Below are 461,373 nucleotides of genomic sequence, written 5' to 3' on the forward strand. Positions count from 1 at the left end.
TTGATGGTCGCGCCGATGCCGGGCGTGCCCAACGGGCCGAACAGAAACGCCACCTCGTCGCTTTCGATCAGCTTCCTGGTCTGCTCGACGGACTTCGGCGGGGTGTAGGCGTCGTCATAGGTGATCAGGTTGATCTTGCGGCCGTTGATGCCGCCTCGGTCATTGATCGATTTGACGTAGGCGATGAGGCCCTTGCCGGTGTTGCTGAGCGGAGACGCCGGCCCGCTGAACGGGAATGTCGCGCCGATCTTGATTTCGGATTCCGTGATGCCGGGTGTTTCCGCACCGGCTGGAACGGCGGCAAATGCCGCGAGCACCGCAATGGATACCGCAAACGTCTTCAGCAACATCATACTCCCCCTGCAACTATTGTGATTTAGACTTCTCGGAGCGCTTTTGCGCGGGCCGCTACCAGTTCTCTCCGAACGGCCGCAGCTCGAAATTGAACGACCACGCGCTGCGATCCTGATGCACGACGTGCCAGATCTCGTTCGCGATCGCGCTTGGCTTGATGAAGAAGTCGTCCGACCGTTCCGGCCAGCGCTTCCGCGTCCATTCCAGATCGATCACGGCGTCGACGACGACATAGGCGACGTGAACGCCCTGCGGCCCGAGGTCGCGCGCCATCGCTTCGGCGAGAATCCGCTGCGCCGCCTTGGTCGGCGCAAAGCCGGCGAAGCCGGCCTTGCCGCGCAGTGCCGACGTGTTGCCGGTGGCGACGATGGCGCCCTCGCCTGCGCCGGTCATGGCTGGTGCAAACCGCCTCGCCAGGTACAACAAACCCATCGTGTTGACCTGGAAGTTGCGATTGAGGATCTGCGGATCGATCTCGCGAAACGTGCCGAAGGCGCCGCCGACGGCATTGTGGATGACGACGCTGGGATTGCCGAGATCATGCTCGACGGCCGACGCCACCGCGTCGATCTGCGCGGCATCTGATACATCGCAGCGATAGGCCCTGGCGCCAGGCAGCTCCCTCTCGAGCGCGGCGAGACGCTCCTCATTGCGCGCGAGAAGCGCCACCCGATAACCGCCCTCGGCGAACCGCCGGGCGAGCGCCGAACCGGTGCCGGGCCCGACGCCGGAGATCAGGCAAACAGGTGCCGCCATGGGATCAATCCTCCACGCTGTGGCCGGCAGCTATGCGGCCGCCTTCGACAACAATTTATCGACATAGGGCTTGAGGTCCGGCAGGAAATGCTCATGCTCGACCAGCCGGGCAAAGTGAGCAAAGGCCAGTGGATATTCATCCTGCACGCCCGGGTGCAGGATCCTGTCCAGCCCCCGCTCGCGCAATTGCTCGGCCCGCCCATGCTCGTTCATGAACAGCGCAAGCTCGGCGGCAAAGCAAATGTCGGCGAGCGTGATATCGTCGCCGACCAGTGTCCCCCGCCGCGGCGACAACGCCTGCTCGAGCCCCGAGGCGTAGATTGCGAACGCATCCTTCGCGCGTGCATGAATGGCCGCATCGACCGTGCCGCCCGACAGCGCCAGGAGATAGATTTGCGTGTCCCTGGCGAAGACAAGGCTGACATCGAGAAAGCTGTCGATCCTTGACGCCTCGTAGGCGTTACGCCCGTAGAGCGGATAGGTGCCCTCTCCGAGACGCGCTACCGCCCGCATGATGCTGTTCGACTCGAAGATGCCGGTCTGGCCGTCGGGCCCGAATGCAGCCGGAACATTGCCGAACGGCTGCGCCTGCAGAAAGGCATCGGTCTTGAAGAGCCGGGCGCCGGTCAACCCCACCCGACCGGTCCGTGCCAGCGACGACAGTGATTGCTGCTCCTGCTCGGACAACGGGCGCGCATCATAATCCCACAGCCAGTTCCTCAATTCCTTGCCGGAGGCCCCTCTGACCCCGACGTCGACGCCGCAGAACCGGGCAGCGATGGTCGCCTTCCACACGCGCGGGTTCGGCAGATAAGAAAATATTCGCAAGCCAGCCATGGTGGACTACCTCCCGGTACAGCGACCGCTTCAGGCGGCCAGCTTGAGTATCTTGACGACGTCGCCGGGCTCGCGGATTGGCTGCGGGTTGGTCCGCGTGAAGATCGACAGCATGGCGTTCCGGCCAATCAGCTCAAAACGATCCTCCGCGACGCCGACATCGGCGAGCCGCCGCGGCAGACCAAGCTCGGCGATGAACGCAGCGAACGCCTCGCTGGCATCACGGCCCGGAGCACCGAGCGCGGCGGCGATCGATTTCTGGGCGGTTTCGGTGGCAGGACGATTGTAGCGAAGCACGCTTGGCATCATCACCGCGGTGCAAAAATAGTGCGGCACGTCGCATGTGCCCCCGAGCACATGGCCGATGGCATGGCTCGCGCCCATCGGGACACGCGATTGCAGGCCGAACGCCGACAGCCAGGAGCCCAACTGGCAATTCAGCCTCGCGGCTTCATCGTCAGGGTTATCCTTGGTACGCAGCAGGCCATTATGCAGATAGCGCAGCCCTTGCTGGCACACGGCGTCGACGAGCACGTTGGGACGGCTAGAGCAGATCGCCTCGATGCCGTGGTCCATCGCGCGCGTACCCGACCCGAGCCAGAGCTTCTCCGGCGTGTATTTGGTGATTGCAGGATCGAGGATTATGCTGCGCGGCATCATCATCGGATGGTTGAATATCTGCTTCAGCTTGCGGCTAGTATCGGTGACCAGCGCACCGGAATTGTATTCGCCGCCTGAGAGCGTGCTCGGGATGGCGATCATCCGCACCTTCGGAGTCCGGAATTGCCCAAAGCGGCGCTCCGGCGTGGTCTCGAAGCCGTCGAGCCCCTCCGGGTTGAATATCTCGTGCTCCATGCACATCAGCACGATCTTCGCGGCATCGACCACCGAACCGCCACCGATCGCGACGACCAAATCGGCCTTGGCGTCGCTGGCCTGCCTCGCAATCTGCGTCCCCACGTCCCTTGTCGTGTGCTGCGGCACGCCATCGAAGGTCGCCGCATGACGCTCACCCAGCGCCTTGCGGATCTTTTCGATCTCGTCGGTCGTAGTGTTCAGTGTGCGGCTGGCGATCAAATAGACGCGTTTGGCGCCGAGCCGTTCGGCCTCCTCGCGCAACGCTTCGGCCGCCGGCCTGCCGTAGATCACGGATTCCATGGTAGGGTATTGATGGCTGCCCACGACGCGCATGCACTTCACTCCCTCGATCTATCCGTGAATGACCCAGCCGATCAAACCGACAGCTTGGAAAAGTCCGGCGGCCGGCGCTCGGCGAAGGCCGCAAACGCCTCACGCGCCTCCGGCGTCGTCAGCCGCTCCTTGAACACTTCCCCTTCCGCCGCGATTTGCGCCGCGATCCGCTGATGCTCACGCATCAGCTTCTTGGTCAGGCTGAGCGAGCCCGCCGGCCGCTTGGTCAGCGCGATCGCTGCGTCGTGCGCCCGCTTGCGCAGGTCGTCCGGCGGTACCACGGCATTGGCAAGGCCAGATGCCAGTGCGGCCGATGCATCCATCGGCTCGCCCAGTGCGAACATCGCGTAGGCGCGCGCATGCCCGATCCGCAACGGCAACAGCCAACTCGATGCCGCCTCCGGAACCAGAGCCAGATTGACGAAGGGCGTGATCAGCCGCGCGTTGTCGGCGAGATAGACCAGATCACAGTGCAACAGCATGGTCGTGCCGACGCCGACAGCATTGCCCTGCACGGCGGCGACCATCGGCTTGCCGACCTTGCTGATCGTTTCGATGAAGCGGTGGGCGGGGCTGTCAACCGCACTTTCGCCACGCGCCTGGCTCGCGAAATCAGCCAGATCGTTGCCGGCCGTAAAACTGTCGCCGTCGCCCTGGAACAGGACCACGCGAACCGAAGTATCCTTCTCGGCCTGTCTGAGCGCATTCGACAAGGCATCATACATCGCGCCGGTCAGCGCGTTCTTCTTCTCCGGCCGCTGCAGGGTCAGCGTCATGACGCCGCCGGCGACCTCGGTTTTGACATGCTCGGTCATCTCGCTCTCCGTCAGGCGACCGCGCGGGCCGGTTTGGTTTCAACGGTCCCGTCGAGGAAGCCGGTCAACCGCTGGCGGATGATCTGCTCGGCCTCGGCCATGATGCGGTCGACCAGTTCCTTCACTGTCGGGATATCGTGGATCAGCCCGACCACCATGCCGCAGCTCCAGGCGCCGGCATCCATCTCGCCGTCCAGCATCACCTTGGGGTAGACGCCGGCGACCTGATCGAGGATGTCCTCGATCTTCAACGTGGCGCCCTTCTCGCGCTCGATCTCGAGCAGCTCATCGACGCCCTTGTTCTTCAGCACGCGCTCGGTATTGCGCAACGCGCGCATGACGAGCACGGTGTCGAGCTCGGTTGCCTTGACCAGAGCGTGTTTGACATTGTCGTGGACCGGCGCTTCCTTGGTTGCAATGAAACGGGTGCCCATGTTCATGCCCGCCGCACCCATTGCGAGCGCGCCCACGAGGCTGCGCCCATCCGCCATGCCGCCCGAGGCCACGAACGGGATCTTCAATTCGTCCGCCGCACGCGGCAGCAGGATCATGTTCGGGATGTCGTCCTCGCCGGGATGTCCACCACACTCGAAGCCGTCGACGCTGACCGCATCGCAGCCGATCTTCTCGGCCTTCAGCGAATGCCGCACCGAAGTGCATTTGTGGATCACCTTGATGCCGGCCGCCTTCAGAGCCGGCATGTACTGCTCCGGACTGCGGCCTGCGGTCTCGACAGCCCTGATACCGCCCTCCTTGATGGCTGCGATATATTCCGGATAGGGCGGCGCGGTGAAGCTCGGCAGGAAGGTGAGATTCACGCCGATCGGCTTGTCGGTTATATCGCGGCAACGCGCGATTTCCTTCGCCAGCAGCTCAGGCGTCTTCTGCGTAAGCCCGGTGATGATGCCAAGCCCGCCGGCGTTCGAGACCGCCGCGGCGAGTTCGGCGAAGCCGACATAGTGCATGCCGCCCTGGATGATCGGATGCTGGATACCGAACAGTTCAGTGATCGCTGTCTTCACGAGTTTCTCCTGCGTTTCCGATCAGTGGACGATTTCAAACAGGCCCGCGGCACCCATGCCGCCACCGATGCACATGGTCACCACGCCGTATTTCGCCTTGCGCCGCCGGCCCTCGATCAGGAGGTGCCCGGTGAGCCGCGCGCCGGTCATGCCATAGGGATGTCCGATCGCGATCGAGCCGCCGTTGACGTTCAGCTTCTCCGGATCGATGCCGAGTTTGTCGCGGCAATAGATCACCTGCACCGCATAGGCCTCGTTGAGTTCCCAGAGGTCGATGTCGTCGATCTTCAGATTGTGCCGCTTCAACAGCCGCGGGATCGCCACGACGGGGCCGACGCCCATCTCGTCCGGCTCGACACCGGCGGCAACGAAGCCGCGGAAGATGCCGAGCGGCTTGAGGCCCTTTTGCGCGGCGATCCGGTCGCTCATGATCACGCAGGCCGAGGCGCCATCCGAGAGCTGGCTGGCATTGCCGGCGCTGATCGTCTTGCCCTCGAATACCGGCTTGATCTTTGCGAGCCCTTCCGCCGTGGTGTCGGGACGCGGACCTTCATCCTTGCTCAGCGTCACCTGCTGATAGCTGACTTCCTTGGTGTCCTTGTTCACCACGGCCATCTTGGTCGTGAACGGCACAATCTCGTCGTTGAAGCGTCCGCCCTGCAGCGCCGCGCCGACGCGGCGTTGGCACTCCAGGCTGTATTCATCCTGCTTGTCGCGACCGATTCCGTAGCGCTCGGCTACGACCTCCGCCGTCTCCAGCATCGACATGTACATTTCCGGCTTCATCGCCAGCAGATCATCGTCGACAGCGTGGAACCTGTTCATGTGCTCGTTCTGCACCAGGCTGATCGACTCGATGCCGCCACCGATCGCGATCTCGACGCCGTCTGACATCACCGAGCGTGCGGCGACCGCGATCGCCTGAAGGCCAGAGGCGCATTGCCGGTCGATGGTGGTGCCGGCGACCGTGACCGGCAGGCCGGCGCGGATCGCACCCTTGCGCGCGACATTCATCACCATGGTGCCTTGCTGCATCGCGCAGCCCATCACCACGTCCTCGACCTCGCCGGGCGCGATGCAGGCGCGCTTCACCGCCTCTGCCATTACATGGCCGGCCAAGGTCGGGCCGTCGGCGTTGTTGAGCGCGCCGCGATAGGCCTTGCCGACGCCAGTGCGCGCGGTGGAAACGATGACTGCTTCAGGTGATGACATGCTTGCCTCTCTGCTTTCAGGCGGCCGCGTCGAGCTGCGCGAAGCGCAGCACATGGTAGGCGGGATCGCCGAACTGGATGTTGATGGAAGAAATCCGCTTGAAGTAGTGACCGACATTGAGCTCGTTGGTCATGCCCATGCCGCCGTGGAGTTGCACGGCCTGGTCCGCCACGAACTTACCGGCATCGCCGATCTTCGACTTCGCGCCGGAGGCAAGCCGCGAGAGCCCGGCCTCGCCGGCGTCGATACTGAGGCTGAGATGCTGCATCAGCGACAGCGCCTCCTGATGCGCGATGAACATGTCGACCATCCGGTGCTGCAACACCTGGAAGCTGCCGATCGTGACGCCGAACTGCTTTCGGGTCTTCGAATATTCGAGTGTCGCAGAATTCAGTTCCGCCATCGCGCCGACCGCTTCGGCACAAAGCGCGCCGATGGCGCCGTCGCGGCACGCTTCGAGCGCACGCACGCCGTCGCCTTCCTTGCCCAACAACTGCCCACGCACCCCGCGCAGGCTGAGCTCGGCGGCGCGGCGGCCGTCGATCGTCCTGAAGCTCTGCATATCAAGGTTGGCGGCGCGGCGATCGACGACGAACAGGCTGACGCCGCCGCGGTCGTGGCGATGGCCCGAGGTGCGGGCGGAGACGATAATGTAATCCGCCCAGGGTGCGCCGATCACCGCCGTCTTCTCGCCCGTGATGACGTAGTCGCTGCCGTCCCGGCGCGCCGTCGTGATGACGGTGGCGGGATCGAAGCGCGAGCCTTTCTCGGTCCAGGCCAGCGCCCAGATCTTGGTTCCCGCGATGATGTCAGTGATGAAGCCCAGCTTCTGTTCGTCGGACCCTGACCGCTCGATCAGAGCGCCAGCCAGCACGACCGTTTCCACGAACGGTTCAACAACGAGATGACGGCCAAATTCCTGCATGATGATCATGGTCGACAGAGGACCGCCGCCGAGTCCGCCGGCATCCTCGGCAAATGGCGCCGCCAACAAACCAAGCTCGGCGAACGCGGCCCATTGCTTGCGGCTAAACCCCTCTTCGCTTGCGACGATCTTGCGACGGGCGTCGAAATCATACTGATCGCGCAGCAGGCGCTGGACGCTGGATCGTAATAATTCCTGCTCTTCCGTGAACTGGATATCCATCCGACCCTCTCGTGGCGCCGCTGCTAGAGACCGAGCACCGCTTTCGCGATGATGTTGCGCTGGATCTCGTTCGATCCACCGTAGATGCTGAGCTTCCGCGAATTGAGATATTTCTCCGACGCGGTATGGCCGTAGTCCGGTCCCGGCATGAAGTGGTTGGCGCTGACCGGATGCTCGCGGATCGCAAGCCCATAATTGCCGATGGCGCGATGGGTCAGTTCCGTGATGTTCTGGAAGATCTCGGTGCCGCGGATCTTGAACAATGATGCCGCCGGGCCGGGATCGATACCGCGAGCCATCTGGCCGACGACGCGAAGCTCGGTTGCTTCGAGTGCCAGCACGTCGAGTTCGACGCGGGCGATGTCCCGGATGAACTCCAGATGTGCCGGATCGTCCTCGGCAAGCTCGGCCTTCACGATCTGCTTCAGCCGCGCAATGTACCGCGTGGCGCGACCGATCCCCGCCATACTGGTGCGCTCATTGCCAAGCAGGAATTTCGCGTAGGTCCAGCCCTTATTCTCCTCGCCGATCAGGTTCTCGACGGGCACGCGGACGTCTTCGAGGAAGACGTCGTTGATCTCGTGGGAGCCGTCGATCGTGATGATCGGCCGCACGGTCACGCCCGGCGACTTCATGTCGATCAGCAGGAACGAGATGCCGGATTGCGGTTTGGCGCCCGGATCGGTGCGCACCAGGCAGAATATCCAGTCGGCATGCTGCGCCAGCGTGGTCCAGGTCTTGTGCCCGTTGACAATGTAATGGTCGCCGTCGCGCACTGCCTTGGTGCGGACCGTGGCGAGGTCGGAACCCGACCCCGGCTCGGAGTAGCCCTGGCACCACCAGTCCTCGCCGGACAGGATGCGCGGCAAGAACTTGTTCTTCTGGGTCTCGTTGCCAAAGGTGTAGATGACGGGGCCAACCATGGTGACGCTGAACGCCAGTGGCGGCAGCGTGCCGGCGCGCGTCGTCTCCTGCTCGAAGATAAAGCGGCGGGTGATCGACCAGCCGGGGCCGCCGTAGTCCTTCGGCCAAAGCGGCGCGATCCAGCCCCTCCTGGCGAGGATGCGATGCCACAGCAGCATCTGCTCCTTGGTCAGGTCGGTGTCCGGATTGGGGACGCGCATCTCCGCCGGATAGTTGTCCTTGATGAACGCGCGAACCTCGTCGCGAAACGCCGCATCTTCAGGGGACAGCGCGAGCTCCATCGGATGTGCTCCCTACCACTTCTCACCGAAGGGACGGATTTCCAGCTCGAACGTCCAGGCGCTCTTCGGCTGCTGGTAGAGCTGCCAGTAGGACGACGCGACCGATGCCGGCGGCATCAGCAGGTCCGGATCATCGAGCGCGTTCGGGCCGAGCGCCTCGATGCGGCGCTGCCGGACCCATTCGGTGTCGACACCGGAATCGATGATGAGGTGCGCGACATGGATGTTCTTCGGCCCCAATTCGCGCGCCATTGCTTGCGCCACCGCGCGCAGGCCGAATTTGGCGCTGGCAAAGGCGGCATAGCCGCTGCCGCCACGCAAAGAGGCGGTGGCACCTGTGAAGAAGATGTTGCCGCCGCCGCGCGGCAGCATCAGCCGCGTCGCCTCACGCCCGGCCAGGAAGCCGGAGTAGCACGCCATCTCCCAGACCTTCCGGAACACCCGTTCGGTGGTCTCCAGGATCGGGAAGTTGACGTTGGCGCCGATGTTGAAGATGCAGACTTCGAGCGGCGCATGCTTGTCGGCGTCGTTGAGGAAGGAGATGATCTCCTCCTCCTTGCGCGCATCGAGCGAGCGGGCATGGATCTCGCCGCCGGTGGCCTCGATCTCCTTGACCAGCGGTGCCAGCTTGTCACCATTGCGGCGGCCGGCGAAGATCGTGAAGCCCTCGGAGGCGAACTTCTTGGCGATCTCGCCGCCGATGAAATCGCCGGCGCCGATGACCGCGACCGTCCTGTTTCTCTTCTGCATGGTGCTCTCCGGCCTTTGTGTTGGGTCTTTTCCGAGTGCTGCGTCAGCGCGGGCTGCGCAGCGACTCGGCTAGTTTGTGCTTCAGGAGCTTGCCCGTCGACGTCGCGGGCAGCGCGTCCATGAGAATAATCTCGGACGGACGCTTGTACGAGGTGAGTTGCGGCGCAACATGGGCCATCAGGTCCTGTACGGTCGCCGTCGAGCCCTTGATCAGCTGCACGAAGGCGACCACCTCCTCGTTGCCCTCGACCGACCGCCCGACCACGGCGCACTGCACAACGGCGTCATGCGTGCTCAGGATCGCCTCGATCTCGGCCGGATAGACGTTGAAACCGGAACGGATGATCATCTCTTTGGTGCGCCCGACGATATAGAGGGCGTCATTCTCGTAACGAGCCAGATCGCCGGTGTTGAACCAGCCGTCGGCGTCGATCGCCTTCGCGGTCAGATCGGGGGCGCGGTAGTAGCCGCGCATCACATTCGGGCCACGGACGTGAAGCTCGCCGACTTCACCGTCGGCAACAATGCTGCCATCGCGGCCGACAAGCTTGGCTTCTAGGCCCGGCATGACGCTGCCGACCGCATGATCGGCCCGCGGATTATCAGGCCGGACGCCGGAAATTCCCGGCGAGCATTCGGTGATGCCATAGCCGTTGAGCAGCGGCAGGCCGAGTTCTTCCTCGACCCGCAATTTGAGCTCGAGGTCGAGCGGCGCGCCGGCAACCGAGATCACGCGCAGCCTGCCGCGATCGAGCTTCGGCAAACCCGCGTTGCGGCGATATTCAAGCAACCGCTGGTAGGTCGCGGGCACACCGTTGAGGATGGTAATGCCCTCCTGCGCCATTGCTTTCACTAGCGCGGCGGGATCGTACTTGGTGACGAGGCGCACGGTCGCCCCGACCATCAGGGTCATGGTGAGCAGCGAGATGCCGACGATGTGCGAGATCGGCAGCACGCAATATTGCACGTCATCGTCGGCCATCTTGCGAAAGACGGCAGTACCGCGGGCGCTGAACAGCAGATTGCGATGCGTGAGCATCACGCCTTTCGGCGTTCCCGTTGTGCCCGACGTATAGATGAGAACGGCGACCTGCTTTGCACCGTCGGCCTCAAGCGGCTCGGCGACGGTAGCCAGGTTCAGTGCTGTGACGGCGACGCCACGGAGCGGACCCATGTCCTGCACCACTGCCTGGTAGCGCTCGGTATGGGCGGCCGCCTCCTGCGAGACGTCAGCCGTCAGGAACACGCGGCGGGCGCCACTGTGATCCCTGATCTGGTCGAGCTCACGCGCCGACAGCCGTGGATTGACCACGATTGCCCAGGCGTCGAGCCGGCTTGCCGCCAGGAGCAGGCAAGCCAGCGGAATGGAATTCTCACTCACGATCATCATTCGGTCGCCGGCGCGGACGCCGAGTGCCTGCAGCGCCTCGGCGACGTGCTCAACCGCGCGATCGAGCTCGCGATAGGTCAGCCGCCCCTTGTCGTCGATCAGCGCCAGATGATCCGGCGTGGCCTCGACGTACCGATCCATCACCTCGTGAATGCGGTTCGGTAAACCTTCGACACTTCCTTCCGCCACTTGCGCTAACGCGTCCACCGAAACCTCCCTGCGACGGCCCTTGCGGCCTGCTTATTTCCCGGGCCCGCTCAGGCCGTCTTGCGCTGTCCCGTGGCGAGTTGCGCGACGATCTCCTCCTCGACCTCGCGCAGGCGATCCTTGCCGAAGAATATCTCGTCACCGACGTAGAAGGTCGGCGATCCAAAGGACCCGCGCGCGACGGCGTTGCTGGTATTCTCGATCAGCTTCTTCTTGACCTCGTCCTGCTGCGCACGGGCCATGACGCGATCGATATCGAGTCCGGAGGACAGGAATGCGTCGCGAAACACCTGCGGATCGTCCATCTTCTTGGGCTCGACCCACATGTGGTGATAGGCGGCGCGGAAATAGGGCTCGAACATCCCTTCGAATTGAGCAGCAACAACACCGCGCATCAGCGTCAGCGTGTTGACCGGGAAGAACGGGTTCAACTTGAACTTCGTGATGTTATGGCGGCGCAGGAAGCGCTCGGTTTCGAGCGTGTTGTATTCGGGCTTGTTCTTGATCCCCTGCAGGGATTCGCCGGGCGACATGTTGCCCGTCGCCTTGTAGACGCCGCCGAGGAGCACAGGGACGTAGTCAAACCTGACGCCGGTACGCTTTTCGATGTCCGGGAGCGCGAGTTCGGCGAGATAGGCGTTCGGGCTTCCGAAATCGAAGTGGAATTCGACCTTGAGCGGAGCAGCCATGGAACGCCCTTCCCTTCGAATTGTCGGCGGCCGCTTGCGGCCGGGTTGATCGTGGCCGAGACCATAAGTTCTATTTTAGAACTGTCAATATGATATTTATCATCCAATGGCTGATCCAAAGGCATCCTGTTGAAATTCTGTAAGTTCTGATTTAGAATTTTATCCGTATTGTCGATCCGCAGATCGCTGGAGACGCTGATGAAATGGGATGCCCTCGAAGAGGAGCCGTGCTCGCTGGCCCGCACCGTGGCTGTGATCGGTGACCGCTGGAGCCTCTTGATCCTGCGCGAATGCTTCCTGCGCATCCGCAGATTCGATGACTTCCAGGCGTCGCTCGGAATCACCCGTCATTTGCTCGCCGACCGGCTGAAGAAGCTGGTGCGCTTCGGCGTGTTGCGCAAGATTCCCTATCAGGAAGCGCCGAAGCGCTACGAATACATCCTGACGCAGAAGGGCCTCGACCTCTATCCGATCATCATGTCGATCGTGCACTGGGGCAACATCCATATGGTCGACTCGCGTGGGCGGCCGTTGCTGCATGAGCACAAGAATTGCCGGAAGATGTTCGACCCCGTCATGGTCTGCTCGGAATGCGGTGAGCCGCTATCGGCCAAGGCCGTCCACGTGCATCGGGGTCCCGGTGCGCGACAATCCTCGCCGGTCCATGCGAAAGCGCAAGTGCACGCCAAGTGAGGGCCGGTGCGGTTCGACAAGGGCGGCGATGTACGGACCATGCTGCTTCAGGACCGCATGCGCCGGATGCCACACGCACTCCGGTTCAGCGCTGCTCAGGCAGTGCGACGTTGCTGTCCTCCAGCCCGCAATTCCCGGTCCTGCACGAGGACCTTCTCGGAATAGAGCTGGTCGATCTCCTGCTGGGACAAGCCGAGCGCGCCCAAAATCTCCTCATTATGCTCGCCGAGCAGGTCGGCCTTGAGGTTGGAGCGTGGCTGCCATTCCGAGAATCGCGTCGGGGCGCCTGGGATCGCGAACCTGCCGATCTGCGGATCGTCCACATAGCGAACCGTGCCGCGCTCGACCAGATGCGGCTCGGCCATCGCGTCGTTCAGGGTCAGCACCGGCGCGCACGGGATCCGCTCCTGCTCCAGTGCGGCGACGGCTGCATCGCGTGACGGGAAGGTCTTGAGCCAGGCCTCCACGATTTCGCCCACCATCACCCTGTTGTCGGCACGGGCGCGCGCGGACTCAAAACGTGGATCCTTTTCAAGCTCCGGCCGCCCCAGCGCGCGAACCATTTGCGGCCATTGATGCGCCAGCGCGCAGATGACAAGAAACTCTCCCCGACCACAATTGAACACGCCGACCGGCCCGCCGTTCGGATGCAACGATCCTTCCCGCTGAGGAACAAATGTGTCCCCGCGCAGGGAAACCTTCGGCACATTCGCCTCGTGCATGTGAAAGTAAGTGTCGAGCAAGGTGGCCTCGATGAACTGCCCCTCCCCCGTGCGTTCGCGGTGAAGCAGCGCAAAACCCACCGCCATTGCCGCAGCGACACCGGTCGACGCGTCCCCGATCGCAATCGGTACCTGCGCCGGCTTTCCGTCGGGATCGCCGATCACCCCGGTGATCCCGGCGAATGCCTGGGCGATATAGTCGAACCCCGGCTTGTCGCTCAGCGGCCCGGTCTGTCCGGCGAAGGAGATCGAGCACATGATCAGTTTCGGATTGATCTTCTTCAGCGTCTCGTAGCCGAGCCCCGCGCGCTCCATCACGCCGGGCGTGAAGTTCTCCACGAGGACATCGGTTTCGGCCGCGAGGCGAGTCAGGATCTCGCGGCTTTTCTCGTGCTTGAAGTCGAGCGCGAGGCTCCGCTTCGAATGGTTCTGCTGGAAGAAATAGGTGCTTTGCGATGTGTTCTTGTAGGCGGGATCACGCGGCTTGAGGCCCTGGAACCGCGATCGGTCGCCGAATGGAGCCAGTTCGATCTTGATCACGTCGGCCCCGGCCTCGGCCAGAAGCCGCGTGCAGGTCGGGCCCGCGACGAATTGGGTGATGTCAAGGACGCGATAGCCGGTCAGCATTTTCGGAGGCAGGGTCATCTCAATTGTCCAGATGTTGCGGTTCAAGAGCTCCGGTCGGCCCGGGATCGGTCGCCGGCCGCGTGCCAAACAGGTTTTCCCGCGCCCGCTCGTCGAGCGTCTTGCGAACGGCGCGCCGTCCGACCTCAAGGCCCTTCTGGAGCCGGGGCCGCGCACGCAGCTCGGTGAACCAGCGCTTGACGTGCACGAAGTCGTCGAGGGTGAAGCCTTGCGCCTTGTGGGTCATCACCCAGGGAAAGCAGGCGATGTCGGCGATCGAGTAGTCATCGCCAGCGACATAGGCACCGGTTTCGCCCAACCGATTGTCGAGCACGCTGTAGAGGCGGCGCGCCTCGCTGTTGTATCGCTCGATGGCGTACGGAATCTTCGTCGGCGCGTAGAGCGAGAAATGCCCGTTCTGGCCGAGCATCGGTCCAAGCGCGCTCATCTGCCACATCAGCCATTGCTGCAGGCGATAGCGTCCGCGCAGGTCTCGCGGAAAGAAGCGACCGGTCTTTTCTGCGAGATAGAGCAGGATCGCGCCGGATTCGAAGATCGTCAGCGGGTCGCCTCCCTCGGGCGGATCGCTGTCGACGATGACAGGAATCCGCCCATTGGGATTGAGGCTGCGGAACTCCGTCGTGAACTGGTCGCCCCGCGTGATGTTCACGGGCACGACCGTATACGGCAGCCCGCACTCCTCGAGCATGATCGAGATCTTCCAGCCGTTCGGCGTCGGCGCAAAGTGAAGGTCGATCATCACAGCCTCCGACGTCGTTAATCAGGCCAACTGCTTCTCGCGGGACAGCGCGAGACCTGCCTCCTGGAGCCGCCGCCCGAGCATCGAAACGCGGTCGTTGCCCCAAAACTGCTCGCCACGGAAGACGCAGATCGGCACGCCGAAGATGTTGTCCTGCTGGCTCTCCTGCTGCGCCTCCTCATACTCGCGCCGGCCGTCGCCTTCGAGATAGGCGCGATAGTCGGAGCCGGACATGCCGAGCAACTCGATGAAGCGCTCGACCGCGTCGACCTCGTCAACCGCAAGCTCGCGACGGAAGAACAGCTCATAGACAAGACGGCTGTATTCGACCAGACGCCCCTGCTTCTCCGCGAACAGGCCGCCGATCAGCGCCGGCGCCGTGTCGAAGATCTTCAGGGGGCCGCGGATGATCTTCTTGTCGCCGCGCTCGTTCGCGGTCCGCCGCGCGTCCATGTAGGAATACTTGACCTTGTATTCCGAATAAACGCTGCGCTGACCGGAGCCCTTGATGCGGAGCTGGAATGGTCTCCATTGCACCTTGATGTCGTACTTGCTCTCCAGTTCGAACACCGGGTCGAATGCAAGCCAGGCATAGGGGCTCTTGTAGTCCGAATACATCTTGAGGATTTCGCGGGACAATGTTTTCTCCTTTCGATCTCATTGGGATTGGGCGACGAGCGGGCACTGGCTTTCCGAGAGCGGTTGCGCTGCCTCGGATGCCGGAATGACCTTCTCGATGGTGTAGTAGTCCCAGGGCTTCTTGACCTCGCTCGGAGCCTTGATGCTGGCCATGTAGAATGGATGCATCAGCCAGCCATCCGCGCGCACCGCGCCGTTCTGGACATACATGTCGCTGACCGGCAGCCGTCTGATCTCTTCGGCGACCTTCGGGCCGTCCAGGCTGTTGGCAGCGGCCACGGCCTGGAGATAGTGGAGCGTTCCCGAGTAGACGGCGGCCTGGTCCATCGTCGGCATTGCATGATGCTGGCTGAAGAAGCGCTCCGACCAGGCGCGCGTCTCGCTGGTGCGGTCCCAATAGAACGGGGTCGCGAAGGTCAGGCCCTGCACGTTCGCAATTCCCAGCGCATGCACATTCGTAATGTAGGTCAGGGGCACAACGATGTGCTGACCACCCTCGGCAACGCCGAACTCCTTGGCTTGCTTCAGCGCGTTGGTGGTGTCCTCGGCCGCCGAGATCAGCCAGATCACCTTGGCTTTCGAGGCCACCGCCTGCAGGAGGAACGAGCTGAAGTCGGGGTTGTTCTGCGGGAACCGCACCGAGCCCAACACCTTGCCTCCGGCCGCCTTGATGGCGCCCGCGGCAGCATCCTCCATCGCCTTGCCGAACTAGTAGTCCGCGGAGAGGAAGAAGAAAGTGTCGAGCCCGCGCTCGATCAGCGGCCTCGGCAGTGGCGCCGAGATTGCGTAGGCGTTGAGCGACCACGAGAACGCAGTGGCCGCGCAGGCCTGCTGGGTAATCGCGGGAGAGCCGGTTACACCGTGAATGACGATCTTTGTTGCGCGCCCGCGCCAGCTCTTGGACGGCGAGCGCGACGGCCGATTGCGCCACGTCGACGATGACGTCGGCGCCGCCATTGTCAAACCAGTTGCGGGCGATCGCCGCCCCTACATCCGGCTTGGCCTGGTGATCGCCGGAGACGATTTCGATCGGGCGGCCAAGCACTTTGCCACCGAAATCCTCGACCGCCATTTTCGCGGCCAACACCGAACCCGGCCCCATGATGTCCCGGTACATCCCCGACATGTCGGTGAGCACCCCGATCTTGACCGGCGTCGCCTCCTCCGCATGAACCGGTGCCGTAATCGCGCCGCCGATCAGTATCGCTATCGCCACGAGCGCGATGCCTTGCTTGTTTGTCATGATTGTCCTCAACGTCCACCACTGGGACGGCATGCATGTGCCGGCCTTCTTCTGGTTCAGATGATCTGCCTGGCCTTCAGATCGTCGAGCCTCTCCCCGGAGAGGCCGAGCAAGCCGCTGTAGATCTCGTGATTATTCTGGCCGAGCGTCGGAGCCGGCGCGGTGTAGCCCTTGGGGGTTCGCCCCATCTTGATCGGAAAGCCGGCGCCGACGACCCGCTGGCCCGGCGTCTCGGTCGGATGGTCAAGCTCCTGCAGCATGTCGCGCGCGCCGAGATGCTCCCAGGCGAGGATGTCGTCGATGTCGCGAATGGGACTCGCGGCGACATCGCCCTTGTTGAGTGCCTCGATCGCTTCCGCCGTGGTTCGCCCCTGCGTCCATTCGGTCACGATGGCGTCGATCACGGCGTTGTTGCCGACACGCCAGCCGGTGTTCATGAATCTCTCGTCCTGCGCGAGATCAAGCCGGTCGATCACGCGCAACAGCGCCAGCCAGTCCTCGTTTGTGGCCGCACCGAGCGCGATCGCGCCATCGCGTGTGGAATAGGTATTGAAGGGCGAGAACCGCATGATGCGATTGCCCTGGCGCGGCGCCACACCGAGATCCGCATAGCAATCGAGCGGCTCGTCCAGCACCAGCGATAGCAGGCAGTCAGCCATCGCGACGTCGACGAACTGCCCTCGCCCCGAAATGCGCCGTTCGACCAACGCGGCGAGGATGCCGGACACGGCAAAAGCCCCCGTGATCCCGTCCGCAAGCGCCGGGCCTGCCTTGCTGGGGCCCGCGTCCGGCATGCCGGTAATCGACATCAGGCCGGCCGCCGCCTGGATCATCAAATCGTAGGCCTTGAGTCGCCGATCTGCGCCAGTCGAACCATAACCGGTCAGCGCGCAGTGAACGATCGCCGGATTGACCTGCCGGTTTGCTTCGTAATTGATCCCTAGGCGCTCGGCCGCGCCGGGCCGCAAGTTCTCGACCAGGATATCCGACTTGCGCAGCAGCGCCTGGAAGATATCCATGCCCTCCGGCGTCCGCATGTTCAGCGTGATCGACTTCTTGTCGCGGCAGCGCTTGAGATAGGCCAGGCCGAGATCGCTGTCGTGCTGCCGGTCGAGCGACACACCGTCCTTTCCGAGAAATGGCGGACCGGTCATGGTTGGATCGCCCCGCTCCGGCCCGTCGATCCGAATGACCTCCGCGCCGAAGCCAGCCAGCATCAAGGTCGCGAACGGACCGGAGTAGAACCGCGTGAGATCGAGAACCCGGATACCCTGCAGCGCGCCCTGCTTGGTCGTCTGGCTCGCTGTCATCCGGCATTCCTTCCCGCTTATTGTCCTCTTCATCGTTGACGCCGCGGCCATATAGGTCAAATGTTTTTCGATCCGGATTATTGATGCGAAAATGGAATGAATGATGCGAGCCCGCCGCCCACGCCAGTTCGAGGTCAGCCTCAAACATCTTCGCGCCGCCAATTCAGTTGCGGTGTATGGCAGCTTCACGGCTGCCGCTGCCGACCTCGGCATGACGCAGTCCGCGGTCAGCCGCCTGGTGCTTCAACTCGAACGCCAGCTTGGCGTCTCGCTGTTCCTGCGATCGACCCGCAACGTCACCCTGACGGCGCCCGGCCGTGAATTCACGACCTCGACGCAGCGCCTGCTCGCCGATCTCGGCACCCAGGTCGACAATGCCCGTGCGCTGGGCGGACAGATCAGGGGACGTCTGATCATCTCCTGCCTGTTGTCGCTCACCCATCATCTGGTGCCGGAAGCCGTGCTGAAATACAGGAAGGCGCATCCCGGCGTTGAGATTCACTTGCGCGAAGGTCTCGGCAGCGAGGTCTATGAAGATGTCCGGAGCGGTGTTGCGGACTTTGGCGTCGGCAATATCGCAGCTCTCGGCCAGGAGGTCGTCAGCGAAGACGTGGTGCAGGAGTCCTGCTTCGCGATCCTGCCCTCACGTCATCCGCTTCGCAACAAGATTACGGTCAGCCTGCGCGAGCTTCGCGATGAACCATTCGTGTCACTTCCGACGAGCTCGGGCCTGCGACAGCAGATCGACACCGTCGCGACGGCCAACGGCATTGTGCTCAAGCATGGCACCGTCGTCGAGCAATTCGGCACGCTCTATGACTTCGTCGCCGCCAATGTCGGCATCTCCATCGTTCCGGCATCGGCGTTGCCGCGCCGGGCCCCGCGCGGCGTCGTCGTCAAGAAGCTGGTCTCGCCGCCGCTGGTCCGCAGGATCGGGATATTGCGGCTCAAGAACCGTCCGCTGACACCCGCCGCAACCGGATTTCTGGATATCTTCCGTCCGCTGTTCCTGAGCGCTTCGCGCCGATAGACCCAGTTGCGGCGGCGCGCAAGTCAGGCAGCACGGATGGCCTGTCCTGACCCACGGTCGAACAGATGAGCGCGTTCGAGATCGAGTGCGACGTCAAAGGGCAGATCCGGCACGGCGGCCACGCCGACCGGCATCTGCACCGTGAACGGAAAGGCGCCGACGCTGCCGATCACAAGCGTATGCGGGCCGAGCGGCTCCACGTCCTTCACGATCATGCGGATGGCGGTGCCCGCCGGCGCTCCCTGATGCAGGACATGATCGGGCCGCACACCGAGCACTACCGGCTTTCCGACGCTGCCGGCATAGGCCGCTTCGCGCGATTTCGGCAATGTCAACGCCGCACCCGACGGCTCGGTAAAGACCAGCGCGCCGTCGCGGGCAGCGATCTCACCATGGATGAAGTTCATGCTGGGCGCGCCGATGAAGCCTGCAACGAAGAGATTAGCGGGCTTCTCGTAGATCGTGATCGGATCGGCCGCCTGTTCGATTAGCCCGCGATTCATCACCACGACGCGGTCGGCCATCGTCATGGCCTCGACCTGATCGTGCGTCACATAGACGATCGTCTTGGCGAGCCGGCGATGCAGCGCCTTGATCTCGGTGCGCATCTCGATCCTGAGCTTGGCGTCAAGATTGGACAGCGGCTCGTCGAACAGGAAGACGTCGGGGCTGCGCACGATGGCACGGCCGATCGCAACCCGCTGGCGCTGACCGCCCGAGAGTTGTTTGGGGCGGCGGTCGAGATATTGCTCGAGATCGAGGATCCGCGCCACGTCCTTGACGGCCGTCTCGATCGTGGCGCGCGATTCGCCTCGCACCTTCATGCCGTAGCCGATGTTCTCGCCCACCGTCATATGCGGATATAACGCATAGTTCTGGAACACCATCGCGCAATTGCGCAAGCCGGGACGCAAATGCGTCACGTCGCGGTCGCCGATCCGGACCGTCCCACTGGTGACGCTCTCCAGTCCCGCAATCATCCGCAATGTCGTCGTCTTGCCGCACCCGGATGGGCCGACAAGCACGACAAACTCCTCGTCGGCCACGTTGAGATCGAGCCCTTCGATAATTCTGTAGGGCCCGTATGCCTTGCTGACGTTTTCGATCTCGACGTGCGCCATAAAATTCCGTTCCGTCTCTGGCCCGCAGCCACCAAGCGCCGGATGACGCTCACGCGTCATCCGGGAGTCTCGACGATATGCTAGTTCTTGGCCGGCAGGCCCATCGCCGCGCGATAGGCGGCGAGCTGCTTGGCACGGCCGAACTCGTCGGTCAGCCGGTTCCATTCCTTCGCCATCGCGTCGAGCGCCGCCTGCGGTGTGGTCTGCCCGGCAAGCGCCTTGCCGAGTTCGATCTCCACCACCTCGGTGTAGGAGAAATAACCGGGCAGACGCATGTCGAGCGCAACGTTCTTGGCATTGATCGAGTCGGCTTGCGCGCCAAGATATTCCTTGGCCTCTTCAGGCGTGAAGATCTTGCTCCACAGCTGCAGATTGGCGGTGTGCGATTTGCGGTAGGGATTGACGCCGCTGCCGCCGGTGATCGCCGCCTGGCCGGACACCTCCGGACTGGTCAGCGTCTTGACGAAGTCCCACGCCGCCTGCTGGTTCTTGCCGGCCTTCGGCACGGCAATCTGCCAGCCGCCAAACGCCATGAACGGACCTGGTATGACGGATGGGAACTTGTCCCATGTCTTGGTCTTCGCATTCCAGATCTGGTCCGAACCGGGCAGCATCGCCGAGCCGACCTTGCCGGAGATCTTCGACTGCTTGGGGTCGGCAGCAATGACGCCGGTATCGCCCCAGCCGATCGACTCCGCGACCTGGCCGCCGGCAACCGCTGCGTTCACTTCGCCGAACGAGAAGTTCAGCGCATTGGGCGGACCGAGCTTCGATGCCCGGATGTATTCCTCCAATCCCTTCACCCAGCCCGGATTGTTGATCTGGGCGTCCATCGTTTCAGGGTCGAAGAACATCGCCCCCGGATAGTTCGGATTATTGGTGTAGGCCGCCGCATGGCTGAAGAAGAACCAGAACTGCTGACCGCCGCGGCGGAAGGCTTCCGCCGTCCCCCACAGCCCCTTGTCCGGCCGCTGGAAGAACTCCGCGATGTCGAGATACTGCTTCCAGGTCTTCGGCGGCGCGAGATCGTAGCCGTACTTGGCCTTGAAGGCGTCCTTCTCCTTGGGATCGCTGAACAGATCCATGCGATAGGTATAGGTGTGGACATCGCCGTCCATCGATTGCGAATAGATCTTGCCTTCCCACACCATCAGCCGCTCGCGATAGGCGGGCTCGATATCATCCCAGTCCTTGCCGGACTGCATCTCCTTCGGCATTTCGCTGAGATAAGGCACGAAATCCGGCAACCAGGCCGGCGCGAAGCTGACCATATCGAATGCCGCATCAGACTGCGTGAGCGACGTCACGATCTTCGGGTACAATTCCGACCACGGAAACTCGACGACATTGACTTTGCCGCAGGTCTTCTTCGTCCATTCGTCGGCGCCGAGCTTGAGCGCAGAGGCGATATACGGTCCGGTCTGCGACGCCACCGTCAAGGTGACGCCGGTATAGTCCGGGCTGCAGGCAGCGTTCGCCTCACCCGCGGCACAGGCCGCCGCGAGTGAGGTGGCAAGCATCAGGAATGTTCGTCGCAACATCATATTGTCCTCCCTTATCCACGTTTTCTTACTTGATGGCTCCGAGTAGCAGGCCAGACCGCATCATGCGGCTGAGCAGGCCAGCCATGATCATCATTGGAACGATGGCGACGAGCGCCGCGGCTGAGATCGCCCACCATTCGTCGCCGCGCTGGCTGTTCTGTCCTGCCACCAGAATGGGAAGCGTCTGCCATTTAGAATTGGTCAGGAACAGCGCAAACAGAAACTCATTCCAGACGAAGGCCAGCGTGATCATGAAGGTCGCCAGCAATCCGTTCATCGACATCGGCACCACGATGCCGAGGAAGATGCGCCAGCTCGGCACATTGTCGACCATCGCGGCCTCTTCGACTTCGATCGGCACGGCCTCGAAGAAGTCACGCATCAGCCAGACGACGATCGGCAGCGAGAATGCGATGTAGCACAAGGTCAGGCCGACATAGCTATCGATGAGCTGAAAACCAAGGCGGCCGATTTCGCTGTAGAGCAGATACAGCGCAAACGCCGTGACGATCGGCGGGAACATGCGCTGGCTGACGAACCAGAACAGGATGTCCTCATTGCCGAGGATCGGTCCCGGCAAAGGCAGGCGATTTGCGATGATCGCAACCACAAGTGCGACGGGGAACGCGAGCAGCAACGCCTGCGGCCGGGTGAACCCAAGCGTAGTGCTGAACAGCAGATAGCCGCCGAGCGCGAGCAGGAAGAAGGCGAGACCTGCGCCCAGCCGGACCCTGAATTCGAAGCGCACCAGCGCATAGGCCGCCATCGCGCCGATCGCAGTGGCGATCGCCGCTGCCGACAGCCCCACGATGGTCGAGTTCATGAACGTCCGGAAGAACTCGCCGCGGATTCCCTCAAAGAGATCGATCAAGGGCTGCAAGGTCGGCGTGAAATCGATGAACGGCAGGTAGGTCGGACCACCAACCACTCCCGGCGGCGTCTTGAACGCCGTCACGACCACCCAATAGAGCGGGAATATGCTGATCAGACACCAGACGAGGACACCGGCGGTGATCAGCCAACGGCCCCAGGGCGACAGTCCGGTCAAGCTGCGCCCGCTCATCGGAGTTTCTCCAGATGCGGCCGCAGCAGCGCCAGATAGGTCACTCCGAAGATCGTGATCACGATCAAAAAGAGGAAGCTGAGCGCCGACGTATAGCCAAGATTGAACTTCTTGAAGCCTTCCTGATAGGCGAACAATGTCAGGGTCTCGGTGTCCACGCCCGGTCCGCCGCCTGTCATCACGAAGACGGTGTCCATGATCTTGTAGCTCTCGATCAGACGGATGAAGACGACCGCAGCCGAAATCGGCAGCAGCATCGGAAAGGTGATCCCCCAGAACTGCTGCCAGGCGCTGGCATTCTCGAGCTCGGCCGCCTCGTAGACATCCTCCGGCAGTGTCTGCAGGCCGGCGAGCATCATCAGCACCACGAACGGCGTCCACTGCCAGATCTCGACCGCGATGATGCAGGCGAGCGCCCAATGCCCGTTGGTGAGGAACGGCAGGTTGACCAGGCCGAACAGGCCCAGGAACTGATTGAGCGGTCCCATTGTCGGGTTGAAGATCATGCGTGCCACCAGCGCGACAGCGACCGGAGCGAGCAGCATCGGCAGCAGCAGGGCGACACGAAACAGCCGCTCGCCCGGCACGCGCGCGTTCAGCGCCAGCGCCACGGCGAATCCGATCGTGTATTGCAGCCCCACGGCGATGAAGGCGATCAGCGTCGTCGTGAAGATCGCGTTCCAGAAGCGCGGCTCTTGCAACAGCGTTACATAGTTGCCGAACCACACGACCCGGGGCGGGATCGGCGGAATCAGGCGATAGCTCAGGAAGCTTGTGGTCAGCGAATAGATCAACGGAAAGATCGAGATCGCCAGCACGACGAGCACCGCCGGCCAGATGAAGACATGCTTGATCGGATCATTCCGCATCATGGCGCGGATCACTTCCCCAAGAGAGCTTCGATCTCCGCGCGCCGCGGCATGGCAGGCGCGGTCCCCGCTCGCGTCACCGAGATCCCCGCCGTCGCCGAACCAAAGCGCGCAGCCTCCAGCGGATCAGCGCCGTCCGCGAGCGCGGCCGCGAAGCCGCCGACGAATGCGTCGCCGGCACCCGTGGTTTCAAGCACCTTGCCGGCGACGAAGGGCGGCACATGCAGCGAGCGATCCCGCGCATGGAACAGCGCTCCGCGCTCGCCGAGCGTGATCAGCGCCGTCCCGGCGCCCTTGGCAAGCAGGGCGTCACCGGCGCGGCGAGCGCCCGCAAGGTCGCTCACGGCGATTCCTGTCAACGCTTCGGCCTCGGTCTCGTTCGGGACGACATAATCGCAAAGCGCAAACAGGCCAGCGTCGAACTTGATCGCCGGCGCCGGATTGAACACGGTGATGCTGCCGGCGGCGCGCGCGAGCTCGAGCCCTCGCAGTGCCGCATCGACCGGCTGCTCAAGCTGCGTCACGAACACGCGGCTGGCACGGATGGCATCTGCGGCTGCGTCGATGTCAGCCGGGCTGATACCGCCGGCGGCTCCTGGCACCACAATGATCGCGTTGTCGCCCCGGGTCTCGTGGACATAGATGAAGGCGGCGCCGGTCGGCGCCTCCGCGGTCTTGGCCACGCGCGGCAGAATCCCCTCGGCCTCCCAGGTCTTGATCGCGAGCTCGCCAAAAGCGTCGCTGCCGATCCGGGAAATAAAGGTCACGCTGGCACCCGCCCGCGCGGCTGCCACAGCCTGGTTCGATCCCTTGCCGCCGGGACCCATCGCAAATCCCGATCCGGCGATCGTCTCGCCAATCGCCGGCATGCTGCCGGCGCGGAAGGCGAGATCGACGACGAAGACGCCAAGGACGGCGACGCCACTCCTGCTCATGATCATCACTCTCCGTCCGGCGCGATGACGCCCTTGGAGAACAGGAAGCAGCCGTAGAAGCGGCGCTCGCCTGTTGCGATGACGCAATAGGCCATCTTGGCTTTTTCGTAGAAGGCGTGGCGCTCAACCCCGACCAGCGGCCAGGATCGCCCCTCCGCGCGATCGATCGCGGTCTGCACCTCGCGCTGCACCGGCGGCACTTCCTGCGGCTGGCCGACGATCTCCATGCGAACAGCCGCATCGTCGACGAACGTATCGAGCGGCAGCACCGAAAGAATGGCTTCGACCGCCTTTGCGGCGCTGACATTGTCGATGCGCAGCAAGCGGCCAAGAACCGTCTGGCGCGCGATCGAGTCGGCCGGAAAATTGGTATCGCACACCACCAGGCGATCGCCGTGCCCCATCGCCCGCAAGGCATAGAGCACGTCGGCATTGAGCAGTGGGTTGATGCTCTTGAGCATGTTGCGTCCCTCCCTTGTCTTCAAAATCGCCCGAACTCTGACGGTCCGGATCCCAATCAGTATCACCCCAAAGTGACGTCCCTAATCTCCATAGGGAATCCAGATGTTCTTCACCTGTACGGCATGGCGGAGCAGGATCGGGCCCTCGCTCGCGGCCTTGTCGTACCAATCGAGCAGCAGACCATGATCGACCAATGTGCGTTTGAGATTGCCTGTGGACAGCCGTTCGGCGACGGTTGAGGCGTCCTGCGAGCCGAAGGCCCAGAGTGCGTCGACATCGTCGTGCTCGGCAAGGACCTTCACGAGGTCGTCGCGGCTGCCGGTAATGATATTGACGACACCAGCCGCCACATCCGATGTCTCCAGCACCTGGTAGAAATCGGTGGCGGCGAGCGGATGGCGTTCACTCGGCACGGCGACGACGCGGTTGCCCATCGCGATCAACGGCGCGACCAGGCTGACGAGGCCAAGCAGCGGAGCCTCGTCGGGACAGACAACCCCGACCACGCCGATCGGCTCGTGCATCGCGAGCGCGACGCCGCGCAACGGCGGCGCATGGATGCTGCCTTCGAATTTGTCGGCCCAGGCTCCATAGCTGAACAGCCGCTCGATGCTCGCATCGACCTCCGCGCGCGCCTTTGCACTCGATATGCCCGTCATGTCGGAGATGCGCCGGGTGAACTCGTCACCGCGTGCGGAAAGGTTCTCGGCAAGGTAGTAGAGAATCTGGGCGCGATTATGCGCCGTCGCTCTCGCCCATGCCTCGGCCGCGCGCGCGGCGGCGACGGCGTTGCGGATGTCCTTGCGGTTGCCCTCGCCCGCCTCGCCGAGGTGCCGGCCTTTCGGCGATAGCACGGCCCGCGAATAATTGCCGTCGGGGCGAACCTGCTTGCCGCCGACGAACAGTTTTGCTGTCCGGTCAATCGGCGGCGCGCCGAATCCGCCATGGTCGGTGGCTGCGGCCGGCGGCGGCAACGCCTTCCCGCGCGCTTTCCGCCCGCTCCATGCCTTGGGCTTGAGATATTCGTACATGCCTTCACGGCCGCCCTCGCGGCCGAAACCGGACTCGCGATAACCGCCAAAGCCGACGCTGGCGTCGAACAGATTGGTCGCGTTGATCCAGACCACGCCGGCCAGCAGTTTCGGCGCGATATCCAGCGCCAATCCGATCGTCTCGCTCCACACGCTGGCGGCAAGCCCATAGCGCGTGTTGTTGGCCAGCATCACGGCCTCATCAGGCGTACGGAAGGTCATCGCCACCGCCACCGGGCCAAAAATCTCCTCGATCGCCACGGTCGACGACGGATGCACGTTCCAGAGCAAGGTTGGCGGATAGAAGCATCCCTCCTCCGGGATCGCGCCGGGCGCCTGGTATTTCTCGGCGCCCTCCTTCACCCCGATTTCGACCAGTGCCTTGATCCGCTCGAGTTGCACCGGCGCGACCACCGCGCCCATATCGATCGCCTTGTCGAGCGGCGGGCCAACGCGAAGCGTCTCCATGCGACGGATCAGGCGCCTGCGGAAGGTCTCCGCAATCCCCTCCTGCAGCAGCAAGCGCGAGCCGGCGCAACAGACCTGGCCCTGGTTGAACCAGATGGCATCGACCACGCCTTCGACGGCGCCGTCGATGTCGGCATCGTCGAACACGATGAACGGTGATTTGCCGCCGAGCTCGAGCGTCAGCGACTTGCCAGTACCTGCGGTCGATTGGCGGATCAACCGCCCGACCTCGGTCGATCCCGTGAAGGCGATCTTGTCGACCCCTGGATTCTCGACGAGCAGCGCGCCCGTTGCACCATCGCCCGTGAGCACGTTCAACACGCCGGGCGGCAGACCTGCCTGGGCCGCAAGTTCAGCGAACAGCAGCGCGGTGAGCGAGGTGAATTCCGCCGGCTTCAGCACCACCGTATTGCCTGCGGCCAGCGCCGGCGCGATCTTCCATGCCAACATCAGCAGCGGGAAATTCCAGGGGATGATCTGTCCGATCACCCCGATCGGCACCTGATCGGCAAACTCACGCTCCTGCAACTGGGCCCAGCCGGCGTGATACAGGAAATGCCGCGCGGCGAGCGGCACGTCGAGATCGCGGGTTTCCCGGATCGGCTTGCCGTTATCGATTGCCTCCAGCACGGCAAACAACCGCGCATGCCGCTGCAGCATGCGGGCCAGTGCGTAGAGATGGCGCGCGCGGCCGTGACCGCCGAGCTTTGCCCAAAGCGGCTGCGCGGTGAGCGCGGCACGCACCGCCGCCTCCACATCGGCGGAATAGCCTTGCGCAATCCTGGCCAGCGTCTTGCCGGTCGCGGGCTCGATCGTCGTGAGGTGCTTGCCCGAATGCGGCGCGACGAATTTGCCGCCGATGAAGTGTCCGAAGGTGGCGTCGTGCCGCTTCAGCCAGGCACGCGCCTCGCCGTCCGCCTCGGGAGCGGGACCGTACTCCATCGTTTCAAAGTATTGCGCGACGCTCATCGCCGAAGTCTCATCCCACGGGGTGGCGGTTGAAGGCCGAATAGCGGCCGGTGACGTGATGCTCGAGCTGGCGCTCGATGTCGGCGAGCAGGCTCGAGGCGCCGATGCGGAACAGATCCGGCTCGAGCCAGTCGCGTCCCAATTCCTCCTTCATCAGAAACTGATAGGTGAGCACGTCCTTTGCCGTCGAGATTCCGCCGGCCGGCTTGAAGCCGATCTTGTAGCCGGTGCGCTCTTGATACACCCGGATCATCCGCAGCATCGCGAGCGTCACCGGCAGCGTCGCGTTGACGCCCTCCTTGCCGGTGGACGTCTTGATGAAGTCGGCGCCCGCCATCATGCAGATCATCGATGCCTTCGAGACGTTGCGCAGCGTCTTGAGATCACCCGTCGCCAAAATCGTCTTCAGATGCGCCTTGCCGCAGGCGGCACGAAAATCCCTGACCTCGGCGTAAAGCGCGCGCCAATCGCCGGTCAGCACATGCTCGCGCGTGATGACGATGTCGATCTCCTGCGCGCCATCCCTGACCGACGCCTCGATCTCCTTGAGCTTGAGGTCGTGCGGCACCAGGCCCGCCGGAAATCCGGTCGAGACCGCGGCAACCGGGATGTCAGATCCATCGAGTGCCTCCACCGCCGCCGCAACGAAACGGTGATAGACGCAGATCGCGCCGGTGTGCAGCCGACGGCCGGTAAAGCCCAGCGCCTCGAGAATGTCGGCCCGCACGGGAGCCTTGGCCTTGGCGCAGAGGCGCTTCACCCGCTCCGTGGTGTCGTCGCCATTGAGCGTCGTCAGGTCGATGCAGGTGACTGCTTTGAGAAGCCACGCCGCCTGCGCGTCCTTCTTGACGGTTCGCCGGCCCGGCAGGCTCGCAACGCGCCGCTCGGCGGCCGACAGGTTGATTCTGATCTCGTCGACCCAATCCATCTCGAGCGCGCGGCCGCTGTTGCGCGAGACCGGATGCGCATGCCCCTCGCCCTTGGCATGAGGCTGCACCGGAATGGCGGACGGATTCTGTATCAGGACGCTCTGCGTCATCGAAACGCCCACCGTCCTAGCGAATCGGCTGAAACGCCAGATAGACTGAATGTGTCGATTGCAACATGCGATCCTCCCAGACCTTGCCCTGAGTTACCGGCGCATCACATCGCCAGACCCCGGATGGCCCCCGCTAAGCCGAATGTTATTATTATAACATATTGCCGTTGATAAACTCACAACATTGTAAGATCATTGTCAACCGGATAAGCAGGCGCGGTGACCAAAATGGCTGAAACACCGAACGCACGACCCAGCGAGACCCGCGCCCAGCGCCTGCAGCGGCTCCGCCGTGCCGTCGAGAGCAGCGGCGCGCTGCACCTGAAGGACGCCGCCGAGCTTCTCAAGGTTTCCGAAATGACGGTGCGGCGTGACCTTGCCGGTCCCGAGGCCGCGCTTGCCCTGCTCGGCGGCTATGTCGTGAACGCGGCGTCGCCGACCGGGATCAAATACGCGTTCGAGCAGGAGATCGACCAGCATACCCAGGATAAGCGCCTCGCCTGCCGGTCCGCCGCGGCCTCGATCAAGGAGGGCGACACGATCTTCATCGACTGTGGCACCACAATGCAGTCGCTGGCGGATTGTTTGCCTGAGGATCTGCCGCTTTCGGTGATCTGCTATTCGATGAACGTGGCGTCGATCGTCACGCAGCGGCCGGCGACGCAGGTGATGCTGATGGGCGGGCTCTACCATCCATCATCGCAATCATTCTCATCCGACGACGGCCTGTCCTATCTGCGCCGCCTCGGCGTCAACAAGGCCTTCATGTCCGCCGGCGGCGTGCACTGGACCCGCGGCGCGAGCTGCTCCAACTTTCACGAGGTCGCAATCAAGCAGGCCGTCATCGCGTCAGCGATGGAGAGCGTCCTGGTGGTCGACGCCAGCAAGCTCGGCAGCCTCAAGCCGGCGTTCTTCGCCGATATCGGCGCGTTCTCGCGGATCATCGTTGGTGGCGCTGCGACCTCGGACATGCGCAAGCACTTCCGCAGTCTTCCCGTCGAATACGTCACTCAAGCATGATCCGGAAAAGTGTGAAGCGGTTTTCCGAAAAGATCATGCTCAAACAAAAGAGCTAAAGCGCGATGATGATTCAACCTAATCTCATCGCGCTTTAGCGCGACCTGATCCGAACGGGGGCTGGCGCGCCCGAACCAGGCTTGCTGAACGATGCACGGCCTCGCAAGACCGCGCCTCGCCGGACGGAAGCTCAGTTGCAGGCGGGCTTCGCCTTGTTGCAGGCATCCGCCAGTTCGGCCGGCGGCTCCTTCTTGAACACGGTCTTGTAGGACTCCAGCACGTTCGACTGCGTCACCGGCAGCGACTGCACACCGACCCAGCCCGGCGTTTCCTTGCCCAGCAGCGCGTTCATCATCGCCAAAGCTTCCGCGACGCCCTGGTCATAGGGACGTTGCGAGCCGGTTGCCTTCAACGGACCGCCCTTGGCGATCTCGATCGCCGATTGCAGGCCGAGGTCGACCGTCGTGACGGGAATGTCGATGCTCTGCGCCCGCATCGAGCTCAGCGTATCCAGCGCCGGCTGGTCCCACACCGCGAACAGCCCCTTGATGTCGGGGTTGCCGGTGAGGAAGTCGCCGGCGATCTGCGAGACTTTCGGCGGGTCGGTGAAATCGACCTGCTTCATCTTGATGTCAGGCCGGTTCTTTGCCATCCACTCGCGCACGCCCTTGGTGCGTTCGTTGGTGCTGAAATAGTCGACGCCGAAATTGACGAGGCCGATGGTGCCGCCCTGCGCAACGCAGGACGCAAGGATCTGGGCCGCGATCTGCCCGTTACCCTGGCTGTCCGCCGAAACCATCGTCGCATATTCCTCGGGATGCTTCAGGCCGGTCGGGATGCTGTCCATCAACACCAGCTTGATGCCGGCCTGGGAGACCTTCTTGTAGGTCGGCGCGGTCGCGGTGAAATCGACCGGGATCGAGATGATGCCGTCCGGATGCTGCTGGATCGTGTTCTCGATGTCGGCGATCTGCTTGTCGACCTGATATTCGGCGGACGCGACGCCCGTCACCGTCACGCCGTACTTCTTCAGAGTATCGGTGATGCCCTGGATCTGGAGCTGCGCCCAATCGAGGTTCACGGTCTGCATGGAGATGCCGACCTTGAAATGCTTCTCCTTGATCTTGGCGGCATCGGCATCCGACAGCGCGAGCACCTCGGGCGAGGCGGCCTTTTCGCCATGCGGGCCCTGGCCGACGATCGACTTCGGTCCAAGCGTTGCGAGATCGACGCTCTTGACGCAGGTCGCCGGCACTTCGGCGCGGGCCGAGGGAGCGATCGAGATCGCTGTCGCCGCAATCAGCGCGGTCAGCGGCAAGGTTTGTCGCAAGATTGGCTTCATTGTTGTTCTCCTCCCGTTTTGGCTGCCGATTACGAAGGGCCGGCGACCTTGCCCTGACTGACTCCGATCAACGCTTCGTGAAAGCAACGGCGGCAACGATGATCGCGCCCTTGATCACGAGCTGCATCGGCGAGCTGACACCGAGCAGCACGAGACCGTTATTGAGCGTGCCGATGATCAGGCTGCCGAATAGCGTCCCCAGGATGTAGCCGCGCCCGCCGAACAGGCTGCAGCCGCCGAGAATCACAGCTGCGATGACGTCGAGCTCCATGCCCTGCACGACGTCGGGCCGGGCGGCATGCGAACGCGCGGACAACACCAGCGCCGCGAGACCGGCCAGCGCGCCGGTCAGGACAAAGGCTGCCGTCGTCACCCATTTGGTATTGATGCCGGAATAGAGCGCCGCGGTCGGATTGCCGCCGACCGCATAAATCCGCCGGCCGAACACGTTGTAATGCAGCAGCAGGATTCCAACGATCATCGCTGCCAGTGTCCAGGCGATCGGCACCGGCATGCCGAGGAACGTGCCTTCCCCGAAGATCGCAAAATAGGCCTCGTTGGTGATGATCACGGGCTTGGTGTTGGTCACCATCATCGCCAATCCACGCGCCATGCTGAGCGTGCCCAACGTCACCAGGAAGGACGGTATCGAGAGCTGCGTGGTCAGGATACCGTTTAACAGTCCGACCAGCGCGCCGGTGCCGAGCCCCGCTACCGCGCCGACGACCCAGCTGTTGTTGATCTGGCTCATCGCCAGCGCCGCCGCCATGCCCGACAGCGCCAGTGTCGATGCGACCGAAAGGTCGATCTGGCGCGCGATGATGACGAAGGTCATGCCGACCGCAATGATCGACACCAGCGTCGTCTGGCGGCCGATGTTCAGAAAATTATCGACCGAGAGAAACCACGGCGACGACAGGCTGAACACGACGAGCAGGACGACGAAGGCGAGGTAGAGCATGTAAGGCCGCTCGCCGCGCAGCAGGTTCTGCAGCAGCTTGCGGCGGCGGTCGGAAGGTGTCGGCGCGGAGGCGACATTGGGCGCGACTAGTTCGGTCATGCGGGCAACTCTTGCAATGCGTCCTTTGATGCGCTTTGGCCGGAAGCCTGGAGCAACTGAAGCAGATGGTGGAGGTCCTCGGCGTCGTCGATTTCGCCGCGGACCAGGGTTCTGACAACGCGGCCGTCGACGATCACGGAAATGCGGTCGCAAAGTTCGATCAGCTCGACGAGGTCGGATGAGACAATGAGGACACCGGTGCCGTCGCGGACGGCATGCCGTATCACTCCGTAGATTTCCTCACGCGCGCCCACATCGACTCCGACGGTGGGTTCGTCCAGCAGCAGCACGCGCGGCCGTGGGTCATTCCATTTTCCGAACACGACCTTCTGCTGATTGCCGCCGGAGAGCGTCCGGACCAGGCTCGAGGCGCCCTGCGCCTTCACCGCGAGCTTGCGGACCGCGACCTCCGCACGCCTCGTGGCAGCGCGTTGCTGCATCCAGCCCCAGCGCGAGAAATACGGAAGCCGCGACAGCGTGACGTTGCGCTCGATCGAGTGATCCAGCACGAGGCCCTGCACGTGACGGTCTTCCGGCACCAGGGCGATGCCCTGATCGATGGCGTCCGCCGGGCTGTTCGGCAACCAGCGCCGGCCGTCGATCTCGAACGTGCCGCTCTCGACCGGCCGGAGACCAAAGACGGTCTCCAGAATCTCGGTGCGCCCGCTTCCGATCAATCCGGCGAGGCCGTGGATCTCGCCTTTCAGGACTGATAACTCGACCCCACGCAGCCGGTCGTTCGATACGTTCGACAGCGACAGCACCGGCGATGAATCGACGGCGCGCGTTGCCTGCGGCTCGGCCCGAGACGGCACGGAAACCATCCGGTCGCTTCCGACGATCGCATTCACCAGGCGCTTCATATCGGTGTCGGCGGTGACGAACGTGCCGGCATTGGCCCCGTCGCGGAGCACGGTGACACGCTGCGAGATTTCGAAGACTTCGTTCAGCCGGTGGGTCACGTAGATCACGCCGACACCGCGCCGCGTCACCTTCCCGATCGCATCGAACAAGATACGCACCTCGTCCGATGTCAGCGAGGACGTCGGCTCATCGAGGATCAGTAGCCGAACCTCGCCCATCAGCGCTTTTGCAATCTCCGTCATCTGGCGATAGGCGAACGGCAGCGACCCCACGGTTGCCTTGATATCCAGGGGAATGCCGAGCTGTGCGAGGAACGCGCGCGCCCGCGCCATCAGCTCACGCTTCCGGACAAACCCGAAACGCCCGAGCGGCTCGCGGCCGAGCAACAGATTGTCGGCGACGCTGAGCGATTCAACGAGACTCAAATCCTGGTAGACGACGGCGATCCCCGCCTCGCGCGACTTTGCCGGGCTGTCGAACGCCACCGGCCGGCCCGCGACCTCGATCGTACCGCTGTCATAGGCATGAACGCCGCTGAGGATCTTGATCAGCGTGGATTTTCCGGCGCCGTTCTCGCCGAGCAGCGCGTGCACCTCTCCGGCCCGCACCTCGAGGTTCACGTCGCGCAACGCACGCACGCCGCCAAAGCGCTTGTTGATGGCATTGACCATCACAAGCGGCGTCGGCGATCGGGGCTGTGTTGCAACCGAACCAGACGGCTCCAAATTCTCCTCCCGGCTGCCCCATCGCTGCTACGATGGTGACATTTTGTTATTATTGCAACTTACTGTGTTATAATTCTATCAGATTAACCACCCTGTCAATGGGAGATCGCGCCGCGAACCGAGCGTGACGTGCCGAAAGGGTGGAGTTGAGGCGCACGGATTCAGCGGCGAGTCGGGACGGATTTGTCCCTGCGCTGCGCGAGATTGTTGCTGAAGCAGCTGAAGCGGCGTTGAGCCGGCTGAAGTCCCGGAATGCCTGTCGCTAGACTAGATGGCGCGATTTTGCGTCGGCGAGCGGCCGCCGCCGTCGGCGACAAGAACAGCGCCGGTCACGAACGACGCCTCGTCCGACACGAGGAACAGGCAGCAGGCGGCGATCTCCGCCGGTTCGGCCATCCGGCCCAGTGCGATCCGCCGTTCGACCGCCTGGAATTCCGCATCCGGCGTCGTGCCGTTCTGCTCGGCAAGCAATCCCATCTCGTAGGCGCTCATCGGCGTCCGCACCCAGCCCGGCGCCACCGCGTTGGCACGAATGCCATCGGCGCCATGGGCGTAAGCCAGCGAACGGGTGTAGGCCACGACGGCGGCCTTGCTTGCCGCATAGCTCGCGCTATCCGGGCTGGCGTTGAACGCGGCAACGGATGCGATGTTCACGATGGCCCCGCCGCCCTGCCTGAGCAACGGCAGGCTGGCTCGACAGACGCGCATCGTCCCGGTGAGATTGACATCGAGCGTCTTCGCCCAGACCTCGTCGGAGACGGTTAAAGGCTGATCGGGAATGATCAGGCCGGCAGCATTGACGAGGATGTCGAGCCGCGCGCCGCAGGCCGCGACGGCCTTCGCGATGTCGGTCGATTGCGTAACGTCGCCGTGAATCGCATTGCCGCCGGCTTCCGCTGCAGCGGCCTCAAGCTCAGCTTCGCCAAGACCGAACAGCACGACGCGTGCGCCGTTTTGGGCCAGCAGCAAGACCGTTGCCCGCCCGATTCCGGTCGCGGCTCCCGTGACGAGCGCCGTCCTGCCTTCGAGCCGCGACATCTAAGGTCCCCATTGCCGTTCGACGGCAAATCCGGTCTCCGGCAGCGTCGAACCGCCATCGACGACGATGGTCTGCCCGGTGACATATTTCGCCTCGGCGGACGCGAGATAGAGCATCGCGCAGGCGATATCGTCGGGACTGCCCATGTGTCCGACCGGGATGAAGCGTTCGAGTTTTGCCTTGTTCTCCGGCGCGCTCATGGTGCCGCGGCCGGGCTTTTCGATGAAACCGGCCTCGACACCGTTGACCGTGATGCCGTCGCGCGCCAGCTCGAACGCCGCGCCGCGAATGAACGCGTTGACACCGGCCTTCGCCGCCGAGTAATGCGCGCCGCCACCCATCGCGACGCGCGCCGACACGGACGAGGTAACAAGGATGCGCCCAAAGTTGATCGCGCGCATATGCGGGATCGCGGCCTGCGCGAGCCAGAAACTCGCATTCAGGTTCAGCGCCAGCGTCTCGTCCAGCCTGGCCTCGTCGAGGTCCTCCAGCGACGACCACGGACAGCCTCCGGCGTTGTGCACGACGATGTTGAGCCGGCCATGCTGCGCGGCGACCTCGTCGATCAGGCGGCGCAGGCTCGCCCGGTCGAGCTTGTCGAACGGCACACAGCGTACCGCCAATCCATCCATGGCGAGCTCGCGCACCATCGTCTCGGCGATATCCAGCGTCCGGTTGGCGATCACCACGGTGGCGCCGGCCTGCGCGAGCCGCGTGACGATGGCAGCGCCGATGCCTCTGCCCCCACCTGTCACGAGCGCGACCCTGCCCGCAAGATCGAACGGAGGTTTTAGCATCAGATCACTCCGGCCCGTCGCAGCAGGTCGATGAACTGCGCGAACACGGCGGTGTGTCGCTCCACGTCGGCCGCCGAGGTCGCCGGACACATCAACAGCATGGTGTGGAACGGCGTGACCAGAATGCCTTCGTTCATGTAGAAGGCATGCAGCAGGGTTTCGAGATCCGGCTGGCGTCCCGCAATCACGTCGGCGCCGCTGCGCGGCGGCTTGGGCATGAACATGATCTCGGCTCGCGCGCCGACCTGCGTGACATGCCATGGCAGATGGTTGGCCTCGATCAATCCGCGTATCTCACTCGCGAGCCGCGTCGCGGTGGCAATCATGCGATCGTAGTTCGCCGGCGTCAGGACCTTCTCCAGCACCGCGCGCATCGTCGCAACCGTCAGCGCGTTGCCCGCAAGCGTGCCGCCAAAGCCGAGATGGGCGGATTGCCGCTCGCGCGGATTGACGTGGGGAACCAGCGTCCAGAGCCGCTCGGCGATCTCCCGGCTCAGGCCGAAGATACCAGCCGGAATGCCACCGGCGATCGCCTTGCCGGCGACGAAAATATCGGGCTCGAGCCCGTTATCTCCGGTGTAGCCGCCCGGACCGCAGGATAGCGTGTGCGTCTCGTCGATGATCAGCACGGTGCCGGCGCGGCGGGTGGGATCGCGCAACGCCTGGTGAAAACCCGGATCGACCGGGATCATGCCGAAATTCGTCATCAGCGGCTCGGCCAGCACGCAGGCGACGTCGCCATGCGCCAGCGCGGCCTCGAGCGCGGCGACATCGTTGAACTCGACGACCCGCGAGACGGCGTCATGATCGATTCCGTTCGGATGGATCATGTTGCGCAGGCCGGTGCGGCCGTCGCGGATCTCGACATGCGCCTCCTCGACGCCGCCGTGATAGCAGCCGGAGAATACCAGCACCTTGCGCCGTCCGGTGATCATGCGCGAGATGCGGATCGCGGCACGGTTGGCATCGGTCGCCGACGTCGTCAGCGTCCAGTATTTCGGACCGAAGCGGCGCGAGAGTTCGGCACCGACCCAAAGGCTGTCCTCGGTCGGCAGCATCATCGTCGCGCCGCGCTTGAGCTGGCGCAGCGCGGCGTCGGTCACCGCCTCAGGCGCGTGGCCACACATCCCACCGGTATCGCCGAGGCAGAAATCGACGTAGTCGCGGCCATCGATATCCCGGATATGTGCGCCACTGGCTTCGTCGGCATAGATCGGGAAACCGCCGGCCCAGCGCCGCATCCAGTGCGAGGGGCCACCATAGAGGAAATGCTGCTTGCCCTCCTGCCAGGCAGAAGCAGAGCGCGGATGGAGCGCACGGAAGCGCTCCTGCTCGGCATCGAGCAATCGGTTCAGAACGCCCGTGCGTTCGGCGGTTGCTGTTGTCATAGCGCGATCCAGGCGGTCTTGAGGTCGGTGTAGCCGTCGAGCGCGTGGAGCGATTTGTCCCGCCCGAAGCCGGATTGCTTGAAGCCGCCGAGCGGCACGGTGATGTCGGCGCCGCCATAGGTGTTGACGTGCACGACGCCGGCCTTAATCGCGCGCACCATCCGATGCGCGGTCGAGAGACGGCTGGTCCACACCGCCGATGCGAGACCAAAGGGCGTCGCATTGGCGAGTGCGATGGCGTCCTCCTCGCGCTCGAACCGGGTCACGGCGAGCACCGGACCGAACACCTCCTCGCGCCACAGCTCCATCGCCGGCGTGACCTCTGCCATGATCGCCGGCGACATGAAGTTGCCGCCGCTATCGGCGCGGATCTGTTCGCCGCCGGTCAGCCGCTTCGCGCCCTGCTCTTCCGCGCGCACAACGGCAGCCAGATTCTTGCATAACTGCGCCTGGCTCGAGATCGCGCCGATATCGCACGTCAGGTCGAGCGGGTCGCCAACCCTGAGCTTCGTGGTGGCTTCGAACAGCTCGTCCATGAAGCGGTCATAGATCGACGATTGCACGAGCAGCCGCGAGCCGGCGACACAAACCTGTCCCGAATTCCGGAAGATACCGTTCGCCGACACTTTTGCCGCCTGCTTGATGTCCGGCACATCGGCAAACACGATATTGGGCGACTTGCCGCCAAGTTCGAGATGGACCCGCTTCAGGTTCGATCGCCCGGAACATTCCAGCAAGCGACGGCCGACCGCGCCGGAGCCCGTGAAGGCGAGCACGTCGACATCCATGTGGAGCGCGAGTGCCTCGCCGGCCGAGGCGCCACGGCCGGTCACGACGTTGAGCACTCCGTCCGGCAGCCCAGCCTCGCTCGCCAGCTCGGCAAGCCGCAGCAATGTGAGCGAGGCAACCTCCGGCGGCTTCACCACGACGGAATTTCCGGCGGCGAGCGCCGGGCCTATTTTCCACGCCCCAATCATCAGGGGGAAATTCCAGGGTACGATCACGCCGACCACACCGAGCGGCTCGCGATGCACGAGGCCGAGGACGTCGCCGCCGGTCGGCGCGATCGCGCCATAGACCTTGTCGATCGCCTCGGCGTAGTAACGGATGGTTCCGGCCGCCGACAGCGGTTCGGCCTTGTAGGCCATGCCGATCTCGGTGCCGTTGTCGCGTACGCCGAGCACCGCGATCTCGAGCGCGTGCTGCTCGATCAGGTCAGCGAACCGCAGCAGCACCTTCTTGCGCTGTGCCGGCGCTGCACGCGACCAGCCGCCGTGCTCGAACGCCTGCCGCGCCTGCTTCACCGCAAGATCGATATCAGCCGCGTCGCCATCAGCGATGGTCGTCAACACTCTGCCATCGATCGGCGACACGACATCCAGCCGCGCGTCACCAATCGCCGCCGTTGGCCGCCCTCCGACAAAGAATTGCTGGGCCGGAATGACTGATGACCTCAACCGATCGATCTGGGCTTGCTGCATGTGAGACAAATTGTGGTGATGGGAGAACACGCCCCGTGGGGGGTCGCTGACGCCAGCAATTTCAGCCAGTTCAAGGCCTTGGCAGCAATCCACCGATAGGTTGATGTCGTCCCCGACCCCGTCCCCATAGCGTGAGTTCACGATGGCCGAACGCCCTGCGCGCTCGGTGCCATCAGTCGTTCGTTCCAATCCTCTCCAAGCCCACCGGCGAGCCCCGACACGCGATGTCCGAGATCACGCAGCCCCGCATCCTCCTGATCGGAACCGGCGACACCAAGGCCGACGAACTCACCTTCATGAGCGAGTGCATCGCCAGGGCCGGCGGCAGGACGGTCATGTTGGACATCAGCGTGCTCGGCGATCCGCCCTACCGGCCCGCACACGACAAGCATGCCGTGGCTGCCGCCGCGCACACCACGATCGATGTGATCGCATCGAGCGGCGACGAAAACTCGGCGATGTCGCTGATGGCCGTCGGCGCCGCCAATCTCGCACGCGACCTCGCCGACCGCGACGCCATCGATGGCGTGATCGCGATCGGCGGCACGATGGGAACCGATCTCGCGCTCGATGTTGCGCAGGCGCTGCCGCTCGGCCTGCCGAAGCTGATCGTCTCGACGGTCGCATTCTCGCACCTGATCCCGCCCCACCGTGTCGCGGCCGATCTGATGATGATCCTGTGGGCCGGAGGGCTTTACGGTCTCAACGGCACCTGCACGGCGGTGCTGTCGCAAGCCTGTGGTGCGATCGTCGGTGCGGCGAAGAGCGCGATCAGGCCGCGCAAGGACCGGCCGGTCGTCGCGATCACCTCGCTCGGCAAGAGCTGCCTGCGCTACATGGTCGAACTCAAGCCGCAGCTCGAAAGGCGCGGCTACGAGGTCGTGGTCTTCCACACCACCGGTATGGGCGGCCGCGCGATGGAATCGATCGCGGCACAAGGCGGTTTCGCCGCGGTGCTGGACCTCAGTCTGCAGGAGGTCGCAAACCAGTTGACCGGCTCGGTGGTGAATTCGGGTGCGGACCGGCTGGAGAATGCGGGCAGAGCCGGCATTCCACAGATCGTTGCTCCGGGCGCCATCGACATGATCGACTTTCCGGCGTGGCTGCCGCTGCCTGGCGACCTGATCGACCGTCCCTTCCACGCGCATAACCGCCTGCTCGCGTCGGCAACATCGAGGCCGGTCGATCGCCGCAGGATTGCACGCGCGATCGCCGACAAGCTGTCCCAAGCCAGCGCGCCGGTCGCCTTCGTGCTGCCCACCGGCGGCATCCAGCAATGGGACCGCGAGGGCGAAGCGCTGCATGATCCCGACGCGCTTTCCGCCTTCGTCGAAGCAATGCGGTCGGCGATCGCACCGCCGGTCGAGCTGCACGAGATCAAGGAGCACATCAACAGCGCGGTCTTCAACGAGACGGTGCTCGGCATCTTCGACCGCTGGGTCGAAGCCGGCATCGTGCCGGCCGGCTGGATCACGGCCGCAGCATGAGCAATCCTGCCCAGGCGCTGGTGCTGGATTTCGGCGGGGTCATCTCGAAGACCCTGTTCGAAACCCACGATCTCACAGAGCACGCGCTCGGGCTCGCCCCCTGCACGCTGGAATGGCGCGGCCCGTTTGCGCCCGACAGCGATCCGTTCTGGGCCTCAATGCAGCGCGGCGAGATTTCCGAGCGCGATTACTGGCTGACGCGCAGCCGCGAGGTCGGGGGCATGCTCGGCGAAGACTGGCGCGACATGGAGACCTTCGTGAAGCGCGCGCGTGGCGCCGATCCTGACACCGTGATCCGCCCGGAGGCCGAGCGCGCGATCCGGATCGCGGCCGATGCCGGGGTCAGGCTCGCCATCCTCTCCAACGAGCTCGACCTGTTCTATGGCGCGGATTTTCGCGCCCGCCTTTCCGTCCTGGCGCGCTTCGAGACCATCGTCGACGCGACGCATACCAGGATACTAAAGCCCGATCCGCGCGCCTACCAGGGCGTCCTCGACGCGCTGGCGCTGGAAGCACATGAGTGCGTCTTCGTCGACGACCAGCGCCGCAACATCGCCGGCGCGGCGGCATGCGACATGCGCACGGTGCTGTTCGACGTGCGGACTCCCGCCGCGTCGTACCGCGAGGCGTTGCACCATTTCGGGCTGGAATTCGACTGAGCCGGACAGAGAGCGATCATGCGCGACAAAAACTTCCTGATCGAGAACAACGCCAAGCCGATCTGGCACCCGATGGCCCACCCTGCCGAGATGCGGGCGCAACCGCCACGGATCGTGATGAAGGCCGAAGGCGTTCACGTCACCGATATTGACGGCAACACCGTGCTGGATGCCGTCGGCGGCCTCTGGAACGTCAATCTCGGCTATAGCTGTGACCCCATCAAGAAGGCGATCGCCGACCAGCTCAGCGCGCTGCCCTATTACTCGAGCTTCCGCGGCACCTCGACCGGCCCGTCGATCGAGCTCGCGTATGAGCTCACCGAATGGTTCAAGCCGGAAGGCATGGTCCGCGCCTTCTTCACCTCCGGCGGATCGGACTCGGTCGAGACCGCGCTGCGGCTCGCGCGGCAATACTGGAAGATCAAGGGCCAGGCCGACCGCACCAAATTTCTGTCGCTGAAGAAGGGCTACCACGGCACGCATTTCGGCGGCGCCTCCGTCAACGGCAACGCCAACTTCCGCCGCAACTACGAGCCGCTGTTGCCCGGCGTGTTCCACATCCCCGCGCCGTCGACCTACCGCAATCCCTTCAACGAGACCGATCCCGCCAGGCTCGCGCAGCTCTGCGCCGCAGCCATGGAGGACGAGATCGCGTTCCAGGGCGGCGACACCATCGCGGCCTTCATCATGGAGCCCGTGCTCGGCGCCGGCGGCGTGATCGTGCCACCTGACAATTTCATGACGCTGGCGCGCGAGATCTGCGACCGCCACGGCATCCTGATGATCGCCGACGAGGTCGTGACTGGGTTCGGGCGCACCGGCGCATGGTCGGGCTCGCGGCTGTGGGGCGTGAAGCCGGACATGATGACGATGGCGAAAGCGATCACCTCGGGCTATTTCCCGCTCGGCGCGACCTTGATCGGCGAAGCGGTCGCGGAAACGTTCGAGACGGACACGACGTCGTTCGGCTCGATCGGCCATGGCTACACTTATTCGGGGCATCCGGTCGGCTGTGCCGCGGGCCTTGCGGCGCTGGCCGAGACCCGCCGCCTCAAGCTCGACGAGAATGCTTCCGCGCGCGGCAAGGATCTCGCCCACGCGCTCGCGCAGCTCAAGGCGAAGCATCCGCTGGTCGGCGACGCGAGAGCCAAGGGGCTGATGGCCGCGCTCGAGCTGGTGGCCGATCGCGACAGCAAGAAGCCTGCGGACAAGAAAACGATGGCCAAGGTCGCCGACGGCGCCTACGAGGCCGGCGTGATGCTGCGGGTCTCCGGCAATACCATCATCCTGTCGCCGCCACTCATCCTCACCGCAGCCGACGTGACCCGGATCGCCGAAGGGATCGACGCCGGCCTCTCAGCGGCCGGCTGAGATCGCGCTGGCGCAGGCAATGGCACGTTCGAACATCGCGCCATTGGCCTTGTCGCGGTCGAGACAGTAGGCCAGCGACGCCGGTGTCATCGTCTGGTCAGTACAGAATATCCGCATGAAATCGGCCGCCAGTGCGATCTTGCGCGGCGCCGGCTGCTTCTCCCAGTCGGCTGAACTCAGATAGAGCAAGGACGTGTCCGCGCTGCTGGCATCCGGAGAAGCCGTCGCGCCATTTGCGGCCGGCAGCATCGCGAGCACAATGCAAGCGACCGCACCGAAGCGATACGACCGTCGGATCATTTCGCATCCTTGGCATCCACCACCGGCGGCACGTCGAGCGCCGGATTGCGATCGAAGAAGTTGAACGGGCGCAGCCGGAAGCCGTGCCACAGGCCCGGCATCACCGGCCAATCCTCGGCGCGCGGCACGTGACGGAAGCCGACCGTGTACCACAGCACGAGATCGCGATCCTCGATCGGCCGCTTGGCCGCCGTCCATTTCGGCAGGCCATCGACCTCGGCATTCTCGTTCGGATAGACGCCGGCGGCGTATTTCTCGTCCTTGGCATAGGCCGACGCCCACAGCGTGTAGGCGCTGAACCCGGCCCGCAACTGGATCGGATCGTCCTTGGCGAGCAGCGAGACATCGGAATGTCCGGGCATCAGCTGGTAGCTGGTGCGATAACCCTGTTTATTGGTCTTGGCGGTACTCTCGACCCTGAACTGGGCGGCGTTCAGCGGCATCGTAATCGGCCCTTCGGTCTCAACCGGACTCGTATCGACCTGCCAGAGGCTCTTGCGCTGGCCCTCGTCCAGCCGGCGGACGCTGAAGCGATCCTCGACCAGCCGGTTGGCGGCGCCATCGACATCCATGTCGATCCGGAACGTCATGTAGTGATCGTGGTTGACCGCCAGCAACCGCTCATCGACCAACGTTCCGTAAGCCGTATCCTGCGCCGCCGTTGGATCGCTCAAGGTCCGGCTTGCCACGCCCTTGGTGGCATCGATGCCGTAGGCGCCGAGCCGCACGTCGATATTTCCGGCGCGGTCGAACACGTAGTCGACGAGATAGTCGTAATTGCCGACAACGGGCGCCATCCGTACCACGAGCTCATTGTTCGGCCGCACCTCGGCGGTGTTGTTGAGCAGCTCGCTGTGCCGCCAGATCGGATCGCCCGTGGGACGCTCGAAGATACAGACCGCACCCTTGGAGACGACCGGCATCCCCTTGGTGTCCGAGATCGTCAGGTCGAGGAAATGCGCATTGGCCGGGCAATCCTCGCCGGGCCGCAGCTCGCTGGCGAGCACGCCAAAGCCGTATTCGCCAATATCCATATAGGCGCGGAACGCCCAGCTCAGCGCCGGATCCATATAGGGCACGAACATCTCGCTTGCCGACATTTCGTAGACGATGTCACGCAGCGTGCCGTGGTCGTCATAGCGGATCAGCGACAGCACCGCGCCGACGCGCGGCTCGAGACGGACATGGAACGACCAATTGTCCCAGCGGACCTGGCCGCTCTCCACCTTGACGTTGCTGCCTTGCGGCGCCGATATCTCGACCGGCTTCGGCGGCTTGCGGTATTCTCCGGAATCCGCGTAGGCATGCGACGGCGTCGACGCCGGTGGCGGCACCACGCCGAGATCGGTGACCGACGGCACCGTCTTTGCGTTGAGATCGACCTGGGCGAACAGGTTTTCGATCGGCTTGCCCCACAAATTGTTGCCGGCACCCGTTGTATCGACGCAGGGCACGTTGAGGAGGCGACGGCCCTTCAGCTCAGGATCGGTCACCGGACCGGTCGTCAGCGGCAGGCACAGGACGTGACTGAAATCCGTGATGCCGCGCTTGGCCATCGCGGCCACCCAGCGCGGATCCTGCTTCGGCAGATCGCCCGCGGAAATCAGCTCGTCGATCGTCAGCGCGGCCTGGTGATCCCTGATCTCCTCCCAGCCAGTCAGGCCGCGTGCGGCGAGATCGATCCGTGCCTCGTAAAGATGTCCGTCCGCAAGCAGTGTCGCAACCGCCCGCCGCGCGAACGGCTGTCCAGGCCGCCACGCCCGCACCTCATCCTTGGGACACTCTTCCAGCGCCATCGAGACGACGCGCGTGGTGTCGCCAAATTTGCCGGCGGCGCGGAGGATATCGGACGCGGAACGAATTTCGTCCGCGGTCAACCCGTCCATCGGGTGCATGGCCGCCACCTGCGGCCACATCCTCTGCTCGGCATGCGACGCCAATGGCGCAACCAGCACTGCTGCGACCAGACCGGTCAACGCCCATCCGCCATGTCTGGATATCAGAGCCATTCCGCCCTCTCCTCAAATCTACTGTCGGCAGCATACAGGCAAAGGTGGCGCCATGAAGCCCCTGCCTACCCGGCAATCTGTTCCGACGCGCTCGGCAGCACCGTAGCTGCGGCTCGGCGCGGCGAGGTGCGGTGCACATCGAGGAGACGGATGCCGAGACAGTCGCGCAGTACCGGCCAGATGCCGCGCGGGGCCACCATCATGACAATGACGGCGATGACGCCGAGCCCAACCAAATACCACCCGCCGGAGAGCCCGAGCGGTCCGGTCATCAGCTCGCGCAGGCCGAAGAAGATGATGACGCCGAGGATCGGGCCTTCGAGCGTTCCGATCCCGCCGATGATGACGATGAACATCATGTAGACCGACCAGTTGACGTCGAATGCCGCGAGCGGTGCGATGAAGAGATTGCCCATGAAGCTGAGCGCGCCGGCCAGCCCGCACCCGGCAGCCGACAGCACGAAGGCGACGAAACGGTTGCGCCGGACGTCGACGCCGACGCTCATCGCCGCCAGATCATTGTCGCGCACGCTCATCAGCCCGAGCCCGAAGCTCGACGTCATCAATTTGTACAGTGCGGCGATGGTCAGAAGCGTCAAGGCGCCCGCCAGCCAGAACATGGTCGGTTCAAACCAGTCGAAATCGATCAGCTTGGCGGTGGCGAGCGGCAGCCCCGAGGTGCCGCCCACGGCTTGCGATTTCATCGTGAAGGCGCCGATGATCTCCGCAAACACCCACATCGCGATCGAGAAATAGGCTTCGCGCAACCGGAATAGCGGAACCGCAGTGATGGCGGCGACAACAGCGGCAATGACCGGCGCCACCGGCAGCACCCAGATCGGGTTGACCTCGAGCCAGCCCGCGGTCAGGAACAGCGCATAGGCGCCGAACGCGATGAAGACCTGGTGGCCGAGCGACACCAGGCCCGCGTAGCCCGCCAGCAGGTTCCACATCTGGGCCATGGTGAGCAGCAGCATACATTCCGTGGCAAGCCGCAGAATGCCCTCGTTCAGCACGAAGGGCGCACCCGCGATCACAGCTGCCAGGGCAAGAGCGGATGCTGCGAGGATCGTCCGTGTCGGCATCGGTCTCATACCTTGCTCGACACAAGGCCCGACGGCCTGATCAGCAGCATGCAGAAGAACAGCAGATGCGCATAGAGCAGCCCGGCATTGGGGTCGATCTTCAGGCCGATCAGTTGCGCCATGCCGAGCGCGATGCCGCCGAGCAGCGCGCCCCAGAACGAGCCGAGCCCGCCGAGCACGACTACCTCGAAGGCAATCAACAGCCGCTCCGCCCCCGAGAACGGCGTGAAGCTCGACCGCACCGCCAGCAGCACGCCGCCGATCGCACCGAGCGCGAGCGACAGGCCCATGACATAGTTGTAGACCCGGTCGGGCTTGACCCGGACAACCGGACGATGTCGCGTCTGTCAGCGGTCGCACGCACGATCCGCCCGAACTCGGTATGACGCAGGATGAGCTGCAGCACGACGAACAGAAGTGCAGCCAGCACCACCGTGAGCAGCGGCATGATGCCGATGTTCAGGCCGGCAATCTCGAGGCTCGCCCGCGACAATTCGCCGACCTGGAGGCTGCGCACGTCGGCGCCGAACACCTCGACCATCACATTGCGCAGGATCACCGACACGCCGAAGGTCAGCAGCAGCGGTGCGAGCGGATCTGGCGACTTGATGACCCGGTTCACAATGACCGCCTGATAGATCCATCCGACCGCAAAGGACAAGGCAATCACCGGGATCAGCATCAACAGCGGCGGCACCGACGGAAACAGATTGGCCAGCAGCACCGCGCAGAACGCGCTCAGCACCATGAACTCACCATGCGCGATGTTGACGACGCGCATGACGCCGAACACCAGCGCCAGACCGATGCCAAGCAGCGCATAGAGCCCGCCCAGCAAGGCTCCGTTGATCAACGTCTCAACCCAGATCATGTCTCACCGGTCCGTTTGCGTATCCCATTACTTGATAAAACATGGCTTGACGAAATCGGGTCGAACTGCGGCCCCAGAGGAGTTGCGCTCCCTCTCCCGCTTGCGGGGGAGGGCTGGGGTGGGGGTTCTCACCACGAGTCGCACTGTGGAGAGAGCCCCCACCCGCATCGCATCTTTGATGCGATGCGACCTCCCCCGCACGCGGGAGAGGTGGAACGAGTCTGCGGGCCGTTCGATTCAAAATCATCATGCTTCAGTTGCCGAAATAGGCATGTGTCAGTTGCTCGGGCTGCATCTCGCGCGCCGGCCCTGTCAGCGAGACCCGGCCCTTCAGCAAGCAATAGACGCGCTCGGATGCCGCGAGCGCGCGCTTGACGTCCTGCTCCACCAGCACGACGGCGGTGCCCTCGCCGCGGATATCGGCAAATGAGTGATAGATCTGCTCCACCACGACAGGCGCGAGCCCGAGCGAAATCTCGTCGCACAGCAAGAGCCGCGGATTCGACATCAGGGCACGGCCGATCGCCGCCATCTGCTGCTGGCCGCCGGAGAGCTGGCCCGGAACCATCCGCCGCCTCTCCTCAAGGATCGGAAACAGGTCGAAGACCCGGCGCAGCGTCCAGCTTCCCGAACGCCGGTTGACGCTGCCCATCAAGAGGTTCTCCTCGACGGTCAGCGAGTCGAACAGCAGCCGCCCCTCCGGCACCATGATGAGGCCGAGCCGCGACACTTGTTCGGCCGGCATGCGTGAGATATCGACGCCATCGAAATGGATCGTGCCCGACCGCTCCTCGTTCAGCCCGACCAGCGCCTTCAGGAAGGTAGATTTGCCGGCGCCGTTGGCGCCGACCAGCGCCACCGCCTCGCCGTTTCCGACGGTGAAATTCATGTCGAATACGGCCTGGAGATCGCCGTAGAAGATCTGCAGGCCGCTCACGTCAAGCAACGCCATCGGCCTTCAATCCCATGTAGATTTCGCGCACCACGGCGCTGTCCATGACATCGGCCGGCGGTCCCTCCAGGACCTTGCGGCCGAAATTGAGCACGAGGATGCGATCCGACACCGCCCGCAGCGCGTGCGGTATGTGCTCGATCCAGATGATCGCATGATCGGCCTTGACTGTATGGATGATTGCGACGAGACGCTCGACTTCGGGTTCGGTCAGGCCGGCGGCGATCTCATCGAGCAGGATCAGTTTGGGCTTCGAGGCCAGCGCCTTGGCGAATTCAAGCCGCTTGCGATCGATCAACGGCAGCGCGCCGGCAAGCTTGTCTGCCCTGGCCTCCAACCCGGTCCGTTGCAGCACGTCCATGGTCCAGGAGGTCGCCGCCTCGCCATGTAGCCCGGCGCCAAAGGACGTGGCCACCAGCGCGTTCTCGTAGACCGACAGATGCGGGAACGGCTGCGGGATCTGGAACGCACGGCCGAGGCCCATGCGCGCCCTGCGATGCGGCTGCAGACTGGTGATCTCCTCGCCGTCGAGCATGATCGAACCGCCGTCGGCCGTGACCAGGCCGACGATCAGGTTCAACAGCGAGCTCTTGCCCGCCCCGTTCGGTCCGATCACGCCGAGGCATTCTCCGCGCGCCAGTTTGAAGCTGACGGCGTCGGCGACGACGATCTCACCGAAGCGCTTGGACAGTCCGTTGACGCGCAGAAGCGGTGCCATCTCAGCTCAGCTTGGAGAGCAGCGCGAGATCGGCCTGCTTCGGGATGAACGGCGCCGTGCCGTTGTGCACGATCAACAGCTCGTATTTCGACTTGCCGCCCTTGGCCTTGCGCCACTGTCCGCCCGCCAGCGACGTAACCGCGACGTTCTTGATCGGCGTTCCCTTGAACTTCACCGACCCAACCACCGTTTCCATGTCGAGACCCGCGATCGCATCGCGCAGCGAGTTCTTGTCCTTCGGATCGCTGTTCTGCAGGGCCGCGATCGCCACCTCCCACAGTGCATGGGCGTAACCGATCGGCTGGGTCCACTGCTTGCCGGTGGTCTTCTCCCATTCCGCGGCGAGTTCGGCGGCGGTCTGTCCGGTCAGCGACGACTTGAACGGATAGGCCGGCGTCCACCACACTTCGGTCGACATGCCGTCGCCGCGATCGCCGAGCGCGTTCACCGCGCTCGGGAACAGGAACGCCGCCGCCACCGTGCACACCTGCGGCTTGAAGCCGGCCTGCGCCGCCTGATTCCACAGCGTCACCCAATGATTGCCGTAGGCGAAACCGGAGACGATATCGACACCGTTGTTCTTGAACGACGACACCTGGTTGGTGAAATCGTCGGTCGCGATCTGGAACTTGCCGGCTGAAAATTCCTGATAGCCCGCCTTCGCAATGCCGCCGGGCAGGCCGACCTTCGGATCGGAGAACGCCTGCCCCGCCGGGTTGTCGATATAGAACGTGCCGACCTTCTTGTTGGTCTCGACCGACTGCCACATGCCGAGGAAATTCCTCACGACGTCGTCGGCGCCCCAGAAGAAATGGTAGCTGTAGGGGAAACCCTTGTCCGGCGTCGATTTGCGCGGGAACATCCAGCCCTGCCACGGCACCATTGTCGAGATCGAGGGGATGCCGCGGGCGTCGGAGAGCTCCTGCACCGGGGCCTGCGCATCGCCGTCCTCGATCAGGATCAGGTCGCATTTCTCGCGTAGCACCAGCTCGCTGGCAACCACCGACGAGCGGTTTGGGTCGGACTGATTGTCCTTGAACACGAACTCGACCTGATAGGTCTTGCCGCCGATCTTGAGACCGTCCTTGAGACGGGCCTTGATCCGCTCGTGGATCCAGGTGTCCGGCTCGGCGAATGGCGCACGGACGCCGGAGAGGCACCCCACCCAGCCGATCTTGATGGCATTGCTGGCCGCGCTAGCGATGTTGACCAGCGGCACGTTCATCGCGGACGCAAGCCCGGTGGCGCCGGCCGCTTTCAGCAGTGTGCGCCGGTCGAGCCGGCCGGAAGACGTCCTGGTATTCGTGGTTTCCGTCATGTCCCTCTCCCTCAATAACCCTGATAAAAATCGTCCGGCCGCAGGTCATGCGGCAGATCGCTGGATCGCGGCGCGATCCACGGCGGCAAACTTGCACAACGTGTTTTCGATGATCTCGCGCGGGATGCCGCGCACGATGAAGACCAGCCGCGAACGGCGGTCCGCGGACGGCCACCCCTGCAGCGTGATCGGCGGATGGAAGACGTGCTGGACGCCATGCACCACCATTGGTGCGTCAGGCTGTTCCGCGACATTCACGATCGCCTTGAAGCGCAGCAGGTCCTCGCCCCTGAGCGCCGCCACATACTCAAGCCAGCGCGCGAACGCTTCGCCCTGGATCGGCTCGTCGATAATCAGACTGTAAGATGACACGTCGGTATCGTGCGCATGATGGCCGTGGTGATCGCAGTGCTCGTCTTCGCAATGGTGATGCGCGTGATCGTGAGGCTCGTTCGCAGCGCGTGACGCCGCCTCGAACCAGCACACGACGTCGGCGGACCGGGCCGCGGGATCGAACAGCCCGGCGTCAAGCACCATGGCCGGGTCGACCCTCCCGTCCCTGACACGGCTGCGAACCGCGATCGGATTGATCGCGGCCAGCCGCGACTCGAGCCGCGCCAGTGCATCGTCCATCGCCAGATCGGTCTTGGTCACGAGCAGCCGGTCGGCCACCGCGATCTGCCTGATGGCTTCGCCGTGCGCATCGAGCGTGTGCGCCCCGTTGACGGCATCGACGGTCGCGACCACACCATCGATGCGGTAGCGCGCAACGATGTCGGGTGCAGTCATCAGCGTGTGCAGCACCGGCACGGGATCGGCGAGGCCCGTGGTCTCGACCAGCACGCGATGAAACGGCGGAATGGTGCCTGCGGCGCGGCGCGCCGCCAAATCGGCAAGGGTCTCGATCAGGTCCTCGCGCACCGAGCAGCAGATGCAGCCATTGTCGAGCAGCGCCAGACGGTCCTCGCTGCTTTCGACCAACAGATGATCCAGCGCCACCTCACCGAATTCATTGATGATCGCGACGACGCCGTTGAGCTCGGGCTGGCGCAACAGATGGTTCAGCACCGTGGTCTTCCCGCTGCCGAGGAAACCGGTGAGAACCGTGGCCGGGATATGATCCGCCGCGTCCATCGCTCTCACCCCCGCTCGTACACCTTGCGGCCCGCAAAGAAGGTCATCTCGACCCGCGTGTCGGCGAGCTGGTCCGGCGGGATGTCGAAGATCATCTGGTCGAGCACGATCAGGTCGGCCGATTTGCCGATCTCGATCGAACCGACGGTCTGGTCGAGCCCGGCAGCACGCGCCGCATCGATGGTGTAGATGTCGATCACGGTGGCGAGATCGAGCGCCTGCTCGACCCAGAGCGATTTACCGGGAAAATCTCCGGTCGGATTTTGCCGCGTCACCATGCCCTCGATGCCCTGCCAGGGATCGGGGATCGGGATCACCGGCCAGTCCGAACCGCCGGCCATCAGCGCGCCGGCTTCCTTCAAATCCTTGTTCGGCCAGAACCGCTGCGCGCGCTCGTCGCCCATCGCGGCCTTGTGGGCCTCGAGGAAGATGGTCGGATACCAGATGATCGGCGACAGATCGGCCGCGACGCCGAGCTCGGCAAAGCGCGGGATGTCGTCCGGCGTGATGTAGCTCGCATGCGCGATCTGGTGGATCAAATGGGTCGGGCCGTTGAAGCTGCGCACGACGTCGATGGCGTCCAGCGCCTGGGTCACCGCGGCATCGCCGGCGCAATGGATTTTTGCGGCGAGCCCAAGCTTCTCGCAGCGCCCGAGCCAGCGGATCAGATCCGGCACGGTCAACATGGTCGAGCCGCGGAAGCAGCAACCGCGCACGGGATCGGCCAGATACGGTTCGTGGAACGCCGCCGTCTTGGCGCCGGGGACGCCGTCGAGGAACACTTTCACATAGTCCGGCCTTACGTGCGCGCCGCGATACTGCTCCCGCAGCGCAAACAACTCCTCGCCTGCCTTGCCGAACATGAAGCCCGGCTCGACCACCGGCATCGCGCAGACCGCCCACGCCGTGAGCTCGCCGCGGTCGTCCAGCCCCTTCAGCGCCGCCATGATCGGCTGCATGCTGGCCGCGTCGATGAACGCGGTGACGCCATAGGCGTTAAGGACCGAGATCGAGCGCGCCACCGCCGTGCGGTCCATCTCCGCGGTGTAATGGCCGGAAGCCGCGAGCGCGCGCTCGACGAGCCCCGATGCAGCCTCGATCATCACGCCGGTCAGCGTGCCGGTCTTGAGGTCGCGGCCGATCTCGCCGTCGGTCGGGTTTGGCGTATCGGCCTGCACGCCGGCGAGCCGCAACGCGGCCGAGCTGGCCCAGCGATTGTGATAGCTATCGTCGCGCAGCAGCACCGGATGGCCGAGGCTCGCCGCATCAAGCAGCGCGCAGGATTCCGCGGTGTTGAGATCTCCAAGTAGATTGTTGCCGAACTGGCCGCCGACGATCCAGGTGCCTGTGGCCGCCGCCGAGGCCGCCTTGTGGATGGTTTCCGCGATCTTCGGAATGCTGTCGCTGGAGGCGAAGCGCAGCTCGTAGAGATCGGCCTGCCCGCCCATCATGATGTGGTTGTGGATGTCGACGATGCCAGGCATCACCATCCGGCCACCGAGATCGATCGTGACGGTGGCCTCGCCGATCAACGGCGCAATGTCGCGCTCCTCGCCCACGGCCACGAAGCGGCCGGCCTTGACGGCGGCGCCCGCAGCCCACGGCTGCTGCCGGTTCGACGTGTAGATCCGGCCGTTGCGAAATACTGCGTCGGCGAAAGTCGTGTCCATCGGCATCAACGTCCCGCTGGGAGAATCTCGAAGCGCGCCGTCCTTGCGCCCAATGCGGGCGCACGTGGCGAAACCACGCACGAGGCCGGCATGATCTGACAAAGGTTCGGCATGTCGGGTTTGCGGGCAATCAACCGTCCGGTGGATGATGCCTCGCCACCGCCGGGCGAACGGCAGGTCGCGTCTCAAAACCCCCAGCGCCAGCGTGTCCTTGCGATGGTCGGAGGCGTCCAGGACAGATCGTCGTTGCGAGGAGCGAAAGCGACGAGGCAATCCAACCCTCCGCATATGCAGCAAGATGGATTGCGTCGCTGTCGCTCGCAATGACGTGGATAGGCCGAACGTTGCCTCAGTGCGGCCGCGACATCAATGCCACGACGGCGGAGCGTGTCTCGACGCCGAGCTTTTCGAAGATGTGGATCAAGTGCGTCTTCACGGTGGCGAGGCCGATGCTGAGGCACTCGCCGATCTCGCGGTTGGTACGGCCGCAACACAGCAACTCGACGACCTCCATCTCACGCGAGGTGAGGCCATAGCGCGCGGGCTCGTCGGCCGCGGGCGCCAGGCGGCTGGTCAGGTTGAATTCGAGATAGTCGTGAATCTTCTCGGCGATGTGCATGCTGCCGTCAGGTATCCTGCAGCCCGGCGCCCAGAGCACGCTCATCCCGGCCACGATCCGGTCTTTGCGCCGGAAGAAGAACTCGATCATGTCGGCGACCCCGCATTGGCCGGCGAAGGAGCGGTAGGTGGCCGCCTCTGCCGTGGCGCATCGATCGAGGGCGGCGCTCAGACGGGCAATCGGCTGATTGGTCGCGGAACGCGGATGCAGGGGATCGAGCCGGTTCATGCCGGCCAGATACTGGTCGTGGAAACTCGGCGGGACGTTGCTCGAGAGCACAAAGCGGTTGAGGTTGAGGTTGCCGTCGACTTCATAAAACGCCGTCGCGGACCCCTCGAGAATCCCCCGCGCGAAATGGATGGCCTGCGTGGTCGCCGGATCCGAGCGGCCCAAAAGCGCAATCATGACCTACCCTCCCGATGTTTCCCGATGGCGGACGTCTGCGCGCCGCATAGCCGCGCACGCTGGGGCAGACGCCCGGCGTAGTCAAGCAATTTACGGGCCAAACGCCGGAGGCGCGCAACCCCAAAATGGTTACATCCAGGTGACCCGTCATCGGCCTCCACCATCCGGTGGATTGCCGACCGTGCGGCGCACGCCGACTCTTAACCCATCACCCCAACGCCTTGGCTGGAACACGAATGAATTCGCGTCGCATCATGGCCGCCTTCCCTCCGGCGGCCGACCAACAAGTCACGCTCGCCAACTGGCGGCAGCATCCCTTCAGCGAGTGGGCATTTCGCAATGTGCGCGAATTGCTGCCGACCGCGAACATCGCGCGTTCACGCGAGCCGGCGCCGCTGTCGTTTGCACAAGAATATCTCGAAGACGTCAGCTTCGCGAACCCGCGCGGCGAGACGATCGAGGTTGCCGAGGCACTGCGCACCAGCCACACCGACGGCATTGTGGTGTCGCATCGTGGGCGGATCGTTTCGGAGTGGTACGCCCACGGCCTGACGCCCGATACGCCGCATCTGGTCTTCTCGGTCAGCAAGTCGATCGCCGGCACGCTCGGCGGCATCCTTGCCGATCGCGGCAAGCTCGATCCCGACGCGCCCGTCGTCGGCTACATTCCAGAGATGGAGGGATCGGTCTATGGCGGCGGCTGCACGGTGCGGCACCTGCTCGACATGAGCATCGGCATCCGCTTCGACGAAGACTATCAGGCGCGCGACGGCGACGTGATGAACTACCGGCGCTCGACCGGATGGGAGCCGCCGGATCCCAGCGTTCCCGCGACCAATCTGCGAGACTATCTCAGGACGTTGCGGCCGAACGGCACGCCGCACGGTCACACCTTCCACTACGTCTCGACCAACACCGACGTGCTCGGCTGGGTCTATGAGCGCGCCTGCGGCATCTCCTATGCCAAGATCCTGGCGCAATATCTTTGGCAGCCGATGGGCGCCGAGGACGATGCCTACATCGCCGTCGATTCCCGCGGCGCGGCCCGCGTCGCCGGCGGCATCTGCGCGACCTTGCGCGATCTCACCCGGTTCGGCGAGATGATGCGCAATCACGGCGTCAGCAACGGCCGCCAGGTCGTGCCGAGTTGGTGGATCGACGACATCAGGCGCAACGGCAATGCCGAGGCCTGGGTACGCGGCGACCTGACCAAGGTGTTCCCGAACGGCAATTACCGCAGCAAATGGTACACGATCGACCGCGGCGAGACGCCGCTTGCCGCGGTCGGCATCCACGGCCAGTGGGTCTATATCGATCCGGCCAATGAAATGGTGATCACCCGCGTCTCCTCGCAGCCGCTGCCGATGGACCTCGATCTCGATCACATGTGGATGCGCGGCTATCGCGCGCTCGCCGCCAGACTTACGGGAAAGTCCTGACAGGAAAATCCTGAACGGATCGCGGCGTTCACGCCTTCGCAGTTGACAGCCTCTGCCTGAAGAAGGCCACGATCTCGTCGCGCGCGGCGATCGTCGGCTGACCGGCCTCGTCGATCAGATGCACGGTGACGACGCTATGCGGGGTCGTGACGAAATTCTGGAAGAACGGTGGCACATCGCGGTTCGCCGCGCTGTCGGGGAGCACCCGCCCATCGAACCGGTCGCCGAGTGCCTCGGCATAAGCCGCGAAACGCTGCGCCGTACAGAATTTGTCGCCCGCGAAGCGATAGGCCAGCACGGTCAGGTCCTCCCGCTCGAGCCGCTCGCGGATGGCCTTCACTTCGTCAGGCGCGATCTCGATGCCATCAGGATCGTTCAGCGGCAATGACGGCTGCGACAGCACCGGCGCCAGCATAGATGGCTCCAGCATCATGGTCAGTGCAAAATTCCCGGTAAAGCACATCCCGATCGCGCCAACGCCGGGACCGCCGCATTCGCCGTGGGCAAATCGTGCCAGTGACCGCAGCCATTTTGTTACGGGACTGGATTGGTTGGCGGCCATCGCGTGAAACTCCGCACTGACGCAGGCACGCTGGAACACCGCGGCGCCCTCCTCCGCACTGACCACAGCGCCGTCACGACCGAACAGCGATGGCATATAGACGGTAAAGCCGGCGTCGCGAACCCAGCGGGCGAAACGCGCGACATGCGGGCTGATGCCCGGCATCTCCGCCATCACGATGACCGCAGGACCTTTGCCCGCGACATGGACGGCCTTGCTGATGTCATCGAGCGTGATGTCGCGGCGCTGGAAATCCTCGAGCGGATCGTCCTTTGTCATGGGCCGGTTCGGCATCGGCGTAGCTCCCGGTCGCGGTTGAACTTCGAGCATCATTGCGATTTCGCAGTCGGCCGGCTAGTGTCAAAAATGACATTAATCGCGGATTTATTGACATGACCAAGGTTGCGGTTGTCGAGATCGACGGCTGCCTGGCGTCGAGCGCCGCCATCACCCATGACGTGCTGGCCACCGCCAATCGGATCAGCACCGCGAAGCGCAAGCGCTTCGAGGTGACGACGATGCGGTATGGCCCGAGGCGCAGCGTCGGCCGCCTGGCGGGCGTCGATCTCGTGATCGTCCCCGGTCTCGGATCAAACTCGGCCGACGAGTTGGAGCAGAAATTGTCGACACCGGCATGCCGGCGCGCGCGTGACATGCTCGCAGCGGCGTTCGAAGACGGCGCCATGCTCGCCGCCTCCTGCGCGAGCAGCTTCCTGCTGGCCGAGACCGGGCTGCTCGACTGCAGGCGGGCGACCACGACATGGTGGTTCGCGCCGCTGTTCCGGCAGCGCTACCCGAACGTCGACCTTATGACGGAGCGGATGGTCATAGCCGATTGGCCGATCGCGACCGCCGGCGCTGCGATGGCGCAGATGGACCTGATGCTCGCGGTGGTCGCCCGCTTCGCCAGCCCCGATATCGCGAAGGGTTGCGCCAATTATCTGCTGCTGGACGAGCGGCGCTCCCAGGCTCCCTTCATGGCAATAAACTACCTTGCGAGCCAGGACCCGAAGATCGCCAAAGCCGAAAAATGGGTGCGCAACAACATCGCACGCGACTTCGCAATCGATGATATCGCCGATGCGGTCGGGCTGGCGCCGCGGACATTCGCCAGGCGGATCGCAGCGACCTGCGGCATGTCGCCGATTGCGTTCGTGCAACGGATCAGGATCGAGACCGCACGATCGCTGCTCGAGACTACCCGCCTTTCGGTCGAGCAGATCGCGCGCGAGGTCGGCTATGCCGAGCCTTCGACGCTACGCCGGCTGATCCGGCGCGACACCAGGCACTCGCCGCGGCATTTTCGGTCCGCTGGGTGAACAGGAATCAATTGAGATTCACGGCGGGCCTGATTAGGTTCAACGACACGGCAATCGACGAGGCGAAGACGACAATGCCCAAAGCGCGACGGACACGACCGACGATTCGTGACGTCGCGGCCGAGGCCGGCGTATCCGTGAGCAGCGTCAGCCGCACGCTCAATGGCGGCATCTACACCAGCGCCGAACTGCACGCCCGCATCATGCGCGCGGTCAAGCGCCTGGGGTTCGAACCGGACCAGGCGGCACAGGCGTTGCGCTCGCGGGCGTCGAACACGATCGGCTGCATGGTGGCCGACTTCTCCAACCCCCACTACACGGGCATGGTCGGTGCGGCCGAGGAGGAATTCCAGCGCGCCGGCTTCCTGCTGATGCTGGCGGCGACCAAGCATGAGGAGGCGCGCGAAGCCGCGTTTCTGTCCGCCGTGCGCCGCCGCCAGATGGACGGGCTCCTGCTGTTCGCGGGCGACAACTCGCACACGGATTTCATGAAGGGGCTGGCCATGCTTGACCTGCCCTGCGTCGCCGTCGACCGCAAGGTGCCTGGGAGTGCCGCGGTTCGCGTCGATCACCGCGGCGGGGCGCTGGAGGTGACGCGTTATCTGATCGGGCTCGGCCATCGCCGCATCGCATTGCTGACCGGCAGCGCCGCTGTCATGCCGAGCGCGGAGCGGCTCGCCGGCTACCGGCAGGCGCATCTCGACGCCGGGATCGAGATCGATCCGGCCCTGATCCGCGCGCATATGCAGGGCGCCAACACGGCGTTCAGCTCGGTCTGCCAGTTGCTGCAATTGCCGACGCCGCCGACCGCGATCATCTCGCTCGGAACCAGCATGCTGGCGGAGGTGCTGGAAGCGATCACGAGCAAGGGGCTACACTATCCCCAGGACGTGTCGATTGTGTGCAGCGGCGACACCGATCTCGCCCGACATGCGACGCCGGCGATCTCGGCGCTGAGCTGGGACATGAACGAAGTCGGCCGCATCGCTGCGCGGCTCCTGCTGGAGCAGATCGGCAACGGCGACAAGGCTGTTATCGGCGAGCCGATCTATCTACCGACGCGTTTCATCCTGCGCCACTCCTGCGCCGCGCCGCCGACGGCGGTGCGGGGGCGGAAATAGCATCGACCGGCTCTCTCGTTACTTCCGTCATGCCGCGCACCGATGATCGAAATGCTGGAAACGGTTCCAGTATTGCCCCTGTCATTGCGAGCGAAGCGAAGCAATCCATTCTCACCAATTGCGCGAATGATGGATTGCTTCGTCGCTTTCGCTCCTCGCAATGACGGAGAGACTGCGTCCGCGAGACCAACTCTCAACGCATCACAAAGCCTTCGTAATCGCGCTGCGCGATTTGCGCGATCCGATGCCGGTAGCCCTGGCCGACATAGGGCATGAACACCCGCGGCTTGCCGGCGATATTGGCGCCCTGATACCAGGAGTTGGCTTTCGGATAGAGCGTGCGGCTAGCGGCGTCGGCGACATGCGCCATCCAGTCGCGTTCGGCGTCGCGCTCCGGCTCGATGCGCGTCAATCCCTTCGAGCGCATGCTCTCGAGGCAGGTCGTGATCCACTCGACATGGTTCTCGCAGGCGTGAATCACGTTGCCAATCACCGACGGGCTGCCGGGTCCGGTGACGACGAACAAATTGGGAAAACCCGACACCATCAGGCCGAGATAGGCGCTCGGCCCGTCGGCCCATGCTGCGTTGAGGCTGGTGCCATCCCGCCCGCGAATCTGCATCGCGGCCAGCGCGCCGGTCATCGCGTCATATCCCGTCGCCAACACCAGCGCGTCCAGCACAAACGATCGCGCCGCGGTCTCCACACCCGTCTCGGTCACCGTCGTGAGCGGCTCTTCGCGCAGATCGACCAGCTCGACATGCGGCAGATTGTAGGTCGCGAAATAGCCGCTATCGATGCAGATGCGCTTGACGCCGAGCGGATAGTCTTTCGGCGATAGCACCTCGGCCGTCGTCTCGTCCTTGACGATGCCGCGGATCTTGTCGCGTACGAACTCGCAGGCAAGGTCGTTGACGGCCTCATTGGTGAGGATGTTCGGAAACGCGGTGAGGATACCGCCGCCGCCCAGATTCCAGAGTTCTTCATAGCGCGCCCATTGCACGTCCCTGTCCGGCACCGGCGCATCGAACGCGTTCGCCGGCACGCGCCCAAATTCCGGCGTCTCGAGGCTCTCGCGATATTTCGCGATCACGGGTTCGGCGGCCGCCACGTCGGCATCCGACAGCGGCGCGTTGCGCGACGGGACCGAGTAGTTCGGCGTGCGCTGGAACACCGTGAGACGGCTCGCCACCTTCGCGATCATCGGGATCGTCTGCACACCCGACGAGCCGGTGCCGATGACCGCGACGCGCTGTCCGGAAAGGTCGATTGGTTCGTGCGGCCACTCGCCGGTGTGATAGACCGGCCCGCGGAAGCGCTCCAGGCCCGACAGCTTCGGCCGGTTGGGGACCGAGAGATTGCCGGTCGCCATCACGCAGTAGGACGCCAGGATGCAGTCATCGCGATCGGTGCGCAGCGTCCAGCTCCGGCTCGCCTCGTCCCAATCCGCTGATGTCACGCGGGTGCCGAAACGGATCGACGCGCGCAGATCGAACCGGTCGGCGACGTGCCGCGCATAGTCGAGGATCTCCGGCTGGGCGGCATATTTCTCGGTCCAGCGCCACTCTTGCCGCAGCTCCGGCGACCAGGTGTAGGAATACAAGAGGCTCGGAATGTCGCACCGCGCACCGGGATAGCGGTTCCAGTACCAGGTGCCGCCGACGTCAGCCCCCGCCTCGATGCCGATCACCTTCAGGCCGAGCTGTCGCAGGCGGTAGATCGCATAGAGCCCGCCGAAGCCGGCGCCAACCACAACGGCATCGCATTCGGCGACAACCGGCGGCCTGCTGTCCCTGACTTGATCGACCGGGCTCGCCTGCTCCCGTCTGGTCATCTCAACTATCTCCCGATCGCAGGAATATTGCCATTTGCACCAATACGCGTTAATCTGGAAACGTTTCCAGACGGAAGCGCATAGAACAATCTTCGCCGCGCGTCAACGCGCCGGCCCCTCACGCGGGCCGGCCGGACGCAACGACGGCGGACAAGCAGGGAGTGGTTCGGGGATGTTGAACGGTTTTTGTCTTCGCGCGTGCAGTATGGCTGTTCTCGCTGCCGCCGGCGCGCTGTCGCCTGCGCTGGCGCAGAAGAATTACGGCCCGGGCGTCTCGGACACCGAGATCAAGATCGGCAACATCATGCCCTATAGCGGGCCGGCTTCCGCTTTCGGCGTGATCGGCAAGACCGAGGCGGCATACTTCAAGATGATCAACGATCAGGGCGGCATCAACGGCCGCAAGATCAACTTCATCTCCTATGATGACGGCTTCTCGCCGCCGAAATCGGTCGAACAGGCGCGCAAGCTCGTCGAGGGCGACGAGGTCTTCCTGGTGTTCCAGCCGCTCGGCACTGCGCCCAATGTCGCGATCCAGAAATATCTCAATGCGAAGAAGGTCCCGCACCTCTTCATCGCCTCAGGTGCGACGCGCTTCGGCGACCCGCAGAGTTTTCCGTGGACGATGGGCTGGCAGCCGAACTACCAGAGCGAGGGGCGGATCTACGCCAGATACATTCTCGACCATTTCCCGAACGGCAAGATCGCGGTGCTCTGGCAGAACGACGATGCCGGCAAGGACGCGCTCAAGGGCATGCGCGACGGCCTCGGCGACAAGGCCAGCATGATCATTGCCGACAAGTCCTACGAGCTGACCGATCCGACGCTGGATTCGCAGATCGTGGCGCTGCGCGCCTCGGGCGCCGACATCCTGTTCACCTGGGCGGCGCCGAAAGGCGCAGCGCAGATCATCAAGAAGGTCGCGGAAATCGGCTGGAAGCCGACCTTCATCCTGACCAGCACGGCCACCTCGGTCGCCTCGGTGATGCGGGCCGCGGGCGTCGAAAACTCCCAAGGCGTCATCTCGGTCGCCTATCTAAAGGACCCGACCGACCCGGCCTGGAACGACGATCCCCAGACGAAGGAATGGCGCGCCTTCATGGACAAGTACCTCCCCGACGGCGACCAGACCAACGGCAATCACGTCTATGGCTACGTCGCGGCAGAAACGCTGGCGCAGGCGCTCAAGCAGTGCGGCGACGATCTGACCCGCGAGAACGTCATGAAGCAGGCGGCCAATTTGAAAAACTTCGCGCCGAAGATGATCCTGCCCGGCATCAAGATCAACACCAGCCCGACCGACTTCCGTCCGATCGAGCAGGAGCAATTGATGCGTTTCGAAGGCGATCGCTGGAAGCTGTTCGGCGACATCATCACCGGCGAGGTCGGCGGCGAATAACACGGCACAATCGCTTCCACCCGTCATGCCCGGGCTTGTCCCGGGCATCCACGTCTTTGGCTCCAGTTTGCCCCTAAGCACTGATTTGCCCGACGGGGCAAGCCCTCGCGGCAAAAATATTTCCGTTTATCGGAATTGCAACTTAGTGTATAAATCCGCCTGTCCCACCCGATTGAGGGGCGAGCGCACGTCACGAACGCGCGGTGGGATGCGGTGGACGCGGATTGCGCAACAGACGAGTGCGCATGAGGCGGACGGCGAAGTCGTGCAGGCCTGACGCCCTAGTGGCAGGTGTCCTGTCAGCGAGAGACTGAGGTCTCTTGCTGACGGCGGTGACAAGCAAGCCCAGTCTCACCGGGGAGAGCACGTATAAGCCGTAACCCATCGCGCAGGGAAAGCCGGAGTTCCCGGTTACACCTGTGGTCCTACCCCGGTGCTTTTTGTTGCACCGGGCCCATGGGTGCAATCGGCACCCGGCTTTCCCTGCGCCCTCTATCAAGTGAGGGGGCGACGACGGCAGCAAACCTCGGACAATTCATGTCGCGAGAACGCGTTTGTATGATTTTTGAGATCGAAGCGCGCCACACATTCCGTGTCGTCCTGGCGAAGGCGAGGACCCATATGTGGACGGCCCCCGTGGCACAAGAGCTTTTTGAGCGGATCGGATCGCTTGCATCCATATGTCCGGCCTTTTGAGTGCGATCGGATGGATCGCTGGCCAAGATGGTTTGCGCGATGCGAGTTCCAAACAACCACGCGGCCTGTTGACGGCCGATGGGTCCTACGGACTGTCTCGCATCGTTGCTCGATCGATCGCTCCATCTGCTCCTGCAGCTCCGGGTCGGCTGACGAGCGAGCCCGCCAGCCGGCCAATCTGTTAGACGGCGACTGCCGCGGTGGCATTGATCCGTGCGGCGTCATAACTCTCACCGGTCGCCATCAGCTTCCAGGCGATGCGGGCCACCTTGTTGGCGAGCGCCACGGCGGCAAGCTTCGGTGGCTTGCGCTTGATCAGGGCCAGCAGCCAGCGCGAGTGATGGCCGCGCCCGCGTCTGGCCTGCTGGATGACCGCCGTTGCCCCGATCACCAGCAGGCGGCGCAGGTCCTCGTCGCCCGCCCGCGTGATCCTGCCAAGCCTGGTTTTGCCGGCGGTGGAGTGATCCTGGGGGGTGAGGCCGAGCCAGGCTGCGAAGTGACGGCCGGAGCGGAAAGCATGGGGATCGGGTGTCTTCATCACGAGCGTCGTTGCAACGATCGGCCCGACAGAAGGGATCTGCGCCAGACGCCGGCCCACGGCGTCGGAGCGGTGCCAGGCCATCAATCTGGCTTCGATCTCCTGCAGCTCGCCCACGAGTCTGGTGTAGTCGCGGCCCAGCACCGTAAACAGCTCGCGTGCCAGGGCAGGAAGCGTCTCGTCCTGCGCAATCCGCGCCAGCAGCGGCTCGATCTTGTCGGTCCCTTGGGCCCCGATCAGGCCAAACTCTGCCGCATGGCCGCGGATCATATTGCCGAGCTGGGTGCGCCGGGCGATCAATCCAGCGCGGACACCCGTCAGCATCAGCGCGGCCTGCTGCTCGACCGTCTTGACCGGCACGAACCGCATGCTCGGCCGGCTCATCGCTTCACACAGCGCCTCCGCATCCCGACCGTCGTTCTTGTTCCGCGACACATAGGGCTTCACCAATTGCGGCGCCATCAACTTCACCTCGTGGCCCAGCTTGCGAAGCTCCCGTGCCCAATGGTGCGAGGCCCCACAGGCCTCCATCCCGATCACGGTCGGCGGCAACTTGGCGAAGAACTCCAGCACCTGCTTGCGCGCAAGCTTCTTGCGCAACACAGGCTGTTCCGCCGCATCAACCCCATGCAGCACAAAAATATACTTCGACGTATCCATTCCAATGCGGATAATCTCTCTCACGGACGGCTCCCTTGTCTGAGATTTGCAACAACCTCATTCTGGCACACTGATGCCGTAGGGGGCCGTCCACACCATCAACCCCAAATTAAAATCGTTACACGAGGCTGGGGCCACGATCCCTTTCGCGACAATTTTGATGGTTACGGGTCTGGCTTTCGCCAGGACGACAATGGGGATGTCGCGCCTTAGCTCTTCCACCGCTATTGGTCCGGCTCCGATCCTTTGCCCGCTTCGTGGCCTTGGTCTAGAAATACCGGCATGACCCAATCATCGAACACAACCCTTCCCTTTGACGATCTCACCCGCGCCATCCAGGCTCGCCGTTCCATCTATGGCTCGATCAGCGGCCTGCGGCTCGACCGCGCCGCACCCGGCGAAGCCTGGGCGAGCCTGCCGTACCGGCCGGTTTTTGTTGGCGACACCGAGACCGGCGTCTTGCATGGCGGCGTGGTCACCGCGATGCTTGACGAAAGCTGCGGCATGGCGGTGCAGCTCGCGCTCGACGGAACCCGCGCGATCGCGACGCTGGATTTGCGCATCGATTACCAGAAGCCCGCGACGCCGGGCCACGACATCCGCGCGCATGCGATCTGCTACCGCGTCACCCGCCTGATCGCTTTCGTGCGCGCCACCGCCTATCAGGATTCCGAGGACGATCCGGTCGCCACCGCGACCGCCTGCTTCATGATCGATGCCAACCGCACCAACATGTTGCGCGACTGGGCGATGGAGGCGCACGGACCGCTGCCGGCGCTCGAAGCGCCGGATGACCCCACTGGACCGTTCGCCACCAGTCCGTTCGCGCTTTGCCTCGGCATCCGCGCCGGCGATGACGATACGCTGGTGATGCCGTTCTCACCAAAGATCATCGGCAATCCGATCCTGCCCGCGATCCATGGCGGCATCACCGGCGCATTCCTGGAAACCACCGCGATCGTCGGCGTGACACGCGAGCTCGGCGTCGAGGTACGGCCGAAGCCGATCGGCCTCACCATCAACTATCTGCGCTCCGGCCGCGCGCTAGACAGTCACGGGCGGGTGTCGATCGTCAAGCAGGGCCGCCGCGTCGTCGCGTTCGAGGCGCAAACCTGGCAGGACGATCCGGCCAAGCCGATCGCGTCGGCCTTTGGTCATTTCATGCTGCGGCAGAATATCGACGAGGAGTAGGACGGACGAGTGCAACAATCGCCACGGACATTCATCCAGCCGGTGTCAGGATCGCCTGCTTCGCGGCGTGCCAGCTCTCCTCGTCCGGCGCGCACAGCAAGCCGCCCGTCATATTCACGGGCCGATAGGGGCTTCCGTCGAAATGCTCGCTGTAGCCGCCCGCCTCCTGATGCAGCAGCCAGCCCGCCGCGTGATCCCACGGCATCAGCTTGTTGTAGAACAGCAAGTGGCAGTGCCCCGACGCCGCCATCCGGTATTCGTGCACGGCGCATCGCAGCCACGAGCTCATGCCGAGCTTCGAGAGATTGCCGGCCACCGTCGTCCGCAACGGTTCGGGGAGGAAGTTGACGCCGATGACGGCATCCATCTGCTTGACCGGTGCGGCCGGTGCGACCCTCAGGTCGAAGCGCTTGCCATCCGGCATTTCGAGCCATGCGCCCTCGCCACGCAGCGCAAACGCAGTGTCGTTGCAGACGGGGTCATGGATCGCGCCGAGCACGATCTCGCCGCGCATGGTGACCGCTACCATGGTGCCGAACAGCGGCAGGCTGGAGGTAAAGTTCCTGGTGCCATCGATCGGATCGATGATGAAGGCAAGCTCCGCTGTGCCGATCTGGTCGAGCGCGGCCGGATCGCGTGCCGTGCCCTCCTCACCGATAACAGCGGCGCCGGGGAACGCGCGCAGCAGCGCCGCCGATATCACCTGCTCGGCAATCTCGTCGGCTTCGGTGACCACGTCGAACGCCGACGTCTTGGTGCGGACCTCGATCTCCCGCACGCGGCGGAAGCGCGGCATGATCTCGGTGCGGCCGACCTCGGCCAGGATGATTCCGATGTTGAGCGCATCGGCATGGGACAGTTTCACGCGGCGTTCTCCTGCATTGCGCCGCCATCCTATCGCAGAAATATGACCGCGTGGCGGTCAATAGTCGATCTCGGCGAGGTCATCGACGACCAGCATAGCACCGGTCCAATCGTCGTCGCGGAAATACGCGCTTTTGCTGATGATCACGGGAATGCCGGCCCGCGACGCCGCCATCAGGCCGTTGCCGGAATCCTCGATCGCGATGCAATCAGCCGGCCCGAGCGCCAGCCGCGCGAGCACCTCGACATAGATGTCGGGCGCGGGCTTCTTCCGTGGAACATCATCGCCGGCACCGATCGTCTCGAACAGACCGGCCCAATCGCGGCCGAGCGCCACCGACAGCAGTGCATCGATGTTGCCATGCGACGTCGTCGTGGCGATTGCCAGGCGCTGGCCGCGGCTGCGCGCACCTGTAAGCCACGCTTCCACGCCGGGCCGCAGCGGGCGGTTGCCCGTGGCGATCAGCTCGGCATAGCGCGCGGTCTTGACCCGGTGCAGGCCGGCAATGTCGGCAAAGGACAGCGGCGGGGCGGCGCTGCGCTGATCGTACGCGCGGATGCGCTCCTTGCCGCCGGCCACCCGAAGCAGCCGCCCGTAGGTGGTACGATCCCAGTGCCAGCCGAGGCCGGCTTCGGCAAACGCGTCGTTGAACGCGCGGCGATGCACCTCCTCGGTTTCGGCGAGCGTGCCGTCGACATCGAAGATCAGCGCGCGGGCCGTCGCAATGACATCCCGCATCCCAAATGTTCGGATCGCCGGGAGCGCCTGGTTCATCGCCCCTGCTCCGTCGCGCCGCTGTCCTTTGCGAACACGCGGCTGGCAAGCACATCGCCGGCTTCGATCGACATCACGTCGTCGGCGGTCAGGGTACGGTCGAGCTTCGCCACGATCCGGTTGGCCTGCCGCAGCCTGATCCGATCGAGCGCGTTGCGGATCGAGCGTGCATTGGAAAACAACGGCTGCACCTTGCGCGCGGCGATGTAGCGGATGAAGGCCTCACGTGCTTCGGGAGAGAAACGATAATTCTGCTGCTGCAGCATCAATTCGGAAATCCAGAGCAATTCCGGATCCGAATAATCGGGAAAGTCGACGTGATGGGCGATGCGCGACCGGAAGCCCGGGTTGCTCTGGAAGAATTTCTCCATCCGGTCGCCGTAGCCGGCCAGGATCACGACCAGATCCTCACGCTGCTGTTCCATCACCTGCAGCAGGATCTCGATCGCCTCCTGGCCATAGTCGCGCTCGTTCTCGGACCGGTAGAGATAATAGGCCTCGTCGATGAACAGCACGCCGCCCATCGCCTTCTTCAATATCTCCTTGGTCTTCGGTGCGGTGTGGCCGATATATTGCCCGACGAGATCGTCGCGCGTGACGCTGATGACGTGGCCGCGGCGCACGAAGCCGAGCCGGTGCAGGATGCCGGCCATCCTGAGCGCCACGGTGGTCTTGCCCGTACCGGGGTTCCCGGTGAACGACATGTGCAGGGTCGGAAATGTCGTCGCGAGCGCCATCTTCCGCCTGATGCGCTCGACCAGCAGCAGCGAGGCAATCTCCCTGATCCGGGTTTTCACCGGCTTAAGTCCGATCAATTCGGAATCAAGCTGGTCGAGCACGTCGCCGATGCCGAGGTCCGCGAACTCATGCCTGATATCGACGGTCTCGACTGGAGTCTCACGCGGCTGTTCTTGTGGCTTCATCGCAATCCTCTCGCATCAAAAGCTCCGTCGCCGCGGTGGCGGCGACGGAGAAGTGCATCCGGAGCAGGACGGCCGAGGGAGCAATCCGCCTGGCTTCAGCCGGATGCTGTCAACGATCGGCGTAGCGCTCGCCCTCCGGCCGCGTGGCCGCATAGGCGTGCGTCGAATAGCGGATGTTGCGGCCAACGGATTCCTGCCGGTCGAGCCGGAAGCCGGGCTCCTCGTGCGGCCGGTTGACGATGAAGGAGATGCGGACGGACTCCCAGCCATGACCGGAATCGAAGCCGGAGATCCGGATGTACCTGTTACCATAGACGCGCCGGCAATCGGCAAGCTCCTTCATGATGCCTGCGGCATCGCGCAGGTCGAACATCGGCAGGCCCCACATTTCCCAATAGGTGTTGCGGGGATGCGGATCGTCGGTGAACTCGATGTTCACCGCCCAACCCTTATCGAGGCAATATTGCACCTGTGCGGAGATCTGCTCGTCGGTGAAATCGGGCAGGAAGGAAAAGCAACCCTGGGTCATGCGCATGAGAACCTCCTGTCAGACCGCCATGCTCGGCGTGGGGACGAAGTCGGGTGCGTCAGTCGACTCGTAATTGAAGGTGACGTCCTTCCAGATATCGAGCGCTTCGCGCAGCGGCGTGCAGGTCAGCGCCGCCTTGGCGAGGATCTCCGGTCCTTCATGGACGTAATCGCGCCCCTCGTTGCGGGCGAGGATCATCGCCTCCAGTGCGACGCGATTGGCCGTCGCACCGGCCTGGATGCCGCGGGGATGCCCGATGGTGCCGCCGCCGAACTGCAGCACGACATCTTCACCCAGCAGGTCGAGCAGCTGGTGCATCTGGCCGGCATGGATGCCACCGGATGCCACCGGCATCAGCTTGTTGAGGCTCGCCCAATTCTGATCGAAGAACACGCCGTGTTCGAGCTGCATCGGGTTGAAGTCCTCGCGGCAGATATCGTAGTAGCCGCGCGTCGTGTTCGGGTCGCCCTCGAGCTTGCCGACCACCGTGCCGGCATGGATGTGATCGACACCGGCGAGCCGCATCCACTTTGCAATCACGCGGAACGAGACGCCATGGCTGCGCTGCCGCGTGTAGGTCGAGTGGCCAGCGCGGTGCAGATGCAGGATCATGTTGTTGCGGCGTGCCCACTTTGCCATCGACTGGATCGCGGTGTAGCCGATCACGAGGTCGATCATGACGATGGTGGAACCAAGCTCGTGCGCGAACTCGGCACGCTCATACATGTCCTCCATCGTCGCCGCGGTGACATTCAGGTACGTCCCCTTGATCTCCCCGGTCGCGGCCTGCGCGCGATTGACCGCCTCCATGCAGTAGAGGAAGCGTTCGCGCCAATGCATAAAGGGCTGCGAGTTGATGTTCTCGTCGTCCTTGGTGAAGTCGAGTCCGCCCTTCAGCGCCTCATAGACGACGCGGCCGTAGTTGCGGCCGGACAAGCCAAGCTTCGGCTTCACCGTGGCGCCGAGCAGCGGGCGGCCGAATTTGTCGAGCCGCTCGCGCTCGACCACGATGCCGGTCGCCGGGCCCTGGAACGTCTTCACATAGGCGACCGGCAGCCGCATGTCCTCCAGCCGCAACGCCTTCAGCGGCTTGAAGCCGAAGACGTTGCCGATGATCGACGCGGTCAGGTTCGCAATCGAGCCCGGCTCGAAAAGATCGAGGTCATAGGCGATATAGGCGAAATAGCTGCCCGGCGAATTCGGCACCGGATCGACCCGGTAGCATTTGGCACGGTACTTCTCCGCGGCTGTCAGGCGATCGGTCCACACCACAGTCCAGGTCGCAGTGGAGGATTCGCCGGCGACCGCCGCGCACGCTTCGGTCGGATCGACGCCGTCCTGCGGCGTGACACGGAACAGTGCGATGACGTCGGTGTCCTTGGGCTCGTAGTTCGGCTCCCAATAGCCCATCCGCTTGTATTCCATCACGCCGGACTTGTAGCGATCCTTGCCGCGCACGGTGATCGACTGCTGAATATTCATCTGAATCTCCTGTCGTTGGTCGCCCTTTGCTCAAGCGGCCTGGGTCATGCTTCCGATTTGCGGATCGAGTGCGCCGGCCCGGTAGCGCCGCGCCATCTCCGGCAAGGGGACCACCTTGATCTTGCCGGCATTGCCGGCCGTGCCGAACTGCTCGAAGCGGTCCCGGCACAGCTCGCGCAACGCGTCCATCGCGGGCTTGAGGAACTTGCGCGGGTCGAACTCGCTCTTCGCCTGCACCGCGACCTTGCGGAAGGCCGCGGCCATCGCGAGCCGGCAATCGGTATCGATGTTGACCTTGCGCACGCCGTGCCGGATGCCGCGGACAATCTCTTCGACCGGCACGCCCCAAGTCTGCGGCATCTCGCCGCCGAACTCGTTGAATATGTCCTGCAGCGGCTGCGGCACCGAGGACGAGCCGTGCATCACCAGATGCGTGTTGGGCAGCCGCGTGTGGATCTCCTCAACCACGCGCATCGCCAGGATCTCGCCGTCGGGCCTGCGGGTGAATTTGTAGGCGCCGTGCGAGGTTCCCATGGCGATTGCGAGCGCATCGACCCTGGTGGCCCGGACGAAATCGACGGCCTGGTCGGGATCGGTCAGCAGCTGGTCGTGACTAAGCGGGCCTTCGGCGCCGTGTCCGTCCTCCTGCTCGCCGCTGCCGTGCTCGAGCGAGCCGAGGACGCCGAGCTCGCCCTCGACCGATGCGCCGACCCAGTGCGCCATCTCGACGACCCGGCGGGTGATATCGACGTTGTAGTCGTAGTCCGCGGCGGTCTTGGCATCGGCCTTCAGGGAGCCGTCCATCATGACCGAGGTGAAGCCGTATCTGATGGCGGTGGCACAGGTGGATTCCTCGTTGCCGTGGTCGAGATGCAGGCAGAGCGGAATCTGCGGATACATCTCCTCCAGCGCATCGATCATCTTCGCCAGCATGATGTCGCCGGTGTAGGCCCGCGCGCCGCGCGAGGCCTGCATGATTACAGGCGCATCGCAGGCCGCCGCTGCCTCCATGATGGCGAGGCCCTGCTCCATGTTGTTGATGTTGAAGGCCGGCACGCCGTAGCTGCGCTCGGCGGCATGATCCAGCAATTGCCTCAGGGTTATCCGCGCCATATTGACATCCTCTTTTCAAGTCGACCGACGGGTCACACGTTTCGCCGCGGCAGCGACCGCCGCCGGCGTAATGCCGAATTCGCGGTAAAGCACGTCAGCCGGCGCGGAGGCGCCAAAGCCGGTCATGCCGACGAACTCGCCGTCGTCACCGAGCCAGCGCGCCCACTCGCCCTCAACAGCGGCCTCGACGCCGACGCGCGGCACCTCGCCCAGTACCTTTGCGCGATAATCACGCGGCTGCCGGCGGAACAGGTCGAAGCACGGCGCCGACACGACGGCGGCGCTTATATTGTCGCCGGCTAGGAGTTGTGCGGCCTCGAGCGCAAGGGACACTTCGGAACCGCTCGCGATCAAGGTGACGTCCCGTTCTTTTTCCGGCTCGACAACGACATAGGCACCGAGCGCAACCTGATTGATGTCGCTTGCACCGTCCCGAAAGGCTGGAAGGGCCTGCCGCGACAGACAGAGGATCGACGGCGCGGTCTCGCTCTTCAGTGCGCAGTCCCAGGCTTCCGCGGTCTCGACCGCATCGGCCGGGCGAAACACCAGCAGGTTGGGGATGGCGCGCAGCGCGGCCAGATGCTCGACAGGCTGGTGCGTTGGACCGTCCTCACCCAGGCCGATCGAGTCATGAGTCATCACGTGAATGACCCGAATACCCATCAGCGCAGCGAGCCGGATCGCGGGCCGGCTGTAGTCGGCAAACGTCAGGAACGTCCCGCCATAGGGGATGAACCCGCCATGCAGGGCGATGCCGTTCATCGCTGCGGCCATGCCGTGCTCGCGGATGCCATAGTGGATGTAGCTGCCGTCAAGCTCACCCGGTCGCACCGGCGCTTGCGTCTTCGCCAGCGTCAGGTTGGAATGGGTGAGATCCGCCGAGCCCCCGAGCAGGTTCGGCAGGGCCCCCGCAATCACGTTGATCACCTGCTGCGACGCCTGACGGGTCGCGAGCTTCGGCCGTTCGGTCGCGAAGCGCGTCCGCAACTCCGCCATCGCCTCGGCATAGGCACAGGGCAGTTTCCGGTTCAGCGCGTCGTGGAATGGGGATCGCTCGCCGTTGCATGCGCGGCGCGATCGTTCGATCCAGGCGCGGCGCGCGTCGCGGCTGCGCGCGCCGATTTCCCGCCACTCGGCGAGCACCGCATCGGGTACCTCGAACGCCGGATAGGGCCAGCCCAGCACCGCGCGGGTCTTCTGCGTCTCGTCGGCACCGAGCGGCGCGCCATGAACCTTCTCGCTGCCTTGCCGATTCGGCGCGCCGAACCCGATCACCGTGCGACAGGCGATCAGCGACGGACGATCGCTCACTTTGGCCTGCCTGACCGCTGCGGCAATCGCCTGGGGATCATGACCGTCGATGCTGCAAACGTTCCACCCGCTAGCCTTGAACCGCGCCGCCTGGTCGTCGGAGCAGGACAGGGACGTCGCGCCGTCGATCGAGATATGATTGTCGTCGAACAGTACGATCAGCCGGTTGAGCCGCAGATGGCCGGCAAGCGAGATCGCCTCGTGACTGATGCCCTCCATCAGGCAACCATCGCCGGCGATCACGTAGGTGAAGTGATCGACGAGATCGTCGCCGAAGCGCGTATTCATCAGCCGCTCGGCCAGCGCCATCCCGACCGCGGTTGCAATCCCCTGCCCGAGGGGTCCCGTTGTCGTCTCGACACCCGGCGTATGGCCATATTCGGGATGCCCCGGGGTCTTCGAGCCCCACTGCCTGAAAGCCTTGAGCTGATCGAGCGTCATGCTTTCGTAGCCGGTCAGATGGAGCAGCGCGTAGAGCAGCATCGAGCCGTGGCCGGCCGAGAGCACGAACCGGTCGCGGTCCGGCCAGGCCGGATCGGCGGGATCGAACTTCAGGAAGCTGGAGAACAGCACAGTCGCGACATCGGCCATGCCCATTGGCATGCCGGGATGGCCGGATTTCGCTTGCTCAACGGCATCGATCGCGAGGAAGCGAATGGCATTCGCCATCTCGGCATGGCTGACGTCGGTACGGACGGCTGCGGACGCAAGTGCGGTCATATCGTTCGCCTCTTTCGTTCGATCAGTTGCAGGATCAGCGGAGTGAGGATGAGCTGCATCGCAAGGTCGAGCTTCGCGCCATGAATCACGATCGAATTGGCGCGCGACATGAAGCTGTGCGGGATCATCGACAGCAGGTAGGGAAAATCGATGCCGCGCGGGTTCTTCAGCCGGATCACGACCATCGATTCATCGGGGGTCGGGATCCAACGCGCGATGAAGGGGTTCGAGGTGTCGACGGTCGGCACGCGCTGGAAGTTGATGTCGGTCTCCGAGAACTGCGGGCAGATGTAGTTCACATAGTCGGGCATGCGGCGCAGGATGGTGTCGGTCACCGCTTCGGTCGAATAGCCGCGATGGCTGCGGTCGCGATGAAGCTTCTGGATCCACTCGAGATTGATGACCGGCACGACGCCGATCTTGAGATCGGCATGCTGAGCAACATTCACCGTGTCGGTGACGACGGCGCCATGCAGGCCCTCGTAGAACAGGAGTTCGGAGGTTTCCGGCAGCGCCTCCCATTCGGTGAAGGTTCCGGGCTTCGCGCCGTAGAGCCGCGACTCCTCCTCGTCGTGCACATAGTGCCGTGTCGTTCCGGTGCCGGTCTCGGCATAATCGCTGAACAGCTTCTCAAGCTCCTCCAGCAGATTGGTCTCGGGGCTGAAATGGCTGAAGTGCTTGTTGCCGCGCTCGGCCTTCTCCGACATCTTGCTGCGCATTTCGGCGCGGTCGTAGCGGTGGAAGGCGTCGCCCTCGATATAGGCCGCGACGACGTTCTCCCGCCGGAAGATGTTCTCAAAGGTCTTCTTCACCGACGTCGTACCGGCGCCGGAGGAACCTGTGATGGATATGATGGGATGTCGGCGTGACATGCGATTCCCCTCAACGGAACAGGCCGCGCCGCGCGAACAGCGGGGCATCGCTACTCTCGAACAACGGCTCGACCTTCTGGTGGATCGCATCAACATCGCGCACGGCGCGCGTCGATCCCATGATCAGGGGCACGCGCTGATGCGGCGTACGCGCCGACAATTCGAGAATGCGCGTCCGGCCATCCGAGGCGGCGCCGCCCGCCCATTCCATGATCAACGCGATCGGATGGGCTTCATACAGCAGCCGCAACCGGCCCTCGCGGTAGCCCTGTCGCGCATCCGCCGGGTAGAGGAAGACGCCGCCGCGGATCAGGATGCGATAGGCTTCGGCCACCAGCGAGCCGATCCAGCGCATGTTGAAATCCTGGCCGCGCTCGCCATCAACGCCGGCAAGGCACTGATCGATGAAGCCGCGCACAGCGCCGCTCCAGTGCCGGCGGTTGGAGGCGTTGATCGCAAACTCCGATGTGTCCTGCGACACCCGCAGGTCGCACGCGGACAGCACGAATTCGTTCGTTCGCGGATCGAGCGTGAAGCAATCGACGCACTGGTCGAGCGCCAGCACCAGGATCGTCTGCGGGCCGTAGATGAAGCAGCCGGCCGCGCACTGTGCCGTGCCGGGTTCGAAAAACGTCGAGATGATGTCGTGCGCTTTCGGCCGGATCGAGAAGATCGTGCCGACCGAGATGTTGTTCTCGAGATTGGCGGAACCATCGAGCGGATCGATCGCAACGCAGAGCGGCGCGTCGGCGTCGAGCGTTTCAGGCAGTTCCGCCTCCTCGGACAGCACGGCGGCAACCGGCGCGGTCCGCAGCGCCTCGCGCATCAGGCGGTCGGCAACGATGTCGATCGTCCTCTGCCTGTCACCGTCGGGATTGATGCCGCCGCTTTCACCGCCGATGCCTGCAAGCGAACCGGCCGCGACGGTGCGCGAGAGTTCCACTGCAGCAAGGGCAAGCGCCTCGATGACCACGACGGTGGCCGCACGCATCGGGTTGTGCTGCGCCGGCCATTCCAGATAGGCATGCAATGCAGGACGAATCTCCACGGGCCGCTCCCTTTGATCACGCCCTCTTTGCAGAGGCTTCGATGGACGACCCAACCGGGAGTCGCCGTCGCCACCATCAACGCCCGAATTGCGGAATTAGGGAAATTTTATTATCTTTGGTCACGCCAAAGTATTTCTTATGGAGCTCGCCATGGCCGGCCACTTCTCACGGGACCTCACCATCCGTCAGCTGCGCGCGCTATCCGCCGTGCAGGAGGCGGGCTCGATCACGGCGGCGGCCAATCGCCTCAACCTCACGCAGCCGGCGGTGACGCTGCAGCTCCGCAATCTGCAGGCGCTGGCAGGGCTGCCGCTGATCCAACGCACCGGCGACGGCATGGCCTTGACGGATGCCGGCGCCCATGTGCTCGCCCTCGTCGAGCGGATCGAAGCGGCGTTGAAGGATTGCGAACAATCGCTCGACCTGATCGCGGGCCGTAGCGGCGGACGCGTCTCGATGGGCGCGGTGAGCACGGCAAAGTATTTCGTGCCGTTCGCGATCGCGGCGTTCTCACGCCGCTTCCCGAAGATTGAGGTCGTGCTCAGGATCGGCAATCGTGAGGAGATCCGCGACGCGCTGCGCGGCTACGACCTCGATATCGCCGTGATGGGCCGGCCACCTGCCGATATCGAGGTCGAGATGCGCCCGCTCGGACGGCATCCGCACTTCATCATCGCCGCCGCCGATCATCGGCTCGCGCGGCGGCGACACGTCGAGACATCGGAGCTCGCCAACGAGACCTTCATCATTCGCGAGCAGGGATCCGGCACGCGGATGCTGATGGAAGAATTCTTCCAGCGGCTCCGGTTGACGCCGAAGATCGGCATGGCGATGGACAGCAACGAGACCATCAAGCAGGCTGTAATGGCTGGGCTCGGCATCGCCTTCATCTCGCAGCACACCGTGTTTCACGAGCTGGAGGACGGCCGCCTCGTGGTGCTCAAGGTGAGGGGATTGCCGATCGTTCGCCAGTGGCACGCGATCCGCCGCGCCGACAAGGTGTTGCTGCCTCCGGCGCAGGCCATGCTGGATTTTCTCGGCAAGGAGGGCTGGCGCTATCTGCCGAATACGCGTTAACGAAGCCGCGAGCGTAGCCATGCCCATGCGACGATCGCCACTGGGGCTGCGACCGCCCAGGAGAAATAGCGGCCGAGATCGCCGAGCAGCAGCGCGGCGAGCAGACCGCACAGGGTCAGCATCGCGACGACAATCGGCGCACCGAACACATGGGTCCAGCGCGGCCGGCCGGTCCCCGCCTTCATCGCGCCAACACGATCTGGGTGGTCGCCGCGACGCGCCCCCGCTTCCGCCGTCGCGCCAGCCAGAGATAGAGCCCGCTGCAGATCACGATGATCGTCATCACGTCGAGGATCGCCCAGATGATCTTCAGCGGCATCCCGCCATAGTCGCCGAAATGCAGCGGCTGCGAGATCAGGAGCGCTTGCAGATAGACAGGCAACGCGCGGGTGTCGGAGACCTCGCCGGTCTCGCCGTCGAGCAGCACCGGCTTGAGCAGTCGCGACGTCAGCGGCGTGTCGCCGCGCATGAAGGCGGTATAGTGATGCGACGACGTGAACGGCGTTCCCGGATAGGCCACGAAGGCGACGTCCATGCCGGGCGCCGCCTGCTTCGCCTGCGCCACCACCTGATCCAGCGGCGCCAACGTTACCGGCGGAGGCTTGCCGGCATAGGGCTTTACCATGTCGCCCTCATGGAAACATCGCCGAACATGATTCGCATCGAGAGAGTGACAGCGAGGGATCCTGCGACGTCGCTGGCCCGCTGTCGTCGTGCGAGCCAATGCGAAAGCAGCATTCGCGGAGAACTTATTCGTGGGGTCGGCGGTTAACCTTTCCAAATCGTGTGGGAAGACCCGCAAGCCCGCAAGCTGGAACAAAGGCCATTGCGCTCTACCAGGGCGCGTGCCACATTTTTGCCAACGATCTCAACGCGCCGTCGGACATGCTCCTGCGAGGGAGGATCAACTGCACAGCCCAAGCCCGCCCATGCCTGACTTCAAGGCGTTGTTCGAGGCGGCCCCTGGCCTCTATCTGGTGCTGACGGCACCCGAGTTTCGCATCGTGGCGGTGAGCGAGGCCTATCTGCGCGCCACCAAGACCGAGCGCGCTGCGATCCTCGGGCACGGACTGTTCGAGATATTCCCTGACAATCCCGACGATCCGGCTGCCGACGGTGTACGGAACCTGCGGTCCTCGCTCGAGCGCGTCGTCCAGTTCCGGCGGCCGGATACGATGCCGGTACAGAAGTACGACATCCGCAAGCCCGAAGCCGAGGGCGGCGGCTTCGAGGAGCGCTTCTGGAGCCCGCGCAACTCACCGGTATTGGGGCCGGGCGGGCAGCTCAGCTACATCATCCACCGGGTCGAGGACGTCACGGAATTCATCCATCTGAAGCAGCGCGGCGCCGAACAGGACAAATTGGCAGACCGGCTGCGCGAGCGCACCGAGCAGATGGAAGCCGAAATCTTCATGCGCGGCCGTGAGGTCGAGGCGGCCAAGGAGCAGCTCGAAGCCGAGCAGAAGCTGCGCCAGGTCCAGAAGATGGAGGCGGTCGGGCACCTCACCGGCGGCATCGCGCACGACTTCAACAACATCCTGACGGTGATCACCGGCCTGATCGACATCCTTGCCGACGCCGTCGCGCACGACCCGAACCTGACATCGGTCACCAACATGATCGGCGACGCGGCCGCTCGCGGCGCCGAAGTCACCAAGCACCTACTGGCCTTTTCGCGACAGCAGCCGCTGCAACCGCGTGAAGCCGATCTCAACACGCTGGTACAGGATACCGCGCGCCTGCTGCGCCCCTCGCTCGGCGAGCAGATCGAGATCGAGACGTCGCTCGAACCTGATGCATGGCCGGCCTTCATCGATCCCAATCATCTGTCGACTGCGCTGCTCAATCTCGCGGTCAACGCGCGCGATGCGATGCCCGACGGCGGAAAGCTGATGCTCGAGACCAGCAACGTCGTCCTCGACGAGACCTATGCCGCCGCCAATCTGGATGCCAGCCCCGGCGAATATGTGATGGTCGCGGTCAGCGACACCGGCGGCGGAATCCCCGAGGCCATCAGAGAAAAGGTGTTCGAGCCGTTCTTCACCACCAAGGACACCGGCAAGGGCACCGGCCTGGGCCTCAGCATGGTCTACGGCTTCGTCAAGCAGTCCAACGGACACCTCAAGATCTATTCCGAGGAGGGTCATGGTACCTCGATCAAGCTCTATCTGCCGCGCAGCAGCGGCGACATCATTGACGTCGAGCCGCCTACGGTCGTCGACGCGCGCGGCGGCAACGAATCCATTCTGGTCGTTGAGGACGACTCACTCGTTCGCAACTATGTCAGCGCCCAGCTTGCGCAGCTCGGCTACCACACGATGGTCACCGCCAGCGGCCCCGAGGCATTGGCTGCGGTCGACAAGGGATTCGTCTGCGACTTACTGTTCACCGACGTCATCATGTCCGGTGGCATGAATGGCCGGCAGGTGGCCGATGCGGTTCTGGCGAAGCTACCTTCGGTGCGCGTGCTCTTCACCTCCGGCTACACCGAGGATGCGATCTTCCATCACGGCCAACTCGATCCCGGCGTGACGCTGTTGCCAAAACCCTATCGCAAGTCCGATCTGGCCCGGATGATCCGGCAGGTCCTGGCCCAGCCTGCCGCACCGCTGTCGGGCAAGTAACGGCTCGCCGGTCTAGGGCCCGAAGCTCGAGCGGCTCTGGATCTTCTAGGCACCGTCGCGGAGGCTGAGCACGTAGAGCGAATCGTAGACGCCGATTACAGAGCCATCCTCGCGATAACGCGTGTAACGGAGGGCATAATGCGCCTTCGCCGGTGAGGATTGAATGAGCCTGGTCTCATTCCATGCGCTGTGGTGCCAGCCGTCCTGTTTCCGCAGCCGCTCGAACAGATCCATCGGATTGCTGCCGGCTTGCTGATAGACGGTCACGGTGCCGCCGGCGATCCGCACATGCGGGAAATGCATCAGCGCGTCCATGGCTGATGCGTCATAGCGATTGAGCGCCGCCATCCAGCGCGTCAGCACGTCCTCGCAATTGGCTTGGTCGTCGGGCGAAATCCGTGCGTCGACGCTGTAGGTCGCAGCCGCGTCCGGCATCATGCATCTCCGGCTTGCTTGTTGGTATTATCAGCGCGCACCGCGCATCCCGAAAGAAACAGTGCCGCGCAGACCTTGGCGCGTGCTTCAAGCTCCGCCCGCGACAGCGGTGGCCGATGCCCGTACATGACGTCGCGCTGCGGCTGGAAGACGAGCATGCCGAGCAGCATGCCGGCGGCGGCATGCGCGTCGGCCACCGCGATCCGTCCCCGCCTCTGCTGCACATTCAGCCATGCAGCCAGCGCGCCAAGGGTGCGCTGCATCGCCTTTTCATAGAACATCTCGGCGATGCCGGGGAATTTGTCGCTGTCGGCCAGGATGATGCGCTGGAGCGCGATGACCTCACCCTCGAGGATCAACTCGGCGCAGGCCAGGAGTGCCCGCTCCAGCGCCGCGGCAATATCACGGCCATCACAGACGCCCAGATTCACGGTGGATATGAACCGGTCCATCCGGTCCGTTACCGTGCCCTCGAACAGCGCGAGCTTGGTCGGGATCAGCCGGTAGAGTGTCTTGGTTGACACGCCGGCGCGGCAAGCAACGTCGGCGATACTCGCCGCCGCAAATCCGCGCACGGCGAATTCATGCTGCGCAGCTTCATAGATGAGCGCGCGCGTCTCGTCGTCGGAGCGCAACTGCGGCCGTCCGCGACCACGCCGCTCCGGCGCGTCGTCCTGTGCCTGATCCTTGCCCTTCGCGTTCATCTGCCAATCCGAGCCATGCTTTTAAATGATGCCTGTCATTCTATTGACAGACCCAACATAAGCTCTATTTTGGAAAATATCAAGTTTCCTAATTATCCCGAAGCGCCGCCGACAAGGATTAGTACGCTTTTACAAAGGGATAGAAAGCTGAGGAGGGCTGCCATGACCCAACATTCGACGTCATTCAAGGCCGAAAGCCAGGTTCCGGCCGACACTGCCAAGCAGTTGATCGTAAATCCGGAGGCGGCGGCCCCGGCCGCAGCTCCCGCCGCCAAGGGCAAGCTTCGCCGCCTGCTGCTGACTGGTGCCGCGGTGGCGGTGCTCGCCGGCGCCGGCTGGTATGGCTGGGATTACTGGACGGTTGGCCGCTTTCAGGTGTCCACCGACGACGCCTATGTGAAGGCCGACAACACGACGATCGCTCCCAAGGTCTCCGGCTATCTCAGTGACGTGCTAGTGGGCGATAACGAGCGTGTGCACGCCGGGCAGATGCTGGCGCGGATCGACGATCGCGACTTCAAGGTCGCGCTCGACCAGGCCAAGGCCGACGTCGCCGCCGCCGATGCCGCAATCACCAGCAAACGCGCCCAGCTCGACGTGCAACATTCCGTGATCGAAGCGGCGCGTGCGACGCTCGACGTCGACACCGCGACGCAGACTTTCGCCGAGCAGGAGAACAAGCGCTATACCGACCTCGCCGGCACCGGCTACGGCAGCGTACAGAACGCGCAGCAAGCGCAGTCGCGCTACGCCGGCGCGCAGGCCGCCATCGCCCGCGATACCGCGAATCTCGCCTCCGCACTGCGCCAGGTCGAGTTGCTCAAGGCCGAGATCGCCCAAGCCATCGCAACGTCGGGACGGGCGACTGCGCTGCAGCACCAGGCTGAGCTGAATCTCAGCTACACCACGATCACAGCGCCGATCGACGGCGTCGTCGGCAACCGCACGCTGCGCACCGGCCAGTATGTCCAGGCCGGCACGCAGTTGATGTCGCTGGTGCCGGCCACCGGCGCGTATGTGATTGCGAACTACAAGGAAACGCAGCTGACCGACGTCCGCAAGGGCCAGTCGGTCGAGATCGCGGTCGACATGTTCCCCGGACAGGTCGTGCGCGGCCATGTCGACAGCCTCGCGCCGGCAAGCGGCCAGGAGTTCGCGCTGCTGCCGCCGGACAACGCGACCGGCAACTTCACCAAGGTGGTGCAGCGTATCCCCGTGAAGATACTGCTCGACGCAACCGCCGTCGAGCTGCGGCCGGGCATGTCCGTAATCCCGTCGATCGCGACGCTGTCGCAGGCGGCCGAGCAAGCTCCGCATTCCAAGGCGACGCCGAAGCTTGCTGTCGCCTCGTTCAAATAGGTGAGCCAGAAAAGAAATAGGTGATGTCATGTCCGACCTCGCGCTCTCCTCCCCCGCCGCCGCGCCCCGTGCCGCAGTAGCCGATCCCAACCGCGCCAGCGTGACCGTCTGGATCGCGATCCTGGCGGCCATGATCGGTGCCTTCATGGCGATCCTGAACATCCAGATCACCAATGCTTCCCTCCTCAACATCGAGGGTGGCATCGGCACCGGCGTCGACAACGGCTCCTGGATCTCGACCTCCTACCTGATCGGCGAGATCGTGGTGATCCCGCTCACCGACTATCTCAGCCGGGTGTTCTCGTTCCGCAAGATCATGATCTGGCACGCCACGCTGTTCGCGATGTTCTCGGTCGCCTGTGCCTTTACCCATGATCTGCCGTCGATGATCGCGATGCGCGGCCTGCAGGGCTACTTTGGCGGCGTGTTGATCCCGATGGCGTTCACGCTGGTGTTCACCAAGCTGCCGAAGCCGCAGCAGCCGATTGGGCTGGCGATGTTTGCGCTCGCCGTCACATTCGCGCCGGCGATCGGTCCGACCATCGGCGGCTACCTCACCGAGAACTACGGCTGGCAGACCATCTTCTTCGTCAACGTGATCCCGACGGCGGTGATGGTCATCACCCTCTATTTCACCCTCGAGCGGCAGCCGATGCAGCTCCATCTGCTTCGTGAGGGCGACTGGGCCGGCATCGTGACCATGGCGGTCGGGCTCTCGGCATTGCAGTCGGTGCTGGAGGAAGGCAACAAGGACGACTGGTTCGGCTCGCCTTTCATCGTCAAGCTCGCGGTGACCGCTGCCGTCAGCCTGTCGCTGTTCATCTGGATCGAGCTCGTCGTGGAGAAGCCGCTGCTCCAGCTCCGGCTGCTGACCCAGCGCGGCTTCGGCCTCGGCACGATCTCGTCGGTGTTCGTCGGCTTCGCGCTGTTCGGCTCGGTCTACATGCTGCCGGCCTATCTCGGTCAGGTGCAAGGCTACAACGCCGAGCAGATCGGCCAGGTGCTGGCCTGGACGGGTCTGCCGCAGCTGGTCCTGATTCCGCTGGTGCCGAAGCTGATGCAGCGCTTCGATGCCCGCTTCATCGCCTTCACCGGCATGGCGCTGTTCGCGATCTCCTCCTTCATGAACATCGAGATGTCGCTCGACTATTCCGGTGACCAGCTCTTCTTCCCGAACATCGTCCGCGCCGTCGGCCAGGCGATCACGCTGGCGCCGTTGTCCGCCATCAGCCTCGGCAGCGTCGCGCCGCAGGACGCGCCTGCGGCCTCCGGCATCTCCAACATGATGCGCAACCTCGGTGGTGCGATCGGCACCGCGCTGCTCGCAACCATCGTCACAAAGCGCGAGCAGTTCCACTCAAATATCATTGGTCAGTCTGTCCATCTCGGCCGCGAGGAGGTCCGCGCCAGGATCACGGAGATGACCAACTACTTCATCAGCCGCGGTGTCCCCGATCCCGCCACAGCGCAGCATCAGGCGATCGTAGCGCTCGGCAATATCGTCAAGCGCCAGGCGCTGGTGCTCGGCTTCAGCGACGCGTTTGCGGTGATCGGCGTCGTGCTGGTGCTCGCCGCGATCGCGATAGTGCTGACCGGCAAGCCGAAGAGCACGGCGGGCGCCGGCGGCGCGCACTAAACTCTCGGGGCGACGGCTGCCGCCGTCGCCCTTCTCTCAACTCGCCTCGCGCAGCCTGAAGCGCTGGATCTTTCCGGTCTGCGTCTTCGGCAGCGCTTCCACGAAGGAGATCGCGCGGGGATATTTGTACGGCGCGATCGTCGCCTTGACATGATCCTGCAGCAGCTTGACCTCGGAGTCGTCATTGCGTGCGCCCGGCTTCAGCACCACGAACGCCGAGACGATCTGCCCGCGCTCCACATCAGGAGCACCGATCACCGCGCACTCCGCGACGTCAGGATGCCCGAGCAGCGCGGCCTCGACCTCGGGACCTGCGATGTTGTAACCTGCCGAGATGATCATGTCGTCGGCGCGCGCGACGAACGACAGCCGGCCGTTTTCGTCGCGAACGAAAGCATCGCCCGTGATATTCCAGCCGTCGCGCACATAATTTGTCTGCCGCGGATCGGCGAGATAGCGGCAGCCGGTCGGCCCGCGGACCGCGAGCTTGCCGACGGTACCGGCCGGCAGCTCGTTCATGTCTTCATCGACGATCCTGGCCTCATAGCCGGAAACCGGATTCCCCGTCGTGCCGCTAACGGCGCTGCCGACGCGGTTGGTGATAAAGATATGCAGCAATTCGGTGCTGCCGATGCCATCCAGGATCGGCTTGCCTGTCTTTTTTGTCCAGTTCTCGAACACCGGTGCCGGCAGCGTCTCGCCGGCCGAGATCGCAAGCCGCAGCGACGATAAATCGGCGCCCTTGTCCATGGCGGCCATCATCGCGCGATAGGCGGTCGGCGCGGTAAAGCAAATCGTCGCTTTGTAGGTCTCGATGATCCTGGTCATCTCGCTGGGCGCAGCATTCTCCAGCAACGTCGCGGTGGCGCCGAAGCGCAGCGGGAAGATCGCGAGCCCCCCGAGGCCGAAGGTGAAGGCGAGCGGCGGCGAGCCTACGAAAACATCGTCCGCAGTCACCTTGAGCACTTCCCTCGCATAACCGTCCGCGACGATCAGGAGATCTCGGTGGAAGTGCATCGTCGCCTTCGGCTCGCCGGTCGTGCCTGAGGTGAAGCCGAGCAGTGCGACGTCGTCGCGGCCGGTCTTCACCGCCTCGAACCTCACCGGCTTGCTCAGCGCGATGCGGTCGAGCTCGGCATCGTGGTTCTGCGTGCCGTCGAAATTGACGACCTGTTTAAGGAATTTGCTGGTCTTGGCGCAGGCGACCAGCTCGTCTGCGATGCGGCTGTCGGTCAGTGCCAGCGAGACCTCGGCCTTATCGACGATTTTTGTGAGCTCACCGGCACGCAACATCGGCATGGTGTTGATCACGACCGCACCGGCCTTGGTCGCCGCAAGCCAAGCCGCCACCAGCGCCGGATTGTTGCCGGAACGGATCAGCACGCGATTGCCCGGCTTGACGCCGTAATTCTCGACCAGCGCATGCGCCAGGCGGTTCGACCAGTCAGTCAATTCCTTGTAGGTGCGCTGACGGCCGTTGCCGATGAGCGCGACGCGATCGCCCAACCCCTGTTCGACGATACGGTCGGTCAATTCGACCGCGGCGTTGAGATAGTCGGGGTACTGAAATTCGGGCCGGTCGAGCAGCAGCTGCGGCCATTGATGGAACGGCGGCAGGTTGCGACGCGCGAAATTGTCGACATGCCCCGACGGGCCAAGCCCGGGAATTTCATCTGACATTCGATCGCCCCTTGCTTTCCATCCAGAAAGTCCAAGACCAACATCGAGAAGAACAAGATCTAGAAGACCGATATCGAGGACGCCCGGCAGCGTCCGACCGAAAATCATTTTATACTTAAAATAGTTTGGCGCAAGTGAAAATCGTAAAATCCCTCACCTGCTAGATCTGTGTGAGCTGCTTCAGCCGCAGCACCATCGGCGACTCAGGGTCAGCCAGCGGCGCAATCGCGGTGAAGTGATTGGCATCGGGCACGGTGCCAAACCGCGTCGCTACGCCCCCCTTGCCCCAGACATCGACAATGGTCCGGCTCTGCCGGTGGTACTCCGCGCTTTCATTGCCGCCGACGACGGCATCGAGCGTCGCTCCTGCCGGCGGCGTCCAGAACAGCGGACTCGCTTGCTTCGCTGCCGCGGGATCGAGGCCGAGCGCCTTGTTGACGGAGGTTGCGACCAGCGGCTCCAATTCGAACAAGCCGGAAATGGTGTAGGCGGCCCGCACCAGATCCCTGGGCAAAGAGGCATCATATGCCGGCCAATCGGTCGCAAGCATGCATGCGGCAAGATGTCCGCCTGCCGAATGTCCGCTGACCACGAGCGGCCGCCCGAGCCTCGCCAGTTCGCGTGACGCCGCGCGCATCTGGCCGATGATGTCGCCGATCCTGACATTGGGACAGAGGTCGTAGGTCGGCACCGCCACGCTGATGCCATGCACGTTCAGCCCGCGCACGCAGTGACTGGACGACGAGCCGTCGAGCGCCTGCCAATAGCCGCCATGGATGAAGACCACCAGCGGGCCGTCGCTGTTGCCCTCGAACAGATCGATGACGTTGCGGCTGCCCGGACCGTTGGTCAGCCGTCGCGGCGGATGCTGCTCGCGATAGGCCGCCGAATCCCTCGCCCAGCCGGCCATCAGCGCCGGGTTTTCCGGCACCCGCGCGCGGTTGTTGTATTCGACCTCGTAGTCGATCGTCACGGCTTAAGGCGTCCTCGCCTTGGCGGAGCGTTGCGCCGAACCCTTGGCCTTGGCGAGCAGGCGCATCAGCTCGCGGATGTCCTTCGGCGAGAGGTCGCCAAAGATATCGGCGATCCATTTCTCGTGCTCGGCCGCCATCTTGCGGAATTCGGCGCGGCCGAGCTTTGTCAGCCGGATGAACTGTACGCGGCGGTCGGTCTCCGAGGTGCGGCGATCGACATGGCCCAATTCGACCAGGCGGTCGACCAGGCCGGTCACGTTGCCATTGGAGACCATCATCCGCTTCGAGAGGTCCGACAGCGTCATGCCGTCCTGCACCTTGTCGAGCTGGGCCATCAGGTCGAAGCGCGGCAGCGTGACGTCGAACCGCTCGCGCAGCCGGCCGCGCACCTCGCTTTCGATCAGCGTGGTGCAGGTCAGAAGGCGGAGCCACAGGCGGAGCTCGGTGCCATGATCGTCGGGCAGTTCGACGGCTTTGGTTTCGGAATCAAGGATCATGCGGCGATTGCACCTCCGGGGCGAGTTCCGGTCGGATCGATTGCTTTGAGCTTCAAGCAATTTGCGCCGCGCCGCAAGGACAATTGCGAATCGAAGCGATTTTGCGAACCTGTTTTGACAGTTTCTTTAACCTTCAAACAATTGGCGTAGCGCTTGCATGGGCGCCGCCTGGATAGCGCGCGAGGTTCATCCTGACGCAATGCCACATCGCTTGCGGCGGACATGGTCGTCAGAATAAGCTGAGACCAGGGCAAGGCAGTGATCGGGGGAGTCACATGAAACGACTGACGAAGTTTGCGGGACTGGCGGCATTGTTTGGCGTCGCGATCACTCCGGCGGCCGCGCAAGACAAGATCAAGATCGGCGTGATCGTCACCACCTCCGGACCCGCTGCAGCGCTCGGTCAGCAGGTGCGCGACGGTTTTGCACTCGCCATCAAGGATCTCGGTGGCAAGATGGCCGGCCGCGACGTCGAGGTCGTCAATGCCGACGATGAACTGAAGCCCGACAGCGCGGTGACAAAGGTGCGCGGCCTCCTGGAGCGCGACAAGGTCGACTTCGTGGTCGGCCCGATCTTCTCCAACATCCTGCAGGCGATCCACCGCCCAGTGACGGAGAGCAAGACCTTCCTGATCAGCCCGAATGCCGGCCCGTCGAGCTACGCCGGCAAGGAGTGCAGCCCGTTCTTCTATGTCACGTCGTATCAGAACGACCAGGTCCACGAGGTCCTCGGCAAGGTCGCCCAGGACCGCGGCTACAAGCGCGTCTATCTGCTGCTGCCGAATTACCAGGCCGGCCGCGACTCCGCCGCCGGCTTCAAGCTCGACTACAGGGGTGAGATCGTCGAGGAGTCCTACACGCCGTTGGGCACGCTGGATTTCCAGCCCGAACTCTCCAAGATCGCAGCGCTGAAGCCGGATGCGCTGTTCACCTTCATGCCCGGCGGCATGGGCGTCAATCTGGTGAAGCAGTACAAGCAGGCCGGCGCGACCGTGCCGGTGCTGTCCGCCTTCACCGTCGACGAATCCACCCTGCCCGCGCAGCAGGACGCCGCAGTCGGCATGTACGGCGGCGCGAACTGGGCGCCGAACCTCGACAATCCCCAAAGCAAAAAGTTCGTCGCGGCCTATGAGGCGGCCTATAACGGCGTGCCCGGCACCTACGCCATGCAGGCCTACGACGCGGCGATGCTGATCGACAGCGCGGTGAAGGCGGTGAAGGGCGACCTCTCCAACAAGGAGGCGGTCGCGGCCGCACTGAAGAAGGCCGACTTCATCTCGCTGCGCGGTAACTTCAAATTCAACACCAACGGCTATCCGATCCAGGATTTCTATCTCACCAAGGTTGCGAAGCGGCCGGACGGCAAATTCCAGACCGAGATCGTCGAAAAGGTGTTTTCGAATGACGGCGACCGCTACGCCAAGGACTGTGCCGCCAAATAAACCAGCCAAAGCGTTTTCGAGCGAAGTGGGCACCGGTTCGCGTGAAGAAAACGCGTCAAACAGCATCGAGGAGGGAATACGATCATGAAAGACGAGATCGCTGGCATCACCCGCGCCAATGAGGGCATCCAAGGCATTTCCTGGAACATCCTCGGCCAGACCTATGTGCCGAAGACCCGCAGCGACCATTCCTTCTCCTGGCACGCGACGTTTCCGCCCGGCACCTTCGTTCCTCCGCATATCCATCCCGATCAGGACGAGTACCTCTACATCCTCGAGGGCAAGCTCGATTTCATGCTCGACGGCGCCGACGAATCCGCGACGCCGGGTGATCTCGTGCGGCTGCCGATGGGCAAGCCGCACGGTATCTTCAACAAGTCGCAGCAGACGGCGAAGACGCTGTTCTGGGTGTCGCCGACCAGGAGGCTCTACGATCTGTTCTGGGCGATCCACAACATGAAGGAGCAGAACCCGGAAGACGTGGTTCGGCTCGCCGCCGAACACAACATCCACTTCCTGCCCCCGCCTCCGACATAACCCGCCGTCCTGTCGCCGCTACTGCCGCGCCACCACGCGCGCGGCAAAGCCGGCCTTCGCCGCATAGCCGCGCACGATCGCCTCGCGCGCCTCGTAATTGAGAATGGTGTCGACGTCGGTGAACCCCTGCGGCGCAAGCTGCTCGACCGCATCGATCACGCCTTCAGGCCCGCCACGGCGATTGGAGGCGACGATGTCGGCGGTCATCGGCAGGCGCTGCCGCTCATAGGCAACCAGCCCCTGGCGCGGATGTTCGGAGCGCGCCAGCGCATCGGCGAGGCACCGCGCGTCGAGAATGGCCTGCGAGGCGCCATTCGAGCCGACCGGATACATCGGATGCGCGGCATCGCCGAGCAGCGTGACCCGGCCGCTCGACCAATAGGGCAGCGGATCGCGATCACAGCACGGATACTCCCAGAATTCCGGCGTCGCGTTGATCAAGCTGGTGAAATCAACCTGCGGAATCGTGAAGCTCGTGACATAGGGCATCATTTCCTCGCGCCGGCCGAGGACAGACCAGCCCTCGCGGCGTGGCGGCGGCGAGGAGCCGTCGCCGATCCGCACCAGCACCGCCCAATTGGTGAGGCGGCTTGCCGGACTCGAGCCCGGCGCGATCGGATAGATCACGGCCTTCGCGTTCAGCCCGCCGGCGATGATCATCGAGCGGCCGGTCAGAAACGCCGGCCAATCGGTGGCACCACGCCACAGCATCAGCCCGTTCCAGCACGGACCGCCCTCGCCCGGAAACAGCGTCTGCCGCACCTTGGAGTGGATGCCGTCGGCACCAATGAGAATATCGCCACGCGCAGTATGCACGTGAGCACCGGTGCGATCGAAGAAATAGCCTGTTACGCCGCCCTCGTCCTGCGTGAACGACCCGAGCCGGCAACCGGTGCGGATCGCATCCGCGCCGAGCCGGTCGATCACGGCCTGGTGGATCACCCCCTGCAGCCGGCCGCGATGGATCGAGAATTGCGGCACATCGTGGCCGGCATCGAGCCCGCGCTTTTCGTGCCAGACTTGCTGGCCATGGCGCGTCAGGTAGAACAGTTCGGAGGTGCGGATCGCGACCTCGTCGAGCTTGTCCAACAGGCCCAGCCCCGCCAGCTCCCGGATCGCGTGCGGCAGGGTATTGATGCCGACGCCGAGCTCGCGGATGGTGTTGGACTGCTCGTAGAGCTCGCAACTGATGCCGCGTGCGCGCAGCATCAGCGCGGTGGTGAGGCCTCCGATTCCGCCTCCGACGACAATCGCCTTCATCGTCCCTTACTCCACTTGTGACGTCATGCCGGCCTTGTCGCGGCCAAGACGAAAACACTTACCGGACGCAATCCTGAAGGTCGCATGGCCGCTCGCTCGGCCGCAAGCCAGTTTGTCGCCTTCGTTTCCTCTGGTGCGGCCATCTGCCCCTTAGGTTAACGTACCTGTTTCCGGGATGCTTAATCCGGCACCACCGCGATCGCCTGGATCTCGACCTTGGCGCGGTCCTCGATCAGGCCGGACACCTCGATCGCCGTCATCGCCGGAAAGCGCCGGCCCATGACGTCGCGATAGACGGCGCCGATCTCCCTCAGCCGCGCGGAGTATTCCTTGCGGTCGAGCAGGAACCAGGTCATCGACACGATGTGCTCCGGCCCAGCCCCACCGGCAGCCGCGACCGCGACGATGTTCCGCAAAGTCTGCCCGATCTGGGCGACAAGATCATCGCTCTCGAACGCGCATTGCGGGCTCCAGCCGATCTGGCCGGCGATGAAGATGGATTTGCCGCGCGCGGCCACGCCGTTGGCGTAGCCGCTCGGCTTCGCCCATCCGTCCGGTAGCAGGATCTCGTTCATCTCAATTGCCCTCGAAGGTTGGCTTCTGCTTGGCGGCGAATGCTTCGAAGGCGCGGCGGAAATCGCCCGTAACCATGCAGATCGCCTGCGCCTGCGCCTCGGACTCGATCATCTCGTCGACACCCATCGCCCATTCCTGGTTGAACATGGTTTTCGTCACGCCATGCGCGAACCAGGGACCATCGGCGAGCGAGCGCGCGAGATCGTGCGCGGCGGCGGAAAGCTCGGCCGCAGGCACGAGACGGTTGTGGAAGCCCCACGAGAGCCCCTCCTCGGCACTCATGGCGCGGCCGGTGTAGAGCAGGTCCGCGGCCCGACCCTGCCCGATCACGCGCGGCAGCAGACCGCAGGCGCCCATGTCGGCACCGGCGAGGCCAACGCGGGTGAACAGGAAAGCGGTCTTGGCCTGCGGCGTCGCCAGCCGAAGGTCGGAGGCCAGTGCCAGCATCGCGCCGGCGCCGGCACAGATGCCGTCGATTGCGGCGACAATGATCTGCGGGCATTTCCGCATCGCGCGCACCACCTCACCGGTCATGCGGGTGAAAGCGAGCAGGTCCGGCATCGCCATCCGCGTCAGCGGCTCGATGATCTCGAAGACGTCGCCGCCGGAGCAGAAATTGCCGTCGGCGCCCGTCAGCACGATCGTGCGCACATCGGACGCGGAGGCGAGGTTGCGAAACAGGTCGCGCAGCTCCTCGTAGGACTCGAAGGTCAGCGGGTTCTTCTTGTCCGGGCGATTCAGCGTGATGGTCGCGACGCGGCCGCTGTCGTCGGTTGACCAGCGGAAATGCTTTGCGGGATAATCCTTGAACGGCCGCAGCTTTGCTTTCATCTCGGACATGATTTTTCCTTCACCCGGTGAGGACTTCGCCGCCGGCAACAGCGACAGCTTGTCCGTTGATTGACGATGCAGTTTCGGACGCCAGCCAGAGGATGGCATCGGCGACCTCCTCCGGCGCGACCAGCCGCTGCATCGGGTTGACCTTTGCCAGCGCCGCGCGCGCCTCGTCCTCGCTGCGCCCGGTCTTGGCGACGATGTTGGCGGCGGCATCCGCGACCAGCGGCGTGTCGGTATAGCCGGGGCAGACGGCGTTCACGGTGACGCCGCGCCGCGCATATTCCAGCGCCAGCGAGCGCGTCAGGCCGATGACACCGTGTTTTGCGGCGACATAGGCCGAGACATAGGCATAACCGGTCAGGCCCGCGGTCGAGGCGACGTTGATGACGCGCCCGCGCCCGCGTTGCGCCATACCGGGCAGAACGGCCTGCGTCACCAGGAACACGCTCGAGAGATTGCTTGCCAGCATGTCCGCCCACAACGCCGCGCCGGTCTTGTCGAACGGCGCGCTGGCGGCCTTGCCGGCATTGTTGACGAGGATGTCGATTGGCCCGGCATCGGCTTCGATCTGCGCCACGCCGTTTCTCACGGCCGTTTCGTCGGTCACGTCAGTCGCGACGACCGCGCCTCTACGATCTCCAAGCAACGCCGCGGTGGCGTTCAGGGCCTCGAGCCGGCGCCCGGCAATACTGACCCGCACGCCGGCCTTTGCCAGTGCGATCGCGGTCGCGGCGCCGATGCCGGAACCGGCACCGGTCACGAACGCATGGGCGTTGGGCCAGAACCGCGTCATGGCTTCGCTCCGGCTGCGCGTTCGAGATTGGCCTCGTATTGCGGCTTGCCCGACAGATACTGCTTCGGCCAGACGATCGACTTGACGCCGATCCTGGCGGCCTCGTGCAAGGTCCAGGCGGGATCGGCGAGATGCGGCCGCGCGATGGCGCAGAGATCGGCACGGCCGGCGGCGATGATCGAGTTGGCGTGGTCGGCCTCCGAGATCGCGCCGACCGCGATAGTGGCGATGCCGACCTCGTTGCGGATCTTGTCGGCGAACGGCGTCTGGTAGAGCCGGCCATAGACCGGATGGTCGTCGGCCCAGACCTGTCCGGACGAACAGTCGATCAGATCCGCGCCGGCTTCCTTGAACAGCTTTGCGAAGGCGAGCGCATCCTCGGGCGTGTTGCCGCCCTCGGCCCAGTCGTGACACGATAGCCGGACCGACATCGGCTTGTGCTCCGGCCACACTGCGCGGATGGCGCGGAACACTTCGAGCGGATAGCGCGCGCGGTTCTCGATCCCGCCGCCATACGCATCGGTGCGGTGGTTGGTGAGCGGCGAGAGGAAACTCGACAGCAGATAGCCGTGGGCGCAGTGCAGCTCCAGGATATCGAAGCCGGCCTGGGCTGCGCGCTCCGCGGCGGCGACGAACTGCTCGCGCACCTTGTCCATCTCGGCACGGGTCATCGGCTCCGGCAACTGGCCGTCCGGCAGATAGGGAATGGATGAGGCCGACAGCAGCGGCCAATTACCATCCGGCAGCGGCTCGTCGATGCCGTCCCACGCAACCCGCGTCGAACCCTTGCGCCCGGCATGGCCGAGCTGGATACCGATCCGCGCTTGCGAATTGCCGTGCACGAAATCGACGATGCGCTTGTAGGCCGCCGCCTGCTCGTCGTTCCACAGTCCGCAACAGCCGGGCGTGATCCGCGCCTCCGGCGACACGCAGGTCATCTCGGTGAACAACAGCCCGGCCCCGCCGAGCGCGCGCGAGCCGAAATGCACCAGATGGAAATCGGTCGGCACGCCCTCCTCGGCCGAATACATCGCCATCGGCGAGACGATGATCCGGTTATGCAGCGACAGCCCTCGGATGCTGAACGGCGTCAGCATCGGCGGCGTGACGCGGTCGTTGGTGGCGGGCAACCCGCTCTGCTCGGCAAACCAGCGCTCATAGCCTTCGAGCCATGCCTTGTCGCGCAGCCGCAAATTCTCGTGGCTGATGCGCTGCGAGCGCGTCAGCAGCGAATACATGAACTGTTCCGGCTCCAGCGTATCGGCATAGCGCGAGCCGACTACCTCGAACCATTCCATCGCGTTGCGCGCGGCGTTCTGGATTCGCGCCACGTCGACCCGGCGCAGGTCTTCGTAGGCGGCCAGCACTGCGGGAATGGTTTCGCGCGCCGTGCCGTGTTTCTTGAACTGATTGGTCAGCTCGATCGCGTCTTCCAGCGCGAGTTTTGTCCCCGAGCCGATCGCGAAATGCGCGGTATGCGCGGCATCGCCCATCAGCACGACATGGCTGTTGCCGTTGAAGGCGGTCCACTTGCCGCAGATCAGCCGCGGGAACGACAGCCAGGCCGATCCGCGCAGATGGCGTGCGTTGGAGACGAGAGAATGGCCTTCGAGGATCTCGGCAAACACCTTTTCGCAGAACGCGATCGAGGCGTCCTGGTCCATCCTGTCGAGGCCATGCGCCAGATACGCCTCCTCGGTGGTCTCGACGATGAAGGTCGCCGCGCCGTCCTCGAACTTGTAGATATGCGCCTGGAACCAGCCGTGCTCGGTCTTGCGGAAGTCGAAGGTGAAGGCGTCGAACGGCCTGTTGGTGCCGAGCCAGATATAGCGGTTCGGCCGCATCAGCATGTCGGGCTGGAATTCTTCCGCATATTTGGTGCGGATCCTCGAGTTGACGCCGTCGGCGGCGACGACCAGATCGGCGTTGGGGAAATCCAGGTCGGAGTTCACCTCGCGCTCGAAGACCAGCTCGACGCCGAGTTCCTCGGCCCGCGCCTGCAGGATATTGAGCAGCCGCTTGCGGCCGATGCCGACGAAGCCGTGGCCCGTGGTGCGCATCCGCCGGCCCTTGATCAGGACCTCGATGTCGTCCCAGTGATTGAAGGCCTGCTCGATCGTATCTGCGGTGACCGGATCCCATTTTCGCATGTTGTCCATGGTCGCGTCGGAAAACACCACGCCGAAACCGAACGTATCATAGGGCCGGTTGCGCTCGACGACGGAAATCTCATGCGCGGGATCCAGCATCTTCATCAGGATGCCGAAATAAAGCCCGGCCGGCCCGCCTCCGATGCAAACGATACGCATGGCGATCTCCCTTTGGCTTCGCGGGTGGACAGCGGTTTTCCGAGCGAGCCGATGCCGGATATTATTTTATACTTAAAACAATTGTCAAGGGCGGAATGTCGCTCCTTTCACGCGTCATCGCCCGGCTTGCCGCCTCCGCTAAACTTCGGCGCGCCTGGAAGCGTGAGCCCCGTCGAAGCCTTGGCGTAGACGGGACCGGGCGATCCCGTATTCCCGAGGCAGTTGTGATTGAGCCGATGGGCCGCGGCGTACTGGGTCGCCCGCTTTCGCGGGCGATGACAGCGGTGGGCGTTCTCGCGACATGATTTGTCCGAGCTTTTCATTTCGTTTGCCCTCTTACTTGGTAGAGGGCGCAGGGAAAGCCGGGTGCCGATCGCACCCATGGGCCCGGTGCAACAAAAAGCACCGGGGTAGGACCACAGGTGTAACCGGGAACGCCGGCTTTCCCTGCGCGATGGGCTTACGGTTTCCTTCGTGATCTCCCCGGTGAGCGCTTTGTTGCCACCGTCGCTCCAGAGATAGGTTAGTTTCTCAGGAGCTTTCCGCCTGCATTGCAGCGTCAGGACCACACGACTTCGCCGTCCGCGTCATGCGCACTCGTCTGTTGCGCAATCCGCGTCCACCGCATCCCCCGCATCCCCCGCATCCCACCGCGCGTTCGTGACGTGCGCTCGCCCCTCAATCGGGTAGGACGGGCGAACCATACACTAGATTTTATTTCTGATAAAGCGAAATATTTTTGAACGAAGGACTTGCCCCGTCGGGCAAATCAGTGATTGGCATGTAAGGGAAGCCCCGCCGGGTTCCCTCTCCCCTTGCGGGAGAGGGTTAGGGAGAGGGTGCCACACGACGTGCACTTTCCGTATGCAACAACACGGCGGAAAAGGATTGCGAGAGCGCGCGCTCAACGAACGTCTCGCCCGGGGCCACCCCTCTCCCCACCTTCTCCCGCAAGGGGAGAGGGAGCCCGAGTGGCGTGCTCACCTCACTTGCGATGGGCGCGCGAAGCGAGAGCCCGGAATGAAGAACTCAATGCACCGCCGCGTACAAAATCTTGTCCTGCGTCGCATCGGCCGCGTCGAACTCGGCGACGATGCGGCCGGTGCGGGCGACGAGGATGCGGTCGGATACGGCGAGGATCTCCGGCAGGTACGACGAGATCACCACCACCGCCTTGCCCTCGTCGGCGAGACGGCGGATTTCGCTGTGGATATGCGGGATGGTGCCGACGTCGACGCCGCGCGTCGGCTCGTCGAAGATGATGATCGAGGGATCCTGGACCAGCGTCTTCGCCAGCACCACCTTCTGCTGGTTGCCGCCCGACAATTCGACGATCCGCGCCTTGCGTTGCAGCGCGCTGATCTTCAAGCGCTCGACCCAGTAGTTAGCGAGCTTGCTGCGCCGGGCCCGCGACAGCAGGAAGCTCCAGCCCGCGCGGGTGGCGAGGCTGCCGATATAGACGTTGTCGTCGACCACCATGGTCTCGAAGAAGCCGTTGGCCTTGCGGTCCTCGGTGATGTAGGCGATGCCGTCATTGATCGCCTGCCGCGGCACGCGGTAGCGGATCGGCTTTCCCCGCAGCCGGATGGTGCCGCCATTGACGAGGTTGCGCTTCAGCGCGCCGTAGATCACCTTGGCGATCTCGGTGCGTCCCGAGCCGATCAGGCCGGCGATGCCGACCACCTCCCCGGCATAGACGGAGAACGACATGTTCTTGACCGCCATGCCCATGGTGACGTTCTCGACCGTCAGCACCTTTTCGCGCCGCTGGTGGGTCTTCTCTCTTCGGCCGTACACCGCCTGCGCCACCTCGCGGCCGACCATATGCTGCACCAGCGCATCACGCGTGAGCTGCCTGGCCGGCGCCGTGATCACGAGCTTGCCGTCGCGCAACACGGTGATGCGGTCGGCGATCTGCAAGGATTCTTCCAGCGCGTGCGAGATGTAGATGATCGAGACACCACGGGCGCGCAGGTCGCGCACCAGATGGAAGAAGTGGACGATCTCCTCCGGTGTCAGGCTCGCGGTCGGTTCATCGAAGATGATGATGCGCGCCTTGTTGTAGATCGCGCGCGCGATCTCCACCATCTGCTTCTTGGCGGTGCCGAGCAGCGCCACCGGCGTCGCCGGATCGACATGGAAGTTGAGCGACTGCAAAAGCTGCTGGGCCTGGATGTTGAGGGTCCGGAAGCGCGTCAGCAGCTTCTCGTTGCCGAGCTCGATGTTCTGCGCCGCGGTCATGGTCGGCACCAGGCTGGTCTCCTGATAGACCATGCAGATTCCGGCGTTGAGCGCATCGCGCGGCTGCTCGAATTTGGCAGGCCTGCCATCGAGCAGATAGTCGCCCGAGGTGAGATTGATCGCGCCCGCGATCGCCTTGCACAGCGTCGACTTGCCGGCGCCGTTCTCGCCGACCAGCGCGTGGACTTCGCCGGGATAGAGATCGAAATTGACGCCCTCGATGGCGTGGACGCCGCCATAGATTTTCGAACCATTGATGATCTGCAGCACTGGCTCGCGGGCCGCGGCGGTCATATCTTTGGTCTCGGTGCTCGAGGTCGCCTGCATCACGCCATCATTCATCGCAGGTCTCCGGAATAGAGCAGCAGACGTCCGGCGCCGCGGGCGGCGATGAAGACGCCGCGATTGGTGGCGCAGGCGGAGGTGACGCCGTGGAAGCGGCCGCCGGCGCGGCTGTGCAGGCTGTCGGTCGGCTCGCCCTCGGCATCGAGATGCACCAGCAGGCCGTAGGAGCGCGGCGGCGCCCACGGCTTCTGGATGCCGAGCGCCTTGACCGCGCCGATCTGCATCGGCTCCAGGCAATCGCTGCCGCCGACCAGCGCCGGCGCGACCCAGTGATCGGGCGGTATCGTCGCCATCATCTCCTGGCGGAAGTCGTCCTCCTTGAGCACGAACTCGATCAGATGGGTGCGGCGCGCGAACACGCCGAGCAACAGCCCGCCCCGGCCGTCCGGATGCAGCCGCGCCGGATAGCCCGGCATGTTTCCTGCGATGACCTCGCGGGCGCCGAGGCCGCTGCCATCAAGCGCGAAGCGGCTCAGCCGGTGCGCCCAGCTCTCCGATAGCCACAGGGCCTTGCCGTCACTGGAGACCGTGACGCCGCAGGGATATGGCAGATCGCGGAGCAGCACCTGCGGATTGTCGAGGTTAACACCGCAGGCGATCAGGCGCCCGTTCGACCGCTTCTCCATCAAATCGTGGCGCCATTCGGCAGGACGACGGCCGGTGCTGCCTTCGACGGCATAGATGCGGCCGTCGGGTGCCGCGGTCACCGACAGAAGGCCAGAGAGTGCGCTGCCGTCGGCAGCCTCGCACCAGCGCGGTGTTGGCTTGGCCGGATCGACCGCAGCCAGTCCCCTGCCCGCGACGCAGACCAGCAACCGGCCGTCCGGATGCAGCGCAAGCCCACCGGCGTCGTCCTCGAACTCGGTGACGACCGCGCGCGTCGAAAAATCCTCGCCACTGAGCTTCAGCACGCGCCGGCCCACCGAGACATAGAGCCCGCCGTCGCCCGCCGGGATCACATCGTCGACGCCGGCTAGCGGCTCTCCGATCGCCACAGCCGTATCAAGCCGATCGTTCGGGCTCAGCGCGCCGTCAAGCGGCGGGATCGCCTTGTCGACACCGTCGCGGTCGACGACGCTCCTGATATCGCGCAACAGATGATCGAACAGTCCCATCAGCCGATCACCCTGCTTTTGGCGCCCCAATAGGCATCGTATCCGGTCCAGCCCTCGTCGACGCCGTCGAGCTTGATGCGGCCGATCCGGTTGTTCTCGAGACCGCCGAGATAGAGATAGCCCTCGTGCTCGCGCATCGAGGTCAGCACCGAATGCGAGGTCCCGGTCGGGTCCCACCAGGATTCCAGCGCCTCGCCCTTCTCGTTGAACTTCAGCACGCAGCCGTGATTGAGCCCCGGCGCCAGCCACTCGTCGGCCGGCACCTGCTTCACCATGCGCAGGCGGAAGCCGGGCTTGCGCACCGAGAGATCGAAGGTCGGCGTACGGATACCGACCAGCGCCAGCCAGTAATTGCCGTCGGAAGCGCGGTTGATGTTATCAGGGTTGCCCGGCAGCTGGTCGATCAGCACCTCGGTGCGGCCCTTGTTCGGTCCCGCGATCCAGTAGCGGAAGATCTTGCACAGCGAGGTCGAGGCGATCAGCACCGACTGGCCGTCATGCGAGACGCAGACGCCGTTCGGGAAATAGAAATGGTTGATCACGGTGCGCGTGGTTTTCGTCTTTGGATCGTAGCAGACCAGGCGGCCGTTCGGCCGCGCCTCAAGGATGTCGAGGGTGTTGGTCGTCATCTCGTAGCGCGTGGTGCAATCGCTGAAATAGATCTTGCCGTCGGGCGCGATATCGAGATCGTCGGCCATGCGCAGCCGGGAATCGTCGTTCAGCTTATACCAGGTGCGGTTGGTCTCGTCGGTGACCTTGAACACACGGCCGTCGGGCGCGATGCCGTAGACGCCCATGCCGGCCACCGCGACGATCAGATTCTCGTCGCGATCGAACTGCATGCCGAGCGGCCGGCCGCCGATATGGGCGAACACCTCGCGGGTCGCGAAGTTCGGTCCCGAGAAGCGGATCACGTTGCCGTCGCGGGTCGAGCCGTAGAGGCGGCCCTGGCGGTCGAGGATGACGTCCTCGGGCCCCTCGACCTGGTCGAGGCCGATCGCCTCCGCCTTGATCAGCCGGTCGTTCTGGGCATAGGCCGACCCCGAGCCGCGCTGCACCGACGGCGGCGCCGCCAGCGCCACGTAGGCTGGATTGACATAGATCTTCTGAATCGCCTTGCCGCGGTTCTTCGACCATTTGACGTCGATGCCGACGGCGGCGAGCAGGATCGCGCCCGTCACCGCCGAGGTGACGTAGCCGGGAATGCCCATGCGGACGAGGCCGTTGATGAGCAGGAAGATGATCAGCGCGCCGATCATCGCCCGCCACACCGTGCCCTTGCCGCCGGCGAGCGAGACGCCGCCGAGCACCACCGCAGTGAGCGCCTGGAATTCCCAACCGACGCCGGTGGTCGAATCCGTCGACGCCTGCCGCGCGGCATAGAAGATGCCGCTCGCGCCGCACAGCGTCCCGGACAGCACATAGGTCGCAAACAGCATCAACCGGACGCGGATGCCGGCATGGCGCGCCGCCTTGCGGCTGGCGCCGATCGCGGTGAGATGCCAGCCATAACGCGAGCGCGACAGGAAGATGTGACAAATCAGCAGCACGACGAACAGGGTCGCCGCATTGATGGGAATGCCGAGCACACTGCCGCCGCCGATGAAATCCCAGGCATCGCTGTCGACCGAGTTGGTCGCGAACACCTGCGCATAGCTGGTGTTGAGCAGGTTGACCGAGGCGCGCAGGATGATCAGCGTCACCAGGGTGGTGAGGAACGGCCGCGTCTTGAGGAAGCCGATCAGGAAGCCGTTGATGCTGCCGAGCAGCGCGCCGACCGCAAGCGTCGCCGGCACGACAAGGCCGACCGGCCATTCCCGCACCAGCAGGAAATACAGCGCCGCGAAGTTGCACAGCGCGAAGATCGCGCCGACGCTCAAGTCGATGCCGCCGGTGACAAGGCAAAAGCCCATGGCCAGCGCGACGAAGCCGAATTCGGCGAACAGCCGGAGCAGCGACACCGAGTTCTGCACCGAGGCGTAGTCGGGTATCGTGAGCGCGAAATAGGCCCACAGCCCGATCATCACGGTGAAGGGGACGACCGGCTCGAACCACTGCTTGAGCAACAGTTCCGACAACAGGAGCCGGGGTGAAAACCGCCGCACCGACGCGGCAAAGGAATCGACAGCCATCGACATCGCCAAAGCACTCCCTGAAGCGGCCGGCGCGGGATCACCGCACCGGCTGCCGCGTCGTCAGCCCTTCTTCATCGCGAAGCAGTTGGCGCCCGAGGCGTTGGTCTTGTCGATCCAGATCGGCCGCGTGTAATAGGCGAGATTGCGGGTGCCGGGCTTGTCGGGCGACATCAGCAGGGTTTCGGCTGCGAACATCAAATCGTGGCCCTGCTCGGTCGCCTTGTAGCTCAGAAACTTGTAGAAGTTGCCCGAATTGACCTGGTCGCAATCGAGCTGCGAGCCTTCACCCGAAGCTAGCACCTTGACCTCGTCGATCTTGCCGGCATTGCGGATCGCCTGTGCGGCGCCCGACTCCATGACGCCCCAGAAGCCGATCGAGGCGCAGAGGTCGGGATGCTGCTGGATCACGGTCGCGGTGACGTTGAGCGCGGTGTTGGCGTCCCAGTTCGCCGCCTGGTTCGAGACCACCTTGATGTTGGAGTCCTTGTTCAAGACCTCCATGATGGCACCGACCTGGTCGACGCTGGCGGCTGCGGTCAGCTCACCCTGGATGATTTGGACCTTGCCCGATTTGCCGGAGCCGGTGCCGCAGGCCTTCACGGTTTCAGTCGCAAGCATCCTGCCGATCTCGCGCCAATCGACACCGACGAAGGCGCTGGACTTGTAGTTCGAGGCCATGTTGACCTGGATCACATGCGTGCCCTGGCTCTCGGCGCGTTTCAGATCCTTCATCAGCAGCGTCACGCTCGGATTCTGCACGATCAGCACATCGGGCTTCTGATCGACCAGCGCGGTGAGCGCCTGTTGCATCGCCGACGGGTTGTTGTTGGGATCGCGCACGATGTATTTCATGCCGCGCCACTCGGCTTCCTCCTGCACCACCCGGCCCCATTCGTCGGCCAGCGGGACGCCGAGCGCGATCGGCAAATAGGCGATCGTCTTGCCCTGCAGCCCCTTGTCGTAGGCGGCGCGCAGCTCGCGCCCGGCCTTGGTACCTTCCTCCTGTGCTGATGCCATTGATGGCAACGCGGCCAGCGTCGCCCCGGCCAGCAGGATCGTCCACAACTTCGTCGTCTTCATCGTTTCCTCCACACAGATAGTCTTGTTTGATTAGTGTTGTTTGATCGATTGGTTTGACGCGCCGGATACCGTCAGTCACCCTGCCGCGCGGTCTCCTCGTCGCGGGGATGCAGCCAGTTGTCGAGCACGATCGCCGCCAGCAGCACCACACCCTTGACGATGTTCTGCACCTCGCTGTTGACGTCCATGATAGTGAAGGCGTTGAGCAGCGTGCCGATCAGGACGCAGCCGACCACCACGCTGAACACGCTGCCGCGGCCGCCGATCAGGCTGATGCCGCCGATCACGACGACGAGCACGACGTCGAAGATCATGGTGCCCTGCGTAATCGCCATCTGCATGCTGCCGGTCGTGCCGACCCAGACCAGGCCTGCGATCCAGGCGAGCAGCGCCACCAGCACATGTTCGAGTACGATCAGCGGCCGCAGCGGGACGCCGGACAGCCGCGCGGCTTCCGGATTATCGCCCTGCGCGTAGATAAAACGGCCGATCGACGTGCGCGACAGGAACAAATGCATCGCGATCGCGCAGACCACGAATACCAGGATCGGGACCGGTACGCCGAACAGCCGTCCGGCGCCGAGATACATCAGCCCCGGCGCATCTTTCGGCGCATAGACCACCCAGGCCGGCGCGATCCAGAACGCCAGGCCATAGATGACGAAGCCGGCGGCCAATGTCACGAACAGCGCCGGCGCCTCGACAAAGGCGACCATCACGCCGTTGACGACGCCGATCAGCACCGCAATCGCAAGTGCGAGCAGGACAGCCGTGAACACCGGCATGCCCTTCTGGATCTCGATCAGCGCGATCGCCCACGAGCCTGCCATGATCGCGACCTCGGAGAGATCGATGCCGCGGCTGATCACGATCAGGCCCATGCCGAGGCCGAGCACGCCGAGAATGGAGATGCTCCGCAACAGGTTCAGGAGGTTGGAGACGGTGGCAAAGCCGTTCAGCGTCAGGCCAAACACGATCAGCAGCGCGATCGTGATCAGGAGCACGATCTGCTCCTGGCTCGGCTTCGCAAACATCGCGCTGGCGCGAGATGAAGCGGCCGGGACGGCAACGCCACGCGATGGCGACTGCACGCTCATCATTTCCTCCAGGTCTTATCTTGACGTCTTATTTTGCTTGAGACTTTAAGAGCCGCAACTAGTATTCGTCAAATGCATTCGACGGATACGGATTGATTAAACTCATGCATGTGCGCGACATCGATCTGAACCTGTTCGTCGTCTTCGACGCGATCTATTCCGAAGGCGGCGTCAGCCGCGCCTGCTTCCGCCTCAATTTGACGCAGCCCGCGGTGAGCCATGCGCTCGGGCGTTTGCGCGCGATGTTCAACGATCCGCTGTTCGTGCGGCGCCACCATGTGATGACGCCGACGCCGCTGGCACGCCAGATCATCACGACGGTTCGCCAGGCGATCAACGGCCTCGAGACGACGCTGACCCACACCAACCGGTTCGATCCCGCCCGAACGCCGAAGCGCTTCGTGATCGGGCTGCGCAACAACCTCGAAGCGCCGGTGCTGAGCGCGCTGGTCAACCGGATCAGCGCGGTCGCGCCGCTGGTCGAGATTGCGACGGTGCGCTGCGAGCGCAACAATCTGGAGCGCGAGCTTGCCGCCGGCACGCTCGACGTCGCGATCGATACGCTGCTGCCGCTCTCGGCCGAGGTGCGGCGAGAGCAGATCCTGACCGAGCATATCGCGGTGTTCGCACGCCGCGACCATCCCGAGATGGGCAGCCGCCTCGACAAGAAGACGTATTTGCGGATGGAGCACGTCTGCGTGACGTCGCGGCGCAGCGGGATGTCGTTCGAGGACTTTCAGTTCCAGCGCCTCGGCATAAAGCGCCATGTGCGCCTGCAGTGCCAGAATTTCACGACCGCCTGCCATGTCGTGGCGCGGAGCAACATGCTGCTGACGGCCTCCGAAAGCGCGGCCTCGCTGTTGGAGCGGCCCGGCCTGTTGCAGGGCTTCCCCTGTCCGTTCCCGATCAGCCCGCATCTCAATTATCTGTATTGGCATGCCACCGCCGAGGATGACACCACCAACCAATGGCTGCGCGAGCAGCTGCGCGCCGCCGCAGGCTCGCTGGCGCGCGGCCATCTCGGCCGCAGGAACGGACGGGCGGCGAAGCCCAGCAAGGCAGCCGCATCGGCGCCGATTGGCATCGCCGCCGAGTAGAGGCCGTCCGGCCCCGATCACGACCGGATAGCGGGGTTCAGCCATGCGGTTCCGCGCTTGAATCGGCAGGCCCGGGCAGGCATAACAACCGCCGTCCCCCAAGAAAATGCCCTCCAGCCCAAGGATTTGAGAAGGATTTACGATGCCCGCCTATCGCTCCCGTACAACCACCCACGGCCGCAACATGGCGGGTGCACGCGGCCTCTGGCGCGCCACCGGCATGAAGAACGAGGATTTTGGCAAGCCGATCATCGCGGTGGTCAATTCCTTCACCCAGTTCGTGCCCGGCCACGTCCATCTGCAGAACCTCGGGCAATTGGTGGCGCGGGAAATCGAGAAGGCCGGCGGGGTTGCCAAGGAGTTCAACACCATCGCGGTCGATGACGGCATCGCGATGGGCCATGACGGCATGCTCTACAGCCTGCCCTCGCGCGAGTTGATCGCCGACAGCGTCGAATACATGGTCAATGCACATTGCGCCGACGCGATGGTCTGCATCTCCAACTGCGACAAGATCACCCCCGGCATGCTGATGGCGACGCTGCGCCTCAACATCCCGACCGTGTTCGTCTCGGGCGGCCCAATGGAATCCGGCAAGATCGTGCTCAAGGGCAAGAAGCGCGCGGTGGACCTGATCGACGCCATGGTGGCAGCGGCCGACTCCAACGTCACGGACGAGGAAGTCGACGTGATCGAACGTTCGGCCTGCCCGACCTGTGGCTCCTGCTCGGGCATGTTCACGGCCAACTCGATGAACTGCCTGACCGAGGCGCTCGGTCTGGCGCTGCCCGGCAACGGCTCGGTGCTGGCGACGCATGCCGACCGCAAGGGCCTGTTCGTCGAGGCCGGCCATCTGATCGTCGATCTCGCCCGCCGCCACTATGAGCAGGACGATTTCAACGTGCTGCCGCGCAACATCGCGAACTTCAAATCGTTCGAGAACGCGATGACGCTCGACATCGCGATGGGCGGATCGACCAACACCGTGCTGCATCTGCTTGCCGCCGCGCGCGAGGGCGAGGTTCCCTTCACGATGACCGACATCGATCGCCTGTCGCGCAAGGTCCCCGTGCTGTGCAAGGTCGCACCCTCGGTGCCGGACGTGCACATGGAAGACGTGCATCACGCCGGCGGCGTCATGGCGATCCTCGGCGAGCTCGATCGCGCCAAGCTGCTCACGACCGATGGGCCGACGGTGCACACCGCGACCCTGGACGATGCGCTCAACCGCTGGGACATCGTGCGGACCACGAGCGAGAAGGTGCGCAATTTCTACATGGCAGCACCAGGCGGCGTGCCGACCCAGGAAGCGTTCAGCCAGGATCGCCGCTTCGACGACGTCGATCTGGACCGCTCCAAGGGCTGCATCCGCAACGCGGAGCACGCTCATTCCAGGGACGGCGGTCTCGCCGTGCTGTTCGGCAACCTCGCCGAGGAAGGCTGCATCGTGAAGACCGCCGGCGTCGACGAGAGCATTCTGAAATTCTCCGGCCCGGCCCGCATCTTCGAGAGCCAGGACGCGTCGGTCGACGCCATCCTGGGCAACAAGGTCAAGGCCGGCGATGTGGTCCTGATCCGCTATGAGGGTCCGCGCGGCGGCCCGGGTATGCAGGAGATGCTTTATCCGACCAGCTATCTGAAATCGAAGGGTCTCGGCAAAGCCTGCGCACTGATCACCGACGGCCGCTTCTCCGGCGGATCGTCCGGCCTGTCGATCGGCCACGTCTCGCCGGAAGCCGCTGAAGGTGGCCTGATCGGCTTGGTCGAGGAAGGCGATGTGATCGAGTTCGACATCCCCAACCGCAAGGTCAACCTCAAGGTGGCAGATGCCGAGCTTAAGCGCCGCCGCGAGGCGATGGTCGCGAAGGGCAATGCCGCGTGGAAGCCGGCAGCGCCGCGCAAGCGTACAGTCTCGACCGCGCTGAAAGCCTATGCGGCATTCGCCAGCAGCGCGGCGAAGGGCGCGGTGCGTATCCTACCGGAGCAATAATCAGGCGCGAAGGTCGGCCGCATCGATCCGGATGCGGTCGGCATGCAACGACCAGTCGCACAGCGCCTGCTGCTCACAGAACTTGAGTTTTGCGATTTCCGTGGCCTGGCCTTCGGACGAGGCGTCGATTTCGAGCGCCCCCTGGCAGACCTCGCGCTGGCGGCCGTTGCCGCCGAGCACGTCCTTCATGAAGTGGACGACAAAGCGCGACATGGAATCCTCCCTGCTACGCCGTAGTACTGGACGGCACACACTAGCACTTGTCGTTCGAACGGTTTGATCAAATCAGCAGGAGCGACGCACGAAACGCGCGGGCAGGTCAGCTGTCCTTACGCGCCGGCCTGAGGCAGGCTGGCGGCGGCGATCGCAACGATCTCCGCCAAGCGCCGGCCGATCCTGGCCGGAGCAGCACGGAGAAATGTCTGGACCTGTCGCATGATCAAGTTCCTTCCATACCCGGAAGCGGCCGGGCACAGAGCGAACATGGCGATATCAGGCTAAGTCGTCGATATCTCAGGGAAAATAACAACGGACGCATCGCCAAGTGGTGGTTTTGCAGTGGGTTTGTTGCTCCATTTGAGGCCACGGCGAAGGAGATTTTCTCCGGGGTTTTAGGCCACCGCTCCATCAACTCGTCATGCCCGGGCTTGACCCGGCCATGACGATGCTGAGATGTCGGTCCTACTGCGGCACGAATCCGAACGCCCTCTCGAACCGCTTCGCGTACACCGGCCACACCTCGGGATTGATGATGCGCGGCGGACGCTTGCCGTCGAGCGCAGCGAGGATCTGCTCGGCGGCGATCTTGCCCATGTTGATCCGCGCCTCCCGTGTGACGCCGGCAGTGTGCGGGCTCGCCAGCACATTGTCGAACTGCAAGAGCGGATGATCCGGCGGCGGCGGTTCCTTGGCCCAGACGTCGAGGCCAGCACCGGCGATGCGTTTTTCGCGCAACGCCTCTTCCAGGGCCTTCTCGTCGTGGATGAAGCCGCGCGCGGTGGTGACGAAATAAGCGTGCGGCTGCATCAGCGCGAATTCGCGGGTGCTGATCATGCCCCTGCTCTTGTTGTCCAACGGGCATGAGATCGAGACGAAATCTGAACGGCGCAGAAGTTCGTCGAGCTCGACCTTCTCCCCGCCCCGCTTCGCCATCTCCTCAGTGGTGAGATATGGATCGTAGGCGATCACCTTCATGTGCAGCAGGCCCCTGCACAGCTCGGCGATGCGGCGGCCGACATTGCCGAGGCCGACGATGCCGACGGTCTTTTCCTTCAACTCGTTGCCGATCAGATCGTTGCGGTTGACGTTGGGCTCGCGCCGCAGCCGGCGATCGGACTGGATGATCCGCTTCGACAACGTCAGCATCATGCCGAGCGCGTGCTCGGCAACCGAATTGGCATTGCCGCCGGACTGGTTGACGACCAGCACGCCCGCTACGGTGCAGGCGTCGACATCGACGGGATCGAAACCCGCGCCGTTCGAGGACACAATCAAAAGGTTCGGCGCGCGCTTCAACAGCCCGGCGTGGGCATGGAAATGCGGCGCCAGCTCATCGCGCGCCGCGCCGATCTGGTAGGCATGTGCGTCGGCCAGCACAGGCGCGAACTGTGCCTCCGGCGTGTCGTTCTCGAGCCGGTCGAGCCGCACGTCCGGCCGCTGCTTCAGGATATCGACATAGATCTCGTGGGCGAGATATTTGACGTAGAACACGCGCTTGTTGTTAACGGTCATGTCTTCGCCGTTTCCCCCAGAAATATCGTTGTGTCCTGTATCGCACGCCGGATCGACGCCGGTATCGCCGGAATCCGCAGATCGCGTTGCGGCCGGAGCATGTTGACAATCCCGCCCACTGCGTCAAGTTTTCACCCCGCAAGCGGCCGTTGCGTCGCACGATCAGGGAGAACAGGATGGCGGCCGCTACAGAACACGCCTCGCCGAAGGGCTCGGTTTCCCCACCAACCTGGCACGGGATCGTGCAGCAGACGCTCAAGCGCAACGAGATCCGGCTGGTGCCTTACGTGCCCGACCGGGTGCTGACCACGCTGATCAAGAACCTGCACGCTGATCCCTATTTCACCACCTTCCCGACCGCGCGCGAGGAAGAGGCCGTCGGCATCATCGCCGGCGCCTGGATGGCCGGAATGCGCGGCGCGGTGCTGATGCAGACCTCGGGCTTTGCCACGCTCGCCAATGTGCTGGCGTCGCTGGCGGTGCCCTACCAGATCCCGCTGATCATGTTCGTCTCCGAGCGTGGTACGCTCGGCGAGTTCAATTATGGCCAGGCGCTGGTCTGCCGCACCATGCGGCCCGTGCTGGATTCGCTGGCGATGGAGCACCACACCATCACACGGCTCGACGAGTTCGAATTCATCGCCGACCGCTCGATCAAGCAGGCCGTCACCACCCAGGCGCCGGTGGCGCTGATCCTCTCGCCGCTGTTGACCGGCGGCAAAGTGTTCGACAAGTGAGATCAGCCATGACCACACCCACGCGCAATACCAAGGTGATGAACCGCTTCGACCTAATCTCGCGTCTGGTTGCAACACTGAAGCATGAAGAGGCCGTGATCGGCGGCATCGGCAACACCAATTTCGATCTCTGGGCCGCCGGCCATCGCCCGCAGAACTTCTACATGCTGGGCAGCATGGGACTGGCGTTTCCGATCGCGCTTGGCGTCGCGCTGGCGCAGCCGAACCGGCGCGTGTTCGCGCTGGAGGGCGACGGCTCGCTGTTGATGCAGCTCGGTTGCCTCTCAACGATCGCGACGCTGGCGCCGAAGAATCTCACCATGGTGGTGATGGACAACGGCGTCTACCAGATCACGGGCGCGCAACCGACACCGGCAGCAGGCCATACCGACATCGTCGCGGTCGCAGTCGCAAGCGGCATTGCCAACAGCTCCTGGGCCGCTGATGAAGACGACTTCGAGCGGCTGATCGAACAATCGATGTCGGCTTCAAGCCCGAGCCTGATCGGTGTTCGCATCGACGACAAGCCCGGCACCGGCACCACGCGGCGCGACCCGGTCCAGATCCGCGAGCGCTTCATGGGCGGACTCGGGGTGCGCGAGCTGTTGTAGGCAAAGGAAATCCCCGCGGGCGGGAGGCCCGCGGGGACACGATTCACATCGTCTATCTCGTCGTTGCGAGCGAAGCGAAGCAATCCATCTCGCAGCGTGTGCGGAGGAATGGATTGCTTCGTCGCTATCGCTCCTCGCAATGACGACGCGGTCAGTCGATGAACTTGACCACCCTGCGGGTGCGCGGCTCGACGATCACCCGGCGATCGTTGACGACCGCATAGCGATACTCAGTGTAGTTCGGCACGGGATACAGCACGACCGTGTCAGGCAGCGGCTCGCCGACCACGACGCGCTCGCGCACCACGACCGACGGCTCGGTCCGCGGGATCGACGAGATCACCGCATTCGGAATCTCGAGGCCGGCACCCACCGCAGCACCCACGGTGCCGCCGACGATCTCACCGACGGGACCTGCAACGTCGCCACCTGTGCGCGCGCCATTTACGGCGCCTGCCGCGGTGGTGGACTGCGCAAAAGCCGAGCCCGATGCCAGCAACGACGCCGCGACAATGGAAAGTACAAAACGCTTGTTCATCATTCTCCTCCAGCAGATTGACGATGCCTCTCAACATCGGGAGGGAGGAGACGTTCCAATTCCCCGTCGGGCAATAATCCCGGTTCCAGCCGGAACCATTTAAACCGAGGCGATCGCGTGATCGGCCATCATCTCGAGCGCGCGCACCATCGCCGAATGATCCCACCCCTTGCCGCCATGCGCCACGCAGGAGGAGAACAATTGCTGCGCCATCGCCGTGCCCGGCAGGGAAATGCCGAGCGCACGCGCGCCTTCGAGCGCGAGGTTGAGATCCTTTTGGTGCAGCTCGATACGGAAACCGGGATCGAACTTGCGGCTCACCATGCGTTCGCCATGCACTTCGAGGATGCGCGACGCGGCAAAGCCGCCCATCAGCGCCTGCCGCACCAGCGCCGGATCGGCACCGGCCTTGGAGGCGAACAGCAGCGCCTCGCCGACCGCCTCGATCGTCAGCGCGACGATGATCTGGTTGGCAACCTTGGTGGTCTGGCCGTCGCCATTGCCGCCGACATGGGTGACGTTCTTGCCCATCCGCTCGAACACCGGCCTCATCGTGTTGAAGGCGCGCTCCGGACCGCCGACCATGATGGTCAGGCTCGCCGCCTTGGCGCCGACCTCGCCGCCCGACACCGGCGCATCGAGATAGTCGGCGCCGAGCGCCTCGATCTTCTTCGCGAACTCCTTGGTTGCCAGCGGCGAGATCGAACTCATGTCGGCGACGATCTTGCCCTTCGACAGCCCACCCGCGACGCCGTCCTTGCCGAACAGCACCGCTTCGACATGCGGCGTATCCGGCACCATGATGATAACGGCGTCCGCCTCCTGCGCGACCTCCCGGCCTGACTGGCAGGCGACGCCGCCGCCCGCGAGCAGTTCGGGCGCGACTGGCGCGACGTCATGCAGGAACAGACGATGGCCGGCGGCCTGGAGATGGGCCGCCATGGGACGGCCCATGGTGCCGAGGCCGATAAAACCGATATCGATCATTGCTGCTTGTCCTTGCTTGATCACGTCTCGAACGTCTGCGCGGCGTGCCAGCCGAGGCCTTCGACCGTCGAGGTGCGCGGCTTGTATTCGCATCCGATCCAGCCGCGATAGCCGATCACGTCGAGATGGCGGAACAGGAACGGGTAGTTGATCTCGCCGGTGCCGGGCTCGTTGCGGCCCGGATTGTCGGCGAGCTGCACATGCGCGATCTGCGGCAGATGCCGCTGCAGGCGGCGGGCGATGTCGCCCTCCATCACCTGCATGTGGTAGATGTCGTACTGCACGAACAGATTGCTCGACTGTACGTCGGCGATGATCTGCACCGCCTGCTCGGTCCGGTTGAGGAAGAAGTCGGGAATGTCGATCGTATTGATCGGCTCGATCAGCAATCTGATCCGCTCGCGCGCCAGGGCATCGGCGGCGAAACGGAGATTACCGAGCAGCACCTCGTTCAGCTCGAAGATATCGGCGCCGCGAGGGGCAATACCGACGAGGCAATTGAGCTGCCGGCAGTCCAGCGCCTTGGCGTAATCAATCGCGCGCGCCACGCCGTCGCGGAATTCGTCGACGCGATCGGGCAGGATCGCGATGCCGCGCTCGCCGGCGGCCCAATTGCCGGCCGGCAGGTTGTGCAGCACCTGCGTCAGGCCCTGCTTGTCGAGCTGTTCGCGCAGCTCGGCCTTGTCAAAATCGTACGGGAAGAGATACTCGATGCCGCTGAAGCCGGCAGCCTTGGCTGCAGCGAAGCGTTCGACGAACGGCACCTCGCCGAACAGCATGGTGAGATTGGCGGCGAATTTCGGCATGGCGTATCCCTTCCGCGTCAAGCCGGCTGAAGCATGCCGCCCTGGCGCGCGGCTGGCGTGTCATCGAGCGGCAGATCGAGAACGTCCTCGAACTCGACGATGTTGTCGATCTCGGTGCCCATCGCGATGTTGGTGACACGCTCGAGGATGAACTCGACCACGACAGGCACCTGGAACTCCGCCATCAGATCGCGCGCGGTCTGGAACGCCGCGGCGGCGTGATTGGGATCGGTGACGCGGATCGCCTTGCAGCCGAGGCCTTCGGCGACGGCGACGTGATCGACGCCATAGACGCCAAGTTCCGGCGCGTTGATGTTCTCGAAGGAGAGCTGGACATGGTAGTCCATGTCGAAGCCGCGCTGCGCCTGGCGGATCAGCCCGAGATAGGAATTGTTCACCACGACGTGGATGTAGGGCAGCTTGAACTGCGCGCCGACCGCGAGTTCCTCGATCAGGAACTGGAAGTCGTAATCGCCCGACAGCGCCACGATCTCGCGTGCAGGATCCGCCACGCGCACGCCGAGCGCTGCCGGCAACGTCCAGCCGAGCGGGCCGGCCTGCCCGGCATTGATCCAGTTGCGCGGCCCGTAGACGCCGAGGAATTGCGCACCGGCGATCTGCGACAGGCCGATCACGCTAACGTAGGTCGTGTCGCGGCCGAAGGCGCGGTTCATCTCCTGATAGACCCGCTGCGGCTTGATCGGCATCTCGTCGAAATGGCTCTTGCGCAGCATGGTCCGCTTGCGGTCTTGGCACGCGGCCGGCCATGCCTGCCGCTCCCTGAGCCTGCCGTCCCGGCGCCATTCCCTTGCAACACTCACAAACAGCTCAAGCGCGGCCTTGGCGTCGGAGACGATGCCGAGATCGGGATTGAAGACGCGGCCGATCTGCGTCGGCTCGATGTCGACATGAACGAATTTGCGGCCCTTGGTGTAGGTCTCGATCGAGCCGGTGTGACGGTTGGCCCAGCGATTGCCAATGCCGAGCACGACATCCGATTGCAGCATGGTGGCGTTGCCGTAGCGGTGGCTGGTCTGCAAGCCGACCATGCCGGCCATCAGCACGTGATCGTCGGGGATCGCGCCCCACCCCATCAGTGTCGGTACCACTGGGATGTTGACGGTTTCGGCGAAGGTCACCAGCAGGTCGGATGCATCGGCGCTGATGACGCCGCCGCCGGCGACGATCAGCGGCCGCTCGGCCGCATTGAGCATTTCCAGCGCCTGCTCGATCTGGGCGCGGGTCGCCGCCGGCTTGTAGACCGGCAGCGGCGCGTACGTGGAGTCGTCGAACTCAATCTCGGCCAACTGAACATCGAGCGGCAGGTCGATCAGCACCGGCCCGGGACGTCCCGAGCGCATGACGTGGAACGCCTGGCTGAACACCCGCGGCACCAGGCCGGGCTCGCGCACCGTGACTGCCCATTTGGTCACAGGCTTGGCGATCGACTCGATGTCGACAGCCTGAAAATCCTCCTTGTAGAGCCGCGCGCGCGGCGCCTGGCCGGTGATGCACAGGATCGGGATCGAATCCGCGATCGCCGAATAGAGCCCGGTGATCATGTCGGTGCCGGCCGGCCCCGACGTGCCGATACAGACGCCGATATTGCCTGATTTGGCGCGGGTGTAGCCTTCGGCCATGTGCGAGGCGCCCTCGACATGGCGCGCCAGGATATGCCTGATCGATCCGCGTAGCTTCAGCGCCGAGTACAGCGGGTTGATCGCAGCCCCCGGCACGCCGAAGGCGCAAGTGATGCCCTCCTTCTCCAGGATCCGCACCGCCGCATCGATCGCCCGCATCTTCGCCATGTCACGCCTCGCCCAACCTTGTCGGCACAGGCTGCATCTTCACGGTCGCGGCGCGCGATCTCAACGAAGGGGATTTTATTTCCCGCTGGGTGGAAGGGGTTCGTAAAAGACGCAACGGATCAGGTGCTTGGCTGGCGCACGTGATGGAAACTACCAGCGTCGCAAAAGCGCAGCGCGCATCAATTCATCCGCAGTTCCGTAATGTGCCGCGGGTCCGGCGCAAGCTCGCCGCGCTCGACGCGCTTGACGATGTCGGTAAGCGCGGCGTTGGCCGCGCACGCGATGCCGAGCTTCTCGCCCTCGCGCACCACGAAGCCGTTGAGGAATTCGATCTCGGTGCGCCGGCCCTTCTGCATGTCCTGGCCCATCGAGGGGCGCTGTGCCGACGAGGTGCGTTTGGCGTCCTTGAAGCGCTGCTCGTCGCAGGCCTGTATCGCGGCCTCGTCGCCTTCGCCGGCACGCGCGATCGTCTCGGGCGGCAGATGCAGGATTTCCTCGAGCTGATAGCCCTGTGCCTGGCCGACGCGGATCGCCTCGCTGCCAAGCCGGGTCGAGAAGCGGCGCAACGGCTCGCTCTGCAACATTTCTCCGCCGGGCAAACCAGTACAGGCCGAGAGCCCATTGCCCATGACATTGGCAACCAGTTTCGACCAGCGCTCGCCCCAGAGATTGCCGGTGACCTTGGCGCTGTCGGAATAGCCGACCAGCCGGCATACCTCTTCCGCGCGCGGCGTGATCCGGCCGTGCACCTCGCCGGCGCGGAACACGGTATGCGCCGCGCCGCCCTTGCCGGCGCCGCGGTGGATGTGGCCGGGCTCAGGCAAATTGACGGTGATGCTGCTGGCAATGCAGCCGAGCGTCTTGCCCCAGCCGACGACGCCGGCGATCGTCTCCTCGTTCATGCAGTTCTGCAGCGACACCATATAGCCATCCGGCGCCAGATATTGCTGAATCAGCATGGTGGCCCAGGCGGTATCATATGACTTCATGCACACGAAGGCGATGTCGACGGGCTTCTCCTTGGCGAGCTGCTGCGCGTCGGTGACGTGGAGCGCGCGCACAGGAACCGAGAACTCCGCGACGTCCATCGCATGGGTGACGCGCAAGCCGTGCTTTCGCATGTGCTCGACATGCTCGGGCCATGGATCGATGAAGGTGACGTCCTCGCCCGCCTGCACCATGTGCGAACCGGCATATCCGCCGACGGCGCCGGCTCCAAAGATCGCGATCTTCCGACCCATGCGCTCCTCCCCTACGTTTCGTTGGTCATAGCGAACGCAACCGCGCCCGCTCGTCCGTTGGCGATCACTTTAGTGGATCTGATATTTCCGCCAACGGGAGGCTTCATGCCAAAAGCGGACCTGTGCCATGCCGGCAATCATGGGCCGGTCGCGGGCGGCGGCGGTTTTCGGGGGGCTCGCCTTCTGGCAGGCGCTTCGGCCACCGGCTTGACGCGAATGCGCATCGTTCCGCCTTTGGCCTGATCGATTTCGAACGAATTTGTCCGGCGCACCAGATCGCTCAGCTTGCGAAAGCCGTAGGTTCTCGGATCGAAATCGGACGCGAGGTTGGCGAGCTGCCGTCCGACTTCGCCAAGGCCGACCCAGCCGTCCTCGCTTTCCATCTGGGTGATGACCTTCTTGATGATGGGGGTCGCGGCATCGAGCTGCTGCAGCGGCTTCGGGCCCGAGGTCGCATCCTTGTTATTACCAGCCGTGACGGCAAGCAGGTTCTCGGTGTAGACGAATCTGCGGCACGCCTGCCGAAAACTTTCCGGCGTCTTCTGTTCGCCGAACCCGAACACGTCGACGCCATGTTCCCTGATGCGGGCGGCAAGCCGGGTGAAATCACTGTCCGACGACACCAGGCAGAAGCCGTCGAACCGGCCACTATGCAGCAGGTCCATCGCGTCGATAACCAGCGTGATGTCGGACGCGTTCTTTCCAGTCGTATAGGCGAATTGCTGCTGCGGGATGATGGCGTGCTTCGACAGGATGTCGGCCCAGCCCTTGGACCTGGGATTGGAGAAGTCGCCGTAGATGCGGCGGACGCTGGCCTCGCCGATCTTGGCAATCTCCTCGAACAGCCCATCGGCGATCTTGGCCGACGCGTTGTCGGCGTCGATCAGAACGGCGAGACGGGGCGAGCGGAGTTCGGACGGCATGGGGTTCCCCATCGTTGGATCGGGGCATATCGCCCCGCTGCGCCATCGGCTTGGATGGCGATGGATGGGTATACCGACGTCGGGGCTTGCGCCGCCAGACCTAAATTTACCTCAAATCACCTCGCCGGCGTCGATCGCACGCTTGGCGAACTCGACGGCCTTCTCGGCCGTGATCGCATCGGTGACGGTCGTCACCTCATCGCGCACCGCGGGTGGAGAGACAATCCGGATCTTCTTGCCGTTCGAGCGGCGGATCGTTGCGCGCCAACGATCCGTATCGCGCCGGTAAGCGTCGATCACATAATCCTTGTAGGTAATGCCGCTCACGGCCGGCTGCTTCGGCGCCATCCCGGGTGCGAGCGGTCCGCTCGCGACGTCACGAACCAACTCGACGATCGCCTGGACGATCTCGTCCCGCGCGCGCCCGCTCGCGTCCTTCAGCAAATATCTTACCGCCGCACCGATCTCCGCCCGGGCGCGATCGTCGCTCGCAAAACTTGAATCGACCTGAACCAACATGGTGGGTAAATGCCTCCCCCGGACACAGCCGTGCCGCCGGCGACACATAACCGGGTTCCCATTAAGGGCAAATTATCGGAGATGCCTCGATTTCGTCGATGCCGTTAACCGGCTTTCGGCTGCACCTCGCTTGCGCGCGAGGATCGGTTCAGCATGCGCACACCGGCCGGCCTTGTCGCGGTATCCGAGGTGTGAGATATCTGCTGCATAGCAGCGCACATCATCCTCCATGGCAGATTCGAACAAACGATCCGGCACCGCGCACGTACGCTCCGCCGGCAGCCGCCGGCCAGCGCGAAAACCGTCAGCGGCCGCTGGCAAGCCGCGTCCGTCCAAGCAGGCTCCACTCCTGCAGAACGACGTCACGCTCACCGAACGCGCCTATGCCGAGCTGGAAGAACTGATCGTGACGCTGCAATTGACGCCCGGCACCGCGCTGTCCGAACTCGTGCTCGCCAAGCGGCTTGGCATCGGCCGCACGCCGATCCGCGAAGCCTTGCAGCGCCTGTCGCGCGACGGCCTTGTCAACATCCTGGCCCGTCGCGGCGTGCTGGTGTCCGAGATCGACCTCCGCGCCCAGCTCCGTCTGCTCGAGGTGCGGCGCGAGCTGGAGCGATTGATGGCGCGTAGCGCGGCCGAGCGCGCCACCAGCGAGCAGCGCGCGCAATTCACCGAGATCGCCACCGGTATGCGCCGCGCTGCCGAGAAATCCGACGATCTGCTGTTCATGCGGCTGGACCATCAGTTCAACACGCTGGTCGCCGGAGCCTCGCGCAACGAGTTCGCCAGCCGCGCGATGGGCCTGATGCACGGCCTGTCGCGCCGCTTCTGGTACCAGCATTACAAGGAAGCGGCCGACCTGCCGCTCGCGGCGCGGCTGCACGCGGAGGTCGCCGAAGCGATCGCCGAGCGTCGCGTGGACGCGGCCGGTGCGGCCTCGGACGATCTGATCAACTATATCGAGAGCTTTGCGCGTTCGACGCTGTAATTGCTGCCGATCAAGATGTCGCAAGGGACTGAATGCGTGACTACGCCGCCCGTCCGGACCGCAACGTCGCGACCGCCTCATCGAGATCGGCCGAGCTGAGCTCCCATTCATTGTCGAAATTGGCGACGACGCGCCGCATGAAGGTCTTGTGCAGCTCCTTGGCGGCGGCTGCGTCCTTCAGATGGTCGTAGAGCAGCGCGAAGGCCAGTTGCGCCGGCTCGGGTCCTTCATAGCTCCATTCAAAACCGTGATCGGTGAGCCTGAGTTGGTCATAGTGCGGCGACAACGGCTGGCCGTCGACCAGCACGGAAATGCCGTCGATGGTGCGGTCCCCGGTATAGGTCGCCATTGGATCCTCCCTGTGCGGCGTCATCGTATCAGGCTCCCGGATCCTGTCAGGGCCCCGGTGAACGCGCCTTGAGATCCTTTTTCACGACCTCGGGGAATATCCACATCGACACCGTGGCAAACACTCCGAGGAACGCGACCGCATAGCTTGGTCCGCGCTGTCCCAAATAGACCATGAAGAAGTATCCGCATGCCGCGGTGGCGAGGCACGCCACCGACAGCAGGAACTTGATGCGGCTCGGCATCGCGACCTCCTCTTGAAGTGCATGATCTTTTCGGAAAACCGATTCACACTTTTCCGGATCATGTTTCAGGCAAACCAGATGTGAAAGGACGGCGCGGCGACGCGCGCGAGCAACGCAAGCGCCGCGATCATGACGCAGCCGGCAATCCGCAGTCCCGATCGGCCGTCGCGCCGGCGCTCGGGCAGCGCCTGGAACAATGCGGGCAGGAACAGCAACAATACACCACCCGCGACGACGATGGTGGTCCAGCGCAGCTCAATCGCGGCGAACGCGATCGTGCCACCCGATAGCGCGAGCCACAACACCGTCGCCGCCATCACCGGCAGGCGGGATCGCCCCTGCAACGGATACATCCCGGCAAGCTGCAGGAAACCGGCACAGCAGACGCTCCAGAGCAGGCAAAACCAGCCGAGCGCGACGAGATTCGGTTCAAGCTGCGGCATGCGGCACGCTTCACTCGGCCGGGACGCTGGCGCCGCCGACCCGCGGCGTCCGCGCCGTACGACGCATGTCGGTCTTCACGTAGCGGGTGCTGTAGCCGTTGAAGATGTGACCGAGCAGACCGCGGTTGAGATCGGAGGTGCCGAACAGGCAGTCCGTCACCGGGAAGGTCAGGTTCATGTTCCGCTCCATCATGATCGACTGGTGGTGATGGGCGGTATGATGCCGGCGGATGGTGTTGACGAACGGCATATTGCGCACGAAGGCGTTTTCTTCGACGTGGCAGCAGAAGTGCATGAACTCGTAGATCAGGTACATCGACGTCGTCGTGGTGATCACAAGCCATCCGGTATTGGCCGAGATGACAAGGCCAGCCGCGGTCGCCGGCGGGATCGACATCAAGGTGAACACCACGAGCGCATAGGGCGGAAAGAAGGTGACGCGCCAGTCGTGGTGGTCGGCAAACCGCATCTCCTCCTCGGTGAAGAACTGGTGATGCATCAGCGTGTGGCGGCTGTAGATCGCGCGCAGCAGCGGCACGTTCGACGGCCGGTGCATGACGAAGCGATGGATGGCCCATTCGAAGAAGTTCGCGATCAGAAAGACCACCGGAACAGTGATGTACTCCCACCATTTCACGTCGTGGAGGTTGGCCAGATAGACGTAAAGCGCCGTAAAGCCGATCGTGTAGATCAGCACGACGTGCAGCCAGCCATTGTACCAGCCGACCACGCGCTCGCGGTAGGTCGCACGGTATTTGCGCTGGCGTTCCGTCATCCGGGTCGCGGCCAACTCCATCGCGGTTCTCCCTCATCGCTTTCCTTACTTGACATATCAGTAGCACATCAGATGCCAAAAGCAAGCTGGCTGCCCGAGGCGGCGCGTTTCAAAAGCGGGGATCGGTGCCTGGAACCCGGTGCAAGCAGGTCAGAGGGGATCTGGCCGGAGCCAGCTGCCCCGCTCAGCCGCGGTTGATGCCCGGCATCACGCCGCCCAGCGCGGCCGTCAGTTCCGCGGCGATCTCGCGCACGGTCTGTCCCAGCATCGGCAGGCGATCGTCAGTCAGGCGGCTGGTCATGCCCGAGACGGAAATCGCTGCGAGCGGTTCGGCGCAATCGTTGTAGACGACGGCGGCGATGCAGCGCAGGCCCATGCAGGCCTCCTCGTCATCGATGGCGTAACCCTGGCGGCGGATGTTTTCTAGCTGCCTGAACAAATCGCTCGGACGAACGATCGACTTCTCGGTCAGGCGCGGCATGCCGTGATGCTGGATGATGGCGCCAACGGCCTCATCGGAATAGGTCGCCAGCACCGCCTTGCCGACGCCCGACCCCACCATCGCGGCGCGGCCGCCGACCTTGGTCAGCGAACGCATGATCTCGCGGCTTTCCATCCGGGTCAGCACGATGATGAACTCGTCGTCGACCACGGCAAGATTCGCAGTCTCGCGCGTGAGATCGCGCAGCTTGCGCAGATAAGGCACCGCCTGCGCCGAGAAGTTGCGGCGGCGGGCGAAGGTCGCACCCACGGAGAAGGCGCGGGCACCGACATGCCATTTCAAATCGGCGCGATTGAACTGGACGAAACGGCGGCTTTCCAAGGTCGCCAGCAGCCGATGCACGGTCGAGGTCGACAGCCCGGTGCGGACCGCGAGGTCGCTGAGGCGATAGCCCTGGTCGTCTTCGGCCAGCGTCTCGATGATCGAGAGCGCGCGATCGACCGACTGCACGCCGCCATCGCGGGGCTCGGCGTCATGCTCTGCGCTGGATTTCGGCTCGACGGCCCTGCGCCGGATCACGTTCTTCCTCATCGCGACCTGCATATCATCCTCCGTCAGACGATCGGCGCCCCAACCCCAAACTTTCCCGCATGGTGAAAAATGCCGCTCCGGAACCCGTCCGAAGCGGCATGCTGTTGATAATCAGAGCAGGCCTGCGCCGCGAGCCCATTTGTACTTGGCGCCCAGCACCTCGACCGGCAGCTCGGTCGAATAGGCATAGGCCGGGATGCCGTTCTGGTAGAGATATTCGGCGGCCTCCTCGACCTCGACGTCGCCGGCGAGCGAGGCGACCATCGGCTTCACCAGGCCCTTGGCCTCCATCTCCTTCTTCACCTCGACCATGTTGCGCGCGAACACCATCGGCGGGGTGACGATCGTATGCCAGTAGCCCAGGATCAGCGCGTGGATGCGCTCATCCGACAGGCCGAGCTTCACGGTGTTGACATAGGTGATCGGCGGCTCGCCGCCAGTGATGTCCACGGGGTTTCCGGCCGCGCCGAACGGCGGGATGAATTTTCGGAACGCCGCATCGAGATCCGGCGGCATCGCCATCAGCGACATCCCGTTGTCGACGACGGAGTCCGACAGCAGCACGCCGGAGCCGCCGGCACCGGTGATGATCAGGATGTTCTCGCCCTTCGGCGTCGGAAGCACCGGCACGCCGCGGGCGAATTCGAGCAGTTGACGCAAGGACCGGGCGCGGATCACGCCGGATTGCTTGAAGACGTCCTCGTAGATCTTGTCATTGCCGGCGAGCGCGCCGGTGTGCGACGAGGCCGCCTTGGCGCCAGCCGAGGTGCGGCCGGCCTTGAGCACGACCACCGGCTTCTTCCTGGAAACGCGCTTGGCGGCTTCGGCGAACGCACGGCCGTCCTTCAGGTCTTCGCAATGCTGCGCGATCAGATTGGTGTTGGGGTCCTGCTCGAAGAAGGCGAGCAGATCGTCCTCGTCGATATCGGACTTGTTGCCGAGGCCGACGATCGCCGACACACCCATTTTCGCCGAGCGCGAGAAGCCGATGATGGCCATGCCGATGCCGCCCGACTGTGACGACAGCGCCGCGTGGCCCTTGACGTCGTAAGCGGTACAAAAGGTGGCGCAGAGATTGGCCGGCGTATAATAGAAGCCGTAGATGTTCGGTCCCATCAGGCGGACGTTGTATTTCTTGCCGATCTCGACGATCTCGGCCTGCAACTCGGGCGCGCCGGCTTCCGCAAAGCCCGATGGAATCAGCACCGCACCCGGGATTTTCTTCTCGCCGCATTCGACCAGCGCACCGGCGACGAATTTCGCGGGGATCGCGAACACCGCGGTGTCGATCACACCCGGTACGTCCTTGACGCTCTTGTAGGCCTTGTAGCCGAGAATTTCCGCAGCCTTCGGATGGATCGGATAGATCTCGCCCTTGTAGCCGCCGTTGATGAGGTTCTTCATCACGGAGTTGCCGATCTTGCCATCCTCGGCGGACGCGCCGATCACCGCAACGCCTTGCGGCTGCATGATGCGGCTCATCGCGGCGACGATTTCCTCGGTCGGGCGCGGCGCCGCACGCGGCTTGTAGTTGAAGTCGACGACGATGCGGACGTCGGCCGCGATCGCGTCGGCTTTGGTTGCGAACACCGGGTTGAGGTCGAGTTCGACAATCTCGGGGAAATCGCTGACAAGCTGCGACACCTTGACGATGACGTCGGCCAGCGCCTCGCGATTGACGGGGTCGCCGCCGCGCACACCCATCAGCATCTCATGCGCCTGGATGCCGTCGAGCATCGACAGCGCATCCTGTCTGGTCGCGGGCGCCAGGCGGAAGGTGATGTCCTTCAGGATTTCGACCAGCACGCCGCCGAGGCCGAAGGCAACCAGCTTGCCGAACGAGCCGTCGGTGATGGAGCCGATGATGACCTCGGTGCCGCCCCCCAGCATCTGCTGCACCTGGATGCCCTCGATCTTGGCATCGGCCTTGTACTTCCTGGCGTTGGCCAGGATCGTTTCGTAGCTTTTCTCGGCTTCGGCAGCGCTCTTGACGCCGACCACGACGCCGCCCGCCTCGGTCTTGTGGAGAATGTCCGGCGAAACGATCTTCATCACGACAGGAAAACCCATGTCGGAGGCGATGCGGGCGGCCTCGGTCGCCGACTTGGCGACGCCCTCCTTCGGCACCGGAATGCCGTAGGCATCGCACACCAGCTTGCCTTCGGGCGCGGTCAGGCTCGTGCGCTTGTCGGCCTTGACCGCATCGAGAACCTTGCGAACCGCATCTTTTGAATTTGACATTGGCTTCCTCCCGGGACACATTAATGGCATTTGGTATGCCACAGGAGGAATTGTCAAGCCGGGCGAGTGCTCAAAAACGCCGAAAACTAGGGCACCTTGACATTCTGGTATTTGGCATGCCAAAAACTAACATAGTTTCTTCTGCTAAGAAGACGTCTCCAAGAGGAGGAGACGAGTCGTGCCCGAACCAAAACAGACCAAGGCGTCGCCTAACATGGCTGAGACAGATATCGCCATCGTCCGGATCGCGCCGGAGACGAGCTTCAAGAACAAGGCCTATGAGGCCTTGAAGGAAGCTATCCTGAAGATGGACATCTACGCGACGCCCGAGCAAGTCATGCTCGACGAGCGCGCATTGTCCGAGCGCCTCGGCGTCAGCCGCACGCCGATCCGCGAGGCCATCGCGATGCTGGAGCAGGACGGTTTCGTCAAGACCGTTCCGCGCCGCGGCATCATCGTGGTCCGCCGCACCAAGACCGAGATCGTCGACATGATCCGCGCCTGGGCCGCGCTCGAGAGCATGGCCGCGCGCCTGATCACAGCCACCGCACGCAAGAAGGACATCACGGCGCTGCGCGACTTCTTCAAGGCCTTCAGCAACGATCGCCTGCCGCAGGATCATGTCGAGGAATATTCCAAGGCCAATATCGCCTTCCACCAGGCGCTGATCTCGCTGTCGGAATCGCCGGTGCTGGTCGATCTGACCAACGACCTGCTGCTGCATGTGCGCGGCTATCGCCAGCTCACGATCGGGCGCAAGGACCGCACCGCAACCTCGCTGCCCGAGCACCTCGGAATCATCGAGGCGCTGGAGGCGCGCGACACCGAACTCGCCGAAAAACGCGCGCGCGATCACACGCTTGGCCTTGCCGCCTATGTCGAGGCGCACGGCCAAGAGCTGTTCACATAGAGAACTCGTTTAACCCGCTCTAACCAGACGACGATCAGATCGTCCGAACCAAGAACGATCAGGGAGACAAAGCCGATGCTGAATACCGCTGCAAAGTCCGAGGCACCGGACACCGAGCAAGAACTCACTGACGGCTTTCATCTCGTCATCGACGCGCTCAAGCTCAACGGCATCAACACCATCTATGGTGTGCCGGGTATCCCGATCACGGATCTGGGCCGCATGGCCCAGGCGGCCGGCATCCGCGTGCTGTCGTTCCGCCACGAGCAGAACGCCGGTTACGCCGCCTCCATCGCGGGCTTCCTGACCAAGCGGCCCGGTGTCTGCCTCACGGTGTCGGCACCCGGCTTCCTCAACGGTCTTACCGCGCTTGCTCACGCCACCACCAACTGCTTCCCGATGATCCTGATCTCGGGCTCCTCCGAGCGCGAGGTCGTCGACCTGCAGCAAGGCGACTATGAGGAGATGGATCAGCTCGCCGTTGCAAAACCGCTGTGCAAGGCGGCGTTCCGCGTGCTGCACGCCCAGGACATCGGCATCGGGCTCGCGCGCGCCATCCGCGCCGCGGTGTCCGGCCGGCCGGGCGGCGTCTATCTCGATCTCCCCGCAAAACTGTTCGGCCAGGTGATGAACGCCGACGCCGGTGAGAAGTCGCTGGTCAAGGTGATCGACGCCGCTCCGGCGCAGATCCCTGCCCCGTCGGCGGTCAAGCGCGCACTCGACGTCCTGAAGGCGGCAAAACGCCCGCTGATCATCCTCGGCAAGGGCGCGGCTTACGCGCAGGCCGATGATGACATCAAGACCCTGGTCGAGAAGAGCGGCGTGCCGTTCCTGCCCATGAGCATGGCCAAGGGCCTGTTGCCCGACTTGCATCCGCAATGCGCCGGCGCGGCGCGCTCGACCGTGCTGAAGGACGCCGATGTCGTGATGCTGATCGGCGCCCGGCTCAACTGGCTGCTGTCGCACGGCAAGGGCAAGAGCTGGGGCGAAGCCCCGAAGAAATTCATCCAGGTCGATATCGAGCCGAAGGAAATGGATTCCAACGTCGAGATCGTGGCCCCCGTGGTCGGCGATATCGGCTCCTGCGTCTCCGCCTTCCTGGACGCGATGGGCCCGAACTGGCAGGCCGCGCCGGCCGACTGGCTCGCCACCATCGCCAAGAAGCGTGATGACAACGTCGCCAAGATGGCGCCGAAGCTGATGAGCAACGCCTCTCCGATGGACTACCACGGCGCGCTCGGCGCGCTGCGCGCCATCATCACCGAGCGCCCGGACACCATCTTCGTCAACGAGGGCGCCAACACGCTCGACCTCGCCCGCGGCGTGATCGACATGCACAAGCCGCGCAAGCGGCTCGATGTCGGCACCTGGGGCGTGATGGGCATCGGCATGGGCTATTCAATCGCGGCCGCGATCGAGACCGGCCACCCGGTGCTCGCGGTCGAAGGCGACAGCGCGTTCGGCTTCTCCGGCATGGAGGTCGAGACCATCTGCCGCTACCAGCTACCGATCTGCGTCGTGATCTTCAACAATGACGGCATCTATCGCGGCACCGACGTCAACAATGTGAGCGCGGATCCCGCGACCACCGTGTTCGTCAAGGGCTCGCGCTACGACAAGATGATGGAAGCCTTCGGCGGCGTCGGCGTCAACGCCACCTCCCCCGACGAGCTGAAGCGCGCGGTCAATGCTGCGCTGGATTCCGGCAAGCCGACGCTGATCAACGCGGTGATCGACCCGGCCGCCGGCTCGGAGAGCGGCCGTATCGGCAACCTCAATCCGCAGAGCGTCCTGCAAAAGAAGAAGTAAGCAAACCCCTTCAACCCATCACTCCCTGCGGGTGCAGGGGCATACAGAGTACGGAGCAGACGATATGACCAAGGCGCTCAAGGGCGTTCGCATTCTCGATTTCACCCACGTCCAGTCGGGTCCGACCTGCACGCAATTGCTGGCCTGGTTCGGCGCCGACGTGATCAAGGTCGAGCGTCCCGGCGTCGGCGACATCACGCGCGGCCAGTTGCAGGACATCCCGAACGTGGACAGCCTGTATTTCACCATGCTGAACCACAACAAGCGCTCGATCACGCTCGACACCAAGAATCCGAAGGGCAAGGAAGTCCTCACCGCGCTGATCAAGAGCTGCGACGTGCTGGTGGAGAATTTCGGCCCCGGCGTGCTCGACCGCATGGGCTTCCCCTGGGAGAAGATCCACGCCCTCAACCCGAAGATGATCGTCGCCTCGATCAAGGGTTTCGGCCCCGGCCCGTATGAGGATTGCAAGGTCTATGAGAACGTCGCGCAGTGCACCGGCGGCGCCGCCTCCACCACCGGCTTCCGCGACGGCCTGCCGCTCGTCACCGGCGCGCAGATCGGCGACAGCGGCACTGGCTTGCATCTGGCGCTCGGCATCGTCACCGCGCTCTATCAGCGCACCCATTCCGGCAAGGGCCAGAAGGTCACCGCGGCGATGCAGGACGGCGTGCTCAACCTCGCGCGCGTCAAGCTGCGCGACCAGCAGCGGCTCGCCCATGGTCCGCTGAAGGAATACAGCCAGTTCGGCGAGGGCATTGCGTTCGGCGATGCCGTGCCGCGCGCCGGCAACGATTCCGGCGGCGGCCAGCCCGGCCGCATCCTGAAGTGCAAGGGCTGGGAGCAGGATCCCAATGCCTACATCTACTTCATCACCCAGGCGCCGGTCTGGGAGAAGATCTGCGACGTGATCGGCGAGCCCTCCTGGAAGACCGATCCGAACTACGCCAAGCCGCCGGCCCGCCTGCCGCGCCTGAACGAGATTTTTGCCCGCATCGAACAGTGGACGATGACGAAGACAAAATTCGAGGCGATGGAGATCCTCAACAAGGACGACATCCCCTGCGGCCCGATCCTGTCGATGAAGGAGCTGGCGGAGGACCAGTCGCTGCGCGCGACCGGCACCGTGGTCGAGGTCGATCACCCGACCCGCGGCAAGTACATCTCGGTCGGCAACCCGATCAAGCTGTCGGACTCCCCGAGCGAGGTGAGCCGCTCGCCGCTGCTCGGCGAGCACACCGACGAGATCCTGCGCCAGGTGCTAGGCTTCAGCGATCACCAGGTCGCCGAGATCCACGATTCCGGCGCGCTTGATCCGCCGCGCAAGCAGGCGGCGGAGTAAGGGGCTCCATCCACGTGCAAAGGCCGTCGGCTCCCGGCGGCCTTTTTCATGCGTGGTGGTCGGCGTCGCAAGGAGCAACGCCGACGACGCGAGACCATCAGCTTTCGCCGTTTCCGGACGATCAAGCCAGGGTGGGAACGGCAGAGATGTAGAAGACCTCGAGGTTTCCTGGCGTCCATGACGGCTGGGTCCCCCGAGCATAGAACTGGCAGTTGACGATGCCAGCTCCATTGCCCTGCCGCGACTGGACCCCGGCAGCGTTCATCCGCAAATAGGCATTCGGATTGCTGACGGAGCGGATCGCGACGACGGGGCTGTTCGGTACTGCCACGAACTGGAAAACCTCATCGTTTCCGGGCGCAACCTGCGGCTCGGTGCCCCGAGCGTAGAACTGGCAGTTGACCGTTCCACTTCCGGCACCGTTGAACTCGGTAACGGCTGAGCCGTCGATGCGCAGATACGCATTTGCCGAAACGGTCGATCTGAGCGCGAAAGCCGTGTCGGTGACTGGAACGAACAAGAAAACCTCATCATTACCAGGCGCCGTGACCGGCTCGCTTCCCGGTCCATAGAACTGACAGTTGACGGTGCCGCTTCCGGCCCCGTTGAAGCTGGTCACCTTGGAGGTGTCCATGCGCAGGAATGCGAAGAAGTTGCTTGCGGAACGAATCCAGATGTTTGTCATGACGCTGTTCTCCTCGGAGTGTGTTTCTCCTGTTGCGAACTGGTGAGCCGCGAACGTGTCGTGGCGCCAGCGGTTGTCGCGAGAGGTCGCCAGGCGATCCCGCTTGCCTCAAACACTAATGCACGCCAAGCGTGTGTTGCCGTGATCCAGATCACAACGACACGCACAAGAAAATGTGTTCGCTGTTCCGTGTCGAACGGCCATCGTGCGGCCTTCGGACACTCCCGAAGAAGTCTCAGGGCACGACCTGGACTCTTGGTGTTGCGATGATGTCCTTTGCCGCCTTGTTCGCGTTGAGCAGCAGCTCGAGGATCGCAAGAACCTGAAGGGAATTATCACAGGGCTCCTCGAAATTGGATCGGCAGCCTCTGTCTGACAACGCGCAGGTACGACCGCCATAGCTCGTCGCAACCACGGGCCTTCCAGCCGGAGCGTTCACCTGGAACAGAACTTCACCGCTGTCGCACCGCCGGTTGGCCGCATCGAGCGTGAGGCAGCGGTTATTTCCCTTTTCCTCCTGGAATCGCAAAAGCTGCCCAAGAAACTCGAGCATGTCATAGGTGGATCGAACCCAAAGCGAAGACGTCGCGCGCGACGGATGCGACACGATCACCTCGCTCTGGCTGCACGCTTCGGCTCCCGTCACGGATTGGTCGAACAATGGATACAGCCGATGGTTTCGCTCGTGGCAAATCGCGAGCAGCGGTGACGAGATCGAATACAGCTGCTTTCCGATCAGCTTGTATTTTGACGTATCCAGCTGTCTCAGATCGCCGAGGTTATCCTTCAGATTCCAATCCCCGGACAATTTTCCGCCGACCGGACTCAATACGACATAGACGTTGGCTTGGAGCTGCTGCGGCAACCCCTTCGTGGCGATCAGGCCGTCAATTTCGTGCAAATAGTCATAGACCCGATTGAGACACCCTCGTTCGGCATCGACCGGGCGCGAGCGGTCGCACGCAAAATTGTTGATGAAGCGCTCCCCGCAAGCATTCCGGTATTCGGAAAAGAACAGCAGCATCATAATTCGCGGATCGATGCCCTGATCGAACAGTGTCTTGATGATCCGGGGATCGATCTCGGACAACAGCCCCTTGGTAAAATCCTGCGTATCCAGCGTACCGACGTCGAAGCTCGGCGACGTTTGCACCCCGACGGCCGGCGAAACCGTCGAGGGCACCGTGGACCCCACCAGATTTGCGAAGGCTATGTTCGCCGCCCCCGCCGCGGTCAATTGGATCGAGCCGTGAATGTTGGAGAGATCGGCGAAGTGGATCGGAAGATTGTCCTTGGCGCGCAGGATGTTTTGGAGGAGCTGGGCGTCGCCGGCGGTCGCCTCGGTCTCCCGGTATTCGGTCGCGTGCGTATCAATGATCGGCGCGGCCGAACATCCACACAGGACAACGGCAATCAGCGCCATGACAGAAACAGCAACGACATCGGGCAGGACTCGTCGAAGCGCAGCGATGGTTGGGAGAGCAAGAGAACTCACTGTCCCAAATGCCGGGCAACACGAAATATGAAAAAGCCCCACGGACGCCCCCTGCGCCAGACGGGAACTTTAAATAGGGTTCATGACCGTCGCGTGAAGTACCTTGTTACCCTTGCCTTGGTAGCTGTTCACGCAAACTGCGCGACCAGGAGCCGCCTCACCTCGCCCACCAGTCCGGGTTCGTTCGGCTTCGGCGGCAGCAGGCTGAACTCGGCGTCGGGCATCTCGGGCAGTTCGTCCGATACGAAGCGCCGCGCCCCTGATGGTATGGCCGGCGCGTTGAGGCAGGTCACGCCGAGGCCGGCGGCGACGGCCATGTGGAGACCGGCCACGCCGGAGGCGGTCATCACGACGTCGAATTTGGCCCTGTGCCGGTTCAGCGCGCGAACGATCGCCTTCTGCAACGAACAGGTGTCGGGCAAGGTCACGAGCGGCCATCTTGCGGCCTTCGCGCGCTTGAAGGTGTCATGCGCGATCCACGACACCGGCTCGCGCGCGATTAGTATCCGGCCGTCGTCGGGTGCCTTGCGCCGGCCGTCGACCAGCCGCATCGAGATGCCGATATCGAATTCGTCCGGATCCTCCTCGATCAGCGCGCTCTTGCGCACCGAGACCTGCAGGCGCAGCCGCGGATAGCGCGCGCGGATCCGCGCCAGGATCTCGATGATCTGCACGGGGCGGAAATAGTCGGTCATGGCAAGCCGCAGCGTGCCCGCGATCTCGATGCCCTGCACGTCCTGATAGGCCAGTTCGGAGAGGCCGAGCAGCTGGCGGGCATGTTGCAGCAGCCGCTCACCGGCAGGGGTCGGATGCACGCCGGTCTTGCCGCGCACCAGCAGCGGACGGCCGCAAGCCTCCTCCAGCTTCTGCATCTGCTCGCTGAGTGCAGATTGCGAGCGGTGCACCCGGCGCGAGGCCGCGGTCAGGCTGCCGGTGTCGCAGACGACGACAAAGCCGTGCAGTAAATCGAGGTCGAGGCGCATGTGATGATCCATCAGCTATTCCGATGGATAGTACCACATCTTCCTGCTTTTCCGAAAGATATCGGCTGGCTAGCTTGGACCCATGCACCACAACGATTGGAGATAACAATGCCTGGAATCAAGTTGACCGTATCGGGAACCCCAGACGACGCGCTGAGCCGCCGCCTGGCGACCGAGATCACCAGCCTCACCTGCGCGACGCTGAAGAAGAAGCGCGAACTGACCATGGTTCAAATCCACTATCTGCCGCGCGAGCAGTGGTTCATCGATCAGCGTTCCCTCGTCGAGCACGGCAAGAACTCGTTCCGCCTCAAAGTGACCATCACCGAGGGAACCAACACGCGGGGCGACAAGATCGCCTACCACAAGCGGGCCTTCGGATTGCTGTCGGAACTGATCGGAAATCTGCACCCGCATTCCAACGTGCACATCATCGACTGCGGGGCGGTGTGCTATGGCTACGGCGGCCGCACTCAGGAAGATCGCTATAACCAACAGCCGGCGTGACGCATGATCGTCGAGATCGTGCGCTTCGATCTGCCGGCGGGCACAACGCGCGACGATGCCATGGCGCTTTACGACCAGAGTGCGCCGGGTTGGCTCGACAACCCGAACCTCGTCGAGAAGTACTATTTCTTCGACGCGCAGCGCTGCGAGGGCGGCGGCATCTACATCTGGCGGTCGCAGGCCGCCATCGACCGCTGGCACGGCGCTGACTATCGCGAGATGATCGCCTCGCGCTACGGCTCCGCGCCGCGGATCGAGACCTTCGAGGCCCTGCTGCATCTCGACCCGGCGCGCCGGCTGGCGACGAAGCTTAAAGTACCGGGCTAGCTCGTTGGGACCTAGCTAGTCGGCTTGGGCATGTTCGTCCTTTGCGATCAGACCGAGAAAATAGTGCAAGGCCTCGGTCGTTCGCTCATGATCGCCGGTGGTCAGGAAATCCTGCAGCAGCCCTGCGATCGATGCCCAGATCAACCTCGTCCGCCCTGGCGGGTCGGCCGAGGTCTGGCGAGACAGAGCTTCCGCGTTCCTGATCATATTCAGCCAGACCGACGTGCTCTCATTCCGCGCCTGAGTGGAAAAACGCAACTGGTCGTGCATCGCGAGGCCGTCGATCTCAAACAAAAGGCGGAAGTATTTCCGATTGGGCTCGGCAGTCGCCCAGCGCCAGAACCGCGCGAGCGCAGCGCCAAGGGACGGAGACGAGTCGGTTTGCGCCAACGCTTTCAGTTCCCCGGCGATACGGGCGCGCACCTGTGCCAAGGCTGCCGCCAGGAGATCTTCCTTGCTGCCGAAATGGTAAATCAGCAGCCGGGCACTGGTGCCGACACGTTCCGCCAGCGGTCTCAGCGACAGATCGGCGATCCCATCCACCAGAAGCACATCGACGATGGCCTCCAGCAGTTCCGTACGCCGATCACTGGTTGATTCACTGCTCATGTCTCTGCGCAGATCGTTCCTCGCTCGCTACATACTCGGCACGGCCGGTCAGGATGCGGTCTCCGGGCTCACTCGTTGACCTCAACGCTATGCGGTTCCGGACCCTACCATCGAGAACAGCGGGCCGCGAGCTAACGAGACCGCCCCCGCGCGGCGACCGGCCACATGGCGCATAAGGTGTCGGCTTCGACCACGTGGTAAGTGTCGTAAAGGTTGACGGTAGGATCGCAGTGCGGAACGCCGAAGGTGACAAGGCTCGCGAGTGGCAAGTTGGCGCCGCGCGGCAGCAACAGGGCTCCGTGCTCATCCCCCATGAAACGGTAGCCGGATCCCTCGGGTGCGCCGGCCAGCACAAATGGCTCGCCCGCGTCGGTCGAGAAAGCCTTGAAGCCGGCATCCACAGTGACCAGTCCGGGGCTGTTGGCGCTGACCACGCGCGCATCCACCATTAACGACGTCTCGAAAAGCGACGGTCCGCCGTTGCCTGCGAGGTCGCAGGCCAGGTATTCGCGATCCATGAATACGTAGGAACCAACCTGCAACTCGGTGAACAGGCCGAGTTCGGCATCGATGCGATGAGTCCCGGTGCCGCCGCCGGTGATCACCGGCGGACGCGCATCGGCCAAGGCGAGTGCGTCGATGATCTCGGCGATGAAGGCGTTGCGTTCGACGATCGCCTGCCGGCGTGCCGAGAAGCCTTCGATGTGTTGTTGGGCACCGCAGTAGCACTGGACACCGGCGAAGCGCAGGAATGGTTCGCGCCGGATCGCGTTCAGCAGCCGAAGGGCCGTCGCCGGGCTGCCGACGCCGGTGCGGCGAATGCCTGGATCGATATCGATCATCACTCCGAGCGGCCGCCCGGACGCCCGTGCCGCCTCGCCAAGCGCCTCGGCATTGGCCGGATGATCGACGACGCAGCTCAACTGCTCCGTACGCAGGTTCAGGGCGACCAACCGTTGCAGCGCCGGCGGCGGGACCACCGGCGAGGTGAGATGCAGACCACTGATAAGGCCATGCTCCGCCATCACCTCGGCCTCGCCGATCTTGGCGCAGCACAGCCCGACGGCACCCGCCTCGATCTGGAGCCGGGCGATGTGCGGGCTTTTGTGCGTCTTGACGTGAGGGCGCAGCGCCAGTCCGCAGGTGGCGGCGAATTCCGCCATGCGTGCGATGTTGGCCTTGAGGGCAGCGAGGTCGAGGATAAGAGCCGGCGTGTTCAGTGCCTGGCGAGAGCCGGGTCGACCGATCAGCAAGCGATGCAACTCTTCATCGGTCATGGCGCTACTCCGCTGCGGCTGATGAGTTCGACTTCTTCGGCAGGCCGCTGCTGCAGTCGCGACCGCCCATAAAGCATGGTCCAGGTCACCAACACGCCGTCACTGACAAGGTCCCAGAGCGGCGAGAGCAGCAGATAATCCTTGGTGGCGAAATGAGCGCCCAGAAGATAGGCCCCCGCTGCCTTGACCAGTAGTGCGAAGGTCCAGCCCAGCGTGAGCGTCTGGTAGGTCTTCAGCGGGGCCGGACGTGTCGCAGCGGCATCGAAAGCATCGCGCTTGGCCGGATCGTTGCCAGTCTGCAACTGGCGGGACATTTGCAGGACCAGTGGTTTGGTGGTGGCGAGCGAAGCCAGGAACAGCGCCGCCAGGAATACGTTCTCCGTCGAACGACCGATCAGCGCCTGTTGCTCGGAGTGGGCCAAAGCCAGGGCGGCCATGCGGACGACCGTGTTCTCCGCGGCGAACAACCCGAGAAAGTCGATCGCCCTAAGCTTGATGATGCCATAGGCGAGCCAGATAATCGGCGGCGTGCCCGAGAGGGCCAGCGGCGCCAGACTCATCGTAGCGAAATGCGGCGCAGCCATGCTGTAGATGACCGCGGGCGCGATCATGTTGATCACCACACTCTTGAGCAGCGCCTTGACGGCGACATGGGCGTGCCAGCCCGTAGCCGGTCGAACAGATTGCATGACGATCGCCTCCTGCTGGCTCGCAGCATTGGCGCGAGCCGTCTGTAACAGTCGTTACATGAAACGATCGTTACATACAAGGGCGATATGACCTTCGGTGGATTTGCGTCCTACGATGGTCCGAACCTAGCCATCCGGGACGCCAATCGGCCCGTTTTGTTGCATTGCGTCATGGTTTATGCTGCCATGCAAACAAATCCATTGTCCGTGGCATCTGGTATACATAATCTACCCCTAGACGATCAGCCGACCCGTTGCCGGCCTCCAGGAAAAGGGGACACACATGTCCAAGACCACTGCACTCGCGATCGCACCGTCCGCCACCACCCTGTTCGGCCGGCTGCTCGCCGCGATCGACCGCCTGCTGATGAAGAGCGCGGAGATCTCCAACCGCAACGGCGACCTGCCGCGCGTCGGCCTCTGAAACCGTTTGCGCGCGACGCGACCGGGATCGGTCGTCGTCGCGCTTTTGTTTCCCTGCTCGGGCATGATCTCCGCGCCAACGCGCGACACCGTTTTCCGGGTCATCGCTTATGTGTTGTGCGCGCGGCGACGCGGCTTTCGTTGCGAAACACAATCTGAAATTGAACCTTCGACCAATGGCTCCGGTTTTCCGGGGCCATTTTTTTCGCGTTGAACTAGGCTTGCAACGCGGCCGTCCAAGCTCTGCGGCATAATCGCACGCGGCCCCGCGCCGCGTTGAATGTTGGCATATCGGATACCAACGTACCCGCTGCGCGCCACAACCAGAATGACGATAAGCGCGCGTTGGGAGGAGCAATGTCGGATATGGTTCAGGCTACTACAGCCTCTACTGCCACCTGTGTCAGCGACACCTATCGCTGGACGCAGCTTGCGATCGGCGTAGCCGCCATGGTGATGATCGCAAACTATCAATACGGGTGGACGTTCTTCGTCCCCGACATTCAGAAAACATTCGGATGGGATCGCGCGTCGATCCAGTGGGCCTTCACCCTGTTCGTGCTGTTCGAGACCTGGCTGGTGCCGGTCGAAGGCTGGTTTGTCGACAAATACGGCCCGCGCCTCGTCGTGCTGATCGGCGGCATCCTCTGCGCCGTCGGCTGGGCGATCAACGCGCAGGCGACCACGCTGAACGGCTACTATCTCGGCATGATCGTCGCGGGCATCGGCGCCGGCGGCGTCTACGGCACCTGCGTCGGCAATGCGCTGAAATGGTTTCCCGACAAGCGCGGCCTCGCCGCCGGGATCACCGCCGCAGGTTTCGGCGCAGGCTCGGCGCTGACGGTCGCGCCGATCCAGGCGTTGATCAAGGACTCCGGCTTCCAGACCACCTTCCTCACGTTCGGTCTGGGCCAGGGCATCGTCATCGTGCTGCTCGCCTTCTTCCTGCTCGCGCCGAAGGCGGGACAGGTGCCGCAGGTGGCGCAGAACGCCAATCTGGTCCAGACCCGGCGCAACTATCAACCGGGCGAAGTGCTGCGGCAGCCTATTTTCTGGCTCATGTACTTGATGTTCGTGATCGTCGGCGCCGGCGGGCTGATGGTGACGGCGAACCTGAAACCGATCGCGGTCGACTGGAAGGTCGACAGCATTCCGGTCACGCTGGTCGGCATGACCATGACGGCGGTGACGTTTGCGGCAACGATCGACCGCATCCTCAACGGCCTGACACGTCCGTTCTTCGGCTGGATCTCCGACGTGATCGGCCGCGAGAACACGATGTTCATCGCCTTCGGCATGGAAGGTCTCGGCATCTGGGCGCTCTACATGCTCGGCCACGATCCGGTGTGGTTCGTGATCCTGTCCGGCTTCGTGTTCTTTGCCTGGGGCGAGATCTACTCGCTGTTCCCCTCGACCTGCACCGACACGTTCGGCGCGAAGTTTGCGACGACGAACGCGGGCCTGCTCTACACCGCGAAGGGCACCGCGGCGCTCTTGGTGCCGATCGCAAACTACATGCAGCAGTCGTCGGGCCATTGGGACAACGTGTTCATCATCGCTGCCGGCGCCAACATCGTGGCGTCCCTGCTCGCGATCATGGTGCTCAAGCCATGGCGCAAGGTCGTGGTGGCAAAATCGATGGCGTAGCAATCGCCAACCCGTCCTGACGACGAAGCGCCCGGCTCAATGCCGGGCGCTTTTGTTTTCCCGCATCGTGGGAAACCGCGTGCGCACGCCAACTATGCTGCAACGCAACCGAAAGTTGGGCCTTGCTTTCTGGAATAAAGTATACCAGCATCCCTACAACAGTTGTGACGTTAAGTCGCAACAATTGCGTCACTCGGTCACAAGAGCAGAACGCGTTCGGGAGGACTTGATGGTTTCCAGCAATACTGCCGTCACACAAGCACAACCTTCGTCGAGTGGCTTCCGCTGGCTCCAACTCGCGATGGGCATCGTCTGCATGGCGATGATCGCGAACCTGCAATATGGCTGGACGCTGTTCGTCGACCCGATCGACGGCGCGCATCACTGGGGCCGCCCGGCGATCCAGCTTGCTTTCACGATCTTCGTGGTGACCGAGACCTGGCTGGTGCCGGTTGAAGCCTGGTTCGTCGACAAATACGGTCCGCGCCTCGTCATCATGTTCGGCGGCATCATGATTGCGTTGGCCTGGGTGCTGAACTCCTACGCCGACTCCCTCACCGTGCTCTACCTCGCTGCCGTGGTCGGTGGCATGGGTGCGGGCGCCGTCTACGGCACCTGCGTCGGCAATGCGCTGAAATGGTTTCCCGATCGCCGCGGCCTAGCCGCCGGCGCCACTGCAGCCGGCTTCGGCGCCGGCGCCGCGCTGACCGTGGTGCCGATCGCCAGCATGATCGTCAGCAGCGGCTATCAGGCCGCGTTCTTCAATTTCGGCATCGCGCAGGGCCTGATCGTGTTCGTGCTCGCCTTCTTCATCCAGAAGCCCGACGTCTTGATGCCGCCGAAGAAGAAACAGCTCAATCTGCCGCAGACCAAGATCGACTTCACGCCGCCCCAGGTGCTGCGCAGCCCGATCTTCTGGGTCATGTACCTGGTGTTCGTGATGGTCGCCGCCGGCGGCCTGATGGCGGCCGCGCAGATCGCTCCGATCGCGCATGATTACAAGATCGCCAGCACGCCGGTCTCGCTCGCCGGCTTCCAGATGGCCGCGCTGACGTTTGCGATCTCGCTCGACCGCATCTTCGACGGCTTCGGGCGGCCGTTCTTCGGCTGGGTCTCCGACCAGATCGGCCGTGAGCACACCATGTTCATCGCGTTCGGCACCGGGGCGCTGATGCTGCTGACGCTCTCGACCTGGGGCCATATTCCGCTGGTGTTCGTGCTGTCGACCGCCGTCTATTTCGGCGTCTTCGGCGAGATCTACTCGCTGTTCCCCGCGACCTGCGGCGACACCTTCGGGTCGAAGTTCGCGACCACCAACAACGGCATGCTCTACACCGCGAAGGGCACGGCCTCGCTGCTGGTGCCGGCCGCCAGCATCGTTGCGGCCAGCTATGGCTGGCAGGCGGTGTTCGTGATCGCGGTCGCGCTCAATGCCACGGCGGCGCTGATGGCGCTGTTCGTGATCAAGCCGCTGCGGCGCGCCTTCATCCTCGGCAATGAGGCCGCCGCCGAAGCCGCGACTGCGGCGGGCGCCAAGCCGAACGCCAAGACCAGTGCCGAGACGAATACCAAGACAAACGCCAAGACGGCTTGACCGCAATCCTTCACGCTGCACCTAAGAGGCGCACTTCGGTGCGCCTCTTCTTTTTCGCTTAGCTCAGGCATACCAGATACAATAGAGGTTTTGGATAACACCTTCGGTGGTTTGCCTTGTCTCTGTGCAAGGCTGAAATGTCAGTAAACCTGCCTATTATAAGCGATTCTTTGTCGCGAATTTCGCTCCACGTCGTGTTGACAATTGGTATTATGTATACCACACTTGCGCGATCGATAACCCCAAGGAGGTCGCCATGCAAGTCGGAGATATCCTGCGCAAGAAAAACGCCCGCGTCGCAACGGTTCGCATGAACGAGACCGTGGCGATCGCAGCCCAACTAATGCGCGCCAGCAATATCAGCGCGCTCGTGGTCAAGGATGTTGTCCGCACTGAGGGCAACACCCCGGTCGGCATGTTCACCGAACGCGACGTGGTGCGCGCGATCGCCCAGCACGGCGCGGCCGGCGCCAACATGCGGGTCTCGCAATTCGTCGCCGTGCAGCAGCTGGTGTCGTGCAGCCCGATGGATACGCTCGAGCAGGTCCGTCATCTCATGAACAAGCACCACATCCGCCACGTCCCCGTGATCGACAATTACAGCCTGATCGGCGTCGTCAGCATGCGCGAGATCTCGACGGCGTTCGACGAGGAAGCCACCGGCACCACCAGGGTATTCGCTGCCTGACCGGCCGCTTCTGACACCACCGACAGCTCTGGAATTGCACTCCCAGGGAAGACGGCGTCACGCAGCAATATTCGGCTTAACTCCTGTCGCGAAGCAGGCGCTCGCGAGTGTGCGGAGTCGTGCGCGCCGGAAACATCACCTGTGGGAGGGCGCATGGCGCGTAATATTCTGATCCTGGGAGCTTCGTACGGCTCATTGCTGGCGACGAAGCTCTTGATGGCGGGTCACAACGCCACCCTGGTTTGCCGGCGGCAGACCGCAGAACTGATCAATCGCGACGGCACTCAAGTTCGTATCAAGCTGCGCGACGAGGCGACCCATCGGCCGATCTTCTCGTACGGCCTGCCCGGGATGCTGGACGCCGTCGAGCCCGCCGACGTCGATATTTCCCGCTACGATCTGGTTGGCCTTGCGATGCAGGAACCGCAATACGCCGACCATGCGATCCAGGCTCTGATGATCAAAATCGCCGAGGCAAAGCTGCCTTGTCTTTCGATCATGAACATGCCGCCTTTGCCCTATCTCAAACGAATCCCGGCGCTGGCGACGATGGACCTGGAGCAGGCCTACACCAATGCTGCGGTATGGGAGCGGTTCGAGCCGGGACTGGTGTCGCTCTGCTCCCCTGATCCGCAGGCCTTCCGTCCGCCGGAAGAGGCGGCGAACGTTCTTCATGTCGGGCTGCCGACAAACTTCAAGGCCGCGCCATTTGCGGACGCGAAACACAACCTGCTGCTTCAGGAGCTCGAAGCCGGCATCGATGCGGTGAAGGTGGATGGCCAGGATGTTCCGGTGAAGCTCAAGGTGTTCGATTCGATGTTCGTCCCTCTGGCCAAATGGTCGATGCTGCTGACGGGAAATTACCGCTGCATCACGCCGCGAGAGCCGCAATCGATCCGCGACGCGGTGCACGGCGATCTCAATCTCTCGCAGTCGATCTATGGCCATGTCGATGCCATCGCCCAGCGTCTGGGCGCCGATCCCGCCGATCAGGTACCTTTCGAGAAATACGCCAAAGCGGCGGAGAGCCTTCTCAAGCCGTCGTCGGCGGCCCGGGCGGTCGCCGGTGGCGCGCCTACCATCGAGCGCGTCGACCTGCTGGTGAAGCTGATTTCGCATCAGCTCGGCGTACCCAATGCCGAAATCGACCGGACCGTGCAGATCGTCAATCAGAAACTGAATCGGAGCATCGCAATGGACGTTTCAGGCGCGCCGGAAGGCGTTCCACTGGCCGTGACGTAGACTCTCGATTCCGATTGCCCCCTCGATTTCCGCATGGGCGCGCCGCCCCTGCAGGATAGACTTTTGCCGGGCCGAGCGGCATCCTTGCCTCGAACAACAACCGTGCGCGGCCCGTCCCGCGTCACGGAAAATTCGAGCGGGAACCGAGGGCAGAATGATCAAGACACGCTTCACCGAGATGTTCGGCGTCGACCATCCGATCGTACAAGGCGGCATGCAATGGGTCGGACGCGCCGAGCTGGTTGCGGCCGTCGCCAATGCCGGCGCGCTCGGCATGATCACGGCGCTGACCCAGCCGACGCCGGATGATCTGCGCAAGGAGATCGCGCGCTGCCGCGAGCTGACCGACAAGCCGTTCGGCGTGAATCTCACCATCCTGCCTGCGATCAAGCCGCCGCCTTACGCCGAATATCGCCAGGCGATCATCGAGAGCGGCATCAAGATCGTCGAGACCGCCGGCAACAAGCCGCAGGAGCATGTCGACGAGTTCAAGAAGAACGGTGTCAAGATCGTGCACAAATGCACCAGCGTCCGCCATGCGCTGTCGGCCGAGCGGATGGGCGTCGACGCGATCTCGATCGACGGCTTTGAATGCGCCGGTCACCCCGGCGAAGACGACACCCCCGGCCTGATCCTGATCCCGGCAGCCGCCGACAAGGTGAAGATCCCGATGATCGCCTCGGGCGGCTTCGGCGATGCCCGCGGCCTGGTCGCAGCGCTGGCGCTCGGCGCCGACGGCATCAACATGGGCACGCGCTTCATGTGCACCAAGGAAAGCCCGATCCACCAGCTCGTGAAAGAGCGCATCGTCGCCAATGACGAGCGCGAGACCGAATTGATTTTTCGCACCATGCGCAACACCTCGCGCGTCGCCAAAAATACGATCTCGACCAAGGTCGTCCAGATGGAGAAGGAAGGCGCCAAGTTCGAGGATGTCCGCGAACTCGTCGCCGGGGCCCGCGGCAAGATGGTCTACGCCACAGGCGATGCCGACGAAGGCATCTGGTCGGCCGGCCAGGTGCAGGGCCTGATCCACGACATTCCGTCCTGCGGCGAACTGATCTCGCGCATCATGCGTGAGGCGGAGGCAATCATCCGGGAGCGGCTGGAAGGCATGACATCCGGCGGCAAGCGCCAGGCTGCCGAATAGGCAGTGGTATATTCAGGGCAGCCGGCTCGCTGAAGCCGAACAATCTTCTGACGGGAGACATCGCGTCGAAGCCATCAACAAACGCCTGCACCAAGCACGCCCAATGAGAGTAAGGAACAACCGATGAAAGCCTATGTGTACGGAGCCAACGGTCCTGAAATCGCCGACGTCGCAAAGCCGCAGCCGAAGGGCGCGCAGGTGCTGGTGAAGGTCCATGCCTGCGGCCTGAACCGCGCCGATCTCGGCATGACCAAGGGTCATGTCCATGGCGCGGCCGGCGGCGTCGGCACTGTGCTCGGCATGGAATGGGCCGGCGAGGTTGCCGAGCTCGGGCCCGACGCCAAGGGCGTCAAGGTCGGCGACAAGATCATGGGCTCCGGCGGCGCGGCATTTGCCGAATACACGCTGGCCGATCACGGCCGGCTGTTCCGGGCGCCCTCGAACATGAACTTCGACGAGGCCGCGACGCTGCCCGTCGCGCTCGCCACCATGCACAACGCCGTCGTCACCAACGGCGCACTTCAGGCGGGGCAAACCGTGCTGGTCCAGGGCGCCAGCTCCGGCGTCGGATTGATGGCAATGCAGATTGCAAAGCTGAAGGGCGCAAAGCTGGTCGTGGGGTCGTCGACAGATGCGATGCGCCGCGGACGGCTGACGGAATTCGGCGCCGACCTCGCGGTCGACTCCTCCGATCCCGGCTGGGTCGATCAGGTGCTGAAGGCGACCGACGGCAAGGGCGTCGATTTGGTCGTCGACCAGGTCTCCGGCAAGGTCGCGAACCAGAATCTGGCGGCGACGAAAATCAAGGGCCGCATCGTCAATGTCGGTCGGCTCGGCGGCACCCATGCCGACTTCAATTTCGACCTGCACGCGGCGCGCCGCATCCAGTACATCGGCGTCACCTTCCGCACCCGCTCGATCGAGGAAATCCGCGAGATCTTCGACGAGGTCCGCAAGGACATCTGGCCGGCGGTGGAAGCGCGCAAGCTGCAACTGCCGATCGACCAGGTCTACAAATTCGACGACATCGGCGCGGCATTCGCGCACATGGAAGCCAACAAGCACCTCGGCAAGATCGTGGTGACGCTGTAGCCGGCAACCGAACTCGCGGAGTGGGCAATCGGTTCGACGCGGATTTGGTTCACCTCTCCCCGACGGGGAGAGGTCGATTTGCGCAGCAAATCGGGTGAGGGGCTGCTGCTCCAACGAGAGACCGTAACCCCTCACCCGGCGCAACGCGCCGACCTCTCCCAAGGGAGAGGTGAACTTCCGATGCTGCTCTGCTTAAACCTAATCTCATCACGATCTTGGCAAGGTCCCGCACCGCACGGCGCGTGAACCGAAGCTTCATTGCTCGAAGCGACGGAACGCGGCTTCGATCTCTGCGTCGGTTGCGAATTGGCGGCGCTTGGCCTGCGAGAGCCCTTCCTGCACGGTAGGAAGATGCACAGCATCAATTTCCTCAGGCTCTCCCTCGTCACCGCTCAGGGTCCGCATGGCAAGTACGATCTGGTCCTGACCGTGAGTTGGCAAGCGGCGCACCGCTTCAAGAGCTTTTTCGAGCAGCTTTGTCATCACCAAAAGATACGATCCGAGCGCCCAAAATAGAAGGGCGTTCGCTAAACATTTGATTTTGCGAGGCGAGAGACCTTGGCTTTTCCCTACGCGAAAGGAAGACTGGCCCGCGTCTCGCTCAGGATTTCCTTCGACAGTTTCTCATCGTCGACCAAACGGGCCAGCACTATCGCGCCGACCATGGCCGACCAGGCGGCTATCGCTGCGCGGCGTTTCTGCTTTGCGGTGTCGCCCTCCGCCTCGGCACTGAGATGATCGATCCGGCTGCGGACGCCCGCTGTCATTCTTTGCCGGAGATCGGCCGAGCCCCGCGCGGCTTCGGTTCCCAGACTTGAAAACAGGCAAGCGGTGGCGCGGTTGTCGCGGTGCTTGACGCTGAGATAGCCGTCGGCAAAGTCCGCCGCCGGGCGGCGCGGCCTGGCTTTATCCGGGGCCGGTGGCAGCGCCTGCCCGACCGCCTCTGCGACGAGCGCCTCCTTGGAGGGAAAGTACCCGTAAAACGCGCCGTGCGTCAGGCCCGCGTCCTTCATGACATCGGCCACGGTGACATCGTCGAAGCCTCGCTGCCGAAACAGGCTCGCGCCGGCGGCCAGGATCCGAGCACGATGCTCTTCGACCTGCTCCCTGCTCACTTTCATGTGTACGTCTCCGGTCCGCTTGACTTTATACATGACGTCTATCATGAATGTATTCATGATGTACATCATGAATAAGGGTTCGTGTGATGTCTCGCAAGGTTCCCACCGTCCTGACGATCGGCGCCGCGTTCCTCCTTGTCGTGTTGGCGATGGCGCCGGGCGGACGTGCATCCGCCGCTGCTGATGAAGCCGAGGCCCGCGCGTTCTTTGCCAAATTCGTCGCTGCGCAAAATGCCCACAACGTCAGCGACGTGAAGGCCATGCTGTGGAATTCGCATGACATGCTTTGGTACGGGCGTGGCGTCGAGACCAGAGGGCCCGATGCCGTCGCCGATCGCTTCAAGGAATACTATGAGGGCACCTGGCACCTCGAGCCCGACATGTCGCAATTTCGCGCCACCGTGATCTCAAACGACGTCATGCAGATTCTTGTCCCCATCGTCTTTACGCGAGGCCTTCCGGGCCAGCCATCGCAAGACAACAAGTTTCTGATCAGCCAGACGTTCGTTCACAATGCAACTGGCTGGCATGTCGCCGCCATCATGCCGATCGCAAATACGCAACTGAAATAGTTGCCCGTGGCGCATAGGATGGGTGGAGCGCAGCGATACCCATCAACTTCAAGCTTGCGCCATCACCGTGGCTCGCCGGAAAATGCCCGCGTCAATTCTGCCAGCCGGTCGAGCGCCGCTTGCGGCAGCGGGCCCCTCTCGACCGCGGCGAGCGCGTCCTCGAACTGCTGCGGCGTCGCCATGCCGACGAGGATCGTGCCCATCGCCGGATGAGACAGCGCGAACCGCGTCGCGGCTTCGGTGAGGCTGCTCGTGAACCCCTCTTCGACCAACGGCATCAGACGGCGGGCACGGTCGATATCAGCATCGTAGCTCATGGCTGAGCCGATCGGCTCCGGCGCCGGGCCCGCAATCGGGTGACGGTCGGCCGAGCCCGACAACGCGCCGCCGGCCAGCACGCGGATGCCCACGACGCCAACGCCGGCATCCTCAGTGTGATCAAACAATCGCCCATAATCCTGCGCCGGATAGTTATGCGGCAAGTCCACCGCGGCGGACGGATTGAGCATGTTGTAGACGATTTGCGCGCTGTCAAAGACGCGAGTGTTGATCACCTGCTGCAGTGCCGGCGTGTCGCCGACCGCTGTCATGCCGAGGAAGCGAATCTTGCCCTGCTGGCGCAGCCGCTCGAACGCCGGGACAACATCGTCCAGCACCTGCCGGACGCTCAGCGCCGATCCGCCGCCGCTTTCGGTGATCGGATTGTGGAGATGAAAGATGTCGACCTGGTCGAGCCCCAAACGCGCCAGGCTGCCTTCGAGCGAACTCCTGACAGCATTCGCGACATTGCCAAATTCACCCGGCGGCAGACGGACCTTGGTGCCGACGACCACATTGGCCGGCTTCAGCTTTTGCAGGACGCGGCCAAGGTTTGTTTCAGACTCGCCATTGCCGTACTGCACCGCGGTGTCGAAGTAGTTGACGCCAGCGTCAATCGCCCGCGCGATAGTACGCTCCTGCTCGGCCGGATCGCCGCGCACCATAAAGCCGCCTACCGCCCCGCAGCCGAAACCCAGCACCGAGAGCTGCATTCCGGTTCGCCCAAAGACCCGCAGGCGCATCGCGATTCCTCCGACCGACCGCGAGTATGCGCCATCAATTCCGCGCTCACCACTGATATCGCACCACGCCCTTGCAGTCGTCGTTCCGGGAATACGCGATGTTGAACGGTGTTACTCAATCTTGATGCTATTGTTGCGAGGTGTCCGACCCACGGACATTCGCTCCCCCTTCACATCCGTGTTTCCTGCTCGTGTAACCTTTCGCGGCCCGTAAGGCGCGCCGAACATGTTGAACGCCACACAGGGAAAGCGGCCGCATTGCAATTCAGGGAAAAGAAAAATGAAACGAGCAATGATGATCCTCGCAACCGGCGCCAGTCTGTTCGCCGGCATGGCGGCACCAGCGCAGGCAGCCCCGGATGTGTCGCTGGCCCGCATCGATTGCGGCACGCCACAGGCACCGACGTCAGTCAATCAGCGCTTCTCGGATACCTTTGCCTATGGAGATCTCAAGCTTCAGTTCGTCTTCAGTTGCTACCTCATCAAGCATGGCGACGACTACATGCTGTGGGACACCGGCCACGCGATGACGGCGCCGAATGTCGCGCCCAAGGTGAGCCTGGTCGATAACCTCGCCAAGATCGACGTCAAGCCCGATCAGATCAAATACGTCGGCATCAGCCACTATCACGCCGATCACACCGGCCAGGTCGCCTCGTTTCCGAAGGCAACCCTGCTGATCGGCGCCAAGGAATGGGAGGCGATCTCCAGCCCCAAGCCGCCCGAAGGCGCGAACTTCAAGCCGTTTGAAAGCTGGCTCAAGGGCGAGAGCAAGGTCGAGCCGGTCCCGACCGACAAGGACGTCTTCGGTGACGGAAGCGTGATCATGCTGCGCACGCCGGGACACACCCCGGGCCATTCCAGCCTGCTGGTCAAGCTGGCCCAGATGGGCCCTGTCATCATCACCGGCGATGCCGTCCACTTCCACGAGAACTGGGATTCCGACGGCGTGCCCACGTTCAACTATGATCGCGCCCAGACGGTGGCTTCGATCGAGCGCCTGAAGAAAATGGCGGCAAATCTGAAGGCGACGGTCATCATCCAGCACGATGCGCGCGACATCGACAAATTGCCGGTGTTTCCCGCGTTCGCGAAATAGTTCCTGGCACACGACCAACCTGGGCGCTGCTCCGGTTTCGGGCAGCTCTCAAAAACGCCTGGCGGGATGCTCCCGCGGGCGGCCTCGTGGGCGGCCGAAGTTTGGCGTCAATTTCAGCCGCCAGCCACCCTTCCTCCGGCGCGGGCTGTCGTATATTGAGGGAATCGCCGCCGGAACGTGCCGCTGGTTCCCCAAGGAACGAATTGGCCGCGTCGAGGGCGGAGGTGGTGGCGGATCGTTAATCCGATGGCCGCAATCTGATACTTGATCGACGCAGGCGCGGACGGGCATTTCAACCGAGGCATGGCATGGCAATTCGATTGACGACGGCGCGATCCAACGGGGTGATACGGCGTCGGGGAACTCCCGCGGTTGTGGCGCTAGCGGCGATGGCCGCGTTGACGGCGCTAAGCGCCCCCGCCGCCGCGAGGCAGGCACGCCCGGCGGCCCCCGTCGAGGCGACGGCGCCGCGCGAGGCCGGCGAGCCGATCATGGCGATCGTGTCGATCAAGAGCCAGCAGGTCACCTTCTACGACTCCGACGGCTGGATCCTGCGCGCGCCGGTGTCGACCGGGATCAAGGGACGCGAAACCCCGGCCGGGGTCTTCGCCGTCATCGAAAAAGACAAGGACCACCACTCCACCCTCTATGACGATGCCTGGATGCCGAACATGCAGCGCATCACCTGGAACGGCGTCGCCCTGCACGGCGGACCGCTGCCCGGCTACGCGGCCTCGCATGGCTGCATCCGGATGCCCTACAACTTTGCCGAGAACCTGTTCGAGAAGACGTGGATCGGGATGCGGGTGATCATCTCGCCGAACGACGCGGCCCCTGTCGAGTTTACCCACCCCGCGCTGTTCGTGCCGAACAAGGAGGCTATCGCAGCTGCGCCGGCCAAGGTGAACGCGCTCGCCACCGAGGCCGCGGAGGCCGCCAAGACGGCCGACGAGACGAAGAAAGCAGCCGCAACGACGACGCGTGAGACAGCATCGCTCGCGGCGTCGCTACGCAAGCTGAAGGCGCTCAAGACCCGCGCCGACGCCGAGCTCGCCTACGCTGACAAGGTGCTCGCCGGCGCCAAGACGGATGAGGCCAAGGCGCGCGCCGATGACGCCAGGCAGAAGGCCGCCGCCAAGGCCGCGGACCTCGGAACCCAATTCGACACCGCCACGGCGGACGCTAAATCGAAGCTCGATGCCGCAGCAACTGCCAAGGACGCCGCCAAGGCGGCCGTGACAAAGAAGGCCGACACCGCCAAGGCGGCAGCCGAGGCGAAGCTCGCGCTGGAGCCGGTCTCGGTCTACATCAGCCGCGCAACGCAGAAGCTTTACGTGCGCCGCAACACCCACAAGCCGTGGCCGGATGGCGGCGAGGTGTTCGATTCGAGCATCGAGGTTCCGGTCACGATCCGCGATCCTGACAAGCCGATCGGCACGCACATCTTCACCGCAGTGGCAGGCAACGCTTCCGGCCTGCGCTGGACCGCTGTTACGATCGACGACGGCGACGACGCCAAGGATGCGCTCGACCGCATCACCATCCCGCAGGATGTGCTCGATCGGATCGCGCCTACCGCGGTGCCGCGATCCTCGATCATCGTCTCGGACGAGCCGCTTAGCAGCGAGACCAATTATCGCACCGAGTTCGTCGCTGTCCTGAGCAACCAGCCCCAGGGCGGCTTCATCACGCGCAAGCCGACGCCGCCGGTCGATGATGACCGCGTTGCCAGCGACGACGTCCAGAGCAACGATGGCTTCTTCAATTTCTTCCAACGCGATCCGGCCCCTCAACCTCCCAATACGCGCCGGCGCGGCGGCCAGTACTATCAACCGGCGCGACCCGCGCAGCAGGGCTGGCAACCGATGCAGGGCTGGAACTGGTAAGGCACGGCAGGCCGCGTGTTCGCGCAACCCGTTGGCTGATGCGGGCGACAAACCCGCTTCAAAAGTCAGTGCTTGCCTGCTGATGCCGAAATTGTGAGCGCTTCAAGGTTTTGCTGCCAATACAGCTCGATCTGCTGGATGAGTGCTGCCGGCAAGGAAACGTAGTTGAGCATTTCGGCCTGGGACTTTCCGCTTTCCAATGACCAGCGCACGAAGTCGATGACGGTTGCCATCCGCTCCGGCGATTTCGGTTGCTTCTTCATCAGCAAGAATGTCGTGGCCGTGATCGGATAGGCGTCTTCACCAGGAGCATCGGTGAGAACAAGATGGAAATCCCTGGCCGTCTCCCAATCCGCGCTTGAGGCCGCGGCCTGAAACGATGCGGCATTGGGCCGAACGAAATTGCCGGCGCTGTTCTGCACGAGCCCAAAGGAAATCCTGTCGAGCCGTTGCAACGCGTAGGCGTATTCGAGATACCCGATCGAGCCGGGAATCACGCTGACAAGCCCGGCGACGCCATCATTGCCCCTTCCGCCCAGCCCGAGTGGCCACTCGACCGAGGTGCCTTCGCCAACGGTCGCTTTCCACTGCGAGCTGATCTTTGACAGATAGTTCGACCAGTTGAATGTCGTTCCGGACTCATCGACGCGATGAACGACCGTGATCGGCGCATTCGGCAGCTTCAGATCAGGATTGATCGCTTGAATGGCCGGGTCGTTCCAGGAACGGAGCTTGCCCAGATAGATGTCTGCAAGCACCCGCCCCGTGAAGCGAATCTGGCCTGGCTTGACGCCCGCGATATTGACGACGGGAACGACGCCCCCGATCACGATCGGGAATTGCACCAGGCCGAGCTTGTCCAATTCCTTGGGATCAAGCGGCATATCGCTTGCGCCGAAGTCGACCGCTCCGCTTTTGATCAGACCGAGGCCAACGCCCGAACCCACCGGCAGGTAGCTGACGCTTGTGCCGCTTTGCGCCTTGTAGGCATCGATCCATTTCGCCATCACGGGCGCCACGAAGCTCGAGCCCGCGCCCCTGGGCTCGGCAGCCAGGCTTGGCGTCGAGAAGATTAGTGTCGCGACGATCGGCGGCGCGAAGACAAGAGCGGCGAAGATGATCGGCAGCCCGAGATGCTTCATCATGCCCGCGACTTTACTGGCCTGCGCGGGAAGCTCTTATGATCTATGTCACAAAAACGTAATAATTGCCGAAGCACCGGCTCTGACGTTTCAGGGCGCGTTCTTGCCCGCCGTGAAGACATACATGCCCCGAAACGTCTCCGGGTGATCGGCTTCGAAGCGGTGCCATTGATGGAGGTTGGCCTCGTCGGCCGCTCCCGGAAACTGTTTGCGGAATTGTTCGATCACCGTCGGATCGCCAAAGGGTTCGAAGGCGAGGAACGACAGATCGTTCTCGTTCAGAAATGCAGCGATCTCGGGGATCGTGAAGCGATTTTCCATGACGTTGAACAGCAGGTCGCGGCAGCCGCTCACGCTGTGGAAATCGTTGGCGTCAATCAGCGTTTTCCAGCGCTCCGCCTCGCGGATGATGTCCTGGCGGCATCTCCTGATGTCGTCGGCCGTGGCGCGATAACCGCGCTTGGCGATGTGGGCGCGGGCCTCCATGATAATTCGGCGCGCCAGATCGCTGTATAATCCGATGCGCATCCGGCCGCCCGGTCGCAGCACCGAGACCAACACGCGCCAACCGGCTGTCGGCTCTGCAAGATGATGCAGCACACCGACCAACTCAATGTGATCGAAGGTGCGATCGATCGTGCCTAGTTCCAGAATATCCGCCTGGGCATACTCGATATTGCGCAAGCCCAGTTCGCGTGTCTTGCGGCGCGCATAGGCGAGACTGGCCAGGCTGACGTCGATCGCGAGCAGACGGGCGTTCGGATAGACTTGCGCGATCTGAATCGCGTGCGAGCCGGTGCCGCAACCCGCGATCAGAATATCCAGTTCGGCTTGCTGTTCCGCTGTCGGGATGGTCCTGCCCCGGGCCTGATCGGCAGCGAATGCGTTCAGCGGGTTGGTGATCCAGCGCGGATAAGGATGTTCCTCGTATTGGCGCATCACCTTCATTGATACGTCGTTCTTGATCGGGGTGAGTGTCGCAATGGCAGTCCGCTCGCCCGCTTCCTCAAGCGGCTCGCGGAGTTGCACCCGCAACAGGCCGGCCATGGTCGCAGGCCAATCCCGCCGCAGCAGCGCTTCCGCCGCCGGCATGGCATGAAGCGGGAAATAGGCCGCAACGACCGCCAGCGTGAGTGGCGTTATCGCGGCTCCCGAGGCCAGGTTCTGCAGCAATCGATCGCGCAGTTCGCTCGCAAGTCCGCTTTCCGCATCAGTCTGTCCATAGGCATATTCGTTGATGAAGCACTGCCGGGCAAGCGCGCAGGCAAAGCCGACGATATCGTCGTTATGTTCGCCCTGCTCGCCTGCAAGCCGCAGCAGCTCGGCGCGCGCATAGCCCAACAGCACTTCAAGCTGCATGTTTGGCAGCGTCGTCATTTCCATCGCACAGCGGAGGAAAAGGTCGTTTGCAAGCGGGATGACGCTTTCGGTGCCGAACAATTCGGCGTTCGTGACCGATAGCGGCCATTTGCCGAAAATCCGCGCAACATAGGTGGCGATGACCGGACTCTGCATGATGAAGGCGACGGCCTTCTCGTCCATGCCGAGCGCAAGCGCGTTGCTGAAGTGCGCGATCGCTTTGGCGCGATTGCCCAACGCCCGGTGCGAATTGCCGGCATTGTAGTGGCAGGCGGCGTTCGCCTCGTCCGAAGCGATCGCTTTCGCGAACAGCTTCACTGCGGCCCGGTGATCGCCGGATGCCTGCGCCATCAGGCCGAGAAGATTCAGGCTCTGCACATTTGCGGGCTCGCGCGCGAGAATCTGACGGCATATCTCCTGAGCTTCGTTGCTGCGGCCCGCGCGGTGCAAACGGCTCGCCGTTGCAGCGAGATCGACAATGCTGACGCCCGCCGAACCGAAGCCAAGCGCGTTTGGTCTCGCTGCGGACGCGTCACCGCGCTTGTTGGCCGCACGTCGTTCTTTTCGATTCATGTCCCGCCAACTGATCCAATCTGTCAACCGCCGCCGAACAGCACACCGAAAAAGGCAACGGTTTGGGGCCGCGCATCAACCCGCCACATCGGGCAGACATAGGGCCGATCGCGTTTGCAGCCAAGGGATAATCTGCCACGGGGATGAACGGTGGACCTCGTGGCGACAGCGTAAAACCGATCGCAGACGCGGACGATCAAGCGTGCGCCGGCCAGTGCCGCTCACGGAACCAGGCGCGGTAGTTCGACATCTTTGCGCGCTGCGTCTGCGGCGCATGGCGCTTGCAGGTCGAGGCCTCATCGCTATTCTCGGGCGCGCCCCACCGCAGCTCCACGCAGTCGTTGGGATTGTAGGCCATCTCGAAATCGGTTGCCCGATCGACCACATCCTTCACCGATAGCGTCCACGGCGAGCCGTCGCTGCGGGTATAGGTCACCTTGCGAGACGCAAGCTCCGAGGCCAGCATGCCCTGCAACTCGTTCTTCGTATCGCCTACGCTTTTGCCTGATGGTATCGCGTAGCGATCCGACCGCCGCGCAAAACGATCGGGAAAATTCCGCACCACATCGATCGCGATCAACAGGCGAAAATCGCGCGCCGGGGTCGAGAAATCCTCCCAGGCACCGGTGGTCTCAAAGATCGAAGCGCCATCCGGCATGGCCGTCTCGCCGGCTTGCTTGATCTGATATTTGCGTCCGTTTTCCACCGACGTGACGCGCGTCTTGATCTGTTCGCTGAGGCTCGTGACGGCGTCGATCATCGCGCGCGCCGGATCGAGCGGTTCGGGCGACATGACGTCATCCATGCGATCGTAGAAATCCTCGGCGGACATTTGCGACTGCTCAGGCGAAAAATCGCCGTATTGCGGATACTTGCCGATGTCGACGTTGCTCAACCGCCGTAATGCGCCGTTTTTCTCGCGCATGATGGGGCGAAAATGCTTGAAGCCGGGGCTGCCGAGCGAGGGATCGTGCACGAAAAGGAAATTGCCGCGCCAGAAACGCTTGCGCGTGATCGATCCGTCGGGCTCCGCGTCGACGGCCAGGTAGACGCCCGGCGTGCCGTTCACTTCAGGCACCCGCTTCACCAGCATCAGCACGTGGCCGTAAGGGTCGGCATACACCGTGCCTGGGCGCAGCGACTGTTGCGTCAGCGGCACGGTGTAGAAATCCGCGCCTTCGTCGCCCGCGCGCACCGCTCCGGTTTGCACGACATCGCCGACGTCACGCAGATATTCGCCGAAATTCGTCGGGCGCTTGGGCTTCGGCGGATCTGCTTTCGCGGGCGGAGTTTCAGGCTGCTCGGCAGGCGGCTGCGGCCTCGACCGGGCAAACAACCCCATCAGGCCGGTGGGCTCCGGAGGCGGCGCAGGCGCGGCCGCGGCCACTGCGGGCGCTGCGTTCGGTTGCGGCGGCGCCGGCGGACGCGTGACATCGGGGTGGGCGACGTCGAACCATTGGTAGCATTTCGGCGGCCTGCCGGCGAAGCCGCGCGAGCAATTCGAATAGCCGAACGGCAGTCCCATCTTGAACGCAAAATAGGCGCGCAGGAAATAGACGAAGTCGGCGCAATCAGGGCGAATGTTGGTTTGCGTAAGGTCTTCGTTGCGTCCCAGATAGTTGAACAGGAAATTGCGGGATTGGTCGCGCAGCACCTCGTACCAGACCTTCCAGTTCAGATCCTGGTCGGGCGGCCCGTCGAACAGCTTCTCGATCCATGCCGAGAACAGGGCTTCGTTCGTGCTGTCCCAGCTATTGCGCACCTGCCAGATGCTTCCCGCCGGCGTGCGCAAAGGCTCCGGCTTGCGTGCGTTAACGGCGATCTCGCGGGTGACCGGGCTGCAATCCGCCGGCGCACCGTCGCGCGCCAGCGTCGCATGCCAGGTGCCGGCGGCGGGAACGGCGACCTCGGCGAACCAGGCATAAGGTGGCCCGCCATGCCGGTCCTGCGATTTGACCGCGACGCTTCCATCGGGCGCGATCAGCGACAGCACGCCTTCCATCGGCTTCTCGGAGACGACCATGACGCGCAGCGGCGCGCCGCTCCAGGGCGCCTGCGGCGACGGCACGACGGTGACCTCAGCCACATCAGCGCAATTGTCGGATGCCGCCGCGGCCGACCACGCCGCTATTGCGAAAAGCAGGACGAGATATCCGCCCGCGATCAGCAAGAATGTCGTCACAGCGGCGGCAAAGCGGCGCGCAAGAAGCATTTCAGCATAGCCTTGTGAATGACCGGGAACTGGCATTCGACCCCGTAGAGGGAGGGATTGCAGGATATCGAATTAGCAGGGGCAAGCCAGCGGAATTGAATCCTGCTTTATAAGCATTGACCGTCGAGAGCACGCGCTGCCATCCTCCAATGGCCCATTCCATGACCCGGCAATCCACCCGCAGCCAGGGAGCATCACCATGATTGCCAGGCCATTCTGGTCGATGGCCGCCGCCTGCGTCTGGTCATTGGGTACGGTTTCAACCGCCATCGCCGCCTCGGCGCCGCCCGTGGCCGCGGAAAACGGCATGGTGGTCAGTGCGCAGCACCTTGCGACCCACATTGGGGTCGACATTCTCAAGCGCGGCGGCAATGCGATCGATGCCGCTGTTGCGGTGGGATACGCCTTGGCCGTGGTCTATCCGGCCGCCGGCAATCTGGGCGGCGGCGGTTTCACGACGATCCGGTTTGCCGATGGACGAAAAACCTTCCTCGATTTTCGCGAGAAGGCGCCCGGTGCGGCGAGCCGGGACATGTACCTGGACAAGGATGGAAACATCATCAAGGGCCTGAGCACGGTCGGCTGGCTGGCGGCCGGTGTGCCCGGTACCGTGTCGGGCCTGGAGTATGCGCGGAAGAAATACGGAACGATGAGCCGGGCGGCGCTGATCGAGCCCGCGATCAAACTGGCCGAGGATGGATTCATCCTGGACCAGGGCGATGTCGATATGCTCGCTTCCGCGGCCGCGGATTTCAGGAAATTTCCGGCGACCGGCGAAATTTTCCTCAACAAGGGACAGCCTTTTTCCGCCGGCCAGCGGCTGGTGCAGCCTGATCTCGCGGAGACGTTACGTTCGATCGAAAGAGAGGGCGTTGACGGCTTCTACCGGGGCAAGACCGGGGCGGCCATCGTCAAGGCGAGCCGGGCCGGCGGAGGAATCATCGATCAGGAAGATCTGGATCGCTACACCACCCGTGAGCTGCCGCCGATCGAGTGCGATTACCGTGCCTATCACGTGATCTCGGCACCTCCGCCCAGTTCGGGTGGGGTTGCGATCTGCGAGATGCTGAACATTCTGGAGAGATATCCACTCCGGCAATCGGGTTGGGGATCCGCACAGGCGCTGCATGACGAAATCGAAGCGATGCGTTACGCCTTTGCCGATCGAAGCGGTCTACCCAGCGATCCGGACCTCGCCGGCAATCCGAGCCAAAGGCTGATCGACAAGAGCTACGCTGCAAAAATCCGCGATGCCATCATGCCGGACAAGGCCGGGATCTCCCGCGAGATCAGGCCGGGCGTTGCACCTCACGAGGGCAGCCACACGACGCATTTCTCGATCGTCGACGATGCCGGCACCGCCGTTTCGATGACGTATACGCTGAACGACTGGTTCGGCGCGCGGGTCGTTGCGACAGGCACAGGGGTGTTGATGAATGACGAAATGGACGATTTCACGCCAAATCCAGATACCGCCAACGCTTACGGATTTGCCCCCGGAGACGCCAATGCCATCGCGCCGGGCAAGACGCCGCGAAGCTCGATGACGCCTACGATCATCACGAAGGATGGCAAGCTCGTCCTCGTTCTCGGCACGCCGGGCGGAAGCAAAATCATCACGGCTGTGCTTCAAACCATCCTGAACCTGATCGATTTCGAGATGAACATTCAGGAAGCCGTCGATGCCCCCCGCATCCATCAGCAATGGCTGCCGGATGTGACAGATGCGGAAAGGTACGCGCTCTCGCCCGACACAAGCAAACTGCTGGAAGGTATGGGGCACCGGTTCGAGGATTCGCCGCCGGCGAACCATTTGGCCGCGATCATTGTGGGCGCACCGAGCCTTGGCGGAAAGGCGATTGGGCGAAACAGATACTATGGTGCGAACGATCCGCGCGGCGGCACCGGACTGGCGCTGGGCTATTAGCGCATGATGAGATGAAGCCGAATCGGTCTTGCCGCGGACTGGCTACACCTCTCCCGCATGCGGGGTCGAGACGAGCGAAGCTCGCTCTTGGGTCGCATCGCATCGAAGGGGCTCTCTCCGCAGCATCGCGACGACGGCAAGCCATCGCTCCAAATCGCATCGCCGAAACCCTTCGTGCCGTGGCCTGACGCCCGCCATGATGACGCTGTTGGTGGCGAGCAAACCGACGTGAATGAAAGCGTTGGCCCCAGCCCGACGGGCAACTCACTCAAAACCTGTCAAGGCCACGCACCAAAAATATTTCGGTTTATCAAAACTGAAAACCAGTGTATAAATCCGCCGTCTCATCCGATTGAGGGGCGCTTCGCGATCGTCACGGGTGTTGCGGTGAGATGCGGTGGACGCCGCTTGCGTGACTGACGAGCACGCCATGCAGCGGACGGTGAAGTCGTGTGGTCCTGAGCCCCAGTGGCAGGCTGAAAGTTTGTGGGACACGAACGCGTCCCACTGATGACGGTGACAAACAAGCCCGGTTTCGCCGGGGAGAGCACGTATAAGCCGTAAAACCATCGCGCAGGGAATGCCGGAGTGCCTCCGCTGAACCTGTATGCTCGTGTGCGTTTCTTTTTGCACTATTGCACACGAGACCGCGGGTGCAGCGTGCACCCGGCATTCCCTGCGCCCTCTTGCTTCGAGGGCGAATGACCTTGCAAAGCTCGGGCGAAAATGCGCCGCGAGAACGTGGATCTGCATCTGTTGGACTTGCGCGACACGGCTTCTGAATTCGGACTAATTCGCAACACGCCTGCTGTTGCAAGTGAGTGGCGATTGCGCGTTGCGAGTGACACTTGATGTTCACCGTTTGCCTGCTAAACCGCCGCCCATGAACTCTTCCCATGCCAGCTCTGCCAACACCAAGACATCGGTCGCCGCAATCTCGATCCTCGCCAGCGGCGCCATGGCCGCGGCGAAGTTCGCGGTCGGCATCGCGATCGGATCGCTGGCGCTGATCTCCGAGGCGCTGCACTCGACGATCGACCTCGTCGCCACCATCATCACCTGGGCGGTGGTGCGGGTATCCGACCAGCCGGCCGACGCAGAACATCATTACGGCCACGGCAAGTTCGAGAGCGTCTCCGCGCTCGGCATCATCGCCCTGCTCTACGTGCTGGCCGGCGGCATCCTGGTGCAGGCCTACAGCCATTTGCGCGAGGGATTGCCGCCGCCGTCGATCTCGGCGATCCCGTTCGTCGTCCTCGTGCTCGACATCGCCGTCAACCTGTGGCGCGCCCGTGCGCTGCACCGGGCCGCGCGCGACACCAGGAGCCAGGCGCTCGCTGCCGACGCGCTGCATTTCGCCTCCGACGTCATGGGTTCCACGGCCGTCATCATCGGCCTGATCATGGCCGGGCTCGGCTATTGGTGGGGCGATGCCGCCGCCGCGATCGCGGTCGCGGTCATGATCGCCCTGCTCGGCTTGCGGATGGCGCGGGAGACGGTCGAGACCCTGCTCGACCGCGCGCCGGTGGGGGCGCAGGAGAAGGCCACGGACGCGATCAAGGCGGTGCCTGGAGTGGTCGATGTCGAACGCCTGCGCGTCCGCACCGTCGGTCCGACGCATTTCATCGATGCGATCGCGGCGGTGCCGCGCACCTATCCAATCGACCGCGTCGAGGAGATCAAGCGCAAGGCGCAGGAGGCGGTGACGAAGACGTTCGGCGACGCCGATTTGACCTTCACCGCGGTTCCGGTCGCGCGCGACAATGAAAGCGTCCGCGAGCGCATCATGGTGATCGCGCGCAATTCCGGCGTCGCCATCCATCACGTCACCGTCCACGATCTCGGCGGCAAGCTGACGGTCGCCATCGACCTCGAGGTCGACGGCGACATGGCGCTGAACGCCGCGCACGACATCGCACACGATCTCGAGCGCGCGATCCGCGAAGACTTCGGCGAGGACGTCGAGGTCGATACCCATATCGAGCCGCTCGAACCGGAGCTACCGTCGGGAACCGACGCTGCCCCCGACCGCGTCGAGACCATCAAGGGGGCGCTGACGCGTTTCGCCGCCGAGGGCGCGATCCATGACATCCACAATGTACGGGTCCGCGACACCGACGCCGGCGAGATCGTCAACTTCCACTGCCGGGCCACGCCCTCGATGAGCGTGATCAAGGTGCACGAAGCCGTCGACGAGATCGAACGCGCGCTGCGCCGCGCCTTCCCGACGATCAAGCGCGTGATCAGTCACGCAGAGCCGACGCGCGCGTAGTTCTACGGAGTCGTTCCTGTTTCGGACTCGCTTTGCGGTAATCGATTCTGTTTTGGGCAAGATTTATTTCGCATTAACGAATCGTTGACTCTCGACAGCCCCGAAAATCTGGATTCAAATCATCATGATTCGGAAGCGACGTGGGGAGCGTCCGAACCGCGTAAATTACAGCTTGGAATGGGGGTCTACGGTATGGCGCGCGCGCATGCAGCGAACGCGTGTGTCCAATCCGATTCGATCAAGGGATTGGCGCAATCGATCGCGAAACCGGCCTATCACAGGCTTCTGACGGCCGAGCCTGCACTGCGCCGCGCTGTACCTACTCTCATCATCGCCTTCCTGATCACCATCTGCCTCGGCGCCTTCGTCCAGGTGATCGACCAGAGCCGGCAAAAGCGCGGCGCAACCCAGCGCGACCTTGCCGCGCTCTCCGACATCCTCGCCGAGCGTCTCGACCGTCTGACCTCGATCCGTCACGACCGGCTGAACAACATCGAGCACATGCAGGAGCTGCTGCCCGACCTCATTCCCTCATGGGGCATCGCGCTCGGCCGCCATGTCATCATCACCGGCGCGGACCATCGCGTGCTGGCGCGGGTGCCGATCGACGGCCTCGGCGAGAGCGACCGCATCCTCGACGTCATCTCCACCGCGCAACTGCTGGTCGCGCCCGGACAGCAGGGTGTGGTCAGCGACATGACGCTGCCCAACGGCAGCAGCGCGCTGGCGATCTCGCGTCTGGTCAAGTCGCTGCCGGGCCAGGTCGTCGTCATCCAGGAGATGAACGAGCCGATCTGGGGATCGGACGCAGCGCTCTCGGTGACACTGTCGGCGACCACAAGCTTCGTGGTGCTGATCCTTGGCTTCGCCTTCCACTGGCAGTCGACCCGCGCCCGCGAGGGCGACCTGATCAACGACGCCGTGCGCGGCCGCATCGATACCGCGCTCAACCGCGGCCGCTGCGGCCTCTGGGACTGGGACCTGTCGCGCGGCCGGATATTCTGGTCGCAGTCGATGTTCACCCTGCTCGGGCTCGACTCGCGCAACGACCTGCTCACCTTCGGCGAGGTCAACGCGCTGGTGAAGTCCGACGATATCAATCTGTTCGACATCGCCGACCAGCTGATCGCGGGCAAGCTCGACCATATCGACCAGAGCTTCCGCATGCAGCATGTCGGCGGTCACTGGATCTGGCTGCGCGTCCGCTGCGAGCTCAGCCAGGCCGCAGCCGACGGCGGCCTGCATCTGATCGGCATCGCCGTCGATATCACCGAGCAGAAGAGCCTCGCCGAGAAATCGGTCGAAGCCGATTTGCGGCTGCGCGACGCGATCGAGACCATTCCGGAGGCCTTCGTGCTCTGGGACGCCGAGGATCGCCTGGTGCTCTGCAACTCGCATTTCCAGCGCCTGCACAAGCTGCCTGATAGCGCCGTCAGCCCCGGCACCTCCTACGAGACCGTGATCGAAGTCGGCAGCATGCCGGAGGTTCGCACCCGCCTGCACGAAAGCGGCGTGCCGGCACCGGGCGCGCGGACCTTCGAGGCCCAGCTCGACGACGGCAGCTGGCTGCATATCAGCGAGCGCCGCACCAAGGACGGCGGCTACGTCTCCGTCGGCACCGACATCACCCGGATCAAGGCGCACGAGCAGAAACTGGTCGACAACGATCTGCGCCTGCGCGCCACGGTGATCGACCTCAAGCGCTCGCAGGGAGAACTGGAGCGACAAGCCGTCGAGCTCGCCGACCTCGCCGAAAAATACTCGCAGGAAAAGACCCGCGCCGAGGACGCCAATGCGGCGAAGTCGAAATTCCTGGCCAATATGAGCCACGAGCTGCGCACGCCGCTCAACGCCATCATCGGCTTCTCCGAGATCATGGGCTCGGGCCTGTTCGGAACGCTGGGCTCCGACAAGTACCAGGAATATTGCCACGACATCCTGACATCGGGGAAATACCTGCTTGAGGTCATCAACGACATCCTCGACATGTCGAAGATCGAGGCCGGCCGCATGAAGTTCGACATGGAACCGCTCGACCTCTCGGGCATCCTCGCGGAGTCGCTGCGGGTGGTCTCCGGCCGCGCCGAGCACAAGGGCCTGTCGGTGGAATCAGACATTCAAAGCACCATTTCGGTGGTCGCCGATCGCCGCGCCGTCAAGCAGATCATCGTCAACCTGCTGTCGAACGCGGTGAAGTTCACGCCCGACAACGGCCGCGTGCTGGTGCGCGGGCAGATGCTGGACGACTCGATCGTGCTCCTGATCGCCGACAGCGGCATCGGCATCGCGCCGGACTCGCTGCGGCGGCTCGGAAAGCCGTTCGAGCAGGTCGAGAGCCAACTCACCAAGAGCTACCAGGGTTCTGGCCTTGGGCTCGCGATCGCCCGCTCGCTCACCGGGCTACACGGCGGCACGATGCGGCTGCGCTCCAGACTCGGCGTCGGCACCGTAGTCCGCATCACGCTGCCGCGCGATCCGCGCCCGCAGCAGGCGAGGCTGCCGACGGCGGCGTGAGGCTCCCTATTGCGCCTCCAGCGTCGGCGCGATCTCACGCGCGACCTGCACTAGCGCCGCGATCAGTGGCGTCATCGGGTCGCGCTGCGGGATCACCATGCCGATGCTGTAGTTGACGACGGGATCGACGATCGGGATGCTGCGGACCGCATCGGCCAGCCCCAGCGTCTCGGCAAGCTTCGCCGGCATCACGCTGGCCCAACGGCCGGTCTTCACGTGGGTGTAGAGCACCAGCAGCGAGTTCGAGGTCAGCGTCGGTTTGGCCTCGGCGCCGACCGAGGTCAGCGCGCGGTCGATGATGCGGCGGTTCTGCATGTCGGGCGTGAGCAGGCAAAGCGGCACCTGCCCGACCTCCTTCCAGGTCACCTGCTTGCGGTCACCGAACATGGCGTCCGGCGCCGTCAGCAGGCGATAGCTCTCGTTGTAGAGAGGGATGGTGCGGACCTTGCCGATCGGTTCGTTCTCGATATAGGTCAGCCCCGCATCGACCTCGAGATTTTCCAGAAGTCCCAGCACATCGGCCGACGTGCAGGACTGGATCCGGAAGCGTACTTCGGGATGCTTTGCCCGGTACGGCGTCGTCAGCGACGCCACCATGCCGAGCACGGTCGGGATCGCGGCGATCCGGATTTCGCCCGACAGCTTGTCCTTGAGGCCGTTGATCTCCTGCTTCATCGCCCGCGTATCGCCGACGATGCGCCGCGCCCAGTCGAGCGTGCGTTCGCCTTCTGGCGTGAAACCCTGGAAGCGGGATCCGCGCTGTACCAGCATGACGCCGAGGATTTCCTCGAGTTGCTTGAGGCTGGTCGACATGGTCGGCTGGGTGACGCCGCAGGCCTCCGCCGCCCGCCCGAAATGCCGCTCCTTGGCCAGCGCCAGCAGAAGTTCCAGCTTGTCGATCAAGGACCAAACCCCATCGCGAAACGGTGCCCCAACACAGCCACGGATATCACGGCCGCCGGGCGATCCCTAACCCCAAAGGCGGCCCGGAAGTCCGTGATTTCAGATCATTATTGCGATCATAAATCGCCCGATCGGGCAACGCTATTAATCGCATTTCGCAATCGCAGCATGAGACAGCTTTATTGATGTTTTGAAGGATTCCAATTCACATATGGGACTGGAGAAACCAGATCGTGAGTGCGCAGATGACATCGAGATACGAACCCTGGAACGAGGCGCGCGGCGCCGAGATCATCGCCGGGCATGCCAAGGTCGAAGGCGCCACGCTGGTCATCCTGCACGCGCTCCAGGAAGCGTTCGGCTATGTGCCGGCGCCGGCGATCCCGATGGTCGCCGAGGCGCTCAGCCTCACCCGCGCCGAGGTGCACGGCGTGTTCACGTTCTACCACGACTTCCGCAAACAGCCGGCCGGACGGCATGTCCTGAAGCTCTGCCGCGCCGAGGCCTGCCAGGCCGCCGGCGGCGACGCATTGACCGCGCGCGCGGAGGCGAAACTCGGCGTTTCCATTGGAAACACCACGGCCGATGACCGCGTGACGCTGGAGCCGATCTACTGCCTCGGCCTCTGCGCCACCGCCCCGTCGGCGATGTTCGATGGCCGCGTGGTCGGTCGGCTCGACGAAACCCGTCTCGACGCGCTGGTCGCGGAGGCACAGCGATGACGATGCGCATCTTCATTCCCCGTGATGCCGGAGCGGTCGCCGTCGGCGCCGATGACGTCACGCTCGCATTCGAGCAGACCGCCGCGCAGCGCGGCGTCTCGGTCGAGATCGTCAGGACCGGTTCGCGCGGGTTGTACTGGCTGGAGACGATGGTCGAATTGGCGACGGCGCAAGGCCGCGTCGCGTTCGGTCCGGTGACCACAGCGGATGTCCCTGCCCTGCTCGATGCGATGGCCGGCAACGGACCGCATCCGCTGCGGCTTGGTGTCACAGACGAGATCCCCTGGCTGAAGCGCCAGACCCGCCTGACCTTCGCCCGCTGCGGCGTGATCGATCCGCGTTCGGTCGACGACTACCGCGCCCATAGCGGCTACAAGGGCCTGGAGCGGGCGCTGACGCTGACGCCGGACCAGATCCTCGCCGACGTCACCACCTCAGGCTTGCGTGGCCGCGGCGGCGCCGGCTTCCCCACTGGCATCAAGTGGAAGACGGTGGCGCAGGCCAGCGCCGACCGCAAATTCATCGTCTGCAACGCCGACGAAGGCGACAGCGGCACCTTTGCTGACCGCATGATCATGGAGGGCGATCCCCTCGTGGTCATCGAAGGCATGACGATTGCAGGTATCACCGTCGGCGCCACCGAAGGTTACATCTACATCCGCTCGGAATATCCGCACGCGGTCGAGGCGATGAACGCGGCGATTGCGGCGGCCAGGAAGTCCGGCTATCTCGGCGACCGTATCGGGGGCTCTGCGCACAGCTTCGATCTCGAGGTGCGCGTCGGCGCCGGGGCCTATGTCTGCGGCGAAGAGACCTCGCTGCTGGAAAGCCTCGAGGGCCGCCGCGGCATCGTGCGAGCAAAACCGCCGCTGCCGGCGCACAAGGGGCTGTTCGGCAAGCCGAGCGTGATCAACAACGTGCTGTCGTTCGCGGCGATCCCCTTCATCCTCGACAACGGCGCCAAGGCCTATGCCGATTTCGGCATGGGCCGCTCGCGCGGCACGATGCCGATCCAGCTCGCCGGCAACATCAGATATGGCGGGCTGTTCGAGACCGCGTTCGGCGTCACGCTTGGCGAGCTCGTCGACGAGATCGGCGGCGGCACCTTCACCGGGCGCCCGGTGCGCGCGGTCCAGATCGGCGGTCCGCTCGGCGCTTATTTCCCGCGCGCGCTGTTCGATACACCATTCGACTACGAGTCATTCGCCGCCCGCGACGGCCTGATCGGCCATGGCGGCGTCGTCGTGTTCGACGACAGCGTCGACATGGCGAAACAGGCGCGCTTCGCGATGGAGTTCTGCGCCATTGAATCCTGCGGCAAGTGCACGCCGTGCCGGATCGGCTCAACCCGCGGCGTCGAGACCATCAACAAGATCATCGATGGCGAACGCGTGGCCGAAAACCTCGCGGTGGTCGAAGACCTCTGCAACACCATGAAATTCGGCTCGCTCTGCGCACTCGGCGGTTTCACACCCTACCCCGTGATGAGCGCACTGAAACATTTCCGGGAAGATTTTGGCCCGGGCACCGCACGCCTCCAGGCCGCGGAATAAAGGAGATCACGATGTCGCTGATCCAGGAAACCGATTTCGGCACACCCAAGTCCAAATCCGAGACGATGGTTACGCTGACCATCGACGGCAAGAGCGTCACAGTGCCCGAGGGCACCTCGATCATGCGCGCAGCGATGGAATCAGGCACCCAGATCCCGAAACTGTGCGCGACCGATATGGTCGACGCCTTCGGCTCCTGCCGGCTCTGTCTGGTCGAGATCGAGGGCCGCGCCGGCACGCCCGCTTCCTGCACCACGCCCGCCATGAACGGCCTTGTCGTCCACACCCAGAGCGAGCGGCTGAAGAAGCTACGCAAGGGCGTGATGGAGCTCTATATCTCCGACCATCCGCTGGACTGCCTGACCTGTGCGGCGAACGGCGATTGCGAATTGCAGGACATGGCGGGCGCGGTCGGCTTGCGCGATGTCCGCTACGGCTATCAGGGCGAGAACCATGTGTTCGCCAAGTCTTCTAACAATATGTCGCAGGGCTGCGACAACGACGCCTGGATGCCGAAGGACGAATCCAATCCCTATTTCACTTACGATCCCTCGAAGTGCATCGTCTGCTCGCGCTGCGTTCGCGCCTGCGAGGAGGTGCAAGGCACGTTCGCGCTGACGATTTCCGGCCGCGGCTTCGACAGTCGCGTCTCGCCCGGCATGAGCGAGAGCTTCCTCGGCTCCGAATGCGTCTCCTGTGGCGCCTGCGTGCAGGCCTGCCCGACCGCAACGCTGACGGAAAAGTCCGTGATCGAGATCGGCCAGCCCGAGCACTCCGTCGTCACCACCTGCGCCTATTGCGGGGTCGGATGCACCTTCAAGGCGGAGATGCGCGGTGAGGAAGTCGTGCGCATGATGCCCTACAAGGACGGCAAGGCCAATCGCGGCCATTCCTGCGTCAAGGGCCGCTTCGCCTGGGGCTACACCACGCACAAGGAACGCATTCTGAAGCCGATGATCCGCGAACGGATCGAGGACCCCTGGCAGGAAGTGTCCTGGGACGAAGCCTTCAACTTCGCCGCCGCCAAATTCAAGGGCATCCAGCAGAAGTACGGCCGCGATGCGGTCGGCGGCATCACCTCGTCGCGCTGCACCAATGAAGAAACCTACCTGGTGCAGAAGCTGATCCGCGCCGGCTTCGGCAACAACAATGTCGACACCTGCGCCCGCGTCTGCCACTCGCCGACCGGCTACGGCCTGTCGCAGACCTTCGGCACCTCGGCCGGCACCCAGGATTTCGACTCGGTCGAGCATACCGATGTCGTCATGGTGATCGGCGCCAATCCGGCGGCCGCCCACCCGGTGTTCGCCTCGCGCATGAAGAAGCGGTTGCGCCAGGGCGCGAAGCTGATTGTGGTCGATCCGCGCCGCACCGAGATGGTGGAATCGCCGCATATGAAGGCGCTGCACCTGCCGCTGCTGCCCGGCACCAACGTCGCCGTGCTCACCGCACTGGCCCACGTCATCGTCACCGAAGGGCTCGTCGACGAGGCCTTCGTGCGCGAGCGCTGCGATTGGAGCGAGTTCGAGGACTGGGCGGCTTTCGTCTCCGATCCCAAGAACAGCCCGGAAGCCACCGCCATCATGACCGGCGTCAATCCGAAGGACCTGCGCGAGGCGGCGCGGACCTTCGCCACTGGCGGCAACGGCGCAATCTATTACGGGCTCGGCGTCACGGAGCACAGCCAGGGCTCGACCACGGTGATCGCGATCGCCAACCTCGCGATGGTGACCGGCAATATCGGCCGTCCCGGCGTCGGCGTGAACCCGCTACGCGGTCAGAACAACGTGCAGGGTTCCTGCGACATGGGCTCGTTCCCGCACGAACTGCCTGGCTACCGCCATATTTCCGGCGATGCCGTCCGCGACCAGTTCGAGGCGATGTGGAACGTCAAGCTAAACAAGGAGCCGGGCCTGCGCATCCCCAACATGTTCGACGCCGCGATCGAGGGCACCTTCATGGGGCTCTATGTGCAGGGCGAGGACATCCTGCAGTCCGACCCCAACACCAAGCACGTGGTGGCGGCGCTGTCCTCGATGGAATGCGTGATCGTCCATGACCTGTTCCTGAACGAGACCGCGAACTACGCCCACGTGTTCCTGCCCGGCTCGACCTTCCTGGAGAAGGACGGCACGTTCACCAATGCGGAGCGGCGGATCCAGCGCGTGCGCAAGGTGATGACGCCGCGCAACGGCTACGCCGACTGGGAGGTGACGATCCTGCTCAGCAAGGCGATGGGCTTTGAGATGCACTACAACCATCCCTCCGAGATCATGGACGAGATCGCGGCGCTGACGCCGACCTTCGCCGGCGTGTCGTACACAAAACTCGACGAGCTCGGCTCGGTGCAGTGGCCATGCAACGAGAAGGCGCCGGAGGGCACGCCGGTGATGCACATCGGCGGCTTCGTGCGCGGCAAGGGCAAGTTCATCATCACCGAATATGTCGCAACCGACGAGCGCACCGGCCCGCGATATCCGCTGCTGCTCACCACCGGCCGCATCCTCAGCCAATACAATGTCGGCGCGCAGACCCGCCGCACCGAGAACGTGGTCTGGCATGCCGAGGACCGGCTGGAAATCCATCCGCACGACGCCGAACAGCGTGGCGTGCGCGACGGCGACTGGGTGCGGCTGGCCAGTCGCGCCGGCGAAACCACGTTGCGCGCCCTGATCACCGACCGCGTCGCGCCCGGCGTGGTCTACACCACCTTCCACCACCCGGACACGCAGGCCAACGTCATCACGACCGAGTTCTCGGACTGGGCGACCAATTGTCCGGAGTACAAGGTCACCGCGGTGCAGATCTCGCCGTCGAACGGTCCGAGCGCCTGGCAGAAAGCCTATGACGAGCAGGCACGGCATTCCCGGCGCATCGCGCCGGTGGTGGAAGCCGCGGAGTAACGATGCGCGATCCCGTCCACAAGGCGAACCGGAAGGTCTGGCGCAACGGCGCGTTCAGCGAGGGCGCGCGCCTGATCCCGGAGGAGACCGCGCTGGCGCTGACCTACAACGGCGGCACCTACGCCGTGATGATGGGCACGCCTGAGGACCTCGGCGATTTTGCCACGGGCTTCAGCCTGAGCGAGGGCATCGTGCAGTCGGCCGACGAGATCGAGACACTCAACATAGTCGAGCTCGACGACGGGATCGAGCTTCGGATGTGGCTGAAGCCGGAGAAGGCCGCGCTGATCGCCCAGCGCCGGCGGAATATCGCCGGACCCACGGGTTGCGGCCTCTGCGGAATCGATTCCATCACTGAAGCGGTTCGGCCGGCCGCAATCGTGTCGGCGGGCCGTTCGTTCTCGCCGCGCGAGATCATGACCGCGGCGGCGGCAGTCGCGCCGCTGCAGGAGATCAATCATCAGACCCGCGCGGTACATGCTGCCGCGTTCTGGACGCCGGCACGCGGGATCGTGGCGCTGCGCGAGGATGTCGGCCGTCACAACGCACTCGACAAGCTCGCCGGCGCGCTTGCCCGCGACAAGGCCGGGACGAGCGAGGGCATGGTGGTGTTGACCAGCCGCGTCTCGGTTGAAATGGTGCAGAAGACCGCGGCGATCGGCGCGCCACTGATGGTCGCGGTGTCGGCCCCGACCGCGCTTGCGCTGCGGATGGCTGATGCCGCCGGCATCACGCTCGTCGGGGTCGCCCGCTCGGACGGATTTGAATTGTTCACGCATCCGGAGCGCGTCACGGGCGCGGCGACCGGCAAGGAGTCCGCTTATGTCGTCGTCGCCTGACAGACTGGTTTATATGGCGAACCAGATTGGAAAGTTCTTCCACAGCCAAGGCCACGACCGCGCGGTGCAAGGCATCTCCGAGCACATCTGGAAGTTCTGGGATCCCCGCATGCGCAAGCAGATCTTCGCCCATCTCGACGCCGGTGGCGCCGGCCTCGACCCCGACGTCCTCGACGCGCTGCAGAAGCTCAAGCAGCAGGCGTAGCTCGCGCTCCTAGCCGCCCACAATCGCGTTGAAGACGCGGCGCACGTCGCCCTGCGTCTCGCGCAGGCGGGCTTCCAGCGTGGAGAAATCCGGCGTGTCCCCGGCCCGCGCCATCACGCGCAGCAGGTCCTCGCCGGCAGATTCCGGATTGAATTTGCCGATCACACAGAGCCGCAGGATTTGCGTGAGGTCGTGATAGAGCCGCGCCGCCGAGCGCAATATCTCGGCCTCGGACTGACCGAGCAGGCCGAGCCTGGCCGCATTGTCGAGCACCTGCAACGTCGAGACGCTGAGGATTCCGGGCTTCGCCGCCGCATGCACGAGCTGGAGATACTGCGCGATGAAATCGATATCGACGAGGCCACCGGCGGCGAGCTTAAGGTCCCAGACGTCGTCCTCGCCCTTCTCCAGCGCGATGGCGCGCCGCATGTCAGCGACATCGGCGGCGGTGCTCGCCGCATCGCGCGGCCGCGTCAGCACATCGCGGATGATCGCCTCGATCTTCGCGCCGAACTGCGGTGACGCCGAGATCACCCGCGCGCGCGTCAGCGCCATATGCTCCCAGGTCCAGGCCTCGCGCTCCTGGTAATCGGCGAACGAGTCGATCCGCGAGGCGACCGGGCCGGCGCGGCCCGACGGCCGCAGCCGCATGTCCACCTCGTAGAGCACGCCGTAATTGGTGCGCGTCGTGAACGCGCTGATCAGGCGCTGGGTGAAGCGGGCAAAATATTGCGCACCATGCAGCGGCCGCTCGCCATCGGAGTCCGGCGCCTCGGTGTCGTAGTCGTAGAGCAGGATCAGATCGAGGTCGGAGGATGCCGTCATCTCGCGGCTGCCGAGCCGGCCCATCGCGATGATCGCGGTCTCCTGCCCCTTGATCCGGCCATATTGTGCGGCGAACTGGTCGGTGACGAGGCCGTGCACGGTGTGCACGATGCCCTCGGCGACATCGGCAAAGGCAATGCTGGCGTGCTGCGCCGAGACGGTGCCGGAGAGAATGCGGGTGCCGATCAGGAACAGGCTCTCCTGGCCGAACAGCCGCAGGCGGTCGAGGAAATCCTCGTAGGAGGACGCATCCTGCAGCGTCATCGCCAGACGCTCCGACAGCTCCTTCCTGTCCGGCATCGCCCCGAAGAAACGCGGGTCGATCAGGCCGTCCATGATCTGCGGTTGGCGCGCCAGCATGTCGCCGAGCCGCGGCGCCGCACCGAGGATCAGCGCCACCAGCGCGACCAGGTCGCGGTTCTGGCTGAGCAGCGAGATCAGCCTTGCGCCGCGCTGCAGCGCGCCGAGGAAACGGTCGAACGCCGCCACCGCATCGTCCGGATCCTCGGCATGCGCGAGGCCGTCGATCAGGCCGGGAAGGAACTCCAGGAACGCCGCGCGCGTCGCCTCCACGCGCAGCGCCCGGTAGTCGCCCTCGATCCACTGCCGCACCGTCACAGCGACCGCAACGGGCTTCTTGAAGCCGAGATGGGCGAGGTGCTCGAGCAGCCGGGGGTCTTCGGGCCCGGCGCCGTAGTTGATCTGCGGCAGCGTCGCGCTGCCGGTCGGATCGTCGCCCTCGAACAGCCTGCCGTAATGGCTTTGAACGATCTTGAGGTGACCGAGCAGATCGTTCGCGAACGCCTCGCGATTCTCGTAACCAAAGAAATGCGCAAAGCACTCGACCGCATCCGCTTCTTCAGGCAGCGAATGGGTCTGCTCGTCTGCGATCATCTGCAGCCGGTGCTCGACCCGGCGCAAGAACTCGTACGCCGCCGTCAGTTCGTCGCGTGCCTCGTAGGTGATCCAATTGCTGTCGGCGAGCACATTCAACGCCTCCAGCGTCGGCCGCACGCGCAGGTCCGGGTGCCGGCCGCCGGCAATCAGCTGCTGGGTCTGGGCGAAGAACTCGATTTCGCGGATGCCACCGCGGCCGACCTTGACGTTATGACCCTCGACCGAGATCTCGCTCTGGCCGCGATAGGTCTGCATCTGCCGCTTCATGTCGTGGACGTCGGCAAGCGCCGCAAAGTCCAGATGCTTGCGCCACACGAACGGCGCGAGTTCGGCGACCAGCGCATCGCCGGCCCTGGGATCGCCGGCGCAGGGCCGCGCCTTGATCATCGCGGCGCGCTCCCATGTGCGCCCCTCGCGCTCGTAGTAATGCAGCGCGGCGCCGGTCGAGATCGCGACCTGGGTCGAGGCCGGGTCGGGTCGCAGCCGCAGGTCGACGCGGAACACGTAGCCCTCGCCTGACCGCTGTTGCAGTATCCGGGCCATTGCCTGTGTGACGCGGACGAAGAACGGCTGCGGCTCGATGTCTTCGACAAGCGAGGTCGCCGCGGGATCGAAGAATACGATCAGGTCGATGTCGCTGGAGTAGTTCAGCTCGCCGGCACCCATCTTGCCCATCGCCAGCACGATCAGTCCGGAACCCTCTTCGGGGTGTTCAGCGTCGACGGCGGTCATCCTGCCGCGGGCCACTTCCTGCCGGAACAAATAGCGCAGCGCCGATTGCACCGAAGCCACCGCCACGTCGGTCAGCGCCGCGGTCACCCGCATCACCGGCCAGACGCCGCCGATGTCGCACAGTGCGATCAGGAGGGCGGCCTCCGCCTTCATGCGGCGGAGCAGATGCATGACATCGGCCTCGCTGCCGGCCGAAAACACCTCTCGCGAGGTCTCGTCGATCAACGCCGCGAGGTGCGACTCCGGGTCGCATGATAGGATCCGGATCAACCTGATGGCGTCGGCGCGCGCGAGCTCGAACAGATAGGGCGAGAACTCGGCGATGCCGCACAGGATGTCCCGTGCGGACGGATGCGCCAGCAGCACATCGAGCGCAGCCGATTGCGCCGGTTCGAGCTCGGCGAACCAGTCGGTCAGGCGTTGGTCTGCGGATAGGGATGCGGCGACACGCGGTCCGTCCGCGAACCGCGCGGCCAGACGATGTCGATCCGCGTTCCCCGGCGCGGCGGCATTCATGCGGCCTTCTGTGGCACATCCTGCGTTTGAGCCGCAAGCCTGTCACTGCCGCCGACACGGACGGGCAGCGCCAGCGTCGCGACCAGGCCAGGGTGCGAATCGCCGAACCGGAGCTCGCCGCCATGAAGCGTGGCGACAGCCGAGGCCAGGCTGAGGCCGAGACCGGACCCGGGCAAGGTGCGGCTGGCCTCGAGCCGCACAAAGCGCTCGACTGCGTGCTTGCGGTCGCCCTCGGGAATGCCGGGACCGTGGTCGGTGACGCTGAGCAGGACCTGGTTGCCCTCGCGCCGCGCCTCGATCAGGATTTCCCGGGCGGCGGCATTCAGCGACTGCACGGCGGCATCGGGTTTGCCGTATTTGATCGCATTCTCGACCAGGTTGGCGAGGGCCTGACTGATCAATTCACGGTTGCCGTGGATCGGCGCCGGAGCGGCCTTTACCCGCAACGTCACGCCATCGTCCTCGGCGAGCGGCTCGTAGAGTTCGTGGATGCCGTTGGCGACGTCGGCGGCGTCGAAATCATCCATGTTGCCGCGCGCCTGGCCGGATTCGGCGCGTGCGATCATCAACAGCGCATTGAAGGTGCGGATCAGGCCGTCGGATTCCTCGATCGTGCGTTCGAGCGCCGCGCGATAGTCGGCCTCGCAACCGGACCTCGCCAGCGCCTCCTCGGCGCGATTGCGCAGCCGCGTGAGCGGCGTCTTGAGGTCATGGGCGATATTATCGGAGACTTCCTTCAGGCCCATCATCAGCGCCTCGATGCGCTCCAGCATGGCGTTGAGGTTTTCCGCCAGGCGGTCGAGCTCGTCGCCGCTGCGGCCGACCGGAAGCCGGCCGGAGAGATCGCCCGCCATGATGCGCTTCGTGGTGCCAGTCATGGCGTCGATCCGGTGCAGCACGCGGCGTGCGACGAAGATGCCACCGCCGATACCGAGCACCACGACGACCAGGATCGACCACTGGGCGGCCTTGGCGACGATCCCGAACAGCCGCCGCCGCTCCTCGAGGTCGCGGCCGACCAGCAGGCGGAAGCCGTTGGTCATCTCGGTGACGCGCACCAGCGCGCGATGGTCGGTGTTGTCCTGATCGTCGAGCCGCCGATAGGCGGTCTCCGACCAGCCCTGCGTTCCCATCACGCCCGGCGCCAGCGAGCCGACATTGCCGGCGAGTGCCTGGCCGTTCGGCGCGGTCACGAGATAAAGGTTGGCACCTGGTCGCAGCGCGCGGTTGCCCATGGTAAACAACAGCCCGCGCAGGCCTCGGCGGTTATAGATGTCGGTGATCTCCCCGATCTCCGAATTCACTGTCACAGTAATCTGCTCGGTGATCAGTCGCCGCGTGTTCCATGCGAAATAGGCCAGCAACGAGGCCGCAAACAGGGCAAACAGAAACAGGTAAACCAGCGTCAGCCGAAACGCCGTGGTGCGGATCAGTTTACCGAATGCCGTCACGGATCATGTACCTATTCTGATTCTGAGCGCTGTGCCTGCTGGTGCCGACCGTCGTATTTATTCGAATTTCCCTGTAATTACAAATCATTAGCCGAATGTATTCTCATCTGGCGTCGTAGAAAATCGTCGAACCCCGCCCACTTTTGGGTCGCTTTTGGAACGGCGAACCGTCGGGGCAAGGCATCCCGTGACGGCAAGTGGTAGCCGAAACAAGACGTTAAGGTGGCGCTCCATTCGAACCAAGTTAATTCCCCGCAAGCTGGTGCTCACGCGGACGGCGGGGGCTTTATCTGGTCGTGCGCGAGAGCGGAGATCGGGCGTGGGCCTCCGGCTTCACCGCCCTCGAAGGGCAAGCGGGTGCAGACAGAATTCGTGGAGGCCGGCGACCGCCCAAGGCAGCGGCTTTCTGTCTTAAGCAGCGCGCGAGAGAAGGCATGCGACTACAAGGTCGCTTCTCTTCGCTGGCGGTGAAGATGGTCATTTCAGTACGAGCGCACCGAATGGTAGCTGCTTGATGCCGCCCTCAGAAGAATAGGGTGCCAAGCTCGTTCTCGCTAGAAATGAGCGCGTGGGCAAACAGGTCCGTCGGGAACGGACTCGAAAGGACGCTTTATGAAACAGCGTCTTTGGCAACCTTGAGCGGAGACGCCTTGACGGATTTGCTGGCCGGCTTGGCCGCGAACACCATAGGCTCTTTGGTAAAGGGATTCACCCCATCCCGGGCTTCCGTTGCGGGCTTGTTCACGACCGACATTTTGACGAAGCCCGGAACAACGAATTCGCCTGATTCATTCAGCTCCTTATAGCCCACGCTCGCCATCTGCTCCACGACGGCTTTTACATCTCCCTTGGAGACTTGCGTCGCCTCTGCAATTGCATCGATCAACTGGTTCTTCGTCATCTTAGCCATGCTGGATTTCCTTATGTGCGGGCCGCACCGGATCTGCCGAATCGGCGCAATAATGCGCACCCGTCCAAATCACCGGTCGCCAACTCTCCGGGCTTAGAACCTATTGAAGCCAAAAACGCAAGAAGCAGCGCAACAACAATGTCAGGTCGTCACTGCTGGGCCAGGGTGCCGGGGTAGACCGATTCCAAACACCCGCCCGTACGCGATCGGGCGCAGGCACCGTAAGGCACGGTCCAACTACCCGCGCGCCTTTCGGAATGCATTCTTCTGAACAACCATATCGCCGTGGAACTCGAGCAGATCAAGACGGATTTTCTCCGGGTCAGGCACCCGACTTTGTTGATATCTCCGTCGACGTCACCACGATCACATCGCCGTCGAGGATAGCTTTGGCGATGCCAAAGAATCGCGCGACGGTTTCGGAATTGTTGTGCCGATTCATCGCGGCCTGATCCACAAACCGTTCGTAGGTGGTGAAGACGCTCGGGTCGGAGATATCCTGGGAGATATAGTAACCCATCGTCGTCGGCTCGTTACCGCGTACATTCTCGGCGACCTCGAGCAACGCCTGGCGCATCGCGGCTTCGCAGCCTTTCTTCGCTCGAATGATCGCGGTAATCGTCAACATGCATTCCTCCCGGCTCTTGGCTTGCGCTTGTGACCCACGGCCAGACCACTTACGCGACAGGAGGTCGCCGCGTGTGCCAGTCTGTCAAGGATTGGAAGGCGTGCGCTGCACGCGCAAGCCTATCCTCGGACAGATGCGGCCCGACCAGTTGCATGCTCAGTGGCATGTTGTCCGATGCCATTCCCATCGGCAGGGTAATCGTCGGACTGCCGCTAAAGTCGAAGACGGCTGTAAAGCGTAAAATGCTCAGCAATATGGTCGGATCGGCGCCGTACTCACTCATTTTCGAAAGCGTCGGTATCGGAACGGGCATTGTCGGAATCAGCAGCAGATCAATGTCTGAGAACAACGCAGCCAGTCGGCCGCTGAACTTCAGCCGTTCGTGATGGATCGCGGCGATGTCGACGCCGCTCATCGACTTGCCCTGCTCGATCAGCTGCGCGAGATCAGGACCGTATTCCGACTTGCGCGACGGATAGGTCTCGAGATGCGCCGCCGCCGTCTCCACCGAGCACATCGCAATCCACTGACTGACCAGCTTCTCGTAAGAAGGAAACTGCACCTGGCGGATGTCAGCACCGAGATCCACAAGCGTGCGCTCGGCTTCCAGCAAGGCGGCCACAACCTGCCGGTCTATTCCATCCTGGGTGTATTTGCGGTCCACCCCGATCTTCAGACCGCGTATGCCGTCTCCGATTCCGGCCAGATAGTTCGGCACAGGCGCCTGCAAGGCGGTTGGATCATTGACATCGGCGCCCGCGATGACGCCCAGCATCACCGCGGCATCCGCGGCGCTCCGGCACATCGGCCCAACATGATCGAGCGAATCCGCCAGCGGGAAGACGCCGTAGCGGCTGACACGTCCCCAGGTCGGCTTGATGCCGGTCAACCCACACGTCGCCGACGGAAACCTGATCGAACCGCCGGTGTCGCTGCCGATCGAGCCGTAGCAAAGCCCCGCTGACGTCGCTACGCCGGACCCGCTGGATGAGGAGCCGACCCAGTAGTTCGTGTTCCACGGATTGAGCGGAGCTTCCTCAGCAGGATGATGACTTGTATAGGCACCTTCCGTCATCTTCAGCTTTCCGAGCGTGACGGCGCCGGCGCGCTCGAGCCGATCCACGATCGTGGCGTTGAAGGACGGCACGAAGTTCGCGTGAATCGTCGTGCCGCCCGCGGTCGGCGCAAATGTCGTGTAGCAGAGGTCTTTCAGACCGATCGGAACACCATGCAGGGGGCCGCGCCAGATACCCTTTGCGATTTCGTCGTCGCGCTGCTTCGCCTGCGCGATCGCCCGCTCCGCGAGGACACGTGCATAACCATGAAACTCGCCGTCGAGCTTGGCGATCCGGTTCAGGATCGCCTCGGTGACCTCCGAAGGCAGCAGCTCGCCGCGACGAAACAATTCAGAAATTTCAGTGATCGACTTGTAGTGCAACGGATCCTCAGACATCTGACGCCCTGTTGTTGTCGGAAATGCTTGCTCGAACCGACGCCGCTGATGGCGCGGTCTCGTGCCTTCTACCTTCTCGAGGGGTCTAGAACTGAACCCCGCGCGTCAGGGCGCCGTCCACCACGAGGTTCGTGCCGGTGATGAAGCTCGCGGCCTTGCTCGCAAGAAACACGGCGGCATTCGCCATCTCCTGCGGCGTACCCATCCGGCCAGTCGGGTTGAGCGCCAACGCTGTCTTGTACAGTTCGGGGTTGCCGTCCTTGATCAGGTTCCAGACGCCACCCTCGAAATAGGTATTGCCCGGCGACACCGAATTCGCCCGGATGCCCTTGGCCGCGAGCTGGTTAGCCAGGCCCTGCGTGTAATGGATGATCGCAGCCTTGAAGGTGCCGTAGGGACCGCTCGCGAAATCGACTTCGCGTCCCGAGACGCTGGAGATGGTCACGATCGCGGCAGCGCTGCTCTTCTCCAGATACGGCATCGCCGCATTGACAAGCCGCACCGTGCCCATCATGTCGGTGGAGAATCCCTTTTCCCAGCTCTCTTCGTCCTGCCCGATCGACAGCGCGCTGACATTGGCGACGACGACGTCAATGCCGCCGAGCTTCGTTGCCATGTCGGCGACCCAAGCCTTGAGCGCCGGGCCGTTCGAGACGTCAGCCGTCCCACCGAACGCCGCAACGCCCTTGGCCTTGAGCACGGCGACTGCACTGTCGACGTCGGACTGGTTGCGTGCGCAGATACCGACATCGGCGCCTTCAGCTGCGAAGGTCTCGGCGATCGCCCTGCCGATCCCCTTGGTGCTGCCGGTGACGAGAACCCTTGCTCCCTTGAGTCCCAGATCCATGTTCGACTCCCCCTTCTTTTCAGAGAACGTATTGCTTCGTGTGTTGTGAGTTCGTCAAAGCAGCAGCTGCGCGCGGACATTGCCCGCGTTGACGTCCTCGCCGGTCAGCGAACGCGCGATCGTGCCCTTTTCCATGATGTAACAGCGCTGGGCGATCGCCAGGATCGTGTCGAGATTCTGCTCGACGAAGATGATCGTCGTCCCGAGTTCGTCCCGGAACGACTTCAAGGCTTCGCAGATGTGCAAGACGATCGACGGCTGGATGCCCTCGGACGGCTCGTCGAGGATCATCAACGAAGGATTGCCGATCAGCGCGCGCCCGATCGCGAGCTGCTGTTGCTCGCCGCCCGACATGGTGCCCGCGACCTGGCGTCGGCGCTCCTTCAATCGCGGAAAATATTCGTAGACCAGGTCCGGTAACTTCTTTCCGTCCGGGCCGCCGATCAGTTCGCCGACCTGCAGGTTTTCCTCTACACTCATCTGCGGAAACACGTCGCGGCCCTGCGGAATGTAGCCGAAGCCGGCGCGCGCTCGGGCGTCGGCTTCGAGCTGCGTTACGTCCTGATCCATGAAGGTGATCGTGCCGCGCCAGGTCTGGAGCAGACCGATCAGGCATCGCATCAAGGTCGACTTGCCGACGCCGTTGCGGCCGATCACGCCGACGATCTCGCCGCGCGAGACCGACATGCTGACGCCCTGCAGGATCGGCGTCGCGCCATAGCCCGCCCACAGTCCCGACACGTCGAGGATTCGATCAGTGGGCATGGGTCTTACCCAGGTAGATTTCCGCGACCTTCTCGTCCTCAAGGATGGCTTCGAGGCTGCCGCGCGCGAATATCTTGCCGAGATGCAGCACGGTGACACGCTGGGCGACCTGGCGCACGAACGCCATATCGTGCTCGACCACCAGAACCGTCATGCCCTCGGCGTTGAACGACTTGATGAGCTCGCCAGTCTTGAAGGTTTCCTCCGGCGACATCCCGGCCGTCGGCTCGTCCAGTAACAGGAGCTGCGGTTGCAGCGCCAGCGCCATGCCGATCTCAAGCCATTGCTGCTGGCCGTGCGACAGCGCGCCGGCCAGCTTGCCACTGTCCGGCGCCAGATTCAGCAGCGTCAGCAGGCGGTCTTCCTCGACGCTTCGTTCAGGCCCCGAGAAGCGTTCCTGCAGCGCGATCTGGATGTTCTGCCGCACCGGCAGTTCCTTGAAGACGCTCGGCGCCTGCATCTTGATGCTCATGCCCCGCTGCACCCGCGCATAGGGACGTTCGGCGGTAATATCGACCGTATCGAAGAAGATGCTGCCCTTGGTCGGGGGATAGAGGCCGACGATCAACTTGAACAGCGTGCTCTTCCCGGCCCCGTTGGGCCCGATCAGGCAGTGAATTTCTCCGGCGTTGACCGTCAGATCGACGTCAGAGACGGCCGTCAATCCGCCGAAGCGCTTGCTCACGTCTTTCACTTCGACCAGCGCCATGATCAAGTCTCATCCGATTGCAGGCGGCTGGCGTCAGCCAGCGCGGAACTCGCATCACCCCGCCGACGCCCAGTCCAGCGGTCGACAACAAACTTGCCGATGCCAAGCACAAAACCCTGCGGCGCCAGCATCACGGTGGCGAGCAGCAGCGCACCCATCAGAACCAGCGCCGTCTGCTGGCTATAGACCGTGATGGTCTGGAAGCCGAACAGCAACAGGAATGATCCAACCAGTGTCGCGGTCAGATCGCTGCGGCCGGAGAACGCCACCCACACGATCGGCATCGCGGCCGCCGGCAGGCCGATGCTGGATGGTGTGATGAACTGCCCCCAGGAGGTGTACAGCGCGCCGCTGAGACCGGCGAGGCCGCTGCCGATGACGAAGGTCAGGAGCTGATATTTGCGGACGTCATATCCGAGCATCTCGGCACGCTGCGGATTCTCCCGCGTCGCGACGATCACATTGCCGATCCCGGAGTTCACCAGCATGCGCAGCGCGAGATAGACGATCACGATGAGCGCGATCATGAGGTAATAGAGCGCCGAGCCCTCGATGTAGACGTCACCGATCGCGAGCGGGTCCATTCCTTTCATGCCGTTGAAGCCGTTCAGCCGCGCGGGACCGATGTGCCATTCCGGACCTGCCGTCTGTCCGAGAAAGAACGCAAGGACCAGCGTCGCCGACAGCGTCACGATGCCAAAGAAGATACCGCTGATGCCGCCCCAGATCATGAAGTAGCCGAGGATTCCGGCCGCAACCATCGCGACCATAACGGAGAGCACGAGTGCGGCGATCGTTGCCGAGCCGCCGCCCATGTCGATGGCGAGCACGCCATAGCCGTAGCCGGCGATACCGAAGAAGAAGGTCTGCCCGAACGACAGCATGCCGCCATAGCCCCACATCAGACAGAGGCCGAGCGCCATGAAGATCCAGATCAGGAAGTAGGAGAAGTTGCCGACGTCATAGGAGTCGGCGAACAGCGGATAGATCAGCGCGCAGACCAGCACGGCAAGGAAGCAGGACCAGAAGATCTTGCCCCGTCCGAGCGTCTGCCGACCATCGAGCAGCTTGAACATCAGCTTCCCCGCCTAGCGCCCACGACGAACCAGCACACTGGACAGTCCTTCGGGCAGCACACGTATGATCAGAATGACTGCAAACAGCATGCCTATCTGTCCAATGATCTGCCCGTAACTCGCGTTTAGTGTCATCCGGATCACCGCGAGGAACACCGCGGCCGGCGCGGTTCCGAGCAGGACATTCGCACCGCCGATCACTACCGTGACGAAACTCTCGACCACGAAGGTCGCGCCCATGGTCGGGATCAGCGTCATGGTCGGCGCATACAGCGCGCCACAGAGTCCCGCGAGGCCAGTCCCGATACCGAAACTGATCGCATAGATCCGCCCGGTGCGTGCCCCGAGCGCCTTCGCCATCGCCGCATTCTGCATGGTCGCTCGCGCGATGACGCCGAAGCGGGTCTTCATGAAGATGATGTAGAGGCCAACCAGCACTGCGACCGCACAGCCGAACAGCACGAGCCGATAGGTCGAGAACGTGTAGTCGCCGATCGCGAAGCTTCCCTCCGGCGTTCCGATGCCGCGCACCGCAGAGCCGACGATCAGCAGCATCGATTGCGTCACGATCAGGCTGAGGCCCCAGGTGGCAAGCAGCGAGTCGAGCGGACGCTTGTAACAGCGCCGCACGATGAGGAATTCGACGGCAACACCGATGAGCCCTGCCGTCAGCGCCGCAAGGATCTGGGCAATCGGGAGCGGTACGCCCAGATTCACGAGCCCGACGGTCACATAGGCGCCGCACATGATGAACTCGCCATGCGCCATGTTGATGACGCCCATCATCCCGAACACGATGGCAAGACCGGCGGCAGAGAGGATCAGGAACGCAAAGACGTCAGCGAACTGATAGAACAGCGAGAAGAGTTCAGCCGACATTCTGGCCTCCCTGATCGCGGCGCCGCATCATTGCGGCGCCGGCTCGGCTCGAAGCCTCGACACCCAGCACGAGCAAGATTCGTGCCCGAGATGTGTCACGACTTGCTGGGAAGATGGCTCGGCGTGTACTGATCCTTGTCGTTCTTCTTGGTGAGGTCGCAACCGATCTGGCCCAGCCAGTACGGCTGGATCGTTCCATAGTCCTTCTCGACCGTGACCTCGTGCTTGGGACCGACCGAGATCAGGCGCATCCGGTGAGACGTGTGCTGGCTCTTCGGATCGATGCAGACCTTGCCTTCGGGCGCATCGATGCAGGCATCACCCGTGGCAATCACCTTGCGTAAATCCTCGAGCTTGGTCGACTTCGCCTTCTCGACCAGCGTCTTGTACATGTAGAGCGCGTTGTAGGCGTTGTAGCCCATGTCGTTGATATAGAGCTCGTCGGGGAACTTGGCGTGCCAGCGCTTTTTGAAGTCGTTGGCTTCGGGTGTGTCGATCTCCTCGAACCAGTTCGCGGTGGCATGCATGTTGTTGAGGGCCGGTGGCTTGAAGCGCTTGTGCTCGAATCCGAGCATGATCTTGATCGACGAGCCCATCGGCAGGTTGAGGTTCGCCGCGGCGGCCTGCTCGAAGAACGAGTCCTGCGCGGCGCCGACATTGATCGTCAACAGCCAGTCCGGCTTTGCCTTCTGGATGTTCTGGATCGTCTGCGCGAACTGCGACACGCCGAGCGGGATGAACTCTTCGCCGACGACCTCGCCGCCGAGATCCTTCATGATCTTGCGGTTCCATTCCGCTGAGATCTGGCCGAAATTATAGTCGGCCGCGATGACGTAGACCTTCTTGCCGAACTTTTCGACCATCCACGGGATCAGGGTCGAGAACTGCTGCTCGGGCACCGCGCCCATGCTGATCATGCTGGCGTCGCAGACGCCGCCTTCATACTGGTTCGTATAGATGTATGGCGTGGAGGTGCGATCGACGATCGGACGCAGGGCCTCGCGCGAGGCCGAGGTGATGCCGCCGATCAGAACGTCGACCTTATCGCGATTGAGCAGCCTGCGGCCGAATTCCTGGTAGCGGGCGTTGTCGCCCTGCGGATCGAGATGGATCAGTTCGATCTGCCGTCCGAGAATGCCCCCGCTCTTGTTAATCTCCTCGACGGCCAGCTGCGAGCCATGAAGCTTCGGCATGCCCATGAACGCGAGATCGCCGGAGACGTCCTCGAGCAGGCCGACCTTCAGCGGCGGATCGGCCGCCTGAGCAACACCCAGCGCGGCCGTCCCGAGCACGGCGCCAAGAACGGCACCAAGAACGGCAATTCCAAGCATACGTCCGGAATTCATCGTGATGTCCTTTTGGTTTTGAAAACTGTTGGAAGTCATGCCTTGAGGTAATTCTTGAGGATTGACGCCCCCATCGTGTATTTCGGGTCGACCATGTTGCCGAGCCGCATGCGACCGGCCTGGCTGAGCAGCATGTAGGCGTCGATCTCGTCGAAGCCGTAATCGGCGCTCATCCATCGTACGAGCTCGCGATAGGCGATGCGGGCGGCGTCCTCCAGCGGGCGGGCGCTGCCGATCGTCATGATGAAGTCGCGGGTCTCGAGCCGCGGCCAGGCGAAGCTCCAGTTCTTGATCAGATCGATCTGCAGCGTAACCGTGGCACGCTGTTCCAGCGCAACGCCGGAGAGTTCGCCGTCACCCTGCGTGGCGTGACAGTCGCCAACATAGACCAACCCGCCTTCGCTGTGCACCGGGAAATAGATGATGGCGCCGGGCGCGACATCGGGCAGATCCATATTGCCGCCGTGATAGTCCGGCTGCAGCGAGGAGATCGCTTCGATCTCGGGCGAGACGCCGATCGTGCCGATGAACGGCTCGTAAGGCAGCGTGATCTTGTCGCTCCAACGCACGCCGTTCCTGTCGACATGCAGCTTCTTCACACGTTCCGGCAGCGGCGGATTGAGCAACGCCGTGGATGCGGTTCCGACCAGGCCGCCGAACTCCGGGATGATGCAGGTCGTTCCAGCCGGCTGCGCGCCGCGCGTCTCGACATCGCGGATATGGATGGCGAGGCAATCGCCCTTCCTGGCGCCCGTGACGGCGATCGGCCCGCATTGCGGGTTGAGGTAGGGAAAGTTCAGTTTTGCGGTGGGACTGTCGCTCTCGCTCGTGAGGACGCCACCAAACGCGTCCTCGGTTTCGACCACAACGACGTCGCCGGGATCAATCGAGAGGGTCGGCTTTGCGTAGGGTCCGTAGACGTAGTGGAAGCCACCCTGCTGCTCGATCGTCAGACTAAGGGTTGCACCGGTCGCGCCTTTTGCGACGGCCCGTTTCGCCATGATGGAACTGGTCAACCAATCTTCACTCATACCAGGGACTCCTCAACTCAGATCGCGGGATGGCGCTTGTGCCAGTCGGTGACGCGCTGGAATGCATCGCCCGCACGGACGAGGCTCGCTTCGTCGAAATGGCGGCCGACAAATTGGAAGGCAACCGGGCCGCCGTTTGGAGCGAAGCCGCCGGGAAGCGTGACGGTAGGGCTGCCGGTCATATCGAATGGACAGGTGAAGCGGAGCAGTCCGCCGATCAGGGAAGGGTCCTCGGTCAGCGTCGCCATCTTGGCGAGCGTGGGTGCGGCAAAGGCCTGGGCGGGGACCGCGATGAGATCGACCTTCTCGAACAGCAGCCGCAGCGCGCCCCGAAACGTCTCGCGCCGCAGCACGATCTTCTGATAGTCCATGCCGGACTGCTGCCGGCCGAGATCGAGCAGTCCCGCAAGTCCCGGGCCATACTCGTCCTTGCGTGATGGATAGGTCTCCTCATGCGCGACGGCCACTTCGATGCCGCACAGCGGGAACCAATCGTCGATCACGGCCACGGGATCGGGGAAAGTGATGTCCTTGATCTTCGCACCGAGATCGGCCGCAACGCGCAGGCCTTCGCTCAGCACCTTGCTCGCAGCCTCATCAGTGCCTTCGCTGGTCCAGCGCCGGTCGACCCCGATCACCACGCCGCGCAAATCGCCCGACAGGCCCGTGAGATAGTCGGGCACCGGTAACGGCACCGACGTCGTGTCCTTGGGATCCTGGCCCGCGATCGCGGCCAGGATGGCACCACAATCGACGGCGCTGCGCGCCATCGGCCCGATATGGTCAAGCGTAGCCGCGAGTTCGAAGGCGCCGTAACGGCTGACCCGTCCCCAGGTCGGCTTCAGGCCGGTGATGCCGTTGGCAGCCGAGGGAAAGCGGATCGATCCGCCAGTGTCGGTTCCGAGCGATCCGAAGCAGAGACCCGCCGCGGTGGCGGAACCCGAACCGCTCGACGAAGCGCCGGGCCAAAGATCCGCATTCCAGGGATTTTTCGGCGGGTCGATCTTCGGGTGATGGTCGGCATAGGCGCCCTCGGTCTGCTGCAGCTTGCCGAGGATGATCGCGCCGGCCTCCTTGAGCCGCACCACCACGGTGGCGTCCTCGCTCGGACGGAAGTCGCGATGGATGATCATGCCGTGCGCCGCCGGGGCGCCCTTGACCCAGCAGAGATCCTTGACCGCGATCGGTACGCCGTGCAGCGGTCCCTTGACCTTGCCGGACGCGATCTCCTTCTCGGCCACGGCCGCTTCCGCCAGCGCAAATTCGGCCATGACATAGGCGTAGCTCTTGAGCTTGCCGTCGAGCCGCTCGATCCGTTCGAGCATCGCTTTCGTCACTTCGACAGGCGACAGCTTCCTTGTGTGGATCTGCTGCCCGACCTCAACGAGTCCGAGATAGTGAAGATCTGGATAGTGAAGATCCGTCGTCGCCATCACCTTCATCCCCGCGTTCTCTATTGAGCCGAAGCGCAGGCACGACCGATCGCCGCGCATGCGTCTCCGGCTTGACGACGCGGATACGTCGCCAATTTCCCTGGCGGCAAAAGCAAAAAGCCACCCGTCCCTCCGAAACGAGGTGACGAATGGCTCAAATGCCGCGGCTATGATCTATCGCGTGGGCCCAGGATCGAACGGAGCACTTCATGCAGGGATCGGGACGTCATCGGCCAGATCGAAGCACGCAAGGTTCGACAGGAAGCCCTGTGGAAGAAAACTGTAAGGAACTCTCCTGCGCATTGTCAACGAGGCAGGCTGCACAAATTTCACGACGCCGTTGCGCAGCAAATCGGCATGACCTCTTGCACTGACATCGGCGATGATGGTTTCCTCACTGTCCAGCGCTGCCGAAAGTCGTCGATGACGAAGCCGTCCATTCCAGTTGGCATCATCTGCTCGCAGTCCGGCCCCTATCAGGCCATGGGACGCGAGCTGCTCAAGAGCGCCCTGATGGCGGTCGACGAGATCAACAACGAAACCGACTTCGACTTCTCGATCACCGCCCATGTCCGCGATCCCCGCGGTGTCGTTTCGGAATATCATACGGCCTGCGACGACCTCATCCGCAACGTCGGCGTCGAGCACATCGTCGGCTGCTACACCTCGGCATCGCGCAAGCAGGTGCTTCCGATCGTCGAGCGCACCGACCGCCTGCTCTGGCACCCCGCGCGTTACGAAGGGTTCGAATGCTCTGACAACGTCATCTATGTCGGCGCGTCGCCAAACCACAATGTCCTGCCGCTCGTACGCTACGTGCTGGACAATCTGTCGCGCGAGATTTTTTGCGTCGGCTCCAACTATGTCTGGTCCTGGGAGACCAATCGCGTCACGCGCGAGCTGGTGGCCGCGGCGCAGGGACGCATCCTCGCCGAACGATTGCTCGAGCTTGGTGAAGGCGCGGTCGGGCACATCGTCGACGAGATCGTCCGTCGCAGGCCACCGGTGGTCTTCAATACGCTGGTCGGCAGCTCGAGCTACGAATTCATCCGCGCCTTCCATGCTGCAACCATGTCCGCGGGCCTCAACATCCCGATGGTGAGCTGCAGCCTGTGCGAACCGGAGCTCAAGATTGTCGGACCGGCATCGGCCGGGTGCATCACCTCGTCGGCCTATTTCGAAAGCATCCGCCTGCCCGAGAACCGCGCCTTCGTCGCGCGCTGGAAGGCGCGTTACGGCGACGACAGCAGCCCCTCCGTCGACGGCCAGTCGACCTACGTCGCGGTCTATCTCTTGGCGCGCGCGTTGCAGCGCGCCGGCACGACCGGCATCGGCGAGGTGCGGCGCGCGGCGGCAGGCCATCGCTACAATTCACCGCAAGGGCCGGTCTGGATCGACGGCAGCAACAATCACTGCGTCCTGACGCCGCGGCTCGCCGTCTCGAACGCGGAAGGACAGTTCGATATCTTCTGGGAAGCCGACGCCCCGGTTAAGCCGGATCCCTATCTGACGCAGCTCGACGTCGCCGTCAGCCCCGCGCGGGAGACCGCAAGGGACGGAGCGCCGAATGCGCCTCATTTGCGGGTTGTGAAATGAGCAAGCCGTCTTCATTTTCACTGCGCGGACGCAAGGCGCTCGTCGCCATCAAGGACGAGCGCGACGCCTCGATAGTCCGGCGCCAGTTCGAACGTCTCGGCATCGACATCGTTGCATGTGAGCCTGGCGAGGCGGTCGACTGCCGCCCGGACGTGACGCTGATCGACGACGATTTCCTGCCGCTGACCTCACCCGCACAGCGCGCGTTCCTCGGACAGGGCCCGGTCATCGTCCTGCTCGGCACTGAGACGCCGAGCCGCCTGAAGCTCGTGCTGGAACTCGACCCGGCGTCGTTCCTGGTCAAGCCACTGCGCTCCGCAGGCATCTATGCGGCACTGGTGCTGGCGTTCGAGCGAAGCGAGCGAACTATCGAGTTGAAGCAGCAAGTCTCGAAGCTGGAACAGCGCCTTCGGTCGCGTCGCGTCGTGCTTGCCGCGGTTCTCCAGGTGATGCATTCGCATGCCATCGCAGAGCCGGCTGCCTTTGCGCTGATCCGACGCGCCGCCATGGAGCAGCGCAAGACGATCGAAGAGATTTCAGCAGAGATTACAGCAAGGGGCTCTCTGCCTCGGGCAACGGGTTGACTGGTCCCGCCGATCGAAGAAAGTCCCGCTCAGGCAGTGATGCCGGGCTCATCGACGGTTGGAAGACGGTCAATATCGCGTCTTACCTGATCCCGTCGCGGATCATGTACCCCGCGCCGCGGATCGTGTGCAGCAGCGGCCGTTCGAAGCCCTTGTCAATCTTGGATCGCAGCCGCGAAATATGCACGTCGATGACATTGGTCTGCGGATCGAAATGATAATCCCAGACATTTTCGAGAAGCATGGTGCGCGTCACCACCTGTCCGGCATGCTTCATCAGATATTCGAGCAGGCGAAACTCGCGCGGCTGCAGTGTCAGCTCGTCCTTGCCGCGGGCGACGCGATGCGAAAGGCGATCGAGCTCGAGATCGCCGACCCGGTAGGTGGTCTCCTCGGCGGGGCCGACATTGCGGCGCGACAGCACCTCGACGCGCGCGAGCAGCTCGGCAAACGAATAAGGCTTCGGCAGGTAGTCGTCACCGCCGGCGCGCAGGCCCTTGATGCGGTCATCGACCTGGCCGAGCGCGGAGAGGATCAGGACTGGCGTCCGGTTGCCCTTTTCGCGCAAGCTACCGATCATTGACAGGCCATCACGCTTCGGCAGCATGCGGTCGACGACCAGCACATCGTAGTCGCCGCTGTCGGCCATCGACAGGCCTTCCTCGCCGTCGGCGGCGAGATCGGCGACGTAACCGACTTCCCGGAACGCCTTGACCAGATAGTCGGCGGACTCGCGGTCATCTTCGATGATCAGGATGCGCATTTGCGGGGCGGTTGCGGTCACGGGAATTGGCCTTTTCTCACCATGGCGCGGCCGGCCTGCACATGCAAGACGACCGCGCATGATCTCGAATTGCCGCTGTCGCATGATCGGTCCGGAAAGCCGGCTTCCGCTTTTCCGGATCATGCGAAGGTGAAAAAAGCGGGCGGTGAAGCTGGGGGACCTCACCGCCCTTAGCCCTTCCGACGGAGGGGGGCGTATTCCATCGAAAGGTACCGAGGGGAGCGGGCAAAGGGCCCGCCCCCCGGAAAGCGCCGTCGGCGGGGGCGACTGATGCCGGCGACACTTCCCATCTCATATAGTTAGCCCTTGGCCAGCGGCACTGCCACGAAGCGCGACGAACCGCCGCTCTTCACGCGCATGAGAACGCTGTTCTTGTTGTCGTTGCGCGCCGCGGTGATCGCATCGCGCACCTCACCGGCGGTGCCGACGGTCTTGCCGGCGACCTCGAGGATCACGTCGCCTTCCTTGAAGCCCCGCTCAGCGGCAGCACTCTTGGGATCGACTTCGGTGACGACCACACCGTCCTTGCCGGCGCCGGCCACGCTGTTGGCGGGCGCGACAGTCAGGCCGAGCTTCGGCACGTCGGTGCCGCGGGTTGCGTTGTTGCCCTGATCGCCGTTATCGGTATCAGCCTTGGCTTCCAGACTGTTCGGCAGCTGGCCGAGCGTGATGTTGACGACCTTGTCCTGGCCCTTGTGCAACACGTTCAGTTTCACCGCATTGCCGGGGGCCAGGCCGCCGATGGTGCGGGCGAGCTCGCGGGCATCCTTCACCTGCTCGCCGTTGACGGCGGTGATGACGTCGCCCGACTCGATGCCGGCCTTGGCCGCCGGGCCATTGGCCTGCGGTTCGGCAACCAGCGCGCCTTCGGCCTTCTTCATGCCGAGGCTGTCGGCGATGTCGGAGGTCACTGGCTGGATCTGGACGCCGATCCAGCCGCGGCTGACCGAGCCCTTGTCCTTCAGCTGGGCAACGACGCTCTTCACGGTCGCCGCCGGAATCGAGAACGCGATGCCGACGCTGCCGCCGGACGGCGAGTAGATCGCCGTGTTGACGCCCATCACCTCACCCGACATGTCGAACGCCGGTCCGCCGGAATTGCCCTTGTTCACGGGCGCATCGATCTGGATGAAATCGTCATACGGACCGTTGCCGATGTCACGGCCGGAGGCCGACACGATACCGGCAGTCACGGTGCCACCGAGACCAAAGGGATTGCCGACCGCCAGCACCCAGTCGCCGATGCGCGGCTTGGTGTCGGAGAGCTTGGCAAACTGGAAGTTGGAGCCGCCCTCGACCTTGATCAGCGCGACGTCGGTCCGCGGATCGGTGCCGATCACCTTGGCCGAATACGTCTTTCCGTCATCGGTCGTTACTTCGACCTTGTCGGCGCCGTCGACGACGTGGTTGTTGGTCACGGCGTAGCCGTCGGCAGAGATGAAGAAGCCAGAACCCTGGCCGGTCACCACGCCACCACCACGCGGTCCACCGCGCAGACCCGGGGGCATACCATCCGGACCGCCGAAGCGACGGAAGAAGCGCTCCATCGGCGAACCCGGCTGGAACGGCGAATCGTCATTGCCGTCGTCCTTGGCGACTTTCTCGTGGATGTTGACCTTCACCGAGATCACCGACGGCTTGACGCGCTCGACGATGTCGGCAAAGCCGATCGGCTGCTGAACGTTTTTGACCTCGTTGTTGACCTGCGCATGCGCGGGGGTCGAGAACAGATCGCCGGGATTGTGCGAGGGGCTGAGGCCGTAGCCGGCAACGCCGAGGCCCGCGACGACAGAGGCCATCAGCGCGAACCTGCGGGCGGAGAACAGGGAGCGCTTCGGCGCCTTGTAGGACGGGAAGGACGAGAGGTCGGGACGGTCGGTCATTTCTTGAAATCTCCAAGGCCGGAATCTTCGGTGCGGGGGCAGGCACCTGATGGGTCTGAACATGGGGTCATCAGCCTTACCGCGCGCTGGCTGCGGAATTAAACTTTGGTAATCAAGCCAGCACGACGTGCGGCAGAATAGCGCAGGCGATTGAAAGGCTTACGCGGGCCTAAATCGGCCTGTCCGGAGCCGATTCCGCGGTCAGAAGCCGTTCCAGACGCGCCTGCTCGTCGGCGGTCAGCGCGAGATCGGGATCGTCCCCGCCTTTCGTCGTATTTGCCCGGCGCCGGCTGGTGCGCCAGAGCGCAAATCCTCCGCCGAAAAGCGCGAGCGGCGGTACCAGCCAGAGCAGCAACGTGTGCGGGTTGAAACGCGGCTTCAGCAGCACGAATTCGCCGTAACGCGCGACCAGGAAATCCATCACCTGCCCGTCGCTGTCGCCGGCTGCGATGCGCTCGCGCACCAGAAGCCGGAGATCGCGCGCCAGCGGTGCTTCGGAATCGTCGATCGACTGGTTCTGGCAGACCATGCAGCGCAGTTCCTTGGACAGCTCGCGCGCCCTCGCCTCCTTTGCGGGATCGGTCATGATCTCGTCGGGCTGCACCGCAAAGGCCGGCGCCGCGGCGATCATCAGGACCGCCGCAAGCACGCCGATGAGGATGCGCCGCGACCGCATCATTCGGCCGCCTGCAACGCACGCGCGGCCCGGGCCGGCTTCGGCGCACCGACACGCAAGCGGCGGTCGGACAGCGACAGCATGCCGCCAAGAGCCATCAGCACCGGCCCCCACCAGATCAGCAGCACAAACGGCTTGTGAAAGATCCGCACTGCGATCGCGCCGTCAGCCGTGGTGTCGCCGAGCGAGATGTAGAGCTGGCTCGCACCGCGCGTCAGCAACGCAGCCTCCGTCGTCGACGAGCCGCGTGTCGTGAAGTTGCGCTTCGAGGGCGTCATCAAGCTGATCTTCTCGCCATCCTGGCTCACGGTGAATTGCGCGATCATTTCGCGGAAATTCGGTCCCTGGCGCTGTGTCATGCCGTCGAGCCGCAACTGGTAGCCGGCGATGGCCGCGACGTCGTCCGGCCTCATGGTGCCGATATATTCGCTGTTCCAGGTGGTCTCGCAGACGATTCCGATCAGCGCGATGCCAACACCGGCATGCGCAAACACCGTGCCCCAGGTCGCGCGCGGCAGTCCCCTCGCGCGACGCAGCGAGAGCGCCAGCGGAATACGGAACAGCCCGACGCGCTCCGCGAGATCGCATAGCGAACCGGCGATCACGAATACCGCGAGCCCGATCGCGAGCGGCGCCAGCGTCGCGCCGCCATAGGTCCACGCCCAGACCAGGGCGATCGCGACCAGCGCCGCGATGCCGGCCGCCACCAGCCGCTGCGCCGCACCGAGCAGGTCGCCGCGCTTCCAGGCCAGCAGCGGCCCGAACGGCACCGCAATCATCAGCGGCACGAACAGCGGCGCAAAGGTGAGATTGAAGAACGGCGCGCCGACCGAAATCTTCTCACCCGTGAGGACCTCGAGCGCCAGCGGATACAGCGTGCCGATGAACACGGTCGCGCATGCCGTGATGAGGAAGAGATTGTTCAGCACCAGCGCGCCCTCGCGCGAGATCGGCGCGAACAGGCCGCCCTGCTTCAATGCCGACGCCCGCCATGCAAAGAGCGAGAGGCTGCCGCCGATGAAGATGCAGAGGATCAGCAGGATAAAGACGCCGCGCGTCGGATCGGTCGCGAATGCATGAACCGATGTCAGCACGCCCGAGCGCACCAGGAAGGTACCGAGCAACGACAACGAGAAAGTAAGGATCGACAGCAGGATGGTCCAGACCTTCAGCGCGTTGCGCTTCTCCATCACGAGCGCCGAGTGCAGCAGCGCCGTACCCGCAAGCCACGGCATCAGCGAGGCGTTCTCGACGGGGTCCCAGAACCACCAGCCACCCCAGCCGAGCTCGTAGTAGGCCCAGTAGGAGCCCATCGCGATGCCCAGCGTCAGGAATATCCATGCAACGAGCGTCCATGGCCTGACCCAGCGTGCCCAGGCGGCGTCGATCCGGCCTTCCAGCAAGGCAGCCACCGCAAACGAGAACGAGATCGAGAAGCCGACATAGCCGAGATAGAGCATCGGCGGATGCACCGCGAGGCCGATGTCCTGCAGCACAGGGTTGAGATCACGTCCTTCGATCGGCGGATTCGCGATGCGCAGGAACGGATTCGAGGTGATCAGGATGAAGAGATAGAAGGCGCTGGCGATCCACGCCTGCACCGCCAGCACATGCGCGCGCAGCGACAGCGGCAAATTGTTGCCGAAGGCCGCGACGAGCCCGCCGAACAGCGCCAGGATCGACACCCATAACAGCATCGATCCCTCGTGATTGCCCCACACGCCGGTGATCTTGTAGATCAGCGGCTTGAGCGAATGCGAATTCTCGTAGACGTTGACGACCGAAAAGTCGGAGGTGACGTGCAGCGTCACCAGCGCGATGAACGAGAGGGCGACGAACAGCAACTGGGCGAGCGCCGTCGAGCGCGCGATGTTCATCAGCGCGACGTCGCGCCAGCGCGCGCCGAGCAGCGGCACGGTGGACTGGATCAGCGCCAGCCCGAGCGCAAGCACCAAGGCATAATGTCCGCTTTCCGCGATCATCGCATGGCTCCCTGCGTGGGTGCCGGCGCCGCCGCGGCCGTCGGCTTGGCGCCGTAGTCGTCCTTCCAATGGCCCTGTTTCTTGAGGGCATCGGCGACATCCTTCGGCATGTAGTTTTCGTCATGCTTGGCAAGCACGGTGTCGGCGCGAAACACGCCGGAGGCATCGAGCGCGCCTTCGGCGACGACACCCTGCCCTTCGCGGAACAGGTCCGGCAGGATGCCCTTGTAGGCAACCGGCAGCGTCGCGCTGCCGTCGGCGACAGTGAAGGTCACCGCCAGATTGTCGCCGCGTTTGAGCGACCCCTTTTCCACCAGGCCGCCGAGGCGAAAGCGTCTGCCCGGGCTGATATGCTTTTCCGCCACCGTCGACGGCGTCGAGAAGAACACGATGGAATCGCGCAGCGCGTTCAGTACCAATGCTGCCGCAATCGCGAGCACCGCGAGCGAGCAGCCGATCAAAGTCAAACGGCGTTGCTTCCTGGTCATGGTCCATCCTTGCGCATGACGTCCTCCGAAAGCCGCTGCTTGTTTTTCGGCGTCATGCGCTATCCATCCAGCCCCAGATTCTTCAGCCCTTCATTGAGCTGACGCAACCGCTCCGCATCGTTGGCGACCGCCTGCCGGGCATCCGCAAGCGCGCTCATTGCCTTGTCGCGCTCGCCCATCACGAGATAGGCGCGGACCAGCCGCAGCCAGCCCTCGACATCGTCGCCATTCTGCTTGAGGCGCGTCGCGAGCCGGTCGACCATGCCATGGATCATCGTGCCGCGATCGGCCTCGCTCATGTCCTTGGCCGCAGCCATTGCCCCCTCGGGCAGCGCCGGGGCGCTGACGCCACCGACCCGCACCAGGGCGGCCTGCACCATGGGCCGCCACGGCGCGTCGGACGGCGCCTTCGATAACATCCCCTGCCAGATCGCGGCGGCGTCAGCCTTGCGGCCGTCCTGCTCGGCGGCGAGACCGAGGAAATAGTTGGCCTTGGCGTCGTCGGCCTGCTGCGCGATCGCGCGCTCGAACTCCGCCTTGGCTTCCGTCGTGACGACGCCACCGGCCGCTCCCATCAGCGCTTCACCGAGGTCGGCGCGGCGGTCGGCGGTGTCGCCAGCATAGGTGATGGCATTGCGGTAGGCACGGACCGCATCATCGTAGCGACCCAGACGCGACAGCACCGGCGCCAGCACGGTCCAGCCGCGGCCGTCGGTCGGGTTCTTTTCCAGGTGAGCCTCGACCTGCGCCACCAGATTGGCCAGCGGCTGGTTGGCGTCGGCGACCCGGCTGCGGGCGGACAGCGGAAAATCGCCGAGCTGTGGCGAACCGAGCGTGAGGTAGAAGCCGGCCGCGATGACCGGCAGTCCGACCAAGGCCAGAGTCGCGGCCATGCGTCGCAGCTTGAGATTGCCTTGGACCGGCGCTTCGCGCTCGCTTTGGTCCGAGGCCGCGAGCAGCCGGCGACTGATCTCGACCCGCGCGGCGTCAGCCTCGGCGGCGCCGATGATGCCCGCGGCCATGTCGCGGTCGATTTCGGCAAGCTGATCCCGGTAGACGACCGCCTCGCTGCCGCCAATGCTGGCCGCCCGGCCGCGGCTGAGCGGCCACAGCACGGCAAAGATCGCCGCGACCGTCATCAGCGCGAACACAAACCACAGCGTCATCAAGCGGTTCCCGGGCGGAACGGCGGCTTCCGGCAAGCTACCTTAGATTCGCTTTACACTACCGGCGGTGAGCCCGGCAATTGACAATTACTGGATCGGCACGGCGCGGAAATCACGCGGTTTTCACCCGGGTTGACCGCGCCTGCGTCCAACGCCGCCAGCGACGGTAATATCTCCGGTTCGTGACGGGCGGCGCGTCTATTTGACCTGCGACGTCCCCGTCGCCGGATTCTTGAGCCAACCGAGCAACGCTTCGTGGAAACGGGACGGCGCCTGGATCTGCGGCGAATGGCCGAGATCGGGAAATTCGATCAACTGCGCGTGCGGAATCCGTTTCACCGCCTCCTTGCCGAGCACCGGATAGTTGCCGAGCGTCTTGCGGATCTCGGGAGGCGCTGTGTCCTTGCCGATCGCAGTGGTGTCCTTGTCGCCGACAAACAGCAGCGTCGGCGGTGCGATATGTTCGAACTCGTAGAACACAGGCTGGGTGGCGATCATATCATAGAGCCGCGCCGAGCTTGCGGAAACGGCGGCGCGGCCAGGGCCGTGATACATCCCGGCCAGCATCTGCACCCATCGCTCGTAGGATGGATCCCAGGTGTCGGCGTAGTAGGTGGCACGCTCGTAGGCGCGGATGCTGTCCGCGGTGACGCGTGCTTCGCGCTTCATCAAATCGTCCAAGCTGAGCCATGGCACGCCTTTGGCCTTCCAGTCCTCGAGGCCGATCGGGTCAACCAGCACCAGGCGGTCGACCGCATTGGGGTACATCAGAGCATAACGCATCGCCAGCATGCCACCGGTCGAGTGGCCGACCACGATCGAGTGCTCGATTCCCAACGAGGCAAGCAAAGCGCGGCTGTTGCCCGCGAGTTGCTGGAATGTAAACTGGTAGCCTTCCGGCTTGCTCGACTTGCAGAAACCGATCTGATCAAGCGCGATGACCCGGTAGCCTGCGTCGCTCAGCGCTTTGATGGTGCCTTCCCAGGTAGCGGCGCAGAAATTCTTGCCATGGAGCAGCACGGCGGTTTGCCCGTTCGGCGACTGGGGCTTCACGTCGAGATAAGCCATGTCCAGCTCCTGGCCCTGCGAGCTGAAACGATAATGCGCCACCGGATAGGGATACTCGAAGCCCTGCAATTCCGGTCCATAGGCCGGTTGGTCGGCCGACTGCGCGAAGGCGCTGGGTGAACCGAGCGCGGCGGCGGCAACGGCGGCAACATAAAGCAGTCGTCTCAGGTGCATCGCTTGGAAACCCGAAAAAGGAGGCGGTTCGGCGCGGCCGGGACTAGCCGACCTTGCCGGTGCCATCCAGCGGCTCGCCGATGATTTGTTCGTGATCGGAATGTGATGCTAGCTCGCGCGAGAGGATTTGCGCTCGCCGGTCATGGCGTTCTCGGCCGCGCGCTTCATCAGCGCGGCGTAATCGTGCCCGAACAGCACCTCGCAGAAGCGGATCGCGGCCTTGACCTGCTGCTGGCGGAAGGCAAGTACCCGCGCTTCCCCGCCGCGCAGCGACTGCACCAGGCCCTCGGTCGACTGTTCGACATAGTGCTGCAAGTCGGAATAGGTCCGCAGCGTCACCTCGTTGATGGCGAGTTCGCTGGCATAGGTGCGGCATACCGCGACGAAATCGATCAACGCGGCTGCGTCTTCGACCTCCGACATATCGATCTTGGCACCCGCGCCAATGTCCTTTTCGGCGCGCTGCCGCAGGATGCGGCGCACCCGGCCGGGCACGCTATCGATTTCCGACTGAAGCGCGTTCGAGATTTCGGCGCGGATCGAGGTGAGCTGGCGGCCCCAGGCAGAATCGTTGCGCAAATCGAGTTCGGTACGCAGGCCCCGGACGCCATCATGCAGGGTCTTGAGCTGCTCACCGACATCGTCGAATTGGCCGCGCTTGATATCGGTTCGCAAACAGGCCGCGATGAACGACAGGTCATGCAGGGCGATCGTGACGGCGACGCCGTAAGGGGTTGCTGCGACCCGCAACTCATCGTCGGAGCCTGCCATCTTGATGGCCAGGCGAATGATCTGCCATGGCGCGGCCAGCCGCTGCGCAATCAACGACAGCGCGTACGGCAGCAGTTGCGGGGTCTGCAGCGACGGAACCTTGAGCGCCTCCGTGACGGAAGCGATCTGCGCTTCGGCAAATACCCGGACCTGGGCCGGCTGGCGGCTCCCGAACGTCTCCAGCGCATCGCGCGTCTGCAAAACCAAACCGATCGGCAAGAGGTCCTCGACGACGCTGGGCGCCCCGATACGCGACAACACACGCTGGCGGTCGGCCCCTTGAACCGGCGCCGCGATTTTGATGATGGCTTCCGCAGCCGCGAGCTGGAACTTGCGCGCTGCAGCCTCCATCGGAGCGCTCTCGTGAGCCGCTGCAAGTGCAGTCTCGAATTCGCGGGCAGCTTGGGGCGCGCCCTCGCGGACCAGCCACTGCCAGAGCGGCAGCAGCGAAGCGCGACGGATCTGGCCCACTCGGGTCGGGAAATTGGTCTCGGCGAGAAACGGCTCAAGCGGACGGAACAGGAGCCGCGCCGGGTCATCGGTGCGCGGCCGGGTTTCCTCGTCCTCCTCGGCGCCGCGGACGATCTTGCGCAGTTGCTCCAGTACCAGGTTGGCGACGGTGACCTCTTCGCCGCGCTCGATGGCGCGCTCGAACTCCCGCATCAGCAACGCCTGCGCCTGCGGCGGCAGCTGCGCGAGATAATCCCTCAACCGCTCGATCGAACTCTGGCTCATGCGTCAGGTATTAAATGCTTGGTGCGCGCCCCGCGGACTGCCGCAGTGTGTCTGCTTTGGATCATAGAAGTGGGCGCGTTAAGAAGTCGTTTAGGAATAACGACGGCCTCAAGACCAAGGGCTGGACAGGTGCACGCGGGCTATACCCCCGGCAACACCAGTTCCGCCCGCAAGCCGCCGATCGGCGCGTTCCGCAGCGTCAGATTGCCGCCATAAAGGCCCGCGAGATCGGTCACGATCGACAGGCCGAGCCCCGAGCCGGGTTTTGATTCGTCGAGCCGCTGGCCGCGCCGCGACACCTGGGCGCGCTCGGCTTCGGACAGGCCGCGTCCATCGTCATCGACCACGATGCACAGCTTGTGCCCGGCGCCCGGCTCATCCGGCGGCTTGACGATCACCTCGATGAACACCTGCGAGGCCGCCCATTTGCAGGCATTGTCGACGAGATTGCCGACCATCTCCTCCAGATCCTGCCGTTCGCCGCGGAACCGCGCCGCCGGGTCGGCCTTCGCCTCGATCGAGATGGCGCGGTCGCGATGGATCTTCTCCATGGTCCGGCGCAGCGCCTCGATGACCGGCGCGACCTCGGTGATGGTGCTGACGATGGTGACGCGGGCCGCGATGCGCGCGCGCTCCAGGTGATGGGCGACCTGGTCCCGCATCACGTCGGCCTGCTCCAGCACCTTGCTGGCGAAGGGATCGGCGGCATGCGCGGCTGCCTCGTTCACGATCACCGAAAGCGGTGTCTTGATCGCATGGGCGAGATTTCCGACATGGGTGCGCGAGCGCTCGACGATCTCCCTGTTGGCATCGATCAGCGCGTTGGTCTCGCGCGCGAGCGGCGCGATCTCGACCGGAAATTGACCCTCCAGCCGCTCGGCGCGGCCGGAGCGGATATCGGCGATCGAGTCGGAGATGCGCTTCAGCGGCGCGAGGCCGTAGCGGACCTGAAAGATCGTGGTCAGCAGCAACACGATGCCGAGCGCGGCGAAGGTGCCCCCGAGATAGTAGTCGAAGCTGCGCGTCTCATCGAAGATCTCGGTGGCATCGCCGGCGACGCTGACCAGGAACTTGCCGTCGGCACCGAGATCGACCGGCCGCTCCACCATGCGCAGGCTCTGGCCTTCCGGGCCGTCGACATAACCGAGGCGAACCCCGGCGGCGGTCAGTTCCGCGCCATGCTCCTCGAGTTTCGGCAGCTTCTTGTCCCACAACGACCGCGAGGCGCGGGTTTCGCCCTTCTCGGTGTCCGTGCGGGTGATCTGCCAGTACCAGCCGGACAGCGGCAGATCGAACAGCGGCTCGCCGAGCGACTGGAACTGGCGGTCCGGCGGCTCGTCCGGGGTCGCAACTTCGGCGATCAGCGTCCGCAGATAGAGATTCAGACGGCGATCGAAGGCACGCTCGGTCGCGTCGCGATAGACCGACGACAGGATGACGCCGGTGATCGCCAGGATCACCACCACCCAGGCGGTCGCCGAGACGAACAGGCGGGTCGCAAGCGAGCTCGCGCGCATCAGGGCACGAGAATCATGTCAGCAGGCCTCGACATGGCGAATCCAGCAAGCATCTATAGCCCCGTTCCGATTCCATCGGAACAGGGCTATCGGCGCGGATCGTGCCGATGCCGGTGCGCCGATCAAGCACCTGACGGCGGCGGCGCCAGCATGTAGCCCAGACCGCGCACGGTCTGGATGATATCCACTTCCAGCTTCTTGCGGATACGGCCGACGAACACCTCGATCGTGTTGGAGTCGCGGTCGAAGTCCTGGTCGTAGAGATGTTCGACCAGTTCGGTGCGCGAAACCACGCGGCCGGTATGGTGCATCAGATAGTCGAGGAGATTGTATTCGTGCGATGTCAGCTTGATCGGGTTGCCATTGACCGTGACGCGCTTGGTGCGCGTGTTCAATGCCACCGGCCCGCAGACCAGTTCGACCTGCGCGTGCCCGGTCGAGCGGCGCAGCAGCGCGCGGATCCGTGCCAGCACCTCTTCGAGGTGGAATGGTTTCGCCACATAGTCGTCGGCGCCGGCGTCAAAGCCCTGCACCTTGTCGCTCCAGCGGTCGCGCGCGGTGAGAATCAGCACCGGCATCGCCCGCTTGTTCCGCCGCCAGGCTTCCAGCACCGAGATGCCGTCCATCTTCGGCAGGCCGATATCCAGCACGACCGCGTCATAGGGCTCGCTGTCGCCAAGGAAATGCCCCTCCTCGCCGTCGAACGCACGATCGACCACGTAGCCGGCATCCGTCAGCGCCGTCGTGAGCTGGCGGTTCAGATCTGGATCATCCTCAACGACAAGCAGACGCACGTTGGCCTCCGAGATTAAGCATTGCGATATCCGGCATCAAATGAGGCTTTCGGCGCTGAACGGGTTATGAACGGGCCAACAGGTGGAATGTTACTTTTTGGTCATATCCCGACTTGATAGCAGATTTGGAACAGCCGGGCACGCCGGCTGGGGGGCTTGCGGTATTAACGATAATTGGCGATCGGTCCGGCAAACCGCGCCCGGCGGGCGAACGTGAGTTGCGATCGGATCGGCCCTCGCCTACCCCTCTCCATTATGACCCAAAGAATTTCCCGTATCGCGGGTTGGCTGGCTTTTGCCTTTATCGCGTTCGTGACGCTGTCGCCGATCAACGATCGGCCGTCAATTGCCGATGTGCAGGTCGAGCATTTTGCGGCCTTTGCGCTGCTGGGCCTGGCACTGGTACTGGGCTATCCGCGGCGCATGCCCGCCATTGTTGTGATGGTCGTCGGAAGCGCGTTTGCGCTGGAGGCGCTGCAGTTGCTGACGCCCGATCGCCATGCCCGCCTGCTCGACGCGCTGGTGAAGGCCGTGGGCGGTGTCTGCGGCGTCGGAGCCGGCAGGCTCGTGCTGGCGATCGTGCAGGACCAGATCGACCGCTTCAGGAAACTGCCGGGACAATCCGCCGGCTAATTAAATCACCACCGGGCGTCGCGTTGGCCAACGGCGCAACGTCGGTGACCTGCCCGTGCTCGAACATACGTGCGCTTTTTGCATCGGGCGGATGAGATATTCGCCATAACGAAAAACAGCGCTTGGCGTCGAAAAAAATGGAATGCTATGAATACCGCGCTAGCCGGGCAACGCCGTCGCGTATGCACCGTCGCTCAACGCAGAGACATGGCATGATCCTGGTCACCGGCGGCGCCGGCTATATCGGCTCACACGCTTGCGTCACGCTGTTGTCGGCCGGAGAAGACGTCGTCGTCTTCGACAATTTCTCCAACAGTAGCCCGAAAGCACTCGAACGGGTACAGGCGATCTGCAGCGAGCCATTGACCGTGGTCGAGGGCGACGTGCGCGACCAGGCTGCGCTCGAAAAGGCGCTGACGCAGCATGGCTGCACCGCCGTGATGCATTTCGCGGGCCTGAAATCGGTGCAGGATTCCGTTGCCGATCCGCTCGAATATTACGACCAGAACGTGATCGGGTCGCATCGGCTGCTGCGCGCGATGCGGGCCACCGGCGTGCGCAAGATCGTGTTCAGCTCGTCGGCGACCGTCTATGGCACGCCGCAGTTCCTGCCCTACACCGAAGAGCACCCGCTCCAGGCGGTCAATCCCTACGGCCGCACCAAGCTGATGATCGAGGAGATGCTGCGCGACCAATATGTCAGCGACAACAACTGGGCAATCGCGATCCTGCGCTACTTCAACCCGGTCGGCGCACATGAAAGCGGCCTGATCGGCGAAGATCCGAAGGGCGTTCCCAACAATCTGGTCCCGTTCGTCGCCCAGGTTGCGATCGGGCGGCGCGAGCGGCTCAACGTCTGGGGCAATGACTACGACACACCCGACGGCACCGGCGTGCGAGACTACATCCATGTGATGGATCTAGCTGCGGGCCACGTATCCGCGCTGAAGCTGCTCGACGCACCGCAATGCTTTGCAGTCAATCTCGGCACCGGCGCGGGCAGCAGCGTTCTCGACGTCATCAGCGCCTTCGAGGCCGCGAGCGGCAGGCCGGTTCCCTACGACATCAAGCCCCGCCGTCCCGGCGACATCGACGCCTATTATGCCGCGACCGACTACGCCTCGAAGCTGCTCGGATGGACGGCAACCCGGTCACTGGAGACGATGTGTGCCGACCACTGGCGCTGGCAGAGCAGCAATCCGAACGGATACGCGTGAGACGCCGGGCGACGCGAAGGGATCGTAAAGCGGTCTTTGCGTGCTTCTGCTGACATGGCAGACTTGCTCGACTCTTCACAAACCCCGATTGAGGCGACCAAGCGCAGGATGCATCGAACTCCCGTTATCGCCGCAACAGTTGCCTGTTTCTTGTTGATCGCTTATGCGACCTTGACATCGCTGTCCAGCCGGCCAGTTCTCCTCGGCCCGAACGAGGCCCTCTGGATCGTGGTCATCGAGCGCTTAGTCGCCTACCTGATTTTTGGCCTTCTCCTATCCTGGCTCTTGCCCGGTCGCGCGATCCTGGCGTGCACAATCGTTGTCAGCATGGCGATCTTGCTCGAACTGTTGCAGGAGTTGCGACCAGACCGCGATCCAGCCATGCTTGATGTGCTTGAAAAGGCGGCAGGCGGGATTGTTGGAGTGTTCATTTCACGACTGCTACCGTTCCGACACCGCAATTGAAGTGCCTCAGGGCTTGCCGTTTGAATTCTCTGCCGTCGGCATCATGACGAACGGACCGCGCCGACGTGCTCCTGCTTTATCTTCCCAACGACTGAGCATCTGACCAAGCTCTCCAGGAGGAACGGTCGAGGGGCGTTTCCGGCCGTTCGTCACGTGGTTGGTGTTCGCGGCGCGTAGCCATTCCGGCTCGAAGTAGGGTCTCCATTTTCGAGCTGCTACGCGTCGTCTGCGGGCAACAAGCGCCCGCGTCCAGTAGCCCGCTCCAAAGCCCACCGCGAACAGAAGCAAAAGTACAACGACGCCCTGCAACAAAGATACTCCGTCCTGTCAGCGGCTATCGCTCGTCTGTGGACTCAGGGTCAGAACTTGACGACCAATCCACCCGTTCCGTGCAGGCGAGCGATCTCACGCGCGTTGATAGTCATCCTCGATACGGATGATGTCGTCCTCGCCGAGATAGCTCCCAGTCTGCACCTCGATCAGCTCGAGCTGTATCTTGCCGGGGTTCTCCAGCCGGTGCACCGCTCCAACAGGAATGTAAATCGATTCGTTCTCGTGCACGGTCTTGACCAGTTCGTTGACGGTCACCCGCGCGGTGCCGCGCACCACGATCCAGTGCTCGGAGCGATGGTGATGCTTCTGCAGGCTGAGCCGCCCGCCCGGCTTGACGATGATGCGCTTGACCTGGTGGCGGTCGCCATTGTCGACCGACTGGTAGGAGCCCCAGGGCCGGTGCACCTTGATGTGGCTCTCGGTCACCTCGGGTGCCGTCACCTTCAATTTCGCGACCAGCCGCTTCAGCCCGTTGGCGTCCTGCTGTCGCGACACCAGCACGGCGTCCTGGGTCGCGACGACGATGAGGTCGTCGACGCCCTCAAGCGCGACCAGCGCGCCGTCGGTCGTCACGTTGCAGTTGCGGGAATCCTCGAACACCGCGACACCCCGCGCCGCATTGCCCTGGCTGTCCTTGTCGGAGAGCTCCCAGACCTGGCGCCAGGAGCCGATGTCCGACCAGCCGCACGCCACCGGCACCACCGCCGCATGCACGGTCTTCTCCATCACGGCATAATCGATCGAGATCGCCTTCGCCGCGGCAAAGGCCGCCGCATCAAGCTTGACGAAGCCGAGATCCCGCCCGGCCTTCGCCACCGACTGCTCGACCGAGGCGATGCTGTCCGCGTCGAAATTGCGATACTCATCGAGCAGCATCGCGGCGCGGAACATGAAGTTGCCGCTGTTCCAGAGATAGCCGGAAGCGATATAGCCTGTTGCGGTCGCGGCATCCGGCTTCTCGACGAACTTTGTGACCGCCCGCACCTCGCCTGCGACAACCTCGCCCGGGTTGATGTAGCCATATTCAGTGGCAGGCCGCTCCGGCTTGACGCCGAAGGTCACGATGCGTCCGGCTTCCGCCGCGACCAGTCCCTCGCGGCAGGCGGCAACGAAGGCATCCTTGTCGCGCACCAGATGATCGGCCGCGAGCGCCAGCACGATCGCCTTGTCGTCTTTCCCCCACGCGAACGCCGCGCCCACCGCGATTGCTGGCCCGGAGTCGCGCCGCGCTGGCTCTAGAAGCACATCGGCCTTACAGCTGATTTCCGCAAGCTGCTCCTGCACCATGAAACGATAGGCTTCGTTGGTGATCACGATCGGTCGCTCAAATAGCGTCGCATCCGATACGCGCAGCAATGTCTCCTGAAACGTTGAGAGTTGTCCGAACAGTGACAAGAACTGCTTGGGGCGGACCTCGCGCGAGGCCGGCCATAGCCGCGTGCCAGCACCGCCGCACATGATCAGGGGAATAATTCGCGGTTCCATGGATATGCCTCGGGTCGTGACCAGATCTCGTCATGGTTCAGCAAGAATGGTGCCAGCCCGCAGCGACACATGTTCTGCCGGACCGGCGACGCTCAAGCTTCTTGCAAAAAGACGACAACAACGTGATCCCCATGAAAGTGGCCGAACAAGGACAGTCACGCCGCATTCTGCCTGACGTATTTCTGTCTCTTATGATCGGACCTTCTGCTTCGTTATCGGCTCACATGCTTGTGTTGCCTTGCTGTCGGCAGGTGAGGAGGTCGACGGCTACGTATCGGCACTCTCGTTGCTCAGCAATCCGAAATACTTTGCCGTCAATTTGGGCACAGGTGCGGGAAGCAGCGTGCTCGAAGTGATCCGTGCGTTTGAATTGACGCAGCGTGTGTTGCAAACATCGATGCTGTTCGCAGCTTCTCCCCGAGGGCGCGGCCGCGTTAGCGTGGCGGCACGTGACAGGTCATCTCTGACCGCTCATTTGGGAGCGGCGTTATCGTCCGCCTTGCCGCCATTCGCCACGCATTTGTTGAAATATTCGTGTTGCTCGCGCCCCGATCCTTTGGTGCTTCCTGCCGCCGGATTCCCGGGCAAGCGGGGCGGAAACTGCGCCGCGGTCAGGGCCTGGCATTTCCGAGCGACCTCGGCCGTGACGGCCGCGGCGGAATCGGGAACCAGGCTCAGCGCAATGCAGGCCAGCACGAGCAACGCGCATTTGAACTTCAAGCTGGCGAACATGAGGGCCTCTGTCTTACCTGCCGCCGCCACCGTCGGCACACATTCCAGTCAGAATGCCGAGGTGCAGGCGAAAAGTCCATGCTACGGGGATGTGAGTTGGTTTAGTCTGCAAACATGCAGAAGGCGACCCAGCAACAATCCCGGCAAGAATCGATGAGTTCGGGCGACTTGATACCGAACGATGATGGCCCGGTGGATGCGACTTCCAACGAGGTCCATTTCGCGCTTGTCATTTCCCGCATGATCGACACGGTCAAGCACAACCCCGACGACTTGCGCCAGGCCGTCTACGATCTTGCCCGTTACAAGCTGCAGGAACAGTTCACCTGCGCGGATGAGAAAGACATCGAGCGGACGCAGCAGGCCCTCGAAGCCGCCATTCGCGGCGTCGAGGAATTTTCAAGGCAGCAAATCGAGCTTGCACTGCCGCAGATTTCGCAACTCGACGAGGGTTCCGCTTCCGCGCACAGCCTCCCCGCCGCCCACCTGGACCCACCGGCCTGGCTGCGACAGGCGGCTGGTCCGATTGATTCGACGCGAGCGGCGCGCACAAGACCCGCTCACCCGCTTTGGCCACTCTTCGTGCGAACCGTCGCGGTGTTGCTCATTGCCGGCGGGGCCGCGGGCGTCGTCCAGCAGAGGGAGCGATTGGCATCCTGGATACGACACCTGTCGCGCCAGCAAGAGCAGGCTGCCTCCGAGCGAGAGCGCGCACCGATGTCAGCGATCGCCGCCCCTGCGCCGACGCCACCTCCGAAGCCAAATCCATTACGCCCAACAGATTACGGTGTCTACGCGATCGAGGGCGATTCCCTGACCGAGTTGCAGCTATTGCCCGGCCGTGCTCCGGACGTTCGCATCGCGGTGTCCGCCGCGCTGAAGATGCCAAGCCACACGGTGCTGCCGAGCGGACATCCCAGATTCATCGTATTCCGCCGCGATGCCGCCACAAGTGTTTCGGACCGCGTGGAGGTTCGTGTCGTCGCCAAAGTCGCGCGCGAGTTCTCCGCCGAGGCCGCTGGCAAGCCGCCCGAAGATGGCAATAGCTGGGTGATCCGAAACATCGCATTCCCGTTTCGAGTTTCACCGCTACCCAACAGCCCTGAAATGTACGAATTGCATAGCGAAGATCCCGCGTTGGAGCTGACGCCCGGCCGCTACGCGCTTGTTGTGAAGAACCAGGCCTATGATTTCACCGTTGACGGCAAAATAGTCGATCCCAAGCAATGCATCGAGCGGATCGTTGCAACCAACGGCACGTTTTACAGCGACTGCAGGAAACCCTGACCCTTCGAGGGCGGATTCGGGAAACTAACTGAGAAAGAACACACGCGTTATCCAACCTCCAGGTTCTGCAGATGGAGGTCCTCGATGCTACCGCTCAGACTCTTGCTGATCGCTCCGCTCGTCCTTGCTGCGCCAGCGCGCGCGTAAGGCACCCAGCAACAGCGGGTGCGCACAACAGCATTCAACTTGTCACCACGGGTTCGCGCAGTACCGTCGCAACCTGACCGAGCAATAGTCCGTTCCAGAATCCCATCGGTCGGGGTCTGGCCGCGGCGCCCCCGAGGTCGTCCGCCAGGGCCAGACATTCCGACGCCGTTAGTGGTGAAGCATGAAGTTGTGAAACTCCGCAAAATGAGCATCTACCGGCGTGGCAGCGTGAAGTAGCCCGGAAGGATCGGTCGCCGGCAGGGCTGATTGGAGGCTGCCGGCGTGCGGAAACTCCGGGCCCACCTGGTGATCGACGATTTCAAAGCCGAAATGCGCCGCGCTTGCCGCTGAACTGGCGCGACCAAAAGCGAAGCTTTCGCACGCGGCCGTCGGAGCCGGTGCCGCTAGACTAGCGTCGGGCTGTGTCATTCCGCCTGCAACGGACCGTCTGGTTGATGCTCTCCCATCAAACTACGGCGCAATTTTTCGAATTCGCTCGGATCTTGCCAAGGGAGGAGCTCGCGGCTGGAGAACCCTCCATGTTTGAGAGCATTGGGTTTAGGATATTGCTTGTCTGACATCGCCGGCATAAGGTTCTGAATTTGTTTGCAAAACTTGGGTTCGTTCCGCCTATTCGCGTCGTGAGGACGTTTGAACCTACAGCGTTAGGCGCGCCGGCCGGAAGACGCCAATTGGGTTCGTTCTGCCAATTTGTAGGAGGTCAGGTTGGCAGCGCTGCTGTGGCTATTTGTTTAGCATCTCCTTTTCAGCCTGGGGTAGGCAGCGGTGCTGTCGCCTGAGCCTCGACAACGCTCTGGTCTCGTACCGGCTGATTCTCTCAATGGCGTGCAACGCCTTCTCGAAGTCCTCGCGGGTCGAAGGTTGCAAGTCATTCATCGTCAAGAAGACGTCGTGACGGGCCGATCGTATCCGCCGCAAGTCGAAATGACATTTGGCGAGGCTGCGCGATTGCTCGTGCCGCAAGAAGTCATCGCTCCCTTGAGCTAGAATTGCCGCCAGGCACTCGATCTCACTTCCTGCTTCAGGATCGTCTTCGATGGGCGTGGCGAGGCCATGTCGCCGTGCGTTGTTACTTGAACGTGACTTGCCTCCCGGAGTCCGTGGACCGGTACTCCGGGAGGCGTTGCTTCGGTTGGATTCGATTTTGCGAGCGGAGGTCACGATTGTGCTCGGCTAGTTCGGTCCGATCTGCTTGGGCTGGGGGACCTTGGCCGCCGCCGCATCGAGGCGGTTATTCAGCGCCGCGCGGGCGCGGTTGGCAAATTCCCTCCGCACGTACACTTGTTTCAGCATGACCTGGAGCTGCCCGCGCGCCGAAGCCAAAAACCGATCGATTTTCGAGAGCGGTTCGATTGCTTCCAGAAACGCCCCCGCGTTGAGGGCTTCTTCGTCATAGCCACGCTGGGCCAGGCGCGGATCCAGAGCCCGGCGAAACTCCGGATTTGCGTAGCACTCGTCGGCCTCTGTGTTCGCCATCGCGACGATAACCGGCGAGGGCAGCGTGGGGAGACGGCTGGGGTGTGTATCCCACAGTGCCGTCACGAGTGCTTGTCGGCGATTGAGATTGAGGATAGCGCCCTTCCAGGCTCGATAACGCGCGATTTCCCAAAACAGCCCGACGATATCGGCTGCCACCAGCCACTCCGAAGCCTCCTCGGGACAGATCTCCTCAATCATGAGGTCGAACAGTGCATAGTAATCTTTCTCGGATTCGCCCGGCAGCAACCGCGGGCACTTGATGAACGGATCGAGCTCGCGCGGGACCCGCGCGTCTTTTTTGGAAGTGAGGTTGTTTTGCATCGTGACAATTCCTAGCGAATTAAATGAGGTGATCAGGCCTTGTGAATCTCAAGTTGGATCTGTATCGAAATCCACGCTAGACCAGATCAAAGCTGATTGCCTTTCTCCGTGCACAGATTTCATATTTTTCTTTCTCATTCGATCCGCCGCGTTGAGATCCAAAGCGCGCGCGCCGTGGCAACGGGATCGATCGCCCGTCTTTCCCACCAGGCGATCTCGTCTCCATAGTTGTGATTATCCCTGTGGTGGGCTCGGCACAAAGGCACCGTGAACTCGTCGCTGACCTTGAGGCCCATCCCGCGGGACTGGGTGAACCTCAGATGGTGGGCGTCCGCCGGATTTCTGCCGCAGACCAGACAGGGCTGCGACCCAACGAACTTGAGATGGGCCTTGTCGCGAAACCGACGCGGTTCGCTGATCCAAAGTTCGCTTTTTTGGATCTTGCCGGGAGCGGCGTCGGCTTGGTGGTGTGTCGAAGCAGGGAGGGACGCATCAATGGCTGGTTCGAAGGGAACGGCAGGAATTGTAGCGGATGGTTCGACTGCGGCTTTGATCTTTCTCGGGCGCCCCCTCGGCCGCTTCTCTGGATCCGCAGATCCCGTGGACGGATGCTTCACCGCCGGTCCTGCTTGAGGGGGCGTTGGTTCAACCGTCGTCAAAATCTCCGGGTGCAAGGCTATCCTGGCCTCGAAGGCGTCCTCGAGCCTCTTGGCATCATCCGCTGACAACCGGTTCTTGGCCTTCAGGATGGCGATCGCGCGCGACCGCAGGTCATCCTCCCCCAGCGTTTCGATCTCTTGAATCAGTTGCGCGCTGATCGCGGCCGACTGCTCTGCGCTGGGCTTGTCGCGAACGGGCTGGACGCCAGGCTTGCCGGCCTCGATTTGGCTTGATCGAGCCGGCGGTCGCACAATGATGGGATTGGGCGCCGCGGCTACTACGCTGTCGCCGGCTGGCGAGTCGGTGGTAAGGTCGGGCGGCGCGTCGAGGTCGTCCTCGCCGGCGATTCCTACCAAGGTGAAGAGAGCGTAGCGCCGCGCGTAGGTCAGTGCAGCTCCCATTCGTCGCGGCGCAGACGCTTCCGAGAGCACGCAAACCGGCCAGTCCGACGAGATCCACTCACCCGAGGTGTGCATCAAGACTGTTGTGAGACTGATCAAGCCATTGACCCGATCAACGTCGGTGGTCTGCGCCACCGCGATCTGTTGCCCGCCCAAGGTCTTGCGGACGATCTCCAGGCCACTCGAAAGGGGCGCATAGCGGAAGGTCTGCGGATTGTCTCCCCGGTTATTGTGGAGGATGGAGCCGACCATCGATTTCTCGGGGTTGGTGAGTTCGGTCTGGGCTTTTGCAAGTGCGGTTGCGATCGAGCCGACGCTTTCACTGGACCGATGCATGAGAACTCTCCTGATTCACGAGGTCGAAGCTGACGGCACCCGATTTGGATCGTTTGGCCCGGACTCCATGGCCTGCCGCCTCCTTTGCATCTTCCGGCATCAGCACCTTGAGCTCGCTCTTGGCCCGTTCATGATCGAGGTGAGCGTCCCGGGTCACGAGATAGAGGGAAGCAAACTCGCCCCAGGAGTTGGAAGCATCCATGTCGACCACGCGGACGGCTTCGATACGGGGCTTTGGAGGCTCACAGTCGAACAGCGCCGGGGGTTCGCCAGTCTTGACCGCCCGCCAGAAGGCCTTTTCGGCGGCGATGAGGATGGTCTGGTAGATCGGGTCGGCCGAGATCGAGAGCTCGATCCATTTGCCGCCGCCATTGATGATCGAGAGGACAGATTCCCGGGTGCCCGCGACCAACATGTTGTGTTGAAGCTGGGCCATGTGCTTCTCCGCTGCGGCTTCTTCGGAGAATGACCACGGCAGCATGAATTTGGCTTCGAAGACCGCCCCGGTTTCCTCGACCAACCCATCCAGGGTGGCGGCCATCCAGGGGATCGTCCGGTGAACGGCGTGGCGTTGGACGTCGGAGATCCGTTTGCCGGAGTTGAGCTCGTACCAGCGGCGGTTGAGGTCCTCGGTGACCAGGCCAAGCTGGACGATCAGCTCTCCGGAAAGGTCCGGCGCCGTAGCCTCGCCCCGCTTTTCCCGCCACAGCCGCAGCAGGGCTTTCTCGTCCTTGCCCATGATGGTGCGGGCGTCGGAGCCGCCGATGAAGTTCATGCGGTCGGGCTTATGTCGCTGTTTTCTCGAAGGAATCATCATCGGCACTGGCTTTCTGCAAGATTTTTGCGATAAGGGAGCGAGCATCGTGGGGTCAGAATGTATCAACGTTTTATGTTGAACCATTTATAGATACATGTGTCAATAGATAATGAAAATATACCCGATTTCGCCTGGGCAATGCCGTGCAGCACGTGCGCTCCTGGACATCACGCAGCCCGAGCTCGCCGAACTCGCTGGGCTCGGAATTTCAACCATCATTGATTTTGAAAAATCTCGCCGTGACGTGTCACGGCACGCGGCACTCTCGCTTCAGAGAGCCCTTGAGGAAGCTGGCATTCAATTCATTGCGGGGAATGGCGGCGGCGTTGGTGTGAGGTTGCGGAACTAACACCGAAAGTCTCCCCGTCACCTCGGTGAGCTTCCGTTAGCGGCTTGGGCGGGTCACCTCATGGTCCTTCTGCCGCGTGAGCGACCAGTGAAGAGCCCCACCCGAGGTCCGCTCGAATCTTGCAGCCGGCCTCCGGTGCAGAGTATCTCGATGGCTGGGCGGAGACCCATCCACTGCAGCCATCGGTAAGGATCTCCGTCAGGCCGCCGCTGCGGAGGCAATGGACGTCTTCACGCATGCGAAACCGTTCGCCCGACGCTCTTATAGATGAAGCCGGCAGCTTCCATGTCCTCGGGGCGATAGACGTTGCGCAGGTCGACGATGACGGGCTGCGCCATCACCTCCTTCAGCCGCTGGAGGTCGAGCGCGCGGAACTGCACCCATTCCGTGACGATGACCAGCGCGTCGGCATCCTTGGCGCAGACGTAGGCGTCGTCGCAATAGTCGATGCTCGGCAGCTCGGAACGCGCCTGCTCCATGCCGGCCGGATCGTGGGCGCGCACCTTTGCGCCCATGTCGAGCAACCCGGTCACGAGCGGAATCGACGGCGCCTCGCGCATGTCGTCGGTGTCGGGCTTGAAGGTGAGGCCGAGCACGCCGATGGTCTTGTCGCGCAAGGCGCCGCCGAGCGCATGGCTGACCTTGCGCGCCATCGCACGCTTGCGATTCTCGTTGACCGCGAGCACGGCTTCCACGATGCGGAGCTGCACATCGTAGTCTTGCGCAATCTTGATTAGTGCGCGGGTGTCCTTCGGAAAGCACGAGCCGCCGAAACCGGGACCGGCATGCAGGAATTTTGTGCCTATACGGTTGTCGAGCCCGATGCCGCGCGCGACCTCCTGCACGTTGGCGCCGACCTTTTCCGAGAGATCGGCGATCTCGTTAATGAAGGTGATCTTGGTCGCCAGAAACGCATTCGCCGCATATTTAATTAGCTCCGCGGTGCGGCGCGTGGTGAACATCAAGGGCGCTTGGTTGAGCGATAGCGGACGATAGATATTTCCTATTACCTTGCGTCCGCGCTCGTCCGACGTGCCGACCACGATGCGATCGGGGAATTTGAAGTCGCGGATCGCCGCGCCCTCGCGCAAAAATTCGGGGTTCGAGGCGACTACGACGTCGGCTTTCGGATTGGTCTCGCGGATGATGCGCTCGACCTCGTCGCCGGTGCCGACCGGAACGGTCGACTTCGTCACCACGACAGTGAAGCCGGACAGCGCCTGCGCGATCTCGCGCGCGGCGGCATACACATAGGTGAGATCGGCGTGGCCGTCGCCGCGGCGCGAAGGCGTGCCGACCGCGATGAACACCGCATCGGCTTCCGCCACGGGCTCGGTCAGATCGGTGGTGAAGTCGAGCCGCTTCGCCTTCACATTGGTCGCGACCAGAGCATCGAGCCCGGGCTCATAGATCGGGATCTCGCCGCGGTGCAGGGCTGCAATCTTGCCCGCATCCTTGTCGACGCACGTGACGTCGTGACCGAATTCCGCAAAGCAGGCGCCGGACACCAGCCCCACATAACCCGTGCCGATCATGGCAATTCGCATCAGACTTAGCTCCTTCCGTTAAGGAACAGATGTTCCGCTGAACACCCTAATACATTCCCTTACCTGCTCGCACGTCCAACATTAGGGCAAGTTCCTGTGTCACCCGCTCGGGGAACGGCCGGATTGCCGGATTGTGATGATCGACGAGGCTGTGTTGAACGGCAGACGTCTCGATGTGATGGCGCCCTGCCCCCTCAATCAGGATGATTAGCGGCACTGACCAATGAAGAGGGTGCCTTCGGACGCGACACCGTGATCTGGACCGTAGAGGTGCCCTTTATGCCGGTTCTTGCGTTCTTGCTGACCACCACGAGGGTAAACTTGTCCGTCGCGGAAAACTCGGGATCGGCGAAATAATGGAAGCCCGGCCCCACCAGCGCGAGCTTGCTCGCAGGCCTTACGTCAGCATCGATGGCAGCTTAGTCGACCCAACGCAGTGCATCCAAAGGGCAGTTGCGACAAGCGACACCTTTTGTCCGGCTATTCGGCCCGCAAGAAACCTTGTTCCCAAGACGCCGCGGATCTGTAGTTGTTGCTCCGAGGCCGTTGACGACCGAGTCGCTGATGGAGGTGCCCATGAGATCAAAGCTCTCACAAATTGCGCTCCTCTGGCCCTGGCGCACCTGCGTTTACCCAAGGGAACACGGACCCACAGAAGAACACGCCGGTCCGCACGCTGGACTTTAGCGCCGGGACGCACACGCCCATGACCACTCCCCCCAGCAGCAGCCCGGATTGGACAGGGGGTTCCACCCGCCGCTTCGGCCAATCCAACAACAACAGCAATCGGACCTACATTCCTCGCTGGGAACACCGGGACCAGCGCCCCCGAATGCACTGCGCGCCAGACTTGTTGATCGACCTGGGAACAGTGTCGGATCCCAGCTTGAACGGTTGCGGACGCAGGACACAGACTCCAGCACCTAGAACGACAATACGGCTGCCGCCAATCGAAGAAATCGGATCATGCAAGGCTCCGGCCTGCGCAACTTTGCGGCAGGCAACGGCGGCCAGCGATTGCGACGATTCACCCCTGCAGATATGCGCAACGGACATGAGTTTGTCGTAAATGCCCCCATGGGACCAGGCCGCGATCTGCGCCGCCTCGTTGCCCGGGTTGGCTAGGCAGCGCGCCGACAACCTAGACGTGTAGAAGAAAGCCCTGGGCCTCAGCGACATGAAGTGCGCTGGAATAATCGTGCCCCTGAACATGCTGCGAGCCGTCGTTGAGAGGGACGGTCGACCGCAATATTTCCGAAACCGTGTCAGGATGATCGAACGCAGGCCGATGATTGACGAGCGACAGCGCTAAGCCAGCGGAAGATGGGGCAGCCACTTGCGGCATGGAAGACTGCGAGAAGACGAAACCGTCCGCCGGCGGATCGATCACCAAGGTGCCACCGTTTCCGTCACTCGAGAGATTGAACGTCGAATTGGTGTAGTTTCCGGCCAGAGTGAGATGCGCGATGTGGTTCTGCGCGTCTGAGACGGTGAGTCCGCCTCCCGAAGTGTCGCCGACATAGGTCGCCGTCGTGCCCGATCCGAACGAGATATCTTTCAGATCGAGAATGTTCGAGCTCGAGGAATCACCATTGCCGGAAAGACCGTGAATCATTCCGGTGAACTGCATCGAATGATCAAGGATGAGGGTACCAGTTGCGGCTTTAAATGCAATTGATCCAGAAGCAGCGCCAGTCAGTTCGAGCGTCGCTCCCGCCTCGAGCGTCGCTGGCTGGCTCATATTGGCCAAGGTCAGCGCGACCTTTCCCGCGATATCGAGGACGGTCGACGCCGTGTTGATCACGCCGTCGCCGTTGAGGTCCTGATGGAATGCCACCTCAATCGATTTGAGGGACGTAGTTGTTCCTGAGACGTTGCTCAGGAGATTGGAGGTGAAATTGCCGTTGCTGTCGGCGGTCCACACCGTATAGAGGCCAGTCGACGTATTCTTCCAGGCCACGTCGTAGCCGCTCGAAGTCGCCTCCGCACCGATCGGTAACCAGCCGCTGAACTGCCCTGCGACATAAGCCTCGCCATTGAACTTCAGCGTCGGTCCGGTGCCGCCGGACGTCGGACTGAGAAGATAATTGCTGCCCGCCTGAACCAGGCTAGTTGCGCCGGCCGCCTCAATGATTGTCGTGCGCAACCCGACCACACCATCGCCGTTGAGGTCTTGCTGAAACAGCGTCTCGATCGACTCGAACGCTGCACTCGTCCCGGAGACGTTGCTCAGGAGATTGGAGGTGAAATTGCCGTTGCTGTCGGCGGTCCACACCGTATAGACGCCAGTCGACGTGTTCTTCCAGGCCACGTCGTAACCGCTCGAAGTCGCCTCCGCACCGATCGGTAACCAGCCGCTGAACTGCCCTGCGACATAAGCCTCGCCATTGAACTTCAGCGTCGGTCCGGTGCCGCCGGACGTCGGACTGAGAAGATAATTGCTGCCCGCCTGAACCAGGCTAGTTGCGCCGGCCGCCTCAATGATTGTCGTGCGCAACCCGACCACACCATCGCCGTTGAGGTCCTGCTGAAACAGCGTCTCGATCGACTCGAACGCTGCACTCGTCCCGGAGACGTTGCTCAGGAGATTGGAGGTGAAATTGCCGTTGCTGTCGGCGGTCCACACCGTATAGAGGCCAGTCGACGTGTTCTTCCAGGCCACGTCGTAACCGCTCGAAGTCGCCTCCGCTGCAATCGGCGTCCAATTGCTAAACTGCCCTGCGACATAAGCCTCGCCATTGAACTTCAGCGTGACAGCAGCATCGGCGTCCGACATGTAAAAATTGCTTCCAACCTTGGTGAGCGACGTCGTGCCGGCCGCCTCGACCAAAGTACCTTCTACCGCATTCAGGACATTGGAGAGCTGGCTCAAATTGCCGGCGGCGTCTGTTGCGGTCGCACTGAGCTGGTGCGGACCCGCGGCGAGCGATCCGATATCCATGCTCCACGTCCCGCTGGACGTGGCCAACGTCGTCCCAAGCAAGGCTGCCCCTTCGTACAGCTTGACGGTGGTTCCGGCTTCCGCCGTCCCGGAAACGATCATGGTATTCGCAGAAGCAGGCGTACCCGAGATCAGCTCCGGTGCAACGGGTGGGATCGTATCCACCGTCATTGTCAACGACGCCGAGGCGGTGCTGACGTTGCCGGCCGCATCCGCAGCCTTGCCGGTGAAGGCGTGGCTGCCGTCGGCCAGCGTTCCCGTCGCAAATGACCAGGCGCCTGTGGCGTCGGCGGTCGCAGTTCCGATCTGGATACCACCGTCAAACAACTCGACCAAGCTGCTCGCCTCTGCAGTGCCAGCCAACGTCACTTGGTTCACGTTGGTGGTCCCGCCAGCGACAAGATTGCTGCCGGATGCAAACGCCACCACGGGCGCGCCCGGTGCCACGGTATCGATGGTGACGTTCAGGGCAGCAGATGCGGCGCTGACATTGCCCGCCGCATCGACATCCTTGACAGTGAAGGAGTGGCTGCCGTCGACCAGGGTTGCGGAGACGAACGACCATGAGCCGCTCGCACTGGTCGTGGTGGTACCGATTTGAGCTGTACCGTCGAACACCTCCACAGTGCTGCCGGCCACTGCTACTCCCGTCAGAGTAATTTGACTTGAGTTGGTGATGCCGTCGCCAACAACATTGCTGTCCGGCGAGAACGACGCCACGGTGGGCGTGGGCACGGATACAACGCCGAAATATTCGGCCCACGCCGCAGCCTCGAGCGGCTTGCCGTCGGACGCATTGGAAAACTCGTATTTGCCGCCGCCGTTGGAGTCCCAAATGTTCACAAAGCTGATGGGTACTCCCGATTGCCGCAGAGTCTGCGAAAGCCATTGCACGAAGGTCGGATTGTCGATGACACCGGCCCCGTCGGCCGTATTGCCGGCGCCGGTCTCGGGAATGGCGAGTGGCTTGCCTGACGACTTGGCCAGATCGATAAGCTGCTGAAGCGTTGTCGCATGGCCTGCGCTGCCGTCGAGCGACCATTGGTTGGAGGCCGGGTAGGTGTAGTAATGCTCGAGGTTGACAGGATCTGCCGCCCATTGTTGGAGGCTGGTGTCGTAGACCGGGTTAGGTGAGTTGAGCACCTGTCCGCTCTTGTCCCAATCGTACAGCTGGGCATGCGAGCCGTAGGGGTAGAGGTCCCCGTAGACGTCTGCGCCGAGGATATCGACATACTGGTTGCCGGGGTAAGCGGTCTGGATAACGTTGCCGGCGTTGCTGTAGTTTGTAACGTCCGGATTCCACATGACCTGGATGTTGACACCGTCGGCCTGGCCAGCGGCGTGCAAGACGGTGTAGATGTGCTGGAAGGCCTTGACCCAATCGGCCTGTGTCGCAGCGTCATTGCCGACGTAAGACGGCATGGTGCTGACATTCATCTCCCAGCCGGGTCGCCAGATTTGTGTCGTGAAGCCGTTGCTTGCCCACGCCTTGACCATGCCCTGCAGAACGGAATCGTATGTTCCGGCCGCGAAGGCCTGGTAGAACTGGTCAGCGGTTGGGGAGCCCGCTGCCGTCGAGCTCATCGGCAACCCAATGACCGGAATGACGTTCTGAAGTACGGCTGAACGGGCGACAGACTCAGCGTCCCAGCTCGCTTGCCCGACCCATTGCGATATGGGCTGGGTCTGGTCGCCAAATTGGTCCAGGTATTGCGGTTTGGTCCCCATCAAGGTCGAGAAGGCATTGAAGTTTGCTTCGAAGGTGGCCTCCTCGCTCGCAACATAGTAGTTCGGATTACCGACAAAGACGCCGAGCGCGAACGGCGTCGCGGGAGGATCGATGACCGTCGTGCCGCCGTGCCCGTCGCTTGAGAGCGTGAACGTCGAATTCGTATAGTTTCCAACGAGAGAAAGGTGCGCGGTATCATTTTGCGCGTCGCTGATTGTCAGGACTCCTGCTGACGAATTGCCCTCATACGAAACTGTCGTCCCCGATCCGAACGCAACGTCCCTTAGGTCGATTTGGTCCGAACTGAGCGGATTGCCGTCCCCTGTCAGATTGAACAGCTTCCCGGTGAACTCGGACGAATGGTCAAGAACCAGGGTGCCTGTCGCGCCGCCGAATGTAACTGATCCGGAATAGGCTCCGGCCAATTCAAGTGTCCCGCCTGAGGCAATCGTAGCCGCCTCAACAGTCGCAGGAGAAAACTCACTTCCTCCGTCTCTTCCGCCGCCGACGCTACTCTGAAGCGGATCGTCAAGGGCGACATTGGACGCGACGAGAGAGGAGAGCGCGACGTTCTGCAATGTCAGGGTTTCGGTGCTCGACAAGGCGACCACCGTATCGGAACCTACTTGCGTGGCCGCCGCGAGGAAATCTGCAAAGGTGGCGAGTCGGTCGTCCTGAAGATGCAGGATGTCGCCGCCGACGCCTGCCTCAAAGTCGCTGATGGTGTCCGATCCATAGCCCGTCAAAATTGCGAAGATGTCGCTGCCGGCTCCGCCGGTGAGCAACTCATTTCCGGTTCCGCCGAAGAGAACGTCCGATCCAGAGGTTCCGGCGACAACGCTCGTGTAGGCCAGTTTTTTTGTCATGAGTGATTGTGTGCTCCTTGGCGCCACAACCACCACGAAGGCGTTCAAGCCGGTTTATGAATTTCGGGAAAAATTGAACCATGCGAAAGAAAGCGCTATGCCCCGTAGTAATACGGGCCGGGAGTATCACGGACTAGGAATGACCACAGGGTGTACACGCGGTCCGCAGAATTCTTCGAATTCTCGATCTGCGCCGAATTGCAACGGCGAGCTCAATGTCCGCTCCGGAACGCTCCCACCCGCAGGTTCCGGGTAAAGATGCTATTGGCGTCCGCCAGCAGCTTCGCCGGGGGTCCCTCCGCGCAAACCCGGCCGGCCTCGAGGCACACCACGTGATCCGCGTCGAGAACGGATTCCAGGCGATGTGTAATGAGCAGCAAGGTCCGGCCTTTGAACTGCTGCTGGATTGCGCGCTTGACGCTCTCCTCCAACGAGCGATCGAGAGCGCTCATGGCCTCGTCAAGGATCAGGAACTCCGGATTGCGGACAATTGCGCGGGCAAGTCCAATTCGCTGGCGCTGTCCGCCCGAAAAGCGTGTCCCGTGCTGTCCGATCCAGGTGCTGTACTTGTCGGGCAATGCTTCAACGATTTCCGAGATACCCGCTACGCGCAATGCGTGCAAGATATCCTCCTCGGATGCGTCATTCCTCGACATTCGCACATTGTCGATCACGGTGCCTTCAACAAGGTCGACGTCCTGGCCCGCAATCGCGAGCAATCCGAGCCAATCAGTCCGGCGGATATCTTCGATAGGTCGGTCATCGACCCTTATGACGCCCTCGGTCGCCGAATAGAGCCGAAGCAGAAGGTTCACAATCGTCGTTTTTCCCGCTCCGCTCGCGCCGACCAGCGCGGTAGTCTTGCCTGCTGGAATGTCAAAGCAGGCATCGCGAAGCGCAGGCTCAGATCCAGTGTCGTAGCGGAAGGTAACGTTGCGGAACGAGATAGGGCCGCTCAACTTGCTGACCGCGATATGTCCCGGCTTCGGGTATTCCTTGTCGTCCTTCGCCAGCATGAGACGGATGGAGCGCAGCTGTGGCTCGATTTGCGCCATATACAGCAGGCTGGTCTCCAGCTCTCGCAAATGCGGCTGCAATCGATAGAGCAAGGCTACTGCCGTAAGACTGGTCGCAAATCCCACTCCCCACATGTCGGCAGAAGCGATCACGAGGCAAAGCACGACCAGGTACCCAACTTCCGTGAGCGGAGAGACCAACGCCGAAAGCCGCGCGAGTCCCAGTGCGACCCGGCGCGCCTCTGCCGACGCCCCCTCGAAACGCTCCTGATGCACCTTCTCCTGGCCATACGCACGGATCGTGCGCATACCCTGGAGGGTCATCAACATATGCTCTCCCAGTCTCTGATGGACCCGCTTCACCCCGCCTCCGAGTTCGCGAATCGGCCTGGACAGGTGACGCAGTCCTGCCGACACCATCATCGAGGCGGCGATGGCCATAATCGTGATCTTCAGCGAAAGCGCAAAGAGAAAAGACACGAAGAGGAAGATCGAGCAGGAGCTGACGATGATGCGGGTCAGGCTGCCGTAAGCGCCGGAGATCAACCATGTCTCGGTCCCCAGAACCTCCATGAGGTAGGCCTCGTCGTGGCGCTGAAAGAACGAATATGAGGCTGACAGATATTGCGAATGGACGCGGTTGCGCGCGACCTCATTGATCTGCTCGCCAATGCGAGCGCTGATCAGCGTATTGGCGAAAGCGAGCGCGCCGCGAGCTATGATAAGAAGAAGCACCACCAGCGCGGTTTCGGTCGAGCTGTGAAACCAGCTCGCCGCGTGCCGGAGCGCATCGCCCAGAAGGCCACTTGTCGACGTCGCGAGTTCGACCTGTCCCATGGCCAGATAGAAGAAAAGGAGCACGAGGGTGATCCCGACCGTTTCCGCCAGCGACGAGGCCAGGCCAAGGACGATCAGCAGGGGTGTCGCCCAACGCGGCAGCGGAGCCACTTTGAGCAGTCGCCACAGCTCGGCCAATGCCGCGCGCCGCGCTGCTCTTTGCCTGGTCGTGTCGCCGGTGTGTTCTAACATCGAGATTGATTGGGATCGCCGATCAGAAACGACGCAGGCGGGCGTCGTAGTTCTCTGCGTCGCAGACTACGGGACATCCACCACGCTGCAGAGGCAATGTCTCGCGGCAGGTCAAGCGCGACGACCCTGACCGCCAACAACGGATTCCGCCGCCCCAACAGTGCAAGCACCGATGCAAAGTACCCCAACTGACCACCGATCAACGCTCTTCGAAGCAGCCATCGAGCGTAGTTGCTAATTCCCCGATCCAGCAAAGCAACGCGATCGGGATGACGGGCCGCCATCTCATCTGCAACCAGCATCCAGGACCGGAACATCCGCGTCATATCGCTGGACATATTATTCGGCAGATAGCGGTAGCCGATCTCATATTCAGGAACGACCGCGAAGTGATACGCTTCCGCAACGCGGCAATAGAAGAGCAGATCCTCGCAGCCCTGGGCACCCGACGCGCGGAGGCCGCTCTCGAATCCATTTGCGGCGATCAGGGCTTCTCGGCGGACCATCGCTGAACTCCCGTTGCCAATGAAATTGCCTTCAAACAGATAGTCCAGCACCTCGCCCGCATGAAAGACCGGATCGGACTTGACGCTGACGCGGCTCTTCGCGTCAATCCAGGCGTACCAGCTATAGACCAGGCCCGTCCTCTCTCCGCCGTCAACCATCGCTTGGAGCTGTCGCTCGATCTTGCATGGCGCCCACAAATCATCGGCGTCGATGAACGCGATGAAATCCGCACGAGCGGCCTGCCATCCGGCGTTGCGAGCGGCCGCCACTCCGGCGTTGCCCTGCCTGATGATTGTGATACGGGTATCCCGCTCCGCATGCCGCTCCGCAATGGCGAGCGTGTCATCGGTGGAACCATCGTCCACCACGACGATTTCGAGCCGGTCGTGCGACTGGGATCTGACGCTGCGAAGCGTTTCGTCGATTGTCGCGCCAGCGTTGAACGCCGGAATGATCACACTGACCAAAGACGAGTTGATACTCATTGATACTGCTCCAAGCAGCGCACAAACGCCTCCAGGCCATGATCGCCTCTAACTTCAATACGCGGCAGGTCTAATAGATCATCCTGCAACCTGGCAGCCCGGTCGACCGTGCTGAATACGGCTTTATAGCCGCACTCCGCCGCGAGAATTCTAAACCGCTGGTCGGTGCATCCAAAGGGAACTGCAAGCGACGTGATCGGTCGCCCCAGCCACGTCTCGAGTTGGATGCGAGACCGCAGCAGTTCTTCGGCAAGCTCGCAGGTTGAGAGCCGATCGCTTCGAGGATGGCGCGCGAGGTGACTGCCAAACATTACACCTTCGCCAGCAAGCTCGACAATCCTGTCGGCATCCATCAGCGGCGCTGGCATTCCAAACGATGTATCCCACTCCGCCCGCCCGCCCGCGAGATCAGTGACGATGAACACCTCTGCGGTCAGATCATTAGCTTTCAGCATGGGCCACGCGTGTTCGGCAAAATCCTCGTATCCGTCGTCGAAGGTGACCAGCAGCGGCCTGCCCTCAAACGGGTAATCGTTTGCAACAAACCACGCCAGTTGCTCCGAGTTGATCGTGTGGTAGCCGTTTCTGCGCAACCAGAACATCTGTTGCGCGAACGCATCCGGATTGACGCGATAGCGCGCAAGCTCTTGCGGTCCATCGGCCGCGATTCGATGGTACATCAAGATGGGAATGTGCGAGCGCCTCTCCGATTGTTGCACTTCCGATCGCAGCCTGACAGCTCCATTCCGCACGATAAATCGCGCGACCTCTCGTTCCACCGGCGCACCGATTTCCGCAATCGTCACCTGCGAATCCGGCGCGATCTCGCCAGGCTTCAGTCGCCTGTAGCGATCGACGCGATAGAAATCGGTTTGTATCGATGCCTCAAGCGCAAGATCCGGCAGCCCTGCCATCACCCGCGCAATCGTCTCGGCTCCGTACGGATTCTCCCAATCGAACCCAGTCCGGGACTTGTCGTCCTTCAAGACGAAACTGTGCGCCGTTATAAGATGACCGCCGGAACGCAAAGCTCGCGCGATTTTCCGTGCAACAAGCGCCAATTCGACCTCGTCATCCAGGTAGTAAAGCACCTCTGAGCAGCAGATGAGATCCATCTCTCCCGGAATGGGGTCCGCGGACAGATCAAGCCTGACGAAATCCACATTGCGAATTCCGCTACACCGCAGGCGCGCACGCTCGAGTGCTGTCGGCGAGATATCGGATGCCAGGAGGCGCCTGACTTTGGTCGCCAGATGCCGGCTAAAATGCCCTTCTGCGCAGGCCAGCTCGATGGCGCGTTCCGCCGGTTCAGGCGGCAGCAATTCCAGTTGCCGCCGGTATTTCTCCTGCTCGTAGGCCGAGCCGTAGTTCCAGGGGTCCTCCTTCTGGAAGAACCTTTCCCAGAACACCCCCCGTCCAATGTCGCGTGGGCTTTGTTCAACGGCATGGCTCTCTCTGCGGCCCGATACCGGCGAGCTTGAAGCGGGCCGCGACTTTGCTTCGCTCGACATACGGTCCTGCAACGCCTGCAGCCGATACCGATGACTATCCGCGTTGCTGCGCGTAAGCGATTGAACACGCCTCATCAACTTGGCAGACCGGCTCAGATGTCGAAGTTGCCAGCCCTTGCGGTCTTGAATGGGTAAGTGGGAGAGGTGCTCGTGAACAAGGTTCGCCCAGAAGTCGACATCGACCGCGCCGAGCAGTCCGACGTCGAGTAAAGCTAGTATTTGCGGTCCATCGCAAATGTAGACGTAAAGGCGGTCCACATGATTGGGCGGGCTGAACGACGGAAGGTGTTGAAGATCGACCCGGAGGCCAAGTGTCAGGGCAAGTTCCCGCGCAGCCGAAAGGTCATCGTAGTCAAGCAGCATGCGCTCAAATCGGTACTGGACCTTTCGGGCTTCCGCCGGATCGTTCCACGCTTGTCCGATTGCGGTGATCAGTTCGGTCACATGCGTACCAAACTGCCCCCAGCGGCCGGCCAGCTTCGCCGGCGTTACTCGGGCGCCTACTGCGATCGAGTCAAGCAGGCAAAAAGCGATCTGATCCGCCGAGGTTTCCGATTGCCGTAGGTCGGCAAGAACTTCTTTTGAAAGATTTCTTTTCTTCCCACGAGCGCAATCTATGCCACAGGACCAAAGCGCAAAATAGGCATGTGCTGCCGCCTGCGGTCTGCCGCGCGCGGCAGATGCGCCGTATTGATGCCGCGGCGCCGGGTTTGCCACCCGTTCGTCGGTGGAGAATCCGCGAGCAATAACAGCATTTCCATCAGCCAGCATTTGCTGGACGTCACTGGATAGGGAATGCTCGCTTGACCAATAATAGCTGAGCAACTCATCGACATGAATCCAGCTGCCACCGGTTCGCGCAATGCGCTGCCACAGGTCCCATTCCTCGCAGGTGCGAAGACTAACGTCAAAGCCACCGACTCCCAGGACCACGTTTTTTTTCACCAAGACACTGTTGATGGCGACTGGACAGCTGCGCGCGAACGCCTCAAATGGATTGGCTGCGACCGTGGCATTACTGTAGCGAGGCGATTGGCCGTCATCAGGCATTACCCGACAATGATCGCAGCAAGCGGCGATCGCAGAAGGACTTTCATCCAACGTCGAGTTCATTTTGACCAGAAACTGCCTGTCGATCCAGTCGTCGCTATCGAGGAACAAAACCCGTTCTCCGCGCGCGCTGGAAAGGCCGACGTTGCGCGCTGTCGAGACACCCCGGCCACCGGATTCAAGTGCAACGAAACGCGCGTCGTGTGCCGCATAGCCTGCAATGATTGCCGGCGTCGCATCAATGGAGCCGTCGTCAACGATCAGCGCTTCCCATCTCGCGTCAGTTTGAGCCAGCAGGCTCTCAAGGGTTCGAGCGATGGATTTCTCGGCATCGCGAGCGGGAACTATGATCGATGTAAGTGGGCCGGGGGTCATTTGCGCTTCCCCTCATGGTTATAGAAGCGGAATCCGGAGATGCAGCCGGCTATCTCCTCCATGAGAAAACGGTCGGCAATCCGCTTGCGACCAACTGCTTTGCGAAGCAGGCGGTACACGTACCATGTCGGAAGATACAGGTACGCGCGCACGCGGTTTTCCGAGAGCGCCGTTCGCTCATATTGGACCAGTAGCGCCGCAACGTGGCCTCGCATGTAGTAGTAGATTTGGCTTGCCAGTCCCTCCATGGTCCGTCGGTGAGAATGGAAGGCCACGGAGGACGGCGCGTAGCGGCAATTGTAGCCATTGGCGAGGAGTCGGTACCAATACTCAGAATCTCCAGAGCAGCCCGCTTGGCCGACATCGAGACGTTCGTCGAAAAGACCGACCTTTTCAAACACATCGCGGCGGAACGCCATGCTGGCCCCGGCACCGATGTCCCAGGCGGGGAAGGCGTCTTTACGATGCGAGTTGAAGCATGAGCTGTCGAAATCCAGCTCACGATAACCTTTGCCGAATCCCCAATAGGTCTCGAAGTGCCGTTGCGCCTCGGTTGCGAGCTCGGCCGGAAGCACGAGCCCGGTCACGGCGGCGACCTTTGGCTGATCGAATGCAGCCACCAGCCGCTCCAGCCAGCTAGAGTGAAGCAGGACGTCGTCATCGGTGAAGGCAACGATGTCACCGGTTGCGCGGAGTACGCCGGTATTCCGGGCAATATCGAGCCCGGGCCTGTCTTCCCGTACGTAGATCGCTCCTGCGGCCAACGCGACATCCCGCGTCCGCCGATCCCGCGACGCATTATCGACAACGATGATCTCACGTGGCCGACAGCTCTGCCTGGGCAACGAAGCAAGGCATGCAGTCAGCTCATCCGGCCGGTCCCGCGTGCAGATCACCACGCTTGCCGAGACGGTCGGCTCGACCTGCCTTCGCAGTTCGTGCTCGATTGCCAGAAGATAGTCCGCGTCGACATGATCAATGCTCGAGCCGGTCCGTTGCCCCTCGTGCACCAGCACGTGGCCGATCGGACGGTCCCCATGCCAAAACACGGTCATGCCCTCGCGCAACATTGTTTCGGCGATGCCCGCAGGCGACACCACCGCGACGTGCGCGACCCCCTCCCCTAACGGCAGGCATGCGATGGAAGCGAGCATGGCCATTGTGTCGCTGCGTCAAACGGGTGGATGACGGTTCCGCCATTCAAGGGCGGTCTCGATGATAAAGTCGGTACCGGAGTCCTGCGGTCGCCAGCCGAAATCTCGCTCGGTTTTCGCGAACGCTGCAACGAGCTTGACAGGATCGCCCGTACGGCGCGGACCGCTGCGCACGACGGGCTTGCTCCTGGCGACACGCTTCATCGCCTCGATCAATTCGAGCGAACTGGCGCCCAAGCTGTCAAAACTGGCAATCGGCCCCGCAAGTCGTTGACGCAACTGTGCGTACAGTAGCCAAGCGAGGCTTTCGCGCATGTACATCATGGAGGAGCTAGCCCTTGAAAACCGGAAGTGCGCCAGCCTCGATACTTGGATTTGTCCTCGAGATTCGATCGGCCCAACTCCTGTTGTCGCGCAACATTCTCTTTCTCTTTTAAGGCCGCCCTCAAAGCAGCCCGACGGTGGTTCCGAGCGCGATACCAGCGTATCGATTCAAAATGCGGCTTCTTCGCGGTTGCGGAAGAATTCACGCAAGTGCAAATGGTAAGTCCGGTTCCACTTTCTCACGGGCGCAGGCGAAAGTTGTATCCGTCGCGGCCCTCTTGACTTTGCAACAACCGTGCAAGGAACTTGCGTGCCGTCGGCGTGCACCCATTGGCGTGAAGGAACACGGACGCGCGCTTCAAACCGACAGCGCCTAAGTAAGCAGCATATGCACCTAGATGAGCATTACGATGGATACGATTGAGGCAAATTCGATTGTGCGGCGAGTTCCGCCAGCCCTAATCGACCCCTCGAGTTCGGCATATCGGCAACGGTCCACGCATATCGCGCGCGCGACGATCCAGGTGGCTGGATGCGCCTCCCAGGACCGCCGAAAAATGTCGCACGGGAAGACGTCGATATGGGCAACTTTGACGAATTGACGTCGTCCGGTCCATGACCGAAGGATCAGTATCAATCAAGCCGTTGCAACTTATTGTGAAGCTTCACGAACTTCGATCAGTGATGTGCCGCCCATAAGCAAGGACGTATCGTCACTCGACGGCTTGTAGGATTCTGCGCCCAACGTACCGACACCCGCACGCGACGACGATCGATATGCATTTGTTCCTGAGCCAACTGGATTAGGTCAGGGCTTGTCCTGCGCAAGGTCATCGGTTGGATAAAAGCGAGCCTTATGCGCCTCGGACAGAACCTCTCCGGTCGACGACCTGACCTGCGCCGTCCATTGGTACACGCCTGGATTGCATGGCCCGAATGTTCGGAACGTCCCGGACGGCAGAATGCCATTCTCCGGAATCAGCAGTTCCTGTCCTCCCATTTCCCTGACACCTTGGGTCAGGGTGAGTGACAGGGTTCTGGCCCCCTCCGGAATATTGCGAAGACGAATTTCCGGATTCGGGAAAAGCGTGACGCAACCCTTGGCCCCGCCCCAGGAAAAATCCAGCGTCATCGGATCTGCAAAGGCCGGATAGCATCCGGCAAGCCAACCGGCCAACGCAACAGCAATGAACCTGGATGACATTGGGACTCCAAAGATCGGTCTACTCCGGCGCCAAGCTGCAGGCGCAATCGTCTGCCTTGTCCGCGCGATAGAGCGGGAGAGTGATAGGTCAGCCCGGGCGCGCGATCAAGTTACCGTTGCGTAGCCCTGCTTATGTGGCCGCTTTGAGGCGAGGATGAGATGCTACACGACTTTTGAGCTCGTGCGCGTGGTTGCGGCTTGTCATGTCTGCTACTTGGCACCGAATTTGAATTCACACCGACACAAGATTTTCTTACTCGTCGAATATGAAGGCGCGACCAGGGAGCACTGCGCTGATGTCCAATATTCAAGCAGGGTGCCTCCAAAACAGAAGGTGCGCCGGCATGTCAAACCGCGTAGCGTTCAAAAAAGTTCGAAATTGAGGATAATGCAAACCGAAGACAGACAACTCCGATCCACCGACGCATGGCGCGCGATCTCGCGACCCGGGCATCATCGTAACACCTATGTTTCGGTTGCGAGATTGGTGCTCTCATGAAGATCCTCGTGCACGACTACGCGGGGCACCCGTTCCAGGTCGATCTCAGTCGCGAACTGGCGTTCCGGGGACATGAAGTCAGTCACGCGTACTTCCACGGCGACCTCGGCCCGAAGGGCAAGCTCGAGAGATCGACCGCCGACCCCGATCGACTGTCCTTTACCGGCGTCAAGCTGTCGCGCCCCTACGACAAGGCGTCCTTCGTGCGCCGCCGATTTGACGACGTCGCCTACGGAAAGGCGGTTGCGAAACTGGTGCATTCAGACAAACCGGACATCGTTATCTCAGGCAACACGCCGACTGAGGCGCAATCGGCTATCGTCAGCTCATGCAAACAGATCGGTTCGAAGTTCGTGTTCTGGGTTCAGGATTTCTACAGCGTTGCTGTGTCGCAGTTGTTGCGCAAGAAGCTGGGCCCACCCGGTGCCATGGTCGGAGCCTATTACCGGTTTCTTGAGCGACGGCAGTTTCAGAGCTCGGATGCGGTCGTCGTCATCACAAACGCCTTCTCGCCTCTCGCAAGCAAGTGGACCGGCACGGAGGACAACATCTTTGTGATCGAGAACTGGGGTGCGCTGAACGATATTGCTCCTCACCCGAAAGACAACGCGTGGGCCCGCCGTTTCGGGCTGCACGAATCGTTCAACTTTCTCTATTCAGGTACGCTTGGCCTGAAGCACAATCCCGACCTCCTGGTACAGCTCGCCAAGGCGGTGAAGGGGCGCGCCAATGTTGTGACCGTCAGCCAGGGCGTTGGCGTTGCGCATCTTGAGCAAGCCAAGGCCGAGTTCGGGCTGGACAATCTCATCATGCTGCCACTGCAGCCCTTTGCGGATCTTCCCATGGTGCTCGCGACCTCCGATGTCGCCGTTGCGACGATCGAACCGGAAGCGGGAATATTTTCGGTGCCTTCAAAGGTGCAGTCCTATTTTTGCGCCGGGCGTCCAGTCCTGCTTGCGGCCCCCAAGGAAAATCTCGCTTCCGAACTGGTTCGCCGCAATGGCGCCGGATTGGTCGTTGATCCCGTCAATCAGTCGGCCTTCCTGAAGGCCGGCCTAAGGCTTCTCGATGACGACGCCTTGAGAGCAAATGCCGCTGCCAAAGCGAGATCATTTGCGCTCGCGAACTACGATATCAAAACGGTAACGGACCGATTTGAAACAGTATTTGACTACGCTTTCGGTGCGAAAACTGCGGAAAGGAAAGTCTAATGGCGACGAAGAACATACCCACCGCTCTTGTCTGTGGCGCAGGGGGATTCATTGGTGGGCACCTGGTCAAGCGGCTCAAGCGTGAAGGCTTCTGGGTGCGTGGCGTCGACCTAAAATTTCCACCATTCGCGGAGACCGACGCCGATGATTTCGTCGTTGGCGATCTTCGCGATCAGAATTTCTGCCGACAGGTCACCGACCGCAAGTTCGACGAGGTGTATCAACTCGCCGCCGACATGGGCGGTGCAGGCTACATCTTCACTGGCCAGCATGATGCCGATGTGATGCACAATTCGGCAACCATCAATCTCAACATGCTTGATGCTTGCCAGAAGCGGAACGTGCGCGGCATGTTCTATTCATCGTCGGCCTGCATGTATCCGGAACATAATCAAAAGGATCCCGACAATCCGAACTGCGCGGAAGATTCAGCCTATCCGGCTGCGCCTGACAGCGAATATGGCTGGGAGAAGTTGTTTTCGGAGAGATTATATCTCGCCTACAACCGAAATTATGGAATGCGAAACCGCGTCGCGCGCTATCACAACATCTTCGGGCCCGAGGGGACCTGGGATGGTGGCAAGGAGAAGGCGCCCGCCGCGGTGTGTCGCAAGGTTGCCCAGACCACCAATAACGGCGAAGTCGAAATTTGGGGCGATGGCACCCAGACGCGCTCGTTCCTTTATATCGATGAGTGCCTGGAAGGTACGATCCGCCTGGCGCGGTCGGATTTCGAAGGTCCGGTCAACGTCGGATCGGAGGAGATGGTCACGATCAACCAACTCGTCGATCTCGTATCCGACATCGCCGGCAAGAAAGTGATCAAGAAGCACATCCCCGGACCGCTCGGCGTGCGCGGCAGGAACTCGGACAACCGCCTGATCGGCCAGAAGCTCGGCTGGAAGCCGTCCGCGACGCTCCGCTCCGGTCTCGAGAAGACCTATGAATGGATCGAACGGCAGGTTCGAAGCAACACCAGGGCGGCCGCCTGAGGGCGGCCCAACCGGCCATGGCTCACGAGATGATCGTTTGGAGGCTCGATAGTGTAATCAGCAGGTGCTTCGATGATTGCAGACTTGATCTACGACGTTGGACTGCACAAGGGCGAAGACTCGGCGTTCTATCTCAAAAAGGGGTTCAAGGTTCTCGGGATCGAGGCCAACCCGGAGCTGGTGCAACACTGCCGGGCGCGGTTTCGCAGCGAGGTGGCAAGCGGGCAACTGCGCATCATCGAGGGAGCAATCGCGCCGGGGTCCGAAGGACCCACGATCACCTTCTACAAAAGTTCGGATTCCGTCCTGAGCACTATCAACAAGAACAGAGCCGAGCACGCGGCGAAGTTGGGCCACAACAGCAAATGCATCGTTCTGCCCCGCATCGACGTTGTCGACATCTACCGCTCCTGCGGCGTTCCCTATTTCCTCAAGGTCGAAGTGGAGGGAGCCGACCAGCTGGTGTTGGAGGGACTGAAGCAGCAGCCGAACCGCCCTCAATATGTCTCGGTCGAGTCCGACAAGATCGACTTTGACGAGGTTGAGACCCAGCTCGGCCTGCTGCGCGAGCCTGGCTACCGGAAGTTCAAAGCCGTACAGCAGCAGCGAATTCCGGGGTCGCGGGTTGAGACCGAGGCGCTTGATGGCTCAAAGCTCACGCATGTTTTCGAAGGCGGCGCCTCCGGTCCCTTTGGCGAGGATCTTGGCGATCCGTGGCTGGACTTTGACGGGATCGTCCGCCGTTACCAATCGATATTCCGGGACTATCGGTACTTCGGCGACGACTCCTTGCTGGCCAAGTTTCCCATTTTGGCGTTGCCATTCAAGACGGTCTACAAGCTCTGCACGGGCCAGCGCGGCTCGCTGCCCGGCTGGTACGATACCCATGCCAGCCTGTAGAGGGTGCTCGCTGCCGCCTGGAGAGCCGTCATTCGTCCCACCTCCCCGGCGGGTGACATGCACAGGACATGATTGTGGCTGCTGATCCAACCAGAGAGATCGAGATATCGATCATTATCTGCACGCGCAATCGTGCAAGCCGCCTGTCGGGAACGCTGGGCGCGCTGCGAGCGTTGCACACCAGCCACAGCTACGAGGTGATCTGGGTGGATAATGCGTCGACCGACGATACGGCGGCCGTGCTGCAGCGTGCGTTCGCCGACGATACGGTATCAAAATACATCCTCGGCGAACGGATAGGACTGGGCGCCGCCCGCAATCTCGGCTGGCAAAACGCGTGCGGCAGGATCGTCGCATTCACGGATGACGACTGCTATCCTTCGCCGGACTATGTCGACGCTCTGCTTGCCGCGTTTGCCGACCATCCCGATGCCGGCGTGATCGGAGGGCGTATCCTGCTCCATAATCCGATGCACGCGAAGGTGACCATTGACGAGGGCCAGACAGTTCGCAAGTACCGGAGGCGCTCCTATGTACGGCCGGGCGTATTGCAGGGTGCAAACATCGCATTCCGGCGCGACGCGCTGGTGGCTGTCAACGGCATGGACCCGGAGCTGGGCGCCGGGACACCATTCCCTTGCGAGGACATAGATGCCATCGTGGCGGTGCTTTGGGCCGGCTTTGAGGGCTATTTCGATCCTCGTCCGATCGTGCGGCATGATCATGGACGCACTGAGGCCGATATGCCCGGATTGCTGCGCTCATACGACCGTGGCCGCGGCAGTTTCTTTGCCAAATACATCTTGCGACCCGACACGCGGCTGACAATTTTTTTGGGTTGGCTGTGGTCGGCCTGGCACCGGCGTGACTGGGCCGGTCTGCGAGCACTCTGGACCGAAATGGCCACGGCCACGCAATATACGCGTTCCAAACGGCGCTACGGTGCGCTCTTGATCGCGATGCCGATCGGCGCGATCGTGTTGTGCTTTCAGCTCGTGGTCACGTGCGCATCCGAAGCCTTGTTGCGCCTGGCAAAGCAGCTCAACCCTCATTCGCGGCGATTGAAGGCATGACGACAGCGAGCCGGCGCTTCGTCTCGGTAGACGATCAAAATGATGTTTGTCGCCAGACGATGAGTGCCACAAGGCGACAATTCCTCACACGCACCACAGCCGCCGCTCTCACGGCCGCCTCCCCTGCCCTGTGCCACGCGCAAGCGCAGACGCCAGCTCCTCCATCACGCCGCGAGCTTCCACCGCTTCCTACCGGCGGCACGGTGGTTTTTTCAGACGATCTCCTCGCCCCGGACTTCGCCAGCGACAGCGGCTTTCGTGCGGACGGGACGCCCTGTTGGCAGAGCCGGCTTTCCAAGACGCGGCAGCAGGTCGGCAACAGGGAACTCGGCTACTACGCGGATCCGGCTCTCAACCCGGAAGCTAACGTGTGGGGCCTCGATCCGTCGACGGGGGACCGCTTCATTCAAGCCGAATACATCCCGGACGGGCTTTCGGATGGCCGGGGTGGCAAGATCACTCTGGGCTGGCAGAAAGAAGCGTCCGTCACCTATGCCGCAGCGATCATTACGTCACAGACGTTCTTTAACCGGATCACAACTGGAAGCTATGTCGAGTTTGATGTGAGGCTGTCGAAGATCGCCGGAAGCTGGCCGGCGCTGTGGCTCCTGCGCTCGGGCAAGTGGCCGCCAGAGATCGACATCATCGAAGCCTTCATCTCCACTTCCGACTATCCGCGGGATGGCGTGGCGACCAATCTTCACTGGGTGAGCAGCAAGGGGCATGAATCTTCGAGCGCACCGATCAGGTTGAGCGACTTCGAGCCGGGCGCTGATATCTTTACGCGCTTCAATCGGTTCGGCTGCTTTCTCGGGGAAACCGAGATCGTGTGGTACTTCAATGGTAAACCGTATCGGGCAATGGCGAATTTGGTGGGCCCAGGTCCATGGTACATGCTGATGGATGTCGCTGTGGGCGGACTCGTGGCGCCGCCGAGCGACCCGTCTGCCTTTCCCGCACGGATGTACATCCGCGGCGTGAAAGTCGTTCAGTTTGGTGGCGCTTGAGAAAGATAGGCCGACAACCCGACATGCGTTCGGCAGAAAACAGCGATCAAAGGGCCACAATTCGAACCAAGCATGTCTTTGAAATGGGATCCTCTTCATGCTGCATCAGATCAAGAAGACCGTCCGGACGGCCACGAAGTTGGCCGGCTTTGACCTGCACCCCTATTCCGAGACAAATTGGAAATGGGGTTATGGCGTCGACGAATATTATCCTGTCGACCCGAGGCCTCGCTGGGGGTTTGGACATCCTCCTCACGGCAAGCTCGCAGAAGTGATTGAGCGTGGCCGGGCCGACTATGCCAGTCTCATTCAGGCATTCTCAGGCTGCCGCGACATTTATTCCAGGATACCGCTCACTGGTGACCAGCTATCCACGACGCCCAACTGGCAGAACGTCTGGTTCAAGGACTTCGACGCGGTTGCCCTGATCGGCATTTTGGTCGCGCGAAAGCCGATGCGCTACTTCGAGATCGGGTCCGGCAATTCGACGAAGTTTGCGCGCTTTGCCATCAATGATGCAAAGCTTCAGACCACGATCACTTCCTTGGACCCTAACCCAAGAAACTCAATTGACACCCTATGCGACAACGTGATCCGGCAACGTCTCGAAGATTGCGACCTTGCTCTATTCGATCAATTGCAAGCCGGTGACATCCTGTTTTTTGATGGTTCACACCGGGCGTTCACAAATTCCGATGCAACGGTGTTCTTCCTTGAATTGTTACCGCGCCTTGCCTCCGGCGTGATCGTTCAGATCCATGATATCTTCCTTCCCTGGGATTATCCGCCGCGCTGGAATAGACGACTTTATTCCGAGCAATACCTCTTGGCCGCTATGCTGCTATGCTCCCGACGACCCTTCAAAATACTTCTGCCGAACTGGTTTGTTGAACAGGACGAGCGCCTTCGCACTCAAGCTGAAGAAATCACCAAGCCATTGGGCTGCAAGACGGAAGGGTATTCGTTCTGGTTGGAGACGGTTTGAGCGATGGTATCCACGTTGTTCGCTTACAAAGGCGCGTGCAAACTGCAAGAATACATATTTCGTGAAGACCGTTCAGTTTTGACGAGATGGGAGCTTTTGACGGTGGTCGACCAATGAACCAGCACGCCTATTGTGGTCCAGCGATTGGTCGGCTAACGAAGAGACGCGCGCACCGCCGTCAATTCGGTTGTTGAGGCGTTGCTGTCGTGCCCGTCAACAAAAAGACCGTGTTGGTGTATCGGAACGAGCTTCTGCCGGTTTCCGAAACCTTCATCAAAGAACAGATCCTGGCACTCAAGGACTGGCGGGCCGTGCTTGTCGGGCGCGAACGCCTCGATGGGTTGCCATTGGACGATCTGAGCATTCGGATCATCGGAGCCGCGAGTTCCGCTTTCTCGAGCAGAGCGTTTTGGAAGGCCCATCGGCTGCTTCGTATCACTCCGTCGCGCATCAAGCGCAGTTTGGAAGCCGAAGCCCCCTCCCTTGTTCACGCCCATTTTGGACCAGATGCGCTTGACGCCTGGCCACTCGCCCGAGCGCTGAATTTGCCGATGCTGGTCACTCTGCATGGCTATGACATCAACACGTATCGGGACTGGTGGGAAGCCGGCAATGCTGGAGCCATCATGCGTAGTTATCCCAAGCGTTTGTTGGAGTTGGCAAGCGAACCACGCGTCAGCTTCATTGCCGTCTCAGAGGCAATTCGTCGTCGCGCAATCGAATTCGGCATTTCCGGTGGAAAAGTTCGTGTCCGATATATAGGGATCAACTCGACAAAGTTTAGACCAGGAGTCACACCAATAACTCAGCGCGATCCGCGCGTGCTCTTTGTTGGACGGCTCGTCGAAAAGAAAGGCTGTCAATACCTGATCGAAGCGATGTCTATTGTACAAAACAATGTGCCAACAGCCCAGCTTATCATCGTGGGCAGCGGCCCGCTGCGCGAACGCCTTGAGCATCTCGCACGAAAACTCGGCGTCAATTCGAACTTCCGCGGGTCACAATCCAGTGCTTACATAAAGCAAGAACTAGATGCCGCTCGCGTCTTCTGCCTTCCCAGCGTTACGGCAGCAAGTGGAGATGCGGAAGGCTTACCGATTTCAATCCTCGAAGCTCAAGCGGCCGGAGTTCCTGTGGTAACCTCGGCGCGCGGCGCGGTCGGCGAAGCAGTAAAACACCGCGTTTCAGGCCTCGTCGTCCGGGAGCGAGATGTCCCGGGATTGGCATCTGAACTTCTGACTTTGCTTACTGTGGATAATCTAGCCAGCGAAATTTCTACCGGTGGCATTAGATCTGCTGCTTCTGCATTCGATTGCGGCATTCTCACAAGCAAATTGGAATCGACCTACGATGAGGTATCACTTCTTAAAACGCAACGCTGAGCTGGTCGACGGCAACTTGTCAAAACAATTGCTGCGCGTAATAGCTGATCGGAAAGGGCTAATCCAATATGAGTTGCGCTGTAGATCGAACAACGGAGGACATGAAGTTTGGCCCTCTCGTTTGGTGTCGTTTGTCTCCTGTTGAGGACATCTTCCATCCTTGAACAGTTTCCCAACGTTACAACTCATGGGCAAAACAACATGACAGAGCTTGTACAGATGAACTTTGTGAGCTGGATTTTTTTTGCCGCCAATCGAATCTTCGTGGCCGCGATTCGGCTGCTGCCGTATGGAAGAGAACCTGTCTTCGATCGATATTTTCGCCTCGTGAAGCGTTTGAGTCCTAGGTATATCGGCCGCACTTACTTTGGGGCGACCATCGACTGCGAAATCGAAGATCACATCATGAAGAGGATTTTCTTCTTCAACGTCTGGGAGCCCCACAATTCTGATTTGATTCAATCCGTACTTCAGCCTGGAGATACATTCGTCGATGTTGGGGCGAACGTCGGATACGATACCTTGCTGGGCAGTAAATCAGTCGGCCATAAAGGCAGGGTTGTCGCAATCGAGGCGGCGCGCTCTATTTTTGAGCAACTTGAGATAAACTTGGCGCGGAATGGCATTGACAACGTAAGGGCTGTGAAGCTTGCCGTTTCGGATCGGGTCGCGGAACTCACTCTCTTCGGGGGGGATCGAGGTAACCAGGGCAGAACATCGACCATGCAGCGTGACAACCTTGTTCCGGTCGAAACCGTCTTGACAAAACCGCTGGACGAAATCCTGACTGATGAGGAGCGCTCCTTGGTAAAGCTGATAAAGATCGACATCGAGGGCGGCGAGCTTCCCGTCCTCGAACGTCTGGCCGACACACTCCATCTCTATGGTCCCGAAATGCGCCTTCTGGTCGAAATGTCGGAAGACCCATCGGGACGCTCGCGGGCGGTTTTCGACAAGCTGCTCGCCGCGGGATTCAGCGCCTACGAGGTAGAGAATGACTATTCTCTGGGTTCGTATCTGAGGTGGCCATCTCGCAAGGCTCCCAAAAGCATTGCGGATCTTCCGAGGAACCAGACCGACGTCTTTTTCGAGCGAGCCGCCCGCCCTCATAATGCCGTTCTGCAGGGTTAAGGTTGTTGTCGCTGTCAGAGTCCTCGCGAGCGGCGGCCCTGATTACCTGTTCAGCGAACAGACGTTGAGAAAAGATGGACATCGCAGAGCCCGCATCAATCGAATTTGACCGTGCGGGCCTCAAGGCGGCCTCCCGGAAGGCGATCGTCATCAGCTATCTGTCGCAGGCTGCCAAATTCGTCATACAATTCCTCTACACCATTACTATGGCCCGTCTGCTCACGCCGGCGGATTTTGGCGTGGTGGGAATGGCCGCACCGCTGCTGGCCTTCGCCACTCTTCTCGCAGATGTCGGATTGTCCCAGGCGGCCATTCAGAACCAGAATTTGAGCAATCAGCAACTCTCGTTTCTGTTTTGGATGAATCTCGGTGTAACGACCATACTTGCATCCGTAATCGTTGTATCGGCACCGCTGGTCGCTTCGTTCTACCACGAGCCCAGGGTTGCCCCCGTCGTTGCCATCCTTGGGGCACTGATGATAATCGGTCCCCTTGGGTCTCAGCATAGCGTTCTGCTCAACCGCAATTTCGCTTTCGGAAAACTTGCCGCAGTCGAGCTCACGTCACTGGTGACGGGAACGATCGCCGGGGTAGCAGCAGCGCTTGGCGGACTTGGTATTTGGTCGATTATTCTGAATCAAGCGACCGGAGCGGTCGTTGCCCTGCTTATGCTTTGGTTGGGCGTGCGCTGGCGGCCGAGTGCTCTGAAAAGAGGGGTAATATCGGACGTACGCCACCTGTTGCACTTCGGCGCGAATGTCGCCACCTTCAACATATTCAACTTCCTCGCCAGAAATATCGATGCCGTTCTTATTGGAAGGGCTTGGGGCGAGGTCCAGTTGGGCATTTACACCCGAGCCTATAGTCTGTTGCTGCTTCCCCTGAATCAGATCATGGTTCCCATATCAAAAGTCGCCCTGCCATTACTTTCAAGGATTCAGAACGAACCGGGACCCTACCGCATAGCGTTCTGGAAAATGCTTGACCTGGCGCTGCTGCTCGTATTTCCCGTCTCGCTGTTTTCGCTCGTAGCCCATCAGCAGCTGATCAACATCGTTCTCGGTCAAAAGTGGGAAGCCGCCGGTCCTATTTTTGGCATTCTTTCAATAGGTGCGTTGTTCGCGCCAATCAGCCACAGCGCCAATTGGCTGCTGCTTTCTCAGGGGCGCGGACGCGAGCTAAGGCAATATGGAATGATAAGCTCGATAGGATTCACCATCGCAATCGTCGCAGGACTCCCCGGAGGACCCCTCGGGGTCGCGAGTGCGTATATCGGCTTTGGTGTCGTGCAAGGCCCGATATTGTGGTCGCTTATCACGAAGACTGGTCCCGTAAACACCAAGAGCCTGTTCCTGGGGCTGCTCCCCTATTTGTTCGCCAGCCTGCCTGTCGTTCTCCTCCTCTACGCACTCCAGAGCGTGATGCCACCAAAGATATGGTCCTTGCTTTTCATGCTTGTATTGAGCTACGGCGTCTTTGCAGCCATACTGGCACTTACACCGCACGGGCGGAATCGTCTTCTCGATCTGGTTGCCGAGGCCAGGCACCTGGTTAGTGGCATGCGCGTCGCACGCGGCTGACCATCCGGGCAAAACCATGGGACATGGCAGCAATCCAACTGTTTCGGTGCTCATCCCGGCGTTCAACGCCTCTCCCTTTCTCGTGCGTGCAGTCACCTCGGCCCTCAACCAGACGCTCAAGTCCATCGAGATCGTCATTGTCGACGACGCCTCCGCCGATAATACGCTGGCGTTGGCCAAGGAACTTTCTGCAGGGCGTTCCAATATTCGCGTCGTCGCCCTCTCCGCGAACGGCGGACCATCAATAGCTCGAAACGCCGCCATCGATGCCGCGAACGGAGACTGGTTGGCGATCCTCGATGCGGACGATGCCTACGATCCCGACCATCTGGAACGCCTGTGCCTGATAGCCGCCGAGGATCGCGCCGACGTCGTTCTCAGCAACTTCTACTATTTCAATCCGGACACCGAGGCCCGGGGATCTGCGGGTATTCCACGGGAAGGTCTTCCCCGTGCCATAGACAGGTATGAATATGTCGCTAATTCGAGGCCTTATCTCGACCATCAGGATTGGGGCTTGCTGAAGCCAATGCTGAAGGCAGCCTTCGTGAAGACCCGATCGATTTCCTATCCGATCCACTCGCGGCACGGAGAGGATTTTGTGATGATGCTTGAATGTCTGCTGGCTGATGGGAGAATAGTCGTTTCTCCCGCGCCGACCTATCTGTATACGCATCGAGGTTCTGGATGGACCCGAACAACGGTCGACTACGGCGCGGTGGCTGCCCAGTCTGCCGCCCTGATTAGCGATCCACGCATCGCCCACGACCATGAGATGGTGCGGCTGCTGAATTCCAGGATATCCGCGCTCAAACGGCTCGCGGGCGAGCACAAGGGCAGAACCCTGTTGGAAAACCGCGCCTTCAGTGATCTGCTGCTTCAATTATTCACTGACTACTACATCGCCCAGGCAACCGCGCGTTTTGCGTTGAGGCGACTGCGAAGGTTGTGGTCGGGTGCCTGAATTCACCGGGTTGTGGGCGTCCTCATCATCGACCGCCTCCGCAGGCGCCATCCCGGGCGCCAGGGGAGGCGAAGCCAATGCGGGTTTGTGAACCAGCCGAGCGAGCCCGAGGACACTGTCGCTCTTGAGGAGATGACCTTCCTTGAAGATTTCCGTCTACATCCCGACACGCAATCGAGTCGATCTGCTCGCGGCCGCCGTGAGATCGGTGCTTGCGCAACAATTCACCGACCTTGAGCTGATCGTGGTCGACGACGCTTCGACTGACGCGACGGCGTCGTTCCTTGAATCCATCACTCGCGAGGACAAGAGAGTTCGCGCGCTGCGCAACGAAAGCCCCCGTGGGGCGCCGGTCTCCCGGAACAGAGCCATAACCCAAGCGACCGGTGACTTCATAACGGGGCTCGATGATGACGATACGTTTGGGCTGCAACGGCTGAGCGCGCTGCACGATTGTTGGGCATCATACGCTCGCCACAACATGCCTGTTTCATGCATCTACACGCAGGACGTTTTCCTGAGTGGCGGAAAGGAGCTCTTTGTTACCAAGAAGAGAGGAACCGTTGAGTTCGCTGATCTGGCGGAAGCCAATCACATCGGTAATCAGGTCTTTGCCCCAACCTCAGTGTTCAGGGAAGCGGGCTTGTTCGACCAGAAACTACCGGCTTGGCAGGATCTCGAGTTCTTCATAAGGATCGTCAAGCAGTTTGGACCAGCTCGGCTATTGGATATGCCACTTTATCGCTTCGACGTAACGCCAAGCCGGGACCGCATTTCATCCAAGCAGGACCGGGTGAGAAACGCCTACGAGCTGGTCTCGAGCTTGCATTTTCAGGAAGATTCCAGGGCCCGGCAGAAACTGATGTTGCAGGTATTCACCGCCTTTTACGGAATCAAACCGACGCTGAAGGACCTCGCCCGGTTTGCCGCGCTGGGCTTCTGGCCGCATGGCTGGGCGACGCTCTTGAAGAAAGTGTTTTGGCTTTGAACCGTATTCTTTAGACGCAATTTGCACTCCAGATTCAGGAGAGAGCCTTGTCGACTAAAGCAAATGCCATGCATACCTTATCGTCATTGCAAGTGCTGCGCGGCTTCGCCGCCTCCCTCGTCGTTTTTCATCATGCAGCGAGAGCGTTTACCGCCAACTGGCCGGCCGATACCGTCCCTCTAAGCTTTCATATATTCAGCTATGAGCGAATTGTCGGAGCAGGCGCCATTGGGGTGGACGTCTTCTTCCTGATCAGCGGCTTCATCATGGTTTTCGTATCAAGCCCATACGTAAATCATGAGAAGCCAGCGCGAGACTTCATTATCAGGCGAGCAATTCGCGTTTATCCGATGTACGCGATAGCTACGGCAGCAGTCATCGCGATTGCCTTTATACGTTTCTATCGTCATTCTTCGATCGACACCTTGCCGCCGATCGCCCTGACCAGAATCATCGCCGCGTTCACATTCGTTCCGACGTTCGACGAGAACGGAAACGTTCAGCCGATCCTTGGCGTCGGCTGGACGCTCTTTTACGAAATGTTTTTCTACGTCAGTTTCGCCGCAGTAGTAGCCATCTTTGGACGCCGCATCGTGACCCCGCTAGCGGCCATATTCTGCTCGACAATCGCAATTGCATGGATACTCGGTGGACAGGATGCAATATCCAGGTTCTTTGGCAACACCATTGTCTTCGAATTTTTGTTCGGATGCGCGATCGGTGGTTTGTTTAAGCGACGGGCAATTTCATCGAACTACGCATGGCCACTTCTATTCATCGGCTTGGCACTGATGCTCGGCGGCTCGACGTTCGCATTTCCCGAAAGCACAAGATTTGTATTCTGGGGCATTCCGTCGATGATCCTGCTTTTATCGTGCTTGAAGCTCGAACTCGCGAACTTCAAGTGCCCACGACTTCTTCTGCTACTTGGGGACGCGTCGTACTCCGTGTATCTCGTTCATGTTCTGCTCATCTACGAGAGCCGGGACATCGCACGAAAGATAATCGACGTATCAAAGCTGCCGGGAGACTTGGCGGTCCTGCTCTTCGCATGTCTGGCCATCGTTTGCGGCACGATTGTCTACCGACTGGTGGAAGCACCGTTAAATTCGTTCCTGTTGGGCCTTTACAGAGGTCAACAGCGTCAGTCCAAAGCTCATTCTGTTCCCGCGACTGAGACAGAACGCGTTGTTCCCGTCTCCGATTGAGTTCGCTCGCTTTGTTTCCTGGCGGAGTGGAACTAACGCCGCTCCGCCGCCGCGTTGCGCTCCGCGATCATGGCCGCCAGCCGATCCGAAATGGTTGCATCCATGACCTTACGACAAAACAGAACTTCACCGGAGCCGTACGGGCCACCTGCTTTCATAACCGGATTGGCCCGAAACAATGCAAGATGGCGCTCGCCGATTGTCGACGGACTCGCTCCACCATCGCTCCAATCGGTATAGCTAAGATTGCGGCGCATGTTCGAACGAAATGGCGAATTCGCCAGAATCGTCTGAAAGACCATCTCATCCGGCGAGGAGGTATTCTCGAAGAATTTCATGAATCGTGGATTGCTGATCGCAAAGCTCCGGATGTACTCACATGCGTCGCGCGTAAGAGCCCACCAGGTGCTCCCTGCATAGGGTGTCGCTTCGCCGAGATAGGCTTTGTAGTCGCGCGCTCTCGGGATGACGTGGAGTTTGATCAGCAACCGGCGAACTTTACTCACAAGCAGGCCGCGCAATCCGGGCCGACCGTGATAGTCGGTTAGCCGCGACAGCGGCTTTGACGCTGCGCTGGAGGGCATGGCGACCCAATTGATGAATTCAGAACCCTTGTTCTGCGCGAGGAAATTCTCGATCTCCGCGGCCGACCGAAGCGGATAATCAACTCCACTGAGAAGAACCAGATAATCGTACTTGCGAGGCACCGCCAAGGCGGCTTCGATCAACAGCAGGACTGCGCGGATCTGGGAATAGTCGGCCCAGTAAACCGGAATTCGCGTCGGCGTGAAATGAACGTCCCGGCCAACCACTTGCCGGAACGGATCTATGGCCGTTTTAGCGTCGACGTGGACAAAGATATCGACGGCAGGGGATCGCAGCTGCTCAACCAGCCGGGAAAGCTGCCCGGGATGCTGATGGGCAAGAATAAGATAGGCAATGTTCAATGTGGACATGAACAAGCCACCACACTGATGTCCCAAGGGAATTTGCTTAACCGTCGACGGAACCAGCCCACCGCAGTTCGGTGGACCCCTTTATTGTTTTTATTGTCCCTGATTGGACGAAACCGCGACACGTTCGGCAGACATCGGCGTTCTCCGCTACGCGTTTGCGCCGACCGACCGTCACGCGTTTCACATCCGAACCTCGGACAGGTCATTATCTTTCCCTACGAGAGCGGCAACACTTTTCTGGCGTTACTCCAAGCTCTAATCAGTGTACGTTCAGTGACAACAGCTGGCAGGATCGCGCCTTGACGGGCTGGACTACCCCGGTACTGCATGTCACGGGGCTCTGCAGCACCTGTCTGGCGCCCTTGTCGTTCGTCGTCTCGGATGTCAGCTTGGCCTCCAACACATAATTGCCGGGGCGCTGAATTGCAGGCAGCGAAAGCTCAACAAGGCCTGCACCGTCGGCCCGCTTGTTTGCAAGGCTCTCCTGCAATTTGCGGTCGGCGCTCGCGACGACGGATCGCGTAACTGGGTCGTACACCGAAACCTGGAGCAGCCGGTTCGAAGGATAGTTCTCCGGCACGCTGACAGGAATGGCGAGGTTGAGCGGACTTCCGCTATTCAATGACAAGACCCCCGCATTGGGCTTCTTGTCCGCCACCTTATCGATCGCCAGGAAGGCAGGCTTCGGCATATCGTTGATTGCGGAGGAGTAACCAAACTCCTTCGGATCAGGCGTCAATTCGCCCGGGCCGCATTGCCGGCCGCCGCGTTCGGAAGTCGTGTACTGACAAACACGGAGATAGTCGATCTTAAAGGTCTGCGGAAACGCGGCCTCATCAATGCCGTGTCGGCCAGCCCATTTGCTGCCGCCGACGGCGAAGTTGAGATCGACATGCGCCGGCGGCCCGAGCTTTCCGTCGTTGCGCAGCCACTGGTAGTTGCGCGTGTAGATCAGCTTGCCATCCCAGAACAGCGAAATCTTGTCGGGCGCCCACACGAAACCGGTAGTGTGCCAGCCCTGATTGAGGTCCTCGCTTCCATACATGTTCTGGAACTTGAGCTCGAATGATCGATCGACATAGGTATATTGTTGAGCACTGAAGGGCCCCACCACATTCGAATGCAGCGAGTTCGCCTTGTCCTCAACGCCGTTGATGACATACTCGAAGATGTCGATCTCCGGCGGATGCCAAGTCTTGCCATCGATGTCGTAGTCGGCCTCGAGCCAGAACGCCGGCCAGACCCCCTTGGCGTTGGGCAGGAACACGCGCGCTTCATAATAGCCGTAATAGAACGTTCGATGACTGCGGATCATCGCGGAATCGTACAGACTGACTGATCCAGGATTTTTTTTTGCAATCAGATTGAGCACGCCGTCCGCCACGACGTGCCCGTCGCCATAGCGTTGATTCTCATCGTTGAAATGGTCCATCGTTTCGTTCTGGTAGAGATAGCGCGTGGCCCACTTGGTTCGGTCGAGCTTGTTGCCATTGAATTCGTCCGAAAACACAAGTTCCCATCCCGCCGACCGCGCGATCGTCGAAGTAGCGACGAGGATCATCAGTATCGGGAGAACACGTTTTGCAATCTCGGTCAGGATCATTCAGCCAGCCTTCTGAGTGTGTGCAGTTTCGATGACAGAGACTCCTGTCTTCATCAGCAAGGCTCGGTCAAGTTGACAGTCCTGCATTGGTAAGACAGGTTAGCGTTGCACTCTAGGGATATCCCAACGATCGGCCATTCACATTGACGAAATGGACGGGGACGGGGAATTGGCCTTCCGATAACACACATCAAGCTTGGTTTTGAAGTGGAAGGTTGGCCATGATGTGGTCGAACTGCCGAATTTGTATCCGGAGAATGATGAAATTCACGGCAGCGCGTTGCTCGCGATAAGCAAGCGGCAAATCACAAGCGGTAAATCAAAAGCGGTAAATCAAAAGCGGTAAATCAAACGTGAGAGAGTTCGTGGCAACCGAAGCTTCTATACCGGCCTTCGTCATCAATCTTGATCGGGACATCGCGCGATGGCGGGACATTTCGAGTGCACTGACGCAGCTCGGAATCCCCTTCGAAAGAATTCCTGCGATCGATGCCAGGAAACGGATGTCGCTTATTCGCCGGGTGATCCGCCGCGAATTCCACTTTGCCCCCGCCAATCGGCCGATGAAAGCCGGAGAAATCGGCTGCTATCTTTCGCACGTCGCCGCGCTGAAGCGCATCGTGCGCAAGAACCTGCCGATGGCAATCATCTTCGAGGATGATGCCGCGTTCGACGAGCGATTTTCGCAATTCTACCGGCGCGATCTGCCGCACTTTCTGATGACGAGCGATATCGTGAAGCTTGAAGGCATTCACTATGCGCACACGTCCAAATCCGGCGTCTCGCTCGTCAAGGGCGAAACAGCCCAGCTCGTTGTTCCATTGAAACCTGCACTCGGATCCGCCGCTTATGCCGTCACCCGAAAGGGCGCAGCGGAACTCATCAAGGCGCTGTCGGTCGCCGACCGTCCGCTCGACCACAAGCTCGTCTATTACGATCGGCACGGGATCGATTTCGCAGAGACGCAACCGTTTCTGGTCACTCAGGCAGCCTATGAAAGCAGTATCGAGCTGCGCAATCTCGATGCCCCGCCGTTGCAGCCCGCAGCGCGGCTTGGTCGGGGGCTCGCCTCCGTTGGTCGCGGCGCGAAACGGATCGCCTACGTTGCAAGGCTTCTGGTCAAGCGACGCCTGCTCGGCGCCAAGTCCCCATCTGTCGCCTGATCGAGGTCGCCTGTGCGCGCCCTCGGCGTCGGCGTTCTGCTCGGAACGTTCCTTTTCGAGATCGAGCAATGAAGAAGATTCTCTGGATCGCCGGCCGCGTTCCCTCGCCGCTCTTTAGCGGCGATGCGCTCTATTCTGCGGGAATGCTCACGGCACTTTCGAAAACCGAACAGGCTGCCGTAACGGTCGTCGGCACGCGGCGCGAGAACCGGCCAATCGAGGACCGCCTGCTCCGCCTGCCGGACACGGTCTTTCCGGAAGCGCCGTGGCCGCGGCGGTTCGGAGTCCTGAGCCTGCTTACATCGTTGCCAAGAGATGCCTATAGTCTGGCACCGCCTTCGATCGGGACGGCTCTGGCTGAACTCCTGAAGCAAAGCTGGGACTGGATCGTGTTCGATCATGCGCGCTCCGCCGCATTCCTGCCTGCGGTGTTGCAGCAACGCAAGCAGGCCTCGATCTGCTACGTGGCACATAATGCCGAGGGAAAGATCCGGCCGGAGATCGCGAAAGACTTCACGAACCCGCTGCGCCGATCGATCATGCGCTGGGATGCCGAAAAGTACCGGCTATTGGAGCGACGCATCGTTGATGCCGCCGACAGCATTCTCTGCATCACGGAAACCGATGCGGCCTATTTTGCACGATCCGGCAAGACCACGTTCGTGGTACCGCCCATCTATCTCGGAACGATCGCATCGAGCGATCGCATCGAGTCGACCCGGCCGAGGTCCGTCCTGCTACTCGGCTCGTTCGAATGGGTGGCAAAGCAGCGCAATCTCGAGCATATCATTGGCACCATGCTCCCGGTTCTGAAGAGCAAGAACGTCACTCTCGACGTGGTCGGAAACGTTCCGGAGGACCTCAAGGCCCGCTATGCCCATGAACGACCGAACCTGGCGTTCCATGGTCCGGTTGCCGACCTCTCGGCCGTGCTTGCGAAGTCGCGAGGCGGGCTTGTGGCGGAAACGCTAGGCGGGGGGTTCAAGCTGAAACTCCTGGACTACGCCTTCGCAAGGCTCCCCATATTCGGACTCAGAATGGCGGTCGACGGCACCACTGCCGACGAGCAGTCGGCCATGTATCTTGCCGACACCATGGAAGGTCTGGCTGATTCAATCGTCGACGGCATCGACGACCTGGCCGCCCTCAATCTTAATCAGACCAAGCTCTTTGATCTGATGTCCGATCGCTTCGGGCTGCAGCGGGGAACCGAGCGGCTTCGGGGCATCCTGTTCCCGAAAGGCTGAGACGAGGTCATGGGTGGAACTTCATATCGATCGAAGCGGCCTTCCGGATTGTGCTAGCGTAACCTCGATCCACCCGGGGCAAGAACCGCGATGACTCTTGAGATTCCCATAGCGGCGCCGGCTGGGGCCGCGCACCCGCAGTCAGCATCGCCGGAGACCGAGCTCAGCAAGTCGGGGAGGTTTGCCATTTGGGCCTCGATCATCTCCGTTCTGTTCCTGTCGCAGATTGCCTACAACATCAGCTCCTTTCCGGCTTCGACGGACCTCATCTGCTATGCCGCCGTGACGGCATACCTATTGATCAGCGGCTTTGCTTCGATCGGATTCCTGCCTCTCTTCATGTTCATCGTCGCATTGGTGCTGGCCTGTTTCGCGACAGCGACTGCGACATCGGTGACATCGTGGACTTCGATGCTGTTGCTTTTCGTTCTCTATGCACCCTTCATCATTCGGCTTAAGGGCGATCCGGACGCGGTTCACGACTATATCCTGTCCGCCTATGTTTCGGCGGCGACCACCATCGCCGTTGTTGCGATCGTGCAAATCGTGCTGGTCAACGCCACCAAATCGTCGCTTCTAACCAACATCTACTTCAATCTGCCCCAGGCCATTCGTGGTGCCGGCAACTACACCTTCGTTCGCGAGGGCGGCGGCATCATCAAGGCAAACGGCTTTTTCCTCCGCGAGTCGGCTGATCTTTCCATCGTCGTAGCCCTGGCCCTTGTCATCGAGTTCGGGTCGCGGGCCAGACTGACCGTCATGGGCATTCTCGGGGCGGGATTGATTTGCTCGCTTTCCGGCTCCGGCCTGCTCGCAATCACCGCAGGATTGTTGATGCCGAGATCACTCGCTCGCATTCCGCTCCTCGTCGTCTATCTCGTTGGCCTGATCCTCGCGCTGTACCTGCTTTACAGCCTGAATATACCAGGCCTAGACCTGTGGTTCAGCCGCCTCTCCGAGTTTCAGACCACGAATACCAGCGCTTATGCACGCTTCGTCGCGCCGATGGAAATGATCGGACATAGCTTTGACGCCGGTCCGCTAACGACCTGGTTTGGCAACGGCGCAGGCAGCTATCTGAGGGATATCACGCTGTACCGCATAACCTATGAGGTCAACGACCCAACCTGGGCGAAGCTGACCTATGAGTACGGCCTGCTGGGATTCGGCCTGATCTCGGCCATTCTTCTGCAAAGATTGTATTCGAGCCGGCTGCGCGTCGAGATATGCAACTATCTGCTGTTCAGCTGGATTAGCGTCGGAGTCGTGCTGAAGCCGAGTTTCGCGCTCATCGTCTGGCTGCTGACACTGGTTGGAAAACCGGCGCACCGGCGAGCAGGGCCGCTATCGGGCTGAACCTTCCGCTGGCCTCGCGCGGTCGACCGAGCGCGCTCTTCACACAATTGACATACCGGTTCTCGACGGCGCCCGCGGCGCAAAAAAAACGCACAGCGTCCACACGAACAACGAAGTCTGTTGGGAGGGTGAGAAGCCCCGGCGGGAGCGAAACGCCGCGAAAATGGCGGCAGCTGTTTGCGCCGAACTCGCCCGAAAGGCGATCGACACACGGCCGCCTACGCAAGGACGCAGCACGGACTCCTGTAGGCGTCCTTCAGACGGCGGTGGTCGCGAACGGAGACAGCATTGGCAAAGCTTTTCTCCATCCAATACTTGAGAGCATTTGCGGCCCTTGGGGTCGTGGTTTTTCACGCGCAAGGGCTCACCCACGGACCGGAACTCATCATCGGCAGCGCCGGCGTGGACGTCTTTTTCGTCGTCAGCGGCTTCGTCATGTGGACCGTGACTGCGCACCGCAGCACGCAGACTCCGGCGGGGTTTCTTCTGAACCGCATCATCAGGATCGTTCCGATGTATTGGTTCGTGACGCTCTCTTTCGTCTTCGCGGCAGTCACCTTTCCGGCCCTGTTTCCGCGACAGGTCGTAAGCATCGACCACACCCTCGCCTCACTCTTCTTCGTTCCGATGCGATCTCCGAGCAATGGCGGGATCTGGCCGGTGGTGGTGCCCGGATGGACCCTGAACTGCGAAATGTTTTTCTATGCCATTTTTGCTTTGGCCCTGGCACTCTTTCTCGAGGACACCAAGCGGCTTATTTTTCTGGCTGCGGTGTTTTTCGCCCTGATCCTGGCAGGGCGCGTTTACACTGGCAGCAGCCCGCCGATCATTTTTTTCACCGACCCGACCATGCTCGAGTTTCCGTCAGGGATACTGCTAGGCAGAGCATTTCAGCAGGATCGCTTACCGCGGCTCCGCTGGGGTTACATCTCACTAGCGGTCGGTCTGCTGCTATTTCTTGTTTCAGCCCGGCTCGATATTGGATCGCCACGCATCGTGGTCTGGGGAATACCGGCGTTCCTGCTCGTCGCCGGGGCCGTCATTATTGAAGACAAGCGGAACGTTCCCGTTGTTCCTGCACTTGCCGTGCTCGGTGACGCTTCATATTCGATCTACTTGACGCATACGCTCACCATCTCTGCGATAGAGAAGTTCAAGGCGCATTTCAGTCCCGCGTCACTCTTCGTCGCCAGCCTGCTTCTTTCGGCCTTGGTAGGCGTCGCCGCATGGCGGTTGTTCGAGCGTCCATTCGCCGAGTTTCTGAAGCCGGGTCCCGGAGTTCAACGACCGCATCTGGCCGGGTGAAAGCTGCTCGTGTTCATGCCAGATGCGCGGCTAACCTGGCGCTTTTTTCGCCACCCGAAGCAGGCTAAGCGCCCGCCTCATCCATTGCGGCCGCGCCGTCGGAACATAACGCCAACTCACCACAGAACGGCGAAGGCCGCTCGGCCCGAACAATGCGCAGATCATCCATAAGAACAACGAGATCCGCTGCGTCTGGGAGAAGCCCTGCGGAAATGCCAGGGCCTTGAAAGTAGCGGAGGCAATCCGCATCGCGCTGTCGCCCGCAATCGGATGGATATCCGGCCGCAGGGAGTATGACGCCGCGCGCAGACACAGGAACAGCAAATTCCTGTTGAGCGCGCCCGCTTCCACCGGCATGTCCACGCTGCTTGCTACTTCCGTAAAGAATTTGTGGCGCCGACGTGTCAGGTCGACCTCCCGCGCGAAGCGGCTGTCGTCCAGATGCAGGTGCGCGCCATGGTTCATCCCATGAACGCGATAATCCACCATCGGCTTTGGAATGGTGATGACATCGCCATAAACGGGCGCCGCAGCGATGAGATAGCTGTCGGGCGCGCGGTCGATAAAATTTGATTCAAAACCGAAGATGCGATCGACCACCGACCGCGGATACGCGCTGCCCGATCCCGGCGGCGTCGGATAGACGCCGGTCGTCGTTACCCATGTGCGGATGTCCTGGGGGGTGGGATGTGAGAAATATTGTGGCAGAATGCCGCCCGTCGGATTTCCTCTGGCATCGATGACGCGCATCTGAAACTGAAACTTGCTGGCCTGGTCGGACCAGACTGCCGCAATTTCAGTCATTATGTCCGGATGAAGTGCATCGTCCGAATCGAGAAATATCACGACGTCACCAGCGCAGCGGCGGAACCCGTTGACGCAAGACGGCATCTGGCCCGCATTGGCCTGGCTGATGATGCTGATCCTGTCGGCGTAGGTCTTGATGACATCGAGTGAATTGTCCGTCGACCCATCATCGACGACGATCACCTCGACGTTGGGCCAGCGAATGTCGAGCGCGCTCTTGACCGCAGTGCCTACATAATCGGCGTAGTTGTGATTGGGAATCACGACCGACAAAACCAGCTCATTCGTCACTTCGGGTTCCTCAGCCTTTGATCCACAACGAGTTTCTTTATTTCGCATTCTCGCGATATGGCAATGAATTATCCCCGTAGGCACGCGTGTTGCATCTCTGATAGCGTCGAAACCGTGTCATCGAACCTTCAATATGTGGCTGCGCTTTCGACCGCCATGAAACTGTCGAATTATAGATAGAGATTGCGACTAACAACAAAAGGAGGGGGGAGCGCAAGCAAGTCGGGCAATGACCGTGTTGCCAAGAAGGGGAACGGCTGTGTCCGCAGAGCTATATCGAGAACTCGCCTGGCTTCCGAACCCTCCTGCCGATTTCTCAGTCCGCTGCAAAGAACTGCCAAATGGCTCGGGCGGCGCCCCCGGCAAGGAAATCAGAGCCCTCGCAACGCACGCGCTCGATGAGCGGCAGCTGTCCCGGCTGGGCCGGACGATTCAATCACTGCAACGTAGCGGCGAACCTCTCGCGCCGCTCGCGCCTTTCCGACTCGGCCTGATCGGCAACGGCACGCTCGATCTGATCGTTCCCGTGCTGGTTGCGACAGCTGCCCGTCACGGTTTTGCGCTCGAATGCATTACGGGCGCTTACGATCAGTTCCTGCAGGATGCGCTACAGCCGGATTCTCTCCTCAACAAGGCGCGGCCTGACGCGGTCCTGCTTGCACTCGACCACCGCGGACTATCCCTGCAGCCGTGCCCGGGCAACGAGCAGATGGCTACCGAAGCCGTCGACGCGGCGGCCGCACTCGTCGAATCGATCCGTGCAGGCGTGTCGCGCAACAGCGGCGCGCTGTGCATCCTGCAGACGCTCGCCGCGCCGCCCGAGGGGCTGTTCGGGTCCTTCGACCGCGCGCTGGCCGGCACCGCCCGCAATCTCGTTGATCGCGTCAACCGGAAGATCTCCGAGGCGGTACTATCGTCGACCGATATGGTACTCGACGTAGCCGGCATCGCGGAGACGGTTGGCCTTGCCGACTGGCACTCGCCCGCCCAGTGGAATTTGGCGAAGCTGCCGTTTGCAGATGCCATGGTGCCACTCTACGCCGAACATGTCGCGCGCATCATTGGCGCGCTGCGCGGCAAGAGCCGGCGTGTTCTCGTGCTTGATCTCGACAATACCGTCTGGGGAGGCGTGATTGGCGACGACGGCATCGAGGGCATCCAGATCGCCCAGGGCGATGCGACCGGCGAAGCGCATCTCTCGGTTCAGCAGCTCGCGCTGACACTGCGCGCGCGCGGCATCGTGCTCGCGGTGAGCTCAAAGAACACCGACAGCGTCGCGCGCAAGCCGTTCAGGGAACATCCGGACATGCTGTTGAAGGAAGAGCATATCGCAGTGTTCCAGGCCAATTGGAACGACAAGGCAACCAACATCCGCGCCATCGCAAAGGAACTCGCGCTTGGCCTGGATTCCTTCGTCTTCCTGGATGACAATCCAGTTGAACGTGGCTTGATCCGGCAGGAACTCCCGGAGGTGGCGGTGCCGGAGCTCGATACCGATCCGGCGAGCTACGCGCGCACGCTGGCCGCGGCCGGCTATTTCGAGGCGATCAATTTCTCAGATGAAGACCGCGCACGCGCCGAAATGTATCAGGCCAATGCGCGCCGGCTCAGCCTGCAGGGCCAGACGACCGATCTGAACTCCTACCTGCGATCGCTGGAAATGCGCATCGTCTTCGGCCCCTTTGACCGGACCACGCGCGCCCGTGTCACCCAGCTCATCAACAAGAGCAACCAGTTCAACCTGACAACGCGCCGTTACACCGAGTCCCAGGTCGAGCAGCTGGAGGCCGCCCCCGGCGTCATGACGCTGCATGCGCGGCTGATCGACAAGTTCGGCGACAACGGCATCATCTGCGTGATCATCTGCCGTGCGACCCGTCGCGACACCTGGACGATCGACAGCTGGTTGATGAGCTGCCGGGTGCTCGGACGAAGCGTCGAACAGGCCGTGCTGGCCGAGGTCATATTGCGGGCGCGCGCCGCCGGCATCACGACCCTGGAAGGCATCTATCTTCCTACCGACAGAAACGAGATGGTCCGCGAACACTACGGCAAGCTTGGCTTCACGCGCCTCGACGATGGCACCGATGGGAGCAGCCGGTGGGAGCTCCGTACCGACGTTGAACTGGGAGATCTGCCGATGACGGTTCAGCGCGAGGAAAAGCAGTTCGAGCTGGCCTGATCCGATCTGATCTGATCAGATCGCCGACAAACTTCCACGAGAATTTCAGACAGCTTCGAGCCTGATATCCATGAGTCTGACATCGCCTCTGTTTTTTGCGTTTCTTGCCGCGGTAGTGGTCGCCTTTCACATCAGTGAATCGATCACCTACCGACGGTTCGTGCTCGGGGCTGCGAATGCCGTATTCATCGCAAGCTACTTGACCGACGTCACGCAGGTGTTGCCGCTGATCGCCTTCCTGGCGCTCGGCTACCTCTGCGTATCCGCGCTCTACCTCCGCCAATCGTCCCTCGTGCTGGCGTTGGGCATCGTCGCGATCCTTTGTTGCTACGTATTCCTGAAGCGCTTCTCGTTCTTCGAAGCGATCGGCCAGCTTCCGTTCCCCTATTTAACCATCGGACTTTCGTACATCCTGTTCCGGATCCTGCACATCGTGATCGATGTGCGATCGGGAGATCTGACCGAGCGAATTGGGCCGCTGGCGTTTTTTCGGTTCACCTGCAACTTCCTGTGCTTCGTCTCTGGTCCGATCCAGCGCTATCAGGACTTCAGCGCGATGGATGGAAAGGCGGCGGTTCAGCTCGACGCGTCGGTGGTCTATGCGGCGTTTTCCAGAATCGCCACCGGCTATGTGAAATTTGTCATCATTGCCGCGACCGCCGACTACGCCTTTACGTTCCTCAGTCCACACCTGCTGCAACCGGCCGGCCTGCCGCTTCTCAAGCTGTGCGCCGCCTACGCAGCGGTCGCATCGCTCTACACGGTCTATCTGTATTTCAATTTTTCCGGATACATGGACATCGTAATCGGCATCGGCACCCTGCTCGGGCAAACCCTGCCGGAGAATTTCGACAAGCCGTTCTCGGCGCGCAGCTTCCTTGAATTCTGGCAGCGCTGGCACATGACGCTGTCGCAGTGGTTCAAGTTCTATCTCTTCAACCCGCTCCTGATGTTCCTGATGACGTGGCTACCCTCGCCTGCGCTCACGTCCTATCTCGGGGTGCTGGCGTTCTTCATCACGTTCGGCGTAATGGGTGTCTGGCATGGCACGACGGCCGTGTTCGTCATTTACGGCCTCCTGATGGGTGCCGGCGCAAGCATCAACAAGCTCTGGCAGGTGGCCTGCACCGAACGCCTGGGCAAGAAGCGCTATCGGGCGCTTACCGAGTCCACCGCCTACATTTATTCGGCGCGAGGCCTCACGGTTGGCTATTTCGTGCTCGCACTGACCTGCCTGTGGGTCCCGGAGCTGCCTCAATTCACCCATCTGCTGGCGCGGCTTGGTGTCGCCGGCGTTCTCGGCACCTTCGTCATGGTGGCGGCGGCGTTCGCGATTGCTGCGTTGAGCGTGGATTTCATCCAGGCTCGGGCTCGCATCACGGTCACATTGCCTGCAATCCAAGGCAGCGAGATCCCCAGGAATCTGCACCTGGCAGGCAAGATGATGGCGATCGTCGCCGTCGCGACCCTGCTGCACAAGGCTCCGGACTTCGTCTACAAGGCGTTTTGAAATTGAAATACATCCTTCGACAGTCGGCGTTGACCTTGTTGTCGTTCGCCTTGCTTTACGTGCTGCTCGCCGGCGCGTCGTTCGTCGTCTTTCCGGATCCGGCGAGCGGCGGTCCACGGGATTTCCAAGCCGCAGGACAAACGCTTTACATGACGGTTCCCAAATATGTCTTCCTCGGTCGCAGCGTGCTCGCCAATCCGGACCGGAAGATCATCCTGGTGGGGGCATCGAACACCGGCGTCGGGTTCCGGCAGAGGCTCGTGCAGTCGAACCTCGGCTGCGCCAAGGTCAGTAACCTCGCGATGGGAGGCGCCAATATTTCCGAGGTCGGGCAGGTGATCGATCTCGTCCACGAGGTGCAGAGCGATCAGGAACGCCGGCTGAACACCTTCGTTATCGGCGTCTGGTTCGGCATGTTCATCGATTCGGACGTGAAATATGTCGAAGGCGACCGCCATCGCGGGGAGACCGATCTCGATATCGAACGGTACCGCTATGGCTTCTTCCGTCGCACGCCGGAGGGTCCAGTCGCGGTGTTGCCCGCGAAATGGCTGGACGCCGGCGTCATGGCGATCCGACCTTTCCTGCTGCTCGAGAAGGTCGCGCGCCAGGCCAGGGCCGGCATCAATCTCGCGCTCACCGGCCGCGTCAGCGCCCAACGCACCGACGACGAACGCGAAAGCGTCGCGATGTCGGACGCTGAGAAGCAAAAGGCGCTGGAATACTGGAAGGAGACCATGGGGCGCACGGGCGATATATCTCCGGCCCAGGTCGAAGTCTTGAAACAGACCATCCAGGCGCTGCTGGACTCGGGGGAGAAGGTCGTGCTCGTCGACCTTCCGATTCCCGCTTGGCATCGCGACGCAAGTCCCTATCAGCCGAGCTACCGGCGGGCACTGACAGGCCTGCTTCAGGAGTTTGGCGATCGGCCCAACTTCAGCTCGCTGAGCATGGACGATCTCGACAACGACCTCGACTATTCGGACGAGGTGCATGCTAAAGGGCATATGGCCAAAGTCTGGTCGACCAGGCTGGCGAGCAAGCTGGATTCGTTCGTCTGCCTTGAGAAGCCTGACAAATCTTCACCCAAGGTCACCACCTTGCGCTCTTCGGAGCAGATGACAACGGCAACCCCGGCTAACTGACCGGCCTGCGATCCGCGCCGGCACCACCAACACACTCGACACAACACACTCGACAAAGGATGACGCAATGGAAAAGGCCGAAGTCTACAGCAAGCTCACCGGTGTTTTTCGGGATGTATTTGACGAGGACGATATGGCTCTCACCCCGCAAACCACCGCCGACGACGTCGACGGCTGGGACAGCCTGTCCCATATCCGTCTTGTGCTGGCTGTCTCCAAGGCTTTCGGCGTGAAGTTCTCCGCATCCGAGATCGGAAGCCTCAAGAATGTCGGCGAGTTCGCCGATCTGATCGAGAAGAAAGCATAAGGACACGTGGACCGCTCAGCGAACGACGTCGCGCCGGCATTGGCGGCACTGGCTTTCCATCACCTCGGGCTTGCAGTCGCATCCCCGGAGGAGGCTTTTCGTTACCTGGCGTCACTCGGCTATACGGCCGGAAACACCGCTTTCGACCCGATACAGCGGGTTAACCTCGCTATGCGGCATCACTCCCTGATGCCGGACGTCGAAGTGATCTGGCCGGGCGCCGGCCCCTCGCCGATCGACAAGCTGATCAAGCGAAGCGGCACCATGATCTACCATCTCTGCTACGCATGCCCCGATGCCGAACAGGCGCTGGAGGCGCTCTCGGCATCCGGGGTCGAGATCATGCCGGTCAGCGCTCCTGCGCCGGCGATCCTGTTCGGCGGCCAAAAGGTCTCGTTCCATCATGTTTCCGGTTTTGGCCTCATCGAGATTCTCGAGACCGGCACTGAACTCTAGGCGACGATCAAACATGGCAGATCGCATGAACAACAATCACCCGTCAGGCCATTTCGGTCATGTCAGCCGGATTGCATGCGGCCTGGCCCTCGCTGCCCTGCTTTTCGCACCGGAAGCGCAAGCCCAGATCGTCGGCTTCGGAAGATCATCGGCGCCGATGTACGGAGGAACTGGAGTGTCGCCAATGCCGGCGAACCCGTTCCCACCGATGAAGGGCACCTATGTCGAGGCCCACAAGGCGATGGATGGAACGGCCTGCATATCGGTCCATCCCTCTGTGCGTCCGCAAGTCATCGATCCGAAGATCATCGATCAGATCGTGCTCGTGAACAACAGTTGCGGCCAGTCCATCAACGTTCAGGTCTGCTATGCCGGCAGTTCGGACTGCATCACGGTTGCGCTGAACGGCTATCAGAAGCTGCAAAGGATCCTCGGCATCTCCGGGGGTTCGACCTCATTCCGCTACGAGTACCGCGAGTTGTATTGATGGCGCACGCGCAACACCAACCGCAGCCCTTGTCGGACCATACGTGGCGGAAGTCCGACGCGCCGGATTCGGCATCTTCACTCGAATCGAGCCTGGAGCGCACGTCCGGCCCTACTCAGGCCTTTGTATTCGGAGGTGCTGGCTTCATCGGAACACACCTGATGAACCGGCTCGTTGCGTCCGGAAAATACGATCGGATCGTCGCCCTCGATATCGGCAAGCCGAGGACTCAGATTGCCGGAGTCGAATATGTCCATCACGATGTCCGCGAGCCGATCGACCCGACGCTCACGCGAGGAGCGCCCGTCGACATCTTCAATCTGGCGGCGATCCACACCACGCCGGGCCACCCGGACGGCGAATATTACTACACCAATGTCCTCGGCGCGGTGAACGTATGCCGATTTGCCAAGGAGACCGGCAGCCAGAGCATCACCTTCACAAGCTCGATATCGATCTACGGGCCAAGCGAGGCCCCGCTCGACGAAGATTCGGAGCCGGCACCGGTCAGCGCCTACGGGCGTTCCAAGCTCTCGGCCGAAGCCATCCACCTGCTGTGGCAAGCGGAGGACGCGGCACGACGGCTCACGATCGTTCGTCCCGCCGTCATCTACGGCCTCTACGAACAGGGGAATTTCACGCGGCTCTCGAAGCTGCTGGAACGACGGGCCTTCGTCTACCCCGGCCGAACCGATACCATCAAATCGTGCGGCTATGTGAAGGACCTGGTCTCTTCGATGCTTTTCATGGCAGTTCGCAACGATGGCGTATCGGTCTACAACTTCTGCTACGAGCACCGCTACACGATCAGCGATATCTGCACGGCATTCTCGCAGGCCGCCGGCTACAAGCCGCCGACGCTGACCATTCCGGTATGGTTCATGAACTTCGCCGTCCTTCCGTTCGAGATGCTGCACAAGGTTGGCATCAAGACCGGGATCAATCGCGACCGAATCCGGAAATTATGGTTCTCCACCAACATCCTGCCGAAGCGGCTGGTCACCAGCGGGTTCAGCTTTGAATACGACGTGGCAAGCTCGCTCGACGATTGGAAGCGCGACTCCCGTGTTAAGGACTTTGATTGACGATCGCGGTCGGTTTCGGGCGGATTCCCGAAGGGGCACCCTTGGCTCGGCGTCTGCGGCCGGCACCTTACGCTGGAACCCGAGCGGTGAAGGTTCCCATTTGTGCTCGTGGAACTGGGAAACCAGAGCACCGAAGCGCGCCAAGCTGTGGCCGAAATGGGTCCTTCCTGCACACCTTTGGTCATCATGGGTTCGAGTAGCGCTTTAGCTGCCAATGGTCGAGGCATAATGCGCGAAAATGGGGCGGACCTTGCCGATCAAAATCGCCCGGATCACTTTGCTCGCTACTTTCCATTCTCTTGCCGATTTCTTGTTGCAAGTGTCCGGGTTCTCACTCGCGACATCGCCGCTGACCGGCATGGGAATTGCTCGGTCAGGATCTAGCCGGAACCACCTAACCAAGCGTTGTCGTCCTGGACCGGTACACGTTGCCAATTCTTCGTCACGTCCACGATCCCATGCGGGTTCCGAAGATGCATGATGCATCGCACTCTTGCTGACACATTTATTTGGCACGTTGCAGCTCGCAGATGCGTTCAGCTGGGCTGACGCGTTTCAGCTTGCCACGGCACAATCCAGGAACCCAGGTCAGGTAGACGAGCCGGATGCTCCAAACTCGAATCACCCCCCCTCGTGAGATCGAATCCCCCACACAAGAGTCGGCTTCGCTGGAGCAGACGGTTTCTGCCGCGATCGCGCTGATTGGCCGCCAGTACCCTGTGATGATTTTCGTGATGTGCCTGTGCATTGGCCTGGCCGGCGTCTATTTGGTGACGGCCACGAAGCGGTTTACCGGCACCGCCGTGCTGCTGATCGACAGCCGCAAGATGCAGGGCCTGCAGACCCAGGCGCCGACGGGCGCGGACAGTCCGATCGATTCGGCGATGGTCGATAGCCAGGTTGAAGTCCTCAAGTCGGAGACCATAGCGACAGCCGTCATCAACCAACTGCATCTGCTCGATTCGCCAGAGTTCACCCGCGCCGAAGGTGGGCTGCTCTCGAGCGTCTCCGACCTGTTTTCCTGGATGTTTCCGGAGTCGACTCCGTCCGAAGCCGCTTTGATGCGTATGGCGATCGGCAAATTGGTAAGCAATCTTTCGATCAAGCGCGTCGGCCTGAGCTATGTCATCGAGATCTCCTATCAGTCACTTTCGCCCGACCAAGCCGCGCGGGTCGCCAATGCGGTGGCCGAAGGCTACATCAATGACACGCTGGAATCGAAGTATCAGGCGTCACGGCGAGCGGCGGTTTGGCTGCAGGACCGATTGAAGGACCTGCGGATGCAGGCTTCCACCGCCGAACGCGAGGTCGTGGACTTCAAGGCCAAGAACAACATCGTCGATGCCGGCGGACGCCTCCTCACCGAGCAGCAGCTGGCGGAGATCAACAGTTCGCTGACGCAGGCCCGCGGGCAGCGCGCCGAGGCGCAGGCCAAGCTTGAGCGGATCACGGCCATTCTGAATGCGGACGACAACGACTCCAAGGTCATCCTGAACGATCTGGCGACCGTGACCGACACCATGAACAATCCGGTGATCACCAAATTGCGCCAGACCTTTCTCGATTATGCGGCGCGCGAGGCCGACTGGTCGAATCGATACGGACCGACCCACCTTGCCGTTGTCAATCTGCGCAACCAGATGCGCGAAATCAGGCATTCGATCACCGACGAACTGCGGCGCACGGCCGAGGTTTACAAGAGCGACCTCGCGATTGCGAAAGCGCGTGAGGAATCCAGTCAGAAGAGCCTGAGCGATACGATAGCGTTGTCCAACGGCACCAACCAGGCGCAGATCGCCTTGCGCGATCTGGAGAGCAATGCGCAGAGCGCCCGCGCGCTCTCCGACAACTTCCTCCAGCTCTACATGGTCTCGGTTCAGCAACAATCGTTTCCAATCACCGACGCGCGCGTGATCACACAGGCGTCCAATACTCCCAACAAGACGTCGCCCAAGACAGCGCTCGTGGCGCTGGGGGCGCTGATCGGCGGTGCGATCCTGGCCGGGCTTGTCGCCGTCCTGCTCGACATGATGGACCGCGTGTTCCGAACGGTCTCACAAGTCGAGCGGCTTCTTCACACCACCTGTCTAGCTTCGATTCCGGCAATCGGCAGCGAGCCGAGCGTGGGCGTAGCAGGGCACCCTCTGTTGTCCAGAGCAGCACGGCTTTTCAACAGACGGCCGAAACGACCCCAGCCATTGGCGGCAAAGCAGGCTCCCTACGCCGCCACTGCAGGTGTGCCACTGCGAAAATCCGAGCTCGATTCCAATCACCCGCAACCGCATCGCGACCGCCTGTTGAAAGCCGATGACAGCGTCGGCAGATACGTGATCAATGCGCCGTTCTCGCGGTTTGCCGAGGGCTTTCGCTCGATCAAACTTGCAACCGACCTCAGCGGTTACGGATCGTCCAACAAGGTCATCGGCATTACCTCGGGTCTCCCCAATGAAGGTAAATCCACGATCAGCGAGGCGCTCGCGCAAACCGTGGCGCAAGGCGGTTCCCGCACCCTCCTGATCGACGGCGATATCCGCAATCCAAGCCTCACCGCGAGGCTCGCACCCTCGGCGCAGGCCGGCCTGATCGATGTCGTCGTTGGCAAGGTTGATTGGACCGATGCAGTTTGGATTGATCCGCAGACCAATCTGCATTTCCTGCCTTGCGTCGTGAACTCGCGTTTCTCCAATTCCAGCGACGTGCTCGCCTCGCCCCAAATGGAAAGGTTATTTCAGCATCTGCGCGAGCGCTATGACCGCATCGTTCTCGACCTCAGCCCGCTCGCGCCAGTGATCGACGTTCGGGCCACCGGTGCACTGGCGGACTCATATGTGCTCGTCATCGAATGGGCCAAGGCCAAGGTCGACATCGTGGAGCGTGTACTCAACGAAACGCCAATCGTACGCGAACGCTTGCTTGGCGCAGTCCTCAACAAGGTGAACATGGCGGTGATGAGCCGCTACGACATCTACAGTGCCGGCTACTACCGCAATCGGTACTACAAGAGATATGGATATATCGACTAACGCGCGATCCGAACTATGGTTAGCGACTCTCCTCCGCGCCTGACGTCCAAGGCGTTTGCGCGGAGTTGAGCCGGGCGATGAAGCAAGGTATTCTCGGCTCTTTGAGATGGCGACGATCAGTCTTTGAGATGGCGACGATCAGAATGGGCCTCCCAGTTGTACCATTCTGACCTCTCTGTGCACACGTAGCGTACACGAATTGGGAGTGCACACGGCCGTGACCCGCTTCACTCAGTTGCCACATCGACGAACTTTCCCTCCTTCGGAGCCGCTGGACATTTCTGCATGGAGACCAGTGATTGATCAATTATTCTGTTGTTCCGGTATCCCAGTTTTTTCGAATGTCTCGAATTCTTCGATAAGGAAAGATTTTCCAGAGACGGCCAACGGCTTCGAGGTCGTTGCCCTCAATATCGATCTTGCAGTTCCTCGGGACACCGTGCTCCTTCAGAAGGTCCGCTAGCTAATTTAGCAGCGCGTATCGTCAACGTCCGTCCCGCACACCTGCGCTGAAACCTTTGTTCCTTTCGGACCATTCTTGATCCTTGATTCGTTGTTCCCCATTCAGAAACCTGATCGTCGACATAAAAGTTGATGTCCGGGCGAGTTCTCGCCCTTGTGGGCACCCACGTCGCAAATGAGGGTTTCGTCCATGGCAGGTCCTTTGCGTGCCCCAGGGCCAAGAAGGTAGACAGCGGCCAAGGCTCGTCAAGCGGGCTTCTGTCGACGCGACCGCAATATGCGCGCTGCTTGGCGGCGGCGTGTCGAGAGATGACATTACAAATTCGCATTTGCTGCCTACACGCGAATGAAACCACACAGGTGGCAGCAAGACATGGCACAGAACGCAACCGGTGCAACTCCGTTTCCTCTCGGCGTCTTTGTCGGGAACCCGAACTATTTTGATCCAAATGAAGAGGCGAGTTTCGAAGCAAACTTCAACGCCTTCTCAGACCTGATGAAGAGCAAGCCGCAGTTCGTCGACCAATACGGCGATCAGAGCCAGCCCATTTCGGATTGGATTGGTCAGGCGAGCTGGAACGCGGCCTCGATGGCACAATCGCCCGTCCTGAAGGGTGTTACGCCGGTGATCGGATTGCCGATGTCCTCGACAGCGTCAGGCTCCGAAACTCCTGATCAGTTCTACAAGGACTTCGCGGCCGGAACCTACGATTCCGTCCTGAAGGGCATGGTCAAGGCCTGGGCCGACAACGGCTTCACGACGCAGATCTGGCGGCCCGGCTGGGAGATGAATATCAACACCATGCCGTCCTATGCAGGTGAGAACGCCGCGGAACGCGCCGACTGGGTCAAGGCTTTCCAGCACATCTATACCGTCCTTCACGCCGCAGGCCAGGCCGACGGCGTGAACATCCAGGTGGCATGGAATCCGAGTGTGGTGAATTACAGCCACGCTGGCAACGTCATCGAGACGGCTTACCCCGGAAACCAGTACGTCGATATCATCGCCGCCGACGTCTATGGCGATGTGTTTCCTTACGGCTCGTCAACGCATTTGTATGACTGGGACAAGAGCGGGCAAGTTCTCAACTCGTCCCACCCCGTCTACGACACCAGTATCCAGCAGTGGGCGGCAGATCCGGTCAACCTCGAGCATTACTATACTTACCCGGCGTCCAACCAATGGTCGCTCGATGGCAGCGGTGACCATGCGACCACGCTTCAGCAACTGATCGATCTCGCCAAATCGGCCGGCAAGCCATTTGCAATTGCCGAGACGGGCGCAGGCAATACGCATGATGGCGCCGGTCTCACCGACAATCCGACATTCGTGAGTTGGCTGGCAGACACGCTGCATCAATCAGGCGTCAACGCCAGCTTCGTGAACATCTGGGATTCGAACTCCGGCGGCCAATATCAGTTCACCAGCTCCGCCAACGACAAGCCGCTTGAAGCCGCAGCATGGGCGAAGTACTTCGGCGACCCGCCGTCGTCCGCATCTGTATCCGAATCTGCGTCCACATCCGTGCACGCTTCCGCGTATACAGTGGCATCACCGCTCGTGAAGGATAGCGCGGCAGTTAGCAACGCCACCGGGGCGAGTGGTGCGTCCGCCAATGGTCTTGACAGCGCTGCGGCGATCGACGGCTTCAATCACGGATTTCACTTCACACCGGCGTCGCCCGTCGCGCCGGATGGACCGGGCACCCCATCGGTCATGGTTGGAGGTGCGGACAACGACAGCCTTGTTTTCCTTCAGCGGGCCGACACAAGTTTTGGAGGCCAGGACAGTTTCGCACTGGGTGGGTTTCCGTCAAATGTCGCGCACGGAAACTTAGCTACGCTCGTGAGCGATGCCAGGTCGGAGAGTCCGTCGGTGGATGCAAGATTCGATACAGTGTTCGGCCATTCCGCCGACGCGAACCAGGCGGGCCTGCATCCAGGAATCCTTCACCCCAGCGACTTCATGCTTCACTGAACATGACAGGATGAGGTCAAATTGCGTTGGCGGGTGGAAAGCGCGGTTTCCCGCTGCGAGCCAGCTGTTACGAAAACACGAGCGCCCCATCCGGGGGAATATTGGACTCCGCACCACAGATTACTTCACACTCCCGCGTCACGGCGGCGCCAGGCGCCTAACAGAACGTCAATGGGAAAACCTGCGGTGGAGCTAGATGAAATCTTCGGACGGAGCCTTTTGCGGTTCAAAGTTTTCGATAAAGATGCGAACCCCCGCGCCGATCATATAGCACAGCTGCAGAGCAATGCCGCTGAAAACAAAGGCTAGAATTCCCTTCGTAAGGCTATCCGCGTGCCCGACGAAATAAGCCGCCGGGATCAACAGGGCCATCGTAGGCAAACACACGTACATCTTGTAATAGCGTCCCAGCAGCAATCCGCAGATGCCACTCGCCAGAACAAGCCCGAACATAGCGTCTCTCCTCGTTATCCCTGGTCCGCCCGCTTGTCACGCGGCAACGCCGCTCAAATGGGCGCTGAATTGGACCGGCCGACACCAACATACCGCCGGCAGCATGCCAGCATCTTACCAAAGTTTTCAATTCCGGTTAAGTACAGGGTCGTTCGGCCTTAACTGAAGCGTCCCCCGCTACCGACGGTCGCCGGTCGTTCCAGAACGGTGCATTTGCGGCATGGCGGCATGATCTTTGCGTCAACTTGAAACAGACCCAATGCGGGTTGGCTGGTTGGCAAGACGCTAAGCAAAGGGAATGCCGGCTTTCCTGCCTGTGTAACCGTTACCGCAGTTTCGGCGCGTCGCGCTTGAGCAGGATGGGCACGTGCGGTGCTCCCGGGCGGTCGATCGCTTAGACATGGAGCAGAAACCCCTCGATCGGTGAGAGGTGGGACGCCGCGAAATGCTCATTCTCCGGGCCTTGCCCGGGACCCAAGTGGAATTCGTACAACGCCTCGGCGGGCGCAGACGAGTGAGACACCAAATCGCCAGCGAGGGTTGGCGCGGCCATTGAGGGGCCGCCGGCCTGCGGGGTCGCAGCAGCGAAGACGAAGCTGTCAGCAGGTGGATCGATCACGAGAGTGCCGCCGCTTCCATCGCTCGAGAGATTGAACGTCGAATGGGTGTAGTCGCCGACCAGCGTGATGTGCGAGACGTGGTGCTGCGCATCTGACACGGTCAAGACCCCGCCCGCCGTGTTACCCGAGTACGAGGCGGTCGTCCCTGCCGCGAAGGAGGTATCCTTCAGATCAAGCACGTTCGAACTGGCTGCGTTGCCGTTGCCTGAAAGGCCCGAGATCGTTCCACTGAACTGGGATGCATGGTCAAGCACCAGAGTGCCCGTCTTACTGGCGAACGTGATCGCCCCGGAGGTTGCCCCGGTCAATTCAAGCGTGGCGCCCGCCTCGATCGTCGCCGCCTGGCTCATGTTGCTCAGAGCAAGCACCGCCTTTCCGGAGATATTTAGCGCAGTCGACGCCGTGTCGATCACGCCATCACCATTCAGATCCTGGTGCAACACCGCCTCGATCGACTTCAACGCTGCACTCGTCCCGGAGACGTTGCTCAGGAGATTGGAGGTGAAATTGCCGTTGCTGTCGGCGGTCCACACCGTATAGAGGCCAGTCGACGTGTTCTTCCAGGCCACGTCGTAGCCGCTCGAAGTCGCCTCCGCACCGATCGGTAACCAGCCGCTGAAATGCCCTGCGACATAAGCCTCGCCATTGAACTTCAGCGTCGGTCCGGTGCCGCCGGACGTCGGACTGAGAAGATAATTGCTGCCCGCCTGAACCAGGCTAGTTGCGCCGGCCGCCTCAATGATTGTCGTGCGCAACCCGACCACACCATCGCCGTTGAGGTCCTGCTGAAACAGCGTCTCGATCGACTCGAACGCTGCACTCGTCCCGGAGACGTTGCTCAGGAGATTGGAGGTGAAATTGCCGTTGCTGTCGGCGGTCCACACCGTATAGAGGCCAGTCGACGTATTCTTCCAGGCCACGTCGTAGCCGCTCGAAGTCGCCTCCGCACCGATCGGTAACCAGCCGCTGAACTGCCCTGCGACATAAGCCTCGCCATTGAACTTCAGCGTCGGTCCGGTGCCGCCGGACGTCGGACTGAGAAGATAATTGCTGCCCGCCTGAACCAGGCTAGTTGCGCCGGCCGCCTCAATGATTGTCGTGCGCAACCCGACCACACCATCGCCGTTGAGGTCTTGCTGAAACAGCGTCTCGATCGACTCGAACGCTGCACTCGTCCCGGAGACGTTGCTCAGGAGATTGGAGGTGAAATTGCCGTTGCTGTCGGCGGTCCACACCGTATAGACGCCAGTCGACGTGTTCTTCCAGGCCACGTCGTAGCCGCTCGAAGTCGCCTCCGCACCGATCGGTAACCAGCCGCTGAACTGCCCTGCGACATAAGCCTCGCCATTGAACTTCAGCGTCGGTCCGGTGCCGCCGGACGTCGGACTGAGAAGATAATTGCTGCCCGCCTGAACCAGGCTAGTTGCGCCGGCCGCCTCAATGATTGTCGTGCGCAACCCGACCACACCATCGCCGTTGAGGTCCTGCTGAAACAGCGTCTCGATCGACTCGAACGCTGCACTCGTCCCGGAGACGTTGCTCAGGAGATTGGAGGTGAAATTGCCGTTGCTGTCGGCGGTCCACACCGTATAGAGGCCAGTCGACGTGTTCTTCCAGGCCACGTCGTAACCGCTCGAAGTCGCCTCCGCTGCAATCGGCGTCCAATTGCTAAACTGCCCTGCGACATAAGCCTCGCCATTGAACTTCAGCGTGACAGCAGCATCGGCGTCCGACATGTAAAAATTGCTTCCAACCTTGGTGAGCGACGTCGTGCCGGCCGCCTCGACCAAAGTACCTTCTACCGCATTCAGGACATTGGAGAGCTGGCTCAAATTGCCGGCGGCGTCTGTTGCGGTCGCACTGAGCTGGTGCGGACCCGCGGCGAGCGATCCGATATCCATGCTCCACGTCCCGCTGGACGTGGCCAACGTCGTCCCAAGCAAGGCTGCCCCTTCGTACAGCTTGACGGTGGTTCCGGCTTCCGCCGTCCCGGAAACGATCATGGTATTCGCAGAAGCAGGCGTACCCGAGATTAGCTCCGGTGCAACGCGTGGCTGCGTATCCACCGTCACGTCCCACGCCGCCGAAGCCGCGCTGGCACCGCCGGTGGCGTCCACGGCCACGCTGGTGAAGGTATGGCTGCCGTCGGCCAGCGTTCCCGTCGCAAACGACCAGGCGCCTGCGGCGTTGGCGGTCGCGGTTCCGATCTGCGTCGTGCCGTCAAACACGTTCACCGTGCTATCCGCCTCCGCGGTCCCGGTCAGCGTCAGCAGATTGGCATTGGTGATACCGTCGCCCACCAGCCCGGTGCCCGGCAAAGACGACGCGATGCTCGGTGCATCCGGCGGAGTTGTATCGGTCAGTGCGCCCGTCGAAGAAGAGGCACTCGACGTCACATTTCCACTGCCGATCTGAATCACAAGCGGATGATCGGTCAACGCAACATGGATCTGCGAGACATTGGTATAGGTCGCGATGGGGCCCGTTCCGACAAGGGGATCGAACACATAAACCACCGCGTACGACTTTCCGAGATTGAGCGTCACGTCGCTGATCGGCGAAGCGATTTCCTTTTGCTGGGTCGGATCCCAAATGACGTGCTCGTCCCACAGTACCAGGTCAAACGTTCCATCGTGCTTCTCAAGCAGCAGTTGGGAAGCGGTGGACGGCATGTTGTCGAGACCATAGCCGAGGCTGCCAGACGTGAACGGCTGCAACGCGTTGGGATCGCTCAAGATGGTCGTGAGATTGTGTATCGCGGTCGCAACGAGCTTGGGACTGCCATCGTTGTTGAACAGGCCGAAATGAGCCTCGCTGTTCGTGAAGTTCGGGTCTGAGGCCTCGTCGAACAGTTCATACAGGAACGTTTGTGCGACGCCGTTCTTGAACGCGTCCATCAGGGTGTCGAGCGTGTATTTCGCCTGGACCATCTGATCGACCCCGCTCATCGGATCGCTCGTCATCGTGTCATAGCCTGTTTCCGTGAACACGACCGGCAATCCCGCCGAGTCCCACCGCGCAATATTCATGTCATTCACCAGGACCTGGTTCGGTGTGGTGCCCGACCAGACGTAGGCATGAATATTGGCGTCGTCGGCCGCCGATGCGAGGCTCCCCACCTGGTTGTAGTTGGAGGTGTTCGGCTGCGAGAGCGTGAGGTTGTAGACCGGCGCGTCCTTCAGATTTGGATCGGCCTCAACGGCTGCAAAAAGTGCACGCTGGAATGCGGCCGCGCTCGATAGCGACGAACTGCCATTATAGGAGAAGGCTTGGAGGTCCACCTCGTTGGGGCCTTCGATCGCGAACAGGCTTCCAGGGTGAGCCGCGACAAAAGCATCCAGTTGTTTGATGAAGGTCGACGGGTCGGTTCCTGCCGGCGTGAAAAAATCAAACTTGATTCCGTCAGTCGCCAGTTGCGAGTACGCCGCCTGCGCGTGCGCCGTCGAGAACATGCTGCCGTCTCGGACGGTGGTCACTCCGAGATAGGCGAGCGAACTCTCGACGAGTCCGACATTCTCGTACACCGTCCAGTTGCCGAGATGGGTGTTCACCCCGATCGACTGCACAAATTTTGCGACGTCGATCGCCGTCGCGCTTGATATGGCGGTTGTCATAACGCATCCCTGCACCAACGACCAGAATGGCGGTCGTATCGACTGCAGAGTGCGCGACAAAAATTGCGATCAATTGAAGAAGGCTTTCTCGTTTTTATCGAAAAACGCGATTCAAGGTTGGCTTGACGATGATGTTAATGCTCCAAAGTTTAGAAAAGAGCAGCAGAGACAGGCGCTAAAGCCAAGCTGCAACCTCAAAAACGAAGTGGGCCCTGCAACAAGGATAGCCATTCGTTACCAAGATCGATAAACACGGGCGCGCGCTGCGGAAATCCTGCAAAGCCGGCTGCTGCAAAACAGTGCAGTTGAGGCATGCACTCCAGCGTTTACCCTTGCTTCATGCAAATTCTTCAGGCGCACAAACGACCGTGGTGCCGGATCGTCAATGCAAGTCGGTGAACGCAGCGTATGAGGGCTTGCGAGAATTATCGAATCTCAGAAGACCATAGTAGCAGTCCGGATCGGTTTTTCCTTTTGGACACCAATCTCTGAAGTTGTACCAGAAGACCGGCCCGAGACCTGGCTTCCGCGACGCAAGTTCGAAGGCCGATATGAGAAGTTGGACTTGGGCCGTCTCGGAAATAACCGTATTTGCGTCTCCGTTCGTCGGAGCGCCGTATTCGGTTACCCAGATGCGCTTGTCATGATCATTGTACTTGGCCATGATCCCTCGCAGCCCGTCCGAGCTTTCCATTTGCTGCCAGGAATTTCCGTCCGACCGATCCGGAGGGCTTGGAGACGTATACGGATGATTGCCGACCGCGTCGAAGAACGATCGTGCTCCGTTCCTGTAGAGCGCATCCAGGAATTCCGCAGCGCGCATCGTTGTGCCGGTGTTGTTTGGCTGCGCCAGGCCGCCCGATATGACGGTCGCGCCGCTGTCGACGTTCTTGATGGCTTCGTAGGCTGCCTTCAACAGCGCAACATACTGTGAAGGCGACGGGACAGGCTCCCAGCTGCTGCCAAGATTCGGCTCATTCCAGATCTCCCAGTGCCGAACACCTGATGATGCGTACCTCGCCGCGAGGTAGCCGGCGAACCGGCCGAAAGCGCCAGGGTCAGCCGGAGGATATGCCGGTGGCTTGTGCCCGCCGTTTGCCCATGCCGGACAAAAATATACCAAGCCCAGGACTGAAATATTGAACTCGCGGGCGAGCGCCAAAATTCTATCGTGCTGCTGAATGATGTAAGTATCCTGATTGTCGGGCTGGATGCGATTCCAGTCAAACTCCACCCTCAGCCATTTGACTCCGACATCCCTGAACTCTGCAAACCGGGACCGGAGTTCCGGCTCCGGCATGTAGAGGAGATCGCCGGCGTTCATGCCCTTCTGCAGAGGATCGCAGCGGCCGACCGATGGCAGGCCCAGCGCCACCAGCAAGATGAAAAGCCTGGTTACCTGCTTGGCCAATCGCAGGATTTGCCTGTTCGCCCCGACTTTCATTGCCGCTTCCATCGAACGCCCCGTTGCCCTATGTGTGCCTTATACTTGATCGATCGATTTTATACGAACTGGATCGAACGACGTAAGCCGGTCTGCAAGAAATGCGCGTAGTTCACATTATAGGCGATGGAAACCCCGGGGGCGGTCCGGTCGTTGTCGAAGCATTGTGCGCCGGGATGACTGCGTGCGGCGTCGAAACCGCCATCGTTACTCAGATCGGAAGTTACTTTTTCAACCTCGCCAACGCGAAGGGGTGGAGGACGTTCGGCATCGATTTCAGCCGTCGGAAGAACGTGCTGCGGATATCACGCGAGATATCGGAGCTGTTCGAGCACGACCCACCGGACATCGTTCACGCCCATGGCGCAAGATCAGCGCTGCCCGTATCGCTCCTGCCGCGCAGCAAACGCCCCGCCTTTGCGTACACGATCCACGGCTTCCACTATGACAAGAAGGGCCCCGCCAGCCGGCTTTTCTTCAAGCTGACGGAGAAGCTGTGCATCGCACGCGCTGACCAGGTTATCCTTGTCGGAAAGGCGGACCAGGCCTTTGCGCGCGGGGAGGGTCTGGTCGACGATCCGCGGCGATGGAGTCAAATCTACAATGGAGTCGAGCTGCCGCCGGGCTGCAAGATCTCCCGGCAGCCCGAATTTGACATCGCCTTTGTAGGGCGCCTGCACCCGCAGAAGAATCCGCTCGCACTGCCGGCCATTCTGGCTGCAATGAACCGGCCGCGCGTGACGATGCTGATCGTCGGCGGTGGAGAGCTCGAGACGACGTTGCGCGAGACCTGCAGGAGACTGGGGGTGGAATCCCAGATTACCATGGTCGGTACGAAGTCTCGGACCGATGCGCTCGAGTTGATGTCCAGGGCACGGGTCTTTGTATTGCCCTCGCTCTGGGAGGGCGTCCCCGTGTCGGTGGTCGAGGCGATGAAGATGGGGTTGCCGGTCGTCGCATCAAGAATTCCCGGCAACCAGGAGCTCATCCACCACAACGAAACCGGTCTTCTGGCCGACCCGCTGAACGCCGCAGAGTTTGCGACGCATATCCTGTCACTGCTGGACTCTCCTCCGTTGGCGCAATCGCTCGCCACGAGGGCAGCCTCGTTTGCGTCGACGACATTCTCTATCGATAGCCAGATCAAGGCGCATCTGCGCGTCTACGAGAACGCCCTATCGCAAAACCGAGTCCGCCGCCCGCGCTGAAGACGCTTGAGGCGGGCCTTGTCAGCGGTTTCGCAGCTGCTCAACCAGGCTGGGCGCGAGATCCGGATTCTTCCAAAGGTCCGCCAACGCAGCAGCGATATTAAGCCTGGGTGACCAGCCGAAACCGGCCTGAATCCTGGCGATGCCCGCCTGCAGGAATGGCCGATCGACCGCGCGGGCGCGCGACGCATCATGCTCGATCTCGATCGGAAGTCCCGTAAGCGATCGCAACTCGTCCAGGATCGCCGACACCGAATATTGCCTGCCGGCGCCCAGATTGACCAATTCCGTCACACCGGCCGGAATATCGCCGCACAGCGCGACCCGTCCAAACCCCTCGGCTGCGTCCTCGACATGGATGTAGTCACGCTGCGGCCAAACATTCCCAAGCTTGATCCTCGTGTTCCCCGATTTCAGTTGGTAGATGATTTCGGGCAAGATATGCGGGCTGGTTTCTCCCGGCCCGATGACGTTGAAAAGCCTGACAACGGCACCGCAGAGCCCTCTCTGCTTGACGAAGTACCGCACAAAATGCTCGGCGTGCAACTTCGTCAGGCCGTAGACGTCGGCCGGCTCCACGGCAGAGTTCATCTCGTCGTGTGGCGCATCGTCCGGCCGATAGACCGCGCCGCTGCTGGCAAAAACAAAGCGCGCGCCGGCTGGACACGCTCGAAGCAGATTCATCGTTCCGAGGACATTGACCTCCTCGGCCTGTGCGGGATCGCGCTCGCACTCGGGGATGAAGTGCATTGCCGCGAGATGGATCAGGATTTCGGGACGAAATCGCTCCATGACGTCCGAGAGCGAGCGCAAATCTCGAATGTCGACCGTCTCCAGCACAATCCTAGCATTATCGGAGTCGTCGAAGCGGTTTCCGAACTTCAACGCATCTACTACCCAGACGTCGTGCTGAGTCTTCAACTTTCTAACGAGTTGTCGCCCGACGAAGCCGGCGCCGCCCGCAACCAGGATCCTTCGCTTCATGCGACGCTGGCTTCACTGAAACGGCTTGGGAGAGACGAAGACCGATCGCCAAGGCCCGGAGCAACCAATTCCTCAAAGCTTTCCGCGATCAAAGTCCAGGAGAGCGTCTTCGCAGCAGAACGGCCGGTCGCGGAATAGTGATCCCAGCGCGCGGCCACATCACACACGCCTTGAGCAAGCAGGTCCGGCGTAGGAAGCGTCACCACCCCGCAATCATAGGAGCGCACGACATCCTTTGTTCCATTCATCTCATACTCGCATGTGACGACAGGCAAGCCGCTGGCCATCGCTTCGGCGACTACTCTCGGAAACCCTTCGCGCCGGCTGGAGACCACGAGAACCTCGGATTTGGCCAGCAGCTCAATCTTGGCGCTGTCCGAAACGAGGCCGGGCATGACGATGTCGGACGCGTACCGGGACATCCGGGCCCGCTCCTCGATCTCGTCAAATGCGGGCCCATCTCCCGCCAGCGTCAGCGCGCCAGCGTATCCCCGATCCTTCAACAATTCAAAGGCGTCGATCAGCAAGGGAATGTTCTTGTGAGATGCCATCCTTCCGAGATGGCAGATTCCCGAACGCTCGTTCCGCGGAAGCGAATGATAAAGCTCGACTTCAATTCCACTCGGAAGCGTGTGCACCGGGCCGACGCAAAAGGGCTGGATCGAGCGGCCGACGGCGTCACTGACCGCCGCGTTGCTCGCCACAAACCGCGGCAGGATGGCTTGGATCATCCTAAAGAACAGCCCGGTACGAATTTCACACCAATGCATCACCACCTTGGCACGCTCCGATTTCGGGATCGTCACCGCATGCAAGAGCGGCCACTGATTCAGCAAGAGCACGTCGTAGTTCTCCCCCCTGGAGACCCGACGAACGTGCATGGCGTATTTGATGATCGTCGGCCAGGCCCGCTTCATCATTTTGAAGCGTGGGGCCTTGTAAAATTCGTCTGTAGGGTGGCGGAAAATCGTGATCCCGTCCATGTCCTCGACGCGAGCCAGACCGGGTGCGTGCGCGATGCAATGAACGTCGACCGTGTGCCCGTTCTTGACAAGTTGTCGCGAGAGCCCCTCAAAAAACAGCTCCTGCCCACCCACGCTGGGAGCGAACAATTCAACAAATATACCAATGCGCACGCGTACCGCCTTTCAATACGCCATACCGAAAAAAACTTGAGTTCCAACTGCGGAACATCTTTAGCAGCCGTCAAAACAAACCCAAGATAAGACAAAATCTCCCCGGGTTGTGATTTATTTTTATCATAATGTAGTGACCCAGTTAACCACGAAAATGTGGGCAATCACACAATTTGACGACCGCGTGGACGCGCGTGTCGAAGCCTCCATCGAATAATCTCGCCCGGTTGTTGACGCAATTCCAAGGGCGTCGCACTGCTAAATGGCAAGCGCCGGCTCGCTTCGAACATCGCGAGTTCCAGTCTCCGCTCGCAGATGCGCGGAAACATAGGCAAATACGAACGTCACAACGGATGTTGGATCGAAAAGGCGGATCTCTGCCACGTTGAGAATCAGAAAGAAGATCAAGAACCATTCCGAAAGGTTTTCGGGCCGACGGATGTAGGCTGTTTTGACGCCCGTCAGCGCCCTGTGCAGGGGTCCTAGCACCGCGACGAGGCTAACCAAGAGCCCCACCATCCCGATGTCGAGAAGACACTGCAAATAGCCATTGTGGGCGCTCAGTTCAAACTGCAGGGTCGTGTCCCAAAACACCGACCCAGGGGAATTTGGCCCCAGCCAGAACACGCCATACCCGTATCCGAGGAACGGCCTCGCCGCCGCCATTTCCAATGCGAACTGCCAGATGTTGGTTCGTCCGGACAGGGTCACGTCCCGGCCGATCACGGACGTAAACGCATCGGGCGCCGCGATCAGAAACAGAATGCCACCTACGCAGATCACTGCGGTGAGCACGGCCAATTCCCGCGGTCGCAATCTCAAGCGGGATCGCGCGTAAACCCAAGCGGTTACAAATCCAATGGCGATCAGCGGCGTTGCGGATCCCGCCAGCAACAGCGACAGAACGCAGGCTCCAGCGCCGACAAGCTCCACGAATCTGCGACGGCCGGTTTCCCCGACGGCGAGCGAAAGGAACGTGAGATAGCCGATGCCGGCAAACTGGCCCAGGATATTCTTGTGATTGAACAGCCCTCGCAGCTGGCCGTTGGTGTCGAGCGCCTTGTCAGGCGCAACCAGCAACCAAACAAACGATCCCGCCAGCGCCACCGCGACCGCGATCCGAGCAAGCTCGGCAAAGCGATACCAACTCAATCGGCTGGCCACATACGTTCCCACCGAGAAGGTCCCGAACAGCCCGAGGGCCTTCCTCAGGGTCGCCGAGGGATCCGGCGACCAGGTGGCGGACAGGAAGCAAATTGCAATCAGGACGGCAGCCGGCCCCCCCAACCGTCGGAGATTTTCCCGCAGCCTGGCCCGTGCCAGCAAATAGACGGAAGCGAGAAAGAACGGGGCAAGCAGAACCTGCCGAACAACGTCCCCGGCCTTGTCGATATTCATGACATCGAGATAGCCCGGCTCGTAGTCGGCCTGAAGACCGGTCACGCCAGGCACAATATCCGCGGCGATCAGCAGGTAGCAAACCAGGACTGACGCAAGCAGGACCTCGCTCCGGCGAGCGTTCGCCATGAACAAGCGACCTCTCGTCGTCTCCAACTCAACCATCGATGACGGGCTCACTGTGCATGCCGGGCCGAGTTCGCTTCTTCAAAAGAGCGCGCGCAAACTCGTTCGGGTCACTGGTCACGACCGTGTCGGCGAGCAGCTTCTGCGGCAATCCACGGACACCGACAGGCGTGCTGACGATCTCTTTTCCGAACGACAACGCCTCCAGCACCTTGATGCTGACGCCGGTGCCGGCGCGGAGCGGCACCGCGGCAACGCGAATGGCACGGTAGAAGTTCGATACGTCGTCCAGACGGTCCCAGACGGTGATATTGCCGACGCCCTCGACGAGCGGCCGGACCTTGCTCGATATCCCTCCGGCAACCAGCAGGCGGAACTCCGGTGCCACCCTGCTGATGATCGGAAGTATCACGTCCCGCAAGTACAGGACGGCGTCGAGATTCATCACGTCACTCGATCCAATGAACCCCGCATCGAATGCTCGAGCCGCTGTTTCTCCCATCTGTTGAACGGGGGCGACATAGGAGAACGGCTTGTGGGAGAGCTTCGCTGTTGACTGGTTTATGGCCAAATAGTTTGCAAATTCATCCGCAGACTCCACGCGAACCAAATGGCACGCGCCGAATATTTCCGTTTCAGCCCGCCGCGAGCGCACAACGTCAATTCGCTCAAGATAGTGCCTTAGCCAGGCATTGGCGTGATTGCGCAGGATCCCCCGCAGGCTCAACGCGGCAAATAGTCTTTGATACGTCCCGCGGTAGGCGATCGCACGATTGACGAAGTCATCATGGGCACTCATCACGACGAGCGGCTTCTGTCCGTTGGACAACCGAGGCAGCACCCGGCCAAGCAGTTGAACCGATTGCGGCTTGGCGAGGTAGATCACGTCGACCTGCCACGCGTTCAATATCTCTGCGATCCTGCGCGAATTGCCGATGCTGTTGGTGACAAGGAATGGGTGGGACGACAGGACATTGCCAGTCAGCGCCCGCTCAACCTCTCGCCAGACCTGACCGACGGCACCAAGCAGATGTCCTCCGCGATTCCAGCCGGGTAGCAGTAGGAACTTCGAGAAAAGCTTCCCATAGGCCGAATTCACCTCGCTCGATCCTGCCAGCCGCGGGTCGCGGAAGAACGAAACGCAACAAACCTTCCAGCCTCGCCTCTTGTAGGTCTCCGCTATCGTGTAATACAGCCAACCGGACGCATTTTTCGACGGCAGCGGAAGGAAGAGTTCGTCTGTTACGAAGAGTATCGAGCGCCTCGTCATTGATTGACCTCTGGCGGAGATACGCTGAACATTCGCCTCGTGGATTTGATAATAGATTGTTTGCCGGCGACACATGGCGGCACGGGAAGGACACGTGGGATGATCCGCAACCCATTCATCAAGCGAGCGATAGGCGCCTTGACGCTGCTGTATTCCGGCACATTCCTCGCGGCCCTGTTCAACTTTATTGCGCAACTGACATTGGCCCGATCCTTGGACCTGGAGGCTCTCGGCACGATTGCCGCCCTGTCGTCAATCATAAACCTTCTTGCATCAATCGGCATGGGAGGAATGAACTGGTTTCTGCTGCAGGTGGTCGGCAGGGAGAGAGAGAAGGCCTTTCGCTGGTACTTTCCCGCCGCGCAACTTGTGGCGCTTCTCACCGGCCTCGGTATCGTCGGTCTCGTCGCCTATGGACTGACGGTCGCAAAGTTTCCCCCCTCCGAACGATTGCTGTTGCTGGCAGCCTCGGTTCCGATCCTGTTGGGACAATTGGCCGTGGAGCTGTCATCAATTCGCTATCAACTCGAGCGGCGCGCAGGTCAAGTCGCGTTTTGGCAGGTCGTGACCCAGCTTGGACGTGCGGTGGTTGCCCTCTGCCTCAAAGCATTCGCAATCTCCAGTCTGCGGGCCGCGCTCGTGGGATTTGGACTGATGGGTGCCATCGCGGTCATCTCGAGCTTGCTTGCAGTCCCGGTGCGATCCTGGGATCGGCTTCTGCAGAGCTATCGGCACCCGCATCCCACGGTGCTGGAGACGGCCCGCTCGGCTGGTCCATTTCTGCTGTTTGGCGCAATCTATCTCATATTCTTCCAGGGACCGATCGTGATTCTGGAGTACGTCCGGGGCGGGACCGAGACCGCTCAATACAATATCGCATTTCTTATCGTTTCTGCGACGATGATGTTTCCCTCGGTGTTCTACTCCAAGTTCGTTGCTGAACGGGTCTTTCATTGGGGCCACCATGACCGTACGAAATTCGCGGCCGCCTTCTATTTGTCTGCGGCGCTCATGGCCACGATCGGAATCCTCGCAATGGCGATCCTGGTGGCCACTGCTCATGGGCTCATTCCCTGGATGTTCGGATCGAGATACGCGCCGTCTGTCAAATTGCTGCTGGTGATGAGCATCACGATTCCTGTAAGATTTCTACAAAGCGCCTACAGCTCGTTGCTCGTGACCGGACCGCAGACCATTCCACGGGTCATCTACCTTGCCCTTGCGGCCCTTACGTCGATCGTCGCGTCCTGCATTTTCGTTCCCGCGCTTGGCGCATTGGGCGCCGCCTATGCGAGCGTAATGGCCGAACTCGTGCTCTTCCTCCTATCATGGCGCGGGTTGTCGATCTACGTCCCAGAGATCAAGCCCTTCGGTTGGCTCAGTCCGCAAACCATCCGGCGATCGATGTCGGTTCTCGGGGACAAAGCCGGACACTGAATCAACCCGGCCGGTGCAACCGAGCCCGTCGGACCAGCGGTTGTCGGAAACGCGCGTCTTGGAGCATGATCCGGAAAAGTGTGAAGCGATTTTCCCAAAAGATCATGCTCAAACAATGAGCTAAAGCGCGATGACGATTCAACCTGATCTCATCGCGCCTTAGCCCGGGAAAAACAGGTAGAAACGAACCGTACGGAGAAAGCTGGCGGGAATGCCTCTCGGCGGATTTCGATAGGCTGAGACCAGCTGCAACAAGCAGGACAGTCCGACCGCGATCAGGAGAGACAGGAAGAATCCGATCGCCAGGAACAGCCAGATGCTGCGTCCCGCCGTTTCAAACGGAACGGATGCGGGCTGCGCGATCTTGATGACCGAAAGGTTGTTTTCGGTCATTGCTGCGGCAATTCGCTTTTCCGCCGCGCGCGAGGTGATCTCTGCCATCTCCTGCTCTGCCGTTTTGAGCTGCGTCTTAAGGCGATTGGTCTCGGCTTCAAGGCCGGCGAGAGTAGCAAGATCCTTTGCCACGCCATCGAGCTCGGTCGCATGAGCCAACTCGGCAGCGCGCAATCCGGCGATCGTCATCTTCAGCGTCAGAAACTGCTGCGTAGTCTCCTGATAAAGCTTCACAAGCAGCAGGGGAGGATCGTCGCCAAACAGAGTCTTGTTGTATGGCAGCGGAACCGCCTGCTCCGGCACCGGCTTTGACGGATCGCGGGCCTGCGAGGCACGAGCCGCGTTCGGCTTCAATTGGTTGATCTGCTCCTCGACGACCCTCAGCTCCTCCTGCTTTTGCGCCAGTTCGGTTCGCACCGTCGCCAGCGACTTGGCAAGATCGCTCTGCCGAGTCAGCAAGAGCTTTCTCTGCTCGTCGATCGCGTACGTGCGATTTGCGGTCACGAAGGAGCCAAGGACCGCGGCTGCCGCCGCCACCTTCCGCTGAAGCTGATCCACCTCTCCGCGGAGGAAATCGGCCGTCCCAGCCTGGGTGTAGAGATCTCTGTACTTGCTCAGATAGCTTTCCGTGAGCGCGTTCACAAAAGATGCAGCGAGCCGCGGATCTTCGTGCCGAAAGGAGACCCGGATCATGCTGGTCCGGGGTTCCAGCTGCACCTTCAATGCGCGCGCCGCCGACTTGTAGGCACGATCCTCGTTGCTCATCTCTTTCCGAGCGACGCCTAGCGAGCCCAGCAGCTTGGAGAGTTCACCGTCAGGGCTCTTCGGGTACAACCTGCCGTCGCCGACGCTCTGGATGGCCGATCTGAGGACCAGTTCGCTGTTCAACAACTCGATTTGCGAATTTACAAAGACCGAGTCGGTCCCTTGACTGACTTCGCTCTGCTTGCCGTTGTCGACAAGCAGGGACGCCGTCGCCTCGTATTTGGTGTCAAGGAGGCTATGCAGCAGCACGGACGAAACAATGCCCAAAACAAGGACTGCCGCAGCAATCAACCAGTATCGACGAAGCGCACGGAGGACGAACAGCTCCAAGCTATCGGAATGCTCAATTTCCTTCTCGGCAGCCCGAAAATCCTCAACTTGAGGTCGAACAACTACGCGATAATCCGGTCGTTCGAGACTGGTCATTGCAACCTCTATCCGTCCGTCCCAAGAATAGGGCCATTGACCGTTCGGAACAATGTAGATTGGTGCTCAACTTGCGGGCGTGTTGAACCGGGTTCTTTTGCGATCACCGCGCTTCGCTAATCTACCGATCTTGCTCGCCAAACTCAAAAGAAAAAGTCTCCTTGGCACAATTGCACGATCGCGCGGTGACCTCATTCCGAGCAGGTTTCGTTCATCAGTGCCTACTTCGCAGGCCGTGATGACATTGCGTAGGTGCAAAAGCGTTGCGTTGTGCAAAACGACTTGGACGCGCGGCCGTTGTAGCCGAAACCGCGTCGGAGCGCATGCCCACAATCGGTCGAAGAAGCATCACACAGCTTCCTTAAATATGACAAAACTGACCCTGCCCGTGATGGCTTACTGTGCCTGAGCCATCGCATCCCGAAAGTACATGATGCCGGATCGTCACATCGCAATTGCAGTTGTCCTTGACACCGCAGGCCGTTACCTGTTCCAGCGCCGCGACGACATCCCGGGCATTGTCTATCCCGGGAGACTTTCGCTGTTCGGGGGCCATCGCGAGCCGGACGAGACATATCTTGCCTGCATCGCGCGCGAACTGCAGGAAGAACTCAGCTATCCGATTGCGCCCGAAAGGTTCGAGCTTCTGACAAGCCTCGATGAATGTGGTGAGGTTGTCGGAGGCGACATTGTCAGGGGCGCTGTACCGCGCACAGGCCGCCTCTAACCAATTAAAGAACCTGCACTTACACTCCAATCCATCACTGGCGCGAGTTGATCCTCAGGATTTGCGCGTTGTTCGCGGCGACAATCGTGGAGTTGGCGGTGCCGACCACCTGCTGGACGAACTGCAGGAACTTTGTCGTGTCGACGATGGCGGCGTTCGCTGCAAACAGCACGTCCTTGTCCCGCATTTCAAACTTGCTTGCGAGGAAGAAGCTGGCCGGATCCCGGAAGTCGGCGTTATACACCACGGGCACCAGCGGGCCGGAGTATTTGGAGCAGTCGATGCCCAGTCGTTCCGCCAGCTCGCGCGGCTCGCGCCGATAGACATAGACGCCCCCGGGCTCGGCCTGAGTATCAACCAGGCCGCCAGCCTTGGCCATCGCCTGCGCCATGGTGATCTTCCACATATCGAACGGGAACTGGGCCTGTCCCCCGAAGCTTCCTCCAATTGTGAACGCCCCAAAGGCGAGGAAGACCTGCGGTTCGCGGTAGACATAGATGGTGTCGCCGGGATGGACCCAGACGTTGTTGGCCGGCTGATATACCAAGGCTCCGAACGGAACCGTGGCACGCTTGCCGGCGCGCTCCAGCGTCACCCAGCTCTCCCAGCCCGGCCCCGTCAGGCCGCCAGCGCGCGCAATCAAGTCAAGGACCCGCTCGCCGGCCGCATTCGCCGTTAACCGAGCTGGCGTTCTCACCTCGCCCAGCACGCTGACGAGCGAGGTATTTTGCGTGATCAGGGATACCACCACCTGCGGCTCAATGGCCCGGTTTCCAATTGCCTTCACGATGTCCTGCTGGATCTCGATCGGGGTGCGGCCGTTGGCCTTCACTTGGCCGGCATACGGAACCGTAAGGAACCCGTTCAAATCAACGTTTTGGTTGGGCAAGGCCACGAAGTTACCTGGCCGCACGCCGGCCTCTGCTGGGATAAACAGGCCTCCGGCGGCGGCTTCGAAGATCGACACTGCCACCGTGTCGCCAATGCCGAACCTGATGCCTGGCGGCGGCCGGTGATCAGGAAATGACCCCGCGATTGCGCCCGGGCCATATTCCTTCAGGATGTCGACGACGGTCGGTGTGAGCTTGACCAGCTCGTAATCCGGCCCCGACCTTGTGATCTGGCTCTTGATGACGTGATCTTCCGGACCGGCCGAAGGCACGATCGAGCACCCCGCTGAAGACAGCAAAATGCCGAGCAAGCCACCCCATACTAAAACGCTGCGCCTCAAGACTAATCCCCATCACGTCCGAGTTTATACCTTAACCAATTCCCAAAGTGGCGCAAACGAAGCCGCAGGAGATGGTCAGAATAAGGAGAGACTGTCGCAGCCAAGAATAAGGGGATGTTGTTGCGGCGCGGTTACAGGGAGCCGCTCACGCGATGATAAATTAGGCAGAACGTGCCGAACTTGCATCGCGTTCGTGCGCGAGTTCCAAGTGATCAGCAGTTGTTGACCCATTAACGGGCGGCAAATGATTTCTCAATTCATCTGTTCGACGTATGCGGTTCTGTTGCGACCATTCATCTGCTGCAATGCCGTTTCATATTGCGGCTGAAACGCCTCGACCGACATTTCGTCGGGCGTCGAGGAAGCGAGATCGCCTTGGCACAAGGGACAAAATTGCGCGGCGCGATGGATCAAGTTTTGGATACGACTGTTGAGTAATAAGAATCTGATTCCAGTGAGGGTTGCTACTGCGCCTATCATGATGCGTGTAACCCTGCTCTGCGCTGCACTTTTGGTTGTGGCCGATGGTTCCGGCCGAGCCGAGCCGCCGCGTCCCGGCATGCTGAATTGCGCATCCGGCGTCAGCCCGGAGCAGCGTCAACGATGCGATGAAGAGGCCTTCAGGCAGGTCGAGACCGGCAGTCAATCGACACAGCTTGAGGGCGGATGGCGATTGGTGAAAAGCAAGAATCCTGACGGTGGCGCCGATGCCAATTCAGTGATGCATGTTGCCGACAGCGCGAAGTCGGACGGCGGCCTGGCGGGCTTGAGCCTGCGATGCGGGGGGAATGGCATCGAAGTGGTGCTGATCGTTCTTGAGCCCCTGTCGCGCTCGGCGCGACCGGCCGTGGTGCTGATGACGGGAGAAAAACGGGCTGAGTTCAAAGCATCCGTGATCCAGGGCGGTGAAGCGCTTCTGCTGCCCGCGGACGCCTCGAAGCTTGCGGCGGGCGACTGGCAGGATGCATCCGAGCTTTCGGTCGAGATTGAGACCGAGCCAACCGCAATCCGCGGAGCAGTTCCGATCGGCGGATTGTCTCTGGCTCTCCATTACCTGTCGCAGAACTGTTCTGCCCGATAAGTCAGACCACGAGGGAACTTTGTTACGTTGGGCGCGAGCGTGTTAGCCGACACAAACAGCCGCCGCGACGTGATCGGCGGACAGCGTGGCGTCGCGTGTCTGCTTGTGCGATAGTTACCGTCGCCTCCCACGGCGCGGTGATATCCATCCCGGCCTCGATCCCAATCCTGCTGCGAAGTCCTCCATTTTGTTGATCGCCTCTTCCCTTCTGACCATATTGCTGGCCACGACTCCGGTCTTGGCAATCGCTGACGGCGCTTTCGCGCGGCATGCGGTCGCGATCGTCGCAGCCATCATGCTAGCCATGGCGGCAAGGGGACCAGAGGCCGAACTCACGTCCACCGCACAGCTGCTGAAGCGATTTTTGCCCGCGATTCTGCTTCCGGTCGTCTGGATGGCACTGCAAACTTTTCCGGTGCCCTCTTCTTCGCTTGCAAACCCGATCTGGTCGACGACTTCGATCGCACTGAACGATCCATCGCTGCCGGGCCGCATCAGCGTTGATCCTGGCGCCACGCTGCGAAGCCTCTTTCTTTATCTGGTCGACGTGTCGCTGGTGGCGTCGACCGTCATCATCACCAAAGATCGCCACCGGGCCGAAACAGTCTTGTTCGTGTTGTGCGCGGTAACGACTTTCATGTCGCTCGAAGTCCTCCTTGGTCGGCTCGATTTGTTCGCAGGGATGATTCCCGACGCAGGTGCACCCCCGAGCCCGTTTCCGGCCGCAACCGCGCTCGCCGTGGTGACGAACGGCGCGCTCGTTGGCAGGGCCATCGAACGACACTTGCACCAGCAGGACATCAGCAATCTGGCCTCCGTCCCGCTATGGCTCGGGATTCTCTCCGGCCTGGCCGGAATTGCCGTAGCGTTCGCAGCGATGGCGGCCTTCGCAGGTGGCATGTTGTTGGCGGTCACTGGCTTGGGATTGACCGTGATCGTCTTCATCGCCGCCGCCCGCCGCCTGGGGTTTCGCCCCTGGCCATCGGCGATCTTGTTTGCAGTTGTCGTGGCGATGGCCGGCGCCATCGCCGGGCCGCACGTCCACTCCAGCGGTTCGGGCCTGCCTGGACTCGTCAGCTTCGCCCCGGACGCCGTTGCATTGGCAGCACGCATGCTCGCTGATGCATCCTGGTTGGGCAACGGTGTGGGAACATTCGAGCTGGCATCGAGAGCCTATCAGGAACTCGACGCCACAGCGTTAGCGGTTCCCCCTTCCACCGCGGTTTTGATCGCCATCGAGTCGGGACGATTGGCGGTTGTGATCCTGGCGGGCTTCGCCACCCAGCTCTTCTTCGCTACCTTTCGCGGCGCCGTTCGGCGGGGTCGCGATTTCTTTTTCGCAGCGGCCGCGGCCGCCGGCGTTCTGGTTGTACTCTGCGAGAGCTTCCTTGATTCAAGCATCTCAAGCCCCACGACCCAGATCATCGTGGCCGTGTTGGTCGGACTGGGACTTGCGCAATCCGTTGGCCGGACCGGCGACGTCAACCGCTAGACTAGGCGACAACGTGCTCGCGCCGTAAGAAGGCCTTACGTTGGATAGCTTTGTATTGAACCGGTCCCATCGAGAATGAGTTCCTTGAGCAGATTTCGCATCCTCCTGATGGCATTGGCACTGACCATCGGATTTTATGCAGTTGCCTCGGCCATAGCGGAGATGACGGCGCTGGAGCGCACGGCATTTCCGACCGATGCAGCAAAGATCGGCTCGCCCAGGGCTGGAGACGTGCCCTCCTTGCTGGCAACGCTCTCGCCCTTCAGATCTGATCTAGAAGGCAACCATGCCTTGACCGCCGCGCTGCAGGCGATCGAGTCCGGCCGGCAAAAGCCCGCGACCGTACGATCCGCAGTGCATGCCGACGCGCTCGGCAGGGTCAGGCAGACGCTGTCGATCTCGCCTTACAATCCCGAACTGTGGCTGGCGCTGGCGCTGCTCCAGGCCCAGCGTGACCCCCGCGATCCCGTCGTGGTCGAGGCACTGAAGATGGCGTATTTTACCGCGCCAAACGACGCGCGTTTGATGCCGGTGCGGCTCGACATCGCGGCTCGTTTCGATGCGCTCGGCGTTCCGGACGTCAAGGACCTCGTAGGCAACGACGTTCAGCTGATCATGACCCGCCGGCCCGAGTTGAAACCCGCGATCGTGTCGGCCTATCGGCGGGCATCAGACCTCGGCAAAGCTTTCCTGCGAGACGCGGTTCAATCGATCGATCCGACTTTCGTTCCGGCACTGCGCGGCTAAGAATCGGGCACGAGGCGGTCGCGAGTTCAGGAGCAGACCGGCCAGCAGCGCAAACAGGAGAAGCGGATGGTCTTACAGATCCATCTCAGCCACATTTCATTCGATTTCCGACGGCAACATCGGTGTGGTTGCTCGTACTGGCACGAACGTCTAAGGTTAACCGCAATCAGGGGAGCAAAAGCGATGTCACGATCCTATGTCGGCCTTGTCGCGCTCGCCTCGACTGTGATCATTTTCGCGGCGTCGGCGCGCGCCGCCGACTTTCCGGCCCATCCGCGGCAAGCCCGCTCCGCGGCTCCTGTCTTACAGATCGATCGTGGGCCGAGCCCTTATTGCGGTCCGCGATGCGGTTCCCCGACCGCCGTTCTTGTTCGGCATCGCTCGCTCGAAAAGGGCTATCCCTACACCTTTGATCCGCGCACCAGGACCGACGAACCGCACTATTACTACGGTCCCAACCGGACTTACGTCCGGTTTCCAGATCCACGTAATCCCGATCTGGTCTTTCAATATTGAGAGAAAGCCCATCCGCGCGAACTGGCGAATGAGGTCGGCGTTATCCGGACTCTCGGGCGTTGCTTGCAGGATTGGGTGCGCTAGGAATCCTGAAGGCCCAGCGGGCGGAGCGGGCTAGCCTATGATCTGGTCATGTAGGGCGCGTACATCAGATAGCGCGCACGGCGTTGATGCGAGCGCCGCGCGTGCGTCGCAAAGCCAGACACGAATCCTGCCGAAAAGATCGCGAAGATCAGAGCTGGAAGCATGTTGGATGTCCTGTACAGCGTCAGGACATTTCATTCCCGAGTCGTGACGAGATGATTGAATCCTGACGCCGAAAGATTGTTCATCTCCTGAAGTTTTTTTGTGCAGCGCAGCGCCGTTAGCGTCGCGGAGCGCTTGCGCGCCATCCACGCCAAGACTATGCAATTCAGGATCATGCGTGGTGCCCAGACGCTTGGCGGAGTAACGCACTGCATTGACGATCGCGATCCTGCCGAACCAGACCAAACTTGCTCTACGCCTTGTTCCGCGGCACCGAGCCGGCGCAGCCAGACCTGCGGTTGCGGGGGACACGTGCCCCTGCGTCGCGCGAGACGATCTGAGTGCTTTTTGTCCGTGATGCCCAGTCTTGGCGCCCTTTTGCAAGTGCTTTGGCGTACCCATAGGCACCCGCGGACTTTGATTCGTGAGACTTGCCTCGCGGCTGCGGTGTTTCAGGGCTAACATGTTCCGATACTTTCGCGAGAGCTCCCGCCGCCAGATGTTGTCCCCGCGCCGACCTCGTTCGTCGAAGAACAAGCCGAAACTGCCAGACGGGGTGCGAATCTACGCGATGACCGATATTCATGGTTGCGCGCATTTGCTGAAGCAGATGCTGCGGGTCATCGACGCCGACCTTGCGCGCAGCCGTCCGCGCTACGCCATCGAGGTGTACATGGGCGATTACGTCGACCGCGGCCCGGATTCACGATCAACCCTCGACATCCTGATCAACCGCAGCCGCCGAGGCAACACGGTCTTCCTGAAGGGAAACCACGAGGTGTTTCTCGGCAATGTCCTGCGCAACCCGTCGCTTCTGACAGAGTGGCTCCATGTCGGCGGGCTGTACACGCTGATGTCGTATGGGCTGGCCCCTTCCCCCGCCCCGGGCGATGAGGAGCGCCAGATTCTGGTGCGGGAATTGGCGCGCGCGATGCCGCGCCCGCACCTCGAGTTTCTCAGCAAGCTGCGGCTGACCTTCACCTGTGGGGATTTCTTTTTCGTCCACGCCGGCGTCCGTCCTGGCGTCCCGCTTGCCGAACAGCAAGAGACAGACCTGCTCTGGATCCGCGAGGAGTTTCTCCAAAGTCAGCAGAACTTCGGCAAATACATCGTGCATGGCCACACGCCGGTACGCAGCCCCGAGCTGCTGGAAAACCGGGCGAATATCGATACCGGTGCTTATGCCACCGGCAACCTCACATTGATGACGATGCAGGGCGCTAGCATGCTTGCCGTCTGAAACCGGCTCCGGCTCATGCGGCTCAGCTCCTGCGCCCGGGAAGCAGCTCAGCACATTTATTTCTGCAGCCCTTGATCCTCATCGGGGACAGGAAATAGACCAAAGGCGTGCCAGCCTGACGGAGTGGTGCGTGGCTGTCTCAGTAAGCTTCCTGATACATCAGCGCGGCCGCTGTACGGAGAATGATCCGGATGTCCAGCCAGATGCTCCAGTTGCTCACATACCAGACGTCGTACTCGACGCGCTTCTCCATCAGGTCGATGGTCGGCGTCTCGCCGCGGAAGCCGTTGACCTGGGCCCAGCCGGTTAAGCCTGGCTTCATGTGGTGGCGATAGACGTATTTGCTGATCAGCTGGTCGTAATAGTTGTCGTGGGCGAGCGCGTGCGGACGCGGCCCGACCAGGGACATCTCGCCCCGCAGCACGTTCCAGAGCTGCGGCAACTCGTCGATGCTGGTCTTGCGCAGGAAGCGCCCGACCCGCGTCACCCGCGAGTCCCGCTTCGTGGCCTGCCTGACCGCGGCGCCGTTCTCGGACACGGTCATGCTGCGGAATTTCCAGATTTGGAACGGCTTGCTGTTGAAGCCGCGCCGGGACTGCCGGAAGATGACCGGGCCTGGTGTATCGAGCTTGACCAGCAGCGCGGCCGTCAGGATCAACGGTGCCAGCAACAACAGCGCAAAGGAAGCGAGCCCGATGTCGAGCAAGCGCTTCTGAACCCGTTCGAAAATCGACAGCGGCGGCCGCTGGATCTCGATCGCCACCGTTCCGCTGACCGGCAAGAACGGCCGCGAGACCAGATCGGCGATCGGAAAATCGGGCAAAAGGCGGATCGGCTGCGGAACCATCCGCAGATGCTGGCTCAGCTTCTGCAGCATCGGCAGTTCGTTCCAGTCGATCGCCACGAGATACTCGTCGACGTTGGCGTCGCGCGATTGCCGGAGCACAGCGGAAATCTGCTGATTCCAGGCGTCGTCGTCCTGGTCCGGGGCCGCGTGGAGCACGAAATGGCGTACGACGTCGAAGCCGTGCTTACGAAGATCTTTGAACCGGTTCGAGGTGAAATCCAGCGCGCGAAGGCTGAGCAGGATGACCTTGCGGTCAATCAGCCGTTCCTTGGCGAAGGCCGACGACAGGCAGTAGCGCCAGACCACGCGGTGCGTGACGAGCCCGGTCGCCCCGATTACCGTGAACAGGATCATGGTGCCGCGGGACATGTTGGCAGTCGACTTCAAGAGGAAGGCCGCGACTGCCAGCGTGGTCAACGCGAAGAGCCAAGTGAAGATAACCTTACGCGATTGCCAAAGCGTGTTCAACAATCTGTGGTTGTCGTATGCACCCTGAAAATAAGCAGCGATCACGAACACCATGCCGACGATCAGCCCGGCCCCGACCGAATAGTCCGGATCGGCCGGCGAATTTATGAAGTCGCGATAGAGCGCGCCCGCAGCCACGTAGCTCGCCAGGATCAGAAGGAAGTCGCCGGCGATGATGAAGAGCTGAAACGGTCTCTGCAACGAGGTGCCGCGGTTCGACGTCAGGATGCGGAGACCATCGGAGCCATACGTGGTTGCAGACATCTCGAACCTCATCACTTCAACGGCCGCGGGCGGCGCAAACGAAAATCGACAAATACAATGGATGCCGGCAGGAAAAATTCGAACACGGAGAAAACGATCTCGGGACCAAAAACGATCTCGGCACCAAACATGGCTAGGAAAGTTTCAGTTTCGCGCGCTGGGATTGGCGCGAGTGCCAGCGGAAGTTGTTTACCAAACGCAGCGATATTGTGGCGCCGCACCAAGAAAATCAATCTCGTTTTTGCATTGCAAAATTGTGACGCGCGCTTTGATCACAGCATGATGCATGATCAATCAATTCGTGATGCACGAGTGTTCAACCGTGGGTGTGGAACCAGCGCGCGTTGAGAAACGAGCAACGAAAAGCGACCGGCTGCAAAACTTGACATCACGCTGTTGACACTTCCTTGAGCAACAGCCGCACTCTTGTGATGACGGCACTGCGAAAAGGAATGCCTCAATTCTGCTTCTGCGCAAGCCATTCAATCCACACGCAATCTTGACGTCAGGAAAATTCGATCGTGGTCATTAAAGCAATCTTAGGTCGGGGCCATTAGGGAGTGTGGCGTTGAGGAGTAATAAGTGTGACCGCGTTGGCGATTAGCAGTGCATTGTTCGGATTGGCTTTGGGAATCCGGTTCAGGTTTTTTGTTCTATTGCCAGTCCTGTTCATGGGATTGCTGCTCGTCGTCGTGCTTTCGATCGCGCAGGAGCTGCCTCTCGCTCAGGCACTGACCACCACCGTCGTGTTCGCCTGCTTCCTGCAGCTCGGATATCTGATAAGCGCCGTGCTCAAGCACGCGGTCGGCCCCGCAATCGTCGTCGACCGCGGAACGCGGCTCGGGGAGTCCGAAGTTTCGTTGAGGCCCTGAGAGAGGCGCGTCCTCCACTGGTCTGAACGCCGCCACAATTGGCGCAATCTCGATCAAGAAAGTGCAAAAAAACGGCATCCGGCAGGCGCCGACGGCCAAAAGCCCCCTTCGTGCCGAATTCCTGAGCCGGTTGCGGTTGTCTTTCACCTGCGGCGATTTCTTCTTTGTGGACGCCGGCGTGGACCGGAAATCTGACGCTGCTGTCGATCCAGGGACAAGCCTGCTTGAGGTGTGAGCGATCGCTGCGGCGAGGCGGCTAGAGCCTTAGCCACGTGGAAACCGGTTCGCGTGAGGAAAACGCGTCAAAACAAGAATCTTCCCATTCCGAATTCCATCGGAAGGCAAAAGACTCTAGACGCGATGGTAGTCGCGATACCAGGCGACGAATGTCGCGATCCCCTGCTCGATCGCGACCCGTGGCCGGAAACCGATGTCACGCACGAGGTCGTCGACGTCGGCAAAGGTATCGAGCACATCGCCCGGCTGCATCGGAAGCAGGTTCTTCTGCGCGACCCGGCCCAACCCCTTCTCGAGCAGCGCGACGACGTGCATCAATTCTTCCGGCTTGCTGTTGCCGACATTGTAGATGCGCCACGGCGCCCTGCTTGTGCCCGGATCCGGCTCTGCGCCGGACCAGTTCGGGTCGCCCTGCGGCGCGCGGTCGATGATCCGGCTGATCGCCTCGACGACATCGTCGACATGGGTGAAGTCGCGCCGCATCTTACCGTGATTGAACAGGTTGATCGGCTGCCCCGACGTGATCGCCTTGGCGAACAGATAGAGCGCCATGTCGGGCCGATACCACGGTCCGTACACCGTGAAAAGGCGAAGACCGGTGGTCGGAAGGCGATAGAGATGGCTGTAGGAATGCGCCAGCAGCTCGTTGGCCTTCTTGGTCGCGGCATACAGGCTGAGCGGATGATCGACGTTGTCGTGCACCGAAAACGGCAGCTTGGTGTTGGCGCCGTAGACCGACGACGACGACGCGAACACGAGATGCCGGCATTCGACCTGGCGGCAGCCCTCCAGCAAATTCACGAAGCCTTCCAGATTGGAATCGGCGTAAGCGTGCGGATTTTGCAGCGAGTATCGCACGCCGGCCTGCGCAGCCAGGTGCACCACGGTGGGAAAGCGATGTCGCGCAAACAGCGCCCGCACCCCTGCGCGATCGGCCAGGTCAAGCTTCTCGAACGTGAAGTTGGTATGTGCCTTGAGCCGATCGAGCCGCGCCAGCTTGAGCGCCGGATCATAATAGTCGTTGAGATTGTCGATGCCGATGACGGACCTGCCCTCGCCCAGCAAGCGCTGTGTGAGGTGAAAGCCGATAAAGCCCGCACACCCCGTAACTAGCAAATTGGCCACAATCCGCTTCTCACCAATGCCGCCGAACGGCCGCGGGCGCGATTTCGCCGGCTTCGACCCGGATTCGCCCGAACAGGGCGGCATTCCAACCGATATTGCACCGGGGATCAAGCACGAACGGCGGCAGCCAGGGCCGGACGGTCCGTGCGACTAGCTGGAGATCGTGGCCTTGTAGTTGGGAAAACGGCTCAGCACCGCAGTCTTCATGAACTTGAAGTGGCTGATCTCGGTCGCGAGCTCCTTCAGCCGCCGCTGCCCGTTGGATATCTCTGTCGTGAACAGGTCCTGATGGTGGTTGTCGAGCGCCTCGCGCTCCAGATATTCGTCGGTGCCGTTGCCGAACGTCACGGCTGCCCGGGCCAGCACATCGTCGACCCGGCGGCTCAGACCGGCCTGCTCGCTTTCCGCCGCATGCAGCGCGGTTTCGATCGCGGCCATGATCGCGCCGATCCGGGCCCGGTCGGTTTCGGCGTCGCGCTCCGGCGAGCGCGCCCTGAAACCCTCGTCACCGAGGCGAGCCTTGATGTAGTTGTGCGCTCGGGTGCGCAAAAACAGCTGAAACATCCGCGTTTGTCCGGTTCAGGCGCAATCAGGAGACGGCCGCTCCAAAATCGCCCCGTCTTAGTTAAGGAAGGGTAAATCCCGGTCGCGTGCGCTACGGCGGTCGGCCCGCCATTGCAGCCAAGCGCGATCGTGCTTGCTGTACAGCTCGAGCCAACGCTGTGCCGGCTTGCTGGCAGGACGGCCGCCGGCGTCCCACAGCACATGTCCGTCGTGGATGGGGCCCGAGAGGTGATCGAGCCGCTCGAACTCGAACGTCTCTTCGTAGGTGAGGCCGATCAGAACGCGCCGGCCGTCATCGTCGATGAAGTAGCGCCGTGGCAAATTATTCCCGAGATCAGTCATCTTGCGCGAGCTCGCCTGCGATCCAGGGACCGGTTCGACCCGCCAGCCAGCGGCGGTAGACCCACATGAAAGCGGCAGCGCCGATGACGCGCACAAGCAGAACGACCAACCATCCCACCACGCATACCCCTCGACCAAATCAGTCAACGCAACCAGCCCTCCATACAAGAGCCGTGCCACGTCGGCGGCATACCCCGCCGCGCGGGCACGGGTCATCCGCGCCCGCAACCGTCGTCATGCCAACCGTCGTTATGCCATGAGCAAGCCTGCGGTGGCGCGAAGATCGGCGCCGCTAGAATGCCCGGCGCGCATGACCGAATGTCGTGGAAGGCGATCTCGATCTGCCGGACAGCATACCCCGCTTGTACGATCGCCAGGCCCGCGCGCCGTATCCGGCAAAGAAGCCTGCGAAGAACGTCGTCAACAAGATCAGACCACCAAGCATTGTCTGTCGTCCCGATTCACCATGTTCGTATCTTCAGTCCGAAGTTGTGACCACATCATGATTCAGAGCGCTGAAAGATTGTTCATCCGCTGAATTTTTTGTGCAGCTCAACGCTGCTAAACCGATCAGCGCACGTGCGCGAAGTTCCCACTGCTCACGAAAAAAACCACAGGGTGAACTTCAGGAACATCGTGCTCAGCAGATAGATCCATCCCGTCATCGCCAGTACGACCAATCCGACAAAGACGCCGGAAAGACTTCTCTCTTTCAACTGCACCAGCAGAGGAAATTTGAATCGATAAAACATGTATCGGGCTCGCCCCAGAGTCGCCGGTCAGACCTAGCCATTAAATTCGATAATCTCATGACGCGCGTCGCGACATCACCCGGCAGCGTGCACATCGTGAGCTATCGCGCCTTCACAATCGCGCGCGCGGATCGGATCTTCGCGACATGATTTGCCGCGCAGCGGAATCGCGCCGCTCCGCTCGCTGCGGGTTCGTTCGCTGCCGGTTCGCTCGGCGATCGACACGTCACACTGGCTGGTGAAGCCCGGGGTGCACTCGCCGGACCAGCGCAAATGTCCCGCAAGTTCATGCGCCGACGCGGCAAATCCGGCCGGCGGGGGCCCTACCACGGGTGAAATCTGTGCTAGAGCTAGGCTGGGCAACGCTCAGATGTTGCGGGGCGAGAGGTGCGATGAAGGGGATAATTCTGGCGGGTGGAACCGGGACGCGGCTGTATCCGGTGACGACGGTGGTCTCCAAGCAATTGCTGCCGGTGTTCGACAAGCCGATGATCTACTATCCGTTGTCGACACTCATGCTCGCGGGAATCAAGGACATCCTGATCATCACCACGCCGGAGGATCAGCACCTGTTCCGCCGCTTGCTCGGCGAAGGCGGCGAGATCGGCCTCACCATCTCCTACGCGGCGCAGCAGCAGCCACGCGGCCTCGCCGATGCCTTCATCGTCGGCCGCGAATTCGTCGGCAACGACAACGTCGCGCTGATCCTTGGCGATAACATCTTCTATGGTCACGGCCTCAGCGACAAGCTGAAGCGCGCCGGCGGCAAGACCAGCGGCGCGACGATTTTCGGCTACGCGGTCGGCTCACCAAAGAATTATGGCGTCGTCGAGCTGGACGGCCAGAGACGGCCGATCTCGATCGAGGAAAAGCCGGCGCAGCCGAAGTCGGACATCGCGGTGACCGGCCTCTATTTCTATGACAACGCGGTTCTCGACATTGCCGCCGCGGTGAAGCCGTCGGCGCGGGGCGAACTCGAGATCACCGATATCAATCGCGCCTATATGGAACGAGGCGAGCTCTTCGTCGAAATGCTCCATCGCGGCTTTGCCTGGCTCGATACCGGCACGCATTCGTCGCTGGTCGAAGCCAGTCACTTCGTCCAGATTCTCGAGCAGCGGCAGGGTTTGCGCATTGCCTGTATCGAAGAGGTTGCGCTGCGGATGGGAAACATCACGCTCGATCAGTTCCACCATCTGGCGCAGCGGTCGGCGAAGAGCAGCTACGGCGAATATCTGCTCTCGGTCTATCACAGCGTCACCAAGTCCCAGCATTAGCTATCCGATGTGTCAGGCATGAGTGAGGGCCGATCGACGATCTTCGTGACGGGCGGCGCGGGCTTCATCGGGTCCGCCGTCATCAGGCATTTGCACGAGACCGCTGACGTCTCGATCGTCAACATCGACAAGCTGACCTACGCGTCGAGCCTGGATTCGATTCCGCAGGCCGCGGCGCAATCCGCCCGCTATGCCCTCGCCAGAACCGATATCTGCGACGGCGAGGCCCTGCGCGAACTGTTCGCCAGATACCAGCCGCAAGGCGTGATTCATCTTGCGGCCGAGAGCCATGTCGACCGCTCGATCGACGGTCCGCAGGAGTTCATCAGGACCAACATCACCGGCACCTTCACGCTGCTGCAGGAAGCGCTCCGCCACTGGCGCGCACTGTCGCCGTCGGAGCGCGAGCCGTTCCGCCTGCTGCACGTCTCGACCGACGAGGTGTTCGGCTCGCTCGGCCCGGACGGCGCTTTCACCGAACAGAGCCCCTACGCGCCGAACTCGCCCTATTCCGCCAGCAAGGCCGCCTCCGATCATCTGGTGCGCGCCTGGTGCGAAACCTACGAATTACCTTGCCTGATCTCGAACTGCTCGAACAATTACGGGCCGTATCAGTTTCCGGAGAAACTGATCCCCCACATGATCATCAAGGCGCTCGCCGAGGAACCTCTTCCGGTCTATGGCGACGGGCGGCAGGTTCGCGACTGGCTCCATGTCGAGGATCACGCGCGCGCGCTGTGCACCATCCTCCGAGATGGGCGGATCGGCGAGACCTACAATGTCGGCGGCCGCAACGAGCGGACCAATCTTGCGGTCGTCGAGAATGTCTGCCGGCTGCTCGACCGGCTGCAACCGTCCGGTCATGGCGACCGCAGCCGGCTGATCTCGTTCGTGGCCGATCGTCCCGGCCATGATCGCCGCTACGCCATCGACGCCTCGAAACTGGAACGCGAACTGGGCTGGACCGCCCAGGAGAATTTCGACAGCGGGCTCGACAAGACTGTCCGCTGGTATCTCACAAACAAGCTGTGGTGGCAGTCCATCCTGACCTCCGGCTATGACGCCAAACGGCTCGGGCTTTCGGTTCCAGCCCCACCGCCCGGCCGTTCGACTAACTAGGTTCTGCGACACTTATCGCAGCCTTGGACGTCGCAGCCTTGGGCGTCGCAGCGATGGGCGCGGCCAGGATGAAGAACTCCCGCAACATCCTGTCCTGCCAGCGGCGGTTTATCGGCGAGCCTGTGATCAGGAGACTGAACCAGACCGATCCGAAGACGAAATCCAGAGCCGTCTCGACGTCGAGATCCTTCCGGATCTCGCCGGCATCGGCGGCGCGACGCAGCAGTTCGCGGCCCCTCGCGAGCCTCGGCTCCACGATCCTCACCATCAGCACCCGCCGGATTGCCGGATCGGCCTGCGCCTCCATCGCCAGCCCGCGCAGGATGGCGGCCCGTTTCGGATCGAAAAGGCGCCGAACGCTCCATTGGATGTAGTCGGTGAAAGCTGCCTTGAAGCCAAGGCCGTGCCATCCCTCCGGCTCCTCGGTCACCGAACCGAGGTAAAGATCAACCAGCAGGTCGCCGCGCGATGACCAGCGCCGGTAGACCGACTGCTTGGAAACGCCCGCTCTTGCCGCGACGCCCTCAATGGTGATTGCCGCGCATCCATTTTCTCCCACCAGCGCTTTGGCCGCTTCGAGAATCTGCCGCTGAACCGCCGGATTGCGAGGCCGGCCGGCACGGCTCGGCTGGGTCGCGGACACTCCGCGCCGAGCCGGTGAGGCAATTGACATACGCTACGCTCCGTATTTTAATCGTGCTGGAATATACCCCTTATAGCGGCTGGGCCGGAAGCTTGAAGCGTCAAATCGGCGAGGCCGGTCCATAGCCGACGATCTGAAGCAGGGGCGACGATGGATACGGCGGAAATCGGATTTCTGAGCGCGACCGAACTCAAGACGCTCTATGCGGGCGGGCAGCTGTCTCCTCATGAGGTCGCCAACGCCGTTCTTCGTCGCATCGAAGAGCTCGACCCGGCCCTCAACGCGATGACCATGCTGACGCCGGAACTGGCGTTGAAGGCGGCGCGGGAGGCCGAGGCGGCCTACTCCGGCAAGCGCGAGCCGCGCCTCCTCGAAGGCATCCCGGTGACATTGAAGGACATGCACCCGACCGCGGGGCTCACGACCACGCAGGGCTCCCACGCATCGGCCGACTGGGTCCCCGACCTTGATGCCCCCTGTATCACCCGTCTTCATGCCGCAGGCAGCATGACCGTGGGCAAGACCACGTTGCCCGAGTTCGGCTGGAAAGGCGTCAGCCAGAGCCCGCTGACCGGCATCACCCATAATCCGTGGAAGCGTGGCTACAACGCCGGAGCCTCCTCGGCGGGAGCGGCGGTAGCCGCCGCGGCCGGCTTCGGCCCCCTGCATCTCGGCTCCGATGGCGGCGGATCGGTGCGCATGCCGGCCCATTTTTCCGGCGTTTACGGCTTGAAGCCGACCCATGGCCGCATCCCCTATTGGCCGGTTCCCAACAACGACTACGCGACCCATATGGGCACGCTGACGCGCACGGTCGCCGACAGCGCGCTGATGCTGGAAGCGATGGCCGGTCCTCATCCGTGGGATCATACCTCCTGTGAGGCTCAGCCGCAGCCCTATTCCCGGCAACTCGGCGGCGACCTGAAAGGCAAGCGCATCGCGTTCAGTTCCGATCTCGGTCATGCCCGAGTCGATACTGACGTCGCCGTTCTGGTTGCCAAGGCCGTCGGCGCCTTCGCCGAGCTCGGCGCCACCGTCGAGTTGGTCACGCCGGAGTGGGGGCCTCTCGGACGCGATCTTGCACATTTCTTCTGGCCGATGGGCTATCTCGCCCGCGGCGCGACCTACCTTGCCGACTGGCATGACCGGATGGATCCTGGCTTGGTCGCGATGCTGCGCGAGGCCAGAAACGCCAGCGCCGAGCAGTATCACGTGATGCGGGCCCGCAAGCTGGCCTATTGCGAGGCGATCCATCGCTTCTTCGAGGACTGGGATCTGCTCCTGACGCCTGCGGTAAGCACTGCGGCATTCCCCGCCGATCTGCTGCAGCCGGCATCGTGGCCGCAACATCCCTGGGATTGGCTGATGTGGGCGCAGTTTTCCTATCCGTTCAATTTCTCCGGCAACCCGGCGGCGAGCGCGCCCTGCGGCTTCACCGACGAGGGGCTGCCGGTCGGCCTGCAGATCGTCGGTCGTCGCTTCGACGACCTCGGCGTCCTGCAGGCGTCGGCCGCCTTCGAGCAGGCCCGTCCCTGGCGGCATCACCGACCATCGCTGTCGACCGAAACCGAGAGAGGGGCAGCATGATCACACGTCGCAGGTTGATCTCATCCGCCGCCGGCCTGGCGACCGGTGCCATTGCCGCGCCGCGCCTTGCGGTGGCACAAGCAAGCCGCGTGCTGAAGTTCGTGCCGCAGGCCGATCTCGCGCTGCTCGATCCGATCCAGTCCACGGGCCTCGTGATCCGGCATCACGCCCTGCTCATTTTCGACACGCTCTACGGGGTCGACGAACAGCTGCGGTCTCATCCACAGATGGCCGAAGGGCATGTCGTTGAGAATGATGGCCTGCTGTGGCGGATCACGCTGCGCGACGGTCTGCAGTTTCATGACGGGCAGAAAGTCCTCGCTCGCGACGTCGTCGCCAGCATCAAGCGCTGGGGTGTGCGCGACCTCTATGGACAGTCGCTGATGGCTGCGGTGGACGAACTGACCGCACACTCCGACAGCGAACTGCACTTCCGGCTGAAGCGGCCGTTCCCGCTCTTGCCCGACGTGCTCGGAAAGCCCGGCACCAACGTCTGCGCCATCATGCCGGAGCGCTTGGCCCTGACCGATCCAATGCAGCGCATCACCGAAATGGTGGGCAGCGGGCCTTATCGCTACATCGCGGCCGACCGGGTGCCGGGGTCGCTGAACGCCTATGAGAAGTTCGCCGGCTACCGTCCGACGCCGAACGGCCAGACGAGCTTCATGTCCGGCCCCAAGGTCGCCTATTTTGACCGTGTCGAATGGCGGACGATTCCGGACGCCTCCACAGCCGCAGCGGCGCTCCAGACTGGCGAGGTCGACTGGTGGGAGCAGCCGATCCCGGATCTGCTGCCGGTCTTCGCCACCAACAAGGACCTCAAGGTCGAGGTGCTCGACCGCTTCGGCGCGATCGCGATGATCCGCTTCAACCATCTCCTGCCGCCCTTCGACAGGCCGGAGATGCGGCGCGCTTTGCTCGGCGCGCTCCGTCAGGACGAGTACATGGTAGCGGTCGCCGGAGAGGACCGGCGGTACTGGCGGGATGGCGTCGGCTTCTTCACGCCGGGCTCGCCGATGGCGAACGATGTCGGCATGGATGCCCTGCCCGCCGCCAAAGATTTCGACAAGGTGAAGGCTGCGCTGAAGGCGGCGGGATATGCCGGCGAGCGCATCGTCTTTCCGGTTCCGACGGACTTTCCCGCGCTCAACGCCATGAGCGAGATCGCCGGCGACATGCTCAGGCGAGCAGGCATCAATCTCGACTATCAGGCGCTCGACTGGGCCACGGTGCTTCAGCGCGTCGCCTCGCAGCAACCGATCGACAAGGGCGGCTGGAACATCTGGTGCAACTATTCGACCGGCGTCAGCGCCGTGAACCCGGCTGCTCACACCTATTTGCGGGGAACCGGCAGGACAGCGACGTTCGGCTGGCCATCGAGCCAGAGTCTCGAAGACTTGCGCAGCCAGTGGTTCAACGCACCGGACGAGAGCTCACGACAGGAAATCTGCCGGCAGATGCAGCGTCAGGCCTTCCAGGACCTGCCCTATCTGCCGCTCGGCGTATTCTACCAGCCCACGGCCTATCGGACCAATCTGACCGGGATGCTGAAGGGCTTCCCCCTGTTTTACAATGTCCGGCGCGCCTGAACCGCCTCAGTATCGCACGATCAGACTTCGGGCCTCGACGATGTGAGGCGCCGCACATCGACCCACACTTGCTAAACCCGGAAAAACGCGAACCACACGACGCCGAGGATCAGGACCGCGAGCCCCGTCGAAGCCGTGAGAAGTGCAAGGACCGAAGGGCCTGGCTCGGCCTGCCGCGCTTCGGTCGGGGTTTCGACGATCTGACCGTGTCGTTCTGTTGCCATCGCGACCTCTCTGCTTAAGTGCCTGTAATTTCCGGCAATTGCCGTCCCCTGCGAGAGGCCAACGCGTGATGCAGAACGATGTTCCGAACCCAGCGCCGCCTGAGGGCACGACCCCGGCCCCGCGTCAAACCGGCGCAGGCCGAAAGCACGGTTAACGGCGTTGCGAGATTCCGCGGGGCGCGATGTTTCAAACCGGGGTTCCCGGTGTTATCCTTGTTCGTTCCGTCGGTTGCGTAATCGGAGTTTCCCATGGCCCCCCGCGCCAACTGGAAAGGCTTTTTGCGCCTTTCGCTTGTGACCTGCCCGGTTGCCCTGTACCCGGCGACGTCGGATACCGAAAAGGTCTCCTTCAACCAGATCAACCGCAAGACCGGCCACCGGATCAAATACGCCAAGGTCGACGCGGAGACCGGCGAAGAGGTGTCCACCGAAGACATCATGAAGGGCTACAAGGTCGACACCGACACCTACATCGAGGTCACCAAGGACGAGCTCGACGACATCGCGCTCGACTCCACCCGCACGATCGAGATTGATGAATTCGTGCCGCGCTCCGACATCGACAGCCGCTATCTGATCCGTCCCTATTATCTCGTTCCCGACGGCAAGGTCGGCCACGACGCCTTCGCGGTGATCCGCGAAACCATCCGCAGCCTGGACAAGGTCGCGATCGGCCGCGTGGTGCTGACCAACCGCGAGCACATCATCGCGCTCGAGCCGCTCGACAACGGGCTGATGGGCACGCTGCTGCGCTACCCCTACGAGGTGCGCAGCGAGAAGGAATATTTCGACGACATCCAGGACGTGAAGATCACCAAGGACATGCTGGATCTCGCCAAGCACATCGTCGAGCAGAAATCCGCCGACTTCGATCCGGAGGAGTTCGAGGATCGCTACGAGCAGGCGCTGATCGACCTGATCAACCAGAAGCGCAACGGCATCAAGGTCGCCAAGCCGGCTGCGAAGTCGAGCGGCAACGTCATCAACCTGATGGACGCGCTGAAGAAGAGCCTCGCCAACGAGAAGCAGGCGGCGCCGGTCGCCAAAGCTGAGAGCAAGGCCGAGGGGAAGGCAAAGGGCAAGAAGCCGAAGAAGCGCATCGAGGGCCAGCGCGAGATGCTGCTGCCGATCTCGGGCAGCGGCAAGCGCGAGCCCAAGGAGGTCGCCAAGCCCGAGCCGAAAAAGGCGGAGAAGCCGGTGCGCGCGCAAAGCACCGCACGGTCGAAGAAGGCAGGCTGAGCGGGCCTGCGGCGGACACCGATGATCCCGATCTGCCGCGCCTGAGATGCCCTGGTCGACGCCCTTCGACGAGCCGATCGACCTCACCCGCGGCGGCAGGCTCGTGACGCTGCAGCAAGCCGCCGACTACATCATGAAAATGCCGGAACAGACCCAGCAGGAGCAACGCTGGCAGGTCGCGGTCGAGCACCTGATCAACGCGGCGGAAACCGGCGGCGGCTGGCTGATGTTTGCGCGCATCGCGATGCTGCGCGCACTGAACGGCGACGGCGGAGACAGCTAGAGGCGGCGCTATTTCAGCAAGGCGCCGAAACTACTTCAGCGAGGTGCTGATGGAGGCGAAGCGGCTGCTGAGATTGGTGCCGATACCGCCGACTGCGTAAACGATGACGATGCTGAGCCCGCCGCCGATGATGGCGTATTCGAGAGCGGTTGCCCCGGCTTCATCGCGAAAAAATCTTGCCAGCAACGAACGCATTGAAAGCTCCTGTCGACGCCTGCGCATATTCGCTCGCGGCGGAACAATACACTAGGCAAACTATGCCGCATTGGTTGACGCCGCATTGACGGACAGGATGAATGATCGCTTAAAGGTTGTATGGGATTCGCGGCCTATCCCGACCCGCGTCATGCCGCCCGCTCGGTGTCCGCCGGGCCTGTATCGCCCGTAAACGCATATCAGGACTACCCGATCCGGCCGCGGGCGCGCTTTACCACCCAGCCAAATCCTGTTCCTCTCCCTCACGGGACGACAACGAGGCCAGGAAAAACCGGCCGTGACCAGGGAGAGACCGTCATGAAACTCGGCGCCGCGATCGCGGAAATCATGAAGCGCGAGGGCATCGAGATCCTCTGCGGCTATCCGGTCAACCACCTGATCGAATATGCGGCCAATGCCGACATCCGCCCCGTGATGGTGCGCCAGGAGCGCATCGGCGTGCACATGGCGGACGCGATCTCCCGCGTCACCTCGGGCCAAACCATCGGCGCGTTCTGCATGCAGCACGGCCCCGGCGCCGAGAACGCCATGGGCGGCGTCGCGCAGTGCTACGGCGAGTCGGTGCCGGTTCTGGTGCTGCCGATGGGCTACGCACGGCGGCTTGCCAACATCGACCCGAACTTCAATTCCAGCCAGGCGATGAAGGCGTTCTCGAAGTCTTCCGAGCCGATCAATATCGCAGCCGAGGTCTGCAACATCTTTCGGCGGGCGTTTACAAAACTGAAGAACGGCCGCGGCGGGCCGGTGATCGTCGAAATCCCCGCCGACATGTGGAACGAGGAAGTCGCGGAGCCCCTGAACTACACGCCGGTGCTGCGCACCCGCTACGGCGCCGACCCGGTCCACGTGAAGGAGGCCGCCGCCCTGCTCGTGAATGCAAAACGGCCGGTGATCTATGCCGGCCAGGGCGTGCACTACGCCAAGGCCTGGCCGCAACTGAAGCGCCTCGCCGAGCGGCTCGCGATCCCTGTCACCACTAGCCTCGGCGGCAAGTCGTCATTCCCAGAGACGCATCCGCTGTCGCTCGGCTCCGGCGGGCTTGCCGTGCCGCGCGCGGTGCCGAAATTCCTGGGCGAAGCCGACGTGATCTTCGGCATTGGCTGCTCCTTCACCGAGACCTCGTTCGGCATCGCGATGCCGAAGGGCAAGACCATCATCCATTCGACGCTCGATCCGAACCACATCAACAAGGATGTCGAGGTCAGGATCGGCCTGGTCGGCGACGCCGCCCTGGTGCTCGACGCGCTGCTCGAGGAGATCGGCAAGACGGTGACGTCGGACCGCAACGCCAGCGCGGTCACGGAGGAGATCGCCGCCTCCCACAAGGAGTGGCTCGCCAAGTGGATGCCGAAGCTGACGCACAACGACGCGCCGCTCAATCCCTATCGCGTGCTGTGGGACCTGCAGCACACCGTCGACATCCACAACACCATCATCACCCACGACGCCGGCAGCCCGCGCGACCAGCTGTCGCCGTTCTGGAAATCGGTCGAGCCGTTGTCCTATATCGGCTGGGGCAAGACCACGCAGCTCGGCTATGGCCTTGGCCTTGCGATGGGCGCCAAGCTGGCAAAACCCGACAAGCTCTGCATCAACGTCTGGGGCGACGCCGCGATCGGCTTTACGGGGATGGATTTCGAGACCGCGGTGCGCGAGCGCATCCCGATCATGTCGATCCTGCTCAACAATTTCTCGATGGCGATCGAATTGAAGGTGATGCCGATCTCGACCGAGAAGTATCGCTCGACCGACATCTCCGGCGACTACGCCGCGATGGCCCGCGCCTTCGGCGGCTATGGCGAGCGGGTGACGAAGCCTGAAGACATCATCCCGGCGATCAAGCGCGGCATCCAGAAGACCAGGGAAGGCGTACCGGTGCTGCTGGAGTTCATCACCAGCAAGGAGACCGAGGTCTCGCGGCCAGGGACGTGAGCTTAGACTCCCTCGCCCCGCTCTTGCGGGGAGAGGGTTGGGGTGAGGGGCTGCCCCGCAAGCGGGGCAAGGTGAAGCGGAGCCCGCGGCTCGTTTCGCTTACTGCGAAACCTTCACAAACTCCGGGAACTTCAGCTTGCCTTCGGCGATCGCCTTCGGCCAGACCGTGATCTGCTTGCCGTTCTGCCACTGGAACACGAGGCCAGTGACGAAGCCGGGGCCGGACTTGATGCCGTGGGTGAACTCGTCGTTCTTGCCGTAGAACGCGATCTTGCCGATCGTGCCCACGTAGTCGGTCTTCTCGAGCTCGGCGACCATCTTGTCCGGATCGGTCGAGCCGGCGCGCTGGATCGCCTCCGCGATCATGTAGACCTCGTCATAGGCGGTGTAGCCGGTATAGGCCGGCGGCGTACCGTATTTCGCCTTGAAGGCCGCCGCGAACGGCTTGGTCTTCGGCGTCACCGCGACATCGGGCGTCGCCACCGCGAGCGAGGGCACGCCTTCGGCCGCCCCATTGGTATCGCCCCAGAACGACGGGCTCAGCGCCTGCGCGCTGATGCCGAACATCGGGATCGGTACCTGCTGGTTCTTCCACTGCACCGTCGGCTGCACGCCGACATGCGAGATGCCGGTGACGATCATGTCGGGCTTCTTGCACTCCATGTTGTTGAAGATCGGCGTGAAGTCGGTGGTGTCGGGCGAGAAGCGCACATGCTCCACCACCTTCAGGCCGGCCTTCGGCAGGCAGTCCTCGTAGCCGGCGTCGAGCGGCTTGGTCCAGGCCGCGTCCTCGCTCATGATCGCCGCGGTCTTGAACTTGAGCTGGTCGACCAGCAGCTCCTTGGCGGCGTCGCAGACGATCTGCGCCTGCGCGGCCGAGGTCAAATAGCCGTGGAAGGTGTACTTGTTCTTATCGTAGTCGTTATGGATGGCCTTGGTGATCTCGTTCGACGCCGCGCCGGGAGTGATCAGCGGCATCTTCAGCCGCGACGCCCATGGCTCCAGCGCCAGCACCACTTCGCTGATGTAGCTGGCGATCACGGCGGAAACCTTGTCCTCGCTGACCGCGCGCTGGAAGGCGCGCACCGAGTCTGCCGACGAGCTCTTGTTGTCGTAGCTGACGATCTCGATCTTGCGGCCGTCGATGCCGCCCTTGGCGTTGATCTCGTCGGCTGCGATCTGCGCGCCGCCCGGCGTCGCCGCACCGGCAATCGACTGCACCTCGGCGATCACGCCGATCTTGATCGGATCCTTGGACTGCGCGTAGGCCGGCGCCGCGAGGCAGAGCGCGAGCGCTGAAGCGAGCGGCAACAGGCTCGCGCGGGCAGCGAACGAATATCGTGACATGGTGTTCTCCCTTTCTTCGCTTTGTTATTGTCGATCTTCAAAACCTACAGGAAGTCGGCCCCGGCCTCCGCGGCGAACCGGCCGGGATCGCCCTCCCACACGATCCGCGCGTGCTCGAGCACATAGACGCGGTCGGCATGGGGTAGCGCAAAGGTCACGTTCTGCTCGCCGAGCAACACCGTGATCTTGGTGGTCTGGCGCAATCGCTCCAGCGCCTTCGACAGCAATTCGAGGATGACGGGCGCGAGGCCCAGCGTCGGCTCGTCCAGGATCAGGATTTGCGGCTGCATCATCAGCGCACGCCCGATCGCGAGCATCTGCTGCTCGCCGCCGGACAGCGTCTGCGCCATCTGGCCCTGGCGTTCCTTCAGGATCGGAAACAGCTCGAACAGCCAGGCGAGTTGCTTCGCCCTCGCCTCGTCGGTCAGATGCTGGCCGCCGAGATCGAGATTTTCGCGGACCGTCATCTCACCGAACAATTCGCGCGATTCCGGGCACTGCACCAGTCCAGAGCGCGCGATCTTCGCCGGCCCCATCCCACGCAGTTTCTCGCCACCGCGGATGATCTCGCCGGTATACGGCAGGAAGCCCGAGATGGTGTTGAACAGCGTGGTCTTGCCGGCGCCGTTGAGGCCAACGATGGAGACGAACTCGCCCTCATGGAGGTGGATCGAGACGTTCTCCAGTGCCTGCGCCTTGCCGTAATGCACGCTGACATTCTCGACCTGCAGCAGCGGCGTCTTATCCTTGAAGCTGGTTTCGGGACGCGCATGGGTCACGATCGCGCCGCCGAGATAGACCCGCCGCACGGTCTCGTTCTTCATCACGTCCTCGGGCCGCCCGGTCGTGATCTCCTCGCCGAGATACATCGCGAGCACCCGGTCGACCAGGGCTGCGACGCTTTTGACGTTGTGATCGACCAGCATCACCGCGCGTCCCTCGTCGCGGAAGCTGCGGATCAGCGCCGAGAAACCGACGACCTCGCCGCTGGTCAATCCGGCAAACGGCTCGTCGACCAGCACCACCTTCGGGTCGCGCGCGATCGCCTTGGCAAGCTCGAGCCGGCGCAGATCGGCGAATGGCAGCGTCGGCGGACGGCGGTCCATCACCGCGCCGAGGCCGACGCGATCGGCGATCCACTTGGCGCGTTCGGTCAACGCCTTGTCGGGAAACAGCATGAACAGGCTGTCAGGCAGCAGCGCGACCATGATGTTCTCAAGCACGGTCTGCCGGTTCAGCGGCCGCGAGTGCTGGAACACCATGCCAAAGCCCTTGCGCGCGATCTTGTGCGCAGGCAGGCCGGCGACATTCTCGCCCTCGAAGATCACCTCGCCAGAGGTCGGGCGCTCGATGCCCATCACGCTCTTCATCGCGGTCGACTTGCCCGAGCCGTTCGGCCCGATCAGGCCGAGGATCTCGCCGGGGCGCACCTCGAAACTGAGGTTCTTCACCGCCGTCAGGCCGCCGAACCGCTTGGTCAGGCCGCGAACCGAGAGAACGGGAGTGGTGGTGACAGTCTGATCCATCACGAGCGCGCCTCGCGTGACAGGGCCGCTCCGAGAAAACCGCCGGGGAAGAACAGCACGACGAGCAGCGCCACCGCCGAGACGATGAAGGTCGCGAGCTCACCGGTCGGGCGCAGGAATTCGCCTGCCACGATCAGGAAGATCGCGCCGAGCGCAGCCCCCAGCACGGTGCGCCGGCCGCCGAGCACGGCTGCGACGATGACGTTCACACCGACCGCGACGTCGACCACCGTGCCGACCGACGCGGTACCGAAGTAGAACACCAGCAGCGCGCCTGAGAGCCCGGAGAAGAACGCGCTGACGACGAAGGCGGCGAGCTTGTGCTTGACGATATTGAAGCCGAGCGCGCCGGCCTGCACCGGATCCTGCCCGCTCGCCTGCAGCACGAGGCCAACCGGCGATTGCGACAGGCCATACAAGATGGCCGCGCTTGTTGTCATGAAGCCGAGCGCGATCCAGTAATTCGCGCCGGCATTGATGGTGACGACATCAGGAATGGTCAGGCCGATCTCGCCGCCGGTGAGATCGGCGAACACCACGATGAAATTCTGCAGCATCAGCACCGCGACCAGCGTGGTCAGGCCGAAATACGGCCCCCTCACCCGCAGCGCCGGCAGCGCCAGCACGAAGCCCGCGACCACAGAGGCCAGCGCGCCGAGGACGATGCAGAGATAGACCGACCAGCCGAACTGGGCGTTGAGGATTCCGGCCGTATAGGCGCCGACACCGATCAGGAAGGTCGGCCCGAAATTGACCTCTCCGGCGAATCCGAACAGCAAGTCCCAGGCCATCGCGAACACGCCGAAATAGAACGCGACGGTCAGTAGCCCGAGGATGTAGCCCGAGACGTACATCGGCAGCGTGGCGGCGACCACCACGCAGGCCAGCGAGATGAAGAACAGCCGCGACCTGAAGAATCCGGCCATCTCAGCGCCTCCCCAACAGGCCTTGAGGCCGGATATACATCACGATGACCAGCAGCAGCAGCGCCGGAATGGTACGGTAGGCCGGCGACACCAGGTACGCGGTCAGGGTCTCGAGGTAGCCGACGACGAAGGCCGCGATCAGCGAGCCGGAGACGCTGCCGAGGCCGCCGAGCACCACGATCGAGAACGCGCTCGCGGTGAGCGGCCCGACGCTGTAGGAGCTGACGCCCAGGAACATGCCGAGCAGCACGCCGGCGATGCCGGCCAGGACGCCGTAGATCCCCCACACCACAATGTAGATGCGGGTGAGTTCGAGGCCGAGCAGCGTGACGCCGCGCGGGTTCATCGAGGCCGCCAGCACCGCCTTGCCGGTCCTTGTTCGGTTCACCAGGAGCCACAGCAGGCCGATGACGAGGCAGCAGACGATCGCGGTGAAGATCTCGTTCCGCGGCGTGCGGACGCCAAGGACATCGACCACGCCCTCGACGATCGGCAGCACCGTCTTGGCGTTGTTGGTGAAGAAATAGGCGATCAGCTCCTGGATCATGATCCCCCACAGCAAGGTGCCGGTGAGGACGAAGATTTCCTTCTCCTCGTTGGGGATCCGCCGGGAATTCTGGATCGGCTTCACCACCGCGAAATAGGTCGCGAATGCCATGATGAGCGCGACCGCGACGCCGAGCAGCGCGCCGGAATAGGTGTCGAGGTGCAGCACGCTCGCCGCGGCCCAGGCCGCGACCGCTGCGGCCACCATGATGGCACCATGAGAGAGATTGAGGACGCCCGAGACACCGAAGATCAGGGTGAAGCCGGTGGCGCCGAGTGCGTAGAGGGCACTGATGGCAAAGCCATCGATCAGGATTTGTAACGCAAGCATTTATGACTGGCCGCGGCAGCAGGGCTGCCCTGTTGTGGAGGAATTCGCAGTGCAAGAAAAATGCTCCCGGGAGAGATCCGGGAGCATTTTCTTGTCAGCTAGTTCGAGGTCACCTTGACGAAGGCGGGGAACTTGAGATCGCTCTTGGCGACCTCCTTGGGCCAGACCGCGACCTGCTTGCCGCCCTGCCACTGCAGCATCAGTCCGGTGATCAGGCCCTTGCCGTACTTGATCGAATGGGTGAACGGATCGTCCTTGCCGTAGAACTGGACGCGGCCGATGGTGCCTTCCCAATCGGTCTTCTCCAGCGCGTCGACCATCTTGTCGGCATCGGTCGAACCAGCCCGCTTCACTGCATCCGCAATGTAATAGACCTCGTCATAGGAGGTGTAGCCGGCGTAAGACGGATAGTTGCCGTAGCGTTTCTTGAAGTCTTCGGCGAACGGCACCGACTTCGGCGTCACCGCGACGTTCGGGCCCGACACGCCCTGATAGAGCACGCCTTCCGCAGCGTCGTTGGTGTCCTTGCCGAAGGTCTCGTTGGTCGCCTGCGAGGAGATCCCGAACATCGGGATCGGCACCTGCTGGTTCTTCCACTGCACCGTCGGCTGCACGCCGACATGCGAAATGCCGGTGATGATCACGTCGGGCTTGCTGCCCTCGATCTTGTTGAAGATCGGCGTGAAGTCGGTGGTATCGGGCGAGAAGCGGATGTGATCGAGCATCTTGAGGCCGATCTTCGGCAGGCACTCCTCGTAGCCGACGTCCAGCGGCTTGGTCCAGGCGGCGTCCTCGCTCATGACAACCGCGGTCTTCATGTGCTTCTGATCGACCAGCAGATCCTTGGCGGCGTCGCAGACCGACATCGCCAGCGCCGCCGAGGTCAGATAGCCGTGGAAGGTGTATTTGTTCTTGTCGTAGTCGGCGTGGACGCTCTTGCTGATCTCGTTGGAGGCAGCACCCGGCGTGACGAATGGCGTCTTCAGGCGCGAGGCCCAGGGCTCAAGCGCCAGCACCACTTCGCTGATATAGCTTGCGATGACGATGTTGACCTTGTCCTCGTTCACCGCGCGCTGGAACGCGCGCACCGAATCGGCCGAGGACGAGTGATTGTCGTAGCTGACGATCTCGATCTTGCGGCCGTCGATGCCGCCCTTGGCGTTGATCTCGTCGGCGGCCATCTGGGCCGCCTGCGGAATCGACGCGCCGGCAATCGCCTGCGCCTCGGCGATCACGCCGATCTTGAGGGTATCAGCAGCCAGCGCCTGATGCGGAGCCAGCGCCACTACGCCCAAAGGGAGGGCCAAGGCAGCCGCCCCCGCAAGTTGCTGCATTGCATGAAAAGGCAATCGCGACGATCGTTTCACCCGGTTTCACTCCTCTTTGTCGGCTGCTTTGAGCTCTTCGGGCGCGACTATAGCCGCGACAAAACGCGCAGCAAGTGAAACCGCGTTCAGATCGCCGTGTGGCGACGGCGACTAAAGTAGTGGGTCGGCATTCACCGCATTAGCGATTGCACCCGTTATAGGCAGATGGGCGCCGCCGGAGGTAACTCAATTCCGTTTCACGTGCCCTTGCCGAAACTCCCAATCACTGATTTGCCCGACGGCGCAAGCCCTCGCGTCAAAAATATTTCGTTTTATCAGAAGTGCAACTCAGTGTATAGATTTGCCCGTCTCACCCGATTGAGGGGCGCTTCGCGGTCGTCACGAGTGTTGCGGTGGGATGCGGTGGACGCTGATGTCGCGATTGACGATCGTGGCAGATAGCGGACGGCGAAGTCGTGCAGGCCTGACGCCCTAGTGGCAGGTGTCCTGTCAGCGAGGGACTAACATCCCTGCTGATGGCGGTGACAAGCAAGCCCAGTCTCACCGGGGAGAGCACGTATAAGCCGTAACCCATCGCGCAGGGAAAGCCGGGTTGTTTCCGGTTACACCTGTGGTCCTACCCCGGTGCTTTTTGTTGCACCGGGCCCATGGGTGCGATCGGCACCCGGCTTTCCCTGCGCCCTCTGCAAGATGAGAGGGCGGAACGAAATGCAAGACTCGGACAAATCATGTCGCGAGAACGCGAAGCTGCGTCCCCATACACAGGCGTCATCGCCCGGCTCGACCGGGCGATCCAGTATTCCAGAGAAAGTTGTTATGGTGGCGGCTTGAGAATGCGGCCGACCGCCCTACTCCGCCATCTCGACCGGCGGCCTGCCAGGGCCGGCGAGCGGGCGCTCTTCCATCGTGATCATGCAGATCGAGGCGGTCGTCAGCAGCACGGCGGCGGCGGCGAACACGTAGCGGAAGGCGGTGATCATGTCGGGGATCGGAATCGAGCTCACCACGCCGGCGCCCGCAGCATGATGCTCACCGACGAGCGAGATGTCGCTCCCCAACGTCATCAAAAGGATCGCGGCGAAGGCCGCGACCGTGAAGGAGGCCATCAGCGCGCGGAAGAAATTCATCGCGCCGGTCACGGTACCGACCTGGGCGCGCGACACCGAATTCTGCAGCGACACAACGCTCACCGGGAACGTGGTGCCGAGGCCGAGCGCGAACACGCTCATCAGCAGCAGCAATCCCCACAGCGGCAGCGTCGTCACGGTCATCCCGACGGCGCAGATCGCGGCGATCGAGGTGCCGACGATGGCGACACGCTTGTAGTGCTTGGCCTTCGCCATGGTCCGTCCGGCGATCGCGGCACCGAAGGTCGAAATCGCGGCGAGCGGGATCAGCGCGAGTCCGGCCTCGCTGGCGGTGAGGTGATAGACCACCTCGTAATACAGCGGCAGATGCACGGTCAGGCCGACCATGGCGCCGAGCGCACAGCCGCCCGCGCCCATCGCAAAGGGCACCACCGAGCCGCCGAGCAGCGACAGCGGCAGGAACGGCTCGTCGGCGCGGCGTGCGTGCCAGACGAAGGCGCCGGCGAGCGCGATCGAGGCCCCGAGCATTGCCGTAATGACAGGCGACAGCCAGGAGAAGCGGGTGCCGCCCCAGGTCAGCACCAGCATCAACGCGACGGCCGAGGCCATCAGCAGGATGCCGCCGAGCCAGTCGACCTTGCGCTTGCGGTGGAACATCGGGATCTTGCTCATCTTCGGCAACAGCAGCGCGAGCGCCGCGAGAGCCAGCGGCAGATTGATCCAAAAGATCATCGACCAGTGCAGATGCTCGGCGAACACGCCGCCGACCACGGGACCGAGAATGCCGCCGGCCATCCAGACGCTGGAGAAATAGGCCTGATAACGGCCGCGCTCGCGCGGGCTGACCACGTCGGAGATCACGGTCTGGACGACGGGCATGATGCCGCCGCCGCCAAGCCCCTGCAGGCCGCGGGCTAGGATCAGCATGGTCATGCTCGGCGCGATCGCGCACAACACGGAGCCGACCACGAACAGGCTGAGCGAGGTGATGATCATGGCACGGCGGCCGTAGATGTCGCTCAGCGTGCCGAACACCGGCGCCACGGCGGTGGATGCCAGGAGATAGGCCGTGATCACCCAGGAGAGATTGGTGACGTCGTGGAACTGGCGCCCGATGGTCGGCAGCGCAGTCGCCACGATGGTCTGGTCGAGCGCCGCCAGGAACATCGTCAGCATCAGGCTGATCACGATGGTGCGGACTTCGTCGTGACCAAGTGCTACGGGCGGCGCGATCGGCGGTGCGTCGCTGAGTTTGATCACCTCGCTCGGCAGTCGGTTCAGCTCGTCGGCAATGTCGTCAGGCAATGTCGGTTGGTCGGCAGGAAAACGGCTCTGCCGTTCATACTTGTTCATTTGAGATGTAATGCTGCTGCGCGGGCTGATCCCGCGATGGAATCATTCTCCGTTTTGCAATTTACGCAGCAAAGCGCTACTGAGGCAGGCCCCTCGGCGCATGGGTGCATCCCATCGGGAGATTCTCGCGATCACGTGATCGGTGGTGGCGCGACGTCACGCCCTTCGACGTCACGACTTCGTCACCTTGGGACGTTTCTTCAACCGTGCCTGCTTCGGGAGCAAGGCAGGCCAGCGCACGATGTGATCCTCGAGATCGTCATCATTGACGTCGAGTTCGGTACCCTGCACCCGGCCACGCACCGAGACGCCTGCTTCATGAACGGTGTTGGGGTCCCCGGAGATCAGGGGGTGCCACCAATAGAGGTCCCGCCCCTCGGCCACGAGGCGGTAGCCGCAGCTCGGCGGCAGCCAGTTCAGGGTGCGGACATTCTCCGGCGTCAGCCGGACGCAATCCGGAACCTTGTCGGACCGGTTCGGATAGTCCTTGCAGGCGCACAGGCCGGAATCGAGCAGCTTGCAGGAGATATGGGTGAAATAGATCTTGCCGGTGTCCTCGTCCTCGAGCTTCTCCAGGCAGCACCGCGCACAGCCGTCACACAGGCTCTCCCATTCGGCGCTGGACATCTCTTCCAACGTCTTGGTTTTCCAGAAGAATCCCTGCTGGTCCGAGGGGCGCTTGGGCGGTACGGTCATGATTCCCTTAGGTCACCGATATGGCTCTTCTTGGGATGCCGCCCGAAGCGGCGCAAGGGGGTGGTTTTGCGGGGACAAAAAAGCCCGTGGGCAGCGTTAGCCCTCTCATTAAATCACAAGCGGCGCCATTGGTTTATGGCTGCCGCTCGGATAGAACAGCGACCCTACGTCCCCATGACGCAAAAGCGCCTTGGGTTTGCCGCAACATCCAAGCAAGACGCTCGCCGGTGCCCGTTAGGGCGCTTGCAGCGCTGTCGAACTGATCAAGGGCCCAGGTAAGACCCCAAGTGCGCCAAATCCTACCGCCGCATTGGATACGAAACGTCCGGAACTTCTTTCTGGACCTCGATGCGCGTATCAACTCGACGCTGTTTTCGTCGGGCAAGGGCCTGCGCGAGCTCTATGAGCGCTATTCCACCTTCATGGACCGCTTCTATGTCGGCCGCTGGAAACGCTGGGTTTTCATCGAGCCGCTGTCGGAGGCCGCCACGATCGGACTCGGCGGCATGATCCTGATGCTGACGCTGGCGATCCCCGCCTTTCGCGAGACCGCCGACGAGGACTGGCTGAAGAAATCCGACCTCGCGGTGACCTTCCTCGATCGCTACGGCAACCCGATCGGCAGCCGCGGCATCAAGCACAACGACTCGATTCCGCTGGAAGACTTTCCGGACAATCTGATCAAGGCGACGCTCGCGACCGAGGACCGCCGCTTCTACGACCATTTCGGCATCGACATTCCGGGCCTCGCCCGCGCGCTCGTCACCAACGCGCAGGCCGGCGGCGTCCGCCAGGGCGGTTCGTCAATCACCCAGCAGCTCGCCAAGAATCTGTTCCTGAACAACGAGCGCACCATCGAACGCAAGGTGAAGGAAGCTTTCCTCGCGATCTGGCTGGAGACGCGCCTCACCAAGAACGAGATCCTGAAGCTCTATCTCGACCGCGCCTATATGGGCGGCGGCACCTTCGGCGTCGACGGCGCCGCGCACTTCTACTTCAACAAGTCGGTGCGCGACGTGAACCTCGCGGAAGCCGCGATGCTGGCCGGCCTGTTCAAGGCGCCGACCAAATACGCCCCGCATATCAACCTGCCCGCCGCCCGCGCGCGCGCCAACGTCGTGCTCGACAATCTAGTCGATGCCGGTTTCATGACCGAGGGCCAGGTGTTCGGCGCCCGCCGCAATCCCGCGGTCGCCGTCGACCGGCGCGACGAGAACTCGCCGAACTACTATCTCGACTATGCCTTCGACGAGATGCGCAAGCTCGTCGACACCTTCCCGAAGTCCTACAACGAACGTGTGTTCGTGGTCCGCACCGCGATCGACATGAACGTGCAGCACGCCGCCGAGGACGCGATCGAGAACCAGCTCCGCCAGTTCGGTCGGGATTATCACGCGACGCAGGCGGCAACCGTGGTGTCCGATCTCGACGGCGGCATCCGCGCCATGGTCGGCGGACGCGACTATGGCGCAAGCCAGTTCAATCGCGCCGTCGACGCCTATCGCCAGCCCGGCTCGTCGTTCAAGCCCTATGTCTACACCACGGCGCTGCTGAACGGCTTCACGCCGAATTCGAAGATCGTCGATGGCCCGGTCTGCATCGGCAATTGGTGTCCGCAGAACTATGGCCACTCCTACTCCGGCCTGGTCACGCTGACGCAGGCGATCACGCACTCGATCAACGTCATCCCCGTGAAGCTTTCGATCGAGCTCGGCAAGAACATTGGCGGCCCGAAGGCCGGCCGCGCCAAGATCATCGAGGTCGCGCGGCGCTTTGGCATCACGGCGCCGCTGCCTGATACGCCGTCGCTGCCGATCGGCTCCGATGAGGTCACCGTGGTCGAGCACGCCGTCGCCTATGCGACCTTCCCCAACCGCGGCAAGGCGGTGACGCCGCATTCGGTGCTCGAAGTGCGTACCGGCTCCGGCGATTTGGTGTGGCGCTGGGACCGCGACGGCCCCAAGCCGCGGCAAGCCATTCCGGCAAATATCGCCGCCGACATGGCAGGCATGATGAGCCACGTCGTAAGCGAAGGCACCGCGCGGCGCGCGGCGCTCGACGGCATTCCGACGGCCGGCAAGACCGGCACCACCAATGCCTATCGTGACGCCTGGTTCGTCGGCTACACCGGCAACTTCACCTGCGCGGTGTGGTACGGCAATGACGACTATTCGCCGACCAACCGCATGACCGGCGGTTCGTTGCCGGCGCAGACCTGGCACGACATCATGGTCGCCGCGCATCAGGGTGTGGAAGTCAAGGAATTGTCGGGTGTCGGCATGGGCCAGAAGCTGCCGCAACCGGCACAGGCCGGTGTTGCGGCGAATGCGGCGCCGAGGGTGCTGGAAACCAAGCCGGGTCCGCCGCCGGTGCTGACCAAGCGCGGCGCGGATATCCTGGTGCGGGTCGAGAAACTGCTCGACGACGCCGCCAAAACCACCGGCAAGACCACGCTGAACGAGCCGGTCAAAAGCACGAAGCCGGAGTCGTCAAGCGCGCTGGCCTTCCCCGACAATTATGTCGCCGCGGCCGGACCGGACGGCACGACAGCGACCGTGCCACGCAAGAACTGACGTGCGGCTGATCCTCACCACCTTGCTGGCGCTGATCATCGCCACCGCAGTCGGGCTCGGCCTGACCTACGCGACGGCGACGCGCGGCACCGATATCGGCACCCTGAAGATCGGCGCCTGGACCGCGCGGCCGAAGAGCGGCACCTCCGACGTCGACCCCTATTCGCGTGCCACGATCGCCCGCAGCGGCGAGCTGCCGATCGGCACCGGCGACGGCATCGCATTCTCGACCACCACCGACGACAAGAACAGGCCGCTCGACGGCCGCTGCGACGTCGTCGTCAGCGGCGTGACGCCGGCGGCGCGGTTCTGGACGCTGACGCTGTTCGACCGCAAGGGCCGCCTGGTCGCGAACTCGCTGCAGCGCTACGGCTTCACCAGCCAGGAGATCATCCGCGGCTCCGACGGCATCTTCGAGATCCATATCGCCTCACGCTCGCGCGCCGGCAACTGGCTGCCGACCGGCGGCATCGAGCGCTACGCACTGATGCTGCGGCTCTACGACACGCCGGTTGGCGTCGCGACCCGCACCCAGCGTGACGCGCCGATGCCCGCAGTATCGACGGTGGGCTGCCCATGATCCGGGTGCTGTTCGCCATTATCGCAGGCGTGCTGCTCGGCGGCGTGGTGCATCTCGTCAGCGTGCTGGCGTTGCCGCGCATCGCCTCGCAGGATGCCTATTCGCGGCTGACGCCGATGACCAAGCTCAACGAGGTGACGCAGCTGCCGCTGGCCGATCCGAACAATTCGCCGATGCCGCTGATGGACCCGGCGTTCGCGGTGGCGATCTGCCGCTACGATCTGTCGACCGGGCCGATCAAGCTCACCGTCCCGGTCAGCCAGTCCTATACCTCGGTCTCGTTCTACACCCGCAACGAGGTTGCCTATTACGCCATCAACGACCGCTCCGCCGGCAAGAAGGTGATCGAGCTCGACCTGATGACGGAGGCGCAGCACGACGATCTGCCGGAAGACGAGGACGTCACCGCCGCCGACCGGCTGATCATCGACTCGCCGACGACGACAGGCCTGATCCTTCTGAAGGCGCTGGCGGCGGAGCCCGGCCTGATGCCGCAGGCGCAGGCCTCCCTGGCTGCCTCGAGCTGCAAGGTGCAGACCGAACCGGCGGTGGCCAACGAGCCGCCGCCTCAACCTGCGCCTGCGCCGCCGCCGCCTCCGGCCCGCAAGCGCTAGGCGGCGGCTGCCCTTAGCCTGCCGCAGCGGCAGGTGTCGTAGTCGACGGGGTCGTGGCTGTTGACGATCGTGATGGTGTCGCCATGCGCCGCCTTCAACGCCCGCAGCCGCTCCTGGTTACGGATCCGGGTCGCGCGATCCATATCGGCGCAGCGCTGGAACAGGCCGAGCACCAGCGGGATCCGCGGCCTGGCGTCGAGCTGGGCGTGATGGAAATAGGCATCGCCGGCGTGAAGCAGCCACTTGCCCTTGTCGCGCACCGCGATCCCGCAATGGCCGATCGTATGCCCCGGCAGCGGGATCATCAGGATGTCCGCCTCGCGGTCGCCGAGCGCGCGCACGCCTTCGAAGCCGAACCAGTTCTCGCCGCCGTTGCCATAGAACGCCCAGTCCGGCCCATGCTTCCACTGCGCCGTGATGTAGCGGCCCTCCGGCGGCGCAATCTGATGCGTCACCGCCATGACGTACTCCTTGCGATGGACGTGGACCTTGGCCTTTGGAAAGTCCGGCACGCCACCGGCATGATCGCGATCGAGGTGCGTCAGCAACAGATGACGCACATCATCGGGAGAGAAGCCCAATGCCTTGATCTGCCGGACCGCGGTCTCGGCCGGATCGAGCTTTGGGGTGGTCTGGCGCACCCATTTGCGCCCCAGCCGCGGCGGATCGGCGATATCGCCGAGCCCGATGCCGGTGTCGACCAGCACGAGGCCGTCATTGCTTTCGACCAGCAGGCAGTGACAGACCATTCGTGCCCGCTGGAAGATGCTGCCGGAGCCGTTCACGAGCCGCTTTCCGATCGGACACATCGTGCCGGTGTTGAGATGGTGGATGCGCATGACAAACCCTCTGCTGATGCCGGCGCATGGCTTGCCATCTGCTTTTCCATAGGTAAAATATTGTCTATCTATCTCCTCGATAGGGAATGCCGATGGATATCCGCGAACTCCGCTATTTCGCGGCGGTGTACAGGGAGCGCAACCTGACCGCCGCGGCCAAACGCTGCTTCATCTCGCAGCCGTCGATCTCCGCGGCGATCGCCCATCTCGAAACCGAGCTCGGCACCACGCTGTTCATCCGGCACAAGAAGGGCATGGCGCCGACCGAATCCGCCGAGCAATTCCACACCGTCGCACGCCGCATCATTGACGAGGCGGATGCCGCCCGGAACCTGTTCCGCAAGCCCGCAATGCAAAGCACACTGACGCTCGGCCTGATGCGCACGCTCGATCAGGCGCGAACGATTGCACTGCTGAAGCCGCTGACCGGCAACACCGATCTCGCGTTGCGGCTGGTTGGGACCAACGAGAAGGCCGATGCGCGGATCGTCTCGAAGACCATCGCCGGCGCCGACGAACATTTCATCCCGCTGTGGACCGAGCGTTACGTGGCGGCGTTGCCGCCGTCACATCCGCTCACGCTGAAGGACATGCTTCGGACCTCCGACTTCGCCGGCGTGCCGATGATCGATCGCTGCCACTGTGAGCAGCAGGAATTCTTCCGGCGCGCGGCGCCGCCGCGCAAGCCGGCGGCGATCGCGGAATCGGAGGATTGGGCGATGGCGCTGGTTGCGGCCGGGGTCGGAGCAGCGATCGTCCCCGAAGGAGTGGCGCGCGGCAATCCTGATGTCGCGGTGCGCGCGATCGAGATCGATGTGACGCGCCAGGTCGGGCTTGCCTATCCCTCGGGCCGCCCGCCGTCAGACGCGCTGAAGCAGTTCATCGCGAGTTTGCCGCGGCAACAGGCGAAAGCCGGCGGCGCTCGACCGGTGGCCAGGAAAGCGAAGCGGGCTTAGCCCTTCGACACCACGGCGCGCCCGATGACCGGCGCAGCCGCAACCGGCGGATTGGCCGTGAGCCGGGCGAGCTCGCCGATCTGGCGGTCGGCGTCCGCCGCCATACCGTCGGGCGCCTGGATCACCAGCCGCTCCAGCGCCCAGCGATACGACGAGATCCGCCGCTCCAGGCTCTCCTGAACCCACTGCACGATCAGCGTGTTCTCTTCCATGCGCGCGGTCGCGTCGGTGCGCTCGCGCGGCGACAGGCTCGAGACCATGTTGAGGGCGGCGTTACGCTTCCGATCCAACTCAATCACCTGGATCGCCGTGGCGAAGAACGGCTCGAAGCGAGTGATGTCGTCGCGGACGTGATCGATCAGGAGTGAGTAACGCGACGCGAACGAGCGATGCGGCTCGTCGATCAGATTGCGGCCATAGGCCGTGCGGTCGAATACCACCTTCCGGCGCCACGGCGACGGCAGCGTCTGGTAGTCGCCGAACACGCTCTTCCACGCCGGGCGCGAAAGCGGCGGCTCGGTGAACTGGTAGGCAAGATCACGCAGCTGCCGCTCGTTGTCGGTGAGCTGGAACTGCGACGCCTTCATGCCGACGCTGCCGGTCGCCTCGGCGCCAAGCCAGCGATGCATATCGTCGTTGCGAAAGAAGCTGTTGGTGCGGCCGAAATCGCCACCGCTGCAGCCGCCAAGCGCGGCGCCCGCCAACAGCAATATCAGCGCCGGGAGTGGCCGCCGATCAGCGATCCGCATCAGGAGCGCCGACGACGACGGCGGCCCGGTGCAGTCCCCTCTTCCGGTCCACGACCACCGCCGGTTTCCTCGGCTGTGCGTTCGATCCGAACCACGGGAAGGATCAGCACGGTCCCCATGCCTTCGCCTGCGGCCTCCATCATCCTCGGCCGCCGCGTAGCCGCATCCGCCGGGAATTCAACGATGGTGCCCATGTTCCGTTCTCTCTGGCCCCCGCACGGGACATGATTTGCCCTGCGACGCCGCGAGTTAAGAACGCGTATGGTTAATGACATCTTAATCCGCCGACACGGACGGTTACGGATGTGGCGCTGTGCCTTATTTGACACGTAAAATCGCGCGTTCGCCTTCAGAGGTTGTTTTCCTTAACCAGGTCTTAAAGCAGTCCGCATAGGCTCGCTTGCACAAGGTTTTGCAAACTCGAAACGATATCCAAGTCGCGTACACGCCAGAGATGAGCGCAGTTCCACTATTTCCAGGTTTCGATGGGCTGATGACACTCTCGCGTCGCGAGGGCGTCGACATCCGCCCCACCTTGCTGCGCGTGCTGACCGACCTCTATGTGCAGGCAAGCGCCCACTCCGCCGACGAGGAGCGGCAGTTCGTCGAGCTGACATCCCGCCTGATCGATGAAGTCGATGACGCCACACGCGCCGCAGTGCGTGCCCGACTGGCGATCTATCCGGCAACACCGGTCAAGATCCTGCACAAGCTCGGGCTGCGGCGTGCCGATCCCGGCCAGCCGGTGCCGGCTGCCGCTCCGATTCCCGCACTCGCGCCGCCCGCGCCGCCGGCGAGGATACCGACGGAGGCGGAGCTGAGGATGGCGGCAAGCCTCTCGATGCGGCCGAATGATGCCGCCGAAATTTCCGACATGTTCTTTGCCGCCAACGTCAGCGAGCGCGCGCAGATCCTGCGCAACCTGCACGACACGCCGCTAAAGGCCGCCGCGCGGATTCCCGCCGCTCGCGCCGCACGAGCGATCCATATTCTCGAGATGGCTGCCTTTGCCGAGGACGTCGAGAACTTCACGCTCGAACTCGGAGACGCACTGATCCTGCCATCGCGGATCGCGGCACAGGTCGTGGACGATGCGAGTGGCGAGGCGCTCGCCTGCGCGATGCGAGCTCTCGACGTGTCGGGGGCCGCGTTCCAGCGGATCCTGATGTTCCTCAATCCGGAAGCGGGGGCGTCGATCGATTATGTCTATCGTCTGTCGCGGCTCTATGATCGCCTGAGCGAGCGCTCGGCGCTCGTGATGCTGGCGGCGTGGCGCGGCTCGACCATGGCGGTGGCGCGCGCCAAATTCCGTTCCTCGCTTTACGACGACGAGCGTCAGCGCATGCGTGCGGCCCCGTCGCAGACCCGGCCGGCCGTGCAACCCGGCAGTGCGTCTGTCGTCCGCAACCAGAAATCCTAAAATCTAGCTTTTCGCGAGGTCGAGAAAATGCCGCCCGGCGCGGTCCTCGGTCTCGACGATCCATGCGTCGGGATCGAAGCGGACTTCCTTGGCCAATCGCTCGTCGACGGACCGCTCGGACACCGGCTGCGCTGCGATCGGCACGAACAGCCGCTCCGCAGGCCGGCTGTCGTCATAGACGGTCTGTGGTGCGGGCGCATAGAGCATCGCGTTGCCGTCCATCAGCGCCACCTTGACGAAAACGGCACCGGCTTCCTCCGCGCCCCTCTTGGAGATGGCGCCGAAGACACCCTCAGTCTGGCAGCGGCGCAGATAGGCAGCCACCCAAATGCTCGACTTCAATCGCATGCGCGATCCTATAGGCCAGCAGCACAGCCCCGTCCAATCGTCGACGGCAACCCCGCCGGTTGACCGCCGCCCCGGCCGCCCATATCTTGGGGTCGCGGTGCAAGCCGCGCCCGGGTCCACGGGAAGGGTCGAACCCACTTGCGGCGACTGAGCGGCCAATCGAGCCTTTGTGCAGCCGGTATTGTGGACCATCGGCGATCCATGCACGGAGGTTTTCCATGGACCGATCGCCCGCGCGATTGAATCTTGAACATCTGAAGAAGCAGGCCAAGGAGCTGATTCGCCTCTATCGGCGACAGGCCCCGGAGGCGCTTGCTCGTTTCCGGCATGCGCTGCCGGCGGCGGCGGGGCGCAGCGATGCCGATATCACCGCGCTCAATCTCCGGCTTCACGACGCGCAGTCCTGCGTGGCGCGCGATCTCGGTTTCGCCTCATGGCAGGATTTGCAGCGCTACGTCGAGGCGCAATCACCTCCCGGCAAGACCAGGGCCGATCGCGTGCTGCGTTTGCTCCAGCTGGTCTACGCGGGCGACGTCGACGGCACTGTCAATCGCGCCAATCCGCGCGTGGCCGCGAGGATGCTCGCCGAAGATCCCGAGTTCGCCGCTGATAATCCCTATCTCGCCTGCGCGATTGGCGACGAAGACGTGGTGCGACACGCGGCAGCGAACGATCCTGCTTGGGTCAACCGGCCGGGCGGCCCGCTGAAATTGCCACCACTGGTGGCCGTCACACATTCAAGCCTGCTGCAGATTCCGGAATTCCGCGCGCGCCTGCATCACTGTGCGCGCATCCTGCTGCAGGCCGGCGCCGATCCCGATCAGCATATCAGCAGCCGCTGGTCGCCGGGATCGCTCAGCGAGCCCGACGATCGCTGGCCTCTGTCAGCGCTCTATGGAGCGGCAGGGCGCAATCACGACCCGGAGCTGACGAAGCTGCTGCTCGAGGCGGGTGCCAATCCGAACGACAATGAATCGCTGTACCACTCGCTGGAAGCCTCCGTGACCACAGGCCTTCTGCTCGAGCATGGCGCGCGCATCGCGGGCACCAATGCGATGTACAAGGTTCTCGACGACGAGAACGTGGCCGCGCTTGAATTGCTGCTCCGGCACGGCGGAGATCCAAACGAACCCGCCGGCAACGCGCCCTTGACCGATTGTGGCTCGCCCCTGATGTGGGCGATCCGGCGGCGACGGTCACCTCGCTGCATCGCGACATTGCTTGACGCCGGAGCCGATCCACATATCACGACACCCGGCGGCCTCAGCGCTTACAGGTTCGCGCTGCAATTCGGGCTGACCGACGTGGCCGACCTGCTGCGTCAGCGGATCGGTGCCGAGCCGCTTCCCGACGACGAGCGGTTCGTCGCCGCTTGCGCCAGCGGTAACGAACGCGAAGCGCGCCGCATCCAGGCCGAACGGCCCGACCTTCCGGGCGCACTGTCAGCGCAGCAGTTGCGTTTGCTTCCAGAGCTCGCTGCGGCGGGTGACGATGCCGGAGTGCGGCTGATGGTCCGGCTTGGCTGGCCGATCACGGCGCGCGGCGGCGACTGGGATGCATCGGCGCTCAATCATGCCGTGTTCCGCGGCAATACCGGGCTGACGCGATTCCTGCTCGAGCACGGCGCGCAATGGACCGAGCAGCACGGTTTTGGCGACAACGCATCCGGCTCCCTCTCCTGGGCGTCCTGCAACGAGCCGGTCGAGGGAGGAGATTGGGCCGGCTGCGCACAAGCCTTGCTCGACCACGGCATGCCCCGTGCCGTTCCGGATCGCGACGATCCGGAAACGATCCTGGTCGCAGGCCGCAAGAAGACGTTCTCCGACGACGTCAGAGAGGTCCTGCTCGGGGACACCGCTTGAGGGGCCGACCTAGTCGATCGGATGGCCGATCGTCGCGGTGAGCTCGTGGACCAGGCGGTCGGACATCTGGCCGGTCACCGGCAGCTTGCGCGCGCGCTCGAACTTTGCAATCGCGGCCTGCGTATCCACTCCGATAGCGCCGGTTGGCTTGAGTTGGCCATAGCCATATTCGGTCAGCGCGCGCTGGACCGCCGCGATCTTTCTTCCGGCCGCATTCAAATTCGCGTTGGGGATCGGCGCCGGCGGACGCAAAACGTTGGACGGTGCGGCGACTGGCGCGGTCGCGGTCGATTTCAACACCAGATTCGCCATGGGATCAGACGATCTGGTTTCAACCGATTTGGCTTCGACCGGCTTCGTCTCCGCCGGTTTGATCTCAACCGGCTTCGGCGGCTCGATGACGGCCGGCTCGGCTGGCCGTGCGGCGGCTTCGACTGGCCGCGGACGCGGGATCGGGCTGGTGACCGCAGCGACTGGTGCCGGCGGAGGCAGCGTGACGACGGAACCACCGAACATCGGCGACGGGTGGCGGCCTGCTTGCAGGAACAGGGCATTGGTCAGGATGGCGATGACGGCAGCCGCTGCCAGAACACCGGCGACCATGTCCTTCGGACTGTGCAACAGCACACGCAGGACGAGGCCGCGTTCTGCCTCGGCCTCGATCGCCACCGCCTTGGCGCCGCGGCGATGCCGTGGCGTTTCATCATCATCCAAAGTCTGTCTAGGCACTTTTCTTCACCTGATGAGCTTGCTCTTGTAATCCGGACCGCAACGCCGGCTTCAGAGTCGAGACATTGCTGGCCGGTTCGGCTTCTACCGGCGGCGTGAACGCCAGTGGCAGCGCGACCGACACGATGGTGCCCTCGCCGACCTTGCTCTCCACGTTCAGCTCGCCATGATGGAGACCGACCAGTCCCTTCACGATCGAGAGGCCGAGACCCGTACCCTCGTGCCGGCGCTGATAAGTCTTGCCGGCCTGGAAGAACGGATCGCCGATCCGCTTGAGGTCGTCGGCGGCAATGCCGACACCGGTGTCCGAGACGCGCAGCATCAGCCGCGATCCCTCGATCGCCGCCGATGCGGTCACGGTGCCGCCGCGCTCGGTGAACTTGATCGCATTGGAGACAAGATTGAGCACGATCTGCTTGAATGCGCGTGGATCGCCGTTCATGACCGGCAGCTCATCGGGGACGCGGGTCATGAGATCGACCCCGTTCTCGCGCGCCTTGAGCGCCAGCAGGTTACAGCAATTGATCAGCGCTGGCCGCGGTGCAAACGGCTCCGGGGAAATCTCGAAATTGCCGGCCTCCATCTTCGACATGTCGAGGATGCCGTTGACCACCGACAGCAGGTGCTGCCCGGAGTCGTTGATGAGCTGCGCATATTCCTTGCGGCGCGCGGCATCGAGCCCGAGGACGTCCTCCTGCGCGATCATCTCCGAGAAGCCGATAATCGCGTTGAGCGGCGTCCGCAATTCGTGGCTCATGGTGGCCAGGAAGCGCGTCTTCGACGCATCCGCCTGTTCGGCGGCCGTCCGCGCCAGTTCCAGCGCCTGTTCCTGCACCTTGCGATCGGTCACGTCACGGATAACGGCGACGACCTCGGCTTCGCCGGAGGTCTGATCGAGCGGACGGCAGCGCATCTCGGCCCAGATGAAATCAGCGGCGACGGTCTGGCCTCGCGCAGTGTCGCGGCGCAGGCGGAATTCGACGCTGCACGACGCGCCGCCCCGTGCGGCATCCGATAGCGCGGTGAGATAGGCCGGCCGATCCGCGACATGGACGCGGTCAAACAGGCCGTGGCCCAGCAGCCGCGACGCCGGTGCGCCCAGCATGATTTCAACCGCCGGCGAAATGAAACACACCGCGCCGTTGCGGCTGTGCCGCGACAACACGTCGCTCATATTGTGCGCGAGCAGCCGATAGCGCTCTTCCTCGACATAGAGCAGCGCCACGCTGGTGCGCGCCAGCGACTCGGCGCCAAAGGCGAGCCCGGCCGCATAGAACGTCGCCGATACCACGCCGAAGCCGACGAGCATCCCGTTCCCCGCAACGCCGGGGTCGGCCGCCGGCAGCACGTGATAGAATCCGAGCACGGTTAGCAGCGCCGCACAGACCATCGCTAGCGCGAACGCGAATGCCACCACGCGCCTTGAAGCCGACAATGCCGCCTCGATCGGAATCACCACGAGCCATACGGCCGCGAAGGAGGCTATTCCACCGGTCGTCGCTGCAATCGTCATCACCAGACCGGCGAGCGCCAGCGACGACAGCACATGCGCGCCATCATAGCGGCCGGTGCGCGACAGAAACCATGACAGCAGGATCGGTGCGGTCAGCCAGGCGAACGCCGCGGCCTCGATCGCCGAGGGCGCGCCGCGCATCGCGAGATAGGCCGGGAAGGCCGCGAACGCCGCCAGGCTGCCGAGCAGCCGTGGCGCCATGAAGGCGCGATGGCGTGCACGCGTCAGCGCATCATAGCGCGCCGATGGATGCAGCAGCGCATCGAGGCAGTCGCGGATCAAACTCAAAACACTCACAGCACTCGCGCCTCGGCTTGATCGTCAGACAGACGCGCCGGAACGCCTCCTTGGTGGTTGCGGGCCAACGTGTCAGAGCGAACTTAAGCGAACGCTAAGGCCCGGCCGCCCGCCACCAAACACCGTGCATTCGCGAAGCTTTGGCGCGTTATCCGCCGGCCATTTGTCGGGGATGGTGAACGGCAGGTTTCCGGATGTCATGATCTATGGTTTCGAAATGGTGGACGTGGAGCACACCGCGAATCTGGATCGTCGAGACGCCATCAATCGAAAATTTACGCCGAATCAAATCAGGCGCATTTTCAGCGATTTTTCGCCGAGTTTACCTCAATGCAGATACTTCCGATTTATCGACCGATGCTACCCATAAGCCAACTGCGGCATCGACCGCTATGAAGCAAAAGACAAAACAGACGACCGGGATCGCGCCATGTTTTTCCTGCTGCGTTTGGCATTCTGGCTCGGGCTCGTGCTCGTGCTGCTGCCGAGGGACAAAGCACCTGAATCGGACAAGACGCCGCAGATCAGCGCGTCGGAGGCGGTGTCAGCTGCGACCGCAACCATCGGCGACATGGGCCAGTTCTGCAAGCGTCAGCCCGCGGCCTGCGAGGTTGGCGGCCAGGCTGCCACTGCGATCGGGCAGCGCGCGACCGACGGTGCGCGCAAGCTCTACCAGATCATCACCGACAAGAAGGCCCCCGACCACACCGGCTCGATCAGCGGAGACGATACGAACGCATCGTCTGCCGTTGCTGCGTCCCGCGACACGCTGACATCAGACGATCAGGCGATCGAATTCCGCCAGCCGCCAACGCCGTGACCGCAAATTAAGCGCGGAACCGGTTCCATTTTCGTCGCTTTCGTCGCTCGCGTTCCTATATAAGCCCGTGAGAATAGGACGCGGGCCAAGATGACGACGATCGACGAAATCAGGGACAATTTTGCGCTGCTCGACGAGTGGGACGACCGCTACCGCTACGTCATCGAGCTCGGCCGCACGCTGGATCCCCTGCCCGAGGCAGAGCACTCGTCCGAAAACAAGGTGCAGGGCTGCGTCAGCCAGGTCTGGCTGTCGAAGCGGATCGATCGCGCTGCCAATGGCGAGCCAAGGCTGAACTACCTCGGCGACAGCGATGCCCATATCGTGCGTGGCCTCGTCGCGATCGTGCTGATGCTTTATTCGGGCCACACGCCGAAAGAAATCCTGTCGATGGATGCGATTGCGCTGTTCGACGAGTTCGGCTTCCGCGACCACCTGACACCGCAGCGCTCCAACGGCCTGCGGTCGATGGTCGAGCGGATCCGAACCGACGCGCGCGAGGCACTGGCGTCCGCCTCATAAAGTTATTTCTTCTTCCGCGCCTGCTGACCCAGCCCCATCTTCTTGGCGAGCTGCGAGCGCGCCACGGCATAGTTCGGCGCCACCATCGGATAGTCGGCCGGCAGGCCCCATTTGTCGCGATATTGCTCGGGCGTCATGTTGTACTGCGTGCGTAGATGCCGCTTGAGCGATTTGAAGCGCTTGCCGTCTTCGAGACACACCAGATACTCCGGCGTGATCGACTTCTTCGTGGATACCGCAGGCTTGGCCGGCTCGAGCGGCGCATCGGCGCGTCCGGTCGAAACGCGCATCAGCGCGGCGTGGACCTGGCTGATCAGGTTGGGGATATCGGAGGCCTGCGTCGGGTTGTTGCTGAGATAGGCCGACACGATGCTCGCCGTCAGTTCGACCGGGCTCTTGCCTGAGGTATCGGACATGGCTCAACCTTCCCCCGTGTTATCGAAAGACGCGGCACGGTGCGCCGACCGGACAGTATCCGACCGCGACAATACACCGGCAGAATCCCGTACTACTTCACACCAGCAGAATCCCCGTACTACTTCGTGAATATGCGCGGATTACAGCAAATCTGACAAGAACGGCGATGCTCTGTCTTTAGAAGCAGAACCACCGCAAGTATTGGCTCGGAATCTGGTTTTGGCGCGTTTTCTTCACGCGAACCGGTGTCCGCTTTGCTTGAAAACGCTCTAGGGGCGCTGCTCCAGATGCGACCGGAGTTCGTCGATGGAAGCAAACCGCATCATGCCCTCGGGCATCTGCGCTTCGATCGAACCGTCTGAGTAGAGCGAATAGGCCATGCCGTCCACGACGCCCGATTTGAGCACGGTTACTGGAGGCTGCTCCTGCGGCGCCGGCGGATGGCCGGGCGATGGCGCGGCGCCTTGAGCCTGGCCTTGGGCGTCGCTGAAGGTCGAGGGCGCGCGTGCGCTGCGGCGCGGGGCGACGTCGACCGACCTCGGCCGTTCCGCTTTCGGCCAGGCATCGTCGAAGCTGGCGGGCGCAGGCTCGCCCGCCCCCGGGTTCGGACGCAGATCCGGCGACAACAGGTCCGGAGAGAGTGGCTCGGCGCCGCGCGCCTGAGCGCGATCTCGCTCCTTCCGCGAGCTTGATGAAAACAGCAGGTTACGCCGCTTGGCCGGCGCTTCTGGCTGGACCGCTGCCGGCACCGGCGGCGGCACCTCGTTCGGGGCGCCGCGTTGGGCCATCTCTTCGTGCCAGGGCGCCGCGGGTGCCGAAGACGGCGCGATCGGCGGGGGCTCGCCAGTGTGCTGGTCCCGCGAGAACGGGAACCCGCCCTCGGCCGCCGCAGCATTGCGCGGAGAAGTTGCAGGCGCCGTCAGCTCGGGTCGTGCGCCGACGGTGACCGGACCGAGCCGACGGGCTATCTGCTGGAGTTCCCGGACGGCCGCCGCGAGCGCAAGCACAATGGCGCCGCTGCAAACGCCGGTCACACCCGTCAAGATCAACGTGCTGCCGACGCTAAATTCCTTGTAGGGAATTCCAAGGCCGATCGCCGCCAGGCCCGCCAGGACCAGGCCCACGCCGACGACCAACAGAGCAACCATCATCGAACTAACCCCCGGACGACTCGCCTGAATTATCAGCACAGCCGTCAACGCCACGATACCGTCATATTATCCACATCGCCAACCGCCAATTGTAGACGGAGTTCCCGAAAATCTGGTTCCGCCGGGATTGCCGGCTCGCCGCGGCGATCGAATCCAGCCTCTCGGGCAGCGATTCCGTAATTCTACTGGCTACGAATTACTGCCAAATTATTGCAATGCACCGGGGAAATTACGCCACAATTGCCAATTACTTAGAAATGGAACTGCGCTATATGGATGCCGGGGAATGAGGCCCTAAAGCGCCAATCAGGCCACAGGGACGCCGGTACTATTAGCCATGTCATCTATTACGACGTCTGCCATCGATACGCCTGCGCGGCGCTCGGTGGAGAAGACCTGCGACGATCTCGCCCTTCTCGCTCTCGGCGTAGTCGCTTTGGTCGCCGGTCTGACATTCCGCGATTACGGGCTGGGCTGGGACGATTATACCCACGCTGAATATGCAGATCTGTTGCTGCGCATGTACGGTTCCGGCTTCAGGGACACCGGTGCGCTGTCGTTTGCCAACCTCTATATGTATGGCGGCGGCTTCGACATGGCTGCGGCGCTGCTGCACAAGGTCATTCCCCTCGAGCTGTTCGAGACGCGTCGCCTGCTCGGCGCGATCGTCGGCGTCATCGGGCTTGCGGTAACCTGGCGGTTGGCGCGGCGCGTCGGAGGCCCGCTGGCCGGGCTTGCCGCGCTCCTGCTGCTGGCGCTGTGCCCGACCTTCTACGGCCACATGTTCATGAACCCCAAGGATGCGCCATTTGCCGTGGCCATGGTGATCCTGATCATGGGCCTCGTCCGTCTCGCCGAAGAATATCCGTCCCCCTCGCCGCGCACGATCCTGATCGTCGGGTTCGGCGCCGGCCTGTCGATCGGCTGCCGTGTGCTTGGCGGGCTCGCGCTGATCTACGCGGTGATCGGCTTCATCCCGCTCTGGATCGAGGAATTCCGCAAGCAGGGCCTGCGCGAGGCGGCGCACCGCTTTGCGCATGTGGTCTACGTGCTGCTACCGGGCCTCGCATTCGGCTACCTGGTGATGGGCCTGATCTGGCCATGGTCGATCATGGAGCCCGGGCACCCGCTCGAAGCGGTGACCTACTTCTCGCACTTCTTCGAGAAGCCGTGGAAGGAGATGTTCGACGGCGCGCTGGTGTCGGTGCCGGACATGCCGTGGTCCTACCTGCCGACCCTGTTCGCGCTGCAGCTTCCCGAGGTGTTGCTGATCCTGCTCGCAGCGGGCGTCGTCGCGGCCTTGATGTCGCTGTCGCGCAAGGACGTGCCGGCGCGGCGCAAGACAATCATGCTGATGCTGACGCTGGCGGCGATGCTGCCGCTCGTCATCGCAATGGTGAAGCGACCGGCGCTCTACAACGGCATCCGTCATTTCATCTTCGTGATCCCGCCGATGACCATACTGGCCGGCGTCGCATTCGCGCGCGGCATGGACTGGCTTGCCGAGAACCGCCGCGCCTGGCAGCCCGCCGCGCTTGCGGTGTTCGCCATCGGTCTCTTGCTGCCGCTCAGCGAGATGATCCGGCTGCATCCTTACCAGTACACGCACTTCAACCATATCGCCGGCACGGTGCGGACCGCGGACAACTACTTCATGCTGGACTATTGGGGGCTGGCGCTGAAGCAGGCTTCCGACGGGCTGCGTGAGCAGTTGGCCGAGCGGCAGGAAGTCCCGCCGCATGACCGCAAGTGGAAGGTCGCGGTCTGCGGGCCGCAACGTCCGGCCCAGGTCGCGCTCGGCCCTGATTTCACGATCGGCTGGGACAGCCACGCCGCTGACTTCGCGATGACGCTCGGCGAGTTCTACTGCAAGGGTCTTGCCGCGCCTGTCATGGTCGAGATCAAGCGCGATGATGTCGTGTTTGCCCGGGTCTACGACATCCGCGGCCGCAGCATTTCGAGCCTGCTCGCGATTCCGGCGCCCTGAGGCACGGTGGCTTTGGAATATCTTCGCGCCTTCGCTCATTGTTTGGGCAAATCCTTTCGAACGGCCTCGCCACAAGTCTCCGGATCATGCCGCAGCCGTTCCCTGCCGGCATGACTGTCACGCCGGCACGCTGCCTTGCTGCAGCAACGCAGCAGCGCTAGGCTTATGTCGAGCAACAGCCATCAACGGAGCAAATCGGCCATGTCGCCAGCAGAAGCGCGCCTGAAGGAAGTGCCGTCGGATATGAGCGCGGCGGAATGGGAACAGCGGGTCAACCTCGCCGCCTGCTACCGCCTGGTTGCGCTCTACGGCTGGGACGATCTGGTCGACACCCACATTTCGGCGCGGGTGCCCGGACCGGAGCATCACTTCCTGATCAACCCCTACGGACTGATGTTCGACGAAATCACCGCCTCGAGCCTGGTCAAGGTCGATCTCGAGGGCAATCAGCTCAGCCAGAGCGAATACAGCATCAACCCGGCCGGCTTCACCATACATTCCGCGATCCACGAGGTGCGCGAGGATGCCGGTTGCGTACTCCATCTGCACACGATCGACGGCACCGCGGTGTCCAGTGGGCCCGAAGGGCTGCTGCCGCTAAACCAGACCGCGCAGCTCGTCACCCACGACCTCGCCTATCACGACTATGAAGGTATCGCGCTCGATCACGATGAGCGCCCGCGCCTGCAGCGCGACCTCGGCGCCAGGAACCACATGCTGCTGCGCAATCACGGCACGCTGACGGTCGGCCGCTCGGTCGCCTCCGCCTTCGAGCGCATGTACCATCTGGAGCGCGCCTGCTCGATGCAGGTGGCCACCCGCACGCTCGGCGGAAGCGCCTATCCGGTCGACCAGCACGCGATCGACAAGAACTCTGAGCTTCTGTCCAACCCGGACCGCGCCGAGCTGCGCTCGACGCAGCTCGTCTGGCCACCGCTGCTGCGCAAGCTCGACCGGGTCAACCCCGGCTACCGGAGTTGAATTTTCACAATCTTCGGGTATGCTCTCCGGCAACACCCTCTACACGACCCAATCAAACGCTGCCCAATTCCGGGCGGCGTTTTTGCATTCGGCAGAGGTCCTACTTGGCCTCGGCGAAGGCCGCGAGGATCCGCGCCCAGGAGCGGATGCCCTTGTGGAAGCTCCTGAGGTCGTATTTCTCGTTCGGCGAATGGATGTTGTCGTCGTCGAGGCCGAATCCGACCAGCACGGAGTCGAGCCCGAGCGTGCGCTTGAAGTCCGCCACGATCGGGATCGAGGCGCCGGAGCCGATCAAGAGCGCTTCCTTGCCCCATTCGTCGGTCAGGGCGCGCCTCGCGGCCGCCAATGGCTTCATGTTCCAGTCGAGCGCGATCGCTGGCGCACTGGAATGGTCAATGAACTCCACCTTGCAGTCGGCCGGCAAGCGCGCCGTGACATAGTCGCGAAACGCCTTGCGGATCTTTTCGGGGTTTTGTCCCTCGACCAGACGGAACGAGACCTTGGCCGACGCCTCCGCCGGGATCACCGTCTTCGAGCCCTCGCCGGTATAGCCGCCGATGATGCCGTTGATGTCGCAGGTCGGGCGCGAGGACAGCTGTTCGATCAGCAGCCGGTCCTTTTCGCCGGCCGGCAGCGACAGTCCGATCGGCTTCAGGAAGCGTTCGGGCGTCAGGTTGAGCTTCTTCCACTGCGCCAGGATATCCGGCGGCAAATCCTTCACGCCGTCGTAGAAACCGGGGATCGTGATATGGCCGTTCTCGTCAAACAGGCCGCCGAGGATCCGCGTCAGCACACGGATCGGATTTTGCGCACCGCCGCCGAACACACCGGAATGCAGGTCGCGATTGGCGGCCTTGATCTTGACCTCGTCATAGACCAGGCCGCGCAGCGAGGTCGTGATCGCCGGCGTGTTCTGGTCCCACATGCCGGTGTCGCAGACCAGCGCGAAGTCGGCCTTCAGCTCGTCCTTGTTGGCCTCCAGGAACGGCACGAAGTTCTTCGAGCCGATCTCCTCCTCGCCCTCGATGATCATGGTGATATCGACCGGCAATGATCCCGTCACCTGCTTCCAGGCGCGGCAGGCCTCGACAAAGGTCATCAACTGACCCTTGTCGTCCTCCGCGCCGCGCGCAACGATGATCTTGCGGCCGTCGGCGTGGTCGGTGACCACGGGCTCGAACGGCGGACGGTGCCAGAGATTGAGTGGATCGACCGGCTGCACATCGTAGTGACCGTAGAACAGCACATGCGGGCGGCCGTCGGTGCTGCCATTGGCCTTGACGACGAAGGCCTTGGCGACGATCGCCGGATGGCCCGCGGTCGGCCGCACCTCCGCGGTGAAGCCCAGCGTCGCGATATCCCTGGCCAGATGGTCAGCCGCCGCCTTGCAGTCGTCGGCAAAGGCGGCCTCTGACGAAATCGACTTGATGCGGAGCAGTGTGAACAACCGATCGAGGCTGTTGTCGAAATCAGCGTCAATGTGATCGAGGACCGGCTGGAGCTTGGCGTTGGACATCGCGGCTATCCTGTTCGTTGGACGTTACGCCGGGTTGTAGCTCGCCGGGAGCCCGAGGCAAAGCATCTGCACTCTCCTTGAGCTGAGGATTGAGGATGTGCCAGACCAGGCCCGCGGCCAGCACAAAGGTTGCGGCAAGATTGTTGCCATAGGCCTGCAACTCGATCGGATAGAATGGCAGTGCGAGCCCCAGCAGAACGAAGGCGAACGCAAGCGCCATCCAGGTTCCGGTCCGCACCGTCGGCCGTGGATCATAGACGGCACGATGCATCAGCACCGTGATCGGAAAGAACAACCACATGAAGTAGTATTCCCGCGCCAACGGCGAAGCGACCGTCATCAGACAAAACAGGATGCCGATCTCTTCCGCGTCGGACTTTTCCGTGCGCAGCCAGGCTTGCGGCATCACCGCGACGTAGCCCAGGCCGATCAGGACAGAGATCGCGACAATGACCCAGTTCACCGTTGCGAAGTCGAGATCGACCAGATTCATGTAGCGCGGCGGCTTGTTTGGATCATCCTGATTGTAGTTCACGCGACGCAACAGCCGATGCGATACGGCGATGATGGATTGGTTGACCGACGACCAGTTCTGCTCGGCGCGCTGGCCAAACCCCTCGGGCGTGCTCGTTCCAACCATGCCCTGGTACCAGGTCTTCAATTCCGCGGCGTTATGCTGGAAGCCACGGAACGGCGCCGGCAGGATGAAGAGGAAGAAGGCCGTGAAGGCAACCATGCCGGCGACCGCGCCCCAACGCCTGCGCCAGAGCAGATATGGCAACACGGCGATGGGAAACACCTTTATCGCAGTCGCAAGGGCAAACATCCCACCCGCAAGCCATGACCGCCCCTTCCGCAGCAGCCAGAAGCCGTAAAGCATCATCCCGAGCAGAATCAGGTTCGGCTGGCCAAGGTCGAACATGTCGAGCGCGAACGTGACCGTGACCAAGCCCGGTAGCGCTTCAAGCCAGGGCCCTGGCTTGCGGTCCGAACCGGCCATCGCATGCGAGAACTGAGGGACCATCCACCACGCGACAGCGTTGAGGAGTGAAAGGCACAGATAAAGTGAAATCTTGCCGAAGAACGCCGGAATTGCGAGAAGCACCGCCGGCAACGGCGGATAGATGAAGTCGAAATAGCTCGTGGGGTCGGCGGGATAGAGGCCCTGACCGTGCAGCACCTGCTGGCCGGCCCAGAACCACAACGGATAGTCCTTCGTCTTGCCGTGTCCCCAAATCTCGGGAACTAGAACATCTGCCGTTAGCGCGATACAGCAGAACAAGAACAACAGATCAAACGGCGCCCTCAGCGACGGGTATCTCAGCACAAGCTCTTTCCAAACAAATACGAATAGGCTGCGATGATACTCCTAATGTTATCTCCGCAGCAATCCACCGAGCGCGCCGCGCACCAAGGCGCGGCCGATCGATCCGCCGACGGAGCCGCCGACCGACTTGCCGAGATCGGCGACCACACCACCAACCACCTTGTCGGTGACCGAACGCGTCACATTGCGCGCGATCACTTGCCCAGTCGACAACCGGCCGCGCCTGACGTTGGTGCCGAAGATCGCGGCGGCGATCGCGCCGATATGGCCGAGGATGCCGCCACCCTCGCCGCCGTCAGCCCCGTTCGCCGACGCCGCCTTTCCGGCGAGACGCTGCTGGATGATCTCGTAGGCGGATTCGGCGTCGATCGCGGTGTCGTATTTACCCTTGAACGGGCTCGCATCCATGATCGCCTTGCGCTCCTCAGGCGTGATCGGCCCGATCCGCGCCGACGGCGGCCGCACCATGATGCGCTCGACCATCGCCGGCGTGCCGGCGCCCTCGAGGAACGACACCAGCGCCTCGCCCTTGCCGAGCTCCATGATCACGCGCGCGGTGTCGAGCTTCGGATTGGGGCGGAAGGTCTGCGCGGCCGCGGCGACGGCCTTCTGGTCGCGCGGCGTAAATGCGCGCAACGCATGCTGGACGCGGTTGCCGAGTTGCGCCAGCACCTTGTCCGGTACGTCGATCGGGTTTTGCGTGACGAAATAGACGCCGACGCCCTTGGAGCGGATCAGCCGCACCACCTGCTCGATCTTGTCCATCAGCGCCTTCGGCGCATCGTTGAACAACAGATGCGCCTCGTCGAAGAAGAACACCAGCTTCGGCTTCGGCAGGTCGCCGGCCTCCGGCAACTCCTCGAACAATTCCGAGAGCATCCAGAGCAGGAAGGTCGCGTAGAGCCGCGGGCTCTGCATCAGCTTGTCGGCAACGAGGATATTAACCATGCCGCGGCCGTCGCGGTCGGTCCTCATGAAATCCTTCAGCGTCAGCGCCGGCTCGCCGAAGAACTTGGCGCCACCCTGGTTCTCCAGCACCAGCAGCTGACGCTGAATGGTTCCGACCGTCGCCTTGGACACGTTGCCGTAGCCTTGCGCGGCCTTGCGGATCGACGCCAGCGGATCCTCCTTGTCATCGGCGGCCCTCCTGCTCCCGCCGGGGGCGATCGCATCGAGCAAGGCGCGCAGATCCTTCCTGTCGATCAGCGCCAGGCCGTTCTCGTCGGCGACACGGAAGGCGACGTTGAGCACGCCTTCCTGCACATCGTTCAGATCGAGCATCCGCGCCAGCAGCAGTGGCCCCATTTCGGTGACGGTAGCGCGCACCGGATGACCCTGCTCGCCGAACACGTCCCAGAAAACGGTCGAGAACTGATCCGGCTGGAATGTGAGCCCCATCTCCTTGGCGCGCTTGACGATAAAGTCCTTGGCCTCTCCGACTTCGGAGATGCCGGACAGATCGCCCTTGATATCAGCCGCAAAGACCGGAACGCCGGCGCGCGCAAACCCTTCCGCCATAACCTGGAGCGAGACGGTCTTGCCTGTTCCGGTCGCGCCGGTCACAAGACCGTGCCGGTTGGCCAGCGCGAGCGTCAGCCATGCCGTCGCTTCACTCTTGCCGATGAAAATCTTCTCGTCCGTATCGGCCAGCTTGTCGTCTGAGGTCGCCATCGCTTCACCTCTTCGCAGATTTAGATCGGTTCGATTGCCGAATCCGGTCGATACCTCGAACCCCGTTCGACACCTCGAACCATGCCATCATATTGCATCTTGCAGGTCGATTGAAACCACCAGCAGATGCTGACGTATATTGTTGCCCCGGGTTCCTCATACTTTCTTCCATGCCAAGTGAAGAAAGGAATTGCGCATTGCGACAAGATGGCGTGAATCCGCCACTCACTCTTGCATCGGTGCAACACTGACAGCGCGATCGAAAAAGAAACCGAATCGAAATGCTGGGATCGCTTGTATTTCACGGCACAGACGCTCAAGATCAATGCCTAAGAACTATCCGGTAAGAACCGGTCGAGGCGGGGCAATATGGACGAACTGGTTGGACGGCTGGCCACAGAGGCCGGCATTGATGGCGCTGTCGCTGAAAAAACCATCGGCATCGTTCTAGGCTTCCTTCGTAACGAGGGGCCTTCCGACAAGGTCCAGGCTCTGATCGATCAAATCCCTGGCGCGGAAGCGGCAATCGCCGCCTCCAACAACAGCGGCGGTCTGTCGCGGTTGATCGGTGGCGGCTTGATGGCTGCTGGCACCCGGCTGATGGGGCTTGGTTTGAGCATGAGCGAGATTCAGAAGGTCGCGCGTGAACTTTTCGTGTTCGGCCGCGACAAAATCGGAGCGGCTCAAATGGGCGAGATCATCTCGGGGACGCCGGGCCTCAGCCAGTTTGCCTAAAACTGCCATCGACGCGCCCTCGGCCACACGCTCCCTTTCTATTGCATACGAGTATCATGACATACCCCCTCTCCGAGATCGAAGGCCTGTCCGCCTATTGTGCAGCAAAACTGAAGTCACAGGGTATCCGCACCACTGAAGCGCTGCTTGAAGCCGCCCGCACCGTCAGGGGACGCAAGGCGCTCGCAACCAAGACCGGGATCAGTGAACAGCAATTGCTCGAATGGGCCAACTTCTCCGACTACATGCGGATTCCCGGCATGGGCAAGGCCAAGGTCGGCCTGATGCGCGCCGCCGGCGTCACCACAGTGCGTGAACTTGCGCATCGCAACCCGTCGCGGCTGGCGCAGAGCATGAAGGACGCCAACGTCAAGCGGAAGCTTGTCCGCCTCATGCCATCCGAGAAATCGGTCGAACTGCTTATCGAACAGGCACGCAAGCTGCCTCCCAAGATCACCTATTAGCCTGTCGGAGCGGCTTTCGGCAGCCGCCGGCGCAGGCCACCCACCCAGCTTGACTTGCCGGCACGGACCGCGCAAAGCGACCGCATGATGGCACCAAAGCCCATATTGTCGGCGGTGGCCGGATCGTCCGGACATGCAGTCCTGCCGATGTTGCTGTCCAGGCCCACTCCGGCCGTGATGGGCATTCTGAACGTGACGCCGGATTCATTTTCCGATGGCGGGCAGTTCATCACCCCCGAGCAGGCGCGGACGCAAGCCCGCAAGCTGATCGCCGATGGCGCCGACATCATCGACATCGGCGCGGAATCTACCCGCCCCTACGGCTCGCAACCGGTCTCCGCGGACGACGAGTTGAAGCGGCTCAAGCCGGTACTGGCCGACATCGTAGCACTCGGCGTACCCGTCTCGATCGACAGCATGAAGTCCGAGGTCGTGGCCTGGGCGCTCGACCAGGGCGCCGCGATCGCCAATGACGTCTGGGGCCTGCAGCGGGATCCGGGCATGGCCGCCGTTATCGCCGCGCGCGGTGTCCCCGTGATTATGATGCATAATCGCGAGCACGCCGATCCGGCGCTCGACATCATGCGGGACATCGCGACGTTCTTTTCCCACTCCCTCGACATGGCGGCCAAAGCCGGCATCCCGTCCGACAGGATCGTGATCGATCCCGGCATCGGCTTCGGCAAGACGCAAGAGCAGAGCATGCTGGTGCTGGCGCGGCTTTCCGAGCTCAACGCTTTCCGCCTGCCGGTGCTGGTCGGCGCGTCGCGCAAGCGCTTCATCAGCACGGTCGTGCCCTCGGAACCGCAGAATCGCATCGGCGGCTCGATTGCGGCACATCTGATCGCGGCACAGAACGGCGCACGCATCATCCGTGCCCATGACGTCGCGGAAACCGTTCAGGCGCTGCTTGTGGCGGCGGCAATCAAGGGACAGCAATGACCGACACGATCTTCATCACCGGGATCGTCATCCATGCCCGTCATGGCGTGATGGAGCATGAGACCGAAGTCGGCCAACGCTTCGTCATCGACCTTGAACTCTATACCGATCTCTCGGAGTCCTCGCGCACCGACCGGCTCTCCGATACCGTCTCCTATTCCAACGTGGTGGCGACCGCGACGTCGGCGTTCAAGACCGCCAACTACAAGCTCCTGGAGCGGGCCGCCGGAGCGGTGGCCGACGACATCCTCAACACATTCCCGCGCGTCAGGGCCGTCAAGGTGACCGTCCACAAGCCGCACGCGCCGATCGCCGCGATCTTCGACGATGTCGGCGTGGTGCTGACGCGCTCGCGGCATCCGCTGCCCCAAGGTTGAGCTAATGGCTGATGTCCTGATCGCGCTCGGCGGCAATGTCGGCGATGTCCGCGCGACGTTCCGAAAGGCCATCGCCAATATCTGCGGCATGACGCAGGCCGCGCTGCTGGCGCGCTCGTCGGATTATTCGACGCCGCCCTGGGGCGAGGAGCAGCAGGAAAGCTTCATCAACGCCTGCATCGAGATCGAGACCAGCCTTGATCCGCATGCGCTGCTGTTCACGCTGCACAAGATCGAGAGCAAATTCGGCCGCGACCGGGCCAACGAGCAGCGCTGGGGCCCGCGCACCCTCGACCTCGACCTGATCGCCTATGACGACGTCACGCTCGACAAGCCGGAACTGACCCTGCCCCACCCGCGTCTGTTCCAGCGCGCCTTCGTGCTGGTGCCGCTGGCCGAGATTGCGCCGGATCGCCGGATTGCCGGCCATCGGGTCGCCGATGCGCTGGCGGGGGTTTCGACCGACGGTATTTTCCGTCTGCCGGACCTCGATTGAGGCCGGCAGGCCCCAAACAACCGTTTGGCTTGGCCGCCCGCCCGTGGCAATTTCCGACCAAATCAAGTGGGCCCACACGGGGCCGATCGAGGATATTCTGGGCGGATGACGACCACGACTGACGATTTGCCTCTCGCAGCGGACTTCGCGCCGGCGACCTATGATGACTGGCGCAAGCTGGTCGACAGCGTGCTGAAGGGCGCCCCGTTCGAGAAGCTGGTCGGCAAGACCTATGATGGCGTGAAGATCGATCCAATCTACCGTCGCGCCACCAACACCAGCCCAATCGCCGGCCGCGCTCCCGCCGCGCCCTGGCAGATCCTGCAGCGGGTCGACCATCCGGACGCCGCACAAGCCAATGCTCAGGCGCTGGATGATCTCGAAAATGGGGCCAGCGGCCTCGAATTCGAATTCGCTGGCGGTCCCGGCACACGCGGCTTCGGTCTTGCCGATGCCCGCAAGCAGACCCTGGCGCGGGCCTGCGGCGGCATCCATCTCGATGCCGGCATCATGATCGCGCTCAACCCGGTGATCGGACGCGAGAACGCCGGCGAGACATTTGCCGACATGATCGAAGCCCGCAAGCTCGATCCGGCCAAGCTCGACCTTCACTTCAATTACCAGGCGCTCAGCACGGTTGCCGTGCGTGGCGCCGCGGCCGCCGCCTGGGCCGACTACGAAAAACCGTTCGGCAAGGTCGTCAACGGGCTGATCAAGCGCGGCTTCAAGGGGCCGTTTGTGCTGGCCGATGGCCGGCCGATCCACGATGCCGGCGGATCGGAAGTGCAGGAACTCGCGTTTACGCTTGCCGTCGCGCTCGCCTATCTGCGGATGCTCGAAGCCGCCGGCATCGATCTCGACGCCGCGCGCACTGCGATCTCGTTCCGGCTCAGCGCGGACGCCGACCAGTTCCTGACGATGGCGAAATTCCGGGCGCTGCGGCTGCTGTGGGCGCGGGTCGAGCAGGTCTGTGGCCTCGCGCCAAAGTCGATCTTCGTCAACGCGCAGACAGCCTGGCGCATGCTGACCCAGCGCGACGCCAACGTGAACATGCTGCGCGCGACGATGGCGACGTTTGCGGCCGGTCTCGGCGGCGCCAATGCGATCACCGTGCTACCGCATACGCTGGCGCTCGGATTGCCTGATGATTTTGCCCGGCGCGTCACGCGCAACACCCAGCTCGTGCTGCTCGACGAATCCAACCTCGCAAAAGTCTCCGATCCGGCGGCCGGCTCCGGTGGCATCGAGACGCTGACATCGCAGCTTTCAGAGACAGCCTGGGCATTGTTCCAGGAGATCGAGCAGGCCGGCGGCGTCTTCCCCGCCCTCGAACAAGGTTTGATCCAGCAGAAGGTCGCCGCGACGCGTGCGCTTCGCGAAGCCAACGTGGCGAAACGACGCGACGTGCTGACCGGCGCCAGCGAATTCCCAAACCTGCATGAGCCGGTTCTCGCGGTACTGGATGTGAAGCCGGCGGCGGTCTCCTTGGCCGATGTAAAAATCAAGTTCGAGGCGCTCGCGCCGATGCGCCTTGCCGGGCCGTTCGAGGCGCTGCGCGACAAGTCGGACACAGCGCTAAAAGCGGACGGCGCGCGGCCGAAGATCTTCCTCGCCAATCTCGGCACGGCAGCGGATTTCACCGCGCGCGCCACGTTTGCAAAGAGCTTCTTCGAGACCGGCGGCATCGAAGCGATCGACAATGAGGGTTTTGCCGATGCGGCGGCGCTGGCCGCCGCCTTCAAGGCCTCCGGCGCGGCGATGGCCTGCGTCTGTTCCTCGGACAAGGTCTATGCTGTCAGCGCCGTTGAGGTCGCCGAGGCCCTTCACGGCGCCGGGGCGACGCATATCTATCTGGCAGGGCGGCCCGGCGACCAGGAAGCTGTGTTGCGGGCGGCCGGCATCGGTGAGTTCGTCTTCGCCGGCGGCGACGCGCTGGCGACATTGCGCGACGCCTATCGGCGGATGGAGCAGATATGACGGCAGAAGCACCAGCAAAACCCGTTCTGACCGGCGGCTGCCAATGCGGCGCCGTGCGCTTTGCGTTGTCGGCGGCACCGAACCGGGTCAGCGTCTGCCATTGCCGGATGTGCCAGAAGGCGTCGGGTGCACCTTTCGCCTCCTTTGCCGACATCAACAAAGAGGATTTCGCCTGGACCCGCGGCACGCCTGCGGCCTTCAAATCGTCCTCGATCGCTGAGCGCGACTTCTGCGTCGCCTGCGGCACGCCCTTGAGCTTCCGCCGTATCGACGGACCGCGGATCGAGATCATGACCGGCACCTTCGACCGGCCCGACCGCCTGGTGCCGACGCGGCAATATGGCACCGAGTCCCGGCTCGGCTGGGTGGTCGGCATCGCCAATCTGCCGAGCCAGACCACGATGCAGAATTTCGGAGCGGAGCAGATGGCGACGATCGCCAGCCACCAGCATCCGGATCATGATTGAATGGCATGGACAACATGAGCCGCATACCGAACTTCGCCGATATCGCTTTTGACAAAGTCAGTGGTGGCGCCCCGGCTGCGAGCGCCGAACCGTGGCTGACGCCCGAGGGCATTCCGGTCAAATCGGTCTACAGCGAAGCAGACCTCGAAGGCATCGACTTCCTCGATACCTGGCCGGGCATCGCGCCCTATCTGCGCGGCCCCTACCCGACGATGTATGTCAACCAACCCTGGACCATCCGCCAATATGCCGGCTTCTCCACGGCGGAGGATTCCAACGCCTTCTACCGCCGCAACCTCGCGGCGGGACAGAAGGGCCTGTCGGTCGCGTTCGACCTCGCCACTCACCGCGGCTATGACAGCGATCATCCGCGCGTCTCCGGCGACGTCGGCATGGCGGGGGTTGCGATCGATTCCATCTACGACATGCGCACGCTGTTCGCCGGCATCCCGCTCGACCAAATGAGCGTGTCGATGACCATGAACGGCGCAGTGCTGCCGATCCTCGCGCTGTTTGTCGCGGCCGCCGAGGAACAGGGCGTGCCGCCGGAGAAGCTGTCGGGCACCATTCAGAACGACATTCTGAAAGAGTTCATGGTGCGCAACACCTATATTTATCCGCCGACGCCCTCGATGCGGATCATCTCCGACATCTTCGCCTATACCTCGCAGAAAATGCCGAAATACAATTCGATCTCGATTTCCGGCTATCACATGCAGGAAGCCGGCGCGACGCAGGACCTCGAGCTCGCCTATACGCTGGCCGACGGCGTCGAATATCTGCGCGCCGGCCTCGCGGCGGACCTCGACGTCGACCGCTTCGCGCCGCGGCTGTCGTTCTTCTGGGCGATCGGCATGAACTTCTTCATGGAAGTCGCCAAGATGCGTGCCGCGCGGCTGCTCTGGGCCAAGCTGCTCAAGCCGTTCAATCCGAAGGATCCGCGCTCGCTGTCGCTGCGCACCCATTGCCAGACCTCGGGCTGGTCGCTGACCGCGCAGGACGTCTTCAACAATGTGATGCGCACCACGATCGAGGCGATGGCGGCAACCCAGGGCCACACCCAGTCGCTGCACACCAACGCGCTCGACGAGGCCCTGGCGCTGCCGACCGATTTCTCCGCGCGCATCGCCCGCAACACGCAGTTGTTCTTGCAGCAGGAGACCGGCACCAACCGCATCATCGATCCCTGGGGCGGCTCCTATTACGTTGAGCGGCTGACCCGCGATCTCGCGGCAAAGGCCTGGGGCCACATCCAGGAGGTCGAGGAACTCGGCGGCATGGCCAAGGCGATCGAGGCCGGCGTGCCGAAGCTTCGGATCGAGGAGGCCTCCGCCAAGACCCAGGCCCGCATCGATGCCGGCCGCCAGGCGGTGATCGGCGTCAACAAATACAAGCCGCAGAACGAGAAGCCGATCGACGTGCTGAAGGTAGAGAACTCCACCGTACGGCGGCTGCAGATCGACAAGCTGGCGCGGCTCAAGAAGGAGCGCAACGAAAAGGACGTCGCGCAGGCGCTGGCGGCGATCACCCGCAGCGCAGGCGAAGGCAACGGAAATTTGCTGGCGCTGGCGATCGACGCCGCGCGGGCGAAAGCGACCGTCGGCGAGATTTCGGATGCGATGGAGAAAGTGTTCGGCCGCCACCGCGCCGAGATCAAGTCGATCACGGGCGTCTACAAGCGAGAGGCAGCGACGATGTCCAACCGGGTCGAAAAGGTGCAGGAGCTGATTGACGCCTTCGAGGAGGCCGAGGGCCGCCGCCCGCGCATCCTGGTGGCAAAAATCGGCCAGGACGGCCATGACCGCGGCCAGAAGGTCATCGCATCCGCCTTCGCCGATGTCGGTTTCGACGTCGATATCGGACCGCTGTTTGCGACTGCCGAGGAAGCCGCGCGCCAGGCGGTCGAGAACGACGTGCATATCCTCGGCGTCTCCTCCCTCGCCGCCGCGCACCTCACCGCGGTCCCGGAATTGAAGGCCGCGCTGAAGAAGAACGGCCGTGAGGACATCATGATCATCATCGGCGGCGTGGTGCCGCCGCAGGACTACGATGCGCTCTATGCTGCCGGCGCCGAAGCGATCTTCCCCCCGGGCACCGTGATCTCAGATGCCGCCGAGGAGCTGATCCACAAGCTCAACGCAAGGCTTGGGCATAGCGAGGCGGCGGAGTAGCTGATAGACTGGTGAGATCAAGCTCAGGTCACGCCATGACGCGCGAAGAGATCATTACGACAATCCGTAAGAACGCTGCGGCTATAAAGGCCGAGGGCGTGAGCAGGCTTTCCATCTTCGGCTCGCGCGTGCGCGGCGACAATCGCCCCGATAGCGATATCGACGTACTTGTCGAAGTCGAGCCCGACGCCTCGTTTTCGCTTCTCAATCTGATCGGCGTACAGCATATCATTGAGGACGCAACCGGCTTGCCGGCGCAGGCCACCATGCGCCGATCCATTCCGCCGCGTTTCGCCGAGCGAATCGCGGACGATATCGTCGAAGTCTTTTGACGTGCAGCCAACCGTTGCCCAGCGGATTGGCCATATCGCTACGGCGATTAGTGACATTCGGAAAATCTCAGCAGGACAGACGCGCGAGAGCTTTGCCAACAGTCTCGTGATGCGAATGGCCGTCGAACGAATGCTTGAAATTATCAGCGAAGCCTCGCGCCATATACCGCAGGATTTGAAGGCCCAAGAGCCCGGTATCAATTGGAGGCGAGTGGCAGATCTCGGAAATTGGCTGCGTCACGCCTATCATAGCACTGACGCGGATTTGCTCTGGGCAATGGTCGAAGACGATCTTGAACTCCTCAACGTTTTCGTTGAGCGTATTGCCAAGGAAGCGAAATATTGACCTTTTTCAGAACACGATGACCTTGCCGAACACCGCATCTCTCGACATCAAGCCCCTCGCCCAGGAGCTCCGCGCCGGCCAGCGCGCGGCGCTGGCGCGGGCGATCACGCTGGTCGAGAGCAGGCGCGGCGACCACCAGGCCGCGGCGCGCGAGTTGGTGCAGGAGCTGTTGCCCGACACCGGCAAGGCGGTGCGGGTCGGCATCACAGGCTCACCCGGCGTCGGCAAGTCGACCACGATCGATGCGCTCGGCATGTTCCTGATCGAGCGCGGCCACAAGGTCGCGGTGCTGGCGGTCGATCCCTCCTCGGCGCGCACCGGCGGCTCGATCCTCGGCGACAAGACGCGGATGGCGCGGCTCGCAATCTCCGATCAGGCCTTTATCCGCCCCTCGCCCTCGTCAGGCACGCTCGGCGGCGTCGCGGCGAAAACCCGCGAGGCAATGCTGTTGTGCGAGGCGGCCGGCTTCGACGTGGTGCTGGTCGAGACCGTCGGCATCGGCCAGTCCGAGACCGCGGTCTGCGACATGACCGATTTCTTTCTCGCGCTGATGCTGCCGGGTGCCGGCGACGAGCTGCAGGGCATCAAGAAGGGCCTGGTCGAGCTTGCCGACATGATCGCGATCAACAAGGCCGACGGCGATAACGTCAAGCGCGCCAATCTGGCGGCGGCCGATTATCGCAGCGCGCTACACATCCTCTCACCGCGCTCCGAGCACTGGCATCCACCAATCGAAACCTATTCGGCGCTCGCTGGCACGGGGCTCGACACGATCTGGCAGAAGATCCTCGATCACCGCACCGCGATGAACGCCTCGGGCGAGTTCGCAGGCCGGCGCCGCGAACAGCAGGTGAAATGGATGTGGTCGATGCTGGAGGGCCGGATGATGGCACGGCTGCGCGCCGACGCCGCGATTCGTGCCAAGGTGAGGAAGACCGAAGCCGAGGTCGCCGACGGCCGCGTCTCGCCCGCTATCGCCGCCGAACAGATCGCGGAGATGCTGAGGTGAACCCGACAGGCCAAGCTCGCGTAAGCGTTGTCGGCTGCACGCGCGATTAACCCTACTGCCAACAATCATCCAGTTCCGCCGGCGCGTTCACCATGCCGCGCCGCATTTTCGCGTTACCTATCGGGCGCGAACGTCACCGCTCGCGTATCGAGCGAGAGCCAGGCATCATGGACGTCAACCGCCGCCATCTCATCGGAGCATCCGCCGCCGGCGTCGCTGGCGCGCTTGCGATGTCGCCCGACGCGGCGCGCGCGGCGCCGGCAGTTTCGTCGCTCGGCCGCGACGTAACGCAATACGGCGTTCGCCCCGGCAGCCCCGACGATCAAACCAGGAATTTGCAGCGCGCGATCGACGAGGCGGCGCGCGCCCAGGTTCCGCTGGTGTTCCCGCCGGGCGTCTACCGCACCGGGCTTCTCCGCCTTGCAGGTGGCAGCCAGTTGATCGGCGTGCGCGGCGCTAGCAAGCTCGCGTTCAACGGCGGCCTGTCGATGCTGTCGGGCGAAGGGGCCGGCGGCGTCGGTCTCACCGGCCTCACGCTCGACGGCGGCAACATCCCGCTGCCGACCCGGCGCGGCCTCGTGCACTGCCTGTCCGGTCGCGACATCCGCATCATCGATTGCGAGTTCACGGGCAGCGGCGGCAACGGCATCTGGTTCGAGCAGGTGTCCGGCGACGTCAGCAACAATATCTTCACCGACATCGCGAGCACTGCGCTAGTGTCGTTCGATGCGCTGGGCCTGATCGTCTCGCGCAACACCATCAAGGGTACCAACGACAACGGCATCGAGATCCTGCGCACCGCGATCGGCGACGACGGCACCATCGTCGCCGATAACCGCATCGAGGACATCAAGGCCGGCCCCGGCGGCTCCGGCCAGTACGGCAACGCCATCAACGCCTTCCGTGCCGGCAACGTGATCGTGCGCGGCAACCGCATCAGGGACTGCGACTATTCGGCGGTGCGCGGCAACTCGGCCTCCAACATCCACATTACCGACAACAGCGTCAGCAATGTCCGCGAGGTCGCGCTCTACTCGGAGTTCTCCTTCGAGGCCGCCGTGATCGCCAACAACACGGTCGACGGCGCCGCGGTCGGCGTCTCCGTGTGCAATTTCAACGAAGGCGGCCGCATCGCCGTGGTCCAGGGCAACATCATCCGCAACCTGATCCCGAAGCGCCCGATCGGCACCGCACCTGACGACGATGCGGGCATCGGCATCTATGTCGAGGCTGACACGGCCGTGACCGGCAATGTGATCGAGAACGCCCCGTCATTCGGCATCGTCGCCGGCTGGGGAAAGTATCTGCGTGACGTCGCCATAACAGGAAACGTGATCCGCAACGCCTTCGTCGGCGTCGGCGTTTCCGTGGTGCCGGGCGCGGGCACGGTGCTGATCAACAACAATATGATCTCGGAGACCCCGCGTGGCGCGGTGGTGGGCCTCGATCACGCCCGCGCCGTCACCACCGACCTGTCGGCCGGCGGCGCCCAGCAATATGCGCAACTGATGATCGGCGCCAATGCAGTGCGGCGCTAAAGCGCGATGAGACTAGGTTGAATCGTCATCGCGCTTCAGCTTCTTGTTTGAGCATGATCTTTTCGGAAAACCGCTTCACACTTTTCCGGATCATGCTCTAGCTCGCCCGCCTACAGCGTGTTGCGCAACAGCGGATAGCGCGCCTGTATCGCATTGAGATCGAGCACCGGCATGGCGGGCATCTCCAGCGACGGCGCATCGGTCACAGCGGGGGTTTCATCCAGCACCGTGGCGGCCGTCTCGAGCGCAGCCGTGACAGCCGTCATGGCGGATTGGGCGAGCACTGCAGCCTCCGGCTGGCGCTCAAGCACCGGCGCCCGGGCGACGTCGCAACGCGGTAAGGCCGATCGCCCGCGACCGAGCCAGGACAGATCGATCGGTGAATTGTTCAACGAGGCTTCGCGCGACAGCAGTTCGCGCCAGGTGTCGACCGCCGTCCGGGCTTCCCGGATGTTTTCGAGAAACGCCTCCTCGCTGTGATAGCGGCGCCAGCGTCCGGTGTCATACAGCTCGGTGAGGTGCTCCAGCCGTTGCTCGGCAAGGTTGCACCAACGCGCAACGATCTCGTGGCCTCTGGCCACGTCGGTTCGATGTGTCATTCAACTTGCCCGCAGGGAGAGAGACGGACGCAGACGCAACCGAACCGAATCAACTTGGAGGTACAGCGATATTCTGTGGAAAAGGTAAATAAAGTCTAACTAAATTCTTAATTGGCACGCGCCGGTGAAAGAAGTCCGCACGAATACGGAGTTTCTCACGTTATCCACAGCAAGCCCTTCACGAGCGTGGTGGTGGCGATGGGTCGCATTTCCAAAGAGCTCCGCAGAACGATCGCAAAAACTGTCCGCTGGACCCGCCCGTCCGCGGGGCCGCGCTTCGTCACGACCGGCGCTACGCCGGATTGGAATTGCGTGTCGTATTCGGCCAGCCGTCACACAGGATACGCCCAAAATGAAAGACCCGTCCGGGGGGACAACCGGACGGGTCTAAGCCATATGGGCGCTTGGGGTGGATGGGCGCTCGCGCCGAATATAGCCACGGGGAGGGATAACCGCTCCCACACACATAAGTCGTGACAGCCCTGCGGACGTTCAAACCCGTGGGGATTTTTTTAACTTTCCTGATCCCGGTTCCGCTGCGCCATTCGCAGCGTTCACTGCCCGAAATCACTGCGCAGCGGGATGATTTGCGTCGTTTGCCGCGGATTTGTCTGCCGCCATCGACGGCGCGGAGTTGATCAACGCGCGGCTCACGGAAGTGTTATTGCTGTCGGACGCCTTGAGCGGCTGCGACGGTTTGTCCGAGACGGTCGCGACGGGAACGGCAGGCGCCTTGATCGCCGCCGTGACAGCGGCGAAGGCATCCGCCTCGCCCGCCCCGAACAGATCGTCGCGGCCCGGCGCGCCGAGGTCACGCGCCGTCCTCGTGAGGATTGCGCGCACCTCGTTCGGCTTCGCCGCAGGATCGCGTTCCAGCACCAGTGCGGCAATGCCGCTGATGAAGGCGGCGGAGAAAGAGGTTCCCGACATCATCTGGTATTTGCCGTCAGGCGCGGGCAGCAGGATGTCGACGCCCGGCGCCGCCAACGCAATGTAGCTGCCGCGGTTCGACACCGTGAACAACCTGTCCTCGGCATCGGTGCCGCTGACCGCGATCACGTCCGGATTGGCCGCCGGGTAGAGCGGCGGTGATTTCGCGCCCGCATTGCCGGCGGCAGCGATCAGCACGATGCCCTTGGCTGCAGCCGCCGCAACACCGCGTGCGACCAGCGGATCCTTCGGGCCGGCAAAGCTCATGTTCACGATCTGCGCGCCATGCAACGCTGCGTAGTCGAGACTCCTGAGGATTACAAAGGACGTGCTCTCGGCTCCGCTCGCGGCCGCACCGAACGCGCGGATTGCCAGGATCCTGACCTCCGGCGCGCTCCCCATCAGCTTGGCGTGCGCCGCGATCGCGCCCGCGATACCGGTGCCATGGAGATGCGGTCCTTCCTTGCTGCCAAGCGCATCGAACGTATCCGCGATCGTGTTGGCCAGTTCCGGATGGCTGGCGTCGATGCCGGAGTCGATCACGGCAATCGTCACGTTCATGCCGCGCGCCAGCGTGTGCGCCTGCGGCAGGCGCAGTTGCGCAAGCGCGTATTGCGCCGGATCGCCCTCGGTTGGGACCGCCTGCTGGTCCTGCAGCACATAGCGATAGTTCGGCTGCACCGAGCGGACGCTGCTGTCGCCGGCGAACTCGCGGCTCACCACGTCCACCGGCCGATTGCCGGCGACGCGGAACAGGCCGACCGTCGCACCGAGCAGCGACAGGTTCTGCGACGCGATCCGGATCACGCCGTGACGTTGGGCGAGGTTGTCGGCCTGGGCATCCGTCAATGCACCGTCGAGTTCGGCCACGAGTTCGCTCCGCACAGTTCGCCGGTCGAGCGCGGCCGGCGCGCCGCCATTACCGCTGCCGGCACCAGTCCCGACCTTCGGTGTGGCGCCCTTGCCGCTGCCGTCGATCAAAGCGACCGGCTCGTCGTAGCATCCGCCGCCGCCACGATTGGCATCGTTGCAGGCGGGATAGAGGTTGGGCGAATAGCGCGCATAGGGCAGCGTCGCTCCCACGGCGAGCCGCGGAATGGTGCCTATTCGCGGCGTCGCCGGGCCGCGGCCTGCCGGCGGCGGCGTGCGCGCAACGATGGTGGTGGTGGTGCCAACCCTGCCAGCAACATTGGTGCCTACCCTGCCGGCGACATTGGTGCCGACCCTACCAGCAACGTTGGTGCCTGACCTGCCGGCCGCATTGGCGCCCACCCTGCCCGCGATGTTTGGATTGATCCGCGGCCCGATCGAGACGCGCGGCTCGACACGGAGGGTCGGCGAGCGCATGAAGCCTTGCGCGTCCGCCACCGAACCGGCCAGGCAAACCAACGGCAATACCGCAATGGTGACAGCCACCGCGGTGCTCTTCGGCCAGCTCCGGCAATCACGGTTCATCGTGACCTCGACGCGACACTGAACCGTCAACCGCCGCTTACGGCGTTTCAACCGCGAGGCTGACGATCTTCTCTTTCTGCAATCTTGCGATCAGCGCTGCGACGTCGCTCTTGGCCATCGCGCGGCTGCCGAACTGCAGCCGGAACAGACCGCCCTTGGCGCCATCGACGATCGAGGCCTGATAGGTGTCGAGCAGCGTGGTGATGTCGGCGATCCTGGCATCGGGCGTAAAGCGCACCAGCATGCGCGGCGGCACGGCTGCGGCGCCGGCGAGATCACGGGTCAGCGGCGCGGTGCGCTCGGTCGTATCCAGCGAGGCGGTCTGGAACGTGGCCGGCTCGCGCCTCGTCAGCACCGCACCGATCACGCCCGCCTGCAACAGCAGCGCGATCGCCCCGAGACCCGCCGACCAGGCCAGCGTGCGCGGCGACAATTTGGCGAAGAATGCCGAGATTCCGGCCGAGATGCGCGCCGACATCGCCGGCTTGCGTTCAGGCTCGGCATCGATCGCCGCGAACAGCGTCTGCATCGCGCGCGCCGACGGTGCACCCAAGCTCTCATTGAGATGAATGGTTTCGCCCAATTCCTCGCGGATGACGGCATACTGCTTCGCCAGCTCCGGATCGCCGGCGAGCGCGTCCTCGACGCGGCGCACATCGCGCGCATTCAGCGTGCCGGCGGCGTGCCATGGCAACAGCATCTCGATCTCGCTGGGCTCTTGATCCAGCATTTTCTTGTTCGCTGCCATCATGGCCAACCTCGCTCGATGCCGGCTGCCTTCAGCAGCTCGGCAAGTTTCTTGCGCGCGTAGAACAGTCGCGTCTTCACGGTGTTCTCCGGAATGCCGACGATCTCAGCCACCTCTTCCACGGATTTCTCGTGATAGTAGACAAGATCGACGATTTCCCGATGGTCCGCCGACAGCGCCGTCAGGCACTTGCGCAGCGCCTCACCGGTATCCCTCTTCTGCACCGCGGTTTCCGGATCGTCGGACGTATCCTCGATCGCGTTCGCGGCCTCATCGTCCAGTTCGGCGTCTTTCCTGCGCCGGAGCGCAGACAACGCCTTGAAACGGGTAATCGCCAAAAGCCAGGTCGAAACGGCGGATCGTCCCTCGAACTTGCCCGCCTGACGCCACACATCGAGGAAGACTTCACTGATGAGGTCTTCCGCGACCTGTTCATCGCGCACGAGCCGAAGCCCGAAACGAAACACCCTGACATGGTGCCGTCCGTACAGCACCTGCATGGCAAGCCGGTCGCCTTGAGCGATCCGAGCGATCAGAACGTCGTCTGAAGCCGCTTGTGTCGCGCTCAATGGCCGTCTCGCAAGATTTGTCTGAGGGGGATGGTGCGTGGTTCGACACGAGAGCCAAGATTCTTCACATTACGGCAATGTCCTGACCGCATGTGTGATCTAGGCCACAGTCGATCAATTCCTCGCAGATCAAGCTGCGGAGGCGATCGAAGCTCAAAAAACGGTATCATGATAATGAAAGCTTCCTCTGACACCGCACAATCCGGTGGGACCATAGCAAGGCTTCACCAGCAAGCCAGTGCGCACGTGTAGAACTCGCGCCGCACAAGGCGCCGGCACGCCCGCTCCCGGCACCTCTCACCGACGGATTCCCCTTACGAAACAAGGGTGACGACCGGATTTTAACGGAGCAGATTCGGTTCCAAAAGATACCAAACCTAAAGGCTTTCCCACGTAGATTTTTGCCCGGTTCCACCAGTGGCGAAGACCATGGGCAGCGCTGCGTCGTCATTTCTCGGCCCGATCGCGGGCGCACTGGAGGGCGGCCGTCCCAAGCTGACGGCCGAGCGGCTGGCGCGCCGTGCCCGGCAGCGCCGCCAGATCCAGTCGATGATCGGCAGCTGCTTCATCCTCGATGCTGTCGTGCTGCTGATCTACGCCCATGCCGGCACGACGTCGGTTTCCGTCGCGACCGGCTACGCCCTGAGCGGCCTCACTCTGGTCGCGGCCTATGTGCTGCTCTCCGAACTCGGATTCCATGAACGCTTCCGCAACCACTATCTGACCGTGCCGCAATCGGCCATCAACATGGTGAACCTCCTGCTGTTCACCTACATCGCGCCGGAAGTCGGCGTGCTATTTCTCTGCAATCTTTTCGTGGTTTTCGGCTTCGGCGCGCTCCGCACCTCGGCGTGCCAGAGCGCCATCGTCTGGACCGTGATGTTGCTGGGCCTGGCGGGGCTGTTTCTGTGGACCGACAAGCCGATCGGAATGCCGACCGGCACCATGCTCGACCGCCTTGCCACCATGCTGGTATTCGCACTGACCATCGGCCGCTGCATGTTCCTCGGCATCCTCTCGAGTTCGATGCAGCAATCGCTGTATCAGAGCGGGTTGAAGCTGAAGGAAGCCTACCGGCGCATCGAGGAGCTCGCAGAGCTCGATGAGCTGACCGGTGCCTTCAATCGCCGCTGCATCATGCGCATGCTCGAGGAAGAGGTCGCGCGCTGCGCGCGCAACGGCAGCACCTCGGCGGTGGCGCTGATCGACCTCGACCATTTCAAGCGCATCAACGACCTCTACGGCCATCCGATCGGCGACGAAGCGCTGCGAACCTTCGCCATCAGCATGTTCGCCAATATCCGCAGCATCGACCGCTTTGGCCGCTATGGCGGCGAGGAATTCCTGCTGGTGCTGCCCGATCTGTCCGAGCAAGACGCCACGCGTGCGCTCGAGCGGCTGCGCGCGATCATTGCCGATCTCGACTGGAGCGCGTTCTCGCCGGGCATGCAGGTGACGATGTCCGCTGGAGTCGCGACGCTGCGCCCGAATGAGACCTCCGACACATTGCTCGCCCGCGCCGATCGCGCGCTCTACACAGCCAAGGGCCGGGGACGCAACCGTATCGCCGCCGCCTGACCAACCCATTTCCGTATCCGGCGCCGGAGAAACCGTCGCCGCCTGTATTTGATGCTCCAGGATAGAGTCCATGAGTTCGAAGTCCGCGACCGCCCCCGAAAGTCTGCTCGACGAATTGCAGACGACGCTCGCCCACGGCACCGTGGCACGCCGGGTCGAGACGCTGCGTCGTGTGACCGATCTCTTCATCAACGGCTCGGTGGACTATTCGGACGAGCAGATCGGGCTGTTCGACGATGTTTTCCAGTGCTTGCTCGAGCATATCGAAAGCTCAGCCAAGGCACTGCTCTCGAACCGGCTCGCGCCGATCGATAGCGCGCCGCCGCGGACGATCCGCACGCTCGCCTTCGACGACCTGATCGAGGTTGCCGGCCCCGTGCTCGCGCGCTCGGCCCGGCTCGACGACGATGCCCTGATCGAGACGGCGCGCAGCAAGAGCCAGGCGCATCTTTTGGCGATTTCGACCAGAACGGCACTGAGCAGCGCCGTCACCGACGTCCTGGTGCTGCGCGGCAATGACGAGGTGATCCAGAGCACGGTCAACAATCCCGGCGCGGAATTCACCGAGCGCGGCTTCACCCGCCTGGTCAGCCGCGCCGGGGGCGACGACAATCTGTCGACCTGCGTCGGCCTGCGTCCGAGCATTCCGCGGCATCTCTATCTGAAGCTGGTTGCGAAGGCATCCGACACTGTTCGGCAACGGCTCGAGGCCGCGAATCCGCAACAGGCCAAGGAAATCCCGATTGCGGTGAAGGAAGCAACGCGACGCGCGCGCTCTGCCCCCGGTGCGGTCACGTCAGACACCACGATCGCGCATGCGCTGATCAAGTCACTCTACGACGACGGCCGGCTCGACGAATTCCAGCTCGCGGCGTTTGCCGAAGCCGGCAAGTTCGACGAGACCAACGCCTCGCTTGCCGCGCTCGCCAGCGTCACCGTCGGCATCGCCGAGAACATGATGATCGAAACCCGCGCCGAGGGCGTCATGATCCTCGCCAAGGTGTCGGGCCTGTCATGGTCGACCGTGCGGGCCATCATCCATCTGCGCGACGAGATTTCAGGCGGCGAACCAACCGACTTGCAGGCCTGCAAGGACACCTATGAGCGCTTGCGGCCCTCGACCGCGCAGCAGGTCTTGCGCTTCCACCGCATGCAGCAATCCGCGCCCGCGGCCTAGTACTTCAGCACCCGCGCCCCGGCGAGCCCACCGATCCCCGCAACGATCGCGGTCGCGAGCGTGTACCAGGTCGCCACGAACAGCGGCGAATCGTCGGTGCAGTGCGACGCGTAGAGCGTCGCGGCAAATCCCGCCGACAGCATGCCGGCGATCGCACCGGCGACAGCAGGCCGTGCCGGCGCCCCCTGACGCAGCGCGTACAACGCGCCGGCGAGCAGCGGCAAAGACATCTCGGGGATCGCGGACATGCAGTAGCGCGAATTGGTGCCGACCAGCCGCGTCATCATCGGCGCCCGCTGCGGCATCATCATCTCGCCGCTGATGCCGGCAACGAGGATGCCCACAGGGATCAAGAGCCACCAGCCGAAGCCGCGCAGCGAAGCTTCCGGACGCGAAAGATGCAGGCTGACCGCGGTCGCCGAGATCGCCAGCGCCAGTGTAATGGCAAACTTCAGGTCGAAGAACGGATTATGCATCGCGGTCATGACGTCCGGGCGCACCCCGAGCTCGGCGAAGAACATCAAGAGCGCGACCGGGGCCGCCGCAAGGAGCGCCAGCATCAGCGTAAAGCCAACCGGGCGAGCCCGGTTCTCATTGTCGGCAGCCAGCGTTCGAATGAGTTGATCGGTATCCATGCTCATTGTTCCCGCAATTTCGCCGTCAGGCTCGTCAGACCGCGATGCAGCGCCACCCGTACGGCGCCCTCGCTCATCGACAACTTGGCCGCCGTGTCCTTGATCGAGGCGCTGTCGACCGCAATCGATTGCAGCACGTCGCGCTGCCGTGCAGGCAGGGCCTGCAGTTGAGCGGACACTTCGCTCGCCGAGGCGGTCGGCTCGGCCACCTCCCCCGGCAGGGTCTCGGCGAAGTCATCGATGTTGACGAAGATCCGCCTGCCGCGGCGGCGCAGGGCGTCGATCAGCTTGTTGCGCGCAATCGCGAACAGCCACGGCGCGAACGGAGCGTTCGTGTCCCAAGTGTGCCGCTTCAAATGCACCGCCAACAAGATGTCCTGCACGATGTCCTCGGACTGGTCGACCGGTTGTCCCGCGCGCGCCAGACCACGGCGCGCCGCTGCGCGGAGCACCGGCGTGACGGCCCTGAGCAGGCGATGATACGCCGCACTGTCGCCTGCAATGGCCGACCGCATCAGGCCGGTCCACTCGTCTTCACGTTCGCGCACGCGCGCTCCTAGACTGCAATTCGACCGATCCATCAATTTGTTACGCCGAAGGCTCCGAGATCACGATCTCGTGATCATGGGTGCTGCGGCGACGGTATCAGCACCGGGGCGTGGAGAATCGTCCCGGCGGCTTCCTCGAGATCTTGCTCATAACATCGATCCCAATACGAGGCATCGGTCGCCCTGCGCCATCCCGGTCTGCACGCGGAGAATTGCCCAGCTTTTGCCCGCTCGGGCCCGAAGATTCCCTTTTTTTGCCCCGGTGTAGACACGCAGCGGGGTCTCATTTCGGCGTGGGGACGGGCGAATGGGGAGATAATCAAATGAAAATCAATGCCAGCGGGCGCTTGGCCTTGATAGTTGGGACAGGGCTCTTGGTGTGTGTCGCCGGTCCGTTACCGGCGGGTGCGGCTGGTTCTGATACCGCCGCGTCGACATCCGACAGTGCCGCGGCTGGTAAATCCGTCCGGCAGAGTTCGCGGCACGGCAAGCGCGATGCCCACCGCAAGTCCGACAGGACCGCCGACCAGTCCGAGAGCAAGAAGGCCGGTAACGACGCCGGCAGCGTGACGTCGGCGGGTATCCCGGCCTCGATCGCCAACGCCAATGCGGAGCTGACCTCCAGCGACGACAATGCGAACGCGGCTCCCAAGGCCAATGACAAGCCGGCCGAAGCGCAGCTAGCCGCCGACACCAGCGTGGTCGCATCCGACCAGCTCAACGACGTCGATCGTGCCTTGCAGCAGGCGCAGCCCGCGGAACAGACGCAACCCGTTCAGCAGCAGCAAGCAGCGCAGCAGGAGGCCCCGACGGCCCAGCCGCAGACCGTCGCGATGGCCTCGGACAAGCCCGCCCCGGTTCTGGCAAGCGGCGAAAGCTCAAGCTTGGACCAGACCTCGCTGATCGGAAAGATCTTCATCGGCTTCGGCGCCCTGCTCACGGTCGCCTCCGCCGCGCGCATGTTCATGGCGTAAGCCGCGCAGCATCGCGGCTGCGGCGCGGGTAGCGCCGCACCGCGGTTCCCCTCCTTGAGCCCCTTGAAGCGCAATCCGCCAGCGGGCACATTGCCTGGCAAATCAGGCACGGGGTTGCGTCCATGACTACGTTCGAATTCATCATCGTCGAGAGCAAGGGGCCGGTCGGCGTCATTACACTCAACCGCCCGAAGATGCTGAATGCACTGTCGTTCGGTGTATTCCGCGAGATTGCCGCCGCAGTCGACGATCTCGAGGCCGACGACAAGATCGGCTGTCTCTTGATCACCGGCAGCGAAAAGGCCTTTGCGGCCGGCGCCGATATCAAGGAGATGCAGCCGAAGGGCTTCGTCGACATGTTCAACAGCGACTTCGCCGCGATCGGCGGCGACCGCGTCGCGCGGTGCCGCAAGCCGACGATTGCGGCGGTGGCCGGTTATGCGTTGGGCGGCGGCTGCGAGCTCGCGATGATGTGCGACATCATCATCGCCGCCGACAACGCCAAATTCGGCCAGCCGGAGATCACGCTCGGCACCATCCCGGGCATTGGCGGCACGCAACGCCTGACCCGTGCGATCGGCAAGTCCAAGGCCATGGATCTCTGCCTTACCGGGCGGATGATGGATGCCGCTGAAGCCGAGCGCTCGGGCCTCGTGTCGCGGATCGTTCCCGCCGACAAGTTGATGGAAGAGGCGCTCGCCGCGGCCGAAAAGATCGCCTCGATGTCGCAGCCCGCCGCTGCGATGGCCAAGGAGGCCATCAACCGCGCCTTCGAGACACCATTGTCGGAAGGCATGAGTGTCGAGCGCAACCTGTTCCACTCGACCTTCGCCCTGGAAGACCGCGCCGAAGGCATGGCGGCGTTCATCGAGAAGCGCAAGCCGGTCAACAAGAACCGCTAGCGCGCCCGGCTCCAGCGCCGCGCTGACCAGCGCGCGATAGGCGCGCTCCGTGAAGTGCGTGGGCTTGTCGAGGCCGAGCCGCGCCAGGCACTCGCGGTCGGCGGCGTCAGGCGGATGCCTCACCCCCTGCCACAGCAGGCCGGCGAGTTGCAGCGGGGTCCGCTGCGCCTGCTGCAGGATTTGCAGGGCCGGGATCAAACGCTGCTCGATTTCGGTGAAATCGCTGCCGAACGGGAACGACGGCAACAAACCCGCGTCACGCGCGGGTTTCAGCGCGCCGCTGATACGCTCCGGATGGTTTTCGCGATGAGCGGTGGGAATTTCATAATTGCGCGGTAGCTTGCCGGCGTCCTTGGCCTGCCGCATCAGCTCGCTCTGGAAGCGGGAATCTGCGACCTGCAGCATCGCCGCGATGACGTCGGCGTCGGATTGCCCGCGCACGTCGGCGACGCCGTATTCAGTGACGAAGATGTCGCGCAGGTGTCTGGGAATGGTCTCATGCTCGTAGGACCAGCGGATGTTCGACTGGGTCTTGTTGCCCGCCTGATGGGTCGCTTCCAGCGCCAGCACCGAACGCGCGCCCTGAAGCGCAAACGCCTGCGCCACGAAATTGTACTGGCCGCCGACGCCGCTCACGATCTGGCCGTTCTCGAGACCGTCCGAGATCGCAGCGCCCAATAGCGTCGCCATCATCGTGTTGTTGACGAAGCGCGCATCGACGCGGGCGCGGCGCTTGGCGTCCTCGTCGCCGAAGATTTCGTTGGTGAAGGACACCGGCATCATCTGGATCCGCGCCAGCTGCTCGCCCGTCATCTCGCGCAGCGCCCGATAGAACGATTGCGGCCCGAGGAAGAATGCGCCATGCAGGATCACGCCGTCGACGTCGCGCTTGAGAATGCCAGCATCGATCAGCCCGAGGAACGCCTCGAACAGCATCTCACTGACGCCGTAGAGGCCTTTCGCGAACGATCCGGTTTCGACCGCAGCCAGTTGCTCGGCATCAGGGGCAAGCCGCTCCATGATGCCGTGGAACTGCGCATTATTGCGATGGCGAACCACGAGGCCCTGCGCCAGCGCATCGCCGACCTGGCCGATGCCGATCTGAAGGGTGCCGCCGTCGCGCACCAGGCCCGCGGCATGCAGCCCGATGGCATATTTGGTGTCGCTGATCGGCTCGGATGGCGGCGCGAACAGCGGAAAGTCGGTGCCGGGGCTGTCGAGCACCGCGGCAAATTCGTCCGCCGGCAGGTCGCCGGCGCCCGGCATGAACGGCAGCTCGGAATTGACCTGCGCGACCAGCTTGAACGATGCGCGTCCCTGCGCGCGGGCGCGCAGGACGTCGAGCGTCGTATCGGTATTACAGCTCAGGCTATAGCGTACCACGCCGTCGACCACGCGCTTGGCGACGAGTTGGGGCACGACGTTCAGCCCACGCGACAGCAGGTACGACGCCGCATGGGTATAGTTCGCAGAGATGTAATTCTGCTGTGCGTAGGGTGAATACAGCCACTGTCCTGCGAGGAAGAAGAATTCGATCACCTTGATGTTGGGCGGCGATGCGCCGGTATGCAACGCATCCGCGTAAGCGAGATCCGGATAGCCGCCAAACAGACGATCGATCACCGGGCCGATGAAGCGACGTTCGAGCAGGTTTTTCGGCTTCGGCTTTTCCAGCGTCAGCGCGGAGAACAGCGTCAGGTTGATGGAGCGGTCGGCGGCGGCCCGGGCATACAGCGCGTTGACGATGTGGTTGGCCTTGCCAAGGCCAAGGGGCAGCCCGACCACCAGGTCAGTTCCGACATCGCGAATGATATGTTCCGCGATGGCCTCGGGAGCAGAGAAGATTTGCGGCATCAGGAATGAACCCGGCGGGGCTGTGGACAACCGGCTTCTGGATCGGCGGCCGGCGCTTCGAACTTATACTTCATATGACATTCACGTTCGCCTGTGACGAACCCGCAACAGACAAGAATCGAATTGCTGTACAGATGCCCTGCGGCGGTTTGCCTGTGGCAGCGCCGCCCCCTAAACAGGTAGATGTGTCGACCGCGTCGGCGAGGCGGACTATCCGGGTTTTGGTTTGCGGGATCATATGGCTGAGCGTGCCGCCAGGGTTGGTGACGTCAAGAGGCGCGTGCTTTTGTCGGGCATCGGCCTTTGCGCACTGGCTTTTGCGCTGTTGACCGCTCCCGCTGTCCGCGCCGAAGGCCTGCCCGATGCTCTGGTCAAGGCGTATCAGACCAATCCGCAGCTCAACGCCGAACGGGCGCGCCAGCGCGCGACCGACGAGAACGTCCCGCAGGCGCTGGCCGGCTACCGGCCACAAATCATCGCGAGCCTCTCGGCCGGTCTGCAGGCGGTGCGCGACCTGTTGCCCGGCAACGTCATCCAGACCGCGACCCTGAAGCCCTGGCAGATCGGGCTGACAGTGAGCCAGACCCTGTTCAACGGCTTCAAGACCGCCAACAGCGTGCGCGTCGCCGAATTGCAGGTACAATCCGGCCGCGAGGCACTGCGCAATGTCGGCCAGGGCGTGCTGCTCGACGCCGTCACCGCCTACACCAACGTGCTGGCCAACCAGACGCTGGTCGACGCGCAGCGCGCCAATGTCGCCTTCCTGAAGGAGACCCAGGCGATCACGCAGCGGCGCCTCAATGCCGGCGACGTCACGCCGACCGATACCGCCCAGGCCGAGGCCCGGCTCAGCCGCGGCCTGGCCGACCTCAACGCCGCCGAAGTCAACCTCGCGGTCAGCCAGGCCACCTATGCGCAAGTGATCGGCAGCCCGCCGTCGCAGTTGCGTCCCGCCGAGGCCATCGACCGGCTGCTGCCGCGCAGCCGCGAGGATGCGATCACGTTTGCGATCCGCGAGCATCCGGCCGTGATGGCGGCGGGCTACGACGTCGACGTCGCCTCGACCTCGATCCGCGTCGCCGAGAGTAGCCTGATGCCGAACGTCACGGTGCAGGGCAGCGTCAGCAAGAACCGCGACTCCGACACCTCGCTCAGCACGTTCGGCACCGATCAGGCCTCCGTGATCGGCCAGGTCACGCAACCGATCTATGACGGCGGCACCGCGGCGTCGCAGACCCGCCAGGCCAAGGAAGTGGCGGCGCAAAGCCGGCTCGTGCTCGACCAGGTCCGCAATCAGGCCAAGACCGCCGTGGTCAGCGCGTGGGTCGCCAATGAGGGCGCCAAGGTCGCGGTCTCCGCGTCTGAATCCGAGGTGAAGGCCGCAACCGTTGCGCTGGCCGGCGTGCAGAAGGAAGCCGCGGGCGGCCAGCGCACCACGGTCGACGTGCTGAATTCGCAGCAGGATTTGATCACGGCCAAGGCGCGGCTGATCGGCGCGCAGCGCGATCGCGTGATCGCCTCCTACACGCTGCTCAGCGCGACCGGACGGCTCGACGTCAAGACGCTCAGCCTCAAGACGCCGGACTATCTGCCCGAGGTCCACTACCATCAGGTCCGCGACGCCTGGCAGGGCCTGCGGACGCCGTCGGGACAATAGGTCTCGACGCGGAACCGCCCGCACGGTTAGTCCCCGGCCCTTCCCGCCTGCGCCATCCCCCGATAACCTCCCTGCCCACCGGCGACCGATAACGCCGAGGCGCTGATAATGCGCATAACAGCCGAGCACGCAGGGAGACGTCCAATGCTGACGCGACGCAGTATGATGCTTGCTTCCATCGCGGCGGGAGTGACCATGACCAGCAGCAACGCATTCTCCAAAGCCTCGCAACCATCGACTGCGGTGAACTTCGACGTGCCCGCCGGCGCGTGCGACTGCCACACCCATATCCATGGCGACCCTGCGAAATTCCCGTTCTTCGCAGGTCGCGTGTACACGCCGGAACCGGCTTCGCCCGAGGAGATGTCCGCGCTGCACAAGGCGCTGCATATCGAGCGCGTGGTGATCGTGACGCCGAGCGTCTACGGCCCCGACAATTCGTCAACGCTGTTCGGCATGATGGCCCGCGGCGCGACGGCTCGCGGGGTGGCCGTGATCGACGACAAGACCAGCGAGAGCGACCTCGACGGCATGCACAAGCCCGGCTTCCGCGGCATCCGCCTCAATCTGGCGACCGGCGGCGTTAACGACCCCAATGTCGGCCGGCAGCGCTTCTCGGCCGCGCTCGAGCGGATGAAGGCGCGTGGCTGGCACGTGCAGCTCTTCACCAGCCTCGCCATGATCACCGCGATCAAGGATCTGGTCGCCGCCTCCCCGGTCCCCGTCGTGTTCGACCATTTCGGCGGCGCCGAGGCCGCGCTCGGCACGGGTCAGCCGGGATTTGCGGACCTGCTCGATCTCGTCAAATCCGGCAAGGCCTATGTCAAGATCTCCGGCGGCTACCGCGCCTCCAGGCTCGCGCCCGATTATCCGGACGCCGCGCCGCTGGCGCAGGCGCTGATCGCGGCGAATGCCGAGCGCATCGTCTGGGGCACCGACTGGCCGCATCCGAATTCGGTGACGCCGCCGGGCAAGAAGATCACCGACGTGACGCCGCTGTATCAGATCGACGACGGTCGCCTCCTCAATCAGCTACCGGTCTGGGCGCCGGATACCGCGGTCCGCAAGACGATCCTGGTCGACAATCCTGCACGGCTCTACGGCTTCAACTCCTAGACCAGGTCCCTATCTCTCGCGCGGCCGGCGCGAGAAAAAGTAGATCAGCACCGGCAGCGTGACCAGGATCACCAGCGGCGCCAGCATCATGCCGGTGACGACGACGATCGCGAGCGGCTTCTGCACCTGCGAGCCGATGCCTTCCGATATCGCGGCCGGCAACAGGCCGACGCCGGCGACAACGCAAGTCATCAGCACCGGGCGAAGCTGCAGCTCGCCGGTGCGGATCACCGCGCGCATCCGGTCGTAGCCCTCATCGATCAGCTGGTTGAACTGCGACAGGATGATGATGCCGTCCATCACGGCGATGCCGAACAGCGCGATGAAGCCGATCGCCGCCGACACGCTGAACGGAATACCCGAGATCAGGAGCCCGAGTACGCCGCCGAAGATCGCCATCGGAATCACGCTCATCGCGAGCATGGTGTCGACCATCGAGCCGAAATTGAAGAACAGCAGCACCGCGATCAGCACGAGGCTGATCGGCACCACGATCGACAGCCGCTTGATCGCGTCCTGCAAATTGCCAAACTCGCCGACCCATTCGAGATGCGAACCGGGCGGCAACTGCACCTGCTCGTTGACCTTCTGCTGCGCCTCGAGGATCGCGCTGCCGAGATCGCGGTCGCGCACCGAGAACTTGATCGGCAGGTAGCGCTCCTGCTGTTCGCGATAGATATAGGCGGCGCCCGAGACCAGGCTGATGTTGGCGACCTCGCTCAGCGGAATCTGCGTGGTGCCGCCGTTGGCGTTCGCAACCCCGATGCGTAGGTTCTGGATCGCTTCGGCGCTCTTGCGGTATTCCGGCGCGAGCCGGACGATGATCGGGAAATGCCGGTCGCTGCCGGGCTCGTAGAGGTCACCGGCGGTGTCGCCGCCAATCGCGACCTTGATTGTGGCATTGATGTCGCCGGGCGCCAGCCCGTAGCGCGCGGCGCGCGCACGGTCGACGTCGATCTGGACGGTCGGCTGGCCCAGTGAGGTGAACACCGCAAGGTCGGTGATGCCCTGCACCGTCGACAGCACGGACTTGATCTTGTTGGCGGTGTCGGTCAGCGCCTGCAGATCGTTGCCATAGAGCTTGATCGAATTCTCGCCCTTCACGCCCGACACCGCCTCCGAGACGTTGTCCTGCAGGTACTGTGAGAAGTTGAATTCGACGCCGGGGAATTTGTCCTGCAACTGCGCGAGCAATTGCGCGGTGAGTTCGTCCTTGTCATGGGTGCCCGGCCATTCGCCGGCCGGCTTCAGAGGTGCGAAGAATTCGGCATTGAAGAATCCCGCGGCGTCGGTGCCGTCGTCGGGGCGACCATGCTGCGACACCACCGACACCACTTCGGGACGGCTGCGGATCAGCCGCCGCATCTCGTTGACGTAGGAGTTGCCTTCCTGCAGCGAGATCGTCGGCGGCAGCGTGGCGCGGATCCACAGATTGCCTTCCTCCAACTTGGGCAGGAATTCGAGACCGAGGAACCGCACGAAGATGATCGTCATGACCACGAGGCCTACGGCGCCGGCCATCACGATCTTGCGGTTGGCGATCGCCCAGTTCAGGACTGGCAGGTAGATCGCGTCGAGTTTCCTGACGATCCAGGTCTCGGTTTCATGGATGTGCGCCGGCAGAATGATCGCACTCAGCGCCGGCGTTACCGTGAAGGTCGCCAGCAGACCGCCGGCCAGCGCATAGGCATAGGTGCGCGCCATCGGGCCGAAGATGTTGCCTTCGACGCCTCCAAGCGTGAACAGCGGCAGGAATGCGGCGACGATGATGGTGGCGGCAAAGAAGATCGAGCGCGAGACGTCGGCCGCGGCCGACAGGATCGCATGGCTCTTCATCCCCATCACCGTGTCCTGGGAGATGTGGCTCTGTTCGGCCTCCGACAGTGCAGTGGTCTGCGACAGCCGCCGGAAGATCGCTTCCACCATGATAACGGTGGCATCGACGATCAGGCCGAAGTCGATCGCACCGACCGACAGCAGGTTGGCGGACTCGCCACGCAGCACCAAGATGATCACGGCGAAGAACAGCGCGAACGGAATCGTCGCGCCGACGATCAGTGCGCTTCTGAGATCACCGAGGAAAATCCACTGCAGCAGCACAATCAGGAGGATGCCGACCACCATGTTGTGCAGCACGGTGTGGGTGGTGAGCTCAATCAGGTCCTTGCGGTCGTAGATCCGTTCGATCTTCACGCCTGGCGGCAGGATCGTCGAATTGTTGATCTGGCTGACGAGCTCCTCGACGCGGGCGATCGTCGGTGAGCTTTTCTCGCCACGGCGCATCAGCACGATGCCCTGCACGATGTCGTCGTCATTGTCGATGCCGGCGATGCCGAGCCGCGGCTTCTCGCCGACGGTCACAGTGCCGACGTCCTTGACCAGCACGGGATTGCCGCCGGACTGCGAGATCATGGTGTTGGCGAGGTCGTCGATCGATCGGATCAGGCCGACGCCGCGTACCACGGCCGATTGCGAGCCGATGTTGACGGTGTTGCCGCCGACATTGATGTTGGCGTTGGAGACGGCTTGCAGCACCTGCGGCAGGGTCAGGCCGTTGGCGACCAGCTTGTTGAAGTCGACCTGAATCTCGTAGGTCTTGGTCTTGCCGCCCCAGCCGGTGACGTCGATCACGCCGGGCACTGCGCGGAAGCGACGCTGCAGCACCCAGTCCTGCAGCGTCTTGAGGTCCAGCACGCTGTAGTTCGGCGGCCCCTTGAGCCGGTATCGGAAAATTTCACCGATCGGGCTCGTCGGCGAGATGCCGGGCTGCACGTTACCCGGCAACGGCGCGAGCTGCGACAAGCGGTTGAGCACCTGCTGCAGCGCTTCGTCGTAGGTGTAGTCGAAGGAGAACTGCAGCTTGACGTCTGATAGTCCGTACAGCGAGATGGTACGGATGGTGCGCAGGTTCTTGATACCGGCGACCTGGGTCTCGATCGGGATCGTGATATAGCGCTCGATCTCTTCGGCCGAGAGGCCCGGGCTCTGCGTCACGACGTCGACCATCGGCGGGGTCGGATCGGGATAGGCCTCGATGTTGAGCTGCTGGAACGCGAGCACGCCGCCGATCAACACGACGGCGAACAGGGCCACCATCAAGTAGCGGCGGTTGACGGCAAGGGCGACAAGACGATCCATTCAGATCGGCGCTTTCAGGCTGGAAGAACTTTTTTGATTGAGCATGATCTCCGCGCAAACACGTTGCGCGTTTGCCGTGAGGGAAATTCGCTTCACGCTGTTCTTGATCATGCTTTAGGTGCCGGACGCGGCGCGGTCGATGAAGAGGCTGCCCCTGGTCACGACCTGCTCGCCCGGCTTCAGATTGCCCGCGACCTCGACGAGATCGCCATTGGTGAGTCCGGGCTTGATCTGACGCAGCTCGATCGTCTTGTCATCGCGGGCGATCCAGACCCGAACCTGGTCGCCCTCGTAGATCAGCGCCTGCTTCGGCACCCCGACCCCCGGATGATCGCCGGTCGAGTACAGCGTCACGTTGGCGAACATCTCCGGTTTCAGCCGGTTGTCCGTGTTGTCGATGGTGGCGCGGACCAGCAGGCGGCGTGACGTCGGATCGATCGCGGCCGCCACATAGTTGATCCGGGCGGTCAGCACCTTGCCCGGCAACGCCATCACACTGAAGCTGACGTCCTGGCCGACCGCGACATTGTCGGCATCGGATTCCCGCACATAGGCGATCAGCCAGACGGTGGAGAGATCGCCGATCACGTAGACCGGATCGCTGGCGCCGGTCGAGACATACTGGCCCGGGCCGGCCTTGCGCTGCACGATGGTGCCGGCGATCGGCGCGAACACGGTCGTCTCCGGATTGAGCCGGCCCTTCTGCTGCAGGGTCGTGATGGCATCATCGCCGAAGCCGAGGATGTGCAATTTGTTCTGCGCGGCTTCCAGCAGGGTCTGCGCCGAGCGCGCGTCATTCTGAGCCTGCACCAGCGTCGCCTGGGCCTGCTGATAATCCTTCAGCGGGATCGCCTTGCCCTCGGACAGATCCTTGGCGCGCGTCTCCTGGATCTGCGCGAGATCGAGCGCCGACTGCGCCTTGTTGAGGCCGGTCATCGCCGCGACATAGTCGTTCTGGGCCTGCACCGTGTCGGCGGCCTCGATCACGAACAGCGGCTGTCCCTTGGTCACGGTCTCGCCCGGTCGCACCAGCAGGCGGGTGACGCGGCCAGTATAGGGCGAATACACCGGCGTGGAACGATCCTCGTCGATACCGATTTTGCCCTCGGTGACCAGCTCGGAGCGGAACGTATGCTCGGTGACGGGCTGGAACGTGAGGGTCGCCCATTCCGCCGCCGTCGGCGTGTAGCGCGCTCCCCCCTTGCGGGATTGGCTCGAGACGTCCGAGGAGGTCTGCTTTGCTGTGCTGAACCGCGTATAGCCGTAGACGCCGGCAGCGGCGACCACCAGCAATGTCACGGCCGCCATCAGGCGCGGGCGGCTCTGCATTCGTTGGGTAAGCTCTCTAAGCATGCGGTCCGGAGGTCGATCGTTGCGGCTTCCGGCGGGACGGCCCCAACGGTGCGCTAATAGTGCCGAATTGGTGTTGCAAACAACCTAAAAATCTCAATTCGGCGCCGGTCGGAGGTTAAAGTTTAATAGCCCGAACCGCGGCTGAATGCCTCACCCGGGCCATTCCGGGATATGGCTGCCGAGCGGCATCGCCGGACGAGCCCAATAGGCGGGGGTCTTGGATAGCACCGCGGCGTGCCTGACCGAGCTCAGAGTGCCGAAACCGGACGGAAGCTGCTCGATGAAGGGCATGACCGCGTCGGCCTTGAGATCCTCGGTCGCGAGGCCCTCTGCAACGCGGCCGAGATTCCACAGCCAGCGCCCGGTCTGCGCGAGCGACACCCGGACGTGCCAGCTGCCGCCCTCGCGCGCCTGGCGGGCCTTCGCCATCATGGCGCCGAACGCCATGAAATATCCGGTGGCATGGTCGAGCATCTGCGCCGGCAGCTCCTTCGGCCCGTCGACGCCGGCCGCCTGCCCTTCGGCGTGATTGAAGCCGGTCGTGGTCTGCACCAGCGAATCGAAGCCCCGGCGTTCCGCCCACGGTCCGGCATCGCCATAGGCCGACAACGTCACATAGATGATGCCGGGGTTGATGCGCGCCGCCTCCTGCGGCGAGAAGCCGAGGCGCGCGATCGCCTGCGGACGATAGCCCTGCGAAAAGATATCCGCCTGCGCCACCAGGCCGCGCATCACGCCGCGCCCCTGTTCGCTTCGGAGCTCGACGAAGCTCGTCAGCTTGCCGCGGCCGGTGTCGATGGTCAGCCATGGGATGACAGGCAGATCGGAGCCGGAAATCAGCAGCACGTCGGCGCCGTGCGCGGCGAGCGTGCGGCCGGCGACAGGGCCTGCGATGACGCGTGACAAATCGAGGACGCGGATGCCAGCCAGCGGCCGGTCGCCCGCCGGCCAGGGCTTCGGCGCAGCCTCGCCGATCTTCTCGAGGGAGATCAGCGGCAATGTCGCAAGCTCTTTGGCATGCGGCGTCGCCGACCATACGTCGTGCGAGCGCATCAGCGCGACGACGCCGCCGGCCGCATAGGCGGCAGTTTCGAACGCCTCGCCGTCCCATTGCAGCAGTGCGGCCTGGACGTCGTCGCGCTCCGCCTCGCAGTTCAGCACCTTGCAGACGGCGTCGCGATGATGCGGAAAATTGGTGTGGAGGCGGACGAAGCGTCCGCCGTTGACCCGGTAGACGCCAGCGATCTTGTCCCAGGCCGGCGGCGGCGGTTTGTCGTCGACGCGCAGATAACGCTCGCTCCGGCATTCGACAACGGCGTGGCGCATGTCGACTGAAACGTCCTGCTTCTCGCCGCTGCGAGTTTTCCATATCTCTGCCGCCGCAAGGCCCGCGGCTGCGATCGAGGCCTGCGCTGCGGCCGCAACGCGAAATGACGACGGCAGTTGCGGCTCCGCGCCGGTCAGCCTGACCGCGTCGAGCGCGGACGGCGCACCGCCGGCCGCAGTCCAGATATCGGCAAGGATTTCATTGACGTCCTGCATGAGGATTCCTCGACCAGATAGTTCTATGCCCGAGCATGATGACAGAAAAGCGGTGCCCGGTTGTGCCGGTCATGCTTAGGTTCCGGATCATGCTCAAGGCTCTGCCCGACCTGAACAGGAGTTGCAATGGCAGCCATCGATCCCCTTACCGCCGGTGGCGTTTTCATCGCGACCGCGGCCACCGACGCGGTCTATGTCATGTTCACCTCGGCGGTCGTCGCCCGCAAGCGCGTGCCGGCGGCGAGTTGGAGCAGCATCTGGTATCTGCTCTCCTCCTACGCCGTGATCAGCTACACCGAGAACTGGATCTACGTCGCCTTTGCCGCCGCGGGCTCGTGGGTCGGCGCCTATGCATCGATCACGTTTTTGCACCGCCCGCCGGGCGGACCGCCGGTCGGGGCATCGGTGGAGTAGCCGCAGCTGTGCATGGTCGTATTCAATTATCGTCGCTACGAAAGCAGGGACCCATAACCACAGGGTTTGGTTGTGAGATGAGCTGCGGCCCCAGCCTCGCATAGCAACTCGCATTTGTGGTTATGGTCCCGGGTCAAGCCCGGGACGACAGCGGGTGTGTTGCGCGACCTTCGGTCATACATCCGCACTCTCGCGACATGATTTGTCCGAGCTTTGCGTTTCGTTTCGCCCTCTCACTTGGTAGAGGGCGCAGGGAAAGCCGGGTGCCGATCGCACCCATGGGCCCGGTGCAACAAAAAGCACCGGGGTAGGACCACAGGTGTAACCGGGAACTCCGGCTTTCCCTGCGCGATGGGTTACGGCTTATACGTGCTCTCCCCGGTGAGACTGGGCTTGCTTGTCACCGCCGTCAGCAGGAACGTTAGTCCCTCGCTGCCAGGACACCTGCCACTAGGGCGTCAGGCCTGCACGACTTCGCCGTCCGCTTCATGCGCACTCGTCTGTTGCGCAATTCGCGTCCACCGCATCCCACCGCGCGTTCGTGACGTGCGCTCGCCCCTCAATCGGGTGAGACGGGCAGATTCATACACCGATTTATACTTCTGATAAAGCGAAATATTTTTCGCGCGACGGCTTGCCACGTCGGGCAAATCAGTGATTGGCGTTTAAGGGAGCCACCGGCGGATGGGCTCCCTCCCCCCTTGCGGGGGAGGGCTAGGGAGAGGGGTGCCACACGACGTGAGCTCTCCGTGCGTTTCGACAACGCGCTGCAAGATTAAGAGAGCACTGCACTCATCAACCAACTCGCCCGGGGCCACCCCTCTCCCCAACCCTCTCCCGCAAGGGGAGAGGAAGCCTGAGCTGTTTGCTCACCTCACGTAGATGCGAGGGCACCACTGCCAATGACCGGACGCTGGGGGTTACGTGCACCCTGCGCTTTTGCTTCGCGCCACATGGTTGTTCTTGTCGATGGCCCGGATCGTGCCGGGCGTGGGACGATAGCAATTGATCGGTGGCATACAAGGTGGGATCGATCGGGTGCGGCGCACTAGCTTTATTTCAGACCAGCGGATAAATCACGTAGTTGGATCGCTTCGTCGCGATCGCGCCTCGTAATCAATGAAAATCACGCGACGGCGGCAGGATGCGGACGTTGCGTGGGTGGCGGATTTTCTGCGCCGGTGTGTCGGCGTGATCGCGACGGTCGTCGTTGAGCGGCTCGATCAGCGCGGGACCTGCGGGGACCGGGTGCTTGCGGCTGAGTGAATCGTTGGCGAGGCCGATCAGATCGTGGGAGCGGTCGATCATGCGTTGCGCCACCAGATGCGTGACGCCTTCCGGGCTGCTCTGGATATATCCCTCGACCAGGATCAGGCGCGCGCCCATCACCTCCTTGCGGTACTGCTCCATCACCTTCGGCCACACCACGATGTTGGCGATGCCGGTCTCGTCCTCCAGCGTCATGAACACGACGCCCTTGGCGCTGCCCGGCCGCTGCCGCACCAGCACCACGCCGGCGCAGCGCACGCGGCGGCGATCGTTGTCGCGATTGATCTTAGTGCAGGCGACAACGCGCTCACGTGCGAACATCTCGCGCAGGAATTCCATCGGATGGCCTTTCAGCGACAGGCGGATGGTCTGATAGTCGGCGACCACCTGTTCGGGGCGCGGCATCTCCGGCAGCGGCTTTGCGTTTTCGTCCGGTTGCTCGCGGGCGATCGCTGCCTCGAACAGCGGCAGCGGCAAGTCGTCGGGCAGCCGCCGCACCGCCCACAGCGCCTCGCGGCGATCGAGCCCGAGCGAGCGGAATGCATCGGCATCGGCGAGCAGGATCAGCGCGCGCTTCGGCAAGGCGGTGTCGCGGGCGAAATCTTCCAGCGAGGTAAAGGGCCGGCGGTTGCGCGCGGCGACGATACGGTCGGCCCAGTCTTGCCCAACTTTGTCTAAGGCCGTGCGGGAGGTGGTAGGGCTCTCTCCCCCCTTGCGGGGGAGAGTTGGAGAGAGGGGTAAGCCACGATCACCGCCCGTGGGGCTTACCCCTCTCCCTAGCCCTCCCTCGCAAGGGGGGAGGGAACCCATCCGTTCGTGCCTCCCTGACGCATGTGCATTCACGCTTCGCGTGCCCCGGAATGACAGTTGCTGGGCTTTCAGCCTCTCCTCGTCCTCATCCAGCCAGTGAAAGCCATCGATCTGACGGAAGCCGAGTCGCACCGCGCAATGATCCCCAACCCGCTCCTCCAGCGTATTCTGCGCGAAACTGTAGGACACATCGATCTCGCGCACCGTGACGCCGTTGGTGCGGGCATCGCCGACGATCTGCGCCGGGGCATAGAAGCCCATCGGTTGCGAGTTGAGCAGGCCGCAGCAGAACGCGTCCGGATGATAATGCTTCAGCCATGAGGAGATGTAGACGAGCTGGGCGAAGCTCGCGGCATGGCTTTCCGGAAAGCCGTAGGAGCCGAACCCCTTGATCTGTTCGAAGCAGCTTTTGGCGAACTCCGGGTCGTAACCGCGCGCGACCATATTGCCGACCAGCTTGTCCTCGTACGAGCCGATGGTACCGAGATTGCGGAAGGTCGCCATCGAGCGGCGCAGGCCATTGGCCTCCTCGGAGGTGAATTTTGCTGCCTCGATCGCGATCCGCATCGCCTGCTCCTGGAACAGCGGCACGCCGAGCGTCTTGTGCAGCACATTGTAGAGTTCGTCCTTATCGCCCTGATCCGGTGACGGCGAGGGATAGCTCACCTTCTCCTGGCCATTCCGCCGCCTGAGATACGGATGAACCATGTCACCCTGGATCGGACCGGGACGGACGATCGCGACCTCGATGACGAGATCGTAGAATGTGCGCGGCTTCAGCCGCGGCAGCATGTTCATCTGGGCGCGGCTCTCGACCTGGAACACGCCGAGTGATTCACCGCGGCACAGCATGTCGTACACTTTTGGATCGTCTTGTTCGACGGTAGCCAGCTCGTAACGCTTACCCTTGTGCTGATCGATCAAATCAAAACATTTGCGGATGCAGGTCAGCATGCCCAGCGCCAGCACGTCGACCTTCATCATGTTGAGCGCGTCGACGTCGTCCTTGTCCCATTCGATGAAGGTGCGGTCGTCCATCGCGGCGTTGCCGATCGGCACATAGGTGTCGAGCCGGTCCTGGGTCAGCACGTAGCCGCCGACATGCTGCGACAGATGGCGCGGAAACTCGATCAGCTCGGTGGCGAGTTCGACCGCGAGATTGATCATCGCGTTTTTGGGATCGAGCCCGGCCTGCCGCACCTGCATGTCGTTGAGGCCCTTGCCCCAGCTTCCCCAGACGGTGTCGGCGAGCGCGGCGGTGACGTCCTCCGTCAGCCCCAGCGCCTTGCCGACGTCGCGGATCGCGCTGCGCGGGCGATAATGGATGATGGTGGCGATGATGGCGGCGCGATGCCGGCCATAACGGCGGTAAACATATTGCATCACCTCCTCGCGCCGCGAATGCTCGAAATCGACGTCGATGTCGGGCGGCTCCAGCCGTTCCTTGGAGATGAAGCGTTCGAACAGCAAGTCGACCTTGGTCGGATCGACCGAGGTGATGCCGAGCACATAGCAGACCGCCGAGTTCGCCGCCGAGCCTCGCCCCTGGCACAAGATGTTCTGGCCGCGCGCGTAGTGGACGATATCGTGCACGGTGAGGAAGTAATGCGCGTATTTCAGCTCGGCGATCAGCGTGAGTTCCTTGTTCAGGGTGGCGCGGAGCGTGTCGGTGATATCCCCATCGAAATATGTGTCGACGCCGGCCCAGGTCAGATCTTCCAGATGCTGCTGCGCGGTCTTGCCCGGCGGCACCGGCTCGTCTGGATACTGGTATTTGAGCTGATCCAGCGAGAAGGAAATGCGCCTGGCAAAGCGCATGGTCTCCGTAACAGCCGCAGGCCAGTCGCGGAACAGCCGCATCATTTCATGGGCCGGCTTGAGATGCCGTTCGGCATTGGCCTCGAGCTTGCGACCGACCGCCTCGATCGTGGTCTTCTCGCGGATGCAGGTCAGCACGTCCTGCAACGGGCGGCGCGCGGGATGGTGATAGAGCACCTCGTTGGTGGCGATGAGCGGCACCGCGGCCTTGGCGGCGAGCGCATGCAACCGCGCGAGGCGGCGTTTGTCGTCGCCGCGATAGAGCAGGCTTGCGGCAAGCCAGACGCCATCGGCCGCGCTTGCTTTCAGCCGCGCGAGCACATCCAGCGCCTTTGCTGCCTCGAAACGATGCGGCAGTGTCAGCACCAAAAGCTGGCCCTCGGCGTGGTCGATGAGATCGGACAGGGTGAGACGGCATTCACCTTTCTCGATCCGCACGATGTCGTCGCCGCGCTTGCCGCGGGTGAGCAACTGGCAGAGCCGGCCGTAGGCGGCGCGGTCGCGCGGATAGACCAACACGTCGGGCGTGCCGTCGATGAAGACGATGCGGGCACCGATCAGGAATTTTGGCGGATGCTCGACCTCGGAATTGTCGAGCTCCTTCCAGGCGCGCACCACGCCGGCGAGCGTGTTGTGATCGGCGATCCCGATCACGGGAATACGAAGCCGGCTCGCCTCATGCACATAGGCGCGCGGATCGGAGCCGCCGCGCAAGAAGGAGAAATTGCTGGTGATGCCGATCTCGGCATAAGGCGTTAGCGCGCTCATGCGAACAGCCCGTGCACATACCATTTGGCTGATACAGGCTCGCCCGCCTCGTCTCTCAGCTCGCTCTCATAAAGGCCATCGCGAAAGATCCAGAAGCGCTGGCCCTCGGTGTCCTCGACGCGAAAATAATCGCGGGTCAGCGACCTCCCGTCCTGCTTCCACCATTCCATCGCGATGCGTTCGGGGCCCTCGACCCTGACCACCTCATGCTGCGCGCGCCGCCAGGTGAATTGATGCGGCGGACCGTCGGGTACGGTTGCGAACGGCACCTTGATCGGCTCCGGCCGGTCGAACAACCTTAAAGGTCGCAGCGGCGGCTCGCCGGCGATGCGCTCCGGCCAGGCGGCTTGCGTTGCAGCGACCAGATGATGCTGCGCCGGGACGGCGAGCGCCGCGCGCTCGGGGATGTGGCTTTCCAGTGGCAGGTGCACGACCACGCGTTTTCCCCCGATGCGTGCGGCAATGCGGTCGATCAGCGCGGATATCTCGTCATTGTCATGCACGGTGGCATCGAGGTCGCGCTGCTGCTGCACCACGATCTCGGTACGCCCGGCGGCAAGCCTGACGAGATCGAAGCCGAAGCCAGGATCAAGCGGATCATTGAGCGCCTCGAGCCGTTCGCGGAACAGGCGGTCGATCATCTCAGCTCTGGTCACCGGACGCCCGGCTTCGATGGCGATGCTGCGCACCGCACCATCGGTGCGGAAAAAGCTCACCTCCAGTTGCCGGGCGCCCTTGCCTTGCTTGCCCATTGCCGTGACCAGCATTTGGGCAAGGCTCGAGAGTGTCAGTGCGATCACGGTGTCGGTTGCGATGGGTTCGGGGAAACGCTTCTCCACGATGTAGTCGGGCAGCGGCTTGCGCGGGCTGATCGGGGCATCGCCCTGCCCCAACGCATGGCTGAGCAGCGTCGTGAAGGCGGCACCGAACCGCGCCGAGATCTCGTGCGGGGCGCGGGAGGCGACCTCGCCGATGGTTTTCAACCCGGCACGGCGCAGCCCCGTGGTGATCGCCTCGCCGGCGCCGAGCGCTGCGACCGGCAGCGGGCCGACGGCACGTAGCTCCCCGCCATCGGCGACGATCTTGCCGGATGCATGCCGCGTCAGCGTGCGCGCCGCGATCGAAGTGCCTGCGATCGCAGCGCTGACCGTAAAGCCGCGCCGGCTCAGCGCGTTCGTCACGATCTGCAGCAGCGCGCGCTCGCCGCCGAACAGATGCGCGCAGCCGGTGATGTCGAGGAACAGGCCGTCAAGCCCGTCCAGCGCCACCAGCGGCGTGAAGCGGTCGCACCAGTCGGCGATATCGTTCAGCGTTGTCGCATCGGCGGCGGGATCGGCGTCGTAAACAGTCAGCTCCGGGCAGATCGCGCGCGCATTGGCGAGCGGCAGCCCGACCGAGAGGCCGGCGCGGATAGCGGCCTCGTCGATGGCGTGGAGCAGGATCGCGTTGTGATCTTTTGCGACGACGACGCTGGGAATTTCTTGCTTCTTCGCCTCCCCCGCTTGCGGGGAAGGCCGGATCGCATCGCGAGATGCGATCCGGGTGGGGGCTCTCTCCTCAGCGGGACTCGTGGAGAGACCCCCACCCCAACCCTCCCCCGCAAGCGGGAGAGGGAGCCCTGCCACCTTCCGAGTGTCAGCTTGCGAGGCGATGCTCTGCGCCAGTTTGCGCTGGATGCGGTCGATGGGGAGGCGTGGCAGCCACAGGCTGAGGATACGCCGACGGTTCACTGAATTGGCACTCATCACATTTCCATTCCATGATCCATCGCCCGACCGGGCCATGACGATTGCGCACGAGCTCAGTGTCGAAGCGCGGCGCGCCCCAAACACTTGCGGCATTGCCCGGCGGCGAATGCGCCGCGCGCACGATCCAGCGCGTCTCCGCGGTCGAGGGGATCGGCGTCGCTGCGATCCGCAGCACCAGTGCGGTGACGCCGGAGGCTTGCGCGGCCAGCGTCAATTTGCGGCTGGCGACGAGATCGAGCTGGCGCACATTGCCCCAGACCTCGAGCACGACCGCGCCCAGCGCATCGCAGGCCAGCGCATCGGCGGCGGTGCGCAAACCGCTGTCGACGTCGGCGGCGCGCACCGTGACCAGCAGGCGCGGATCGAGGCCGAGTTCGGCGAGCCCGTTCATCGACAACGCACCGGATTCACGATCGGAAAAATCCTGCCGCACCCAGACCAGCGGCTTGCGCGATGACAGCCGTCCGGCGAGCCCTGCAACAAAGCCGGTCGCGGCGCCGCTTTGATGACCGCCAGCGAACACCTCATGCAGCGCTGCTGCTGCAAGCCCGCCGTGCAGCATCGCATCCGCGCCGGCATGTCCGAGTGCGACGCGGTTCGGCATCGCCGCATCAGATGGCGCCTCGATGCGCGCGATGCTGCCGCGCAAGGACGCAAGCGTACCCGTGCGTGCGCCGTTCATGATGCGCCGCTCCTTACTTTCAAAAATTTGAAGCCGTCACTGGTTCTGAACAGAGAACCACGCTGGCTCATTTGTTCATGATATGTTCTAATATAAAGCTAACGGGACCGGCGGAGTCAATCAGATTGATGGGCTTACCGATTCATCAGCGGAATCAAGGGGATTGCGGAGCAGCCCGGAACCGGCTGCGCCGCCGCCGCCTCGCCTCCGCATCAATCAGGCGCGCGCACCCCTGACATCACGGCGCGACGGACACGGAGCAGATCGCATGCCCATTATCATGCTCGACAACGACACCGATTTCGACGGCTGGCGCAAAGCCGCGCGACGATTGGCACTGAATGACGTGACGCCATCCGATGTCACGTGGACGGTGCGCAACGAGGCCGAATTATTTTCGGCGGAAGGCGTCAACGCCCTGCCGGATGCGCCGCATGCGACGTTCAACGTGTCAGCCATCTTCGTCGAGTTGGCAAAGGCTGCGATCCTGCATCGCAAGGACGACCGCTTCGCCCTGCTCTATCGCCTGCTATGGCGGCTGCGCAGCCATCACGATCTGCTCAGCGCCACCACCGACCCCGATGTCGCCGAGGTCAACGCGATGGCGCGCGCGGTCTATCGCGACATCGACCGGATCCACGCGCAGCTCCGCTTCCGCGAAATCGGCCGCGAACAGAAGGCGCATTACGTCGCCTGGTTCGAGCCCGAGCATCACATCGTCGAGGCCGCTGCGCCCTTCTTCGCCAGCCGTTTCGCCGACATGCCGTGGTCGATCCTGACCCCCGACGTGTCTGCGCATTGGGATGGGCACGCGATCTCGATCACGTCAGGCGTCGACAAATCCGAGGTGCCGACCGAGGACCGGCTCGAGGACACCTGGCGGCGTCACTATAGCGGCATCTTCAATCCGGATAGCGGCATCTTCAATCCGGCACGGCTGAAACTGATGGAGATGCCGCAGGCCTATTGGAGGAACCTGCCCGAGGACTCGATCATTAAGCCCCTGCTCGAAGACGCAATGCGGATGACGGGCGGCGCCTTCGCCAACAAGACGGTCGAACCGCGCAAGCTCGAGAGACAGCAGGACACACCGATGGTCCGCAGAGATGCCCACGACACGATCGCGGCCTTGCGCGAAGAGGCCGCCGATTGTCGCGCCTGCCCGCTCTGGAAGGACGCGACCCAGATCGTGTTCGGTGAAGGGCCGCAAACCGCCTCGATCATGTTGGTCGGCGAGCAGCCCGGCGACAAGGAAGACCTGGCCGGCAAGCCGTTCGTCGGCCCGGCCGGCGAGATGCTCAATCGCGCGCTGGAGGAAGCCGGCATCGCGCGCACCAAGGTCTACGTCACCAACGCGGTGAAGCATTTCAAATTCGTGCCGCGCGGCAAGATCCGGCTGCATCAGAAGCCTGCTACGCCGGAAATCCGCGCCTGCCGCCAATGGTACGAGCGCGAACTTGCCGCGATCCAGCCTGAACTGGTGGTCGCGCTCGGCGCGACCGCCGCCCAAAGCGTGTTCGGCAAGATCACGCCGGTCAACAAGAACCGCGGCCGATTGATCGAACACGACGGCACCAAGGTTCTGGTCACCGTGCATCCATCCTATCTGCTGCGGCTACCAGACGAGGACGCCAAGGCATTGGAATACCAACGATTTGTCGACGACCTGAAAATCGCAGGCAGCCTTTTGCGCCGATCGGCGCACGCGGCCTGAGTTCCCGCAAAACGTGTGGAATTTGGGCAACACGTTGACGTGAAACGCTCTGAAACGGTTGATAAGTATCTACAACCTTGAATTGATCTATGCTAGGGTCGCATGCTGCACAGGCATTGGGCGTCATGTTCACGCCATGACGTTCCCTGAGGTCGGCGCGCTGCACGGTTCGACTAGCCCCAATCGTGCAGCGCGCGACCTCGACCTGGCGGCCTCCCCCCAGATTCCTTTGCGGATCAGCGGCGCTTATTGCTGAAGATTGCTGCCCGCCGCGCCGAAGCCACTTAGCTGCGCCGCGCCGCACAAAAACCGGTCGCAAACTGGGTACAGGGCGATTTATCGCCGGATTTCAATTGCCTGTCATATGCATCGATCAAAGTCGGCGCCATTGGGACAGGAGTTTACAATGAGCGATATGGCGTTACCCGGCTCGATCGAGCCCGCCCTCAAAAAGGGGCCGGATCTCGACAAGGGCTTTCATCCACTTACCGGTGTTATCTACATGGGCGTGGTCGCGGCCGCGCTGCTGTTTGTTGCTTATAGCATTTATTCAGACATTGATGCCACCGGCACGCGCGTCACGTCGTTTCTCCCCTATCTCATGCTGTTCGTTGCCCTGCTGATTGCGCTCGGCTTCGAATTCGTCAACGGCTTCCATGACACCGCCAACGCCGTCGCCACCGTGATCTACACCCGCTCGCTGCCGGCGCATATCGCCGTGGTCTGGTCGGGCATGTTCAACCTGTTCGGCGTGCTGCTCTCCAGCGGCGCTGTCGCGTTCGGCATCGTGTCGCTGCTTCCGGTCGAACTGATCCTGCAGGTTGGCTCTAGCGCCGGCTTCGCGATGGTATTTGCACTGTTGATCGCCGCCATCATCTGGAACCTCGGCACCTGGGTTCTCGGGCTGCCGGCATCGAGCTCGCACACCCTGATCGGCTCGATCATGGGTGTCGGCATCACCAACGCGCTGCTGCGCGGCCGTAGCGGCACGTCCGGTGTGGACTGGTCTCAGGCGGCCGGCATCGCCAAGGCGCTGCTGCTTTCGCCGCTGTTCGGCTTCGTGCTTGCCGCGGGCCTGCTCTATATCCTCAAGGCCGCGCTGGTACGCGTGACGCCCGCTTTGTTCGGCGAGCCGGTTGGCGACCAACCGCCGCCGTGGTGGATCCGGGGCATCCTGATCCTCACCTGCACGCTGGTCAGCTTCTTCCACGGCTCGAATGACGGCCAGAAGGGCATGGGCCTCATCATGCTCATCCTGATCGGCACCGTGCCGACCGCCTATGCGCTCAACCGCGCGCTGCCTCAGAGCCAGATCGAACAGTTCACGTTGAATTCGACCGCGGCCAGCAAGATCATTGAGGGCAAGGCCGCCGGTTTCAACGTGATCGGCAACCCGCGCCCGGCCGTGACCAACTACGTCGCCGAGCACCAGATCAACGAAGGTACGTTCCCTTCGCTGGCGGTGCTGGTGCGCGACATCGGCCAGCAGGTCAGCCAGTATGGCTCGCTCGCCAAGTTCCCGGCTGACATCGTGGGCAACACCCGTAACGACATGTACCTGGCCTCCGAGGCGCTGCGCTTCCTGATGAAGGACAAGGAAGCCGAACTCTCGGCCGCCGACGTTGCCACGCTGAACGCCTACAAGGGCTCGCTCGACAGCGCGACGAAGTTCATCCCGAGCTGGGTGAAGTTCGCCGTCGCCATCGCGCTCGGCCTCGGTACCATGGTCGGCTGGAAGCGCATCGTCGTCACCGTCGGCGAGAAGATCGGCAAGACCCACCTGACCTACGCGCAGGGCGCCTGCGCGGAGATCACGGCGGCCGCGACGATTGCGGCGGCCGACGGCTACGGCCTGCCGGTCTCGACCACTCACGTGCTGTCGTCCGGCATCGCCGGCTCGATGGCCGCGAACGGGTCCGGGCTGCAATGGGCAACGATCCGCAACATCGCCATGGCATGGGTCCTGACCCTGCCGGCCGCGATGATCCTCTCGGGTACCCTCTACTTCATCTTCTACCACCTGTTTTGAGACTAGCCGCTTTCGGCGCAATCCTGCACCGGACAAAAGGCCCGCACCTCAGGAGCGGGCCTTTTGCTTTTCGGGGGCGTTCAGGCGGGCGTATCCTCTGGCCACCTCGGCGAGCAGGTCGCGTGCCCATTTGTGCAAGCCTGACTTCGCCGTCCTGGCACTCCAATACATGTCGATCGGAATCGGCACGCGAAACGGCAGGCGAGCGATATGCAAGCCGCCGGGCATGGTGCGTGCCAGAAGGTGCGGGATCGTCGCGACGAGACGCGTGCCGGCGACGATATGCGCCAGGCTGTCATGGCTCGGTAGCGTCACCATCGGTTCTATCTCGATGTCCCTCGTCTTGAGGACATCGAGATAGAGCGGCTGCCACTCCTCGCTGTGGGTGACGAAGACATGCTCCGCCTTGCTGTAGGCTGGCAGCGTGATCCGGTCGCGCGCGAGTGGATTGGTCGGATCCATGACGCAGACATAATGGTCAGTGAGGACGTGACGCCGATAAAGGCTTTCGCCGGCGATCCCGACTGGACCAAGGACGATGTCGCACTGGTTCTGCTTGAGGTGGACGTTGCCGTGCCCGGCCGCGTCGAGCAGAACCAGCCGGACCTGCGGTGCGCCCGCCCGCAACCGGACGCTGAATTGCGGGATCAGCGTCTGCCGTTCGTGATAGTTGCAGGAGATCGTCACGCTGCCCTGCGCCGTGGCCGGATCGAATTCGACCGGCGCGGCGAGCCCCTCGATCTCTCGGATCATGTCCCGCGCCCACTTGACCAGCGCTGAGCAGCGTTCGGTGGCAGTGACGCCATTGCCCTGACGAACCAACAGCGGATCGCGCAAGGCGACGCGCAGCCGCTCGATCGCGTAGCTGATGGTGGACTGGTTGACGTCGAGTCGCTCCGCCGCAGCGGAAAATGATTGCAGGTCGTACACCAGGACGAGCGTCCGCAAGGTCCCGATATCGATCGGATCGATCGGGGAATTGACCGTCACGCACCACCTCCAGCCGGGCCACCATCATCCCGACCTTAGCAAAGGTCATGCAGGATTTCGATAACCTGAATCCAGTCCATCGGATTGAACGATTGGGGATCCTTGCCTAGAGCGTTTTCATGGTTGGTGACGATAACCGGCATCGGCGAGAAAGTTCAGGCATTCTGTTGGCGAGAAGCGGGTAAGGGCGTCGGCGATTGCGTTGTCGAGGGCTTCGAGAGTTCGTGCGCCTGCCTTGCGCAGCAGGGACTTTAATTTGGCGAAGAACTGCTCGATCGGATTGAGGTCCGGGCTGTATGGCGGCAGATAGCGCAACATCGCACCGGCCGCCTCAATGGCTTCGCGGACGCCCCTGACCTTGTGGCTCGACAGATTGTCCATCACGACAATGTCGCCCGACCGCAGCGTCGGAACGAGGAACTGCTCGACCCAGGCGAGGAATGTCTCGCCGTTCATCGGGCCGTCGAAGACGCACGGCGCGGTCATGCCGTCCTGGCGCAAAGCTCCGACGAAGGTGGTTGTTTTCCAATGGCCGTGCGGGACTGTGCAAACGAGCCTCTTGCCGCGCGCGCAGCGGCCGTAAAGCCGGGTCATTTTGGTGGACGCGCCGCTCTCGTCGATGAAGACCAGGCGCTCCGGGCTCAATTCCGCCTGACCGGCGCGCCATTCCACACGCGCCTCGGCGACATCGGCCCGATCTTGCTCCGCAGCTCTCAGTGACTTTTTTTGAGCGTCAGGCCGAGCTGGCGCAGGCGCTTCCACAAGCAGCCGATACTGACCTTCACGTCGTGCGTGGCCAGCAGCCACGCCCGGATCTCCTCCAGCGTGGCGTCTGGCTTGTGCACGATCCGCTGGCGCAGCGCTTCATCGTGAGCAGCAAGTTTCGGAGCCGGCCCGCGGCCCGACGGGCGAGCCGTCGTCTCGCCAGTCGCCCGCCAACGCCCCAGCGCCTTGTAAATGTAGGAAACGCTGACCCGCAGCAGCGGCGCTGCCTGATACGCTCCCATTCCGCCGTCGACGACGGAAATGACCCGTTCACGCAAATCTTGAGAATAAGGTGCTCCCATCAAAGCCTCCGCCTCGAATCAATGCGGAAACTGAATCATGGAGCAACCGCGCTGGGAATCCTCCGATTCCACCAATTGTGAAAATGCTCTAGCCTTCACAAAAAGGACACCCGGGAGGACCAATGACTAGCGCCGTGCCTGTCGTCGCAGACGTCTCGTACCAGGACCTTCTCGAGGATCCCTATCCGGTCTTTCGCCGCCTGCGCGACACCGCATCAGCCGTTTTCGTCGAGGCGGCAAACCTGACGCTGGTGACGCGCTTCGACGACATCACGAGGACCGAGCGCGATCCCGCGACCTATTCGGCCGACAATCCCGTCTCACTCGTCAACAGAGTGATGGGGCCGACCTTCATGCGCAAGGACGGCGCCGAGCATGCGATCGGCCGCAAGGCGATCGAGCCCCCGTTCCGGCCTGCGACGATCAAGGAGCATTGGGCACCGAAGTTCGCTGCGATCTCCGAGAAGCTGATTGGCGCCCTGAGCAATGCCGGCGAAGCCGATCTGTTCACGGCACTCGCCGCGCCGATGGCTTCGCTCACCTTGATGGAAATGATCGGCTTCGAGCCGATGCCGTGCCAGCGGCTCGCCGAATGGTCGCAATCGCTGATCGACGGCGCCGGCAATTACGCTGATGACGCCGGGATCGAGCGCAGGGCGATGCAGGCCGGAACGGATGTCGATGCCGCGATCGAAGCGGTGCTCGATCATCACCGCGGCAATCCCAATCCCTCGATCCTGTCGTCGATGGTCAATGCCGATCCGCCGATGCCGATCGAGGCGATCAGGGCAAACATCAAGGTGATCATCGGCGGCGGGCTGAACGAGCCGCGCGACGCGATCCTGACGCTGGTGCTCGGCCTGTTGGAAAACCCGGCGCAGAAACAGACCGTCCTGGCGAAGCCCGAACTATGGCCGGCCGCGCTCGAGGAAGCAGTGCGCTGGATTTCGCCGATCGGCATGTATCCGCGCCGCGTCGTCAGCAGCGTCGAACTCTCCGGCGTGACGCTTCCGCAAAACCTTCAGATCGGGCTCTGCGTCGGCGCAGCAAACCGCGACGAGCGGCGCTTTCCCGATCCCGACCGCTTCGACATCTCGCGGCCCAAGCAATCACATCTGGCATTCGGCGCCGGGCCGCATTTCTGCGCCGGCACCTGGGTTTCCCGGCTCACCGTCGGCAAGATCGTGGGGCCGATGCTGTTCGAACGTCTCCGCAATCTCCGCCTCCGCGACGAGGCCCCGCCCGTCGTGCGAGGCTGGGTCTTCCGCGGCCCGGTGTCATTGCCGGTCAGGTGGGATGCGTGAGCGAGCCCCTCACACCGCTAGCGCGCTTTCCACGACCTTCACGAAATACGAGGTGCCGTAAACGATCGCCTCGTCGTTGAAATTGTAGGCGGGATGATGCAGGCCGGCGCTGTCGCCATTGCCGCAGAAGATGAAGGCGCCGGGCCGCGCCTCCAGCATGTAGGAGAAATCCTCGCCGCCCATCAGCGGCGGCATTTCGTGCACATTGGCGTCGCCGGCGACGTCCTTGGCGATGCGGGTCGCGAATTCGGTCTGTGAACGGTGATTGACGGTGACGGGATAGCCACGCTTGTAGTTGAGATCAATCCGGGCGCCGGTCAACTGGGCCACGCCCTTGACCACTTCGCCGACGCGCTTCTCGATCAATTGCCGGACTTCCGGGGTCAGGGTGCGCACGGTGCCGCGCAACTCGGCGGTCTGCGGGATCACGTTGCGTGCATTGCCGGCGTGGAATTCGCAGATCGAGATCACGGCGGAGTCGAGCGGATCGACGCTGCGCGATACGACCGACTGCAGCGCGGTGATGAGCTGCGCGCCGACCATCACGGAATCGATGCATTTGTGCGGACGCGCAGCGTGGCCGCCGAGCCCTTCGATGCTGATATTGACCTCGTCGGTCGCGGCCATGATCGGACCCGAACGGATTGCGAACGAACCGATCGGAATGCCCGGACCGTTATGCATGCCGTAGACCTGCTCGATGCCGAAGCGGTCCATCAGGCCGTCCTTGATCATCGCAGCGGCGCCGGCGCCACCCTCCTCGGCCGGCTGGAAGATCACGACGACGTCGCCGGCGAAATTGCGCGTCTCGGCAAGGTAGCGCGCCGCCCCCAGCAGCATCGCGGTGTGGCCGTCATGGCCGCAGGCGTGCATCTTGCCCGGCGTCTTGGAGGCGTAAGGCAGGTTGGTTTCCTCATGGATCGGCAGCGCATCCATGTCGGCGCGCAAGCCGATCACCTTGACGTCGCCCTTGGCGGCCCCCTTCTTGCCCTTGATGACCCCGACCACCCCGGTCTTGCCGAGACCGGTCGCGACCTCGTCGCAGCCGAACTCCCGCAAGCGGTCGGCCACGAATGATGCAGTGCGGTGCACATCGTAGAGCAATTCGGGGTTTTCATGGATATCGCGGCGCCAGGCCTGGATGTCGGGTTGGAGATCGGCGACGCGGTTGACGATGGGCATGGGAACTCTGGCCTCAAGGGTTGGACTGCTTGGTGCTGTCTAGCATGCAAGGACCGGTCCACCCAACAGCCGGGGGCATGCCTCAGGCAGGCACCCGCGGCCCGGCAAACGCAGAGCGAGCGGGCCCCAAATTAGCCCGACCCCATCTGGCTGCGGATTTCCTGCGCGGTGCGCCGCAGCGGCAGCAGGTATTTCTTGCGCGCCCCGGCCTCCCTGACCGTGCCCGAGATCGTGTTGACGCTCAGCGCTGCGACGACGACACCGGCCGGATCACGCAACGGGACCGCGATGCCGCAGATCGCCGGATCAAGCTCGCCATCGACCCACGCGTAGCCCTCGCTCTCGACCTGTGCGAGCAGTTCGCCAAGCCGCTGCGGATCGGTGACGGTGCGCGGCGTCACCGGCTTGAACGCGCCGCCGGCGAGATAGGCGTCACGGCCGTCCGGCGGCAGCGCCGCGAGCATCACGCGCCCGAGTGATACCAGATGCGCCGGCAGGCGGCTGCCGACGCCGAGATTAGCCGAGAGTATCCGGCGCGCCGGCAGCCGCAGCGCGTACACGATCTCGTCCTCGTCGAGCACCGCCATCGCGCAGGACTCGCCGACTTCGTTGCGCAGGTTTTCCAGCGCACGCTGCGCATGCGCCCAGTACGGCAGCGCGTTCAGATAGGACAGGCCGAGCCCGAGCGCGCGGGGCCGCAGGCTGAAATAGCGCCCGTCGGAAGCGCAATATTTCAACGCCACCAGTGTCGCCAGGATGCGGCGCGCGGTGGCGCGACTGAGGCCTCCAATTTCTGCCGCTTCCGCCAGCGTGTGCCGCCCCGGCGGCTTGCCCAGCGCCTCGATGATCGAGAATCCGCGCGCGATCGCGCGGACAAAGCCGTCGCTCTCTTTGCTCATGACATGCTGCTCACGGCACGTTGCTTGCGACAGGTTGCCGACAACAGGGCTGCCTGATCACGACGCGGCTCTCCGCGCTTGTCAGGCGTCGCCGACCGCGCTAGCGTAGGTTCGTTAGGCGAATTAAATGTTCGCCTGGCGAACAGGTAGCAGGAGGATCCGCCATGGCGCAAGCCGAAAGTTCTGCAGCCGGCAATTTCGAGACCGACTTCTGGAAGGACGCGAATTTGCGCAAGCTCTGGGACGAGATCGTTCCCGGCGCGCCGCGCAAGACGCTGCCCTACCGGCTGACCCATGAGGCGATCACGCTGTATTGCCGCGCGGTCGGCGAGACCAATCCGCTCTATCTGGACGAGACGGCCGCGAAGGCCGGACCTCACGGCGGGCTGATCGCACCGCCCGCGATCCATATCCTTCTGATGTTCGCCTGCACGCCGGCCGACGACTGGATGCGCTCACCGGGCACCGTCAATGCCGGGCAATCCTGGAGCTACAACATCCCTGCCCGTCCCGGCGACACCATCAGTTTGCAGGCGCGTGCGCTCGACAAGTTCATCAAGCGCGAGCGCCTGTTCGTGGTGCACGACAACGTCTTCTTCAACCAGCATGGCGACGTGATCTGCTCGGGTCGCGGCCAGACCATCCGCCCGATGTAAGGAGGCCCGACATGACCACACTGACATTCGACCAGCTCGGGGCTGGCGACACCATCGACGGACCGTCATTCGCCGTCACGCGCGAATCGATCCGCCTGTTCTGCGATGCATCGCTCGACTACAACCCGCTGCACCTCGACGACGACTACATGAAGGGCGATTTCGGCAAGACCAATTTCGGCGGCATCATCATGCATGGCATGAACAATTTCGGCCTGATCACGCGCATGCTGACCGATTGGGCAACACCTGCGGGCGCGATCCATCGAAGGCTGGAGACGCGCTGGCTCAAGCCGGTGAAGCCCGGCGACACCATCCGCCCCACCGGCACCATCAAATCCAGGCAGGTCACCGCCAAATCGCGATGGGTCGTGGTCGACGTCGCCGTGCAGAACCAGCGTGGCGAGACGGTAGCGGCCGGCGAAGCCATGCTGGAGTTTCCGGTGCGTGCAGCAGCGAGCTAGTGTCGCTCGCTCCCGCAACGACGGATTCGAGTTGAGGCCGTGACTGTCACCTTTCGCAGGGACGACATCGAATTTATTGCGCGGCTCCGCGACCCACTCACCAAACCCGGCCATCCACGATCATCCAGCGCACGCCGGTATCCCCGCCCGGGCTTGTATCTGCCCGCTTCGTCCGACTAATACAGACCCAACAAGGACGACTGCCGGGAAACGACGACATGCCGCGAAGGCTCGAGGGTGATTTCGACTACATTATCGTCGGCGCAGGCACCGCCGGCTGCATCATGGCCAACCGCCTGTCGGCCGATCCGAAGAAGCGCGTGCTGCTGCTCGAAGCCGGCGGCAACGACAACTGGATCTGGTTTCACATCCCGGTCGGCTATCTCTTCGCGATCGGCAATCCGCGCTCCGACTGGATGTTCAAGACCGAGGCCGAGCCCGGCCTGAACGGCCGCGCGCTGGCCTATCCGCGCGGCAAGGTGATCGGCGGTTCGTCGGCGATCAACGCCATGATCTCGATGCGCGGCCAGGCCGCCGACTACGATCACTGGCGGCAACTCGGCCTGACGGGCTGGAGCTACAGCGACGTGCTGCCGGCGTTCAAACGGCTGGAGGATCACTTCCTCGGCGAGAGCGAGCATCACGGCGCCGGTGGCGGCTGGCGCATCGAGGCGCCGCGGCTATCGTGGACGATCCTCGACGCGGTCGGCGATGCCGCGGAGGAGATGGGCATCAAGCGCATCCCGGACTTCAACACCGGCGACAATGAAGGCACCAGCTACTTCCACGTCAACCAGAAGCGCGGCCGGCGCTGGTCGTCGGCGCGCGGCTTCCTCAAGCCGGTGTTGAACCGCGCCAACCTGAGGCTCGAGACCAACGTACTGGTCGACCGCCTGATCATCGAGAGCGGCCGCGCCATGGGCGTGCTGTTCCGGCAAGGCAGCGAGCTGGTGGAGGCGCGGGCCAAAGGTGAAGTGATCCTATGCGCCGGTTCGATCGGATCGACCCAGGTGCTGCATCGCTCCGGTATCGGGCCGTCCGAATGGCTGTCGCCGCTCGGCATCGACATCGTGCTCGACCGCCAGGGCATCGGCCATAATCTGCAGGACCATCTGCAGCAGCGCGCGATCTACAAGGTCTCAGGCGTGCGCACGCTGAACGAGACCTATTACAATCTGATCCGCCGCGGCCTGATGGGCCTCGACTATGCGTTTCGCCGCCGCGGTCCGCTGACCATGGCGCCGTCGCAGCTCGGCATCTTCACGCGCTCCGATTCCACGCGCTCGCGCGCCAACATCCAGTTCCACGTGCAGCCGCTGTCGCTCGACAAGTTCGGCGATCCCTTGCATCGCTTCCCCGCGATCACGGTGAGCGCCTGCAATCTGCAGCCGACCTCGCGCGGCACGGTGCGTATCCGCTCAGTCGAGCTCGACGACAAGCCGTCGATCGCGCCGAATTATCTCGCCACCGACGACGACCGCCAGGTCGCCGCCGACGCGATCCGCACCACGCGGCGGCTGATGAAGCAGAAGGCGCTGGAGCCATATCAGCCTACGGAATTCCTGCCCGGCCCCAGCGTCGGCGACGACGACGCCGCACTGGCGAAGGCCGCCGGTGACATCGGCACCACGATCTTCCATCCGGTCGGCACCGCGAAGATGGGTTTGGCGAGCGATCCGATGGCCGTCGTCGACGAGCGACTGCGCTTCTACGGCCTCGACGGACTGCGGATCGCCGACGCTTCCGTGATGCCGACCATCACCTCGGGCAACACCAACACGCCCACCGCGATGATCGCCGAAAAAGGCGCGGCAATGATTTTGCAGGACGCGCGGTAGTCCGGCGATGACGCATCCCCAACGCATGATCGTTGGCGATCCCGACATACCCATCGCCCTGGCGCGATGGGGCGAGCCGGCCTCCGGCAAACCGGCAGCGTTGCTGCTGCATGGCAGCGGCGCTGGCCGCCGACTACACGGTCTATGCGCTGGACCGGCGCGGCCACGGCCTGAGTCACAAGCCGGCCGCCGACCGCTATCACTTCCGACATCAGAACAATCATGGCCGGTCTACAAGGAGATGTCCGGGCGTGCCGCAGCGCTGATCCCGCATGCGAGCCGGTGGACATTCGACGGCGTCGGACACTGCGTCGCGCAGGAGGCGCCGGCCATGCTGCTCGACGCACTCAGGGCGTTCGCCGGGCAGCTCGACTAACGCAACGATCCGGCGACGTCGTCGTTGTAACGATGTTATTTTCCAGCCCGGCGGCCGCCTTGTTGCTCGGGACTCGATGACAATGGTGAGCGCGGATGCCCTCTTCGACGATGTCTGCCGTGAACGATTCGACTGGATTCACCGGCGAGCCGCACAGTCGGTTTGAGCAGGCGCCGAGCGCGACCAGCATCCTGCTCGCGCTCGGCATCGTCTATGGCGACCTCGGCACCAGTCCGCTCTACACGCTGCAGACCATCGTTCACATCATGGGCGGCAGCTTCACCCGGGAAGCCGCGCTCGGCTCGCTCTCGCTGATCGTCTGGTCCCTGATCATCACGATCTCGATCAAATACTGCCTGTTCGTCATGCGCGCCGACAATCACGGCGAGGGCGGCATTCTCGCACTGATGGCGTTGACCGGCGCACGGTGGTCCGGTCACGGACGCTGGCTGGTTGCCCTCGGACTGTTTGGCGCCGCGCTGATCTACGGCGACGGCATCATCACGCCGGCCATCTCGGTGCTCAGCGCAGTCGAAGGCCTTAATGTCGCAACTGACGCCTTCAAACCCTATACGATGCCGATCGCCGTCGTCATCCTGATCGCGTTATTCGTGCTTCAGCATCGAGGGACGGCGACGGTCGGCAGGGCGTTTGGTCCCGTGATGCTGCTTTGGTTCCTGACCATGGCGGTGCTCGGCATCACCTCGGTCGTGCAGCATCCCGATGTCCTCGTCGCCCTCAATCCGCTGCACGGCTTCCGGCTGCTGACCACGCACGGTCTCCTGGGCTTCACCCTGCTCGGAGGCGTTTTCCTGGCGTTGACCGGCGGCGAGGCGCTCTACGCCGACATGGGCCATGTCGGTCGCAGGCCAATTCGACTGGCGTGGTACGGCCTCGTGCTGCCCGCGCTCGTGCTGAACTATGCGGGGCAGATCGGCAATTTCATCGAATCCCCCGATCCCGGCGCAAATCCGTTCTTCAAGCTCGCCCCCGCCTGGGGCATCTACCCGCTGGTGACGCTTGCGACCTTGGCCACCGTCATCGCAAGCCAGGCGATCATCACGGGCTCGTTCTCGATGACCCGGCAAGCCATGCAGCTTGGATGGTTTCCGGGCGTGCGGATCAACCAGACATCGGCCGAGGAATACGGCCAGATCTACGTGCCCTTCGTGAACTGGACGATGATGTGCCTGACGGTCGCGCTGACGATCGGCTTCGGCAGCTCGGACCGCCTCGCGGGCGCCTACGGCGCCGCGGTGTCCACGACCATGGTCCTGACCACCGCATTGCTCTATCAGGTGATGCGGCGGAGATGGCACTGGAGCACGGCGCGCGCGGCCGCGATCGCGGGACCCCTGCTCGCGGTCGATCTAGCCTTCTTCCTCGCCAATCTCTTCAAGATCGCGGACGGCGGCTGGATTCCCCTGCTGTTCGGCGCGCTGGTGTTTGCCATCATGATGACCTGGCATTTCGGCGTCGATGCGCTGCATCGGCGAACCATGGCGCAGTCACAGCACGCCGACGCTTTTTTTGCCGATCTTCGCGACCAGCACATCGTGCGCGTTCCGGGAACGGCGATATTCCTCACCCGGCTCAGCCACAGGATCCCGCCGATCATCGTCAACTACGTCAAGCAAGGGCATTCACTTCACGAGACTGCCATCGCGCTGACGGCGAGCTTTGAAAGCGTCCCCCGGATCCGCTCGTCCGACCGCATTCACTGCGAACAGCTTTGCGAGGGTGTCTGGCACATCAGCGTACATTTCGGCTTCGTCGAGATACCGGACCTGCCCGCCGTACTCACGAATGTGAAGAAGATCGGGGTGCCGATCCGGGACAAAGCGACCTACTACGTCGAACGTCACGATCCCGTCAGCCGCCGGCGCCGAAATCCATTGGCCCGGTTCCAGATTGCGCTATTCGCGTTCATGGCGAGGAATTCCGCGCACGCCGTCGATCGCTTCAGGATTCCGTCCGGTTCACTGATCGAGATCGGCAGCCGGATGGAGATCTAGAAACAACTCTATCCATGGCACGGCGAGATCGTCGCACGCTGACATCACGGCCGAACCGACCTCGCGACGCGTTCGGCTGCACCGTTGTCACGCAAGAAAATGCCGTCCCCTTGCGGGGACGGCAGCACGCTACTCACGCAGTACTGGAACTTGTCAGTTGTGACCGTGGTGCTCGGCGTGGTGCCGGCTGGCCTCGGTGTGGTGATGCTCGGCGTGGCTGGCGTGGCCGTAGGCGGTGTGGGCGTGGTGCGCCGCCTTGTCGTGGTCGCCGGCTTCGTGATGCTTGGCAGCTTCGCGGTGGTGCTTTGCAGCATGCTCGTGATGTTCGGCCGCCTTGTTGTGATGCTCAACGCCTGCGTGGTCGCTCATGTTGCTCTCCCGGTGTGGCGGATAAAGTCCGCCATTCTTACGCAGCAGCGCTGACACTATGCTGACGGTTGCAAGACACCTTTGTTGCGGCTGTTCATCTATGTTGGGGCCCCGTCACCGGTAGCCGCTCAGGACCGGGCGCTTCCCCGCACCACACAATCGCGCCCTCACAAGATTGTCATCGCCGCTCCCCGCCCGGCACCGGCCATCGGGAATAAACCCCCGCCCCCGCCAATCACGTTCCCGGAAGCCCAATCCATGGGACCACGGGAGACTTTGCCATGAGCGGACACGATCACGACCATCACGATGAGGACAAAGGCGTCAGCCGGCGCAAGGTGCTGGAATGCATGACCTGGGCCGGCACCGGCGTGCTGTGGACAATCACCGGCGGCGTGCCGCATTCGCTCGGCATCGTCGGCTCGGCCGCGGCCGCCGAGCCGGCCGGCATGACCTTCATGCAGATCAGCGACAGCCATGTCGGCTTCGACAAGCCGGCCAATCCGAACGCCACCGGCACGCTGGAAGAGGCCATCAACAAGGTCCGCGCGATGCAGGTCAAGCCGTCCTTCATGATCCACACCGGCGACGTCACGCATCTGTCGAAAGCGTCCGAATTCGACGATGCGGAGCGCATCATCTCGCAGGCCAAGCTCGACGTGCATTACGTGCCCGGCGAGCACGATTTCATCGACGAGGAGGTCAAGCTCTACAAGGAGCGCTACGGCCGCGGCACCAAGGGCGCCGGCTACTATTCCTTCGATGCCGGCGGCGTGCACTTCATCGGCCTCGTCAACGTCGTCGACCTCAAGGGCGGCGGCCTCGGCAATCTCGGCAATGAGCAGCTCGAATGGCTCGAGGACGACCTCAAGGGCCGCTCGAAGTCGACGCCGATCGTGCTGTTCGCCCACATCCCGCTGTGGACGGTGTATCCGCAATGGGGCTGGGGCACCGAGGACGGCGCCCGCGCGCTGGAATACGTGAAGGGCTTCGGCTCGGTCACCGTGCTCAACGGCCACATCCACCAGGTGATGCAGAAGGTCGAGGGCAACGTCACCTTCCACACCGCGCGCTCGACCGCCTTCCCGCAGCCGGCACCCGGTGCCGCGCCCTCGCCCGGTCCGATGAAGGTCGAGGATGCCAAGCTGCGCAGCATGCTGGGCGTCGCCAGCATCAACTTCAAGCAGGGCACCGAACGGCTCGCGATCATCGACACGCCGCTGCAGGGCTAACAGAGAAGGACGACTGAGCCATGAGTTCGATCAATCGCCGCGACTTCGGCATCGCCGTGGTCGCGACCATGCTCCTGCCTGTCTCGATGGCCCGCGCCGAGGACGTCGCGGCAAAAGCCGAAGGCGTCGCCGTGCATATCGACAACTTCGTGTTCGAGCCGGCCCAGCTCAACCTGAAAGTCGGCACCACCGTGACCTGGACCAACCGCGACGACATCCCGCATACCGTGGTGTGTCCGGGCAAATTTCGGTCGAAGGCGATGGACACCGACGGCACCTTCTCGTTCACCTTCACGGACGCAGGCGAATACAAGTATTTCTGTTCGCTGCATCCGCACATGACAGGTAGTGTCAAGGTTGGGTAACGTGTCGAGCCATATCATCACAACCATGCCCGGCCGGTGGGCTTCTGCCCCCGGCCGGGCACGAGCCGTCTCAGGACATGCCGGGCAGGACACGATGGTTGTCAACGCGTCGCAAGACGATCCCGAAAAAGCGCGGCGCTTTCGCGAGGCGGCGCTGCCTTATCTCGACGATGCCTATACGCTGGCGCGCTATCTGCTGCGCGACGCCACCGACGCCGAGGATGCGGTGCAGGAGTGTTATCTGCGCGCCTACAAGCATTTCGACAGCTATCGCGGACCCGCGATGAAGCCGTGGCTGTTCGCGATCCTGCGCAATGTCTGTCGCGCCGAATATGCGCGGCGCAAGACCGCGCCTACCGCCGTCGAAGAGGTGCCGGAGAGCGCCGAGCAGGCGCCGATGTGGCACGAAACCCCTGACAATCCGGAACGGCAGATGCTGCGGCGCTTCGACGGCGACATCGTGCGCAAGCTGATCGCAGCACTCGCCGAACCGTTCCGCGAGACCTTCGTGCTCAGGGAAATCCAGAATCTTTCATACCGCGAGATCGCCGATGTCGCCGCCGTGCCCGTGGGCACCGTGATGTCCCGCCTCGCGCGCGCCCGCGCCATGCTGCGATCGGCCTGGCTTGCGGAACAGGAGCAAGTGAAATGACATGCGAGGAAGCCGAAGTGCTGCTTCACGCGCTGCTCGACGGCGAACTCGACGCCGGCCATGCGCGCGAGGTGGAAGCCCATATCGAGGGGTGCCCACGTTGTGCTGCGCTGATGAAAGAATATCAGGAGATGCACGAGGCGATGGCCGAGAGCGAGGTAAGCTACAAGGCGCCGCTCGAGCTGCGCCGTCGCATCGAAAAGGCGTTGCCGCAACCGCAGCCCGCCCCGAGCCGGCGCTCGGTGCTGCGCGGCTTCGCGATGGGCTCCGCGGTGTCGGCGCTGGCCGCAACCGGCCTCGTCGCGATCGTGCTGCGCAATGATGACGAGCGGCGCATCGAGGCCGAGGTGGTGTCGGCGCATCTGCGCTCGCTGCAGGCGGGCCACCTCACCGACGTGATCTCGACCGACCAGCACACCGTAAAGCCGTGGTTCAACGGCAAGCTCGACGTCTCGCCGCCGGTGATCGATCTCACCACGCAGGGTTTTGCGCTGATCGGCGGCCGGCTCGACTACGTCGACGCCCGCGAGATCGGCGCCGTGGTCTACAAGCGGCGCCAGCACGTCATCAATTTGTTCGTGGCGCAGACCGCGAACACCGAACGCCGGCCTGCGACGATGACGACGCTGCAAGGCTTCAACATCCGCCACTGGAGCGACCGGGGCCTGAACTACTGGGCCGTCAGCGACATCGGCGCCGACGAGCTCACGGAGTTCGGCGACAAGTTCGAAGCAGCGATGCAGGCGAACAAGGAGGGGTGAAACTTCGTAGCCCGGATGGAGCGAAGCGCAATCCGGGAACGGTCTTGCAAGTGTCGAGAACCCCGGATTTCGCTCCGCTCCATCCGGGCTACGAAGTTGGGGACTATGCCGACTTCCTGACCGCGTTGTCGACCAGCGTCTTGCCGAGCGACCAGATCGCGCCGGGGACCTTGTGGCTGCCGGCGATCACCTCGTCGAACGCCTTCTCGATCCAGGTGCAGTCGTCCTCGGTGATGACCAGTGGCGGCAGCAGCTTGATGGTGTGGCTGCCGTGGCCGGCGACTTGCGTGAGGATCTTGTGATCCTTGAACAGCGGCACGGTGATGAGCTGGCAGAACAGACCCTTGTTGGCGGTCTCCAGCAAATTCCATGACGCCTTCAGCCGCAGCGATTTCGGCGGCCCGAATTCGACGCCGATCATCAGGCCCTTGCCGCGGACTTCCTTCAACAGCTCGTAGCCCGGCACCATGCGCGTCAGCGCAAGACGAAGTTCTGCGCCGCGCTTGGCGGCCTGCTCGACCAACTTCTCGGCCTTGATGACGTCGAGGGTCGCGATGCCGGCAGCCATCGCCAGATCGTTCTTCGCAAATGTCGAGCCATGCACGACCGCACGGTCCATCTGGTTGAAGATCTTGTCGAAGATGTTCTTGCGCGTCAGCAGCGCACCGATCGGCACATGTCCGCCGGACAGCGCCTTCGCCAGCAGCACCATGTCGGGCTCGATGCCCCAGTGCTCGACCGCTAGGAATTTTCCGGTACGGCCGATGCCGGTCTGGATCTCGTCGGCGATGAACAGCGTGCCGTATTTGCGGCACAGCGCCAGCGCGCCGGGCAGGAACTCGTCGGTGGGCATGTTGACGCCCTTGCCCTGGATCGGCTCGACGATGAACGCGCCGACCTGTCGCGACGACAAAGCTTTTTCGAGCGCTTCAAGATCGTTGAACGGTATCGCCGTGCAACCCGGCAACAGCGGCTCAAAGCCGCCGCGGAAATTCGTGTCGTCGGTCAGCGAAAGCGCGCCATAGGACAGGCCGTGGAATGAATGCGTGCAGTAGACGATGCCGGGGCGGCCGGTCGCGCCGCGCGCAAACTTGATCGCCGCCTCGACGGTTTCAGCGCCGGAGTTGGCAAAGAAGACCTTGTCCAGATATGGAACATGTTCCAGCAGACGTTCCGCGAGCACGCCGGCGAGCGTGGAGACATCCAGTTGCACAAGATTGGGCAGGTCGGCGTCGAGCACGCTCTTCAGCGCCGTGCGGAGCGCCGGATGATTCCGGCCAATCGCAAAAACGCCAAATCCGCTCAATAGATCAAGGTAGCGAGCCTCATGACGATCGAAGAGGTACTGACCTTGCCCCTTGCGGAAGCCGACATCGTAGCCGATGGTCTTGAGAACGCGGACAAGCTGTTCGTTGAGGTGACGCGTGTGCATGGCACCGCGCTGCCCCTCCCGCTCCACAAAAATCTCGGAAACGTCTAAATTTGAACTTAGCATTCGCTACATACGTCGGTTGATGGCCATCTCGTCAACTTAAAACGCTCGAACAGCGGCGTTTTGACCCCTGCTCGGATCATCAAGTTAAGCATAGGTTTGGACCATGTTGCACTGCCCAAGAGCTTTCGTACGTACAATAGCCTATTCAGGTTTATTTTTGGCCACCGTATTGTCACCGGCATTGGCTGCGGACCCCACAGGCGACTGGAGGGACGAGGACGGCTTCGCCAACATCCGTGTCGCCCAGTGCAATGGCAACATGTGGGGTGCGGTCGTCTGGGAAAAAACCCCCGGTGGCAAAGATAAGAACAATCCCGATACGGCCAAGCAGGCCCGGCCGACGCTGGGCATGCCGATCCTGATCGACATGAAGAAGAAGCCCGGCGTCGATGCGTGGGAAGGCCAAGTCTACAATGCCAAAGACGGCCAGCTCTACAGCGCGACCATCAAACCTGTCGGCACCGACCAGCTCGAGGTCCAGGGCTGCGTGCTCGGCTTCCTCTGCGGAGGCCAGACCTGGACCCGCGTCGGCCCGCCAGTTCCGTTGAGCGCCGCCGGCAGTCCGAAGGGTGCGGCTCCCAAATCGGCGGCAACGCCGCAGGCCCCGAAAACCACCGGCGCGGTGGCGCATGCTTCCAAGCCCGGTCAGAAGCACGCCGCCAACGAGCCAGCTGAGGTCGGCGATATCTGTCTGCTTCCCGACATCGGGCGGCCGGCGAATTAGAGCGGACCGCGGCTCGGTAGCGCCTGCTGCCAAGCCGGATCAGCAGAGACCATCAACCCGTCAGGTGACGTCGTCGCCTGTCTCTGCGTCCTTGACCTCGCGCGGCTTGCCCATCAGCGCGGGCTGGAACAGCAACACCGCCGCGAGCGTCGTGACGAGCGACAGCGCAAGCAGCTTTCCCATGCTCGCGGTGCCCGGATGACTTGACAGCCACAGGCTGCCAAACGCGGTAGCTGTCGTCAGCGCGCTGAAGAAGATCGCGCGCGTCAGGCTCGACTGCAGCAGATTCGTCCTGCCCTGCCGCCATGCGGTGACATAATAGATTTTGAAGGCGACGCCGACGCCGAGCAGCAGCGGCAAGGCGACGATGTTGGCGAAATTGAGCGGCAGGCCGATCAGCACGCAGATTTCCAGCGTCACGATGCCCGCGACCAGCAGCGGCACCAGTGTCAGCAACACGTCGGTCACGCGCCGCAGCACCACCCATAGCAGCACGCTGATCCCGACCAGCGCCAAGATGCCGGCGTGGATGAACGCCTCCACGACGACATCGCCGGATTTCAGGATCGAGACCGGACCGCCGATCGCGGTCGGCTCGGCGGCTAGCACGGCATCGGCGAAGCGGCGCAGATTGTCGTTGTCGTTCGGATCACCCTTCGGCTCCACCTCGACCCGCATCAAGCCGTCCTTTGCCTTCCAGCTCGCGACGAACCTGGGTGGCAGCGTCTGCAGCGTGATGGTCTGGGCCTGCAGCGCGCTCTTGAGCTGATCGAACACGATCTTCATCGGCGCGACGAAGACGTCCTGCGCCTTGTCGCGGGTCGCCTGGTTCGAATCGGCGAGTTTCTGCAAGGCGTCGGCCAGCCGGCGCGCCGCAACGGCACCCGGCCCCTGGTTGTTATCAGCGGTCTTGCGCAGGTTGTCGACCGAGCTCTTCAGCGACTCGACGTTCTCCTGATCGGAGGGCGCGGCATCGACCGAGTCAGGGCTGAGCGCGGGATCGAGCGTCCTGGCCGCCTGCGCGATCAGCTTCAGCTTGGCCGGCTGGTCGTCCGGCACGAAGCTGTCGAGCGACATCACGCGCGACACTTCCGGCAATTTCTCGAGTTTCGCCTCGATCTTCTTGGCGTCCGCTTCCGAATTGGTCAGCACGTTGATGGCGTTGGCCCCGGTGTTCGGATCCTTCCTCAGATCGAGGAAGGTCGCGATCGACTCCACCTTGGCACTGCGCAGATTGATCGGGTTGAAGTCGAACTTCATGTAGTGCAGCAGCGGCAGGCCCGCGACCGCGACCAGCAAGGTGCCGACGATGATCGCGATGCGGTGCTTTTCGAGGAAGTGATCGACGGGTGCGAGGAAGGCGTAGCCGACCGCTTCCTTCTCGCCGGGCGGATTGAGCAGATCGAGCAGCGCGGGCAGCACCGTGATGCTGGTGATGAACGCGATCAGCATGCCGGCGCCGGCGATCTTGCCGAGTTCGGAGATGCCCCTGTAATCGGTCGGCAGGAAGCAGAGGAAGCCGACCGCGGTGGCCATCGCCGCGAGCGACAACGGCACCGCCGAACGTCGCGCCGCGTTCTCGAGCGCCAGCGTCAGATTATCGTTCTTGAACCGCTCGGAGCGGTAGCGAACGCTGAACTGGATGCCGAAGTCGACGCCAAGGCCGATGAACAGCACCGCAAAGGCGATCGAGAGCAGGTTCAGCGATCCGACCATCATCAGGCCGACCGCCGTGGTGATGGCAAGGCCAATGAACAGGTTCACGAACACCGCAAAGATGATCTTGGCGGAATGCAACGCCAGCCAGAGGATGACCAGCACGATCACCACGGTGCCGATGCCGTTGGTGAGCGCGCCGTCGGCCACGGTGGCGTATTCCTCGTTGGCAATCGGAATTGGCCCGGTCAGACGGACGCGGGCGTGGTACTCGGTCGGGAATTTCAGATCGACCGCGGCCTGCCGGATCGCGTCGGTTGCGGACTTGCCCGGCTCCAGCGCCGAATAGTCGATGTTCGGCTTGAACTCGATGAAGGCGCGCTTGTCGGAATCGGTCAGCGGCGTGTCGCTGGTGAGCTCGCGCCAGGAGAAGATGGCATTGCCCTTGGTCAGGACGTCCTCGACCGTTTGAGCGATCAGGTTGAAGGGCCGCGCAGCGTTGTCGAGCTTGACTTCGCCCCGCTTGACGCCGGCAAGGCCGGTTTCGAGCGCGCCGGTGAGACCGCGAATCGACGGATCGCCCGCCATGATCTCGATCAGGGGCGCGGCGGATGCGAGTTGGCCCGTGACCTTGCCGACCTCATCGGTCGGGAGGAACAGCAGGCCGTTCTTCTCGAAAAACTCGCCGAAGCCGAGCGGCGTCACCGCCTCGAAGTTCGTCTTGTCGCCTGACAGCTTCCCGACCAGCGCATTCGCCGCCGAACTGGTCAGTTCGGGTGTCGGTGCGTCGACAACGGCGAGAATCAGCCGGTCGCGGTCAAAGGCCGTATCGAACTGGTTGTCGCGCTTGCGCCAGTCGAGATCGGGCGAGATCAGCTTGTTGATGTCGGTGTTGATGGAGAAGTTGCGGGCTGTATAAAAACCGGCCCCGACCGCAAGGACCAGAGCAAGAAGAACGACAGGAAGGGCAAAGCGCGTACATGTCCTAACAACGGAGACGACAATATTTGTCAGCACTTCGTATCCTTCTAATCTCTGGGAAGCATGGCCGAAAACGTCCGCTGTCTAGCGGAGTTCCAAGGGCCGATCTAATGTTGTTTTGGTAACTTCCCTCGACGAGATGGCGAGGCACCAAACAGCAGGAAACGGCCCGTCAGTCGCCGGTATAAACCGCCTCGGTGGGCGATAAAGTGACGAACAAGTGAGAAGACAGATGGCCGCAGGGCGCCGTCATACTTACCATAATACCTCAAACGACCCTTCCCGGCGGTTGCGCCTCTTTTCGAGGCGCTTACTTTTTGAGACAAAACCCTGTATTTCCACGCGCTTGGCACGCGGGACCGGATACCGGAACTGTCATGGCGCGGATATTGCTGCACTCCTGCGGATGTGCGGCCAGGTGGAGCGCGGCGCCAATCGGCCGCAGGGGACTAATTAGACTGGTGCAATTTGCGTAACGGGCGACCTATGGAAGTTTTTCTTGCTCAGCCGCGCGGCTTTTGCGCGGGCGTCGTGCGTGCCATCGAGATCGTCGAGCGTGCGCTCGAGAAATACGGGCCGCCGGTCTATGTCCGCCACGAGATCGTTCACAACAAATACGTGGTCGAAAGCCTTAAAAAGAAGGGTGCGATCTTCGTCGAGAACCTCTCCGAAGTGCCGCCCAGGGCCGTCACCGTCTTCAGCGCCCATGGTGTAGCCAGGAGCGTCGAGGAAGAGGCGGCCGCCCGCGACCTGCCGGTGCTCAACGCCACCTGCCCGCTGGTTACCAAGGTCCACAACCAGGGCAAACGCTATATCGCGAAGGGTCGCGCCCTGATCCTGATCGGGCACGCGGGCCACCCCGAGGTCGAGGGAACCATGGGGCAGGTTCCCGGGCCGGTCCTGCTGGTCCAGAGCGTGGGGGACGTGGCGGAACTCACCCTGCCGACTGACACCCCGGTGGCCTATATCACCCAGACAACGTTGTCCGTGGATGACACCAAGGACATAATCGTCGCCCTTGAGGCCAGATTTACAGATATTCAAGGCCCAGACATCCGGGATATCTGCTATGCGACACAGAACCGCCAATCTGCGGTAAGGGACCTGAGTAAGGTGGTGGACGTCATATTGGTGGTGGGGGCCGCCAACAGTTCCAACTCAAACAGGCTTCGCGAAATCGGCACCGAGGTGGGGGTCGCGAGTTATCTCATTGCCGATGGCAGCGCGCTCAACCCTGATTGGCTGAAGGATGCGAAGGCCGTCGGCATTACGGCGGGAGCCTCGGCGCCCGAAGTTCTGGTCGACGATGTGATCGAGGCTTTGCGGCGCATCGGACCGGTTTCGGTCTCGGTGCTTCCGGGACGGGAAGAGAAAATCGAATTCCGGCTGCCAACCGAACTGACTGCGGGTTGACCCGAACTCACTGTACCTTAAGTCCAGAAAGAAAACGTCTAATGGCAATACCGTTCTTCAAGGAAATGCGGATCGGCGGTTATCTGATCAAGCAGAAACTGCTTGGCCGCAAACGTTATCCGCTCGTGCTGATGCTTGAACCGCTGTTCCGTTGCAACCTGGCCTGTGTCGGTTGCGGCAAGATCGACTATCCGGATGCGATCCTCAATCGCCGCATGACCGCGCAGGAATGCTGGGACGCGGCCGATGAATGCGGCGCGCCGATGGTGGCGATCCCCGGCGGCGAACCGCTGATCCACAAGGAGATCGGCGAAATCGTGCGCGGCCTCGTGGCCCGCAAGAAGTTTGTCTCGCTCTGCACCAACGCGCTGCTGCTCGAGAAGAAGCTCGATCTGTTCGAGCCGTCGCCCTATTTGTTCTTCTCGGTGCATCTCGACGGCCTGAAGGAGCACCACGACAAGGCGGTGTCGCAGAAGGGCGTGTTCGACCGCGCCGTCTCCGCGATCAAGGCGGCGAAGGCCCGCGGCTTCACGGTCAACGTCAACGCCACGATCTTCGACGGCCACCCGGCCGAGGAAATCGCCAAATTCCTCGACTTCACCACCGAGCTCGGCGTCGGCGTGTCGATGTCGCCGGGTTACGCCTATGAGCGCGCGCCGGACCAGGAGCACTTCCTCAACCGCACCAAGACCAAGAAGCTGTTCCGCGACGTCTTCGCGCTCGGCAAGGGCAAGAAGTGGAACTTCATGCATTCCGGCCTGTTCCTCGACTTTCTCGCCGGCAACCAGGAATACGAGTGCACGCCGTGGGGCATGCCGGCCCGCAACATCTTCGGCTGGCAGAAGCCCTGCTACCTGCTCGGTGAAGGCTATACCAAGACCTTCAAGGAACTGATGGACACCACCGACTGGGACACCTACGGCACCGGCAAGTACGAGAAGTGCGCGGACTGCATGGCGCACTGCGGCTACGAGCCCACCGCGGCCAACGCCGCCCTCACCAATCCGCTGAAGGCGATGTGGGTGGCGCTGCGTGGCGTCAAGACGACGGGACCGATGGCGCCCGAGATTGATCTCACCAAGCAGCGTCCGGCGCAGTACATCTTCTCGGAGCAGGTCCAGAAGAAGCTCTCGGATATCCGCCGCGACGAAGCGCTCGCCGCCCAGCAAAAGGCCGCGGCTGCCCAGCAGAAGGCCTCGACGGCCGCGTAAGCTGCGCTGTCAGCTGCCAGAGACCAAAAAGGCCCGGTCGCGATGCGACCGGGCCTTTTGCTTTCAGCTTGTGCGGTGAGCTTTGTCGAGCAGCCGAAGGATGGGATCAGGGACCGATCAGCCCTCGACCGGAACCAGAACGTCGTTTCCGAGCAGGAAGCCGCGGCAACTGCGCAGCGAGCGCAGTGCGCGGTTGAAGTCGATCCCCGTCGACACCAGCGCCCGCACCGTTCGCGGATTGCGCACGATGCCGCGCAGAACCTTGCGCAGGTCGATGTCGCCGTTCGGTTTCACCGCGGACTTGGCAAGCTCCGGCAGCGCCCGGTGCGCCGGGTCGCTGATCACGCGCAACGCCGCGAACGGAATGCCCGCATTGGCGGCATAGGCGGCCGCAATATGGCTTTCCATGTCGACGGCAGCCGCCCCCGTAATCGAGCGCAGGGCGGCCTTGCAGGCCCTTGCCGCGACCACTTGCTCAACACCAACGAGCGCGCCGCGGATGATCCTGCGACGCTTCAGCGCGGCGCTCGCGATCATCTCCTCGTTCAGCGCGGACGCGGCCAGAAACCGCGCGTCGCCGGCCGTCACCTCGGTCGCGACCACGACGTCGCCCGATTTGAGCGTCGGATCGAGCCCGCCGGCCACGCCGAACGAAATCACACCGCGGAATGTCGTCGGATCTAGCGTTGCCAGCAGCGCGCGCAGCTGCTGCGGATCGCTGGAACTGCAGATCACGATCATGCCGGGGCCGGCCGCAATGCGGGCCTCCTGCACCAATCCCGTCACGATCAACACCGGCCGAGGGTCAATCACATTGCCCATGGTCTCGGCGGCCCCCGCCCCAAAAGTCACATCCCGACCCCTACCACCCTGCTATTGGTGCTTCTCAAATTCCGATACCGCGCCAGCGCCCAGAGCGGAAAGAACTTCGAGTAGCCATGATATCGCAAGTAAAACACCCGCGGAAACCCCGTAGCGGTGTATCGCTGCTCGTCCCACAGTCCTTTTTCGGTCTGTGTTGCCTTTAGGTACTCCACCCCCCGTGCAACTGCCGGATTTTCGACCTCTCCGGCCGCCATTAAACCGAGCAAAGCCCATGCCGTTTGCGAGGAGGTCGATGGCGCGGCCTCATACCCCCTGTAATCGAGCCGGTAGCTGACCGCGTCCTCGCCCCAGCCACCGTCCTGATTTTGCACCGACAGCAGCCAATCTACCGCTTTCCGAATCATCTGGTCGTTGTGATCGACCCCTGCGACATTTAGCGCAGATAGCACCGACCAGGTGCCGTAGACGTAATTCAGGCCCCAGCGGCCGTACCAGGAGCCCTCGGCGAGCTGGGTCCGGCGCAGATACGCGACCCCGTCGGCCATTACCTTGCTCGTCCTGGTGGTCTCGCCGAGCTGGCCCAGCATCGAGACGCAGCGCGCGGTCACGTCCTCGGTCGGCGGGTCAAGCAGCGCGCCGTGATCGGAAAACGGGATGTTGTTGAGGTAATATTCGAGGTTGTTGGCGTCGAAGGCAGCCCAGCCGCCGTCGCGGCTCTGCAGCCCCTCGATCCATTCGCGGCCGCGCGCGATCGCGGCGTCGTATTCGCTGGACCCGGTCTGGCGCTGCGCGCGATCCATCGCCATCACCACCACGGCGGTGTCGTCGAGATCGGGATAGTGATCGTTATTGTACTGGAATGCCCAACCGCCCGGACGGACGTTTGGCGCCTTGACCGCCCAATCGCCCTTCAGCTCGAGCACCTGGCGCGGCTTCAGCCAGTCGAGCCCCTCTTTCATCCTGGCGAGGGTCTCGTCGCCGCCCGTCTCCTGCAGCGCGTGGCAGGTCAATGCCGTGTCCCACACCGGCGAAACGCAGGGCTGGCAATAGGCCTCCTGCTCGCCGATCACGAGCAGCTTGTCGAGCCCGCGCCGCGTGACGGCACGCGGCGGATAGTTCTCGTCCTTTCCGAGCGCTTCGTACATCATCACGATGTTGGCCATCGGCGGATAGATCGCGCCCATGCCGTCTTCGCCGTTCAGCCGCTCCTCGGTGAAGGCAAGTGCAGCGTCGATCGCGCGCTGGCGCAGGCTTTTCGGAAACATCGGCTCGACCACGCGCAGCACGGCATCGAGCGAGCGGAACAGATAGAACCAGCTCGCGCTCTGATGCGGCGCCTTCGGCGTCATGCGGATCGACTTCGGATCCTCCAGGAACAACTCGTCGATGCCGACGCCCTTCGGATTCTTCGCGCGCGGCTTCAGCGCCGCCAGCACCATCAACGGCACCATGGTGGTGCGCGCCCAGTAGGAGATCTTGTTGATGTGGAACGGCGACCACATCGGCAGCAGCATGATCTCGATCGGCAGCACCGGCGTTGCGCGCCAGGTCACGACGCCATAGAGCGCAAGCAGGAAGCGCGTGAAGACATTGCTGCCCGACGCGCCGCCACGCGAACGGATCGCCTCGCGCGCCCGCGACATATGCGGCGCATCGACGGAATCGCCGATCATCTTCAGCGCGAAGTACGACTTCACGCTGGCGCTCATGTCGAACGGACCCTCATGCACCAGCGGCCAGCCGCCATGGGCGCCCTGCACGCGGCGCAGATAATTGGCGATCTTGGCTTCGAGCTCGGCGTCGACGGGTTCTGCGAGATAGTGACGGAGCAGAACATATTCGGCTGGAATGGTGCTGTCGGCCTCGAGCTCGAACACCCAGTGACCGTCGGACTGGCGATAGCCCATCAGGGCTTCGGTCGCCGTAGAGATGCTCTTCTCCAGCGCGACGGGGTCGACTGTTACGCTGTGATCGCTCGAAAGCATTTCGCTCGATATCCTCTTCATCGCAGACCGGCTCACGACAGCCACGGCCGCTCCAACAGGTCGAATCTAGCGCCTGGCCAGAACCAGATCGGCGGCGCGATCACCCGACCGCACCGATCCCTCGATGGTTGCCGGCAACCCGGTAGCAGTCCAGTCGCCGGCAAGAAACAGGTTTTTTTGCGCGGTCAGGGGTCCTGGACGCAAGGCATTCTGCTCCGGCGTGGCCTCGAATGTGGCGCGGCGCTCGCGCACGATTTGCCAGGGCGGCAATTCGCCCGAAACGCCCGCCGCCGCGCAGACGTCCCGCCAGATCGCCAGCGCCAGCTCCTCGCGCGGCATATCGACAAGGCGGTCGCCATTGCTGATGGTCACCGACAGCCGCTGCGGGAACGCGAACAGCCACTCCACGAGGCCGCCGACGACACCGAGAATTGGTGCGGCGTCGCGCGGCGGATCGACGCGGAAATGCGCGTTGACGATGGCGCGGAACTTGGTCGGCGTCTTCAGCCCGGGCAGCAGCGAGGCGGCCGCGCGCGGCGGCACGGCGAGCACCACGACATCGTCGGCCGCGAGCGTGACTTTATCGTCGCCGCCGAAATCGAGCTGCGCGACCCTGTCACCGGACATCGTGAACGCACGCAGCTCATGTCCGAACTGGACGCTGTTGCCCCTGTCCTGCAACTGCTCCACGGCCGGCTCGATCAGGACCGAGCTGAGGCCGTCGCGCGCGATCAGGGGCCGGCAGGCCTGCCCGCCCGCCAGCAGCGTCTCGCGCACGATCGCGCCGGCAAGCCCGGCAGAGCCCTCGGGGGGGTCGACGTTGAGCGCGGCGAGCAACAACGGCTGCACCAGACGATCGTACAGTGTGCCCTCGCAGGGGATTGTCTTGCCCACAAGCGCGTCAGTGCCCGCCCACGCCAGCGGCGCCAACGCGAGATAGTCGCGCAAGCCCGTATCGGGGACGCGGCGCGCCTCGTCGAACACCCAGAGCGGCAGCCGGGAGTCGCCGAGATCGAGCCGCCAGCGCTTGCCTGTCTTGAGATCGACGAACGGAAACTGTGCGCGTTCCGGCCCCATCAGGCCGGCCTCCGTGCCGATCGAACGGGCATAGCTCACCGCGTGGCGGTTGCCCGACAGCAGGAGGTGGTTGCCGTTGTCGATGGTGAGATTGGTGGCGGCGTCGAAATAGGAGCGGCAGCGGCCGCCGGCCTGCTGCGTCGCCTCGTGGACGCACACCTTGTAATTGGCGTTGGCGAGCCGCACGGCCGCCGAAAGGCCGGAAATACCGGCGCCGATGATATGAACGGTCTTTTGCATCAGATGATCGCGTAACGAAGCAGGATGCCGACCTTGGCCGCCTTGGACACACGCACCGGCTCGCGCGGAGCAGCAAAGCCGCGTGCAATGAGGCGATCGAGGATGGCGCGATAGTATTTCGACATGATCCGCGGCGCGCGAACCGCGCGGCGCGAATTGCGCTTCATGATCTCGTCGGATTTCTGAAAATGCATCCTGGCGCGTTCGGCGAGCGGCGCACACACCTTCGGCAGCGCCTTATCGGCGGTGACGCGGGCCGGATCGTCGTTGGTGATGCCGGCGTGCCATAGCCATTCGCGCGGCAGATAGAGGCGGCCGAGGCCGGCGTCCTCATCGATGTCGCGCAGGATGTTGGTGAGCTGCAGCGCACGGCCGAGGTGATGCGCGAGTTCGATGCCGTCGCCCTCGGGCAGGCCGAACACTCGTACCGACAGCCGGCCGACGGCGCTTGCGACGCGATCGCAGTACAGGTCGAGCGTCGCAAGATCGGGCGCGCGGATGTCCTGCGGCACGTCCATCTCCATTCCGTCGACAACAGCGAGAAAGTCCTCGCGCTTCAGCCGGAAGGTCTTCACCGAGGCGACGTAGTCCTTGAGGCGATCCGGCGGAAGGCCCTGATAGAGCGCGTCAATGTCGTCGCGCCACTGCTGGAGCGCGGCCAGGCGCTCCGGACGCGGACCGTCGGAGTCGGCGATGTCGTCGACCTGCCGGCAGAAGCTGTAGATCTGGAACATCGCCTCGCGCTGCGCGCGCGGCAGGATACGCATCGCGGCGTAGAACGAACTGCCGGACGCGGCGCTGCCGTAATTTGCGTTGGCCGCCGCCTCAACGCTCATGCGCCGGCCGCCGTCTTGGAGACTGAACGGCGTCCGATCGCGCGGCGCGCGGTCTCGCCGGCCATGCCACTGAAGCTCTGCAGCAGCAGTTCGACCGGGCTCAGATGGACGCGCTCGCTGAGGGGATCGCGCACCTTCAGCATGTTGACGATCCTGTCGGCAAAGGCCTGGATCACGGAGATCTCCAGCCCGAGCCTGAAATCCTTCACCTCGGCCGCAAGCGACTTGCTCTCGACGAGCAACACCTCGGTGCGCACCGCAAGCGCCTGCAGGCATTTGAGCAATGCCGGCTGCGACTTCGCCTCGCCGAGCATCTCGACGGTCGCGCCCGACGCGGCCAGCGCGTCCCGCGGCAGGTAGACACGGTTCAGGTTGCTGTAATCCTTGGCGCAATCCTGCAGGTGGTTGTTGACCTGCAAGCCCGCACAGAGTGCATCCGATGCCGCCCAGGTCGAGGTGCTCTCGCCGTGCACGTCGAGCATAAAGCGGCCAACCGGCATCGCCGAATAGCGGCAATAGTCGATTACGTCATCCCAGGTCTCGTAACGCAGCTTGGTGACGTCCATGCGGAACGCCACCAGGACGTCGAGCGCATGTCGCGGCGGCATCCCGCGCTCGGCGAAGGCGCGTCGCAGATTGACGGCTTCCTTCTGGGTCTCGCCATTGCCGAGAAGCTCGGCCTCCATCAGGTCGAGATAGCGAAGCTTCTCGTCGGCGGGCAGAGTGGCGTGATCGGCAATGTCGTCGGCCGTGCGGACGAAATTATAGAAGGCCAGGATCAAGGCACGATGTCGCGGATGAATGATCCACGACGCGACCGGGAAATTCTCGTCGCGGTGGGTCTTTCCGGATCGCAGGTCGCTCGCGGTGGTCATTGGAAATTTGGGCTACACTGGTCAAGGCACGGCGCAGGCGCGAATGGTCAGGCGCATGCCGGGGATTGCGAGCCCCATATAGGGGAATACGCCGCCAAAACCAATGCTATCTGTGACCGCCAGCATACGCGGCCGGAGGCCGGCATGCATTCCGGCCACAGGCTTCGCAGCGGTCCCTTAAGGCCTGAACGCGGCCTTACTGGTTGTGGTTCTTCAGCACCCGGTCACAGGCTGCGCTGATCTTGGTGCGGTTCTGCTGCAGGCAGGCGAGAATGGTGAAGTCGCCCTGATCGATCACCGCGCGGCAGTGACGCTGCACGTCACGCGCACAGGCCTTCTGCTCATCTGGCGTGCCACCGCGCGCCTGCTGCTGGGCGAAGGCGCCGGATGAAAGCGGGACCGACAACAGGGCGAAAGCCAAGAGAAGTTTACGCATCGTATTCCTTCATTTCCGACAGCAGACAATCTGTCCCCGAAAGCGCTTCGGCATGGCTGGGACGGATTTGTGGGGAGTTTGGACGCCGCCTAACGCAGCAACGAATGGACATCAAGCACTGCTAAATGCGGCTAAATTTGCGACGCTGTAAACCCTTGCATAAACCATTGATTCTCATTAGCTATTCCGACACCCTTTTTGCCATCATGCGGCGATCGTGGACAACGCCCGCACAAAGCCGACGGACCGCGGCAGATTCTGTCTGGTGACGCGATGGCCTCCCGGGTGGCCAAGCCGTCATTTGAACCTAACATACAGCGGTGACACTAAATCTTCGATGCGGCGAGGCGCTTCTTGCAAGGGAAGCTCTGATTTTAACGGGAATATTCAAAATGAAGCTGTTTGGTTCCAGCCTTTCCGATCAGTGCTTCAAGGCTGCCGGCGTCGGCGCCGTCCTCATGCTGTCGGTCTCCACGGGCCACGCGCAATCCAGTGGGCCTTTCGCCGGCTTTGACGGCTCATGGAGCGGCTCAGGCACGGTTTCGTTGTCCGACGGGACCACCGAACACATCAGGTGCAAGGCTGCCTACAAGGTCGCCGCAACGGGCATGAGCCTCAAGCAGAGCCTGAATTGCGCAAGCGACAGCTACAAGTTCGACCTCACCAGCGACGTGACCAGCCAGGGCGATCGGATCTCCGGCAACTGGAGCGAGAAGAGCCGCAACATCTTCGGCAATCTGCAGGGCACCGCGGGCGGCGGCCAGATCAACGTGTTCGTCGAAGCCTCTGGCTTCGCCGCGAACTTGAACCTGCGGACCAACGGCTCCAAGCAGGTCGTGCAGATCGACTCCAAGGGCGAGATCCGCGGCGTTACGATCACGATGACGAAGAGCTGAGGTGCCCGGCGCGCCTTTCCGTCCGACAATCTCCGCAAGAATCACAAAAGGCCCGGTTTCGTTCGTTCGGAGCCGGGCCTTTTGGCGTCAGGATTTCTCTGTCGGCTGCGGCTGTCCAGCCGTGCCGCGGATCTTCTCCGACAGGTTGATCAGGAACATCGACGTCGGCCGCAGGATGAAGAGGTCCGCGACCAGGGCTGCGATCATCGAGAATGCACTGAGCCAGCCGAACAGGCGTAGCGACGGCAGGTCGGAGAACACGGTGACGACAAGGCCGCAGGCCAGCACCACCGTGGTCAGGATCAGCGCCGGGCCGACCAGCACGGTCGCACGCTCCACCGCGAGATCGGCACTGATGCCCGGCTTCCGTTCCAGCCGCAACCGGTTGAGGAAGTGGATAGTGGCGCTGAGGCCGAGGCCGAACGACACCGTCAGCGCCACGACGCTGGCGAATTGCAGGCCCTCCCCGAGCAGGTACAACACAGTGCCCGACAGCACCACCGGGAAGATGCCGGGCAGGATGCAGGAGAACATCACCACGACAGAGCGGAACGCGAGCCCGATGAAGATCGCGACCAGCAGGAACTCGATGGTGAGGCCATGGTTGAGCTTCTCGATCATGTTGGCGCTGTTACGCGCGGCGATTACCGACAGGCCGGTGACCGCGATCTCGTAGCCGGGATGCTCGGCGCGCACCTTGTCCAGCGAGTGATCGAGCTTGTTCACCACCGGAAGCAGCTGGCTCGAGTCCAGATCCGGGACCCGGCCCGACACCACGACCGCATCCTGGTCCGCCGAGATGAAGCGGCGCACCAGATGTTCGGGAATCACGCTGACATATTCCTTTAGCGTCGCGACATCGTTGCTGCCGGCCTTTTCGGCGAGCCAGCGCCGCAAGGTTTCCAGCGACCAGACGTTGCCGACGCCGGCCGTGTCCTCGACCATCGCGTGGACGTCGGCGATGGTCTTCAGGGTCTCCGGCGAGTAGAGCGATTCGCCCTTGGGGAATTCGATCAGCACATCGACCGGATTGGCGCCGGTCAGCTTGGCATCGAGCCGGCTCGAGGCCTCCACCGCCTGCCGCTTGTCCGGAACCTGATCGGCAAGCCGGTAGCGCGGCTGCAGATTGGCATAGACGCCGCCGAGGCTGCCGACGACGATCAGTGCGATCAGGCTGAACAGCCCGGGACGCCCGACCATCCGGACGGCGATCCAGTAGCAGAAATTGCGCAGCGCCTGCACGCCGGCATCCGCGGTCTGGAACTTGACCGCGAAAACCTTCTCGTTGCGCACCAGCAGCACGCCGAACACCGGCACCAGCGACAACACCGCGACCAGCGCGATGATGGTGGCCGCAAGCCCCGCCTCGCCGAACTTGCGGATCAGGTCGGAATCCGAGAATTGCAGCGCGATGAACGAAATCCCGGCCGTGCCGTGGGTGAGCACGCAGGCCGGGCCGACCACCAGCACCGCGTTCTTGAATGCGGTGAACTTGTCCTGCCCGGCAATCAGCCGGTCGCGCGCCGCGAAGGTCAGCTGCATCGAGTCGGAGAAGCTGATCACCATGATGAGCGGCGTCATCACGTTGAGGAACATGTTGAGATTGAAATTGGCCCAGCCGAGGCCGCCGAGCGCGAGCAGGATCGCGATCATCGGCGGGAACGCCGCCACCACCATGAAGGAGATCTTGCGGAAGAAGATGATGGCGATGAGGCATCCGGCGAGGATGCCGAGGATGTTGTAGGTCAACCCGTCGCGCTCGACCGCGTTGCGGATCTCGAGCTGCATCACCGGCACACCGGAGAGCTGGGCACTGAGCCCGCTGCCGCCGAGGTCGTCGGCCATGATCTTCCTGATGTCGCCGACCGCCTTGGTAAGCTTGTTGCTGGCGACCACCTCGGGTTCGAGCGACAGCACGATCAGCGCGAGCGTGCCGTCCTCCGACAACAGCTTGCCGCGGATGATCTCATTGGCTTTGACGGTCTCGGTAAACTTGTCGTAGGCCTCGCCGGTCGGGAGTTCATTCGGGAACAGCGCCGCCGGCAGCTTGCCGGGCGCCGGCGCCTGGCGCGCCGAGAACAGCGACACCACGCCCCGAACACCGTCGACGAGCTGTACGTCGGTCACCATGTCCCGCAGCTTCTCGAGATTCTCGCGGGCAAGCAGCGTCTTGCCCTCGACCACGATCAGGACGTCGAACTCGGTCGCGGGGAAGCGCTTGGTGACCGCCTCATACTGCTTGTAGTCTTGGGAATTGGAGCGGAACAGCTGCGACAGCGAGTCGTCGATCTTGATCCGATGGATGCCGAACAGGGCGCCGATCACCAGGAGGACGAGGACGATGCAGGACAGGATCGGCGCCCGCATCGGAACCAGGCCGAGGCGCTCGATACCGAACGCGATGCTGGTCCCCAACCGGGGCTCCTCGACCTTCTCGACGTGGACCTGACTTTCGGAGTTCTTTTCGAGCATGCCCTGTCCAGTTCTGAAATCGGCGCAATCTATCTAGGTTGGGTTCCGGGCGCGAATGAGGCTCGTCGGCACATCTGATCGGCGCTAGTCTTTGAAAACACGCGGGGTTTTACAGGGCCGCCTCTTTGCTCGCAAGCGCGAGCGCGATGCCAAATCGGTGCGGAGCTGACGAAAGCCGGAGCTAAGTATCTGATTTGTCACACTTCGACCGATCAGCCCCGGCATCAGCTCACGCCAATCGGCGGGCGAACCGCACGGCGGCCAAGGCGGCGGCATGCTGTCATTCGGCAGGGACGGAGGCCTCGCGCAGCCGCATCGAATAATTCGACGCGTTCTGCCGGCCGCTGGAAGCCGCGCGCGCAAATGTGATCAGATGATGCGCGACCAGCGTCGCCGAGATCAGGCCCTCGATGTCACCGCGCTTGAGCCGGCCCAGCGCGAATTTCCAGAACACGCGCCTGTAGCTGCCGAGTACGCCCACCTTCCAGAAGATATTGCGCAGCATGATCAGGCCGCGCCGGATGTTGGCCCAGGTCTTCATCTCCGGGCTGACCGGCACCTTCAGGCGGTTGTCGTAGGTGAAGTCGCATTGATACTGGTAGCGCTCGAACAGCTTCTCGGGCTGATAGGCGGCTTCCATGCATTTGCGCCAGGAGCTGACCACGTCATCATAGGGCAGCAGGAACTTCACGTTGGAATCGCGGCCGTCGTCGTCGACCAGCCGCCCGGCCTTCTCAAGGCGATCCCACAGCGGCGTCTTCGGCAGCGCCTGCAGCAGGTTGATGGTCAAAAGCGGAATCCGGGACTCGTCGACAAAAGAGATCAGCGCCTCGCCGGTCTGGGGCTTGTCGGTGTCGAGCCCCATGATGATGCCGGAGACGACCTCCATCCCGTAGGAATTGATGGTGTGCACGCCCTCCAGGATCGGGACCATGTTGTTCTGGTCCTTGTGCATCGCCTTCAGCGCGTCGGGATCCGGCGTCTCGATGCCGACGAAGATCGTGACGAAGAAAGCTTCGCGCATCTTCTCCAGGATCTCGGGGCGCTTGGCGATGTTGAGCGTCGCCTCGCAGGCGAGCCGCGTCACATAGCCATGCTTCTTCTGCCATTCGATCAGATGCGGCAGCAAATCGGACGCGGCCTTGCGGTTGCCGATGAAATTGTCGTCGACGAAATAGACCGAGTCGGTCATGCCGCATTCGCGCAGCTTGTCGAGCTCGGCGATGATCTGCTGCGGCGACTTCAGCCGCGGATTGCGGCCATAGAGGCCGGGGATGTCGCAGAACTCGCATTGGTAGGGACAGCCGGAGGAGAACTGGATGCTGCCGAGGAAGTACTTCTTGATTTCGGCGAGCTCGTAGGCCGGCAGCGGGAACTCGGTCATCGGCAGGCGATCGAGGGTCTTCAGCACCACCTGCTCGTCCGGACGGCTGGTGTCCTGTTCCAAACGCTTGATCAGGTCGTTGGTGGCGTCGCCGAGTTCGCCGACATGGAGGTAGTCGAATGAGGGATAGTAATCCGGGCAGGCGCTGACCGACGGACCGCCGATCGCGACCGGCAGGTCATGGTCATGCGCGCGGTGGCAGATATCGTTCATCTGCTGGCGCTGGATGTGCATACCGCTGACGAACACGGCGTCCGCCCACTCGAAATCGTCATCGGTTGCCGGACGCAAGTTCTCGTCGATAAAGCGGACCGGCCAGTTCTCGGGCAGATAGGCCGCGATCAGCAGCAGCCCCTGCGGCGGCATGAATGCCTTGACGCCGTCGGTCAGGGGATAGGCGTATTCGAAAGTCCCAAAGGCCGACGTATAGCGCGGGAAGACGCAGAGAATACGACGTACCGTCTCAACGCGCTCAGCCCTCATCAAACATCCTCAAGCGAAGCAACACCGAATTTAACCACGGCATTGAATGCTGAGCCAGAAATTCTTCAAGATTGTGGCACGCGCCAACGTCACAACGCCGCGATAGTTGCTCCCAAAGCTGCTTTCTCGCCTCAGGCCAGCAGCCGGGATGCAAATTCGGGCAATAGCCCTGCATCGGCAAGGCGCAAGTCCTGCCCGGTAAGACCTGCGCGCGTCAGCCAGTCGTCGAATTCAGGCGCCCGCTTCAGGCCGAACAGGTCACGGATATAGAGCGCGTCGCGAAACGAGGTCGACTGGTGGTTCAGCGTTACGTCGTCGGCGCCCGGGACTCCCATGATGAAGGTGACGCCGGCCGCCGCCAGCAACGTCAGAAGATTGTCCATGTCATCCCGATCGGCCTCGGCGTGGCTGCTGTAGCAGACGTCGACACCAAGCGGCAGGCCAAGCAACTTGCCGCAGAAATGATCCTCGAGCCCGGCGCGAATGATCTCCTTGCCGTCGGCGAGGTATTCGGGACCGATAAAACCGACGACGCTGTTGACGAGCAGCGGATCGAAGGCGCGCGCCACCGCATAGGCCCGCGCCTCGCAGGTCTGCTGGTCGACCTGGTGATGGGCTTTGGCCAGCAGCGCCGAGCCCTGTCCGGTGCCGAAATACATCACATTGTCGCCCACCGTGCCGCGGCTGAGCGACAGCGCCGCCTCCCGCGCCTCGGTCAGGATCGAGAGGTCGACACCGAAGCTGCGGTTCGCCGCCTCGGTGCCGGCGATCGACTGGAAGACGAGATCGACAGGCAGCCCCTGTTCGATCAGGCCGAGCGTGGTCGCGACATGCGTGAGCACGCAAGCCTGCGTCGGAATCTGCAGGCGCATGATGACGTCGTCGAGCGTTCGCAACAGCGGTCCGACCACCTGGGGATCGTCGCTCGCCGGGTTGATGCTGATGCAGGCGTCGCCTGATCCGAGCAGGAGCCCGTCGAGGATCGAAGCAGCGGTGCCGCGCGCGTCGTCGTGCGAGTGACTGGGCTGCAGCCTTGCGCTCATCCGCCCAGGCAGACCGATGGTGTTGCGGAAGCTGGTCATCACCTCGCACTTCCTTGCGACCACGATCAGATCCTGGTTGCGCATCAGCTTCGACACCGCCGCGACCATCTCCGGCGTAACGCCGCGCGAGATCTTCCTCAAGGTATCGGCGGTGGCGGCGTCCGACAGCAGCCAGTCGCGGAAGCCGCCGACGGTGAGCGACGACATCGGCACAAATCCTGCGACATCGTGGCTGTCGAGGATCAGGCGGGTGATCTCGTCGTCCTCGTATGGGATCACCGGCTCGTTGAGAAACTGCCTGAGCGGAACGTCGGCAAGCGCGAACCGCGCCGCGATCATCTGCTCGGTGCCGTCGGCCGCGATGCCGGCCCGGCGGTCGCCGGAACGCGCCGGCGTCGCCTTGGCGAGCAGGTCGCGCAGGTTCGGGAAGACATAGGCGGTGGAGTTGATGGTGTGGCGATAGATCATGGCAAATCTGACCTATGGAATGCGGAGGGCATTAACGTAACGAATCTTTACGAAGGCAATGCCATTCGCGTTTACACATCAAGAGTTGACGATTTATCGAAGCGATGCGCGACACGCGTTCTACCTTTGTACGCTCGAATGGAACCGGAGTATCGGCGGCAAACGACTGGATTTACTTCGTCGAAAGTTGCAGCGGCAAAGAACTCGCGTATTAAGGAATCTTCCACGAAGATTTAGTGTAAGTTTTACTCGAACCGAGGGTTGCTCGCCGTTCTGTGGGAACGCCCGTCGAACTGGAACAGCCATCCTTCGCCGGCACGACGTTGGGGATCGTTCCTCGATTCAATATCAAACATCTCGGTGTCATCACCCGTCAGTGATCTGTCCGGGCTAAACACTTGACCGGGCGATCCAGTACGCCGCGGCACATCAGCTCAATCACGACTGTCTCTGGAATACTGGGTCGCCCGGTCAAGCCGGGCGATGACAGATGTGAAGGGGGATACAGCTCCGCGTTCTCGCGACATGATTTGTCCGAGCTTTGCATTTCGTTTGCCCTCTTACTTGGTAGAGGGCGCAGGGAAAGCCGGGTGCCGATCGCACCCATGGGCCCGGTGCAACAGAAAGCACCGGGGTAGGACCACAGGTGTAACCGGGAACTCCGGCTTTCCCTGCGCGATGGTGTTACGGTTTCCTTCGTGCTCTCCCCGGTGAGCGCTTTTTGCCACCGTCGCCCCTGAGAAGCGTCAACTTCTCGAGAGCTTTCCGCCTGCATTGCAGCATCAGGACCACACGACTTCGCCGTCCGCTTCGGTGCGTTCGTCTCATGCACCTTGGCGTCCACCGCATCCGACCGCGCGTTCGTGACGTGCGCTCGCCCCTCGATCGGGTGGGACGAGGGATTCATACACTGAGTTGTCCTTCTGATAAATAGAAATGTTTTTAATGCGAGGGCTTGCCCCGTCGGGCAAATCAGTGATCGTCCCTACGAGGTCGATTGGCCCATCCAGGCAGTGCATGGCTCGCGGCCCTCGCCACTGCCGTCATTCCGGGGCCTGCCCCATAGTTAATCGATCCCTAGCCTGCGCGAATAAATTGCGTCCGGTTTGCGCCGCCTTTCTCAATCCGACGCCCCTATGAAAACGGCCGAAGCACGGGGGTGCGGGGATCTCCGGGGAAGCGAGCGATGCACGGGCCTTTGCCACGACCGAGAATGGTGCCAGCCAAGCGGCTGTTCGCACTCGGCGTCGGCCTTATCCTCTGCTTTTGCACGGTCTGTGCCGCCATCCTCTGGGAGATGGCGCAGAAGGATTATCAGCACGCGAAGGAAGCCTCCACCAACCTTGTCGCCAGCATCGCAAGCGAGATCGACCGCAACATCGAACTCTATGATCTCTCGCTGCAGGCCGTCGCCGACGGCGTGAAGCTGCCCGAAATCAACAGCATCAGCCCGGAGCTTCGGCAGGTCGTTCTGTTCGACCGGGCCGCCACGGCCAAGGATCTCGGTTCAATTCTCGTCCTGAATCCGGCCGGCGACGTCACACTCGATTCCAGAACGTTGACACCGCGGCAGGCGAATTTCGCCGAACAGGATTTCTTCCGGGTCCATCAAACGAGACCGGACGCGGGATTGTTCATCAGTGCGCCCTGGGTCACGCCGGAAGGAGAGTATCTGATCAGCCTGAGCCGGCGCATCAGCAACAGCGACGGTTCCTTCGCCGGCGTGGTCGCCGGCAGCATGCGGCTCAGCTATTTCCACAATCTGTTTCGAAAGCTGAACTTTGGCCCCGGCGATAGCATGGCGCTGTTCGGCACCGACGGCACGATGCTGATGCGGGCACCGTTCGACATCAACAGGATCGGGCAAAGCATCAGGGGGTCCCAAGCCTTCAGGCAGTTTCCGGCGCGCCAATCCGGCTCCTACATGACGAAATCGGTCGTCGATCACATCAGCCGGCTCTACGTTTTTCAGCAGGTCGGACACCATCCCCTGCTCATCACCGAGGGTGTCGCGCTCGACGGTATCTATGCCGACTGGTGGCAACAGCTCTGGCTGATCGGCGCCGTGGTGGCCGCGCTCGGCGGCTTGTCGATCGTCCTGATGTACTATCTGCTGGCAGCCGTCAAACGGCGGGCCGCAGCCGAAGACCGGCTGGCGCATCTCGCCAACACCGATGCACTGACCGGCCTCGCCAACCGCCGCCGTCTCGACGATACGCTGGACGTCGAATGGCGTCGCGGCATGCGGGCAAAATCACCGGTCTCGCTCCTGATGATCGATGTCGACCATTTCAAGATCTTCAACGACACATACGGGCATCAGCCCGGCGACGCGGTGCTTGCCACCGTGGGGCGGTGCATCGCAACCAGCACCAAGCGCGCAACCGACCTTGGTGCGCGCTATGGCGGCGAGGAGTTTTCGGTGCTGCTGCCGGGCATCGGCAAGGCAGGCGCGCTGGAGGTTGCCGAACAGATTCGCGCGAGGCTGACGGCCGCTCGCGAATCCCAGCATGAACTGCCGACCGTCAGCATCGGATTGGCTTGCCTCGTTCCCGACGATGAGCGCACGTCGCGCGATCTGATCCGAGCCGCGGACCTCGCCCTCTACGAAGCCAAGAGTGACGGCCGCGACCGCATCGTGGTCAGTGCGATCGGATGGGACAAATCGGGCAAACGGCACGCGGCCTGATCGAGGAGATGTTGCCGCATCGGACGCGTCCGGCCCATCTCCGCTTACTCCACCAGCAGCACATCCACCGCGACGTTGAGCTTCTGCTTGCGCGCGCCGACGATGACGCCGTCGACCGGCGAGACGTCGGAGAAGTCGCGCCCGATCGCCAGGATGATGTGGTCGCTGGCAACGATGAGATCGTTGGTCGGGTCGAACCCGATCCAGCCGAGCTCGGCGCCGCACCAGACCGAGACCCAGGCGTGGGTCGCATCCGCGCCTTGCAACCGCGCCTGGCCCGGCGGCCGGCAGGCCGCGCAGGTGCAGGTCCGATGCAGGCAGCAACCTGTCGGCGGCATCCTCACGCCGTGAATTAAGTGCACTGGCACCGTAGTCAGTCGTCCTCATGCCGTCTCGGCTTGGTTGATCCTCCCAGCGGCGGTCGGCGCTTCCATGATCCGGTTGCTGGGCCACCGCCACCCGACGAAGCCAAATGGTATGGCGACTATATGTCTCTGCCCTGAATTTGCTTCCGCTTTCGGCGGCATAGCGGACTTGGCGGGACTTCTACTGGCTCGACCCGATCGCGAATGACCCAACTCGGACATGAATGGACTACCTCAATTGGGCTCACCTGATAGTATGCTCATCCTTAGCAAGGAGGCCGACATGAGAGCCTACCGCTGTTTGAGCCCGGCAATCACACTGGCACTCACTCTGGTTGCGCACCAAGCAGCCGCACAAGACGCATCGTTCAAGCAGATCGCCCAGAGAACAGAACTGTATCAGATCCCCACGCTGACGCTCTCGGATCAGCAATTTCTGACAGGAAATGCTGCTGGCACTGAGGTGACAATTGTCGGCCAGCTTCGGATTGCTCAGGGCTCGGGCCGCCTTCCAGTCGTTGTGCTCCAGCACGCATCGAGCGGATACGACGCTCGCATCGATGTCTGGTCAAGAGAACTCAATGAGCTTGGCATCTCGACGTTTGCGCTTGATGGCTTCACAGCACGGGGCCTCACGGACCTAAATAATAGTCAAGCCTCGCTCGGGCGAACCAATCTTATTCTAGACATCTATCGTGCGCTCGACGTTCTCGCCAAGCATCCACGTGTCGATCCGACGCGCATCGCATTGATGGGCTTTTCGCGTGGAGGTCAGGCTACCCTCTATGCGAGCCTCAAGCGGTTCCATCAGTTGTGGAACAAGTCAGGCGTGGAGTTTGCGGCCTATGTTCCATTCTACCCGGATTGCATGACGACATTCCTGTCCGACACCGACGTTGTCGACAAACCGATCCGCATTTTCGGCGGCACGCTGGATGACTACAACCCGATCTCCGCCTGCAAAGCATACGTCGAACGGCTGCGAGCCGCAGGCCGCGATGTCGAAGTGACGGAATATCCGAACGCCTCGCACGCATTTGACAACCCGCTCGGGGCGCAGCCGGCAAAGGTACAGCCGACATTCGAGAGCGTTCGCAATTGCAAAATCGGCGAGGAGGCAGACGGGCTTCTCATAAACACCGACACCAAGCAGCCATTCACCTACAAGGACACCTGCGTGGTTCACGGCCCACGCACCGGTTACGATCCTGTCGCTACGCAAGAAGCCAAAAAGTCAGTCAAGGAGTTGTTCAAAAAGGTGTTCCGACTTGCTGATCGCTAGGCATTGCATGTCGCCTATTGGCCCTTCGCGACATATTGCGCCGCGACGCGATCTCGGTCGCTACCGGGGCATAGCGGAAGTCGTCGAGCAGCCACCATTTGAAAGGACGACGCTCGTGACCCAAAGCGGAAATTCTTCCTTGAGGAGCAGTCGTGGGAATGTCGCGCGCGGAATGTTGGAGACACAAAACATATATTCACCAAACCGCGCGTGGTCATTTCGTTTGCTTAGAATAAAGCGATTGGATGTAGCCTAATCCGTCGAGTTCATCGACAAACGAGGGATCACACAGGTCCTGCGGTCGAAGGTTAGCTACCGTCGGGTATTGTCTAGAGACGATATCTTTGAGTTTCGGCATCTCGGAAAAGAATGTCGGTCGCGGAACGACCTTGAACAGAGGGACGTAGAAGGCATGGAGTTGCTCAATTGATTTGCGGTCGCTGATCTGCAGAAAGCGTTGGAGCAAAGGAACGACGACACCCGGCTGCGTTTTGAATAGAGCGATCGCCTCGACAAAGCCTTTGACGAATTGAGAGACAAGTTCACGATTGGCCGAGATCAATCGTCGGGTCGTGACTATGCCGCCGGTGCCTGCTTTTATGCCCTGCAGCGCGTTCCAGCCGAACTCATTTTCGCCGAGGAATCGAAGATCGACAGGAAGATACCCGGCATCCACCCGCTTCGCTGCGAGCGCCGCATAGATAGCCTGGAACGATCCCAAGGAAACGAGTGTCGCGGACACATTCCACTGTTTCAGCAGCGCCTGCACGGCCCGGCCTAACTGGCCCGTCGCATCCACCGCACCAACACGGCCATTTTCGAGTTGCTCAGGTTTGGTGATGTCACTCCTGGCCATCACGAATACTCCGTCGTGAAGCTCAGTCGGCGTGAGAATCAGAACGGGATCCTCCCCGCGCAATACGCCTTGAACAACGGGAAGGTCGCCGGTATGGCAAAACTCCCAGTCGCCGCGCACCAGGCCAGCAACGGCTTGAGGACCGCCAGCTTCAAGAGTGGAGAACGTGACGTCGATGCCTTGCCGCTTAAATATTCCAGCCTCCGCGCCAATCCACGCCACGCTTTGGAACGCAGCACGCAGCGCGATCGCTACACGGGCTTGCGTGGCGTCAAATCCCGCAGCCCGAAGCGGGCCTACCGCCGGCCAGATGTTGAGTGTGCCGGTAGCCGTCGCGGCAATGCCGAATCGTCTCCGCGAAATGAGGTCACTCATTGGTCCGAATACCTGATGAGGGAATATGGATCAGTAGAGCCCTTTTCGATACATCGCACAATCGTGGTTTCTGCGACACCCGCGAACGTCGACTATTGGCCCATCGCGTCATTTCGCTGCGCTGCAGAATTTGGTTGCAATCGGGGCATAGGCGACTCTGGCGGGCCGTCCGCCTGTTATCGGTTCACAGGCTGATTTGTGATATAATCTCCTTTGCTAAAAGCTTTGCGGTGACGCCATGCCGAGACCGATTAAGCGCTACGCTCGCACCCGTCTTTATGACTCAGAAGCCGGCCGCTACGTGACGTTGGCGGATCTACGGGAGTGGCGGGCGCGAGGATTGGCATTCACGGTGATTGACGTCGAAACAAACCAGGACGTGACCAGGGTTCTCTTGGCTTAGTCCGCCTCGATGGACCCTCATTCCACCAGCAGCACGTCTACCGCGACGTTGAGCTTCTGCTTGCGCGCACCGACGATGACGCCGTCGACCGGCGAGACGTCGGAGAAGTCGCGCCCGATCGCCAGGATGATGTGGTCGCTAGCGACGACGAGATCATTGGTCGGATCGAACCCGATCCAGCCGAGCTCAGCGCCGCACCAGACCGAGACCCAGGCGTGGGTCGCATCCGCGCCCTGTAGCCGCGCCTGACCCGGCGGCGGAATGGTGCGCAAATAGCCGCTGATATAGGCGGCCGGCAGGCCGAGCCCGCGCAGGCCTGCGATCATCACATGGGCGAAATCCTGACAGACGCCGTGGCGCTTCTCGAACACTTCCCGGAGCGGTGTCGAGATCACGGTCGCCTTGGGATCGTATTTGAACTCGGTGCGGATGCGGCGCATCAGGTCGGCGGCACCGAGCAGGATGCCTCCGCCAGGCGGAAAGCTCGCAGCCGCATAGGCGGTCACCGGCCGCAGCACCGGCACCAGCGCGCTGGCGAAGACGTAGCCGACCGGCGAATCCGCAGCGAGGCTCGACGCCTCGAAGGCGATGTCGCGCACGGTCTCCCAGGGCGGGCTATTCGCATCGCGGGGCAGCGCCTGCCGCTCGACCGAGACGCGCGAGCGCGAATCGATCCGAAGACTGCGGTGAGCCGTCTCGATCAGGACGCTCTCGGTCAGCGTGCCGAAAAAATCCCGCCTCGCCGTGCGCTCCGCGGGCTTCGGCCTGATCTCGACGCTGTGCGAGATCAACTGCTGGCCGTCGCCGTTGAGCGGCTCCAGCCGGAGCGAGCAGCGCGCGAAGCTCACCTGGGTCTCGTAGCTGTAGGTGGTGACGTGACGGATGTCGTAGATCACGCCAGCCCCGTGAGCTTCTCCGGCCGGCTGGCATTCGGTCCGTGCGGAAAGTAGTGCAGCCCGATGGCCTCGGCGAGACTGAGCAGGTCCTGCTCCAGCGCGAACAGCGCCTTGACGTCGAGGGCCGTGGCCTCCGCCGTCGTCAACATCGCCTCGAGCGCGACCGCCAGCCGCTGCGGCCGCTCGATCAGGCCATGCTCCTTGAGGCTCGGCAGCGCCGCGATATGCTCGTTGAGGCTGGCGACCTGGAACGCGACCGATCGCGGATTGTAGGGATCGAGCACCGCGAGATCGCGCACCGGCGCCAGCAGCGGCTGCACCAGATAGCGCGAACGGTAGGTGATCTGGCAGTCGACCAGCGTCAGCAGGACGTCGAGGTCCTCGTCGCCGGCATCGTCATAGGCGAACTGGCGGGCGAAACGCGTGGTGTTGACGGCGCGCTCGGCGCGGCGGCCCATCTCGAGGAAGCGCCAGCCGGCGGCGCGGTTCATGTTCTCCTGCGCGAGCCCGGCAAAGCTTGCCAGCTCCTGCAAGGTCAGCTCGGCGGCACTGACCACGCCGTCGTCATCATGAACCTCGATGGCGAGACGATCGGCCATTTCGGTGATGACCTGCCAGGCGTCCGGCGACAGCCGCTCACGCAGCGAAGTTGCGGTGCGCTGTGCCGATCGCACCAGCGACAGCGCCGAGCCGAATTTCTCCTCGTTCTGCAACGCTTCGAGCGCGACCTTCGCGGGATTGGCCCGTGTAGTCTGCGAGCTTGCGCCCCAGGCGACCAGCATGCGCTGGATGCGTTCGGCCGAATGCAGTGTCGGTGTGGTGCCGGTCGAACTGCCGCGCGCGGGATCGCGCGACGACGCGCCCAGCGCACGGATCAGCCGCATGGTCGCCTCGGCGCGCTCGAGATAGCGGCCGAGCCAGAACAGATTATCGGCGGCGCGGCTCGGCAGCACGCCGGCGATGCGGCGAATGCGCACGGTGTCGACCGCGGGCAGCAAGGTGGAGGTCGCGACCGCCTTGTCGGAAACCACCCAGACGTCGGCCGAAACGGCGCCATCGCCCATCGATACCGCGCGCGCATCCGCCCGTTCGGCGATCCGGCAGAAGCCGCCGGGCAACACGGTCCAGCCGTTCGGCGTCGCGGCCGCGAACACCCGCAGCGCGAAAGGGCGCGGCGCGATGCGGCCGTTTTCCCAGACCGGCGTGGTCGATAGCCCCACCAGCTCCTGCCCGACATAATCGATGCCGCGATGGGCGATCGCATCCTTCAGCCGGTCGCGGTCGGTTGCCGACAATTGGCCCGGAAGCACCGGGCCGTCGCCGGGGAAGCCCGGAACGCCTCGGCCATAGGCGCCCTCGATCGCGAACTCGTCGAGACGCGACAGCACCTCCTCGCGGGCCGCTTTCTGGCCGCACCACCAGGTCGCGATGTGCGGCATCGCCAGATCTTCGCCGAGCAGGCGCCGGCAGAGATTGGGCAGGAAGCCGAGCAGCGCGCGCGCTTCGAGCACGCCGGAGCCCGGCATATTGGCGACCACGACGCCCTGTTTGCGCAGCACCTCGACGAGGCCGGGCACGCCGAGATAGGAGGATGAATCGAGCTCGAGCGGATCGAGCATGTTGGAATCGACCCGGCGCAGCAACACGTCGAGCCGCTTCAGCCCCGCCACCGTGCGGATGTGGATGCGGTCACCGGAGACGGCGAGATCATCGCCTTCGACCAGCAGGAAACCCAGATAGCGCGCCAGCGTGGCGTGCTCGAAATAGGTCTCACTGAACGCGCCGGGCGTGAGCAGGCCGATTCGCGGCTCGTCGCGATCGGCGCTGGCGCGCAAGGAATCGCGGAACTGTTCGAAGAACGGCGCTACACGCTCGACATTCATCGATTTGTAAAGATTGGAGAAGGCGCGGGACAGCACCAGGCGGTTTTCCAGCGCGTAGCCTGCACCCGACGGCGCCTGCGTGCGGTCGCCGAGCACCCACCAGCGCCCGTCCGGCCCGCGGCCGACGTCGGCGGCGTAGAGATGCAGATAGCGGCCGCCCGCCGGCTTGATGCCGCTGACCGCGCGGAGATATTCGCTGCTGCCGGCGATCACTGCGGCAGGGATAGCGCCGCTCGCCACCAGACGGCCCTCGCCATAGAGATCGCCGAGCACCATCTCCATGAGTTGCGCGCGCTGCGCGACCGCGGCTGCCAGTTGCCGCCAGTCGGTGGCGTCGATCAGCAGCGGCAAATGGCTCAGCGGCCAGATCCGGTCGGCGGTATCGCCGGGGGCGCGGTAGGTGACGCCGGCCTCGCGCAGATGCCGGTCGGCGGCAGCGAATCGCCGCTCGATATCGGCCGGCGACAGCGCGGCAAAAGCATCGAAGAAGCGGGTCCAGACCGGGCGCGGCGCACCGTCCTGCGTAATATATTCGTCGGGAATGCCGGGAAGCCGGATGTAATCGCGGGTCCATTGCGCCGTCCGGCGCTGACCCGGACGGGCCCTGCTCTCCTGACTGCTGCCTTGCCCACCCGATCCGGTCATTGCACTTCCCCTGACCACAATTAGTGCAGGAGCGGCGTTCGCAAGTCGAGGGTCAACGGAAACTCAATTGTGCGTTCCTCCGGCGGCGGCTCGATTGGGCCGGGGGTGTGGCCGTGATCCTGGAAGCGCGCCAGCCGCCGCGCCTCAGCCTCGTAGGAATTGACCGGCTTGGTCTCGTAGTTGCGGCCGCCGGGATGGGCGACGTGATAGACGCAGCCGCCGAGCGAGCGGCCGTTCCAGGTGTCGATGAGATCGAACGTCAGCGGCGCATGCACGGGAACAGTCGGATGCAGGCCCGAGGCCGGCTGCCAGGCCTTGAAGCGGACACCGGCCACCGCCTCGCCGGCGCGGCCGGTCTCGGTCATCGGCATCCGCCGGCCGTTGCAGGTGATGACGTGGCGTCCCTCGACGAAGCCGGTCGCCTTGACCTGCAACCGCTCGACCGAGGAATCGACGTAGCGCACGGTGCCGCCCGCCGTGCCCTCCTCACCCAGCACATGCCAGGGCTCCAGCGCCTGCCGCAGTTCGAGGCTGACGCCGCCGTGATGGATACGGCCGAAGGCGGGGAAGCGGAATTCGAGTTGCGCCTGATACCATTCAGGCTCGACGTCGTAGCCGGATTGCTTGAGCTCGGCGAGCACACCGAGAAAATCCTCCCAGAGGAAATGCGGCAGCATGAAGCGGTCGTGCAGCGCGGTGCCCCAGCGCACGAATTTGCCCTGCTGCGGCTCACGCCACAGCTTTGCGATCAGCGCGCGAATCAAAAGCTGCTGCGCCAGCGACATCCGTGGATCGGGCGGCATTTCGAGCGCGCGGAATTCAACCAGGCCGAGCCGGCCGGTCGGACTGTCGGGGGAATAGAGCTTGTCGATGCAGATTTCGGCGCGGTGGGTGTTGCCGGTGATGTCGACCAGGATGTGCCGGAACAGCCGGTCGACCAGCCACAGCGGCGCATCCATGCCTGATGGAGGCACATGCGCGAGCGCGATCTCGAGTTCATAGAGGCCGTCATGCCGGGCCTCGTCGATGCGCGGCGCCTGGCTGGTCGGGCCGATGAACATGCCGGAGAACAGATAGGACAGCGAGGGATGCCGCTGCCAGTACAGCACGAGGCTCTTCAAGAGATCGGGCCGGCGCAGGAACGGCGAATCCTGCGGCGTCGAGCCGCCGACCACGATGTGATTGCCGCCGCCGGTGCCGGTGTGGCGGCCGTCGATCAGGAAGCGGTTGGCGCCTAACCGTGTCTTCGCGGCGTCTTCATAGAGACCGAGCGTGATGCCGACCGCCTCGCGCCAGTCTCGCGCCGGCTGGACGTTGATCTCGATTACGCCGGGATCGGGCGTCACCTTGATGACCTCGATGCGCGGATCGTAAGGCGGCCCATAACCCTCGACATTGACTTGCAGCTTGAACTCTTCGGCGGTCGCCTCGATCGCCGCGATCAGTTCGAGATAGTCGTCGGCCTTCTCGACCGGCGGCATGAAGGCGCAGAGCACGCCATCGCGGACCTCGATCGACAACGCGGTTCGAATCGGGAGCGGCTCTTCAATGTCCTTGAGCGCCTGCTTCAGCTCCGGATCGATCTCGCCCAGCGCATTGCGCGGCGCCATCGGATCCTGCTCGATGATGTAGGGAAAATCCTCAGGCGCGACATGTTCGAGCGAGCCGATCGGAAGCCGCAGGCCGAGCGGGGAATCACCGGGAAACAAAAACAGATGGCTGCGGCGAATTTTCCAGTGCTCGCTGCGCCAGCGCGCCGGCACGCGATCGGCAAGCGGAGACCAGCGCTGGATCGGCAGCACGTAGCCCTTCGGCGTCGTCAGTCCCTCGTCGAACACCCGCGCAATCCGCGCGCGCTCTTCGGCATCCGCCAGTTTCGAGTTGCCCGGGCTGACATTGGCCGGCAGCGCTCCCTCGCGCTGGAGCCAGAACGCGGTGTCTTCGTAAGCCGATATGACGTAGTCCGCCTTCAGGCCGAGCCTTGTCGCGATCCCGATCGTGAAGCGCTCCGCATCCGCGATCTCGGCTTTGCGCGGATTTTCGACCGAGGCGATCAACTCGGCGTTGTTCCAGATCGGTTTGCCGTCCTTGCGCCAGTACAGCCCGAACGCCCAGCGCGGCAGGGTTTCGCCCGGATACCATTTGCCCTGCCCGTAATGCAGCAGGCCGCCCGGCGCGAAGCGCGTGTGCAGCTTGCGGATCAGTTCATCGGCGAGCGTGCGCTTGGTCGGGCCGACCGCGGCGACGTTCCATTCCGGTGCTTCCAGATCGTCGATCGAGACGAAGGTCGGCTCGCCGCCCATCGTCAGCCGCACGTCCTCCCTGCTCAGATCGGCGTCGATCCGTTCGCCAAGCTTGTCGAGCCGCGCCCAGGACTCGTCGGAGAATGGCCTCGTGATCCGCGGCGCCTCGCGGATCCGCTTGACGGTCATCTCGAAGCCGAAATCGGTGTTGGCGAAGCCCGCGGTGCCGGACACCGGCGCGGCCGAGCGATAATGCGGCGTGGCACAGACCGGAATGTGCCCCTCGCCGGTCAACATGCCCGAGGTAACGTCGAAACCGATCCAGCCCGCGCCCGGCAGATAGACCTCGGCCCAGGCGTGCAGATCGGTGAAATCGTTCTCGACCTCGCGCGGCCCTTCGAGCGGATCGATGTCGGGCCGGAGCTGAATCAAATAACCGGAGACGAAACGCGCGGCGAGCCCGATATGGCGCAGTGCCTGGATGAAGAGCCACGCCGAGTCGCGGCACGAGCCGGAGCCGGCCGCGAGCGTCTCCTCCGGCGTCTGGATGCCGGGCTCCATCCGGATGACGTAACCGATTTTCTTCTGCAAATGCGCGTTCAGCTCGACCAGGAAATCGACCGTGCTGTCGGCGCTGCGCGGAATGTCCTTCAGATAGGCAGACAGCAGCGGACCGGGCTCCGTCGTCTCCAGATAGGGCGCAAGCTCGGTCTTGAGATCGGCGGTGTATTCGAATGGAAAGCTGAAGGCGTAGGGTTCGACGAAGAAATCGAACGGATTGATCACGATCATCTGCGCCGTGAAGTCGACCTCGATCTTGAACTCGGTCGTCTTCTCCGGAAACACGTAGCGCGCCAGCCAGTTGCCCTGCGGATCCTGCAGCCAGTTCACGAAATGGTCCGCCGGCGTCACCTTGAGCGAATAGCTCAGGATCGGCGTGCGCGTATGCGGCGCGGGGCGGAGCCGGATGGTCTGGGGCCCAAGATCGATCGGCCGGTCGTATTTGTAGTGCGTGACGTGATGCAGTGCGACTGATATCGACACGGACGGGGGACTCCAGCAGCTTTTTTGAGCAGAACACTGCTGCCGGTCGACATCAAGCACTAACAACGGGCATGGCGTGCCCATCGGGCAGGCTAATAGCTACGCGGCCGCGCTCACATCGTCGCGCCCAGCACCCAGGGTGCGAACTCGGCGCCGCCGAAATCAAAACTCTCGCTCTTGGTCGGCTGGCCCGAGGCGGTCTTGAGGATGAGGTCGAAGATGCGCTGGCCGCAATCCTGCACGCTCTCCTGGCCGTCGAGGATGGTGCCGCAATTGACGTCCATGTCGTCTTGCATCCGCTTGTACATCGGCGTGTTGGTGGCGAGTTTGATCGAGGGCGCGGGTTTGCAGCCGAACACGCTGCCGCGGCCGGTGGTGAAGCAGACGAGATTGGCGCCACCGGCGACCTGCCCGGTCGCCGCCACCGGGTCGTAGCCGGGCGTGTCCATGAACACGAAGCCCTTCTTGGTCACCGGCTCGGCGTAATGCAGGACGTCGACGAGGTTGGTGCTGCCGGCCTTGGCCATCGCGCCGAGTGATTTTTCCAAGATGGTGGTGAGGCCGCCGGCCTTGTTGCCGGGGCTCGGATTGGCGTTCATCTCGGCGCCTTCGCGGCTCGTATATTCCTCCCACCAGCGCATCAGACCGACCAGCTTCTCACCGACCTCGCGGCTGACGGCCCGCCGCGTCAGCAGATGCTCGGCGCCATAGGTCTCCGGCGTCTCTGAAAGGATGACGGTGCCGCCATGACGGACCAGGAGATCGCTCGCCGCGCCCAGCGCCGGATTGGCCGACACGCCGGAATAGCCGTCGGAGCCGCCGCATTGCAGGGCCACGGTCAATTCGCTCGCCGGTACCGGCTCGCGCTTGACCTTGTTGGCGTCAACAAGCGCTTCCTTCACGAAGGCGACGCCGGCTTCCACGGTCTTGCGGGTACCGCCGACTTCCTGGATGTCCATCGCGCGCAAGCGCCCGGCGAGCTTTTGTTCCTGCATCAGGCCGCCGATCTGGTTCACCTCGCAGCCGAGGCCGAGCACGATCACGTTGGAGAAATTCACATGCCGCGCGTAACCGCCGAGCGTGCGGCGAAGCAGCGCCAAGGGCTCGTCCTGGGTCATGCCGCAGCCGGTCTTGTGGGTCAACGCGACAACACCGTCGACGTTCGGAAAGTCGGCCAGCGGATTGTCGCCGGTGAACGGATTCTTCTTGAACATGTCGGCGACGATGCCCGCGACATGGGCGCTGCAATTCACCGAGGTCAGGATGCCGATATAATTGCGCGTCGCAACCCGGCCGTCGGCGCGGCGGATGCCCTCGAAGGTCGCCGGCAGATCGAAATTCGGCACCGGCTTGACGTCGACGCCGTAGGCATAGTCCTTGGCGAAATCGCCCATGCCGCAATTCTGCGTGTGCACGTGCTGGCCCGGCGCGATCGGCGCAGTCGCAAAGCCGATGATCTGGCCGTAACGTTTGATCGGCTCGCCTGTCGCGATCGGCTTGATCGCCACCTTGTGGCCGGCCGGAATGCGATCGACCGTAGTGATGCCTTCCACCACCAGCCCCGGCGGCAGGCTCGCGCGCGCGATCAGGACGCTGTCGTCAGGATGCAGGCGGATGACGTGTGTCGGGGCCATGGGGGTCTCTCCTTCATCGCTTACTTCACCTCTCCCCGTTCTTTACGGTGAGAGGTCGAGTTCTCGCGCAGCGAGAATTCGGGTGAGGGGCAGGGCGTGCGCGCGATCACGAACACGATGCTCGCCGGATGGAGGCCCCTCACCCCAGCCCTCTCCCCGCAAGAGCGGGGCGAGGGGGAGGATAGAGTTACGCTTTCCCGCCGGAATCCTTGCGGGTCTGGTTGACCTGCATCTTGGCGTAGACCTGCATCAGGCCGACCTCGTTCGACAGCGTCACGAGCTTGAAGCCCATGTTGATGGCGCGTACCGCACCTTCGGCGCCTGAGCAGTGGATGCCCGGGTTGAGGCCACGCTTGCCGCATTCCTTGATGATCTTGTCGTAGATCTTGAGTATCTCCGGCTCGTCGCGATCGAGCTTCGGCACCAGGCCATAGGAGAAGCCGAGGTCGGACGGGCCGACATAGACGCCGTCGATGCCCTCGACGTCGAGGATCGCTTCCATGTTCTCGATCGCGGTCTTGGTCTCCATCATCGGCAGCAGCACGATCTCGTCGTTGGCGGTCTGCTGATAGGTGCCGGCCGAACCATACATGCCGGCGCGGATCGGACCGTTGGAGCGCACGCCCTTCGGCGGATACTTCGCATAGGAGACGAGGTTCTTGGCCTCCTCCGGGGTGTTAACCATCGGGCAGATCACGCCATAGGCGCCGCCGTCGAGCACCTTGCCGATGATGCCGGGCTCGTTCCAGGGCACGCGAACCATCGGGGTCACCGGATGGCCATGCATCGACTGGAAGCACTGCACCATCGAGAGATAGTCCTGCACGCCGTGCTGCATGTCGACGGTGACACTGTCGAAACCGCATTGCGCGATCACTTCGGCCGAAAACCCGGAGGGGATCGCGAGCCAGCCGTTTACGACCGCCTTGCCCGACGCCCAGACTTGCTTGACCTTGTTTGCCATTGATCGCGTTTCCCTTCGCGGTTTCTTGGGGGACTTGCCCTAGACTTGCCTTAGCTCGTCGCCCGCTGGATTGAGACTTCGCTGACGCCGACTTCGCGCGCGGTGTTCACTATCGCCGCCCAGGTGTCGTCAGGCAAGGGGATGCCGTTTTTGGTGCGCTCGGCGCGGGTTTTCCGCTCGGAATCGCCGGGAATCAGCACGGAATCGACGTTCGCGATCGGTTTGGTGGCGCGGATGAAGTCGGTATAGCGCGTGATCTCACCATCGAAGAAATTGCTGGTGTCGATCACCTTGGGATCGATGTAGAAAGCCAGCATGCCGTTGGCGAAACGGCGGTCCGGGGCGGTCGCGCCGGTGCCGGTCAGCGCTCCGCCAAGCAGTTCGCAGATGAACGCGAGGCCCGAGCCCTTGTGATCGCCAAAAGCGCGGATCGCACCTGTGCCTTTGGTGTGATCGCGCGGCCCGTCCGGCGTGAACGGTCCATAGAGCACATGCGGGTCTTCGCTGAGCGTCCCGTCCGCATCGACCAGCGCGGCCTTCGGCAGCTTCTTGCCACCGCGGCTTGCGACCAGCACCTTGCCCTCGGCAACCACGGAGGTGGCGAAGTCGAGCACGATCGGATCCTGACCGTCGCGCGGAATGCCAACGCAGTATGGCGCGGTCGACAGTCGCTTCTCAACGCCGCCATAGGGCGCGACCAGCAGCGAGCCGGCGGCGTTGACGAAGTGCACCGACACCAAGCCTTCGGCGGTTGCCATCTCGGCCCAGTCGCCGACGCGGCCGATATGGCCGGCGTTGCGCAGCGCGATCGCTGATAGCCCCGCCTTCTTGCACTTCTCGATGCCGAGCCTGACCGCGACGGGCGTGACGGTCTGGCCATAGCCGAACTTGCCGTCGACCACCGCGAGCGCCGGCGTATCGACCACGATCTCCGCAGTCTGGTTCGGCACCACCGAGCCCATCTTCTTCCACCTGACATAGACGGGAACGCGGATCACGCCGTGGCTGTCATGCCCGGTGAGGTTCGCGGTCGTCAGGTAAGTCGCGATGCGCCTCGCCTCCTCGGTTGAGGACTCCGAATGCGAGAAGACCTCGGAAACGAAGTTGATGAGATTATCAACCTTGATGGTGACCATGAAAGAACAGCTCGCTTGGATTAGGCGTGGACTTTAAGCATGAGACTTCTAGGCATGGGCTTTGGCGTGACCACCGAGATAGGCCGCGGCGATGGCTTCATTGCCCCACAATTCGTCGGGCTTGCCGCCTAGCACAATCCGCCCCGTCTCCAGGACAAAGCCATGATCGGCGACTGAGAAGTCCCATGCGCGCATTTTGCTCGACGAGCAAGACCGTGGTGTCTTTCCTGATCTGCGAAATGATACGGAACACCGCCTGGACGATGACGGGCGCAAGCCCAAGCGACGGCTCGTCCAGCAAGAGAAGCCGCGGCTTGGCCATCAGGCCACGGGCGACCGCGACCATCTGCAACTGGCCGCCGGACAGCGTCCAGCCAAGCGCATTTGAAAAAACGCGGATATCTGGAAACAAATCGAACATCGCATCCGCCTCACGCGAGATCTGCGACGTCGAAACCTTCCGGTTCGACGCACCGAGCATGATGTTCTCTTTCACGGTGAGGCCCGGGAACACGCGCCGGCCCTCCGGCACATGCGAGATGCCTAGCCGGACGATCGCTTCCGGCCCGAGGCCCGCGATCGAATGGCCGTCGAAGATGATGTCGCCCGAGGCGGGCTTGGCGAGGCCGCTGATCGCGCGCAACGTGGTCGACTTGCCGGCGCCGTTGGCCCCCAACAGCGTGACCACCTGCCCCTGCTCTACGGCGATAGTGATGCCGCGCAGCGCTTCGATCTCGCCGTAGCGGACCACGAGGTTGCGGATTTCGAGCAGCGGCATCATTCGCTCCCGAGATAGGCGGAGACGACGTCGGGATGACGCAGCACCGCCAGCGACTCGCCGTCCGCGATCCGGCGTCCGAAGTTCAGCACGGTGATGTGCTGGGCGGCTTCCGAGACCAGCGTCATGTCGTGATCGATGATCAGGATGGTGAGGCCTTGCGCTGCGATACGCTTGAGCAGCTCATGCAGCTCGAGCTTTTCGGTCGAATTGAGGCCGGCGGCCGGTTCGTCGAGCAGCAGCAGCGTCGGGTTCGACGCCAGCGCACGGGCTATCTCGATCAGGCGCTGATGGCCGTAGGAAAAGCTCGAGATCAACTCGTTGGCGCGGCTGCCGAGACCGACGAAGGTCAACGCCTCCATCGCCCGCTCGGTCAGCGCGTCGTCGCCCTTCCCGATCATGGTGTTGCCGGGACGCTCGGCACCGATCTCGACATTCTCCAGCGCCGTCATCGAACGGAACAGGCGGATGTTCTGGAAGGTGCGCCCGAGGCCTGCGGCCGTGCGCTGATGCGGCGCCATGTTGGTGATGTCGGTGCCGTCGAGCACGATCCTGCCGGATGTTGCCTTGTAGAGGCCGGACAGCACGTTCAGCGTCGTCGTCTTGCCGGAGCCGTTGGGCCCGATCAGCGCATGCACGCCGCCGCGCCTGACTGCGATGTCGACGCCGTCGACCGCCTTGAGGCCGCCAAAGTGCTTCGACAGCCCGGTCACATCAAGCACGATGTCGCCGGCGGTGGTCGCCGGTTTCAGCTGCAGCGCGGCCTTGGCGGGCGGCGCCTTGGCACGCGCGCGCCAGCGTGTGAAGGCGTCGGACACAAATCCCCAAATGCCGTCGGGCATGAAGCGGATGATCAGGATCACGAACAGGCCGTAGATCGCGAGATAAAGCCCCGGCACGCTCTTGAGAAAGCGCAGCCATTCCGGGATCAGGATCAGAAGTCCGGTGCCAATCGCCGAGCCGATCGGCGAGGCCACGCCGCCAAGCAGCGACATCGTCAGGAACACGATCGATTCCGCGAACGAGAACTGATCCGGACTGACATAGGCGAACCCGCCGGCGAACAGGCCGCCGGCGAGGCCGCCGAGCGCCGCGCACACCGCAAAGGCGTAGACCTTGGTGCGGAACACGTCGATGCCGTTGACGCCGGCCGCAAGCTCATTGTCGCGCACCGCGCGCATGGCGCGGCCAAGCCTGGTGTCCGGCAGGTGCCAGACCAGATAGCCGACGATGCCGAGCGCCGCGACGCAGAAGGCGAGATAGCTCTGCGAACTCTGGAACAAAGCGGGACGGCCGATGTTCGAGACGCCGTCCGGCCCATGCGTCAGCCAGATGGCGTTGATCATCACCAGCGTCACAATCTGCTGGAACGAGATCGTGACCATCGCAAGGTAATGGCCGCCGAGCCGCAACGTCGAGGCGCCGAGGAACGCGCCGGCCAGCAGCGCAATGACGCTGCCTGCGACGAGACATAGCCAGAAGCTCAGGTGCAGATCGGTGGTTCCGATGCCGACCGCGTAGGCGCCGAAGCCGAAGAACGCGGCCTGCGCCAGATTGATCTGGCCGCACAGGCCGAGCACGACCGAGAGCCCGAATACCGCGATCGAGAATGTCGTCGCCTGCATCAGGATGTTGAGGATGTAGCCGTCGAACTGCATCCGGGCGGCCAACGCCACCACGATGGCAACGCCGATGAAATACGGCAGGTGCCGAAGCAATAACGGCTTCGAGCGCACCGCGGGCGCCGTGACCTGAATGTTGTCGCTGGCGCTCATGCCTTCTCCGCGACACGTTCGCCGAAGATGCCCTGCGGCCGGAAGATCAGGAACGCGATCAGCACCAGGAAGGCAAAGCCGTCCTTGTAGGGCACCGAGATGTAGGCCGCGCCGAACGTCTCGATCACGCCAAGCGCAAGGCCACCGATAATGGCGCCGGCGACGTCGCCGAAGCCGCCGATGATGGTGGCGGCAAACGCCTTCAGCGCGATCGTCGAGCCCATCTGAATCGAGACGAACAGGACGGGGGCGACCAGGATGCCGGCGAGACCGCCGAGCATGGCCGAATAGATGAAGGTGATCATGATCATGGTGGAGACGGAAATGCCAAGCAGCGAGGCCATCTCCTTGTCCTGCGAGGTCGCCTGCAGCTTCTTGCCGAGCAGCGTCTTCTCGAAGAACCAGAAATTGAAGATCACCAGCAGGACCGTGACGCCGATAATCAGGAGATACTGGCTGTCGAGATAGACCGGGCCGAGTTGAATGCCGGGTGTCTCGAACCAGCCCGGCAGCACCTGCGGCTGTGGGCCGTAGATCGCGAGCACGGAGTTGGCGAGCAGGATCGAGGCGCCGATGGTGGCGATGATGACTGGCAGATAGCTGCGGTGGCGCAGCGGATAATAGACACCGAGATTGAAGACGACGCCGAGCAGCGCCATGCCGGCGAGTGCGATCAGGAACGACAGCCAATAGGGCCAGCCGAGATCGACAGCAAACACCACCATCAGATAGGCGGCGACCATCGAGAATTCGCCCTGCGCGAAGTTCACGACGTTGGTGGCGCGGAAGATCAGCACGAAGCCGAGCGCGACCAGCGCGTAGACCGCGCCGATGCCGATGCCCGTGAACAACAGTTGAAGGAACAGATCCATGGCAAGCTTCAGTTGAAGGGAGAAGCGAATATCCCGGCACCAGCCGGATCGGAGTGGTTGTTGTCTTCACAGCCTCTCGTTAAGGGCGATGCGGGAGGTGGTAGGGCTCTCCCCCCTTGCAGGGGAGAGTTGGTGAGAGGGGTAAGCCACGATCACCGCTCGTGCGGCTTACCCCTCTCCCTAACCCTCCCCCGCAAGGGGGGAGGGAACCCATCCATTGGTGCCTCCCTGACCCTTTCAGATCAGTCGTTGGACTCGATGTGCTTGTCGAAGACGATGCTGCCCTTGTCGTTCTTCACGATGTTGTAGCCGTGAAGCCCGTCGCCGTTCTGGTCGAAATTGTACTCGCCCTCGGCACCCGGGAACTTCTTGATCGCCAGGATCGCATCGCGGATCTTGTCGGGCTCGGTCGCGCCGGCCTTGTTGATCGCCGCTGCCAGCACGGTGACCGCGTCATAGGGCCAAGAGCTCTGGTTGTCGGGCGCGACCTTGACCGCGTCGCGATAGAGCTTGCCGAACGCCTTCGAGGCATCGCTGGAGTCTTCCGCGTAATCCGCGACACCAAAGGTGCCGTAGAGCGCCGGACCGGCGAGCTTGAGCGCGGTGATGTTGACGATCGAGGGCGAGCCGACCCAGGGAATGTTGACGCCGAGTTGGCGCAACTGGCGGGCAAAGATGCCGAGATCGTTCTCGAAGGTGAAATAGGAACCGAGGATGTCGGCGCCGGACTGCTTGATCGCGAGCACGACGGGGGTGAAGTCCTGGCTCTGGTTGGCATAGCCCTGGTCGAGCACCGGCGGAGCGCCGAGCTTGCCCAGCGCTTCCGTCAGCGCCTTGCCGCCGGCGGTGCCGAACGCGTCGGTCGAGTGCAGCACGGCCCATTTCTTCTTGCCGAGCGTGTTGACGCCGTAGTCGGCGATGACGCGGCCGGAATAGCTGTCATTGGGGCGGAAGCGGAACAGCCACTTGTTGCCCATATGGGTGAGATTCGGATCGGTGCCGCCAATCATCACGGGCTTGCCGAGCTTCAACACGTCCGGCGCCATCGCGTGGACCTGGGTCGAACGGATCGAACCGAGAAAGCCGACGATGTCGGATTGGGAGGCGAGCTTGGAGAAGGCCAGCACAATGCCGGGGTTGGTGGTCTGGTCGTCCTCGACGATCAGCTCGAGCTGTTTGCCGAGGACGCCGCCGGCCTTGTTGACGGCATCGAGCGCGAGCTTGGCGCCCTTGACGGCGTAACCGCCGGATTCCGCGGCAGGACCGGTGACGGGCGCGCACATGCCGATCTTGATGGTCGCGCCTTGCGCCTGCGCACTACGTAACAGCGCGGGAGCAGCGACACCTGCCGCCAAGCCGGCGGAAAACTCACGCCTCGTCAGTTTCATTCAATCCTCCCTGTAAACGCCGAACTTGCATGTCGGCTGCATTGAAACGAGCTAGATGCCCAGACTTGTTGCCCTGTCCACGGCCACACACAGCACGACGAGCAAACGTTTGCGCCGCTGCGGCGCACAACGGCGATTATTAATCCAAGCCTATGGCGCAACAAACCATGATTGTATATTGCACGCAATAGTCAAAAAGTCGCGCGGGCGGTGCGTAAATGCCTGCCGCGAGCGACTCGACGCAATCAATTGATAGTGTGCACGTGATAGTGTGGCCGCGGGCAGCCATCCATGTCGACGCCAAGAGCGAAATCGCAGACCAGACGGAAACAGCCGGCCTATGCGCTGATCAAGGGTGCATTGGCAAAGCGCATCCGGACCGGTGACGTTCCGGCTGGAACCGTGCTCTCCGAATCAGCGATCGCGACCTTGTTCGGCTCGAGCCGCTCTCCGGTGCGGCAGGCATTTGAGGAGTTGGAGCATGTCGGCCTGGTGCGCCGGTTCGACGGCCGCGGCGTCATCGCCGGCAAGCGCAAGGCCGAACCCCGGCGCGTTCCGATCACGCCGGAAATGCTGGGGCTGACCGACGGGCCCGTCGAGGCGGTCAGAAGCGATGCCTGGGACACGCTCTATTACGAACTCGAACGCGAAGTCATTTACCGATCGCTGTTCGGACGCTTCCGCGTCAGCGAACTCGCGCTGGCGCGGCATTTCCGGGTGGGGCGCACGGTGGCCCGCAACCTGCTGCTGCGTGCGCAGGCGATCGGCATCCTGGAGAAAGGCGCCAAGGCCCATTGGTATGTGGTGCCGTTGGACGAGGATCGCGTCCGCGACATCTTCGAGGTGCGGGCAACTCTCGAGCCGCTGCTGCTGAAATCCGCAACCACGAAGATTCCGGTGGCGTTTCTGGAGCGGATGGCCGATCGGCTTCGCGAGGGGATCCAATTCCGCAGCCGCGTCGGCATCGGTGAACTCGACGAGATCGAGGGTGACCTCCATATCCGGTGCCTCGGCTACGGCGTCAATCGCGAGATGATCGAAGCCCTCAAGCGCACCCACTGCTCCTTCGTGATCGGCAAGCACATCCAGGTGGCGCTGACCGCGCCGCAAATTGATTCCTTCATGGATGAGCATCTGGTGATCATTGACGCCTTGCGTGCTCGCGACGGTGACGCTGCAGCGGCGACAATGCGCCGCCATATCGAGTGGTCGCACTCCAAAGTTGCCGGCTGGATCGCCGAATTCCGCGCCATCAACGCGATTTCGCGCGTTCCTTACATGGTCTAGCCGGCATGCCAGACATCGTCGTACAAACGCTTGACTACTCGTCGCCTTCGATCCCGCCGTCATCGGAGGATATCATTCCGGAGAGGCCCGCCTCGAGCGCGCCGAGCATCTCCTGCAATTCCGCAAGCCTGCGCGCGCCGTAGCGTTTGGTGATTGCGGCGTAAATTGCCTCGGACGTCGGCGCCACCGCTTCGATCAGCTTCACCCCCTTCGCGGAGATCGAGACGACTGCGCGCCGCAGGTCGTTCTGCGCGGCCTTGCGCTCGATCAACTGGCGGGCTTCGAGATCGCGCAGGATACGCGACAGGCTTGGGCCGAGCAGGAACGCCACATGGGCGAGCTCGGTAACCTCGATCTCATCGACTGAGGTGAGCGCGCGCAGGATGCGCCACTGCTGCTCGGTCAAGCCGTGATTGCGCAGCGAGGGACGGAACTGCCGCATCACGGCTTCGCGCGCGCGCAGCAGCGACATCGGCAGCGAACGCGAGAATTCGCGCATCGGCGCCCGCCGGGACGAGCCACCCTCGGCCGGATTTGAACGCGGTTCGTTTGGCGATTTCTTGCGCGCCATTGTTCAATCCAGAACCGGTTCAATCCAGAGCGGCAAACTTTTGCACTGCAACATGCATCAAATCGGTTTGCGGAAATTCACTTAACATGTTAATCATCTCCTCACATCCACTTTGTGTAGCACGCATGGCCCTCTCCCACGACGATATCAGCGCGGCCGCCCGACGGCTCGACCAGGCGGAAAAGACCCGCAAACAGATCCGCCAGCTCTCGCTGGAATATCCCGGCATCACTCTTGCCGATGCGTACGCGATTCAGAAGGCCTGGGTCGAGATGAAGGTGGCGCAGGGCCGGATTATCAAGGGCCACAAGATCGGCCTGACCTCGAAGGCGATGCAGAGCGCGCTCAATATCGACGAGCCGGATTCCGGCATCCTGCTCGACGACATGTTCTTTGCCGATGGCGGGCTGGTGCCGAGCGATCGCTTCATCGCCACGCGGGTCGAGGCCGAACTGGCCTTCGTGATGAAACACCGCCTGGCGGGACCGGACTGCACGCTGTTCGACGTGCTCAACGCCACCGACTTCGTGGTGCCGGCGCTGGAAATCCTCGACACACGGGTCGAGCGGGTCGATCCGCAGACCAAGGCGACGCGCAAGATCTTCGACACCATTGCCGACAACGCCGCCAATGCCGGCATCGTGCTCGGCGGCCGGCCGATCCGGCCACTGGACGCCGACCTGCGCTGGATCGGCGCACTTTGCTATCGCAACGGCCAGATCGAGGAGACCGGCCTTGCCGCCGGCGTGCTCAACCATCCGGCGACCGCGGTGGCCTGGCTCGCCAACAAGATCGCGCCGAACGGGCTGGCGCTGGAAGCCGGACAGGTGGTGCTGGCAGGCTCCTTCATCCGCCCGATCGAAACCCGCAAAGGCGACACGATTCAGGCCGACTATGGACCCTACGGGTCCGTGAGCTGCTACTTCGCCTGACGTTTTGGTATCAGCAGGAGACCGGTATGCCGCATTTCACGCTTGAATATTCCGCCAATCTCGACGGCCTCGCCGACATGGGTGATGTCGTCGAGATGGTGCGCAAGGCGGCGGTCGAAACCGGCATCTTCCCGCTCGGCGGCATTCGTGTTCGCGCTATCAAATGCGAGCATTACGCGATCGCCGATGGCGGAAAAAACTACGGCTTCCTCGACATGGTGCTGCGGCTCGGCGAAGGCCGCGATCTCGCCGCCCGCAAGAAGGCCGGCGAGCACATCTTCAAGGCGCTGTCGGCCTATCTCGATCCGGTCTTCGCCAACAGCAAGTTCGCTCTGTCGTTCGACATGCAGATCAACGACAAGGAGACGAGCTGGAAACGCAACAACATCCACGACGCCCTGAAGAAAGTGGAGACGGTCCATGGATAAAGCGACATCATCCGACGTGTTCCAGGCCAACCGCGACCGCGCAGCTCCCCTGCTCGCCAAGTTGAAGTCCGAAGGCATCGGCCACATGATAGATGGCAAAATTGTGCCGTCAGTTTCAGGCCAGACCTTTGAGACGAAATCGCCCGTTGACGGCTCGGTGCTGGCGACAGTGGCACGTGGCAACGCCGAAGATATCGACCGGGCCGCGACCGCGGCGGCGCAGGCCTTCAAGGCCTGGCGCGACATGCCGGCTACGATGCGCCGCAAGCTCTTGAATCGCGTTGCGGATGCGATCGTGGATCATGCCGACGACATCGCCGTGCTCGAATGCATCGACACCGGCCAGGCGCACCGCTTCATGGCCAAGGCCGCGATCCGCGCCGCGGAAAACTTCCGCTTCTTCGCCGACAAATCCGCCGAAGCGCGCGACGGTCTCAACACGCCCTCGGACGAGCATTGGAATATCTCGACCCGCGTGCCGATCGGCCCGGTCGGCGTGATCACGCCGTGGAATACGCCGTTCATGCTCTCGACCTGGAAGATCGCTCCTGCCCTCGCCGCCGGCTGCACCGTCGTGCACAAGCCAGCGGAGTGGTCGCCCGTCACCGCTGATCTGCTGGTCAAACTGGCCAAGCAGGCGGGTATCCCCGACGGGGTGTTCAATACCGTGCACGGCTTCGGCGAAGACGCGGGCAAGGCGCTGACCGAGCATCCGGCCATCAAGGCGATCGGCTTCGTCGGCGAGAGCTCCACTGGCTCGGCGATCATGGCGCAGGGCGCGCCGACCCTGAAGCGCGTGCATTTCGAGCTCGGCGGCAAGAATCCAGTGATCGTGTTCGACGACGCCGATCTCGACCGCGCGCTCGATGCCGTCGTGTTCATGATCTACTCGCTCAACGGCGAGCGTTGCACGTCGTCGAGCCGCCTGCTGGTCCAGGAGAACATCGCGGCCACGTTCATCGAGAAGCTGACCGCGCGGGTGAAGGCGCTCAAGGTCGGCCACCCCCTCGATCCCGCGACCGAGATTGGGCCGCTGATCCATGAGCGGCATCTGGCAAAAGTCTGCAGCTATTTCGACGTCGCCAGGAAGGACGGCGCGACCATTGCGGTCGGCGGCAAGCCGCATGACGGCCCCGGCGGTGGCCACTATGTGCAGCCGACGCTGGTCATCGGCGCTAATGCAAAAATGCGCGTCGCGCAGGAAGAGGTGTTCGGCCCGTTCCTCACCGTGATCCCATTCAAGGACGAGAACGACGCCATCGAGATCGCCAACGGCGTGCAGTATGGCCTAACCGGCTATGTCTGGACGGGCGAGATGGGCCGCGCGCTCCGCGTCGCTGACGCGCTGGAGGCCGGCATGATCTGGCTCAACTCGGAAAACGTCCGCCATCTGCCGACCCCGTTCGGCGGCATGAAATCGTCCGGCATCGGCCGCGACGGCGGTGACTATTCGTTCGACTTCTACATGGAAACCAAGCACGTCTCGCTCGCCCGCGGGACGCACAAGATTCAGAAACTGGGAATGTAACCACCGTCATTCTGGGCGCAGCGAACCCGGAATCTCGAGATTCCGGGTCTGGTGTTAGCGCACCATCCCGGAATGACGGACAAAAATTTGAGGAAACAGCATGCCCGCTCCGCAACACGTCTTCGATCCGCCCTTCAACATCATACGTTGCAGCCACGCCGTGCTCGACGTCACGGATCTGAACAAGAGCGCCGCGTTCTACGAGAACACCGTCGGTCTCCACATTGAGGACCGCGACGACAAGGCGGTCTATCTGCGCGCCAGCGAGGAGCACCAGCATCACTCGGTGGTGCTGCGCAAGGCACCGAAGGCGGCCTGCAACCGGCTCGGTTTCAAGGTCGGCACGGATGCCGACCTCGACAGGGCGGCGGCCTTCTTCTCCGAAAACGGCATCGCTTACGCCTTCGTCGACCAGCCGTTCCAGGGCCGCACGCTGCACTTCACCGATCCGTTCGGCTTCCAGATCGAACTTTATGCAACGATGGAGAAGCGGCCGCATCTGCTGCGCCGCTACGACCTCTACAAGGGCTGTCATCCGCAGCGGCTCGACCATTTCAACGTGTTCGCCGCCGAGGTGCAGGACACCGTCGACTTCTATGCCCGGCTCGGCTTCCGCCTCACCGAATACGCCGAGGAGGATGGCGCCAACGGCCGCATCGCCGCCGCCTGGATGCATCGCAAGGGCAACGTCCACGACTTCGCCATCACCAACGGCCGTGGTCCGCGGCTGCACCACATCGCCTATTGGGTGCCGACCGCAATGAACATCGTGCATCTCTGCGACGTGATGGCCTCCTCCGGTTTCCTCGCCAACATCGAGCGCGGCCCCGGCCGGCACGGCATCTCGAATGCGTTCTTCCTCTACGTCCGCGATCCCGACGGCCATCGCATCGAGCTCTACACCAGCGACTATTTCACCGGCGATCACGACCATGAGCCGCTGCGCTGGTCGCTGCGCGATCCGCGCCGCCAGACGCTGTGGGGCGCGCCGGCGCCGCGTTCGTGGTTCGAGGAGGGCTCGCCGTTCGCGGGACAGGCGGTGCGCGAGCCGCGTTTCGTCGCCGACGTGCTGGTTGCGGACTGAGGATCTGATATGTCAGCACCCCGCTTCGCCACCTATTCCATCAACGGCGCCGTCGGCTACGGCGCCGTGACCGACACCGGCATCGTCGATCTCTCCGCGCGCTTCGCCAAGGATTATCCGACCCTGCGCGAAGTGATCGCGGCCGGCGCGCTGACCAAGCTCGCGGAAGACGCCGCCAGGCGTTCGCCCGACCATGCGCTCGACGCGGTCGTCTGGCAGCCGCCAATTCCGGCGCCGGAAAAGGTCATCTGCATCGGCGTCAACTATCCGGACCGCAATGCCGAGTACAAGGACGGCTCGGATGCGCCGAAATATCCGAGCATGTTCCTGCGCGTGCCGCGCTCCTTTGTCGGCCACGACGCAGCCGTCGTGCGCCCGCGCGCCTCGCCGCAGCTCGATTACGAGGGCGAGCTGGTGCTTGTCGTCGGCAAGACCGGCCGGCACATCCCGGAAAGCGCAGCTCTCGACCACATCGCGGCGCTGACCTTGTGCAATGAAGGCACCATCCGCGACTGGGTGCGTCACGCCAAGTTCAACGTCACCCAGGGCAAGAATTTCGATTCCACCGGCAGCCTCGGGCCGTGGATCGTGCCCTACACCAACGAGGCGCAGATCGCCGATATCCGCCTGACCACCCGGGTCAACGGCGAGGTCAGGCAGGACGACCGCACCTCGCGGCTCATCTTCGGCTTCCGCTACCTCATCAACTACATCTCGACCTTCACGACGCTGATAGCCGGCGATATCATCGTGACGGGCACGCCGACCGGTGCGGGTGCGCGGTTCGATCCGCCGCGCTACCTGAAGCCCGGCGATGTGGTAGAGGTCGAGGCCGAAGGCGTCGGCGTTTTGCGCAACGGCGTCGTCGACGAAGCCAGCTAACCAACGAACGGACAGTGCCATGACCTCAACATCCGGCGGCGAAGCCATCGTCAACGGTATCGTCGCCCACGGCGTCGACACCGTGTTCGGGCTGCCCGGGGCGCAGATCTACGGCCTGTTCGATGCGTTCCACCAGGCCCAGCTCAAGGTGATCGGCGCGCGGCACGAGCAGGCCTGCGGCTACATGGCGTTCGGCTATGCACGCTCCAGCGGCCGCCCCGGCGTGTTCAGCGTGGTGCCCGGCCCCGGCGTGCTCAACGCCTCCGCAGCGCTGCTCACCGCGTTCGGCTGCAACGAGCCGGTGCTGTGCCTGACCGGACAGGTGCCGACGCAGTTTCTGGGCAAGGGTCGCGGTCACCTTCATGAGATGCCCGATCAACTCGCGACCTTGCGCACCTTCGTGAAATGGGCCGACCGGATCGAATACCCCGACAACGCGCCCGCGATGGTCTCGCGCGCGTTCCAGGAGATGCTGTCGGGGCGCCGCGGCCCGGCCTCGCTGGAAATGCCATGGGACGTGTTCACCCAGCGTGCCCAGGTCACGCCTGTCAAACCGTTCGATCCGCTGCCGACGCCGCAGCCCGATCCTGACCACATCAAGGCGGCCGCCGATTTGATCGCGGGCAGCAAGGCGCCGATGATCTTCGTCGGCAGCGGCGCGATCGAAGCGCGCGAGGAGATTCTTGAGCTCGCCGAGATGATCGACGCACCCGTGGTCGCCTTCCGCAGCGGCCGTGGCATCGTCTCCAACGCGCACGAACTCGGGCTCACCATGGCCGCGGCCTACAAGCTCTGGCCGAAGACCGATCTGATGATCGGCATCGGCAGCCGCATGGAACTGCCGACGATGTCGCGCTGGCCCTATCGTCCGGACGGGCTGAAATGCGTGCGGATCGATATCGATCCCGTCGAGATGCGGCGCAGCCCTGCAGACGTCGCTGTGATCTCCGATTCCAGGGCCGGCACCGCCGATCTCGCCGCCGCCGTCCGCAAGGTCGGCTACAGCAAAACCTCGGGCCGGCGCGCCGCGATCCGCGAGGCGACGGCAGCCGCCGAGCAGGAGATCCAGCGCATCCAGCCGCAGATGGCTTATCTGAAGATCCTGCGCGAGGTGCTGCCGGCCAATGCCATCGTCACCGACGAGCTGTCGCAGGTCGGCTTCGCCTCCTGGTACGGCTTTCCGATCTACGAGCCGCGGACCTTCATCACCTCGGGCTATCAGGGCACGCTGGGCTCCGGTTTCCCGACCGCGCTCGGCGCCAAGGTCGCCAACCCGAACAAGCCCGTGGTCGCGATCACCGGCGATGGCGGCTTCATGTTCGGCGTGCAGGAACTCGCCACTGCCGTGCAGTTCAAGATCGGCGTGGTGACGCTGGTGTTCAACAACAACGCCTATGGCAATGTCCGCCGCGACCAGCGCGAACGCTTCGACGGCCGCATCGTCGCCTCCGACCTGGTCAACCCGGATTTCGTCAAGCTCGCGGAATCCTTTGGCGCAGGTGCGGCGCGCGTTACCTCGCCGGATCATTTCCGCCCCGCGCTGGAGAAGGCGCTGGCGGACGGCGGCCCCTATGTGATCTCGGTGGAAGTGCCGACCGGTTCCGAAGTCAGCCCATGGGCGTTCATCCACCCGGCGAAGAACAACTGAGGCCGACGGCGCCTCAACGCACCTTGCGGAAGGTGAGATTGATGCGCTGGCGGCCGAGCACGCCGTGCTCACCGTCGGCGAGCGGCGCAACGCCATGATAGAACAGCCGCGATGGCCCGCCCCAGACCGCGACGTCGCCATGCTCCAGCCGGTAGCGGCGGGGCGTGTCGCTACGCTTGAGGCCGCCAAACAGGAAGGTCGCCGGCAGCCCGAGCGAGACCGAGACGATTGGTGCTGCGTAATCGAGCTCGTCCTTGTCCTGATGCAGCGACAGTTTTGCGCCCGGCACGTAGCGGTTGATCAGGCAGGCCTCCGGCGCGAAGCCGTTGAAACCGGCCTCGGCCGCGGCTTCGGCGGCGAGCCTGCATAATACCGGCGGCATCGGTGGCCAGGATTTTCCAGAGTCCGGATCGATGCCGTCATAGCGATAGCCGCTGGGATCGGAGACCCAGCCGGCGTTGCCGCAATTGGTCATCGCAACCGACATCCGGTGGCCGCCCGGCGTGATCAGATGGCGGAACGGCGCCTGCTTGACGATGTCCCGCAACGCCGGGATCAATTCGGCCATGAAGGTCCCTGCGAAACCACGCAGCAACACCGCGCCCTCCGCGATCGTCTCGCGCGGAGCCCGTGCGTCGCCAACGGTCTCGAACAAATCAGCCGTCACGCCTGTCTGAACTCACTTCGCATCGTGGAAGATCACCCCAACGGTGTGGCGATGGCCAGATCTGATACGGCTGACGCCGTGACGCAGATTAACCCGATAGGACCCGCGTGTCCCCTGCACCGGACGATGATGCACGGCAAACGCCACCGCATCGCCCTGCGCGAGCGGTACCACTTCGGGCCGCGACTGCATCCGCGGCCGCTGCTCGGTCAGCACGAACTCGCCGCCGCTGAAATCGCGCCCCGGCTGCGACAGCAGGATCGCGACCTGGATCGGAAATACGTGCTCGCCGTAGAGGTCCTGATGCAAGCAGTTGTAGTCGCCCTCGCCATATTGCAGCAGCAGCGGGGTCGGTCGCGTCTGCCCGGCGTCGTGGCAGCGTTTCAGGAACGCAGCATGCGATGCGGGGTAGCTGATATCGATCCCCATCGTCTGGTTCCAGCGATTGGCCGTGGCCGTCAACTGCGCGTAGAGCGCCGGACGCAGTTCGGCGATCAGGTCGGGCAGCGGATAGGAAAAATACTTGTACTCGCCGCGACCGAAACCATGGCGTCCCATCACGACCTTGCTGCGGAACTGGCTGTCGTCAGGATAGAGCGCAGTGATGCCATCGCATTCCTGCGGCGTCAGCAGGCCGTTGAGGACGGCGCAGCCCTGCCCGTCGAGATCGGCCGTGATCCGGACCCAATCCAGCGCATCGACGCGGGCGGGGATGTCCGATTGTGCCGCGTGGGCGGCGGCTTTGGCTGTTGCTTTCATGAGCCGGAGTTTTGCCCAGGATCGTGGTCGGCGCCACCCGATTTCTGGCAGGAAAATGCCCGGCGCAGCGCCACAAACTCACTGTCGTCCCTGCGAAAGCAGGGACCCATAGCCACCGTCATTAATTGTTGAGATGGCTGGGGCCGCAGCGTGGCAGCCACAAAGTCCTGGGGTTATGGGTCCCTGCTTTCGCAGGGACGACCCGTGGATAGACTTGTGGAAAGAGATCAGCCCCGCACCGGCAACGTGATCACGTCATAGCCGTGCGCAATCTTCCGCTTCAGCACCGGATCTTCCAATTCGAATTCGAAGCGGCTGGCCGGGCGGATGCCGCCCTTGGCCGCGAAGGTGCCGCCGAACATGGCGCAGCCGTCGGGCAATCCGCCCCCGCCGAACCCGCGGGCAATTAGGTCGTTCACCGGCAGCATATGGTCGAGCGTGCCTTCCTGGTAGAGCACGCGCTGGCCGCCGATGACGGCCCAGGAGCGCAGGACTAGCTGATCCCAGTGGCCGATCACGTCCTCGAGCTCCCAAAGCTCGGATGCGATCGGCTTGTCGCACATCTGCTTCGATACCGTGACGCTGTAGGCCTCGACCTTGCGGTCGGTGTGGTCGGAGCCGCAGCCGACGAAAATGCGGCCCTGCCAGCCGATCAGCACGAATTCGACCTCGCCGCTGGAGTCCTCGCCGCAGACCTCGATCGTATCGGCGAAGGTGAGCCGGCGCGCCGAGCAGCGGTAATAGATCGGCGTCGTCGCCGGACGCGCGATGCCGATCGCTTCCAGCTCGGCGATATGCTTGTCGCGCGCCACCGGATCGCGGCCGGTCCAGCCGGCAATGACGGCCTGCCTGATTTCCAGCGTGAGCGGCGTGGCGACACCCTTGTCGTCGACGTTAAAGGTGAGATCAAACACGGATGACGGCCTCCATACAGGCCGCAAGCTCGAAAATGCGGCGATCCGATCCGCCTGCCGCCGCGAGCATCAGGCCGACCGGCACCTCGCCCTCGCGATGCGCCGGCAGCGAAATCGCGCAGCCGTCGAGCACATTGATCAGCGTGCAATTGCGTAGCGCGCGCAGGTTCTGCACAGCAAAGGCCTTGTCGTCCGCGAGATCGGCGATCACCGGCGGCGTGTTCGCCGTGGTCGGCAGCACCAGCGCGTCATAGTGTGCGATCCGCCTACCGGTGCGGGCGATGAAGGAGCGGCGCGCGTTGAGCAGATCGATGTAGTCGGCCGCCGGGAAGCCCTCGCCGCGCACGATGCGGGAGGAGACGCGGGGATCGTACACATCGCCCTTGCTGGCGATCAGGAAGCGGTGCCAGGCATAGCTTTCCGCTGCGGCAAAACCGCCTTTGGCGTTCATCACGCCGACATCCAGGAATTCCGGCACCTCGATCCGTTCGATCAACGCGCCGGCGCGTGACAACGCCACGAGCGCGCGCTCGAAGGTTTTCGCGACGGCGTCATCGAGATCGTCGAGCACAACCGTGGTCGGCACCGCAAGCCGCATGCCCTTCACGGAGCGCGCGCTCAACGGCTCGACCTTCTCGTCCGCCAGCACGGCATCGAGCGCCGCGCAGCACGCCACCGAATTGGCCAGCGGTCCGTAGCTGTCGAGCGAAAACGAGAGCGGCACTCCGCCTGCGAGCGGAATGCGGGCTTGCGTCGGCTTGTAGCCGACGATGCCGTTGAAGGCCGCCGGGATCCGGCAGGAGCCGCCGGTGTCGGTGCCGAGCGCGCCGAACGCCATGCCGTCGGCGATCGAGACCGCAGCTCCCGAGGACGACCCACCCGGCACATGGCCGACGCTCCGGTTCCAGGCGCTCTTCGGCGTGCCGTAATGCGGATTGATGCCGATGCCGGAATAGGCGAACTCGGTCATGTTGGTGCGGCCGATCACGACGAAGCCGGCGCGCTTGAGCCGCGCCACCACGGGAGCATCGGCGTCCGCCGGCGCGGAGTCATCCAGCGCCCGGGAGCCGGCGCGCGTGACCTGGCCCTTGATGTCGAACAGGTCCTTGATCGAGACCGGGATGCCGGCAAAGGGCGATGGCGCGGCATTGGCCTTGCGCAGCCGGTCCATGGCGTCAGCCGCCTCCAGCGCCGCGTCCCGGTCGACATGGATGAAGGTGCGCTGGCCCTCGCCTGCGGGATCGGCAATCTTGGCGATGCATTGCTCGACCAGCTTGTGGGCGGAGGTGGCGCCGCTGGCGAGATCGGCGGCCAGGGCGGCGAGCGTCGGATTATCAGGCATGGCTTTCACTTCCTGGCTTGCAGCTGATTGTCGCCCGGATCGTCGTCGATTTCCAGATCAAGCAGCGCCGAACTCAGCGACTTGCCGTGGGCATCGAGGGCGAGCGATCGTGTCACTCCACCACCGAGCGTCCCGGTCATCACGAAATTCAGCGCCGCAATCCTGGGAAGCTCATAGCGGACGACATCCCCCTCGACAATGCCGGAAAAATGCGCCTTCACCCGCGCGCAGGTGACCTGGGCAAGCAGCAAAGGGTAATGCCTGGCGTCATAGGCGATCACGGAAATGTTTGAGGTGTTGCCTTTGTCGCCGGTTCGGGAATGGGCGATCTCGCGCAGCTTCACGTCAAGCCTCCACGAAACGAATCTGCGGCTTCGCGAGCCCGCGCGGCAGCAGCACCGAGGCGACCGCGACGACGTCACGCGCCGATTTCCAGGCGCCGCCGCCTGCCGCCGGGCCGTTGGTATAAAGCGTCTCGACCTCGTTGCCGATCCTGATTGCCTCACGAAGACTTTCGGTGCGTCCAGTCACGCGCACGCGGACCTCGTAAGGCTCGCCAGCGCCGGCCGACAGGTCCGGGCCGTGCAGGGCATCGACGCCGATCAGGTCGAACCGTATTTCGCTCGCAGCCACGCCCATCAGCTTCAGCCGTTCGCGGACAATCTCGAGCGCCAATCGTCCGCGCGCCAGCGCACCGGGACCGGCATAGGACATCTGGCCTTCGCCGATATAGCTGTCGACATAGCCGACCGAAACCTTCAGCGTCTCCGTGCGCCCAGTGCCGCGGCCGCCGCTGATCCGCACCCGGTCCGGGCCGATCTCCGCGACGGTGACTTCGGAGAAATCCGCAACCACGTCCGGCTGAAGATAGCTCTTGGGATCGTGCACCTCGTAGAGCAGTTGCTCCTTGCAGGTCTGCGCGGTCACCGCCCCGCCACTGCCCGCCACCTTGGTCACGACCAGCGAGCCGTCTTCATCGACCTCGCCGATCGGAAAGCCGAGCCGCGCCAGACCGGCGACATCCTTGTATCCGGGATCGGCGAAGTAGCCGCCGGTGATCTGGCCCGCGCATTCCAGCAAATGGCCGGCGACGGTGCCCTGCCCCAGCAGATTCCAGTCGTCCATCTTCCAGCCGAAGGCATGGATCATCGGCGCCAGGAACAGCGCCGGATCGGATGCGCGCCCGGTGATCACGATGTCGGCCCCCGCGGTGAGCGCGTCGGCCATCGGTTCGGCGCCGAGATAGGCATTGGCCGACAGCATTCGGTTGCCGAGTTGCTTGATCGTGCCCTCGAATTCCATGATCGGGAGATCGCCGGCCTTGCAGGCGTCGAGCACATCGTCGCCGATCACGGCCGCGATCTTGAGCTGCGGCAAGCCGAGCGATTTCGCGATCTCGGCGGTCCTGCGCGCCGCGGCTTCCGGGTTGGCTGCGCCCATATTGGTGATGATCTTGATGCCCTTGGCGGCGCAGAGCGGCAGCACCGCCCGCATCCGCTCCTCGAGCAGCGGATCATAACCGCTGTCGGGGTCCTTCATCCGCGCCTGCTGGGCCAGCGCAACGGTGCGCTCGCCGAGGCATTCGAACACCAGATAATCGAGGGCGCCCTTTTCGGCGAGTTCTACCGCAGGCTCGATGCGGTCGCCCGAATAACCTGCGCCGGATCCGATCCTGATTGTCCGCATCACTTCAGCCCGAAATAGGCGCGGTGCAGCTCTTCATTGCCGCTCATCTCGGCAACCGTGCCGGAGAAGCTGATACGTCCGCCTTCCAGCACGAACACGCGCGTTGCGACGTCAAGGAAACCGATATTTTGTTCGGCGATCAGGAGTGCCAATCCGCGGCCCTGCAGGCTGGAGAGAATGCGGATGACTTCCTTGACGAAAAGCGGCGATAGCCCGGCCGAAGGCTCGTCCATCACCAGCAGTTTTGGCTCGGCCGAGAGGGCCTTGGCGATGCCGAGCATCTTGCGCTGGCCACCGGAGAGGCTGGAGGCCGGATCGCGGCGCTTGTCGCGCAGCACCGGGAACAGACCGTACAATTCGTCGACCCGACCGCGCGGATTGGAGTGGCCCAGCGCCTGCGCGCCGACGCGGATGTTCTCCTCGATCGACAGATCGGGAAACACGGCAAGCTCCGACATATAGGTCATGCCGCGCTTCATGCGGTCCGACGAACGCATCCGCGTGACGTCCTCGCCGCCGAGCCTGATATGGCCGCTGCGCGCCTCGATCAGGCCGACCAGCGATTTCAGGAAGGTGGTCTTGCCGGCGCCGTTGGCGCCGAGCAGCAGCACGGTCTCGCCGGCGCGGACGTCGAGGTCGACGCCCCACAGCACCTGCATGGTGCCGTAGCCGGCATCGACGCCCTTGGCGTCCAGCAGTGGCGTTGCATCAGGCGGCATGCTCGCCTCCCAGGAATACCTCGATCACCTTCGGCTCGCGCACCGCAGTGGCGAGCGTGCCCTCAAAAATCTCCTTGCCGGCATTGAGCACAATGACGCGGTCGGTGATCTGCTCGATGAAGCCCATCAGATGCTCGACCACGATAACAGCCGTGCCCGTTGCGGCCAGCGCCTTGATGCGCCCGGCAATCCAGTCGAGCTCCGCCGGATTGAGGCCGGCTGCGAGTTCGTCCAACAGCAGCAGCCGCGGCCGCGTGGCGAGCGCGCGGGTGAGGTCCAGCATCTTCTGCTGCGCGCTGTTGAGATCGGCGGCCGGAAGGTCGGCGACCTCCTTCAGCCGGTATTCGTCGAGCAGTTCCGCCATCGACGGCGGTGCAACCGTGGCGCGGCCGTAAGCCAGCGCCACCTGGATGTTCTCGCGCACCGTCAGTGACAGGAACGGCTTTGGAACCTGGAAGGTGCGGTTGATACCGCGGTGAACCAGTTTATGCGAGGCGACGCCGCCGGACGCCACGCCGTCGAATACCACCTCGCCACCGTCGGGCGCATAGAGGCCGGAGATGACGTTGATCGCCGTGGTCTTGCCGGAGCCGTTGGGACCGACGAGGCCGAGGATTTCGCCGGCCATGACGTGGAAGCTCAGGCCGTCGAGCGCATGGAAGCCGCCGAACCGCTTGACCAGCCTGGAGACCTTGAGGATGGGCGGTTGCTCAGGGGACATGCCACCCCCTGCGCGTTGCCAGCGACACCAGCCCTGCGGGCAGGAACAGCACGAGTCCCATGATCAGCAGGCCATAGATCAGCTGGAAATATTGCGGCGTCGTGAAGCCGATCAGATTGTAGATGCCGTAGAGGATGAGCACGCCGACGATCGGTCCGGTGATGGTGGCGACGCCGCCGAACAGCGCGAACACGATCGCGAAGATGCTGAAGTCGCCGGAGAAGACGTTGTCGGGGTAGAACACCGAAACGTACCAGGCGTAGATGCCGCCGGCGAGACCCGCCACCAGCGCGGAAGCAAGCCAGGCGATCACCCGCATCTTGATGACGTTGACGCCGGCCATCGAGGCTGACACGGCATCTTCCCGGACCGCCTGCAGGGCAAGGCCGAACGGCGAGTTCTTCAGATAGACGACACCGGCGAGCGTCAACGCCAATACGACCAGCGCCGCGTAGTAGGCATTGTCCGGATTGAACGTACCGGTGAGCGACACACCGTAGGGTCCCTTCGTGATCCCCTCCAGCGCCGGATTGGCGACGAAGTGCAGCACCGCCAGCGACGCCGCGAGGTTCGCGATCGCAAAATATGCACCCGACAGCCGCAGCAGAGGCGTCAGCAACAGGCCGAGCAGGACCGCGACGACGCCGCCGACCAGCACAGCGAGCGCGGCCGGTGTGTGCAGGTGCATCACCATGATGGCAAAGCCGTAAGCACCGGCGCCGAAGAAGCCGACATAGCCGAACGGCAGATAGCCGGTGAAGCCGTAGATGATGTTCACGCCCTGGGCGAGGATCAGGAAGATCACGAAGTTGAACAGCAACAGATGATTTTGATAGACGCCGGGCAGCACCGCAAACACGACGATCAGCGGCGCGAGGATGAACAGCAGGTGTTTCGAAGCACTAGGCAACGCGCACCCGCCTTCCGAGCAGGCCGCTCGGGCGTAACAACAGGATCAGGATCAGGAGCACATAGGGCAGCAAATCGGCCCACGAGCTGAGATAGGTCTGCACCAGCATGTAGAAGACGCCATAGACGACACCGCCGAGCGCGGTGCCCAAGGGATTGCCGAGCGAGCCCAGCACCACGATGGCAAACGACGTCACCGTGGCATCCGCGCCGAAAGCCGGCGTCACCGAACCGAACATGAAGGGCGCGAACACGCCGGCCACGGAAGCGAGCCCGAGCCCGATCCCGAACGCCGCCGCGGAGACGCGGTCGACGTCGATGCCGGTCGCCAGCGCCTCGTCGCGGCGTGACATCACCGCACGCGTCAACGTGCCGAGCCGGGTGTGATAGAGGTAGAGATAGACGCAACCGATCGCGATCAGGCTGGTGATGGCCGCGATCACCCAGGGCGCGGGAAAGCCCTGGCCGAAGATCTGGATCGGCCCTGCGCTGCCTGCCTTGCCGCCAAACCATTTGACTTTGATCGTCGTAAACACCGTGCCGAGCAGCCGGCTCTGGATCGACCGCTCGCTGGTGCCCGCAAAGATCGTGGTGACGGCCTCGATCACCTGCGACAGGCCGAAGAACAGGATGATCGACAACATTTCCGGATTGGCCGAGCCCTGCAGTCGCGGCACGAGCACCCAATAGAGCAGCAGTCCCGCGAGCACGAAGACCACGAAGGCCAGCGGCACCGCAAACAGCGGGTCGATGCCGAAGATGCCGACCACGCCGAGCGCGATGAAGGCGCCCAGCATCAGCATGTCGCCATGCGCGAGGTTGACGACGCGCATGACGCCGAACACGAGGTTAAGGCCGATGCCGACCAGGCTGAAATACAGCCCGAACAGCACGCCGGCAACGAGCGCATACGTCATGCTAGCGCCCGCCGCCGAAGGTCTCGTTTGCCGCCCTGGACTGCATTACGGCGCCGGATAGACCGGCTTGCCGGTCGCGGTCTCGTGCGGATAGATCGAGGTGAACTTGACGTGTTCGTGCTCGTCGACCGAGAGCTGCCCGAGCGGCGTCAGTTCGCCGATCTGCCCGCCGGTCTCGTCCAGCGCGAAGGTGCCGTCGAGCGTCTTGAGCTGGCCGCTGAGCGAGAACACCGCGCGGCGCAGCTCCATCTGGTCGAGGCTGGTCGCAACCGACAGCGTCTTTTCGATCACTAGCGCGGTGGTATAGCCGGCCACCGCATTAAAGCCGAACTCCATCTTGCCGTCGTTGTACTTCTTCTCCCAGGCGGCACGGAAATCCTTCATGTTCATCCCGAAATTGACGGGATAATCCAGTTCGGACGGCGGCACATAGGTCCAGACGTGCTCGAGACCCTTGGCGCCGACGTTCTTCTCGAGCAGCTCGGTTTCGAGGCCGGCATAGATCGCGAACAGCATCTTGAACTTGATGCCGACGTCCTGGACGTTGCGCAGGAAGGCGATGTCGTTCGGCGCGTAGCCGAAATGGATCACCGCGTCCGGGTTGGTGTTGTTGATGTTGTTGATGATGACGTTGTAGTTCGTGGTCTCGGTCGGGACGCCCTGATCGTAGACGATCTCGATCGGCGCGCCGGAGTCCTTGACGAACTTTCTGAAGGCGTTGGCCTGCGTTCCCGTGAACTCATTGGTCGAATAGAGGATCGCGACCTTCTTGATGCCGAGGCCGGGACCGTCATGGCTGATGAAATCGGCCACCGGCTTCGGCCAGACGGTCGACGTCGGGTCGGCCATCAAGGCGATGTAGGGATTGTCCTTGGAGAAGAAGCTCGCGCCGGTGCCGGTCTGGTCGAACAGGAACATCTTGTGGTCGCGCGCGATCGCAACCGCAGGCGCCGTCAGTACCGATCCGGAATCGGCGACCACAAGGTCGACCTTGTCCTGGGTGATGAGCTGGTTATAGAGCGTCGAGGCGGTCGCGGTGTTGCTCTGGTCGTCATAGGAGACGAGCTTGATCGGGATCTTCTTGTCGAACGCCTTCACAAAGACGCCGCCTTCGGCGTTCTTCTGTTCGACCCAGAATTTCAGCGAGCTGTAGACCGGCATCGAGATCGAGGCGTAGCGCCCGGAGGACGCGTAGAGCGTGCCGATCTTGATTTCGGTGGGCGCATCCGCCGCCATGGCCTGCGTCGCAAATGCAAGGCTGGCGGCGAGTGCCGCGCCGGTCATCTTCAGCATTGTTATTCCTCCCGGATGCTTGTTCCGCGGCCCTTCTACGCGGGGGATCGGAGGGACACAAGCATGGCCGCCTCATCAATTGTGCGAGGGACGGAATATGCGGCATGCGCGGGACACAGGCTGCTGCGCAGGCCGCCGATACACCGTTGACGGCCATTGGTCCAATGGCGCATCAAGACCGTAACGAATTCGGGAGGAAGTATCAGACATGGCCGAACCCGCACGCGCAAAACCAAAACCGACACCGGAAACCCAGCATTTCTGGGACGGCACCAGGGCCGGCGAACTGCGCCTGCAGCGCTGCGATGCCTGCGCCAATGTCTACTTCCCGCCGCGGCCGTTCTGCCCGTCCTGCGCCTCGCGCAAGGTCTCCGTCTTCAAGGCGACTGGCAAGGGCAAGCTCTACAGCTATGTCATCAACCATCGCCCCGCCGCGCCCGGCTTCACGCCGCCCTACGCCATTGCCGTGGTCGAGCTCGACGAGGGCCCGCGCATGATGAGCAACATCATCGACTGCCCGCAGACGCCGGAGGCGCTTGAGCTCGACATGCCGCTCGAGGTCGCCTTCGAGGCGCTCGACGACAAGATCACCCTTCCGTTGTTCCGTCCGGCGAAGGGATAATCGTCATGCGCAGAAATGCAGTTGCCGTCGTCGGCGCGGCTGAAACCACCGAACTCGGCGTCATCCCGAACATGTCGCAGCTTCAGTTGCACGCAGATGCTGCGCTGAACGCCATCGCGGACGCCGGATTGAAACTCTCCGACATCGACGGCTTCGCCACCGCGGTCGAGACGCCACAACAGGTCGCACACTATCTCGGCATCACGCCGACCTGGGTTGACGGCACCTCGGTCGGCGGCTGCTCGTTCATGCTGCATGTCCGCCACGCCGCGGCGGCGATCGAGGCCGGTCTCTGCAAGACCGTGCTGATCACCCACGCCGAGAGCGGCAAGTCGATGATCGGCAAGGCGCCGCGCTCCACGGCGCCCGACAGCTTCAATGGCCAGTTCGAGTCGCCCTACGGCGTCTACGGTCCGCCGAGCATGTTCCCGATTCCCGTGCTGCGCTTCATGAAGACCCACGGCATCACCCATGAGCAACTCGCGATGGTTGCCGTCGTGCAGCGCGAATGGGCGGCGAAGAACCCGCGCGCCACGATGAAGGACCCGATCACGGTCGCCGACGTGCTGAACTCGCGGATGATCGCCTATCCGTTCCGCCTGCTGCAATGCTGCCTCGTCACCGACGGCGGCGGCGCGCTGATCCTGACCTCGGCCGACCGCGCCAAGGATTTTCCGAGGAAGCCGGTCTATATCCTCGGGACCGGCGAGAGCGTGGAAACGCCAATGGTCAGCCAGATGAAGACGTTTGACTCGTCGCGCGCCTTCAAGGTGGCGGGCCCGCTCGCCTTCAAGGAAGCCGGCATCGCCCACAAGGACGTCGATCATCTGATGATCTACGACGCGTTCGCGCATCTGCCGCTCTACGGCCTCGGCGACCTCGGCTTCATGCCTCATGAGGAGGCCGGCAAGTTCATCGCCGACGGCCATACACGTCCCGGCGGCAAGCTGCCGCTCAACACCAATGGCGGCGGCCTGAGCTACATGCATTCCGGCATGTACGGCATGTACGCCTTGCAGGAGAGCGTGCGGCAGATGCGCGGCATCGCACCGGCGCAGGTGCCGAACGCGAAGATCTCGGTCTGCCACGGCGTCGGCGGCATGTTCGCGGCGAGTGGCACGATCATCTTTACGAACGAGAAGTAAGCCGTCCTTGAGAGAAGCGCCGCTCTTTCCTCTCCCTCGCCCCGCTCTTCGCGGGGAGAGGGTTGGGGTGAGGGGCCGCCTCCACACATTCGGACTCACGGAGAGTCCCCCTCACCCGGATCGCATCTGCGATGCGATCCGACCTCTCCCCGCAAGCGGGGCGAGGTAAGAAGCACCGGATCAAATCGGAGAATCCACATGGCAAAATCACTGCAGGACAAGGTCATCATCGTCACCGGCGCGGGCCGCGGCATCGGCCGTGAGATCGCGCTGCTCTGCGCCGCCGAAGGCGCCAAGGTCGTCGTCAACGATCCCGGCGGCGCCGCCGACGGTGCAGGCAACAGCGCGGCGCCCGCCGAGGAAGTGGTCGAGGAGATCAAGAAGCGCGGCGGAACGGCCGTGGCCAATTTCGAGTCCGTGGCGGAGGCGATCCCGGCGAGCAAGATCGTGAAGACCGCGACCGACCATTTCGGCCGGCTCGACGGCGTCGTCAACAATGCAGGCATCCTGCGCGACATGATCTTCCACAAGATGAGCGTGGAAGCATTCGAGTCGGTCATCAAGGTGCATTTGATGGGCTCTTTCTATGTCAGCCATGCCGCGGCACGGCTGTACCGCGAACAGGAGAGCGGCTCCTTCGTGCACTTCACCTCGACCTCGGGCCTGATCGGCAATTACGGCCAGGCCAATTACGCCGCCGCCAAGCTCGGCATCGTCGGACTGTCGAAGTCGATCGCGCTCGACATGGGCCGCTTCAACGTGCGCTCGAACTGCGTTTCGCCGTTCGCCTGGACCCGCATGATCGGCACCATCCCGACCGAGACCGATGCCGAGAAGGCGCGCGTCGAGAAGATCAAGCAGATGGGCCCGGAGAAGATCGCGCCGGTTTGCGCCTATCTGCTCTCGGACGCCGCCAAGGACGTCACCGGACAGATTTTCGGCGTGCGCATGAACGAGATCTTCCTGTTCGGCCAGCATCGTCCGATCCGCTCGGTGCATCGCAGCGAGGGCTGGACGCCGCAGACGCTTGCCGAGCACGGCATGCCGGCCCTCAAGGGATCGTTCCCCAAGCTCGATCGCTCAGCCGACGTGTTTAGCTGGGATCCGATCTGAAGGAGGCGAGTAGTAAGTCGCGAATGGCGCGTTGGGAAATGACTCGTCGTTCGCGCTATTCGCTACTCCCCATTCGCTATTCGCCCAGCATCACCCGCTGTTCCTCAAGCCCGCCGAAATCCCGTTGATCGTGATCTGGATGCCGCGCAGCACCTGCTCGTCGGGGTTCTGCGCCCGGTGCTCCTTCAATAGCTCCACCTGAACGTGGTTGAGCGGGTCGAGATAAGGGAAGCGGTTGCGGATTCCGCGCTCCAGCAGCGGGTTGCCCTGCAGCAGCCGCTCATGGCCCATGATGTCGAGCAGCGTCTCGATCGAGAGGTGCCATTCCCTGCGGATGCGGCCGAATATCTTCTCACGCAGCTCCACGTCGGGCACCAGCTCGGCATAGCGCGAGGCGATCGCGATCGAGCTTTTCGCCAGCACCATGTCCATGTTCGACAGCAGCGTGCGGAAGAACGGCCATTCCTTGTAGAGCTCCTGCAGGAACGGCATGCCCTGCTCCGGATGTTCCGCGATCCAGGTTTCAACCGCCGCGCCAAAGCCGTACCAGCCCGGCAGCATCAGCCGGCATTGCGCCCAGGAGAACACCCAGGGGATGGCGCGCAAATCCTCGATCTCGCGGGTTTTCTTGCGTGACGCCGGGCGGCTGCCGATGTTCAAGGTCGCGATCTCGTTGATGACGGTCGAGCCCCAGAAATAGTCGGCAAAACCCTCCGTCTCGTAAACAAGGCCGCGATAGGCCTTGAAGGCGAGCGCGGAGAGTTGCTCCATCGCCTTGAGATATTCGGGGCGCGGTGCACTCTGCCGCGGCTGCAACAGGCTGGTTTCCAGTGTCGCGGCGGCGAGAATTTCCAGGTTGCTGCGGCCGACCTCGGCGTTGGAATATTTCGACGAGATGATCTCGCCCTGCTCGGTGATGCGGATCTGGCCGTTCACCGCACCGCCGGGCTGCGCGATGATCGCATCATAGCTCGGCCCGCCGCCGCGCCCGACCGAACCGCCGCGGCCGTGGAACAGGCGCAGGCGGACGCCGTGGCGCTCGAACACATCGACCAGGCCGATCTCGGCCTTGTAGAGTTCCCAGCCCGAGGTGACGAAGCCGCCATCCTTGTTGCTGTCGGAATAGCCCAGCATCACCTCCTGCACACTGCCGAGGCTGTCGACCAGCTTGCGGTAGTCGTGCAGCGCCAGCATGCGGTCCATGATGCCGCTGGAGGCTTGCAGGTCCTCGATAGTCTCGAACAGCGGCACGATATTGATGGCGCTGCGGCCGGACGGATTGACCAGCGCGACCTCCTTCAGCAGCACCGCGACCTCAAGCATGTCGGACATGCCCTGGCACATCGAGATAACGCATTGGGAGATCACCTCGGGGCCGAATTTGGCGTGCGCCTCCGCGGCGGCGCGGAATATGGCGAGCTCGCCTAAGGTCTCCTCCGAATATTTGACGAAGGGCGAGGCCAGCGGCCGCGCGCTGCGCAACTCGCCAAGCAACAGGCTGACGCGGGCATCCTCGCTCAGCGCCAGATAGGACGTGCCGGGATTGGCGGCATCGAACAGCTCGGCAATGGTGCGCTCATGCACCGCCGAATTCTGCCTGATGTCGAGCCGCGCGAGGTGGAAGCCGAAGCAATCCACCGCGCGCCGCAACTGCCGCAGCCGGCCGCGCGCGATGACGCCGGAATTGTTCGCGATCAGCGAGCGATTGAGCACGTCGAGATCGGCCTGGAATTCCTTGACGCTCTGATACGGCTCGGCCTTGCCGACCGGCCGCCTTGTGGTCTCGACCTCGAGCCTCGTGGCCGCTGCCGCGAGCCTGGCATAGATACCCGACACCGCAAGGCGGTAAGGCTCACCGCTGCGGTGTGGTGAGGTGTCGGGCGAGCGCTCGGCAAGCGTGCGCAGCTCGTCCGAGACGTCGGCAAGATGCGCCGCCAGCGATAGCTCGGCGCCGAGCGTGTGCAGCTGTTCGAGATAGAAGCTGAGCACCCGGCTGGATTGCAGCCGCAGCGTGCCGCGCATCACGTCCGCGGTGACGAAGGGGTTGCCGTCCCGGTCGCCGCCGATCCAGCTTCCCATCCGCAGGAACGAGGCCAGCTCACCCGCTTCGCCGCCCTCCTTGTTCAGGCGGTCTTCCAGCGCACAATGCAAACGCGGGACTTCCAGCAGGAAAGTGTAGTCGTAGAACGACAGGCCATTGGCGACCTCGTCGAGTACGGTCAGCTTGGTCCGGCGCAACAGATTGGTTTGCCACAACGTGACCACGGCGCGGCGAAGCTGCTCGTCGCTCGCCTCGCTCTCATCCGGCGTCATCTGCAACCGCTCGCGGCGATCGAGCAGGTCCGCGACCTCCATCTCGCGATCCATCGTGCTCTTGCGGCGGACCTCGGTCGGATGCGCTGTCAGCACCGGGCTGACCAGCGCGCCTTTAAAGAAGCTGCGCAGGTCGGCCGGGCTGATGCCGGCCTGGCGGGCGTGGATCAGCGTCTGCTCCAGCGTACTCGGCCGCGGCGCCCCGCCCGGGCCCCGGCTGCGCATCTGGCGGATGTTGTTCTGGTCCTCGGCGATGTTGGCGAGATGGGAGAAATAGCTGAAGGCACGGACGATCCGCACCGTCTCGGCGATCGACATGCTGTCGAGGATGGTCTCCAGCTCGCGCCGCGCCGGCTTGTCCTCGTCGCGGTGGAACCGGACCGAGGTCTGGCGGATGCGCTCGACCAGGTCGAACACGTCGGCGCCCTCCTGGTCGCGCACGGTATCGCCGAGAATGCGCCCCAGCAGGCGGATGTCGTTCCGGAGTCGCGCATCCTCCTCCAGTGCCTGCACTTCCTCGGCGCGCTTGGCATGGACATCGGTCTCGGAAGGCATCGGCTGGGGAGACAATATCTGGGAAGACATGGCTGGCTACTCCAGAAGCTGCCCGGCAATGCCCCGAGTGTGCAAGTTTTTTGCCGCAACGCAAGATGAACTTGGTGGCGGTGCACACACCGCCTTCGCGGCCTCCGCCGGCCCTAGATCCTCCGCCCGGCCCGCTCCCAATACGGGTCCCGCAGCCGGCGCTTGAAGATCTTGCCGGAATCCTCGCGCGGCAGGTTGCTCTGGATCTCGATGTGCTTGGGCACCTTGTAATCGGCAAGCCAGGTCCTGAGCCCGGCGCGGATTGCGGCCATGTCGAGCGTCACGCCGGGCTGCGGCTCGATCACCGCCATCAGCGCCTCGCCGAACTCCGCGTCCGGGATGCCGAACACCGCGCAATCGTGCACGCCAGGGACGGCGTGGAGCACGGCCTCGATCTCGGCCGGATAGATGTTGACCCCGCCCGAGATCACCATGTCGCGCTTGCGGTCGCAGATGAAGACGTAGCCGTCCTCGTCGATATAACCGACATCGCCCGAGGTGATGAATCCTTGCCGGTCGATCTCGGCGCGCTTTTCCGACTTGTTGTGATAGGTGAAATCAGGATTGCCCGCGATCCGCGAATAGATCTCGCCGATCTCGCCCTGCACAACCTCCTTGCCGTCATCGCCGATGAAGCGAAGCTCGGCGCCGGGCGAGATTTTCCCGACCGTGCCGGGCTTCTTCAGCGCATCCTCCGATGTGGCGAAGGTGACCGCGCCTGATTCCGTCGAGCCGTAGAACTCGTAGATCACCGGTCCCCACCACTCGATCATCGCGCGCTTGACGTCCGCCGGGCACGGCGCGGCGGCGTGGATGATGTGGCGCAGCGACGACATGTTATATCTCTTGCGCACCTCTTCCGGCAGCTTCATCAGGCGGATGAACATGGTCGGCACCATGAAGATGGTGGCGATGCTCTCGCGTTCGATCAACGCCAGGAATTCTTCCGCGTCGAACCGCGGCATCAGCACCAGCACGCCGCCGAGCCGCCCCGAGCGCAGCCCGAAGGAATTCGGCGCGGAATGATAGAGCGGGCCCGGCAGGATCGCGCGTGCCCCGGGCTTCAAGCCGTAGATCATCGCGCGCATCGCTTCGGCATTCGCGGTCTGCGCCGGCGTCGGCGCGAACCGCCGCACGCCCTTCGGGTGGCCCGTGGTGCCCGAAGTGTAGATCATGTTCTGCGGCTGCGGCACCGCCGGCCCGTCGTAGCGTGGACGCCCGGCCAGCCAGGTTTCGAGATCAACCGCGAAATCCGGTGTCGCGAGATGATCGGGATCGATCTTGTAACTCGCGAGGATTTCCGGCGGCGTCGGCACGCTGAACACCGTCACACCGGCTGGAATGGCATCGCGCAGTGGATGCAGCATATCGGCATGCGCGATCAGGACGCGCGTGCCGGAATCGGTCAGCACGTAATTGATCTCTTCCGGCTTGAAGTGCCAGTTGATCGGCACGCCATAGGCACCGAGCCGCATCGCCGCATAGGCCGCCTCCATGAACGTGATGTCGTTGCGCATCAGCATGCAGACGCTGTCGCCCGGCTTGACGCCGAGCTGATGCAAGCCGCCGGCGATGCGGTCGGCGCGCTCGGCGACGGCGGCGTGATCGCGTTTGCGCTCGCCGCTGATGATGCCGAGGAAGGGTTGGGACGTTTCCATTATCGTGATCCGATCTGTCGTCGGGTTTGAAGTTAGGTCGTCATTCCGGGGCTCGCGCAGCGAGAACTATGGTGCGCACTTGCGCACCTGAGAATCTCGAGATTCCGGGTTCGATGCTGCGCATCGCCCCGGAATGACGGAGGAGATCATCCCACATCCGCAAACCGCGGCGGCCGCTTCTCCAAATTGGCTCGCACGGCCTCAGTCTGGTTCGGGCTACCGAGCAGCTTCTGCTGCTCGACGGATTCCGCAAGCAGCGCGGCGGCGGGATCGACCGAGAGATTGTTCAGCATCCGCTTGGCCGCGCGGATCGCGTCCGGGCTCTTGCCGGCGATCTCGCGCGCAAGCTCGAGCGCCGCTGCCCGCGGATCGTCGCAGATGCGGGTGGCGAGGCCGTAAGCCTGCGCCTCCTGCGCCGAGAAGATACGGCCCGTGTAGGTCAGCTCGCGCAGGATGTCGTCGCGCACCAGGCTCGCCAGGATCGGCGTGCCCGCCATGTCGGGCACCAGGCCCCATTTGATCTCCATGATCGACATCCGTGCGTCGGATGACAGGAAGCGGATGTCGGCGCCGAGCGCGAGCTGGAAGCCGCCGCCGAAGGCGACGCCATGGATGGCTGCAATGACCGGCACCGGGAGCTGACGCCAACCCCAGACCGCCTGCTGCGCGAAATTGGCCTTGCCATGGGTGCGCATGGTGAGGTCGCGGCTTTCGTCATCAGGCACCCCGTTACCGCCCGTCTCCTTCATGGCAGCGAACCGCCCCATGTCGAGGCCGGCGCAGAACGCCCGGCCCTCGCCGGACAATACGACCACCCGCACGCCTTTTTCTTTGGACAACCGCTCGGTTGCCGCCACCAGCGCCTCGAACATCGCGGCATCGAGCGCGTTCATCTTGTCCGCCCGCACCAGGCGCACGTCGGCGATACCGTCCGAAATCGATATCGAAACGCGATCTTCCATTGAAATCTCCTCCGCTGTTCCTTGTTGGCGCTTTACAGAAGGGCCGTTGTCCGGTTTTAGTCAATCGACCAATTAACAGACAACCCCGAGGGAGGAAACGATGTTCAGCGATCAACTGCTCGCAGGACGGCGCATTCTGGTGACCGGAGGCGGCACCGGCCTCGGCAAGTCGATGGCCGCACGGTTCCTGCAGCTCGGGGCCGAGGTTCACATCTGCGGCCGTCGCAAGATCGTCTGCGACGAGACGGCGACCGAGCTGATGGGCGAGCATGGCGGCCGCGTGGTCAGCCACGGCATCGACATTCGTAATTCGCTTGCGGTCGACGAGATGATCGAAGCGATCTGGACGACCAGCGGTCCTCTCACCGATCTGATCAACAACGCCGCCGGCAATTTCATCTCACGCTCGGAAGAACTGTCGCCGCGCGGCTTCGATGCCGTCGCCAACATCGTGATGCACGGCACCTTCTACGTGACGCATGCGGTCGGCCGCCGCTGGATCGCGGGCGGCCATCGCGGCAATGTGGTGTCGATCACCGTGACCTGGGTGCGCAACGGCTCGCCCTATGTGGTGCCGTCGGCGATGAGCAAGTCGGCGATCCACGCCATGACCATGTCGCTTGCGATCGAATGGGGCCGGCACGGCATCCGCCTCAACACCATCGCGCCCGGCGAAATCCCGACCGAGGGCATGAGCAAGCGCATCAAGCCCGGCGACGAGGCCGGCGCGCGGACCAAGGCGATGAACCCGATGGGACGGGTCGGCACCATGGAGGAGTTGCAGAACCTCGCGGTGTTCCTGATCTCCGGCGGCTGCGACTGGATCAACGGCGAGACCATCGCCATGGACGGCGCGCAGGCGCTCGCGATGGGCGGCAATTTCTATCAGCTGCGCGACTGGAGCGACGACGACTGGACCAAGGCCCGCGACTCGATCAAGGCGCAGAACGAGAAGGACCGTGCGGCGCGGGGGTGATTTGTCCCCGTCATTGCGAGCGAAGCGAAGCAATCCATGGCGCTGGAGGCGGAGATATGGATTGCGTCGTCGCTTCGCTCCTCGCAATGACGATCGATTGCGTGGCGCGCTCCGAGCAAATATCATCGTGGAGGTAAAATAACAAAACACCCCGGGGGAAACATGTCCGCTGCACAGCAACTGGCGAACCTTGCCGACATGGTGCGCGAGCGCGCCAGGAGCCGCGGCGATGCGCTGGTCTATGAGTTCGAGGGCCGCCAGACCAGTTTCGCCGAGTTCGACATCAAGACCAACCGCGTCGCCAACGCGCTGCTCGCGATGGGCGTCCGGAAGGGCGAGCGCATCGCCTATCTCGGCAAGAACAGCGATTTCTACTTCGAGCTGCTGATGGGTGCAATGAAGGCCGGCGTGGTGATGGCGCCGGTGAACTGGCGGCTCGCAGGGCTCGAGATCGCCTTCATCGTCGACGACTGCAAGGCGCCGGTGTTGTTCACGGGCCCTGAATTCATCACACAGGTCCGAAATATCAGGGACAAGATTCCAAGCGTGCGCACCATCATCACCACCGAAGGCGGCGCACCGGAATGGCCCGGCTATCTCGCTTGGCGTGACGCGCAGAGTGGCGATGACCCGAAGGTTGCGATCGACCCGAAGGACATCGCGATCCAACTCTACACTTCGGGCACCACGGGGAAGCCAAAGGGCGCGATGCTGTCGCACGCCAACTTCCTCAACCTGGTGCAAAGCGGCAACGAAGCCGAGAAGCCGGACTGGAACAAATGGACCACCGATGACGTCTCGCTGGTCGCGATGCCGATCTTCCACATCGGCGGCTCCGGCTGGGGCGTGATGGGCCTCTATCACGGCGCGCGCGGCGTGATCGCCCGCGAGTTCGATCCGACCAAGGTGCTGGATTTCTTCGAGCAGTCCGGCATCACCAAACTGTTCATGGTGCCGGCCGCGATGCAGTTCGTGGTGCGGCAGCCGCGGGCGCGGCTGGTCGACTTCTCCCGCCTGAAATACATGCTCTATGGCGCCTCGCCGATTCCGGCGGCACTGCTGAAGGAGTGCATCGAGGTATTCAAATGCGGCTTCGTGCAGATGTACGGCATGACGGAGACGACGGGCACGATCGTAGCACTTCCGCCAGAAGACCATGTCGAAGGGCTCGACCGGATGCGCTCGGCCGGCAAGGCGCTGCCCGGCATCGAGCTTGCGATCCTCGACGCAGAAGGCAACCGTCTGCCGCCAGGCGAAGTCGGCGAGATCGTCACCCGCTCCGGCTCCAACATGGCCGGCTACTGGAATATGCCCGAAGCGACGGCGCGGACGATCGACAGCGACGGCTGGCTGCGGACCGGCGACGCCGGCTACATGGACGGTGACGGCTATCTCTACATCCACGACCGTATCAAGGACATGATCATATCCGGCGGCGAGAATATCTATCCGGCGGAAGTGGAGAGCGCGATCTGCGACCACCCGGATGTGGCGGAAGCCGCCGTGATCGGCATCCCCGACGACAAATGGGGCGAGGCGGTGAAGGCGGTGGTGGTGATGAAGCCGGGCAAGAGCGCCAGTGCAATCGATATCATCAACTTCACCCGCGAGCGGATCGCGGGCTTCAAGACGCCGAAATCGGTCGAATTCATTCCGGCGCTGCCGCGCAATCCGTCCGGCAAGATCTTGCGGCGGAACCTGCGGGATCCGTACTGGGTGGGGAAGGACCGGCAGGTGAATTGATCGGCTGCTACTCCACTCGCTGTCATCACCCGCTTTCGCGAAAGCGGGTGATCCAGTATCCCAGAGACAGCAGTGATCAAATCGATAGGCCGCGGCGTACTGGATACCCCGCTTTCGCTGGGTATGACGAGTGAACGTATGGCGACGCCGCGCCTCCAGACTCAATGCTTCCCCGCTCCCATGTAACCGAACAGGAAGCCCGCCACCTTGCGCTTCTGGATTTCCTCGCTGCCTTCGGTGATGCGGTAACGGCGATGGTGGCGGTAGATGTGCTCGAACGGTTTGTGACGCGAATAGCCCATGCCGCCATGCACCTGCATCGCGCGGTCGGCAGCCTCGCAGCACAGACGGTTTGCCCAGAAGTTGCACATCGAGACCCGGTCCGACAACGTGTGCTCGACCTGCGCCTGGGTGAGCTGGTCCATCTCCCAGGCGGTCTTGCGGATCAACAGCCGCAGCATCTCGGCCTGGGTGGCAAGCTCGACCAGCGGCCACTGGATCGCCTGGTTCTCGGCGAGCGCCTTGCCGAACGGCTTTCGCTCGCGCGCATATTTCACGCTCTCATTGATGCAATAAACCGCTGCGCCCAGCGAACTCGCCGCCTGGCGGATCCGGTTCTCATGGACAAAACACTGCGCCAGCGACAGGCCGCGGCCGACCTCACCGAACAGCGCATCTTCGGGCACGAACACATCGGTGAAAGAGACGCGCGGGTGATCGGTCGGCATGTTGAAGGTCCACATATACTCCTCGACCTTCACGCCTTCGGATTTCGCGGGCACCAGGAAGCAAGTGATGCCGCGCGCGTCGCCGTCATTGCCGCTAGTGCGCGCGAACAGCGCACAATGCGTGGCGACATGCATGCCGGTCGTCCACATCTTCTCGCCGTCGATGATCCAGCCCTTCACATTGTCACGGGTCCCCGGCACCGCTCTGGTTTCCATGTGCGTGGCATCGGAGCCATGTTCCGGCTCGGTGAGACCAAAGGTGATGCGGTATTTGCCGGTGATGGAACCGTCGATCATCGCCTTCTGCTCGTCGGTTCCGTAGCGATCGATCATGGTCACGATGGGCAGATTGCCGACAATCGAATGCTCGTTCTGCAGATCGTTGTGCAGGCCAAGGCCCTTCGAGGCGAAATGCTCGCGGATCACCGCCATCCAGAGGTTGGAGCCGTCCTTGCCGCCATAGCGCTTCGGGATAGCGAAGCGCAGATGGCCGGCGGCATCGGCCAGATTCTTGGCCTTGCGCAGCAGCGCCTCCCATTCATGCCGCGGCAGGCCGCCATTGTCGAAATCGGTGCGCGCCCATTCGCGGCGATGGTCGAAGAAGCGGATGTTGTCGTCGGCCGCTTCGAGCGGCTTGATCTCGCGCTCGATGAAGTGATCGAGTTCGGCGAGATAGGCTGTCAGGTCAGCCGGCAGATTGAAATCCAAGGCAGTCTCTCCCGGAAAATGTTGTTGATCTTGCTTTTGCGTTTAGGCGCTATCGCGCCTGCGCCTTCAGATCGATTAAGCTGAGAAGCGCGGACCCAAGTCAAGCAGGCGGTTGAGGCTTGCACGCGCGGTGCCTTTGCGTATTTGGATGGCACCGGCCGGCGCGCACGCGCTAGAATGCCAGGCATATTCTTCGCCACAGAAAATCGACGGGAGCCAACATGGATCTGAAATTCTCCAAGGTAACGCGCAAGGGTCCCATCACCATCGTGACGCTGTCGCGCCCCGAGGTTTACAACGCGCTGCATATCGACGCGCATTTCGAGCTCAACAAGGTGTTCGACGACTTCTCCGCCGATCCCGAGCAATGGATCGCGATCGTCACCGGCGCCGGCGACAAGGCGTTCTGCGCCGGCAACGATTTGAAGTGGCAGGCGGCCGGGGGAAAACGCGGCTGGGACAAGGGCGGCTTCGCCGGGCTGACCACCCGCTTCGACTGCGATAAGCCGATCATCGCCGCCGTCAACGGCGTGGCGATGGGCGGCGGATTCGAGATCGCGCTCGCCTGCGACCTGATCATCGCGGCAGAGAACGCCACTTTCGCACTGCCCGAACCGCGCGTTGGCCTCGCCGCGCTCGCTGGCGGCGTGCACCGGTTGCCGCGGCAGATCGGGCTGAAGCGCGCCATGGGCATGATCCTGACCGCGCGCCATGTCAGCGCCAAGGAAGGCCAGGAGCTTGGCTTCGTCAACGAGGTGGTGCCGCAGGGCGAGGCCTTGGCCGCTGCGGAGCGCTGGGCCGAGACCATCGCCAAGAACTCGCCGATGTCGATCCGGGCCTCCAAGCAGGCGATCCAGCGCGGGCTCGAAGTGTCACTGGAGCAGGCGATCGCCGAGCAGCGGGAGTATCCGGCGGTGAAGGCGATGGCGGCCTCGCAGGATTACATCGAGGGCCCGAAGGCATTTGCGGAGAAGCGTCCGCCGAAGTGGCTGGGGAAGTGACCGCTTCCCCCACCGCTTTCGTAGGATGGGTGGAGCGCAGCGATACCCATCAATTGGCGGCACGAAGGCGATGGGTATCGCTTCGCTCCACCCATCCTACGTGTCCAGCTCCCTCTTGTACGACGCGTAGTTCGGCTGATCGACGGCGAGCTTGGCCATCGTGGTCTGCCAGAGATGCTCCGACAGGCCCGGCGTGTTCAGATCCACCTCGCCGCTCGCGATCTTCTCCGATAGCGCACGGTTGAGCTCGACCAGCGAGCCGTCGCTACCGAGCAAGTGCTTCAGCCGCGCAGCCTCGGCCGCGTCGCCCTCGTCTGCCAGCGCAAGCTGCCGCGTCACCAGATCGAGCGCGTTGATGCTAACGCGGAGCTTGAACGCATTGTGGCCCTTGATGACGGGCGTGATCTCGTTGCGCAGGAAGTCGGCGACGGCCTTGATCAGTTCGGTGGGTGTCGGTTCGTCCTGCATGTCACTTCCCTCTCTGTTTGCGCATGATCTATTCCGAAAACCGGATACCACTTTTCGGGATCATACGCGCGGAGCCAGGAGCCTGAGCAGATCGATCTCGGTCTCGGACGAGCGCCGCCCGATCATCGCGCGCTCCATCGAATGATCGGGGCCGGAACGAAAGCGCTGCATCATGCCGCAGCACATGACGCCCCAGCGCAGCGTGCCCATCACCTCCCAGAACATCACCCTGTCCGGATCGGCCTTGCGGCCGGCCTCCGCGTAACCGGCGAACAGCTCCTCACGCGAACCGAAGCCGCCGACCGGCTTGTCGATCTCGCCGAAGCGCCATGAGTTGACGCAGACCCAGCCCAGATCCTCCATCGGATCGCCGAGATGCGCCAGCTCCCAGTCGAGCACGGCGCGAACCCCATCGGGGCCGATGATGAGATTGCCGTGGCGGAAATCGCCATGCACCAGCGTGACATTAGACGACGGGCCGGGATCGTGATCGCGCAGCCAGCGTAGTGCCAGCTCGAACACGGGCCGCGGCCAGTTGAAGCTCTGATATTCGTGCGTGAGTGCTTCGATCTCCTTGGTCGCCGTCATGCTGCGCAGTTCCGGCAGCTTGGCCTGCGGCAGGCCGTGGATACCCGCGATCACGCGGCCGAGTTGCCGCGCCAGGATCGGCCGCGCACTGGCAAATTCCTCGTCACGCAAAATCTTGCGCGCGATGGTCTCGCCTTCGATACGCGCCATGATGAAGCCGCGGCCAAGGCCGTCTTCCGGCGTCAAGACATGCATCACCTTCGGCGACGGCAAGCCCGCGTCATGGGCAAGCTGCATCAGCACAGCTTCCGCATCGAGGCCGGCGGCGCGGCCCGGCGCTGCGCCATAACCCGGCGGTGCACGCCGCAGGATCGCGCCGACATTGCCGGCCGGGTGCACGATGTCGAACGTCCACGTTTCCTGGCTGGCGCCGCCGGACAGCTTTGCCGCGCCCGTGACACCGGTCGCGCCTGACAGGAACGAGGCGGCGCAGCGCTCGAGTTCGGCTTCGATCATTTGCCTGTAAACTTCGCCGGCCGCTTCTCGAGGAACGCGGTGACGCCTTCCTTGAAGTCTGCGGCGCCGCCGGCGATACGCTGCGACTCGAATTCGAGGTTGAGCTGGTCTTCGAACGAATTCTCCGGGCTGTCCCAGTACAGCTTGCGGATCAGCGACAGTGCGACGGTCGGACCGTTGGCGAGTTCGTGCGCGAGCTTCATCGTCTCCTCCATCAGCGCGCCGTCGTCATAGACGCGGTTGACGAGGCCCCATTCCAGCGCTTTCTCGGCCGGCAGCCGCTCGCCGAGCAGCGACAGCTCGACCGAGCGCGCCTTGCCGATCAGCCGCGGCAACATCCAGGTCGACCCGCAGTCCGGCACCAGGCCGATGCGGCGGAATGCCTGCAGGAAATAGGACGAGCGCGCACACAGGATCAGGTCGCCCATCAAGGCGAAGCTCATGCCGGCGCCGGCGGCCGGGCCGTTGACCGCTGTCACGATCGGACAGTGTAGCTTACGCAAACGGCGCAGGAATGGATGGAAGGCGGTCTCGAGCGCAGCGCCGGCATTGCTCTTGCCCGGCTTCTGCTGCGCGGCGCGGCCCTGCAGATTGGCGCCGGTGCAGAACGCGCGGCCCGCGCCGGTGATGACCAGGCAGCGTACCTCGTCACGCTTGTCGTCGATCGCATCGAGCGCCTCGGCAAGGCCGCCCAGCATGTCCATCGACACGGCGTTCATGACCTCCTGATGGTCGAGCTTGAGGATCGCGACCGATCCGTCGAAGTCCAGCGTGACGTGCTTGAACTGCATGGTTTCCTCTTTTCGTTGTCTCGGCGGTTGGTACCGCGGTAGGTCGAATTTGATGCTCCGACCCATATTTGATTTTTGTGCCGGGCTTGTCCATGGTTGCGGCCAAGCTCGTCGCTTGAGCGCACGATTAACGCGCGCCAAACCAAATGGAAACCCCAATGAGTGGCATCTTCGACCTCACCGGCCGCGTCGCTGTGATCACCGGCGGCAATGGCGGCATCGGCCTCGGTATCGCGCAGGCGCTGAACGCTGCCGGCTGCAACGTCTCGATCTGGGGGCGCAACGCCGAGAAGAACGCGAGCGCCGCGGCCTCGATGGCGGCGGGTCCCGGCAAGGTTGCAACCCAAGTCTGCGACGTCAGCGATCCTGCCTCCGTAAAGGCTGCGATGCAGGCGACGCTGGACACCTTCGGCCGCGTCGACGGCTGCTTTGCCAACGCCGGCATCGGCGGCGGCGGACGCCGCGCCTTCATCGACCGCACCGAAGAAGAATGGCGAAAGATGTTCGCGACCAATCTCGACGGCGTCTTCCATGTATTCCAGGTCGCCGCGCGCCACATGACCGAGCGCGCCGAGGCCGGCGACGGTTTCGGCCGGCTGGTCGCGACCTCGAGCCTGGCCTCGCTGTTCGGCACCGCCCGCAACGAGCATTACGCCGGCACGAAAGCGGCGCTGAACGCGCTGTGCCGCGCGCTCGCCGTCGAGCTCGCACGCTACGGTGTCACCGCGAACGCGATCCTGCCCGGCTGGATCAGGAGCGACATGACCGCCGGCATCATGGCCAACGACAAATTCGTGGCCAACGTCATGCCGCGCATCCCGGTGCGACGCTTCGGCGAGCCCTCCGATTTCGGCGGCATCGCGGTCTACATCATGAGCAAGGCGTCATCGTATCATACGGCTGATACCTTCGTGATTGACGGCGGGTATACGGCGTTTTAGGGCTCGCCCTGTCACCCTCACCGGTGTCGTCCCTGCGAAAGCAGGGACCCATACGCCGCGGCTTGTGTGGTGAACGGGACTCGTCGTTCCAGCGACGCGCAATAATTGACATCGGTGGTTGGGTCCCTGCTCTCGCAGGGACGACAGCAGGAGAGCCGGGTACGGCGCGACGCGACGACCGCTTCCGTTGCAAGGAAAGTGCTGTTAGCGTTCGAACCACAGGTAACGAGGAGGATTTCAGAATGTTTTCGCACGTGATGCTCGGCACCAACGACCTCGACAAGGCCAAGACATTCTACGACGCGCTGCTGGCCACGCTCGACGTCCGGCCAGCCAGGGTCGACGGTCACCGTATCTTCTACATCACCAAGACAGGTGTTTTCTCGGTCTCCCAACCGATCAACGGCGAACCGGCGACGCACGCCAATGGCGGAACGATCGGCTTTGCCTCCAGTTCGCCCGAGCAGGTCGAGGCCTGGCACACGGCGGGGGTCGCCAATGGCGGCAAGTCGTGTGAAGAGCCGCCCGGCGTGCGCGAAAGCGCGTCGGGCAAGTTCTATCTCGCCTATCTTCGTGACCTCGACGGCAACAAAATCTGCGCCATGCACCGGATGAGCTGAACCGGGACTTCGTCGAATTCCGCGTTGTGACGACGGCGTTCAAACATTGTTTTAAGCGCCGTCGCCATATTCCGCGATGCGGTAGCGATCATCCGGAAAATCGGCTCGCGCTTCGCAACGCGTACGTTTATTGTACGTCGCGAAGCGCGCATTTCGCCGATGGGAGGAACAAGAATGAAACACGCCTATATCCCGCGAACGACTACCTACAATCTCAATCCAGGTGAAGAACTGAACGATCTCAGGATGTCGGACGAGGTCCGTCCGCTTTACGAGCACGTCAAGAAATTCATCCGCGAGACGGTCGACCCGATGTCCGTCGAGTTCATGCGGCTCGGCGACGGCAAGAAGGACCGTTGGAGCTTCACGCCGGAGCAACTTGCGGTGCTGCAGAAGGCCAAGGACAAGGCGAAGGAGGAAGGCCTGTGGAACTTCTTCCTGCCGGACGATGAGACCGGCCAGGGCCTGAAGAACCTCGACTACGCCTATATCGCAGTCGAGCTCGCGAAAAATCCGCTGGCGTCCGAGACGATGAACTGCTCCGCGCCCGATACCGGCAACATGGAAGTGCTGGAGCGCGTCGGTACCAAGGCGCAGAAAGAAAAGTGGCTGAAGCCGCTGCTCGCCGGGGAAATCCGCTCCGCCTATGCGATGACCGAACCGAATGTCGCCTCCTCCGATGCCAAGAACATCTCGACCAGCGCGAAGCTGGTCGGCGACGAATGGGTGATCAACGGCGAGAAATATTACATCTCCGGCGCCGGCGATCCGCGCTGCAAGATCATGATCGTGATGGTGAAGACCAATCCCGACGCGCCGCCGAGCAAGCAGCAATCGCAGATCCTGGTGCCGATCGACACGCCCGGCGTCGAAATCCTGGGGCCGATGCATGTGTTCGGCCACGACCACGCGCCGCGCGGCCACATGCACCTGCGCTTCAACAATTGCAGGGTGCCGAAGGAGAACATGCTGCTCGGCGAAGGCCGCGGTTTTGAAATCTCGCAGGTCCGCCTCGGACCCGGCCGCATCCATCACTGCATGCGAACGATCGGTAAAGCCGAGAAGGCGCTCGACCTGATGGTGTCGCGCGGCCTGACCCGCGAAGCGTTCGGCAAGAAGATCGCCCATCTCGGCGGCAATCTGCAGATCATCGCGCAGGCCCGCTGCGAGATCGAGGCGATGCGGCTGATGGTGCTTAAGGCTGCCAAGGCGATGGACGTGCTCGGCAACAAGGAAGCGCGAATCTGGGTCAGCATGGTGAAAGCCATGGTGCCGGAGCGCACATGCAAGATCATCGACCAGGCTATCCAGATGCACGGAGCCACCGGTATTTCGCAATGGAGCCCGCTCGGCGAGATGTACCAGGACGTCCGCCACCTCCGCTTCGCCGACGGTCCGGACGAGGTGCACTGGATGGTGGTCGGCCGCCACGAACTGAGCATGCCGTAAGGTCTTCCTCCCCTTAGCCCCGCTCTTCGCGGGGAGAGGGTTGGGGTGAGGGGCTGATTCCACAAAGACGGTGAAGAGCGGATTCGCGGAGACTCCCCCTCACCCGTATCGCATCTGCGATGCGATACGACCTCTCCCCGCAAGCGGGGCGAGGTAAGCAAGAAGGGATCTCGCATGGAATACGCCGCTAGCGACCTCAGCCAGCGCGAACGCTACAAGGTACTCACCTCGTTCGTGCTGCCGCGACCGATTGCCTGGGTGACGAGCATCGGCGAGGGCGGCGTGGTCAATGCCGCGCCGTTCTCGTTCTTCAACGTGTTCTGCGAGGACCCACCGCTCTGCATGTTCGCGGCCAACCGCGGGCCCGACGGCCAGGAGAAGGACACGCTGGTCAACATCCGCCGCACGGGCGAGTTCGTGGTCAATCTCGCCGATGAGCCCTTGGCGCGCGCGATGCACGAGAGCAGCGGAGATTTTCCGCCTGACATCGGCGAACCCTCCTATCTCGGCCTGAAGCTTGCGCCATCGAGCAAGGTCGCGGTGCCCAGGCTCGCCGACACGCCCTGGGCGATGGAATGCAAGACCTGGAAGCTGATCGACGTCAATGGCGACCGCCAGCTCATCATGGGCGAAGGCATCAACTTCTACATCCGCGACGAATTGTGGGATCGCGACGCCATGCGCGTGCACATGGAGCGCTATCACCCGATCGGCCGCATGTTCGCCGACCGCTACTGCCGCACCGATGACCGCGTGGTGTTCCCGGCGGCCGAAAGCGCGAAGGGCAAGTAGTTCGTGGGGCGCGTTAGCGTTAGCGTAACCCGCCTCTTTGCGCAGACATGGCCGATTACGCTAACGCTAATCCGCCCTGCGCTGTCCTACGTCGCAGCCGGCTCGCCGATCTTGTCCTGCGTCATGGTCTCGAAATCGCTGGCGTCGTGGCGCTCGTGGAGCTGGCTCGACGGCTCGCCCCAAGTGCGGTTGACCATGCGGCCGCGCTTCACGGCGGGGCGAGCGGCGATCGCGTCGGTCCAGCGCTGCACGTTCTTGTAGTCCTGCACCGAGAGGAATTCGCCGCCGCCGTAGAGCAGGCCTTTCGCCAGGCCGCCGTACCACGGCCATACCGCGATGTCGGCGATGGTGTAGACATTGCCGGCGAGATATTCGTTGTCGGCGAGCCTGCGGTCGAGCACGTCGAGTTGGCGCTTCACCTCCATCGCAAAACGGTCGATGGCGTATTCGATCTTGGTCGGCGCGTAGGCGTAGAAGTGGCCGAAGCCGCCGCCGAGATAGGGCGCCGAGCCCATCTGCCAGAACAACCAGGAGAAGGTCTCCGCACGGGTCTTGACGTCGGTCGGCAGGAAGGCGCCGAACTTTTCGGCGAGGTAGACCAGGATCGAGCCCGATTCAAACACCCGGATAGCCTCCGGCCCGCTGCGGTCCATCAGCGCCGGGATCTTCGAATTCGGATTAACGCCGACAAAACCGCTGCCGAACTGGTTGCCGTCGATCTTGATCAGCCAGGCGTCGTACTCCGCACCCTTGTGCCCCGCCGCCAGCAGTTCCTCCAGCATCACGGTGACCTTGACTCCGTTCGGCGTCGCCAGGGAATAAAGTTGCAGCGGATGACGTCCGACCGGCAATTCCTTCTCGTGCGTGGGCCCGGCGATCGGCCGGTTGATGCTGGCGAAGCGCCCGCCGCTCTCCTTGTTCCAGGTCCAGACTTTCGGCGGCTCGTATGTCGGTACGTCGGTCACTTGGATGGCTCCCTGATTGCGGCCTTGCAGGGTGGGCAAAGGCGCGAAGCGCCGTGCCCACCGTTTACAACTCCGCACTAGATGGTGGGCACGCTTCGCTTTGCCCACCCTACGAAACTGCTTTTTCTCTCCTGCGGAATGCATCGCAGGGACGCGGCAGCGCCT

At 63.0% G+C, this 461,373-nt stretch carries 393 protein-coding genes and 5 pseudogenes (1 of these 398 running past the window's edge); 160 read left to right on the forward strand and 238 right to left on the reverse strand.

Annotated features, from left to right (window positions below; genetic code table 11):
• The 12 genes in view from ACP2YO_RS29830 to ACP2YO_RS29885 are tightly spaced (at most 58 nt apart) and all read right to left on the reverse strand, a layout consistent with a single transcriptional unit that may run on beyond the window.
• Positions 1-350 carry the start of an ABC transporter substrate-binding protein gene (locus ACP2YO_RS29830; RefSeq protein WP_426434715.1) on the reverse strand. Its footprint begins 853 nt before the window's first position, so 350 of the gene's 1,203 nt are visible here — the first part of the coding sequence; it begins with the start codon at positions 348-350; its stop codon lies off the left edge, out of view.
• Between the two features lie 58 nt (positions 351-408).
• Positions 409-1,110 carry an SDR family NAD(P)-dependent oxidoreductase gene (locus ACP2YO_RS29835; protein WP_426434716.1) on the reverse strand — a complete coding sequence of 234 codons (702 nt, stop codon included), beginning with the start codon at positions 1,108-1,110 and terminating at the stop codon, positions 409-411.
• A gap of 30 nt (positions 1,111-1,140) precedes the next feature.
• On the reverse strand, positions 1,141-1,947 hold the full coding sequence (locus ACP2YO_RS29840; RefSeq protein WP_426434717.1) for a glutathione S-transferase: 807 nt from the start codon (positions 1,945-1,947) through the stop codon (positions 1,141-1,143).
• Between the two features lie 30 nt (positions 1,948-1,977).
• Positions 1,978-3,138, reverse strand: coding sequence for an iron-containing alcohol dehydrogenase (locus tag ACP2YO_RS29845; RefSeq protein ID WP_426434718.1), 1,161 nt, complete (start codon positions 3,136-3,138; stop codon positions 1,978-1,980).
• A gap of 41 nt (positions 3,139-3,179) precedes the next feature.
• On the reverse strand, positions 3,180-3,953 hold the full coding sequence (locus ACP2YO_RS29850; RefSeq protein WP_426434719.1) for an enoyl-CoA hydratase-related protein: 774 nt from the start codon (positions 3,951-3,953) through the stop codon (positions 3,180-3,182).
• Positions 3,954-3,964: 11 nt separating this feature from the next.
• Positions 3,965-4,975 carry an NAD(P)H-dependent flavin oxidoreductase gene (locus ACP2YO_RS29855; RefSeq protein WP_426434720.1) on the reverse strand — a complete coding sequence of 337 codons (1,011 nt, stop codon included), beginning with the start codon at positions 4,973-4,975 and terminating at the stop codon, positions 3,965-3,967.
• Between the two features lie 21 nt (positions 4,976-4,996).
• Complete coding sequence (locus ACP2YO_RS29860) at positions 4,997-6,187, reverse strand: acetyl-CoA C-acyltransferase (protein ID WP_426434721.1); 1,191 nt, start codon at positions 6,185-6,187, stop codon at positions 4,997-4,999.
• 16 nt (positions 6,188-6,203) lie between these two features.
• Positions 6,204-7,334 carry an acyl-CoA dehydrogenase family protein gene (locus ACP2YO_RS29865; RefSeq protein WP_426434722.1) on the reverse strand — a complete coding sequence of 377 codons (1,131 nt, stop codon included), beginning with the start codon at positions 7,332-7,334 and terminating at the stop codon, positions 6,204-6,206.
• A 23-nt stretch (positions 7,335-7,357) separates the two neighbouring features.
• Complete coding sequence (locus ACP2YO_RS29870; protein ID WP_426434723.1) at positions 7,358-8,539, reverse strand: acyl-CoA dehydrogenase family protein; 1,182 nt, start codon at positions 8,537-8,539, stop codon at positions 7,358-7,360.
• A 12-nt stretch (positions 8,540-8,551) separates the two neighbouring features.
• A complete protein-coding gene (locus ACP2YO_RS29875) occupies positions 8,552-9,289 on the reverse strand; it encodes an SDR family oxidoreductase (protein WP_426434724.1) in 738 nt (245 codons plus the stop codon).
• A gap of 43 nt (positions 9,290-9,332) precedes the next feature.
• On the reverse strand, positions 9,333-10,886 hold the full coding sequence (locus ACP2YO_RS29880) for a class I adenylate-forming enzyme family protein (protein WP_426434725.1): 1,554 nt from the start codon (positions 10,884-10,886) through the stop codon (positions 9,333-9,335).
• A 50-nt stretch (positions 10,887-10,936) separates the two neighbouring features.
• Positions 10,937-11,575, reverse strand: coding sequence for a 2-hydroxychromene-2-carboxylate isomerase (locus tag ACP2YO_RS29885; protein ID WP_426434726.1), 639 nt, complete (start codon positions 11,573-11,575; stop codon positions 10,937-10,939).
• A 198-nt stretch (positions 11,576-11,773) separates the two neighbouring features.
• Here ACP2YO_RS29885 and ACP2YO_RS29890 point away from each other — a divergent pair, with 198 nt between their 5' ends.
• The gene (locus ACP2YO_RS29890; protein WP_426434727.1) at positions 11,774-12,268 is read left to right on the forward strand and encodes a winged helix-turn-helix transcriptional regulator; all 495 of its coding nucleotides are present in this window, start codon (positions 11,774-11,776) and stop codon (positions 12,266-12,268) included.
• Positions 12,269-12,363: 95 nt separating this feature from the next.
• Here the strand turns inward: ACP2YO_RS29890 and ACP2YO_RS29895 are convergent, their stop codons facing one another.
• The 6 genes and pseudogenes from ACP2YO_RS29895 to ACP2YO_RS29920 form a co-directional block, all read right to left on the reverse strand.
• Entirely contained in the window at positions 12,364-13,635 is a 1,272-nt protein-coding gene (locus ACP2YO_RS29895; protein WP_426434728.1) for a CaiB/BaiF CoA transferase family protein, read from the reverse strand.
• A 1-nt stretch (position 13,636) separates the two neighbouring features.
• Entirely contained in the window at positions 13,637-14,374 is a 738-nt protein-coding gene (locus tag ACP2YO_RS29900; RefSeq protein WP_426434729.1) for a glutathione binding-like protein, read from the reverse strand.
• A gap of 21 nt (positions 14,375-14,395) precedes the next feature.
• Positions 14,396-15,013: a DsbA family protein gene (locus tag ACP2YO_RS29905; RefSeq protein WP_426434730.1), complete on the reverse strand. Its 618-nt coding sequence runs from the start codon at positions 15,011-15,013 to the stop codon at positions 14,396-14,398.
• An 18-nt stretch (positions 15,014-15,031) separates the two neighbouring features.
• Positions 15,032-15,709 (reverse strand): ABC transporter substrate-binding protein, encoded by a 678-nt coding sequence (locus ACP2YO_RS29910; RefSeq protein WP_426434731.1) that lies wholly within the window; start codon positions 15,707-15,709, stop codon positions 15,032-15,034.
• Positions 15,710-15,950: 241 nt separating this feature from the next.
• A pseudogene (locus ACP2YO_RS29915) lies at positions 15,951-16,289 on the reverse strand (ABC transporter substrate-binding protein); the annotation flags it as partial.
• A gap of 23 nt (positions 16,290-16,312) precedes the next feature.
• Complete coding sequence (locus tag ACP2YO_RS29920; protein ID WP_426434732.1) at positions 16,313-17,566, reverse strand: CaiB/BaiF CoA transferase family protein; 1,254 nt, start codon at positions 17,564-17,566, stop codon at positions 16,313-16,315.
• 103 nt (positions 17,567-17,669) lie between these two features.
• Between ACP2YO_RS29920 and ACP2YO_RS29925 the strand changes: the two genes are divergently transcribed.
• Positions 17,670-18,596, forward strand: coding sequence for a LysR family transcriptional regulator (locus tag ACP2YO_RS29925; protein ID WP_426434733.1), 927 nt, complete (start codon positions 17,670-17,672; stop codon positions 18,594-18,596).
• A gap of 23 nt (positions 18,597-18,619) precedes the next feature.
• On the opposite strand, the gene ACP2YO_RS29930 is transcribed toward ACP2YO_RS29925, so the two are convergent.
• The 8 genes from ACP2YO_RS29930 to deoC form a co-directional block, all read right to left on the reverse strand.
• The gene (locus ACP2YO_RS29930; RefSeq protein ID WP_426434734.1) at positions 18,620-19,717 is read right to left on the reverse strand and encodes an ABC transporter ATP-binding protein; all 1,098 of its coding nucleotides are present in this window, start codon (positions 19,715-19,717) and stop codon (positions 18,620-18,622) included.
• 80 nt (positions 19,718-19,797) lie between these two features.
• Complete coding sequence (locus tag ACP2YO_RS29935; RefSeq protein ID WP_426443348.1) at positions 19,798-21,258, reverse strand: extracellular solute-binding protein; 1,461 nt, start codon at positions 21,256-21,258, stop codon at positions 19,798-19,800.
• 28 nt (positions 21,259-21,286) lie between these two features.
• On the reverse strand, positions 21,287-22,324 hold the full coding sequence (locus tag ACP2YO_RS29940; protein ID WP_426434735.1) for a carbohydrate ABC transporter permease: 1,038 nt from the start codon (positions 22,322-22,324) through the stop codon (positions 21,287-21,289).
• Positions 22,321-23,196 carry a carbohydrate ABC transporter permease gene (locus ACP2YO_RS29945; RefSeq protein WP_426434736.1) on the reverse strand — a complete coding sequence of 292 codons (876 nt, stop codon included), beginning with the start codon at positions 23,194-23,196 and terminating at the stop codon, positions 22,321-22,323. Before ACP2YO_RS29945 ends, ACP2YO_RS29940 begins: the two co-directional genes overlap by 4 nt.
• Before the next feature lie 8 nt (positions 23,197-23,204).
• Entirely contained in the window at positions 23,205-24,128 is a 924-nt protein-coding gene (rbsK, locus tag ACP2YO_RS29950; protein ID WP_426434737.1) for a ribokinase, read from the reverse strand.
• 5 nt (positions 24,129-24,133) lie between these two features.
• Positions 24,134-24,589: an RbsD/FucU family protein gene (locus tag ACP2YO_RS29955; RefSeq protein ID WP_426434738.1), complete on the reverse strand. Its 456-nt coding sequence runs from the start codon at positions 24,587-24,589 to the stop codon at positions 24,134-24,136.
• A gap of 81 nt (positions 24,590-24,670) precedes the next feature.
• Positions 24,671-27,058 carry an aldehyde dehydrogenase family protein gene (locus ACP2YO_RS29960; protein WP_426434739.1) on the reverse strand — a complete coding sequence of 796 codons (2,388 nt, stop codon included), beginning with the start codon at positions 27,056-27,058 and terminating at the stop codon, positions 24,671-24,673.
• Between the two features lie 10 nt (positions 27,059-27,068).
• The gene (gene deoC / locus ACP2YO_RS29965) at positions 27,069-27,986 is read right to left on the reverse strand and encodes a deoxyribose-phosphate aldolase (protein ID WP_426443349.1); all 918 of its coding nucleotides are present in this window, start codon (positions 27,984-27,986) and stop codon (positions 27,069-27,071) included.
• 339 nt (positions 27,987-28,325) lie between these two features.
• Here deoC and ACP2YO_RS29970 point away from each other — a divergent pair, with 339 nt between their 5' ends.
• Entirely contained in the window at positions 28,326-29,117 is a 792-nt protein-coding gene (locus ACP2YO_RS29970) for a DeoR/GlpR family DNA-binding transcription regulator (protein ID WP_426434740.1), read from the forward strand.
• A gap of 187 nt (positions 29,118-29,304) precedes the next feature.
• Here the strand turns inward: ACP2YO_RS29970 and ACP2YO_RS29975 are convergent, their stop codons facing one another.
• The 7 genes from ACP2YO_RS29975 to ACP2YO_RS30005 form a co-directional block, all read right to left on the reverse strand.
• Positions 29,305-30,456: a substrate-binding domain-containing protein gene (locus ACP2YO_RS29975; protein ID WP_426434741.1), complete on the reverse strand. Its 1,152-nt coding sequence runs from the start codon at positions 30,454-30,456 to the stop codon at positions 29,305-29,307.
• A gap of 67 nt (positions 30,457-30,523) precedes the next feature.
• Positions 30,524-31,516 carry an ABC transporter permease gene (locus ACP2YO_RS29980; protein WP_426434742.1) on the reverse strand — a complete coding sequence of 331 codons (993 nt, stop codon included), beginning with the start codon at positions 31,514-31,516 and terminating at the stop codon, positions 30,524-30,526.
• Positions 31,513-33,051: a sugar ABC transporter ATP-binding protein gene (locus ACP2YO_RS29985; protein ID WP_426434743.1), complete on the reverse strand. Its 1,539-nt coding sequence runs from the start codon at positions 33,049-33,051 to the stop codon at positions 31,513-31,515. Before ACP2YO_RS29985 ends, ACP2YO_RS29980 begins: the two co-directional genes overlap by 4 nt.
• 321 nt (positions 33,052-33,372) lie before the next feature.
• Entirely contained in the window at positions 33,373-34,143 is a 771-nt protein-coding gene (locus tag ACP2YO_RS29990; RefSeq protein WP_426434744.1) for an SDR family NAD(P)-dependent oxidoreductase, read from the reverse strand.
• Positions 34,144-34,941, reverse strand: a complete 798-nt coding sequence (locus tag ACP2YO_RS29995) for an SDR family oxidoreductase (RefSeq protein ID WP_426434745.1) — start codon at positions 34,939-34,941, stop codon at positions 34,144-34,146. It lies immediately after the preceding gene.
• Positions 34,941-36,329 carry a transaminase gene (locus ACP2YO_RS30000; protein WP_426434746.1) on the reverse strand — a complete coding sequence of 463 codons (1,389 nt, stop codon included), beginning with the start codon at positions 36,327-36,329 and terminating at the stop codon, positions 34,941-34,943. Before ACP2YO_RS30000 ends, ACP2YO_RS29995 begins: the two co-directional genes overlap by 1 nt.
• A complete protein-coding gene (locus ACP2YO_RS30005; protein ID WP_426434747.1) occupies positions 36,326-37,810 on the reverse strand; it encodes an aldehyde dehydrogenase in 1,485 nt (494 codons plus the stop codon). Before ACP2YO_RS30005 ends, ACP2YO_RS30000 begins: the two co-directional genes overlap by 4 nt.
• A 224-nt stretch (positions 37,811-38,034) precedes the next feature.
• Here ACP2YO_RS30005 and ACP2YO_RS30010 point away from each other — a divergent pair, with 224 nt between their 5' ends.
• From ACP2YO_RS30010 to ACP2YO_RS30020, 3 genes are read left to right on the forward strand one after another with little or no spacing between them, the layout of a single operon-like run.
• A complete protein-coding gene (locus ACP2YO_RS30010; protein ID WP_426434748.1) occupies positions 38,035-39,297 on the forward strand; it encodes a Tm-1-like ATP-binding domain-containing protein in 1,263 nt (420 codons plus the stop codon).
• Entirely contained in the window at positions 39,294-39,956 is a 663-nt protein-coding gene (locus ACP2YO_RS30015) for an HAD family hydrolase (protein WP_426434749.1), read from the forward strand. Before ACP2YO_RS30010 ends, ACP2YO_RS30015 begins: the two co-directional genes overlap by 4 nt.
• An 18-nt stretch (positions 39,957-39,974) precedes the next feature.
• Complete coding sequence (locus tag ACP2YO_RS30020; RefSeq protein WP_426434750.1) at positions 39,975-41,327, forward strand: aminotransferase class III-fold pyridoxal phosphate-dependent enzyme; 1,353 nt, start codon at positions 39,975-39,977, stop codon at positions 41,325-41,327.
• Here ACP2YO_RS30020 and ACP2YO_RS30025 read toward each other — a convergent pair.
• The 10 genes and pseudogenes from ACP2YO_RS30025 to ACP2YO_RS30070 form a co-directional block, all read right to left on the reverse strand.
• Positions 41,313-41,627 (reverse strand): hypothetical protein, encoded by a 315-nt coding sequence (locus ACP2YO_RS30025; protein WP_426434751.1) that lies wholly within the window; start codon positions 41,625-41,627, stop codon positions 41,313-41,315. The genes ACP2YO_RS30020 and ACP2YO_RS30025 overlap by 15 nt on opposite strands.
• Complete coding sequence (locus ACP2YO_RS30030) at positions 41,624-43,636, reverse strand: tyramine oxidase (RefSeq protein ID WP_426434752.1); 2,013 nt, start codon at positions 43,634-43,636, stop codon at positions 41,624-41,626. Before ACP2YO_RS30030 ends, ACP2YO_RS30025 begins: the two co-directional genes overlap by 4 nt.
• Positions 43,637-43,701: 65 nt before the next feature.
• The gene (locus ACP2YO_RS30035; RefSeq protein ID WP_426434753.1) at positions 43,702-44,730 is read right to left on the reverse strand and encodes a branched-chain amino acid ABC transporter permease; all 1,029 of its coding nucleotides are present in this window, start codon (positions 44,728-44,730) and stop codon (positions 43,702-43,704) included.
• Positions 44,727-45,592 (reverse strand): annotated as a pseudogene (locus ACP2YO_RS30040) (branched-chain amino acid ABC transporter permease). The gene ACP2YO_RS30035 and the pseudogene ACP2YO_RS30040 overlap by 4 nt, the downstream one beginning before the upstream one ends.
• A 253-nt stretch (positions 45,593-45,845) precedes the next feature.
• The gene (locus ACP2YO_RS30045; protein ID WP_426434754.1) at positions 45,846-46,544 is read right to left on the reverse strand and encodes an ABC transporter ATP-binding protein; all 699 of its coding nucleotides are present in this window, start codon (positions 46,542-46,544) and stop codon (positions 45,846-45,848) included.
• Positions 46,531-47,262, reverse strand: a complete 732-nt coding sequence (locus ACP2YO_RS30050) for an ABC transporter ATP-binding protein (protein ID WP_426434755.1) — start codon at positions 47,260-47,262, stop codon at positions 46,531-46,533. Before ACP2YO_RS30050 ends, ACP2YO_RS30045 begins: the two co-directional genes overlap by 14 nt.
• A gap of 1 nt (position 47,263) precedes the next feature.
• Complete coding sequence (locus tag ACP2YO_RS30055; RefSeq protein ID WP_426434756.1) at positions 47,264-48,580, reverse strand: ABC transporter substrate-binding protein; 1,317 nt, start codon at positions 48,578-48,580, stop codon at positions 47,264-47,266.
• A gap of 45 nt (positions 48,581-48,625) precedes the next feature.
• The gene (locus ACP2YO_RS30060; protein WP_426434757.1) at positions 48,626-49,714 is read right to left on the reverse strand and encodes a CobW family GTP-binding protein; all 1,089 of its coding nucleotides are present in this window, start codon (positions 49,712-49,714) and stop codon (positions 48,626-48,628) included.
• 5 nt (positions 49,715-49,719) lie between these two features.
• On the reverse strand, positions 49,720-51,384 hold the full coding sequence (locus ACP2YO_RS30065; RefSeq protein ID WP_426434758.1) for an amidohydrolase: 1,665 nt from the start codon (positions 51,382-51,384) through the stop codon (positions 49,720-49,722).
• Between the two features lie 349 nt (positions 51,385-51,733).
• Complete coding sequence (locus ACP2YO_RS30070; protein WP_426434759.1) at positions 51,734-52,408, reverse strand: response regulator transcription factor; 675 nt, start codon at positions 52,406-52,408, stop codon at positions 51,734-51,736.
• Positions 52,409-52,644: 236 nt separating this feature from the next.
• On the opposite strand from ACP2YO_RS30070, the gene ACP2YO_RS30075 reads away from it, so the two are divergent.
• Positions 52,645-53,847, forward strand: a complete 1,203-nt coding sequence (locus ACP2YO_RS30075; protein ID WP_426434760.1) for a serine hydrolase domain-containing protein — start codon at positions 52,645-52,647, stop codon at positions 53,845-53,847.
• Between the two features lie 28 nt (positions 53,848-53,875).
• Here ACP2YO_RS30075 and ACP2YO_RS30080 read toward each other — a convergent pair whose 3' ends face one another.
• Complete coding sequence (locus tag ACP2YO_RS30080) at positions 53,876-54,703, reverse strand: dienelactone hydrolase family protein (protein WP_426434761.1); 828 nt, start codon at positions 54,701-54,703, stop codon at positions 53,876-53,878.
• A gap of 98 nt (positions 54,704-54,801) precedes the next feature.
• Here ACP2YO_RS30080 and ACP2YO_RS30085 point away from each other — a divergent pair, with 98 nt between their 5' ends.
• Positions 54,802-55,728 carry a GlxA family transcriptional regulator gene (locus tag ACP2YO_RS30085; protein ID WP_426434762.1) on the forward strand — a complete coding sequence of 309 codons (927 nt, stop codon included), beginning with the start codon at positions 54,802-54,804 and terminating at the stop codon, positions 55,726-55,728.
• Between the two features lie 74 nt (positions 55,729-55,802).
• Entirely contained in the window at positions 55,803-56,849 is a 1,047-nt protein-coding gene (locus ACP2YO_RS30090; protein ID WP_426434763.1) for a substrate-binding domain-containing protein, read from the forward strand.
• A gap of 193 nt (positions 56,850-57,042) precedes the next feature.
• Here the strand turns inward: ACP2YO_RS30090 and ACP2YO_RS30095 are convergent, their stop codons facing one another.
• A complete protein-coding gene (locus ACP2YO_RS30095) occupies positions 57,043-58,683 on the reverse strand; it encodes a flavin-containing monooxygenase (protein ID WP_426434764.1) in 1,641 nt (546 codons plus the stop codon).
• 205 nt (positions 58,684-58,888) lie between these two features.
• Here ACP2YO_RS30095 and ACP2YO_RS30100 point away from each other — a divergent pair, with 205 nt between their 5' ends.
• Positions 58,889-60,082: an ABC transporter substrate-binding protein gene (locus tag ACP2YO_RS30100; RefSeq protein WP_426434765.1), complete on the forward strand. Its 1,194-nt coding sequence runs from the start codon at positions 58,889-58,891 to the stop codon at positions 60,080-60,082.
• A gap of 877 nt (positions 60,083-60,959) precedes the next feature.
• On the opposite strand, the gene ACP2YO_RS30105 is transcribed toward ACP2YO_RS30100, so the two are convergent.
• Positions 60,960-62,000, reverse strand: coding sequence for an IS110 family transposase (locus ACP2YO_RS30105; RefSeq protein WP_426434766.1), 1,041 nt, complete (start codon positions 61,998-62,000; stop codon positions 60,960-60,962).
• 258 nt (positions 62,001-62,258) lie between these two features.
• Here ACP2YO_RS30105 and ACP2YO_RS30110 point away from each other — a divergent pair, with 258 nt between their 5' ends.
• Positions 62,259-63,167 carry a PaaI family thioesterase gene (locus ACP2YO_RS30110; protein ID WP_426434767.1) on the forward strand — a complete coding sequence of 303 codons (909 nt, stop codon included), beginning with the start codon at positions 62,259-62,261 and terminating at the stop codon, positions 63,165-63,167.
• A gap of 31 nt (positions 63,168-63,198) precedes the next feature.
• Here the strand turns inward: ACP2YO_RS30110 and ACP2YO_RS30115 are convergent, their stop codons facing one another.
• The 9 genes from ACP2YO_RS30115 to ACP2YO_RS30155 all read right to left on the reverse strand — a co-directional run bounded on the left by ACP2YO_RS30115 (position 63,199) and on the right by ACP2YO_RS30155 (position 72,747).
• Complete coding sequence (locus ACP2YO_RS30115; RefSeq protein WP_426434768.1) at positions 63,199-64,032, reverse strand: inositol monophosphatase family protein; 834 nt, start codon at positions 64,030-64,032, stop codon at positions 63,199-63,201.
• 57 nt (positions 64,033-64,089) lie between these two features.
• The gene (locus ACP2YO_RS30120) at positions 64,090-64,806 is read right to left on the reverse strand and encodes an HAD family hydrolase (protein WP_426434769.1); all 717 of its coding nucleotides are present in this window, start codon (positions 64,804-64,806) and stop codon (positions 64,090-64,092) included.
• On the reverse strand, positions 64,803-65,729 hold the full coding sequence (gene cbbX, locus ACP2YO_RS30125; RefSeq protein ID WP_426434770.1) for a CbbX protein: 927 nt from the start codon (positions 65,727-65,729) through the stop codon (positions 64,803-64,805). The genes ACP2YO_RS30120 and cbbX overlap by 4 nt, the downstream gene beginning before the upstream one ends.
• A 109-nt stretch (positions 65,730-65,838) precedes the next feature.
• Entirely contained in the window at positions 65,839-66,264 is a 426-nt protein-coding gene (locus tag ACP2YO_RS30130; protein ID WP_426434771.1) for a ribulose bisphosphate carboxylase small subunit, read from the reverse strand.
• Positions 66,265-66,276: 12 nt separating this feature from the next.
• A complete protein-coding gene (locus ACP2YO_RS30135) occupies positions 66,277-67,740 on the reverse strand; it encodes a form I ribulose bisphosphate carboxylase large subunit (protein ID WP_426434772.1) in 1,464 nt (487 codons plus the stop codon).
• A gap of 30 nt (positions 67,741-67,770) precedes the next feature.
• Complete coding sequence (gene fba, locus ACP2YO_RS30140; RefSeq protein ID WP_426434773.1) at positions 67,771-68,853, reverse strand: class II fructose-bisphosphate aldolase; 1,083 nt, start codon at positions 68,851-68,853, stop codon at positions 67,771-67,773.
• Between the two features lie 15 nt (positions 68,854-68,868).
• Positions 68,869-70,884, reverse strand: coding sequence for a transketolase (gene tkt, locus ACP2YO_RS30145; RefSeq protein ID WP_426434774.1), 2,016 nt, complete (start codon positions 70,882-70,884; stop codon positions 68,869-68,871).
• Positions 70,881-71,756, reverse strand: coding sequence for a phosphoribulokinase (locus ACP2YO_RS30150; protein ID WP_426434775.1), 876 nt, complete (start codon positions 71,754-71,756; stop codon positions 70,881-70,883). The genes tkt and ACP2YO_RS30150 overlap by 4 nt, the downstream gene beginning before the upstream one ends.
• 10 nt (positions 71,757-71,766) lie before the next feature.
• On the reverse strand, positions 71,767-72,747 hold the full coding sequence (locus tag ACP2YO_RS30155; protein WP_426443350.1) for a class 1 fructose-bisphosphatase: 981 nt from the start codon (positions 72,745-72,747) through the stop codon (positions 71,767-71,769).
• A gap of 208 nt (positions 72,748-72,955) precedes the next feature.
• On the opposite strand from ACP2YO_RS30155, the gene ACP2YO_RS30160 reads away from it, so the two are divergent.
• Complete coding sequence (locus ACP2YO_RS30160) at positions 72,956-73,882, forward strand: LysR family transcriptional regulator (RefSeq protein WP_426434776.1); 927 nt, start codon at positions 72,956-72,958, stop codon at positions 73,880-73,882.
• On the opposite strand, the gene ACP2YO_RS30165 is transcribed toward ACP2YO_RS30160, so the two are convergent.
• Complete coding sequence (locus ACP2YO_RS30165) at positions 73,879-74,067, reverse strand: hypothetical protein (RefSeq protein WP_426434777.1); 189 nt, start codon at positions 74,065-74,067, stop codon at positions 73,879-73,881. The genes ACP2YO_RS30160 and ACP2YO_RS30165 overlap by 4 nt on opposite strands.
• Complete coding sequence (locus tag ACP2YO_RS30170; RefSeq protein WP_426434778.1) at positions 74,064-74,507, reverse strand: PepSY-associated TM helix domain-containing protein; 444 nt, start codon at positions 74,505-74,507, stop codon at positions 74,064-74,066. The genes ACP2YO_RS30165 and ACP2YO_RS30170 overlap by 4 nt, the downstream gene beginning before the upstream one ends.
• Positions 74,508-74,811: 304 nt before the next feature.
• On the opposite strand from ACP2YO_RS30170, the gene ACP2YO_RS30175 reads away from it, so the two are divergent.
• Positions 74,812-76,506, forward strand: coding sequence for an ATP-binding protein (locus ACP2YO_RS30175; protein ID WP_426434779.1), 1,695 nt, complete (start codon positions 74,812-74,814; stop codon positions 76,504-76,506).
• Positions 76,507-76,551: 45 nt separating this feature from the next.
• Here ACP2YO_RS30175 and ACP2YO_RS30180 read toward each other — a convergent pair whose 3' ends face one another.
• Positions 76,552-76,941 carry a hypothetical protein gene (locus ACP2YO_RS30180; RefSeq protein ID WP_426434780.1) on the reverse strand — a complete coding sequence of 130 codons (390 nt, stop codon included), beginning with the start codon at positions 76,939-76,941 and terminating at the stop codon, positions 76,552-76,554.
• Entirely contained in the window at positions 76,941-77,645 is a 705-nt protein-coding gene (locus ACP2YO_RS30185) for a TetR/AcrR family transcriptional regulator (RefSeq protein WP_426434781.1), read from the reverse strand. The genes ACP2YO_RS30180 and ACP2YO_RS30185 overlap by 1 nt, the downstream gene beginning before the upstream one ends.
• 162 nt (positions 77,646-77,807) lie before the next feature.
• On the opposite strand from ACP2YO_RS30185, the gene ACP2YO_RS30190 reads away from it, so the two are divergent.
• Both ACP2YO_RS30190 and ACP2YO_RS30195 read left to right on the forward strand, forming a co-directional pair.
• Positions 77,808-79,004, forward strand: coding sequence for an HlyD family secretion protein (locus ACP2YO_RS30190; RefSeq protein ID WP_426434782.1), 1,197 nt, complete (start codon positions 77,808-77,810; stop codon positions 79,002-79,004).
• Positions 79,005-79,032: 28 nt separating this feature from the next.
• Positions 79,033-80,640 (forward strand): MDR family MFS transporter, encoded by a 1,608-nt coding sequence (locus ACP2YO_RS30195; RefSeq protein ID WP_426434783.1) that lies wholly within the window; start codon positions 79,033-79,035, stop codon positions 80,638-80,640.
• A 36-nt stretch (positions 80,641-80,676) separates the two neighbouring features.
• Here the strand turns inward: ACP2YO_RS30195 and ACP2YO_RS30200 are convergent, their stop codons facing one another.
• The 3 genes from ACP2YO_RS30200 to ACP2YO_RS30210 all read right to left on the reverse strand — a co-directional run bounded on the left by ACP2YO_RS30200 (position 80,677) and on the right by ACP2YO_RS30210 (position 83,791).
• On the reverse strand, positions 80,677-82,320 hold the full coding sequence (locus ACP2YO_RS30200; protein ID WP_426434784.1) for an AMP-binding protein: 1,644 nt from the start codon (positions 82,318-82,320) through the stop codon (positions 80,677-80,679).
• Positions 82,321-82,480: 160 nt separating this feature from the next.
• Entirely contained in the window at positions 82,481-83,293 is an 813-nt protein-coding gene (locus ACP2YO_RS30205; RefSeq protein WP_426434785.1) for an alpha/beta hydrolase, read from the reverse strand.
• Positions 83,294-83,296: 3 nt separating this feature from the next.
• Positions 83,297-83,791, reverse strand: coding sequence for a MarR family winged helix-turn-helix transcriptional regulator (locus tag ACP2YO_RS30210; protein ID WP_426434786.1), 495 nt, complete (start codon positions 83,789-83,791; stop codon positions 83,297-83,299).
• A gap of 275 nt (positions 83,792-84,066) precedes the next feature.
• Between ACP2YO_RS30210 and ACP2YO_RS30215 the strand changes: the two genes are divergently transcribed.
• Positions 84,067-85,233: an ABC transporter substrate-binding protein gene (locus tag ACP2YO_RS30215; protein ID WP_426434787.1), complete on the forward strand. Its 1,167-nt coding sequence runs from the start codon at positions 84,067-84,069 to the stop codon at positions 85,231-85,233.
• Between the two features lie 84 nt (positions 85,234-85,317).
• Positions 85,318-85,770, forward strand: coding sequence for a cupin domain-containing protein (locus ACP2YO_RS30220; protein WP_426434788.1), 453 nt, complete (start codon positions 85,318-85,320; stop codon positions 85,768-85,770).
• Between the two features lie 18 nt (positions 85,771-85,788).
• On the opposite strand, the gene ACP2YO_RS30225 is transcribed toward ACP2YO_RS30220, so the two are convergent.
• The 10 genes from ACP2YO_RS30225 to ACP2YO_RS30270 all read right to left on the reverse strand — a co-directional run bounded on the left by ACP2YO_RS30225 (position 85,789) and on the right by ACP2YO_RS30270 (position 99,558).
• On the reverse strand, positions 85,789-87,030 hold the full coding sequence (locus tag ACP2YO_RS30225) for a flavin-dependent oxidoreductase (RefSeq protein ID WP_426434789.1): 1,242 nt from the start codon (positions 87,028-87,030) through the stop codon (positions 85,789-85,791).
• Positions 87,031-87,209: 179 nt separating this feature from the next.
• On the reverse strand, positions 87,210-87,605 hold the full coding sequence (locus ACP2YO_RS30230) for a RidA family protein (protein ID WP_426434790.1): 396 nt from the start codon (positions 87,603-87,605) through the stop codon (positions 87,210-87,212).
• Position 87,606: 1 nt separating this feature from the next.
• Positions 87,607-88,446 carry an enoyl-CoA hydratase family protein gene (locus ACP2YO_RS30235; protein ID WP_426434791.1) on the reverse strand — a complete coding sequence of 280 codons (840 nt, stop codon included), beginning with the start codon at positions 88,444-88,446 and terminating at the stop codon, positions 87,607-87,609.
• A gap of 10 nt (positions 88,447-88,456) precedes the next feature.
• Complete coding sequence (locus ACP2YO_RS30240) at positions 88,457-89,236, reverse strand: SDR family NAD(P)-dependent oxidoreductase (protein ID WP_426434792.1); 780 nt, start codon at positions 89,234-89,236, stop codon at positions 88,457-88,459.
• Positions 89,233-91,545: a bifunctional salicylyl-CoA 5-hydroxylase/oxidoreductase gene (locus ACP2YO_RS30245; protein ID WP_426434793.1), complete on the reverse strand. Its 2,313-nt coding sequence runs from the start codon at positions 91,543-91,545 to the stop codon at positions 89,233-89,235. The genes ACP2YO_RS30240 and ACP2YO_RS30245 overlap by 4 nt, the downstream gene beginning before the upstream one ends.
• Positions 91,546-92,574: 1,029 nt before the next feature.
• Positions 92,575-94,080 carry a sugar ABC transporter ATP-binding protein gene (locus tag ACP2YO_RS30250; RefSeq protein ID WP_426443351.1) on the reverse strand — a complete coding sequence of 502 codons (1,506 nt, stop codon included), beginning with the start codon at positions 94,078-94,080 and terminating at the stop codon, positions 92,575-92,577.
• 44 nt (positions 94,081-94,124) lie between these two features.
• Positions 94,125-95,246, reverse strand: a complete 1,122-nt coding sequence (locus ACP2YO_RS30255; RefSeq protein ID WP_426434794.1) for an SMP-30/gluconolactonase/LRE family protein — start codon at positions 95,244-95,246, stop codon at positions 94,125-94,127.
• Positions 95,246-97,384 (reverse strand): ABC transporter permease, encoded by a 2,139-nt coding sequence (locus ACP2YO_RS30260; protein WP_426434795.1) that lies wholly within the window; start codon positions 97,382-97,384, stop codon positions 95,246-95,248. The genes ACP2YO_RS30255 and ACP2YO_RS30260 overlap by 1 nt, the downstream gene beginning before the upstream one ends.
• 57 nt (positions 97,385-97,441) lie before the next feature.
• Positions 97,442-98,461 (reverse strand): sugar ABC transporter substrate-binding protein, encoded by a 1,020-nt coding sequence (locus tag ACP2YO_RS30265; RefSeq protein ID WP_426434796.1) that lies wholly within the window; start codon positions 98,459-98,461, stop codon positions 97,442-97,444.
• A 71-nt stretch (positions 98,462-98,532) separates the two neighbouring features.
• Positions 98,533-99,558, reverse strand: a complete 1,026-nt coding sequence (locus ACP2YO_RS30270; protein WP_426434797.1) for an ABC transporter permease — start codon at positions 99,556-99,558, stop codon at positions 98,533-98,535.
• Between the two features lie 92 nt (positions 99,559-99,650).
• Between ACP2YO_RS30270 and ACP2YO_RS30275 the strand changes: the two genes are divergently transcribed.
• Positions 99,651-100,655, forward strand: a complete 1,005-nt coding sequence (locus tag ACP2YO_RS30275) for a LysR family transcriptional regulator (protein ID WP_426434798.1) — start codon at positions 99,651-99,653, stop codon at positions 100,653-100,655.
• 142 nt (positions 100,656-100,797) lie between these two features.
• Complete coding sequence (gene ilvD, locus ACP2YO_RS30280; protein ID WP_426434799.1) at positions 100,798-102,645, forward strand: dihydroxy-acid dehydratase; 1,848 nt, start codon at positions 100,798-100,800, stop codon at positions 102,643-102,645.
• Here ilvD and ACP2YO_RS30285 read toward each other — a convergent pair whose 3' ends face one another.
• Both ACP2YO_RS30285 and ACP2YO_RS30290 read right to left on the reverse strand, forming a co-directional pair.
• Positions 102,646-102,858 carry a hypothetical protein gene (locus tag ACP2YO_RS30285; RefSeq protein ID WP_426434800.1) on the reverse strand — a complete coding sequence of 71 codons (213 nt, stop codon included), beginning with the start codon at positions 102,856-102,858 and terminating at the stop codon, positions 102,646-102,648. It abuts the gene before it with no gap.
• A gap of 468 nt (positions 102,859-103,326) precedes the next feature.
• Positions 103,327-104,376: a hydroxyacid dehydrogenase gene (locus tag ACP2YO_RS30290; RefSeq protein WP_426434801.1), complete on the reverse strand. Its 1,050-nt coding sequence runs from the start codon at positions 104,374-104,376 to the stop codon at positions 103,327-103,329.
• A gap of 176 nt (positions 104,377-104,552) precedes the next feature.
• On the opposite strand from ACP2YO_RS30290, the gene ACP2YO_RS30295 reads away from it, so the two are divergent.
• Together ACP2YO_RS30295 and ACP2YO_RS30300 are read left to right on the forward strand one after the other, a co-directional pair.
• Entirely contained in the window at positions 104,553-105,113 is a 561-nt protein-coding gene (locus tag ACP2YO_RS30295; RefSeq protein WP_426434802.1) for a thiamine pyrophosphate-binding protein, read from the forward strand.
• An 8-nt stretch (positions 105,114-105,121) separates the two neighbouring features.
• The gene (locus ACP2YO_RS30300; RefSeq protein ID WP_426434803.1) at positions 105,122-105,724 is read left to right on the forward strand and encodes a thiamine pyrophosphate-dependent enzyme; all 603 of its coding nucleotides are present in this window, start codon (positions 105,122-105,124) and stop codon (positions 105,722-105,724) included.
• A 151-nt stretch (positions 105,725-105,875) separates the two neighbouring features.
• On the opposite strand, the gene ACP2YO_RS30305 is transcribed toward ACP2YO_RS30300, so the two are convergent.
• The 7 genes from ACP2YO_RS30305 to ACP2YO_RS30335 all read right to left on the reverse strand — a co-directional run bounded on the left by ACP2YO_RS30305 (position 105,876) and on the right by ACP2YO_RS30335 (position 112,546).
• On the reverse strand, positions 105,876-106,262 hold the full coding sequence (locus tag ACP2YO_RS30305; RefSeq protein WP_426434804.1) for a DUF1236 domain-containing protein: 387 nt from the start codon (positions 106,260-106,262) through the stop codon (positions 105,876-105,878).
• A gap of 99 nt (positions 106,263-106,361) precedes the next feature.
• On the reverse strand, positions 106,362-107,249 hold the full coding sequence (locus tag ACP2YO_RS30310) for a 2-hydroxy-3-oxopropionate reductase (RefSeq protein WP_426434805.1): 888 nt from the start codon (positions 107,247-107,249) through the stop codon (positions 106,362-106,364).
• Positions 107,250-107,269: 20 nt separating this feature from the next.
• On the reverse strand, positions 107,270-108,055 hold the full coding sequence (hyi, locus tag ACP2YO_RS30315; RefSeq protein WP_426434806.1) for a hydroxypyruvate isomerase: 786 nt from the start codon (positions 108,053-108,055) through the stop codon (positions 107,270-107,272).
• A gap of 17 nt (positions 108,056-108,072) precedes the next feature.
• On the reverse strand, positions 108,073-109,863 hold the full coding sequence (gcl, locus tag ACP2YO_RS30320; protein ID WP_426434807.1) for a glyoxylate carboligase: 1,791 nt from the start codon (positions 109,861-109,863) through the stop codon (positions 108,073-108,075).
• 179 nt (positions 109,864-110,042) lie between these two features.
• Positions 110,043-111,104 (reverse strand): ketopantoate reductase family protein, encoded by a 1,062-nt coding sequence (locus tag ACP2YO_RS30325; RefSeq protein ID WP_426434808.1) that lies wholly within the window; start codon positions 111,102-111,104, stop codon positions 110,043-110,045.
• Between the two features lie 137 nt (positions 111,105-111,241).
• Positions 111,242-112,027, reverse strand: coding sequence for an NYN domain-containing protein (locus ACP2YO_RS30330; protein ID WP_426434809.1), 786 nt, complete (start codon positions 112,025-112,027; stop codon positions 111,242-111,244).
• Between the two features lie 111 nt (positions 112,028-112,138).
• Positions 112,139-112,546: a hypothetical protein gene (locus ACP2YO_RS30335; RefSeq protein ID WP_426434810.1), complete on the reverse strand. Its 408-nt coding sequence runs from the start codon at positions 112,544-112,546 to the stop codon at positions 112,139-112,141.
• 229 nt (positions 112,547-112,775) lie between these two features.
• Here ACP2YO_RS30335 and ACP2YO_RS30340 point away from each other — a divergent pair, with 229 nt between their 5' ends.
• Complete coding sequence (locus tag ACP2YO_RS30340; protein WP_426434811.1) at positions 112,776-113,534, forward strand: GntR family transcriptional regulator; 759 nt, start codon at positions 112,776-112,778, stop codon at positions 113,532-113,534.
• 40 nt (positions 113,535-113,574) lie between these two features.
• Here ACP2YO_RS30340 and ACP2YO_RS30345 read toward each other — a convergent pair whose 3' ends face one another.
• The 6 genes from ACP2YO_RS30345 to ACP2YO_RS30370 all read right to left on the reverse strand — a co-directional run bounded on the left by ACP2YO_RS30345 (position 113,575) and on the right by ACP2YO_RS30370 (position 118,619).
• A complete protein-coding gene (locus tag ACP2YO_RS30345) occupies positions 113,575-113,883 on the reverse strand; it encodes a DUF6166 domain-containing protein (RefSeq protein ID WP_426434812.1) in 309 nt (102 codons plus the stop codon).
• A gap of 46 nt (positions 113,884-113,929) precedes the next feature.
• Complete coding sequence (locus ACP2YO_RS30350; protein WP_426434813.1) at positions 113,930-114,127, reverse strand: hypothetical protein; 198 nt, start codon at positions 114,125-114,127, stop codon at positions 113,930-113,932.
• Between the two features lie 65 nt (positions 114,128-114,192).
• Entirely contained in the window at positions 114,193-114,570 is a 378-nt protein-coding gene (locus ACP2YO_RS30355; RefSeq protein WP_426434814.1) for a hypothetical protein, read from the reverse strand.
• 10 nt (positions 114,571-114,580) lie between these two features.
• Complete coding sequence (locus ACP2YO_RS30360) at positions 114,581-115,366, reverse strand: fatty acid hydroxylase family protein (protein WP_426434815.1); 786 nt, start codon at positions 115,364-115,366, stop codon at positions 114,581-114,583.
• Between the two features lie 163 nt (positions 115,367-115,529).
• Positions 115,530-116,378, reverse strand: coding sequence for an IclR family transcriptional regulator (locus tag ACP2YO_RS30365; RefSeq protein ID WP_426443352.1), 849 nt, complete (start codon positions 116,376-116,378; stop codon positions 115,530-115,532).
• A 111-nt stretch (positions 116,379-116,489) separates the two neighbouring features.
• Positions 116,490-118,619: an acetate--CoA ligase family protein gene (locus tag ACP2YO_RS30370; protein WP_426434816.1), complete on the reverse strand. Its 2,130-nt coding sequence runs from the start codon at positions 118,617-118,619 to the stop codon at positions 116,490-116,492.
• 214 nt (positions 118,620-118,833) lie between these two features.
• On the opposite strand from ACP2YO_RS30370, the gene ACP2YO_RS30375 reads away from it, so the two are divergent.
• From ACP2YO_RS30375 to frc, 3 genes are all read left to right on the forward strand, one after another.
• Positions 118,834-119,529 carry a GntR family transcriptional regulator gene (locus ACP2YO_RS30375; protein ID WP_426434817.1) on the forward strand — a complete coding sequence of 232 codons (696 nt, stop codon included), beginning with the start codon at positions 118,834-118,836 and terminating at the stop codon, positions 119,527-119,529.
• A 75-nt stretch (positions 119,530-119,604) separates the two neighbouring features.
• Positions 119,605-121,338, forward strand: a complete 1,734-nt coding sequence (gene oxc / locus ACP2YO_RS30380; protein ID WP_426434818.1) for an oxalyl-CoA decarboxylase — start codon at positions 119,605-119,607, stop codon at positions 121,336-121,338.
• Between the two features lie 64 nt (positions 121,339-121,402).
• Positions 121,403-122,680: a formyl-CoA transferase gene (gene frc, locus ACP2YO_RS30385; RefSeq protein WP_426434819.1), complete on the forward strand. Its 1,278-nt coding sequence runs from the start codon at positions 121,403-121,405 to the stop codon at positions 122,678-122,680.
• A 121-nt stretch (positions 122,681-122,801) separates the two neighbouring features.
• Here frc and ACP2YO_RS30390 read toward each other — a convergent pair whose 3' ends face one another.
• The 3 genes from ACP2YO_RS30390 to ACP2YO_RS30400 all read right to left on the reverse strand — a co-directional run bounded on the left by ACP2YO_RS30390 (position 122,802) and on the right by ACP2YO_RS30400 (position 125,855).
• On the reverse strand, positions 122,802-123,365 hold the full coding sequence (locus tag ACP2YO_RS30390) for a hypothetical protein (protein ID WP_426434820.1): 564 nt from the start codon (positions 123,363-123,365) through the stop codon (positions 122,802-122,804).
• A gap of 235 nt (positions 123,366-123,600) precedes the next feature.
• Positions 123,601-124,788: a hypothetical protein gene (locus ACP2YO_RS30395; RefSeq protein ID WP_426434821.1), complete on the reverse strand. Its 1,188-nt coding sequence runs from the start codon at positions 124,786-124,788 to the stop codon at positions 123,601-123,603.
• 200 nt (positions 124,789-124,988) lie between these two features.
• Entirely contained in the window at positions 124,989-125,855 is an 867-nt protein-coding gene (locus ACP2YO_RS30400) for a LysR family transcriptional regulator (RefSeq protein WP_426434822.1), read from the reverse strand.
• 96 nt (positions 125,856-125,951) lie between these two features.
• Here ACP2YO_RS30400 and ACP2YO_RS30405 point away from each other — a divergent pair, with 96 nt between their 5' ends.
• Entirely contained in the window at positions 125,952-126,350 is a 399-nt protein-coding gene (locus ACP2YO_RS30405) for a tautomerase family protein (RefSeq protein ID WP_426434823.1), read from the forward strand.
• A 3-nt stretch (positions 126,351-126,353) separates the two neighbouring features.
• Complete coding sequence (locus ACP2YO_RS30410) at positions 126,354-126,677, forward strand: hypothetical protein (protein WP_426434824.1); 324 nt, start codon at positions 126,354-126,356, stop codon at positions 126,675-126,677.
• Positions 126,678-126,692: 15 nt separating this feature from the next.
• On the opposite strand, the gene ACP2YO_RS30415 is transcribed toward ACP2YO_RS30410, so the two are convergent.
• From ACP2YO_RS30415 to ACP2YO_RS30425, 3 genes are all read right to left on the reverse strand, one after another.
• Positions 126,693-127,220, reverse strand: a complete 528-nt coding sequence (locus tag ACP2YO_RS30415) for a TetR family transcriptional regulator (RefSeq protein WP_426434825.1) — start codon at positions 127,218-127,220, stop codon at positions 126,693-126,695.
• 197 nt (positions 127,221-127,417) lie between these two features.
• Positions 127,418-128,563: a DSD1 family PLP-dependent enzyme gene (locus tag ACP2YO_RS30420; RefSeq protein WP_426434826.1), complete on the reverse strand. Its 1,146-nt coding sequence runs from the start codon at positions 128,561-128,563 to the stop codon at positions 127,418-127,420.
• Positions 128,560-129,252, reverse strand: a complete 693-nt coding sequence (locus ACP2YO_RS30425) for a VC0807 family protein (protein ID WP_426434827.1) — start codon at positions 129,250-129,252, stop codon at positions 128,560-128,562. The genes ACP2YO_RS30420 and ACP2YO_RS30425 overlap by 4 nt, the downstream gene beginning before the upstream one ends.
• 283 nt (positions 129,253-129,535) lie before the next feature.
• Here ACP2YO_RS30425 and ACP2YO_RS30430 point away from each other — a divergent pair, with 283 nt between their 5' ends.
• The 7 genes from ACP2YO_RS30430 to ACP2YO_RS30460 all read left to right on the forward strand — a co-directional run bounded on the left by ACP2YO_RS30430 (position 129,536) and on the right by ACP2YO_RS30460 (position 137,088).
• Positions 129,536-129,676 carry a hypothetical protein gene (locus ACP2YO_RS30430; protein WP_426434828.1) on the forward strand — a complete coding sequence of 47 codons (141 nt, stop codon included), beginning with the start codon at positions 129,536-129,538 and terminating at the stop codon, positions 129,674-129,676.
• Positions 129,677-130,032: 356 nt separating this feature from the next.
• Positions 130,033-131,322, forward strand: a complete 1,290-nt coding sequence (oxlT, locus tag ACP2YO_RS30435) for an oxalate/formate MFS antiporter (protein ID WP_426434829.1) — start codon at positions 130,033-130,035, stop codon at positions 131,320-131,322.
• A gap of 229 nt (positions 131,323-131,551) precedes the next feature.
• Positions 131,552-132,916, forward strand: coding sequence for an oxalate/formate MFS antiporter (oxlT, locus tag ACP2YO_RS30440; protein ID WP_426434830.1), 1,365 nt, complete (start codon positions 131,552-131,554; stop codon positions 132,914-132,916).
• 256 nt (positions 132,917-133,172) lie between these two features.
• Positions 133,173-133,604: a CBS domain-containing protein gene (locus ACP2YO_RS30445; RefSeq protein ID WP_426434831.1), complete on the forward strand. Its 432-nt coding sequence runs from the start codon at positions 133,173-133,175 to the stop codon at positions 133,602-133,604.
• A 153-nt stretch (positions 133,605-133,757) separates the two neighbouring features.
• On the forward strand, positions 133,758-134,846 hold the full coding sequence (locus tag ACP2YO_RS30450) for a ketopantoate reductase family protein (protein WP_426434832.1): 1,089 nt from the start codon (positions 133,758-133,760) through the stop codon (positions 134,844-134,846).
• A gap of 154 nt (positions 134,847-135,000) precedes the next feature.
• Positions 135,001-135,996, forward strand: coding sequence for an NAD(P)H-dependent flavin oxidoreductase (locus ACP2YO_RS30455; protein WP_426434833.1), 996 nt, complete (start codon positions 135,001-135,003; stop codon positions 135,994-135,996).
• 123 nt (positions 135,997-136,119) lie between these two features.
• Positions 136,120-137,088: a zinc-binding dehydrogenase gene (locus ACP2YO_RS30460; protein WP_426434834.1), complete on the forward strand. Its 969-nt coding sequence runs from the start codon at positions 136,120-136,122 to the stop codon at positions 137,086-137,088.
• A 255-nt stretch (positions 137,089-137,343) separates the two neighbouring features.
• Here ACP2YO_RS30460 and ACP2YO_RS30465 read toward each other — a convergent pair whose 3' ends face one another.
• On the reverse strand, positions 137,344-137,571 hold the full coding sequence (locus tag ACP2YO_RS30465) for a hypothetical protein (protein ID WP_426434835.1): 228 nt from the start codon (positions 137,569-137,571) through the stop codon (positions 137,344-137,346).
• 86 nt (positions 137,572-137,657) lie between these two features.
• Entirely contained in the window at positions 137,658-138,278 is a 621-nt protein-coding gene (locus ACP2YO_RS30470; RefSeq protein ID WP_426434836.1) for a TetR/AcrR family transcriptional regulator, read from the reverse strand.
• A gap of 17 nt (positions 138,279-138,295) precedes the next feature.
• Here ACP2YO_RS30470 and ACP2YO_RS30475 point away from each other — a divergent pair, with 17 nt between their 5' ends.
• Complete coding sequence (locus ACP2YO_RS30475; RefSeq protein WP_426434837.1) at positions 138,296-138,781, forward strand: DUF4440 domain-containing protein; 486 nt, start codon at positions 138,296-138,298, stop codon at positions 138,779-138,781.
• Positions 138,782-138,843: 62 nt separating this feature from the next.
• Here the strand turns inward: ACP2YO_RS30475 and ACP2YO_RS30480 are convergent, their stop codons facing one another.
• The gene (locus ACP2YO_RS30480; protein ID WP_426434838.1) at positions 138,844-139,842 is read right to left on the reverse strand and encodes an aldo/keto reductase; all 999 of its coding nucleotides are present in this window, start codon (positions 139,840-139,842) and stop codon (positions 138,844-138,846) included.
• A 280-nt stretch (positions 139,843-140,122) separates the two neighbouring features.
• Between ACP2YO_RS30480 and ACP2YO_RS30485 the strand changes: the two genes are divergently transcribed.
• Positions 140,123-140,941, forward strand: coding sequence for an N-acyl homoserine lactonase family protein (locus ACP2YO_RS30485; protein ID WP_426434839.1), 819 nt, complete (start codon positions 140,123-140,125; stop codon positions 140,939-140,941).
• A gap of 308 nt (positions 140,942-141,249) precedes the next feature.
• Entirely contained in the window at positions 141,250-142,827 is a 1,578-nt protein-coding gene (locus ACP2YO_RS30490; protein ID WP_426434840.1) for a L,D-transpeptidase, read from the forward strand.
• Between the two features lie 65 nt (positions 142,828-142,892).
• On the opposite strand, the gene pstS is transcribed toward ACP2YO_RS30490, so the two are convergent.
• The 3 genes from pstS to ACP2YO_RS30505 all read right to left on the reverse strand — a co-directional run bounded on the left by pstS (position 142,893) and on the right by ACP2YO_RS30505 (position 148,113).
• The gene (gene pstS, locus ACP2YO_RS30495; protein ID WP_426434841.1) at positions 142,893-143,972 is read right to left on the reverse strand and encodes a phosphate ABC transporter substrate-binding protein PstS; all 1,080 of its coding nucleotides are present in this window, start codon (positions 143,970-143,972) and stop codon (positions 142,893-142,895) included.
• Between the two features lie 87 nt (positions 143,973-144,059).
• Positions 144,060-145,901 carry a methyltransferase domain-containing protein gene (locus ACP2YO_RS30500; RefSeq protein WP_426434842.1) on the reverse strand — a complete coding sequence of 614 codons (1,842 nt, stop codon included), beginning with the start codon at positions 145,899-145,901 and terminating at the stop codon, positions 144,060-144,062.
• 196 nt (positions 145,902-146,097) lie between these two features.
• Positions 146,098-148,113: a hypothetical protein gene (locus ACP2YO_RS30505; RefSeq protein ID WP_426434843.1), complete on the reverse strand. Its 2,016-nt coding sequence runs from the start codon at positions 148,111-148,113 to the stop codon at positions 146,098-146,100.
• A 199-nt stretch (positions 148,114-148,312) separates the two neighbouring features.
• Between ACP2YO_RS30505 and ggt the strand changes: the two genes are divergently transcribed.
• The 3 genes from ggt to ACP2YO_RS30520 all read left to right on the forward strand — a co-directional run bounded on the left by ggt (position 148,313) and on the right by ACP2YO_RS30520 (position 154,826).
• The gene (gene ggt / locus ACP2YO_RS30510) at positions 148,313-150,040 is read left to right on the forward strand and encodes a gamma-glutamyltransferase (RefSeq protein WP_426434844.1); all 1,728 of its coding nucleotides are present in this window, start codon (positions 148,313-148,315) and stop codon (positions 150,038-150,040) included.
• Positions 150,041-150,923: 883 nt separating this feature from the next.
• Complete coding sequence (locus ACP2YO_RS30515; protein ID WP_426434845.1) at positions 150,924-152,312, forward strand: cation-efflux pump; 1,389 nt, start codon at positions 150,924-150,926, stop codon at positions 152,310-152,312.
• A 192-nt stretch (positions 152,313-152,504) separates the two neighbouring features.
• Positions 152,505-154,826 (forward strand): ATP-binding protein, encoded by a 2,322-nt coding sequence (locus tag ACP2YO_RS30520; protein WP_426434846.1) that lies wholly within the window; start codon positions 152,505-152,507, stop codon positions 154,824-154,826.
• A 6-nt stretch (positions 154,827-154,832) separates the two neighbouring features.
• Here the strand turns inward: ACP2YO_RS30520 and ACP2YO_RS30525 are convergent, their stop codons facing one another.
• Positions 154,833-155,729 carry a LysR family transcriptional regulator gene (locus ACP2YO_RS30525; protein ID WP_426434847.1) on the reverse strand — a complete coding sequence of 299 codons (897 nt, stop codon included), beginning with the start codon at positions 155,727-155,729 and terminating at the stop codon, positions 154,833-154,835.
• Between the two features lie 245 nt (positions 155,730-155,974).
• Between ACP2YO_RS30525 and ACP2YO_RS30530 the strand changes: the two genes are divergently transcribed.
• From ACP2YO_RS30530 to ACP2YO_RS30550, 5 genes are read left to right on the forward strand one after another with little or no spacing between them, the layout of a single operon-like run.
• Complete coding sequence (locus tag ACP2YO_RS30530) at positions 155,975-156,451, forward strand: formate dehydrogenase subunit gamma (RefSeq protein ID WP_426434848.1); 477 nt, start codon at positions 155,975-155,977, stop codon at positions 156,449-156,451.
• Positions 156,448-158,004, forward strand: coding sequence for a formate dehydrogenase beta subunit (locus ACP2YO_RS30535; protein WP_426434849.1), 1,557 nt, complete (start codon positions 156,448-156,450; stop codon positions 158,002-158,004). Before ACP2YO_RS30530 ends, ACP2YO_RS30535 begins: the two co-directional genes overlap by 4 nt.
• An 11-nt stretch (positions 158,005-158,015) precedes the next feature.
• Positions 158,016-160,907 carry a formate dehydrogenase subunit alpha gene (gene fdhF, locus ACP2YO_RS30540; RefSeq protein WP_426434850.1) on the forward strand — a complete coding sequence of 964 codons (2,892 nt, stop codon included), beginning with the start codon at positions 158,016-158,018 and terminating at the stop codon, positions 160,905-160,907.
• Positions 160,908-160,909: 2 nt separating this feature from the next.
• Positions 160,910-161,746, forward strand: a complete 837-nt coding sequence (fdhD, locus tag ACP2YO_RS30545; RefSeq protein ID WP_426434851.1) for a formate dehydrogenase accessory sulfurtransferase FdhD — start codon at positions 160,910-160,912, stop codon at positions 161,744-161,746.
• Positions 161,730-161,951, forward strand: coding sequence for a formate dehydrogenase subunit delta (locus ACP2YO_RS30550; protein WP_426434852.1), 222 nt, complete (start codon positions 161,730-161,732; stop codon positions 161,949-161,951). The genes fdhD and ACP2YO_RS30550 overlap by 17 nt, the downstream gene beginning before the upstream one ends.
• Before the next feature lie 9 nt (positions 161,952-161,960).
• Here ACP2YO_RS30550 and ACP2YO_RS30555 read toward each other — a convergent pair whose 3' ends face one another.
• The 13 genes from ACP2YO_RS30555 to ACP2YO_RS30615 form a co-directional block, all read right to left on the reverse strand.
• A complete protein-coding gene (locus ACP2YO_RS30555) occupies positions 161,961-164,921 on the reverse strand; it encodes a bifunctional [glutamine synthetase] adenylyltransferase/[glutamine synthetase]-adenylyl-L-tyrosine phosphorylase (RefSeq protein ID WP_426434853.1) in 2,961 nt (986 codons plus the stop codon).
• The gene (locus ACP2YO_RS30560; protein WP_426434854.1) at positions 164,918-166,372 is read right to left on the reverse strand and encodes an ATP-binding protein; all 1,455 of its coding nucleotides are present in this window, start codon (positions 166,370-166,372) and stop codon (positions 164,918-164,920) included. Before ACP2YO_RS30560 ends, ACP2YO_RS30555 begins: the two co-directional genes overlap by 4 nt.
• A gap of 610 nt (positions 166,373-166,982) precedes the next feature.
• On the reverse strand, positions 166,983-167,282 hold the full coding sequence (locus tag ACP2YO_RS30565; RefSeq protein WP_426434855.1) for an HU family DNA-binding protein: 300 nt from the start codon (positions 167,280-167,282) through the stop codon (positions 166,983-166,985).
• A gap of 322 nt (positions 167,283-167,604) precedes the next feature.
• Positions 167,605-167,910 carry a putative quinol monooxygenase gene (locus ACP2YO_RS30570; RefSeq protein ID WP_426434856.1) on the reverse strand — a complete coding sequence of 102 codons (306 nt, stop codon included), beginning with the start codon at positions 167,908-167,910 and terminating at the stop codon, positions 167,605-167,607.
• 49 nt (positions 167,911-167,959) lie between these two features.
• Complete coding sequence (locus ACP2YO_RS30575) at positions 167,960-169,363, reverse strand: amidase (protein WP_426434857.1); 1,404 nt, start codon at positions 169,361-169,363, stop codon at positions 167,960-167,962.
• Between the two features lie 85 nt (positions 169,364-169,448).
• On the reverse strand, positions 169,449-170,210 hold the full coding sequence (locus ACP2YO_RS30580) for an SDR family NAD(P)-dependent oxidoreductase (protein WP_426434858.1): 762 nt from the start codon (positions 170,208-170,210) through the stop codon (positions 169,449-169,451).
• A gap of 54 nt (positions 170,211-170,264) precedes the next feature.
• Positions 170,265-170,975, reverse strand: coding sequence for an ABC transporter ATP-binding protein (locus ACP2YO_RS30585; RefSeq protein ID WP_426434859.1), 711 nt, complete (start codon positions 170,973-170,975; stop codon positions 170,265-170,267).
• Positions 170,965-171,684 carry an ABC transporter ATP-binding protein gene (locus tag ACP2YO_RS30590; RefSeq protein ID WP_426434860.1) on the reverse strand — a complete coding sequence of 240 codons (720 nt, stop codon included), beginning with the start codon at positions 171,682-171,684 and terminating at the stop codon, positions 170,965-170,967. Before ACP2YO_RS30590 ends, ACP2YO_RS30585 begins: the two co-directional genes overlap by 11 nt.
• Positions 171,685-171,686: 2 nt before the next feature.
• The gene (locus ACP2YO_RS30595) at positions 171,687-172,760 is read right to left on the reverse strand and encodes a branched-chain amino acid ABC transporter permease (protein WP_426434861.1); all 1,074 of its coding nucleotides are present in this window, start codon (positions 172,758-172,760) and stop codon (positions 171,687-171,689) included.
• A gap of 12 nt (positions 172,761-172,772) precedes the next feature.
• Positions 172,773-173,639 carry an ABC transporter permease subunit gene (locus ACP2YO_RS30600; RefSeq protein WP_426434862.1) on the reverse strand — a complete coding sequence of 289 codons (867 nt, stop codon included), beginning with the start codon at positions 173,637-173,639 and terminating at the stop codon, positions 172,773-172,775.
• A gap of 95 nt (positions 173,640-173,734) precedes the next feature.
• Positions 173,735-174,985, reverse strand: a complete 1,251-nt coding sequence (locus ACP2YO_RS30605) for an urea ABC transporter substrate-binding protein (RefSeq protein ID WP_426434863.1) — start codon at positions 174,983-174,985, stop codon at positions 173,735-173,737.
• Positions 174,986-175,020: 35 nt separating this feature from the next.
• The gene (locus ACP2YO_RS30610; RefSeq protein WP_426434864.1) at positions 175,021-176,016 is read right to left on the reverse strand and encodes an acetamidase/formamidase family protein; all 996 of its coding nucleotides are present in this window, start codon (positions 176,014-176,016) and stop codon (positions 175,021-175,023) included.
• 17 nt (positions 176,017-176,033) lie between these two features.
• On the reverse strand, positions 176,034-177,449 hold the full coding sequence (locus tag ACP2YO_RS30615) for an amidase (protein WP_426434865.1): 1,416 nt from the start codon (positions 177,447-177,449) through the stop codon (positions 176,034-176,036).
• 423 nt (positions 177,450-177,872) lie between these two features.
• Between ACP2YO_RS30615 and ACP2YO_RS30620 the strand changes: the two genes are divergently transcribed.
• Both ACP2YO_RS30620 and ACP2YO_RS30625 read left to right on the forward strand, forming a co-directional pair.
• Positions 177,873-179,045, forward strand: coding sequence for a transporter substrate-binding domain-containing protein (locus ACP2YO_RS30620; protein ID WP_426434866.1), 1,173 nt, complete (start codon positions 177,873-177,875; stop codon positions 179,043-179,045).
• On the forward strand, positions 179,042-179,629 hold the full coding sequence (locus ACP2YO_RS30625; protein ID WP_426434867.1) for an ANTAR domain-containing response regulator: 588 nt from the start codon (positions 179,042-179,044) through the stop codon (positions 179,627-179,629). Before ACP2YO_RS30620 ends, ACP2YO_RS30625 begins: the two co-directional genes overlap by 4 nt.
• Positions 179,630-179,711: 82 nt before the next feature.
• On the opposite strand, the gene ACP2YO_RS30630 is transcribed toward ACP2YO_RS30625, so the two are convergent.
• The 10 genes from ACP2YO_RS30630 to ACP2YO_RS30675 form a co-directional block, all read right to left on the reverse strand.
• Entirely contained in the window at positions 179,712-180,392 is a 681-nt protein-coding gene (locus tag ACP2YO_RS30630; RefSeq protein ID WP_426443353.1) for a winged helix-turn-helix domain-containing protein, read from the reverse strand.
• A gap of 320 nt (positions 180,393-180,712) precedes the next feature.
• Positions 180,713-182,296: a Do family serine endopeptidase gene (locus tag ACP2YO_RS30635; RefSeq protein ID WP_426434868.1), complete on the reverse strand. Its 1,584-nt coding sequence runs from the start codon at positions 182,294-182,296 to the stop codon at positions 180,713-180,715.
• A 169-nt stretch (positions 182,297-182,465) separates the two neighbouring features.
• On the reverse strand, positions 182,466-182,972 hold the full coding sequence (locus tag ACP2YO_RS30640) for a cytochrome c-type biogenesis protein (protein WP_426434869.1): 507 nt from the start codon (positions 182,970-182,972) through the stop codon (positions 182,466-182,468).
• The gene (locus tag ACP2YO_RS30645; RefSeq protein ID WP_426434870.1) at positions 182,972-184,954 is read right to left on the reverse strand and encodes a heme lyase CcmF/NrfE family subunit; all 1,983 of its coding nucleotides are present in this window, start codon (positions 184,952-184,954) and stop codon (positions 182,972-182,974) included. The genes ACP2YO_RS30640 and ACP2YO_RS30645 overlap by 1 nt, the downstream gene beginning before the upstream one ends.
• Positions 184,951-185,442, reverse strand: a complete 492-nt coding sequence (gene ccmE / locus ACP2YO_RS30650) for a cytochrome c maturation protein CcmE (RefSeq protein ID WP_426434871.1) — start codon at positions 185,440-185,442, stop codon at positions 184,951-184,953. Before ccmE ends, ACP2YO_RS30645 begins: the two co-directional genes overlap by 4 nt.
• Before the next feature lie 59 nt (positions 185,443-185,501).
• Entirely contained in the window at positions 185,502-186,608 is a 1,107-nt protein-coding gene (ccmI, locus tag ACP2YO_RS30655) for a c-type cytochrome biogenesis protein CcmI (protein WP_426434872.1), read from the reverse strand.
• Between the two features lie 198 nt (positions 186,609-186,806).
• The gene (locus ACP2YO_RS30660; RefSeq protein ID WP_426434873.1) at positions 186,807-187,850 is read right to left on the reverse strand and encodes an alpha/beta fold hydrolase; all 1,044 of its coding nucleotides are present in this window, start codon (positions 187,848-187,850) and stop codon (positions 186,807-186,809) included.
• A gap of 108 nt (positions 187,851-187,958) precedes the next feature.
• A complete protein-coding gene (locus ACP2YO_RS30665) occupies positions 187,959-189,356 on the reverse strand; it encodes a hypothetical protein (protein ID WP_426434874.1) in 1,398 nt (465 codons plus the stop codon).
• A 140-nt stretch (positions 189,357-189,496) separates the two neighbouring features.
• A complete protein-coding gene (locus ACP2YO_RS30670) occupies positions 189,497-190,873 on the reverse strand; it encodes an ATP-binding protein (protein WP_426434875.1) in 1,377 nt (458 codons plus the stop codon).
• A gap of 122 nt (positions 190,874-190,995) precedes the next feature.
• Positions 190,996-191,667 carry a response regulator transcription factor gene (locus ACP2YO_RS30675; protein ID WP_426434876.1) on the reverse strand — a complete coding sequence of 224 codons (672 nt, stop codon included), beginning with the start codon at positions 191,665-191,667 and terminating at the stop codon, positions 190,996-190,998.
• A gap of 174 nt (positions 191,668-191,841) precedes the next feature.
• On the opposite strand from ACP2YO_RS30675, the gene ACP2YO_RS30680 reads away from it, so the two are divergent.
• The 3 genes from ACP2YO_RS30680 (at position 191,842) to ACP2YO_RS30690 (ending at position 193,982) form a co-directional block, all read left to right on the forward strand.
• Positions 191,842-192,300: a VanZ family protein gene (locus ACP2YO_RS30680; RefSeq protein ID WP_426434877.1), complete on the forward strand. Its 459-nt coding sequence runs from the start codon at positions 191,842-191,844 to the stop codon at positions 192,298-192,300.
• Between the two features lie 212 nt (positions 192,301-192,512).
• On the forward strand, positions 192,513-193,517 hold the full coding sequence (gene galE, locus ACP2YO_RS30685; RefSeq protein WP_426434878.1) for a UDP-glucose 4-epimerase GalE: 1,005 nt from the start codon (positions 192,513-192,515) through the stop codon (positions 193,515-193,517).
• Between the two features lie 54 nt (positions 193,518-193,571).
• On the forward strand, positions 193,572-193,982 hold the full coding sequence (locus tag ACP2YO_RS30690; RefSeq protein WP_426434879.1) for a VanZ family protein: 411 nt from the start codon (positions 193,572-193,574) through the stop codon (positions 193,980-193,982).
• A gap of 405 nt (positions 193,983-194,387) precedes the next feature.
• Here the strand turns inward: ACP2YO_RS30690 and ACP2YO_RS30695 are convergent, their stop codons facing one another.
• Together ACP2YO_RS30695 and ACP2YO_RS30700 are read right to left on the reverse strand one after the other, a co-directional pair.
• Positions 194,388-195,800: a mannose-1-phosphate guanylyltransferase/mannose-6-phosphate isomerase gene (locus tag ACP2YO_RS30695; protein ID WP_426434880.1), complete on the reverse strand. Its 1,413-nt coding sequence runs from the start codon at positions 195,798-195,800 to the stop codon at positions 194,388-194,390.
• 471 nt (positions 195,801-196,271) lie between these two features.
• Positions 196,272-196,562, reverse strand: coding sequence for a hypothetical protein (locus tag ACP2YO_RS30700; RefSeq protein WP_426434881.1), 291 nt, complete (start codon positions 196,560-196,562; stop codon positions 196,272-196,274).
• 84 nt (positions 196,563-196,646) lie between these two features.
• Here ACP2YO_RS30700 and ACP2YO_RS30705 point away from each other — a divergent pair, with 84 nt between their 5' ends.
• Entirely contained in the window at positions 196,647-197,819 is a 1,173-nt protein-coding gene (locus tag ACP2YO_RS30705) for a hypothetical protein (RefSeq protein ID WP_426434882.1), read from the forward strand.
• A 1,341-nt stretch (positions 197,820-199,160) separates the two neighbouring features.
• Here ACP2YO_RS30705 and ACP2YO_RS30710 read toward each other — a convergent pair.
• The 3 genes from ACP2YO_RS30710 to ACP2YO_RS30720 all read right to left on the reverse strand — a co-directional run bounded on the left by ACP2YO_RS30710 (position 199,161) and on the right by ACP2YO_RS30720 (position 201,923).
• Entirely contained in the window at positions 199,161-199,787 is a 627-nt protein-coding gene (locus ACP2YO_RS30710; protein ID WP_426434883.1) for a hypothetical protein, read from the reverse strand.
• Between the two features lie 134 nt (positions 199,788-199,921).
• The gene (locus ACP2YO_RS30715; RefSeq protein WP_426434884.1) at positions 199,922-201,100 is read right to left on the reverse strand and encodes an ERF family protein; all 1,179 of its coding nucleotides are present in this window, start codon (positions 201,098-201,100) and stop codon (positions 199,922-199,924) included.
• Between the two features lie 67 nt (positions 201,101-201,167).
• Positions 201,168-201,923 carry a YqaJ viral recombinase family protein gene (locus tag ACP2YO_RS30720; RefSeq protein ID WP_426443354.1) on the reverse strand — a complete coding sequence of 252 codons (756 nt, stop codon included), beginning with the start codon at positions 201,921-201,923 and terminating at the stop codon, positions 201,168-201,170.
• Between the two features lie 187 nt (positions 201,924-202,110).
• Between ACP2YO_RS30720 and ACP2YO_RS30725 the strand changes: the two genes are divergently transcribed.
• Positions 202,111-202,350: a helix-turn-helix transcriptional regulator gene (locus ACP2YO_RS30725; RefSeq protein WP_426434885.1), complete on the forward strand. Its 240-nt coding sequence runs from the start codon at positions 202,111-202,113 to the stop codon at positions 202,348-202,350.
• 230 nt (positions 202,351-202,580) lie between these two features.
• On the opposite strand, the gene ACP2YO_RS30730 is transcribed toward ACP2YO_RS30725, so the two are convergent.
• From ACP2YO_RS30730 to ACP2YO_RS30765, 8 genes are all read right to left on the reverse strand, one after another.
• Positions 202,581-203,897 (reverse strand): UDP-glucose dehydrogenase family protein, encoded by a 1,317-nt coding sequence (locus ACP2YO_RS30730; RefSeq protein WP_426434886.1) that lies wholly within the window; start codon positions 203,895-203,897, stop codon positions 202,581-202,583.
• Positions 203,898-205,038: 1,141 nt separating this feature from the next.
• Entirely contained in the window at positions 205,039-209,433 is a 4,395-nt protein-coding gene (locus ACP2YO_RS30735; protein WP_426434887.1) for an Ig-like domain-containing protein, read from the reverse strand.
• A 212-nt stretch (positions 209,434-209,645) separates the two neighbouring features.
• Positions 209,646-211,424 (reverse strand): ABC transporter ATP-binding protein, encoded by a 1,779-nt coding sequence (locus ACP2YO_RS30740; protein ID WP_426434888.1) that lies wholly within the window; start codon positions 211,422-211,424, stop codon positions 209,646-209,648.
• A 47-nt stretch (positions 211,425-211,471) separates the two neighbouring features.
• A complete protein-coding gene (locus ACP2YO_RS30745; RefSeq protein ID WP_426434889.1) occupies positions 211,472-212,470 on the reverse strand; it encodes a glycosyltransferase family 2 protein in 999 nt (332 codons plus the stop codon).
• Entirely contained in the window at positions 212,467-215,406 is a 2,940-nt protein-coding gene (locus ACP2YO_RS30750; RefSeq protein ID WP_426434890.1) for a glycosyltransferase, read from the reverse strand. Before ACP2YO_RS30750 ends, ACP2YO_RS30745 begins: the two co-directional genes overlap by 4 nt.
• Positions 215,403-216,566 carry a glycosyltransferase family 2 protein gene (locus tag ACP2YO_RS30755; protein ID WP_426434891.1) on the reverse strand — a complete coding sequence of 388 codons (1,164 nt, stop codon included), beginning with the start codon at positions 216,564-216,566 and terminating at the stop codon, positions 215,403-215,405. Before ACP2YO_RS30755 ends, ACP2YO_RS30750 begins: the two co-directional genes overlap by 4 nt.
• Positions 216,567-216,578: 12 nt before the next feature.
• Complete coding sequence (locus tag ACP2YO_RS30760; RefSeq protein ID WP_426434892.1) at positions 216,579-216,884, reverse strand: hypothetical protein; 306 nt, start codon at positions 216,882-216,884, stop codon at positions 216,579-216,581.
• 808 nt (positions 216,885-217,692) lie between these two features.
• The gene (locus tag ACP2YO_RS30765) at positions 217,693-218,088 is read right to left on the reverse strand and encodes a hypothetical protein (protein WP_426434893.1); all 396 of its coding nucleotides are present in this window, start codon (positions 218,086-218,088) and stop codon (positions 217,693-217,695) included.
• A gap of 495 nt (positions 218,089-218,583) precedes the next feature.
• Between ACP2YO_RS30765 and ACP2YO_RS30770 the strand changes: the two genes are divergently transcribed.
• The 12 genes from ACP2YO_RS30770 to ACP2YO_RS30825 all read left to right on the forward strand — a co-directional run bounded on the left by ACP2YO_RS30770 (position 218,584) and on the right by ACP2YO_RS30825 (position 232,008).
• A complete protein-coding gene (locus ACP2YO_RS30770) occupies positions 218,584-219,798 on the forward strand; it encodes a glycosyltransferase family 4 protein (protein ID WP_426434894.1) in 1,215 nt (404 codons plus the stop codon).
• Complete coding sequence (locus ACP2YO_RS30775) at positions 219,798-220,790, forward strand: NAD-dependent epimerase/dehydratase family protein (RefSeq protein WP_426434895.1); 993 nt, start codon at positions 219,798-219,800, stop codon at positions 220,788-220,790. The genes ACP2YO_RS30770 and ACP2YO_RS30775 overlap by 1 nt, the downstream gene beginning before the upstream one ends.
• Before the next feature lie 72 nt (positions 220,791-220,862).
• The gene (locus tag ACP2YO_RS30780) at positions 220,863-221,690 is read left to right on the forward strand and encodes an FkbM family methyltransferase (RefSeq protein ID WP_426434896.1); all 828 of its coding nucleotides are present in this window, start codon (positions 220,863-220,865) and stop codon (positions 221,688-221,690) included.
• Between the two features lie 74 nt (positions 221,691-221,764).
• On the forward strand, positions 221,765-222,763 hold the full coding sequence (locus tag ACP2YO_RS30785; RefSeq protein ID WP_426434897.1) for a glycosyltransferase family 2 protein: 999 nt from the start codon (positions 221,765-221,767) through the stop codon (positions 222,761-222,763).
• Positions 222,760-223,770 (forward strand): glycoside hydrolase family 16 protein, encoded by a 1,011-nt coding sequence (locus ACP2YO_RS30790; RefSeq protein WP_426434898.1) that lies wholly within the window; start codon positions 222,760-222,762, stop codon positions 223,768-223,770. Before ACP2YO_RS30785 ends, ACP2YO_RS30790 begins: the two co-directional genes overlap by 4 nt.
• A 97-nt stretch (positions 223,771-223,867) precedes the next feature.
• On the forward strand, positions 223,868-224,755 hold the full coding sequence (locus tag ACP2YO_RS30795) for a class I SAM-dependent methyltransferase (RefSeq protein ID WP_426434899.1): 888 nt from the start codon (positions 223,868-223,870) through the stop codon (positions 224,753-224,755).
• A 206-nt stretch (positions 224,756-224,961) separates the two neighbouring features.
• Positions 224,962-226,137, forward strand: a complete 1,176-nt coding sequence (locus tag ACP2YO_RS30800; RefSeq protein ID WP_426434900.1) for a glycosyltransferase — start codon at positions 224,962-224,964, stop codon at positions 226,135-226,137.
• Positions 226,138-226,338: 201 nt separating this feature from the next.
• Entirely contained in the window at positions 226,339-227,268 is a 930-nt protein-coding gene (locus tag ACP2YO_RS30805) for an FkbM family methyltransferase (protein ID WP_426434901.1), read from the forward strand.
• A 74-nt stretch (positions 227,269-227,342) separates the two neighbouring features.
• Positions 227,343-228,848, forward strand: a complete 1,506-nt coding sequence (locus ACP2YO_RS30810; protein ID WP_426434902.1) for a lipopolysaccharide biosynthesis protein — start codon at positions 227,343-227,345, stop codon at positions 228,846-228,848.
• A 16-nt stretch (positions 228,849-228,864) separates the two neighbouring features.
• Entirely contained in the window at positions 228,865-229,812 is a 948-nt protein-coding gene (locus ACP2YO_RS30815) for a glycosyltransferase family 2 protein (protein WP_426434903.1), read from the forward strand.
• A gap of 142 nt (positions 229,813-229,954) precedes the next feature.
• A complete protein-coding gene (locus ACP2YO_RS30820) occupies positions 229,955-230,800 on the forward strand; it encodes a glycosyltransferase family 2 protein (RefSeq protein ID WP_426434904.1) in 846 nt (281 codons plus the stop codon).
• Between the two features lie 47 nt (positions 230,801-230,847).
• Entirely contained in the window at positions 230,848-232,008 is a 1,161-nt protein-coding gene (locus tag ACP2YO_RS30825) for an acyltransferase family protein (protein WP_426434905.1), read from the forward strand.
• 32 nt (positions 232,009-232,040) lie between these two features.
• On the opposite strand, the gene ACP2YO_RS30830 is transcribed toward ACP2YO_RS30825, so the two are convergent.
• Entirely contained in the window at positions 232,041-232,964 is a 924-nt protein-coding gene (locus tag ACP2YO_RS30830; RefSeq protein ID WP_426434906.1) for a beta-1,6-N-acetylglucosaminyltransferase, read from the reverse strand.
• Between the two features lie 259 nt (positions 232,965-233,223).
• The gene (locus tag ACP2YO_RS30835) at positions 233,224-234,567 is read right to left on the reverse strand and encodes a glycoside hydrolase family 16 protein (protein WP_426434907.1); all 1,344 of its coding nucleotides are present in this window, start codon (positions 234,565-234,567) and stop codon (positions 233,224-233,226) included.
• A gap of 365 nt (positions 234,568-234,932) precedes the next feature.
• Between ACP2YO_RS30835 and ACP2YO_RS30840 the strand changes: the two genes are divergently transcribed.
• The 4 genes from ACP2YO_RS30840 (at position 234,933) to ACP2YO_RS30855 (ending at position 239,638) form a co-directional block, all read left to right on the forward strand.
• Positions 234,933-235,730: a glycosyltransferase family 25 protein gene (locus tag ACP2YO_RS30840; protein WP_426434908.1), complete on the forward strand. Its 798-nt coding sequence runs from the start codon at positions 234,933-234,935 to the stop codon at positions 235,728-235,730.
• Between the two features lie 68 nt (positions 235,731-235,798).
• Positions 235,799-236,977 carry a glycosyltransferase family 4 protein gene (locus ACP2YO_RS30845; RefSeq protein ID WP_426434909.1) on the forward strand — a complete coding sequence of 393 codons (1,179 nt, stop codon included), beginning with the start codon at positions 235,799-235,801 and terminating at the stop codon, positions 236,975-236,977.
• A 411-nt stretch (positions 236,978-237,388) separates the two neighbouring features.
• Complete coding sequence (locus tag ACP2YO_RS30850; RefSeq protein ID WP_426434910.1) at positions 237,389-238,333, forward strand: hypothetical protein; 945 nt, start codon at positions 237,389-237,391, stop codon at positions 238,331-238,333.
• A 288-nt stretch (positions 238,334-238,621) separates the two neighbouring features.
• Positions 238,622-239,638, forward strand: coding sequence for an acyltransferase family protein (locus ACP2YO_RS30855; RefSeq protein WP_426434911.1), 1,017 nt, complete (start codon positions 238,622-238,624; stop codon positions 239,636-239,638).
• Between the two features lie 30 nt (positions 239,639-239,668).
• On the opposite strand, the gene ACP2YO_RS30860 is transcribed toward ACP2YO_RS30855, so the two are convergent.
• Positions 239,669-240,736 carry a glycosyltransferase family 2 protein gene (locus ACP2YO_RS30860; protein ID WP_426434912.1) on the reverse strand — a complete coding sequence of 356 codons (1,068 nt, stop codon included), beginning with the start codon at positions 240,734-240,736 and terminating at the stop codon, positions 239,669-239,671.
• 259 nt (positions 240,737-240,995) lie between these two features.
• Here ACP2YO_RS30860 and ACP2YO_RS30865 point away from each other — a divergent pair, with 259 nt between their 5' ends.
• From ACP2YO_RS30865 to ACP2YO_RS30895, 7 genes are all read left to right on the forward strand, one after another.
• Complete coding sequence (locus tag ACP2YO_RS30865; protein WP_426434913.1) at positions 240,996-242,918, forward strand: HAD-IIIC family phosphatase; 1,923 nt, start codon at positions 240,996-240,998, stop codon at positions 242,916-242,918.
• A 70-nt stretch (positions 242,919-242,988) separates the two neighbouring features.
• Entirely contained in the window at positions 242,989-244,428 is a 1,440-nt protein-coding gene (locus tag ACP2YO_RS30870) for an MBOAT family O-acyltransferase (RefSeq protein WP_426434914.1), read from the forward strand.
• Between the two features lie 2 nt (positions 244,429-244,430).
• Complete coding sequence (locus ACP2YO_RS30875) at positions 244,431-245,573, forward strand: hypothetical protein (protein ID WP_426434915.1); 1,143 nt, start codon at positions 244,431-244,433, stop codon at positions 245,571-245,573.
• A gap of 67 nt (positions 245,574-245,640) precedes the next feature.
• Positions 245,641-245,880, forward strand: coding sequence for an acyl carrier protein (locus ACP2YO_RS30880; RefSeq protein WP_426434916.1), 240 nt, complete (start codon positions 245,641-245,643; stop codon positions 245,878-245,880).
• Positions 245,881-245,886: 6 nt separating this feature from the next.
• Complete coding sequence (locus tag ACP2YO_RS30885) at positions 245,887-246,336, forward strand: VOC family protein (protein ID WP_426434917.1); 450 nt, start codon at positions 245,887-245,889, stop codon at positions 246,334-246,336.
• 13 nt (positions 246,337-246,349) lie between these two features.
• A complete protein-coding gene (locus ACP2YO_RS30890; protein ID WP_426434918.1) occupies positions 246,350-246,823 on the forward strand; it encodes a hypothetical protein in 474 nt (157 codons plus the stop codon).
• A gap of 161 nt (positions 246,824-246,984) precedes the next feature.
• Entirely contained in the window at positions 246,985-247,908 is a 924-nt protein-coding gene (locus ACP2YO_RS30895; protein ID WP_426434919.1) for an NAD-dependent epimerase/dehydratase family protein, read from the forward strand.
• Positions 247,909-248,112: 204 nt separating this feature from the next.
• Here ACP2YO_RS30895 and ACP2YO_RS30900 read toward each other — a convergent pair whose 3' ends face one another.
• Positions 248,113-248,268 (reverse strand): hypothetical protein, encoded by a 156-nt coding sequence (locus ACP2YO_RS30900; protein ID WP_426434920.1) that lies wholly within the window; start codon positions 248,266-248,268, stop codon positions 248,113-248,115.
• 245 nt (positions 248,269-248,513) lie between these two features.
• Between ACP2YO_RS30900 and ACP2YO_RS30905 the strand changes: the two genes are divergently transcribed.
• Both ACP2YO_RS30905 and ACP2YO_RS30910 read left to right on the forward strand, forming a co-directional pair.
• Positions 248,514-250,931, forward strand: a complete 2,418-nt coding sequence (locus ACP2YO_RS30905) for a polysaccharide biosynthesis tyrosine autokinase (RefSeq protein ID WP_426434921.1) — start codon at positions 248,514-248,516, stop codon at positions 250,929-250,931.
• A gap of 835 nt (positions 250,932-251,766) precedes the next feature.
• Entirely contained in the window at positions 251,767-253,371 is a 1,605-nt protein-coding gene (locus ACP2YO_RS30910; protein WP_426434922.1) for a hypothetical protein, read from the forward strand.
• A 192-nt stretch (positions 253,372-253,563) separates the two neighbouring features.
• Here ACP2YO_RS30910 and ACP2YO_RS30915 read toward each other — a convergent pair whose 3' ends face one another.
• The 3 genes from ACP2YO_RS30915 to ACP2YO_RS30925 form a co-directional block, all read right to left on the reverse strand.
• Positions 253,564-253,824 carry a hypothetical protein gene (locus ACP2YO_RS30915; RefSeq protein ID WP_426434923.1) on the reverse strand — a complete coding sequence of 87 codons (261 nt, stop codon included), beginning with the start codon at positions 253,822-253,824 and terminating at the stop codon, positions 253,564-253,566.
• 394 nt (positions 253,825-254,218) lie between these two features.
• On the reverse strand, positions 254,219-258,058 hold the full coding sequence (locus ACP2YO_RS30920; protein ID WP_426434924.1) for an Ig-like domain-containing protein: 3,840 nt from the start codon (positions 258,056-258,058) through the stop codon (positions 254,219-254,221).
• Between the two features lie 382 nt (positions 258,059-258,440).
• Positions 258,441-259,514, reverse strand: coding sequence for a cellulase family glycosylhydrolase (locus ACP2YO_RS30925; RefSeq protein ID WP_426434925.1), 1,074 nt, complete (start codon positions 259,512-259,514; stop codon positions 258,441-258,443).
• A gap of 164 nt (positions 259,515-259,678) precedes the next feature.
• Here ACP2YO_RS30925 and ACP2YO_RS30930 point away from each other — a divergent pair, with 164 nt between their 5' ends.
• Complete coding sequence (locus ACP2YO_RS30930) at positions 259,679-260,710, forward strand: glycosyltransferase family 4 protein (protein ID WP_426434926.1); 1,032 nt, start codon at positions 259,679-259,681, stop codon at positions 260,708-260,710.
• A gap of 21 nt (positions 260,711-260,731) precedes the next feature.
• On the opposite strand, the gene ACP2YO_RS30935 is transcribed toward ACP2YO_RS30930, so the two are convergent.
• From ACP2YO_RS30935 to ACP2YO_RS30950, 4 genes are all read right to left on the reverse strand, one after another.
• Positions 260,732-261,694, reverse strand: a complete 963-nt coding sequence (locus ACP2YO_RS30935) for an NAD-dependent epimerase/dehydratase family protein (protein WP_426434927.1) — start codon at positions 261,692-261,694, stop codon at positions 260,732-260,734.
• Positions 261,691-262,830: a glycosyltransferase family 4 protein gene (locus ACP2YO_RS30940; protein WP_426434928.1), complete on the reverse strand. Its 1,140-nt coding sequence runs from the start codon at positions 262,828-262,830 to the stop codon at positions 261,691-261,693. The genes ACP2YO_RS30935 and ACP2YO_RS30940 overlap by 4 nt, the downstream gene beginning before the upstream one ends.
• Before the next feature lie 258 nt (positions 262,831-263,088).
• Positions 263,089-264,357, reverse strand: coding sequence for an O-antigen ligase family protein (locus ACP2YO_RS30945; RefSeq protein WP_426443355.1), 1,269 nt, complete (start codon positions 264,355-264,357; stop codon positions 263,089-263,091).
• 28 nt (positions 264,358-264,385) lie between these two features.
• Positions 264,386-265,624, reverse strand: coding sequence for a glycosyltransferase family 4 protein (locus tag ACP2YO_RS30950; protein WP_426434929.1), 1,239 nt, complete (start codon positions 265,622-265,624; stop codon positions 264,386-264,388).
• A 3-nt stretch (positions 265,625-265,627) separates the two neighbouring features.
• On the opposite strand from ACP2YO_RS30950, the gene ACP2YO_RS30955 reads away from it, so the two are divergent.
• Complete coding sequence (locus ACP2YO_RS30955) at positions 265,628-267,061, forward strand: lipopolysaccharide biosynthesis protein (RefSeq protein WP_426434930.1); 1,434 nt, start codon at positions 265,628-265,630, stop codon at positions 267,059-267,061.
• Positions 267,062-267,220: 159 nt separating this feature from the next.
• Here the strand turns inward: ACP2YO_RS30955 and ACP2YO_RS30960 are convergent, their stop codons facing one another.
• Positions 267,221-268,645: a GumC family protein gene (locus ACP2YO_RS30960; protein ID WP_426434931.1), complete on the reverse strand. Its 1,425-nt coding sequence runs from the start codon at positions 268,643-268,645 to the stop codon at positions 267,221-267,223.
• A 433-nt stretch (positions 268,646-269,078) separates the two neighbouring features.
• Between ACP2YO_RS30960 and ACP2YO_RS30965 the strand changes: the two genes are divergently transcribed.
• The gene (locus ACP2YO_RS30965) at positions 269,079-269,372 is read left to right on the forward strand and encodes an NUDIX domain-containing protein (protein ID WP_426434932.1); all 294 of its coding nucleotides are present in this window, start codon (positions 269,079-269,081) and stop codon (positions 269,370-269,372) included.
• A gap of 34 nt (positions 269,373-269,406) precedes the next feature.
• Here ACP2YO_RS30965 and ACP2YO_RS30970 read toward each other — a convergent pair whose 3' ends face one another.
• Together ACP2YO_RS30970 and ACP2YO_RS30975 are read right to left on the reverse strand one after the other, a co-directional pair.
• Positions 269,407-270,573: a polysaccharide biosynthesis/export family protein gene (locus ACP2YO_RS30970; RefSeq protein WP_426434933.1), complete on the reverse strand. Its 1,167-nt coding sequence runs from the start codon at positions 270,571-270,573 to the stop codon at positions 269,407-269,409.
• 282 nt (positions 270,574-270,855) lie between these two features.
• Positions 270,856-271,164 carry a hypothetical protein gene (locus tag ACP2YO_RS30975; RefSeq protein WP_426434934.1) on the reverse strand — a complete coding sequence of 103 codons (309 nt, stop codon included), beginning with the start codon at positions 271,162-271,164 and terminating at the stop codon, positions 270,856-270,858.
• On the opposite strand from ACP2YO_RS30975, the gene ACP2YO_RS30980 reads away from it, so the two are divergent.
• The 4 genes from ACP2YO_RS30980 (at position 271,163) to ACP2YO_RS30995 (ending at position 274,439) form a co-directional block, all read left to right on the forward strand.
• Positions 271,163-271,684 carry a hypothetical protein gene (locus tag ACP2YO_RS30980; RefSeq protein WP_426434935.1) on the forward strand — a complete coding sequence of 174 codons (522 nt, stop codon included), beginning with the start codon at positions 271,163-271,165 and terminating at the stop codon, positions 271,682-271,684. The genes ACP2YO_RS30975 and ACP2YO_RS30980 overlap by 2 nt on opposite strands.
• An 85-nt stretch (positions 271,685-271,769) precedes the next feature.
• A complete protein-coding gene (locus ACP2YO_RS30985; RefSeq protein WP_426434936.1) occupies positions 271,770-273,176 on the forward strand; it encodes a hypothetical protein in 1,407 nt (468 codons plus the stop codon).
• A gap of 84 nt (positions 273,177-273,260) precedes the next feature.
• Entirely contained in the window at positions 273,261-273,923 is a 663-nt protein-coding gene (locus tag ACP2YO_RS30990; protein ID WP_426434937.1) for a hypothetical protein, read from the forward strand.
• Between the two features lie 183 nt (positions 273,924-274,106).
• Positions 274,107-274,439: a hypothetical protein gene (locus tag ACP2YO_RS30995; RefSeq protein WP_426434938.1), complete on the forward strand. Its 333-nt coding sequence runs from the start codon at positions 274,107-274,109 to the stop codon at positions 274,437-274,439.
• A gap of 114 nt (positions 274,440-274,553) precedes the next feature.
• Here ACP2YO_RS30995 and ACP2YO_RS31000 read toward each other — a convergent pair whose 3' ends face one another.
• On the reverse strand, positions 274,554-274,931 hold the full coding sequence (locus tag ACP2YO_RS31000; protein WP_426434939.1) for a hypothetical protein: 378 nt from the start codon (positions 274,929-274,931) through the stop codon (positions 274,554-274,556).
• A gap of 253 nt (positions 274,932-275,184) precedes the next feature.
• Here ACP2YO_RS31000 and ACP2YO_RS31005 point away from each other — a divergent pair, with 253 nt between their 5' ends.
• Positions 275,185-275,925, forward strand: coding sequence for a metallophosphoesterase (locus tag ACP2YO_RS31005; protein ID WP_426434940.1), 741 nt, complete (start codon positions 275,185-275,187; stop codon positions 275,923-275,925).
• Positions 275,926-276,064: 139 nt separating this feature from the next.
• On the opposite strand, the gene ACP2YO_RS31010 is transcribed toward ACP2YO_RS31005, so the two are convergent.
• Positions 276,065-277,504, reverse strand: a complete 1,440-nt coding sequence (locus ACP2YO_RS31010; protein WP_426434941.1) for an undecaprenyl-phosphate glucose phosphotransferase — start codon at positions 277,502-277,504, stop codon at positions 276,065-276,067.
• 11 nt (positions 277,505-277,515) lie between these two features.
• A complete protein-coding gene (locus tag ACP2YO_RS31015) occupies positions 277,516-277,728 on the reverse strand; it encodes a hypothetical protein (protein WP_426434942.1) in 213 nt (70 codons plus the stop codon).
• A 432-nt stretch (positions 277,729-278,160) separates the two neighbouring features.
• On the opposite strand from ACP2YO_RS31015, the gene ACP2YO_RS31020 reads away from it, so the two are divergent.
• Both ACP2YO_RS31020 and ACP2YO_RS31025 read left to right on the forward strand, forming a co-directional pair.
• Entirely contained in the window at positions 278,161-278,376 is a 216-nt protein-coding gene (locus tag ACP2YO_RS31020; RefSeq protein ID WP_426434943.1) for a hypothetical protein, read from the forward strand.
• 61 nt (positions 278,377-278,437) lie between these two features.
• A complete protein-coding gene (locus tag ACP2YO_RS31025) occupies positions 278,438-278,611 on the forward strand; it encodes a hypothetical protein (protein WP_426434944.1) in 174 nt (57 codons plus the stop codon).
• Positions 278,612-278,727: 116 nt separating this feature from the next.
• Here ACP2YO_RS31025 and ACP2YO_RS31030 read toward each other — a convergent pair whose 3' ends face one another.
• The 4 genes from ACP2YO_RS31030 to ACP2YO_RS31045 form a co-directional block, all read right to left on the reverse strand.
• A complete protein-coding gene (locus tag ACP2YO_RS31030) occupies positions 278,728-279,738 on the reverse strand; it encodes an NAD-dependent epimerase (RefSeq protein ID WP_426434945.1) in 1,011 nt (336 codons plus the stop codon).
• Positions 279,739-279,888: 150 nt separating this feature from the next.
• On the reverse strand, positions 279,889-280,302 hold the full coding sequence (locus ACP2YO_RS31035) for a hypothetical protein (protein WP_426434946.1): 414 nt from the start codon (positions 280,300-280,302) through the stop codon (positions 279,889-279,891).
• Positions 280,303-280,359: 57 nt separating this feature from the next.
• Positions 280,360-280,644, reverse strand: coding sequence for a hypothetical protein (locus tag ACP2YO_RS31040; protein WP_426434947.1), 285 nt, complete (start codon positions 280,642-280,644; stop codon positions 280,360-280,362).
• A 599-nt stretch (positions 280,645-281,243) separates the two neighbouring features.
• Positions 281,244-281,396: a hypothetical protein gene (locus tag ACP2YO_RS31045; protein ID WP_426434948.1), complete on the reverse strand. Its 153-nt coding sequence runs from the start codon at positions 281,394-281,396 to the stop codon at positions 281,244-281,246.
• 392 nt (positions 281,397-281,788) lie between these two features.
• Between ACP2YO_RS31045 and rfbA the strand changes: the two genes are divergently transcribed.
• Positions 281,789-282,673 carry a glucose-1-phosphate thymidylyltransferase RfbA gene (gene rfbA / locus ACP2YO_RS31050; RefSeq protein ID WP_426434949.1) on the forward strand — a complete coding sequence of 295 codons (885 nt, stop codon included), beginning with the start codon at positions 281,789-281,791 and terminating at the stop codon, positions 282,671-282,673.
• Between the two features lie 18 nt (positions 282,674-282,691).
• Complete coding sequence (gene rfbB, locus ACP2YO_RS31055) at positions 282,692-283,792, forward strand: dTDP-glucose 4,6-dehydratase (RefSeq protein WP_426434950.1); 1,101 nt, start codon at positions 282,692-282,694, stop codon at positions 283,790-283,792.
• Here the strand turns inward: rfbB and ACP2YO_RS31060 are convergent.
• Positions 283,785-284,465 carry a TetR/AcrR family transcriptional regulator gene (locus ACP2YO_RS31060; protein ID WP_426434951.1) on the reverse strand — a complete coding sequence of 227 codons (681 nt, stop codon included), beginning with the start codon at positions 284,463-284,465 and terminating at the stop codon, positions 283,785-283,787. The two genes, rfbB and ACP2YO_RS31060, sit on opposite strands and share 8 nt — an antisense overlap.
• A gap of 120 nt (positions 284,466-284,585) precedes the next feature.
• Here ACP2YO_RS31060 and ACP2YO_RS31065 point away from each other — a divergent pair, with 120 nt between their 5' ends.
• Together ACP2YO_RS31065 and ACP2YO_RS31070 are read left to right on the forward strand one after the other, a co-directional pair.
• Positions 284,586-286,022 carry an amidase gene (locus ACP2YO_RS31065; RefSeq protein ID WP_426434952.1) on the forward strand — a complete coding sequence of 479 codons (1,437 nt, stop codon included), beginning with the start codon at positions 284,586-284,588 and terminating at the stop codon, positions 286,020-286,022.
• A complete protein-coding gene (locus ACP2YO_RS31070) occupies positions 286,019-287,611 on the forward strand; it encodes an ABC transporter substrate-binding protein (protein WP_426434953.1) in 1,593 nt (530 codons plus the stop codon). The genes ACP2YO_RS31065 and ACP2YO_RS31070 overlap by 4 nt, the downstream gene beginning before the upstream one ends.
• Before the next feature lie 71 nt (positions 287,612-287,682).
• On the opposite strand, the gene ACP2YO_RS31075 is transcribed toward ACP2YO_RS31070, so the two are convergent.
• Positions 287,683-287,835 carry a hypothetical protein gene (locus tag ACP2YO_RS31075; protein WP_426434954.1) on the reverse strand — a complete coding sequence of 51 codons (153 nt, stop codon included), beginning with the start codon at positions 287,833-287,835 and terminating at the stop codon, positions 287,683-287,685.
• 249 nt (positions 287,836-288,084) lie between these two features.
• On the opposite strand from ACP2YO_RS31075, the gene ACP2YO_RS31080 reads away from it, so the two are divergent.
• Positions 288,085-289,074, forward strand: coding sequence for a Ku protein (locus ACP2YO_RS31080; RefSeq protein WP_426434955.1), 990 nt, complete (start codon positions 288,085-288,087; stop codon positions 289,072-289,074).
• A gap of 46 nt (positions 289,075-289,120) precedes the next feature.
• Positions 289,121-289,357, forward strand: coding sequence for a hypothetical protein (locus tag ACP2YO_RS31085; RefSeq protein ID WP_426434956.1), 237 nt, complete (start codon positions 289,121-289,123; stop codon positions 289,355-289,357).
• Positions 289,358-289,387: 30 nt separating this feature from the next.
• On the opposite strand, the gene ACP2YO_RS31090 is transcribed toward ACP2YO_RS31085, so the two are convergent.
• Positions 289,388-289,552 (reverse strand): Flp family type IVb pilin, encoded by a 165-nt coding sequence (locus ACP2YO_RS31090; protein ID WP_426434957.1) that lies wholly within the window; start codon positions 289,550-289,552, stop codon positions 289,388-289,390.
• Between the two features lie 318 nt (positions 289,553-289,870).
• On the opposite strand from ACP2YO_RS31090, the gene ACP2YO_RS31095 reads away from it, so the two are divergent.
• The gene (locus ACP2YO_RS31095) at positions 289,871-291,505 is read left to right on the forward strand and encodes a thiamine pyrophosphate-requiring protein (protein WP_426434958.1); all 1,635 of its coding nucleotides are present in this window, start codon (positions 289,871-289,873) and stop codon (positions 291,503-291,505) included.
• A 99-nt stretch (positions 291,506-291,604) separates the two neighbouring features.
• Here ACP2YO_RS31095 and ACP2YO_RS31100 read toward each other — a convergent pair whose 3' ends face one another.
• The 7 genes from ACP2YO_RS31100 to ACP2YO_RS31130 form a co-directional block, all read right to left on the reverse strand.
• Positions 291,605-292,852, reverse strand: coding sequence for an ABC transporter substrate-binding protein (locus ACP2YO_RS31100; protein WP_426434959.1), 1,248 nt, complete (start codon positions 292,850-292,852; stop codon positions 291,605-291,607).
• Positions 292,853-292,896: 44 nt separating this feature from the next.
• Positions 292,897-294,378 carry an ATP-binding cassette domain-containing protein gene (locus ACP2YO_RS31105; protein WP_426434960.1) on the reverse strand — a complete coding sequence of 494 codons (1,482 nt, stop codon included), beginning with the start codon at positions 294,376-294,378 and terminating at the stop codon, positions 292,897-292,899.
• Positions 294,378-295,304 carry a branched-chain amino acid ABC transporter permease gene (locus tag ACP2YO_RS31110; protein ID WP_426434961.1) on the reverse strand — a complete coding sequence of 309 codons (927 nt, stop codon included), beginning with the start codon at positions 295,302-295,304 and terminating at the stop codon, positions 294,378-294,380. Before ACP2YO_RS31110 ends, ACP2YO_RS31105 begins: the two co-directional genes overlap by 1 nt.
• Before the next feature lies 1 nt (position 295,305).
• Positions 295,306-296,181, reverse strand: a complete 876-nt coding sequence (locus ACP2YO_RS31115; RefSeq protein ID WP_426434962.1) for a branched-chain amino acid ABC transporter permease — start codon at positions 296,179-296,181, stop codon at positions 295,306-295,308.
• A 98-nt stretch (positions 296,182-296,279) separates the two neighbouring features.
• Positions 296,280-297,515 carry an ABC transporter substrate-binding protein gene (locus tag ACP2YO_RS31120; protein ID WP_426443356.1) on the reverse strand — a complete coding sequence of 412 codons (1,236 nt, stop codon included), beginning with the start codon at positions 297,513-297,515 and terminating at the stop codon, positions 296,280-296,282.
• Between the two features lie 842 nt (positions 297,516-298,357).
• On the reverse strand, positions 298,358-299,950 hold the full coding sequence (locus tag ACP2YO_RS31125) for an MDR family MFS transporter (protein ID WP_426434963.1): 1,593 nt from the start codon (positions 299,948-299,950) through the stop codon (positions 298,358-298,360).
• Positions 299,951-300,121: 171 nt separating this feature from the next.
• Positions 300,122-300,646: a YcgN family cysteine cluster protein gene (locus tag ACP2YO_RS31130; protein ID WP_426434964.1), complete on the reverse strand. Its 525-nt coding sequence runs from the start codon at positions 300,644-300,646 to the stop codon at positions 300,122-300,124.
• Positions 300,647-300,933: 287 nt separating this feature from the next.
• Here ACP2YO_RS31130 and ACP2YO_RS31135 point away from each other — a divergent pair, with 287 nt between their 5' ends.
• From ACP2YO_RS31135 to ACP2YO_RS31145, 3 genes are read left to right on the forward strand one after another with little or no spacing between them, the layout of a single operon-like run.
• Positions 300,934-303,219, forward strand: coding sequence for a transglycosylase domain-containing protein (locus tag ACP2YO_RS31135; protein WP_426434965.1), 2,286 nt, complete (start codon positions 300,934-300,936; stop codon positions 303,217-303,219).
• A gap of 1 nt (position 303,220) precedes the next feature.
• Positions 303,221-303,799, forward strand: coding sequence for a DUF1214 domain-containing protein (locus ACP2YO_RS31140; protein WP_426434966.1), 579 nt, complete (start codon positions 303,221-303,223; stop codon positions 303,797-303,799).
• The gene (locus tag ACP2YO_RS31145; RefSeq protein WP_426434967.1) at positions 303,796-304,413 is read left to right on the forward strand and encodes a DUF1254 domain-containing protein; all 618 of its coding nucleotides are present in this window, start codon (positions 303,796-303,798) and stop codon (positions 304,411-304,413) included. The genes ACP2YO_RS31140 and ACP2YO_RS31145 overlap by 4 nt, the downstream gene beginning before the upstream one ends.
• Here the strand turns inward: ACP2YO_RS31145 and ACP2YO_RS31150 are convergent.
• Positions 304,410-305,252, reverse strand: a complete 843-nt coding sequence (locus tag ACP2YO_RS31150) for an MBL fold metallo-hydrolase (protein ID WP_426434968.1) — start codon at positions 305,250-305,252, stop codon at positions 304,410-304,412. The two genes, ACP2YO_RS31145 and ACP2YO_RS31150, sit on opposite strands and share 4 nt — an antisense overlap.
• An 86-nt stretch (positions 305,253-305,338) precedes the next feature.
• On the opposite strand from ACP2YO_RS31150, the gene ACP2YO_RS31155 reads away from it, so the two are divergent.
• Complete coding sequence (locus tag ACP2YO_RS31155) at positions 305,339-306,208, forward strand: LysR family transcriptional regulator (RefSeq protein WP_426434969.1); 870 nt, start codon at positions 305,339-305,341, stop codon at positions 306,206-306,208.
• Here the strand turns inward: ACP2YO_RS31155 and ACP2YO_RS31160 are convergent.
• Both ACP2YO_RS31160 and ACP2YO_RS31165 read right to left on the reverse strand, forming a co-directional pair.
• On the reverse strand, positions 306,205-306,957 hold the full coding sequence (locus tag ACP2YO_RS31160) for a hypothetical protein (protein WP_426434970.1): 753 nt from the start codon (positions 306,955-306,957) through the stop codon (positions 306,205-306,207). The genes ACP2YO_RS31155 and ACP2YO_RS31160 overlap by 4 nt on opposite strands.
• On the reverse strand, positions 306,957-307,151 hold the full coding sequence (locus ACP2YO_RS31165; protein ID WP_426434971.1) for a hypothetical protein: 195 nt from the start codon (positions 307,149-307,151) through the stop codon (positions 306,957-306,959). Before ACP2YO_RS31165 ends, ACP2YO_RS31160 begins: the two co-directional genes overlap by 1 nt.
• Before the next feature lie 260 nt (positions 307,152-307,411).
• On the opposite strand from ACP2YO_RS31165, the gene ACP2YO_RS31170 reads away from it, so the two are divergent.
• On the forward strand, positions 307,412-308,377 hold the full coding sequence (locus ACP2YO_RS31170; RefSeq protein ID WP_426434972.1) for a DUF2336 domain-containing protein: 966 nt from the start codon (positions 307,412-307,414) through the stop codon (positions 308,375-308,377).
• Between the two features lie 3 nt (positions 308,378-308,380).
• Here the strand turns inward: ACP2YO_RS31170 and ACP2YO_RS31175 are convergent, their stop codons facing one another.
• Positions 308,381-308,725 carry a DUF1491 family protein gene (locus ACP2YO_RS31175; protein WP_426434973.1) on the reverse strand — a complete coding sequence of 115 codons (345 nt, stop codon included), beginning with the start codon at positions 308,723-308,725 and terminating at the stop codon, positions 308,381-308,383.
• 218 nt (positions 308,726-308,943) lie between these two features.
• Here ACP2YO_RS31175 and ACP2YO_RS31180 point away from each other — a divergent pair, with 218 nt between their 5' ends.
• On the forward strand, positions 308,944-310,587 hold the full coding sequence (locus tag ACP2YO_RS31180) for an ankyrin repeat domain-containing protein (RefSeq protein WP_426434974.1): 1,644 nt from the start codon (positions 308,944-308,946) through the stop codon (positions 310,585-310,587).
• A gap of 9 nt (positions 310,588-310,596) precedes the next feature.
• On the opposite strand, the gene ACP2YO_RS31185 is transcribed toward ACP2YO_RS31180, so the two are convergent.
• A complete protein-coding gene (locus ACP2YO_RS31185) occupies positions 310,597-311,316 on the reverse strand; it encodes a peptidoglycan-binding protein (RefSeq protein WP_426434975.1) in 720 nt (239 codons plus the stop codon).
• The gene (locus ACP2YO_RS31190; protein ID WP_426434976.1) at positions 311,309-313,126 is read right to left on the reverse strand and encodes a PAS domain-containing sensor histidine kinase; all 1,818 of its coding nucleotides are present in this window, start codon (positions 313,124-313,126) and stop codon (positions 311,309-311,311) included. Before ACP2YO_RS31190 ends, ACP2YO_RS31185 begins: the two co-directional genes overlap by 8 nt.
• Before the next feature lie 430 nt (positions 313,127-313,556).
• On the opposite strand from ACP2YO_RS31190, the gene ACP2YO_RS31195 reads away from it, so the two are divergent.
• Positions 313,557-313,946: a DUF5330 domain-containing protein gene (locus ACP2YO_RS31195; RefSeq protein WP_426434977.1), complete on the forward strand. Its 390-nt coding sequence runs from the start codon at positions 313,557-313,559 to the stop codon at positions 313,944-313,946.
• Between the two features lie 90 nt (positions 313,947-314,036).
• Entirely contained in the window at positions 314,037-314,468 is a 432-nt protein-coding gene (locus tag ACP2YO_RS31200) for a SufE family protein (RefSeq protein WP_426434978.1), read from the forward strand.
• A 2-nt stretch (positions 314,469-314,470) separates the two neighbouring features.
• On the opposite strand, the gene ACP2YO_RS31205 is transcribed toward ACP2YO_RS31200, so the two are convergent.
• Positions 314,471-314,884 carry a MucR family transcriptional regulator gene (locus tag ACP2YO_RS31205; protein WP_426434979.1) on the reverse strand — a complete coding sequence of 138 codons (414 nt, stop codon included), beginning with the start codon at positions 314,882-314,884 and terminating at the stop codon, positions 314,471-314,473.
• A gap of 270 nt (positions 314,885-315,154) precedes the next feature.
• On the reverse strand, positions 315,155-316,036 hold the full coding sequence (locus ACP2YO_RS31210) for a DUF308 domain-containing protein (protein WP_426434980.1): 882 nt from the start codon (positions 316,034-316,036) through the stop codon (positions 315,155-315,157).
• A gap of 337 nt (positions 316,037-316,373) precedes the next feature.
• On the opposite strand from ACP2YO_RS31210, the gene ACP2YO_RS31215 reads away from it, so the two are divergent.
• On the forward strand, positions 316,374-318,023 hold the full coding sequence (locus ACP2YO_RS31215) for a glycosyltransferase family 39 protein (protein WP_426434981.1): 1,650 nt from the start codon (positions 316,374-316,376) through the stop codon (positions 318,021-318,023).
• 201 nt (positions 318,024-318,224) lie between these two features.
• Complete coding sequence (locus ACP2YO_RS31220; RefSeq protein ID WP_426434982.1) at positions 318,225-319,004, forward strand: class II aldolase/adducin family protein; 780 nt, start codon at positions 318,225-318,227, stop codon at positions 319,002-319,004.
• A 100-nt stretch (positions 319,005-319,104) separates the two neighbouring features.
• Here the strand turns inward: ACP2YO_RS31220 and ACP2YO_RS31225 are convergent, their stop codons facing one another.
• From ACP2YO_RS31225 to ACP2YO_RS31235, 3 genes are read right to left on the reverse strand one after another with little or no spacing between them, the layout of a single operon-like run.
• Positions 319,105-320,520, reverse strand: a complete 1,416-nt coding sequence (locus tag ACP2YO_RS31225; protein ID WP_426434983.1) for a M20/M25/M40 family metallo-hydrolase — start codon at positions 320,518-320,520, stop codon at positions 319,105-319,107.
• Entirely contained in the window at positions 320,480-321,847 is a 1,368-nt protein-coding gene (locus ACP2YO_RS31230; RefSeq protein WP_426434984.1) for a glycosyltransferase family 87 protein, read from the reverse strand. The genes ACP2YO_RS31225 and ACP2YO_RS31230 overlap by 41 nt, the downstream gene beginning before the upstream one ends.
• Positions 321,848-321,895: 48 nt before the next feature.
• On the reverse strand, positions 321,896-323,518 hold the full coding sequence (locus ACP2YO_RS31235) for a helicase HerA-like domain-containing protein (protein WP_426434985.1): 1,623 nt from the start codon (positions 323,516-323,518) through the stop codon (positions 321,896-321,898).
• Positions 323,519-323,887: 369 nt separating this feature from the next.
• Here ACP2YO_RS31235 and ACP2YO_RS31240 point away from each other — a divergent pair, with 369 nt between their 5' ends.
• From ACP2YO_RS31240 to ACP2YO_RS31295, 12 genes are all read left to right on the forward strand, one after another.
• Positions 323,888-324,253 carry a DUF2267 domain-containing protein gene (locus ACP2YO_RS31240; RefSeq protein ID WP_426434986.1) on the forward strand — a complete coding sequence of 122 codons (366 nt, stop codon included), beginning with the start codon at positions 323,888-323,890 and terminating at the stop codon, positions 324,251-324,253.
• Positions 324,254-324,309: 56 nt separating this feature from the next.
• The gene (locus ACP2YO_RS31245; protein WP_426434987.1) at positions 324,310-324,717 is read left to right on the forward strand and encodes a DUF4332 domain-containing protein; all 408 of its coding nucleotides are present in this window, start codon (positions 324,310-324,312) and stop codon (positions 324,715-324,717) included.
• Positions 324,718-324,801: 84 nt separating this feature from the next.
• Positions 324,802-325,659 (forward strand): dihydropteroate synthase, encoded by an 858-nt coding sequence (gene folP, locus ACP2YO_RS31250; protein ID WP_426434988.1) that lies wholly within the window; start codon positions 324,802-324,804, stop codon positions 325,657-325,659.
• A complete protein-coding gene (folB, locus tag ACP2YO_RS31255) occupies positions 325,656-326,036 on the forward strand; it encodes a dihydroneopterin aldolase (protein ID WP_426434989.1) in 381 nt (126 codons plus the stop codon). Before folP ends, folB begins: the two co-directional genes overlap by 4 nt.
• A 4-nt stretch (positions 326,037-326,040) precedes the next feature.
• Entirely contained in the window at positions 326,041-326,532 is a 492-nt protein-coding gene (gene folK, locus ACP2YO_RS31260) for a 2-amino-4-hydroxy-6-hydroxymethyldihydropteridine diphosphokinase (RefSeq protein WP_426434990.1), read from the forward strand.
• A gap of 105 nt (positions 326,533-326,637) precedes the next feature.
• On the forward strand, positions 326,638-328,509 hold the full coding sequence (locus tag ACP2YO_RS31265) for a methylmalonyl-CoA mutase family protein (protein WP_426434991.1): 1,872 nt from the start codon (positions 326,638-326,640) through the stop codon (positions 328,507-328,509).
• Positions 328,506-328,976 carry a GFA family protein gene (locus tag ACP2YO_RS31270; protein ID WP_426434992.1) on the forward strand — a complete coding sequence of 157 codons (471 nt, stop codon included), beginning with the start codon at positions 328,506-328,508 and terminating at the stop codon, positions 328,974-328,976. The genes ACP2YO_RS31265 and ACP2YO_RS31270 overlap by 4 nt, the downstream gene beginning before the upstream one ends.
• A gap of 14 nt (positions 328,977-328,990) precedes the next feature.
• On the forward strand, positions 328,991-331,147 hold the full coding sequence (gene scpA, locus ACP2YO_RS31275; RefSeq protein WP_426443357.1) for a methylmalonyl-CoA mutase: 2,157 nt from the start codon (positions 328,991-328,993) through the stop codon (positions 331,145-331,147).
• Between the two features lie 35 nt (positions 331,148-331,182).
• On the forward strand, positions 331,183-331,479 hold the full coding sequence (locus tag ACP2YO_RS31280; protein WP_426434993.1) for a nucleotidyltransferase family protein: 297 nt from the start codon (positions 331,183-331,185) through the stop codon (positions 331,477-331,479).
• Between the two features lies 1 nt (position 331,480).
• Entirely contained in the window at positions 331,481-331,825 is a 345-nt protein-coding gene (locus ACP2YO_RS31285; protein WP_426434994.1) for a HepT-like ribonuclease domain-containing protein, read from the forward strand.
• Between the two features lie 16 nt (positions 331,826-331,841).
• Positions 331,842-332,834, forward strand: coding sequence for a methylmalonyl Co-A mutase-associated GTPase MeaB (gene meaB, locus ACP2YO_RS31290; RefSeq protein ID WP_426434995.1), 993 nt, complete (start codon positions 331,842-331,844; stop codon positions 332,832-332,834).
• A gap of 167 nt (positions 332,835-333,001) precedes the next feature.
• Positions 333,002-334,372 (forward strand): TIGR03808 family TAT-translocated repetitive protein, encoded by a 1,371-nt coding sequence (locus tag ACP2YO_RS31295; protein WP_426443358.1) that lies wholly within the window; start codon positions 333,002-333,004, stop codon positions 334,370-334,372.
• Positions 334,373-334,482: 110 nt separating this feature from the next.
• On the opposite strand, the gene ACP2YO_RS31300 is transcribed toward ACP2YO_RS31295, so the two are convergent.
• The 4 genes from ACP2YO_RS31300 to ACP2YO_RS31315 form a co-directional block, all read right to left on the reverse strand.
• A complete protein-coding gene (locus ACP2YO_RS31300) occupies positions 334,483-334,971 on the reverse strand; it encodes a TIGR03809 family protein (RefSeq protein WP_426434996.1) in 489 nt (162 codons plus the stop codon).
• A 567-nt stretch (positions 334,972-335,538) separates the two neighbouring features.
• Positions 335,539-337,356: a S8 family serine peptidase gene (locus tag ACP2YO_RS31305; protein ID WP_426434997.1), complete on the reverse strand. Its 1,818-nt coding sequence runs from the start codon at positions 337,354-337,356 to the stop codon at positions 335,539-335,541.
• 37 nt (positions 337,357-337,393) lie between these two features.
• Positions 337,394-338,107 (reverse strand): hypothetical protein, encoded by a 714-nt coding sequence (locus tag ACP2YO_RS31310; RefSeq protein ID WP_426434998.1) that lies wholly within the window; start codon positions 338,105-338,107, stop codon positions 337,394-337,396.
• Positions 338,104-338,673, reverse strand: a complete 570-nt coding sequence (locus ACP2YO_RS31315; RefSeq protein ID WP_426434999.1) for a sigma-70 family RNA polymerase sigma factor — start codon at positions 338,671-338,673, stop codon at positions 338,104-338,106. The genes ACP2YO_RS31310 and ACP2YO_RS31315 overlap by 4 nt, the downstream gene beginning before the upstream one ends.
• A gap of 429 nt (positions 338,674-339,102) precedes the next feature.
• Between ACP2YO_RS31315 and ACP2YO_RS31320 the strand changes: the two genes are divergently transcribed.
• Both ACP2YO_RS31320 and ACP2YO_RS31325 read left to right on the forward strand, forming a co-directional pair.
• On the forward strand, positions 339,103-340,251 hold the full coding sequence (locus ACP2YO_RS31320) for a GGDEF domain-containing protein (RefSeq protein WP_426435000.1): 1,149 nt from the start codon (positions 339,103-339,105) through the stop codon (positions 340,249-340,251).
• Between the two features lie 70 nt (positions 340,252-340,321).
• The gene (locus ACP2YO_RS31325; protein ID WP_426435001.1) at positions 340,322-341,428 is read left to right on the forward strand and encodes a DUF2336 domain-containing protein; all 1,107 of its coding nucleotides are present in this window, start codon (positions 340,322-340,324) and stop codon (positions 341,426-341,428) included.
• Here the strand turns inward: ACP2YO_RS31325 and ACP2YO_RS31330 are convergent.
• Complete coding sequence (locus ACP2YO_RS31330) at positions 341,425-342,063, reverse strand: NrsF family protein (protein ID WP_426435002.1); 639 nt, start codon at positions 342,061-342,063, stop codon at positions 341,425-341,427. The two genes, ACP2YO_RS31325 and ACP2YO_RS31330, sit on opposite strands and share 4 nt — an antisense overlap.
• A gap of 2 nt (positions 342,064-342,065) precedes the next feature.
• Positions 342,066-342,611, reverse strand: a complete 546-nt coding sequence (locus ACP2YO_RS31335) for a sigma-70 family RNA polymerase sigma factor (RefSeq protein WP_426435003.1) — start codon at positions 342,609-342,611, stop codon at positions 342,066-342,068.
• 323 nt (positions 342,612-342,934) lie between these two features.
• On the opposite strand from ACP2YO_RS31335, the gene ACP2YO_RS31340 reads away from it, so the two are divergent.
• The gene (locus ACP2YO_RS31340) at positions 342,935-343,585 is read left to right on the forward strand and encodes a hypothetical protein (protein ID WP_426435004.1); all 651 of its coding nucleotides are present in this window, start codon (positions 342,935-342,937) and stop codon (positions 343,583-343,585) included.
• 122 nt (positions 343,586-343,707) lie between these two features.
• Positions 343,708-344,487 (forward strand): enoyl-CoA hydratase, encoded by a 780-nt coding sequence (locus tag ACP2YO_RS31345; RefSeq protein WP_426443359.1) that lies wholly within the window; start codon positions 343,708-343,710, stop codon positions 344,485-344,487.
• A gap of 12 nt (positions 344,488-344,499) precedes the next feature.
• Here the strand turns inward: ACP2YO_RS31345 and ACP2YO_RS31350 are convergent.
• Positions 344,500-346,341, reverse strand: a pseudogene (locus ACP2YO_RS31350) (acetyl-CoA hydrolase/transferase C-terminal domain-containing protein); the annotation flags it as partial.
• 238 nt (positions 346,342-346,579) lie between these two features.
• On the opposite strand from ACP2YO_RS31350, the gene ACP2YO_RS31355 reads away from it, so the two are divergent.
• Entirely contained in the window at positions 346,580-347,998 is a 1,419-nt protein-coding gene (locus ACP2YO_RS31355; protein ID WP_426435005.1) for a TolC family outer membrane protein, read from the forward strand.
• Positions 347,999-348,142: 144 nt separating this feature from the next.
• The gene (locus ACP2YO_RS31360) at positions 348,143-349,114 is read left to right on the forward strand and encodes an amidohydrolase family protein (protein WP_426435006.1); all 972 of its coding nucleotides are present in this window, start codon (positions 348,143-348,145) and stop codon (positions 349,112-349,114) included.
• A 9-nt stretch (positions 349,115-349,123) separates the two neighbouring features.
• Here the strand turns inward: ACP2YO_RS31360 and ACP2YO_RS31365 are convergent, their stop codons facing one another.
• The 3 genes from ACP2YO_RS31365 to ACP2YO_RS31375 form a co-directional block, all read right to left on the reverse strand.
• The gene (locus ACP2YO_RS31365; RefSeq protein WP_426435007.1) at positions 349,124-352,252 is read right to left on the reverse strand and encodes an efflux RND transporter permease subunit; all 3,129 of its coding nucleotides are present in this window, start codon (positions 352,250-352,252) and stop codon (positions 349,124-349,126) included.
• 114 nt (positions 352,253-352,366) lie between these two features.
• Positions 352,367-353,605, reverse strand: coding sequence for an efflux RND transporter periplasmic adaptor subunit (locus ACP2YO_RS31370; RefSeq protein WP_426435008.1), 1,239 nt, complete (start codon positions 353,603-353,605; stop codon positions 352,367-352,369).
• A gap of 150 nt (positions 353,606-353,755) precedes the next feature.
• Entirely contained in the window at positions 353,756-355,147 is a 1,392-nt protein-coding gene (locus ACP2YO_RS31375; protein WP_426435009.1) for a CoA transferase, read from the reverse strand.
• A gap of 126 nt (positions 355,148-355,273) precedes the next feature.
• Here ACP2YO_RS31375 and ACP2YO_RS31380 point away from each other — a divergent pair, with 126 nt between their 5' ends.
• Positions 355,274-355,561 carry a hypothetical protein gene (locus ACP2YO_RS31380; protein WP_426435010.1) on the forward strand — a complete coding sequence of 96 codons (288 nt, stop codon included), beginning with the start codon at positions 355,274-355,276 and terminating at the stop codon, positions 355,559-355,561.
• A gap of 1,116 nt (positions 355,562-356,677) precedes the next feature.
• Here the strand turns inward: ACP2YO_RS31380 and ACP2YO_RS31385 are convergent.
• The 3 genes from ACP2YO_RS31385 to ACP2YO_RS31395 are packed head-to-tail and all read right to left on the reverse strand — an operon-like array spanning position 356,678 to position 362,656.
• Complete coding sequence (locus ACP2YO_RS31385) at positions 356,678-360,226, reverse strand: error-prone DNA polymerase (RefSeq protein WP_426435011.1); 3,549 nt, start codon at positions 360,224-360,226, stop codon at positions 356,678-356,680.
• On the reverse strand, positions 360,223-361,971 hold the full coding sequence (locus ACP2YO_RS31390; RefSeq protein ID WP_426435012.1) for a Y-family DNA polymerase: 1,749 nt from the start codon (positions 361,969-361,971) through the stop codon (positions 360,223-360,225). Before ACP2YO_RS31390 ends, ACP2YO_RS31385 begins: the two co-directional genes overlap by 4 nt.
• The gene (locus ACP2YO_RS31395) at positions 361,862-362,656 is read right to left on the reverse strand and encodes an ImuA family protein (RefSeq protein WP_426435013.1); all 795 of its coding nucleotides are present in this window, start codon (positions 362,654-362,656) and stop codon (positions 361,862-361,864) included. Before ACP2YO_RS31395 ends, ACP2YO_RS31390 begins: the two co-directional genes overlap by 110 nt.
• A gap of 268 nt (positions 362,657-362,924) precedes the next feature.
• Between ACP2YO_RS31395 and ACP2YO_RS31400 the strand changes: the two genes are divergently transcribed.
• Together ACP2YO_RS31400 and ACP2YO_RS31405 are read left to right on the forward strand one after the other, a co-directional pair.
• Complete coding sequence (locus ACP2YO_RS31400; RefSeq protein WP_426435014.1) at positions 362,925-364,370, forward strand: UdgX family uracil-DNA binding protein; 1,446 nt, start codon at positions 362,925-362,927, stop codon at positions 364,368-364,370.
• Between the two features lie 406 nt (positions 364,371-364,776).
• Positions 364,777-366,399: an inorganic phosphate transporter gene (locus ACP2YO_RS31405; protein WP_426435015.1), complete on the forward strand. Its 1,623-nt coding sequence runs from the start codon at positions 364,777-364,779 to the stop codon at positions 366,397-366,399.
• 48 nt (positions 366,400-366,447) lie between these two features.
• Here ACP2YO_RS31405 and ACP2YO_RS31410 read toward each other — a convergent pair whose 3' ends face one another.
• Both ACP2YO_RS31410 and ACP2YO_RS31415 read right to left on the reverse strand, forming a co-directional pair.
• Positions 366,448-367,389 carry a LysR family transcriptional regulator gene (locus ACP2YO_RS31410; RefSeq protein ID WP_426435016.1) on the reverse strand — a complete coding sequence of 314 codons (942 nt, stop codon included), beginning with the start codon at positions 367,387-367,389 and terminating at the stop codon, positions 366,448-366,450.
• A 117-nt stretch (positions 367,390-367,506) separates the two neighbouring features.
• Positions 367,507-368,456 (reverse strand): IS630 family transposase gene (locus ACP2YO_RS31415; protein ID WP_426435017.1). Its coding sequence is split into 2 segments (ribosomal slippage): positions 367,507-368,120 and positions 368,120-368,456, totalling 951 coding nucleotides; the frame shifts between segments, so codons are not numbered across the junction.
• Positions 368,457-368,578: 122 nt separating this feature from the next.
• Between ACP2YO_RS31415 and ACP2YO_RS31420 the strand changes: the two genes are divergently transcribed.
• Positions 368,579-369,760, forward strand: coding sequence for a cytochrome P450 (locus ACP2YO_RS31420; RefSeq protein WP_426435018.1), 1,182 nt, complete (start codon positions 368,579-368,581; stop codon positions 369,758-369,760).
• Between the two features lie 9 nt (positions 369,761-369,769).
• Here ACP2YO_RS31420 and ACP2YO_RS31425 read toward each other — a convergent pair whose 3' ends face one another.
• Entirely contained in the window at positions 369,770-370,942 is a 1,173-nt protein-coding gene (locus ACP2YO_RS31425; protein ID WP_426435019.1) for a M20 aminoacylase family protein, read from the reverse strand.
• Positions 370,943-371,073: 131 nt separating this feature from the next.
• Positions 371,074-371,841 carry an IclR family transcriptional regulator domain-containing protein gene (locus ACP2YO_RS31430; protein ID WP_426435020.1) on the reverse strand — a complete coding sequence of 256 codons (768 nt, stop codon included), beginning with the start codon at positions 371,839-371,841 and terminating at the stop codon, positions 371,074-371,076.
• 164 nt (positions 371,842-372,005) lie between these two features.
• Here ACP2YO_RS31430 and ACP2YO_RS31435 point away from each other — a divergent pair, with 164 nt between their 5' ends.
• The 10 genes from ACP2YO_RS31435 to ACP2YO_RS31480 all read left to right on the forward strand — a co-directional run bounded on the left by ACP2YO_RS31435 (position 372,006) and on the right by ACP2YO_RS31480 (position 380,569).
• Positions 372,006-372,497, forward strand: a complete 492-nt coding sequence (locus tag ACP2YO_RS31435; protein ID WP_426435021.1) for a MaoC family dehydratase — start codon at positions 372,006-372,008, stop codon at positions 372,495-372,497.
• Positions 372,498-372,508: 11 nt separating this feature from the next.
• A complete protein-coding gene (locus ACP2YO_RS31440) occupies positions 372,509-372,961 on the forward strand; it encodes a MaoC family dehydratase (RefSeq protein ID WP_426435022.1) in 453 nt (150 codons plus the stop codon).
• A 218-nt stretch (positions 372,962-373,179) separates the two neighbouring features.
• Positions 373,180-374,799: a GMC family oxidoreductase gene (locus ACP2YO_RS31445; RefSeq protein WP_426435023.1), complete on the forward strand. Its 1,620-nt coding sequence runs from the start codon at positions 373,180-373,182 to the stop codon at positions 374,797-374,799.
• A 7-nt stretch (positions 374,800-374,806) separates the two neighbouring features.
• Complete coding sequence (locus ACP2YO_RS31450) at positions 374,807-375,175, forward strand: alpha/beta fold hydrolase (RefSeq protein WP_426435024.1); 369 nt, start codon at positions 374,807-374,809, stop codon at positions 375,173-375,175.
• A gap of 119 nt (positions 375,176-375,294) precedes the next feature.
• The gene (locus tag ACP2YO_RS31455) at positions 375,295-377,190 is read left to right on the forward strand and encodes a potassium transporter Kup (protein WP_426435025.1); all 1,896 of its coding nucleotides are present in this window, start codon (positions 375,295-375,297) and stop codon (positions 377,188-377,190) included.
• Positions 377,191-377,340: 150 nt separating this feature from the next.
• Positions 377,341-377,613 (forward strand): hypothetical protein, encoded by a 273-nt coding sequence (locus tag ACP2YO_RS31460; protein WP_426435026.1) that lies wholly within the window; start codon positions 377,341-377,343, stop codon positions 377,611-377,613.
• Positions 377,614-377,840: 227 nt separating this feature from the next.
• Entirely contained in the window at positions 377,841-378,791 is a 951-nt protein-coding gene (locus tag ACP2YO_RS31465; RefSeq protein ID WP_426435027.1) for a metallophosphoesterase family protein, read from the forward strand.
• Between the two features lie 20 nt (positions 378,792-378,811).
• On the forward strand, positions 378,812-379,156 hold the full coding sequence (locus tag ACP2YO_RS31470; protein ID WP_426435028.1) for a cupredoxin domain-containing protein: 345 nt from the start codon (positions 378,812-378,814) through the stop codon (positions 379,154-379,156).
• Positions 379,157-379,250: 94 nt separating this feature from the next.
• Positions 379,251-379,808 carry a sigma-70 family RNA polymerase sigma factor gene (locus ACP2YO_RS31475; RefSeq protein ID WP_426435029.1) on the forward strand — a complete coding sequence of 186 codons (558 nt, stop codon included), beginning with the start codon at positions 379,251-379,253 and terminating at the stop codon, positions 379,806-379,808.
• A complete protein-coding gene (locus ACP2YO_RS31480; RefSeq protein ID WP_426435030.1) occupies positions 379,805-380,569 on the forward strand; it encodes an anti-sigma factor family protein in 765 nt (254 codons plus the stop codon). Before ACP2YO_RS31475 ends, ACP2YO_RS31480 begins: the two co-directional genes overlap by 4 nt.
• A 103-nt stretch (positions 380,570-380,672) precedes the next feature.
• Here the strand turns inward: ACP2YO_RS31480 and hpnO are convergent, their stop codons facing one another.
• A complete protein-coding gene (gene hpnO / locus ACP2YO_RS31485) occupies positions 380,673-382,064 on the reverse strand; it encodes an aminobacteriohopanetriol synthase HpnO (protein WP_426435031.1) in 1,392 nt (463 codons plus the stop codon).
• Between the two features lie 103 nt (positions 382,065-382,167).
• Here hpnO and ACP2YO_RS31490 point away from each other — a divergent pair, with 103 nt between their 5' ends.
• Positions 382,168-382,788, forward strand: a complete 621-nt coding sequence (locus tag ACP2YO_RS31490) for a DUF2147 domain-containing protein (protein WP_426435032.1) — start codon at positions 382,168-382,170, stop codon at positions 382,786-382,788.
• A gap of 60 nt (positions 382,789-382,848) precedes the next feature.
• Here the strand turns inward: ACP2YO_RS31490 and ACP2YO_RS31495 are convergent, their stop codons facing one another.
• Entirely contained in the window at positions 382,849-385,461 is a 2,613-nt protein-coding gene (locus tag ACP2YO_RS31495) for an MMPL family transporter (RefSeq protein WP_426435033.1), read from the reverse strand.
• A 450-nt stretch (positions 385,462-385,911) separates the two neighbouring features.
• Between ACP2YO_RS31495 and ispH the strand changes: the two genes are divergently transcribed.
• Complete coding sequence (gene ispH / locus ACP2YO_RS31500; protein ID WP_426435034.1) at positions 385,912-386,838, forward strand: 4-hydroxy-3-methylbut-2-enyl diphosphate reductase; 927 nt, start codon at positions 385,912-385,914, stop codon at positions 386,836-386,838.
• 41 nt (positions 386,839-386,879) lie between these two features.
• Entirely contained in the window at positions 386,880-388,049 is a 1,170-nt protein-coding gene (gene hpnH, locus ACP2YO_RS31505; protein WP_426435035.1) for an adenosyl-hopene transferase HpnH, read from the forward strand.
• A gap of 117 nt (positions 388,050-388,166) precedes the next feature.
• Here the strand turns inward: hpnH and ACP2YO_RS31510 are convergent, their stop codons facing one another.
• From ACP2YO_RS31510 to ACP2YO_RS31535, 6 genes are all read right to left on the reverse strand, one after another.
• Positions 388,167-388,871: a phosphorylase gene (locus tag ACP2YO_RS31510; protein ID WP_426435036.1), complete on the reverse strand. Its 705-nt coding sequence runs from the start codon at positions 388,869-388,871 to the stop codon at positions 388,167-388,169.
• 26 nt (positions 388,872-388,897) lie between these two features.
• A complete protein-coding gene (gene shc, locus ACP2YO_RS31515; RefSeq protein ID WP_426435037.1) occupies positions 388,898-390,859 on the reverse strand; it encodes a squalene--hopene cyclase in 1,962 nt (653 codons plus the stop codon).
• A 66-nt stretch (positions 390,860-390,925) separates the two neighbouring features.
• Positions 390,926-392,176 (reverse strand): hydroxysqualene dehydroxylase HpnE, encoded by a 1,251-nt coding sequence (gene hpnE, locus ACP2YO_RS31520; protein ID WP_426435038.1) that lies wholly within the window; start codon positions 392,174-392,176, stop codon positions 390,926-390,928.
• Complete coding sequence (gene hpnD / locus ACP2YO_RS31525; protein WP_426435039.1) at positions 392,176-393,012, reverse strand: presqualene diphosphate synthase HpnD; 837 nt, start codon at positions 393,010-393,012, stop codon at positions 392,176-392,178. The genes hpnE and hpnD overlap by 1 nt, the downstream gene beginning before the upstream one ends.
• Positions 393,009-393,887: a squalene synthase HpnC gene (gene hpnC, locus ACP2YO_RS31530; RefSeq protein WP_426435040.1), complete on the reverse strand. Its 879-nt coding sequence runs from the start codon at positions 393,885-393,887 to the stop codon at positions 393,009-393,011. Before hpnC ends, hpnD begins: the two co-directional genes overlap by 4 nt.
• Positions 393,888-394,083: 196 nt before the next feature.
• The gene (locus tag ACP2YO_RS31535; protein ID WP_426435041.1) at positions 394,084-394,323 is read right to left on the reverse strand and encodes a hypothetical protein; all 240 of its coding nucleotides are present in this window, start codon (positions 394,321-394,323) and stop codon (positions 394,084-394,086) included.
• Positions 394,324-394,715: 392 nt separating this feature from the next.
• On the opposite strand from ACP2YO_RS31535, the gene ACP2YO_RS31540 reads away from it, so the two are divergent.
• On the forward strand, positions 394,716-395,219 hold the full coding sequence (locus tag ACP2YO_RS31540) for a hypothetical protein (RefSeq protein WP_426435042.1): 504 nt from the start codon (positions 394,716-394,718) through the stop codon (positions 395,217-395,219).
• Between the two features lie 87 nt (positions 395,220-395,306).
• Here ACP2YO_RS31540 and ACP2YO_RS31545 read toward each other — a convergent pair whose 3' ends face one another.
• The 3 genes from ACP2YO_RS31545 to ACP2YO_RS31555 form a co-directional block, all read right to left on the reverse strand.
• The gene (locus tag ACP2YO_RS31545) at positions 395,307-397,691 is read right to left on the reverse strand and encodes an efflux RND transporter permease subunit (RefSeq protein ID WP_426435043.1); all 2,385 of its coding nucleotides are present in this window, start codon (positions 397,689-397,691) and stop codon (positions 395,307-395,309) included.
• Positions 397,692-397,971: 280 nt separating this feature from the next.
• Positions 397,972-399,558, reverse strand: coding sequence for a B12-binding domain-containing radical SAM protein (locus ACP2YO_RS31550; RefSeq protein ID WP_426435044.1), 1,587 nt, complete (start codon positions 399,556-399,558; stop codon positions 397,972-397,974).
• A gap of 131 nt (positions 399,559-399,689) precedes the next feature.
• On the reverse strand, positions 399,690-401,069 hold the full coding sequence (locus ACP2YO_RS31555; protein ID WP_426435045.1) for an ethanolamine ammonia-lyase subunit EutB: 1,380 nt from the start codon (positions 401,067-401,069) through the stop codon (positions 399,690-399,692).
• 1,213 nt (positions 401,070-402,282) lie between these two features.
• Here ACP2YO_RS31555 and ACP2YO_RS31560 point away from each other — a divergent pair.
• Entirely contained in the window at positions 402,283-403,758 is a 1,476-nt protein-coding gene (locus tag ACP2YO_RS31560) for a sensor domain-containing diguanylate cyclase (protein ID WP_426435046.1), read from the forward strand.
• Positions 403,759-403,802: 44 nt separating this feature from the next.
• On the opposite strand, the pseudogene ACP2YO_RS31565 reads toward ACP2YO_RS31560, so the two are convergent.
• A pseudogene (locus tag ACP2YO_RS31565) lies at positions 403,803-404,042 on the reverse strand (transglutaminase family protein); the annotation flags it as partial.
• A 364-nt stretch (positions 404,043-404,406) separates the two neighbouring features.
• On the opposite strand from ACP2YO_RS31565, the gene ACP2YO_RS31570 reads away from it, so the two are divergent.
• Positions 404,407-405,405 carry a dienelactone hydrolase family protein gene (locus tag ACP2YO_RS31570; protein ID WP_426435047.1) on the forward strand — a complete coding sequence of 333 codons (999 nt, stop codon included), beginning with the start codon at positions 404,407-404,409 and terminating at the stop codon, positions 405,403-405,405.
• A 214-nt stretch (positions 405,406-405,619) separates the two neighbouring features.
• Here ACP2YO_RS31570 and ACP2YO_RS31575 read toward each other — a convergent pair whose 3' ends face one another.
• Positions 405,620-406,636 (reverse strand): ABC transporter substrate-binding protein, encoded by a 1,017-nt coding sequence (locus ACP2YO_RS31575; RefSeq protein WP_426435048.1) that lies wholly within the window; start codon positions 406,634-406,636, stop codon positions 405,620-405,622.
• A 238-nt stretch (positions 406,637-406,874) separates the two neighbouring features.
• Here ACP2YO_RS31575 and ACP2YO_RS31580 point away from each other — a divergent pair, with 238 nt between their 5' ends.
• Positions 406,875-407,039 carry a polyhydroxyalkanoate synthesis regulator DNA-binding domain-containing protein gene (locus ACP2YO_RS31580; RefSeq protein ID WP_426435049.1) on the forward strand — a complete coding sequence of 55 codons (165 nt, stop codon included), beginning with the start codon at positions 406,875-406,877 and terminating at the stop codon, positions 407,037-407,039.
• Between the two features lie 17 nt (positions 407,040-407,056).
• Here the strand turns inward: ACP2YO_RS31580 and ACP2YO_RS31585 are convergent, their stop codons facing one another.
• The 10 genes and pseudogenes from ACP2YO_RS31585 to ACP2YO_RS31630 form a co-directional block, all read right to left on the reverse strand.
• Positions 407,057-407,935, reverse strand: a complete 879-nt coding sequence (locus tag ACP2YO_RS31585) for a transglutaminase family protein (RefSeq protein ID WP_426435050.1) — start codon at positions 407,933-407,935, stop codon at positions 407,057-407,059.
• Positions 407,932-410,463 (reverse strand): circularly permuted type 2 ATP-grasp protein, encoded by a 2,532-nt coding sequence (locus ACP2YO_RS31590; RefSeq protein ID WP_426435051.1) that lies wholly within the window; start codon positions 410,461-410,463, stop codon positions 407,932-407,934. The genes ACP2YO_RS31585 and ACP2YO_RS31590 overlap by 4 nt, the downstream gene beginning before the upstream one ends.
• Positions 410,464-410,483: 20 nt before the next feature.
• Positions 410,484-413,750, reverse strand: coding sequence for a DUF2126 domain-containing protein (locus ACP2YO_RS31595; RefSeq protein WP_426435052.1), 3,267 nt, complete (start codon positions 413,748-413,750; stop codon positions 410,484-410,486).
• A 113-nt stretch (positions 413,751-413,863) separates the two neighbouring features.
• Positions 413,864-415,384, reverse strand: a complete 1,521-nt coding sequence (locus ACP2YO_RS31600; protein WP_426435053.1) for a UxaA family hydrolase — start codon at positions 415,382-415,384, stop codon at positions 413,864-413,866.
• A 187-nt stretch (positions 415,385-415,571) separates the two neighbouring features.
• Entirely contained in the window at positions 415,572-416,348 is a 777-nt protein-coding gene (locus ACP2YO_RS31605) for an HpcH/HpaI aldolase family protein (protein WP_426435054.1), read from the reverse strand.
• Between the two features lie 50 nt (positions 416,349-416,398).
• Positions 416,399-417,484, reverse strand: a complete 1,086-nt coding sequence (locus ACP2YO_RS31610) for a malate/lactate/ureidoglycolate dehydrogenase (RefSeq protein ID WP_426435055.1) — start codon at positions 417,482-417,484, stop codon at positions 416,399-416,401.
• Positions 417,485-417,532: 48 nt separating this feature from the next.
• Positions 417,533-418,262: pseudogene (locus tag ACP2YO_RS31615) on the reverse strand (ABC transporter ATP-binding protein).
• Positions 418,262-420,037 (reverse strand): ABC transporter permease subunit, encoded by a 1,776-nt coding sequence (locus tag ACP2YO_RS31620; protein WP_426435056.1) that lies wholly within the window; start codon positions 420,035-420,037, stop codon positions 418,262-418,264. The pseudogene ACP2YO_RS31615 and the gene ACP2YO_RS31620 overlap by 1 nt, the downstream one beginning before the upstream one ends.
• Complete coding sequence (locus tag ACP2YO_RS31625) at positions 420,034-420,909, reverse strand: branched-chain amino acid ABC transporter permease (protein ID WP_426435057.1); 876 nt, start codon at positions 420,907-420,909, stop codon at positions 420,034-420,036. Before ACP2YO_RS31625 ends, ACP2YO_RS31620 begins: the two co-directional genes overlap by 4 nt.
• 242 nt (positions 420,910-421,151) lie before the next feature.
• On the reverse strand, positions 421,152-422,297 hold the full coding sequence (locus tag ACP2YO_RS31630; protein ID WP_426435058.1) for an ABC transporter substrate-binding protein: 1,146 nt from the start codon (positions 422,295-422,297) through the stop codon (positions 421,152-421,154).
• A gap of 291 nt (positions 422,298-422,588) precedes the next feature.
• Between ACP2YO_RS31630 and ACP2YO_RS31635 the strand changes: the two genes are divergently transcribed.
• Positions 422,589-423,584 carry a GntR family transcriptional regulator gene (locus ACP2YO_RS31635; protein ID WP_426435059.1) on the forward strand — a complete coding sequence of 332 codons (996 nt, stop codon included), beginning with the start codon at positions 422,589-422,591 and terminating at the stop codon, positions 423,582-423,584.
• 34 nt (positions 423,585-423,618) lie between these two features.
• On the opposite strand, the gene hpaR is transcribed toward ACP2YO_RS31635, so the two are convergent.
• Positions 423,619-424,155 carry a homoprotocatechuate degradation operon regulator HpaR gene (hpaR, locus tag ACP2YO_RS31640; RefSeq protein ID WP_426435060.1) on the reverse strand — a complete coding sequence of 179 codons (537 nt, stop codon included), beginning with the start codon at positions 424,153-424,155 and terminating at the stop codon, positions 423,619-423,621.
• 125 nt (positions 424,156-424,280) lie between these two features.
• On the opposite strand from hpaR, the gene hpaH reads away from it, so the two are divergent.
• The 6 genes from hpaH to ACP2YO_RS31670 all read left to right on the forward strand — a co-directional run bounded on the left by hpaH (position 424,281) and on the right by ACP2YO_RS31670 (position 430,657).
• Positions 424,281-425,087: a 2-oxo-hept-4-ene-1,7-dioate hydratase gene (hpaH, locus tag ACP2YO_RS31645; protein WP_426435061.1), complete on the forward strand. Its 807-nt coding sequence runs from the start codon at positions 424,281-424,283 to the stop codon at positions 425,085-425,087.
• Positions 425,088-425,113: 26 nt separating this feature from the next.
• Complete coding sequence (locus ACP2YO_RS31650) at positions 425,114-425,515, forward strand: 5-carboxymethyl-2-hydroxymuconate Delta-isomerase (RefSeq protein WP_426435062.1); 402 nt, start codon at positions 425,114-425,116, stop codon at positions 425,513-425,515.
• Entirely contained in the window at positions 425,508-427,043 is a 1,536-nt protein-coding gene (hpaE, locus tag ACP2YO_RS31655; protein ID WP_426435063.1) for a 5-carboxymethyl-2-hydroxymuconate semialdehyde dehydrogenase, read from the forward strand. The genes ACP2YO_RS31650 and hpaE overlap by 8 nt, the downstream gene beginning before the upstream one ends.
• 100 nt (positions 427,044-427,143) lie before the next feature.
• A complete protein-coding gene (gene hpaD / locus ACP2YO_RS31660; RefSeq protein ID WP_426435064.1) occupies positions 427,144-428,127 on the forward strand; it encodes a 3,4-dihydroxyphenylacetate 2,3-dioxygenase in 984 nt (327 codons plus the stop codon).
• Positions 428,128-428,136: 9 nt separating this feature from the next.
• Positions 428,137-429,009, forward strand: a complete 873-nt coding sequence (locus tag ACP2YO_RS31665) for a fumarylacetoacetate hydrolase family protein (protein WP_426435065.1) — start codon at positions 428,137-428,139, stop codon at positions 429,007-429,009.
• Between the two features lie 19 nt (positions 429,010-429,028).
• Complete coding sequence (locus ACP2YO_RS31670) at positions 429,029-430,657, forward strand: thiamine pyrophosphate-dependent enzyme (protein ID WP_426435066.1); 1,629 nt, start codon at positions 429,029-429,031, stop codon at positions 430,655-430,657.
• 13 nt (positions 430,658-430,670) lie between these two features.
• Here the strand turns inward: ACP2YO_RS31670 and alkB are convergent, their stop codons facing one another.
• The 11 genes from alkB to ACP2YO_RS31725 all read right to left on the reverse strand — a co-directional run bounded on the left by alkB (position 430,671) and on the right by ACP2YO_RS31725 (position 440,584).
• On the reverse strand, positions 430,671-431,324 hold the full coding sequence (gene alkB, locus ACP2YO_RS31675) for a DNA oxidative demethylase AlkB (RefSeq protein WP_426435067.1): 654 nt from the start codon (positions 431,322-431,324) through the stop codon (positions 430,671-430,673).
• Positions 431,325-431,336: 12 nt separating this feature from the next.
• Positions 431,337-432,083 (reverse strand): 2OG-Fe(II) oxygenase, encoded by a 747-nt coding sequence (locus ACP2YO_RS31680; protein ID WP_426435068.1) that lies wholly within the window; start codon positions 432,081-432,083, stop codon positions 431,337-431,339.
• A gap of 227 nt (positions 432,084-432,310) precedes the next feature.
• The gene (locus ACP2YO_RS31685) at positions 432,311-432,997 is read right to left on the reverse strand and encodes a DUF2848 domain-containing protein (protein ID WP_426435069.1); all 687 of its coding nucleotides are present in this window, start codon (positions 432,995-432,997) and stop codon (positions 432,311-432,313) included.
• The gene (locus ACP2YO_RS31690; RefSeq protein WP_426435070.1) at positions 432,990-434,339 is read right to left on the reverse strand and encodes an amidase; all 1,350 of its coding nucleotides are present in this window, start codon (positions 434,337-434,339) and stop codon (positions 432,990-432,992) included. Before ACP2YO_RS31690 ends, ACP2YO_RS31685 begins: the two co-directional genes overlap by 8 nt.
• Before the next feature lie 5 nt (positions 434,340-434,344).
• Positions 434,345-434,683 carry an AtuA-related protein gene (locus tag ACP2YO_RS31695; RefSeq protein ID WP_426435071.1) on the reverse strand — a complete coding sequence of 113 codons (339 nt, stop codon included), beginning with the start codon at positions 434,681-434,683 and terminating at the stop codon, positions 434,345-434,347.
• A 1-nt stretch (position 434,684) separates the two neighbouring features.
• A complete protein-coding gene (locus ACP2YO_RS31700; RefSeq protein ID WP_426435072.1) occupies positions 434,685-436,025 on the reverse strand; it encodes an acyclic terpene utilization AtuA family protein in 1,341 nt (446 codons plus the stop codon).
• A complete protein-coding gene (locus ACP2YO_RS31705; RefSeq protein WP_426435073.1) occupies positions 436,025-436,744 on the reverse strand; it encodes an ABC transporter ATP-binding protein in 720 nt (239 codons plus the stop codon). Before ACP2YO_RS31705 ends, ACP2YO_RS31700 begins: the two co-directional genes overlap by 1 nt.
• Complete coding sequence (locus tag ACP2YO_RS31710; RefSeq protein ID WP_426435074.1) at positions 436,734-437,465, reverse strand: ABC transporter ATP-binding protein; 732 nt, start codon at positions 437,463-437,465, stop codon at positions 436,734-436,736. Before ACP2YO_RS31710 ends, ACP2YO_RS31705 begins: the two co-directional genes overlap by 11 nt.
• Positions 437,455-438,375 (reverse strand): branched-chain amino acid ABC transporter permease, encoded by a 921-nt coding sequence (locus ACP2YO_RS31715; protein WP_426435075.1) that lies wholly within the window; start codon positions 438,373-438,375, stop codon positions 437,455-437,457. Before ACP2YO_RS31715 ends, ACP2YO_RS31710 begins: the two co-directional genes overlap by 11 nt.
• The gene (locus ACP2YO_RS31720) at positions 438,368-439,291 is read right to left on the reverse strand and encodes a branched-chain amino acid ABC transporter permease (RefSeq protein WP_426435076.1); all 924 of its coding nucleotides are present in this window, start codon (positions 439,289-439,291) and stop codon (positions 438,368-438,370) included. Before ACP2YO_RS31720 ends, ACP2YO_RS31715 begins: the two co-directional genes overlap by 8 nt.
• 45 nt (positions 439,292-439,336) lie before the next feature.
• Entirely contained in the window at positions 439,337-440,584 is a 1,248-nt protein-coding gene (locus ACP2YO_RS31725) for an ABC transporter substrate-binding protein (RefSeq protein ID WP_426435077.1), read from the reverse strand.
• Positions 440,585-440,792: 208 nt separating this feature from the next.
• Between ACP2YO_RS31725 and ACP2YO_RS31730 the strand changes: the two genes are divergently transcribed.
• The 3 genes from ACP2YO_RS31730 to ACP2YO_RS31740 all read left to right on the forward strand — a co-directional run bounded on the left by ACP2YO_RS31730 (position 440,793) and on the right by ACP2YO_RS31740 (position 443,464).
• Positions 440,793-441,206 (forward strand): Zn-ribbon domain-containing OB-fold protein, encoded by a 414-nt coding sequence (locus ACP2YO_RS31730; RefSeq protein ID WP_426435078.1) that lies wholly within the window; start codon positions 440,793-440,795, stop codon positions 441,204-441,206.
• Between the two features lie 5 nt (positions 441,207-441,211).
• Positions 441,212-442,351: a thiolase C-terminal domain-containing protein gene (locus tag ACP2YO_RS31735; RefSeq protein ID WP_426435079.1), complete on the forward strand. Its 1,140-nt coding sequence runs from the start codon at positions 441,212-441,214 to the stop codon at positions 442,349-442,351.
• A 198-nt stretch (positions 442,352-442,549) separates the two neighbouring features.
• Complete coding sequence (locus ACP2YO_RS31740) at positions 442,550-443,464, forward strand: SDR family oxidoreductase (RefSeq protein ID WP_426435080.1); 915 nt, start codon at positions 442,550-442,552, stop codon at positions 443,462-443,464.
• 90 nt (positions 443,465-443,554) lie between these two features.
• On the opposite strand, the gene ppc is transcribed toward ACP2YO_RS31740, so the two are convergent.
• The 3 genes from ppc to ACP2YO_RS31755 form a co-directional block, all read right to left on the reverse strand.
• A complete protein-coding gene (gene ppc, locus ACP2YO_RS31745; RefSeq protein WP_426443360.1) occupies positions 443,555-446,347 on the reverse strand; it encodes a phosphoenolpyruvate carboxylase in 2,793 nt (930 codons plus the stop codon).
• Positions 446,348-446,475: 128 nt separating this feature from the next.
• Positions 446,476-448,023: an acyl-CoA synthetase gene (locus ACP2YO_RS31750; protein WP_426443361.1), complete on the reverse strand. Its 1,548-nt coding sequence runs from the start codon at positions 448,021-448,023 to the stop codon at positions 446,476-446,478.
• Positions 448,024-448,166: 143 nt separating this feature from the next.
• On the reverse strand, positions 448,167-448,982 hold the full coding sequence (locus tag ACP2YO_RS31755; RefSeq protein WP_426435081.1) for a crotonase/enoyl-CoA hydratase family protein: 816 nt from the start codon (positions 448,980-448,982) through the stop codon (positions 448,167-448,169).
• Positions 448,983-449,082: 100 nt separating this feature from the next.
• On the opposite strand from ACP2YO_RS31755, the gene ACP2YO_RS31760 reads away from it, so the two are divergent.
• Both ACP2YO_RS31760 and ACP2YO_RS31765 read left to right on the forward strand, forming a co-directional pair.
• Positions 449,083-449,958, forward strand: coding sequence for an SDR family oxidoreductase (locus tag ACP2YO_RS31760; protein ID WP_426435082.1), 876 nt, complete (start codon positions 449,083-449,085; stop codon positions 449,956-449,958).
• A 162-nt stretch (positions 449,959-450,120) separates the two neighbouring features.
• Positions 450,121-451,701, forward strand: a complete 1,581-nt coding sequence (locus tag ACP2YO_RS31765; RefSeq protein WP_426435083.1) for a fatty acid--CoA ligase — start codon at positions 450,121-450,123, stop codon at positions 451,699-451,701.
• A 161-nt stretch (positions 451,702-451,862) separates the two neighbouring features.
• Here the strand turns inward: ACP2YO_RS31765 and ACP2YO_RS31770 are convergent, their stop codons facing one another.
• Entirely contained in the window at positions 451,863-453,137 is a 1,275-nt protein-coding gene (locus tag ACP2YO_RS31770) for an acyl-CoA dehydrogenase family protein (protein ID WP_426435084.1), read from the reverse strand.
• A 221-nt stretch (positions 453,138-453,358) separates the two neighbouring features.
• Between ACP2YO_RS31770 and ACP2YO_RS31775 the strand changes: the two genes are divergently transcribed.
• Entirely contained in the window at positions 453,359-454,138 is a 780-nt protein-coding gene (locus tag ACP2YO_RS31775; protein WP_426435085.1) for an enoyl-CoA hydratase-related protein, read from the forward strand.
• A 96-nt stretch (positions 454,139-454,234) separates the two neighbouring features.
• Here the strand turns inward: ACP2YO_RS31775 and ACP2YO_RS31780 are convergent, their stop codons facing one another.
• The 3 genes from ACP2YO_RS31780 to ACP2YO_RS31790 are packed head-to-tail and all read right to left on the reverse strand — an operon-like array spanning position 454,235 to position 456,441.
• Positions 454,235-454,606, reverse strand: coding sequence for a DUF6285 domain-containing protein (locus tag ACP2YO_RS31780; protein ID WP_426435086.1), 372 nt, complete (start codon positions 454,604-454,606; stop codon positions 454,235-454,237).
• Positions 454,607-454,666: 60 nt separating this feature from the next.
• The gene (locus ACP2YO_RS31785; RefSeq protein ID WP_426435087.1) at positions 454,667-455,650 is read right to left on the reverse strand and encodes a phosphotransferase family protein; all 984 of its coding nucleotides are present in this window, start codon (positions 455,648-455,650) and stop codon (positions 454,667-454,669) included.
• On the reverse strand, positions 455,647-456,441 hold the full coding sequence (locus ACP2YO_RS31790) for an enoyl-CoA hydratase/isomerase (RefSeq protein ID WP_426435088.1): 795 nt from the start codon (positions 456,439-456,441) through the stop codon (positions 455,647-455,649). The genes ACP2YO_RS31785 and ACP2YO_RS31790 overlap by 4 nt, the downstream gene beginning before the upstream one ends.
• A gap of 158 nt (positions 456,442-456,599) precedes the next feature.
• Here ACP2YO_RS31790 and ACP2YO_RS31795 point away from each other — a divergent pair, with 158 nt between their 5' ends.
• The 4 genes from ACP2YO_RS31795 to ACP2YO_RS31810 all read left to right on the forward strand — a co-directional run bounded on the left by ACP2YO_RS31795 (position 456,600) and on the right by ACP2YO_RS31810 (position 460,243).
• A complete protein-coding gene (locus ACP2YO_RS31795; RefSeq protein WP_426435089.1) occupies positions 456,600-457,382 on the forward strand; it encodes an SDR family NAD(P)-dependent oxidoreductase in 783 nt (260 codons plus the stop codon).
• Between the two features lie 242 nt (positions 457,383-457,624).
• On the forward strand, positions 457,625-458,002 hold the full coding sequence (locus ACP2YO_RS31800; protein ID WP_426435090.1) for a VOC family protein: 378 nt from the start codon (positions 457,625-457,627) through the stop codon (positions 458,000-458,002).
• 174 nt (positions 458,003-458,176) lie between these two features.
• Entirely contained in the window at positions 458,177-459,451 is a 1,275-nt protein-coding gene (locus ACP2YO_RS31805; protein ID WP_426435091.1) for an acyl-CoA dehydrogenase family protein, read from the forward strand.
• Between the two features lie 174 nt (positions 459,452-459,625).
• Positions 459,626-460,243, forward strand: coding sequence for a flavin reductase family protein (locus ACP2YO_RS31810; RefSeq protein ID WP_426435092.1), 618 nt, complete (start codon positions 459,626-459,628; stop codon positions 460,241-460,243).
• Between the two features lie 86 nt (positions 460,244-460,329).
• Here ACP2YO_RS31810 and yghU read toward each other — a convergent pair whose 3' ends face one another.
• On the reverse strand, positions 460,330-461,208 hold the full coding sequence (yghU, locus tag ACP2YO_RS31815; protein ID WP_426435093.1) for a glutathione-dependent disulfide-bond oxidoreductase: 879 nt from the start codon (positions 461,206-461,208) through the stop codon (positions 460,330-460,332).
• Between the last annotated feature and the right edge of the window lie 165 nt (positions 461,209-461,373).

Source organism: Bradyrhizobium genosp. P, assembly GCF_049949265.1.
In the GTDB taxonomy this organism is placed as follows: Bacteria; Pseudomonadota; Alphaproteobacteria; order Rhizobiales; family Xanthobacteraceae; genus Bradyrhizobium.

Bases quoted from the DNA above. Each gene is read 5' to 3' on its own strand.
- ACP2YO_RS30500 (WP_426434842.1), bottom strand. From the start codon at position 145,901: ATGAATCGAAAAGAACGACGTGCGGCCAACAAGCGCGGTGACGCGTCC.
- ACP2YO_RS30045 (WP_426434754.1), bottom strand. From the start codon at position 46,544: ATGGCGTTGCTTGACGTGAGCGGCCTGCAGATCTTCTACGGCGATCTC.
- ACP2YO_RS31570 (WP_426435047.1), top strand. From the start codon at position 404,407: ATGAGAGCCTACCGCTGTTTGAGCCCGGCAATCACACTGGCACTCACT.
- ACP2YO_RS31450 (WP_426435024.1), top strand. From the start codon at position 374,807: ATGACGCATCCCCAACGCATGATCGTTGGCGATCCCGACATACCCATC.
- ACP2YO_RS30660 (WP_426434873.1), bottom strand. From the start codon at position 187,850: ATGCACCTGAGACGACTGCTTTATGTTGCCGCCGTTGCCGCCGCCGCG.
- ACP2YO_RS31705 (WP_426435073.1), bottom strand. From the start codon at position 436,744: ATGCCGCCTGATGCAACGCCACTGCTGGACGCCAAGGGCGTCGATGCC.
- ccmE (WP_426434871.1), bottom strand. From the start codon at position 185,442: ATGACCAGGAAGCAACGCCGTTTGACTTTGATCGGCTGCTCGCTCGCG.
- ACP2YO_RS31620 (WP_426435056.1), bottom strand. From the start codon at position 420,037: ATGAGCGCCAGCGACAACATTCAGGTCACGGCGCCCGCGGTGCGCTCG.
- ACP2YO_RS31265 (WP_426434991.1), top strand. From the start codon at position 326,638: ATGACGACCACGACTGACGATTTGCCTCTCGCAGCGGACTTCGCGCCG.
- ACP2YO_RS31465 (WP_426435027.1), top strand. From the start codon at position 377,841: ATGAGCGGACACGATCACGACCATCACGATGAGGACAAAGGCGTCAGC.
- ACP2YO_RS31035 (WP_426434946.1), bottom strand. From the start codon at position 280,302: ATGTTTCAGCTGTTTTTGCGCACCCGAGCGCACAACTACATCAAGGCT.
- hpnH (WP_426435035.1), top strand. From the start codon at position 386,880: ATGGCAATACCGTTCTTCAAGGAAATGCGGATCGGCGGTTATCTGATC.
- ACP2YO_RS30090 (WP_426434763.1), top strand. From the start codon at position 55,803: ATGCCCAAAGCGCGACGGACACGACCGACGATTCGTGACGTCGCGGCC.
- ACP2YO_RS30035 (WP_426434753.1), bottom strand. From the start codon at position 44,730: ATGAGACCGATGCCGACACGGACGATCCTCGCAGCATCCGCTCTTGCC.
- ACP2YO_RS29850 (WP_426434719.1), bottom strand. From the start codon at position 3,953: ATGACCGAGCATGTCAAAACCGAGGTCGCCGGCGGCGTCATGACGCTG.
- ACP2YO_RS30400 (WP_426434822.1), bottom strand. From the start codon at position 125,855: ATGGATCATCACATGCGCCTCGACCTCGATTTACTGCACGGCTTTGTC.
- ACP2YO_RS30975 (WP_426434934.1), bottom strand. From the start codon at position 271,164: ATGCCGGGACGCGGCGGCTCGGCTCGGCCGGAACCATCGGCCACAACC.
- ACP2YO_RS31210 (WP_426434980.1), bottom strand. From the start codon at position 316,036: ATGATGGTTGCTCTGTTGGTCGTCGGCGTGGGCCTGGTCCTGGCGGGC.
- ACP2YO_RS30830 (WP_426434906.1), bottom strand. From the start codon at position 232,964: ATGTCCACATTGAACATTGCCTATCTTATTCTTGCCCATCAGCATCCC.
- ACP2YO_RS31040 (WP_426434947.1), bottom strand. From the start codon at position 280,644: ATGACTGATCTCGGGAATAATTTGCCACGGCGCTACTTCATCGACGAT.
- ACP2YO_RS31355 (WP_426435005.1), top strand. From the start codon at position 346,580: ATGGCTGAGCGTGCCGCCAGGGTTGGTGACGTCAAGAGGCGCGTGCTT.
- ilvD (WP_426434799.1), top strand. From the start codon at position 100,798: ATGCCCGCCTATCGCTCCCGTACAACCACCCACGGCCGCAACATGGCG.
- ACP2YO_RS30285 (WP_426434800.1), bottom strand. From the start codon at position 102,858: ATGTCGCGCTTTGTCGTCCACTTCATGAAGGACGTGCTCGGCGGCAAC.
- ACP2YO_RS31215 (WP_426434981.1), top strand. From the start codon at position 316,374: ATGTCATCTATTACGACGTCTGCCATCGATACGCCTGCGCGGCGCTCG.
- meaB (WP_426434995.1), top strand. From the start codon at position 331,842: ATGACCTTGCCGAACACCGCATCTCTCGACATCAAGCCCCTCGCCCAG.
- fba (WP_426434773.1), bottom strand. From the start codon at position 68,853: ATGGCGCGGATAACCCTGAGGCAATTGCTGGATCATGCCGCCGAGCGC.
- ACP2YO_RS30550 (WP_426434852.1), top strand. From the start codon at position 161,730: ATGTCGTCGTCGCCTGACAGACTGGTTTATATGGCGAACCAGATTGGA.
- tkt (WP_426434774.1), bottom strand. From the start codon at position 70,884: ATGACCGCACTTGCGTCCGCAGCCGTCCGTACCGACGTCAGCCATGCC.
- ACP2YO_RS31545 (WP_426435043.1), bottom strand. From the start codon at position 397,691: ATGCTCGAAAAGAACTCCGAAAGTCAGGTCCACGTCGAGAAGGTCGAG.
- ACP2YO_RS31330 (WP_426435002.1), bottom strand. From the start codon at position 342,063: ATGGATACCGATCAACTCATTCGAACGCTGGCTGCCGACAATGAGAAC.
- ACP2YO_RS31160 (WP_426434970.1), bottom strand. From the start codon at position 306,957: ATGCGGATCGCTGATCGGCGGCCACTCCCGGCGCTGATATTGCTGTTG.
- ACP2YO_RS30460 (WP_426434834.1), top strand. From the start codon at position 136,120: ATGAAAGCCTATGTGTACGGAGCCAACGGTCCTGAAATCGCCGACGTC.
- ACP2YO_RS31075 (WP_426434954.1), bottom strand. From the start codon at position 287,835: ATGGCAACAGAACGACACGGTCAGATCGTCGAAACCCCGACCGAAGCG.
- ACP2YO_RS30915 (WP_426434923.1), bottom strand. From the start codon at position 253,824: ATGTTCGGGCTTGTTCTGGCGAGTGGCATCTGCGGATTGCTGCTGGGA.
- rfbB (WP_426434950.1), top strand. From the start codon at position 282,692: ATGAGTGAGGGCCGATCGACGATCTTCGTGACGGGCGGCGCGGGCTTC.
- ACP2YO_RS30190 (WP_426434782.1), top strand. From the start codon at position 77,808: ATGACCCAACATTCGACGTCATTCAAGGCCGAAAGCCAGGTTCCGGCC.
- ACP2YO_RS31740 (WP_426435080.1), top strand. From the start codon at position 442,550: ATGGCAAAATCACTGCAGGACAAGGTCATCATCGTCACCGGCGCGGGC.
- ACP2YO_RS30470 (WP_426434836.1), bottom strand. From the start codon at position 138,278: ATGATGTACATCATGAATACATTCATGATAGACGTCATGTATAAAGTC.
- ACP2YO_RS31085 (WP_426434956.1), top strand. From the start codon at position 289,121: ATGCCCTGGTCGACGCCCTTCGACGAGCCGATCGACCTCACCCGCGGC.
- ACP2YO_RS29975 (WP_426434741.1), bottom strand. From the start codon at position 30,456: ATGAAGCCAATCTTGCGACAAACCTTGCCGCTGACCGCGCTGATTGCG.
- ACP2YO_RS30535 (WP_426434849.1), top strand. From the start codon at position 156,448: ATGACGATGCGCATCTTCATTCCCCGTGATGCCGGAGCGGTCGCCGTC.
- ACP2YO_RS30370 (WP_426434816.1), bottom strand. From the start codon at position 118,619: ATGTCAAATTCAAAAGATGCGGTTCGCAAGGTTCTCGATGCGGTCAAG.
- ACP2YO_RS29900 (WP_426434729.1), bottom strand. From the start codon at position 14,374: ATGATCGACCTTCACTTTGCGCCGACGCCGAACGGCTGGAAGATCTCG.
- ACP2YO_RS30880 (WP_426434916.1), top strand. From the start codon at position 245,641: ATGGAAAAGGCCGAAGTCTACAGCAAGCTCACCGGTGTTTTTCGGGAT.
- ACP2YO_RS31360 (WP_426435006.1), top strand. From the start codon at position 348,143: ATGCTGACGCGACGCAGTATGATGCTTGCTTCCATCGCGGCGGGAGTG.
- ACP2YO_RS31765 (WP_426435083.1), top strand. From the start codon at position 450,121: ATGTCCGCTGCACAGCAACTGGCGAACCTTGCCGACATGGTGCGCGAG.
- ACP2YO_RS30020 (WP_426434750.1), top strand. From the start codon at position 39,975: ATGCGCGACAAAAACTTCCTGATCGAGAACAACGCCAAGCCGATCTGG.
- ACP2YO_RS30390 (WP_426434820.1), bottom strand. From the start codon at position 123,365: ATGACAAACATCTGGATTCGTTCCGCAAGCAACTTCTTCGCATTCCTG.
- hpnD (WP_426435039.1), bottom strand. From the start codon at position 393,012: ATGAGCGTTGAGGCGGCGGCCAACGCAAATTACGGCAGCGCCGCGTCC.
- ACP2YO_RS31790 (WP_426435088.1), bottom strand. From the start codon at position 456,441: ATGCAGTTCAAGCACGTCACGCTGGACTTCGACGGATCGGTCGCGATC.
- ACP2YO_RS30610 (WP_426434864.1), bottom strand. From the start codon at position 176,016: ATGAGTGAAGATTGGTTGACCAGTTCCATCATGGCGAAACGGGCCGTC.
- ACP2YO_RS30900 (WP_426434920.1), bottom strand. From the start codon at position 248,268: ATGCCGGTCAGCGGCGATGTCGCGAGTGAGAACCCGGACACTTGCAAC.
- ACP2YO_RS30890 (WP_426434918.1), top strand. From the start codon at position 246,350: ATGGCAGATCGCATGAACAACAATCACCCGTCAGGCCATTTCGGTCAT.
- ACP2YO_RS30745 (WP_426434889.1), bottom strand. From the start codon at position 212,470: ATGAGTATCAACTCGTCTTTGGTCAGTGTGATCATTCCGGCGTTCAAC.
- ACP2YO_RS31600 (WP_426435053.1), bottom strand. From the start codon at position 415,384: ATGGCCCCGACACACGTCATCCGCCTGCATCCTGACGACAGCGTCCTG.
- ACP2YO_RS31710 (WP_426435074.1), bottom strand. From the start codon at position 437,465: ATGTCCCCTGAGCAACCGCCCATCCTCAAGGTCTCCAGGCTGGTCAAG.
- ACP2YO_RS29970 (WP_426434740.1), top strand. From the start codon at position 28,326: ATGGCTGAAACACCGAACGCACGACCCAGCGAGACCCGCGCCCAGCGC.
- hpaH (WP_426435061.1), top strand. From the start codon at position 424,281: ATGGCCCTCTCCCACGACGATATCAGCGCGGCCGCCCGACGGCTCGAC.
- ACP2YO_RS30135 (WP_426434772.1), bottom strand. From the start codon at position 67,740: ATGAATATTCAGCAGTCGATCACCGTGCGCGGCAAGGATCGCTACAAG.
- ACP2YO_RS31400 (WP_426435014.1), top strand. From the start codon at position 362,925: ATGCCCATTATCATGCTCGACAACGACACCGATTTCGACGGCTGGCGC.
- ACP2YO_RS30950 (WP_426434929.1), bottom strand. From the start codon at position 265,624: ATGACGAGGCGCTCGATACTCTTCGTAACAGACGAACTCTTCCTTCCG.
- ACP2YO_RS30905 (WP_426434921.1), top strand. From the start codon at position 248,514: ATGCTCCAAACTCGAATCACCCCCCCTCGTGAGATCGAATCCCCCACA.
- ACP2YO_RS31690 (WP_426435070.1), bottom strand. From the start codon at position 434,339: ATGCCTGATAATCCGACGCTCGCCGCCCTGGCCGCCGATCTCGCCAGC.
- ACP2YO_RS30895 (WP_426434919.1), top strand. From the start codon at position 246,985: ATGAACCGGCTCGTTGCGTCCGGAAAATACGATCGGATCGTCGCCCTC.
- ACP2YO_RS31010 (WP_426434941.1), bottom strand. From the start codon at position 277,504: ATGTCTGCAACCACGTATGGCTCCGATGGTCTCCGCATCCTGACGTCG.
- ACP2YO_RS31130 (WP_426434964.1), bottom strand. From the start codon at position 300,646: ATGACCGTACCGCCCAAGCGCCCCTCGGACCAGCAGGGATTCTTCTGG.
- ACP2YO_RS30340 (WP_426434811.1), top strand. From the start codon at position 112,776: ATGGCAGATTCGAACAAACGATCCGGCACCGCGCACGTACGCTCCGCC.
- ACP2YO_RS31060 (WP_426434951.1), bottom strand. From the start codon at position 284,465: ATGTCAATTGCCTCACCGGCTCGGCGCGGAGTGTCCGCGACCCAGCCG.
- ACP2YO_RS31440 (WP_426435022.1), top strand. From the start codon at position 372,509: ATGACCACACTGACATTCGACCAGCTCGGGGCTGGCGACACCATCGAC.
- ACP2YO_RS30615 (WP_426434865.1), bottom strand. From the start codon at position 177,449: ATGGCGACGACGGATCTTCACTATCCAGATCTTCACTATCTCGGACTC.
- ACP2YO_RS31220 (WP_426434982.1), top strand. From the start codon at position 318,225: ATGTCGCCAGCAGAAGCGCGCCTGAAGGAAGTGCCGTCGGATATGAGC.
- ACP2YO_RS31225 (WP_426434983.1), bottom strand. From the start codon at position 320,520: ATGTCCAACGCCAAGCTCCAGCCGGTCCTCGATCACATTGACGCTGAT.
- ACP2YO_RS29840 (WP_426434717.1), bottom strand. From the start codon at position 1,947: ATGGCTGGCTTGCGAATATTTTCTTATCTGCCGAACCCGCGCGTGTGG.
- ACP2YO_RS31205 (WP_426434979.1), bottom strand. From the start codon at position 314,884: ATGTCCGATACCTCAGGCAAGAGCCCGGTCGAACTGACGGCGAGCATC.
- ACP2YO_RS30330 (WP_426434809.1), bottom strand. From the start codon at position 112,027: ATGCCGTCCGAACTCCGCTCGCCCCGTCTCGCCGTTCTGATCGACGCC.
- ACP2YO_RS31175 (WP_426434973.1), bottom strand. From the start codon at position 308,725: ATGCGATTGAAGTCGAGCATTTGGGTGGCTGCCTATCTGCGCCGCTGC.
- ACP2YO_RS30935 (WP_426434927.1), bottom strand. From the start codon at position 261,694: ATGAAGCGAAGGATCCTGGTTGCGGGCGGCGCCGGCTTCGTCGGGCGA.
- ACP2YO_RS30730 (WP_426434886.1), bottom strand. From the start codon at position 203,897: ATGCGAATTGCCATGATCGGCACGGGTTATGTGGGGCTGGTGTCCGGC.
- ACP2YO_RS30310 (WP_426434805.1), bottom strand. From the start codon at position 107,249: ATGATCGATATCGGTTTTATCGGCCTCGGCACCATGGGCCGTCCCATG.
- ACP2YO_RS30845 (WP_426434909.1), top strand. From the start codon at position 235,799: ATGAAGAAGATTCTCTGGATCGCCGGCCGCGTTCCCTCGCCGCTCTTT.
- ACP2YO_RS31340 (WP_426435004.1), top strand. From the start codon at position 342,935: ATGAAAATCAATGCCAGCGGGCGCTTGGCCTTGATAGTTGGGACAGGG.
- ACP2YO_RS30665 (WP_426434874.1), bottom strand. From the start codon at position 189,356: ATGAGCCAGAGTTCGATCGAGCGGTTGAGGGATTATCTCGCGCAGCTG.
- ACP2YO_RS30160 (WP_426434776.1), top strand. From the start codon at position 72,956: ATGGCCGGCCACTTCTCACGGGACCTCACCATCCGTCAGCTGCGCGCG.
- ACP2YO_RS30580 (WP_426434858.1), bottom strand. From the start codon at position 170,210: ATGGATCTGGGACTCAAGGGAGCAAGGGTTCTCGTCACCGGCAGCACC.
- scpA (WP_426443357.1), top strand. From the start codon at position 328,991: ATGAGCCGCATACCGAACTTCGCCGATATCGCTTTTGACAAAGTCAGT.
- ACP2YO_RS30065 (WP_426434758.1), bottom strand. From the start codon at position 51,384: ATGGACACGACTTTCGCCGACGCAGTATTTCGCAACGGCCGGATCTAC.
- ACP2YO_RS30570 (WP_426434856.1), bottom strand. From the start codon at position 167,910: ATGTTGACGATTACCGCGATCATTCGAGCGAAGAAAGGCTGCGAAGCC.
- ACP2YO_RS30625 (WP_426434867.1), top strand. From the start codon at position 179,042: ATGAGCAAGCCGTCTTCATTTTCACTGCGCGGACGCAAGGCGCTCGTC.
- ACP2YO_RS30555 (WP_426434853.1), bottom strand. From the start codon at position 164,921: ATGAATGCCGCCGCGCCGGGGAACGCGGATCGACATCGTCTGGCCGCG.
- ACP2YO_RS30995 (WP_426434938.1), top strand. From the start codon at position 274,107: ATGTCACGATCCTATGTCGGCCTTGTCGCGCTCGCCTCGACTGTGATC.
- ACP2YO_RS31045 (WP_426434948.1), bottom strand. From the start codon at position 281,396: ATGTTTTATCGATTCAAATTTCCTCTGCTGGTGCAGTTGAAAGAGAGA.
- ACP2YO_RS31580 (WP_426435049.1), top strand. From the start codon at position 406,875: ATGCCGAGACCGATTAAGCGCTACGCTCGCACCCGTCTTTATGACTCA.
- ACP2YO_RS31560 (WP_426435046.1), top strand. From the start codon at position 402,283: ATGGTGCCAGCCAAGCGGCTGTTCGCACTCGGCGTCGGCCTTATCCTC.
- ACP2YO_RS30395 (WP_426434821.1), bottom strand. From the start codon at position 124,788: ATGGCGCTGATTGCCGTTGTCCTGTGTGGATGTTCGGCCGCGCCGATC.
- ACP2YO_RS30710 (WP_426434883.1), bottom strand. From the start codon at position 199,787: ATGCAAAACAACCTCACTTCCAAAAAAGACGCGCGGGTCCCGCGCGAG.
- ACP2YO_RS31475 (WP_426435029.1), top strand. From the start codon at position 379,251: ATGGTTGTCAACGCGTCGCAAGACGATCCCGAAAAAGCGCGGCGCTTT.
- ACP2YO_RS31785 (WP_426435087.1), bottom strand. From the start codon at position 455,650: ATGATCGAAGCCGAACTCGAGCGCTGCGCCGCCTCGTTCCTGTCAGGC.
- ACP2YO_RS31805 (WP_426435091.1), top strand. From the start codon at position 458,177: ATGAAACACGCCTATATCCCGCGAACGACTACCTACAATCTCAATCCA.
- ACP2YO_RS31005 (WP_426434940.1), top strand. From the start codon at position 275,185: ATGTTGTCCCCGCGCCGACCTCGTTCGTCGAAGAACAAGCCGAAACTG.
- ACP2YO_RS29865 (WP_426434722.1), bottom strand. From the start codon at position 7,334: ATGGATATCCAGTTCACGGAAGAGCAGGAATTATTACGATCCAGCGTC.
- ACP2YO_RS30305 (WP_426434804.1), bottom strand. From the start codon at position 106,262: ATGAACAAGCGTTTTGTACTTTCCATTGTCGCGGCGTCGTTGCTGGCA.
- ACP2YO_RS30250 (WP_426443351.1), bottom strand. From the start codon at position 94,080: ATGACCGCCGCGGCCCGCGAGCCAGTGCTGCAGATCATCAATGGTTCG.
- ACP2YO_RS31325 (WP_426435001.1), top strand. From the start codon at position 340,322: ATGAGTTCGAAGTCCGCGACCGCCCCCGAAAGTCTGCTCGACGAATTG.
- ACP2YO_RS30335 (WP_426434810.1), bottom strand. From the start codon at position 112,546: ATGTTGGTTCAGGTCGATTCAAGTTTTGCGAGCGACGATCGCGCCCGG.
- ACP2YO_RS30170 (WP_426434778.1), bottom strand. From the start codon at position 74,507: ATGGTAAAGCCCTATGCCGGCAAGCCTCCGCCGGTAACGTTGGCGCCG.
- ACP2YO_RS30920 (WP_426434924.1), bottom strand. From the start codon at position 258,058: ATGACAACCGCCATATCAAGCGCGACGGCGATCGACGTCGCAAAATTT.
- ACP2YO_RS30605 (WP_426434863.1), bottom strand. From the start codon at position 174,985: ATGAATTCCGGACGTATGCTTGGAATTGCCGTTCTTGGTGCCGTTCTT.
- ACP2YO_RS30060 (WP_426434757.1), bottom strand. From the start codon at position 49,714: ATGGACGCGGCGGATCATATCCCGGCCACGGTTCTCACCGGTTTCCTC.
- ACP2YO_RS31385 (WP_426435011.1), bottom strand. From the start codon at position 360,226: ATGAGCGCGCTAACGCCTTATGCCGAGATCGGCATCACCAGCAATTTC.
- ACP2YO_RS30245 (WP_426434793.1), bottom strand. From the start codon at position 91,545: ATGCGTATCGTTTGCATCGGAGGCGGGCCGGCCGGGCTTTATTTCGGC.
- ACP2YO_RS31370 (WP_426435008.1), bottom strand. From the start codon at position 353,605: ATGCTTAGAGAGCTTACCCAACGAATGCAGAGCCGCCCGCGCCTGATG.
- ispH (WP_426435034.1), top strand. From the start codon at position 385,912: ATGGAAGTTTTTCTTGCTCAGCCGCGCGGCTTTTGCGCGGGCGTCGTG.
- ACP2YO_RS31575 (WP_426435048.1), bottom strand. From the start codon at position 406,636: ATGAGTGACCTCATTTCGCGGAGACGATTCGGCATTGCCGCGACGGCT.
- ACP2YO_RS30295 (WP_426434802.1), top strand. From the start codon at position 104,553: ATGGCGGCCGCTACAGAACACGCCTCGCCGAAGGGCTCGGTTTCCCCA.
- ACP2YO_RS30645 (WP_426434870.1), bottom strand. From the start codon at position 184,954: ATGATCGCGGAAAGCGGACATTATGCCTTGGTGCTTGCGCTCGGGCTG.
- ACP2YO_RS31680 (WP_426435068.1), bottom strand. From the start codon at position 432,083: ATGAAAGCAACAGCCAAAGCCGCCGCCCACGCGGCACAATCGGACATC.
- ACP2YO_RS31550 (WP_426435044.1), bottom strand. From the start codon at position 399,558: ATGAGGGCTGAGCGCGTTGAGACGGTACGTCGTATTCTCTGCGTCTTC.
- ACP2YO_RS30620 (WP_426434866.1), top strand. From the start codon at position 177,873: ATGACGAAGCCGTCCATTCCAGTTGGCATCATCTGCTCGCAGTCCGGC.
- ACP2YO_RS30175 (WP_426434779.1), top strand. From the start codon at position 74,812: ATGCCTGACTTCAAGGCGTTGTTCGAGGCGGCCCCTGGCCTCTATCTG.
- ACP2YO_RS30345 (WP_426434812.1), bottom strand. From the start codon at position 113,883: ATGGCGACCTATACCGGGGACCGCACCATCGACGGCATTTCCGTGCTG.
- ACP2YO_RS31605 (WP_426435054.1), bottom strand. From the start codon at position 416,348: ATGGCAAACAAGGTCAAGCAAGTCTGGGCGTCGGGCAAGGCGGTCGTA.
- ACP2YO_RS29990 (WP_426434744.1), bottom strand. From the start codon at position 34,143: ATGTCGCGGCTCGAAGGCAGGACGGCGCTCGTCACGGGAGCCGCGACC.
- ACP2YO_RS31720 (WP_426435076.1), bottom strand. From the start codon at position 439,291: ATGACGTATGCGCTCGTTGCCGGCGTGCTGTTCGGGCTGTATTTCAGC.
- ACP2YO_RS30585 (WP_426434859.1), bottom strand. From the start codon at position 170,975: ATGCCCACTGATCGAATCCTCGACGTGTCGGGACTGTGGGCGGGCTAT.
- hpnE (WP_426435038.1), bottom strand. From the start codon at position 392,176: ATGCAAAAGACCGTTCATATCATCGGCGCCGGTATTTCCGGCCTTTCG.
- ACP2YO_RS30530 (WP_426434848.1), top strand. From the start codon at position 155,975: ATGACATCGAGATACGAACCCTGGAACGAGGCGCGCGGCGCCGAGATC.
- ACP2YO_RS30780 (WP_426434896.1), top strand. From the start codon at position 220,863: ATGATTGCAGACTTGATCTACGACGTTGGACTGCACAAGGGCGAAGAC.
- ACP2YO_RS29945 (WP_426434736.1), bottom strand. From the start codon at position 23,196: ATGATGCGGAATGATCCGATCAAGCATGTCTTCATCTGGCCGGCGGTG.
- ACP2YO_RS29835 (WP_426434716.1), bottom strand. From the start codon at position 1,110: ATGGCGGCACCTGTTTGCCTGATCTCCGGCGTCGGGCCCGGCACCGGT.
- ACP2YO_RS30230 (WP_426434790.1), bottom strand. From the start codon at position 87,605: ATGAACGAGATCCTGCTACCGGACGGATGGGCGAAGCCGAGCGGCTAC.
- fdhF (WP_426434850.1), top strand. From the start codon at position 158,016: ATGTCGCTGATCCAGGAAACCGATTTCGGCACACCCAAGTCCAAATCC.
- ACP2YO_RS31445 (WP_426435023.1), top strand. From the start codon at position 373,180: ATGCCGCGAAGGCTCGAGGGTGATTTCGACTACATTATCGTCGGCGCA.
- ACP2YO_RS31320 (WP_426435000.1), top strand. From the start codon at position 339,103: ATGGGCAGCGCTGCGTCGTCATTTCTCGGCCCGATCGCGGGCGCACTG.
- ccmI (WP_426434872.1), bottom strand. From the start codon at position 186,608: ATGACGCTGTGGTTTGTGTTCGCGCTGATGACGGTCGCGGCGATCTTT.
- hpaE (WP_426435063.1), top strand. From the start codon at position 425,508: ATGGATAAAGCGACATCATCCGACGTGTTCCAGGCCAACCGCGACCGC.
- ACP2YO_RS30750 (WP_426434890.1), bottom strand. From the start codon at position 215,406: ATGACCCCCGGCCCACTTACATCGATCATAGTTCCCGCTCGCGATGCC.
- ACP2YO_RS30150 (WP_426434775.1), bottom strand. From the start codon at position 71,756: ATGTCACGCCGACATCCCATCATATCCATCACAGGTTCCTCCGGCGCC.
- ACP2YO_RS31730 (WP_426435078.1), top strand. From the start codon at position 440,793: ATGGCCGAACCCGCACGCGCAAAACCAAAACCGACACCGGAAACCCAG.
- ACP2YO_RS30050 (WP_426434755.1), bottom strand. From the start codon at position 47,262: ATGGCACCGCTTCTGCGCGTCAACGGACTGTCCAAGCGCTTCGGTGAG.
- ACP2YO_RS31610 (WP_426435055.1), bottom strand. From the start codon at position 417,484: ATGGTCACCATCAAGGTTGATAATCTCATCAACTTCGTTTCCGAGGTC.
- ACP2YO_RS31095 (WP_426434958.1), top strand. From the start codon at position 289,871: ATGAAACTCGGCGCCGCGATCGCGGAAATCATGAAGCGCGAGGGCATC.
- ACP2YO_RS30715 (WP_426434884.1), bottom strand. From the start codon at position 201,100: ATGGTCGGCTCCATCCTCCACAATAACCGGGGAGACAATCCGCAGACC.
- ACP2YO_RS30765 (WP_426434893.1), bottom strand. From the start codon at position 218,088: ATGTCATCCAGGTTCATTGCTGTTGCGTTGGCCGGTTGGCTTGCCGGA.
- ACP2YO_RS31395 (WP_426435013.1), bottom strand. From the start codon at position 362,656: ATGAACGGCGCACGCACGGGTACGCTTGCGTCCTTGCGCGGCAGCATC.
- hpnC (WP_426435040.1), bottom strand. From the start codon at position 393,887: ATGACCACCGCGAGCGACCTGCGATCCGGAAAGACCCACCGCGACGAG.
- hpaR (WP_426435060.1), bottom strand. From the start codon at position 424,155: ATGGCGCGCAAGAAATCGCCAAACGAACCGCGTTCAAATCCGGCCGAG.
- ACP2YO_RS31425 (WP_426435019.1), bottom strand. From the start codon at position 370,942: ATGCCCATCGTCAACCGCGTCGCCGATCTCCAACCCGACATCCAGGCC.
- ACP2YO_RS31120 (WP_426443356.1), bottom strand. From the start codon at position 297,515: ATGCAGCAACTTGCGGGGGCGGCTGCCTTGGCCCTCCCTTTGGGCGTA.
- ACP2YO_RS30240 (WP_426434792.1), bottom strand. From the start codon at position 89,236: ATGACGCGGTTCTGGCCCAACGCCCATGCGTTCGTGACCGGTGCCGGT.
- ACP2YO_RS30455 (WP_426434833.1), top strand. From the start codon at position 135,001: ATGATCAAGACACGCTTCACCGAGATGTTCGGCGTCGACCATCCGATC.
- ACP2YO_RS31490 (WP_426435032.1), top strand. From the start codon at position 382,168: ATGTTGCACTGCCCAAGAGCTTTCGTACGTACAATAGCCTATTCAGGT.
- ACP2YO_RS30025 (WP_426434751.1), bottom strand. From the start codon at position 41,627: ATGATCCGACGGTCGTATCGCTTCGGTGCGGTCGCTTGCATTGTGCTC.
- ACP2YO_RS29885 (WP_426434726.1), bottom strand. From the start codon at position 11,575: ATGGCTGCTCCGCTCAAGGTCGAATTCCACTTCGATTTCGGAAGCCCG.
- ACP2YO_RS30350 (WP_426434813.1), bottom strand. From the start codon at position 114,127: ATGCCGAGCCGCATCAAGTTCCTGCTGTCGGTGGCGTGCCTCGCCACC.
- ACP2YO_RS30430 (WP_426434828.1), top strand. From the start codon at position 129,536: ATGTCCAAGACCACTGCACTCGCGATCGCACCGTCCGCCACCACCCTG.
- ACP2YO_RS31345 (WP_426443359.1), top strand. From the start codon at position 343,708: ATGACTACGTTCGAATTCATCATCGTCGAGAGCAAGGGGCCGGTCGGC.
- ACP2YO_RS30270 (WP_426434797.1), bottom strand. From the start codon at position 99,558: ATGAGCGTGCAGTCGCCATCGCGTGGCGTTGCCGTCCCGGCCGCTTCA.
- hpnO (WP_426435031.1), bottom strand. From the start codon at position 382,064: ATGCTAAGTTCAAATTTAGACGTTTCCGAGATTTTTGTGGAGCGGGAG.
- ACP2YO_RS30235 (WP_426434791.1), bottom strand. From the start codon at position 88,446: ATGTCCGAGATGAAAGCAAAGCTGCGGCCGTTCAAGGATTATCCCGCA.
- ACP2YO_RS30185 (WP_426434781.1), bottom strand. From the start codon at position 77,645: ATGAACGCGAAGGGCAAGGATCAGGCACAGGACGACGCGCCGGAGCGG.
- ACP2YO_RS31280 (WP_426434993.1), top strand. From the start codon at position 331,183: ATGACGCGCGAAGAGATCATTACGACAATCCGTAAGAACGCTGCGGCT.
- ACP2YO_RS30000 (WP_426434746.1), bottom strand. From the start codon at position 36,329: ATGACAACAGCAACCGCCGAACGCACGGGCGTTCTGAACCGATTGCTC.
- ACP2YO_RS30870 (WP_426434914.1), top strand. From the start codon at position 242,989: ATGAGTCTGACATCGCCTCTGTTTTTTGCGTTTCTTGCCGCGGTAGTG.
- ACP2YO_RS30410 (WP_426434824.1), top strand. From the start codon at position 126,354: ATGATCGTCGAGATCGTGCGCTTCGATCTGCCGGCGGGCACAACGCGC.
- ACP2YO_RS31375 (WP_426435009.1), bottom strand. From the start codon at position 355,147: ATGCAGGACGTCAATGAAATCCTTGCCGATATCTGGACTGCGGCCGGC.
- ACP2YO_RS31145 (WP_426434967.1), top strand. From the start codon at position 303,796: ATGATCCGGGTGCTGTTCGCCATTATCGCAGGCGTGCTGCTCGGCGGC.
- ACP2YO_RS30290 (WP_426434801.1), bottom strand. From the start codon at position 104,376: ATGACCGTTAACAACAAGCGCGTGTTCTACGTCAAATATCTCGCCCAC.
- ACP2YO_RS31365 (WP_426435007.1), bottom strand. From the start codon at position 352,252: ATGGATCGTCTTGTCGCCCTTGCCGTCAACCGCCGCTACTTGATGGTG.
- ACP2YO_RS30770 (WP_426434894.1), top strand. From the start codon at position 218,584: ATGAAGATCCTCGTGCACGACTACGCGGGGCACCCGTTCCAGGTCGAT.
- ACP2YO_RS30095 (WP_426434764.1), bottom strand. From the start codon at position 58,683: ATGACCAGACGGGAGCAGGCGAGCCCGGTCGATCAAGTCAGGGACAGC.
- ACP2YO_RS30130 (WP_426434771.1), bottom strand. From the start codon at position 66,264: ATGCGCATGACCCAGGGTTGCTTTTCCTTCCTGCCCGATTTCACCGAC.
- ACP2YO_RS30110 (WP_426434767.1), top strand. From the start codon at position 62,259: ATGACCCAATCATCGAACACAACCCTTCCCTTTGACGATCTCACCCGC.
- cbbX (WP_426434770.1), bottom strand. From the start codon at position 65,729: ATGAAGCCACAAGAACAGCCGCGTGAGACTCCAGTCGAGACCGTCGAT.
- ACP2YO_RS29860 (WP_426434721.1), bottom strand. From the start codon at position 6,187: ATGTCATCACCTGAAGCAGTCATCGTTTCCACCGCGCGCACTGGCGTC.
- ACP2YO_RS30480 (WP_426434838.1), bottom strand. From the start codon at position 139,842: ATGCGCCTGCGGGTCTTTGGGCGAACCGGAATGCAGCTCTCGGTGCTG.
- ACP2YO_RS31470 (WP_426435028.1), top strand. From the start codon at position 378,812: ATGAGTTCGATCAATCGCCGCGACTTCGGCATCGCCGTGGTCGCGACC.
- ACP2YO_RS31670 (WP_426435066.1), top strand. From the start codon at position 429,029: ATGACCTCAACATCCGGCGGCGAAGCCATCGTCAACGGTATCGTCGCC.
- ACP2YO_RS29925 (WP_426434733.1), top strand. From the start codon at position 17,670: ATGCGAGCCCGCCGCCCACGCCAGTTCGAGGTCAGCCTCAAACATCTT.
- ACP2YO_RS31390 (WP_426435012.1), bottom strand. From the start codon at position 361,971: ATGAGTGCCAATTCAGTGAACCGTCGGCGTATCCTCAGCCTGTGGCTG.
- ACP2YO_RS30980 (WP_426434935.1), top strand. From the start codon at position 271,163: ATGCTGAATTGCGCATCCGGCGTCAGCCCGGAGCAGCGTCAACGATGC.
- ACP2YO_RS30925 (WP_426434925.1), bottom strand. From the start codon at position 259,514: ATGGAAGCGGCAATGAAAGTCGGGGCGAACAGGCAAATCCTGCGATTG.
- ACP2YO_RS30720 (WP_426443354.1), bottom strand. From the start codon at position 201,923: ATGGGCAAGGACGAGAAAGCCCTGCTGCGGCTGTGGCGGGAAAAGCGG.
- ACP2YO_RS31755 (WP_426435081.1), bottom strand. From the start codon at position 448,982: ATGGAAGATCGCGTTTCGATATCGATTTCGGACGGTATCGCCGACGTG.
- shc (WP_426435037.1), bottom strand. From the start codon at position 390,859: ATGCTTTCGAGCGATCACAGCGTAACAGTCGACCCCGTCGCGCTGGAG.
- ACP2YO_RS29930 (WP_426434734.1), bottom strand. From the start codon at position 19,717: ATGGCGCACGTCGAGATCGAAAACGTCAGCAAGGCATACGGGCCCTAC.
- ACP2YO_RS30365 (WP_426443352.1), bottom strand. From the start codon at position 116,378: ATGAGGAAGAACGTGATCCGGCGCAGGGCCGTCGAGCCGAAATCCAGC.
- ACP2YO_RS30325 (WP_426434808.1), bottom strand. From the start codon at position 111,104: ATGGGTCGGAAGATCGCGATCTTTGGAGCCGGCGCCGTCGGCGGATAT.
- ACP2YO_RS31310 (WP_426434998.1), bottom strand. From the start codon at position 338,107: ATGATGGCAGCGAACAAGAAAATGCTGGATCAAGAGCCCAGCGAGATC.
- ACP2YO_RS31510 (WP_426435036.1), bottom strand. From the start codon at position 388,871: ATGGGCAATGTGATTGACCCTCGGCCGGTGTTGATCGTGACGGGATTG.
- ACP2YO_RS30810 (WP_426434902.1), top strand. From the start codon at position 227,343: ATGGACATCGCAGAGCCCGCATCAATCGAATTTGACCGTGCGGGCCTC.
- ACP2YO_RS30805 (WP_426434901.1), top strand. From the start codon at position 226,339: ATGACAGAGCTTGTACAGATGAACTTTGTGAGCTGGATTTTTTTTGCC.
- ACP2YO_RS30360 (WP_426434815.1), bottom strand. From the start codon at position 115,366: ATGGAGTTGGCCGCGACCCGGATGACGGAACGCCAGCGCAAATACCGT.
- ACP2YO_RS30070 (WP_426434759.1), bottom strand. From the start codon at position 52,408: ATGATTGCGCTTTTGGGCCGCTCGGATCCGGCGACCACGCAGGCCATC.
- ACP2YO_RS31725 (WP_426435077.1), bottom strand. From the start codon at position 440,584: ATGCTGAAGATGACCGGCGCGGCACTCGCCGCCAGCCTTGCATTTGCG.
- ACP2YO_RS30640 (WP_426434869.1), bottom strand. From the start codon at position 182,972: ATGCGGTCGCGGCGCATCCTCATCGGCGTGCTTGCGGCGGTCCTGATG.
- ACP2YO_RS29890 (WP_426434727.1), top strand. From the start codon at position 11,774: ATGAAATGGGATGCCCTCGAAGAGGAGCCGTGCTCGCTGGCCCGCACC.
- gcl (WP_426434807.1), bottom strand. From the start codon at position 109,863: ATGGCGAAGATGCGGGCGATCGATGCGGCGGTGCGGATCCTGGAGAAG.
- ACP2YO_RS31590 (WP_426435051.1), bottom strand. From the start codon at position 410,463: ATGACCGGATCGGGTGGGCAAGGCAGCAGTCAGGAGAGCAGGGCCCGT.
- ACP2YO_RS31775 (WP_426435085.1), top strand. From the start codon at position 453,359: ATGGATCTGAAATTCTCCAAGGTAACGCGCAAGGGTCCCATCACCATC.
- ACP2YO_RS30405 (WP_426434823.1), top strand. From the start codon at position 125,952: ATGCCTGGAATCAAGTTGACCGTATCGGGAACCCCAGACGACGCGCTG.
- ACP2YO_RS29985 (WP_426434743.1), bottom strand. From the start codon at position 33,051: ATGGTCAATGCCATCAACAAGCGCTTTGGCGGCGTGCGTGCGTTGCGC.
- ACP2YO_RS30030 (WP_426434752.1), bottom strand. From the start codon at position 43,636: ATGGCTCTGATATCCAGACATGGCGGATGGGCGTTGACCGGTCTGGTC.
- ACP2YO_RS30760 (WP_426434892.1), bottom strand. From the start codon at position 216,884: ATGATGTACATGCGCGAAAGCCTCGCTTGGCTACTGTACGCACAGTTG.
- ACP2YO_RS31555 (WP_426435045.1), bottom strand. From the start codon at position 401,069: ATGATCTATCGCCACACCATCAACTCCACCGCCTATGTCTTCCCGAAC.
- ACP2YO_RS31200 (WP_426434978.1), top strand. From the start codon at position 314,037: ATGACGACGATCGACGAAATCAGGGACAATTTTGCGCTGCTCGACGAG.
- ACP2YO_RS31430 (WP_426435020.1), bottom strand. From the start codon at position 371,841: ATGAGCAAAGAGAGCGACGGCTTTGTCCGCGCGATCGCGCGCGGATTC.
- ACP2YO_RS31665 (WP_426435065.1), top strand. From the start codon at position 428,137: ATGTCAGCACCCCGCTTCGCCACCTATTCCATCAACGGCGCCGTCGGC.
- ACP2YO_RS30630 (WP_426443353.1), bottom strand. From the start codon at position 180,392: ATGCGCATCCTGATCATCGAAGATGACCGCGAGTCCGCCGACTATCTG.
- ACP2YO_RS30635 (WP_426434868.1), bottom strand. From the start codon at position 182,296: ATGACCGACCGTCCCGACCTCTCGTCCTTCCCGTCCTACAAGGCGCCG.
- ACP2YO_RS31780 (WP_426435086.1), bottom strand. From the start codon at position 454,606: ATGCAGGACGAACCGACACCCACCGAACTGATCAAGGCCGTCGCCGAC.
- ACP2YO_RS29940 (WP_426434735.1), bottom strand. From the start codon at position 22,324: ATGAGCGGGCGCAGCTTGACCGGACTGTCGCCCTGGGGCCGTTGGCTG.
- ACP2YO_RS31165 (WP_426434971.1), bottom strand. From the start codon at position 307,151: ATGGGCACCATCGTTGAATTCCCGGCGGATGCGGCTACGCGGCGGCCG.
- ACP2YO_RS30835 (WP_426434907.1), bottom strand. From the start codon at position 234,567: ATGATCCTGACCGAGATTGCAAAACGTGTTCTCCCGATACTGATGATC.
- ACP2YO_RS30420 (WP_426434826.1), bottom strand. From the start codon at position 128,563: ATGACCGATGAAGAGTTGCATCGCTTGCTGATCGGTCGACCCGGCTCT.
- ACP2YO_RS29995 (WP_426434745.1), bottom strand. From the start codon at position 34,941: ATGCTAAAACCTCCGTTCGATCTTGCGGGCAGGGTCGCGCTCGTGACA.
- ACP2YO_RS30755 (WP_426434891.1), bottom strand. From the start codon at position 216,566: ATGGCCATGCTCGCTTCCATCGCATGCCTGCCGTTAGGGGAGGGGGTC.
- ACP2YO_RS30165 (WP_426434777.1), bottom strand. From the start codon at position 74,067: ATGAAGGCGGGGACCGGCCGGCCGCGCTGGACCCATGTGTTCGGTGCG.
- ACP2YO_RS30010 (WP_426434748.1), top strand. From the start codon at position 38,035: ATGTCCGAGATCACGCAGCCCCGCATCCTCCTGATCGGAACCGGCGAC.
- ACP2YO_RS31195 (WP_426434977.1), top strand. From the start codon at position 313,557: ATGTTTTTCCTGCTGCGTTTGGCATTCTGGCTCGGGCTCGTGCTCGTG.
- galE (WP_426434878.1), top strand. From the start codon at position 192,513: ATGATCCTGGTCACCGGCGGCGCCGGCTATATCGGCTCACACGCTTGC.
- ACP2YO_RS29955 (WP_426434738.1), bottom strand. From the start codon at position 24,589: ATGCTCAAGAGCATCAACCCACTGCTCAATGCCGACGTGCTCTATGCC.
- ACP2YO_RS31405 (WP_426435015.1), top strand. From the start codon at position 364,777: ATGAGCGATATGGCGTTACCCGGCTCGATCGAGCCCGCCCTCAAAAAG.
- oxlT (WP_426434830.1), top strand. From the start codon at position 131,552: ATGGTTTCCAGCAATACTGCCGTCACACAAGCACAACCTTCGTCGAGT.
- ACP2YO_RS30085 (WP_426434762.1), top strand. From the start codon at position 54,802: ATGACCAAGGTTGCGGTTGTCGAGATCGACGGCTGCCTGGCGTCGAGC.
- ACP2YO_RS29920 (WP_426434732.1), bottom strand. From the start codon at position 17,566: ATGACAGCGAGCCAGACGACCAAGCAGGGCGCGCTGCAGGGTATCCGG.
- ACP2YO_RS29960 (WP_426434739.1), bottom strand. From the start codon at position 27,058: ATGAGCGTCGCGCAATACTTTGAAACGATGGAGTACGGTCCCGCTCCC.
- ACP2YO_RS30355 (WP_426434814.1), bottom strand. From the start codon at position 114,570: ATGCCGCAGCTTGAACCGAATCTCGTCGCGCTCGGCTGGTTTTGCCTG.
- ACP2YO_RS31125 (WP_426434963.1), bottom strand. From the start codon at position 299,950: ATGAACAAGTATGAACGGCAGAGCCGTTTTCCTGCCGACCAACCGACA.
- rfbA (WP_426434949.1), top strand. From the start codon at position 281,789: ATGAAGGGGATAATTCTGGCGGGTGGAACCGGGACGCGGCTGTATCCG.
- ACP2YO_RS30960 (WP_426434931.1), bottom strand. From the start codon at position 268,645: ATGACCAGTCTCGAACGACCGGATTATCGCGTAGTTGTTCGACCTCAA.
- ACP2YO_RS31635 (WP_426435059.1), top strand. From the start codon at position 422,589: ATGTCGACGCCAAGAGCGAAATCGCAGACCAGACGGAAACAGCCGGCC.
- ACP2YO_RS30595 (WP_426434861.1), bottom strand. From the start codon at position 172,760: ATGTTCAAGCTGCTCGATGGTCGGCAGACGCTCGGACGGGGCAAGATC.
- ACP2YO_RS30790 (WP_426434898.1), top strand. From the start codon at position 222,760: ATGACGACAGCGAGCCGGCGCTTCGTCTCGGTAGACGATCAAAATGAT.
- ACP2YO_RS31115 (WP_426434962.1), bottom strand. From the start codon at position 296,181: ATGCTTGCGTTACAAATCCTGATCGATGGCTTTGCCATCAGTGCCCTC.
- fdhD (WP_426434851.1), top strand. From the start codon at position 160,910: ATGCGCGATCCCGTCCACAAGGCGAACCGGAAGGTCTGGCGCAACGGC.
- ACP2YO_RS31630 (WP_426435058.1), bottom strand. From the start codon at position 422,297: ATGAAACTGACGAGGCGTGAGTTTTCCGCCGGCTTGGCGGCAGGTGTC.
- ACP2YO_RS30465 (WP_426434835.1), bottom strand. From the start codon at position 137,571: ATGACAAAGCTGCTCGAAAAAGCTCTTGAAGCGGTGCGCCGCTTGCCA.
- ACP2YO_RS30200 (WP_426434784.1), bottom strand. From the start codon at position 82,320: ATGTCAGATGAAATTCCCGGGCTTGGCCCGTCGGGGCATGTCGACAAT.
- ACP2YO_RS31535 (WP_426435041.1), bottom strand. From the start codon at position 394,323: ATGCGTAAACTTCTCTTGGCTTTCGCCCTGTTGTCGGTCCCGCTTTCA.
- ACP2YO_RS30120 (WP_426434769.1), bottom strand. From the start codon at position 64,806: ATGAACCAGGCGCTCCCGGCGATCCGAACATTTGGGATGCGGGATGTC.
- ACP2YO_RS30080 (WP_426434761.1), bottom strand. From the start codon at position 54,703: ATGCCGAACCGGCCCATGACAAAGGACGATCCGCTCGAGGATTTCCAG.
- ACP2YO_RS30055 (WP_426434756.1), bottom strand. From the start codon at position 48,580: ATGACGGAAACCACGAATACCAGGACGTCTTCCGGCCGGCTCGACCGG.
- ACP2YO_RS30505 (WP_426434843.1), bottom strand. From the start codon at position 148,113: ATGCTTCTTGCGCGCCGCTTTGCCGCCGCTGTGACGACATTCTTGCTG.
- ACP2YO_RS31810 (WP_426435092.1), top strand. From the start codon at position 459,626: ATGGAATACGCCGCTAGCGACCTCAGCCAGCGCGAACGCTACAAGGTA.
- ACP2YO_RS31240 (WP_426434986.1), top strand. From the start codon at position 323,888: ATGGACGAACTGGTTGGACGGCTGGCCACAGAGGCCGGCATTGATGGC.
- ACP2YO_RS30180 (WP_426434780.1), bottom strand. From the start codon at position 76,941: ATGCCGGACGCGGCTGCGACCTACAGCGTCGACGCACGGATTTCGCCC.
- ACP2YO_RS30575 (WP_426434857.1), bottom strand. From the start codon at position 169,363: ATGTCTGAGGATCCGTTGCACTACAAGTCGATCACTGAAATTTCTGAA.
- ACP2YO_RS30515 (WP_426434845.1), top strand. From the start codon at position 150,924: ATGAACTCTTCCCATGCCAGCTCTGCCAACACCAAGACATCGGTCGCC.
- ACP2YO_RS31065 (WP_426434952.1), top strand. From the start codon at position 284,586: ATGGATACGGCGGAAATCGGATTTCTGAGCGCGACCGAACTCAAGACG.
- ACP2YO_RS29910 (WP_426434731.1), bottom strand. From the start codon at position 15,709: ATGGAGGATGCTGCCGCGGGCGCCATCAAGGCGGCCGGAGGCAAGGTG.
- ACP2YO_RS30375 (WP_426434817.1), top strand. From the start codon at position 118,834: ATGGCTGAGACAGATATCGCCATCGTCCGGATCGCGCCGGAGACGAGC.
- ACP2YO_RS30565 (WP_426434855.1), bottom strand. From the start codon at position 167,282: ATGGCTAAGATGACGAAGAACCAGTTGATCGATGCAATTGCAGAGGCG.
- ACP2YO_RS30815 (WP_426434903.1), top strand. From the start codon at position 228,865: ATGGGACATGGCAGCAATCCAACTGTTTCGGTGCTCATCCCGGCGTTC.
- ACP2YO_RS30690 (WP_426434879.1), top strand. From the start codon at position 193,572: ATGGCAGACTTGCTCGACTCTTCACAAACCCCGATTGAGGCGACCAAG.
- ACP2YO_RS31110 (WP_426434961.1), bottom strand. From the start codon at position 295,304: ATGGCCGGATTCTTCAGGTCGCGGCTGTTCTTCATCTCGCTGGCCTGC.
- oxlT (WP_426434829.1), top strand. From the start codon at position 130,033: ATGTCGGATATGGTTCAGGCTACTACAGCCTCTACTGCCACCTGTGTC.
- ACP2YO_RS31800 (WP_426435090.1), top strand. From the start codon at position 457,625: ATGTTTTCGCACGTGATGCTCGGCACCAACGACCTCGACAAGGCCAAG.
- ACP2YO_RS31795 (WP_426435089.1), top strand. From the start codon at position 456,600: ATGAGTGGCATCTTCGACCTCACCGGCCGCGTCGCTGTGATCACCGGC.
- ACP2YO_RS30210 (WP_426434786.1), bottom strand. From the start codon at position 83,791: ATGATCCTTGATTCCGAAACCAAAGCCGTCGAACTGCCCGACGATCAT.
- ACP2YO_RS31625 (WP_426435057.1), bottom strand. From the start codon at position 420,909: ATGGATCTGTTCCTTCAACTGTTGTTCACGGGCATCGGCATCGGCGCG.
- ACP2YO_RS31090 (WP_426434957.1), bottom strand. From the start codon at position 289,552: ATGCGTTCGTTGCTGGCAAGATTTTTTCGCGATGAAGCCGGGGCAACC.
- ACP2YO_RS30795 (WP_426434899.1), top strand. From the start codon at position 223,868: ATGCTGCATCAGATCAAGAAGACCGTCCGGACGGCCACGAAGTTGGCC.
- ACP2YO_RS31380 (WP_426435010.1), top strand. From the start codon at position 355,274: ATGGCAGCCATCGATCCCCTTACCGCCGGTGGCGTTTTCATCGCGACC.
- ACP2YO_RS30255 (WP_426434794.1), bottom strand. From the start codon at position 95,246: ATGGGACTGTTCGATCATCTGTTGCGCGATATCAGGAGCGTCGTCGAC.
- ACP2YO_RS30485 (WP_426434839.1), top strand. From the start codon at position 140,123: ATGAAACGAGCAATGATGATCCTCGCAACCGGCGCCAGTCTGTTCGCC.
- ACP2YO_RS31700 (WP_426435072.1), bottom strand. From the start codon at position 436,025: ATGCGGACAATCAGGATCGGATCCGGCGCAGGTTATTCGGGCGACCGC.
- ACP2YO_RS30850 (WP_426434910.1), top strand. From the start codon at position 237,389: ATGCTGTTGCTTTTCGTTCTCTATGCACCCTTCATCATTCGGCTTAAG.
- ACP2YO_RS30735 (WP_426434887.1), bottom strand. From the start codon at position 209,433: ATGACAAAAAAACTGGCCTACACGAGCGTTGTCGCCGGAACCTCTGGA.
- ACP2YO_RS31435 (WP_426435021.1), top strand. From the start codon at position 372,006: ATGGCGCAAGCCGAAAGTTCTGCAGCCGGCAATTTCGAGACCGACTTC.
- ACP2YO_RS30520 (WP_426434846.1), top strand. From the start codon at position 152,505: ATGGCGCGCGCGCATGCAGCGAACGCGTGTGTCCAATCCGATTCGATC.
- ACP2YO_RS31420 (WP_426435018.1), top strand. From the start codon at position 368,579: ATGACTAGCGCCGTGCCTGTCGTCGCAGACGTCTCGTACCAGGACCTT.
- ACP2YO_RS31155 (WP_426434969.1), top strand. From the start codon at position 305,339: ATGCCGATGGATATCCGCGAACTCCGCTATTTCGCGGCGGTGTACAGG.
- ACP2YO_RS30475 (WP_426434837.1), top strand. From the start codon at position 138,296: ATGTCTCGCAAGGTTCCCACCGTCCTGACGATCGGCGCCGCGTTCCTC.
- ACP2YO_RS30155 (WP_426443350.1), bottom strand. From the start codon at position 72,747: ATGCGTGCGGCCACCGTCGTGGTCATCGAGGCGCTTGCCCTTGCTGCA.
- ACP2YO_RS31180 (WP_426434974.1), top strand. From the start codon at position 308,944: ATGGACCGATCGCCCGCGCGATTGAATCTTGAACATCTGAAGAAGCAG.
- ACP2YO_RS30225 (WP_426434789.1), bottom strand. From the start codon at position 87,030: ATGAAGGCGATTGTCGTCGGAGGCGGAATCGGAGGCCTCACCACCGCG.
- ACP2YO_RS30005 (WP_426434747.1), bottom strand. From the start codon at position 37,810: ATGCAGCAAGCCCAGATCGATCGGTTGAGGTCATCAGTCATTCCGGCC.
- ACP2YO_RS31540 (WP_426435042.1), top strand. From the start codon at position 394,716: ATGAAGCTGTTTGGTTCCAGCCTTTCCGATCAGTGCTTCAAGGCTGCC.
- ACP2YO_RS30490 (WP_426434840.1), top strand. From the start codon at position 141,250: ATGGCAATTCGATTGACGACGGCGCGATCCAACGGGGTGATACGGCGT.
- deoC (WP_426443349.1), bottom strand. From the start codon at position 27,986: ATGGATTGGGTCGACGAGATCAGAATCAACCTGTCGGCCGCCGAGCGG.
- ACP2YO_RS31760 (WP_426435082.1), top strand. From the start codon at position 449,083: ATGTTCAGCGATCAACTGCTCGCAGGACGGCGCATTCTGGTGACCGGA.
- ACP2YO_RS29935 (WP_426443348.1), bottom strand. From the start codon at position 21,258: ATGTTGCGACGAACATTCCTGATGCTTGCCACCTCACTCGCGGCGGCC.
- ACP2YO_RS31735 (WP_426435079.1), top strand. From the start codon at position 441,212: ATGCGCAGAAATGCAGTTGCCGTCGTCGGCGCGGCTGAAACCACCGAA.
- pstS (WP_426434841.1), bottom strand. From the start codon at position 143,972: ATGATGAAGCATCTCGGGCTGCCGATCATCTTCGCCGCTCTTGTCTTC.
- ACP2YO_RS31650 (WP_426435062.1), top strand. From the start codon at position 425,114: ATGCCGCATTTCACGCTTGAATATTCCGCCAATCTCGACGGCCTCGCC.
- ACP2YO_RS29895 (WP_426434728.1), bottom strand. From the start codon at position 13,635: ATGACCCTGCCTCCGAAAATGCTGACCGGCTATCGCGTCCTTGACATC.
- ACP2YO_RS31270 (WP_426434992.1), top strand. From the start codon at position 328,506: ATGACGGCAGAAGCACCAGCAAAACCCGTTCTGACCGGCGGCTGCCAA.
- oxc (WP_426434818.1), top strand. From the start codon at position 119,605: ATGCTGAATACCGCTGCAAAGTCCGAGGCACCGGACACCGAGCAAGAA.
- ACP2YO_RS30775 (WP_426434895.1), top strand. From the start codon at position 219,798: ATGGCGACGAAGAACATACCCACCGCTCTTGTCTGTGGCGCAGGGGGA.
- ACP2YO_RS31100 (WP_426434959.1), bottom strand. From the start codon at position 292,852: ATGTCACGATATTCGTTCGCTGCCCGCGCGAGCCTGTTGCCGCTCGCT.
- ACP2YO_RS31300 (WP_426434996.1), bottom strand. From the start codon at position 334,971: ATGACACATCGAACCGACGTGGCCAGAGGCCACGAGATCGTTGCGCGT.
- ACP2YO_RS31105 (WP_426434960.1), bottom strand. From the start codon at position 294,378: ATGGATCAGACTGTCACCACCACTCCCGTTCTCTCGGTTCGCGGCCTG.
- ACP2YO_RS30445 (WP_426434831.1), top strand. From the start codon at position 133,173: ATGCAAGTCGGAGATATCCTGCGCAAGAAAAACGCCCGCGTCGCAACG.
- ACP2YO_RS30590 (WP_426434860.1), bottom strand. From the start codon at position 171,684: ATGGCGCTGGTCGAAGTGAAAGACGTGAGCAAGCGCTTCGGCGGATTG.
- ACP2YO_RS31070 (WP_426434953.1), top strand. From the start codon at position 286,019: ATGATCACACGTCGCAGGTTGATCTCATCCGCCGCCGGCCTGGCGACC.
- ACP2YO_RS30670 (WP_426434875.1), bottom strand. From the start codon at position 190,873: ATGCGCGCGAGCTCGCTTGCGACCCGCCTGTTCGTCTCGGCGACCGCC.
- ACP2YO_RS30965 (WP_426434932.1), top strand. From the start codon at position 269,079: ATGCCGGATCGTCACATCGCAATTGCAGTTGTCCTTGACACCGCAGGC.
- ACP2YO_RS30100 (WP_426434765.1), top strand. From the start codon at position 58,889: ATGGCTGTTCTCGCTGCCGCCGGCGCGCTGTCGCCTGCGCTGGCGCAG.
- hyi (WP_426434806.1), bottom strand. From the start codon at position 108,055: ATGCCGAAATTCGCCGCCAATCTCACCATGCTGTTCGGCGAGGTGCCG.
- ACP2YO_RS30425 (WP_426434827.1), bottom strand. From the start codon at position 129,252: ATGCAATCTGTTCGACCGGCTACGGGCTGGCACGCCCATGTCGCCGTC.
- ACP2YO_RS31305 (WP_426434997.1), bottom strand. From the start codon at position 337,356: ATGAACCGTGATTGCCGGAGCTGGCCGAAGAGCACCGCGGTGGCTGTC.
- hpaD (WP_426435064.1), top strand. From the start codon at position 427,144: ATGCCCGCTCCGCAACACGTCTTCGATCCGCCCTTCAACATCATACGT.
- folK (WP_426434990.1), top strand. From the start codon at position 326,041: ATGGCTGATGTCCTGATCGCGCTCGGCGGCAATGTCGGCGATGTCCGC.
- rbsK (WP_426434737.1), bottom strand. From the start codon at position 24,128: ATGAGCAGGAGTGGCGTCGCCGTCCTTGGCGTCTTCGTCGTCGATCTC.
- folB (WP_426434989.1), top strand. From the start codon at position 325,656: ATGACCGACACGATCTTCATCACCGGGATCGTCATCCATGCCCGTCAT.
- ACP2YO_RS30705 (WP_426434882.1), top strand. From the start codon at position 196,647: ATGCAGAAGGCGACCCAGCAACAATCCCGGCAAGAATCGATGAGTTCG.
- ACP2YO_RS30300 (WP_426434803.1), top strand. From the start codon at position 105,122: ATGACCACACCCACGCGCAATACCAAGGTGATGAACCGCTTCGACCTA.
- ACP2YO_RS30215 (WP_426434787.1), top strand. From the start codon at position 84,067: ATGAAACGACTGACGAAGTTTGCGGGACTGGCGGCATTGTTTGGCGTC.
- ACP2YO_RS31080 (WP_426434955.1), top strand. From the start codon at position 288,085: ATGGCCCCCCGCGCCAACTGGAAAGGCTTTTTGCGCCTTTCGCTTGTG.
- ACP2YO_RS30075 (WP_426434760.1), top strand. From the start codon at position 52,645: ATGAATTCGCGTCGCATCATGGCCGCCTTCCCTCCGGCGGCCGACCAA.
- ACP2YO_RS30220 (WP_426434788.1), top strand. From the start codon at position 85,318: ATGAAAGACGAGATCGCTGGCATCACCCGCGCCAATGAGGGCATCCAA.
- ACP2YO_RS31295 (WP_426443358.1), top strand. From the start codon at position 333,002: ATGGACGTCAACCGCCGCCATCTCATCGGAGCATCCGCCGCCGGCGTC.
- ACP2YO_RS29875 (WP_426434724.1), bottom strand. From the start codon at position 9,289: ATGCAGAAGAGAAACAGGACGGTCGCGGTCATCGGCGCCGGCGATTTC.
- ACP2YO_RS31170 (WP_426434972.1), top strand. From the start codon at position 307,412: ATGAGCGCAGTTCCACTATTTCCAGGTTTCGATGGGCTGATGACACTC.
- ACP2YO_RS29980 (WP_426434742.1), bottom strand. From the start codon at position 31,516: ATGACCGAACTAGTCGCGCCCAATGTCGCCTCCGCGCCGACACCTTCC.
- ggt (WP_426434844.1), top strand. From the start codon at position 148,313: ATGATTGCCAGGCCATTCTGGTCGATGGCCGCCGCCTGCGTCTGGTCA.
- ACP2YO_RS30260 (WP_426434795.1), bottom strand. From the start codon at position 97,384: ATGTCGATGGCTGTCGATTCCTTTGCCGCGTCGGTGCGGCGGTTTTCA.
- ACP2YO_RS30910 (WP_426434922.1), top strand. From the start codon at position 251,767: ATGGCACAGAACGCAACCGGTGCAACTCCGTTTCCTCTCGGCGTCTTT.
- ACP2YO_RS31150 (WP_426434968.1), bottom strand. From the start codon at position 305,252: ATGCGCATCCACCATCTCAACACCGGCACGATGTGTCCGATCGGAAAG.
- ACP2YO_RS30930 (WP_426434926.1), top strand. From the start codon at position 259,679: ATGACTGCGTGCGGCGTCGAAACCGCCATCGTTACTCAGATCGGAAGT.
- ACP2YO_RS29870 (WP_426434723.1), bottom strand. From the start codon at position 8,539: ATGGAGCTCGCGCTGTCCCCTGAAGATGCGGCGTTTCGCGACGAGGTT.
- frc (WP_426434819.1), top strand. From the start codon at position 121,403: ATGACCAAGGCGCTCAAGGGCGTTCGCATTCTCGATTTCACCCACGTC.
- folP (WP_426434988.1), top strand. From the start codon at position 324,802: ATGATGGCACCAAAGCCCATATTGTCGGCGGTGGCCGGATCGTCCGGA.
- ACP2YO_RS31235 (WP_426434985.1), bottom strand. From the start codon at position 323,518: ATGGCGACCTCAGACGACAAGCTGGCCGATACGGACGAGAAGATTTTC.
- ACP2YO_RS30195 (WP_426434783.1), top strand. From the start codon at position 79,033: ATGTCCGACCTCGCGCTCTCCTCCCCCGCCGCCGCGCCCCGTGCCGCA.
- ACP2YO_RS29845 (WP_426434718.1), bottom strand. From the start codon at position 3,138: ATGCGCGTCGTGGGCAGCCATCAATACCCTACCATGGAATCCGTGATC.
- ACP2YO_RS30450 (WP_426434832.1), top strand. From the start codon at position 133,758: ATGGCGCGTAATATTCTGATCCTGGGAGCTTCGTACGGCTCATTGCTG.
- ACP2YO_RS31245 (WP_426434987.1), top strand. From the start codon at position 324,310: ATGACATACCCCCTCTCCGAGATCGAAGGCCTGTCCGCCTATTGTGCA.
- ACP2YO_RS30695 (WP_426434880.1), bottom strand. From the start codon at position 195,800: ATGGAACCGCGAATTATTCCCCTGATCATGTGCGGCGGTGCTGGCACG.
- ACP2YO_RS30945 (WP_426443355.1), bottom strand. From the start codon at position 264,357: ATGGCGAACGCTCGCCGGAGCGAGGTCCTGCTTGCGTCAGTCCTGGTT.
- ACP2YO_RS30725 (WP_426434885.1), top strand. From the start codon at position 202,111: ATGAAAATATACCCGATTTCGCCTGGGCAATGCCGTGCAGCACGTGCG.
- ACP2YO_RS30265 (WP_426434796.1), bottom strand. From the start codon at position 98,461: ATGAAGACGACGAAGTTGTGGACGATCCTGCTGGCCGGGGCGACGCTG.
- ACP2YO_RS30015 (WP_426434749.1), top strand. From the start codon at position 39,294: ATGAGCAATCCTGCCCAGGCGCTGGTGCTGGATTTCGGCGGGGTCATC.
- ACP2YO_RS31480 (WP_426435030.1), top strand. From the start codon at position 379,805: ATGACATGCGAGGAAGCCGAAGTGCTGCTTCACGCGCTGCTCGACGGC.
- ACP2YO_RS30600 (WP_426434862.1), bottom strand. From the start codon at position 173,639: ATGTCGGCTGAACTCTTCTCGCTGTTCTATCAGTTCGCTGACGTCTTT.